This is a genomic window from Mesorhizobium sp. AR10 (assembly GCF_024746795.1).
Lineage (GTDB): Bacteria > Pseudomonadota > Alphaproteobacteria > Rhizobiales > Rhizobiaceae > Mesorhizobium.
This window is the reverse complement of the sequence record NZ_CP080524.1, coordinates 3,371,469-3,825,095: the sequence shown is the minus strand read 5'-3', so window position 1 is coordinate 3,825,095 and position 453,627 is coordinate 3,371,469. Positions and strand designations below refer to the sequence as shown.

At 62.4% G+C, this 453,627-nt stretch carries 420 protein-coding genes, 9 tRNA genes, 10 pseudogenes and 3 riboswitches (1 of these 442 cut by a window edge); of the genes and pseudogenes, 215 read left to right on the top strand and 224 right to left on the bottom strand.

Annotation, left to right across the window (positions count from 1 at the left end):
- Together LHFGNBLO_RS21960 and LHFGNBLO_RS21955 are read left to right on the top strand one after the other, a co-directional pair.
- A protein-coding gene (locus LHFGNBLO_RS21960; protein ID WP_258601444.1) for a hypothetical protein crosses the window boundary here: on the top strand, positions 1–170 show its 3' portion. 58 nt of this gene lie to the left of the window's left edge; the window shows 170 of its 228 coding nt (coding positions 59–228); its start codon lies off the left edge, out of view; its stop codon occupies positions 168–170.
- 136 nt (positions 171–306) lie between these two features.
- Positions 307–726, top strand: coding sequence for a hypothetical protein (locus LHFGNBLO_RS21955; RefSeq protein WP_258601443.1), 420 nt, complete (start codon positions 307–309; stop codon positions 724–726).
- 24 nt (positions 727–750) lie between these two features.
- Here the strand turns inward: LHFGNBLO_RS21955 and LHFGNBLO_RS21950 are convergent, their stop codons facing one another.
- Positions 751–2,763 carry an acetyl/propionyl/methylcrotonyl-CoA carboxylase subunit alpha gene (locus LHFGNBLO_RS21950; protein WP_258601442.1) on the bottom strand — a complete coding sequence of 671 codons (2,013 nt, stop codon included), beginning with the start codon at positions 2,761–2,763 and terminating at the stop codon, positions 751–753.
- 152 nt (positions 2,764–2,915) lie between these two features.
- Here LHFGNBLO_RS21950 and LHFGNBLO_RS21945 point away from each other — a divergent pair, with 152 nt between their 5' ends.
- The 7 genes from LHFGNBLO_RS21945 (at position 2,916) to LHFGNBLO_RS21915 (ending at position 8,357) form a co-directional block, all read left to right on the top strand.
- A complete protein-coding gene (locus tag LHFGNBLO_RS21945) occupies positions 2,916–3,467 on the top strand; it encodes an AAA family ATPase (protein WP_258601441.1) in 552 nt (183 codons plus the stop codon).
- A gap of 109 nt (positions 3,468–3,576) precedes the next feature.
- On the top strand, positions 3,577–4,704 hold the full coding sequence (locus LHFGNBLO_RS21940; RefSeq protein ID WP_258601440.1) for an S-(hydroxymethyl)glutathione dehydrogenase/class III alcohol dehydrogenase: 1,128 nt from the start codon (positions 3,577–3,579) through the stop codon (positions 4,702–4,704).
- Positions 4,705–4,772: 68 nt separating this feature from the next.
- Positions 4,773–5,342, top strand: a complete 570-nt coding sequence (gene gfa, locus LHFGNBLO_RS21935) for an S-(hydroxymethyl)glutathione synthase (protein ID WP_258601439.1) — start codon at positions 4,773–4,775, stop codon at positions 5,340–5,342.
- A 64-nt stretch (positions 5,343–5,406) separates the two neighbouring features.
- Positions 5,407–5,874 carry a YaiI/YqxD family protein gene (locus LHFGNBLO_RS21930; protein ID WP_258601438.1) on the top strand — a complete coding sequence of 156 codons (468 nt, stop codon included), beginning with the start codon at positions 5,407–5,409 and terminating at the stop codon, positions 5,872–5,874.
- Between the two features lie 27 nt (positions 5,875–5,901).
- Entirely contained in the window at positions 5,902–6,576 is a 675-nt protein-coding gene (locus LHFGNBLO_RS21925) for a DUF1345 domain-containing protein (protein ID WP_258601437.1), read from the top strand.
- A gap of 106 nt (positions 6,577–6,682) precedes the next feature.
- A complete protein-coding gene (locus LHFGNBLO_RS21920) occupies positions 6,683–7,564 on the top strand; it encodes a cytochrome b/b6 domain-containing protein (protein WP_258601436.1) in 882 nt (293 codons plus the stop codon).
- Between the two features lies 1 nt (position 7,565).
- Entirely contained in the window at positions 7,566–8,357 is a 792-nt protein-coding gene (locus LHFGNBLO_RS21915) for a molybdopterin-binding protein (protein WP_258601435.1), read from the top strand.
- A 77-nt stretch (positions 8,358–8,434) separates the two neighbouring features.
- On the opposite strand, the gene LHFGNBLO_RS21910 is transcribed toward LHFGNBLO_RS21915, so the two are convergent.
- Positions 8,435–8,860: a hypothetical protein gene (locus LHFGNBLO_RS21910; RefSeq protein ID WP_258601434.1), complete on the bottom strand. Its 426-nt coding sequence runs from the start codon at positions 8,858–8,860 to the stop codon at positions 8,435–8,437.
- Positions 8,861–9,070: 210 nt separating this feature from the next.
- Between LHFGNBLO_RS21910 and LHFGNBLO_RS21905 the strand changes: the two genes are divergently transcribed.
- Complete coding sequence (locus LHFGNBLO_RS21905; RefSeq protein WP_258601433.1) at positions 9,071–10,219, top strand: helix-turn-helix transcriptional regulator; 1,149 nt, start codon at positions 9,071–9,073, stop codon at positions 10,217–10,219.
- A 23-nt stretch (positions 10,220–10,242) separates the two neighbouring features.
- On the opposite strand, the gene LHFGNBLO_RS21900 is transcribed toward LHFGNBLO_RS21905, so the two are convergent.
- Positions 10,243–11,244, bottom strand: a complete 1,002-nt coding sequence (locus LHFGNBLO_RS21900) for a hypothetical protein (protein ID WP_258601432.1) — start codon at positions 11,242–11,244, stop codon at positions 10,243–10,245.
- A gap of 250 nt (positions 11,245–11,494) precedes the next feature.
- Positions 11,495–11,581, top strand: a riboswitch (glycine riboswitch).
- Positions 11,582–11,729: 148 nt separating this feature from the next.
- Here LHFGNBLO_RS21900 and gcvT point away from each other — a divergent pair.
- From gcvT to gcvP, 3 genes are read left to right on the top strand one after another with little or no spacing between them, the layout of a single operon-like run.
- The gene (gcvT, locus tag LHFGNBLO_RS21895; protein WP_258601431.1) at positions 11,730–12,830 is read left to right on the top strand and encodes a glycine cleavage system aminomethyltransferase GcvT; all 1,101 of its coding nucleotides are present in this window, start codon (positions 11,730–11,732) and stop codon (positions 12,828–12,830) included.
- A 5-nt stretch (positions 12,831–12,835) separates the two neighbouring features.
- Positions 12,836–13,204, top strand: a complete 369-nt coding sequence (gcvH, locus tag LHFGNBLO_RS21890; RefSeq protein WP_258601430.1) for a glycine cleavage system protein GcvH — start codon at positions 12,836–12,838, stop codon at positions 13,202–13,204.
- Between the two features lie 17 nt (positions 13,205–13,221).
- Positions 13,222–16,032: an aminomethyl-transferring glycine dehydrogenase gene (gene gcvP, locus LHFGNBLO_RS21885; RefSeq protein WP_258601429.1), complete on the top strand. Its 2,811-nt coding sequence runs from the start codon at positions 13,222–13,224 to the stop codon at positions 16,030–16,032.
- A 95-nt stretch (positions 16,033–16,127) separates the two neighbouring features.
- Here the strand turns inward: gcvP and LHFGNBLO_RS21880 are convergent, their stop codons facing one another.
- The 10 genes from LHFGNBLO_RS21880 to cpaB all read right to left on the bottom strand — a co-directional run bounded on the left by LHFGNBLO_RS21880 (position 16,128) and on the right by cpaB (position 25,345).
- Positions 16,128–16,550 (bottom strand): GGDEF domain-containing protein, encoded by a 423-nt coding sequence (locus tag LHFGNBLO_RS21880; RefSeq protein ID WP_258601428.1) that lies wholly within the window; start codon positions 16,548–16,550, stop codon positions 16,128–16,130.
- A complete protein-coding gene (locus LHFGNBLO_RS21875) occupies positions 16,450–17,301 on the bottom strand; it encodes a hypothetical protein (RefSeq protein WP_258601427.1) in 852 nt (283 codons plus the stop codon). Before LHFGNBLO_RS21875 ends, LHFGNBLO_RS21880 begins: the two co-directional genes overlap by 101 nt.
- A 165-nt stretch (positions 17,302–17,466) precedes the next feature.
- Positions 17,467–17,937 (bottom strand): hypothetical protein, encoded by a 471-nt coding sequence (locus LHFGNBLO_RS21870; protein ID WP_413774641.1) that lies wholly within the window; start codon positions 17,935–17,937, stop codon positions 17,467–17,469.
- A 142-nt stretch (positions 17,938–18,079) separates the two neighbouring features.
- On the bottom strand, positions 18,080–19,045 hold the full coding sequence (locus LHFGNBLO_RS21865) for a type II secretion system F family protein (RefSeq protein ID WP_258601426.1): 966 nt from the start codon (positions 19,043–19,045) through the stop codon (positions 18,080–18,082).
- Between the two features lies 1 nt (position 19,046).
- Positions 19,047–20,012, bottom strand: a complete 966-nt coding sequence (locus LHFGNBLO_RS21860) for a type II secretion system F family protein (RefSeq protein WP_258601425.1) — start codon at positions 20,010–20,012, stop codon at positions 19,047–19,049.
- A 3-nt stretch (positions 20,013–20,015) separates the two neighbouring features.
- A complete protein-coding gene (locus LHFGNBLO_RS21855) occupies positions 20,016–21,437 on the bottom strand; it encodes a CpaF family protein (protein ID WP_258601424.1) in 1,422 nt (473 codons plus the stop codon).
- Positions 21,434–22,648 (bottom strand): AAA family ATPase, encoded by a 1,215-nt coding sequence (locus tag LHFGNBLO_RS21850; RefSeq protein ID WP_319944172.1) that lies wholly within the window; start codon positions 22,646–22,648, stop codon positions 21,434–21,436. The genes LHFGNBLO_RS21855 and LHFGNBLO_RS21850 overlap by 4 nt, the downstream gene beginning before the upstream one ends.
- A gap of 48 nt (positions 22,649–22,696) precedes the next feature.
- Positions 22,697–22,960, bottom strand: coding sequence for a hypothetical protein (locus LHFGNBLO_RS21845; protein WP_258601422.1), 264 nt, complete (start codon positions 22,958–22,960; stop codon positions 22,697–22,699).
- A gap of 4 nt (positions 22,961–22,964) precedes the next feature.
- The gene (locus LHFGNBLO_RS21840) at positions 22,965–24,350 is read right to left on the bottom strand and encodes a type II and III secretion system protein family protein (protein WP_258601421.1); all 1,386 of its coding nucleotides are present in this window, start codon (positions 24,348–24,350) and stop codon (positions 22,965–22,967) included.
- Positions 24,351–24,442: 92 nt separating this feature from the next.
- The gene (gene cpaB, locus LHFGNBLO_RS21835) at positions 24,443–25,345 is read right to left on the bottom strand and encodes a Flp pilus assembly protein CpaB (protein ID WP_258601420.1); all 903 of its coding nucleotides are present in this window, start codon (positions 25,343–25,345) and stop codon (positions 24,443–24,445) included.
- Positions 25,346–25,600: 255 nt separating this feature from the next.
- Between cpaB and parE the strand changes: the two genes are divergently transcribed.
- Both parE and LHFGNBLO_RS21825 read left to right on the top strand, forming a co-directional pair.
- On the top strand, positions 25,601–27,655 hold the full coding sequence (gene parE / locus LHFGNBLO_RS21830; protein ID WP_258601419.1) for a DNA topoisomerase IV subunit B: 2,055 nt from the start codon (positions 25,601–25,603) through the stop codon (positions 27,653–27,655).
- Between the two features lie 40 nt (positions 27,656–27,695).
- Positions 27,696–29,755 (top strand): annotated as a pseudogene (locus LHFGNBLO_RS21825) (FUSC family protein).
- Here the strand turns inward: LHFGNBLO_RS21825 and LHFGNBLO_RS21820 are convergent.
- Positions 29,752–30,873 (bottom strand): DUF2336 domain-containing protein, encoded by a 1,122-nt coding sequence (locus tag LHFGNBLO_RS21820; RefSeq protein ID WP_258601418.1) that lies wholly within the window; start codon positions 30,871–30,873, stop codon positions 29,752–29,754. The pseudogene LHFGNBLO_RS21825 and the gene LHFGNBLO_RS21820 overlap by 4 nt on opposite strands.
- Before the next feature lie 153 nt (positions 30,874–31,026).
- Here LHFGNBLO_RS21820 and LHFGNBLO_RS21815 point away from each other — a divergent pair, with 153 nt between their 5' ends.
- Both LHFGNBLO_RS21815 and LHFGNBLO_RS21810 read left to right on the top strand, forming a co-directional pair.
- Positions 31,027–31,479 (top strand): MaoC family dehydratase, encoded by a 453-nt coding sequence (locus LHFGNBLO_RS21815; protein ID WP_258601417.1) that lies wholly within the window; start codon positions 31,027–31,029, stop codon positions 31,477–31,479.
- Between the two features lie 3 nt (positions 31,480–31,482).
- Positions 31,483–32,358 (top strand): HpcH/HpaI aldolase/citrate lyase family protein, encoded by an 876-nt coding sequence (locus LHFGNBLO_RS21810; protein ID WP_258601416.1) that lies wholly within the window; start codon positions 31,483–31,485, stop codon positions 32,356–32,358.
- Here LHFGNBLO_RS21810 and LHFGNBLO_RS21805 read toward each other — a convergent pair.
- Together LHFGNBLO_RS21805 and LHFGNBLO_RS21800 are read right to left on the bottom strand one after the other, a co-directional pair.
- On the bottom strand, positions 32,355–32,963 hold the full coding sequence (locus tag LHFGNBLO_RS21805) for a flavin reductase family protein (RefSeq protein WP_258601415.1): 609 nt from the start codon (positions 32,961–32,963) through the stop codon (positions 32,355–32,357). The two genes, LHFGNBLO_RS21810 and LHFGNBLO_RS21805, sit on opposite strands and share 4 nt — an antisense overlap.
- Positions 32,964–33,548 carry a nitroreductase gene (locus tag LHFGNBLO_RS21800; RefSeq protein ID WP_258601414.1) on the bottom strand — a complete coding sequence of 195 codons (585 nt, stop codon included), beginning with the start codon at positions 33,546–33,548 and terminating at the stop codon, positions 32,964–32,966.
- 166 nt (positions 33,549–33,714) lie between these two features.
- Between LHFGNBLO_RS21800 and LHFGNBLO_RS21795 the strand changes: the two genes are divergently transcribed.
- Complete coding sequence (locus LHFGNBLO_RS21795; protein WP_258601413.1) at positions 33,715–34,680, top strand: hypothetical protein; 966 nt, start codon at positions 33,715–33,717, stop codon at positions 34,678–34,680.
- Here the strand turns inward: LHFGNBLO_RS21795 and LHFGNBLO_RS21790 are convergent, their stop codons facing one another.
- The 5 genes from LHFGNBLO_RS21790 to LHFGNBLO_RS21770 form a co-directional block, all read right to left on the bottom strand.
- Positions 34,681–35,631 carry a lysophospholipid acyltransferase family protein gene (locus LHFGNBLO_RS21790; RefSeq protein ID WP_258601412.1) on the bottom strand — a complete coding sequence of 317 codons (951 nt, stop codon included), beginning with the start codon at positions 35,629–35,631 and terminating at the stop codon, positions 34,681–34,683.
- 85 nt (positions 35,632–35,716) lie between these two features.
- Positions 35,717–37,693: a threonine--tRNA ligase gene (thrS, locus tag LHFGNBLO_RS21785; protein ID WP_258601411.1), complete on the bottom strand. Its 1,977-nt coding sequence runs from the start codon at positions 37,691–37,693 to the stop codon at positions 35,717–35,719.
- Positions 37,694–37,806: 113 nt separating this feature from the next.
- The gene (gene blaOXA, locus LHFGNBLO_RS21780; protein ID WP_258601410.1) at positions 37,807–38,625 is read right to left on the bottom strand and encodes a class D beta-lactamase; all 819 of its coding nucleotides are present in this window, start codon (positions 38,623–38,625) and stop codon (positions 37,807–37,809) included.
- 157 nt (positions 38,626–38,782) lie between these two features.
- Positions 38,783–39,157, bottom strand: a complete 375-nt coding sequence (yidD, locus tag LHFGNBLO_RS21775; protein ID WP_258601409.1) for a membrane protein insertion efficiency factor YidD — start codon at positions 39,155–39,157, stop codon at positions 38,783–38,785.
- 79 nt (positions 39,158–39,236) lie between these two features.
- Entirely contained in the window at positions 39,237–39,389 is a 153-nt protein-coding gene (locus tag LHFGNBLO_RS21770) for a hypothetical protein (RefSeq protein ID WP_258601408.1), read from the bottom strand.
- A gap of 92 nt (positions 39,390–39,481) precedes the next feature.
- On the opposite strand from LHFGNBLO_RS21770, the gene LHFGNBLO_RS21765 reads away from it, so the two are divergent.
- Entirely contained in the window at positions 39,482–40,423 is a 942-nt protein-coding gene (locus tag LHFGNBLO_RS21765; RefSeq protein WP_258601407.1) for a LysR substrate-binding domain-containing protein, read from the top strand.
- Here LHFGNBLO_RS21765 and LHFGNBLO_RS21760 read toward each other — a convergent pair.
- Positions 40,380–40,826, bottom strand: coding sequence for an iron-sulfur cluster assembly scaffold protein (locus tag LHFGNBLO_RS21760; protein ID WP_258601406.1), 447 nt, complete (start codon positions 40,824–40,826; stop codon positions 40,380–40,382). The two genes, LHFGNBLO_RS21765 and LHFGNBLO_RS21760, sit on opposite strands and share 44 nt — an antisense overlap.
- 244 nt (positions 40,827–41,070) lie before the next feature.
- On the opposite strand from LHFGNBLO_RS21760, the gene folE reads away from it, so the two are divergent.
- The 3 genes from folE to LHFGNBLO_RS21745 all read left to right on the top strand — a co-directional run bounded on the left by folE (position 41,071) and on the right by LHFGNBLO_RS21745 (position 43,259).
- Positions 41,071–41,706, top strand: a complete 636-nt coding sequence (gene folE / locus LHFGNBLO_RS21755; protein WP_258601405.1) for a GTP cyclohydrolase I FolE — start codon at positions 41,071–41,073, stop codon at positions 41,704–41,706.
- A gap of 36 nt (positions 41,707–41,742) precedes the next feature.
- Positions 41,743–42,201, top strand: coding sequence for a phosphoribosyl-AMP cyclohydrolase (hisI, locus tag LHFGNBLO_RS21750; RefSeq protein ID WP_258601404.1), 459 nt, complete (start codon positions 41,743–41,745; stop codon positions 42,199–42,201).
- An 86-nt stretch (positions 42,202–42,287) separates the two neighbouring features.
- Positions 42,288–43,259, top strand: a complete 972-nt coding sequence (locus tag LHFGNBLO_RS21745) for a patatin family protein (protein WP_258601403.1) — start codon at positions 42,288–42,290, stop codon at positions 43,257–43,259.
- A gap of 99 nt (positions 43,260–43,358) precedes the next feature.
- Here LHFGNBLO_RS21745 and LHFGNBLO_RS21740 read toward each other — a convergent pair whose 3' ends face one another.
- Genes LHFGNBLO_RS21740 through LHFGNBLO_RS21730 form a run of 3 tightly spaced genes read right to left on the bottom strand, consistent with a single transcriptional unit; the run spans position 43,359 to position 44,596 of the window.
- Positions 43,359–43,775 (bottom strand): GFA family protein, encoded by a 417-nt coding sequence (locus LHFGNBLO_RS21740; RefSeq protein WP_258601402.1) that lies wholly within the window; start codon positions 43,773–43,775, stop codon positions 43,359–43,361.
- Positions 43,776–43,814: 39 nt separating this feature from the next.
- Complete coding sequence (locus LHFGNBLO_RS21735) at positions 43,815–44,279, bottom strand: SRPBCC family protein (protein ID WP_258601401.1); 465 nt, start codon at positions 44,277–44,279, stop codon at positions 43,815–43,817.
- Between the two features lie 2 nt (positions 44,280–44,281).
- Complete coding sequence (locus LHFGNBLO_RS21730) at positions 44,282–44,596, bottom strand: ArsR/SmtB family transcription factor (protein WP_258601400.1); 315 nt, start codon at positions 44,594–44,596, stop codon at positions 44,282–44,284.
- A 75-nt stretch (positions 44,597–44,671) separates the two neighbouring features.
- On the opposite strand from LHFGNBLO_RS21730, the pseudogene LHFGNBLO_RS21725 reads away from it, so the two are divergent.
- Positions 44,672–44,806 (top strand): annotated as a pseudogene (locus LHFGNBLO_RS21725) (transposase); the annotation flags it as partial.
- A gap of 12 nt (positions 44,807–44,818) precedes the next feature.
- On the opposite strand, the gene recJ reads toward LHFGNBLO_RS21725, so the two are convergent.
- The 6 genes from recJ to LHFGNBLO_RS21695 all read right to left on the bottom strand — a co-directional run bounded on the left by recJ (position 44,819) and on the right by LHFGNBLO_RS21695 (position 51,234).
- Entirely contained in the window at positions 44,819–46,603 is a 1,785-nt protein-coding gene (recJ, locus tag LHFGNBLO_RS21720; RefSeq protein WP_258601399.1) for a single-stranded-DNA-specific exonuclease RecJ, read from the bottom strand.
- A gap of 99 nt (positions 46,604–46,702) precedes the next feature.
- Positions 46,703–46,984 carry a DUF6434 domain-containing protein gene (locus tag LHFGNBLO_RS21715; RefSeq protein WP_258601398.1) on the bottom strand — a complete coding sequence of 94 codons (282 nt, stop codon included), beginning with the start codon at positions 46,982–46,984 and terminating at the stop codon, positions 46,703–46,705.
- Between the two features lie 27 nt (positions 46,985–47,011).
- Positions 47,012–47,995 carry a class II fructose-bisphosphatase gene (gene glpX, locus LHFGNBLO_RS21710; RefSeq protein WP_258601397.1) on the bottom strand — a complete coding sequence of 328 codons (984 nt, stop codon included), beginning with the start codon at positions 47,993–47,995 and terminating at the stop codon, positions 47,012–47,014.
- Positions 47,996–48,133: 138 nt separating this feature from the next.
- Entirely contained in the window at positions 48,134–49,447 is a 1,314-nt protein-coding gene (locus tag LHFGNBLO_RS21705; RefSeq protein WP_258601396.1) for a homoserine dehydrogenase, read from the bottom strand.
- A gap of 47 nt (positions 49,448–49,494) precedes the next feature.
- Positions 49,495–50,712, bottom strand: coding sequence for an LL-diaminopimelate aminotransferase (locus LHFGNBLO_RS21700; protein WP_258601395.1), 1,218 nt, complete (start codon positions 50,710–50,712; stop codon positions 49,495–49,497).
- 60 nt (positions 50,713–50,772) lie between these two features.
- A complete protein-coding gene (locus LHFGNBLO_RS21695) occupies positions 50,773–51,234 on the bottom strand; it encodes a hypothetical protein (protein ID WP_258601394.1) in 462 nt (153 codons plus the stop codon).
- Between the two features lie 43 nt (positions 51,235–51,277).
- On the opposite strand from LHFGNBLO_RS21695, the gene phaC reads away from it, so the two are divergent.
- From phaC to LHFGNBLO_RS21670, 5 genes are all read left to right on the top strand, one after another.
- Positions 51,278–53,113: a class I poly(R)-hydroxyalkanoic acid synthase gene (gene phaC / locus LHFGNBLO_RS21690; protein ID WP_258601393.1), complete on the top strand. Its 1,836-nt coding sequence runs from the start codon at positions 51,278–51,280 to the stop codon at positions 53,111–53,113.
- A gap of 325 nt (positions 53,114–53,438) precedes the next feature.
- Positions 53,439–54,578 carry a YcbK family protein gene (locus LHFGNBLO_RS21685; protein WP_258601392.1) on the top strand — a complete coding sequence of 380 codons (1,140 nt, stop codon included), beginning with the start codon at positions 53,439–53,441 and terminating at the stop codon, positions 54,576–54,578.
- Positions 54,579–54,800: 222 nt separating this feature from the next.
- A tRNA-Glu gene (locus LHFGNBLO_RS21680) sits at positions 54,801–54,875 on the top strand.
- A gap of 427 nt (positions 54,876–55,302) precedes the next feature.
- Positions 55,303–56,298, top strand: coding sequence for a YihY/virulence factor BrkB family protein (locus LHFGNBLO_RS21675; RefSeq protein ID WP_258601391.1), 996 nt, complete (start codon positions 55,303–55,305; stop codon positions 56,296–56,298).
- Positions 56,299–57,098: 800 nt separating this feature from the next.
- The gene (locus tag LHFGNBLO_RS21670; protein WP_258601390.1) at positions 57,099–57,290 is read left to right on the top strand and encodes a hypothetical protein; all 192 of its coding nucleotides are present in this window, start codon (positions 57,099–57,101) and stop codon (positions 57,288–57,290) included.
- A 645-nt stretch (positions 57,291–57,935) separates the two neighbouring features.
- On the opposite strand, the gene LHFGNBLO_RS21665 is transcribed toward LHFGNBLO_RS21670, so the two are convergent.
- Complete coding sequence (locus tag LHFGNBLO_RS21665) at positions 57,936–58,376, bottom strand: Lrp/AsnC family transcriptional regulator (RefSeq protein WP_111543746.1); 441 nt, start codon at positions 58,374–58,376, stop codon at positions 57,936–57,938.
- A gap of 135 nt (positions 58,377–58,511) precedes the next feature.
- On the opposite strand from LHFGNBLO_RS21665, the gene rocF reads away from it, so the two are divergent.
- Positions 58,512–59,444 (top strand): arginase, encoded by a 933-nt coding sequence (rocF, locus tag LHFGNBLO_RS21660; protein ID WP_258601388.1) that lies wholly within the window; start codon positions 58,512–58,514, stop codon positions 59,442–59,444.
- A gap of 2 nt (positions 59,445–59,446) precedes the next feature.
- A complete protein-coding gene (locus LHFGNBLO_RS21655) occupies positions 59,447–60,502 on the top strand; it encodes an ornithine cyclodeaminase (RefSeq protein WP_258601387.1) in 1,056 nt (351 codons plus the stop codon).
- A 28-nt stretch (positions 60,503–60,530) separates the two neighbouring features.
- Here LHFGNBLO_RS21655 and LHFGNBLO_RS21650 read toward each other — a convergent pair whose 3' ends face one another.
- A complete protein-coding gene (locus tag LHFGNBLO_RS21650) occupies positions 60,531–60,887 on the bottom strand; it encodes a hypothetical protein (RefSeq protein WP_258601386.1) in 357 nt (118 codons plus the stop codon).
- A gap of 374 nt (positions 60,888–61,261) precedes the next feature.
- Here LHFGNBLO_RS21650 and LHFGNBLO_RS33685 point away from each other — a divergent pair, with 374 nt between their 5' ends.
- The 5 genes and pseudogenes from LHFGNBLO_RS33685 to LHFGNBLO_RS21630 all read left to right on the top strand — a co-directional run.
- Entirely contained in the window at positions 61,262–61,495 is a 234-nt protein-coding gene (locus LHFGNBLO_RS33685; protein WP_413774640.1) for a GcrA family cell cycle regulator, read from the top strand.
- A 293-nt stretch (positions 61,496–61,788) separates the two neighbouring features.
- Positions 61,789–62,113: pseudogene (locus tag LHFGNBLO_RS21645) on the top strand (ArsR/SmtB family transcription factor).
- Positions 62,110–62,520: an SRPBCC family protein gene (locus LHFGNBLO_RS21640; RefSeq protein ID WP_258601385.1), complete on the top strand. Its 411-nt coding sequence runs from the start codon at positions 62,110–62,112 to the stop codon at positions 62,518–62,520. Before LHFGNBLO_RS21645 ends, LHFGNBLO_RS21640 begins: the two are co-directional and overlap by 4 nt.
- A 69-nt stretch (positions 62,521–62,589) precedes the next feature.
- Positions 62,590–63,027 carry a DUF1801 domain-containing protein gene (locus LHFGNBLO_RS21635; RefSeq protein ID WP_258601384.1) on the top strand — a complete coding sequence of 146 codons (438 nt, stop codon included), beginning with the start codon at positions 62,590–62,592 and terminating at the stop codon, positions 63,025–63,027.
- 6 nt (positions 63,028–63,033) lie between these two features.
- Positions 63,034–63,453: pseudogene (locus tag LHFGNBLO_RS21630) on the top strand (DUF1801 domain-containing protein); the annotation flags it as partial.
- Positions 63,454–63,550: 97 nt separating this feature from the next.
- On the opposite strand, the gene LHFGNBLO_RS21625 reads toward LHFGNBLO_RS21630, so the two are convergent.
- The 5 genes from LHFGNBLO_RS21625 to LHFGNBLO_RS21605 all read right to left on the bottom strand — a co-directional run bounded on the left by LHFGNBLO_RS21625 (position 63,551) and on the right by LHFGNBLO_RS21605 (position 65,914).
- Complete coding sequence (locus LHFGNBLO_RS21625; RefSeq protein ID WP_258601383.1) at positions 63,551–64,222, bottom strand: DUF2161 domain-containing phosphodiesterase; 672 nt, start codon at positions 64,220–64,222, stop codon at positions 63,551–63,553.
- Between the two features lie 103 nt (positions 64,223–64,325).
- Positions 64,326–64,571 carry a DUF6074 family protein gene (locus tag LHFGNBLO_RS21620; RefSeq protein ID WP_258601382.1) on the bottom strand — a complete coding sequence of 82 codons (246 nt, stop codon included), beginning with the start codon at positions 64,569–64,571 and terminating at the stop codon, positions 64,326–64,328.
- Between the two features lie 166 nt (positions 64,572–64,737).
- The gene (locus tag LHFGNBLO_RS21615; RefSeq protein WP_258601381.1) at positions 64,738–65,034 is read right to left on the bottom strand and encodes a DUF982 domain-containing protein; all 297 of its coding nucleotides are present in this window, start codon (positions 65,032–65,034) and stop codon (positions 64,738–64,740) included.
- Positions 65,035–65,169: 135 nt separating this feature from the next.
- The gene (locus LHFGNBLO_RS21610; RefSeq protein WP_258601380.1) at positions 65,170–65,406 is read right to left on the bottom strand and encodes a hypothetical protein; all 237 of its coding nucleotides are present in this window, start codon (positions 65,404–65,406) and stop codon (positions 65,170–65,172) included.
- Between the two features lie 115 nt (positions 65,407–65,521).
- Complete coding sequence (locus LHFGNBLO_RS21605; RefSeq protein ID WP_258601379.1) at positions 65,522–65,914, bottom strand: hypothetical protein; 393 nt, start codon at positions 65,912–65,914, stop codon at positions 65,522–65,524.
- 214 nt (positions 65,915–66,128) lie between these two features.
- Between LHFGNBLO_RS21605 and map the strand changes: the two genes are divergently transcribed.
- The 5 genes from map (at position 66,129) to LHFGNBLO_RS21580 (ending at position 71,987) form a co-directional block, all read left to right on the top strand.
- Positions 66,129–66,956: a type I methionyl aminopeptidase gene (gene map, locus LHFGNBLO_RS21600; RefSeq protein ID WP_258601378.1), complete on the top strand. Its 828-nt coding sequence runs from the start codon at positions 66,129–66,131 to the stop codon at positions 66,954–66,956.
- Between the two features lie 57 nt (positions 66,957–67,013).
- Positions 67,014–67,838: a JAB domain-containing protein gene (locus tag LHFGNBLO_RS21595; RefSeq protein ID WP_258601377.1), complete on the top strand. Its 825-nt coding sequence runs from the start codon at positions 67,014–67,016 to the stop codon at positions 67,836–67,838.
- A 354-nt stretch (positions 67,839–68,192) separates the two neighbouring features.
- Positions 68,193–69,605: a DUF1254 domain-containing protein gene (locus LHFGNBLO_RS21590; protein ID WP_258609845.1), complete on the top strand. Its 1,413-nt coding sequence runs from the start codon at positions 68,193–68,195 to the stop codon at positions 69,603–69,605.
- 74 nt (positions 69,606–69,679) lie between these two features.
- Positions 69,680–71,068, top strand: coding sequence for a DUF1254 domain-containing protein (locus LHFGNBLO_RS21585; RefSeq protein WP_413774728.1), 1,389 nt, complete (start codon positions 69,680–69,682; stop codon positions 71,066–71,068).
- A gap of 124 nt (positions 71,069–71,192) precedes the next feature.
- On the top strand, positions 71,193–71,987 hold the full coding sequence (locus tag LHFGNBLO_RS21580; RefSeq protein ID WP_413774727.1) for a transporter: 795 nt from the start codon (positions 71,193–71,195) through the stop codon (positions 71,985–71,987).
- Positions 71,988–72,110: 123 nt separating this feature from the next.
- On the opposite strand, the gene LHFGNBLO_RS21575 is transcribed toward LHFGNBLO_RS21580, so the two are convergent.
- From LHFGNBLO_RS21575 to LHFGNBLO_RS21565, 3 genes are all read right to left on the bottom strand, one after another.
- Positions 72,111–72,869, bottom strand: a complete 759-nt coding sequence (locus LHFGNBLO_RS21575) for a DUF4239 domain-containing protein (protein WP_258601375.1) — start codon at positions 72,867–72,869, stop codon at positions 72,111–72,113.
- Positions 72,870–73,573: 704 nt separating this feature from the next.
- A complete protein-coding gene (locus LHFGNBLO_RS21570) occupies positions 73,574–73,993 on the bottom strand; it encodes a DoxX family protein (protein WP_258601374.1) in 420 nt (139 codons plus the stop codon).
- A 337-nt stretch (positions 73,994–74,330) separates the two neighbouring features.
- Entirely contained in the window at positions 74,331–75,311 is a 981-nt protein-coding gene (locus LHFGNBLO_RS21565; RefSeq protein ID WP_258601373.1) for a LysR family transcriptional regulator, read from the bottom strand.
- Between the two features lie 125 nt (positions 75,312–75,436).
- Here LHFGNBLO_RS21565 and LHFGNBLO_RS21560 point away from each other — a divergent pair, with 125 nt between their 5' ends.
- From LHFGNBLO_RS21560 to LHFGNBLO_RS21535, 6 genes and pseudogenes are all read left to right on the top strand, one after another.
- A complete protein-coding gene (locus LHFGNBLO_RS21560; protein WP_258601372.1) occupies positions 75,437–76,177 on the top strand; it encodes an isochorismatase family protein in 741 nt (246 codons plus the stop codon).
- Positions 76,178–76,201: 24 nt separating this feature from the next.
- Positions 76,202–76,597 carry a YybH family protein gene (locus tag LHFGNBLO_RS21555; RefSeq protein WP_258601370.1) on the top strand — a complete coding sequence of 132 codons (396 nt, stop codon included), beginning with the start codon at positions 76,202–76,204 and terminating at the stop codon, positions 76,595–76,597.
- A 451-nt stretch (positions 76,598–77,048) separates the two neighbouring features.
- Entirely contained in the window at positions 77,049–78,155 is a 1,107-nt protein-coding gene (locus LHFGNBLO_RS21550) for an NAD(P)-dependent alcohol dehydrogenase (protein WP_413774726.1), read from the top strand.
- Positions 78,156–78,397: 242 nt separating this feature from the next.
- On the top strand, positions 78,398–78,979 hold the full coding sequence (locus LHFGNBLO_RS21545) for an NADPH-dependent FMN reductase (RefSeq protein WP_258601368.1): 582 nt from the start codon (positions 78,398–78,400) through the stop codon (positions 78,977–78,979).
- Complete coding sequence (locus tag LHFGNBLO_RS21540) at positions 78,976–79,845, top strand: pirin family protein (protein ID WP_258601367.1); 870 nt, start codon at positions 78,976–78,978, stop codon at positions 79,843–79,845. The genes LHFGNBLO_RS21545 and LHFGNBLO_RS21540 overlap by 4 nt, the downstream gene beginning before the upstream one ends.
- Before the next feature lie 169 nt (positions 79,846–80,014).
- Positions 80,015–80,320: pseudogene (locus LHFGNBLO_RS21535) on the top strand (NmrA family NAD(P)-binding protein); the annotation flags it as partial.
- A 114-nt stretch (positions 80,321–80,434) separates the two neighbouring features.
- Here the strand turns inward: LHFGNBLO_RS21535 and LHFGNBLO_RS21525 are convergent.
- Together LHFGNBLO_RS21525 and LHFGNBLO_RS21520 are read right to left on the bottom strand one after the other, a co-directional pair.
- Entirely contained in the window at positions 80,435–81,292 is an 858-nt protein-coding gene (locus tag LHFGNBLO_RS21525) for an SDR family NAD(P)-dependent oxidoreductase (RefSeq protein ID WP_258601366.1), read from the bottom strand.
- A gap of 278 nt (positions 81,293–81,570) precedes the next feature.
- Entirely contained in the window at positions 81,571–81,900 is a 330-nt protein-coding gene (locus LHFGNBLO_RS21520) for a LysR substrate-binding domain-containing protein (RefSeq protein WP_258601365.1), read from the bottom strand.
- 87 nt (positions 81,901–81,987) lie between these two features.
- Between LHFGNBLO_RS21520 and LHFGNBLO_RS21515 the strand changes: the two genes are divergently transcribed.
- The 19 genes and pseudogenes from LHFGNBLO_RS21515 to LHFGNBLO_RS21425 all read left to right on the top strand — a co-directional run bounded on the left by LHFGNBLO_RS21515 (position 81,988) and on the right by LHFGNBLO_RS21425 (position 102,018).
- A complete protein-coding gene (locus LHFGNBLO_RS21515; RefSeq protein WP_258601364.1) occupies positions 81,988–82,893 on the top strand; it encodes a LysR family transcriptional regulator in 906 nt (301 codons plus the stop codon).
- Positions 82,894–83,065: 172 nt separating this feature from the next.
- Entirely contained in the window at positions 83,066–84,091 is a 1,026-nt protein-coding gene (gene mgrA, locus LHFGNBLO_RS21510) for an L-glyceraldehyde 3-phosphate reductase (RefSeq protein ID WP_258601363.1), read from the top strand.
- A gap of 179 nt (positions 84,092–84,270) precedes the next feature.
- Complete coding sequence (locus tag LHFGNBLO_RS21505; RefSeq protein ID WP_258601362.1) at positions 84,271–85,302, top strand: aldo/keto reductase; 1,032 nt, start codon at positions 84,271–84,273, stop codon at positions 85,300–85,302.
- A gap of 48 nt (positions 85,303–85,350) precedes the next feature.
- Positions 85,351–86,256 carry an NAD-dependent epimerase/dehydratase family protein gene (locus LHFGNBLO_RS21500; RefSeq protein WP_258601361.1) on the top strand — a complete coding sequence of 302 codons (906 nt, stop codon included), beginning with the start codon at positions 85,351–85,353 and terminating at the stop codon, positions 86,254–86,256.
- Between the two features lie 253 nt (positions 86,257–86,509).
- The gene (locus tag LHFGNBLO_RS21495; protein ID WP_258601360.1) at positions 86,510–87,394 is read left to right on the top strand and encodes an NAD(P)-dependent oxidoreductase; all 885 of its coding nucleotides are present in this window, start codon (positions 86,510–86,512) and stop codon (positions 87,392–87,394) included.
- A gap of 327 nt (positions 87,395–87,721) precedes the next feature.
- A complete protein-coding gene (locus tag LHFGNBLO_RS21490) occupies positions 87,722–88,279 on the top strand; it encodes a cytochrome b (protein WP_258601359.1) in 558 nt (185 codons plus the stop codon).
- Positions 88,280–88,535: 256 nt separating this feature from the next.
- On the top strand, positions 88,536–88,769 hold the full coding sequence (locus LHFGNBLO_RS21485) for a helix-turn-helix domain-containing protein (protein ID WP_258601358.1): 234 nt from the start codon (positions 88,536–88,538) through the stop codon (positions 88,767–88,769).
- A gap of 215 nt (positions 88,770–88,984) precedes the next feature.
- A pseudogene (locus LHFGNBLO_RS21480) lies at positions 88,985–89,152 on the top strand (JAB domain-containing protein); the annotation flags it as partial.
- Positions 89,153–89,384: 232 nt separating this feature from the next.
- Positions 89,385–90,566, top strand: coding sequence for a carbohydrate kinase family protein (locus LHFGNBLO_RS21475; protein WP_258601357.1), 1,182 nt, complete (start codon positions 89,385–89,387; stop codon positions 90,564–90,566).
- A 72-nt stretch (positions 90,567–90,638) separates the two neighbouring features.
- Positions 90,639–91,415: a glutamine amidotransferase gene (locus LHFGNBLO_RS21470; RefSeq protein ID WP_258601356.1), complete on the top strand. Its 777-nt coding sequence runs from the start codon at positions 90,639–90,641 to the stop codon at positions 91,413–91,415.
- 23 nt (positions 91,416–91,438) lie between these two features.
- Complete coding sequence (locus tag LHFGNBLO_RS21465) at positions 91,439–92,209, top strand: ATP-binding cassette domain-containing protein (protein WP_258601355.1); 771 nt, start codon at positions 91,439–91,441, stop codon at positions 92,207–92,209.
- A 33-nt stretch (positions 92,210–92,242) separates the two neighbouring features.
- Entirely contained in the window at positions 92,243–93,229 is a 987-nt protein-coding gene (locus LHFGNBLO_RS21460; RefSeq protein ID WP_258601354.1) for an autoinducer 2 ABC transporter substrate-binding protein, read from the top strand.
- Between the two features lie 8 nt (positions 93,230–93,237).
- Positions 93,238–94,224 (top strand): ABC transporter permease, encoded by a 987-nt coding sequence (locus tag LHFGNBLO_RS21455; protein ID WP_258601353.1) that lies wholly within the window; start codon positions 93,238–93,240, stop codon positions 94,222–94,224.
- Entirely contained in the window at positions 94,221–95,180 is a 960-nt protein-coding gene (locus LHFGNBLO_RS21450) for an ABC transporter permease (protein ID WP_258601352.1), read from the top strand. Before LHFGNBLO_RS21455 ends, LHFGNBLO_RS21450 begins: the two co-directional genes overlap by 4 nt.
- On the top strand, positions 95,180–96,496 hold the full coding sequence (locus LHFGNBLO_RS21445; RefSeq protein ID WP_258601351.1) for a M20 family metallopeptidase: 1,317 nt from the start codon (positions 95,180–95,182) through the stop codon (positions 96,494–96,496). Before LHFGNBLO_RS21450 ends, LHFGNBLO_RS21445 begins: the two co-directional genes overlap by 1 nt.
- A 161-nt stretch (positions 96,497–96,657) precedes the next feature.
- A complete protein-coding gene (locus tag LHFGNBLO_RS21440; protein WP_258609842.1) occupies positions 96,658–97,428 on the top strand; it encodes a TIGR01458 family HAD-type hydrolase in 771 nt (256 codons plus the stop codon).
- 193 nt (positions 97,429–97,621) lie between these two features.
- Complete coding sequence (locus tag LHFGNBLO_RS21435; RefSeq protein WP_258601350.1) at positions 97,622–98,650, top strand: ABC transporter substrate-binding protein; 1,029 nt, start codon at positions 97,622–97,624, stop codon at positions 98,648–98,650.
- Between the two features lie 3 nt (positions 98,651–98,653).
- Positions 98,654–100,942, top strand: a complete 2,289-nt coding sequence (locus tag LHFGNBLO_RS21430; RefSeq protein ID WP_258601349.1) for an ABC transporter permease — start codon at positions 98,654–98,656, stop codon at positions 100,940–100,942.
- Positions 100,942–102,018, top strand: coding sequence for an ABC transporter ATP-binding protein (locus tag LHFGNBLO_RS21425; protein WP_258601348.1), 1,077 nt, complete (start codon positions 100,942–100,944; stop codon positions 102,016–102,018). Before LHFGNBLO_RS21430 ends, LHFGNBLO_RS21425 begins: the two co-directional genes overlap by 1 nt.
- On the opposite strand, the gene LHFGNBLO_RS21420 is transcribed toward LHFGNBLO_RS21425, so the two are convergent.
- The 10 genes from LHFGNBLO_RS21420 to LHFGNBLO_RS21375 form a co-directional block, all read right to left on the bottom strand.
- On the bottom strand, positions 102,008–102,802 hold the full coding sequence (locus LHFGNBLO_RS21420) for an inositol monophosphatase family protein (protein WP_258601347.1): 795 nt from the start codon (positions 102,800–102,802) through the stop codon (positions 102,008–102,010). The genes LHFGNBLO_RS21425 and LHFGNBLO_RS21420 overlap by 11 nt on opposite strands.
- A gap of 98 nt (positions 102,803–102,900) precedes the next feature.
- Complete coding sequence (locus tag LHFGNBLO_RS21415; protein WP_258601345.1) at positions 102,901–104,181, bottom strand: Zn-dependent hydrolase; 1,281 nt, start codon at positions 104,179–104,181, stop codon at positions 102,901–102,903.
- Complete coding sequence (locus tag LHFGNBLO_RS21410; protein ID WP_258601344.1) at positions 104,178–105,035, bottom strand: BtpA/SgcQ family protein; 858 nt, start codon at positions 105,033–105,035, stop codon at positions 104,178–104,180. The genes LHFGNBLO_RS21415 and LHFGNBLO_RS21410 overlap by 4 nt, the downstream gene beginning before the upstream one ends.
- The gene (locus LHFGNBLO_RS21405; protein ID WP_258601343.1) at positions 105,032–105,943 is read right to left on the bottom strand and encodes a ribokinase; all 912 of its coding nucleotides are present in this window, start codon (positions 105,941–105,943) and stop codon (positions 105,032–105,034) included. Before LHFGNBLO_RS21405 ends, LHFGNBLO_RS21410 begins: the two co-directional genes overlap by 4 nt.
- A gap of 2 nt (positions 105,944–105,945) precedes the next feature.
- Entirely contained in the window at positions 105,946–106,716 is a 771-nt protein-coding gene (locus LHFGNBLO_RS21400) for a glutamine amidotransferase (RefSeq protein WP_258601342.1), read from the bottom strand.
- Between the two features lie 31 nt (positions 106,717–106,747).
- Positions 106,748–107,836 carry a phosphotriesterase gene (locus LHFGNBLO_RS21395; RefSeq protein ID WP_258601341.1) on the bottom strand — a complete coding sequence of 363 codons (1,089 nt, stop codon included), beginning with the start codon at positions 107,834–107,836 and terminating at the stop codon, positions 106,748–106,750.
- Between the two features lies 1 nt (position 107,837).
- Complete coding sequence (locus LHFGNBLO_RS21390; protein WP_258601340.1) at positions 107,838–108,857, bottom strand: ABC transporter permease; 1,020 nt, start codon at positions 108,855–108,857, stop codon at positions 107,838–107,840.
- Positions 108,854–109,654, bottom strand: coding sequence for an ATP-binding cassette domain-containing protein (locus LHFGNBLO_RS21385; protein ID WP_413774639.1), 801 nt, complete (start codon positions 109,652–109,654; stop codon positions 108,854–108,856). The genes LHFGNBLO_RS21390 and LHFGNBLO_RS21385 overlap by 4 nt, the downstream gene beginning before the upstream one ends.
- Before the next feature lie 92 nt (positions 109,655–109,746).
- Positions 109,747–110,688 carry a substrate-binding domain-containing protein gene (locus LHFGNBLO_RS21380; protein ID WP_258601339.1) on the bottom strand — a complete coding sequence of 314 codons (942 nt, stop codon included), beginning with the start codon at positions 110,686–110,688 and terminating at the stop codon, positions 109,747–109,749.
- Between the two features lie 142 nt (positions 110,689–110,830).
- Positions 110,831–111,448 carry a cupin domain-containing protein gene (locus tag LHFGNBLO_RS21375; RefSeq protein WP_258601338.1) on the bottom strand — a complete coding sequence of 206 codons (618 nt, stop codon included), beginning with the start codon at positions 111,446–111,448 and terminating at the stop codon, positions 110,831–110,833.
- 111 nt (positions 111,449–111,559) lie between these two features.
- On the opposite strand from LHFGNBLO_RS21375, the pseudogene LHFGNBLO_RS21370 reads away from it, so the two are divergent.
- The 7 genes and pseudogenes from LHFGNBLO_RS21370 to LHFGNBLO_RS21340 form a co-directional block, all read left to right on the top strand.
- Positions 111,560–111,691: pseudogene (locus LHFGNBLO_RS21370) on the top strand (JAB domain-containing protein); the annotation flags it as partial.
- A 151-nt stretch (positions 111,692–111,842) separates the two neighbouring features.
- A complete protein-coding gene (locus tag LHFGNBLO_RS21365) occupies positions 111,843–112,727 on the top strand; it encodes a cytochrome c oxidase subunit II (RefSeq protein WP_258601337.1) in 885 nt (294 codons plus the stop codon).
- 20 nt (positions 112,728–112,747) lie between these two features.
- A complete protein-coding gene (locus LHFGNBLO_RS21360) occupies positions 112,748–114,517 on the top strand; it encodes a cytochrome c oxidase subunit I (RefSeq protein ID WP_258601335.1) in 1,770 nt (589 codons plus the stop codon).
- Positions 114,514–115,218, top strand: coding sequence for a cytochrome c oxidase subunit 3 (locus LHFGNBLO_RS21355; RefSeq protein WP_258601333.1), 705 nt, complete (start codon positions 114,514–114,516; stop codon positions 115,216–115,218). Before LHFGNBLO_RS21360 ends, LHFGNBLO_RS21355 begins: the two co-directional genes overlap by 4 nt.
- Positions 115,219–115,231: 13 nt before the next feature.
- Positions 115,232–115,954 (top strand): heme-copper oxidase subunit III family protein, encoded by a 723-nt coding sequence (locus tag LHFGNBLO_RS21350; RefSeq protein ID WP_258601332.1) that lies wholly within the window; start codon positions 115,232–115,234, stop codon positions 115,952–115,954.
- Between the two features lie 9 nt (positions 115,955–115,963).
- On the top strand, positions 115,964–116,368 hold the full coding sequence (locus LHFGNBLO_RS21345) for a cytochrome C oxidase subunit IV family protein (protein ID WP_258601331.1): 405 nt from the start codon (positions 115,964–115,966) through the stop codon (positions 116,366–116,368).
- Positions 116,369–116,545: 177 nt separating this feature from the next.
- Positions 116,546–117,019, top strand: a complete 474-nt coding sequence (locus tag LHFGNBLO_RS21340) for an aminoacyl-tRNA deacylase (protein ID WP_258601330.1) — start codon at positions 116,546–116,548, stop codon at positions 117,017–117,019.
- Between the two features lie 56 nt (positions 117,020–117,075).
- Here LHFGNBLO_RS21340 and LHFGNBLO_RS21335 read toward each other — a convergent pair whose 3' ends face one another.
- From LHFGNBLO_RS21335 to LHFGNBLO_RS21320, 4 genes are all read right to left on the bottom strand, one after another.
- Positions 117,076–117,894 carry a DUF2189 domain-containing protein gene (locus LHFGNBLO_RS21335; RefSeq protein ID WP_258601329.1) on the bottom strand — a complete coding sequence of 273 codons (819 nt, stop codon included), beginning with the start codon at positions 117,892–117,894 and terminating at the stop codon, positions 117,076–117,078.
- A 377-nt stretch (positions 117,895–118,271) separates the two neighbouring features.
- A complete protein-coding gene (gene cyoE, locus LHFGNBLO_RS21330; RefSeq protein ID WP_258601328.1) occupies positions 118,272–119,207 on the bottom strand; it encodes a heme o synthase in 936 nt (311 codons plus the stop codon).
- Between the two features lie 54 nt (positions 119,208–119,261).
- Entirely contained in the window at positions 119,262–119,642 is a 381-nt protein-coding gene (locus tag LHFGNBLO_RS21325) for a c-type cytochrome (RefSeq protein ID WP_258601327.1), read from the bottom strand.
- A 209-nt stretch (positions 119,643–119,851) separates the two neighbouring features.
- Complete coding sequence (locus LHFGNBLO_RS21320; protein ID WP_258601326.1) at positions 119,852–121,303, bottom strand: LuxR C-terminal-related transcriptional regulator; 1,452 nt, start codon at positions 121,301–121,303, stop codon at positions 119,852–119,854.
- A gap of 189 nt (positions 121,304–121,492) precedes the next feature.
- Between LHFGNBLO_RS21320 and LHFGNBLO_RS21315 the strand changes: the two genes are divergently transcribed.
- A complete protein-coding gene (locus tag LHFGNBLO_RS21315; protein WP_258601324.1) occupies positions 121,493–121,828 on the top strand; it encodes a hypothetical protein in 336 nt (111 codons plus the stop codon).
- A gap of 45 nt (positions 121,829–121,873) precedes the next feature.
- Here the strand turns inward: LHFGNBLO_RS21315 and LHFGNBLO_RS21310 are convergent, their stop codons facing one another.
- Entirely contained in the window at positions 121,874–122,398 is a 525-nt protein-coding gene (locus tag LHFGNBLO_RS21310) for a hypothetical protein (protein ID WP_258601323.1), read from the bottom strand.
- Between the two features lie 161 nt (positions 122,399–122,559).
- The gene (gene tig / locus LHFGNBLO_RS21305) at positions 122,560–124,029 is read right to left on the bottom strand and encodes a trigger factor (RefSeq protein WP_258601322.1); all 1,470 of its coding nucleotides are present in this window, start codon (positions 124,027–124,029) and stop codon (positions 122,560–122,562) included.
- Positions 124,030–124,368: 339 nt separating this feature from the next.
- Between tig and LHFGNBLO_RS21300 the strand changes: the two genes are divergently transcribed.
- Positions 124,369–124,451, top strand: a tRNA-Leu gene (locus LHFGNBLO_RS21300).
- A gap of 5 nt (positions 124,452–124,456) precedes the next feature.
- On the opposite strand, the gene LHFGNBLO_RS21295 is transcribed toward LHFGNBLO_RS21300, so the two are convergent.
- The 3 genes from LHFGNBLO_RS21295 to LHFGNBLO_RS21285 form a co-directional block, all read right to left on the bottom strand.
- Entirely contained in the window at positions 124,457–125,905 is a 1,449-nt protein-coding gene (locus LHFGNBLO_RS21295) for an aromatic amino acid lyase (RefSeq protein ID WP_258601321.1), read from the bottom strand.
- A gap of 92 nt (positions 125,906–125,997) precedes the next feature.
- Entirely contained in the window at positions 125,998–126,579 is a 582-nt protein-coding gene (locus LHFGNBLO_RS21290) for a GDYXXLXY domain-containing protein (RefSeq protein WP_258601320.1), read from the bottom strand.
- On the bottom strand, positions 126,576–127,694 hold the full coding sequence (locus LHFGNBLO_RS21285; protein WP_258601319.1) for a DUF2157 domain-containing protein: 1,119 nt from the start codon (positions 127,692–127,694) through the stop codon (positions 126,576–126,578). The genes LHFGNBLO_RS21290 and LHFGNBLO_RS21285 overlap by 4 nt, the downstream gene beginning before the upstream one ends.
- A gap of 235 nt (positions 127,695–127,929) precedes the next feature.
- On the opposite strand from LHFGNBLO_RS21285, the gene LHFGNBLO_RS21280 reads away from it, so the two are divergent.
- From LHFGNBLO_RS21280 to LHFGNBLO_RS21265, 4 genes are all read left to right on the top strand, one after another.
- Positions 127,930–128,070 carry a DUF1127 domain-containing protein gene (locus LHFGNBLO_RS21280; protein ID WP_006203483.1) on the top strand — a complete coding sequence of 47 codons (141 nt, stop codon included), beginning with the start codon at positions 127,930–127,932 and terminating at the stop codon, positions 128,068–128,070.
- A 49-nt stretch (positions 128,071–128,119) separates the two neighbouring features.
- Complete coding sequence (locus LHFGNBLO_RS21275) at positions 128,120–128,260, top strand: DUF1127 domain-containing protein (protein WP_258601318.1); 141 nt, start codon at positions 128,120–128,122, stop codon at positions 128,258–128,260.
- A 379-nt stretch (positions 128,261–128,639) separates the two neighbouring features.
- Positions 128,640–130,070: a methylenetetrahydrofolate--tRNA-(uracil(54)-C(5))-methyltransferase (FADH(2)-oxidizing) TrmFO gene (gene trmFO, locus LHFGNBLO_RS21270; RefSeq protein WP_258601317.1), complete on the top strand. Its 1,431-nt coding sequence runs from the start codon at positions 128,640–128,642 to the stop codon at positions 130,068–130,070.
- A 4-nt stretch (positions 130,071–130,074) separates the two neighbouring features.
- Positions 130,075–130,620, top strand: a complete 546-nt coding sequence (locus LHFGNBLO_RS21265; RefSeq protein WP_258601316.1) for a hypothetical protein — start codon at positions 130,075–130,077, stop codon at positions 130,618–130,620.
- Positions 130,621–130,628: 8 nt separating this feature from the next.
- Here LHFGNBLO_RS21265 and LHFGNBLO_RS21260 read toward each other — a convergent pair whose 3' ends face one another.
- From LHFGNBLO_RS21260 to yajC, 6 genes are all read right to left on the bottom strand, one after another.
- Positions 130,629–131,579 carry a sterol desaturase family protein gene (locus LHFGNBLO_RS21260; RefSeq protein WP_258601314.1) on the bottom strand — a complete coding sequence of 317 codons (951 nt, stop codon included), beginning with the start codon at positions 131,577–131,579 and terminating at the stop codon, positions 130,629–130,631.
- Positions 131,579–132,013, bottom strand: a complete 435-nt coding sequence (locus tag LHFGNBLO_RS21255; RefSeq protein WP_258601313.1) for a hypothetical protein — start codon at positions 132,011–132,013, stop codon at positions 131,579–131,581. The genes LHFGNBLO_RS21260 and LHFGNBLO_RS21255 overlap by 1 nt, the downstream gene beginning before the upstream one ends.
- An 81-nt stretch (positions 132,014–132,094) precedes the next feature.
- Positions 132,095–132,940, bottom strand: a complete 846-nt coding sequence (locus tag LHFGNBLO_RS21250; RefSeq protein WP_258601311.1) for a phytoene/squalene synthase family protein — start codon at positions 132,938–132,940, stop codon at positions 132,095–132,097.
- Position 132,941: 1 nt separating this feature from the next.
- Entirely contained in the window at positions 132,942–133,331 is a 390-nt protein-coding gene (locus LHFGNBLO_RS21245; RefSeq protein ID WP_258601309.1) for an Mth938-like domain-containing protein, read from the bottom strand.
- Positions 133,332–133,345: 14 nt separating this feature from the next.
- Positions 133,346–135,898: a protein translocase subunit SecDF gene (gene secDF / locus LHFGNBLO_RS21240; RefSeq protein ID WP_258601307.1), complete on the bottom strand. Its 2,553-nt coding sequence runs from the start codon at positions 135,896–135,898 to the stop codon at positions 133,346–133,348.
- Between the two features lie 52 nt (positions 135,899–135,950).
- On the bottom strand, positions 135,951–136,286 hold the full coding sequence (gene yajC, locus LHFGNBLO_RS21235; protein ID WP_258601305.1) for a preprotein translocase subunit YajC: 336 nt from the start codon (positions 136,284–136,286) through the stop codon (positions 135,951–135,953).
- Positions 136,287–136,561: 275 nt separating this feature from the next.
- Here yajC and LHFGNBLO_RS21230 point away from each other — a divergent pair, with 275 nt between their 5' ends.
- Positions 136,562–137,437: an ATP-binding protein gene (locus LHFGNBLO_RS21230; RefSeq protein WP_258601304.1), complete on the top strand. Its 876-nt coding sequence runs from the start codon at positions 136,562–136,564 to the stop codon at positions 137,435–137,437.
- Between the two features lie 86 nt (positions 137,438–137,523).
- Here LHFGNBLO_RS21230 and LHFGNBLO_RS21225 read toward each other — a convergent pair whose 3' ends face one another.
- The 13 genes from LHFGNBLO_RS21225 to LHFGNBLO_RS21165 all read right to left on the bottom strand — a co-directional run bounded on the left by LHFGNBLO_RS21225 (position 137,524) and on the right by LHFGNBLO_RS21165 (position 153,422).
- Positions 137,524–139,041, bottom strand: coding sequence for a peptidoglycan DD-metalloendopeptidase family protein (locus tag LHFGNBLO_RS21225; protein WP_258601303.1), 1,518 nt, complete (start codon positions 139,039–139,041; stop codon positions 137,524–137,526).
- Positions 139,042–139,301: 260 nt separating this feature from the next.
- Positions 139,302–139,955, bottom strand: coding sequence for a protein-L-isoaspartate(D-aspartate) O-methyltransferase (locus LHFGNBLO_RS21220; RefSeq protein ID WP_258601302.1), 654 nt, complete (start codon positions 139,953–139,955; stop codon positions 139,302–139,304).
- Positions 139,952–140,710, bottom strand: a complete 759-nt coding sequence (surE, locus tag LHFGNBLO_RS21215) for a 5'/3'-nucleotidase SurE (RefSeq protein WP_258601301.1) — start codon at positions 140,708–140,710, stop codon at positions 139,952–139,954. Before surE ends, LHFGNBLO_RS21220 begins: the two co-directional genes overlap by 4 nt.
- Positions 140,710–142,014, bottom strand: coding sequence for a serine--tRNA ligase (serS, locus tag LHFGNBLO_RS21210; protein ID WP_258601300.1), 1,305 nt, complete (start codon positions 142,012–142,014; stop codon positions 140,710–140,712). The genes surE and serS overlap by 1 nt, the downstream gene beginning before the upstream one ends.
- A 115-nt stretch (positions 142,015–142,129) precedes the next feature.
- Positions 142,130–143,005 carry a twin-arginine translocase subunit TatC gene (tatC, locus tag LHFGNBLO_RS21205; RefSeq protein WP_258601299.1) on the bottom strand — a complete coding sequence of 292 codons (876 nt, stop codon included), beginning with the start codon at positions 143,003–143,005 and terminating at the stop codon, positions 142,130–142,132.
- The gene (gene tatB / locus LHFGNBLO_RS21200) at positions 143,002–143,736 is read right to left on the bottom strand and encodes a Sec-independent protein translocase protein TatB (RefSeq protein ID WP_258601298.1); all 735 of its coding nucleotides are present in this window, start codon (positions 143,734–143,736) and stop codon (positions 143,002–143,004) included. Before tatB ends, tatC begins: the two co-directional genes overlap by 4 nt.
- A gap of 29 nt (positions 143,737–143,765) precedes the next feature.
- Entirely contained in the window at positions 143,766–143,987 is a 222-nt protein-coding gene (locus LHFGNBLO_RS21195; protein WP_258601297.1) for a twin-arginine translocase TatA/TatE family subunit, read from the bottom strand.
- 167 nt (positions 143,988–144,154) lie between these two features.
- Positions 144,155–144,934, bottom strand: coding sequence for an SMC-Scp complex subunit ScpB (gene scpB, locus LHFGNBLO_RS21190; RefSeq protein ID WP_258601296.1), 780 nt, complete (start codon positions 144,932–144,934; stop codon positions 144,155–144,157).
- Positions 144,931–145,731, bottom strand: a complete 801-nt coding sequence (locus LHFGNBLO_RS21185) for a segregation and condensation protein A (RefSeq protein ID WP_258609839.1) — start codon at positions 145,729–145,731, stop codon at positions 144,931–144,933. Before LHFGNBLO_RS21185 ends, scpB begins: the two co-directional genes overlap by 4 nt.
- Positions 145,732–145,793: 62 nt before the next feature.
- Positions 145,794–146,813, bottom strand: a complete 1,020-nt coding sequence (nagZ, locus tag LHFGNBLO_RS21180) for a beta-N-acetylhexosaminidase (protein ID WP_258601295.1) — start codon at positions 146,811–146,813, stop codon at positions 145,794–145,796.
- Between the two features lie 147 nt (positions 146,814–146,960).
- Positions 146,961–150,263: an SPOR domain-containing protein gene (locus LHFGNBLO_RS21175; protein WP_258601294.1), complete on the bottom strand. Its 3,303-nt coding sequence runs from the start codon at positions 150,261–150,263 to the stop codon at positions 146,961–146,963.
- Positions 150,264–150,366: 103 nt separating this feature from the next.
- On the bottom strand, positions 150,367–152,130 hold the full coding sequence (argS, locus tag LHFGNBLO_RS21170) for an arginine--tRNA ligase (protein WP_258601293.1): 1,764 nt from the start codon (positions 152,128–152,130) through the stop codon (positions 150,367–150,369).
- A 62-nt stretch (positions 152,131–152,192) separates the two neighbouring features.
- Positions 152,193–153,422: a deoxyguanosinetriphosphate triphosphohydrolase gene (locus LHFGNBLO_RS21165; protein ID WP_258609838.1), complete on the bottom strand. Its 1,230-nt coding sequence runs from the start codon at positions 153,420–153,422 to the stop codon at positions 152,193–152,195.
- A 69-nt stretch (positions 153,423–153,491) separates the two neighbouring features.
- On the opposite strand from LHFGNBLO_RS21165, the gene erpA reads away from it, so the two are divergent.
- The 4 genes from erpA to LHFGNBLO_RS21145 all read left to right on the top strand — a co-directional run bounded on the left by erpA (position 153,492) and on the right by LHFGNBLO_RS21145 (position 155,422).
- Complete coding sequence (erpA, locus tag LHFGNBLO_RS21160) at positions 153,492–153,839, top strand: iron-sulfur cluster insertion protein ErpA (RefSeq protein WP_258601292.1); 348 nt, start codon at positions 153,492–153,494, stop codon at positions 153,837–153,839.
- A 2-nt stretch (positions 153,840–153,841) separates the two neighbouring features.
- Positions 153,842–154,234 carry a VOC family protein gene (locus LHFGNBLO_RS21155; protein ID WP_258601291.1) on the top strand — a complete coding sequence of 131 codons (393 nt, stop codon included), beginning with the start codon at positions 153,842–153,844 and terminating at the stop codon, positions 154,232–154,234.
- A gap of 7 nt (positions 154,235–154,241) precedes the next feature.
- On the top strand, positions 154,242–155,036 hold the full coding sequence (gene xth, locus LHFGNBLO_RS21150; RefSeq protein WP_258601290.1) for an exodeoxyribonuclease III: 795 nt from the start codon (positions 154,242–154,244) through the stop codon (positions 155,034–155,036).
- A gap of 65 nt (positions 155,037–155,101) precedes the next feature.
- Complete coding sequence (locus LHFGNBLO_RS21145) at positions 155,102–155,422, top strand: hypothetical protein (protein WP_319944171.1); 321 nt, start codon at positions 155,102–155,104, stop codon at positions 155,420–155,422.
- Between the two features lie 44 nt (positions 155,423–155,466).
- On the opposite strand, the gene LHFGNBLO_RS21140 is transcribed toward LHFGNBLO_RS21145, so the two are convergent.
- From LHFGNBLO_RS21140 to LHFGNBLO_RS21100, 9 genes are all read right to left on the bottom strand, one after another.
- Positions 155,467–156,303 (bottom strand): tetratricopeptide repeat protein, encoded by an 837-nt coding sequence (locus LHFGNBLO_RS21140; protein ID WP_258601287.1) that lies wholly within the window; start codon positions 156,301–156,303, stop codon positions 155,467–155,469.
- Positions 156,290–158,014: a dihydroxy-acid dehydratase gene (gene ilvD, locus LHFGNBLO_RS21135; RefSeq protein ID WP_258601286.1), complete on the bottom strand. Its 1,725-nt coding sequence runs from the start codon at positions 158,012–158,014 to the stop codon at positions 156,290–156,292. Before ilvD ends, LHFGNBLO_RS21140 begins: the two co-directional genes overlap by 14 nt.
- Before the next feature lie 388 nt (positions 158,015–158,402).
- Complete coding sequence (locus LHFGNBLO_RS21130) at positions 158,403–159,671, bottom strand: OmpP1/FadL family transporter (RefSeq protein WP_258601285.1); 1,269 nt, start codon at positions 159,669–159,671, stop codon at positions 158,403–158,405.
- A gap of 360 nt (positions 159,672–160,031) precedes the next feature.
- Positions 160,032–162,815 carry a valine--tRNA ligase gene (locus LHFGNBLO_RS21125; protein ID WP_258601284.1) on the bottom strand — a complete coding sequence of 928 codons (2,784 nt, stop codon included), beginning with the start codon at positions 162,813–162,815 and terminating at the stop codon, positions 160,032–160,034.
- A gap of 285 nt (positions 162,816–163,100) precedes the next feature.
- Positions 163,101–164,045, bottom strand: a complete 945-nt coding sequence (locus LHFGNBLO_RS21120; protein WP_258601283.1) for a PopZ family protein — start codon at positions 164,043–164,045, stop codon at positions 163,101–163,103.
- Between the two features lie 212 nt (positions 164,046–164,257).
- Complete coding sequence (locus LHFGNBLO_RS21115) at positions 164,258–165,634, bottom strand: TolC family outer membrane protein (protein WP_258601282.1); 1,377 nt, start codon at positions 165,632–165,634, stop codon at positions 164,258–164,260.
- Positions 165,635–165,816: 182 nt separating this feature from the next.
- A complete protein-coding gene (locus LHFGNBLO_RS21110) occupies positions 165,817–166,491 on the bottom strand; it encodes a protein-L-isoaspartate O-methyltransferase family protein (protein ID WP_258601281.1) in 675 nt (224 codons plus the stop codon).
- 105 nt (positions 166,492–166,596) lie between these two features.
- Positions 166,597–166,670 (bottom strand) — tRNA-Cys (locus tag LHFGNBLO_RS21105).
- A gap of 485 nt (positions 166,671–167,155) precedes the next feature.
- Positions 167,156–167,416 (bottom strand): PGPGW domain-containing protein, encoded by a 261-nt coding sequence (locus LHFGNBLO_RS21100; RefSeq protein WP_258601280.1) that lies wholly within the window; start codon positions 167,414–167,416, stop codon positions 167,156–167,158.
- A gap of 223 nt (positions 167,417–167,639) precedes the next feature.
- Between LHFGNBLO_RS21100 and LHFGNBLO_RS21095 the strand changes: the two genes are divergently transcribed.
- Positions 167,640–167,714 (top strand) — tRNA-Asn (locus LHFGNBLO_RS21095).
- A gap of 54 nt (positions 167,715–167,768) precedes the next feature.
- Here LHFGNBLO_RS21095 and LHFGNBLO_RS21090 read toward each other — a convergent pair.
- Complete coding sequence (locus LHFGNBLO_RS21090) at positions 167,769–167,933, bottom strand: hypothetical protein (protein WP_258601279.1); 165 nt, start codon at positions 167,931–167,933, stop codon at positions 167,769–167,771.
- Between LHFGNBLO_RS21090 and LHFGNBLO_RS21085 the strand changes: the two genes are divergently transcribed.
- From LHFGNBLO_RS21085 to LHFGNBLO_RS21030, 12 genes are all read left to right on the top strand, one after another.
- Positions 167,932–168,222 carry a hypothetical protein gene (locus tag LHFGNBLO_RS21085; protein ID WP_258609836.1) on the top strand — a complete coding sequence of 97 codons (291 nt, stop codon included), beginning with the start codon at positions 167,932–167,934 and terminating at the stop codon, positions 168,220–168,222. The two genes, LHFGNBLO_RS21090 and LHFGNBLO_RS21085, sit on opposite strands and share 2 nt — an antisense overlap.
- Positions 168,223–168,866: 644 nt before the next feature.
- Positions 168,867–170,714, top strand: a complete 1,848-nt coding sequence (locus LHFGNBLO_RS21080; protein WP_258609835.1) for a DUF3604 domain-containing protein — start codon at positions 168,867–168,869, stop codon at positions 170,712–170,714.
- A 12-nt stretch (positions 170,715–170,726) separates the two neighbouring features.
- On the top strand, positions 170,727–171,587 hold the full coding sequence (locus LHFGNBLO_RS21075) for a peptidylprolyl isomerase (RefSeq protein WP_258601278.1): 861 nt from the start codon (positions 170,727–170,729) through the stop codon (positions 171,585–171,587).
- Positions 171,584–172,594: a HupE/UreJ family protein gene (locus tag LHFGNBLO_RS21070; RefSeq protein WP_258601277.1), complete on the top strand. Its 1,011-nt coding sequence runs from the start codon at positions 171,584–171,586 to the stop codon at positions 172,592–172,594. Before LHFGNBLO_RS21075 ends, LHFGNBLO_RS21070 begins: the two co-directional genes overlap by 4 nt.
- A gap of 139 nt (positions 172,595–172,733) precedes the next feature.
- Positions 172,734–173,711 (top strand): formylglycine-generating enzyme family protein, encoded by a 978-nt coding sequence (locus tag LHFGNBLO_RS21065; RefSeq protein ID WP_258601275.1) that lies wholly within the window; start codon positions 172,734–172,736, stop codon positions 173,709–173,711.
- A gap of 70 nt (positions 173,712–173,781) precedes the next feature.
- Entirely contained in the window at positions 173,782–175,236 is a 1,455-nt protein-coding gene (locus tag LHFGNBLO_RS21060) for an arylsulfatase (protein ID WP_258601273.1), read from the top strand.
- Between the two features lie 49 nt (positions 175,237–175,285).
- The gene (locus tag LHFGNBLO_RS21055; protein WP_413774638.1) at positions 175,286–176,263 is read left to right on the top strand and encodes a transporter; all 978 of its coding nucleotides are present in this window, start codon (positions 175,286–175,288) and stop codon (positions 176,261–176,263) included.
- Positions 176,264–176,335: 72 nt separating this feature from the next.
- On the top strand, positions 176,336–176,812 hold the full coding sequence (locus LHFGNBLO_RS21050; RefSeq protein ID WP_258601272.1) for a hypothetical protein: 477 nt from the start codon (positions 176,336–176,338) through the stop codon (positions 176,810–176,812).
- 183 nt (positions 176,813–176,995) lie between these two features.
- Entirely contained in the window at positions 176,996–177,499 is a 504-nt protein-coding gene (locus LHFGNBLO_RS21045; RefSeq protein WP_258601270.1) for a BA14K family protein, read from the top strand.
- 376 nt (positions 177,500–177,875) lie between these two features.
- Positions 177,876–178,844: a glycine betaine ABC transporter substrate-binding protein gene (locus LHFGNBLO_RS21040; protein ID WP_258601269.1), complete on the top strand. Its 969-nt coding sequence runs from the start codon at positions 177,876–177,878 to the stop codon at positions 178,842–178,844.
- A gap of 67 nt (positions 178,845–178,911) precedes the next feature.
- Entirely contained in the window at positions 178,912–179,571 is a 660-nt protein-coding gene (locus tag LHFGNBLO_RS21035) for a L,D-transpeptidase (RefSeq protein WP_258601268.1), read from the top strand.
- A gap of 23 nt (positions 179,572–179,594) precedes the next feature.
- Positions 179,595–179,918 (top strand): hypothetical protein, encoded by a 324-nt coding sequence (locus LHFGNBLO_RS21030; protein WP_258601267.1) that lies wholly within the window; start codon positions 179,595–179,597, stop codon positions 179,916–179,918.
- A 123-nt stretch (positions 179,919–180,041) separates the two neighbouring features.
- Here LHFGNBLO_RS21030 and LHFGNBLO_RS21025 read toward each other — a convergent pair whose 3' ends face one another.
- Complete coding sequence (locus LHFGNBLO_RS21025; protein WP_258601266.1) at positions 180,042–181,331, bottom strand: hypothetical protein; 1,290 nt, start codon at positions 181,329–181,331, stop codon at positions 180,042–180,044.
- 21 nt (positions 181,332–181,352) lie between these two features.
- On the bottom strand, positions 181,353–182,000 hold the full coding sequence (locus LHFGNBLO_RS21020) for a MarC family protein (protein WP_258601265.1): 648 nt from the start codon (positions 181,998–182,000) through the stop codon (positions 181,353–181,355).
- A gap of 299 nt (positions 182,001–182,299) precedes the next feature.
- Between LHFGNBLO_RS21020 and LHFGNBLO_RS21015 the strand changes: the two genes are divergently transcribed.
- From LHFGNBLO_RS21015 to LHFGNBLO_RS21000, 4 genes are all read left to right on the top strand, one after another.
- Entirely contained in the window at positions 182,300–183,424 is a 1,125-nt protein-coding gene (locus LHFGNBLO_RS21015; protein WP_258601264.1) for an HlyD family secretion protein, read from the top strand.
- On the top strand, positions 183,414–184,448 hold the full coding sequence (locus LHFGNBLO_RS21010) for a DUF2955 domain-containing protein (protein ID WP_258601263.1): 1,035 nt from the start codon (positions 183,414–183,416) through the stop codon (positions 184,446–184,448). The genes LHFGNBLO_RS21015 and LHFGNBLO_RS21010 overlap by 11 nt, the downstream gene beginning before the upstream one ends.
- Before the next feature lie 354 nt (positions 184,449–184,802).
- A complete protein-coding gene (locus LHFGNBLO_RS21005) occupies positions 184,803–186,164 on the top strand; it encodes a DUF3300 domain-containing protein (protein WP_258601262.1) in 1,362 nt (453 codons plus the stop codon).
- Positions 186,165–186,190: 26 nt separating this feature from the next.
- On the top strand, positions 186,191–187,147 hold the full coding sequence (locus LHFGNBLO_RS21000) for a DUF2950 domain-containing protein (protein WP_258601260.1): 957 nt from the start codon (positions 186,191–186,193) through the stop codon (positions 187,145–187,147).
- Between the two features lie 106 nt (positions 187,148–187,253).
- Here LHFGNBLO_RS21000 and LHFGNBLO_RS20995 read toward each other — a convergent pair whose 3' ends face one another.
- Entirely contained in the window at positions 187,254–188,384 is a 1,131-nt protein-coding gene (locus tag LHFGNBLO_RS20995; RefSeq protein ID WP_258601259.1) for a glycosyltransferase family 4 protein, read from the bottom strand.
- Positions 188,385–188,805: 421 nt separating this feature from the next.
- Between LHFGNBLO_RS20995 and LHFGNBLO_RS20990 the strand changes: the two genes are divergently transcribed.
- The 3 genes from LHFGNBLO_RS20990 to LHFGNBLO_RS20980 all read left to right on the top strand — a co-directional run bounded on the left by LHFGNBLO_RS20990 (position 188,806) and on the right by LHFGNBLO_RS20980 (position 193,792).
- On the top strand, positions 188,806–190,860 hold the full coding sequence (locus tag LHFGNBLO_RS20990; RefSeq protein ID WP_258601258.1) for an alpha-1,4-glucan--maltose-1-phosphate maltosyltransferase: 2,055 nt from the start codon (positions 188,806–188,808) through the stop codon (positions 190,858–190,860).
- A gap of 308 nt (positions 190,861–191,168) precedes the next feature.
- On the top strand, positions 191,169–191,462 hold the full coding sequence (locus tag LHFGNBLO_RS20985) for a hypothetical protein (RefSeq protein ID WP_258601257.1): 294 nt from the start codon (positions 191,169–191,171) through the stop codon (positions 191,460–191,462).
- 485 nt (positions 191,463–191,947) lie between these two features.
- Positions 191,948–193,792, top strand: a complete 1,845-nt coding sequence (locus tag LHFGNBLO_RS20980; protein WP_258601256.1) for a mechanosensitive ion channel family protein — start codon at positions 191,948–191,950, stop codon at positions 193,790–193,792.
- Positions 193,793–193,908: 116 nt separating this feature from the next.
- On the opposite strand, the gene gltS is transcribed toward LHFGNBLO_RS20980, so the two are convergent.
- The 4 genes and pseudogenes from gltS to LHFGNBLO_RS20960 all read right to left on the bottom strand — a co-directional run bounded on the left by gltS (position 193,909) and on the right by LHFGNBLO_RS20960 (position 198,603).
- On the bottom strand, positions 193,909–195,159 hold the full coding sequence (gene gltS, locus LHFGNBLO_RS20975; RefSeq protein ID WP_258601255.1) for a sodium/glutamate symporter: 1,251 nt from the start codon (positions 195,157–195,159) through the stop codon (positions 193,909–193,911).
- A 185-nt stretch (positions 195,160–195,344) separates the two neighbouring features.
- Positions 195,345–196,354: pseudogene (locus LHFGNBLO_RS20970) on the bottom strand (DUF4105 domain-containing protein).
- 119 nt (positions 196,355–196,473) lie between these two features.
- Positions 196,474–197,748, bottom strand: a complete 1,275-nt coding sequence (locus LHFGNBLO_RS20965; RefSeq protein ID WP_258609833.1) for an alpha/beta hydrolase — start codon at positions 197,746–197,748, stop codon at positions 196,474–196,476.
- Positions 197,749–197,823: 75 nt separating this feature from the next.
- Complete coding sequence (locus tag LHFGNBLO_RS20960) at positions 197,824–198,603, bottom strand: hypothetical protein (RefSeq protein ID WP_258601254.1); 780 nt, start codon at positions 198,601–198,603, stop codon at positions 197,824–197,826.
- A 347-nt stretch (positions 198,604–198,950) separates the two neighbouring features.
- Here LHFGNBLO_RS20960 and LHFGNBLO_RS20955 point away from each other — a divergent pair, with 347 nt between their 5' ends.
- From LHFGNBLO_RS20955 to LHFGNBLO_RS20940, 4 genes are all read left to right on the top strand, one after another.
- Entirely contained in the window at positions 198,951–200,669 is a 1,719-nt protein-coding gene (locus LHFGNBLO_RS20955) for a hypothetical protein (RefSeq protein WP_258601253.1), read from the top strand.
- A gap of 407 nt (positions 200,670–201,076) precedes the next feature.
- Positions 201,077–201,149 (top strand) — tRNA-OTHER (locus LHFGNBLO_RS20950).
- A gap of 446 nt (positions 201,150–201,595) precedes the next feature.
- Complete coding sequence (locus LHFGNBLO_RS20945) at positions 201,596–202,027, top strand: cupin domain-containing protein (protein WP_258601252.1); 432 nt, start codon at positions 201,596–201,598, stop codon at positions 202,025–202,027.
- Positions 202,028–202,219: 192 nt separating this feature from the next.
- Positions 202,220–202,660, top strand: a complete 441-nt coding sequence (locus LHFGNBLO_RS20940) for a hypothetical protein (RefSeq protein ID WP_258601250.1) — start codon at positions 202,220–202,222, stop codon at positions 202,658–202,660.
- A gap of 598 nt (positions 202,661–203,258) precedes the next feature.
- On the opposite strand, the gene LHFGNBLO_RS20935 is transcribed toward LHFGNBLO_RS20940, so the two are convergent.
- Complete coding sequence (locus tag LHFGNBLO_RS20935; protein ID WP_258601249.1) at positions 203,259–203,534, bottom strand: PilZ domain-containing protein; 276 nt, start codon at positions 203,532–203,534, stop codon at positions 203,259–203,261.
- A 413-nt stretch (positions 203,535–203,947) separates the two neighbouring features.
- On the opposite strand from LHFGNBLO_RS20935, the gene LHFGNBLO_RS20930 reads away from it, so the two are divergent.
- The 3 genes from LHFGNBLO_RS20930 (at position 203,948) to LHFGNBLO_RS20920 (ending at position 205,761) form a co-directional block, all read left to right on the top strand.
- A complete protein-coding gene (locus LHFGNBLO_RS20930; protein WP_258601248.1) occupies positions 203,948–204,706 on the top strand; it encodes a copper homeostasis protein CutC in 759 nt (252 codons plus the stop codon).
- Complete coding sequence (locus LHFGNBLO_RS20925; protein WP_258601246.1) at positions 204,703–205,200, top strand: GNAT family N-acetyltransferase; 498 nt, start codon at positions 204,703–204,705, stop codon at positions 205,198–205,200. Before LHFGNBLO_RS20930 ends, LHFGNBLO_RS20925 begins: the two co-directional genes overlap by 4 nt.
- Before the next feature lie 75 nt (positions 205,201–205,275).
- Positions 205,276–205,761 (top strand): SRPBCC family protein, encoded by a 486-nt coding sequence (locus LHFGNBLO_RS20920; RefSeq protein ID WP_258601244.1) that lies wholly within the window; start codon positions 205,276–205,278, stop codon positions 205,759–205,761.
- A 72-nt stretch (positions 205,762–205,833) separates the two neighbouring features.
- Here the strand turns inward: LHFGNBLO_RS20920 and LHFGNBLO_RS20915 are convergent, their stop codons facing one another.
- The 3 genes from LHFGNBLO_RS20915 to LHFGNBLO_RS20905 form a co-directional block, all read right to left on the bottom strand.
- A complete protein-coding gene (locus LHFGNBLO_RS20915) occupies positions 205,834–206,631 on the bottom strand; it encodes an FAD binding domain-containing protein (RefSeq protein ID WP_258601243.1) in 798 nt (265 codons plus the stop codon).
- 113 nt (positions 206,632–206,744) lie between these two features.
- Positions 206,745–209,096, bottom strand: a complete 2,352-nt coding sequence (locus LHFGNBLO_RS20910) for a xanthine dehydrogenase family protein molybdopterin-binding subunit (protein WP_258601242.1) — start codon at positions 209,094–209,096, stop codon at positions 206,745–206,747.
- Between the two features lie 118 nt (positions 209,097–209,214).
- Positions 209,215–209,715 (bottom strand): (2Fe-2S)-binding protein, encoded by a 501-nt coding sequence (locus LHFGNBLO_RS20905; RefSeq protein WP_258601241.1) that lies wholly within the window; start codon positions 209,713–209,715, stop codon positions 209,215–209,217.
- A gap of 312 nt (positions 209,716–210,027) precedes the next feature.
- Here LHFGNBLO_RS20905 and LHFGNBLO_RS20900 point away from each other — a divergent pair, with 312 nt between their 5' ends.
- Positions 210,028–211,164 (top strand): FIST signal transduction protein, encoded by a 1,137-nt coding sequence (locus tag LHFGNBLO_RS20900; protein WP_258601240.1) that lies wholly within the window; start codon positions 210,028–210,030, stop codon positions 211,162–211,164.
- Positions 211,165–211,174: 10 nt separating this feature from the next.
- Positions 211,175–212,503 carry a hybrid sensor histidine kinase/response regulator gene (locus LHFGNBLO_RS20895; RefSeq protein ID WP_258601239.1) on the top strand — a complete coding sequence of 443 codons (1,329 nt, stop codon included), beginning with the start codon at positions 211,175–211,177 and terminating at the stop codon, positions 212,501–212,503.
- Positions 212,504–212,522: 19 nt separating this feature from the next.
- Here the strand turns inward: LHFGNBLO_RS20895 and LHFGNBLO_RS20890 are convergent, their stop codons facing one another.
- Positions 212,523–212,900, bottom strand: a complete 378-nt coding sequence (locus LHFGNBLO_RS20890; protein ID WP_258601238.1) for a VOC family protein — start codon at positions 212,898–212,900, stop codon at positions 212,523–212,525.
- Positions 212,901–212,940: 40 nt separating this feature from the next.
- The gene (locus tag LHFGNBLO_RS20885; protein ID WP_258601237.1) at positions 212,941–213,624 is read right to left on the bottom strand and encodes a response regulator; all 684 of its coding nucleotides are present in this window, start codon (positions 213,622–213,624) and stop codon (positions 212,941–212,943) included.
- A gap of 224 nt (positions 213,625–213,848) precedes the next feature.
- On the opposite strand from LHFGNBLO_RS20885, the gene maiA reads away from it, so the two are divergent.
- Together maiA and LHFGNBLO_RS20875 are read left to right on the top strand one after the other, a co-directional pair.
- Complete coding sequence (gene maiA / locus LHFGNBLO_RS20880; RefSeq protein WP_258601236.1) at positions 213,849–214,499, top strand: maleylacetoacetate isomerase; 651 nt, start codon at positions 213,849–213,851, stop codon at positions 214,497–214,499.
- 47 nt (positions 214,500–214,546) lie between these two features.
- Positions 214,547–215,587 (top strand): zinc-dependent alcohol dehydrogenase family protein, encoded by a 1,041-nt coding sequence (locus LHFGNBLO_RS20875; protein WP_258601235.1) that lies wholly within the window; start codon positions 214,547–214,549, stop codon positions 215,585–215,587.
- Between the two features lie 6 nt (positions 215,588–215,593).
- Here LHFGNBLO_RS20875 and LHFGNBLO_RS20870 read toward each other — a convergent pair whose 3' ends face one another.
- Positions 215,594–216,487 (bottom strand): LysR family transcriptional regulator, encoded by an 894-nt coding sequence (locus tag LHFGNBLO_RS20870; RefSeq protein ID WP_258601233.1) that lies wholly within the window; start codon positions 216,485–216,487, stop codon positions 215,594–215,596.
- A gap of 141 nt (positions 216,488–216,628) precedes the next feature.
- On the opposite strand from LHFGNBLO_RS20870, the pseudogene LHFGNBLO_RS20865 reads away from it, so the two are divergent.
- Positions 216,629–218,091: pseudogene (locus LHFGNBLO_RS20865) on the top strand (MFS transporter).
- Positions 218,092–218,097: 6 nt separating this feature from the next.
- Here LHFGNBLO_RS20865 and LHFGNBLO_RS20860 read toward each other — a convergent pair.
- From LHFGNBLO_RS20860 to LHFGNBLO_RS20850, 3 genes are all read right to left on the bottom strand, one after another.
- Positions 218,098–218,595, bottom strand: a complete 498-nt coding sequence (locus tag LHFGNBLO_RS20860; protein ID WP_258601231.1) for a MaoC family dehydratase — start codon at positions 218,593–218,595, stop codon at positions 218,098–218,100.
- A 169-nt stretch (positions 218,596–218,764) separates the two neighbouring features.
- A complete protein-coding gene (locus LHFGNBLO_RS20855; protein WP_258601230.1) occupies positions 218,765–219,193 on the bottom strand; it encodes a phasin family protein in 429 nt (142 codons plus the stop codon).
- Between the two features lie 132 nt (positions 219,194–219,325).
- The gene (locus LHFGNBLO_RS20850) at positions 219,326–220,621 is read right to left on the bottom strand and encodes a DUF445 domain-containing protein (RefSeq protein WP_258601229.1); all 1,296 of its coding nucleotides are present in this window, start codon (positions 220,619–220,621) and stop codon (positions 219,326–219,328) included.
- Between the two features lie 189 nt (positions 220,622–220,810).
- Here LHFGNBLO_RS20850 and rirA point away from each other — a divergent pair, with 189 nt between their 5' ends.
- Positions 220,811–221,272 (top strand): iron-responsive transcriptional regulator RirA, encoded by a 462-nt coding sequence (rirA, locus tag LHFGNBLO_RS20845; RefSeq protein WP_258601228.1) that lies wholly within the window; start codon positions 220,811–220,813, stop codon positions 221,270–221,272.
- Between the two features lie 10 nt (positions 221,273–221,282).
- On the opposite strand, the gene LHFGNBLO_RS20840 is transcribed toward rirA, so the two are convergent.
- Genes LHFGNBLO_RS20840 through hemP form a run of 5 tightly spaced genes read right to left on the bottom strand, consistent with a single transcriptional unit; the run spans position 221,283 to position 225,413 of the window.
- On the bottom strand, positions 221,283–222,071 hold the full coding sequence (locus LHFGNBLO_RS20840) for a heme ABC transporter ATP-binding protein (RefSeq protein WP_258601227.1): 789 nt from the start codon (positions 222,069–222,071) through the stop codon (positions 221,283–221,285).
- A gap of 23 nt (positions 222,072–222,094) precedes the next feature.
- Positions 222,095–223,198: a FecCD family ABC transporter permease gene (locus tag LHFGNBLO_RS20835; RefSeq protein ID WP_258601226.1), complete on the bottom strand. Its 1,104-nt coding sequence runs from the start codon at positions 223,196–223,198 to the stop codon at positions 222,095–222,097.
- A gap of 10 nt (positions 223,199–223,208) precedes the next feature.
- Entirely contained in the window at positions 223,209–224,120 is a 912-nt protein-coding gene (locus LHFGNBLO_RS20830) for a heme/hemin ABC transporter substrate-binding protein (RefSeq protein WP_258601225.1), read from the bottom strand.
- Positions 224,121–224,125: 5 nt separating this feature from the next.
- Positions 224,126–225,181, bottom strand: a complete 1,056-nt coding sequence (locus LHFGNBLO_RS20825) for a hemin-degrading factor (RefSeq protein WP_258601224.1) — start codon at positions 225,179–225,181, stop codon at positions 224,126–224,128.
- A gap of 25 nt (positions 225,182–225,206) precedes the next feature.
- Entirely contained in the window at positions 225,207–225,413 is a 207-nt protein-coding gene (hemP, locus tag LHFGNBLO_RS20820) for a hemin uptake protein HemP (RefSeq protein ID WP_258601223.1), read from the bottom strand.
- Between the two features lie 221 nt (positions 225,414–225,634).
- On the opposite strand from hemP, the gene LHFGNBLO_RS20815 reads away from it, so the two are divergent.
- The 6 genes from LHFGNBLO_RS20815 (at position 225,635) to LHFGNBLO_RS20790 (ending at position 231,391) form a co-directional block, all read left to right on the top strand.
- A complete protein-coding gene (locus tag LHFGNBLO_RS20815) occupies positions 225,635–227,740 on the top strand; it encodes a TonB-dependent receptor domain-containing protein (RefSeq protein WP_258601222.1) in 2,106 nt (701 codons plus the stop codon).
- 5 nt (positions 227,741–227,745) lie between these two features.
- Positions 227,746–228,189 (top strand): hypothetical protein, encoded by a 444-nt coding sequence (locus tag LHFGNBLO_RS20810; protein ID WP_258601221.1) that lies wholly within the window; start codon positions 227,746–227,748, stop codon positions 228,187–228,189.
- 45 nt (positions 228,190–228,234) lie between these two features.
- Positions 228,235–229,557 (top strand): cell envelope integrity protein TolA, encoded by a 1,323-nt coding sequence (locus LHFGNBLO_RS20805; protein ID WP_258601219.1) that lies wholly within the window; start codon positions 228,235–228,237, stop codon positions 229,555–229,557.
- A gap of 125 nt (positions 229,558–229,682) precedes the next feature.
- Positions 229,683–230,648, top strand: coding sequence for an energy transducer TonB (locus LHFGNBLO_RS20800; protein WP_258601217.1), 966 nt, complete (start codon positions 229,683–229,685; stop codon positions 230,646–230,648).
- A gap of 55 nt (positions 230,649–230,703) precedes the next feature.
- On the top strand, positions 230,704–231,018 hold the full coding sequence (locus LHFGNBLO_RS20795; protein ID WP_258601216.1) for an antibiotic biosynthesis monooxygenase family protein: 315 nt from the start codon (positions 230,704–230,706) through the stop codon (positions 231,016–231,018).
- Position 231,019: 1 nt separating this feature from the next.
- Positions 231,020–231,391, top strand: a complete 372-nt coding sequence (locus tag LHFGNBLO_RS20790) for a bleomycin resistance protein (protein WP_258601215.1) — start codon at positions 231,020–231,022, stop codon at positions 231,389–231,391.
- 4 nt (positions 231,392–231,395) lie between these two features.
- Here LHFGNBLO_RS20790 and LHFGNBLO_RS20785 read toward each other — a convergent pair whose 3' ends face one another.
- Together LHFGNBLO_RS20785 and putA are read right to left on the bottom strand one after the other, a co-directional pair.
- A complete protein-coding gene (locus LHFGNBLO_RS20785; protein WP_258601214.1) occupies positions 231,396–232,478 on the bottom strand; it encodes a glycosyltransferase family 2 protein in 1,083 nt (360 codons plus the stop codon).
- Positions 232,479–232,540: 62 nt separating this feature from the next.
- Complete coding sequence (gene putA / locus LHFGNBLO_RS20780; RefSeq protein WP_258601213.1) at positions 232,541–236,149, bottom strand: bifunctional proline dehydrogenase/L-glutamate gamma-semialdehyde dehydrogenase PutA; 3,609 nt, start codon at positions 236,147–236,149, stop codon at positions 232,541–232,543.
- Positions 236,150–236,311: 162 nt separating this feature from the next.
- Here putA and LHFGNBLO_RS20775 point away from each other — a divergent pair, with 162 nt between their 5' ends.
- Positions 236,312–236,764: an Lrp/AsnC family transcriptional regulator gene (locus tag LHFGNBLO_RS20775; protein WP_258601212.1), complete on the top strand. Its 453-nt coding sequence runs from the start codon at positions 236,312–236,314 to the stop codon at positions 236,762–236,764.
- Between the two features lies 1 nt (position 236,765).
- Here the strand turns inward: LHFGNBLO_RS20775 and LHFGNBLO_RS20770 are convergent, their stop codons facing one another.
- Together LHFGNBLO_RS20770 and LHFGNBLO_RS20765 are read right to left on the bottom strand one after the other, a co-directional pair.
- A complete protein-coding gene (locus LHFGNBLO_RS20770) occupies positions 236,766–237,965 on the bottom strand; it encodes a cytochrome-c peroxidase (RefSeq protein WP_258601211.1) in 1,200 nt (399 codons plus the stop codon).
- A 5-nt stretch (positions 237,966–237,970) separates the two neighbouring features.
- Entirely contained in the window at positions 237,971–238,420 is a 450-nt protein-coding gene (locus LHFGNBLO_RS20765; RefSeq protein ID WP_258601210.1) for a FixH family protein, read from the bottom strand.
- 205 nt (positions 238,421–238,625) lie between these two features.
- Between LHFGNBLO_RS20765 and LHFGNBLO_RS20760 the strand changes: the two genes are divergently transcribed.
- The gene (locus tag LHFGNBLO_RS20760) at positions 238,626–239,546 is read left to right on the top strand and encodes a sugar kinase (protein ID WP_258601209.1); all 921 of its coding nucleotides are present in this window, start codon (positions 238,626–238,628) and stop codon (positions 239,544–239,546) included.
- Positions 239,547–239,685: 139 nt separating this feature from the next.
- Here LHFGNBLO_RS20760 and LHFGNBLO_RS20755 read toward each other — a convergent pair whose 3' ends face one another.
- The 3 genes from LHFGNBLO_RS20755 to LHFGNBLO_RS20745 form a co-directional block, all read right to left on the bottom strand.
- Complete coding sequence (locus LHFGNBLO_RS20755; RefSeq protein WP_258609832.1) at positions 239,686–240,711, bottom strand: aldose epimerase family protein; 1,026 nt, start codon at positions 240,709–240,711, stop codon at positions 239,686–239,688.
- Positions 240,712–240,795: 84 nt separating this feature from the next.
- Complete coding sequence (locus tag LHFGNBLO_RS20750; RefSeq protein ID WP_258601208.1) at positions 240,796–242,253, bottom strand: NAD-dependent succinate-semialdehyde dehydrogenase; 1,458 nt, start codon at positions 242,251–242,253, stop codon at positions 240,796–240,798.
- A gap of 201 nt (positions 242,254–242,454) precedes the next feature.
- Positions 242,455–243,405, bottom strand: coding sequence for an AEC family transporter (locus LHFGNBLO_RS20745; protein ID WP_258601207.1), 951 nt, complete (start codon positions 243,403–243,405; stop codon positions 242,455–242,457).
- A gap of 147 nt (positions 243,406–243,552) precedes the next feature.
- Between LHFGNBLO_RS20745 and LHFGNBLO_RS20740 the strand changes: the two genes are divergently transcribed.
- The 10 genes from LHFGNBLO_RS20740 (at position 243,553) to LHFGNBLO_RS20695 (ending at position 254,229) form a co-directional block, all read left to right on the top strand.
- On the top strand, positions 243,553–246,570 hold the full coding sequence (locus LHFGNBLO_RS20740; protein WP_258601205.1) for a caspase family protein: 3,018 nt from the start codon (positions 243,553–243,555) through the stop codon (positions 246,568–246,570).
- A 96-nt stretch (positions 246,571–246,666) separates the two neighbouring features.
- Positions 246,667–247,215, top strand: a complete 549-nt coding sequence (locus LHFGNBLO_RS20735; protein ID WP_258601203.1) for a histidine phosphatase family protein — start codon at positions 246,667–246,669, stop codon at positions 247,213–247,215.
- A 228-nt stretch (positions 247,216–247,443) separates the two neighbouring features.
- A tRNA-Asp gene (locus LHFGNBLO_RS20730) sits at positions 247,444–247,517 on the top strand.
- A gap of 2 nt (positions 247,518–247,519) precedes the next feature.
- Positions 247,520–247,596 (top strand) — tRNA-Leu (locus tag LHFGNBLO_RS20725).
- A gap of 363 nt (positions 247,597–247,959) precedes the next feature.
- A complete protein-coding gene (locus tag LHFGNBLO_RS20720) occupies positions 247,960–249,105 on the top strand; it encodes a slipin family protein (protein ID WP_258601201.1) in 1,146 nt (381 codons plus the stop codon).
- Positions 249,106–249,281: 176 nt separating this feature from the next.
- Positions 249,282–249,563 carry an acyl carrier protein gene (locus LHFGNBLO_RS20715; RefSeq protein ID WP_006335407.1) on the top strand — a complete coding sequence of 94 codons (282 nt, stop codon included), beginning with the start codon at positions 249,282–249,284 and terminating at the stop codon, positions 249,561–249,563.
- Between the two features lie 117 nt (positions 249,564–249,680).
- Positions 249,681–250,871 carry a beta-ketoacyl-ACP synthase gene (locus LHFGNBLO_RS20710; protein WP_258601196.1) on the top strand — a complete coding sequence of 397 codons (1,191 nt, stop codon included), beginning with the start codon at positions 249,681–249,683 and terminating at the stop codon, positions 250,869–250,871.
- 17 nt (positions 250,872–250,888) lie between these two features.
- The gene (locus tag LHFGNBLO_RS20705) at positions 250,889–252,172 is read left to right on the top strand and encodes a beta-ketoacyl-ACP synthase (RefSeq protein WP_258601195.1); all 1,284 of its coding nucleotides are present in this window, start codon (positions 250,889–250,891) and stop codon (positions 252,170–252,172) included.
- Positions 252,173–252,200: 28 nt separating this feature from the next.
- Complete coding sequence (locus tag LHFGNBLO_RS20700) at positions 252,201–253,229, top strand: zinc-binding dehydrogenase (RefSeq protein ID WP_258601194.1); 1,029 nt, start codon at positions 252,201–252,203, stop codon at positions 253,227–253,229.
- A 13-nt stretch (positions 253,230–253,242) separates the two neighbouring features.
- Positions 253,243–254,229, top strand: coding sequence for a lipid A biosynthesis lauroyl acyltransferase (locus tag LHFGNBLO_RS20695; protein ID WP_258601193.1), 987 nt, complete (start codon positions 253,243–253,245; stop codon positions 254,227–254,229).
- A gap of 96 nt (positions 254,230–254,325) precedes the next feature.
- On the opposite strand, the gene LHFGNBLO_RS20690 is transcribed toward LHFGNBLO_RS20695, so the two are convergent.
- Both LHFGNBLO_RS20690 and LHFGNBLO_RS20685 read right to left on the bottom strand, forming a co-directional pair.
- Positions 254,326–255,270 carry a hypothetical protein gene (locus LHFGNBLO_RS20690; protein WP_258601192.1) on the bottom strand — a complete coding sequence of 315 codons (945 nt, stop codon included), beginning with the start codon at positions 255,268–255,270 and terminating at the stop codon, positions 254,326–254,328.
- A gap of 119 nt (positions 255,271–255,389) precedes the next feature.
- Positions 255,390–255,821: a L,D-transpeptidase gene (locus LHFGNBLO_RS20685; protein WP_258601191.1), complete on the bottom strand. Its 432-nt coding sequence runs from the start codon at positions 255,819–255,821 to the stop codon at positions 255,390–255,392.
- A 218-nt stretch (positions 255,822–256,039) separates the two neighbouring features.
- On the opposite strand from LHFGNBLO_RS20685, the gene LHFGNBLO_RS20680 reads away from it, so the two are divergent.
- From LHFGNBLO_RS20680 to LHFGNBLO_RS20660, 5 genes are all read left to right on the top strand, one after another.
- Positions 256,040–257,329, top strand: coding sequence for an acetylornithine deacetylase/succinyl-diaminopimelate desuccinylase family protein (locus tag LHFGNBLO_RS20680; protein WP_258601190.1), 1,290 nt, complete (start codon positions 256,040–256,042; stop codon positions 257,327–257,329).
- 138 nt (positions 257,330–257,467) lie between these two features.
- A complete protein-coding gene (locus tag LHFGNBLO_RS20675; RefSeq protein WP_258601189.1) occupies positions 257,468–258,946 on the top strand; it encodes an ABC transporter substrate-binding protein in 1,479 nt (492 codons plus the stop codon).
- A gap of 73 nt (positions 258,947–259,019) precedes the next feature.
- Positions 259,020–259,967 carry an ABC transporter permease gene (locus tag LHFGNBLO_RS20670; RefSeq protein ID WP_258601187.1) on the top strand — a complete coding sequence of 316 codons (948 nt, stop codon included), beginning with the start codon at positions 259,020–259,022 and terminating at the stop codon, positions 259,965–259,967.
- The gene (locus LHFGNBLO_RS20665) at positions 259,964–260,833 is read left to right on the top strand and encodes an ABC transporter permease (protein WP_258601185.1); all 870 of its coding nucleotides are present in this window, start codon (positions 259,964–259,966) and stop codon (positions 260,831–260,833) included. Before LHFGNBLO_RS20670 ends, LHFGNBLO_RS20665 begins: the two co-directional genes overlap by 4 nt.
- Positions 260,830–262,473, top strand: a complete 1,644-nt coding sequence (locus LHFGNBLO_RS20660) for an ABC transporter ATP-binding protein (protein WP_258601183.1) — start codon at positions 260,830–260,832, stop codon at positions 262,471–262,473. The genes LHFGNBLO_RS20665 and LHFGNBLO_RS20660 overlap by 4 nt, the downstream gene beginning before the upstream one ends.
- Positions 262,474–262,584: 111 nt before the next feature.
- On the opposite strand, the gene LHFGNBLO_RS20655 is transcribed toward LHFGNBLO_RS20660, so the two are convergent.
- Positions 262,585–263,016, bottom strand: a complete 432-nt coding sequence (locus LHFGNBLO_RS20655) for a TerB family tellurite resistance protein (protein WP_258601181.1) — start codon at positions 263,014–263,016, stop codon at positions 262,585–262,587.
- Between the two features lie 152 nt (positions 263,017–263,168).
- On the opposite strand from LHFGNBLO_RS20655, the gene LHFGNBLO_RS20650 reads away from it, so the two are divergent.
- The 3 genes from LHFGNBLO_RS20650 (at position 263,169) to LHFGNBLO_RS20640 (ending at position 264,807) form a co-directional block, all read left to right on the top strand.
- Complete coding sequence (locus LHFGNBLO_RS20650; RefSeq protein WP_258601180.1) at positions 263,169–263,339, top strand: hypothetical protein; 171 nt, start codon at positions 263,169–263,171, stop codon at positions 263,337–263,339.
- A gap of 103 nt (positions 263,340–263,442) precedes the next feature.
- Positions 263,443–264,276 carry a helix-turn-helix domain-containing protein gene (locus LHFGNBLO_RS20645; RefSeq protein WP_258601178.1) on the top strand — a complete coding sequence of 278 codons (834 nt, stop codon included), beginning with the start codon at positions 263,443–263,445 and terminating at the stop codon, positions 264,274–264,276.
- Positions 264,277–264,387: 111 nt separating this feature from the next.
- Complete coding sequence (locus tag LHFGNBLO_RS20640; protein ID WP_258601177.1) at positions 264,388–264,807, top strand: VOC family protein; 420 nt, start codon at positions 264,388–264,390, stop codon at positions 264,805–264,807.
- A 52-nt stretch (positions 264,808–264,859) separates the two neighbouring features.
- On the opposite strand, the gene LHFGNBLO_RS20635 is transcribed toward LHFGNBLO_RS20640, so the two are convergent.
- Together LHFGNBLO_RS20635 and LHFGNBLO_RS20630 are read right to left on the bottom strand one after the other, a co-directional pair.
- On the bottom strand, positions 264,860–266,335 hold the full coding sequence (locus LHFGNBLO_RS20635) for a cobyric acid synthase (protein ID WP_258601176.1): 1,476 nt from the start codon (positions 266,333–266,335) through the stop codon (positions 264,860–264,862).
- Entirely contained in the window at positions 266,335–266,949 is a 615-nt protein-coding gene (locus LHFGNBLO_RS20630) for a dimethylsulfoniopropionate lyase (RefSeq protein ID WP_258601175.1), read from the bottom strand. Before LHFGNBLO_RS20630 ends, LHFGNBLO_RS20635 begins: the two co-directional genes overlap by 1 nt.
- 137 nt (positions 266,950–267,086) lie before the next feature.
- Here LHFGNBLO_RS20630 and LHFGNBLO_RS20625 point away from each other — a divergent pair, with 137 nt between their 5' ends.
- Complete coding sequence (locus tag LHFGNBLO_RS20625) at positions 267,087–268,253, top strand: isobutyryl-CoA dehydrogenase (protein ID WP_258601174.1); 1,167 nt, start codon at positions 267,087–267,089, stop codon at positions 268,251–268,253.
- 24 nt (positions 268,254–268,277) lie between these two features.
- On the top strand, positions 268,278–269,162 hold the full coding sequence (mmsB, locus tag LHFGNBLO_RS20620) for a 3-hydroxyisobutyrate dehydrogenase (protein WP_258601173.1): 885 nt from the start codon (positions 268,278–268,280) through the stop codon (positions 269,160–269,162).
- Between the two features lie 272 nt (positions 269,163–269,434).
- Here the strand turns inward: mmsB and LHFGNBLO_RS20615 are convergent, their stop codons facing one another.
- The 5 genes from LHFGNBLO_RS20615 to LHFGNBLO_RS20595 all read right to left on the bottom strand — a co-directional run bounded on the left by LHFGNBLO_RS20615 (position 269,435) and on the right by LHFGNBLO_RS20595 (position 276,921).
- The gene (locus tag LHFGNBLO_RS20615; RefSeq protein ID WP_258601172.1) at positions 269,435–269,800 is read right to left on the bottom strand and encodes a hypothetical protein; all 366 of its coding nucleotides are present in this window, start codon (positions 269,798–269,800) and stop codon (positions 269,435–269,437) included.
- Between the two features lie 145 nt (positions 269,801–269,945).
- On the bottom strand, positions 269,946–271,328 hold the full coding sequence (locus LHFGNBLO_RS20610) for an aspartate aminotransferase family protein (protein ID WP_258601171.1): 1,383 nt from the start codon (positions 271,326–271,328) through the stop codon (positions 269,946–269,948).
- 209 nt (positions 271,329–271,537) lie between these two features.
- Positions 271,538–273,607 (bottom strand): prolyl oligopeptidase family serine peptidase, encoded by a 2,070-nt coding sequence (locus tag LHFGNBLO_RS20605; protein ID WP_258601169.1) that lies wholly within the window; start codon positions 273,605–273,607, stop codon positions 271,538–271,540.
- Between the two features lie 110 nt (positions 273,608–273,717).
- Entirely contained in the window at positions 273,718–274,878 is a 1,161-nt protein-coding gene (locus LHFGNBLO_RS20600) for an MFS transporter (RefSeq protein ID WP_258601168.1), read from the bottom strand.
- A gap of 135 nt (positions 274,879–275,013) precedes the next feature.
- A complete protein-coding gene (locus LHFGNBLO_RS20595) occupies positions 275,014–276,921 on the bottom strand; it encodes a phospholipase D-like domain-containing protein (RefSeq protein WP_258601166.1) in 1,908 nt (635 codons plus the stop codon).
- A gap of 248 nt (positions 276,922–277,169) precedes the next feature.
- Here LHFGNBLO_RS20595 and LHFGNBLO_RS20590 point away from each other — a divergent pair, with 248 nt between their 5' ends.
- From LHFGNBLO_RS20590 to LHFGNBLO_RS20580, 3 genes are all read left to right on the top strand, one after another.
- On the top strand, positions 277,170–278,747 hold the full coding sequence (locus LHFGNBLO_RS20590) for a trimethylamine methyltransferase family protein (RefSeq protein ID WP_258601164.1): 1,578 nt from the start codon (positions 277,170–277,172) through the stop codon (positions 278,745–278,747).
- An 86-nt stretch (positions 278,748–278,833) separates the two neighbouring features.
- The gene (locus LHFGNBLO_RS20585) at positions 278,834–281,407 is read left to right on the top strand and encodes a GcvT family protein (RefSeq protein WP_258601162.1); all 2,574 of its coding nucleotides are present in this window, start codon (positions 278,834–278,836) and stop codon (positions 281,405–281,407) included.
- Positions 281,408–281,417: 10 nt separating this feature from the next.
- Positions 281,418–282,776, top strand: a complete 1,359-nt coding sequence (locus LHFGNBLO_RS20580) for a M24 family metallopeptidase (protein WP_258601161.1) — start codon at positions 281,418–281,420, stop codon at positions 282,774–282,776.
- A gap of 6 nt (positions 282,777–282,782) precedes the next feature.
- Here the strand turns inward: LHFGNBLO_RS20580 and LHFGNBLO_RS20575 are convergent, their stop codons facing one another.
- Positions 282,783–283,583 (bottom strand): phosphate/phosphite/phosphonate ABC transporter substrate-binding protein, encoded by an 801-nt coding sequence (locus LHFGNBLO_RS20575; protein ID WP_258601160.1) that lies wholly within the window; start codon positions 283,581–283,583, stop codon positions 282,783–282,785.
- Between the two features lie 87 nt (positions 283,584–283,670).
- The gene (locus tag LHFGNBLO_RS20570; RefSeq protein ID WP_258609831.1) at positions 283,671–284,681 is read right to left on the bottom strand and encodes a fatty acid desaturase; all 1,011 of its coding nucleotides are present in this window, start codon (positions 284,679–284,681) and stop codon (positions 283,671–283,673) included.
- Positions 284,682–284,910: 229 nt separating this feature from the next.
- On the opposite strand from LHFGNBLO_RS20570, the gene LHFGNBLO_RS20565 reads away from it, so the two are divergent.
- Complete coding sequence (locus LHFGNBLO_RS20565) at positions 284,911–285,753, top strand: helix-turn-helix domain-containing protein (RefSeq protein WP_258601159.1); 843 nt, start codon at positions 284,911–284,913, stop codon at positions 285,751–285,753.
- 90 nt (positions 285,754–285,843) lie between these two features.
- Positions 285,844–286,860 carry a betaine--homocysteine S-methyltransferase gene (gene bmt / locus LHFGNBLO_RS20560; RefSeq protein ID WP_258601158.1) on the top strand — a complete coding sequence of 339 codons (1,017 nt, stop codon included), beginning with the start codon at positions 285,844–285,846 and terminating at the stop codon, positions 286,858–286,860.
- 31 nt (positions 286,861–286,891) lie between these two features.
- On the opposite strand, the gene LHFGNBLO_RS20555 is transcribed toward bmt, so the two are convergent.
- The 7 genes from LHFGNBLO_RS20555 to LHFGNBLO_RS20525 form a co-directional block, all read right to left on the bottom strand.
- Entirely contained in the window at positions 286,892–287,080 is a 189-nt protein-coding gene (locus tag LHFGNBLO_RS20555; protein ID WP_258601157.1) for a hypothetical protein, read from the bottom strand.
- Between the two features lie 299 nt (positions 287,081–287,379).
- Entirely contained in the window at positions 287,380–289,485 is a 2,106-nt protein-coding gene (locus LHFGNBLO_RS20550; protein ID WP_258601156.1) for a vWA domain-containing protein, read from the bottom strand.
- A gap of 2 nt (positions 289,486–289,487) precedes the next feature.
- Positions 289,488–290,048 carry an RNA polymerase sigma factor gene (locus tag LHFGNBLO_RS20545; RefSeq protein ID WP_258601155.1) on the bottom strand — a complete coding sequence of 187 codons (561 nt, stop codon included), beginning with the start codon at positions 290,046–290,048 and terminating at the stop codon, positions 289,488–289,490.
- A 132-nt stretch (positions 290,049–290,180) separates the two neighbouring features.
- Positions 290,181–291,359 carry an NAD(P)/FAD-dependent oxidoreductase gene (locus LHFGNBLO_RS20540; RefSeq protein ID WP_258601154.1) on the bottom strand — a complete coding sequence of 393 codons (1,179 nt, stop codon included), beginning with the start codon at positions 291,357–291,359 and terminating at the stop codon, positions 290,181–290,183.
- Positions 291,360–291,450: 91 nt separating this feature from the next.
- Entirely contained in the window at positions 291,451–292,188 is a 738-nt protein-coding gene (locus tag LHFGNBLO_RS20535) for a dienelactone hydrolase family protein (protein ID WP_258601152.1), read from the bottom strand.
- Positions 292,189–292,291: 103 nt separating this feature from the next.
- Positions 292,292–292,981: a 4Fe-4S dicluster domain-containing protein gene (locus LHFGNBLO_RS20530; RefSeq protein WP_258601151.1), complete on the bottom strand. Its 690-nt coding sequence runs from the start codon at positions 292,979–292,981 to the stop codon at positions 292,292–292,294.
- A gap of 89 nt (positions 292,982–293,070) precedes the next feature.
- On the bottom strand, positions 293,071–294,645 hold the full coding sequence (locus LHFGNBLO_RS20525; RefSeq protein ID WP_258601150.1) for a trimethylamine methyltransferase family protein: 1,575 nt from the start codon (positions 294,643–294,645) through the stop codon (positions 293,071–293,073).
- A gap of 265 nt (positions 294,646–294,910) precedes the next feature.
- Between LHFGNBLO_RS20525 and LHFGNBLO_RS20520 the strand changes: the two genes are divergently transcribed.
- From LHFGNBLO_RS20520 to LHFGNBLO_RS20470, 11 genes are all read left to right on the top strand, one after another.
- Positions 294,911–295,609, top strand: a complete 699-nt coding sequence (locus tag LHFGNBLO_RS20520; RefSeq protein ID WP_258601149.1) for a corrinoid protein — start codon at positions 294,911–294,913, stop codon at positions 295,607–295,609.
- A 290-nt stretch (positions 295,610–295,899) separates the two neighbouring features.
- Positions 295,900–296,529 carry a DUF1638 domain-containing protein gene (locus tag LHFGNBLO_RS20515; protein ID WP_258601148.1) on the top strand — a complete coding sequence of 210 codons (630 nt, stop codon included), beginning with the start codon at positions 295,900–295,902 and terminating at the stop codon, positions 296,527–296,529.
- Between the two features lie 113 nt (positions 296,530–296,642).
- On the top strand, positions 296,643–297,218 hold the full coding sequence (locus LHFGNBLO_RS20510; RefSeq protein WP_258601147.1) for a DUF4893 domain-containing protein: 576 nt from the start codon (positions 296,643–296,645) through the stop codon (positions 297,216–297,218).
- 88 nt (positions 297,219–297,306) lie between these two features.
- Complete coding sequence (locus LHFGNBLO_RS20505) at positions 297,307–298,089, top strand: formyl transferase (protein WP_258601146.1); 783 nt, start codon at positions 297,307–297,309, stop codon at positions 298,087–298,089.
- A gap of 139 nt (positions 298,090–298,228) precedes the next feature.
- On the top strand, positions 298,229–298,531 hold the full coding sequence (locus tag LHFGNBLO_RS20500) for a virulence factor (RefSeq protein WP_258601145.1): 303 nt from the start codon (positions 298,229–298,231) through the stop codon (positions 298,529–298,531).
- Positions 298,524–299,123, top strand: coding sequence for a methylenetetrahydrofolate reductase C-terminal domain-containing protein (locus tag LHFGNBLO_RS20495; protein ID WP_258601144.1), 600 nt, complete (start codon positions 298,524–298,526; stop codon positions 299,121–299,123). The genes LHFGNBLO_RS20500 and LHFGNBLO_RS20495 overlap by 8 nt, the downstream gene beginning before the upstream one ends.
- Entirely contained in the window at positions 299,120–300,211 is a 1,092-nt protein-coding gene (locus tag LHFGNBLO_RS20490) for a methylenetetrahydrofolate reductase (RefSeq protein WP_258601143.1), read from the top strand. Before LHFGNBLO_RS20495 ends, LHFGNBLO_RS20490 begins: the two co-directional genes overlap by 4 nt.
- An 80-nt stretch (positions 300,212–300,291) precedes the next feature.
- Positions 300,292–301,266, top strand: a complete 975-nt coding sequence (locus LHFGNBLO_RS20485; RefSeq protein WP_258601142.1) for a methyltetrahydrofolate cobalamin methyltransferase — start codon at positions 300,292–300,294, stop codon at positions 301,264–301,266.
- Positions 301,217–303,346: an ASKHA domain-containing protein gene (locus LHFGNBLO_RS20480; protein ID WP_258601141.1), complete on the top strand. Its 2,130-nt coding sequence runs from the start codon at positions 301,217–301,219 to the stop codon at positions 303,344–303,346. Before LHFGNBLO_RS20485 ends, LHFGNBLO_RS20480 begins: the two co-directional genes overlap by 50 nt.
- Positions 303,347–303,534: 188 nt before the next feature.
- A complete protein-coding gene (locus LHFGNBLO_RS20475; RefSeq protein WP_258601140.1) occupies positions 303,535–303,720 on the top strand; it encodes a hypothetical protein in 186 nt (61 codons plus the stop codon).
- Between the two features lie 277 nt (positions 303,721–303,997).
- Positions 303,998–304,945: an alpha/beta hydrolase gene (locus LHFGNBLO_RS20470; protein WP_258601139.1), complete on the top strand. Its 948-nt coding sequence runs from the start codon at positions 303,998–304,000 to the stop codon at positions 304,943–304,945.
- Positions 304,946–305,039: 94 nt separating this feature from the next.
- Here the strand turns inward: LHFGNBLO_RS20470 and LHFGNBLO_RS20465 are convergent, their stop codons facing one another.
- The gene (locus tag LHFGNBLO_RS20465) at positions 305,040–305,939 is read right to left on the bottom strand and encodes a LysR substrate-binding domain-containing protein (protein ID WP_097576400.1); all 900 of its coding nucleotides are present in this window, start codon (positions 305,937–305,939) and stop codon (positions 305,040–305,042) included.
- A gap of 216 nt (positions 305,940–306,155) precedes the next feature.
- On the opposite strand from LHFGNBLO_RS20465, the gene LHFGNBLO_RS20460 reads away from it, so the two are divergent.
- From LHFGNBLO_RS20460 to LHFGNBLO_RS20450, 3 genes are all read left to right on the top strand, one after another.
- Positions 306,156–306,341: a hypothetical protein gene (locus LHFGNBLO_RS20460; RefSeq protein WP_258609830.1), complete on the top strand. Its 186-nt coding sequence runs from the start codon at positions 306,156–306,158 to the stop codon at positions 306,339–306,341.
- Positions 306,342–306,676: 335 nt separating this feature from the next.
- Complete coding sequence (locus LHFGNBLO_RS20455) at positions 306,677–306,811, top strand: hypothetical protein (RefSeq protein WP_013531161.1); 135 nt, start codon at positions 306,677–306,679, stop codon at positions 306,809–306,811.
- A gap of 352 nt (positions 306,812–307,163) precedes the next feature.
- Positions 307,164–308,102 carry a GlxA family transcriptional regulator gene (locus LHFGNBLO_RS20450; RefSeq protein WP_413774725.1) on the top strand — a complete coding sequence of 313 codons (939 nt, stop codon included), beginning with the start codon at positions 307,164–307,166 and terminating at the stop codon, positions 308,100–308,102.
- 25 nt (positions 308,103–308,127) lie between these two features.
- Here the strand turns inward: LHFGNBLO_RS20450 and LHFGNBLO_RS20445 are convergent, their stop codons facing one another.
- From LHFGNBLO_RS20445 to LHFGNBLO_RS20395, 11 genes are all read right to left on the bottom strand, one after another.
- Positions 308,128–308,976 (bottom strand): DUF1194 domain-containing protein, encoded by an 849-nt coding sequence (locus tag LHFGNBLO_RS20445; RefSeq protein WP_258601133.1) that lies wholly within the window; start codon positions 308,974–308,976, stop codon positions 308,128–308,130.
- Positions 308,977–309,108: 132 nt separating this feature from the next.
- On the bottom strand, positions 309,109–311,670 hold the full coding sequence (locus LHFGNBLO_RS20440) for a GcvT family protein (RefSeq protein ID WP_258601132.1): 2,562 nt from the start codon (positions 311,668–311,670) through the stop codon (positions 309,109–309,111).
- Positions 311,671–311,831: 161 nt separating this feature from the next.
- On the bottom strand, positions 311,832–312,590 hold the full coding sequence (locus tag LHFGNBLO_RS20435; protein ID WP_258601130.1) for an FkbM family methyltransferase: 759 nt from the start codon (positions 312,588–312,590) through the stop codon (positions 311,832–311,834).
- Complete coding sequence (locus LHFGNBLO_RS20430; protein ID WP_258601129.1) at positions 312,587–313,822, bottom strand: hypothetical protein; 1,236 nt, start codon at positions 313,820–313,822, stop codon at positions 312,587–312,589. The genes LHFGNBLO_RS20435 and LHFGNBLO_RS20430 overlap by 4 nt, the downstream gene beginning before the upstream one ends.
- An 8-nt stretch (positions 313,823–313,830) precedes the next feature.
- The gene (locus tag LHFGNBLO_RS20425; RefSeq protein ID WP_258609829.1) at positions 313,831–315,261 is read right to left on the bottom strand and encodes an aspartate aminotransferase family protein; all 1,431 of its coding nucleotides are present in this window, start codon (positions 315,259–315,261) and stop codon (positions 313,831–313,833) included.
- A 65-nt stretch (positions 315,262–315,326) separates the two neighbouring features.
- Positions 315,327–316,334: an NAD-dependent epimerase/dehydratase family protein gene (locus tag LHFGNBLO_RS20420; RefSeq protein WP_258601128.1), complete on the bottom strand. Its 1,008-nt coding sequence runs from the start codon at positions 316,332–316,334 to the stop codon at positions 315,327–315,329.
- Entirely contained in the window at positions 316,331–316,765 is a 435-nt protein-coding gene (locus tag LHFGNBLO_RS20415) for an EamA family transporter (RefSeq protein WP_258601127.1), read from the bottom strand. Before LHFGNBLO_RS20415 ends, LHFGNBLO_RS20420 begins: the two co-directional genes overlap by 4 nt.
- A 122-nt stretch (positions 316,766–316,887) precedes the next feature.
- Positions 316,888–318,240, bottom strand: coding sequence for an FAD-binding oxidoreductase (locus tag LHFGNBLO_RS20410; protein ID WP_258601126.1), 1,353 nt, complete (start codon positions 318,238–318,240; stop codon positions 316,888–316,890).
- Between the two features lie 2 nt (positions 318,241–318,242).
- Positions 318,243–319,676 carry a UbiA family prenyltransferase gene (locus LHFGNBLO_RS20405; RefSeq protein ID WP_258601125.1) on the bottom strand — a complete coding sequence of 478 codons (1,434 nt, stop codon included), beginning with the start codon at positions 319,674–319,676 and terminating at the stop codon, positions 318,243–318,245.
- 204 nt (positions 319,677–319,880) lie between these two features.
- Positions 319,881–320,144: a hypothetical protein gene (locus LHFGNBLO_RS20400; protein ID WP_258601124.1), complete on the bottom strand. Its 264-nt coding sequence runs from the start codon at positions 320,142–320,144 to the stop codon at positions 319,881–319,883.
- A gap of 145 nt (positions 320,145–320,289) precedes the next feature.
- Positions 320,290–322,779 (bottom strand): mechanosensitive ion channel family protein, encoded by a 2,490-nt coding sequence (locus LHFGNBLO_RS20395; RefSeq protein WP_258601123.1) that lies wholly within the window; start codon positions 322,777–322,779, stop codon positions 320,290–320,292.
- A 198-nt stretch (positions 322,780–322,977) separates the two neighbouring features.
- Between LHFGNBLO_RS20395 and LHFGNBLO_RS20390 the strand changes: the two genes are divergently transcribed.
- The 5 genes from LHFGNBLO_RS20390 (at position 322,978) to LHFGNBLO_RS20370 (ending at position 329,691) form a co-directional block, all read left to right on the top strand.
- Positions 322,978–324,237: a sarcosine oxidase subunit beta gene (locus LHFGNBLO_RS20390; protein ID WP_258601121.1), complete on the top strand. Its 1,260-nt coding sequence runs from the start codon at positions 322,978–322,980 to the stop codon at positions 324,235–324,237.
- Positions 324,238–324,247: 10 nt separating this feature from the next.
- Positions 324,248–324,544 carry a sarcosine oxidase subunit delta gene (locus LHFGNBLO_RS20385; protein WP_258601120.1) on the top strand — a complete coding sequence of 99 codons (297 nt, stop codon included), beginning with the start codon at positions 324,248–324,250 and terminating at the stop codon, positions 324,542–324,544.
- Positions 324,541–327,534 carry a sarcosine oxidase subunit alpha gene (locus LHFGNBLO_RS20380; protein WP_258601118.1) on the top strand — a complete coding sequence of 998 codons (2,994 nt, stop codon included), beginning with the start codon at positions 324,541–324,543 and terminating at the stop codon, positions 327,532–327,534. Before LHFGNBLO_RS20385 ends, LHFGNBLO_RS20380 begins: the two co-directional genes overlap by 4 nt.
- On the top strand, positions 327,527–328,114 hold the full coding sequence (locus LHFGNBLO_RS20375; RefSeq protein ID WP_258601116.1) for a sarcosine oxidase subunit gamma: 588 nt from the start codon (positions 327,527–327,529) through the stop codon (positions 328,112–328,114). The genes LHFGNBLO_RS20380 and LHFGNBLO_RS20375 overlap by 8 nt, the downstream gene beginning before the upstream one ends.
- Before the next feature lie 134 nt (positions 328,115–328,248).
- Complete coding sequence (locus tag LHFGNBLO_RS20370; protein WP_258601115.1) at positions 328,249–329,691, top strand: MFS transporter; 1,443 nt, start codon at positions 328,249–328,251, stop codon at positions 329,689–329,691.
- Between the two features lie 21 nt (positions 329,692–329,712).
- On the opposite strand, the gene LHFGNBLO_RS20365 is transcribed toward LHFGNBLO_RS20370, so the two are convergent.
- Positions 329,713–330,417, bottom strand: coding sequence for a nitroreductase (locus LHFGNBLO_RS20365; protein WP_258601114.1), 705 nt, complete (start codon positions 330,415–330,417; stop codon positions 329,713–329,715).
- 270 nt (positions 330,418–330,687) lie between these two features.
- Between LHFGNBLO_RS20365 and LHFGNBLO_RS20360 the strand changes: the two genes are divergently transcribed.
- From LHFGNBLO_RS20360 to LHFGNBLO_RS20340, 5 genes are read left to right on the top strand one after another with little or no spacing between them, the layout of a single operon-like run.
- On the top strand, positions 330,688–331,281 hold the full coding sequence (locus LHFGNBLO_RS20360) for a helix-turn-helix domain-containing protein (protein ID WP_258601113.1): 594 nt from the start codon (positions 330,688–330,690) through the stop codon (positions 331,279–331,281).
- Between the two features lie 15 nt (positions 331,282–331,296).
- Positions 331,297–333,750, top strand: a complete 2,454-nt coding sequence (locus LHFGNBLO_RS20355; RefSeq protein WP_258601112.1) for a GcvT family protein — start codon at positions 331,297–331,299, stop codon at positions 333,748–333,750.
- The gene (locus LHFGNBLO_RS20350) at positions 333,747–334,646 is read left to right on the top strand and encodes a homocysteine S-methyltransferase family protein (protein ID WP_258601111.1); all 900 of its coding nucleotides are present in this window, start codon (positions 333,747–333,749) and stop codon (positions 334,644–334,646) included. Before LHFGNBLO_RS20355 ends, LHFGNBLO_RS20350 begins: the two co-directional genes overlap by 4 nt.
- Positions 334,646–335,827 (top strand): pyridoxal phosphate-dependent aminotransferase, encoded by a 1,182-nt coding sequence (locus LHFGNBLO_RS20345; protein ID WP_258601110.1) that lies wholly within the window; start codon positions 334,646–334,648, stop codon positions 335,825–335,827. Before LHFGNBLO_RS20350 ends, LHFGNBLO_RS20345 begins: the two co-directional genes overlap by 1 nt.
- Positions 335,824–338,274 carry a GcvT family protein gene (locus LHFGNBLO_RS20340; RefSeq protein WP_258601109.1) on the top strand — a complete coding sequence of 817 codons (2,451 nt, stop codon included), beginning with the start codon at positions 335,824–335,826 and terminating at the stop codon, positions 338,272–338,274. The genes LHFGNBLO_RS20345 and LHFGNBLO_RS20340 overlap by 4 nt, the downstream gene beginning before the upstream one ends.
- A gap of 139 nt (positions 338,275–338,413) precedes the next feature.
- On the opposite strand, the gene LHFGNBLO_RS20335 is transcribed toward LHFGNBLO_RS20340, so the two are convergent.
- From LHFGNBLO_RS20335 to LHFGNBLO_RS20320, 4 genes are read right to left on the bottom strand one after another with little or no spacing between them, the layout of a single operon-like run.
- On the bottom strand, positions 338,414–339,001 hold the full coding sequence (locus tag LHFGNBLO_RS20335; RefSeq protein ID WP_258601107.1) for an NAD(P)H-dependent oxidoreductase: 588 nt from the start codon (positions 338,999–339,001) through the stop codon (positions 338,414–338,416).
- Complete coding sequence (locus tag LHFGNBLO_RS20330; protein WP_258601105.1) at positions 339,001–339,582, bottom strand: NAD(P)H-dependent oxidoreductase; 582 nt, start codon at positions 339,580–339,582, stop codon at positions 339,001–339,003. Before LHFGNBLO_RS20330 ends, LHFGNBLO_RS20335 begins: the two co-directional genes overlap by 1 nt.
- Entirely contained in the window at positions 339,582–340,979 is a 1,398-nt protein-coding gene (locus LHFGNBLO_RS20325; protein ID WP_258601103.1) for an FAD-binding oxidoreductase, read from the bottom strand. Before LHFGNBLO_RS20325 ends, LHFGNBLO_RS20330 begins: the two co-directional genes overlap by 1 nt.
- Positions 340,979–342,280, bottom strand: coding sequence for a cytosine deaminase (locus LHFGNBLO_RS20320; RefSeq protein WP_258601101.1), 1,302 nt, complete (start codon positions 342,278–342,280; stop codon positions 340,979–340,981). The genes LHFGNBLO_RS20325 and LHFGNBLO_RS20320 overlap by 1 nt, the downstream gene beginning before the upstream one ends.
- Before the next feature lie 188 nt (positions 342,281–342,468).
- On the opposite strand from LHFGNBLO_RS20320, the pseudogene LHFGNBLO_RS20315 reads away from it, so the two are divergent.
- Positions 342,469–343,462 (top strand): annotated as a pseudogene (locus tag LHFGNBLO_RS20315) (IS5 family transposase); the annotation flags it as partial.
- 180 nt (positions 343,463–343,642) lie between these two features.
- Here the strand turns inward: LHFGNBLO_RS20315 and LHFGNBLO_RS20310 are convergent.
- From LHFGNBLO_RS20310 to LHFGNBLO_RS20300, 3 genes are read right to left on the bottom strand one after another with little or no spacing between them, the layout of a single operon-like run.
- Positions 343,643–344,494 (bottom strand): ABC transporter permease, encoded by an 852-nt coding sequence (locus LHFGNBLO_RS20310; RefSeq protein WP_258601099.1) that lies wholly within the window; start codon positions 344,492–344,494, stop codon positions 343,643–343,645.
- Positions 344,481–345,311: an ABC transporter ATP-binding protein gene (locus LHFGNBLO_RS20305; protein WP_258601098.1), complete on the bottom strand. Its 831-nt coding sequence runs from the start codon at positions 345,309–345,311 to the stop codon at positions 344,481–344,483. The genes LHFGNBLO_RS20310 and LHFGNBLO_RS20305 overlap by 14 nt, the downstream gene beginning before the upstream one ends.
- 3 nt (positions 345,312–345,314) lie before the next feature.
- Positions 345,315–346,319: an ABC transporter substrate-binding protein gene (locus LHFGNBLO_RS20300; RefSeq protein WP_258601097.1), complete on the bottom strand. Its 1,005-nt coding sequence runs from the start codon at positions 346,317–346,319 to the stop codon at positions 345,315–345,317.
- A gap of 263 nt (positions 346,320–346,582) precedes the next feature.
- On the opposite strand from LHFGNBLO_RS20300, the gene LHFGNBLO_RS20295 reads away from it, so the two are divergent.
- Both LHFGNBLO_RS20295 and LHFGNBLO_RS20290 read left to right on the top strand, forming a co-directional pair.
- Positions 346,583–346,966: a RidA family protein gene (locus tag LHFGNBLO_RS20295; RefSeq protein WP_258601096.1), complete on the top strand. Its 384-nt coding sequence runs from the start codon at positions 346,583–346,585 to the stop codon at positions 346,964–346,966.
- Positions 346,967–347,021: 55 nt separating this feature from the next.
- A complete protein-coding gene (locus LHFGNBLO_RS20290; protein WP_258601094.1) occupies positions 347,022–347,825 on the top strand; it encodes a creatininase family protein in 804 nt (267 codons plus the stop codon).
- On the opposite strand, the gene LHFGNBLO_RS20285 is transcribed toward LHFGNBLO_RS20290, so the two are convergent.
- Together LHFGNBLO_RS20285 and cobD are read right to left on the bottom strand one after the other, a co-directional pair.
- Positions 347,826–348,335, bottom strand: coding sequence for a tyrosine phosphatase family protein (locus LHFGNBLO_RS20285; RefSeq protein WP_258601092.1), 510 nt, complete (start codon positions 348,333–348,335; stop codon positions 347,826–347,828).
- Complete coding sequence (cobD, locus tag LHFGNBLO_RS20280) at positions 348,332–349,387, bottom strand: threonine-phosphate decarboxylase CobD (RefSeq protein WP_258601090.1); 1,056 nt, start codon at positions 349,385–349,387, stop codon at positions 348,332–348,334. The genes LHFGNBLO_RS20285 and cobD overlap by 4 nt, the downstream gene beginning before the upstream one ends.
- Between cobD and cbiB the strand changes: the two genes are divergently transcribed.
- A complete protein-coding gene (gene cbiB, locus LHFGNBLO_RS20275; RefSeq protein ID WP_258601088.1) occupies positions 349,386–350,363 on the top strand; it encodes an adenosylcobinamide-phosphate synthase CbiB in 978 nt (325 codons plus the stop codon). The two genes, cobD and cbiB, sit on opposite strands and share 2 nt — an antisense overlap.
- Before the next feature lie 8 nt (positions 350,364–350,371).
- On the opposite strand, the gene cobO is transcribed toward cbiB, so the two are convergent.
- From cobO to LHFGNBLO_RS20250, 5 genes are all read right to left on the bottom strand, one after another.
- On the bottom strand, positions 350,372–350,995 hold the full coding sequence (cobO, locus tag LHFGNBLO_RS20270) for a cob(I)yrinic acid a,c-diamide adenosyltransferase (protein WP_258601086.1): 624 nt from the start codon (positions 350,993–350,995) through the stop codon (positions 350,372–350,374).
- Between the two features lies 1 nt (position 350,996).
- On the bottom strand, positions 350,997–351,494 hold the full coding sequence (cobU, locus tag LHFGNBLO_RS20265; protein WP_258601085.1) for a bifunctional adenosylcobinamide kinase/adenosylcobinamide-phosphate guanylyltransferase: 498 nt from the start codon (positions 351,492–351,494) through the stop codon (positions 350,997–350,999).
- Between the two features lie 22 nt (positions 351,495–351,516).
- The gene (locus LHFGNBLO_RS20260) at positions 351,517–352,299 is read right to left on the bottom strand and encodes a CbtA family protein (protein WP_258601084.1); all 783 of its coding nucleotides are present in this window, start codon (positions 352,297–352,299) and stop codon (positions 351,517–351,519) included.
- A gap of 15 nt (positions 352,300–352,314) precedes the next feature.
- Positions 352,315–352,494 (bottom strand): CbtB domain-containing protein, encoded by a 180-nt coding sequence (locus tag LHFGNBLO_RS20255; RefSeq protein WP_258601083.1) that lies wholly within the window; start codon positions 352,492–352,494, stop codon positions 352,315–352,317.
- A gap of 36 nt (positions 352,495–352,530) precedes the next feature.
- Positions 352,531–352,727, bottom strand: a riboswitch (cobalamin riboswitch).
- A gap of 39 nt (positions 352,728–352,766) precedes the next feature.
- A complete protein-coding gene (locus LHFGNBLO_RS20250; RefSeq protein ID WP_258601082.1) occupies positions 352,767–353,486 on the bottom strand; it encodes a gamma-glutamylcyclotransferase in 720 nt (239 codons plus the stop codon).
- A 119-nt stretch (positions 353,487–353,605) separates the two neighbouring features.
- On the opposite strand from LHFGNBLO_RS20250, the gene LHFGNBLO_RS20245 reads away from it, so the two are divergent.
- Positions 353,606–354,787 (top strand): aromatic ring-hydroxylating oxygenase subunit alpha, encoded by a 1,182-nt coding sequence (locus LHFGNBLO_RS20245; protein ID WP_258601081.1) that lies wholly within the window; start codon positions 353,606–353,608, stop codon positions 354,785–354,787.
- Between the two features lie 3 nt (positions 354,788–354,790).
- Here LHFGNBLO_RS20245 and LHFGNBLO_RS20240 read toward each other — a convergent pair whose 3' ends face one another.
- Complete coding sequence (locus LHFGNBLO_RS20240) at positions 354,791–355,990, bottom strand: MFS transporter (RefSeq protein WP_258601080.1); 1,200 nt, start codon at positions 355,988–355,990, stop codon at positions 354,791–354,793.
- Between the two features lie 243 nt (positions 355,991–356,233).
- On the opposite strand from LHFGNBLO_RS20240, the gene LHFGNBLO_RS20235 reads away from it, so the two are divergent.
- Together LHFGNBLO_RS20235 and LHFGNBLO_RS20230 are read left to right on the top strand one after the other, a co-directional pair.
- Positions 356,234–357,232: a heparan-alpha-glucosaminide N-acetyltransferase gene (locus LHFGNBLO_RS20235; RefSeq protein ID WP_258601079.1), complete on the top strand. Its 999-nt coding sequence runs from the start codon at positions 356,234–356,236 to the stop codon at positions 357,230–357,232.
- Positions 357,229–357,705: a methyltransferase family protein gene (locus LHFGNBLO_RS20230; RefSeq protein ID WP_258601078.1), complete on the top strand. Its 477-nt coding sequence runs from the start codon at positions 357,229–357,231 to the stop codon at positions 357,703–357,705. Before LHFGNBLO_RS20235 ends, LHFGNBLO_RS20230 begins: the two co-directional genes overlap by 4 nt.
- A gap of 76 nt (positions 357,706–357,781) precedes the next feature.
- Here LHFGNBLO_RS20230 and LHFGNBLO_RS20225 read toward each other — a convergent pair whose 3' ends face one another.
- Both LHFGNBLO_RS20225 and mgtE read right to left on the bottom strand, forming a co-directional pair.
- Positions 357,782–358,168: a MerR family transcriptional regulator gene (locus LHFGNBLO_RS20225; protein ID WP_006335629.1), complete on the bottom strand. Its 387-nt coding sequence runs from the start codon at positions 358,166–358,168 to the stop codon at positions 357,782–357,784.
- Positions 358,169–358,319: 151 nt separating this feature from the next.
- The gene (mgtE, locus tag LHFGNBLO_RS20220) at positions 358,320–359,738 is read right to left on the bottom strand and encodes a magnesium transporter (RefSeq protein WP_258601075.1); all 1,419 of its coding nucleotides are present in this window, start codon (positions 359,736–359,738) and stop codon (positions 358,320–358,322) included.
- A gap of 333 nt (positions 359,739–360,071) precedes the next feature.
- On the opposite strand from mgtE, the gene LHFGNBLO_RS20215 reads away from it, so the two are divergent.
- The 7 genes from LHFGNBLO_RS20215 to LHFGNBLO_RS20185 all read left to right on the top strand — a co-directional run bounded on the left by LHFGNBLO_RS20215 (position 360,072) and on the right by LHFGNBLO_RS20185 (position 368,954).
- The gene (locus LHFGNBLO_RS20215) at positions 360,072–360,746 is read left to right on the top strand and encodes a LuxR C-terminal-related transcriptional regulator (RefSeq protein WP_258601073.1); all 675 of its coding nucleotides are present in this window, start codon (positions 360,072–360,074) and stop codon (positions 360,744–360,746) included.
- 108 nt (positions 360,747–360,854) lie between these two features.
- A complete protein-coding gene (locus LHFGNBLO_RS20210) occupies positions 360,855–362,045 on the top strand; it encodes an aminotransferase class V-fold PLP-dependent enzyme (protein WP_258601072.1) in 1,191 nt (396 codons plus the stop codon).
- Between the two features lie 15 nt (positions 362,046–362,060).
- The gene (locus tag LHFGNBLO_RS20205) at positions 362,061–363,023 is read left to right on the top strand and encodes an HpcH/HpaI aldolase/citrate lyase family protein (RefSeq protein WP_258601071.1); all 963 of its coding nucleotides are present in this window, start codon (positions 362,061–362,063) and stop codon (positions 363,021–363,023) included.
- An 18-nt stretch (positions 363,024–363,041) separates the two neighbouring features.
- Positions 363,042–364,226, top strand: coding sequence for a malate--CoA ligase subunit beta (locus tag LHFGNBLO_RS20200; protein WP_258601070.1), 1,185 nt, complete (start codon positions 363,042–363,044; stop codon positions 364,224–364,226).
- A 14-nt stretch (positions 364,227–364,240) separates the two neighbouring features.
- Positions 364,241–365,140: a succinate--CoA ligase subunit alpha gene (gene sucD, locus LHFGNBLO_RS20195; protein ID WP_258601069.1), complete on the top strand. Its 900-nt coding sequence runs from the start codon at positions 364,241–364,243 to the stop codon at positions 365,138–365,140.
- 94 nt (positions 365,141–365,234) lie between these two features.
- Positions 365,235–366,203, top strand: coding sequence for a 2-hydroxyacid dehydrogenase (locus LHFGNBLO_RS20190; protein WP_258601068.1), 969 nt, complete (start codon positions 365,235–365,237; stop codon positions 366,201–366,203).
- A gap of 66 nt (positions 366,204–366,269) precedes the next feature.
- Positions 366,270–368,954: a phosphoenolpyruvate carboxylase gene (locus LHFGNBLO_RS20185; RefSeq protein ID WP_258601067.1), complete on the top strand. Its 2,685-nt coding sequence runs from the start codon at positions 366,270–366,272 to the stop codon at positions 368,952–368,954.
- A 167-nt stretch (positions 368,955–369,121) separates the two neighbouring features.
- Here the strand turns inward: LHFGNBLO_RS20185 and LHFGNBLO_RS20180 are convergent, their stop codons facing one another.
- The 3 genes from LHFGNBLO_RS20180 to LHFGNBLO_RS20170 form a co-directional block, all read right to left on the bottom strand.
- Positions 369,122–370,054 carry a TauD/TfdA dioxygenase family protein gene (locus LHFGNBLO_RS20180; protein WP_258601066.1) on the bottom strand — a complete coding sequence of 311 codons (933 nt, stop codon included), beginning with the start codon at positions 370,052–370,054 and terminating at the stop codon, positions 369,122–369,124.
- A 266-nt stretch (positions 370,055–370,320) separates the two neighbouring features.
- Positions 370,321–370,716: a hypothetical protein gene (locus LHFGNBLO_RS20175; protein ID WP_258601065.1), complete on the bottom strand. Its 396-nt coding sequence runs from the start codon at positions 370,714–370,716 to the stop codon at positions 370,321–370,323.
- A 110-nt stretch (positions 370,717–370,826) separates the two neighbouring features.
- A tRNA-Leu gene (locus LHFGNBLO_RS20170) sits at positions 370,827–370,911 on the bottom strand.
- A 263-nt stretch (positions 370,912–371,174) separates the two neighbouring features.
- Between LHFGNBLO_RS20170 and lipB the strand changes: the two genes are divergently transcribed.
- Positions 371,175–371,918: a lipoyl(octanoyl) transferase LipB gene (lipB, locus tag LHFGNBLO_RS20165; RefSeq protein ID WP_258601064.1), complete on the top strand. Its 744-nt coding sequence runs from the start codon at positions 371,175–371,177 to the stop codon at positions 371,916–371,918.
- Between the two features lie 3 nt (positions 371,919–371,921).
- Here the strand turns inward: lipB and LHFGNBLO_RS20160 are convergent, their stop codons facing one another.
- The 24 genes from LHFGNBLO_RS20160 to LHFGNBLO_RS20045 all read right to left on the bottom strand — a co-directional run bounded on the left by LHFGNBLO_RS20160 (position 371,922) and on the right by LHFGNBLO_RS20045 (position 397,552).
- Positions 371,922–373,196 carry a site-2 protease family protein gene (locus LHFGNBLO_RS20160; RefSeq protein ID WP_258601062.1) on the bottom strand — a complete coding sequence of 425 codons (1,275 nt, stop codon included), beginning with the start codon at positions 373,194–373,196 and terminating at the stop codon, positions 371,922–371,924.
- A 516-nt stretch (positions 373,197–373,712) separates the two neighbouring features.
- Positions 373,713–374,396: an ABC transporter ATP-binding protein gene (locus tag LHFGNBLO_RS20155; RefSeq protein ID WP_258601060.1), complete on the bottom strand. Its 684-nt coding sequence runs from the start codon at positions 374,394–374,396 to the stop codon at positions 373,713–373,715.
- Complete coding sequence (locus tag LHFGNBLO_RS20150) at positions 374,393–375,679, bottom strand: lipoprotein-releasing ABC transporter permease subunit (RefSeq protein ID WP_258601058.1); 1,287 nt, start codon at positions 375,677–375,679, stop codon at positions 374,393–374,395. Before LHFGNBLO_RS20150 ends, LHFGNBLO_RS20155 begins: the two co-directional genes overlap by 4 nt.
- A complete protein-coding gene (gene proS, locus LHFGNBLO_RS20145) occupies positions 375,676–377,004 on the bottom strand; it encodes a proline--tRNA ligase (RefSeq protein WP_258601057.1) in 1,329 nt (442 codons plus the stop codon). The genes LHFGNBLO_RS20150 and proS overlap by 4 nt, the downstream gene beginning before the upstream one ends.
- A 646-nt stretch (positions 377,005–377,650) precedes the next feature.
- Entirely contained in the window at positions 377,651–377,935 is a 285-nt protein-coding gene (locus LHFGNBLO_RS20140) for a DUF1467 family protein (protein WP_258601055.1), read from the bottom strand.
- Complete coding sequence (mce, locus tag LHFGNBLO_RS20135; RefSeq protein WP_258601053.1) at positions 377,932–378,336, bottom strand: methylmalonyl-CoA epimerase; 405 nt, start codon at positions 378,334–378,336, stop codon at positions 377,932–377,934. The genes LHFGNBLO_RS20140 and mce overlap by 4 nt, the downstream gene beginning before the upstream one ends.
- A gap of 114 nt (positions 378,337–378,450) precedes the next feature.
- Positions 378,451–380,121: a ribonuclease J gene (locus LHFGNBLO_RS20130; RefSeq protein ID WP_258601050.1), complete on the bottom strand. Its 1,671-nt coding sequence runs from the start codon at positions 380,119–380,121 to the stop codon at positions 378,451–378,453.
- A 21-nt stretch (positions 380,122–380,142) separates the two neighbouring features.
- Positions 380,143–380,964 (bottom strand): biotin--[acetyl-CoA-carboxylase] ligase, encoded by an 822-nt coding sequence (locus LHFGNBLO_RS20125; protein WP_258601048.1) that lies wholly within the window; start codon positions 380,962–380,964, stop codon positions 380,143–380,145.
- Positions 380,965–380,966: 2 nt separating this feature from the next.
- On the bottom strand, positions 380,967–382,403 hold the full coding sequence (gene nuoN / locus LHFGNBLO_RS20120; RefSeq protein ID WP_258601046.1) for an NADH-quinone oxidoreductase subunit NuoN: 1,437 nt from the start codon (positions 382,401–382,403) through the stop codon (positions 380,967–380,969).
- A gap of 18 nt (positions 382,404–382,421) precedes the next feature.
- Complete coding sequence (locus LHFGNBLO_RS20115) at positions 382,422–383,927, bottom strand: NADH-quinone oxidoreductase subunit M (RefSeq protein WP_258601045.1); 1,506 nt, start codon at positions 383,925–383,927, stop codon at positions 382,422–382,424.
- A complete protein-coding gene (gene nuoL / locus LHFGNBLO_RS20110; RefSeq protein WP_258601043.1) occupies positions 383,927–385,900 on the bottom strand; it encodes an NADH-quinone oxidoreductase subunit L in 1,974 nt (657 codons plus the stop codon). Before nuoL ends, LHFGNBLO_RS20115 begins: the two co-directional genes overlap by 1 nt.
- 11 nt (positions 385,901–385,911) lie before the next feature.
- Positions 385,912–386,220 (bottom strand): NADH-quinone oxidoreductase subunit NuoK, encoded by a 309-nt coding sequence (gene nuoK, locus LHFGNBLO_RS20105; protein ID WP_023798863.1) that lies wholly within the window; start codon positions 386,218–386,220, stop codon positions 385,912–385,914.
- Position 386,221: 1 nt separating this feature from the next.
- Entirely contained in the window at positions 386,222–386,842 is a 621-nt protein-coding gene (locus tag LHFGNBLO_RS20100; RefSeq protein ID WP_258601028.1) for an NADH-quinone oxidoreductase subunit J, read from the bottom strand.
- Between the two features lie 127 nt (positions 386,843–386,969).
- Positions 386,970–387,461 (bottom strand): NADH-quinone oxidoreductase subunit NuoI, encoded by a 492-nt coding sequence (gene nuoI, locus LHFGNBLO_RS20095; protein ID WP_023763316.1) that lies wholly within the window; start codon positions 387,459–387,461, stop codon positions 386,970–386,972.
- A complete protein-coding gene (gene nuoH, locus LHFGNBLO_RS20090) occupies positions 387,461–388,504 on the bottom strand; it encodes an NADH-quinone oxidoreductase subunit NuoH (RefSeq protein WP_258601026.1) in 1,044 nt (347 codons plus the stop codon). The genes nuoI and nuoH overlap by 1 nt, the downstream gene beginning before the upstream one ends.
- 2 nt (positions 388,505–388,506) lie before the next feature.
- A complete protein-coding gene (nuoG, locus tag LHFGNBLO_RS20085; protein WP_258601023.1) occupies positions 388,507–390,588 on the bottom strand; it encodes an NADH-quinone oxidoreductase subunit NuoG in 2,082 nt (693 codons plus the stop codon).
- A 142-nt stretch (positions 390,589–390,730) separates the two neighbouring features.
- Positions 390,731–391,438 (bottom strand): NADH-ubiquinone dehydrogenase, encoded by a 708-nt coding sequence (locus tag LHFGNBLO_RS20080; protein WP_258601021.1) that lies wholly within the window; start codon positions 391,436–391,438, stop codon positions 390,731–390,733.
- Positions 391,439–391,547: 109 nt separating this feature from the next.
- Positions 391,548–392,852 (bottom strand): NADH-quinone oxidoreductase subunit NuoF, encoded by a 1,305-nt coding sequence (nuoF, locus tag LHFGNBLO_RS20075; protein ID WP_258601019.1) that lies wholly within the window; start codon positions 392,850–392,852, stop codon positions 391,548–391,550.
- Positions 392,842–393,483 carry a hypothetical protein gene (locus LHFGNBLO_RS20070; RefSeq protein WP_258601017.1) on the bottom strand — a complete coding sequence of 214 codons (642 nt, stop codon included), beginning with the start codon at positions 393,481–393,483 and terminating at the stop codon, positions 392,842–392,844. The genes nuoF and LHFGNBLO_RS20070 overlap by 11 nt, the downstream gene beginning before the upstream one ends.
- A gap of 15 nt (positions 393,484–393,498) precedes the next feature.
- Positions 393,499–394,803, bottom strand: coding sequence for an NADH-quinone oxidoreductase subunit E (locus LHFGNBLO_RS20065; protein WP_258601015.1), 1,305 nt, complete (start codon positions 394,801–394,803; stop codon positions 393,499–393,501).
- On the bottom strand, positions 394,804–395,994 hold the full coding sequence (locus tag LHFGNBLO_RS20060) for an NADH-quinone oxidoreductase subunit D (RefSeq protein ID WP_258601013.1): 1,191 nt from the start codon (positions 395,992–395,994) through the stop codon (positions 394,804–394,806).
- 9 nt (positions 395,995–396,003) lie between these two features.
- Positions 396,004–396,609 (bottom strand): NADH-quinone oxidoreductase subunit C, encoded by a 606-nt coding sequence (locus LHFGNBLO_RS20055; RefSeq protein WP_258601011.1) that lies wholly within the window; start codon positions 396,607–396,609, stop codon positions 396,004–396,006.
- A 5-nt stretch (positions 396,610–396,614) separates the two neighbouring features.
- Positions 396,615–397,196: a NuoB/complex I 20 kDa subunit family protein gene (locus tag LHFGNBLO_RS20050; protein WP_258601009.1), complete on the bottom strand. Its 582-nt coding sequence runs from the start codon at positions 397,194–397,196 to the stop codon at positions 396,615–396,617.
- Positions 397,187–397,552 carry an NADH-quinone oxidoreductase subunit A gene (locus tag LHFGNBLO_RS20045; protein WP_258601008.1) on the bottom strand — a complete coding sequence of 122 codons (366 nt, stop codon included), beginning with the start codon at positions 397,550–397,552 and terminating at the stop codon, positions 397,187–397,189. Before LHFGNBLO_RS20045 ends, LHFGNBLO_RS20050 begins: the two co-directional genes overlap by 10 nt.
- Before the next feature lie 331 nt (positions 397,553–397,883).
- Between LHFGNBLO_RS20045 and LHFGNBLO_RS20040 the strand changes: the two genes are divergently transcribed.
- The 8 genes from LHFGNBLO_RS20040 to LHFGNBLO_RS20005 all read left to right on the top strand — a co-directional run bounded on the left by LHFGNBLO_RS20040 (position 397,884) and on the right by LHFGNBLO_RS20005 (position 408,121).
- Positions 397,884–399,083: a winged helix-turn-helix domain-containing protein gene (locus LHFGNBLO_RS20040; RefSeq protein WP_258601006.1), complete on the top strand. Its 1,200-nt coding sequence runs from the start codon at positions 397,884–397,886 to the stop codon at positions 399,081–399,083.
- Between the two features lie 29 nt (positions 399,084–399,112).
- A riboswitch (cobalamin riboswitch) is annotated at positions 399,113–399,318 on the top strand.
- A 38-nt stretch (positions 399,319–399,356) separates the two neighbouring features.
- On the top strand, positions 399,357–399,785 hold the full coding sequence (locus LHFGNBLO_RS20035; RefSeq protein WP_258601004.1) for a DUF1636 family protein: 429 nt from the start codon (positions 399,357–399,359) through the stop codon (positions 399,783–399,785).
- A 2-nt stretch (positions 399,786–399,787) separates the two neighbouring features.
- Positions 399,788–400,825, top strand: coding sequence for a cobalamin biosynthesis protein CobW (cobW, locus tag LHFGNBLO_RS20030; RefSeq protein ID WP_258601002.1), 1,038 nt, complete (start codon positions 399,788–399,790; stop codon positions 400,823–400,825).
- A gap of 19 nt (positions 400,826–400,844) precedes the next feature.
- Entirely contained in the window at positions 400,845–404,504 is a 3,660-nt protein-coding gene (locus LHFGNBLO_RS20025) for a cobaltochelatase subunit CobN (RefSeq protein ID WP_258601000.1), read from the top strand.
- Entirely contained in the window at positions 404,501–405,970 is a 1,470-nt protein-coding gene (gene cobG / locus LHFGNBLO_RS20020; protein ID WP_258600998.1) for a precorrin-3B synthase, read from the top strand. Before LHFGNBLO_RS20025 ends, cobG begins: the two co-directional genes overlap by 4 nt.
- Positions 405,971–405,972: 2 nt before the next feature.
- Positions 405,973–406,605, top strand: a complete 633-nt coding sequence (locus LHFGNBLO_RS20015) for a precorrin-8X methylmutase (protein ID WP_258600996.1) — start codon at positions 405,973–405,975, stop codon at positions 406,603–406,605.
- On the top strand, positions 406,602–407,360 hold the full coding sequence (locus LHFGNBLO_RS20010; RefSeq protein WP_258600994.1) for a precorrin-2 C(20)-methyltransferase: 759 nt from the start codon (positions 406,602–406,604) through the stop codon (positions 407,358–407,360). Before LHFGNBLO_RS20015 ends, LHFGNBLO_RS20010 begins: the two co-directional genes overlap by 4 nt.
- Positions 407,357–408,121 carry a precorrin-3B C(17)-methyltransferase gene (locus tag LHFGNBLO_RS20005; protein ID WP_258600992.1) on the top strand — a complete coding sequence of 255 codons (765 nt, stop codon included), beginning with the start codon at positions 407,357–407,359 and terminating at the stop codon, positions 408,119–408,121. The genes LHFGNBLO_RS20010 and LHFGNBLO_RS20005 overlap by 4 nt, the downstream gene beginning before the upstream one ends.
- Here LHFGNBLO_RS20005 and LHFGNBLO_RS20000 read toward each other — a convergent pair.
- Positions 408,085–408,852, bottom strand: coding sequence for a cobalt-precorrin-6A reductase (locus tag LHFGNBLO_RS20000; RefSeq protein ID WP_258600990.1), 768 nt, complete (start codon positions 408,850–408,852; stop codon positions 408,085–408,087). The genes LHFGNBLO_RS20005 and LHFGNBLO_RS20000 overlap by 37 nt on opposite strands.
- A gap of 1 nt (position 408,853) precedes the next feature.
- Between LHFGNBLO_RS20000 and cbiE the strand changes: the two genes are divergently transcribed.
- The 8 genes from cbiE (at position 408,854) to LHFGNBLO_RS19960 (ending at position 415,753) form a co-directional block, all read left to right on the top strand.
- Positions 408,854–410,080, top strand: a complete 1,227-nt coding sequence (gene cbiE, locus LHFGNBLO_RS19995) for a precorrin-6y C5,15-methyltransferase (decarboxylating) subunit CbiE (protein ID WP_258600989.1) — start codon at positions 408,854–408,856, stop codon at positions 410,078–410,080.
- Positions 410,077–410,586, top strand: a complete 510-nt coding sequence (locus LHFGNBLO_RS19990) for a cobalamin biosynthesis protein (protein ID WP_258600988.1) — start codon at positions 410,077–410,079, stop codon at positions 410,584–410,586. Before cbiE ends, LHFGNBLO_RS19990 begins: the two co-directional genes overlap by 4 nt.
- Positions 410,583–411,347 (top strand): precorrin-4 C(11)-methyltransferase, encoded by a 765-nt coding sequence (gene cobM / locus LHFGNBLO_RS19985; protein ID WP_258600987.1) that lies wholly within the window; start codon positions 410,583–410,585, stop codon positions 411,345–411,347. Before LHFGNBLO_RS19990 ends, cobM begins: the two co-directional genes overlap by 4 nt.
- A complete protein-coding gene (cobA, locus tag LHFGNBLO_RS19980; RefSeq protein WP_258600986.1) occupies positions 411,344–412,162 on the top strand; it encodes a uroporphyrinogen-III C-methyltransferase in 819 nt (272 codons plus the stop codon). Before cobM ends, cobA begins: the two co-directional genes overlap by 4 nt.
- The gene (locus LHFGNBLO_RS19975; protein WP_258600985.1) at positions 412,159–413,472 is read left to right on the top strand and encodes a cobyrinate a,c-diamide synthase; all 1,314 of its coding nucleotides are present in this window, start codon (positions 412,159–412,161) and stop codon (positions 413,470–413,472) included. Before cobA ends, LHFGNBLO_RS19975 begins: the two co-directional genes overlap by 4 nt.
- A complete protein-coding gene (cobS, locus tag LHFGNBLO_RS19970; protein WP_258600984.1) occupies positions 413,469–414,236 on the top strand; it encodes an adenosylcobinamide-GDP ribazoletransferase in 768 nt (255 codons plus the stop codon). The genes LHFGNBLO_RS19975 and cobS overlap by 4 nt, the downstream gene beginning before the upstream one ends.
- Before the next feature lie 24 nt (positions 414,237–414,260).
- The gene (gene cobT, locus LHFGNBLO_RS19965) at positions 414,261–415,271 is read left to right on the top strand and encodes a nicotinate-nucleotide--dimethylbenzimidazole phosphoribosyltransferase (RefSeq protein ID WP_258600983.1); all 1,011 of its coding nucleotides are present in this window, start codon (positions 414,261–414,263) and stop codon (positions 415,269–415,271) included.
- A gap of 95 nt (positions 415,272–415,366) precedes the next feature.
- A complete protein-coding gene (locus LHFGNBLO_RS19960) occupies positions 415,367–415,753 on the top strand; it encodes a hypothetical protein (protein WP_258600981.1) in 387 nt (128 codons plus the stop codon).
- Between the two features lie 102 nt (positions 415,754–415,855).
- Here the strand turns inward: LHFGNBLO_RS19960 and LHFGNBLO_RS19955 are convergent.
- Together LHFGNBLO_RS19955 and LHFGNBLO_RS19950 are read right to left on the bottom strand one after the other, a co-directional pair.
- Positions 415,856–415,931: transfer RNA gene (locus tag LHFGNBLO_RS19955), tRNA-Lys, on the bottom strand.
- Between the two features lie 106 nt (positions 415,932–416,037).
- Positions 416,038–416,943 carry a PhzF family phenazine biosynthesis protein gene (locus LHFGNBLO_RS19950; protein WP_258600979.1) on the bottom strand — a complete coding sequence of 302 codons (906 nt, stop codon included), beginning with the start codon at positions 416,941–416,943 and terminating at the stop codon, positions 416,038–416,040.
- A 114-nt stretch (positions 416,944–417,057) separates the two neighbouring features.
- Here LHFGNBLO_RS19950 and LHFGNBLO_RS19945 point away from each other — a divergent pair, with 114 nt between their 5' ends.
- The 3 genes from LHFGNBLO_RS19945 to LHFGNBLO_RS19935 all read left to right on the top strand — a co-directional run bounded on the left by LHFGNBLO_RS19945 (position 417,058) and on the right by LHFGNBLO_RS19935 (position 420,404).
- Entirely contained in the window at positions 417,058–418,353 is a 1,296-nt protein-coding gene (locus LHFGNBLO_RS19945) for an efflux RND transporter periplasmic adaptor subunit (RefSeq protein ID WP_258600977.1), read from the top strand.
- A gap of 4 nt (positions 418,354–418,357) precedes the next feature.
- Positions 418,358–419,062, top strand: coding sequence for an ABC transporter ATP-binding protein (locus LHFGNBLO_RS19940; protein ID WP_258600975.1), 705 nt, complete (start codon positions 418,358–418,360; stop codon positions 419,060–419,062).
- Positions 419,063–419,186: 124 nt separating this feature from the next.
- The gene (locus tag LHFGNBLO_RS19935; protein WP_258600973.1) at positions 419,187–420,404 is read left to right on the top strand and encodes an ABC transporter permease; all 1,218 of its coding nucleotides are present in this window, start codon (positions 419,187–419,189) and stop codon (positions 420,402–420,404) included.
- Between the two features lie 43 nt (positions 420,405–420,447).
- Here the strand turns inward: LHFGNBLO_RS19935 and LHFGNBLO_RS19930 are convergent, their stop codons facing one another.
- Positions 420,448–421,698, bottom strand: coding sequence for a hypothetical protein (locus tag LHFGNBLO_RS19930; RefSeq protein ID WP_258600971.1), 1,251 nt, complete (start codon positions 421,696–421,698; stop codon positions 420,448–420,450).
- Between the two features lie 290 nt (positions 421,699–421,988).
- Between LHFGNBLO_RS19930 and LHFGNBLO_RS19925 the strand changes: the two genes are divergently transcribed.
- Positions 421,989–422,231 (top strand): hypothetical protein, encoded by a 243-nt coding sequence (locus LHFGNBLO_RS19925; protein ID WP_258600969.1) that lies wholly within the window; start codon positions 421,989–421,991, stop codon positions 422,229–422,231.
- Here LHFGNBLO_RS19925 and LHFGNBLO_RS19920 read toward each other — a convergent pair.
- Both LHFGNBLO_RS19920 and LHFGNBLO_RS19915 read right to left on the bottom strand, forming a co-directional pair.
- On the bottom strand, positions 422,228–422,944 hold the full coding sequence (locus LHFGNBLO_RS19920; protein ID WP_258600967.1) for an olfactory receptor subfamily 8S1 protein: 717 nt from the start codon (positions 422,942–422,944) through the stop codon (positions 422,228–422,230). The two genes, LHFGNBLO_RS19925 and LHFGNBLO_RS19920, sit on opposite strands and share 4 nt — an antisense overlap.
- Positions 422,945–422,946: 2 nt before the next feature.
- Complete coding sequence (locus LHFGNBLO_RS19915) at positions 422,947–424,059, bottom strand: endonuclease/exonuclease/phosphatase family protein (RefSeq protein ID WP_258600965.1); 1,113 nt, start codon at positions 424,057–424,059, stop codon at positions 422,947–422,949.
- 166 nt (positions 424,060–424,225) lie between these two features.
- Here LHFGNBLO_RS19915 and LHFGNBLO_RS19910 point away from each other — a divergent pair, with 166 nt between their 5' ends.
- Together LHFGNBLO_RS19910 and LHFGNBLO_RS19905 are read left to right on the top strand one after the other, a co-directional pair.
- On the top strand, positions 424,226–424,774 hold the full coding sequence (locus tag LHFGNBLO_RS19910; RefSeq protein ID WP_258600963.1) for a BA14K family protein: 549 nt from the start codon (positions 424,226–424,228) through the stop codon (positions 424,772–424,774).
- A gap of 282 nt (positions 424,775–425,056) precedes the next feature.
- Positions 425,057–425,341: a PilZ domain-containing protein gene (locus LHFGNBLO_RS19905; RefSeq protein WP_258600961.1), complete on the top strand. Its 285-nt coding sequence runs from the start codon at positions 425,057–425,059 to the stop codon at positions 425,339–425,341.
- Positions 425,342–425,373: 32 nt separating this feature from the next.
- Here LHFGNBLO_RS19905 and LHFGNBLO_RS19900 read toward each other — a convergent pair whose 3' ends face one another.
- The 3 genes from LHFGNBLO_RS19900 to LHFGNBLO_RS19890 form a co-directional block, all read right to left on the bottom strand.
- Entirely contained in the window at positions 425,374–425,649 is a 276-nt protein-coding gene (locus LHFGNBLO_RS19900) for a PilZ domain-containing protein (protein WP_258600959.1), read from the bottom strand.
- Between the two features lie 140 nt (positions 425,650–425,789).
- Positions 425,790–426,809: a ketol-acid reductoisomerase gene (gene ilvC / locus LHFGNBLO_RS19895; protein ID WP_258600958.1), complete on the bottom strand. Its 1,020-nt coding sequence runs from the start codon at positions 426,807–426,809 to the stop codon at positions 425,790–425,792.
- A 138-nt stretch (positions 426,810–426,947) separates the two neighbouring features.
- The gene (locus tag LHFGNBLO_RS19890) at positions 426,948–427,589 is read right to left on the bottom strand and encodes a TetR/AcrR family transcriptional regulator (protein ID WP_258609827.1); all 642 of its coding nucleotides are present in this window, start codon (positions 427,587–427,589) and stop codon (positions 426,948–426,950) included.
- Between the two features lie 160 nt (positions 427,590–427,749).
- Between LHFGNBLO_RS19890 and LHFGNBLO_RS19885 the strand changes: the two genes are divergently transcribed.
- Positions 427,750–428,190 carry a DUF1772 domain-containing protein gene (locus tag LHFGNBLO_RS19885; RefSeq protein ID WP_413774637.1) on the top strand — a complete coding sequence of 147 codons (441 nt, stop codon included), beginning with the start codon at positions 427,750–427,752 and terminating at the stop codon, positions 428,188–428,190.
- Here LHFGNBLO_RS19885 and LHFGNBLO_RS19880 read toward each other — a convergent pair.
- On the bottom strand, positions 428,180–428,638 hold the full coding sequence (locus tag LHFGNBLO_RS19880) for a MarR family winged helix-turn-helix transcriptional regulator (protein ID WP_258600957.1): 459 nt from the start codon (positions 428,636–428,638) through the stop codon (positions 428,180–428,182). The two genes, LHFGNBLO_RS19885 and LHFGNBLO_RS19880, sit on opposite strands and share 11 nt — an antisense overlap.
- Before the next feature lie 137 nt (positions 428,639–428,775).
- Between LHFGNBLO_RS19880 and LHFGNBLO_RS19875 the strand changes: the two genes are divergently transcribed.
- On the top strand, positions 428,776–429,504 hold the full coding sequence (locus tag LHFGNBLO_RS19875) for a glutathione S-transferase family protein (RefSeq protein ID WP_258600956.1): 729 nt from the start codon (positions 428,776–428,778) through the stop codon (positions 429,502–429,504).
- A gap of 15 nt (positions 429,505–429,519) precedes the next feature.
- Here the strand turns inward: LHFGNBLO_RS19875 and LHFGNBLO_RS19870 are convergent, their stop codons facing one another.
- From LHFGNBLO_RS19870 to LHFGNBLO_RS19860, 3 genes are all read right to left on the bottom strand, one after another.
- Positions 429,520–432,300, bottom strand: a complete 2,781-nt coding sequence (locus tag LHFGNBLO_RS19870) for a CHAT domain-containing protein (RefSeq protein WP_258600955.1) — start codon at positions 432,298–432,300, stop codon at positions 429,520–429,522.
- A 66-nt stretch (positions 432,301–432,366) separates the two neighbouring features.
- Positions 432,367–433,626 (bottom strand): FAD-dependent oxidoreductase, encoded by a 1,260-nt coding sequence (locus LHFGNBLO_RS19865; protein ID WP_258600954.1) that lies wholly within the window; start codon positions 433,624–433,626, stop codon positions 432,367–432,369.
- A gap of 80 nt (positions 433,627–433,706) precedes the next feature.
- Positions 433,707–434,117: a winged helix-turn-helix transcriptional regulator gene (locus LHFGNBLO_RS19860; RefSeq protein WP_258600953.1), complete on the bottom strand. Its 411-nt coding sequence runs from the start codon at positions 434,115–434,117 to the stop codon at positions 433,707–433,709.
- A gap of 138 nt (positions 434,118–434,255) precedes the next feature.
- On the opposite strand from LHFGNBLO_RS19860, the gene LHFGNBLO_RS19855 reads away from it, so the two are divergent.
- The gene (locus LHFGNBLO_RS19855; RefSeq protein WP_258600952.1) at positions 434,256–435,149 is read left to right on the top strand and encodes an SDR family oxidoreductase; all 894 of its coding nucleotides are present in this window, start codon (positions 434,256–434,258) and stop codon (positions 435,147–435,149) included.
- Between the two features lie 48 nt (positions 435,150–435,197).
- Here the strand turns inward: LHFGNBLO_RS19855 and LHFGNBLO_RS19850 are convergent, their stop codons facing one another.
- The 3 genes from LHFGNBLO_RS19850 to LHFGNBLO_RS19840 all read right to left on the bottom strand — a co-directional run bounded on the left by LHFGNBLO_RS19850 (position 435,198) and on the right by LHFGNBLO_RS19840 (position 439,036).
- A complete protein-coding gene (locus LHFGNBLO_RS19850; RefSeq protein WP_258600950.1) occupies positions 435,198–436,238 on the bottom strand; it encodes an SDR family oxidoreductase in 1,041 nt (346 codons plus the stop codon).
- Between the two features lie 34 nt (positions 436,239–436,272).
- The gene (locus tag LHFGNBLO_RS19845) at positions 436,273–438,192 is read right to left on the bottom strand and encodes a potassium transporter Kup (RefSeq protein ID WP_258600948.1); all 1,920 of its coding nucleotides are present in this window, start codon (positions 438,190–438,192) and stop codon (positions 436,273–436,275) included.
- Positions 438,193–438,295: 103 nt separating this feature from the next.
- Complete coding sequence (locus LHFGNBLO_RS19840; protein ID WP_258600947.1) at positions 438,296–439,036, bottom strand: pyridoxine 5'-phosphate synthase; 741 nt, start codon at positions 439,034–439,036, stop codon at positions 438,296–438,298.
- Positions 439,037–439,145: 109 nt separating this feature from the next.
- On the opposite strand from LHFGNBLO_RS19840, the gene LHFGNBLO_RS19835 reads away from it, so the two are divergent.
- The gene (locus tag LHFGNBLO_RS19835; RefSeq protein ID WP_258600945.1) at positions 439,146–439,547 is read left to right on the top strand and encodes an STAS/SEC14 domain-containing protein; all 402 of its coding nucleotides are present in this window, start codon (positions 439,146–439,148) and stop codon (positions 439,545–439,547) included.
- 6 nt (positions 439,548–439,553) lie between these two features.
- Here LHFGNBLO_RS19835 and LHFGNBLO_RS19830 read toward each other — a convergent pair whose 3' ends face one another.
- From LHFGNBLO_RS19830 to LHFGNBLO_RS19785, 10 genes are all read right to left on the bottom strand, one after another.
- On the bottom strand, positions 439,554–440,174 hold the full coding sequence (locus LHFGNBLO_RS19830; RefSeq protein ID WP_258600943.1) for a hypothetical protein: 621 nt from the start codon (positions 440,172–440,174) through the stop codon (positions 439,554–439,556).
- A 53-nt stretch (positions 440,175–440,227) separates the two neighbouring features.
- Positions 440,228–441,355 carry an ATP-dependent DNA helicase gene (locus LHFGNBLO_RS19825; RefSeq protein ID WP_258600941.1) on the bottom strand — a complete coding sequence of 376 codons (1,128 nt, stop codon included), beginning with the start codon at positions 441,353–441,355 and terminating at the stop codon, positions 440,228–440,230.
- Positions 441,356–441,523: 168 nt separating this feature from the next.
- The gene (locus tag LHFGNBLO_RS19820) at positions 441,524–442,423 is read right to left on the bottom strand and encodes a hypothetical protein (protein WP_258600940.1); all 900 of its coding nucleotides are present in this window, start codon (positions 442,421–442,423) and stop codon (positions 441,524–441,526) included.
- Positions 442,424–442,538: 115 nt separating this feature from the next.
- Positions 442,539–442,883 carry a nitrile hydratase accessory protein gene (locus LHFGNBLO_RS19815; protein ID WP_258600939.1) on the bottom strand — a complete coding sequence of 115 codons (345 nt, stop codon included), beginning with the start codon at positions 442,881–442,883 and terminating at the stop codon, positions 442,539–442,541.
- The gene (nthB, locus tag LHFGNBLO_RS19810) at positions 442,870–443,529 is read right to left on the bottom strand and encodes a nitrile hydratase subunit beta (RefSeq protein WP_258600937.1); all 660 of its coding nucleotides are present in this window, start codon (positions 443,527–443,529) and stop codon (positions 442,870–442,872) included. Before nthB ends, LHFGNBLO_RS19815 begins: the two co-directional genes overlap by 14 nt.
- On the bottom strand, positions 443,526–444,131 hold the full coding sequence (gene nthA / locus LHFGNBLO_RS19805; protein WP_258600936.1) for a nitrile hydratase subunit alpha: 606 nt from the start codon (positions 444,129–444,131) through the stop codon (positions 443,526–443,528). Before nthA ends, nthB begins: the two co-directional genes overlap by 4 nt.
- 128 nt (positions 444,132–444,259) lie before the next feature.
- Complete coding sequence (locus LHFGNBLO_RS19800) at positions 444,260–447,427, bottom strand: efflux RND transporter permease subunit (protein ID WP_258600935.1); 3,168 nt, start codon at positions 447,425–447,427, stop codon at positions 444,260–444,262.
- Positions 447,424–448,716: an efflux RND transporter periplasmic adaptor subunit gene (locus tag LHFGNBLO_RS19795; RefSeq protein WP_258600934.1), complete on the bottom strand. Its 1,293-nt coding sequence runs from the start codon at positions 448,714–448,716 to the stop codon at positions 447,424–447,426. The genes LHFGNBLO_RS19800 and LHFGNBLO_RS19795 overlap by 4 nt, the downstream gene beginning before the upstream one ends.
- Before the next feature lie 169 nt (positions 448,717–448,885).
- Positions 448,886–449,482, bottom strand: coding sequence for a LysE family translocator (locus LHFGNBLO_RS19790; protein WP_258600933.1), 597 nt, complete (start codon positions 449,480–449,482; stop codon positions 448,886–448,888).
- 121 nt (positions 449,483–449,603) lie between these two features.
- Positions 449,604–450,560 carry an acyl-CoA desaturase gene (locus LHFGNBLO_RS19785; RefSeq protein WP_258600932.1) on the bottom strand — a complete coding sequence of 319 codons (957 nt, stop codon included), beginning with the start codon at positions 450,558–450,560 and terminating at the stop codon, positions 449,604–449,606.
- 187 nt (positions 450,561–450,747) lie between these two features.
- On the opposite strand from LHFGNBLO_RS19785, the gene LHFGNBLO_RS19780 reads away from it, so the two are divergent.
- Complete coding sequence (locus tag LHFGNBLO_RS19780) at positions 450,748–451,140, top strand: metalloregulator ArsR/SmtB family transcription factor (protein ID WP_413774724.1); 393 nt, start codon at positions 450,748–450,750, stop codon at positions 451,138–451,140.
- Between the two features lie 3 nt (positions 451,141–451,143).
- On the opposite strand, the gene ilvN is transcribed toward LHFGNBLO_RS19780, so the two are convergent.
- Positions 451,144–451,716 (bottom strand): acetolactate synthase small subunit, encoded by a 573-nt coding sequence (ilvN, locus tag LHFGNBLO_RS19775; RefSeq protein WP_258600930.1) that lies wholly within the window; start codon positions 451,714–451,716, stop codon positions 451,144–451,146.
- 84 nt (positions 451,717–451,800) lie between these two features.
- A complete protein-coding gene (locus LHFGNBLO_RS19770; RefSeq protein ID WP_258600928.1) occupies positions 451,801–453,582 on the bottom strand; it encodes an acetolactate synthase 3 large subunit in 1,782 nt (593 codons plus the stop codon).
- Positions 453,583–453,627 lie beyond the last annotated feature (45 nt).

The following is a 453,627-nucleotide window of genomic DNA, read 5'->3' as shown; positions in this document are numbered from 1 at the left end:
AGAAACTGGCGAAAACCATTCAGCGCGCGGTGCTGGCGTCGATCGCCGAAACGCACACGCAGCCGGAACTCGTGCTGCATTTCCCCAGGGAATGGCTCGGCCTGGTGGCACACATCGATCAGCTCAAGCTTCCCGCGCTCGACAAAGAGATCAACGGAATGCTGCGCTAACCGGCATTTGCTGCGCTGAACTTCGGCACGGAAAGAAATCATGGTCAAACATAGAGATAGCGCCCCATCCCGATCCTATTGGGATGGATCAGGCTCTGACATCATGTCTGTCGGCCCGGCATATGCAAAAAGGGGCGTGGCGAGCCCGAAAATCGCCACTGACGGCGAAAAGTCCTGTCCGAGCGCCCGCGCCGTACCAGGAGCGCTATTGATTGGAGTGGTCGGGCCGGACGGCACTGTCCAGCCGATCCCGACACGCCTCGAAATCGATGCGGATTTCGTCGATCTGGCAAGCAAGAAGGGCGTACCCGAAGCGCGCTTCCGGTTTGCCGGCCGTTGCGTCGAAGGCAAATGCAAACAGTGGACCGGCAATTCCTGCGGTGTCATCGAAAAGGTGCTGACCGGCATGGTCGACCAGGCGGTCGAGCCGGCCGAAAACCTACCGCGCTGTGTCATCCGCGGCTCCTGCCGCTGGTACAGCCAGCGCGGCGCGGATGCCTGCCGCGCCTGCGTCTATGTCGTCACCGATCAGAGCATGGTGGCGGCGCCAGCCTGACCGCCCACGTGCATCGCGGAAGGATCAGGCGAACTCCATGATCACGGCATCGACGGCCAGGCTGTCGCCCGGCTTGGCGTTGAGCTTCGACACGGTGAGGTCGCGCTCGGCGCGCAGCACGTTTTCCATCTTCATCGCCTCAACCACGGCCAAAGTCTCACCGGCCTTGACCTCCTGGCCCTCGGCAACGGCGATCGACACGACAAGGCCGGGCATCGGGCAAAGCAGCATCTTCGAGGTGTCCGGCGGCACTTTTGCCGGCATCAGCCTTTCGAGCTCGGCAATGCGCGGCAGCATGGCGCGTGCGGTCACCGACATGCCCTTCCAGGCGATGCGAAGCCCGTTCGGCAGCGGCCTGATCTGCGCCGCGATCTTGGCGTGGCCGACCGTGCCGCGCCAGATGAGCTCGCCCGGCCGCCAGTCGGAGGCGACGGTCAGCGCCTTGCCGCCGTCGATCGACAGATCGAGTTCCATCGGAATGGAGATCATCCCCTCGAGAATGGCGGCCGAAAGGTAATCCTGGCCGATCTTCACCACCGAATCCCGCTTCAGCGCCCCGGAATGCGGCGCCAGCCGCCCGCCCAACCGGTCGAGCCGGTCGCGGCGCAGCAGTTCGACCGCGGTGGCGACCGATGCCAGCACTGCTTTTTCCTCGCTGTTGGGCACGATCGGCGTGAAGCCGTCGGGATACTCCTCAGCGATGAAGCCGGTCGATATCAGCCCTTCCCGCCAGCGCGGATGCTGCATGAGCGCTGCCAGAAACGGGATGTTGTGCTCGATGCCGTCGACGACAAAACTGTCCAGCGCCTCCGACATGGCGTCGATGGCGGCCAGCCGCGTCGGCGCCCAGGTGCACAGCTTGGCGACCATCGGGTCATAAAACATAGAAATCTCGGAACCTTCGGTGACGCCGGTGTCGTTGCGGATGACGACATCGCCGAACCGTCCTTCCTCCGGCGGCCGATATCGTGTCAGTCGGCCGATCGACGGCAGGAAATCGCGATACGGGTCTTCGGCATAGAGGCGGCTTTCCACCGCCCAGCCGTTCAGCTTGACGTCGCTTTGCTTGATTGAGAGCTTTTCGCCGGCGGCGATACGGATCATCTGCTCGACGAGATCGATGCCGGTGACGAGTTCCGTCACCGGATGCTCGACCTGCAATCGCGTATTCATTTCAAGGAAATAGAAGTTCTTTTCGCTGTCGACAATGAACTCGACCGTGCCGGCGCTCTGGTAGTCGACGGCCTTGGCCAGCGCCACCGATTGCTCACCCATGGCTTTGCGGGTCTTGGCGTCGAGGAACGGCGACGGTGCCTCCTCGGCGACCTTCTGGTTGCGGCGCTGGATCGAGCATTCGCGCTCGCCGAGATAAAGCGTGTTGCCATGCGCGTCGGCCAGCACCTGGATCTCGATATGGCGCGGATCGACGACGAATTTCTCGATGAAGACACGGTCGTCGCCGAACGAGCTTTTGGCTTCCGAGCGTGCCCGATCGAAACCGTCGCGCACCTCCGACTGGCTCCAGGCGATGCGCATGCCCTTGCCGCCGCCGCCGGCCGAGGCCTTGATCATTACGGGATAGCCGATCTCACCGGCGATCTTTTCCGCATGGTCGGCATTCTCGATGACGCCGAGCCAGCCGGGCACGGTCGAAACCTCAGCGGCGTTGGCGAATTTCTTCGATTCGATCTTGTCGCCCATCGCCTTGATAGCCTTGGGCTTGGGGCCGATGAAGACGATACCCTCCGCCTCCAGCGCCTCGCAGAATGATGCGCGCTCGGAGAGGAAACCGTAGCCGGGATGCACGGCCTGCGCGCCGGTTTGCTTGCAGGCAGCGATGATCTTTTCCGGCAAGAGATAGCTTTGCGCGGCAGGCGAAGGCCCGATATGCACCGCCTCGTCGGCCATTTCGACATGCACTGCGTCGCGATCGGCATCCGAATAGACCGCGACGGTGGCGATGCCCATCTTGCGCGCCGTCTTGATCACGCGGCAAGCGATCTCGCCGCGGTTGGCGATCAGGATCTTGGTGAACATCAAGGCGTTTCCCTCGGGTCTTTCCTCCTTCTTATGGGCTTCGGCACGTGGGCTCAAGCACTGTGCCGCTATACAGGCGATCAGCAGCTTCCGGCTTGCCAAGCAGACGCCACTCGACGAAAGCTGCGCCGCCACCACAGGAAAGCCGATGAATGCAAAATGCCGTGCATACCCTTTTGATCACAGGTCCGGCCGGGGTCGGAAAATCCACCGTTTGCTGGGAGATCGGTGCGAAGCTCGCCGACGCGCAAATCGCCCATGCAATCGTCGAGACGGACGAAATCGACCGCGTCTACCCCCGACCAGGAGCCGAGGAACTGGAGAGACTGCGGCCCGGCACAACCGATGTCAGCACCATCAATCTGGCGGCCATCTGGTCGACCTATCACGCCCTGGGGCATACGCGATTGATCATGTCCGGCGTCATGATGCATCTGGGCTTCGATATCAGCTGGATCCTGGCCGCGATACCCAACGCCGAAATCACCGTCGTGCGCCTGCAGGCCTCGGAAGAGACACTGGCTGAGCGACTGTCGCGGCGCGAAATCGGATCCGGCGCCGGGGAACAGTTGCAGCGCACGCTACGCCAGGCGCGTCGCATGGCGGATGAGAACCGTGAAGGCCTGCTATGCATTCTGACGGACGGCAAAGGACCTACCGAGCTCGCGGAAACGATCTTGCGGGAAACCGGCTGGCATGGCTGACAGAAACGCGGACGAATGATTTTGCGCCATCATTGGTCGTCAAAACGGGTTGAATCAGCATGAAAATACTGAGAGCTTGGGTGCAAAATCGCTTGGGAGGATTTGTCTGATGAAAACCCGCGCCGCTGTCGCTGTCGCCGCTGGAAAGCCGCTGGAGATCATGGAGGTCGACCTCGACGGTCCGCGCGATGGCGAAGTGCTGGTCGAGATCAAGGCGACCGGCATCTGCCACACCGACGAGTTCACGCTGTCGGGCGCCGATCCCGAAGGCCTGTTTCCGGCCATCCTCGGCCATGAGGGCGCCGGCGTTGTCGTCGATGTCGGCAAGGGCGTCACTTCGGTCAAGAAGGGCGACCATGTCATCCCGCTCTATACGCCGGAATGCCGGCAGTGCCCGTCCTGCCTGTCGCGCAAGACCAATCTGTGCACCGCCATCCGTGCCACGCAGGGGCAAGGGCTGATGCCGGACGGCTCGTCGCGCTTCTCGATCGGCAAGGACAAGATCTTCCATTACATGGGCTGCTCGACCTTCTCCAACTTCACTGTGCTGCCCGAGATCGCGCTGGCCAAGGTCAATCCCGACGCCCCCTTCGACAAGATCTGCTACATCGGTTGCGGTGTGACGACCGGCATCGGCGCGGTGATCAACACCGCCAAGGTCGAGCAAGGCGCGACGGCGGTCGTCTTCGGCCTCGGCGGCATCGGCCTCAACGTCATCCAGGGCCTGCGCCTTGCCGGCGCCGACATGATCATCGGCGTCGACCTGAACAACGACAAAAAAGCCTGGGGCGAGAAATTTGGCATGACGCATTTCGTCAATCCGAAGGAGATCGACGGCGACATCGTCCCTCACCTCGTCAACATGACCAAGCGCGGCGCCGACCAGATCGGCGGCGCCGACTACACTTTCGACTGCACCGGCAGCACCAAGGTGATGCGCCAGGCGCTGGAAGCCTCGCATCGCGGCTGGGGCAAGTCGGTGGTCATCGGTGTCGCCGGCGCCGGACAGGAGATCTCGACCAGGCCGTTCCAGCTGGTCACCGGCCGCAGCTGGATGGGCACCGCCTTCGGCGGCGCGCGCGGTCGCACCGATGTGCCCAAGATCGTCGACTGGTACATGGACGGCAAGATCCAGATCGACCCGATGATCACCCACACGCTGAAGCTCGAGGACATCAACAAGGGCTTTGACCTCATGCATGAAGGCAAGTCGATCCGCAGCGTCGTCGTTTACTGAGGAGAAGAAAGCCGCCGACCGAAGGGCCAGCGACTGAAGTTGCACAGGTTCAACAAGGGAGGAATGAAATGCCTGAGAAATTGCATCCAAAGATCGACAATGGATTGCCCAAGGAAAGCGCAAGCTTTGCCGGCGGCACGCTGGTCTGCGCCTGCACCAGCAAGCCGGTGAAGGTGAAGGTCAAGGGCCAGATCGCCCACAACCACGCTTGCGGCTGCACCAAATGCTGGAAGCCGGAAGGTGCAGTGTTCTCGGTCGTTGCCGTGGCAGGCACCGGCGATGTGACCGTCACCGAGAACGGCGACAAGTTGAAAGTGGTCGACCCGAGCGCGCTGATCCAGCGCCACGCCTGCACCGGCTGCGGGGTCCACATGCACGGACCGGTCGAGCGCGACCATCCCTTCAAGGGCCTGTCCTTCATCCATCCCGAGCGCTTCGTCGAGGACGGCTGGTCGCCTCCCGGCTTCACCGCCTTCGTCTCATCGATCATCGAATCCGGTGTCGACCCGAAGCGGATGGACGGCATTCGTGCGCAGCTGAAGTCAATCGGCATCGAGCCCTACGACTGCCTCAACCCCGGCCTGATGGACTACATCGCGACATGGACCGCGAAGAAGTCCGGAGCTTTGCCGGCCTGACATTGTTCGATTTCAGCCACGGGGCCGGACAAGTCTCCGGCCCCGTGCTCGTTTTGGAGAGACGATGCCCGCACCTGCCATCTACGTCGATGCCGATGCTTGCCCGGTCAAGGCCGAGGTCGAAAAGGTCGCCGAGCGCCATGGCGTCGTCGTTACCTATGTCTCCAATGGCGGCTTGCGGCCATCGCGCGATCCGATGATCCGCAACGTCGTGGTGTCCAAAGGCGCCGACGCCGCCGACGACTGGATCGTCGACAACGCGCACGCCAACGACATCGTGGTGACGGCGGACATCCCCCTTGCTGCCCGTTCTGTGGCGTTGGGCGCCCACGTGCTCGGGCCGACCGGTCGCCCGTTCACGCCGGAGACCATCGGCATGGCGGTGGCAATGCGCGACCTCAAGCAGCATTTGCGTGAAACCGGCGAAAGCAAGGGCTACAATGCCAGCTTCGCGCCGCAGGACCGCTCGCGGTTTCTCGGCGAACTCGATCGCATCTTGCGACGGGCACTCAAATCGGCCACACCGGATTGATCCGAACGCCTTTTCAGGGGCTGGGCCATGGTTGACGACACCTCCGTCACGGCGCCGACGCACCGGCACAAGCAGTTCGCTGTGTCCGCTGCTATCGGTGTCGCTGCACTCGTCGTTGCACTGCTGCTCAAAGCGCCACTCCCCTACTCGATTGGCGCCAACGCCTTTTTTGCTGCTTACGTCGGCCTCGTACTTGCCCTGATGCCACGGCTTACCGGCACCTATCTCAGCAAGAATGCGCGCGCCACCGACCTGCCGGTTCTGGTGATCTTTGCCGTAACGCTGTTCGTCGTCGTCATCGCCATCGGCTCGCTGTTTCAGCTTATCAACCAGAAGGACAGCGCGCTGTTGGAGCTCGTCTTCGCACTGCTGTCGATCCCGCTCGGCTGGTTCGCCATCCATGCCATGGCGGCGCTGCATTATGCCCATGTCTACTGGATGGACGGCGATGAGATCGACGCCAAGACCAAGAAGAAGGCCCCGGTAGGCGGACTGCTTTTTCCGGGCGACAAACGACCGGAGGGCTGGGATTTCCTATACTTCTCAGCGGTTATCGGCATGACGGCGCAGACCGCCGACACCAACATCTCGACGACGCATATGCGCCGTGTCGTGCTGGTCCATTCGATCCTGTCGTTCTTCTTCAACACGGTGATCGTCGCCGCCGCGGTCAATCTCGCCGTCAGCCTCGGCAGCCCGTAATAATTCCGTGATCGGATGAAACATCGCTTTGGCTGGCGACGTATTGGGAGGAGAACCATAATTTGAAAGGCCGCGACGAGATTGTACGGCCGGGAAGACGGGAAAAATGGAATCTGTTGCCAGGAGCCAGTCCACTGCCGGGGCGGATACCGCCGTCCCGAAGGATGAGACGCTGATCTATCGGCAGTCGCGCTGGACAAGGCTGACGCACTGGCTCTGGGCCATCTCGCTGTTCTTCATGCTGCTTTCCGGCCTGCAGATCTTCAATGCCCGCCCCCAGCTCTATATCGGCAAAGAGTCGGGTTTCGGATACAACAACACGATCTTCGCCATCGGCGCTGAAAACACTGCAAGCGGGGCCCGCGGCTACACCGAAATCTTCGGCAAGCGGTTCGACACCACCGGCGTGCTCGGCTGGTCGGGACCGGCGGGTCAGGAGACCTCCCGCGCCTTCCCGTCCTGGGCCACGATCCCGTCCTACTATGATCTCGGCACCGCCCGTGTCGTCCATTTCTTCTTCGCCTGGATACTGACCACGACACTCGTCGTCTGGCTGGTCGCCAGCCTGATCAACGGCCATCTGCGCCGCGACCTTGCCCCGCGCATCGATGATCTCAGGCGGCTGCCGCGAGACATCATCGACCACGCCAAACTCAAATTCCACCACACACGCGAATACAACACGCTGCAAAAGATGGCCTACGGCGGCGTGCTGTTCGTGCTGCTGCCACTGATGATCATCACCGGCCTTGCCATGTCGCCGAGCATGAATTCGGTGCTGCCGTTCCTCAACGATCTGCTCGGCGGCCGGCAGACGGCACGCACCATCCATTTCGTTGTCATGGTGCTGCTGGTCGGCTTCTTTGTCATTCACATGCTGATGATCCTCGCCGCGGGGCCGATCAACGAGCTGCGCTCGATCATTACCGGCTGGTACCGGACCGACCCGCCGGCGCATAACGACAGAACGCCCGAGAGGAGCGCCTGACATGCAAAAGTTCCAGATCAGCCGCAGAAAATTCCTGACCTCGGCCAGCCTTGGCGTTTCCGGCATCATGCTGTCGGGCTGCGATGCCTTCGACAGCCAGCTTGGCGTCGGCGACGGCCTGCGCGGCTTCCTCGAAAGTGCCAATGGCTTGACATATCGCGCACAACGCTGGCTCGCCGGCAGCAATGCGCTGGCGCCGGAATTCACCGAGGCTGACATCCGCCAGCCGCAGCGGCCGAACGGCGTCACCGCACCCGACGACGATGTCTACAAGGGACTGCTCGCCAACAATTTCGCCGATTGGCGGCTCGAAGTTTCCGGCCTTGTCGAAAAGCCGCTGTCGCTGACCCGCGAGCAACTGATGAACATGCCGAGCCGCACGCAGATCACCCGCCACGACTGCGTCGAAGGCTGGAGCTGCATCGCCAAATGGACCGGCACGCCGCTGTCGCTGGTTCTAGACCAGGCGGTGGTCAAGCCGCAGGCGCGTTACGTCATGTTCCATTGCCTCGACACGATCGACCGCAGCCTGTCCGGCGACATCAAATATTACGGTTCGGTCGACCTGATCGATGCCCGCCACCCGCAGACGATTCTTGCCTATGGACTCAACGGCAAGCCGCTGCCGGTCGAGAATGGCGCGCCGCTGCGTGTCCGCGTCGAGCGCCAGCTCGGCTACAAGATGCCGAAATATCTCTACAAAATAGAACTGGTCGACGGCTTCGCGAATGTCGGCGGTGGTCGCGGCGGCTATTGGGAAGACAATGGCTATGACTGGTACGGCGGAATCTGAACCATCCCGCAAAAGGGTGATCGGCCCGTCGGGGGCGACGAGCCGATCGCACGCCGATAGCAAGTGAGCCCCCCGGCTCAATAACCGGCGTAAATCCATTGGCAATTGTTGTAGGAATCGCAGCTGTAGTACCAATAGCCGTCGCGCGACGTTTCGCCGGCCGAAGTGGCCGTGCTGGCGACCGCATCGGCCTTCTTGGCGTCGGCGCCCATTTCCTTCGCCATGATGGCCATCTTGCCCGCATCCATCAGCGTCGGCTTGCCGTCCGTCACCTTGGTGCCCTGTTCGGCCACCGGGCCGGCCTCGGCCAGCATTCTGGCCGCGACAAGCATGGCCTCGCCGTCTTTGTCGGCCTTGGCGATGTTGGCAAGCGCGACGGCGGTTTCCACTTTCGTGCGCGCGTCGGCCAGTTTTTCCGGCGTCATTTCATCGGCAAAGGTCAGATTTGTCGACCCAATACCGGCTGCGAAAGCAAGAGCAATAACCTTACGAAGCATGGTCATGTGTTGTTCTCCCTGAGAAGCGGACGTCCCTGCCCGACAGTAATGCAGTTTCGGCGGCCGAAGGCCCTACCCAAAAGGATAGGGGGGCATCGTTTGACAAGCGCTCGCCTCTCGCCGACGATGACCTTGGGGTGTCCGACGAAAATTCGTATTCGGGCATGGCATCTGCTCCGACGAGGAGCATTGTGCCGGAACTCGTGGGGCGGGCTCTTGACCTTTATGCAGAAGCGCGAGGCGCAGTTCCTCGACGCCCTCTATCTCGGTGTGCGCGACAGGGCCGGGTTCGACGCCTCGCTCGAACTCCTTGGCAGCCTGTTCGATGTGACGACGGCGATACTGCTGGATTTCGACGCAGCGCGGCCGGAAGTATCGGCCCAGGCCACGATCGGCCAGTTCAAAGGCGAGGCAATGCAGCGCTACCAGCGCGATTTCGCCACGCTTGATCCAGCTCCCAGGGCATTCATGGCACAGCCTGCCGGCACAGCCATCCCCACCTACCGCCTGCTTCCGGAAGAGACCCGCAAACCCGGCGTTTTCTTCAACGAGTTTTTCCGGCCATTGGGGCTGGAGGAATGCCTTGGCGGAACGCTGGCGACGACAAAAGGCCGTTTTGCCATGGTCGGCCTGCAGCGGACGCCCGACCGAGACCCTTTCGACGATGCGGACATCGCCAGGCTCGAAGCGCTCATGCCCCACCTTGCGCGGGCTTTGCAGCTTCGCCGCGGATTCCTCGAGCTCGAGGGGGCTGCCGGCGCCATGTCAGAGATCTGCAACCGGCTCGCGGCCGGCGTCGTGGCGCTTGACGAACATGGGCGCAGCCTCTTCATCAACGCTGCCGCGCGAAAGATGGCCGTCGTCAATGACGGCCTGTCGATCGACCGCGGCGGCCGGCTTTTCGCCTTGAACCGTGCCGCCAGCAACCGGCTCGCCGAACTCGAGAACGACGTGCGGTCAGGCGGCGCAGGCGGTATCGCGCGAGCACCCCGTGCCGCCGGCAGGCCTGCCTACACGATCATGGTCGCACCGTTCTTCATCGATCACGGAGTGGACAAGGGAAAATCGCGGCCGCGCGGGGTGATGTTCGTCATTCATGATCCGCTGCTCAAGCTTCGGTCGGACGCGCAAACGATCGGCGCCCTCTTTGGCTTGCCGAAGGGCACCGCCCACCTTGTCGCCGCGATCGCTGCAAATGAGGATCTGCAGGCATATGCCGAACGAGTCGGCATTTCGATGAACACGGTCCGCTATCATCTCAAGGCGGCTTACAGCCGGACAGGCGTGCGGCGGCAATCGGAACTGGTAAGGCTGGTCACCACCGCCTTGCGTGATCTCACCGACCATCGCGACAATGGCGCTTAGACCGGCGATCGCGGTTCGGCTCCTTACGCCACCTTGTCGATCAGCGGTTTCAGCGCCGGGTGGATTTCCGGCGAGGCGTGCTTGATCAGCGTCAGCAGTGCACGCTCGTTCTCATACAATGGCCGGTCGCCGCCGATGCGCTCGGCCAGCCACTTCGCCTCGCTAGCATCGATCGTTTCGGCGCGGCGGGCCAGTGCTTCGGCCGCTTTGTTCTTCGATTCCCATTCGGCCTCGATATCGCCCGGCGAACGATAGGCTTCCATGATGCCGGCGAGCCCGCCAGACACCATGCGGCCGAAGAAGCCACCGATCTCGGGATCGGCCTGCTCGAAGAAGGAGTCGCGACGCAGCGCCACGTCCCGCGTCGGCGCCTCGTAGCCAGCCGAGCACATGACGAAATTGGCGATCGCCTTGACGAACAGGTCGTTCCAGGATGGGTCATTGCCGGCCGCCGCGGTGCGCTCGTTGATCTTGAACAGCACTTCGGCCTCGGTGCGGGTAATGGCAATGTTGCCGTCGCCGCCATAGGCGTAGAGAATGCGGCGCAGCAGATCGACCTCGGCCTTGGCGATCAATCCGGGAACCAGGCTGCCGCCAAGCATCAGTGGTCCCTTGCCATCGATCACCGCATGGGCGACCTGCTCCAGCGCATAGGCGGAAAGCCTGCCCGGCGACGATTTCGCTTTCTCCAGCACATGCACAAGCAGCTCGAGTTCCGTCCGGCTGTCGACCATGCCGTCGCGCGAAATCGTCCGGATCAGCCAGTCGGCATTGTCCTCTGAAATATAGCCCGCCGGCTTTTCCTGGTGGACGATGTAGTCGGCAACAGCCTCGACGAAGAATATTGGCCATTCCTCGCATTTGTCCTTGGCCGTCGCGTCGAGCGCAAACAGCGCCTCGGCCTCGCCGCGGCTCACCACGCCGTCGCCGAACACCTCGCGGCGCAGCATGACCACATCCTCGGCCGTGATGCGATTCTTCGAAGTCAGCCCCGCTACCGGTGCGCTCATGATCAGTTCGCCCATTTTTGGTCCCCGTCCGCAAACGTCATTTCCGCCCAATGTATCAGCAGTGTCTTGAGAAACCGGCAAACGGCGTGGTTAGCGAAGACTTGTCGGCCAATGCATGTCGCCCAAAAGTGTTCAGCGGTTTTGGGAGAACGACATGTATCAAAAACAAAGATCTAAAGCGCGGCGCGCTTTAGATGTCGCTGGCAGGTGACAAGGTGTCGTTCACGGGCTATGGATGACGAGTCGAGGACTCCTAACCGAGTCCTACCTGTTTGCGGGAGAGAGCAGCGAGAGCTGCCGCCGAAGGGGAAATCGCCCGAAATCTCTCAGGCAAAAGAACCGTAGACGGGAAAGACACTCTGGAAAGTCGGGGCTTGCCCCCGCGCCGAAGGTGTAAGCGCTGCCGACAGAGTTACGGGGCGCGAGTCTCTCAGGCTTCAGACAGAGGGGCACGGACTGGTCGCCATTCGCGGCCGATTGCGTGCGACTCTGGAGATGACATGACGGGCGATACAACAAGACACCTTCCCCTCGAGGATCTGCACACGGCTGCCGGTGCGCGCTTTGGCGCTTTCGCCGGCTGGTCGATGCCGCTGACCTATCCGGCCGGGGTGATGAAGGAGCATCTGCACAGCCGCGAACAGGCCGGTCTCTTCGACATCTCCCACATGAAGCTGTTCGAGATCAGCGGTCCAGGCGCGGTTTCGCTGCTCAACCGCGCCTGCCCGCTCGACGCCGGCGCGCTCGAAGTCTCACAGTCCAAACTGTCCTTTTTCCTCAATGAAACAGGCGGCATCCTGGACGACCTGATCGTCACCAGGCTCGGCGACGAGCGTTTCATGGTCGTCGCCAATGCCGGCAATGCCGAAGCCGACGAAAAGCACCTGCGTGCGCTTGCCAAAGACTTCGATGCCAAGGTCGATGCGCTCGACCGCGTCTTCCTCGCCATTCAGGGTCCTGAGGCCTGGGCAGCACTTTCCCGTGCGGGCATCGAGACCGGCGCGCTGCTGTTCATGCACGGCATCGAGTCCCGCAAGAACTGGTTCATGAGCCGTTCCGGCTATACCGGCGAGGACGGTTTCGAGATCGGCCTGCCGGAGGCAGCCGCGCGGGATTTGGTCGCGAAATTGCTCCAGGATGAACGCGTGCTGTGGGTCGGCCTCGCCGCCCGCGACAGCTTGCGGCTCGAAGCAGGCCTCTGCCTGCACGGGCTGGACATCACGCCGGAAATCGACCCGGCCAGCGCCGCGCTGATGTGGGCGATTCCCAAGGAAATCCGCGCGACAGGCTCGTTCATCGGCGCCGATGCCTTACGCGCCATTGTTGCGAGTGGCCCTGCGCAAAAACGCGTCGGCCTGAAGCCCGAAGGCCGCCAGCCCGTGCGTGGCGGGGCCGCCCTGTTCGATGCCGATGGCAACCCTGCCGGCCATGTCACCTCAGGTGGCTTCGGCCCCTCGGCCGGCCATCCGGTCGCCATGGGCTATGTCCTGACACCGCTGGCCAAACCAGCCACAAAACTGTTCGCCGACGTTCGTGGGACGAAAATCCCGGTCGACGTCAATCCGCTCCCTTTCACACCTCATCGCTACCGCAAAGGATAAGTCCGATGGCAAAGACCTATTTCACCGAAGACCATGAATGGCTACGCGTCGAAGGCGGCATCGCCACTGTCGGCATCACCGACTACGCGCAGGAGCAGCTCGGCGATCTCGTCTTCGTCGAACTGCCGGAACTCGGCAAAAAACTGACCAAGGGCGACACGGCGGTGGTGGTCGAATCCGTCAAGGCGGCATCGGACGTCTATGCGCCGGTCGACGGCGAGATCACCGAGGCCAATGGCGCGCTGTCGTCGGACCCGTCGCTGGTCAACTCGGCAGCGACCGGTGACGGCTGGCTGTGGAAGATGAAGCTGGCCAATGAGAGCCAGTTGGAAGGCCTCATGGATGAGGCCGCATACCAGGCCCATATCGGCTGATATCAGGACATAGAGACATGAGCACAACACCCATCCCCTTCTCGGCCCGCCACATCGGCCCGAGCACCACCGATATCAGAGCCATGTTGGCCGCCATCGGCGTTCCCTCGGTCGAGACATTGATCAGCCAGGCCGTGCCGAGGTCGATTCGCCTCGACGAGCCGCTGAATCTGCCCGCCCCGGCCAGCGAAGCTGAAGCCCTGGCCGAGTTGTCAGCGACCATGGCAAAGAACATGGTGCTGAAGAGCTTCATCGGCGCCGGTTACCACGGCGTCGACGTGCCCCCGGTCATCCAGCGCAACCTGTTCGAGAACCCGGCCTGGTACACGGCCTACACGCCCTACCAGGCAGAGATCAGCCAGGGCCGGCTTGAAATGCTGTTCAATTTCCAGACCCTGGTCGCGGAACTGACCGGCCTGCCGGTGGCGTCGGCCTCGCTGCTCGATGAAGCAACGGCAGTGGCCGAAGCCGTCGGCATTGCCTTGCGCCATCATCGCGACAAACGGATCAAGATCGCGTTTGCCGGTGAGCCGCATCCGCAGACCCTGGACGTGGTGCGCACCCGTGCCGAACCGCTCGGCATCGAGATCGACGGCGAGACCATCGACGACAACACAGCCGCGCTGCTCGTCTCCTGGCCGGACACATCAGGCGTCTATGGCGACCACAAGGCGGCGATCGAGAAGGCTCGCGCCACTGGCGCGCTGGTCATCTTCATTGCCGATCCGCTCGGCCTGACACTGACCGAGGCACCGGCGAAGCTTGGCGCCGACATCGCCGTCGGCCCGATGCAGCGCTTCGGCGTGCCGATGGGCTTTGGCGGGCCGCACGCCGCCTATTGCGCCGTGACCGACAAATTGACCCGGCTGATGCCCGGCCGCCTCGTCGGCCAATCGACCGACAGCAAGGGTCGAGCGGGCTACCGGCTTGCCCTGCAGACTCGCGAACAGCATATCCGCCGCGACAAGGCCACCTCCAACATCTGCACCGCGCAGGCGCTGCTCGCCAATATGGCGACGGCCTATGCCATCTGGCACGGCCCTGCCGGCCTGCAGGCGATTGCCGGACGCATCCATGGGCTCGCCAATCAGTTGGCTGCCGGCCTCTCGGCCGCCCGCGTGTCGGTACTGGGCACAAGCCGCTTCGACACGGTCACGGCGGAGGTGAAGGGCAAGGCCAGCTCGATCGCTGCCGCGGCAGAAGAGACCGGCCGCCTGTTGCGCATCATCGATGCCGATCATGTCAGCATCAGCTTCGACGAGACCTCGACAGAGGCCGATCTGGAAGCGATCGCCGGACTGTTCGGCGCCAAGCCCGGCGCTGCCGGCGCCGGCACCGTGCCTGGCAAGCCGCGCGGCAAGGAGTTCCTCAGCCAACCCGTCTTCCACGAGAACCACTCCGAAACCGAGATGATGCGCTTCCTGCGCCGGCTGGCCGACAAGGATCTGGCGCTCGACCGCGCCATGATCCCGTTGGGATCCTGCACCATGAAACTCAATGCGGCCGCCGAAATGATGCCGGTCAGTTGGCCGAGCGTCGCCAATCTGCATCCCTTTGCGCCGGCCAGCCACTCGACCGGCTACCGCGCCATGATCGGCGAGCTGGAAGGCTGGCTGTCGGAAATCACCGGCTTCGACGCTGTGACGCTGCAGCCCAATGCCGGCAGCCAGGGCGAATATGCCGGCCTGCTCGCCATCCGCGCCTATCACCGCTCGCGGGGCGACAGCCATCGCACCGTTTGCCTGATCCCGTCCTCCGCGCATGGCACCAATCCGGCCAGTGCGGCGATGGCGGGCATGAGCGTCGTCGTCGTGCGCTGCAGCGAGGACGGCAATATCGACATGGACGATATGAGAGCCAAGGCCAACGAGCATTCCAAGAATCTCGCGGCGCTGATGTTCACCTATCCCTCGACGCATGGCGTCTACGAGGAAGGCGCGCGCCACCTTTGCGCGCTCATCCACGAGCATGGCGGCCAGGTCTATTTCGACGGCGCCAACCTCAACGCCTTGGTCGGTCTCGCTCGCCCCGGCGACATCGGCGCCGACGTCTGCCACATGAACCTGCACAAGACCTTCTGCATCCCGCATGGCGGCGGCGGTCCGGGCGTCGGCCCGATCGGTGTCAAGGCTCACCTGAAGCCATATCTGCCGGGCCACGTCACCGAGGGCTCGGCGCATGCCGTATCGGCCGCACCGTTCGGCAGCGCGTCCATCCTGCCGATCACCTGGATGTATATCCGCATGATGGGCGCTTCCGGCCTGAAGCAGGCTACGGAAACCGCCATCATCTCGGCCAACTATGTGGCGACGCGGCTCGCGCCGCACTTCCCGCTCCTCTACAAGGGCAGGCACGACCGCATCGCACATGAGTGCATCCTCGACACCCGCGTGCTCAAGGACAGCGCCGGCATCAGCGTCGACGACATCGCCAAGCGGCTGATCGACTATGGGTTCCATGCGCCGACCATGTCGTTTCCGGTGGCCGGCACGCTGATGGTCGAACCGACCGAGTCCGAGCCCAAGCGGGAACTGGACCGTTTTTGCGAAGCGATGATCGCGATAGCGGGCGAGGCAGCCAAGGTGGCCAAGGGCGAATGGCCCTTGGCCGACAACCCGCTGGTCAATGCGCCGCACACAGCGGCCGAGGCGCTGGCCGGCCAGTGGAGCCATCCCTACTCGCGGCTGGAGGCGGCCTATCCCGCCGGCGATGCAGACACATCAGCCAAATACTGGCCGCCGGTGTCGCGCATCGACAATGTCGCCGGCGACCGCAACCTCGTCTGCTCCTGCCCACCGCTGTCGGAATATCTGGGCGCGGCAGAATAAGACCATGATCCCGAAAAGTGGAATCCGGTTTTCGGATAAGATCATGGTCGAATGAGAAGTTGAGCCCGTCTCGATTTTATCGGGACGGATCAGGCTCAGGCAGAACGCAAGGCCGGCTCGTCGGCCTTGCTTGCCTTGTTCTGCACGATGACGCGATTTCGCCCGGCGCGCTTGGCGGCATAGAGTGCCGTATCGGCCTCGGCCAGCACGTCGTCCAGGCTGGCGCCGCCTGCCTCGCCAAAGCCGATACCGCCGCTGACCGTGCTGCGCAACGGACCCCGCGGAGTGGCCACCACTTCCGTGCCGAAGCTGACGCTGAACTTGCTCGCAAGGTCATAGGCCTTGTCTTCGGTTATCCGGGTCATGACCAGCGCGAATTCCTCGCCGCCCAGCCGAAACGCGTCGACGTTGGCCCTGTCATATTTCTTGATGACGGCGGCGAAACGGCACAGAACCTGATCGCCCACCGGATGGCCGTACACATCGTTGGTCTTCTTGAAATGGTCGAGGTCGAACATGGCGACTGACATGAACGGACCGAAGGCGCGATCGCCAATAGAGTGAAGTGAATGCCCGCCGGTTCATCAGCCCCGTCAACGGGTCGGTCATGGTCTCGGCCTTCAATTCGATCTGCGCCTGCAGATGATGGAGCGAGAGCGTCAATGCGCCGAGTACGGTCATGCAGGCGACCGCCACCACGGAGTTCAACCGTTCGGCCCAATTGTCGGGTGCAACGCCGAGCACCCACTGTCCCTTGACGAGCAGAACCGCGCCGCAAAGTCCGAAGGACACCCCGCAGACTCCGCTCAGCAACGAAACGACCAGCAGAATCCGGCGATCTTGACCACCGCCTTTGATCCAGAACATCACCCCAATCACGGCGAGCAGCGCCGTCACTGTCGCGTAGGTGATGATGAAGCCAGCACCGTCAAGGCCGAGGTAAGCCGTGCCCGCGCAAACTGCCATCGCAACCAGGGTCGGCAGAACCACGCGTTCATAGTCATGTACGCCCAGATATTGCATGGCCGACAGGCAGAGGACCAGAAAACCCAGGCTGAGGAACGCAAGCACAAGCTGGCAAAGCCAGGGACTGGGATCCCTGGTGTAGTGCCAGAACAGGACCACATGGGCGACAAGCACGAGGATGCCGCACGCTACCGTCAGCACGAAGCGAGCCCGTGGCGCGGTGAACCAGATCGCAAACATGGTGATGCTGAGGCACGTACCCGACAGCGCAGCCGCAAGCAGGAGCGAACTGAAATCCAACATGCGTAATCAGCAGCCTCTTGGGGATCGTCGGTTACGCTGCATTGTAGGTCAGCGACAGCCCGCAGATACCGTTTTCAACCGACCTTTCGACGTAACCTTCGGACAAGGTTTACAAAGCGTCATGTCCTCGTCTAGCGGAGTCCGCTGCGCATGGCCGATGAAGGCTCAACCCTTGCTGAGCAGCTCCAGATTGGCATTGACCACGGTGGCGTCGGCCATGCCGGCTTTGGCTTCCAGCAGCAGCGCCCTGGCCTTCTTGCGGTTGCCGCGCAGCAGCTGTGAATAGCCCATATTGTTGATGATCTGCGGCTTGCGCCCGGCGACTTTCAAAAGCTGGGCATAGGCGCGATCGGCGAAATCGAAGCGGCCGAGCTCGTCATAGGAAGCGGCCAGGCCCATCCATGCTTCGGCATCGTCGGCCTTGAGTTCCACCGCCTTGCGGAAATGCTTTTCGGCAAGACCGTAGTTCGCGTCGCGAAACTGTGCCTTGCCTTCCGCCAGGTCGGACGTGCTGACGTCTTTTGCCGCTGGTGGAATGGCGGTGGTCTTGGTCGAATCGACGCCGCCCGTCGTGCAACCGCTGACCATCAAGACAACCACAATCGCGGCCATTGCCGAGAGAGTTCTGTGACGCATGCCCCTGCCCCAATCGCCCGATTTGCCGGGTCGTTCTTCAGGAAACACGCTACAGGAGAGCGATTAAACTTCGGTGCCGAAACGCGCCTAAAATTTGGTTTCGCGCAAAGGGTGCATTAACCAGCCGCCATTGCGCGGCACTCTAATGGGCCACCGTCATTTTGACGATGATCGGAATGACGGCGATCATCAGCACCACCGGCAAAATGCAGACCACCACCGGCACCGACATCTTGGCCGGCAGTGCGTGCGCCTTCTCCTCGGCAAGCGACATGCGCTTGTGGCGCATTTCGTCGGAGAAGACGCGCAGCGCTCCCGACAGGCTGGTGCCGAGTTCCTTCGACTGCTGCAAGAGCGTCGCGAACGAACGCACCTCGTCCAGGCTGAGGCGGTCGGCAAGCGCCTTGAGTGCATCGTCGAGGCTGCGGCCCGCCCTGAGTTCCAACGATACCAGCTGCAGGTTCCGGCTGAGTGCCGGATAGGTCTTGGCGAGTTCTTTCGATACGCGCTCGATGCCGGCTTCCATGCTCATGCCGGCATCGGAGCAGACGATCATCAGGTCCATGAAATCGGGAAAGCCATTGCGGTATTGGCGCATCTTTTCCCGTATCTTCTGGGTCAGCACCAGACCGGGCAGGAAATAGCCTGCGGCCCCCGACAGGATGATGAAGGTCCAGCGGCTGGTCATGGTCGCATCGGCGCTGGCCATCCATTGGTTGACCAGCAACGCGCCGATCGCGGCGCCGACAAAGGCGGCAAAACGGATCAGGAAGAACATGCCAACCGCGCGCGGTTCCATGTAACCGGCCTGGATGAGTTTCATGCGCAACCGCGCTACATTCTCAGGGTCGCTCTTGGCATAGAATTCCTGCGCCCGCTTCATCGCCTTCTCGCGCACGACGCTGGAATTCTTGCTCGGTGCCGGTTCGGCCCGTTCAACCACCTTGTTGTCCTCGACCTTGAGCCGGCGCTTGAGATCGTTGCGGTCGCCTTTCGCCACGACCAGCGGCCAAACCACCGCGCCGCCACCCAGCGCCAGCAGCAGCACCGCCACCGGCATCAGCGAGGTCGGAGCAAGCGAGGCGAGGAATCGGATGACCTGTTCCATCCTAGAATCTGAAATTCGACATTTTGAACATGATGGCGTTGCCCAGCATCAGCCAGGTGATCGAGCCGCCAAGCAGGTACCAGGTCTTCGGCTCGTTCCAAACGTCGCGATAGAATTGCGGCATCAACACCATGATGCCGGCAAACAGCAGCGCCGGCACCGCCGTCAGGATGTAGGCCGACATGCGGCCTTCCGACGAAATGGCACGCACCTTGCGCCGCAGCTTGCCGCGCTCGCGGATCGTCGTCGACAGCCCGTCGAGGATTTCACGCAGATTGCCGCCCGAACTCGTCTGGATAGAAACGGCAGTGACGAACAACGGCAAATCCTCGTGGCCGACCCGGTCGAACAGCGAATTCAACGCCGAAACCAGATCGGAGCCATACGTCACCTCGTCGGCAATGACACCGAACTCGGTACCGATCGGATCGGCCATTTCACGCGCCACCATGGCGATCGCCACGGGCACCGGATGGCCGGCCTTCAGGCCGCGCGTGATCAGCTCCAGCGCTTCCGGCAACTGCATGCCGAACCGCTTCAACCGGCTGCCGCGCTTGAAACGCATCGCCATCACCGGCAGCAGTGGCACCAGAACGACAAGCAACAGAAGCCCGAGCAGCAGCGACAGGCCGTACCAGAGCGCGGCGAGCGTCATTGCCAGCGCCACGCCGGAGGTGATCATCAGGAATTTCGACAATGGCATGGTCATGCCCGACTGCGTGCGTAGGGCGCGGAAGCGGTCGGGTGAAAACAGCGACGTGCCGGCTTCGAGGCCACGCTCCTTGCGCAACTGGATCAGCACCTGTTCCTGGCTGATCTTGTTTTCCTGCAACTTCATGCGCCGGTTGATGGCTGTGCGCTTGTCGCTGCGGCCGGCATAGAGCAGATAGCATCCCTCGGCGATCATGATGCCGGTAAGTGCTGCTGCCGCGTAAACGACGTAGATGGCGCTGAAATTCTCGAACACCGGCTACTCCTGCGGCCGGCCGGGTTCGAAATACTTGCCTGGAAATTCGATGCCCATGGCGCGCAGATCTTCGAGAAAGCGCGGACGGATGCCGGTCGCCTCGTAATAGCCGAGGATCTTGCCGTCGGCCTCCATGCCGGTGCGCACGAAGCGGAATATCTCCTGCATCTGGATGACGTCGCCTTCCATGCCGGTCACCTCGGCGACGCTCGTCACCTTGCGCTTGCCGTCGGACAGGCGGGTCAGCTGCACGATGAGGTCGAGCGCGCTGGCGATCTGGCTGCGGATCGACTGTACCGTCATCGGCATGCCGGTCATGCCGAGCATCTGTTCCAGACGCGAAATGCAATCGCGCGGCGTGTTGGCGTGGATGGTCGCCATCGAGCCTTCATGGCCGGTGTTCATCGCCTGCAGCATGTCGAAAGCTTCCTCGCCGCGGCACTCGCCAAGGATGACGCGGTCCGGGCGCATGCGCAGTGCGTTCTTGACCAGGTCGCGCTGTTTCAGCTCGCCATGGCCTTCGATGTTGGCGGGACGCGTTTCCATGCGGGCGACGTGCGGCTGCTGGAGCTGAAGCTCCGCCGCGTCCTCGATGGTGATCAGCCGCTCGTCTTCCGGAATGAAGGCCGACAGCGCGTTGAGCATCGTCGTCTTGCCGGTGCCGGTGCCGCCGGAGATGATCGTTGTCTTGCGGGCATGCACGGCCGCGGCCAGCACTTCGGCCATGTTCTGGGTGATGGCGCCGAACTCGACCAGCTTGTGCAGGCCAAGCTTGTTCTTGGAAAACTTGCGGATCGACACCAATGGCCCGTCGACCGCGACCGGGCGAATGGCGGCGTTGAAGCGCGAGCCGTCCAGCATGCGCGCATCGACCATCGGCTGGGATTCGTCGACACGGCGGCCGACGGCGGCGACGATCTTGTTGACGATTCGAAGCAGATGCGCCTCATCCTTGAACGGAATGTGGACCTGCTGCAGCTTGCCGCGCCTTTCGACGAAGCAGTTCTGGTGGCCATTGATCAGGATATCGTTGATATCGGGATCCTTCAGCAACGGCTCCAGCGGACCGAGACCGACCATCTCGTCGACGATGTCGTCGACCAGCGAGTCAAGCTCGGCGGTATTGATCGCCATCCGCTCCTGACGGGTCTTTTCCGACACGAAATCATGCACTTGCCGGCGCATCTCATCCTTGGGCAGCCGCTCCAGCGCGACAAGGTTGATCTCCTCGAGCAGCAACCGATGGATACGCACGCGGGCATCGAGCACCTTGTTGGCACTCTTGCCGGGTGTGGCTTCCGCTTTTGGCGGCAAGGCCTTGCGGGTCGTCGGAATGACCACGGCGTGGTGCGCGACCGGCGCTGCCTCGGCCGGCCTTTGCGGGCGCGCATCACGGTTCTGCAGGGTGGAGAAGCGGCTGGTCATCCGGCCTTCCTCCTCAGCAATCCCTTGCCGATGCCGAACAGCGAGCGCGATTTCTCAGGCGACGCGACCGCTTCCTCCGGCAGGATGATTTTCTTCAGGTCGTTGATGACATTGGCATTCGGGTCGATCTCGTGCAGCGGTACGCCGCGATCGACCGCCTCGCGCACGAGCCGGTAGTTGTTGGAGATGCCGCCGACGAAATGCTCGCCGAGGATTTCCTGGACGTCCGCCTGCTTGATGCCGTTGTCGAACATCTTCTGCTCGAAACGGTTGACGATGACGTTCGGCTTCACTTCCTTGCCGGCCGTCTCGTAGACCGCCTGGATCAGCCGCTGCGTGTGGCGCAGGCACGGCACCGTCATTTCGGCGACGATGTAGAGCTTGTTGGAGCCGAGCAGCACCGTCTCGGTCCACGGGAACCAGGTGCGCGGCATGTCGATGACGACATTGTCGAAATAGGCCGAGACGAGATCGAGCATCCGCACCACGACATCGGTCTTGAACGAACGCATTTCCGAGGGATGCGTCGGTGCCGCCAGCACACAGAGCCCGCTCGCATGCTTGGACAGCATCACATCCAGCAGTTGCCGGTCGAGGCGCTCGGGCTGGTTCTCGATTTCGGTGATGTCGAAGCGCGGTTCGAGGTCGAGATATTCGGCGCAGGCGCCTTGTTGGAAGTTGAGATCGACCACGCAGGTCGACGCGCCGCGCGTCACCGAATGATGCAGCTGGAAGGCGGTCTGCAGCGCCAGTGTCGTGGTGCCGACACCGCCGGCGGCCGGCATGAAGGTATAGATCTGCGATTCGGTGTTTTCCTCACGCCCGGGCCCTTGCAGGGCACGGATGACGGAGCGCACCAGGTCGGCGGTGGTGATCGGCTTGACCAGGAAATCGGCGACCTTGAGCTGGACCAGGATGCGCACCGCCGCGGCGTTGAATTCCTGGGTGACGACGACGACCGGAACGCGGCCTTCCAGCCGGCGCATGATTCGCTGCAGCGACTCGACCTCCTCGAGCCTGGCCGCATCCATGTCGACGATGAGGGCGCCGAAATCGGTTTCCTGGACCTCGCCGCGAAGCTCGGAGACGTTTTTCTCAACCGTCGAAAGCTGGATGACCTCCGAGGCGGCGAACGCTGTGCGCGTGTCCTGCAGGAAAGTCCTGTCACTGGATACGAGCAGGATCTTCTTGGTCATGATGCCGCTTGCCATTGTTGTCAGCCTGTCACGTCAGTCGCCAAATAATCAGTCGCCAAATAGTCAGTCGGTTGTCGTCGACGGTGCAGCCTGGGCGCTGGTCGCGTGGTCGGCTGCCGCGGAAGTGCTGCGTTGGGCCGGAACCAGAAGCCTGGTGTTCTGGACGCCGTATTTCCACGGATCGACCATCTGCATGACGGTATTGGAGGCCTGCGCGTTGCCTGCAGCCATCGTCACCCCTTCGCTGCGCACATAGTCGTCACTGGTGCAGCCGCTGGAGAAGCCGGCAGCCAACAGGGTGATGCACAGTCCCGCAACCAGACGCATGGCTTCAATCCTTCGGCAGGTCGAGGAAATGCCCGGCCGTGGTCACCGCGGCCGGCTGCGCAACGCGGCCGTCGGCCAATGCCAGCGCCCGGTTGGCGTCGGACGCCTTCACTTCCTCGGTGTTGTTGAGAAAGTAGTCGACATTGCTGGCCGGCTGCGTGCCGTCGGTCGGCTCGACGAGCTTTTTCGACGGGTCTACCGGCTTGACCAGATAGGGCGTGACGATGATCACCAGGTCGGTTTCGCGCCGCTGATAGGATTTCGAGGAAAACAGCGGGCCAAGCACTGGCATCTTGCCGAGACCAGGAATGCGCGACGTGGTGATGTCGTTTTGGGACTGCAGCAGGCCGGCGATCATGAAGCTCTGGCCGTTCTTCAAGTCGACCGACGTCCTGGCGCGGCGCACGATGAAACCTGGCACCGAGATGTTGCCGATGTTGTAGGATGCCGATGCGTCGATCGAGGACACTTCCGGTGCGATGTCCAGGCTGACCAGCCCGTCCTTGAGCACGGTCGGCGTGAAATCCAGGCTGACGCCATATTTCTTGTAGGTGACCGAGATCTTGCCGTTGTCCTCGGAGACCGGGATCGGGAACTCGCCCCCGGCGAGAAAGCTCGCCGTTTGGCCCGAGCGGGCGATCAGGTTCGGCTCAGCCAGCCGCCGGGCAAGGCCACGTTCTTCCAGCGCCTTGATGGCGATGTCGATCGAAACGCCATTCGACAGTAGCTTGCCGATGATCTCGCCTGTTCCCGCCCCCGGCACCGTGCCAGGGTCGATCGTGATATCCCGTCCGCCGATGCCGTAGGCGAAATTGGCGCTGTATTTCGCGCCGAGGTCCTGCCCGGCCTGGCGGTTGATCTCGACAAAGCGGACATTGAGCTGAACCTGCTGCGACGACGAGATGTTGACCGAGTTGATCACCTCCTCGTTGCCGGAAAAGCGCGTCGCGATCTTGTTCGCCTTTTCGGCGGCGACCGCGTCATCCGCCTCGCCCGACAGCACGACGCGACCGTTGGCGGACCCAACCTTGATGTTGGCGTCCGGCACGCTGGCGCGAATGGTGCTGGCCAGTTGGTCGGTGTCAAGGGTCACCTCTATGTCGACGGTGCCGACAAGCTGCTTGTTCTCGTCGAACAACGCGATGCCTGTGGTGCCGAGATTGTTGCCGAGCACATAGAAGGACTTGTCGGTCAGCGGATTGACGTTGGCGATCTCCGGATCGCCGATGACGATCTGGTAGAAGGCAGCGCTGGTCATGATCGTCTTCGGCTTGCCCTTGGCAACCTTGATCGACGCATTCTTGGTCGACGAGACATAGACGATGTCATTGCCCGCCTTCGCCGGCGCGCCAAAGCCGAGCATCCCGACCGCGGCCAGCGAAGCTGCCATTGCCAAGGCCCGCACAAGGCGCAGCCGTCCCGTCATCCTATATGTGTTCAGCCCCAACATTGTCCCGTCCCTCGCCCAGTCCCCACTGGCTGCTATTTCTGGTCCCGCGAAGGAACCTGGTATTCCTCGGCCTGCGTGCCGCGCGTCACGATGATCGTCTTGAACTTCGGCTTCTCCGGCTCCTTCGTCACAGCGTCGAACAGCGAGCCGGCCGCGGCCGTGCTGGATGCGACCGATCCGCCGAAGGATGAAATGGTGGTGACGCCGTCCTTACCGTCGCCGCCTTCGCTGGAAGACCGAAGCGACAAGGACAAGGTGCCAACGGTGCGGGCCAGCGCCACTTTCTGCGCGCCGTCGGTCGTCACCTCGATGGTCACGGAATTGGCGATCTGCGGTTCGGTCTGGCGCTCGTCGGCGCCCTGGCCGACACTCAGCACCTTGGCGTCGGCGACGACGATTTCGGATGTGATGGTCGAACCGGCAGCACCCTGCGCGTTCTTGGCCACTTCCTGGATTTCGCCCGCGTCACGCGTCAGCACGACGTCGACCCGGTCGCCCGTCGTCACGAAACCGCCGACACCGGCGATCTCGTCGGTGCGAATGGTCACCGCCCGCATTCCGGGAGACAGCATGTTGGAAAGCGTCGCGCGGCCATTCGGCCCGGACAGTTTGGAGAGCAGCACCGGTTCGTTGACCTCGATCGGCGACAGCACCACGCGGTTGCCGTCGGCAAGCAACGCATCAACGGTGGTGAACGCCCCTTGCGGCACGGAATCCTGCGACCACGGGATTTCGATGAGCTGCGCCCGGTCGAGTTCCATGCCGTAACGCAGCGGCGCGTTCGCCACCACAATGGTCTTGAACTCGACCTTGGGTGCCTCGGGTACCGAGATCGACGCCGTTTTCTCTTCGACGTTGGCCTTCGCCTGGCTCTTCACCCAGAAGTCCGCGGCAAAAATCGAGATCGCCCCGAAAACGGCAGCGATGCCGATCATGGTTATGGCCTTGCCCCTCACACCGAAACCCCTGCACCTGTGGTCTTTTCTTTTGTTGGACCCACGCTAGGCAGCATTGTTAAAGATTCAGGAATCGTGGCCGGCTGCGTTCGACCTATTTCCGCCGGCTTGGTTATCGAATGGTTTTAGGGTAAGAGGGCAAATCCCTCGAACGTAACGGGAACCTCCGTCGCTTGCGCCTCAAAAGCGTGGCAGTATCGGAGAGTGATTCGCAGCATCGGAATCCAGCCAGGCATGGACGACAACAACGATCTTTTCGGCAATCTGGACAAGCAGCCGCAACCGGCTCGCGCAACGCCGCGCCCGGCAGACCCGTTGGTGCAGGCAGCGAAGCGTCCGGCAGCAACGCGCGACGGCAGCGAGGGCTACAGCGCGGCCGACATCGAGGTGCTGGAAGGGCTTGAGCCGGTGCGGCGCCGGCCCGGCATGTATATCGGCGGCACCGACGACAAGGCGATGCACCATCTGTTCGCCGAGGTCATCGACAATTCGATGGACGAGGCGGTCGCCGGCCACGCGACCTTCATCGATGTCGAGCTTTCCGCCGACGGATATCTGTCGGTCACCGACAATGGCCGCGGCATTCCGGTCGATCCGCACCCGAAATTCAAGAAGCCGGCGCTCGAAGTCATCATGACGACGCTGCATTCGGGCGGCAAGTTCGACTCCAAGGTCTATGAAACTTCCGGCGGTCTGCACGGCGTCGGCGTCTCCGTCGTCAACGCACTGTCGGACCACCTCGAGGTCGAAGTCGCGCGGGGGCGGCAACTTTACCGGCAAAGATTTTCGCGCGGCGTTCCGGTGACCGGCCTGGAGCAGCTCGGCGAAGTGCACAACCGGCGCGGCACAAAAATCCGCTTCCATCCCGACGAGCAGATTTTCGGCAAGGGTGCGGCATTCGAGCCGGCACGGCTCTATCGCATGACGCGCTCGAAAGCCTATCTGTTCGGCGGCGTCGAGATCCGCTGGACCTGCGATCCGTCGCTGATCAAGGAAAAGGACACGACGCCGGCCAAGGCCGAGTTCCATTTTCCAGGCGGCCTCAAGGACTATCTGAAGGCCTCGCTCGGTGACGAGTTCCAGGTCACCCGCGAAATGTTTGCCGGCAAAAGCGACAAGCAGGGCGGCCATGGCTCGCTCGAATGGGCGGTGACCTGGTTCGGCGGCGACGGGTTCATCAATTCCTATTGCAACACCATTCCGACCGCCGAAGGCGGCACGCACGAGGCCGGCTTCCGCAATGTGCTGACTCGGGGCTTGCGCGCCTATGCCGACCTGGTCGGCAACAAGCGCGCCTCGATCGTCACCTCGGAAGACGTGATGATCTCGGCCGCCGGCATGCTGTCGGTGTTCATCCGCGAGCCGGAATTCGTCGGCCAGACCAAGGACAGGCTGGCGACGATAGAGGCGATCCGCATCGTCGAGACCGCCATCCGCGACCCGTTCGACCATTGGCTGGCCGACAATCCGCAGGAAGCCTCGAAACTGCTCGAATGGGTGATCGCACGCGCCGACGAGCGGGTGCGCCGGCGCCAGGAAAAGGAAGTGTCGCGCAAGAGCGCGGTGCGCAAATTGCGGCTGCCCGGCAAGCTCGCCGACTGCACGCAGAACGCCGCGGCTGGTGCTGAACTGTTCATCGTCGAAGGCGATTCGGCCGGTGGCTCGGCAAAGCAGGCGCGCGACCGCGCCAGCCAGGCGGTGCTGCCGCTGCGCGGAAAAATCCTCAACGTCGCCAGCGCCGGCAACGACAAGCTGGCCGGCAATCAGCAGATCTCGGACCTGATCCAGGCGCTCGGCTGCGGCACGCGATCGAAGTACCGCGACGAGGATTTGCGCTACGACCGGGTCATCATCATGACCGATGCCGACGTCGACGGCGCCCACATCGCGTCGCTGCTGATCACCTTCTTCTACCAGGAAATGCCGGCCCTGGTTCGTGGCGGCCATCTCTATCTGGCGGTGCCGCCGCTCTACTCGATCCGGCAAGGCGGCAAGGTCGCCTATGCCCGCGACGATGGCCACAAGGACGAACTGCTGCGCACCGAGTTCACCGGGCGCGGCAAGGTCGAAATCGGCCGCTTCAAGGGTCTGGGCGAGATGATGGCCGCGCAGCTCAAGGAAACCACCATGGATCCGAAGAAGCGCACGCTGCTCCGGATTGATGTCATCGATGCCGAGGCCGCGACCAAGGATGCGGTCGACGCACTGATGGGCACCAAACCCGAAGCCCGCTTCCGCTTCATCCAGGAACGCGCCGAATTCGCCGAGACGGAAGTGCTGGATATCTGAACGCCCGCTATTCTAGTTTGCCGTTCTAGGAGACGAGCATGTGACCTGGGCGCGGCTGAACGAGTATATCGGCACGAGAGCCGCTGGCCTGACACGACCGACGCGCTCGGACTGGATTTTCGCTCTTCGGACCGTCTCAGCTGGGCTGATCGCGCTTCTGGCCGCCTACGCCCTCAAGCTCGACCACCCGCAATGGGCGATGATGACCGTGTTCATCGTCGCCCAGCCGGTCGCCGGCATGGTGCTGGCGAAAGGCATTTACCGGCTGCTCGGCACGCTGGCGGGCGGGCTGGCGGCGATCGGCATCACCACTGTCTTCGGCACCGGCCCCTGGCTTCTCGTCACCGCGCTGGCGGTCTGGATCGGCCTCTGCACGCTTGTCTCGTCGCTGCTGCGCAACCCGGAAGCCTATGGCGCAGCCCTTGCCGGCTATACCGCGATGATCATCGGTCTTCCGGCGTTCGGACAGCCGCATCTCGTCGTCGATCTTGCCGTCGCGCGCTGTGCGGAAATCGTGCTCGGTATCGTCTGCGCCGGCCTGACCAGCCGTCTGATCCTGCCGAAACTGGCAGCCGACGCCATTATCGCCAGGCTGAAGCGCAGCATTCTCGACCTTGCCGCCTATGCCGGCGGCGCCTTCTCCAGCGGCGATGCGACAATGCTTGCCGACCAGCACCGAAAACTGATCGTTGACGCCCAGACACTCGGCGAGATGCGCACCTATGCGAGGCTGGAAGCGCCAAGCTTCGCGACGCGCGCCTATCCAGTAAGGCGCACCATCGGTCAGCTTTTGTCGGCGCTGTCGGCTGCAAGGGCGCTACACGCCCATGCCGCACCGAAGAATGCGGCGCTCATTCCCGTGCGCACCGAGTTGCAGGCTTTTGTCGGCGAACTCGCGGTCAAACCGGGCGCGCTGGATGACACGACACCTTGGGTGGCGCGGCTCGACGCGATCGCCGCCAAGGCGCGGCAGACGCCTGACCTGTCGACAGTGCAAGGCGACGACAGGCTTGGCACCGTCACTCGCCTCACCATTGCCGCCGATTTCGCTGAGGCCTTGAAGCAAGTGCTGCGAGGCCTGGATGCGCTGCGCTCTCCCGTCACCCGCCCCACCCGTAACCGGCAGCAGCCGGCGCTGGTCGCCCACCGCGACTACCATGCGGCCTGGCGCAACGCGGTGCGTGCCGCACTGGCCACGCTGCTGGTCGCCGCCTTCTGGCTGACGACGAAATGGTCCGAGGCGGCGGGCACAGTCATTCTGGTCGCCGTTGTCTCCAGCCTGTTCGCCGCTCGCCCCGACCCTGTCCAGGCGGCCTGGGCTTCTTCAAGGGAACATTGCTGGCCCTGCCCTTTGCGTTCCTCGTCGGTCAGGTCGCCCTTCCCGCCCTGCCCGGCTTCGGCTGGTTCACGCTCTTCGTCGTGCCGATCATGGTACCGGCTGCATTGGCGATGGCCAATCCACGCTATGTCGGCGTCGCGACCGCCTTCGCCATCAATTTCCTCGCGTTCCTGAGCCCGCATCAGGCGATGACCTATGCCCCCTGGCCGTTCTTCGCCGAGTCGGCATCGATCCTGGTCGGTATCCTGCTGGCCACCGGCGTCTTCGTCGTCGTGCTGCCCGCCGATCCCTGGGTCACCATCAACCGCATCGTGCAAGCCATGCGCGAAAATCTGGCGCGGCTGTGCCTGCATGAGCGCATGCCCCGACGCTCGGCCTTCGAGAGCCTGGCCTATGACCGGGTCAACCAGCTGATGCCGCTCATGCAGCGCGTCGGCAAGAAGGGCGACGCCATTCTGGACGGCAGCATCGCTGCCGTCACCGTCGGCCTTGAAATCCTGCGGCTGCGCGGCGCGCAGCAAAATGCGGCGACCCCGCCCGAGACAGCGCTTTCGATCACCAACTTCCTGCGTGGACTGGCGCGCGAACTACTTTTCCACCGACCCGGCGAGCCGCAAACCGCGACCGTCGCTGTCGCGAGGCAGTATGCGGCTATCATCACCGATCGCAGCGACGCCGCGGACATGCTGCAGATCGCAGCCTCGCTGCGCATCATCGCCGCGGCGATGGAAGATTTCCCCGATTTTTTCGCAAGGGATTAAGCGGCCGCAATCGCCAGCGCGTGTCCGCGCGCATTCTCGCGCAGCGCGTCGAGATGGATCGACTTGACCAGCCCGGCAAGATCGCCTTCCGCGGATTGCCCGCCGAGCTCCTTCAGCATCAGCCAGCTGACTTCCTGGACGCCGGCGACGCGCTTGCCATTGGCAACCTCGCGCCAGATCTTCAGGGCACGCAGGATGACGGCATGGGTGGCGGCGGCAAGGCCAGCGCTGCGGAACAGTGCCTGCAGCGCCACGTCGTGCCCGCCGGCCAGCAGCGCCCTCACCCGCTGTTCGGATTGCTGGCTGAGCGCGACCAGCGCCGAGCCGAAGAAGTCGACCTTGCCATGCGCGATGGTGCGAATGACAAAGCTTGCGGTGAGATCGCCACGCAGGCGCAGGTGCTCGATGAGAGCGGCATGTTCTTCCGGCCGTGTGCCTTCGATCAGCGTCACCGAAGCCTTGATGCAAGCGTCGCGCATGACGCGCTCGGCCCTGGCTGCGCCCATCAGCGCCATCACCAGCGGCGAGGTTTTGAGTGTTTCTCCAAGTTTTATCAGCAGCATGTGCCGGCAATCGGCCGGCAGGCGGGCGTCTGATATCAGCGCCTCGCGGACCTGAGGCAGATGACCATGCCGTTCGGCCATGCGGCGAAAGCTGAGCGAGGCGATGTCGGCGCCGCTGTTGGTCAGAAGCGTGGCGCAGGCTTCCGGTTCACCGATTTCGGCGATGGCCGCCGCAACGGACATCGAAACGACCGGCCGGTCGGCGATCAGCTTCTGCGTCGCCTTCTGGCTGCCGGCGACGCGGTCGATCAGGTCGGCATCGGTGATCAGTGGCGACCGCGCCAGCACCAGAGCAGCCACTTCCGGCTGGTCGGCGGCCAGCGCGCTGATGATCTGCAGCGGCGCGTGATGGCTCATCGACAGCGCTTCGGCCATCGCCAGCCTCACCTTCGACGAGGCGTCGTCAAGCAGCAGCGTCAGTGCCGCTTCCGCTGCACAGCGGTCCTCGAAAGGCAGGTCGGCGTTGATGTAGGCGCGGGCCAACGCGCTCGCTGCCGCGGCACGCTCCGAAACCCTTGCCGTGTAGATCCATTTCAGGAAATGCGAAACAACCATGCCGTCCGCTATGCCCCTAGCCCAAGTCCGTTCTGGCCCCGTAGAGACCCTAGGCAGAAATGGTTTACGAAGCGTTCACCATGTTTATTAACTGGCTTGCGAGCGGAATAGGCAGCGCCTATCAACCCGTAAGCAGCTGAGGAGAGATCGATCATGGCCGGGCTTTATCTCGAAGAGTTCGTCGTCGGCCATGTCTTCAAGCACACATTGCGCAAAACCGTCACCGAAAGCGACAACATGCTGTTTTCGGTGATGACGCTGAACCCGCAGCCGCTGCACATCGATTTCGACTTCGCCGCCAAGAGCGAATGGGGCAAGCCGCTGGTCAATTCGCTGTTCACGCTGGGCCTGATGATCGGCATTTCGGTGAACGACATCACCGTCGGCACCACCGTCGCCAATCTCGGCATGAAGGAGACGGTGTTTCCGCACCCGGTTTTCCACGGCGACACCATCCGTGTCGAAACCACGGTGATCTCGGTGCGCGATTCGAAATCAAAGCCGGACCGCGGCATCGTCGAGTTCGAACACCGCGCCTACAACCAGAACGGCGACCTCGTCGCCAAATGCCTTAGGCAGGCGATGATGCTGAAGAAGGCAATCTAGTTCATGCGTTCGCTGCTCTTTGTTCCCGGCGATTCGGAAAAGAAGCTGGAAAAGGGTTTTGGCGCCGGTGCCGACGCGGTCATCGTCGACCTTGAGGATTCCGTTGCGCCGCAGAACAAGTCGCTGGCACGCAACGTCGCGGCGCGCTTCATCGCCGATCAGAGACATCGGACGAAGTCCAAGGTCTATGTGCGGATCAACGATCTCTCGACCGGATTGACCGACGAGGATCTGGCCGCACTGGTTCCGGCAAAACCCGATGGCGTCATGCTGCCGAAGTCGAACAGCGGCCAGGATGTCCAGCAGCTTTCGGCAAAGCTCAGGGTGCACGAAGCCGAAAACGGCTTGCCGGACGGCGTCATAAAAATCCTGCCGATCATCACCGAAACTGCCGCCGGCGTGCTTACGGCTGCGAGCTACGCCAAGGCAAGCGCGCGGCTTGTCGGCCTCACCTGGGGTGCGGAAGACCTGTCGGCGGCGATCGGCGCACGCACGGCGCGCGACGAGAACGGCCGCTACACCGATGTGTTTCGCTTTGCCCGCACCATGACCATCCTCGCCGCAGGTGCGGCCGAAGTCGCGGCGATTGACACGGTTTTCCCAAATTTTCGCGACATGGCCGCCTTCGAAGCGGAATGCATCGGGGCCGAGCGCGACGGCTTCACCGGCAAGATGGCGATCCATCCGGCGCAGGTGCCGGTCATCAACGCCGCCTTCACGCCCTCGGCCGAAGCGGTGAAACACTCCCTGGCGATCGTTGCGGCATTCGAGGCAGCGGGAAATCCCGGCGTGGTCGGCATCGACGGCAAGATGGTCGACCGTCCGCATCTGCGGCTGGCAGAGCGGCTTCTGGCACGAGCCAAGGCTGCGGGGATCTAGTCCTTTCCCCAGCGTGGCCGGCGCATCGAGAATATCTCGCTGACGCTGGCATAGTCCATGTAACCGAGTCGGCTGACATTGCCGGCCCTGACGATGTCGAACGTGCCGTCCTTCAGATAAGCATCCTCTATGTGGACGCCGACCACCTCACCCGCAACGACGACCGCGCTCGTCGGCGTCCCATCCAGCGCCTTTGGCCGCAGGATTTCCGTCACCCGGCATTCGAGCGCCGCCGGCGCTGCCGCCACGCGAGGCGGCGCAACAAGGCGTGACGGCGCCATGGCCAGATCGGCATAGTCGAATTCGCTGACGCCGCGCGCCGCATCGACCGCCGTGCGGTTCATTTTCTCTGCAAGTTCGCGGCTGACGAGATTGGCGACGAACTCGCCCGTCTCTTCGGCAAAGGTGGCGCTGTCCTTCTCGCCTTCGGACGAGAACCAGACGATGAAGGGTCGCGTCGAAAAAGCGTTGAAGAAGGAATAGGGCGCGAGGTTGATCTTGCCAGCCTTGTTCAGGGTTGAGATCCAGCCGATCGGGCGTGGCGCCACGATCGCCTTGGACGGATCGTGCGGAAGCCCATGCCCTTTCGACGGCTCGTAGAACATTCAGCCCACCCACGGCCCCGTATAGTCGGCATAGAGCTTTGCCGGATCGGGCCGCGGCCGCTCCGGCGCCGGCCCTTGATAGGAGCCGATATGGACGAAGCCGACGACGCGCTCATGCGGCGCCAACCCCAGGATTGCCCTACCCTCCGCCACGTCTGAATACCAGTTGCTGATCATGTTGGTGCCATAGCCCAGCGCATTGGCCGCAATCATCAGGTTCATCGCCGCCATGCCGCCAGACAGGAACATTTCCCATTGCGGAATTTTCGGATTTTCCTTCGGGCTCGACACCACGCCGATAACCAGCGGCGCACGCGAAAAGCGCGCCAGTTCCTGGTTGTGGCGGTTCTCGGGTAGCGGTCCTTCGCGTTGTTCGGCAAGTGCTGCCAGCTTCTTGCCGATCTCGATGCGTGCCTCGCCGCGATAGATGACGAAGCGCCATGGCTCGAGCCGGCCGTGATCGGGCACCCGCGTGGCGGCGGCAATCATCGTCGCGATATCCGCGTCGCTCGGTGCTGGTTCCTTCAACTCCGGGATCGGTGCGGAATTTCGGGTCAACAGAAAGTCGATGATCGGCGACACCATAGGCGCAAGTCTCCTGGAACACTCAATTTTGAGCTGAAGCGCGCCATCGGGAATTCGGGCGGCTCGGGCATTGGCGCGGCGCGCGCCAGACAAAGAGTTCTCTAGCAGAAGCCGATCGGACTCTTAAGCCTTGAAATTGCCACCGGCTTGAGCTTCAACGCAAGGCATGTTTGAGGGGACAGTACGTCTTTTCCTGATCTGGCTCGGCGCCGCACTGTTCATGGTGCCGGTTTCTTCGGCCGTTGCGCAGAACGCGGACGGCATCAGCAATTTGAAACTTCCCGGGATTTCGAGCTATGCAATCCCCAAGAGCGAAACATCGCTCGCTTTGGGCAGCAGTGGCGCGATCACGCTGTCGGCTCAGCTGACCGACAAGGGCACCGACATCACGCGCGGCATCGTCTGGCGCGTCTTCAGGCCCGAAGCCGCCAGCGACGGCAAGCTGCCGATGGTCGCGTCCGCCCATGGCGGCACCGCCGTGTTCCAGCTCGAGCCTGGCAGCTATCTGGTCCATGCCTCCTACGGTCGGGCCGGCGCCACCAAGCGCATCACGGTCGGCAAGGAGGCCAAGCGCGAAAGCCTCGTGCTCGATGCCGGCGGCCTCAAGCTCGACGCCGTGCTGTCGGGCGGGGTGCGCATACCGCCGAAAAAACTGCGTTTCTCGATTTATGAAAGTCGCACCGAAGCCAATGGCGACCACGCGCTGATCATCCCCGATGTCGAGCCGAACAGCGTCGTACGGCTGAATGCCGGCACCTACCACGTCGTCTCGAACTATGGCTCGGTGAATGCGGTGATCCGCTCCGACATCCGCGTCGAGGCCGGCAAGCTCACTGAAGCCACCGTCGAGCATCGTGCAGCCGAGATGACCATGAAGCTGGTGCGCGAGGCCGGTGGCGAGGCGATCGCCGACACGTCGTGGTCGCTGCTCAATGAATCCGGCGATCCTATCCAGGAAACCGTCGGCGCCTTTGCCTCGATGGTGCTGGCCGAGGGCGACTACACCATCATCGCCAAGAATCGCGACCGCATCTACCAGAAGGATTTCACGGTCGTCGCCGGGCAGAACAAGGAGATCGAGGTTCTGGCTACGGAAGCCTCGGCCATCGATCCCGAGGAAGGCGCAGATTAGCTAGCGTCTCGTCAGGCAGCCCTGCGTAGACGTCGCGGCAGGAAGTGGACGCGGCCGTGCGGTGCGGCCGGCGCCAAGATCGAAGACGCCGCGATGCAAACGGTCTAGTAGCGCCTTGCGGTCGCGCAACGGTTCCAGCTCGCTCCAGCTCAGCACATCGCCGACGCGCACGTCGATTGACTTGCCGGACAGCCGCGAGAACTCGTGGATGAGCAGGGAAATGCGCAGCGTCAGCGATGCCTTGCCAACGAATTTCGCCACGCGTCCGTCGCGCTCGGCCATGTTCATCGGGCCGCTGACCAGATGGAACAGCCGACCGTTCTGCCCCGAAAAATGCATCGGAACGACCGATGCCCTGGCATCCTGGACGAGGCGGGCCGGAAACATCTTCCACGGCAGATCGCGTGCCCGGCCAAAGCCTCTCGGCGCTGTCGCGACGCCGCCGGCCGGGAACACGACGATGGTGACGCCCTCTTTCAACAGCCGCACTGCCTCGTGGCGCACCGCCATGTTGTTCCTGAGCGCGTCTTTGGTTTCGGAGAAGTCGATCGGCAGTGAATAGGGTTCCATCTCGCGGATCTTGAGCAGATCCTTGTGGATGATGACGCGGAACGGCCGCCCGAGCTGCTCGGCCAGCGACAGCACGGCAATGCCGTCGCCGATGCCGAACGGATGGTTGGCGACGATCACCAGCGGCGTGTCGGGCAGTTTGGCCGGCGGCCATTGATCGGCGGTCCGCACCCGGACGTCGATCAGTTCGAGCATGCGGCTGAACACGCGCTCGCCGGTCGGCACCACCTGGCGGCGCCAGAAATCATAGAGCGCAGCGTAGCGGTCGCGCCCTGACAGACCTTCGATGGAGTGAATGAACCAGCGTGTCAGCGCCCGCTGGCGCGGATTGGCGTAGGACAGCTCGGGAAACGGTCTTTCGCGCATCTTCAGCTTGAGCATGAGGGCTCGTTACAAGCTTGGCGTGACAGGGATATGAAAATGGCGGTGGATCGCTCCACCGCCATTTCGTAAAAAAATGTGCAGATCAGGCGGCGCGTTTGCGCCTGCGGTCTGGTGTTACCGCTTCTTCGGCAAGCAGCGCCACCGCCTGGCCAAGGCCAAGCGATTCCTGGTCGCGCGAGCCGAGTCGGCGGATGTTGACCGTCTCCTCCTCCGCCTCGCGCTTGCCGCAGACGAGGATGACCGGAACCTTGGCCAATGAGTGCTCGCGCACCTTGTAGTTGATCTTCTCATTGCGCAGGTCGGCTTCCGCCAAGAGCCCGGCCGCCTTCAACTGAGCGACGACCTTCAAGGCGTAGTCGTCGGCATCTGAGGTGATCGTCGCCACCACCACCTGCAGCGGCGCGAACCACAGCGGGAAATGGCCGGAGTAGTTCTCGATCAGGATGCCGAGGAAGCGTTCCATCGAACCGCAGATGGCGCGGTGCACCATCACCGGCTGCTTCTTCTCCGAATCCGAACCGATATAGAAGGCGCCAAAGCGCTCCGGCAGGTTGAAGTCGACCTGCGTGGTGCCGCACTGCCATTCGCGGCCGATGGCGTCCTTCAGCACATATTCGAACTTCGGCCCGTAGAAGGCGCCCTCGCCCGGATTGATCGAGGTCTTGATGCGATTGCCCGACTTAGCCCTGATCGTCTCCAGCACGCTGCCCATGATCGCCTCGGCGTGGTCCCAGGCTTCGTCGGTGCCGACACGCTTGTCCGGACGCGTCGACAGCTTGACGCTGATCTCATCGAAGCCGAAATCGGCATAGGTCGACAGGATCAAATCGTTGATGCGCAGGCATTCCGACGCCAGCTGCTCCTCGGTGCAGAAGATATGCGCATCGTCCTGCGTGAAGCCGCGCACGCGCATCAGCCCGTGCAGCGCGCCCGATGGCTCGTAGCGATGCACATTGCCGAATTCGGCAAGCTTTACCGGCAGGTCGCGATAGGATTTCAGCCCGTGCTTGAATATCTGCACGTGGCCGGGACAGTTCATCGGCTTCAGCGCAAAGACGCGGTCGTCGTCGGTATCGTCGCCGGCGACCGTCACCTTGAACATGGCATCGCGATACCAGCCCCAATGGCCTGAAGTCTCCCACAGGCTCTTGTCGAGCACCTGTGGTGCGTTGACCTCCTCGTAGCCCTGCTCGTCGAGACGGCGGCGCATATAGTTGACCAGGTTCTGGAACATCTTCCAGCCCTTGGCGTGCCAGAAGACGACGCCCGGCCCCTCTTCCTGGAAATGGAACAGGTCCATCTCGCGGCCGAGCTTCCGGTGGTCGCGTTTCTCGGCTTCCTCCAGCATGGTCTGATAGGCATCGAGCTGTGCCTGGTCGGCCCAGGCCGTGCCGTAGATGCGCGTCAGCATCGGATTGTTGGAATCGCCGCGCCAATAGGCGCCGGCCACCTTCATCAGCTTGAAGGCGCTGCCGATCTGCCCGGTGGAGGCCATGTGCGGGCCACGGCAGAGGTCGAACCAGTCGCCCTGCGCATAGATCTTGAGATCCTGATCCTCAGGAATGGCGTCGATCAGTTCCAGCTTGTAGCGCTCGCCCTTGTCGGCAAACACCTTCTTCGCTTGTTCGCGCGACCAGACCTGCTTGGTGAACGGCCTGTTGCGCGCGATGATCTCGCGCATCTTCTTCTCGATCACCGGGAAATCGTCGGGCGTGAACGGCTCGTTGCGGGCAAAATCATAGTAGAACCCGTTCTCGATCACCGGTCCGATGGTCACCTGCGTTCCCGGCCACAGTTCCTGCACGGCTTCTGCCAGCACGTGTGCTGCGTCATGGCGGATGAGTTCCAGCGCGCGCGGATCCTCGCGGGTGACGATCTCGACCTTGCCGGACTTGCCGAGCGGGTCGGAAAGATCGCGCACCACGCCGTCGATCGAGTAGGCGACGGCCTTCTTGGCCAGCGACTTCGAGATTGATTCCGCTAGGCCGGCACCGGTCATCGCCGCTTCGTAGTCGCGGACGGAGCCATCGGGAAATGTCAGGGAAACGGAATTCAGCACGAGATATCTCCTATCCAGTCCCGCAAACGAGCGCGGGTGGTAAAATGCCGGATGCGTCCGGCGGCGGGCTGTCTTTTATGGGCAGATTCCGCCGCCGTAAAGCCGGATGTGAATCACTTGATCAGATCGGGCAGGTCTTTCAGGAACGCCGCACGTGTCGCGAGGCCCTTCGGCATGTCGGTCCGCTTCGTATCGACAACGAGCCGGGCGAACACGATCTGACGCTCATCCTTTTGCGCCCAGCCGACGAACCAGCCGAGCGAGCGTTTGTCCTTGCCGCCACTGCCGAGCCTCGTGCTCCCGGTCTTGCCCTGCACGGTCCAGCCGCCCGCCTGGAAGCTCGGGATGATGGCCTTGGTCATCTCGTGAGCCGTGGCCGAAACCGGCATTTTGCCGGCAAGCATCCGATGCAGAAAAACGGTCTGCTCGACGGGCGATATTTCAAGCGAGGAGTTCACCCAGGAACGGGTGAGGCCATCATTCTTGGCGGCATTGCCGGAGACATCCATGTTGCCGTAGCCGAACTTCGACACATAGCCGGCAAAACGCTCGGCGCCGAGCCGGCTCGTGATTTCACGGGAATACCACAGGACTGAGTCCCGCTCCCAGATCGTCGGATCGACTGTCTTTCGATCCCGCTTCACCGCGTTGAATTCGGGCTTGTAGTCCCAGCTCGGCGTGTGCTCGTCGCTGAGGATGCCAGCGTCATAGCCGATCAACGCCAATGGCACCTTGAACGTCGAAGCCGGGCTGAAGCGCTGGTCGCAAACGCCGTCCCGGTAGAGCGTCTCGCCGCTCACCGCATCCTGGACCAGCGTGCATTGGACATCGCCCAGCGGCGCGGATTGCGCCCGCATCGGGAAACCGAGCAGCCACGCCAGCAGGAAGAGAGCGATGGCAAAAACGAATGGAAGGCGGTCTATCTGGCGCATGGCAGTCTCTCTCCTGAAGGGTGGCAGGAGAGGCTTAGCGAGCCGTCTTGTCTCGATTTTGTCTCAAATGTGCAAGCTCAGCGCAACATGCGATTAACCCTACCAGATCGTTAAGACTCGATCGTTGCAAGGGTCAGCCGCTCTCTCTGGCGCACCGTCAGACCTCTGGATCGCCAATCTTCTTGCCGATCTGCCAATACCGCCACGGCGTGAACCAGACATAGCGCCCCGCCAGCGCCTCGGGGACGCGGTCGATGCCATGCGTCCCAAACGGCCCGCAGCGCAGCACCCGGAAAAGCCCCATCCAGCCGCCGGCCCATAGCCCATGGCGCGCGATCGCCTCATGCGCATATTCCGAACAGGTCGGCAGATGCCGGCAAGAATTTCCGACAAAGCCGGACAAGGTCAGCTGGTAGAAACGAACGAGCGACGTGCCCAGGATGCGGCCCGGCGTCTTGCGCCAGGGGCCGGGCCAGTTGCGCCCGCGCTGCGGCGGGCCGGCGACATGCGTATGCCGATGTTGGTCGCGCACCGCATTCTCCGCATGGCGTTTCCCCAGGGGATAGATGTGGGCGTCGGCCGGAGAACGCAATCCCCTATCGACGCCGGCTTCAGGGTCTTGAACGGCGAACGGGATAGCGACCGGCCGAAGCCGACCAGCGGGACCCTTCTTCGCAACGTCCGGCATACGGCCGCCTTTCGCCATGCCATTGAAACGTCGCGATGCGCATGACATCGCCAAAAATGCTCAGGAACTGGTTCATGGCTGCATCTCCTTTGAGAGCGATTAGACCGCTGCTGGCCTTCATCCTCAAACGAGTATAATTTCCTCGTCGGATAACCTGAGATTATGCGAATGAAGCGCGGACGCCTTCCCCTGACGGCATTGAGGAGTTTCGAGGCTGCCGGCAGGCTGCTCAGCTTCAGCCGGGCGGCCGAGGAACTGTTCGTTTCGCAAGCGGCGATCAGCCGCCAGATCCGGGAGCTCGAAAGCTTGATCGGCAGGCCGCTGTTCGAGCGCCGGCACCGCCGCGTCATTCTGACCGAGCCTGGCCAAGCCCTGCTTGACCAGTTGACCGTCAGTTTCGACGACATCGACCGGCGGCTGTCCCAGATCATTGCCGAGCAAGAACAGAGTTTGCTTCGGGTCAGCGTCGAGCCGGCGTTCGCGGGTGCCTTGCTGATACCGCGGCTCAATCTGTTTCGAGAGCGGCATCCCGAAATCGACGTAGCGGTCGATTCAAACACTCGGCTTGTGGAATTCCGCAGTCACGAGGCCGAAATTGCGATCCGCTACGCGACGGCCGCAACCTCCTGGCCACGGACCGAAGCAAAGCATCTCATCGACGTGTCGCTGACACCCGTACTCACGCCGGCACTGCTCGCAGCCGGCCCGCCACTTTCCTCCCCGGCCGATCTGCGCCACTTCACGCTGCTCCACGATGAAAATCGCGACGGTTGGGCACAGTGGTTCCATGCCGTCGGCCTTCCCGACCTGGCGCTGCAGAGAGGTCCGATTTATGCCGACGCAGCCCTTGTCATGCAGGCGGCCAAACTCGGACACGGCGTTGCCTTGGGAGATCAGGTGATGGAAGGCGATGATCTGCGGCTCGGGAATTTCATCCGGCCGTTCGATATGGAAGTGGCCTACGGGGCATATTGGCTGGTCGCACCAAGCTTCAATCGCCTTAGACGGGCGGCAAAGGCATTTTCCGACTGGGTCGAAGCAGAGTTCGCGGCCACCGTGTTTAAGCCTAAGCTGCCTGTTCGGCGCGCTTCTTCTCGATCTGGCCGATAGCGTCGACCACGGCATCGAAGGTCAGCATGGTCGAGGCATGGCGCGCCTTGTAGTCGCGCACCGGCTCCAGATATCTGAGGTCGGCGAAGCGGCCTTCCGGCGGCGCGCCATTTTCCTTCAGCATTCTCAGCATCGTCTCCCGCACCTTTCGCAATTCGTCGGCGCTGGCGCCGACGACATGCTGCGCCATGATCGAGGACGACGCCTGACCAAGCGCGCAAGCCTTCACGTCGTGGGCGAAATCGGTGACGACGCCGTCATCCATCTTCAGATCGACCGTCACGGTCGAGCCGCACAGCTTGGAATGCGCCCTTGCCGTTGCGTCTGGATGCTCAAGCCGGCCGATCCGCGCGATGTTTCCAGCAAAACCCAGAATTTTCGCATTGTAGACGTCGTCGATCATAATTTTCCAATCCGTCGCCGCCAAGCGAACAGCGATTGCCGCTGATACATCTTCCTTTCGCTCGGCACGACCATATATAATGCTGGCAGTCGGGTATCGACAAGGCAACCACAAGCCCTTGCTCTTTGCCTAAATTGTTCACGCCGCTTTGCGGGCTGGAAACCGAGCGGGTTTCTTACACCCGAAAGGTCGTGGTCCGTTCAACTCGTTCCTCCGCAGAGAGGGACTACGGGAGACGCCTTTTATGGATGCCGTCATCAAGAAACTCATGCCGCAGTCGGCCTATATGGAAAAGCCGGTCACCGATCGGCCGAGCGAAGCCGAGGTCGAGGCAGCAGTGCGCACGCTGTTGCGCTGGACCGGCGACAATCCAGAGCGAGAGGGCCTGGTCGATACGCCGAAGCGTGTCACCAAGGCATTCCGCGAAATGTTCAACGGCTACGACATGTGCCCGGCCGAGGAGCTCGGCCGCACCTTCGAGGAAGTCGCCGGCTATGACGACCTCGTCATCGTCAAGGACATAACATTCCATTCGCATTGCGAGCACCATATGGTGCCGATCATCGGCAAGGCGCATGTCGGCTATTTGCCGGACGGCAAGGTTGTCGGCCTGTCCAAGATCGCGCGCGTCGTCGATATCTTCGCCCATCGCCTGCAGACCCAGGAGGCGATGACCGCGCAGATCGCCGGCGTCATCCAGGACGTGCTCAATCCACGCGGCGTTGCCGTCATGCTCGAGGCCGAGCATATGTGCATGGCCATGCGCGGCATCCGCAAGCAAGGCTCCACCACACTGACCTCGACCTTCACCGGCGTTTTCAAGGATACGCCCGAAGAGCAGGTCCGTTTCGTCACCATGGTGCGCGGCGGCGGGGTCTGAATGACCCCAGCCGGCTTCGCCAGATAAGGACCGGCGATGTCGGCACTGGAATTTCCGAAAGCTCCCTCCGACAAGAAGGCACTGGAGGAAGGTGCGGTCTTTTCGCCGCGCTTCGATGCCGGCGGTCTCGTCACCGTCGTCGTCACCGATGCCCAAGACGGCATGCTGCTGATGGTTGCCCATATGAATGCGCAGGCACTGGCGCTGACGCTGGAAACCGGCATTGCTCATTACTGGTCGCGCTCGCGCAGCGCTTTGTGGAAAAAGGGCGAAACCTCGGGCAACTTCCAGCACGTCGTCGAGATGCGCACCGACTGCGACCAGGACGCCTTGTGGCTGCGGGTCAAAGTGTTGGGCCACGATGCAACTTGTCATACCGGCCGGCGTTCATGCTTTTATCGGACGGTGGGGCTGATCGACGGCAAGGGGATGCTTGCCGGCGACGGTAGCAAACCGCTGTTCGATGCGGAAAACACGTATCGGAAGCCTTTGTGAACCATTCGACAGTCGCAGGTCACTCATATTCACTATTCTAAAACATCCTTCATGCTACAAAGGACCTGGGACAAGGGGAGATCATGATGCTCGAGTGGGCGTCATTGCGTAACAGACCAGACGTTCGGGAAGCCAATGGCCTCTCCTCGTCAGGCGGCGCGTCCGAATTAACCCCTGCGAAGAAAACCGGCATTTCGCTCGCTCTGGGCGGCGGCTGCGCGCGCGGCTGGGCTCATATCGGCGTGCTGCGTGCGCTCGACGAAGCCGGCATCGAAGTATCGATGATCGCCGGCACCTCGATCGGTGCGCTGGTCGGCGGCTGTTATCTCTCAGGCAAGCTCGACGAGCTGGAAGAATTCGCCCGAAGCCTGACCAAGCGACGCATCTTTGGCCTTCTCGATCTAAGTTTGCGCGGCAACGGCCTGTTTGGCGGCATGAAGCTCGATGCAAGGCTGCGCGAGCATATGGCCGGTTTTCGCTTCGAGGATCTGTCGAAGCCGTTTGTCTGCGTTACCGCAGAAATCCGCACCGGCCACGAAATCTGGCTGTCCAGCGGCTCGCTGATCACCGCCATGCGCGCCTCCTACGCGCTGCCAGGCGTGTTCGAGCCGGTGAGCTGCAACGGTCGTGTGCTGGTCGATGGCGCACTGGTCAATCCGGTACCGGTCTCGGTGTGCCGCGCCTACGAGCAGCCGCTCGTGGTTGCTGTGAACCTTCACTATGATCTGTTCGGCCGCGCCGCTGTCATCAAGCACAGTGCCGGCGAACTCGTCGTCGAGAAGGATGCACCAAGGGCCGGCCAGGTCGATACCGAGCGCCAGTCGCGCGAATCGCGGCTTGGCATCACCGGCGTCATGGTCGAAGCCTTCAACATCATCCAGGACCGAATTTCACGCGCCAGGCTGGCAGGCGATCCCCCTGACATGTCGCTGCAGCCGAAGCTCAGCCATATCGGCCTGACCGAATTCCACCGTGCCGACGAGGCGATCCGCATTGGCTATCAGGCAACGATGGCCCAGATTAGCGAACTGACGCGATTGCAGACGGTTCTCGCTTAAGGCTCAGCGACCCATCAATCCTGCAGCATGTTACAACCGCTTCGAGCCCTTGGCGGACCCACTGACATCGTCGGCAGTTTCGCATTGCTCCCCGGGACTTCATACGGTCGGCATGCGATCGAATTTCTGCAATGAGGGATCAATCGTGTCCCAGGCATGGCCGCGGATGCCGTAAGTGAGCACCTTCGGATTGAATTGGCCTGGGTCGTCAAGGCTGGTCGCGTGGATCGCTATCAGGTCGGGCATGGCGACGAATGTCAGGTAGACCGGCGTTCCACAGGTCGGGCAGAAGGCGTGGATCTTTTCGTAGCCGCTGTCGCCCCTTATCCGCCAGGTGCTTGCCTCGCCCGTAATCGTCATGCCGGCGCGACCGGCGAAGGTCAGATAGGAGCCATGCCCGGTGCCGCTGCGCTTCTGGCAATCGAGGCATTGGCAGTGGTTCGCGAAGACGGGTTCGCTGCTGGCTTCATAGCGGATCGCGCCGCACGCGCATCCGCCGCTATATCGCTTGGTCATTGTCATTCTCCGCCGGCGGAATTGTTGATCGGCAAGGGGTCAGGCTGATTTCGGCTTGGCGAAAACGTCGATGCCGCTGCCGGTTTCCAGGAAGGACTTCATGCTGGACAGCACGACCGGCCAACCCTGGCTGATGCCTTTGGCCATCTCGCTGCCGGCTTCCAGCTCATCATGAGTGACTGTCAGCCGCACCATGTTGTCGTATTCCTCGATGCCGAATGTCACCCGGCTATGTTTTGACGGATCGGAGGCCTGCGAAGCGTTGGCCCAAGTGATGACCAGACGGGTCGGCGGCGAAATCTCGACGACCTTGCCGATGAGCTCGACGGTGCGCTCGTCATTGGCGCGGACATGTTCCCATTTCGATCCGGGATTCCAATCGGAGACGTTCTCGTGGCCCCAATAACGCCTTGCGACATCCGGTTTGATTATGGCCTCGAACACCTTTTGCGGCGTCGAGCGAATATAGGTCACGTAAACGAAGCTGGTCGTCTCTCTGGTCATTGTCATTCTCCTTCGAGTTCTTTCTTCAGATCGTGCAGCAGGCTGAGCCGCTGCCGTTCGAATTTCCGCACCCACCGCTCGTAGACTTCGTGCAGCGGCACGGGGTTGATGAAATGCAGCTTTTCGCGACCGCGCCTGACCGTGCTCACCAGATTGGCCGCCTCCAATATGCCGAGGTGCTGCGTGGCGGATTGCCGGGCCATGTCCAGGTTTTCGCAAAGCTGGCCGAGCGTCTGCCCGTTCTTTTCACAAAGAAGGTCAAGCAGCCTTCTGCGTGTCGGGTCGCCCAGCGCATTGAAAACCTCGTCAGCGTTCATCGCTCTCACTCGTTTTGTGAGACCACAATATGCAGGTAAATACCTGCATGTCAACTACAGCTAAACCCGCCCTGCAAACAGCGCAATCGCATCGAACGCATGTCCGGCAGGCTCAAGGACTAGCGACGGATCGCGACCAGATACGACCGTTGCGCCGACGCCTTCATGAGCGCCATCGCAATCGCAGCAACCGTCGTCTTCGGACTATGAGCCCGGTCAAAATCAGGCACGTGCCGCGTCGGTGATGCGGAACTGCACTGTGCGGTTGCCGTTCCAGTAGTTGCCTGACAGCGACCCCGCGACGTGCACCGTCTTGCCCCTGTTCTTGAACAGGAACTCGCCGAGTGCGGTATCGACGGCGCGAAAGGCGATCGCCTGGATGCGGCCGCCGCTTTCCGACTGCAGTTCGGCGCGGATGTGATTGGTGCCCACCGGCCGCGCGTCGGCCAGTCGGTGCCGCGGCAGCGCGAAGACCGGCGCGACATGGCCGGCACCAAACGGACCGGCCTTTTCCAGTGCATCGAGCAGGCCGAGCGTCGCGCCTTCGGCGGCGAGCGCGCCATCGATGGCCAGGCTTTCCTCATCCTGCAGCCGAAAAATGTCGGCTGCCGCGCGTTCCTCGAAGAAGGCCCTGAGCTCACCGAGTTTCGCCCGCTCCACCGTGATGCCGGCCGCCATGCCATGGCCACCGCCCTTGACGATCAGCCCGGCATCGGCCGCCTCGCGCACCAGCCGGCCGAGGTCGAAGCCGGACACCGAACGTCCCGATCCGGTGCCGACACCATTGGCGTTGAAGGCGATGGCGAAGGCAGGCCGGCGCGCGTGGTCCTTGAGCCGCGAGGCCAGCAGGCCGACGATGCCCGGATGCCAGCTGGTGCTGGCCGTGACGACGATAGCGGGGCCGTTGCCGCCAGCAAGCTCGGCATCGGCCTCCGTCCGCGCCTGGGCCAGCATTTCCAGCTCCATCTGCTGCCGCTCCTGATTGAGCCGGTCGAGCGTCTCGGCAATGGTGCGAGCCTCGACCGGATCGTCGGTGGCGAGCAGGCGGCTACCAAGCGCTGCGTCGCCAATGCGCCCGCCGGCATTGATGCGCGGTCCGATCAGATAGGCCAGGTGAAAGGTGCTGATCGGCTCGCCAATGCGCGACACCCGCGCCAGAGCCGCCAGCCCCTCGTTCTTCTGCTGGCGCGCCATCTGCAACCCTTTGACCACGAAGGCACGGTTGACACCGGTGAGCGGCACCACATCGCAAACGGTAGCCAGCGCCACTAGGTCGAGCAAAGAAAGCAGGTCCGGCGGTGCTGCATCGGGCAAGCGGCCACGCAGGATCTTCGCCGTCTGCACCAGAGTGAGGAAGACAACACCGGCGGCGCAAAGGTGGCCCTGGCCCGATAGATCGTCCTCGCGATTGGGATTGACGACGGCAGTTGCCTCCGGCAGCGTCCCGCCGACCTGATGGTGGTCGAGCACCACGACATCGGCACCAACTGCCTTGGCCGCATCGATGGAAACAGCGCTGTTGGTGCCGCAGTCGACTGTGACAATCAGCTTCGCGCCCCGGGACACGAGTTCGCGCATGGCTTCCGGATTGGGACCGTAACCCTCGAAAATACGGTCCGGAATGTAGATTTCCGAGGGCACAGAGAAATGGCCGAGAAACCGCTTCAGCAGTGCCGACGAGGCCGCGCCATCGACGTCGTAGTCGCCGAAGATCGCCACCTTTTCTTTGGCCACGATTGCCTCGGCGAGGCGGGTTGCTGCCTTGTCCATATCGGTTAGCGATGCCGGGTCCGGCAAAAGATTGCGGATGGTCGGATCGAGGAACCGCTCCGTCTCACCGGCGGTCACGCCGCGCCCGGCAAGCACGCGCGCGACGATGTCGGGCACACCATGGCCTTGCGCGATAGCGAGCGCTGCCATGTCCTGCCGCTCGGTCAGCCGGTGTTCCCACGAGACACCGGTTGCCGATTGCCTGACATCGAGGAAGAGGCGTTTTTCGCCCGTCATATGATTTGCCAGCTCATCCGTGGCCGCAGGATAGGCCAAAGGCAGGCAAAGCCAAGCGGCCTGCTATGGATGCACTTTCGTACGAGATTTCCAGAAAAATTACTGCCGCTTTTCAGCTTCGCGCCGAAGCCATTCGTCGGCTGCATCACCCATGGTCTTTTCGACGCCATCCCTGAGCCAAGCCATGAAAGGTCGATCGAACTCGAACCCACCGCCGCACTCCTTGATGAAAAAGCGCCGCGCGTTCTGGGTGTTGCGATAGGACTTGGTAATGGCCGTGGCGCGCGAAATCGGAGCCGCGTGCCAGTCGAACGATTTCATCTTCATGTCCTTGCGGCCAGATGCGGCCACAGGGCTACCAACTGCGGTGCGGCTGCGCAAGAACCAAGAGCCTGCTGTGAGGGGTGGCTAAAACTTTTCCAGATCCTGGTGACGCGCCTTGATCTCGCGCACGGTCCGCGATGACGAGCGCAGCACGATGGTATGGGTGGTGATGGTGTCGCGGCCGAACCTGACGCCGTTGAGCAAATTGCCGTCGGTGACGCCGGTCGCCGCAAACAGCACGTCGCCGCGAGCCATGTCCTGTGCCCGGTAGACCCGCTTCGGGTCGGAGATGCCCATTTTTGCCGCGCGCGCCACCTTTCCCGGCGTATCGAGGATCAGCCGGCCCTGCATCTGGCCACCGGTGCAGCGCAAGGCGGTAGCGGCCAGAACGCCCTCGGGCGCACCACCGGTGCCGAGATAGATGTCGATACCGGTCTCCTCCGGATCGGTGGTGTGGATGACGCCGGCGACATCGCCGTCGCCGATCAGCCGGATGGCAGCGCCTGTTGCCCGCACGGCTTCGATCAGTTTGCCATGGCGCGGCCGGTCGAGGATGCAGGCGGTGATCTCCGATATCGCGACACCCTTGGCCTTGGCCAGATTGGCGATGTTCTCAGCCGGCGAAGCGTCGATGTCGATCACGCCATCCGCATAGAACGGACCGATGGCGATTTTTTCCATATAGACATCGGGCGCGAACAGCAGGCTGCCCTTCTCGGCAATGGCGATGACGGCCAGCGCATTGGGCAGGTTCTTGGCGCAGATCGTCGTGCCTTCGAGCGGATCGAGCGCGATATCGACCGCCGGGCCCATGCCGTTGCCAACCTCTTCGCCGATATAGAGCATCGGCGCCTCGTCGCGCTCACCCTCGCCGATCACCACTGTGCCCTTGATGGCGAGCCGGTTGAGTTCCTGCCGCATGGCGTCGACGGCGGCCTGGTCAGCGGCCTTTTCGTCGCCGCGTCCGCGCAATCTGGCGGCCGCTACCGCGGCGCGCTCGGTGACCCGCACCAGTTCCATGGTGAGTATCCGGTTAAGACCGGCGACAATGTTCTGAGCCACATTCATCGGTGGAAATCCTCGTTCGCACGCGCCTCCGCCAGGGGCGCGATCCTTGTGTCAAAGCTCCATGACAACAGCAAGACCTGAGCAGCCGTTTTTTGAAAGCGCAGCGATATCAATCGATTGAAGGGAAAAGATGAAACTCTACCCTGCCCGTTCGATGCGGATGACCTGCGGCTTGTCGGTCAGATGGCCGTCCTTGGTGATGCCGTCGACGGCCTTGCGCACGGCAGCCTCGGTTGTCTCATGCGTGACGAGGATCACCGTCTTCTGCGCTTCCGTCTCGCCATTGACCGCATGCTGCACGATCGATTCCAGCGAAATATCGTTGTCGGCCATGCGCTTGGCGATCGCGGCAAAAACGCCGATGCGGTCATGCACCGTGAGCCGGATAAAATAGCCGCCGGCATGACTGCGCATCTGCGCTTTCTTGTAGGGTTTCAATTCCTTCGCCGGCAGGCCGAAGACCGGGCCATGCTGGAAACCCGGCCGGCTCTTGGCGATGTCGGCAATGTCGCCGACCACCGCCGATGCGGTGGCATTGCCGCCGGCACCTGGACCGGAGAGCAGGAGTTCGCCCAGGATGTCGGTTTCGATCGCAACAGCGTTGGTGACACCGTGCACCTGCGCGATCACCGACGCCGTCGGCACCATGGTCGGGTGCACGCGCTGTTCGATGCCGCTTTCCGTGCGCTGGGCGACGCCGAGCAGCTTGATCCGGTAGCCGAGATCGGCGGCAGCACGGATATCGGCCTGGCTGATGTTGGAAATGCCTTCCATGTAGATGTCGTTGGCGGCGATCCTGGTGCCGAAGGCCAGACTGGTCAGGATCGACAACTTGTGCGCGGTGTCGTGACCCTCGATGTCGAAGGTCGGATCGGCTTCCGCGTAGCCCAGCCGTTGCGCGTCCTTGAGGCAGACGTCGAACGAGATACCCTCGGCTTCCATGCGGGTCAGGATGTAGTTGCAGGTGCCGTTGAGGATACCAAAGACGCGGGTGACCGAATTGCCGGCCATTGCCTCGCGCATCGTCTTGATGACCGGGATGCCACCGGCCACCGCCGCCTCATAATTGAGCAGCACCCCCTTCTTCTCGGCGATCTCGGCCAGCGCCACGCCATGCTTGGCGAGCAGTGCCTTGTTGGCGGTGACGACGTGGCGGCTTGCTTCAAGCGCTGCCTTCACGGACGATCGCGCCGGCCCCTCATCGCCGCCCATCAACTCGACGAAGACGTCGATATCGGCGGTCTGCGCCATCTTCACCGGATCGTCGAACCACTTGGCAGCCCCCAGATCGACGCCGCGGTCGCGCTTGGGATCGCGTGCCGAAACTGCAGTGACGACGACATCGCGACCACACTGGCGCGTCAGTTCCGCCGCCTTGTCGCGCAGCACCCGCGCCACTGACGCACCGACGGTTCCCAGACCGGCAATTCCAACACGCAACGCTTCAGCCATGTCCGGCGACGCCCCTCAAATATTCTGTCGATGTGATATGCGGCAGCTCAACGATGCGCGGCGAGCGGCACCACATTGTTGGGCTGCTTGGCGCTGGACGCCAGGAAGCGCTTGATGTTGCGCGCCGCCTGCCGGATCCGGTGCTCGTTCTCGACCAGCGCGATGCGCACATGATCGTCGCCGTGCTCGCCGAAGCCGATGCCCGGCGCCACCGCCACGTCGGCATGCTCGATCAGCAGCTTGGAGAATTCGAGAGAACCGAGATGCTTGAACGGGTCCGGTATCGGCGCCCAGGCGAACATCGACGCCGCCGGTGCTGGAATGGTCCAGCCGGCGCGACCGAAGGCATCGACCATGACGTCGCGGCGCTTGTGATAGATGTCGCGCACTTCGGCAATGTCGGCGCCATCGCCGTTGAGCGCGTGCGCGGCCGCCACCTGGATCGGCGTGAAGGCGCCGTAATCGAGATAGGATTTGACCCGTGTCAGCGCCGAGATCAGCCGCTCATTGCCGACCGCAAAGCCCATGCGCCAACCAGGCATGGAGAAGGTCTTCGACATCGAGGTGAACTCGACGGCCACGTCGATTGCGCCCGGCACCTGCAGCACCGAGGGCGGCGGATTGCCATCGAAATAGATTTCCGAATAGGCAAGGTCCGACAGGATGATGATGTCGTTCTTCTTGGCGAACGCCACGACATCCTTGTAGAAATCGAGCGAGGCGACCAGCGCTGTCGGGTTCGACGGATAGTTGAGGATCAGCGCCAGCGGCTTCGGGATCGAATGGCGGATGCCGCGCTCCAGCGCCGGGATGAAGCCGTCGTCCGGTTCGACCTGCAGCGAGCGGATAACGCCGCCCGACATGATGAAGCCGAAAGCGTGGATCGGATAGGTCGGATTGGGACACAGGATCACGTCGCCCGGCGCGGTGATCGCCTGCGCCATGTTGGCAAAGCCTTCCTTCGACCCCAGCGTCGCCACCACTTGCGTGTCGGGATTGAGCTTCACGCCAAAGCGGCGGGCATAGTAATTGGCCTGGGCTCGGCGCAGGCCCGGAATGCCGCGCGACGACGAATAGCGATGCGTGCGCGGATCGCGCACGACCTCGCACAATTTGTCTACGATCGCCTTCGGCGTCGGCAGATCCGGATTGCCCATGCCAAGGTCGATGATGTCGGCGCCGCGAGAGCGGGCGCTGGCCTTCAGCCGGTTGACCTGCTCGAAGACGTAGGGCGGAAGCCGGCGGACCTTGTGAAATTCTTCCATGTCAGTTCCAGACGATCAAACGTGGTTTGGCAAAGGTGGTTTCGGTCGCGCGATATAACCCTATTTGCAGGTAGGGTCGAGGGCGGGGTCGCATTTGGCCTCGATCTGCTTCAGCGTCTCGTCGCCATGATTTTTCGCCAGCGTATTCAGCGCCGCCGGGTTCGTGGCTGTCGTGCGGCCGCCCTTGCCGAGTTGCGCCTGCTGATCGGCCTTCAACTGGGCGAGCTTGGTGTTGCGCTCCTCGTCCGTGAGCTGCTGGGCTGCAACCTGCGGCGGGATGTTCAGGTTCGGATAGGAGCCGGTGTCCTGCGCGCCGGCGACGAGGGCGACAGGTGCAGCGCCTTCCTTGTTGCTGCTCGTGCAGCCGCCCACCGCCAGCAGGGCGCCTCCGGTTGCCAGCAAGGCAACGGCGATGCGGCAAAAACGACCGGCGCCCGAAAAAACAGTCTCGCCAATATTAATCGTCATATTGTTTTCCTGGCAGCCGGGGTACAGCGCATTGGACCCGGTCAGATGTCCCATGATAATATGTCAAGAAAACGCCTCGGGAGGAACCCCGCGAACCATGTCCAAAACACCCGATTCGGGCAAAACGGAAGATGGCGGACCCTCGACCGTCGAGCAATATCTGGTGAAGGACCCGGAACGCTTTGCGCTGAACATGGCGCGCATGGTCGAACAGGCCGGCAAAGCGGCTTCCGCATGGGCCGAGCCGCGCGAAAAAGGCGAAGTGCGCGACCATGTCGCCGAGCCGGTCGTCGATATGGTCAAGACCTTCTCGAAGCTCAGCGAATACTGGCTTTCCGATCCGCAGCGCGCGCTGGAAGCGCAGACGCGGCTGTTCGGCGGTTACATGACGGTCTGGGCGAACGCCATCCAGCGCGTCAGTCCCGGCACTGAAGGCCCCGACGATGCGGTCAAGCCCGAGCGCGGCGACAAGCGCTTCCTCGACCCCGAATGGGGCCGCAACGCTTTCTTCGATTTCCTGAAACAGGCCTATCTCGTCACCTCGCGCTGGGCAGCCGAACTGGTCGAGCACGCCGATGGTCTGGACGAGCACACCCGCCACAAGGCCAGCTTCTACGTCAAGCAGGTGTCCAACGCCATCTCGCCGTCGAATTTCATCCTGACCAATCCGGAACTGTTTCGCGAGACCATCGCCTCGGATGGCGAAAACCTGGTGCGCGGAATGAAGATGCTGGCCGAGGACATCGTCGCCGGCAAGGGCGACCTGAAACTGAGGCAGGCCGATTATTCGTCTTTCGAGATCGGCAAGAACCTCGCCACCACGCCAGGCAAGGTGGTGGGCCGCAGCGATGTCGCCGAGATCATCCAGTACGATCCCTCGACCGAAACCGTACTCAAGCGGCCGCTGCTGATCTGCCCGCCATGGATCAACAAGTTCTACATTCTCGATCTCAACCCGCAGAAATCCTTCATCCGCTGGGCGGTCGAGCAGGGCCACACCGTCTTCGTCATCTCCTGGATCAATCCCGATGAACGTCACGGCACCAAGAGCTGGGAGGCCTATATCAGAGAGGGCCTGCAATATGGCCTCGACACGATTGAAAGAGCCACCGGCGAAAAGGACGTCAACGCCATCGGCTATTGCGTTGGCGGAACGCTGCTCGCCGCGGCCCTGGCGCTGCTGGCGCAGGAAGGCGACAACCGCATCAAATCGGCGACCTTTTTCACCACGCAGGTCGACTTCACCCATGCCGGCGACCTGAAAGTATTCGTCGACGAGGATCAGGTCGCGGCCGTCGAAAAATCGATGCATGAAAAGGGCTATCTCGACGGCACCAAGATGGCGACCGCCTTCAACATGCTGCGCTCGGGCGACCTGATCTGGCCTTACGTCATCAACAACTACATGCGCGGCAAGGATCCCCTGCCCTTCGACCTGCTCTACTGGAATGCCGATTCGACCCGCATGGGCGCGGCCAACCATTCCTTCTATCTGCGCAACTGCTATCTCGAAAACAACCTGTCGCAAAGCAAGATGGAACTGGCCGGCCGCGTGGTTTCGCTCGCTGACATCACCATCCCGATCTACAATCTCGCCTCGAAGGAAGATCACATCGCGCCGGCGCTTTCGGTGTTCCTCGGCTCGAAATATTTCGGCGGCAAGGTCGACTACGTCATGGCCGGCTCCGGCCACATCGCTGGCGTCGTCAACCCGCCGGCGGCGAAGAAGTACCAGTACTGGACCGGCGGCAAGCCGGTGGGGGATTTCGATCGCTGGTTCGCTACCGCGGTGGAGCATCCCGGCTCCTGGTGGACGCACTGGCAACACTGGGTCGAGACCCGGGACGATACCCGCGTTCCAGCCCGCAAACCCGGCAAGCATATGAAAACGCTTGGAGATGCGCCGGGCACCTATGTCAAGGTGCGAGTGTAACAGACTGTAATGTCTGGTGAGTTGACGGGCCGCCAAAACAGGTCGAAATGGTGGCGTCAACCGTTTGGCAGCCTCAATTCGCCTTCTACAAACGAATAAGTTCGGGGCTTGCAGATTTGACACAGGTCTCGTTTCCGGATCGGGAACAAGGTCATTGCAACGGGGCAGATCGACGCCACGCCAATGACAAGCCGGCCGGACACCGAGGGGGAATTTTGTTTTGAAATCAGCAGGATCGCGCCTCGCGAGGAGAGAGGGCCGCACCGTAGCGGCAGCGCTTTTCTCCATGTTCCTGGCGTCCTGCAGCTCTGTCGGCGACCCTAACATGTCTGTCGGCATGCCCGGCTACAACGCCACCTCGGGCGACATCAATGCGGCGTCGAGCGCGACGCCGGCAACCGCGACCGATTCGTCCATACAGGTGACGTCCGCCTCCTCGGAGGCGTCATCGACCGTGATGAGTGAGGGCGATACGCCTCTGCCTGAAAAGATTGCCTATGTGCCGGTGGCCAAGCCCGAGGCCGCCTTCCCCGTCAACGTGCCTGCCGGCGCCGAGACGATTGCCGGGAGCACGCCGCAGCCACTGGTGCAACCCGGTCAGACGGCCGAAGAGACCGACGCAGTGGCCCAGAAGATCGCCGCAGCCAATGCCAGCGCCATTGCGCCGAAGTCGGATGCCAAGCCCGCAGCCCCGGCAATGGACAACCCGGTCTATGTGACCGCTGGTGAGGCGCCGCAGCAGCAGATCAATGCGCCGAAGAAGGGGTTCCTCGCCTCGCTGTTCAGCACCACGCCCGTCTCGGCAGCCCCTGCGCCGCTGATCAACACACGCTCTGGCGAGCAGCCCGCCGCGGCCGTGCAGGCCAAGGCGGCGGCAAAGCCGATCATCACGCTGGCTTCTGCCAGTTCGGCTGAAAAGCCGGTGCAACTGGCCTCGACCGGCGGCGATACCAGCAATTACACCAGCGACGCGCTGCCCGGCGTGCGCAAGACGGCGCTGTTCGAGATCAAGCGCAAATCCGGCCTCGACGACGAGAGCGACGTCGATCTGAACGAAGATGAGGGCGGCGCCTATCAGGTGGCGTCCGCGGCCGGCCTCGCCCGGCTGGCGCCCAACGGCCTTCTGAAGCAGAACGAGAGCGTCGACGTCGCCTGCCTGAAGCCCTCGCTGGTCCGTGTGCTGAAGACGATCGAGGGCCACTACGGCAGGAAGATGGTTGTAACTTCGGGCTATCGCGACCCGGCCCGCAACCGCCGCGCCAACGGCGCCAGGAATTCGCTGCACATGTATTGCGCCGCCGCCGACATCCAGGTTCCGGGCGTCTCCAAGTGGGAACTGGCGAACTATATCCGCACCATGCCCGGCCGCGGCGGCGTCGGCACCTACTGCCACACCGACTCCGTCCACATCGATGTCGGCCCCGAGCGCGACTGGAACTGGCGCTGCCGCAGGCGCAGCAGCTAGACCGCGATCCCGATTTCATCGGGATGGAACCAGGCTTCAGTTCTTTTCACGTGCTACCGAACGTTCGCAGATCGCCGGCTGAGGGATGACGCGCATTGCAGCGGACCCATGCCGGCTTGGCGGAAATGCGCGATTTTCGGCATCTGAAAAAAGTTGTCGCAGGCGGCGACAGACGGGTTGCCGGTTCGGCGCAACGCAACTATAAACCGCTCTCATCTGAGCGCGCCCATCGTCTAGCGGTCAGGACACCGCCCTTTCACGGCGGTAACAGGGGTTCGATTCCCCTTGGGCGTACCAGATAAATCAAGCACTTAGCCGATTGTCCGGCAAAGTCGTCTAATATCTGTCGTCTGGCGAGCGGTGGAGATTGATGGAATCATGACCGCTAGTATGAAGCTCCAGACTTGGCTGCCTTCCGCTCCGACCTGCGCGTTCAGGTCTGAAACGGCGATGGCGATCGGGACCTAGTCGAGGAATTTCTTTAACTGTTCGCTTTCCAGCGCGGCGGCAAGGTCGGGATATCGAGCAGTTTCTCGACCGCCTCAGCCTTCTCTGAATCCAGTGTTCATCTGGGCCTGTGCTGTGCGTGGGCGCCATCAGCGATGGGTGTGCGGCTCCGGTGAGCAGGTGTGGCAAACTCTTCCGTGCCGCAGAAACCGCGGCCTTGACCTGGGGCCTCTGAGCAACAGTTCTAGATACCTCGGGAAGTAATGGGGGCCTGGAAATGCGGCTGCTACGCGAAGCCTGGATTCTCGGTAAGCAAAGCATTGCCGGCTTCATCAACGACAACGCTCTGAGCCACGGCGCGGCGATGGCGTTCTATGCCGTTACGTCTCTGGCGCCCATACTGCTGATCGTCGTCGCTGTGGCCGGACTTGCCATCGGTCATGAAGCGGCGCAGGTGGCATTGTCGGCCGAGATCGCAGGCGTCATGGGTTCGGAGAGCGCCGACCTGCTGCGCGCCACTATTGAAAGCGCATCTCACAGAACCGCTGGCACTTTTGCCACCCTGGTGGGCATCGTCACCCTTTTCGTTACAGCCTCAGGGGTGTTTGGCGAAATGCAGCTTTCGCTTAACAAAATCTGGAAGATCGAGCCTGCCGGTATGTCGTTGTCTGGATTGGTGCGGGCGCGGGCCGCCAGCCTGGGCCTCGTGGCGGCGTTGGGATTCTTGCTGCTTGTTTCATTGGCAGCGAGCACCGCCATTTCCGCGCTTGGCGCAACTATCAATGCCCATTTGCCGCTCGGCACAATCATTCTCGCATCGATAAATGGCATTGTATCGTTCGTTCTGATTTCCGCTCTGTTTGCCGCGATCTATAAAATTCTGCCGGACCGGTCCCTCCAGTGGCGTGACGTCGGAATTGGCGCAGTGGTGACCGCTTTGCTCTTCACGATCGGCAAGTCGCTGATCGGCTGGTACATCGGAACCAGTGCGATCGCATCTTCCTATGGTGCGGCCGGTGCACTGCTGGTCGTGTTGCTCTGGGTTTACTACACGTCCGAGATCTTCTTGCTCGGGGCTGAATTCACGCGAGCCTACTCGGTGCGTTTCGGCAGCCGCTCGGATCTCCAACCGATAGTGGAGGCAGAGAATGCTCGACCGCTGCAGCCATCGTGCCTCCTCACAGCCAGCAAACGCGAAGTGCAAGCCTGGATTCTAATCACCGGCTTTCTCACCATCGTAGCCGCAAGGTTCTGGCCACCCAGGCAGTTCTAGCACTCGTTCGGCATGACATCATTGCCTGTCCATTTGACGCGTGAGATTTGGGCTGTTTTCAACGTACAGCAGACCGGCATCGCGGCTAGCCCGGCCAACGGCTTTTTCTCTTGCGAAGTCGTTCTCCCAAGGCAACCTGCAAAATCCGGCTGATAGCCACCTTCGCGATAAAGATTCTCTGCGACGGCGCGTCAGCCTCGCGTGGCTCTGTAACTGCTTCGCGGGCGACGGTCTCACAGTTGCGCTCGATGACAACGGTACGAAGGACTTGTTCCAACCGATTGTTCGACTGGGAAGCCGTAGCTCGGTCGCGATATACGCCCTTCCCTTTTGAATTCACTGCGCTAGCTGCCCTTGTGAAGGGCTAGAAGATCGGGAGGTTTCCCATGGATCGGCGATCATTTTTGACAACGATGTTTGGCATTGCAGGGGCAGCGGCCATTGCGAGCACAGTTCGGCCTATCAATGCACTGGCCGGTGTTCCAGGCGCCAGAAGCGGCATCCTCGATGAACTCGATGCTCCGGACGCACAGGGCTTCGAGGACGACGGTACTGAAGCAGAATTGCAGCCTGTCTACCATCGCCGGTGGCATCGCCGCCACCACAGACGTCGCGTTTGGAGAAGGGTCTGCCGTCGTTATTGGCGATATGGCCGCCGGCGCACCCGCTGCTATCGCAGACGTGTTTGGATCCGATACGGTTTCTAGGAACTAGTCGCTAGGCGGTGCCCCGATGGACATCCCATCGGGGCCCGCAAGCGTGCGCCAATAGACGTTTCCCATTGCCTACGAGGCGACGCGATGGATGACGTTAGAGGAACTGGCACTCGCCAGCCTGTGGTCGAAGTGGTTGAAGCCTACGGCGAATGGTTTGTCCGCGTGGTCGAGGAAGAGCAGGAACTTACCCGCTCATTCGAACTGGAATCCTACGCTCTCGCCTTTGCGGAGGGCCAACGGCTTCGTTTAGGGCTTGCCGACTTTAATAGGATCTAGGCAAGCGAAACGCCACTTGTGTCGCTAAGGACACGGCGGTGTGGCATAGCGCTTGGAGTGTCACAAGCGGCAACACAAAAGGCCCGCTGCCGATCCCTTAAAGATCTTGGCAACGGGCAGACTGTGGAGGGCAGTTAAGCCCGCGCTAATAATAAACTGACGAGGCGCGCTTGTCCTCGGGCGATTTCGTCTCTTCATAACCTGTGGACAAAGTCACTCCATGGCGCCTGCCTCTAACGGCATTAGGTTCCTTCGTCTGAAAGGATGATGGCCAGCCGCACTTAACATTAATTGAGTGACTGCTGAATGTGGCAGTAAATTCACTAGCGCGGGAACTCCCGCATTGGCCGGTGTACGCTTTAAGTCCGGCACCCGCCGTCGACTGCGGATGTACCAGCGACGGCGGGAGCATGGACCTTACTCTTCCCGAAAGTCCTGCAGAGAGGCATGCGCAGATCGTCCTCGCCGCGCAGGTGCTGTACAGTGGCCACGAGCCCCGGCTTGACCCATTGCGTGGCCGGCCGCTCCATTCCCCTGGGGCTCCGTCCCGTCTCGGCAAGGCTGGCAGAACAGCATCTTGATCAGATCCCAGTGAAGGCAGCCGTAGGCAGCCCACGGTCAGCGAAGGGCGTCGTTTGTCAGCAGCTACGCCAGTCGTGCTCGGGTCGTGCGCGGCGTCGCCAAGAGAAGGCTGGTTTCGCTGCCCGTTATGCCGGCAATGAGTCGGATGCGGCGCAGCACAGCGTCGAAATCTGTCAGTGAGGCGGTCCCGAGTTCGACGACCAGATCCCATCGGCCATTGGTGGTATGGATGGTCGAGACTTCGGGGAAGCCGCCCAGCGCCCGGACCACGCGGTCTGCGGCATGGCCCTCTATCTCAATGAGCATGATACCGCGGATGCGCTGATCAACAGCGTCGGCGCGCAGCACCACCGTGTAGCCGATGATGTCGCCGGACCGTTCCAACCGCTCCATACGTGCCCTGACCGTCGCGCGCGAGACGCCGAGATCCACGGCGAGATCCGACACGCTGCGCCGAGCGTCATGTCGCAGCAAGGTCACGAGCCGTTCGTCCAACGCATCCATCGGGGTACCATTTTGATCAATTTCGCTGCCATTACGATAAACTATGCTTTTCGGATTGCCAATTTTGCCTGTTCATATCGCCGGCTCGCCATGGTCCCCTCGCGGTCATTCGAAACTTGGGCCGCGGGAAAAACAATGCGTTGCAAAATCGTCGGGGCGCCGGTGCAGGACGGCGCTGGCAGAATGGGATGCGAAATGGGGCCGAGTGCGCTGCGGACCGCCGGACTTGTTGAGGTGCTGTCCGGTCTTGGCCACGCTGTCGAGGATATGGGCGCCGTCCAGGCACTTCCGGCGAGGCGCGTGGTGCACGGCAATCTGGCGCTGAAGGCCCTGCCTGAGGTCTCGGCCTGGACATCCGCCATTGCCGAAGCCGCCTACGCGGCGAGCAAGGATGCCATGCCGATTTTTCTCGGCGGCGACCATTCGATCTCGGCGGGGACCGTGTCGGGCCTCGCCCGCCGCGCCACAGAGACCCGGCGCCCACTGTTCGTGCTGTGGCTCGACGCGCATCCGGACTTCCACACGCTCGACACCACCGCCAGCGGCAATCTGCACGGTGTTCCGCTCGCCTATGCCAGCGGCCAGCCAGGTTTTAGCGGCTATTTTCCGGATCTGCCGGCAGCGGTCGATCCCACGCGTATCTGCACCATGGGCCTGCGCAGTGTCGACCCGGCCGAGCGCAGCGCGCTCAACCAGGCGGGCGTGACTGTGCATGACATGCGCGCCATCGACGAGCATGGCATTGCGCCGCTGCTGCGCGCCTTCCTGGCGCGCGTATCGGCGGAAGACGGGCTGCTGCATGTCAGTCTCGACGTCGACTTCCTCGACCCGTCAATTGCGCCGGCGGTCGGCACCACGGTTCCGGGCGGCGCGACGTTCCGCGAGGCGCATCTGGTGATGGAGATGCTGTCCGACAGCGGCCTCGTCTCCAGCCTGGACCTGGTCGAGTTGAATCCCTTTCTGGACGAGCGTGGCCGTACCGCGACGCTGATGGTCGACCTGACGGCGAGCCTGATGGGCCGCCGCATCATGGACCGCCCCACCCGCAGCCATTCCGGGAGCTTTTGATAATGACCACGGCAAAGCTGAACATCGTCCCCTTCGTCAGCGTCGACCGCATGATGAAACTGGTGATCGCCATCGGCGTCGAGCGCTTCCTGACCGAGCTCGCCAGCTACATCGAGGAAGACTTCCGTCGCTGGGAGCTTTTCGACAAGACGCCTCGCATCGCCTCGCATAGCCACGACGGCGTCATCGAGCTGATGCCGACCAGCGATGGGCGCCTCTACGGCTTCAAATATGTCAACGGCCATCCGAAGAACATGCGCCAGGGTTTGCAGACGGTGACCGCCTTCGGCGTGCTCGCCGATGTCGGCAGCGGCTATCCGATGCTGCTCACGGAGATGACCATCCTGACCGCGCTGCGCACCGCCGCCACATCCGCTGTCGCGGCCAAATATCTGGCGCCGAGCGGCACGCGCACCATGGCCATCATCGGCAATGGCGCCCAATCGGAATTCCAGGCGATCGCCTTCAAGGCGCTGACCGGCGTCGATCGGCTCAGGCTTTACGACATCGACCGGTCCGCCTCCCTGAAATGCGCAAAGAACCTGGCTGGCATGGGATTTGACATCACCATCTGCGAAACCGGGCAGGAAGCGGTTGAGGGTGCCGGGATCATCACGACCGTTACCGCCGACAAGCAGTGCGCGACAATTCTCACCGACAACATGGTCGGCTCCGGTGTCCACATCAACGCCGTCGGCGGCGACTGCCCCGGCAAGACCGAACTCCACAAGGACATCCTGCTGCGCTCCGACATTTTCGTCGAGTTCCCGCCACAGACACGCATCGAGGGCGAGATCCAGCAGCTGGATCCCAACCATCCGGTGACCGAACTCTGGGAGGTGATCACCGCCAAGGCACAAGGGCGCCGAGACGCCAAGCAGATCACCCTGTTCGATTCGGTCGGCTTCGCGATCGAGGATTTTTCGGCGCTACGATATGTAAGGGACCAGTTGCAAGCGACCGGCCTGTACGAGGAACTCGACTTGCTCGCCGATCCCGACGAGCCGCGAGATCTATTTGGCATGCTGCTGAGGGCGGCGATGCAGCCGGCGGCTTAGCCGGCCTTTCCGCGTCAACCCTCACCAATCAGCTCCGCATCATGGAGTGCAAGATGGCCTGCATGTGCTCTTCCAGGTCGAGCTCGCCCCGTGCCTCGACAGTCAACAGGTACTCGGCCTTGATCCGGCGGTCGCTTCGGCTAGTCGCAGGAAAGGAGCAGATGGCCAGCAATGCTTCCTGTTCAACTCGGTCCGCCATCTTGCGGTCGTTCCAGCTGCTGCCCGCTTGGTGAACAACCCTATGCAGCGCGTCATAGGCGGTCCCGTGGGTTGCGATCAGCGCCTGCAATTCGCGTGAGCTACCTTCACCTTCAGCGAACGTTGGTTCAACGACAGACGCAACGGCGGTGAACGCAAGAAGTGTACGGCGGGTGAGTCCGGGCATGCCTCAATTCCTTGCTGTCTGATCATGCAGGCGCACCATAACACCGGCACACGGTTCTGTGAGGTGCTCTGAAACACGACCTCATTGTCTGCTGACAAAATGTATCCGCTTGCGCAGTTGCTCCTCTCGCCTTTGGCTGATCGGTTAATTCCCCTGAAAACTCGGGTGGTGGGCCCACAAGCCAATCCGCGCCCTGCAGGTGTGGCCTTAAGTCGCAAACTATTTGCCTCCGAAGCAGGGCCCTGGGCTTCTTTGACGCTGCGACCAACACCATATGGTCATCCATAGCCCTCCAACACGAGAGAAGCTCGCCCTGACGCGGTCGCACTGCGGCCGTCAGCCGGCAATGGCTTTGAACTAGGAACCTGAAAACCATGCCTGAAAATATCAGAGTAACTTCGAGAGACGTCCCCCTCATCCAGCTAGGCCTCTATCAGTGCCGCTTCCCGGTGAGCGAAGACCCGTCAGTACCCGGCGGTTACCGCTTTTGTGCTGGGCCAACTTCGCCGGATCGCGTCTACTGTGATCACCACCACACCATAGTCACCGCCGTCGACCCTCGTCGCGCCCGTTCGGGTCTCCACCTCACTCAACGACGCGCCGCGTAATCACGTAGGACGACAGCCTTCCTGCCCGGCCGCCGGCGACAGAGCTGCGTTCCGTCGAGAAATTCGATTTTCTCGAAAGACATCATCTCGCCCATGACATGCCGCTGTCGTCGAATTGTTGTCCTTGTCCGACGGTGACAGTCACGCGCTTTCCCTTGTAGCGAGACTGTACCGCGACCTGCTCGTTCCACGGATGCTCGGCCAGCGTCGGCAGTGAAAGTTCCTTCCGGCTTGACGTGCACATATCTCGGTGGTTATACGTCAATCAATAGCCAGAGAGTTATCGATCCCGGATGCCGAACGCCCACGATACGCTCTTCAGAACCGCTCGCCGATCCAACGCGGAGGGCGATCTTCGAGCGCCTGTGCCGCCAGGGAGAACAGACCGTGGGGGCCCTGACAGCTCAGTCTGGGGTCTCACAACCGGCCGTGTCAAAGCATCTCGGCATTCTCCGGCAGGCCGGGCTGGTGCGTGACCGCCATGAAGGACGACAGACCCATTACAGCGCGCAACTCGGCGCGCTTTCCCCGCTGCTCGATTGGACAAGCCAGATGGCCGGGTTCTGGCAGAGCCGGTTCGACGACCTCGAAGATCTGCTCAAAAGAATGGACCAATGATCAACACCGCGACCGAAACGCGCTCCGTCATTGTCGAGCGGGAAATCCCTTATCCGCCGGAGAAGATCTGGCGCGCGCTGACCCAACCGCACCTGATCGAGGAGTGGCTCATGAAGAACAACTTCCGGCCAGTCGTGGACCACCGTTTCAACCTTAGCGCAGACTGGGGTGCCGTCGACTGCCAGGTCCAGACAGTCGAACCCAATAAAACGCTATCCTACACCTGGGACACCAAGGATCTCGAGAGTGTGGTCACCTGGACGCTCACCCCTACGCACATGGGGACCCACCTGCGCATGGAACAGACGGGCTTCCGACCGGATCAGCAGCCATACTACCGGGGCGCCACGGTCGGGTGGCCGAGGTTCCTTACAGCCCTGGAGCAGGTCGTGGCGCGGATAGACTGAAGGCTGCCAGCACAATAGCACCGGCGCCGCGGCGATCTCCATCAATCAAGCCTCGGAGGAGAAACAGACATGAAGAAGAGCGGGTCGCAGGAAAGCAAATCTCCTTCCCAGCTGATAGACGCGAGAATCGAGGAACTGGGTGACTGGCGGGGCCAGATGCTCAGCCGGGTCCGTGCCTTGGTCAAAGAAGCTGATCCCGAAGTCGTCGAAGAGTGGAAATGGAGAGGGGTTCCGGTGTGGGAGCACGCCGGAATTATCTGTACCGGCGAGACGTACAAGACCGTCGTGAAGCTGACCTTTGCCAAAGGCGCCGCCCTGGAAGACCCCTCAGGCCTCTTCAACTCCAGCCTCGATGGCAATACCAGGCGAGCGATCGATCTTTTCGAGAGCGATGCGATCAATGAACCTGCGCTGAAAAATCTCATCCGTGCCGCTATTGACCACAATCAGGCCAAATCGAAGAAGAAGAAAGCGCCCGCGGCTGCTCGAGCCAAAGCACAGAAGTAAAACGCTATGAAGCGCATCGAGGAAGAAGCCAAGGGAAAGCCCAAGTCGCCGCCGAGGGCAGCCGCGAAGGCCAGGCCTGCGAGTGAGGCCAAGCCGATCAAGCTCCTCTCAGGCGGCAATCCGCAAATCGCGAAGGCGGACGGCGATGCTCCGGTGCAGGCCTACATCGCCGCGATGCCCGGGTGGAAACGGGACGTCGGCAAGCGCCTCGACGCGCTCATCGTGCGCACCCTCCCCGACGTGCGCAAGGCAGTGAAGTGGAACTCGCCGTTGTACGGCACCGAAGGCCAGGGCTGGTTCCTGTCGTTCCACTGCTTCACCCGCTACGTCAAGGTGACCTTCTTCCGTGGCATGTCGCTGCAACCGGTCCCGCCCGGCGCCAGCAAGCACAAGGACGTGCGCTACTTCGACATCCACGAAGGCGACTAACTCGACGAGGCGCAGATGGCGAACTGGGTGAAGCAGGCCGCCGCGTTGCCCGGCTTTCTCGGGCCTTGACCCCGACCAGGCGCCTGGCGGTCAATCATCCTCCTTGGTCGTGAGCCGGTTGCGGCCAGCGCAACAAGGCTGCATGGCCACCTTCGGTAAGGGCATAGACCCCGCGCTCGGCCCTGGCGAACCATCCATAGACATTGTGAAGCAGGATATTGGCCGCGCGAGGGGAAATGGCCTTCAGGTCGCGCGGGCGCTTCGGGCCGTCCGCCATCGCGGCGGCGCAGGCCAACGCATCCTGCCGATAAGCGGTCATGATCGGCGCGCGCGAACCGCCCCCGACCACAGGGTCGCCGCGCCGGCGCTGGTGTTCGTCCATCAGCCGCGACCGTCGCTTGGGGTCTCGCCGTGGCGGCAGGGCGGCCGGACTGAGCAACAGTTCGACCTCGCCCTTGCTGGTAACTGCCAGAAGCCCGAAGCCGAGCCGCCGGCAAAGCGCCCGGAAGCGGCGATCATGCTCACGGCCCTTGCCGCGGGCCGACATCCGCGCCGCGAGCCAGACTTCATCGCATGCCGCGGCACGATCGATGCCTTGCAGGACCAGTTCGAGGTTGAACTGCAGCTTCAGTTCGCAGATGACGAGCACCGGCGGCTCGCCGTCGCGCACCCCCACGACATCGCAGCCACCGACTTCGCCTTTGACAGTGAATTCCAGGCCCTCAAGAAACCGCTTCACCGGGATGTAGAGAGACGTCTCCTGCATGCGGCAGGCATAGCCGATTCGGGCGGGGCTGGCACAGCGCCGCCGAGATCGGAACAATTGGGCGATTCACAATCGCGGCGAAACCTTCTGGTTTGACGTCGGCCTAGGCGACGTCGCCGGCCAGCATGTGCATCTCTTTCTGCACAGCCGCGAAAAACCGGCGAACCTCATTGCTGGCCGAAGCGATATCGCTGCCGGACCCGATCGCGCGGTCGAGGAGTTCGCGCGCCGTCGCCTTCCAGAAGGATGTGGCCGTGTCGCCATGCAGATTGCCGAGCTTGGCAGCAACCTCGCGAACCAGGACGACCTGACGGTCTATTGGAAAGGCTCGCACATTTGCTGACGACATCTTCTGAACCATGACACTGACGCAACGAATCAGACGCTGCTCTACAGTCACTGGCCTAGCTGTGAAGTCGGAAACGGAATCTTAACGGCGAAAACCGTGAGACGATTTGTGGGCGGATTTGGAGGTGAGGCAAGCGCTCGCGATCGAGCGAGCCATGTTTCGGCCTCTAGATCCTCAGTCCCCTCGCCTCACCGCCGCGCTTGCCGGGAACCATCATGTCCCTGGCCAGCAAGCCGCTCACCCGGCAAAACGCCATGAACGCCCTGCAGGCATCCTCGGTCTTCACCACGTCGACCGTAGCGCCAAAGCAGGCGTTAAACGCGGCCTCGTAGACCTTGCCTTGCCGGCGTGTGGGCCAGCCCTGCAGAACGTCGAGCGCCTGTTCGACGCTGTATATCTCCTCGACCGGCAGGCCGGGTGCGGGCGCGATGCGCACCGGCACTTCGAATTGCAATCTGTCCATTCGATCTCTCCCGAACGGCGTCGCCGAGGCGACGCCGTTCGTCGTAGAAAATTGCTTTGCCCGGCTTCTGACCCAAAAATGTGTCGTCACTGCGGTCGCCGGAGCCAGCAAGACCTGCGGCAGGCCAGAAAGGCTCTATTGGTTCGCCGGATCAGTCTCGGCGTCATACGCCATGCGGGCGGCTATAGTCAGGACATAGACCGACGGCACGGCAAAGATGGTGCCGAGAACCAGTGCTGCCGTGCCCGCCATGCCGAGCGTTTCGGCGATCGCCCAATAGACGGTTCCGATGCAGATGAGCGCCTGAACCGCCAGGAACAAAGCAGCCGAGGCCGCGCGAGACAGGGTTTGGACTGTTTTGATGCGTTTCATTGAAAATGCTCCGGAAATAACGCGTCATACGGCCGGTGCACGGCTTGAAGCCGCCGCACGGGTCGCAGCGCGAACAAGGATGGAAACTGAGAGAGCGGTCGCCTGACCGCCTACGCTACCTGAGCGGCGGTGCACGCGGCTGGTTGGCACTGGTCTGCAGCGCGGGCGCGAACACGGATGCAACCGCAGCCTGGATAGCCGGAACCCGATCGAGCAGAAGGAACGCGGCGTGTGGCGCTAGCGCACCGGGATTGCCGCTGACGAATTTGGTCGGGACCGGGCGTGCGGTCCGAATTTCCAGAGCTTGGCTCTTGCCGGCTACGCGCGGCAGCGCAATCGCATCGCCCTGCCGAGTCGCGCTGATGCTGGCGCCACCCGATGCGGCGGTCGCGAATGCCGTCGCATCCGACTGGACCAGGCACAACAGCGAAACCAGCAGCAAGGCGATCAGGCCCGAGCATGCTGCCCTGATCGGCGACGTGAATGGGTTTGCGCGCTTGGATGCCATCAGAGACCGCCCTACCCTACCAATTGAAGAAAGGAAAGCTTTGCGGCCGAATGGCTTCGCGCGGGACCGGACAGCCACATGATGGAGCCGAATATCGCTTGGTTGAGCCTGTGGCCGGCAGTTCGGCCTTGAACCTTGCGCCATCCGGTGCCAAATCTGGGGAGATTCTGGGCAAGCTCGCATTTCTAGCCCCCACCCCCGGCAAACGGACACAATGGTTACTTATCTCGACGCCGCCACGGCCCCCCTCAGAAACACCGGCCAGATCCGCCTTTATGGCGAAGAAGGTTTTGTCGGCATGCGCAAGGCCTGCGACCTCACCGCACGCTGCCTTGACGAACTGGTGCCGATGGTCGGGCCGGGCGTCACCACGGAAACCATCGACCGTTTCGTCTTCGAGTTCGGCATGGATCACGGCGCGTTGCCGGCGACACTCAACTATCGCGGCTACACCAAGTCGTCCTGCACCTCGATCAACCATGTCGTCTGTCATGGCATTCCCGACAACAAGCCGCTGAAGGATGGCGACATCGTCAACATCGACGTCACCTATATTCTAGACGGCTGGCACGGCGATTCCTCGCGCATGTACCCGGTGGGCACCATCAAGCGCGCCGCCGAGCGCCTGCTCGAGGTCACGCATGAATGCCTGATGCGCGGCATTGCCGCGATCAGGCCCGGTGCCCGCACCGGCGCCATCGGCGCCGCCATCCAGACCTTTGCCGAAGGCGAGCGCTGCTCGGTGGTGCGCGATTTCTGCGGCCACGGCGTCGGCCAGCTCTTTCATGATGCGCCCAATATCCTGCACTATGGCAGCGCCCATGAAGGCGTCGAGATGCGTCCGGGCATGATCTTCACTGTCGAGCCGATGATCAATCTCGGCCGGCCGCATGTGAAGGTTCTGTCGGACGGCTGGACAGCGGTGACGCGCGACCGCTCGCTGTCGGCACAGTACGAGCACACGATCGGCGTCACCGAGACCGGCTGCGAGATTTTCACGCTGTCACCAAAAAACCTCGACCGCCCCGGCCTGCCGGCCTAGTATTTCGCCAGAACGGGCGGGCATCTTGCCCTGCAGATGGCTGGATGTGGGCAGCTTATGGGGAATATCGGCGACGACGACGAGCGGGGATTCTTCTCCGAAGCGCGGATTCAGCCGCCTGCGAAGACCGCAGCGGTCGAGCAGCCGCATTATCTCGGTCACCGCGACCGCTTGCGCCAACGGTTCGCAACCGCCGGCCCTAACGCGCTGCCCGACTACGAACTCTTGGAGCTTTTGCTCTTTCGCCTGATCCCTCGCATCGACACCAAGCCGATCGCCAAGGCGCTGCTGGCGCGCTTCGGCACGCTGGCCGAGGTTCTCGGCGCGCCTGTGGCGTTGCTTCAGGAGGTCAAGGGAATTGGTCCGGCGGTGGCGGTCGATCTCAAGGTGATTGCCGCGGCGGCGCAGCGCATGGCGCGCGGCGAGATCCAGGGCCGCGAGCTTTTGTCGTCCTGGACGCAGCTTCTCGAATATTGCCGCTCAGCCATGGCCTTCGAAAATCGTGAACAATTCCGCATTCTGTTCCTCGACAAGAAGAACATGCTGATCGCCGATGAGGTGCAACAGGTCGGCACTGTCGACCACACGCCGGTCTATCCGCGTGAAGTGGTCAAGCGGGCGCTCGAACTCTCGGCCACGGCAATCATACTGGTCCACAACAATCCCGCTCGATACCCCACTGTGATTGTGGATCACGAGCGGTCACGCTTGGATCTGATTTCCACGAGAAATCAGAGATTTGAGAGCTTCATTTTGGTCCGCCCAACCTCCGGGCAACGGATGATAGCAAGCAAATGTGGGCAGTTGTCCGGCGAGGACGTTGTCCGAGGCAAGACACGCGCCCTTCCCTGCCCCACAATGCAGCGCGAAGCCGATCGCTGAAAGCGCCTGGCCGCACTGGCCTTCGATCGGGACGACTGAAATTGGCCGTTAGCGGAATGGCTGCCTCTGGCATCCGAACAACGATAGCGGACGTTCACCCGGGTGAGACCAAGGCCCGAAGCTGCCTCGATGCGGATGTTCACGAACAGGAGGCAAGCATCAGCCTTGGCCAGCGTCAGAGAGGCAGAACGACAAGAAACCGTGGACCGTCTTATCGCCGAAATCGGCGCAGCCAGTCGGATTGCCAAGCTAGTCCACGCGCAGTCCCAATAATCAGCCTTCCAGACGTAACATACGGTTACTTACCTTGCATGCCGACCAACGTTGACGCAGCGTACCCCGGAGGACACGGTCATGAACCTTTCGAGACGCAGTTTTGCTGCTGCCTGTCTGGTCGCAGCATCTATCGCCGGCTTTGCCCCGGCGCTGGCGCAAGCCCAAGACGTCACACCCGAGGAAGCCCGCGCCATAGCCAAGGAAGCCTATGTCTACGGCTACCCGATGGTGGACAGTTACCGCATCCAATACGCCTATTTCGAAGACAGTAAAAATCCCGAATTCAAGGGACCATGGAACACCATCATCAACACGCCACGCGTGTACACGCCGGCCGACACCGCGTTCGTGACGCCCAATTCGGATACGCCCTACTCGTGGCTCGGCATGGATCTGCGCGCCGAACCCATAGTGCTGACCATGCCGGCGATCGATGAGAAGCGCTATTACAGCGTCCAGATAATCGATGGGTACACGTACATCGTCGACTATATCGGCAGTCGCGCGACCGGCAACGATGGCGGCAGCTTCCTTGTCGCCGGACCGGGCTGGAAAGGCGATACGCCTGCGGGCGTGAAAAAAGTGATCCGCTCTGATACCGACTTTAACTGGGGCGTCTACCGCACGCAGCTCTTCAATCCGGCCGACCTTGATGAGGTGAAGAAAGTCCAGGCCGGCTACAAAGTGCAGACACTATCTGCGTTTCTCGGACAGCCCGCGCCCGCGGCCGTGCCAATTGATTACATCAAGCCGCTGACACCCGCCGAACAAAAGACATCGCCTGAATTCTTCAACATGTTGAACTTCGCTCTCCAGTTCGCACCGACACATCCCTCGGAGACCGAACTGATGGCGCGTTTCGCCAAGATTGGCGTTGGCGCGGGAAAGACGATCGATGTGAGCTCGCTCTCTCCTGAAGTGAAAACCGCCATCGAGCAGGGAATAGCCGATGCCTGGGCCGATCTCGCCAACTTGCAGAAAACCGAGCTCGATACGGGCAAAGTGACGACTAGCGACCTGTTCGGGTCGCGCGCGTTTTTGAAGGACAATTACCTCTACCGGATGGCGGGCGCCGTGATCGGCATCGGCGGCAATTCGAAGCAGGAGGCGATGTATCCGATATTTGCCGTTGACACCGACGGCCAGAAACTCGACGGCGCCAACCGCTACACCGTAAAATTCGCATCGGGCCAGCTACCGCCAGTCAACGCGTTCTGGTCGCTGACGATGTATGAGCTGCCGCAGAGCTTGCTCGTCGCCAATCCGATCAACCGCTACCTGATCAATTCGCCGATGCTGCCGGAATTGGTGAAGGATGCCGATGGCGGCTTGACACTCTATGTCCAGAACGAGTCGCCGGGCAAAGACATGGAGCCGAACTGGCTGCCTGCGCCCAAAGGTCCGTTCATCGCTTTCATGCGCCTCTATTGGCCGAAAGAGGAAGCGCTCAACGGTACCTGGAAGGCGCCGCCCGCGACGAAGACCCAGTGATTGCGAGGCTGGAACTGTCTCGCGAGCAAATCTCGCGAACACCCTCACAACGGAGGAGAATCCCAATGTTACGTATGGCAATTGTGGCCCTGGCGATTGCCGGTGGTCTGACCTCAGCCTCCACCAGCCAAGCACAAGATGTAACGGTGGCTGAAGCCCGTGAGATAGCCAAGGAAGCCTATGTCTACGGGTTCCCGATGGTCGACAACTACCGCATCCAGTACGCTTATTTCGTTGACACCAAGAACCCAGAATACAAGGCGCCTTGGAACCAGCTCACCAACATCCCGCGCGTCTACACGCCGGAGGACAAAGCGATCCAGACACCCAACTCCGACACGCCCTACTCGATGATCGGTATGGACCTGCGCGCTGAACCGATGGTGCTAACTGTTCCCCCGATCGAGAAAGATCGCTACTTCAGCATCCAGCTCATCGACGCCTATACGTTCAACTTCGATTACATCGGCAGCCGCGCGACCGGCAACGACGGCGGCAGCTTCCTGATCGCCGGCCCGGGCTGGCAAGGCGAGACGCCGGCTGGCGTGAAGAAGGTGTTTCGCTCGGAGACCGACCTTATCATCGCGGCCTATCGCACGCAGCTTTTCAATCCAGATGACCTCGACAATGTGAAGAAGGTCCAGACTGGCTACAGGGCCGAGCCGCTTTCGGCGTTTCTCGGCCAGCCCGCGCCAGCCCCTGCGCCTGCAATCGATTTCATGAAGCCGCTGAGCGCAGAGGACGAGAGGAAGTCACCTGAGTTCTTCAACATCTTAAACTTCCTCCTGCAGTTCACCCCGACCAATCCGTCCGAAACCGAACTGATGGCGCGTTTCGGGAAGATCGGGGTTGGCGCCGGAAAGACCTTCGACGGAAGTGCACTCACTCCGGAGATCAAAACCGCCATCGAGCAAGGCATGGCCGATGCCTGGGATGACCTCGAAAATCTGAAGAAGAAGGTCGATGCAGGGGAAGTGACCTCGGGCGACATGTTCGGCACACGCGAATACCTCAAGAACAACTACCTTTATCGCATGGCTGCGGCTGTCCTTGGCATCTACGGCAATTCGAAGCAGGAGGCGATGTACCCCATCTATGCCGTTGACGCCGGTGGGCAGAAGCTCGACGGCGCCAACCGCTACACAGTCCGCTTCACGGCCGACCAGATGCCGCCGGTCCACGCCTTCTGGTCAATGACGATGTATGATCTGCCGGCGAGTCTGCTGGTTGCCAATCCTATCAACCGCTACCTTCTGAACAAACCGATGCTGCCCCAATTCGTAAAGGATGCTGATGGCGGCTACACCTTCTATGTGCAGAGCGAGTCGCCGGGCAAAGACATGGAGCCGAACTGGCTGCCAGCGCCCAAGGGCCCCTTCTTCATTGCGCTGCGCCTCTATTGGCCGAAGGAAGCAGCGCTCAACGGCACATGGAAGCATCCGCCGATGACAAAAACGCCTTGATCAAGTCCGCGGGGGGCGTGCCGACGGAGCGTCGGGAAGCAACAGCCACTCGAAACCGGCTAGTCGCTAGAGCGGAATGCAGGCGGCGGTCGACCCGCATTTGTCTACGACGGAAGGGATCATCATGAAGACGTGTTTGTCGGCGATGTCCGGACTGTTCTTAATGTACGGTGCGGCCGGAGCTTTTGCTCAGGACGCCGACGAATTGTCCAAGCAACTCGCCAATCCGATTGCGAGCCTGATCAGTGTGCCATTCCAGAGCAATTTCGATTTTGGAGCCGGACCAGACGACAACGGGTTTGCCTACACGCTGAACATCCAGCCTGTCATTCCGATTTCGCTGAACGACGAGTGGAACGTGATATCCCGTACAATTCTACCGGTGAGCTATCGCGATTACACGCCCGACGGCGATGTTTTCGGATTGGGGGACGTTACGCAGAGCCTTTTCTTTTCGCCGAAGGCCCCAACAGCCGGCGGCTTGATCTGGGGCATAGGGCCGGTCTTCCTGCTGCCGACGGCGACGGATGATTTTCTTGGCAGCGGCAAATGGGGGGCTGGTCCTACTGCTGTCGCGTTGGTTCAAAAGGGTGAATGGACAGTAGGAGGATTGGCAAATCACGTCTGGTCATTCGCCGGCCAAGGCGACCGCGCCGACGTGAGTTCCACTTTCCTGCAGCCCTTCGTTTCGTATAGTCTGGGCCATGGCCGGTCGGTCTCGTTGAATGCGGAGGCAACCTACAATTGGGAAGCCGAGCAATGGACCGTTCCCCTCAATCTCGGGTTTGCCCAGGTGCTCAAGATCGGCGAACAACCCGTCAGTTTTCAGATCGGCGCGAAGTACTATGCCGTAGCACCAGAGGGCGGACCGGAGTGGGGAATTAGGACGACCATCACCCTGCTGTTTCCTAAGAAATGACGGCCGGAAGCGGCCCCTCACGAAGCGATCAAATCAAACCAATCCCTTGGAGGAGCCCGGCGTCTGAGGCGTCGATCCTGGTAGGGGTGCGGGATGGCTCCGTCGAAGAGCGATGCTCATAATCTACCTCCGTCCCATGCGTTCAAGGGCATCGCGCAACGGAGCATCCGAAACGTGGACGAATCCAAGATAAGGATGGGACATATCGACGATCAGGAAGACTGCGCTCGCGACCGACAGCGCGCAAACAAGCAATGTGCAGATGACCGTCACGTTGACGGGCGCCCAAAGTCCGAAGGTGAAGAACATCAAGCTCAACCAGAACACCAGAATCGCAAGGAACGGCCACGGCAACCCTTCGCCGCGTGCTTCGATCGCTAACCAATGGGCCTCCGCGATTTGCCCGCTGACCTGAAGGGCGCGGGCCTGGATCGAACGCTGAGCATCGGTCTGCGGAGACAGCGCCCGAAGTTGGTCCTGAACAGGTTCGATGCCCAGGTCTTCAGCCGCAGTATCGTCCGTTGCCTCGTTCGCGTTGCCCCAGGCCTCATTTAATCGGTTCTCAACAAGCTTTCGCAGCAGCCCCCGTGTCTGCTGAGTCTCTGGACCGTAGTGCGCCATGACACGGTCGAGCAGCAGCAGACGTGCCACGGAAGTCCGCAGCTCGCTCTCCGCGTCATTGAAGTTGGTTTTGGCTGAGGCAATCAAAAGCCCGAGCGCAAGCGCCGACAACGTCCCGACCACCGCTGTGGCTAACTTGATCGCATCTTTCGAGTCGGCGCTCACATGGTGGTCAGGTAGATTGGCACGAAGCAGCATTCCGATCGAAGCGGCGCAGGACAGGCAGAGTAATACGACCCCTCCGGTCGAGAAGGCGCTCATGGGTTTCGCCTTAGTGTTGGGCAGCAACCTAGGCTATCTCATCGACAGCCAGTAGACCACGCCTGGTTCTGATTTGCGCTAACGCCTAGTCGCACAACGGGAGCAGAACAAGGATCTGGACACGCGCTCCTCTATGTGGCGCAAACGTGCCGCCTCGCCTGTTGTTCGGATGTCCGCTTTTAGGATGCGGCTAGGGCAGTCTCAACGACCGACATGCGGCGCATTGCCGCCCGGCAGCATTGGGCCGGGCGCAGTAGGTCCGCTTGTGGTCAGGGAAGAGCGATAGCGGACATTCAACCTCCAAAGTCCGATGTCGTGACTTGACCCATTGGCGACCTTCAAAACTGAGGGGGCAAAATGACAAGTTGTGACCCCTATGCGGACTATGGGCGAAGCTTCAGAAGCCCCGTTGTGATGTCGATGCTGCTCCGGAGAGGCGGATCAAAGCCTTCAGGCTGCTACCCCATATGCGTTTCGCCTAATTGCCTGCGGTGGCTGTCCGAAGGCGCGCACAATGGCGGGCGCATAGGGTCGCCATCAGCAGACCCCGTTTCCTGAGCGAGGCCGTCGACCGAATGACGGTCTGCTTCATCATCCGGGCGGCCTCGACCCGCACGTTCTCGGTACGCTCGACTGCCGAAATCACTTGGGCGGAACCAGCGCCGCGAAGCTGTCGACGCCAATCTCCATGGGCTTCATCCGAGCTAAGCGACCGCGATGCTGCGCGGCGTTGCCGAATTCCGTCGCCCGTCGATACTGAAGGACCCGGCGCCGAAGGCGACGACTTGCAACAGCCCACCCGTGATCGCGATATTCTTGAGGAAGTGGACCAGCGCGTCTTGGTCGGAGAAGATGTTGTGGAAGGCGAGTGCCGTCGCGATCGTGAATACTGCCATGACTGATGCCACGATTCTGGTTTGGTAGCCGAGCACGAGAAGAATGCCGCCACCAATCTCGACGACGATGGCAATTAGCAGGCCGAGCAACGGAGCGGGCAAGCCAACGGATGCAATGTATCCCTGCATTATGGCGGGTGCGGCGATCTTTCCGAAGCCACTAAGAAGAAAAAGCACGGCGATCAGCAGCCGACCAAAAGCGGCGATATGCGCGGATTGCTTGAGCACTAGAATATACCTTCAATTTAATCGCCGCTTTGACGTGTCCGGAGCCAGGCGATGCGGGTTGCTTTCAAGGATACACGCGGCGCACCACGCGAACCTGCGCGAGGTTGCGGCGGGGATGATGTTAGACTCTACGCGCACGAACATTTTCGTTCGGCATGAACGTAGCCGTTCGCTGTTTTTCAAAACAGCCGGAAAGTTTTGATCACACTATTCAAGGGATTTGAAATGACGGACGTTGGTACGTAGACCAAAACTCACCGTCTTTTGATGGTGGGTAGGCAAGGCTGTTTTTTGCCGGCGCCAGAAGGCCTCGGGCGGTCCACGTCGGCGATCAGCTTTACGAACCGGGCTTTGGAGCCGCAGTTCGGGTTGCGCGCTTTGCTTTGATCGGCTTTGTAATTTCTTGGGAGAGCGGCGCGACCCCGTCCGACAGTGTCACCAACTTTTCGATCAGCCACCGCCCGGCAGGGCCCGGAGGAGTGTCCGTCTTGTGTATGGCCTGCATGGTGTATTCTCCGCCACGCCAGTCCGGAAGGTTCAATTGTACGAGCCTTCCGGATTCGATATCGGAGCGAACGATCGGTTCCGGCATTCCGCTCCATCCAAGTCCGGCGATGAGAAGCTTGCGCCTGGCCGCCTGATCGCCGATGCGCCAGGTGTTGAGACTGACCACGCCGAAGTCGCGGCTCTCCGCCGCGGGTTCCTCCGAGAGAATGAGCTGGACGAAATCGCTTGCCTGCGATGGAGCAGCAGCCTCGCTCGCCCGGGCCAGCGGATGGCTGGGCGCGGCGACGGGAATGATCCGGACGCTGTCAATGTCGGTGCGGCGAAATCCCGTCATGTCCATGTGCAGCTCGCTTCCCACGCCGATGCGAGCATGGCCGTTTCGGACCGCGCGCTCGACACCGCCAAGCGTCTGCACCAGGAGGCGGATGGGCACCGTCGGGAACTCGGCATGGAATTCACGAAGCAGCGTCGTCAACCGATCGCCGGGAAGCATGCTGTCAACCACGAGCGACACTTCGGGCTCGAGTTCGTCGAGGAAGCCCCGCACGCGCGCGCGCAATGTCTCGACGCTATGCGCAACCGCTCTGGCTTCGGACACGACCGCTTCGCCCTGTTGCGTGAGCTTCGGCTTGCGGGTCGTTCCGCGATCGAACAGCGAAATACCGAGCTGTTCCTCCAGCGTGTCGATTGCGTAGCTGATGGCGGAGGTTGCGCGTCCCAGACGTTTGGCGGCCGCGGAAAAACTTCCTGCTTCGGCCACGGTCAACAGCACCAGAAGCTGATCGATACTCGGTATGGCTGGGCTTCGCATTTCGAATTCCTTGAAAAGGTTTTTCAGTTTTATACCGGTTTTTTTGGGGTGGGCGAAGTCCTAGCTTTTCCGGCGTCGGCCGTGCTTCAGGGCGACAGCAACGTCCTAGTCAGAGGAGTGCATTCATGACGAGCAATCCGAACGAGCTGACCATCGAGAACTCGGTCCTGGTCCTCATCGATCACCAGCCATGGATAGCTTTAATGGTTCACTCGATCGATCCAGGCCTGATGATCAACAATGTCGCGGGCCTCGCCCAGGCAGCCAAAAACCTCGGCGTCCCCACCATCCTCACGACAATCGGAGCGAAGGGCAGCATCCTCGTCGACCCGCTGTTCAAGGAGATTACCGAGATATTCCCGGACGTCACGCCGATCGACCGCACCTCGACCCATGCCTGGTCGCACCCGGAGTTCCGGGCCGCGATCGATGCGACGGGCCGCAAGAAGCTGATCATGGCCGGCCTGGTGACCGAGGTCTGCCTTGCACAATCGGTGCTCGCCGCCCTGAAGGAAGGATACGAGGTCTATTTCGTCCCCGACTGTTCGGGCGGAGGCACGGTCGAGGCCCATGAGGACGCCAAGACGCGCATGGTGCAGGCCGGCGCCAAGCCGATCGACTGGAAGGCTGTCACCTCCGAGTGGGCCCCCGACTACACAGGGCCGGAACGCGAGAAGCTTGGCGATGTCTGGTCGCGCCGAGGCAGCGGCGTGGGCCTGCTGATTGACTATGTGTTCGCGCAGGTCACAGCCGGCCTTGTGCCGATGCCCAGCTTCATGTCTGCGCCCGACAAGGCCGGCTCTGGCCGAGCACCGACCAACGGGCCGACGAAAACGGCCGCCACACATTCCGGGCAAAGAAACTAGGCCTCCAACACGGAGACAATCGACATGACCACCAATCCCAACGAAACGGCAACGGACGCGGTCAACCGCACGGCGCAGGAGATACTGGACGCATTCGAGGCCAAGGATTCGGCCAAGGCGAGGTCCTATTACGCGCCGGACGCGGTGATCGCCACGGCCGGCCGCCCGGCGGCCAGGGACGGCGAGGCGGTATCCAAGGCCATCAGCGACGATATTGCGGATCCCAACTTCAAGCTGAATCTCTTAAACAGGAAAACCGAGGTCGCCGGCTCGGGTGACCTAGCCTACCGCCAAGGCACGTTCACCATCACCTATACGAACCCGCAGACCAAAAAGGCGGAGAATGCCACGGGCAGCTACTTGGACATCTTCCGGAAGCAGGCGGACGGCTGGAAGGTGGTGGCCGATTTCGGAGTTTAGCGCGGCTAGTCCGGACTAACTCCGCTCGAACCAGCGCTGATGGCCGATTACGTGTTCGCCCAAGTCACTGCCGGCCTTGTGCCGCTAAGCTCTGTGCCCGCTCCTGCAGGCCCGACGCCTACTAATGGGCGGGGAAAAACAGGGCTCGCCGCACGACCCGCCTAGAGAAACGACCTCTCGAAGCTGCGGCCGACGTAGGCACTTTGGTCAGAAAGCCGAGGTCCCGAAATGACCCTCTCCGCATCGATCCCCCCGAAGCCTCGTGCGACGCCTGGGCCACCATCCACGACCGCTTCGAAGAAGGCGGGTTCAATCAGAGCGGCACCGGTCGGCTGCGCGCCACGCGCGGGATGCGCGGGATGGAAGAGTTCCAAGAAACCAAGACCTGCGTCCGGTCGCTGCCGCCCGGTAGGCAGCGACCGCACCAGAACAGCGGGGTTTTACCATGGCCATCAACATCAAGGCGGCGGTTGTCGAGGAAAAGGCCGAGCCTTTCCAAATCGAGGAATTGGTGCTGGACGAGCCCCGTGCTGACGAGGTGCTGGTGCGCATCGTCGCCTCGGGCATCTGTCAGACGGACGCACATGTCTGGCAGCAGCATTTGCCCACGCCGCTGCCGGTCGTTCTCGGCCACGAGGGTTCGGGGGTTGTCGAGCGCGTCGGGGCGGCCGTTGCATCACTGAAGCCCGGCGACCACGTCGTCATGTCCTATCAGGCGTGCGGTCACTGCCAGCCCTGCCTGACGGCACGCCCGGCCTATTGCGATTACGCCATGGAAGCGAATTTCTCGGGTGCGCGGCTCGATGGGACCGTTGGCGTCCACCGCCATGCGAATGTGGAGGGCGAGGCCGTGCATGGCCACTTCTTCGGCCAATCCTCATTCGCCACCTATGCGCTGACCACGGCGCGCAACACCGTCAAGGTGCCCAACGACGTGCCGCTCGATCTGTTGGCGCCTCTCGGCTGCGGCCTGCAGACGGGCGCTGGCGCGGTCCTCAACAGCTTCAAGGTGGCCGCCGGCGAAACCATCGCCGTTTTCGGAACGGGCGCCGTGGGCCTCGCCGCGATCATGGCGGCTGTGGTCGCCTCTGCCAGCGTCATCATCGCGGTCGACGTCAACGAACAACGGCTGGCGCTCGCTCGCGAGTTTGGTGCGACCCACACGATCAACCCCGCCAAGTGCGACGTTGGGCAGGAATTGAAGACGATCACCGGTCGGGGCGTCAACTATGTCTTTGATACCAGCGGCCGCAAGGAGATGCTGGCGCATGCCTTAAATGGTCTAGCGCCACTGGGTCAGGTCGGGCTCGTCGCATCGGCGGGCTCGGACGGCACCGTCGAGGTTTCCAAGCTGATCCTCGGCAGTCTGGTGCGCGGCATCGTCCAGGGTGACGCCATCCCCCAACTGTTCATCCCGGAACTGATCCGTCTCTACAAAGCCGGGCAGTTCCCATTCGATCGGCTCGTCCGGTTCTTCCCATTCGAGCAGATCAACGAAGCCTTTGCGGCAGCCGCCAGTGGTGAGGTCATCAAGCCGATCCTGCGGATCGGGACGTAACTCCAACCGAAGCATCGGGGCGGGAACTCAAGGAGAAGAACATCGCTAGCTGCGCGTCTCACCTGCGAGGGGGAGGCATTTGCCGCTGACCTGCAGCTTGATCGAGACTGAAGGGCGGACGGTCGGCATATCGAAAATCCTGAATAGACTGTTAACTATTGTTTTGATTTTATTGCTAGCTAGGAACCTCTAAAACTACCCAGTCCCCGGTTCGGGACCTACTCTGTTTTCAGGAGAACGGAATGCTGAATGTGGCGATCATCATCGGAACCACCCGTCCCGGCCGCAAGGCCGAGGTCGTCGCACGCTGGGTCCACGGCATCGCTGCGGAGCGGAGCGATGCCTCTTTCGAGGTCGTGGACATCGCGGACTTCGACCTGCCTCTTCTCGACGAAGCGCTTCCTCCCTCGATGGGGCAGTACGCGCAGCCGCATACGAAGGCCTGGGCCGCCAAAATCGCGACCTTTGACGCGTTCGTGTTCGTCACGCCCGAGTACAACCATTCGACATCAGGCGCGCTCAAGAACGCGATCGACTATCTGTTCCGCGAATGGAATGACAAGGCCGCCGGGTTTGTCGGCTATGGCGGCGTCGGCGGAACGCGTGCCGTCGAGCATCTGCGACTGATCATGGGCGAGATCAAGGTTGCCGCCGTGCGGGCCCAGGTCGCACTGTCCCTTTTTACCGATTTCGAAAACTTCTCCACGTTCAAGCCCGGTCCGCATCAGGCGGCGGCGGTTAACGCCATGCTCGATGACCTCGTCGCCTGGGGCCAGGCGCTGCAGACCATGCGACGGCAAGTCAGCGAGCGAGGCGCACTATGACCCTCGACAAAGGCGAGACTTCCATACCCGAATCCAATGCGGCAATCAGCGAACGCCCGCGCCGGATAGCGCATCGCACCTTCGGCAAACGACAGGGACCCATTACCCGTCTGATGAGCCCCTCCGACTTTGGCCGCAGGCTGAAGCCCTTCGTCTTCCTCGACCTGTTCGATGCCGAGGAATCGTCGCTGTCGGGGTTTGGCTGGCATCCTCATTCCGGCATCGCGACGGTCACCTATCTTTGGGAGGGCAATGTTCGCTACGAGGACACGACCGGCGCCGCCGGATTCCTGCCTGCCGGCGGGGTCGAATGGTTCAAGGCCGCAGGTGGCGCATGGCATGGCGGCGGCGCCGGCAACGCCGGTCGATCTCGCGGATTCCAGCTCTGGCTCGCCTTGCCGCCCGACCAAGAACTCGGGCCGGCCGAAAGCATCTACCAGAAGCCTCAGGAGGTTCGAGCGAAGGGATCCGCCTCCGTCCTGCTCGGCACCCTTGGCGAGGTGTCGAGCCCGCTAAAGGCGCCGTCCTCGATCAACTATCTGGCCGTGCGGCTCAAGGCAGGCGAAACCTGGCGATACGAGCCGCCCGCTGGTCACGATGTTTGCTGGGTTGCGCTTGCCTCCGGAAAGCTCGCCGTTCCCGAGCCTGTAGCAGCGGGCGAGCTGGTGGCCTTCGAGACGTCGAGCCAGGCGATCGACTTTCGGGCGGAGGCGGACGCCGAGTTCGTCCTCGGCTCGGCGGCTGCCCATCCGTACGAACTCGCCCTCGGACATTACTCGGTGCACACCAGTCCGGCTTCGCTTCACGCTGGCGACCAGCGCATCGCCGAGATAAAGGCGCGGCTGCAAAAGGAAGGCCGGTTGTAGCCGCGCACGTCAGCCAACGGAAAACGACGCCGGTTACGTCGCGCGACGCCCGCCGGAATAAAATAGAAGGAACTGACCCATGGTATCCAACATAGAAAACTGATCGCGGTGATCGGCGCAACGGGGCAGCAGGAGGCGCAGTTGTGCGTGCCCTGCAAGCCGCGGCCATTTCAAAGCACGCGCTCTGACTCGCAATCCAGGCAAAAACCGCGAACTCGCTGAGGAAGTAGTCGAAGCAAATCTAGATCACCCGGAAACCCTCAAAGCTGCATTTGAAGGAGCATACGGCGTTTTTCTGGTCACCAATTTCTGGGAAAAAGGAACCGACGAACTCAAGCAGGCAACGGCGGCGGTGCGCGCTGCCAAAGAAGCCGGCGTCAAACACTTTATCTGGTCAACGCTGCCCAACGTAGAAGCGATCAGCGGCGGCATCGCCGGAGTCATCCGCAACGTCGCGTGGATGCGGGCAAAATAGTGCATGAAGTGCAGCGCGACCGCGTTGGCGTGAGCCTCAACCTTCTTGGAAAAGCCGTTTGTCAGACGCGTGAAGGCTTTAGGCGTGTGATCTTCGGTCTGTTTGAGTCCCGGTTCACGGAGTGTCGCCGACCATGCCTGAGAAAAGCACTGAGCCGCGCTGCTCGAGAAGCGACAGCGAGGTGTAATCCAGGATCGATAGGCCCCCGTCCGCGACCAAGGTTTGGCCCGTGATGAACGAAGCCTCATCGCTGGCCAGGAACGCTACAGCCGCAGCAATTTCTGCCGGCGTGCCCATCCGGCCGAACGCGCTTGGCGGCACCGTCCAGTCGCCGATACCAGACGCTGGCGCCGCTGCATCGGTTTCGGTGGCAATCCAGCCCGGGCTGACGCAGTTCGCCCTGATCCGATGTGCAGCCCCCTCGATTGCCAGCGATCGCGTGAGCGCCTCGACGGCCGCCTTGGCGACGCAGTACAGGCCCCAATTGCCATGCGATGTGGCCGTGGACGATATGTTGACGATCGAACCTCCGCCGAAATCCCGCAGCAGCGGCAAGGCGTAGGAGGATACAAAGTAGGTGGAGTCCAGGTTGGCGCCGCGCATCTTGTCCCATCTCGCTCCGGGGCGATCGCCTGGTTCGATGCCGCTCCGGCGCGAACCGGCGCCTGCGTTGTTGACAACAACCGCCAGCCGCCCCCATTGGCCGGTCTGGCCGATCAGGTCCTCCACTTGATGTTCCTCCGACAGATCGCACTGGAAAAAGCGGGCTTCACCTTCGATCGCCTTTGCTTCCGCTTCAACGGCGCGGCCCTTTTCGCGATCGCGGCCTGCGAACGCCACCCTGGCTCCCTCTTTCAGGAAATAGTGGACGATCCCACGGCCTATCCCTGAATTCCCGCCGGTCACGAGAACGTCTTTGCCTTTAAAGCGCATGGTACCTCCCTGCAGATGCAGATGCGCGCATTGCGGCATCTCTGATCCATTCCGCTGAGAAACGGTGGACCGAAGCGGGGATATGCTTCGCTATTCAATTCAGCGTCAGTGCCACAGCGGGTCGAGGATTGGACATGAGCGGGAGCGAGTTCTCCCCTGGCAGCGGGATGACCCATATCCGGCAGTTTTTTTGAAGTCATGGGTCCATTGTTGTTGAAAACTGCTGTCAGGTCTCCTCGTGTTCGCCAAGACTTCCAGAAAGGGCCTCGGCGCGTGATCTGGAGGGCAATGACTTGGGCCGTCGCCGGCTGCGTAGCCTACGACAGCAGAGTTCTGTTTGTGCGATCGGGTTGTGCTGAACGTGCAGGCCGTGCTTCGGCGATGGCTTCCGGAACAAGGGCTATCGCGGGATCGCGGGCAACCAGTTCCAGGAGCGTTTCAAGGTCGCTGACCTCGAAGACTGTGAGACGCTCGATACCAATCTCCAGAAAGGCGCGGTCGACGCATTTCCGCGTCCCCCAATCCGACCGAAATCGACAAATGGTTCGTCTTCCAACGCGGAGAGCACCACTGCCGGCCATGGCATGATTCAGCGCCCTCGTGAGCTCGACACATCTGGCGGTGGCGGCGTTATTTTTCTGTGGCATGGTGGATCAATCGTGAGGATTTCGACGTCGTCTGCTTAATGCCACACCAACGCCCAGGCCGTGGCGATCTCGATAATGGGAGTTGTAATGTCGCTCAGTCGCGCTGAAGTGTACGATCTTTCGATATTCCTGCTCATCGTACAGTATCGCAGTTTTAGAAAGGCGGCGGACAATCTGGGCGTAACCGCATCAGCACTCAGCCACAGGGTAAAAGCGCTTGAAGAGCGACTTGGAGTAAGGCTGCTAAACCGTACAAGCCGAAGTGTTGCTCCAACAGTAGCAGGAAGCGCGCTTGCCGAAAAAGTGAGTGCTGGCCTCGATCTTATCAATTCCGGCCTGGAAGAACTGCACGGACACCACGAAGGGACCGCCGGTAGTGTGCGGTTGAATGTACTGCGCGATGCGTCGACTTTACTTCTGCGCCCGGCAGTGCCGATCTTCCTGCAGCGCTTTCCCAATATCGAACTGGAGATTGCCGTCGACGATCACTTCGTCGACGTTACAGCGGAAGGCTTCGACGCAGGTCTCAGATATGGTGGCACGATACCAGAGGACATGATCGCCATTCCATTGACGCCACCACTCAAGTGGGTGGTCGTCGGTGCACCGGCTTACTTCGAGCGCCGCGGTCGGCCGGAATTGCCTGACGATCTTCATTCCCATCAATGTATCCGCATCCGCACGGGACGAGGGCAGATTTACAAATGGGAATTCGAGCAGGGCGACGATCGGCGCGAGATCGACGTTCCTGGCTCACTCATCTCAAGTGAGTCTGCTTTCGCCATCAATGCTGCGATCGACGGTATTGGTCTGTTTTATTGCCTGGAAAAGCTCGCTAGTCCTCACCTTGCAGCAGGGCGGCTGGAAGTGGCACTGCCGCAATGGTCTTCAATCGGCCCGCCATTGTCCATGTACTATTCGAGTCGCCGGCAACTGCCCTTCGGGATCAGTGCCCTCATTCAGGTGATACGCGATATCAATCCGCTGAAATGAACTTTGCGAAGGTCGGGCTAAGGTGCTCATCATATGGCCATCGATGAGCACAGTTCATTGATGTGATTACCTCTCACCCATTGATTCATTAATCGACGATGCTATTCAATCTCTCGAATGCTGCGCGGCCGATGGACCGGAATGGCGCATGCAATGCAAATACGAGGCTTGAATGTACGTTGCAGATGCCAAGAGATACGACGCGATTGCCTACCGCCGCTGTGGTCGATCGGGACTAAAGCTCCCGCCGATTTCGTTGGGCCTTTGGCAGAACTTCGGTGGTCAAGATGTCTTCGAGACCGGCCGATCGGTGATCCGGCGTGCCTTCGACAAGGGCGTCACTCATTTCGACCTGGCGAACAATTATGGCCCGCCATACGGGTCGGCGGAAGAGAATTTCGGACTGGTCCTCAAAAGGGATTTTTCGAGCCACCGCGACGAGATGATCATCTCCTCAAAAGCCGGTTGGGATATGTGGCCGGGGCCTTATGGCGCGGGTGGATCCCGCAAGCACCTGCTTTCATCGCTCGAACAGAGCCTGAAGCGAATGGGTGTCGAATATGTCGATATCTTCTATTCCCACCGCCCGACATTAGATGTTCCGCTCGAAGAAACCATCGCCGCGCTCGTGCAGATGGTGCGGCAAGGCAAGGCGCTCTACGTCGGCATTTCATCGTATGGGCCAGATCGGACCAGGGAAGCCGAGCGCGTCCTGCGCGCGGAAGGAATTCCGCTCTTTATCCACCAACCCTCCTACTCCATGCTGAATCGCTGGATTGAGGACGGGTTGCTCGATACGCTGGAAGAGCTTGGTGCCGGCTGTATCGCATTTTCGCCTTTGGCTCAGGGGTTGTTGACATCAAAGTATCTGAATGGCGTCCCGGACGGCGCGCGTGCAGCGCGTGGCGGCTCATTCGACACAAAGTTGCTGAGTGATGCAAACATAGAGCGTGTCCGCGGACTGAACGCGATCGCAAGCGACCGCGGGCAGACACTTGCCCAGATGGCGATCGCGTGGACCTTGCGAGATACGCGCATAACAAGCGCGCTGGTAGGCGCGCGCAACGTGGCCCAACTCGATGATTCCCTCGGCGCTTTAGAGAATCTCGAATTCAATGCCGAAGAACTCCGCAAAATCGACGGGTACGCAACCGAGGGCGGGGTCGACCTCTGGCGGGCTCAATCAAAGGCAGCCTGAATGGTCGGATGGTGCGCGATATTCTCGGTGCCGAACCGGGCAGTCGCTGACGGACGCAACGTCTGAACAAGGCGAAAGCAAACAAAACAACGCCTTCATAGCGCGCTGATGGCCAGAAGACGATGGCATCGGGCCGGCAACGCGATAGGCCCGATTGAGATCCCTGAAGGAGCAAGAACATGGACTATCGCAAGCTCGGCAATAGTGGCGCCGTCGTCTCGGCCTATTGCCTCGGCACCATGACTTTTGGGCACGAGTCCGACGAAGCCACATCGTTCGCGCTTATGGATGATTATGTCGAGGCCGGCGGCAATTTCATCGATACGGCCGACGTCTACAGTGCCGGCGTGTCAGAGGAAATCATCGGCCGTTGGCTCAAGAGCAAGCCAGGAACCGCCAAGGATCTGGTGATCGCCACCAAGGGTCGTTTTCCCATGGGCGCGGGGCCGAACGATCTCGGCCTGTCGCGCAAGCATCTTGGGGCGGCGCTCGATGCCTCGCTCAAACGCCTGGGCGTCGAGCAGGTTGATCTTTACCAGATGCACGCCTGGGACGCGCTAACGCCGCTGGAGGAGACGCTGCGCTTTCTCGACGACTCGATCCGCAACGGCAAGATCGCCTATTACGGGTTCTCGAACTTCCTGGGTTGGCATCTGACCAAGGCGGTGTGGCTGGCCAAAGCCAATGGCTACACGCCACCCGTGACGCTACAACCACAATACAGCCTGCTGGTCCGCGACATCGAGCATGAGCTTGTACCGGCCGCGCTCGACGCCGGTATCGGCCTGCTGCCGTGGTCGCCGCTGGGCGGCGGATGGCTCTCAGGCAAATACAAGCGCGACCAGATGCCGGCGGGCGCCACGCGCCTTGGCGAAAATCCCAAACGCGGCATGGAAGCGTTCGACGCCCGCAACGCCAAGCCAATCACCTGGAACGTGATTGGGGCGGTGGAAGATACCGCAAAAGCGCTTGGGGCGAGCATGGCGCAGGTCGCGCTGGCATGGGTCGCCGCACAGCCAGCGGTCACGTCGGTTGTTCTCGGGGCCCGGACACGAGAGCAACTGGCCGACAATCTCGGTGCGGCCAAGCTGAGGCTGACGGACGAGAACATTGCCAAACTCAACGCGGCGAGCAAACCGGAAATGTCGGAATATCCCTATGGAACGGGCGGCATAAGCCAGCGCCACCGCAAGATCGAGGGTGGCCGCTGACTTTGGCGGCACGCCAACCGCATCGATAAACATCAAAGGAGTCTCAGCATGTCCGCATCCGATACCCCAGGCAAGCGCATCATCTTTACCGGCGGCACCGGCAAGGCCGGCCGGCACGCAATTCCCTACTTGCTGGAGCGCGGCCACGACGTACTCAACCTCGATCTGGTACCGTTCGCCCATCCCGGTGTCAGGACGTTGATCACCGATCTCACCGACAGCGGGCAGACCTTCAACGCGTTGTCGATGCATTTCGACAGCAGCGGGCTCACCACCGGCAAGGGGCCCGCACCGGTGGATGCTGTCGTGCATTTTGCCGCCATTCCCGCCTTGTTGCTGCGCCCCGACAACGTCACCTTCCAGGCCAATGTCGCTTCGACCTACAATGTCATCGAGGCGGCGACAAAGCTCGGCATCCGCAAGATCATCATCGCGTCCAGTGAGACGACCTATGGTGTCTGCTTCGCCGAAGGCGACAAGGACTTCCACCAGTTTCCCCTGGAGGAGGATTACGATGTCGACCCGATGGACAGCTACGGCCTGTCCAAGGTGGTGAACGAGAAAACGGCGCGCGCCTTCGCCATGCGCTTCGGTACAGACATCTATGCGCTTCGCATCGGCAATGTGATCGAGCCGCATGATTACGAGCGGTTCCCGAGTTTCGTCGCCGAACCGTTGTCGCGCAAGCGCAATGCCTGGAGCTATATCGACGCGCGCGACCTGGGTCAGATCGTCGATCTTTGCGTTCGTAAAGACGGTCTCGGTTTCCAGGTCTTCAACGCCGTCAACGACACGATCACCGCCAATGAGCCGACCGAGGCCTTCTTGAGGCGCTGGTGCCCTGACGTGCCAGTCACCCGCCCGATCGGCGAATTCGAAGCGCCGCTGTCCAACCGCAAGGCGCGCGAGGTACTCGGATTCCGCGAGGAGCATGACTGGCGGAAATATGTCTGACGTGGTGCTGGCGCCGTGTGGGAGTACCGGCCGTTCGCTCCGCTCGTCCTGGGGGCAAAACGGCACCCGAGAACTCAAAGCACAGCCGTCGCGACGAAGAAATGGAGTAGGATCATCAGCGCATGCTGGATGATCCCTGCGATCGGACCAGAGTCCGAGGCAGCATCGATCCCCACCCCGCAGCCGCTTCAGAGCACTTCCAAGACGGAGCGAACTGGATCTGGGCGTGGTCACCGACAAAGGAGAGACCCTTATGAATGTTGGTTTCATTGGACTCGGGCGCATGGGTGCTGGAATGGCAGCCAACCTTTTGAAGGCCGGGCATGACGTTACCGTCTACAACCGGACGCCCGGCAAGGACGAGGAGCTCGTCCAGATGGGCGCCCGGTCTGCCGCTGAGGTTGCGGAAGCCTGCGATGGCGAGATCGTCGTGACGATGCTGGCAGACGACCACGCAGTCGAAAGCGTGGTGTATGGCGACCAACGCGTGCTAGCGAGCCTGGCCAAAGGCGCGATCCATGTCTCCTCCAGTACGATTAGTGTTGCCTTCGCGGAGCGGCTCACAGCTGATCACGCCGCAGCCGGCCAACGCTTCGTCGCTGCTCCCGTGTTCGGTCGGCCTGAGGCTGCGGCGGATGGAAAGCTCTTTGTCGTTGCCGCCGGCGAGCCGAAGGCGGTCACGACCGTAACTCCGTTCTTCGACGCCGTTGGGCAGAAGACTTTCGTTGTCTCCGAGACGCCCAAGGCCGCCAATCTCGTAAAACTCAGCGGCAATTTCCTGATCGCTTCGGTTATCGAATCACTCGGCGAGGCGATTGCGCTTGTCGGTAAGGGCGGCGTCGATCGACACCAGTATCTCGATATGCTCACCTCGACGTTGTTTGGCGCTCCTGTCTATAAGACCTATGGCGGGCTGATCGTCGATCGAAAATTCCATCCGGCAGGCTTCGCGGCACCACTCGGCCAGAAGGACATCCGGCTGGTGCTCGCCGCGGCCGAAGAGCTGCGCGTACCGCTTCCCATCGCCAGCCTTCTGCGTGACCGCTTCCTGAGCCTGCTCGCCCATGGCGGCGACAATCTCGACTGGTCCGCGCTCGGTTCGCTTGCAGCAAGAGATGCTGGGGAGGCAGCAAACTAAGGACTGCGATTCCGCGCCAGCAAAGGCAGACCAGGAGGTGGCCCACTGTCCAACGATCGACCTGACTGCGCATTTCATTCAAAAAGGATCGCAGACCGGGAGCGCTCTTGGGCGGCCACAGCTTTCTTGGATACCGCCCTGCGCGCCGCTGAACCGCTCGACGTGGCCAAATCGACGATCGCTGAGCACGCTCTTCCTTGTTCGGACCACTCCCGTTGGCTCAGCCGCATCGTAAATTTCGTTGTGGCTTGGATGAACAATTGCTGCACAGGCACACTAAAGCCAGCTTCGGAGAAATAGTCTCCGACACCGTTTCGGAGCCCTTTCATGTCGATATCAGGTACAAGAATTCGCTACGGCAGCCTCGCCCAGGCTTTTCACTGGCTCACGGCGCTGCTCGTACTCGTCGCCTTCTTGGTCTCGCAAGGCGGCCCTCCAACGCGCGTCTATGCGCCGGCTAACGCTGCCACGCTGCAGCTTCATGAATCGCTCGGTTTCACCGTTTTCGTGCTGCTCGTCATACGCCTGGCGTGGCGTTTTTTCGACCGTATTCCGGAGTCGCCGCCCATGCCTCTCTGGATGGATGTCGCGGCGAAGATAACGCATTGGGCGCTCTACGCGCTGCTGTTCGCCGTCCCTGCGACGGCGATACTCGGCGCATGGTTTGGCGGCCACCCGGTCACGGTATACGGCCTCGGCGCCCTTGGTCCGTTCTTTGGCGCCTGGGGCCTCGGCGCATCCCTTGCCGAGATCCATGGCACGCTCGGCGATGTCCTCATGTGGCTCGCGGGTCTGCACGCCGCCGCGGCCATCTGTCACCATGTCTTCCTACACGATCGCGTGCTGAGGCAGATGCTGCCTGACTTGCCCAACTCGTGGCAATAGTCGTCCGGCTGGTTGAGAACGTCGGCCTCGAACCGAACCTCGCCGTCGACGACGTCCGCTTTCAGGCAGTGGCGACGAACGCTGAGCGACCGATTTGTGGGCGCAAAGCGGTCATCATCGCCTGGGCCGTTCAATGGCGGCTTCGGGTCACGACGAGAAGTCCGCGGTGACAGCGTCGGCATTCTCCTCAGGTCTCGATCTGATGGGCCGCAGGTGTGCAACAAGCTGTCGCACACCTCTGCTATCTATAGCGCCCGTGTCTGACCCGAACTACCTCACTCCTGAAGAAGTCATCGCTCGCTACCGCGAACAGCTGAGCGAAGGGACGCTTCGCAACTGGCGCTGCATGCGTATCGGACCCTCATTCCTCAAAATCGGCAAAGCAATTCTCTACCCGAGCAGCGAGCTCGATCGCTGGGACAAATCGATTCTTGTTGTATGCAGGCCCACACGCAAACTGCCTTTCGAAAAAGCGTCTCCACCAGAGTAGTAGAAAGGCCGTTCACCGTCCCGAGTAACACTAGCGAGAAAAGATGAGCGTTCGGAATCCGTGGTTGATCGGGACTTCAGGGTACTGAGCAAATGCGACCATTCCCAAGCGTGGAAGATCACAAGTGGTCACTCGGCACATACCCCAGTTAACGACCCCTGACCTCCAGTGTTTCGACACAAGTATTTGATTAATATGATGATTCCGCCCTTGGTGTGTTGATGCACAACCATCCCTCGGGGGATCCCACGCCCTCGCGCGCCGATATCGAAATGACCAAGCAGATCATCGAGACGGCCAAGCCGCTGGGCATCGCAGTCCACGACCACATCATCATCGGCAAGAAGGGCAATGTCTCGATGAAGGGGCTGCTGCTGATTTAGGTCGCGGGCTCGTCGACCTGCTCGAACAAAATCCAGAAAACTCGTCCGCACAATCGTTTGGCTGAAAAATTGAAAATTGTTCAATATCAGAAAGATTCGTCCCCACTTCGGCTCTCACCGAAGAAAATTTTCTAACTGAGAAAAGAGACCACCCATTTTTTGGAAGATCAATTCATTGAGAAGCGGCATTTTCGCTGGTACCGTTTGAAACGCTTCAATTGGAGCCACGCAATTGCAACGCAAGCGCCCGACCATAGCGGATGTCGCACGAACCGCCGGTGTCTCCATCGGGACGGTGTCGAACTTCATCAATGGAACTGCCGGCCTCAAGGAAGGCACCCGCGACCGCATCGAGAAGGCGATCGCCGTGCTGATGTACCGTCCCAGTTCGTTTGCGCGCTCGCTGCCGGGCCGCGCGCCGCACAGGCCGAAAAATCTCGATCATCTGCCAAGGCTTCTGGTCGCTGGCCGGGTGAGTGTCGACTTCCTGTGCCGCGTCGACGTGTTGCCGCATCGTGACGACCGGATCACCGCCAGTCATATCGAAAAGGCGTTGGGCGGGCCGGCGGCCAATCTCGCGGTTGCCGCCGCCGGTGTCGGCGCCCCCTATGCTCTTGACGTGGAACTGGCGACGGCAGTCGGCGAGGATCCGGAGAGCGACTGGGCGCTCGGCGAGCTTTCAAAACTCGGCGTCCACGCCTTGCCGATCCGCAGCACGCCCAACAACCGCCTGTCGCAGGCGATCGTGATAATAGAGCGCAACGGCAGCCGGACGATCATCAGCGAGCCTTTTGAGCTTGGCGAGATCGATCTGACCGCCAATCTGGACATCCAGCCCGAGCAGCGCCCGGCCTGCCTTCATATCGAAGGCTTTCACTATGAAACGATGACCGCCTCCATCGCGCGCTTTCATCAGGCCGGGTGGAAGGTGAGCCTGCATTCGGCCGGCCTTCCTAAAAGCGCACGCACACCTGAGACATTCAGCGAGATGGTCAAACAGATCGACCTCACCTTCATCAACGAAGTGATGATGCGGGAGATTTTCGACTTTCGCTCCCGAATGGCGATGATGATCGAAGACGTGCGGCTGATGCTGTCACGCATCAGGCCGCGCGGAACTGTCGTGCTCACTCTCGGCGAACTAGGCGCGGTCGTCTTCCCGGCTGGCGGCAGCCCGCAAATCGAGGTGCCGGCACTGCCGGTCGATCGCGTCGATGCGACAGGCGCCGGCGACAGCTTTGCCGGCATCTTCCTCAGCCTTTGGCTGCACGGCGCTTCGCTGGACGATGCGGCCCGCTATGCGGCGACTGGCGCAAGTCTGACGACAACGGTCGAAGGCGCGCAGGGCTACATCGCGGATTTTGCGACTTTGAAGGCAGTCGCCATGGCGAACAGTGCCATGATAGCAAGCTGAATCAATGGCTTATCGATTTCCAAGCATCCGGCCGACAACACCCGCATCTGGCGAAATCAGGAGAGTATGTTCATGGCGAAAACAAAGGTCCTCCTGGTCGGCGAGAGCTGGGTAAGCTCGGCAACCCACTACAAGGGGTTTGATCAGTTCGGCAGCGTTACCTTCCATCTCGGCGCGACGCCTCTGGTTGCCGCCTTGAAGGACAGCGAATTCGATCTCGACTACATGCCGGCCCACGAGGCCGTCGAAAAGCTGCCTTTCACCATGGAGGGCCTGTCGCAATACAAGGCGATCGTCCTTTCCGACATTGGCGCCAACTCGCTCCTGCTCCACCCCGATGTCTGGCTTCACGGCAAGACGGTGCCCAACCGGCTAAAACTTCTACGCGACTGGACGTTGGCTGGCGGCGGCCTGATCATGATCGGCGGCTATTTCAGCTTCCAGGGCATCGACGGCAAGGCCCGCTGGCATCGCACGGCTGTCGAGGAAGCCTTGCCGGTGACCTGCCTCCCCAACGATGACCGGCTCGAAATTCCTGAGGGCTTTCGGCCTTCGATTACCGGCGCGAAGGATCATCCAATTTTTGCCGGCATCGAAGGCGAATGGCCCCTGCTTCTCGGCGCCAACGAGGTCATCGCGCGCAATCGAGATGATGTCGAAGTCCTGGCGCGACTGCCACAGGACCAGGGCAGCCATCCCTTGCTGGTCACCGGGCGTCATGGCGAAGGGCGCACCCTGGTCTGGACGTCGGACATCGGTCCGCACTGGCTGCCGAACAGCTTCGTGGAATGGCCCGGTTACGCGCGCCTTTGGGCCAACGTGCTCCGCTGGGTCAGCAAGGCCGCCTAGCCGACAACCGCTGGGGAACCGCCATGACGGCACCATTTCTTGTGGCCAGAAACATCGCCAAGCGCTTCGGCGCGCTGACCGCGCTTGCAAATGTCGACCTGGAGATCCGCTCCGGCGAGGTGCTGGCGCTCCTCGGCGACAATGGCGCGGGCAAATCGACCTTCATCAAGATCCTGGCGGGCGCCCATCCGCCCAGCGAGGGAGAGCTCGTCATCGAGGGCACTCCGGTGTCGTTCTCCTCGCCCAAGGATGCGGCCTCGTCGGGGATCGCGACGATCTTTCAGGAACTGGCGCTTTCGGAGAACCTGTCGATCGCCGAAAACGTCTTCCTCGGCCGCGAATTGAAACGCTCCATTTTGGGTGTGCCGTTTCTGAAGCGCAAGGAGATGCGCCATCGCGTCGACGGCCTTCTGAAGGAGCTCGACGCTCATATTTCCGATCCGGAGGCGCCAGTCGGCAGCCTGTCGGGCGGTCAACGCCAGGCTGTGGCCATCTGCCGGGCGCTCAATCTCAATGCCAAGCTGGTTATCATGGATGAGCCGACGGCAGCCCTTGCCGTCGCCGAAACCCGCAAGGTCCTGGCGCTGACGCGGCGACTTGCCGCGCGCGGCTGTGCCGTCGTTCTCATCAGCCACAACATTTTAGAAGTCTTCGAAGTTGCAGACCGCATCGTGGTGTTCCGGCGCGGCCGCAAGGTGGCCGAACGGCTGGCCGCCGAGACCAATCACGAGGAAGTCGTTTCGCTCATAACAGGCGCCCATCCCGACGTGCAGGCGCTTGAAAAACCAAACTGAAACGCACGTCAATTCCAGAGAGGATAGACCACAATGCTTTCACAGCTCAAAAAAGCACTCACCGTCTCCGTGCTGTCACTCGTCGTTGCAACAGCGGCGCATGCCGCCGACAAACACAGAGTCGCCTTCGTCCCGCAGTTGATCGGCATCCCCTACTTCAACGCCATGGAAGCCGGCGGCAATCGCGCCGCCAAGGATCTGGGCGTCGACTTCATCTATTCCGGCCCCGTCGACACCAACCCGGTCGACCAGTTGCAGATCGTCCAGAACCTGATCGATCAGGGCGTCGAGGCGATCTCGGTCAGCGTCCTCGATGCCTCCAGCATCGCTCCCGTGGTCGAGAGTGCCAAGGCGAAAGGTATCAAGCTTTTCACCAGCGACAGCGATGCGCCGGACAGCGGCCGCGCTGTCTATGTGGCGCAGGCGACCGACGAAGGCCTCGGGACGACGATTGTCGACGAACTCGTCAAGCGCGTTGGCGAGGACGCAACGATCGGTATCGTCTCGGGCGAAGCAACGGCGTCCAATCTCAACGCCTGGATCGGCTTCATGCAGAAACAGGCCACCGCGAAATATCCTAAGCTGAAGCTGCTCGACCCGCAATTTGCCGGTGGCACAGCTGAGCGTGCCGCGCAGATCTCCGGCGACCTCATGGCCGCCAACCCTGATATCAGGGCCATCATCGCCGTTGCATCCTCAACATGTCCGGGCGTTGCCCAGGCAATCGAAACCGCCGGCAAGATCGGCTCCGTCATCGGCGCGGGGTATTGCAGCCCGAACACCGCACGCTCCTACCTGAAAAGCGGCGCCTTCGGCTTCACCGTGCTCTGGGATCCCGAGCAGCTTGGCTATCTCACGGTCTGGGCCGGCAAACAGCTGATCGACGGCAAGACCTTCGAGGCGGAAAACAAGATAGCCGGCTTCGACAAGCCCGTCACCTACGATGCCACGACAGGCATTCTGCTGCTCGGGCCACCGGCTGTCTTCACCAAGGACAATGTCGACAAGTTCAACTTCTGAGCTTTGAGATGAATGCGGTGCGACAGTTTGGAAACGGTGTCTTCGCCATGAACGGGCGGGAGTGGTCCCTGCTTGTGGCCTGTTTGCTGGCGATCATCATCTTTTCTGTCGCATCGCCCCACTACGCGACCTCTGGCAATGCGGCCACGGTCTTGCGCAACAGCGTCGAACTGCTGCTGATCGGCCTTGGCATGACATTGTTGCTCGCCATGGGCGGCATCGATGTATCCATCGGTATCGTCATGGGTCTGGCTGCCATCGCCATCGGTCGCGTGCTTGGCACCGACGGCAATCCGCTGCTGGCGCTCATGGCAGGCCCAGTGGTCGGCGCGCTGCTGGGATGCGTGACGGCCACCGTCGTCGTCCTCGGCCGCGTTCCGGCGATTGTCGGAACGCTCGGCCTGCTCGGCGTCTACCGCACCGCTGTCTTTGTCCTTCTCGGCGGGCAGTGGCTTTCCGGCCTGCCCTCGAGCCTCACCAATCTTCTTGCCACCACCGTGCTCGGCGTCCCCGTCCCTGCCCTGGTGATTGTCGTTGCCTATCTGGTCGTCTGGCTGGCGCTGCGGCGAACCCCCTATGGGCTGCACTTGCTGGCGATCGGCAATTCGGAGGAGAAGGCGCGGCTGTCCGGCATCCCGGTGATCAAGACCCGCTTCATGACCTTCGTCATCAGCGGGGTTCTGACCGGCATTGCCGCCACTTTCTATGTCGCCACCTACCGCAACGTGGAAATGACGATCGGCAGCACGGTGGCGCTCGATGCCATTGCCGCGGTCATTCTTGGCGGCACGAGCATATTGGGCGGCAGATGCAGCCTGATCGGCACCGTGCTCGGCGTGCTTCTTCTCAGAATTCTCCAAAACGGATTGCTTTTGATCGGCGTCCCCTCGCTCTGGCAGCCCGTCGTCACCGGTGTTCTGATCATTGGCGTGCTCGGCTTCGAAGCTTTTTCCAACCGCTTGCATCTTGGCCAGTTTCAGCGAGCCCGCGCATGAAAACGCTCCGAAACTTGCAGGGACCTGCCCTCACCCTGGCTTTGCTATGCGGACTTTGGCTGGTCGTGATTTTCGGCCTGCTGGCGCTCAAGCCTTCGGTCTATAACCTCGGCACCGTCACCACCGTCCTTCAGTTCTCGACGATCCTGGCCCTGGTCGGCCTTGGCCAAGGGCTGGTCATCATGGCCGGCGGCGCCGGCATCGACCTGTCGGTCGGCGGCGCGGTCTCTCTGTCCGCCATCGTTGCAATGCTCTGCCTCAAGCTGGGATTGCCGCCCGTTCTGTTGCCGGTCGTCTGCATCCTGGCCGGCGCGATGCTCGGTGCCTTGAACGGGTGGCTGGTGAACGGGCTCGCCCTCCTCCCTTTTATCGCGACACTCGGCACGTTCTTCGTCTATTCCGGCGCAGCGCTTGCCGTCACCGGCGGCGCCGCCCAGGCGGGCGTGCCCTCGTGGCTGCTCCTGTGGGGGCGCGGTGTCGTCATGGGCATCCCCGTGCCCTTCCTCACCCTTGCCATCCCGTGCTTTGCGCTTGCTGGCCTGGTGCTGCTCTCGACGGCCTGGGGGCGCTGGATCTACGCGATGGGCTTCAATGAACGTTCGGCCAAGCTGGTCGGCATTCCGGTCGATCGCGTTCGCTTCATTCTCTACGTGTTGAGTGGCGCGCTTGCCGGTGCCGCCGGTCTCGTCTCGCTCGCATGGCTCGGCAGCGGCAGGCCCAACATCGGCCAGAACCTCGAGCTCGAATCGCTGACCGCCGCCATGTTGGGAGGCATCGCCATCACCGGCGGACGTGGTGGCGTTGGCGGCGTGTTCGCGGCCGTCCTGCTTCTGGTGACGCTGAAGACCGGTCTTCTGCAATTGAACATCAACACGGTCTGGCAGGTGGGGATTGTCGGCGCCCTTCTGGTTTTCGTCCTTCTCGCCGACCGACTATCCCAACGTTGGAGATCATAATGCCGTCCAAAGAAGAGATCATTGCCGCGCGTGTCGAGGCGGCAGCCGATCGCATCGTCGCAACGTTGAGCGATCTCGTAGCTTTCCCCTCGATCGTGAAATCCAATCCGAAGGAGGCCGGTCCCGGTGAGCGCGACTGCCAGCTGTATCTGCAAAAACGTATCGAGACGCTCGGCTTCTCGACCGATCTCTGGGATCCGGACGGCCCGGCGCTCTACGAAAAATACAAGGGCCGCGCGGGCGCCAACAAAGGCAGGACGTTCGAGGGCCGACCCAATCTCGGCGGCGTCCTCAAGGGCACCGGCGGCGGCCGTTCCATCATGCTGACCGGCCATATCGACGTCGTCCCGCCGGGCGCTGCCGGACACTGGACGACCGACCCGTTCCAGCCGGTCCTCAAGGACGGTTTTTTGCACGGGCGCGGCACGGTCGACATGAAAGGCGGCGTCGCCTGCATGCTGATGGCCGTCGAGATATTGAAGGACCTCGACATTCCATTGTCCGGAGACGTTGTCTTCACGACCGTCGTCGATGAGGAAATCGGCGGCATGGGGTCGCTCGCCATGGTCGATCGCGGATTCCATGCCGACGCCGGCATCATGACCGAGCCGACCGCGAACAAGATCGCGCCGCTCTGTCATGGCATCCTGTGGGGAAAGATCATCATCGACGGCATCGGCGGGCATGCGGAACTCACGCCGAATGCCTGGTATTCGAGCGGCCCGGTCGATGCTGTCCAGCTCTGCCGGCAAATCCTCGACGGCATCGACATTCTCAACCGGCGCTGGATGTTCGATCCGAGGAAGAACCATCCATTGATGGATCTGCCCAACCAGATCATCGTCACCCAGATCAATGCCGGGGAACATCCCTCCTCCATGGCCGGACGCGGCGAGATCATCATCGACGCGCAATATCTGCCAAGCGAACATGACGAGTTCAAGCTGGGCGGCAACGTCAAGCGCGAAATCGAAGAGCATATCGCCAATGTCTGCCAGGCAGATCCCTATCTGCGAAAGCATCCTGCCCACGTCGAGTGGATCCTCGACGCGGATTGCGCCGAGATCCCATCGGACAATCCCTTCGTCGGCCTGTTCCAGGAGGCCGTCAGGGAAGCCAACCTCTCGCCGGTCTTGAGTGGTTTTGGCGCGCATAGCGACATCGGCCTGCCGACCGGCCTTGGCAATACCCCGACCGTCAATTTCGGTCCTGGCGACCCGGCGCAAGCGCATCAGCCGAACGAACGCGTTTCGGTGCGGGATCTGATCGACTGCACCAAGGCAATTGCAATCGCCGTCGAGAAATGGTGCCGCTAGCAGCGCAACACGACCAGGGGGTATGGACGCCCTCGGCTACACGCCCGCCTATCCGCGCAAATGGTCAAACGCGCGCTCGAGCATTCCGCCAGCGCGATCTTTACCGGAATGTGGCCCGTTCCGCATTTGACGCATGGCGGACTCCTCGTCATGCTGGACCGATGACCAGGGGCGTACTGCTGGACCTCGCAGGCGTCATCTATGATGGCGAGGTCGCCATACCAGGCGGGATCGACGCCGTCGTGCGTTTGCGTCAAGCCGGTTTGGCCGTGCGCTTCGTGAGCAATACCACGCGCTCGTCGAAGCAGAGGGTTCTCGAACATCTGGAAGCCATGGGGCTCACCGTTGCCAAGGCAGACGTCTTCACACCGGCGCACGCCGCACGCCAATGGCTTATTCGCAATGGCCGTGCGCCATATCTGTTGGTTCACCCCAGCCTTGAGCCGGATTTTTGCGAACTGCCGGATCGCGACAAGCGCGCCGTCATCGTCGGCGATGCCGGAGAGGCCTTCACCTATGCGGTGTTGAATGACGCGTTCCGCGAGTTGTGCGCAGGGGCCGAATTGTTGGCCCTTGCCACCAACCGGACGTTTCGGGATGCCGACGGTGCGCTCAGTCTCGATGCAGGGCCGTTCGTCGCAGCATTGGAATTTGCCTCCCTGAAGCGCGCAACCGTTCTCGGCAAGCCGTCGCCGGCATTCTTTCTGTCGGCGCTGGCAAGCATGAACTGTCCGCCAGATCAGGCGATCATGGTCGGCGACGATGCTGAGGCGGATATAGCTGGCGCCCTGCGCGCCGGAATTTCGAGCGCATTGCTGGTGCGGACAGGCAAATATCTGCAGGGCGATGAGAAACGGTTCGATCCGCGCCCGACCGCAACCGTCGCCGATCTCGCGGCGGCCGCCGACTGGATCATTTCGCGCCGAGACTGATTGCGCAGGCTGGACCGAGGCCCAGCGGTCGCCGATGCACCGAGAGGTCTCATCTTAGATTTCCACAATGCCACCGCACAAATGCAACATTCGGCAGTGCTTTGGGGCAAAGCTCGCCGATCCCCCTTCCAACTTGTATTTTCCGCCTATCTGGGTTTCATAAGTCGGCAAATAACCCAGGGAGGAATTCAACATGATCAAAAGGGCAATTCTCGGCGCCGGTATCCTTGCCGCCGGCATGTGGAGCGCGTCATCATCGGCGTCCGCCGAAAGCCTGACCATGTATTGCGGTGTCGACGAGGTCTGGTGCCAGCAGACGGCGCGGGCCTTCGAGGAAAAGACCGGCATCACTGTCGACATGACCCGCAAGAGCGCCGGCGAAATCTACGCGCAGCTGCGCGCCGAGGCGGCCAATCCCAAGGGTGACATCTGGTGGGGCGGCACCGGTGACCCGCACCTGCAGGCGGCCGAGGAGGGTCTGACCGAGGAGTACAAATCACCCCTGCTCGACCAGTTGCAGCCCTGGGCTATCAAGCAGGCGGAAACAGCCGGCCACCGCACGGTCGGCATCTACTCCGGCGCGCTGGGTTTCGGCTATAACAAGGATCTGCTCGCCAAGAACAATCTGCCGGAGCCGAAATGCTGGGCCGACCTGATCAAGCCGGAGTACAAGGGGCAGATTCAGGTCGCTAACCCCAATTCCTCAGGCACCGCCTACAACATGCTGGCGACGATCATTCAGCTGTTCGGCGAGGAGAAGGGTTTCGAGTACTTGAAAGCCCTGCACAAGAACGTCAACCAATACACCAAGTCGGGTTCGGCGCCGATCAAGGCCGCCGGGCTTGGCGAGACCACGATCGGCATCGTCTTCATCCACGACGCCGTGTCGCAGGTCGTTGCCGGCTTCCCGATCGTTCCTGTCACCCCTTGCGAGGGAACCGGCTACGAGATCGGCTCGGAATCGATCATCAAGGGCGCCCGCAACATGGAAGCCGCGAAGAAATTCTACGACTGGGCGCTCGAGGCCGACGTCCAGTCCAAGGCGCAGGATGCGGGATCATTCCAGGTTCCGTCGAACAAGGCGGCAAAAACCTCCGACAAAGCGCCTGACCTGGCTGCCATCAAGCTGATCGACTACGACTTCAAGAAGTATGGATCGAGCGAAGAGCGCAAGCGCCTGCTGAAAAAGTGGGACGAGGAGGTCGCGTCGCTACCGCAATAGCAGATGCGCTTTCGCCAAACCCGCTGGCCGCTTGAACCGATCGCCGTCCTTTGGATGGCGGTCGGATGGGTGGGGTTTGCCTTGCTGCCGTGGTACGGCATCGAGGACGGGTTCTTCGGCTTTTCCTGGCTGTTCGACGGCTACCCGTTCGACAGCAAATTCGCACCGGCGCTGGTTCTGGCCCTCAAGGGCGAGAAACTGTGGTTGGCGCCGCTCGGCTTCCTGCTGGCGGCGCCGTTGCTTCTGTGGGGTCGCAACAAATCCGATCCGTTTTTCGGCCGGCTGCTCGTCATTGTCGGCGCTGCAGGATTTGGCTGGCTTCTGTTCCAGGGCTTCGCCATCGGGTTGCACGGCTGGCAGTTCAGCTGGCTGACCAGCCTGTTTGGCGATCTTGGCGACCGTCAGTTCGGCATGGGTTACGGCGCCCTGCTGGTCAGCGGCGCCTTTCTGTTCCTGCTCACCCTTGGCATTGCCGCGCGCGGTGCCGTCGGCGGCGACGTATTCGTCGTCAGCTCGATCGGCTTTGTCGTCGCGGTGGTTTCCATCTTCATCTTCATGCCGATCCTGATGATGCTGGCCAACGCCATGCAGACTGATGATGGCGGCTATTCGCTTGTCGCGTTCCTGGCCAAATTGTTCAGTTCGCGCCTGTGGAGCCTGGCTTGTCTCGCCGGCGGCAGCCGCTGCGGCGTTGCCTGGAACTCGCTGCTGCTCGCCGTACTCGTCGGCCTGCTGACCATGTTTCTGGGGCTGGTGTTCGCGCTTGTCGTGACACGCACGAGTTTCCGCTACGGCAAGCTGCTGCGTGCGCTGACCGTGTTGCCGATCATCACGCCGGCCTTCGTCATCGGCCTTGCCATTATCCTGTTGTTCGGACTGTCCGGCGCGGTGACACAGAGCGTCGCCGGCGTCTTCGGCATCCAGCCAACACGCTGGGTATATGGACTTCCCGGCCTGCTCATCGCCCAGGTTCTCGCCTTCACCCCGATCGCCTTCCTGGTTCTGATCGGCGTTGTCGAAGGCGTCAGCCCGTCCATGGAAGAGGCCTCGCAGACGCTCCGCGCCAGCCGCTGGCAGACCTTTTGGACGGTATCCTTGCCACTGATGAGGCCAGGCCTCGCCAACGCCTTTCTGCTCGGCTTCATCGAAAGCATGGCCGATTTCGGCAATCCGCTGGTGCTGAGCGGCAATTACGACGTCCTGTCGACGGAAATCTTCTTCGCCATTGTCGGCGCACAGAACGATGCGGCACTTGCGGCGATCCTGGCACTGGTGCTGCTAGGCTTCACGCTTGGCGCTTTTTATGCGCAACGCTTCTGGATCGGCAGGCGCTCCTATACCACGGTCACCGGCAAGGGCGACGCCGGCGTCCATCCGCGCCTGCCGGACGGGCTGACACGTGCGCTCTATGTCATCGCCGGCCTGTGGACGGCGTTCACCGTGCTGGTCTACGTAGTGATCTTCTACGGCAGCTTTGTCAGGCTGTGGGGGGTCGATCAGAGCCTGACGCTGCAGCACTACAAGAAGGCGTTCGCCGTCAGCTGGAATGAGTTCGGTATCCATTGGTCGGGATCGGCGTGGAGTTCGTTCTGGACGACGATGGAGATCGCGCTGATATCGGCGCCGCTGACTGCCGGCATAGGTCTTCTGACCGCCTACCTTCTCGTCCGCCAGAATTTCCGTGGCAAGAATGCCTTCGAATTCGCGACCATGCTGTCTTTCGCGATCCCGGGAACCGTCATCGGCGTCAGCTACATCATAGCCTTCAACGTGCCGCCGATCGAACTGACCGGAACCGGCATCATCCTCGTTCTGTCGTTCATCTTCCGCAACATGCCAGTCGGCGTGCGCGCCGGCGTCGCCTCTATGTCGCAGATCGACCGCAGCCTGGATGAATCCTCGCTGACGCTTGGTGCCAACTCCTGGCAGACCTTCAGACGCGTCATCCTGCCATTGCTGAGGTCGGCAATGCTGGCGGCGCTTGTCTATTCCTTCGTGCGTGCCATGACCGCGATCAGCGCCGTCATCTTCCTGGTCAGTGCGCGCTACGATCTTTCGACCAGCTACATCGTCGGACGTGTCGAGAACAATGAGTACGGCATCGCCATCGCCTATTCGACGGTACTGATCGTCGTCATGCTGGTGGTCATCGGCCTGATGCAACTGATCGTCGGCAGCCGCAACATCGGCCGGCGCGGCATCCAGAAGGGCGACGGCGGCTGGAGCGTGCGCACCAATGTCAGCCTGCCGGCAACGCCAGGCGGCCAGACGACAATAGCAGGAGCCGGGTGATGGCCGAAATTCGCGGCAACGCGGCCTCGGTGACCTTCGAGCATGTCACCAAGACTTATCCGGGTGCCAGCACACCGGCGGTCGACGACATTTCGCTTGCGATAGAGGCCGGAAAGCTGGTGACGCTTCTGGGACCTTCCGGTTGCGGCAAGACGACGACGCTGCGCATGATCGCCGGCCTGGAGATGCCGTCCAGCGGCCGCATCCTGATCGGCGGCGACGACGTGACTCGGCTGCCGGCCACCGACCGCGACGTGTCCATGGTGTTCCAGTCCTATGCACTGTTCCCGCATATGACAGTGATGGAAAATGTCTCTTACGGCTTGCGCTTCTCCGGCCACGACAAGAAGGAGGCCGCGTCCCGCGCCCGCGCCGGGCTGGAGCTCGTCGGCCTCACAGGTTTCGAGGCGCGCCTGCCCAGCGAACTGTCGGGTGGTCAGCAGCAGCGCGTGGCGGTGGCGCGCGCGCTGGTGCTCGAACCGCAAGTGCTGCTGTTCGACGAGCCGCTCTCCAACCTCGACGCCAAGCTGCGCCGGCATGTGCGCGAGGAAATCAGGGAGATCCAGACCAAGCTTGGGCTGACCGTGGTCTATGTCACGCACGACCAGGAAGAGGCGCTGGCGGTTTCGGACCGCATCATCGTCATGAACAAGGCAGTGGTGGCGCAGGACGGCACGCCGCGCGAACTCTACGATGCGCCGGCCAACGCCTTCGTTGCCGACTTCATCGGCGAAGCCAACATCCTGGATTGCGAGGTGGTTTCGGTGCAAGCGGACGAAGCCGCCGTCCGGCTCGGTTCGCTCACCATGAAACTGCCGGCGCGTGGCCATCAGGCCGGCCCCGCGAAGCTGGCCATCCGTCCGAGCCGCATCGAGATCGGTCCCGCCGGCGCGGCGCAGACCATCGCAGGCACGCTTGCAAAGGTCACCTATGCCGGCAGCCATCTCGAACTGGTCGTTGCCACGGCGCTCGGCGACGTGTTCGTGCTGTCGCGCAACGTCGATGCGCCGTTCCAGGCGGGCGACAGTGTCGGCATCGGCTTTCCGGGACGCGGACCGGTTCTGATCAAAGCTTGAAGGGTTCGACGCAGAGGTCGCGAATCTGGGCGAACACACCATTGCCGGCGCAGACAGCCAGCGTGCCTTTTTCCAGAACGGTCCTCGGGTCCGGCTTGACGATCGTGCCGCCGGCTTCCTCCACCAAAAGCATGCCGGCCAGGCAATCCCAGGCGTTCATGTGCTCCTCGACATAGCCGAGCAACCTGCCGGCAGCGACATAGGCGAGCATCAGCGCACCCGAAGCATTGCGGAAAAATACACCGCCTTCGGCAATGAGAGAGCGGATGAGCGTAACGATATTTTGCATCTCGGCACGGTTGGAGAAGCCGGTGCCGACCGAACCTTCGGTCAGGCTGGTGACGACGCTGGCCCTGATCGGCTTGCCGTTGAGAAACGCGCCACCGCCCTTGCGGCAATGGAAGGTCTCGCCTGTAGAGGGTTCGTGGATGACGCCGACGACGGTATCACCATCCTTGGCGCAGGCAATGACCACGCACCAGGCCGGAATTCCGCGCACGAAATTCGCAGTGCCGTCGATCGGATCGATCACCCAGACATGCCCGGTCGACCCGGTGACCGAGGCATGTTCCTCGCCGACAATGCCGTCGTCCGGGTAGGCAGCATTCATTGCCGCGCGGATGAACAGCTCCACCTCGCGGTCGGCCTGCGAAACCATATCCTGATGGCCCTTGCTCTCGATGGTGAGGCTGTCGAGATCGCGGAAATATTTCAGGCCGAGCTCGCCGGCGCGCCGCGCAAGCTCGATGGCGAAATGTTCGCGCGCTTTGTTATCGGATGTCATGAGGTCCTTGGCACGGCAAATGCGATTAGGGCTTTGGATGAAGTAGCTGGAGAAGCTTAGCGTTCAAGGCGCGGATGTAAATGAGGCGCCGTGCCTGTTTATCGGGCCACGGGGTCAGGCGCCTCACCAGGCAGGTCACGTGGCGAGGCAGCCGCGATGGCCGCCTGCAACAGGACCCGCGCGCCGGTGATCGCGTCGGCAGGTTCCACATATTCCGCCTCATTGTGGCTAAGCCCGTCACGGCACGGCACGAAGATCATCGCCGCCGGCGCCAGGCGGGCGATGAACAGCGCATCATGGAATGCGCCTGAAATCATCTGCTTGTGCGGCAGTTGCAACGAGGTGGCGGCGTCCTCGACGATTTTGACCATGTCGGGCGAAAACGCCGCTCCGGGCATGTCGAACGACCGCCTGATCGTTGCCGTGCAGTCCTGGGCCTCGGCTTCCGCCGCGCAGACCCGGCGCAGCTCGGCCTCGATGGCATCCAACTGCTCCGGCTGAGGATGCCTGAGGTCGACGGTAAAGGTCACGGATTGCGGTATGGCGTTGATCGATCCCGGCTGGGCGGCGATCCGCCCCACCGTCAGCCGCGCATTGGTGTCGAGCGGCATGATCGTCGTCTGCAGCCTGTGCATCGCGGCGACGGCGGCGACCATCGGATCCCTGCGGTAGGCGAGGCCGGTCGTACCGGCGTGACCCGCAGCGCCTTGAATGGAGACTTCCAGCCAACGTGTGCCCTGGACGGCGGTAACGACACCGATCGGCATCCGCTCCTTTTCCAGCGACGGTCCCTGTTCGATGTGAAGCTCGATATAGCCGGATATTGGCATGCCGATCGGACGAAGGGTTGCCTCCGGCAAGGCGGTGAGCGTGGCTTCGAGCTCGCTTGCGAGGGACGCGCCGTCGCTGCCGACGATGGATTTCCATGCGGCAATATCCGCACCAGTGAAGGCCATGGAGCCCATGACGCCCGGCGCGAAGCGGCTGCCCTCTTCATTGGTCCAGGCGACGACCTCGATCGGCATTGTGGTTTCAGCCTTCGCGTCCTCCAGCGCTTCGAGTGCTTCGAAGGCGGAAAGCGTGCCGAGCGCCCCATCGAAGCGCCCTCCGGTCGGCTGGCTGTCAAGATGGCTTCCGATCAGCAGCGGCGGCAGCATGGCATCCGAGCCCTCGCGGCGGATGAAGAGGTTCGCCATGCCGTCCTGAGAAACCGCGAAGCCGCGCTCGAGCGCCAGTTCCGCCAGCAGGCGCCGGGCGCTGCGATCCTCGACGCTTAACGCCTGCCGGTTGACACCTCCGGCCGGTGTGGCGCCGATCCGGGCGAACGCGTCGAGCCGCCCGAGCAGCCGCTCGCCGTCGATCTCCGGCACCAAAGTCACCGTTTGAGGCCGCGGATGAAGGCCTTCACCCGTTGCGGATCGACCTGGTTCCACCAGACGCCGTCATGTTTCAGCGAGCTGGCGACGATGACGCCGTCGACGATGTCGAGAATGTCGTTGGCGTTCTCGGGCGTAACGCCACTGCCAACAAGCGTCGGCAATCCTGCGGCTTCCTTGATCATCCTGATGTAGCCGAGGTCAGCGGCGTGGCCGGTGCGCTGGCCGGTGGCGATCACCGCATCGGCATCGAAGAACACCAGATCCCTGACCTGTTCCTCGACCGGCCGGTCGCCGACGATCGCATGGGCGCCATGCTTGACATGGGCATCGGCGAAGATACGGATGCCGTTGGCCCGAAGTTTGGCCCGGAACCGCATGGCGCGCGCCGCCTCGCCTTCGATCAGGCCCTCATTGGCGACATAGGCGTTGGCCCATTGGTTGACGCGGACGAACGAAGCACCAGAGGCGCTGGCGATCGACAGCGCAGGAATAGCAGCGTTGGCGAGTACGTTGATGCCGATCGGCCGGCCGAGGTCGCGGCGGATGCGGTCGGAAACGACGGACATATAGGCCGACGTTTCCGGCCCGATATCATCCGGTTTGGCAAACGGCACGTCGCCGTGGTTTTCGACGATCACGCCGTCGCAGCCGCCTTGTAGATAGGCTCTGGCGTCGTCGAGGCCGCGTTGATAGACGGCCTCGATTGCCTCGCCATTGTAGCGCGGCGCGCCCGGCAGGGGCGCGAGGTGAATGACGCCGATCACCACCTTGCTTCTGCCGAAGATCGACTGCAGCGCATCATTCGTGACCTGACCGATTGGTTTGGAGCCGACTGGTTTGGGGGATTTTGTCATGCGGTTTCCGCTTCCGTCGTTTCCATGAGCATTTTCATCTCCCGCCCGTCGGGGCAGGAACCGAGCGTGCCGGCGCGTCCGACCGAGATGGCAGCGGCGCGTACCGCGATCCGGGCTGCCGTGGCGAGGACCATGCCGTGCGCGAGGCAACCGGCGAGGCAGCCGCAAAAGACGTCACCCGCACCGCTGGTGTCTACCACGGTCACCTTGGGCGCCGCGATCCGGTCGACGCTTCCTTCGCCATCGGCGACCAGGCAGCCATGCGCGCCAAGCGTCACAATTGCGGTGTCGGCGCCTTGACGGATCAGTTCGCGGGCTGCCTCGGCAGGATCGCTGGCTCCGGTCAGTTGCGCCGCCTCGCCCGCATTGGCGATAGCGAGGCTGACGGCGCTCAAAGGCGGTGCAAAGCCGGCCGCGAGCGGGCTCGGATTGAAGATCGTCATGGCTCCCGCGCCGCGCGCCGCCCGCAGGCAGGCAGTCGTTACATCGGGATGAAGATTGCCCTGAATCACCATGATGTCGCCGCGTTCGATCGACCGCGCGAAACCAGTGTCAGCGAGCGGATCGAAGGCGGCAGCGCAACTGGCGCCGGTGACGATGAGGTTCTCGCCCCGCGCATCGACCATGATCGTCGAACGGTCGCTCTGCAGCGACAACGTCGTCAAATGACCGGCGTCGAGATCGCGGCTCAATTGTTCCCTTATCCATGATCCGGCGGCATCGTTGCCGATCGCCGCACGGAAACGAACATCGGCTCCGGTGCGCGCCGCGGCAACCGCCTGGTTCGCACCCTTGCCGCCAAGTCCATCGGCATGGCTGGATGCGTTCAGCGTCTCGCCTGGTTGCGGAAACCGGTCCAGCCGAAACGTCGTATCGACGCAGATATTGCCGAAGACATGGACGCGCATGGCTAATCCCCAGCCGTTGCCCAGCCCAGCATCTGTTCGAACAGCGTCTTGTAGCCGCTCCAGGCGATAAAGCCCGGCGGCAGCCAGTGCGGCCCGACATCCGAGGTCCAGGCGACGGTGCGGCCCTTGCCATATTTGCCGGTCACCAGCAGCGGCAGGGAACGGTAGTCAGAAGACACGGTGGCGAGAACGTCCGCTCCGTCCTTGACGACAACCTCGTTGAAGCCGAGCAGGATCGGCCAATCCTTGCCCAGACCCCTTAGAATCGGATGGCTCTGCGGGCCGACAACGACTGGCGCATAGCCCTCCGGAACCTCGACGCGGTCGTCCACCGGCAGGCAAGTAACCGGCAGAACGTCTTCGACCGGCGTCTTGTGGTAGCGCGCCCCGCCATTGATGCCCTGGAAACTGTAGTAGCCGCCGAACATAAGCAGGCCACCGCCATTGCCGACATAGTCGCGCAACAGGCGCAGCCGGTTCGGGGTCGGTTTGGAGTGGATCCAGGTGTCGGGGTGAAGCAGCAGCGTATTGGCGCCAAGATCGGAAAGCACAACCGCGTCATAGGCCGAAAGCGCTTCCATGGTCTGGGGGAAATTCCGCTGCGCCTCATGCGCCGGCATGAAGGTGACGTCGAACGCACTGTCCTTCAGCGCAGCCAAAAGTTCATCAGCACCGGTGTGATAAGTCACGGTCGGAAACTGATCGAAGCCCTTGATGTGGGTCGCGGTCGAAACCCAGGATTCACCTGCGAGAAGAACCTTCTTCCTGGACATGTTTACTCCCTATGTCGAATTGATCTGCGGCCTAGAGGCTCGCGGCGAACACGGTCTTTGGATTGTCGACGAGCATGCGGTCGATCGCCGACTGCTCGACACCATGGCGTTTCAGTCGCGGCACGAAATGCTTGAGGATGAAGCTGTAGCCGAAGCCGCCAAAGCGCGTCAGCATGATCTTCAGAAAGACGTCCTGCGACAGAAGAATCCGGTCGACCAGACCCATGTCGATCAGCGAGCGGATCGCCTGAGCATTCTGCTCGTCGGAAGGCGATTGCGCATCCTGGTCGGCATAATAGAAATCCATGCCGATCATGTCGTATTCCAGGAAGGCGCCGCGGGCAGCGAGGCTTTTCTGGTAGGTGAGATCGTTGTGGCTCGGGTTCATATGGCACAGCACCGTATGCCGGAGATCCGCACCTTCCGCCTCCACCACGTCGAGCACGTCATGGGCCAGCCGTTCCCAGCCGGGCAGATGGATGGTCAGCGGCACGCCGGTGATTTTCGCCGCACGGGCCGAAGCCCGCAGCGACTTGCGCTCCTCGTCGGTGAAATCCTTGCTGACGCCGACCTCGCCGATGATGCCGGCCATTATTCCGGGCTGCGTCGCCCCGCCGCCGACATCGTTGACCAGGAATTCGGTGACGTCGTCGACGTCCATTGCCTTCAACCAGTCGGGGTGGGTGTGCTGCAGGTAGAAGCCTGTGCCCATGACGATGCGCAGTTCGGAGGCACGGGCGATGCGCGCCAGCTTCACCGGATCGCGGCCAATGCCAATATTGGTTGCATCGACCACGGTGTGACCGCCGAGCGCCCGATACTTCGCCAGTTCCGAAAGCGCCAGGTCGCTGTCGTCGAGCGAGACGTTGTCGCGGTTCATATAGGGGTTCATCCGCAACTCGCCGATGATCTCCATGCTGACCGGCTGTTCGGCGATCTTCTTCTCGTCGGGATGGCAAGGACATTTCCACGATGTCGCGCCATCGAGCAGGATGTGCTCATGCATCAGCGTCACGCCCATGTCGGCGATCGCAACCGGACCCGTGACGGTCATCAAGGTGCCGGAGTGAACGCCGATCGGCGCCCGTTCCCTCGGCTTGTCGTCGAACAGATGATCCATGTCAGCGGCCCCGCGTTGCGCCCTTGAACAGGCGGAAATTCAGCCAGATGGCAACGAGGATGATGGTGCCGGTGACGATCGGCGTGAGGAACGGCGACATATGCGCGAGGATCAGGCCGTTGCCGATGACCGCGACGGTCAACGCGCCGAGCACCGTGCCGATGATCGTACCGCGCCCGCCGAACAGGCTGGTACCGCCAAGCACCACGGCGGCGATGACATCGAGCTCGAAACCCTGGCCGGCATTGGACGAGCCGGAGCCGAGCCGGGCGGCGAGAATGATGCCGGCCACGGCCGCCGCCATACCCGAGAGAATATAGACGAAGAGCGTCATGAAGCGCGTATCGACACCGGCGCGGCGCACGGCCTCGGCATTGGCGCCGATACCGGTGACATAGCGGCCGAACGGCGTCTGGTTGAAAGCGAGATAGGCGATGATCAGAACAACAAGAGCAAGCAGTGCCGGCACCGGAACACCGAGAAACCAAGCCCTGCCGATGTTGACAAAGAAGCTCGTCGGCTCGACCGGGATCGAATAGCCGCCGGTGATCAGCAGCGCCACGCCGCGGATGACGGAAAGTCCGGCAAGCGTGACGATGAAGGCCGGTATCCGCTCATAGGCGATGAAGAAGCCCTGCAGGGCGCCGATCGCCGCGCCGAGCGCCAACATGGCGATGACGACGAGCGGCCACGGCAGGCCAGCCTGCAGCAAGACGGCCGACAGCGTAGCCGTCAGCGCCAACACGGATCCAACCGAGAGGTCGATGCCGCCCGTGGTGATGACGAAGGTCATGGCGGCCGCAACGATCAGCAGTGGCGCCGACTGGCGCACGATGTTGAGCAGATTGGGCGTCGTCAGGAAGGAGCCGGTGATCAGCGAAAAGACCACGCAGACGACCAGGAAGAACAGCGCAATCGAGACGACGCTGCCATTGGCTATCGCGACATCCTTCCACGTGCCGTTGTGGGCGCGTTTGGGCGGCGAAGCGCTAATATCCCTGGGCGATGGAGTGACGTTCATGGCTGCGCCCCCTCATCGCGGCTAGCGCGCGCAGAACGCGCCGTGAATTTGCGGCCGACGATCAGGTTGACGACCTCCTCGATGCTGGTGTCGCCGATCTTGCGTTCGGCGACATTGCGGCCTTCGTACATGACCTGGATGCGGTCGCAGACCAGGAACAGATCCTGCAGCCGATGGGTGATGAGGATGACGCTGACGCCGCGGGCGCTGACGGCACGGATGAGCTCCAGAACCGCCTCGACTTCCGCCACCGCAAGCGCGGCCGTCGGTTCGTCCATGATCAGCACCGACGGATCGAAGGAGGCGGCGCGGCCGATGGCGATCGACTGGCGCTGGCCTCCGGAGAGGTTTTCGACCTTGAGCTTGGTATCGGCAATGACGATGCCGAGCCGGTCGAGCATCTGGCGCGTCTCGTAATGCATGCGCTTGTTGTCGAGAAAGGGGACGCCGAGAACGTGGCGGCGCGGCTCGCGGCCGAGGAAGAGATTTCCCGCCACATCCACCGTGTCGCAGAGCGAAAGGTCCTGGTAGACCATCTCCACACGTGCGGCGCGGGCATCGGCCGGTGAGGAAAAGGCTACGACCTTGCCATCGATCTCGATGGTGCCGGAATCCGGAATGACCGCACCGGACAGAACCTTGCTCAAGGTGGATTTGCCGGCGCCGTTGTCGCCGACCAGGCCGAGCACTTCGCCTGGCTTCAGGCTCAGCGAGACATCGTCCAGCGTCTGGATAGGGCCGTACCGTTTGGAAATACCGGTCATACTGACGCGGTAGGTCTCGCCATCGCTCATCATGGTTCCAGTTCTCTGGGCGACAAGTTCAATCGGTCGCCGGGCTGCGCAAGCAACTCTCGGGTCGATGCGCAGCCCGGCGGTCTTGGGAGATCTTACTTGAACATGTCCTTGAACTGGCCAACATTTTCCTTGGTCACGATGGTGATCGGAACATTGATGATGGGCTCGATCTTCTCGCCCTTCTTGAGCTTGACGAAGGCTTCGATGGCAGCCTTGCCCTCACCGGCCGGATCCTGCTGGACGACTGCGATCACCCAGCCTTCTTCGAGACCCTGCATCGCTGACTTGGTCAAGTCCCACCCGAACACCTTGACGTCGCCGATACGGCTCTGGCTGGTGACGGCGGAAACCGCGCCAAGCAGAGCGGGCTCGCCGGTCGCGTAAAGCGTCGTCATGTCGGGATTGGCGGTCATCAGGTTTTCGGAGGCGGACAGTGCGACGTCCTGCACATTCTGACCGTCGACCGTATCGAGGAATGTGACCTTCTGGCCGCTGTCGGTGACGGCTTTCTTGAAGCCATCGAGGCGCTGGTTCTGGATGAACGAATTGAGCGCGCCGACGACACCGATCTTGGCGGTGCCGCTCATATTGGTCTTGACGTATTCGGCATAGAACTTGCCGATATCCTCGCCGGCCTTGGTGTTGTCGACACCGACGAAAGCGACGTTGTCGCCTTCCGGGATTTGCGCGTCGATGGCAATCACTGGAATGCCGGCGGCCTTGGCCGCGGTGATCGCCGGTTTCACACCGTTGACGTCGATGGCGACGAGAATGATGCCGTCGACCTTCTGGGTAATGTAGTTCTCGATCGCGTCGTTTTGCGCGCTCGGCACATTGTTGGCGTTGAAGATAACGAGGTCGACGCCGGCAGCCTTGGCAGCAGCCGTCGCACCGTCATTGATCTGGTTGAAGAACAGAGCCTGCTGGTTGATGGTGACGAGCGCATAGGTCTCGGCCATGGCGGAGGCAGAGCCGAGGGCGAGGGTCATGGCTATGGCTGCCGCGCAGCCTGAAAGAATTTTGGTAAGACGCATTCCGGTTCCCCTTGGTTTTGCGGAAAAGGCCCTTGATCGGGCTCACCTGGCGCCTGAGCGCACCAGCATATTTCAAGATACTTGATTTCTTGTCAAGTGACTTGAATTAGCATCCGCGAAGGGAAACGAGGGGTTCGCCAGATCAGAATGTGGCTGGCGTGTTCACCCAGAAAATGCTGGCGCGTTCACCGCCGACATTGCGGTACCAGTGCGGCAGTTCGGAATTGAAAACGAAGGAATCGCCGGCAGACAGCCGAAACGTCTTTTCACCGACCATCAGTTCGATGAACCCTTCGAGGACATAGCCGACTTCCTCGCCGGCATGCTGGATCGGGCCAGCACTTTCACCGCCCGCCTCGATGTGATGAATGTTGCATTGGAGGAGATGACCCGGTGAATATGGTATGACACGCTCGAGCGAAATGCCCTCCCCGCGCCGAAGCGGATCAAGTGTGATCAACGGTCGCGCTCCAGCCCGGAAGACGATGCCTTCCTCGCCGTCGGACTCCTCGAACATCCAGCCAATATTCGTGCCGAGCACCTCGACAAGCCTGTGAAGCATGGGAAGCGACGGCGATACCTTGCCGTTCTCGACCTTCGAAAGCAGGCTTTCAGAGCAGTTGGCGGCGGCGGCGAGCGCCTTCAAAGTCAGGCCACGCGTCTGCCGGGCAAGTTTTAGCCGTGTGCCGAGGCGCAAAAGGCTGGTCGCGGTCGCGCGTTCGTCAGTGTCCTTGCGTTTGTGGATATCGATTTTGTTCATGAGGGCCGCGCAGTTCGACTTGGATCCTGAAACCGATCATACGCACTGATCATTGCTTTCCAAAGAAATTTTATCTCAAGTATATTGATGCACAGCCTCCTATAGGCGTCGGCACGAGCCCACGTCGAGATGACCAGGCTGATCGTCGACACCGCCAAGCCGCTCGGCTGCGCCATCCACGACCACATCATCATCGGCAAGAACGGCAACACCAGCATGAAGGGCCTGCTGCTGATAGGTTGAGCACTGGTGCCGCAGGTCCGCGGCCGCAAAAAAGCGATTTTTTGCCCCTTCCACAGCCGGCTCTAGAATTTCGATCGCAAATCACGCATGATGGACTTGGTATTTCCCGGGACGGCTTAGCGCCCCTTGGAATACCAGGGAGGAACGGGACATGGCCATCGCGCTTGTACTCGTTTTGATAGTCGTGGGCTCAGTGTTGTTCCACTTCCTGAGCCCATGGTGGTGGACGCCGATTGCCTCAAACTGGGACTATATCGACCACACCATCATTATCACTTTCTGGATCACCGGCGTCGTCTTCGCCGCTGTTGTGCTATTCATGGCCTATTGCGTGTTCCGCTTCCGTCATCGGGAAGGGAATAAGGCGGCCTATGAGCCGGAGAACAAGCGGCTTGAATGGTGGCTGACGATCGTCACCGGAGTGGGTGTCACCGCCATGCTGGTTCCCGGCCTGTTTGTCTGGAGCCAGTTCGTCAACGTTCCGAGCGACGCAACCGTGGTCGAAGTCGTTGGCCAGCAATGGCAGTGGAGTTTCCGCTTGCCCGGCAAGGACGGCAAGCTCGGCACGTCCGACACCCGAAACGTCACCGCTGAAAATCCGCTGGGCGTCATCGACAGCGATCCCAACGGCCAGGACGATGTCGTGGTCGAAGCGGCCGACCTGCATCTGCCGGTCGGCAAGCCGGTCAAGATGCTGCTGCGCTCGATCGATGTGCTGCACGATTTCTACGTCCCTGAATTCCGCGCCAAGATGGACATGATCCCGGGCTCGGTCACCTATTTCTGGTTCACCCCGACCAAAACCGGAACCTTCCAGGTCCTGTGTGCCGAGCTTTGCGGACAGGGGCATCCGATGATGAATGGCATCGTCATGGTCGACACTGAGCAGGACTATGTGGCCTGGCTCGACCAGCAGCAGACTTTCGCGCAATTGTCGGCACCCCAGCAGACTGGCTCGGCAAATGAGATGCCGGGACAGACGACGGCGCCGGCTCTCGAAATAACAGCAAAGCTCGAAACCGTCGAAGCTCGCTGAAAGGGCACGGAGGTGTTCCTATGGTCGATATCACGCCTGCAGATGCCGTCCCGCCGGCTGAAGTCGCGGAAATGGATCTCTACCATCCGCACAGTTGGTGGACGAAATACGTCTTCTCGCAGGATGCCAAGGTCATCGCCATCCAGTATTCGGCGACGGCGATCGGGATCGGCATGGTCGCGCTGGTGTTGTCCTGGCTGATGCGGCTGCAACTCGGCTTCCCCAGCACGTTCGACTTCATCACCCCGGAAGCCTACTACCAATTCATCACCATGCACGGCATGATCATGGTGATCTACCTGCTCACGGCCCTCTTCCTCGGCGGCTTCGGCAACTACCTGATCCCGCTGATGGTCGGCGCGCGCGACATGGTTTTCCCCTATGTCAACATGCTGAGCTACTGGATCTACCTGCTTGCCGTACTGGTTCTGGTGTCGAGTTTCTTTGCACCCGGCGGACCGACCGGTGCCGGCTGGACGCTGTACCCGCCGCAAGCCATCATGACCGGCACACCTGGCGGACAGGACTGGGGCATCATCCTGATGCTCGTCTCGCTGATCCTGTTCATCATCGGCTTCACCATGGGCGGCTTGAACTATGTCGTGACGGTGCTGCAGGGCCGCACGCGCGGCATGACGCTGATGCGTCTGCCGCTGACTGTCTGGGGTATCTTCACCGCGACCGTCATGGCGCTGCTCGCCTTCCCGGCGCTGTTCGTCGCCTGCGTGATGATGTTGTTTGACCGCCTGCTCGGCACCAGCTTCTTCATGCCGGCGGTCGTCGAGATGGGCCAACAATTGCAGCACGGCGGCGGCAGCCCGATCCTGTTCCAGCATCTGTTCTGGTTTTTCGGCCACCCCGAGGTCTACATCGTGGCGCTGCCGGCCTTCGGTATCGTATCCGACCTGATCAGCACCCATGCGCGCAAGAACATCTTCGGCTACCGGATGATGGTCTGGGCCATCGTCGGCATTGGCGCGCTGAGCTTCGTGGTCTGGGCGCACCACATGTATGTCAGCGGTATGCACCCCTATTTCGGCTTCTTCTTCGCCACCACGACATTGATCATCGCTATCCCGACCGCGATCAAGGTCTACAATTGGGTGCTGACGCTGTGGCGCGGCGACATTCATCTCACCATACCGATGCTTTTTGCCATGGCCTTCATCGTCACCTTCGTCAATGGCGGACTGACCGGGCTGTTTCTCGGCAACGTCGTCGTCGACGTTCCACTGTCGGACACGATGTTCGTCGTCGCCCATTTCCATATGGTCATGGGCGTCGCCCCGATCACCGTGATCTTCGGAGCGATCTACCACTGGTACCCGAAGGTCACCGGCCGGATGCTGAACGAGACGCTTGGCCAGTTCCATTTCTGGGTCACGTTCCTCGGCGCCTACCTGATTTTCTTCCCCATGCACTACATCGGCCTGATGGGCGTGCCGCGGCGCTACAACGAACTCACCGATATAACGATCATGACGGAGTCAGCCCATCACCTGAACTCGTTCATCAGCATCATGGCGTTCATCGTCGGCTTTGCTCAGATCGTGTTCCTGTTCAATCTGATCTGGAGCATCCGTCATGGCCGTGAGGCCGGCGGCAATCCGTGGCGCGCCACGACGCTCGAATGGCAGACGTCCGAAACACCGCCGGCCCACGGCAATTTCGGCAAGGAGCTGCCGATCGTCTATCGCTGGGCCTACGACTACAGCGTGCCGGGCGCCAAGGAGGACTTTATCCCGCAAAACGTGCCGGGCAATTTCGGCCCCTCCAGGGAGCCGGCATGAGCGTCGTTCTGGTTTTCATGCTCGTGGTCGCCGGCATTGCCGGATGGTGGCTTTCCCATCAGCGGCTGATGGGAAAGCCATGGCTCGAGCAAGGGTTGCTCGGCGATTTTATCGCCCTGGACCGATCGGCGCTGCCGACCGCCAAGATCGGTCTCGGCGTCTTCCTCGCCGTCGTCGGCTCCCTGTTTGCGCTGTTCACCAGCGCCTACTTCATGCGCATGGCGCTGTCGGACTGGCAGCCGCTTCCGGGGCCGCGCCTGCTCTGGCTCAACACCGGCGTTCTGGTCTTGAGCAGCATTGCGCTGCAATGCGCCTCGGTCGCGGCACGCAAAGGCCGGATGGACACGGTCAGGCTCGGCCTGGTGACAGCTGGGCTCACCGCGGTCGCCTTCCTGATTGGACAGCTTGTGGCATGGCGGGAACTGACCGCCGACGGCTATTTGCTGACCTCCAATCCGGCCAACAGTTTTTTCTACCTGATAACCGGGATGCATGGCCTGCACATAGTGGGGGGGCTGGTGGGCCTGGGCAGGACAATCGCCGCCGCCTGGAACGGAGCACGGCCGGAGCGGCTTCGCCTCAGCGTCGAACTGTGCACCATGTACTGGCATTTCCTGCTTTTCGTCTGGCTCGCCATCTTCGCTCTTCTGGCCGGCTGGGCCGCAACCTTTATCGACATTTGCCGACAGTTACTGACCTAGGAGGTCTGGGAGCATGGCAGAGACGACAGTGACGCATGTCGGCCAAACGGAGCCGCGGCCTGCCGGCTGGCAAGGCATCGCCGCCGACTGGTCCTCGGATCAGCGGGCGTTCAAGAACGTGTCCTGGGGCAAGGCCATGATGTGGATCTTCCTGCTCAGCGACACCTTCATCTTCGGCTGCTTCCTGCTCTCCTACATGACCGCACGCATGTCGACACGCGTGCCGTGGCCCAACCCGAGCGAGGTCTTTGCGCTGCACATAGGCGGCTCGAATGTTCCGCTGATCCTGATCGCCATCATGACCTTCGTGCTGATCTCCAGCAGCGGCACGATGGCCATGGCGGTCAATTTCGGCTATCGCCGCGACCGCCGCAAGACGGCAATCCTCATGCTTCTGACAGCAGTGCTGGGCGCGACCTTTGTCGGCATGCAAGCCTTCGAATGGACCAAGCTGATCAGCGAAGGGGTACGGCCCTGGGGCAATCCATGGGGCGCAGCGCAGTTCGGTTCGTCTTTCTTCATGATCACCGGCTTCCACGGCACGCATGTGACGATCGGGGTGATCTTCCTGATCATCGTGGCGCGAAAGGTCTGGCGCGGAGATTACGACACCGAACGGCGCGGCTTCTTCACCAGCCGCAAGGGTCACTACGAGAGCGTCGAGATCATGGGGCTCTACTGGCATTTCGTCGATCTGGTCTGGGTGTTCATTTTCGCATTTTTCTATCTTTGGTGAGAGGCAGATATGGCTGAAGCAACCGCAAACGGCCTGGGGCAACACACCCTTCACGCTGGACACGCGCATGAAGCGCCAGCGACCGGCGTCGCCCATACCGACGTTCACCAGGAACACCCGATCAAGCTCTATCTGGTGGTCTGGGCATGGCTGTTCGTCCTCAGCGCCTGCTCCTATATGGTCGATTATTTCGGCCTCCACGGCTATCTCAGATGGTCGCTGATCCTGATCTTCATGATCCTCAAGGCGGGGCTGATCGTCGCCTTCTTCATGCACATGGCCTGGGAGCGGCTGGCGCTGACCTATGCGATCATCCTGCCGCCGGTTCTGGTGCTGGTGTTCGTGGCAATGATGGTCTTCGAAGCGGACTACACGCTTTTCACCCGGCTGGTGTTCTTCGGGGCCGGGCCCTGACATTTGAAGCTCGATGAGTTTCTGCAGCGGCAGCTTCAGTTGAGTGCGCTGTTTGCTGGTCGGTTGCCTTGAAACAACCGGCGACTGGACCATTTTCCAGGTATCGGAAGCGGACATCAGGAGAATGATTGCCCTCGTTTCTCCGCGAGTCGCGAACTCCGGCAAGGGAGGCCCAAGATGACCATCGCAAACAGGCTGAAGGACTATATCGACGGCAAGGGAATTTCCTACGACACCGTCGCGCATCATCGCACATCCACAACCCGGCAGTCCGCCATCGCGGCGCATGTGCCGGGCAGCATCATGGCCAAATCGGTGGTCGTTCACCACGAACTTGGCTATGCGCTGGCCGTGGTTCCCAGTACGCACAGGATCGAACTCGGCGCATTGCAGGACGTCATGGACAGGCGTCTTGGTCTCGCCTCCGAAGACGAGGTGGTTTCACTCTTCGCTGATTGCGATATCGGCGCCGTACCGCCGATCGGTGCGGCCTACGATGTGCCTGTCATCCTCGATGAGAGCCTGGGTGCCGCCGCCGACATCTATTTTGAGGGCGGCGACCACAGGACGCTGGTGCATGTAAGCGGCAAGGATTTCCGCGACCTGACCAAGGACGCGCGCCAAGCCCGCTTCAGCCACCCGGCCTACTGAAAGCTCTGATCAACTTCCGGCACCGGCGCGAGCCGGTGTCGGAAGGCAGGATTTCCTCAACTCGCCGGTTTGGCGGGCGACGGCGATTCCACAACCTTGCGGTAGACATGCCAGGTGGCGTGGCCGAGGATCGGCAACACGATCGCCAGCCCCGCAAACACCGGCAGCGAGCCGATGATCAGGGCGACGGCGACAATCAGTCCCCAGACAGCCATCGCGATCGGGTTCGCCAGAACCACACGCACCGAGGTGTGGATGGCTTCGTAGGCGCCGACGTCGCGGTCGAGCAAGAGCGGGAAAGCGACGACCGTGGTGCACAGCACGACCGCGGCAAAGACGAAGCCGATCGCGTGACCGAGAATGATCAGCGTCCAGCCGCGCCCGGTGGCGAATACTTCATTGATGAAGCCGGATATCGATTCCGGCGGGGCCGGGCCGAACAACTGCTGGTAAAACAGCTGCGCGGTCAAAAGCCAGGCGATGAAGATCGCCAACAGCATAATCCCGACCGCCGCGATGGCCGGCAGCGCCGGAGAATTCCTGATCTCGAAGGCGTGGTTCCAGGAGGCGTCGAGGCCGGCTTCGCGTCTGCGGCTGATCTCATAGAGGCCGATTGCCGCGAACGGACCGATCAGCGCAAAACCGGAGACCAGCGGAAACAACAAAGGCAACGCATTGGCGCCCGATGTCCAGGCAGCGAGCACGACGCCGACAAGCGGGTAGATCAGGCAGAGAAAAACGATATGCGATGGTTTCACCATGAAATCGGCGACGCCACGCCTGAGCGCGTCAAAAAGGTCGGAAACTCCGATTTTTCGAATTTTGGTATGTTCCAGCGTCTCGCTGGCGCCTGCTATCACGTGAAAACTTGTCATGCCCGTTCCTCCAGATCAGGTCCGGTAAGGTCGCGGTTTCACGGTGCTGCCGTTTTGCGTAAGTGGCCACGCAAAACCGCGACCTGCACCATGATCAACATACTCTATTACATGGGATTTGTCGCCCTTTGTCGGAACAGGCTCCGGCAGTCAGGCTGGCTCTGCAGGCCCTTCTTCGATATCCTCTCCAGTCGAAGGTGAAGGTCATGGACGGAAAGACGGTTCTCATACTCGGCCTTGGCGTCGTCGCTCTGCTGATCCTGGGATTCTGTGCACTGCCATTGTGACGTTTGATCTGCCTTGGGGTGCAATTCCTCCAGTGCAGCAGCCGACCAGTCGCCTCCACGGCAGACAATCCGACAACACCGGTCTTGCCGTCAATTTCCGGCTGACGTGACCGCGCGCATTGCAATGGTGTCGGCAAGCAGCATGGCAAAGATCGCGAAGAGATAGAAAATCGAGTAGGCAAACAGCGCCTTTGCGAGTTTCATTTCCTTGTCGGGGGTGACCAGGACTTTCCAGGCATGCCAGATGAAGCCCGCGCCCAATATGGTCGAAACAACCCCGTAAAATCCGCTTGCGAATCCGAACGCCCAAGGCAGCACGCCGATTGGCGCCAGAAGCAGTGAATAGGCGAAGATTTGTGTTCTGGTCGAAGCCTGGCCGGCCACGTTCGGCATCATAGGGATGCCAGCTGCAGCATAGTCGCCGGTCTTGAACAGCGCGAGCGCCCAGAAATGCGGCGGCGTCCACAGGAAAATGATCAGAAACAGGATGAGGCTTTCAATCCCGATGGCGCCAGTGGCCGCCACCCATCCGATCACCGGAGGAAGCGCGCCTGCGGCGCCGCCTATGACGATATTCTGCGGCGTCGAGCGTTTCAGCCACATCGTATAGATGACAACGTAGAAGAAGATGGTGAAGGCCAGCAGCGATGCAGCAAGCCAATCCACCAGCACGCCAAGTGTCATGACCGAAAGTGCGGAAAGCACCAGGCCGAAGCAAAGAGCTTCGCCTGGCATGACGCGGCCTGACGGGATCGGCCGCTTTGACGTGCGCGACATCAGCGCGTCAATATCGGCATCGTACCACATGTTGAGCGCCCCGGCCGCTCCCGCTCCAACCGCAATTGCCACGATTGCGATCACGGCGATGACCGGATTCATCACGCCGGGCGCCACCATCAGACCAACGAAAGCGGTAAAAACGGCAAGCGCCATGACCCGTGGTTTCAAAAGCGCGAAGAAATCACCAGCCGTCGCTTCCGAGAGGCGGATGCCGGTATCCTTGAGGCGGCTTTCCCTAGTCGACATTTTAGACGACCACCGATGGAACTAGCCGGACGAACGGCCGGCGGCAGAGCCAGGTTACTTGGAGAATTGCTTCAGGTAGGCGATGACATTGGCGACGTCTTCGTCCTTCTTGAGGCCGGGAAACGCCATCTTCGAACCTTTGACCATGCCCTTGGGATCGTGAAGGTAGGTCGTCAGCGTCGGTTCGTCCCACACGACGCCCGATTTGCCGGCCGCAATCATGGCTTCAGAATATTTGTAATCCGGATGCGTGCCGGCCGTCCGGCCGATAACGCCGTGCAGCGATGGACCGATCTTGTTCTTATCCTCGTCTGCAACGTGGCAGGCCTTGCATTTGGTGAAGACCTTCTCGCCAGCCGCGGCATCCTGTGCCTGCGATGGACTTGTGATGAAGGTCGCAACGGACACGACGGCGAAAAACGCAGCTGCGCGCATGGCATCTCCCCTCTGATCGTCTTGGACGATCTGCGCGTGCTGGTACTTTCGCCGGCATGCGCCCTTGAACCACAGAGCAGAATATCCGCTCCTCCCTTGTGGCACTACAGCATCTGCATACCACAGAATCTGGGAGGCAGGTAGAAGACACTTGATCAAGGCAACTGGGTGTTGCAAGTCCCGGCAATCTGGCCGGAATTAGCCGCTGCTTAAGGTCCAAGCAAACCCGCGCGACGGGCACCGTCGCGAATTGCGACAAGCGCTGGAGGATTGATGACGGGCCAGGCACTGATGAATCCCTCGACGGTAAAATCGGGAGATTTGTTTGCGAGGCGGGTGGCAAATTTTGCTGCCTGGGCCATCTCGCCTTGCATCGCATGGGCCATCGTTAGGAACAACAGTGTGGCCGGCGAGTCCGGCGGCGCCTGAGTCAAAGCCGCCAAGCACTCTCTGTAGAGCCCGACGACAAATGTCGATCGGCCCAGCATGCTGTAGTACCAGGAAACATGGGGATTGAGCCGTATCGCTCGCCTCGCCAGCTCGTATCCAGCTCTCGGATCGCCGGCAACGAACGTTCTTTCTCCTGCTAGCAGAGCCAAGGTATCGGCATCGTTTGGTGCGAACGCCAAGGCAAGATCGTATTCTCTTGCGGTGGCGTCGAGATCGACCTGGGCGGCTCGGAGTCCTGCCAGACATATGCGAGCATGGGTATCGCCTGCGTCAAGCGTCAACGCTCGTTCCAGACAAAGTATCGAATGTTCAATGGCAGCGCTTGGATCGTCTGTGAACGCATTGATGGCGCCGACGCTGTATGCCATCCCCAAAACTGTCCAGCCTCTGGCAAGATCCTTGTCAAGATCGACAGCTCGCGAAAGAAGCTGAACTGCCTCCTCATGCGACGCGCGGGTGTAGAGATTGTGCTGCTCGACACCAAGCAGGTAGTCGTCATATGCCTGCAAGTTAGCGGGCGGCTTTCGTCTGACGATGTCCGTCCGAAGTCTTGCAAACTTGCCGCAACAGTTGGCGAGCACATTCACGACGTTTTCGGTGACAGTATCCTGCACCTCAAACAGGTCCTCCACCAACCGATCGTACCGAGCAGTCCATAAATCTACGCCTGTTCGCGCATCGACCAACTGCACGCTGATGCGCAGCCGGGACCCTGCTGCCTGTAAGGTTCCCTCGAGCAAGTAGTCAGCGTTCAGCTCCCGCCCGATCGATCGGATGTCATCGTGCCGCCCCTTGTAGGAAAGCATGGTCTGGCGCGCGACCACTGCAAGGTCGCGGTAACGGGCGAGATCGGCCATCATATCAGCCGACAAACCATCGGCGAGACGCGTCCAACGCTCTTCGCCGCTTAAATTGTCGAACGGGATGACGGCGACAATGGGTGGGCCGGTGCCTTCTACCGTGGGGCCACCGGTTCGTATGTCGACGCTGTCTTGCTCTCGGTGGTCGGCAAGCAAGATCGCCAGCGCCATTTTGCTGCCAACCCCGAGTTTCCGATAAATCGCCGACAGATGCGTGCGGACGGTGGTAGGCGCAATAAAAAGCGCCTCGCTGATTTCGCGATAGGTCATCCCCTCGGCGAATTTTGCCGCAACCAGCCGCTCCCGATCCGACAGACCGGTGAGAGGATTGTCCTCGACGCGAAACTGCAAATCGCTACCCCATGCAAGGTGGTGCTGAAATGCCGAGGTCTACTGACTGCCCCGAAAATACTACAAATGCGACGCGGAAAACACTGCATCTGCACGATACCGCCTGACGGTCGACGACTTTAGCCTTCGTCAATGGGGTGGCCTCCAGATCGGTCGGACCCCTGATCTGGTTCGGATCGGAGGCGCGTGATGAGAAAGCTGTCTGTTTTGGCCGCAGCGCAATTGCTGGCTCTGTCAACAGGGCCGAGCATGTCGGAAGGCGCGCACGGTCTGCGCATTCTGGTCTCGGAAGACGCTGTGAGAAGAGAGAGCGTGCGGCTGTATTCCGACCTCCTGAACCGGGCATGCAGGAAAGGATGGCACTATCCCAGGAGCCAAATCGAGAGCGGCTTCAAACGGCATTTCGAGGAGCTAAAATTGCAAATTCTCGATCAGGGCCTCACTATCATCTTTGATACGAAGGCGAATAATCTGCCCCAAAGCATTCCGGACATTGGCAGTTGCAGTCAAACACCGACGTCCTAGTCGCATCGTCGGCCGGCGATCCCGACGCGGGAAATATTTGCGGCATCAAGGCACCTGGGTGTTGCAAGTCCCGGCAATCTGGCTAACCGCCTCACCAAGCCCGGCAAGGTCGAAGTCGGCCTCGCCTCGTCCCGACAACAGGCCGAACCGCCAGGAAAGCAGGAGCCGGTTCGCGCTGACGAGTCGCTTGATGCCGTCAGAACCGTCCCGGACCAGCATCCTGCCATGCGTGCCGACTGACCAACTCTCATCGAGCTTGCTGCCCTGGTCCACCGTAACCGACATGGTGAGGGTCCGAGTTGCCGAAACGCTGTCGTTCAGCTGCAGCCATTCGCTCCAGTTCGGCTCGCCACCGGGTCGGCAGGCGATGGTCAAAATCGGACTGTAGCCCAACGCACCGCCGCCGGTGATCAGCTTGTTGGTGGCGTAGAGCGAGGCCGTGACCAAACCATCGCTACCGGTGTCAAACCGCCAATTGTCAAGAACGGCATCTGCCCGGGCGATGCCACAGACCGAGGCGAGAGCGACCGCCGTGGCAACCACGCCTCGCATTCCGACGAAATGCCTCACGATGCCTCCACGACCCTGCGCTTTGCAACACAGCAGCAGATAGTGATCAAGGTTTCGTATCGCCAGCCGGCGTCAGTCACTTGCCAGGGAGTCTGTTGCCTCAACGCCACAACGAAAAAGGCCGCCTTACGGCGGCCTTCCTGTTTCAGTGGAATATAATGTTATTCGGCGTCCTTGGCCGCCTTTTTCTTCGGCGCGGCCTTCTTCTTGGGCTCTTCTGCGTCATCAGCCTTGGCATCAGCCTTCTTGGCAGCGGCTTTCTTCGCCGGCTTTGCCTTGGCTGTTTCGGCCTCTTCGTCGTCGGCCATCAGCTCTTCCTTGCTGACCTTGACGTCGGTGACCGAAATCTGGCCGAGCAGATGGTCGACCACCTTCTCCTCGAACATCGGCGCGCGCAGCGTGTTCAGCGCTTCCGGGTTGCTGCGGTAGAATTCGAAGGCTTCCTGCTGCTGGGCGGCCGGATAGCGGCGCACCTGCTCGAACAGGCCGCGCTGCAATTCCTCATCCGAAACGGTGACACCGGCCTTCTCGCCGATTTCGGCAAGCACCAGGCCGAGACGCACGCGGCGCTCGGCAAGCCGAAGATATTCGGCGCGTGCCTCTTCTTCCGTCGTCTCCTCGTCGGCGAAGGTGCGGCCGGCGGCTTCGAGATCGCGGTTGACCTGGGTCCAGATGTTGTTGAACTCGGCTTCGACAAGCTTCGACGGCGCTTCGAACGAATAGGCGGCGTCGAGCTGATCGAGCAGCTGGCGCTTGACCTTCTGGCGCGTCATCGAACCGAACTGGTTCTCGATCTGGGTGCGCACCACCTCGCGCAGGCGCTCCAGCGACTCGAGACCGAGGTTCTTGGCGGTCTCGTCATTGATTTCCAACGCGCCGGGCTTGGACACTTCCTTGACGGTGACGTCGAAGGTCGCTTCCTTGCCGGCCAGATGCGCCGCCTGGTAGTTTTCCGGGAAGGTGACCGTCACCTGCTTCTCGTCGCCAGCCTTGGCGCCGACAAGCTGGTCCTCGAAGCCGGGAATGAACTCCTTGGAACCGAGCACCAGCGGCTGGTCGGTGCCGGCGCCGCCAGCGAAGGCTTCGCCGTCGATCTTGCCGACATAGTCGATGCTGACGCGGTCGCCTTCGGCGGCCTTGCCGGTCTTCGGCTCGTAGGTGCGCGCCGATTCGGCAACGCGCTGAACCTGCTCGTCGATCTCGGTATCAGGCACATCGAACACCTGGCGTGTTACCTTGATGTCCGAGAAATCCTTGATCTCGATCGCCGGGATGATCTCGTAGTTGATGCTGAACTCGAAGTCGGCACCGCCGGCCAGGATCTTCTCGGCTTCCTTCTCGTCCTCGGTCATGATCACTTCAGGCTGCATGGCGGCTTTTTCGCCGCGCCCGGTGATGATCGAACGGGTCGAATCGTTGAGAATCTCGTTGACCACTTCGGCCATGAACGACTTGCCGTAGACCTTGCGCAGGTGCTGCACCGGCACCTTGCCGGGGCGGAAGCCGTTGATGCGGACCTTGTTCCTGGCGTCGGAAAGCCGCGCCATCAGCTTGGCCTCCATGTCACCGGCCGGCACGGTGATCTTGATCTCGCGCTTGAGACCGGAGTTGAGCGTTTCGGTGACCTGCATCGTAAAACCTTTTTTTCACCAATGAGGCTGCCAAACGGCTCCTGCCGTTTACCGCCTGCCGGTACAATCTTGCCGGGAATGGCTTTTGGTACGGAACCTGGCGATTTGACCGCAAAAGCGGCTCAAATTCCCCCAAACTGCGCTCCAAAATGTGAATAAGTCTTTGTTTTTCCTACTTCTTATCACATTCTGCAGAAGCGGATCGTCGCGTCCCGTCACATTTGACACGCCTTTTGTCACAGGCGCGGCTGATTTTCAACCATCTTCGCGTTGCAGCGAATAGTGCCATTTTGGCCCTGACATTGACAGAATGATGGCTACATGAGATTGCCGGGCAGCGCGGGTATGGCGGAATTGGTAGACGCACCAGATTTAGGTTCTGGCGTGAAAGCGTGGGGGTTCGAGTCCCTCTACCCGCACCAGCAACTTACTTCTCGAAGACCTGCCTGGTGAACCACTCACTCAAATCCGCAAGTTCGGGTCCCAGCACGCGGTCGGCCTCGACCGGCGGCACGATCGTCCTGACATCCGCCACGAAGGCCTGAAGCGCCGGCGGTGCGGCGCGCTCCGTGACGTGCAGCGCCTGCGAGGCGATCATGGCCAGCATCGCCATCGCCGCATCGACGCAGCGGCCGGCGGTCGCTTCCTTCGACCAGGCGAAGAACACCGTCGTGGCGACATCGTCCTGCCCGGCGCCGGCCGATTCCGTTCCCGGGATGAAGGTGCGCTGCGCCGCAAGCTTGGCTTGCTCGAGATAGCCGGTGATCGCCATTGGCACATAGCCGACATTGCCGTGGCCGTCGCTGTCGGCCCAATGCCGCCCGGTCATCAAAAGGTCGGGCAGCAGCGACACCTTGCCGTTCAAGAGCTTTGAACTGTGGCGGTCGCAAAGCAGGCAGAGATCGGCCCATATCGCCGCCAGATCATCCAGCGCCGGCGTTGCCATGGCGTTGTGATAGCCTCCGGTGCTGATGCAACGACCGAGCGGGTGAACGTCGTCGGGCGGGATGTAGACAGGATTGTCCGATATCGAAGCCAGCGACACAGTGGCTGCCCGCTCGGCCGAAGACAGTGCTCGATGTGCGTGCCCCAGTATGCGTGGTACGATGCGGTAGCTGACCGGCGCCTGATAATTGCGCCGCCCGTCTCCGGCGCCGACGAGGAACTCCCGCAATCCGCGCAGGGCGGTTGCTTCGTGCTCGTCGCCCCAAAGCACGTCGAGTGCAGGATCATAGTGTTCGAGCGGCGCGCGAAACGCTTCGATCGACAGCGCAAAGACCTTTTGCGCCAGGCGAACGCGGCGGCGGGCCGCCAGCGCCGCATCGGCCACAAGGGCTGCAGCGCAGGGCGACCCGTTGATCAGCGAGCCCCGTTCCTTGACCTCGAGGTCGAAGCGCGTCGAAAGCTCCGCAAACAGCGGATAGAGGGCGAGTATTTCGCCGGCACCGCCCTGGCCGGTGGATGGCACCATCGGCATCGGGCCGCCGGCCAGCATCGCAGCGACGGCGAGCGCGATGCGTGGTGTGGTCGCGGCGTTTCCTTCAAGGAAATTGGTCAGGCGGGCGAGCACGATCGCCCTGACCACGCGATCCGGCAGAGGATCGCCAAACGAGGTGGCGGCTGCGAAGGCCTTGATGCGCGCATGGCGGTCCCGCTCGTCATGTTCGAGCCGCCGGCTCGCCAGTTCCCCCATGGCGGTGGTGACGCCATAGATGACCGGGGGAGGATCAGACTCGATAAGTCGCAGGAACGATGCGCGGCATTCTGCGATGCGTTGCAGGGCCTTGCCGCTGATTTCGACCCTGTCCTTTTTCCAGGCGACGCGAAAAACGGTGTCGAGATTGATGTCTTCTCGCGTCGTCAGGGTAATTGTCACGCTTCACACCATTCCACGCAGAAGGTCATCGAAATTCGCAAGGTGGCCGCCACCAAGATCTGCACCTCGGCCACGCTTTCTAATCACGCATTCTAATAGGCCGGTTCCTCGAACAGCGTCTTGTCGCCGTCCATCAACGCCTTGACCTGCGCAGTGCCGTCGCTGGCGAGCGCGGCCCGGATGCCGAACGGACGTACCCGCATATCGTTCTGGATCGCCATCCCCTCGCCTTCCGGCAGATAGAAGCGCTCGATGCCAAAATCCGGAGCGATCGTCGTCTCCGGGTTGAGATCCCAGCCCGCGGCCACGTGCCCGACGATATCGGCTTCGTCGGAAGCTGCCGACGCCGGCGCTTGCCCGAACCAGGCGGTGGTCGGCAGCCAATAGCCGTCAGTGCCCTTTTTCAGCCTCACCACGATCGGCGTGTCGTCGCTGGTAAGCTTGCCGGCCGGAATGTTGGCGATCATCTTCACCGGTATCCGCGAAATATCGTAGCTGAGGATGATGTAGTCCCCACGCAACAGGTCGCGCGGATCGATCGGCTCGACCTTTAGAAGGACCTCCTTGCCGTCGCGCAGGATCGCCGCCCGGCCGGCGATGATCCAGCTCAGGAAGCCGATCTGGACGAGCGCCAGCACCAGCGCCGAGATAACAAGTCTCTTTCCGGTCATCATGCCGCCGCTCCTTCTGTACTGGGCGCCTTCATCCGCTTCTCGATGCGGATGATGACAAGAGCAAGGATGCCGAGAAGCACCGCCGCCGCCAGGAAGAAGCCTGCGGTGTCAAGCATCGACTGCAACATCACCACATAGATGATCGCAAGTTCGAAGGCGAAGCCGGCATAGGCAACCCAGCGCAATCCCCTGCTCTCGCGTCCACCCAGCATGATCGCCGCGACAATGCCGGCGAGCGCGATAGCCGAGGCAATGGCAAAGCCGCCATTGGCGTTGCTTTCATCGGCCAGCTCGAACTGGATCATCGCCAGGCCGGTGAGAAAGCCGATCAAAGCGTGCAAGGGCAGCCGGCCGCCGAGCTGTACGATCCTGTCGACAGGTTCGGCAGCGAAGGTCGCCGCCGCGAAAAGCAGCGCCGACGCGACAACCAGCGGGACAGCGACCTGCAGCGTGTCGTGGTGCATGGCCAACAGCACGAGATAGAAGATGACCGACAGGATGATCAGGTGCCGCGCCGCCTGGCTGCGGGTCCAGAACGAGATGGCGAACAGCACCAGCGCCATGACGACGAAGAAATGCGGAAATTCCGTGCGGTTGTAATAATCGAACCCCTTGAAGAACAGCCAGGCATCGGCGATGCCGACGGCGGCGACTGTCAAGGGATTGGAGCGCAACGCGACCGCCGCCAACGCCGTACCCGCGCCCCAGGTGATCAAGGCCGACGCCTCGTCGCCGGACAGATGATACATCTGGCCGATCAGCGCGATCGAGCCGCCGAATGCCGCTGCCGCGACGATCCAGAGCGCCTCGCCGATCGCCGCATGGTCGCGCGTCTTCAGCACCGCGCCGCCGACATAGCCGGCGAGGATGATGGCAAAGAGTGCCGCGACCCGGGCCAGCCGCGGGATGGCTTCCCAGTTGGCGGCGACGAAGATCAGGATTGCCGCCCCAAACAGCAGCGCCGCCATCATCGCCAGGATCGAGCCGAAGCTCAGCGATTTGCGCTCGTTGGCCTCGACGTCGCGCTCCAGCGCATCGGCCGTCGGCGTGTCGATCAGGCCTGTCTTCAGCCACCGTGCTATATCCGCCCTGACCCGTGACGAATAGCTCGCCATACCCTTCTCCCCAGCTTGGTCATTTTTTCAGCCGATCCGGGCAAGCCGTTGACGCAACGGCATTTTCCGATTCGGGTTTGTTTGTGTCGAAGACGTGAACGCGCGTTAATATTGCATTGCACAATTTGCATTGCTGCTATGCACCAATAGCGCTTTTAAATCGATACAGGTCCACCTATCTTCATGGCGTACTGAAAGACGGAATGATCCGAAAGAAAGACGAAACGAGAATACCATGAACCTGATCCGCAACTACCGCAACTGGCGCCGCTACCGGAACACCGTTTCCGAGCTGAGCCGCCTGAGCAACCGTGAACTGAACGACCTCGGCATCGGCCGCAGCGACATTCACTACGTCGCCCGCAAGGCGGTCTAATCCTCTTCGGGCCGCAAATGGTCCGAACCAGTTTGAAAAGAGAACGACAATGAACCTGATCCGTAACTATCGTAACTGGCGCGTCTACCGCGACACCGTTAACGAGCTGGGTCGCCTTTCGAACCGCCAGCTCCATGATCTCGGCATCATCCGCGACGAGATCAAGCACGTCGCCCGCAAGGCGCTCTGAAGTTAAGGAATTTCGCCAGGGTCGACCTCCTCCCCGACCCTGACGGATACGGTCAGCCTTCACCTCCTCCCGAGGGTTGACCACCAAAACGGCGCCCGCCGCACCTCCTCCCGCGGCGGGCGTTGTTTCCCGAAAAGGGTTTCGCCCCCTTTCACGAAGCGAAAGAGATTTCGTCTTCAGGCGAAAAGAATTTCGTCAAAGCCGACCTCCTCCCCGGCGATGACGAATACGGTCGATCTTCACCTCCTCCCGAGGATCGACCACCAAAACGACACCCGCCGGACCTCCTCCCCCGGCGGGTGTTGTTGTTTTTGGGGCAGGCTTTCCCCCCTCATCGCGCCAATTGCAATCGCAGCTGCAAGCGATTATTCCGGCGCTCATGAGCAAAAATCCCATTCACATCATCGGCGGCGGCCTCGCCGGTTCCGAAGCGGCATGGCAAGCAGCGCAAGCCGGCGTGCCGGTCGTGCTGCATGAAATGCGTCCCGTCCGCGGCACCGACGCCCACAAGACGGATGGGCTGGCCGAGCTCGTCTGTTCGAATTCCTTTCGCTCCGACGACGCCGAAAACAATGCGGTCGGCCTGTTGCACGCCGAAATGCGGCTGGCCGGCTCGCTGATCATGAGCGCCGGCGACGCGCACCAGGTGCCGGCCGGTGGCGCGCTTGCCGTCGACCGCGACGGGTTTTCGCAAGCGGTGACCAAAAGGCTCGAGGCGCATCCACTCATCACCATCCAGCGCGAGGAAGTGCCGGGGCTGCCACCGACGGACTGGGATCAGGCGATCATCGCCACCGGCCCGCTGACCGCGCCTGGGCTTGCCCAGTCGATCGCGGAAGTGACCGGCGCCGACGCGCTCGCCTTCTTCGACGCCATTGCGCCGATCGTCCATTTCGACTCTATCGACATGGACATCTGCTGGTTCCAGTCGCGTTACGACAAGGTCGGGCCCGGCGGCACCGGCAAGGACTACATCAACTGTCCCCTGGACAAGGAGCAGTACCTGGCCTTCGTGCAGGCGCTGGTCGACGGCCAGAAAACCGAATTCAAACAATGGGAAGGCACGCCCTATTTCGACGGCTGCCTGCCGATCGAGATCATGGCCGAACGCGGCGTCGAGACGCTGCGCTATGGACCGATGAAGCCGATGGGGCTGACAAACGAGCACAATCCGACGGTGAAGGCCTATGCCGTCGTCCAGCTGCGGCAGGACAATGCGCTGGGCACGCTCTACAACATGGTGGGCTTCCAGACCAAGCTGAAGCATGCCGAACAGGTGCGCGTGTTCCGCACCATACCGGGCCTCGAAAATGCCGACTTCGCCCGCCTCGGCGGCCTGCACCGCAACACCTACATCAATTCGCCGACCTTGCTCGACTCCTCGCTGCAGCTGAAGTCGCGCCCCGGCCTGCGCTTTGCCGGCCAGATCACCGGCTGCGAGGGCTATGTCGAGAGCGCGGCCATCGGCCTGCTGGCCGGCCGCTTCGCCGCCGCCGAGCGGCTCGGCCACGCACCATCGCTGCCGCCGCTGACCACCGCCCTCGGCGCGCTGCTCAACCACATCACCGGCGGCCACATCGTTTCCGACGACGAGCCAGGAAAACGTTCGTTCCAGCCGATGAACGTCAATTTCGGCCTGTTCCCACCCCTGGACCCCGGCACCAAGCTGCGGCCCGACGGGCTCGAGGGTCGCTTTCGCGGCAAGGAAAAGTCGATCGCGAAAAAGAAGGCGACGACAGCGCGGGCACTGCGGGACTGCCGCGAATGGCTGGGCTTGCCGGCGCCGACGGCGCAAGCTGCCGCGGAGTAGCCGCGTGCCTGGATCCGAATTCGGCACGATCCCTCAGCTTCTGCCACCGGGCTGGCCGGAGAGTGAGGAACCATTCGCCGGCGACTACGAGATCTTCTGGAGCATCTACATCCGGTGCAACAACAGGCGGAAGTTGCGCCAGGTTCACATACCGGCGCTTGAAGCGATGATCGGCCAGCCCCATGGAGGCAAGGGCTGGGTGCTTGAAAACGAAGACTACAACGAGAACCGCGATCGAAGCTTGCAAAGGATCGTTGCCGTGCAGCGCCTTGAGGGCCCGTACAACGACCGATTCCTCGTTGATTTCATGAAGACGCTCTATTCGTTGTCGCCGTCGTGGACCATCCAAGCCCGCCTCAATCCGTCACATCCTCACGGCGTGTATGTCAACGCGCGATTTGCACGAGAGACAGCCCCAGAGGCACCGGCAGTTGTCGATGCAATGGTCGAGTTGGAGGGCAGTTTCAGGGACGCCATGGGTGGCGAATCCGGACGTTACCTCGGGACGGGCCAACGTATTGGCGGTGATTCTGCAGCCGGCGGATCGTGATAGATTGGCTACTCTGCGGGCTCGGCGGTCACTGGCGGCAGGCCCGGCTTGCCCGCCTCGCCGGGATTTCGCCTGACATAGGCCGCCTTCAGGCTTTCCGAGGTTTCGCGCGAGCCGTCGTGGCTCCAGCCAGGCGGCTTGATCAGGTAGTTCAGGCGGTCGCTGAGCGTAAGCCTTGGCGCGAAGGCATCCGCGAACATGCCGATCCATTCGTGGAAGGCGACTTTCAGCGGATTGAAGGTGCCGATATTCTTGACGATGCCGTAGCGCGGCCGGTCTTCCTCCAATTCCTCGACGAAAGTCCCGAACATGCGGTCCCAGATGATCAGCGTGCCGGCATAATTGGCGTCGAGATAGCGCGGATTGGTGGCGTGATGGACGCGGTGGTGAGACGGCGTGTTGAAGACGAACTCGAACCAGCCCCACATCTTGCCGATGGCCTCGGTGTGGATCCAGAATTGCCAGACGAGGTTGAAGCCGAAGGTGAAGGCAATGACGGCCGGATGAAAGCCGAGCAGCACCAGCGGCGCCTGCAGCACAAACATGAAGGTGAACAGGCCGGTCCAGCTCTGCCTGAGCGCTGTCGATAGATTGTAGTGCTGGCTGGAATGGTGGTTGACGTGCTCGGCCCACACCCAGCGCACGCGGTGCGCGATGCGGTGATAGACATAGTAGCGAAGATCATCGAGCAGGAAGGCCGCCAGGAACACCCACACCGATAGGCCGAGATCGAAAACCCTGAACTGCCAGAGCCAAAGCAGCGCCCAGTAGGACACGACGCCGAGCAGCAGCCCGGCAACGACATTGCCGGTGCCCATCGTCAGGCTGGTCAAGGTGTCGCGCGTCTCGAACGAGCCCTTGGCGCGGCCGGTGCGCACCAGCCAAAGCTCGATCAGGATCGCGGCGACGAAGAACGGGATGGCGAGCTGGGTGACTTGCGGGAAATTGTAGTCGTCCATCACGCGGCCTCCTTGGCCTGGTCCGGCTGTGCCGGTGCCAGTGCAGCCGTCACGAAGCCGGCGTCCGCCTCATCGGCGAAAGTGAATCGCCCGCCCTTCCAGGTGAAGTCGGCAAACCGGAGAGAGAGCGTACCGGCGTCATCGACATTCAAAGCCACAACATCGGCAGGCGTAACGATGCGCGTCAAAAAACAGTCGCCGACGCTGTGGACGATCCCGGTGCGCCCTCGCCCAAGGTCGAGAAACGCCGTCCTGCTGTCCACCGTCAGCCGGACCGCTGTCGCCAATTCATCGGGAAAATCATTTGCAAAACGGCTCAACGCCTGATCCGCGCTGCCGAGCGTCGCCGTCTTGCTGCCGCCGGTGAAGTGCACGGCCAAGACCGACAACGCAATGCCGAAGACGACGATTGCGATCAACACAGGCAGGCTCATGGATGGGTATCTCCTCCGGCCGGTGCGCGTTTTGCACACGGTTCCGACCCCGAAGGAGTCCTAGCACGGTTGACGTTTACGTCAAAGAGGTGGCCAGCCTTGCGTCGCGCGGCGCAACAGCAGCCAATGCCGGCGCACAGCCGAGAGCCGCGCCACGTTGCCCAGAACTGAATGACGGGCGCTTTCCATCTTGCCGAGATAGGCGCGCGACAGCGCCAGCGGCAGGAATGCTGGACGCAGCGAGACCGGCAATGCCGGTGCCCCTTGCTCAAAGGCTGAAAAATGCTCCTGCGCCAGCGCGATCATTGCGGTCACCGCCCGCTCCGCGCCAGGACCGCCATCGCCAGCGACGAATTCTTCCGGCGACGATCCTGCGGCCGCCAGGATGTCGGCGGGCACGAAGCATTGGCCGCGCTTGCGGTGCAGCGGCAGCAGGAGCAGCAGGCCGGTCATCGCCTGCGCGCAGCCTGCCCGGCCGGCAAGTTCGGCAAAGCGCGGCGCTTCGACCGGATCGAGCACCATCGCCGCGAGCTGGATGAGTGCAGCAGCCGTCTCGCCGCAGTAGCCTTCCAGATCGGTGCGCGACGGCATCGGGTCGTCATAGAGGTCGAAGATACGCGCTTCGAGCATGTTCTCGAATGCCGGTTTCGGCAGGCGGTGGGCGGAGATCGTCGCCTTCAAGGCGTCGGCGACAGGGTGTCCGACGCCACCATCTTCCGCAGCGATGACATCGCGCCACCATTGCAGCCGCACCTCACCCGGCAGCGCCTCATGGATGCGGTCGCGAATGCCTGATATCTCGGCATTGAAGGCATAGAGCGAAAACAGCGCGTCGCGCTTGTCCGCGGGCGCGTAGAGTGCTGAGAGATAGCGGTCATGGTCGGCGGCGCGCACCGCTTCCATGACGAACTTGATGGTGTCCGCCATATCAGTCGACGGCGATGAGCGCGGCGGCCACGGCGCGGTTTTCCGCCAAGAGGACATTGTAGGTCCGCACCGCCGCGCCGGTGGACATCGGATCGGACGAGATGCCCGCCGCTTTCAACGCGGCACGCAGTGCAGCCGGCAAGGGTCTGAGATCCTTGCCGGTGCCGACCAGCAGGATCTCGACCGCCCCTGCCTCGGCTAGCAGCCTGTCGAAATCGGCCACCGACAGCGCCATGGGATCGGCCGGCTCCCAGCCATGGATGCCGGAGGGCAGGCACAAAAGCGAGCCACGATGCGACATGTCGGCAAAGCGAAACCCGCCATTGCCGTAAGCCTCGATTGGCGCGCGGCCGGGGAAATGCGCCTCGCGGATGACGATGCCCTTGGCCACCTCCGCGGCGACCGTCAGGTCGCCACGGCTTTGCCGCCGCTCACTGGCTTTTCCTCGTCGGAGGTTGCGTTCTCGCCCCGCAGCTTGAACAGGATGAGCAGTGGCGCGGCAATGAAGATCGACGAATAGGTTCCGAAGACGACGCCGAACAGCATCGCCAGCGTGAACGAACGGATCACCTCGCCGCCGAACAGCACCAGCGCCAGCAGCGCCAGAATCGTCGTCACCGCGGTCAGCGTCGTTCTCGACAGCGTTTCGTTGATGGCGTTGTTCAACAATTGCGGCAGCGGCATTCGCTTGTATTTTCGCAGATCCTCGCGAACGCGGTCATAGACGACGATCGTATCATTCAGCGAATAGCCGATGATGGTCAGGATCGCCGCCAGCGACGACTGGTTGAATTCGAGACCGGTGATGACGAAGAAGCCGAGCGTCATGACGATGTCGTGGACGGTCGCAATGATGGCGCCGACCGCGAACTGCCATTCGAAGCGGAACCAGACATAGAGCAGGATGCCCAGCAGCGCGACCAGCATGGCGATCGTGCCTTGCTTGGCGAGCTCGCCGGAAACCGTCGGCCCCACCACTTCGACACGGCGGAAGTCATAGTTGTCCTGCAGTTCGCCGCGCACCTTGTCGATGACGGTCTGCTCGGCATTCTCGCCGCCGTCCTGCGTGCCGACACGGATCAGCACATCGGTCGGCTCGCCGAACTGCTGCACCTGCACCTCGCCGATGTTGAGTTCCGAAAGCCTGCCGCGGATGTCGCCAAGATCGGCGTTGCCATTCTTGGCCTTGACCTCGATCAGCGAACCGCCCTTGAAGTCGATGCCGTAGTTGAGGTCCATCGTCATGAACAGCACCACCGACAGGACCGAAAGCAGGCTGGACAGCGCGAATGTCCAGCGGCGGATGCCCATGAACGGAATTCTCGTACCGGGCGGAATGAAGGTCACCGGAGCCCGCGGCAACTCCTTCGGCCGCGCGCGGCGAAGCCAGATCGACACCAGCAGCCGGGTGAAGGTGAACGCGGTGAAGACGGTGGTCAGGATGCCGATGGCGAAGGTGATGGCAAAACCTTTGACCGGCCCGGTGCCGATCCAGAACAGCACCACCGTCGCGATCAGCGCCGTGACGTTCGAATCGACGATGGTCGCCAGAGCCTTGGTGAAACCGGTGTCGATCGCCTGGATCACCGAGCGGCCGCTTCGTCGCTCCTCACGAATGCGCTCATAAATGAGAACGTTGGAATCGACCGCCATGCCGATGGTCAGCACGATACCGGCGATGCCTGGCAAGGTCAGCGTCGCGCCGAGCAGCGACAACAGCCCGATGATCATCGCCACATGCACCGCCAGCGCGATATTGGCGAGGAAGCCGAGGAAGCCGTAGGCGACGAACATGAAGACGACGACGAGGATCGAACCAATGATGCCGGCGACCTTGCCGGCATGGATGGAATCCTGGCCGAGACCCGGACCCACCGTACGCTCCTCGATCACCGTCAGCGTTGCCGGCAGCGCGCCGGCGCGCAGCAGCACCGCAAGGTCGTTGGCGCTCTGGGCAGTGAAACTGCCGGAAATCTGGCCGGAGCCGCCCAGGATCGGCTCGCGGATCTGCGGCGCCGAAATCACCTGATTGTCGAGGATGATGGCAAACAGCTTGCCGACATTCTGCGAGGTCGCCTGGCCGAAGCGTGCCGCCCCCTTGGAATCGAAGGTGAACGAAACCACCGGCTCGTTGGTCTGGGAATTGAACGTCGCTTGCGCATCGGCGAGGTTTTCGCCCGAAACGATGACGCGGTTCTCGATCAGGTACGGAACCGGCGGATCGTCCTGCGAATACAGCACCGAAGACCCCGCGGGCGGGCGGCCGTTGAGCGCATCCTGCACCGGCATCGACTGGTCGACCATCTGGAAGGTCAGCTTGGCGGTCTGGCCAAGAATTTCCTTCAGCCTTTGCGGATCCTGCAGACCCGGCACCTGGACCAAAATGCGGTCATCACCTTGCCGCTGCACGATCGGCTCGGTCGTGCCCAGTTCGTTGACGCGGCGATCGACGACCTCGATCGACTGCGTCAGCGCCGTCGACGTGCGGTATTTGATGCCGGCGTCGGTGACGGTGAATTTGAGCAGGCCGGGCTCGGAATCATCCAGCGACATCTCCTGGACGGAGCCACCGGTGAACAGGCCTGCTGCCACCGGATCGGTCAATGTCTTGAGCGCCTTCTTGGCGGCATCGACCTGGGCAGGATCGGTGATGCGGACCTGCACGGTCCGGCCCGATCCACCAAGACCGGTGTAGCCGATCTTAGCATCGCGCAGCAGCGTCCTGATTTCGTCGCGCGTCGTCTCCAAACGGTCCTTGACCAGTTCGTTTGGATCCATCCTGAGCAGGATGTGCGAGCCGCCCTGAAGATCGAGGCCGAGCGTCATCTGCCGCTTCGGCACCCAGTTTGGAAGCTTGGCCAACGTACTGGCAGGAAAGAGATTGGGCGCAGCGAGGACCACGGTGGCGGCCACGGCCAGCCAGATCAGGATCATCTTGAAGCGCGAAAAATATAGCATTGTCTATCGTCCGTTCAGGCGTACAAGCGGCAGCGTTCCGCCTTCAATTCGATTATTTCTTGGCGTTCTGGTTCGCCACAGGCTCGCCCTTGACCCGCACATCGGCGATCGTCGAGCGCAGCGCCGTTACCTTGGTGCCGCCGAGATCGATCTCGAGCTCATTGTCGTCGATCACCTTGGTCACCTTGCCGACGAAGCCACCGCCTGTGACGACCGTGTCGCCGCGGCGTACCGCCGCCAGCATCTCGGCGCGCTTCTTCAGCTGCGTGCGCTGCGGCCGGATGATCAGAAAATACATGATCACGAAAATCAGGACAAACGGCAAAATGCTGATGAACATATCGGGCGTGGTGCCGACGCCTTGGGCGTATGCCGGTGTGACGAACATCAAGATCTCCTGAATGGTGAAAAACCGCCACAAGGCGGCCCCGCGAAATTTGGCCGGAATATAGTCGGTAAAGTTGCCAATGCAACTGCGCCGCCCGGCATTTCAGCTGCTTTTCCGGCCGGTTGACCCGTGTTAGAGCATGTTGCCGAAAAGTGGAGCCCCGTTTCCGGAAAAGATCACGCTCAAACAAAAGGTTGGAAGCGGTTTTTATGTCGTCGCAATGAAGTAGGTTTCCGCCCGCACGCTCCCGAATGCAAAAACAAAAAGACACAAAAATGACCGACAGCACCATCGACGCCTTGAACAAGAAGCTCGACCGCCTGATCGAGGCGGTCTCTCGCCTCGCCCCGCCGCCGGTGCCGCAAACCGACCTTGCCGAGGCAGATTGCTTCGTCTGGCAGGCCGATCCCGGCTATCTCGAGCCGGTGCGCAAGGTCAACCGCGTTGACATCGGGCTGATCCGCGGCGTCGACCGCGTGCGCGACATTTTGGTCGACAACACCGAGCGCTTCGCCTCCGGCTACGCCGCCAACAACGTGCTGTTGTGGGGCGCGCGTGGCATGGGCAAATCCTCGTTGGTCAAGGCGGTGCACGCCGCGATCAACGCCTCGGCCAAACTGGACCTGCCGCTCAAGCTGATCGAGATCCATCGCGAGGACATCGACACGCTGCCGAAGCTGATGGGACTACTGAAGACGGCGCCCTTTCGCGTCATCCTGTTTTGCGACGACCTGTCGTTCGACCATGACGACACCTCCTACAAATCGCTCAAGGCAGCGCTTGAAGGTGGCGTCGAGGGCCGCCCAGCCAACGTGATCTTCTATGCCACCTCGAACCGGCGCCACCTGTTGCCGCGCGACATGATCGACAATGAGCGTTCGACCGCCATCAACCCGTCGGAGGCGGTCGAAGAGAAAGTCTCGCTGTCCGACCGTTTCGGCCTGTGGCTCGGCTTTCACAAATGTTCGCAGGACGAGTATCTCGACATGATCGACGGCTATATCCGCCATCACGACCTCGCCATCGACCCCGAGACGCTGCGTGCCGAGGCGCTGGAATGGGCGACGACGCGCGGCAGCCGTTCCGGTCGCGTCGCCTGGCAGTTCACCCAGGATCTGGCGGGCCGGCTCGGCAAGCCGCTTAGGGATTAGCAACTGAAAAAGCCCGCCCCTTGCGGAGCGGGCTGAGCCGGCGGGCCGGACTGGAGGTCAGGCGGCACACAAATGCTTTTTTTCTTCTATTCGAGGTAGCCCGAGGGATCGACCGGGGCCGAGTTCTTGCGCACTTCGAAGTGCAGTTTCGGCGAGTCTGTCGTGCCGCTCATGCCTGAAAGCGCGATTTCCTGGCCGCGCTTGACCTTCTGGCCGCGCTGCACCTCGATCGAACTGGCATGGCCATAGACCGTGACCAGTCCGTTCTCGTGGCGCACTAGCACGGTGTTGCCGAATTCCTTGAGACCGTCGCCGGCATAGATGACGACGCCATTCTCGGCTGCCTTGACCGGCGTCCCCGCCGGCACGGCGATGTCGACACCGTCCTTGCCGCCGCCGAAATTGGAGATCACCCGGCCACGCACCGGCCAGCGCATCTTGCCGATGCCGGTGGCGTTCGGCGCCACCGCGTCGTCGTCCTCGGCCTGCTGGATGACCTTGGCGTCCTTCTTCGGCGGCGTGTAGGAGGCTAGCGTCTGCGAGGGTGTGGTCTTCGCCGCCGGCTGGGTGGTGGCCGTCGTCACCGGATCGACCTTCGCCGGCTTTGCGCCGGCAAGCGTCGCGGTGCCGCCGGCCGGAACCTTCAGCGTCTGGCCGATCTTGAGCAGGCCGTCCTGCATGCCGTTCGCCTGCTTCAGCGCGACGACGCCGACACCGGTCTTCCTGGCGATGGCCGAGAGCGTATCGCCCTGCTGGACCGTGTAGGTGCCGGCGGCCGCCTTGGCCGAAGCCACCTGTGGTGCTGCCTTGCCATCCTTCGGCTGGTTTGCCGCGGCCGAAGCGTCCACCTGGCCGGCAGACTTGCCTTCCTTGAGTTTCGGCTGCTGCGGCAGCACGGCCACCTTGTCCGGCGCGCTGACCGGCAAATCGTGCTTGGTGCCATTCGAGGGCTTGGCGTCGGCAATTTTCGGCGCGGACGCCGAATTCTTGCTCGAATAGGCATAGGCCGGGATAACCAGCTTCTGGCCGGTCTTCAGCCCCTTGGTAGCGCTCAGGCCATTGACCTTCATGATGACGTCCGAGGGCACGCCGTAGCGATGCGACAGGCCGGAAATGGTCTCGCCGTCCTTGACGATGATCTCGGTCGCATGCGGGCTGGCGCTGCGCGGCGCATCCGGCTGCGCGTCCTTGAACGGCTTTGTGGCCGGATCGACGGTGCCGGTCGTGGTCCTGTCGACAGGTGCCAGCACTGGGGCCGAGGCAGCGCGCACCGGATTTGCAGCGGCCGGGGCCGGCTGACTGGGGGGCGGCAGTTGCTGAACGGTAACCGGTTCCAGGCTGGAACGGCTGACCGACTGGGTATGGCTGCCATCGACCGGCGCAGCTGCGACCGGCTCGGCGCCGACATCGCCCGGATAAGGCTGGGCGGTGTTCTGCTTGTCGATGATGGCGCGCTGATTGTTGGTCGAGGAGGTGAAGACGTCGTCGACACCGTTGAACCGTGAGACCTGGGAGCTGCATCCTGCCGCCGCGCCTGCAACCATCAGGACAGCGCAGCCACGCGCCAGATTACGCCCGTTTGCCTTCAAAACACTGAATTGCATCGCACTAACCCGCACATACCCGGTACAAACTAGGCATGATTAAAGCGCGTTAATGTTACTGGTCGGTTAACCCCTTAGAATCAGACGCAATTTTTCTTAAAATATTTTCGAGTGCGCCGAAGGGCCATTCAGATCCAGCTCAGGCCGAGCCAAAAATGGTGGATTCCGAGAACCGGAGCGGAGCGTACTTTTCGTACGTGAGCACCGGAAGCGCAGGAAGCCAGCATTTGCAGGCCGGCATCACCTGAATATCAATGCCCCTAGATGACTGCGGCGACGCTGCGCACAATCGGCTGCAGGCGAACGCTGCCTATGTCCTCGCGCTCGAAACGGCTGCCGACCTTGGTCAGCTTGGCCAGCACCTGCTCGTCCTCTTCCGGCCCGATCGGCGCAATGACGATTCCGCCGCTCGACAATTGGTCGAGCAGGAAGCGCGGCAGGCTGTCGAAGGCCGCCCAGGCGACGATACGGTCGAACGGCCCCTCATTGGCCAGCCCGTTGGAACCGTCCGCTTGGCGAACGATGACGTTGCCAATGGCGAGGGCCTCGAAGCGCTGTTTGGCCTGCTCGGCCAGCGTCTTGTAGCGGTCGATGGTAACGACCCGCGAGGCGAGCCGCGACATCACCGCAGCCGTGTAGCCCGATCCGGTGCCGATCTCGAGCACGCGGTTGCCGGGTTCGATGGCAAGGGCTGCGATCACCGCCGCCTGCAGGTCAGCACCCTCGATCGCCTCACCGCACTCGATCGGCAGCATCCCGTCCGACCAGGCGATGGCGTGGAAGTGTCCGGAGATGAAGCCGCGGCGCGGCGTCGCCTCGAAGGCGGCGATCAGCGCCTTCGGAGCCGCGCCCTGGCCACGCAAGCGAAGCAGAAAGGCGGCAAAACCTTCGCGGTCATCGACAGCCATGTTCATGAGAGAGCCTTGGTCAGTTGGTCGCGGATTTCATGGGCGGTAAGGTCGAGCTGCAGCGGCGTCACCGACACCAGTTTGTTGCGCATGGCGTAGAGGTCGGTGCCTTGCTTGCCCTCGACCGGCTCGCGGCCGAAGCGCAGCCAGTAGTAAGGCAAGCCGCGTCCATCGCGGCGCTCGTCGACCCACAGGCTGTGGACCAGCTTGCCTTGCGAGGTCACCACCGTACCGACGACCTCTTCTGGCAGGCAATTGGGAAAATTGACGTTGAGCAGCACGCCGTCCGGCAGCGGCATGGCGACAAGCTTCTGCAGCAATGCGGGCGCCAGCGCCTCGGTGGTCTCGTAGGGAACGACGCGATCCTCGCCAAGATAGCTGTAGGCCTGGCTGAGCGCGATCGAGCGCACCCCGAGCAGCGCGCCTTCCATGGCGCCGGCGACAGTGCCCGAATAGGTGACGTCGTCGGCGATGTTGGCGCCGGAGTTGACCCCGGACAGGATCAGGTCCGGCGCGCCAGGCAGGATCTTTTTCACGCCCATGATGACGCAGTCGGTCGGCGTGCCGCGCACCGCATAGTGCTTCTCGCCGATTTTCCTCAGGCGCAGCGGCTCGGAGATCGACAGCGAATGTGCATAGCCCGACTGGTCCTGCTCCGGCGCCACCACCCAGACATCGTCCGACAGCGTGCGGGCGATGCGTTCGAGCGACGCCAGGCCCTCGGCATGGATACCGTCATCATTGGTCAGAAGGATGCGCATTACTTCGATTCGATCTTTGCCAGACCACCCATATAAGGCCGCAGCGCTTCAGGAATGGTTACGCTGCCATCCTCATTCTGGTAGTTTTCGATGACAGCTATAAGCGCGCGGCCGACGGCGGTGCCGGAGCCGTTCAGCGTATGGACAAAGCGGTTGCCCTTGCCGTCCTTGTCCTTGTAGCGGGCGTCCATGCGCCGCGCCTGGAAGTCACCGCACACCGAACAGGACGAGATTTCGCGATAGGCGTTCTGGCCCGGCAACCAGACCTCGATGTCATAGGTCTTGCGCGCGCCAAAGCCCATGTCGCCGGTGCACAGCGTCATGGTGCGGAACGGCAGGCCGAGCCGCTTCAGCACTTCCTCGGCGCACTCGGTCATCCGCTCGTGCTCGGCGAGCGAGGACTCCTGGTCGGTGATCGACACCAGTTCGACCTTGTAGAACTGGTGCTGGCGCAGCATGCCGCGCGTATCGCGACCGGCCGAACCTGCTTCCGAACGGAAGCACGGCGTCAGCGCCGTGTAGCGCAGCGGCAGCTTTTCATGGGCGGTTATCTCCTCGCGCACGAGATTGGTGAGCGGGACTTCGGCGGTGGGGATCAAGCCCAGCCTGCCGTCTCCATGCCGGGTGAAGAAAAGGTCTTCCTCGAACTTCGGCAGCTGGTTTGTGCCGAAAAGGACCTCGTCGCGCACCATCAGCGGCGGCTGGATCTCTTCGTAGCCGTGCTCGGTGGTGTGCAGATCCAGCATGAACTGGCCGAGCGCGCGTTCCATTCGCGCCAGCCCGCTCTTCAGCACGGTGAAGCGCGAGCCGGACAATTTCGCGGCGCGCTCGAAATCCATCATGCCGAGTGCTTCGCCGATCTCGAAATGCTCCTTCACCCAATTGGGGCGTGTCGGCACCTTGCCGACGGTGCGCCTGACGACATTGTCGTGCTCGTCCTTGCCGACTGGCACGTCGTCGAGCGGCACATTGGGCAGCACTGCCAGTGCATCGTTCAGCGCCTTGTCGAGTTCGCGTTCGCGCGCCTCGCCATTCTGGATGAAGGTCTTGATCTCGCCGACCTCGGCTTTCAGTTTGTCGGCAAGCGCGGCATCGCCCGAACGCATGGCGTTGCCGATCTCCTTCGAAGCGGCGTTGCGGCGCTCCTGCTTTGTCTGAAGCTCAGTGACGTGTTCGCGCCGCGCCTCATCCGAGGCGATGAGCCGGTCGACCGTGGACTGCGCATCCTCACCGGACCACGAGCGCTTAACAAGCGCTTCGACAAGGGCCTTCGGGTTGTCGCGAATCCATTTGATGTCAAGCATGTTTGTTCGTCCTCAGGTAAGGCCTGAGGGCGTAAACCGCATCCTTGATCGATGCAAGACGGGGTTCAGGGACCGTCGCGTTTTTCCGCTGACGCAGGCGCCGGAACGCTAGGGCCTACGCAGGACCCTGCGTCGAAGGCTCGTCGGCGGGCTTTTCGGCCACCTCTTCCGCGGCCTCCTTCTTCTCGCGCGCCACCTTCTGCCTGTCCTGGTCGCGCTCGATCAGTCGGGCGGCCCAGATCGAAACCTCGTAGAGAATGATGGTGGGAATGGCCAGGCCGATCTGGCTCATCGGATCGGGCGGGGTCAGCACCGCCGCCACGACGAACGCGATGACGATCGCCCATTTGCGCTTTTCGACCAGCGCCTGCGACGACAGCATGCCCACCCGCGTCATCAGGCTGGTCACCACAGGCAGCTGGAACACCAGGCCGAAGGAGAAGATCAGCGTCATGATCAGGCTGAGATATTCCGACACCTTCGGCAGCAGCGAAATCTGAACCTGGTCGTCAGTGCCGGTCTGCTGCATGGCGAGGAAGAACCACATCACCATCGGCGTGAAGAAGAAATATACCAGCGACGCGCCCATCAGGAACAGGATCGGCGAGGCGATCAGGAACGGCAGGAAGGCGTTGCGTTCGTTCTTGTAGAGGCCGGGCGCGATGAATTTGTAGATCTGCGTGGCGATCAGCGGAAAGGCGATGACCATGCCGCCGAACATGGCGAGCTTGACCTGGGTGAAAAAGAATTCCTGCGGCGCCGTGTAGATCAGCTCGACCTTGTGCGGGTCGAGTCCGGCCCATTGGGTCGCCCATTTGAACGGAATGACCAGCAGATTGAACAGCTTCTTGGCGAAGAAGAAGCAGACGAGGAAGGCGACGAAGAAGCCGCCGATCGACCAGATCAGCCGCCGGCGCAACTCAATGAGATGCTCCATCAGCGGCGCTGACGATTTCTCGATCTCGTCCTTTTCGGTGTCCGAAACGCTCACTTGCCCGCCGTCTTTTTCGTTGCCGCAGCCGGCGCCTTGGGCGTGGCCGCTGCTGGTTTCGACGCGGCCTTTGCCGTTGTCGCCTCGGTAGTGGGCTTTGCCGCCTTTGCCGCCACAGGCTTCGCTGCCACGATTGCTGCCTTGACGGCAGGCGCTGCCTTTGCCGGTGCGGGTTTGGCCACGGCAGCCGGGGCTGCAACCTTGCTTGCTTTCGACGCGGTAGGCTTAGCGCCTTTCCCAGCTGCCGATGCTTTTTGCGGCGCGGCCGGTGCCGCGACCGAACTGTCGGTCATCGCCGGAAAGATCGGCGCCGCAGACGCCGCTTCCGGTCCATTGACGCCCGGCATCACCGTGGCGCCATTCTTCAGCGGTTCGGCAACTTGCGGCGTCGAAGCCGCGGGCGTGGCCGGATCGTCGGCCGGCTTCGGCTTCATCGCCGCGTCGACCCCGGAACGAACATCGGCTGCCGCCTGCTCGAACGGATTGAGCTGCTTGCGGATCTCGGCCGCCGGATTGAGGCTTCTCAGCGAATCGACCGACTTCTTGACGTCGTCGAGTTCGGCTTCCTTGAGCGCGTCGTTGAACTGTTTCTGAAAGTCGGAGGCCATGGCGCGCAGCTTCGCCGTCGTGCGGCCGAAGGTGCGCAGCATATTGGGCAAATCCTTGGGCCCGACGACCACGATCATAACAATCGCGATCACCAGCATTTCGGTCCAGCCGACTTCAAACATGGCTATCTGTTCCGACTAGAACCTTGGGCTCAGCTCTTGCTGGCCTTTTCCTTCGCTGCCGAAACCGTCTCGTCGGCACGGTGTTCGACGGTGCGCTTGTCTTCGGCAACCTCGTCGTCGGCCATGCCCTTCTTGAAGCTCTTGATGCCCTTGGCCATGTCACCCATCAGCTCTGGAATCTTGCCGCGGCCGAACACCAGCAGCACGATCACCAGCACGATCATCCAGTGCCAAATCGAAAATGAACCCATAGCAAATCTCTCTCGAATGTTTTCCCTGGCGATGATCTATGCGTTTTCGCGTTGGGATTCAAACACAACCGCGACAAAGTTTATAAAAGCCCGTCGGATGTCACGCACTTTCAGCGCGTTGGCCCGCTACGAATCGGCGCATCCCCGCTTTCGGCGCGGTTTCGCGGTCAATCTTCCGTGACGCGCGGCGTCAACAGACCGAGTTCCTCGAGATCGATATCGGTCAGCGGATCCTCGTCTTCGGTCAGCGCATCTGGATCGGACGGCGGCATCGGAATGGAAAAATTGGACGGCATGCGGCCGGAAAGCAGCCCGGCGCCCTTCAACTCGTCCATACCGGGAAGATCGCGGATCTCCTCCAGCGCAAAATGGTCGAGGAACGTGTCGGTGGTGCCGTAGGTGACCGGACGGCCGGGAGTGCGGCGCCGGCCGCGCATCCGCACCCATTCCGTCTCCATCAGCGTGTCCAGCGTTCCCTTCGAGGTCTCGACGCCGCGAATATCCTCGATCTCAGCACGCGTAACCGGCTGGTGGTAGGCAATGATCGCCAGCACTTCGAGCGCCGCGCGCGAAAGCTTCCTTTGCTGAACGGTATCGCGGCTCATCAGGAAAGCGAGGTCACCAGCAGTGCGGAACGCCCAGGCATCGCCGACGCGCACCAGATTGACGCCGCGCCGCGCATAGATCTGCTGCAGGTCGGCCATCGCCGCGGCAATGTTGATGCCGTCGGGCAAGCGCGCCGCAAGCTGCTTCTCGCTGACCGGCTCGGCGCTGGCAAAAACGATCGCCTCGGCCATCCGCACGGCTTCCGCCATATGCAGCCGCTCGCCGGGATTCTGGCCCGAACTCTGGGTCTCATTCTCAGCAGAATCCTGCGCAACGGCGCCCTCTTCGGCCGCTTCGTCGACCTTGAACGGAATGACCGAAGCGTTGCCGCGTTCGCTCATGATGCCACCTCGACTGCTTTGATGCTCGGCGTGCGGCCGCGCAGATAGAGCGGCGCGAACACCTCGTCCTGCCGCATCTCGATCTTGCCTTCGCGTACCAGTTCCAGCGTTGCCGCAAACGAACTGGCAATCGCAGTGCGCCGCTCTTCCGGGCCGGTCAGATATTCGATCAGATAACTGTCGAGTGCCGTCCAGTCGCGCAGCGCTCCGACCAGCCTGATCAGGATATCGCGCGCATCCTTGAGCGACCACACCCCGCGCCTGGCGATCGTCACATTGGTGATCGCCTGCTTCTGGCGCTGCTGGGCATAGGCGGTCAAAAGGTCGTAGAGCGAGGCCGAATAGGCATTGCGCTTCTCGACGATGACCATTTCCGGCATGCCGCGCGCAAACACGTCGCGGCCGAGCCGGTTGCGGTTGACCAACCGTGCCGATGCGTCGCGCATGGCTTCCAGCCGCTTCAGCCGGAACTGCAGCACCGCCGCCAGTTCCTCGCCGCTCTCGCCGTCGTCGCCGGGCTGCTTGGGGATCAGAAGCTTCGATTTGAGGAAGGCCAGCCACGCCGCCATCACCAGATAGTCGGCGGCAAGCTCGAGCCGCAGCGCCCTCACCGTCTCGACAAAGGTCAGATATTGCTCCACCAGCGCCAGGATCGAGATACGCGACAGATCGACCTTCTGGTTGCGGGCAAGATGCAGCAGAAGGTCGAGCGGGCCTTCGAAGCCGGCCACGTCGACAACCAGCGACGGGTCGCCGGTGACGCGTGAATCGTCGTTCTCGGCCCACAGACGGTCCATCGGTGCGGCCTTCCCGGCCTTGCTTTCCAATGTCTCCGCCACTTGCCCTTCTCCTTCTTGTGTTAGGCCACCGCGTCGAAATAGGTGGCAAACTCGGCGCGTATCTCGGTTTCTTCAGCCGCGTCGCGGTTCTTTATATAGGTCAGCGCCCGCTTTGCGCGCTCAAGCGGCTTGCCCTCAAGCCCGGTCGTGCGCGATGCAATGCCAGCCATCTCCTCGAAAACACCGTTGCAGTGAAGGACCAGATCGCAGCCCGCCGCAAGGATGGTGGCCGCCTTTGTCGGGAAATCCCCAGAAAGTGCCTTCATCGAGGTGTCATCGCTCATCAGCAGCCCATCGAAACCGATTTCGCCGCGGATGATCTCGTCGATGACCTTGCCTGAGGTGGTCGCCGGGTTCTTCGGGTCGATGGCGCTGTAGACGACATGCGCCGTCATCGCCATCGGCAGGTGGTTGAGCTCCCTGAACGGGGCGAAATCATGCCGCTGCAGCTCGCTCATCGAGGCATCGACCGTCGGCAGCTCGAAATGCGTGTCGGCAAAGGCCCGTCCGTGTCCGGGAATGTGCTTCATGACAGGCAGAACGCCGCCCGACATCAGCCCCTCCGCCGCGGCGCGGCCGAGTTCGATCACCGGTCGCGGTTCCTTGCCGTAGGCGCGCGCACCGATGACGTCGCTAGCGCCTTCGATCGGCACGTCGAGCACCGGCAGGCAATCGGCTGATATGCCGTAGCGCAGCAGATCGAAGGCATGCAGCCGCGCCATCAGCCAGGCGGCACGGTTGCCGGCGTCATGGTCATCGCGCCACAGCGCGCCAAGCGCCCCGCCGGCCGGGTAGTTCGGCGCCAGCGGCGGCCGCAGGCGCTGCACACGGCCACCTTCCTGGTCGATGAACACCGGTGCCTCCGGGCGCCCGATACAGTCGCGCATCGAAGCGACCAGATCGCGGATCTGCTCGGTCTCGCCAATGTTGCGCGCAAACAGGATGAAGCCCCACGGGCATTCATTGCGATAGAAATTGATTTCTTCGCGAGTGAGCGATTTCCCGGCGCAGCCGAGGATCATGGATTTTGATTCGGTCATGCACTGGAGTTTAGAGCTTCACGCGGACAAAGGGAATCGCTCCAAAAGCATGCATTTGAATGCCGAAAAGCCCTTCCACACAAAAAAACCGGCGCGGTCTGAGACCGCGCCGGTTTTTTCCGTCCGAAGACAGGAGATTTGAAAAGCCTACCGCGACACGAAGCAGTTGCCGCCGGCAGCCTTGTAGCTGGTGCACAGATTGATCGCATCGTTGCGCGACTGCGCCGGAACGCGGACGCGATAGAATGTCCCCTTGCCGGCGATCTCGGCCTTGACGATGTTGGCCGTGCGGCCGGAAAGCACGCTGCCGTAGCGGCGCTGCAGGTCCGCATAGCTGGACTGGGCGCTCTCGACCGTCGGCTGCGAAGCAATCTGCATCGACCACGAGCCACCGCCCGTCGAAGCTGTCGTCGGGATGGAGGCAACTTGGTCCGGCTTGACCTCGCCGACCACGTCGACCGGCTGATCGGACGGGCGTTGCGGCGCCAGCGGAACCGTCGCCGGCGTGTTGGCGGACTGGGCTTCGGCCTTGGGCGCGGCAGCCGGCTTGGCGATTTCGGTCTGATCGGCGCCTGCCTGGCCACTGGCCTGGTCCGTCGCGGGCGGCACGGTACCGGTCTGCTCTGCGTCAGCCTGGGCCGGCGGAGCCACAAGCTGCGGCGCCGGATCGACCGGCTCGGTAGCCGCCACCTGCGGGCCTGCTGGCGTCGGATCCTCACGCGCAACCAGCGAACCATCCGGCTTGACCACCATGGTTCTCACCTTGCGCGGCGCAATGGCCACGACATCGGGATTCCCGGATTTGTCTGCCTCCTGCAGAGCCTGCGCTATGCGGTCCTCGGATTTAGGCGCCGGCACGGCGGCGTCAGCGTTGCCAATCGTATCGGTGCCCTGGGCAGCATCAGTGCCTGGGGCAGCTTCGGTCGCTTGGGCAGCATCGGGATCGTTGGGTGAAAGATCGACGACACGGCTCTGCGGTTCATTGGCGGTCACATCCACGGGCTCTTCGGTGTTGGTGACCAGCTTCTCCTGAACCGGCTCGGCCGGCTTCGTGCCCTTGACCACCGCGTCATAAACCTTGTTGTCCTGGTTCGGCACCACGGTGCCGCCCGGATTTTCCGGCTTGACCTTGATCGGCGCGTTGTCGGCCTTGACGATCACCGGCGCATCGCTGCCGCCCTTGCCGCCAAAGGACAAGGCAAAGGCGCCAAGGCCACCGGCAATGGCAACGGCACCGACGACCGCGGCAACCAGCAGGCCGCTCCGACGCGGCTGTCTTGCCGCATCCTGCTCGGCCAGGCCCGGAACCGACATGGCGTCGTCCAGCTCGGGATCGTAGTCGAGTTCGTCGACAGTGAAATCGTCCGCCTTCGAAACCGGCTGGCTGCCGGGCAAGTCGTCTATATCGAAGCCGTTTGCGGCATCGGTATAGGCGCCGGCCGCCGCGTTGGCAGGCACTTCGGCCGGCCGCGCCGCATAAGAACGGGCATCGTTGCGGTCGCGCTCATAGCCCGACTTGAAACCGGAGCTGTAGGAGTCGTCGTCATAGGCAGTGCTGCGCACAGGCGCCGCGGCCACCTCTGTCGCGTTCATGTCGGTGAGAAGGCTGGCGAACTCGGCGTCGAGATCGTCATAGGCCTGCGCCGCCGGCTCGTCTTCGTCGAAATTGAGCTCCGGAATATCGAGATCGTCGGCCAGGGCGACAACGCGCTCCGGCACATCAACCGTCTCGACATCAGGCATCTCGTCGTAGCGCTGAGGCTGTTCGTACGGCGCGGGCGCCGGTTCCACATGGGCGGAGACATTTTCGGCCGGATGCTCCCGGTAGGACGGCGCGGCGGGTGCTGGCGGCAGCGAAGCCATCGGCTGGGCGGTAAACGAGGGCTGCGACTGGGCGACCGGCGTCACCCGGCTCCACGAACGGGCTGGTTCCGGCGGCGTCGAGCGCGCCGTCATCCAGTCCAGCGAGTGGCCCGTGTCTTCGTCGGAAGCGGCGTGCGCGACCTTGCCGGCCCCGGTGTCGTGACCGAGATCGATACCCTTGGCGAAAGCCGCATCGAATGCATCGTCATCGAATTCGATGTCGGCCCCGGCCGCGGGCGCCTCGACATCCTGGCCCTCGAGCTCGTCGAGCAGAAGGTTGTCGAGACCGGCATCGGCTGCCTGAACCACTTCGGCGTGAGGCAGCTCGACAGGCTCGTGCTCATCAAGATCCCAATCCAGCGCGGCGACAGGATCTGTCGGCTGGGCGGCGGATTTTTCCACCGCTGCGACTGGCTGCTGAACCATGGCAGGCTCCTCGGCCACCGGAGACGTCCGCGTCTTCATCGTGCCGAGCAGCGCGTTCAGTTCGTCTTCCAATGTCCGTTCGTCTGCTGCAGCGACTGGTGCTGCCGGCTCGACCGTAACCGCAGGAGCCACGGTCGGCTGGGCCGGAACGGCAGCGATCTGCGCAACAGGCTCTTCGATGTCTTCGACAAGCGCATCGTCAAAGGTCAGGTCGAAATCGTCGAATGCTTCTTGCGGAGCGACGTCATAAGCGTCGTCACTTGCGTCCACCGCCCCGGCAAATGCGTCGTCCGCCAGCGGCTCATCGACTGCGACCGGCTGGTCGGCGCGGACCTCGAAATCCATGTCGACATCGGCCATCGCATCGTCGAAATGGTCGGTGAAATCCTCGTCGGCAATTCCTTTTTCCGCATCGGCCACGGCCTCGACCGGTGCCACCGCAGATTCGGCGACTTCGACGGCAGCGAGACCGGCATGATGGTCTTCCGCATGCATATGGCCGTCGAGAGTCAGTTCGTCTTCGAGCGATATCGAGACGGCATTGTCGAAATCATCATCGGATTGAGCTTCAACGACCGGCGCGGCCGCCTCGGCGACGGGGGCAGTGCTATACCCGGCCTCGTCCGTCGCATCGTCATCGAGGTACCCCTGCTCGAGCGACACGGCAAGCTTGTCGTCCATCGGCAAATCGTCTTCGAGCGGCGACACGTCTTCGAGCGAACTGGCGACCGCATTGTCGAAATCATCATCGAAAGCGGCTTCAAAAGCCTGCACCGGAGCCTCAGTGGCAGCTGCGAGACCATGGGCAGCCTCAGCCGTATCGTCGTCGAGCAGGAAATCCTGTTCGAGCGAAGCGGCAAGCGCATCGTCCATGGCATCGGTGGCAGCCGTTTCGAAAGCCGGCTCTTGAAACTCGGCAGCAGGCTCTTGAACCTCAACGGCATCGACATCGTCGTCGCCGGTGCCGAATTCGCCCATCAATTCCTTCTCGAGGTCGATGTCGAAATCGCCCTCGTCCGCGAACTCGTCGGTGGGCGCAGCCTTCTGCGGCTTGACCGGCTGGCGTGGGTCGAACCCCATGATCCTGGTCAGTTCCGCGAACGGATCATCGGCGGCGATGTCGTTGTGGTCGGCTACTTTCAGCTGGGTTCTGTCTGCCATTATTGTTCCCGAACTCGCACTCATTCGGACGCCATGGACGTCGCGTAGGGTTGGCCCTTACCAGCGCAATGTGGGCAAAAGGTGACAGGTTATTTAGTCAAACCTAACGCATTTCGGTGGGCGCATCGGCTCCGATCAGCGTCAGGCCGGACGTCAAAACGTCCGAAACAGCCTGCACCAGCCCTAGTCTGGCATGGGTCAATTGTCGGTCGTTAACCTTAACAAAACGTAAGTCGGGATTATCGGTACCCCGGTTCCAGTGTCCGTGGAAGCTGGAGGCAAGATCGTAGAGGTAGAATGCCAGCCTGTGCGGCTCCAGCGCAAGGGCCGCGGATTCTATCAGCCGTGGATATTCCGCCAGCTTCCTGATCAGCCCGAGCTCGCCCTCGTCGGTCAGCAATGCCACGGCGCCAGCCAGCCTGTTGCGGTCGAAATTGGCCTCACCCAGTTGCTCGCTCGCCTGCCGGAACACGGAATGGCAGCGCGCCGATGCGTACTGCACATAAAACACCGGATTGTCCTTGGACTGCTCGGTCACCTTGGCGAAATCGAAATCAAGCGGCGCATCGCTCTTGCGATAGAGCATCATGAAGCGGATCGCATCGCGGCCGACCTCCTCCACCACTTCGCGCAGCGTCACGAAGTCGCCCGACCGCTTCGACATCCGAACCGGTTCGCCATCGCGAAACAGCTTCACCAGATTGCAAAGCAGTACGGTAAGCTGAAGCTTCAGATCATCACCGGCAATCGCCCGCGCCAGTGCTTCCAGCCGCTTGACGTAGCCGCCATGGTCGGCGCCGAGCACATAAATGAGGTCGACGAAGCCGCGGTCGACCTTGTCCTTGAGATAGGCGACATCGGCGGCAAAATAGGTGAAGGTGCCGTCGGACTTGACCAGTGCCCGGTCCATGTCGTCGCCGACCGCGGTCGAGCGGAACAGCGTCTGCTCGCGATCCTCCCAGTCGTCCGGCTTCTCGCCCTTGGGCGGCGGCAGCTTGCCCTTGTAGATATGGCCCTTCAGCGTCAGGTCGTTGATGGCCGAACGGATCTTCCTGGCATTGTCGGCATGCAGCGTGCGCTCCGAGAAGAACACGTCGTGATGCACGTTGAGCAGCGCCAGATCCTCGCGGATCATCACCATCATTGCGTCGATCGTCCGGTCCTTGACTGTGGCCAGTGCCTCGTCGTCCGGCATCTGCAGCAGCGAGCGGCCGAATTCCGTGACCAGCGCCTGGCCGACCGGGACCAGATAGTCGCCCGGGTAAAGCCCGGCCGGTATCTCGCCGATGTCGTCGCCCAGCGCCTCGCGGTAGCGCAGGAAGGCCGACCGTCCGAGCACATCGATCTGCGAGCCGGCATCGTTGATGACATATTCCTTGGTCACGTCGTAGCCGGCGAAAGCCATCAAATTGGCGAGGGTGTCGCCGACCACGGCACCGCGGCAATGGCCGACATGCATCGGTCCGGTCGGGTTGGCCGAGACATATTCGACATTGGTTTTTCTGCCGCCGCCGACGCTCGAGCGGCCATAATTGCGGCCTTCGCCAAGCAGCGCCGTCAGATGCGCCTGCCAGAACCCGTCCTTGAGCCTGAGGTTGACGAAGCCCGGGCCAGCCACATCGGTGGCGGCGATATCGGGATCGGCGCGCAGCGCCGCTGCCAGCCGTTCGGCAAGCGCGCGCGGATTCTGGCCGGTCGGCTTGGCAAGCACCATCGCCGCATTGGTCGCCAGATCGCCATGGCTGGCGTCGCGGGGCGGCTCGACAGCGATCCGCGACAGGTCGGGCGAAACGCCATCATTGTCTTTCAAATCAAGCGCTTCGACGGCTTTTATGATTCGCGCGTTGAAATCGGCGAAGATGTTCATTGGTCTGGCTCTGGCGGCTTTGCAGGGAATCCGGCTCGTTGGCCGGCGAAATCGAGCCCGCCCTAGCTTAAATCAGGCGTATGGTCAAACAAGCGCCGGTGTTCCTTCAGCGCATAGGTGTCGGTCATACCCGCCAGGAAATCGGCAACGCTGCGCGCCTTGATGCGATCTTCGGCCCGGTCGAGCCCCTCCCGCCAGCCATCGGGCATGGCGCGCGGATCGGCGAAATAGACGTCGAACAGGTCCCGCACGATCTGCTCGGCGTCAGCGCGCACCCGCATGACCTCGCTGTGCCGGTAGAGGTGCTTGTAGAGAAAGGCCTTCAATTCCTTCTCGCCCGCGGCCATTTCGGTGGAAAAGGTGACCATAGTCTCGCCCGCCGCTCGCACCGCGTCGGCATTTTCCGGCTTGATGCGCGCCAGATTGCCGGTGGTGGAAACGATAACGTCTTCGACCATCATGGTGATCTGCCGCCGCATCAGTTCGTGGCCGGTGCGCACGTCGTCGAGCACCGGATAGCGCGCGCGCACGCCCTCGAGGATCGATCCTGGCAGCGAAACCTTTTCCAGCATGTCCAGCGTCAGGAAGCCGGATCGCAGGCCATCGTCGATGTCATGGGTATTGTAGGCGATGTCGTCGGCAATCGCCGCGCATTGCGCCTCGATGCTGGCGAAGCGGTCGAGTTCGAGGTCGTGCAGTTCCGAATAGTCGCGGATCGCTTGCGGCACCGGCCCTTTCAGCCCCTTCCCGCTGGCGTCCGTCAGCGGTCCGTTGTGCTTGACCAGCCCTTCCAGCGTCTCCCAGGTCAGGTTGAGGCCGTCGAACTCGGCATAGCGGCGCTCCAGTCGCGTCACCACGCGCAGCGACTGCGCATTGTGATCGAAGCCGCCCCAGGCGGCCATCTTGTCGTTCAGAGCATCCTCGCCGGTATGGCCGAAGGGCGTGTGGCCGAAATCGTGCACCAGGGCCACTGCCTCGGCCAGATCCTCGTCGCCGCAAAGCGCCCGCGCCAAAGCGCGCGCAATCTGCGCCACCTCGATCGAATGCGTCAGGCGGGTGCGATAGTGGTCGCCCTCATGCGCGACGAACACTTGCGTCTTGTGCTTCAGCCTACGGAACGCCGTCGAATGGATGATGCGGTCGCGATCGCGCTGGAACGGCGTGCGGGTCGGGCTTTCCACCTCGTCGAACAGTCGCCCGCGCGAGCGCGCCGGGTCACAGGCATAGGCCGCGCGCGGCCGATAACCGAAGCCGATATCGCCGAGAGCATCCTTGCCCTGCCGCTCGTCCATGCACCACCAGTTGACTTGGCCCCTCACGCTTCATACCTATCATATGAAACCGAAAGCAAGGTGACGCCCGTGGGCGCTGATGCCAAGACTGCCATGAAGGTCGAGATGACCGATGCCGCCGCCAGGCGGATCGCGAAGATCGTTTCGGGGCAAGCCGGCAAGACGGCGCTGCGCGTCTCTGTCGAAGGCGGCGGCTGTTCGGGCTTTTCCTACAAGTTCGATCTGGTCGAAACGCGCAACGACGACGACGTCGCCATCGAGAAGGACGGCGCGACCGTGCTGATCGACGATCTGTCGCTGGTCTATATGGGCGGCTCGGTGATCGATTTCGTCGACGACCTGATGGGTCAGTCGTTCCAGATCAGGAACCCGAATGCTGTCGCCTCCTGCGGCTGCGGCACCAGCTTCAGCATATAACCATGCCCGCAATCGGCGCGGTCCGTCAGGTCGCGCTCTCGGCCGGGCGCGACCTCGACACGACTTTGGCATTTTGGCGCGACGTGCTCGGCTTGAGCGTGCATGCACGCTACGATCCGCCGGGCATCGCCTTCATCATGGCTGGCGACGTGCGCCTGTTCTTCACCGACGGCGTGCCGGCGGGGATCGTTTATCTCGACATAGCGGGCCTCGAAGCCTTCCACGCCTCGGCAAAAGCCGAAGGCATTCCCTTCACCGCGCCGCCGTCGCTTGTCCACAACGACATCGAAGGCCACTTCGGCCCGGCGGGGGAAAGCGAATGGATGGCCTTTCTAAAGGACCCGGCAGGCAATACGATCGGCCTCGTCGAACGTATTGCGCCGAAACATCCCTGAGGCTGCCATGAAAATCGTCACCTGGAACATTAACGGCGTTCGCGCCCGCATCGGCAATCTCTTGCATTGGCTGAATGAAAGCCAGCCCGACATCGTCTGCCTGCAAGAGATCAAGACGGTCGACGAGCAATTCCCGCGCGCCGAGATCGAGGCGCTGGGCTACAATGTCGAAACCCATGGCCAGAAGGGTTTCAACGGCGTCGCCATCCTGTCGAAACTGCGCTTCGACGAGGTTATCAGAGGCCTGCCGGGCGACGACGCCGACGAACAGGCGCGTTTCATCGAAGGCGTGTTCTCGACCGACAAGGGCGCTTTGCGCGTTGCCTCGCTCTATCTGCCGAACGGCAACCCGATCGATGACGAGAAGAAGTTTCCGTACAAGCTGTCATGGATGGCACGGCTCGAACGCTGGGCCGAGCAGCGGCTTTTGTCGGAAGAGGCGCTGGTGCTGGCTGGCGACTACAATGTCATCCCCGAGCCGATCGACGCAAAATATCCGGAGAACTGGCTGGGCGATGCGCTGTTCCAGCCTCAGACGCGGCAGGCGTTCCGCCAACTGAAGAATCTCGGCTTCACCGAAGCGGTGCGCTCCGTCACCGACGCGGCCGATGTCTACACCTTCTGGGACTATCAGGCCGGCGCCTGGCAGAAGAACAATGGCATCCGCATCGACCACCTGCTTTTGTCGCCAGAAGCTGCCAACCGCTTTTCCTCGGCCTCGATCGAAAAGCATGTGCGCGCCTGGGAAAAACCGTCCGACCACGTGCCTGTGGTGATAAATCTGGCGTTGCAGCCGGCTTGATCGGGCTAAGCCCGGCCTCCAAATCCTGATATCGCCACAAATCGCGCGCTTGATGGACCACCATCATGGCGGCTGGGGTTCCCATGACTATTCGATCTGCTCTTTGCCCGATCCTCTCGGCGCTTGCGATGGCCGTGGCGACGCCGGCTTTTGCCGCCCCGGAATGCCTTGCCAACGGGAAATCATTCCAGATCGGCCAGGTCGCCTGCCTGACACTTGCCGGCCGGAGCCACCTCGCCCGCTGCGACATGGTGCTCAACAACACATCATGGATCAAGGTTCGGGACGATTGTCCGGAAAACACGCTGGCACCGCGCCTGCACACCACGCCGATCTCGACGCCGACCCTGCCCTTGGCCGAACCAAGCGAGCCGACCGCGAACTGATCGGTCGAGGCCATCTGAACCTCTGCAATTTTCGGAGTATGCGGCTACTGGTCGCCGCCGCCCTTGGTGAGGATGTCGGCGGCCAGCGAAATGGCGGTGCGGCGGTCGGCTTCGCCGGCTGCGGCGAACGCCTCTTCCTGCATGCCGCGGATCCACGGCTGGTCGGCCGGTGAGGCACGTTCGAGTGCAGCGGTCATCATCGCCAGTCCGCGAACGATCTTGCCGCTCTGGAAAAGCAGGTTGCCGAGCGTTGCCTGCGCGCCGGCATGGCCCTTTTCGGCGGCGAGCTGGAACCAGCGCCCGGCCTGCTTGACGCTGGCCTTGACGCCGCCCTCACCCTTCAGGAACATCTGGCCCATTTCGAACTGGGCATTCGGATTGCGGTAGTTCGCGGCGGCGCGCATGTAATATTCCTGGGCCGCCACCTCGTTTTCCGTGACCGGGCTGCCGGGAATGCCTTTGCGGAGATAGTCGCCCAGCGCCACCAGCGCGTCGGAGACATAGCTTTCCTCCGGCGAGCCGGGTTCGACATCCTGGTCGACGATCTCCGAGAAGAACTTGAATGCCTCGTAGTCGTCGCGCGCCACGCCGTCTCCTTCGGCATACATGCGCGCGAGCTTCCAGGTGGCGCCGATCTGGCCGTTCTCGGCGGCGTATTTATAAGCCTCGGCCGCCTGTTCCTTGTGACCGCTCTTGTAGGCGGAGAAGCCGAACTGGAACACCGCCCAGGGGCTGGACTGCGGCTTCACGCCGGTCTTGTCGTCGAACACCTTGTCGTCAAAGGCCATGGCCTGGCCCGCGGCGCCCAAGGTCGCGCCAAAAGTGGCGATCGCGACCAGTGCCGAAAAGACAGACGACCTCAACAACTCAGATATCCGCATAGCAATGTGTTTCTTTCGCACCACCCGGATGGGTGACCGCACCGTCGCGGGCAGGCCCTACCGTCTGTGCATATTTCCAGATCGCGCCCGACTGATAGTCGGTCGTGCGCGCCTTCCATGTCTTTGCCCTCGCCTCCAGTTCAGTGTCGGACAGCGCCACCTCGATCGTGCCGTTCACCGCATCGATCGAAATCACGTCGCCATCCCTCAGCAGCCCGATCGGGCCGCCCACGGCTGCTTCCGGCCCGACATGGCCGATGCAGAAACCGCGCGTCGCGCCCGAAAAGCGCCCGTCGGTGATGAGGGCCACCTTGCCGCCCATGCCCTGGCCGTAGAGAGCCGCCGTCGTCGACAGCATTTCCCGCATGCCCGGGCCGCCGCGCGGACCCTCGTAGCGGATGACGAGAACCTCGCCTTCCCTGTAGTTGCGGTGCGTAACCGCCTCAAAACATTCCTCTTCCGAATCGAAGCAGCGCGCCGGGCCTGAGAATTTCAGCTCCGACATGCCCGCGACCTTCACGATCGCGCCTTCGGGGGCAAGATTTCCCTTCAAGCCCACGACACCGCCGGTTTGGGTGATTGGTCTGTTGGCGGGACGGACCACATCCTGGCTATCATTCCAGGTAACGTGTTCCATGTTTTCGGCCAAAGTGCGGCCAGTCACCGTCAGGCAATCGCCATGCAGATAGCCGTGGTCGAGCAAGGTCTTCATCAACAGCGGAATGCCGCCGGCCTCGAACATGTCCTTGGCTACATATTTGCCGCCTGGCTTCAGGTCGGCGATGTAAGGCGTCTTCTCGAAGATCTTCGCCACGTCGAACAGGTCGAATTTTATCCCGGCCTCATGCGCGATGGCCGGCAGATGCAGCGCCGCATTGGTCGAGCCGCCAGTGGCCGAAACCACGGTCGCCGCGTTCTCCAGCGCCTTCAACGTGACGATGTCGCGTGGCCGGATGTTCTTGGCGATCAGCTCCATGATCTTTTCACCGGAGGCGAAATTGAAGCGGTCGCGCATCTCGTAGGGAGCCGGTGCGCCACAGGAATAGGGCAACGCCAGCCCGATCGCCTCGGCGACGGTGGCCATGGTGTTGGCGGTGAACTGGGCGCCACAGGAGCCGGCCGACGGACAGGCGGCCTGCTCGATTTCGAGCAGTTCAGCGTCGCTGACCGCGCCGACAGAGTGCTGGCCGACCGCCTCGAACACATCCTGCACGGTGATCTGCCGGCCGCGATAGCTGCCGGGCAGGATCGAGCCGCCATAAATGAAGATCGACGGCACGTTGAGCCGCACCATGGCCATCATCATGCCGGGCAGAGACTTGTCGCAACCGGCCAGTCCGACCAGCGCGTCATAGCAATGGCCGCGCATGGTCAGCTCGACTGAATCGGCGATGACCTCGCGCGACACCAGTGACGACTTCATGCCCTGGTGGCCCATGGCGATGCCGTCGGTAACGGTGATGGTGCAGAATTCGCGCGGCGTGCCGCTGGCGGCGGCCACGCCCTTCTTGACCACCTGCGCCTGGCGCATCAGCGAGATGTTGCAAGGTGCCGCCTCATTCCAGCAACTGGCAACGCCGACCAGCGGCTGCGCGATCTCAGCCGCCGACAGTCCCATCGCATAGAGATAGGAGCGGTGCGGCGCACGCGCCGGACCAACGGTCACATGGCGGCTGGGCAACTTGGCCTTGGAGATGACTCTGGCGTCCATACTCGTCCTTGCCGCGGGCGGTGCGGCCTGTCCCATCGCCGAGCCTTTTGGCGCGTGTCCCGAGACCATATTGAGGTGCGCCGGGTTTATGGCGGGAAATGGGCAATTCCCCTGAGTCACTTTGCGGTGCGGGCGTTGCTCAGGAACTGTTGCCAAAACGTCACAATCGCCGGACCGGCAGTCCTGAAAAAATGGAACCCGGATTTCGTAAAAGATCGTGGCGAAACAAAGAGATAGAGCCTTATCCAGATTCTACCGCGACAAATCGGGACTCTATGCGGAGGTTGTGCTGCATTTTTGCAACGCAGACGCGCGCCATCAGGCAAATGCCTGTTCAAACAAAAAAGGCCGGACGATGCCCGGCCTTTTATTGTTCAGTTCGAAAGGCTTACCACTTTACCTTCACCGAGCCCGATAGGGCCGAAACAAGATCGTTGCCGAAGTCGGCGGTATAGTCGGTGCCGTAAGTAACGCCATCGCTGCCCACGACCTGATGTATCGATCCGCTGGTGAGTACGCCCAATGCCCCACCGAAACGAAGCTCGACGTTTTGGGTCGGCGTGTAGGATACCCCTCCGCTCACTGTCCAAGTATCGGTCTGAGCGCTGAGGCCGGTGGTCGTGCCGCGATCCCAGGTAAGAGCTGCGGCGCCGCTCCATTGATCATTGAACTTGTGGCCGATACCACCGGACACGGTCCAGCCGTCCCTGTAGAGCAGATCCAACGAGGTGGCTCGGACCGCGCTGGTTGTGGTGCAAGCGACCAACCCTTTGGTCGCGGTAGGGCAGAATGGGATGCTTTGCAATTCGCTCCAATTTACCCACTTGATGGATCCAAAAGCCAGCCAGCCAGGAGCGATGCCCGACTGCAGCTTGAGTTCCAGCGAGTCAGGAACCTGCGCAGAACCATAGACATCGGTTACTACACCCAAAAGCGGGTTCCCTGGCACGACGAAACCAGGAACCTGGGTCAGATCAAGCGTTCCAGCCAGGTTGTCGAGCTTGACTGCCGAATTGTAGACCAAGCTGGCGCGCAGAGCGATGTCTGGAATCTCATAGGCAACGCCGGTACGCCATCCCCAACCGTCCCCCTCGAGATCAAGGCGCCCTACGCCTGTACCAAACATCGCAGGAAGGGGAGCTACCAACTGTTCCTTGAAGCCCGAAACATCCTCGTGAAATACGCCACCAATGAAACGAAACTGTCCTTTGCCGAGGTCCATCTTGTATGAGCAGGTGGCGCCAAAGGCGTGGCTCTCCACTTGAGTCTCAATATTGCCGTTCGCGCCGGCCCAATTGACGCCGGGATTGCTGGACGCTCCGATCGGCTGCGAATAGTCACCAAGGCAATCGACGGGCCCCATGCCGATCTTGATGCCGGCGCTGGGGACCCAATAGCTTTCAGTATCGCGGGCTCCGCCCAGCGGCGTGAGGTCACCGTCAGCCGGATTCGTGTCCACCACATTCTTGAGGTCTCGTTGCGGCATCACGTACGTGCCGGAAACCTCGCCTGTGACCTGTGCCGGATCGAACAGCAGATCGATGTCGTAGCCGCCGCGTTCCAGGCCGCCCGCATGCGCCGGGTGCATCGCCGCCCCCGATAAAGCCAGCGAAAAGCACCCCGCCCCCAGCAGCGCTTTCAGTCGCAAATTGTTCATGAATGTCCTCCCGAATACTTCGTGCACCAAGCTAGAACCAATTCGGGTTAACGGCGCAACAACGAATTCATGACGCGTACATGTACGCCTCCGTCGAACGCATTTTCGCCAAAGTGCAGGCCCTTACGGCAAGGCCTCAAAACAGCCTTTTGCATGCACGACGGCAAAAAATTCAGAAAAATCAGCCAAAAATGGCTCAGAAACAGCGCATTTCGCAGGTGTTCGGCCCCATTGTTACATTATGGCAACAATGGGGCAAAAACTTCCGTTTACGTCAACATTTACGCAACGGAATGCCTGTTCTTGGGGCAAGGAAACGGCCCCGAAGTTGGCCCCAGGATTCGCGAATCCAACCCACCCTCAACCGGCGTCGCGCACCCGAGTCAGCGCCACTGACAGCTTCTCTTGTTCATCGCGAAATTCGGCGAGTTTTTCGCGCTCGGCCTCCACGATCTCGGCAGGCGCGCTGGCAACGAATCTGTCGTTCGAAAGCTTCTTGTGCAGACGCGCGATTTCCTCGGTCACCTTGGCGAGTTCCTTCTGTAGCCGCGCCGCCTCGGCGGTCAGGTCGATCAGATTGCCGAGCGGCAGGCAGATGGTCGCCTCGTTGAGCACGATCTGGGCCGAGCCCTTGGGGGTTGCTTCGGCGAGCGAAATGTCGCCGATCCGCGCCAGCCGCTTGATCGCCGATGCCTGGCGCTCGAGCCTCTCGTGTGTCGCCGCATTGGCACCGATCACCACCAGCGGCGCGATCGCCGCCGGCGGCACGTTCATTTCCGAGCGCACCGAACGGATGCCGGAGACGAGATCGACCAGCCAGTTGATGTCGGCGGCCGCTTCGGCATCCTCGAAGTCCGGCGACGGCCATGCCGCATGGCAGAGCAACGACGAGCGCTCCTTCCCCTCACCAGCGGTCTGCGCCCACAATTCCTCGGTCATGAACGGCATCATCGGGTGCAACAGCTTGTAGATCTCGTCGAGCACGAAGGCGACGCAGGCGCGACTTTCGGCCTTGGCGGCCTCGTCCGTGCCCATGAACACCGGCTTCATTAGCTCCAGGTACCAGTCGCAGAACAGGTTCCAGACAAAGCGGTAGGCCGCACCCGCCGCCTCGTTGAAGCGGTATGAGGTGATGCCGTCGGTAATCTCGCGCGCCGCCCGCGTCAGTTCGGTCAGGATCCAGCGGTTGACCGCCAGCTTGGCGTCGTTCAGCCAGAAATCGTCGTTTCGCGCGACTTCGTTCATCTCGGCAAAACGCGTGGCGTTCCAGAGCTTGGTGCCAAAATTGCGATAGCCGGCGATGCGGGCCGGATCGAGTTTCACATCGCGCCCTTGCGCCGCCATCACCGTCAGCGTGAAGCGCAGCGCATCGGCGCCGTATTCGTCGATAAGGTCGAGCGGATCGATGACGTTGCCTTTCGACTTCGACATCTTCTGCCCGTTCTTGTCGCGCACCAGCGCATGGACATAGACCGTGTGGAACGGCTCCTCGTCCATGAAATGCAGCCCCATCATCATCATGCGGGCGACCCAGAAGAAAATGATGTCGAAGCCGGTCACCAGCACGTCGGTCTGGTAATAGGTCTTCAGCTCCGGTGTGTGGTCCGGCCACCCCAGCGTCGAGAACGGCCACAGCGCCGAAGAAAACCACGTGTCGAGCACATCCTCGTCACGGGTCAGGATCTCGCCCGGCTTGAAGTTCTCGAGCTTGTCCTCGACCCAGCCTTTCCAAGGCCCTTCCAGCGCCAGATAGTATTCGACCGCAGCGCCAAGCGCCTCCTCTTCGGTTTTTTCGACGAAGACGCGCCCGTCCGGCCCGTACCAGGCTGGGATCTGGTGGCCCCACCAGAGTTGGCGCGAGATGCACCAGGGCTGGATGTTCTCCATCCAGTCGAAATAGGTCTTTTCCCAATTCTTCGGCACGAAATTGGTGCGGCCCTCGCGCACCGAGGCAATGGCCGGCTTGGCCAACTCAGCTGCATTCGCATACCACTGTTCGGTGAGGAACGGTTCGATCGGCACGCCGCCGCGGTCGCCATGCGGCACGGCGTGGCGATGCGGCTCGACCTTGTCGAGGAACCCGCCGGCTTCCATCAATTCGACGACATTCTTGCGTGCCACGAAACGATCGAGGCCATCGAGCTCATCCCAGACGGCCTGGCGCTCCGGCGTCACCTCGAGCCCGGCGAGAAAATCCTCATTATCCCCCAAGGTCACCGCCGCCTCGGTGGTAAGGATGTTGATCGCTGGCAGCTTGTGACGCCTGCCGACCTCGAAGTCGTTGAAGTCGTGCGCCGGCGTAATCTTGACCGCGCCCGAACCCTTTTCCGGATCGGAATACTCGTCCGCCACCACCGGGATTTTTCTGCCGACGATCGGCAACACTACATTTTTCCCGACCAGATGCCGGTATCGCTCGTCGTTCGGATGCACGGCCACAGCGGTATCGCCAAGCATCGTCTCCGGGCGCGTCGTCGCCACCGTGATGAAGGTGTTGGGGTTTTCCGGATCGAATGTCTCGCCCTCTATGGGATAGCGGAAGTGCCAGAGACTGCCGTTGACTTCCTGCTGCTCGACCTCGAGATCGGAAATCGCCGTCAGCAATTTCGGGTCCCAGTTCACCAGCCGCTTGTCCTTGTAGATCAGCCCTTCCTTGTAGAGCGTGACGAACACTTCGAGCACGGCCTTCGACAGGCCTTCGTCCATGGTGAAGCGCTCTCGGCTCCAGTCGGCCGAGGCGCCGAGCCGCTTCAGCTGGTTGAAGATGGCGCCACCGGATTCGGCCTTCCACTCCCACACCTTGTCGATGAACTGCTCGCGCGTCAGATCGCGGCGGTGGATCTGCTTCTCCATCAGCTGGCGCTCGACCACCATCTGCGTGGCGATGCCGGCGTGGTCCATGCCGGGCTGCCACAGCACATTCTTGCCGCGCATGCGCTCGAAGCGCACCAGTATGTCCTGCAATGTATTGTTGAGCGCGTGGCCCATATGCAGCGAGCCGGTGACATTCGGCGGCGGAATGACGATGGTGAAGGCTTCAGCACCCTCCTCGGCGCCGGCGCCGGCGCGAAAGGCGTCGGCATCCTCCCAGATCTTGGCGATCTTGGGCTCGACGGTTTTTGCGTCGTAGGTTTTTTCGAGCATGGGAAGCAGTCCGGGCTGTCGGGATTTGTTGGGTCCGGTGTAAATCGGAAGGCTGTTGGCAAGTCAACCGCGGGCGCGCGGCGGACGGCAATGCTGGTACATAGTGACTGCACAAATCAAGGCAACTCACCGAGACGATCGTCGACGCAGCCGCGCCCGCACCTTCATGGGATATCGACGGCAAGTTGATCGCCTTCGCGATAGCCGCCGAGAGCGGCTGAGACCAGGGCATCAACGAAAACGCCGCCCGAAAGCGGCGGCGTCTGTCGTCTGTCGGAATTGTTACTACGCGCCGCGCGCCACGCGCTCGATTTCCTCGCGCACCAGCCGTTCGACCAGCGTCGGCAGATTGTTGTCCAGCCAGTCCTGCAGCATCGGCCTCAGCATCTCCTCGGCCATCTCGTCGAAGGTTTTCTTGCTGCGGCTGGCAAACGCGTCGGAAAGCTCGCCAAAAGCTGCGGCAACTTGCCGGCCGGTGCGTTCCGAAAGGATCGCCGGGCGGGCCGGCGGGGCATCGCCGCTGGCCTGGTGCGCCAACTCGCTGCGCAAAGGCGTCGGTTCGCTGCCCGAATGCGTCGGCTCGCTGTGCGAAAGCGTCGGCTCGCTGTGCGAAGGCGTCGGCCCGAAAGCCGGCTCGGCCGTCAAGTCATCCTCGAAAATTGCAGCTTCCGGCTCGGCTTCCGGCGTCCGTCGCATCTCGACCTTGACCGGCTTGACCACAGCAGCGGTCTTTGTCGCTTCGCCGACAGCGGCAATCTCGCGCCGCCAATCGGTCACGATGCTATCGCTGGTTTCCGCAATCCTTGCCGTCGCCGGCGCATCTGCTTTTGCTGTCGGGGCAGACTCGGCGGCGATCCTTGCGCTCACTTCGGCCAAGGTAGTGGGGGCCAAAGTAGTGGGGGCACGCGCCGCCGGCGCCTCCACCGGGGCCGGGTCTAAGCGTACCGGTGTTTCCATGCGCGCGATAACCGGCTCAGTCGCCGCCAGTTGCGCTTGTACTTCTGCCAGCGTGATCGGCTTCCTGGTGCCGGCTTCGGCATGCAGCTCGCTGCGGAAGGCATCCACATCCGATGCCGGCTCGGCCGCCGGAGCCGGCTCGAGATCCTGGCGCAACTCGTCCGCTTCACCCGGCTGCTTGCGGCCGGTGTCGCTGTCTTCGATGATCCGCCTGATGGAAGCCAGTATTTCTTCCATGGAAGGTTCGCGCTGCGCGCTGCTTGCCGTCGCCATCGTCACATCCGCCGCCTTTGTGACCCGTTGCAGATTTCCTGTCCGGCAAAAGCCGGATTCGAATCATGGCGATAGGGTACCCGACGGATCGTCATCCGAGAATCCCCAATCTGGGGACATGTTGGATTTCAACAGATTAGAGCGCCCGCATCCTTTTATGACGCGCGGCGCTCCAGCACTTTGAATCGGCAGATTTGGATTGGCTGACGTGGTCAGCGGCCATCCGGCGTGCGCAGGCCGATCCACTTGTCCTTGACCGCGTTGTAATGCTCTTCAGGTCTGTATTTCGTCACCTGCAGAGCGAGGCGTTCGACCGACAGACGGCCGATCGCCGAAAGGATGGCATAGCTCGCCACCACGACATCATGTTCGGAGTTGGCAAGCTCGATCTTCGCAGTGATGACGGCGTTCTGGGCGTTCAACACGTCGAGCGTGGTGCGCTGGCCGACATTGCGCTCTTCGATGACGCCATTCAAAGCCAATTGCGCGGCGGCGATCACCTCCCTGTTGGCAACGACACCCTGTTGCGCGGCGGTGTATTGCGTCCATGCCGAGGTGACGGCGTTGCGCACCTGGTCGCGGCTGACATCGACCTCGATCCGGGCCTGGCTGAGCGATTCCTTCGACTGCCTAACCAATGCCGAGGTACGGCCACCCGAATAGATCGGGATTGTCAGCGTCGCGCCGATATTGGCCGAGGTCGAATCGCCGTTGGTGCCGATATCCGGACTACGGTGCAGATAATCCTGGGAAATACCGGCCGAAGCGGAAAGCTGCGGCAGCAGGGCGCCTTCGTTCGATTTCACCGAAAACCCCGCCGCATCGACCAGATGCTGGGTGGCCAGGATGGCCGGATGCTCGGCGGATGCGATGGTGATCGCCGCACCCAGGTTCGATGGCAAAAGCTTCGCCAACGGTGAAGCGCCCTTGAGCTTGCCCGGTTCATCGCCGACGATCTGATGATAGGACGCCGCACTTGCCAGTGCCTGCGCACGCGCGGCACTCAACTGCGCCACGGCGGACGAACGCGAGGCGTCGGCCTGGGCGACGTCGGTGCGCGTGCCTTCGCCAACCTCGAAGCGCGAGCGTGCCGCGCGCGCTTGCTCGGTGAGGAACTGCAGGTTCTGCTCGGTCAGCACCGCCACCTGCCGGTCGCGTATCACGTCCATATACGCTTGCGCCGCAGTAAACAGAATGTTCTCTTCGGTGTTGCGCAGGCTTTCGACCGAGGCGCTGACCCGCGATTCGGCGGCAGCGACGTTGTTCCTGGTCTGGAACCCGTCGAACAGGCTCTGGTTGATCACGATACCGACACTGGCGCTCGAAAGTTTGTTGCTGGCGCCGCTGACGCGCGTGTTCTGGTAGTCGACGTCAGCCTGTCCATTGATGGTCGGGCGCCAGCCGGACTTGGCGAGGGGCACGCCCTCGTCGGTGACACGGACACCGGCACGGGCGGAATTCAGCGAGGAATTGTTCTGGTAGGCCTTGGAAAGCGCGCCGAAAATGGTTTCCGCAGAGGCGACTATCGGAGAAAGCGCGGTCGCGGAAACGAGGACGGCGGCAAAAAGACTCTTGCGTATGGACGGCACGTTTTATCCCTCATTCGTTTTCCGTGGGAACTGCGCAACGCCGGCTTCTCCTCCTTGAGCAGCCGGCGTGGCTTTTGAAGTTCCCTGCTGTCAGCCCCCACAGCGCCCCGATTGTGCGGACCAGCAACAATTGTTCAAACACAAGCGATCATGACAACGCTTCTGCTGCAAGGCAAAATCACTCAGAATTGGAACGCGTGAATGCGTTCAAAGCCGGGTAGTGGCTTTATTGCCGCATTAAATGCCCGTCTTCCGGTCACAACCCCCCTCGCCTTGATAAACAGTCGGGCTACGCCCGAATTGCCCTGTCCCTCTACGGCGACCAGGCGGCCGCCTTCCGCGAGTTGGTCGAGCAGCGCCGCCGGCACTTCCTCGACGCTGCCACCAATGAAGATCACGTCGTAAGGCGCCTTGGCGGCATGGCCTTGCGGCAGGGGCCCGGTAACCACGGTTACGTTGTCGCAGCCCAGCCCCGAAAGCGTCGCTCTGGCCGTTTCGGCCAGCGCCGCATCACTTTCCAGCGCGACCACAGACCTTGCCAGCCGCGACAACAGAGCCGTGGAATAGCCGGTGCCGCAGCCGACATCGAGCGCACAATCGCTGGCGTTGACCTCGGCCAGCTGTAACAGTTTGGCTAGCGGCGAAGCCTCCATGAGATAGCGCGCGCCACCACCGTCCAAGCCGTTGGAAATGCGGATGTCCTCGTCGATATAGGCGAGATCGCGTTGGCCGGCGCCGACGAACGCCTCGCGCGGCACGACGAGCATCGCATCCAGCAGCGGCGCGCTGGTCACGTCGGTGGTACGGACCTGACCGTCGACCATTTTCACGCGAAGTTCGGAGAAATCAGCGCTCATGTCCCAACCAATCCGCCCAAAAACCAATCCGCTTGCCGCGCAAGACCGCGGTTCATTTCGACCGGAACTCAAGCTCCGGCGCTGACGCGCGGGAGCTCGGGCGCCTGGAGGCCTCGCCCGGAATCGAACCGGGGTGCAAGGATTTGCAGTCCTCTGCGTAACCACTCCGCCACGAGGCCTCGTTGCTCCCGGCGTTCCACCCGGTTCCAATAGGTTGCGGCGAAAATGCCGTCAAGCGGCCATGGTGCATTCCGGGCGGTTTCCTCTGGCCAGAGTGCCACGTGTCGAATCATCGATGCATACAATGCAATCGGATGTTGGCCAATCGTTAAGCATGCCAAGCGTGGTGTGCAGTCGCGGAAAACTCGAAACCGGCAGCTTGCGCAGGGCAATTGAAGGGAAGCCGCAACGCGCCGGACAATGCCAGACCGGGACACGACCGCCTAGCGCGGATTGTCGCTGCTGAGATGCGAAGAGCTTGCGCAGCACCATCGACCGCCTCAGCATCGAGGGTGCCAACCGCACGATCGTGCACACTTGGCTTCGGCTGCCGCTGTTCTCAAGGAGATTTGCGAAGGCCTGGAAAAGCGCTTCGGCCGCTATGTCCGAGGTATCGATGGTTGAAGGGCCTCTCGCCGGCATTTGTCCAGCGTCGGCCCCGACTTCAGTTCGGCCGCCGCCGCCGCTCCCACCACACGACGAGCCGGCGCCGGTGGCGGCGCACCAGAGCGAACTCGTAGGAAAGCACGAGCAATCCGAGCGGGATCATCCAGAAACCCAGAATCGGCAGGAAGCCGAGAATGCCGAAGAAGACCAGGACGGCGCCGATCGCAATCCTGAGGCCGCGTGAGCGCGGCATGGTGAATTCGCGGCCGAAGACCGTGATTTTCCGCGCCGGTGCCTGATTGTCGCCTGCTGCAGTCATGTCGAACGTCAATCCGCTTCCCAAGGAGTAAAGCCATTGCTGGTAAAAGCCGCAACTGCCCTTTTCGGTTCCGCTGACGAGGGCGGGACAGCTCATATGAGGGCGTCTGCCGGCGATTGCCAGAAACCGTCGCATGAAAAAGCGCCGAAAAAATGCGAAATGCTTCTTTGCAAAGCCGAAACGGGTTTGCTATAGGCTGCGCCACTCACATGAGAGCCTCTGTTCCCCGGTAGCTCAGTGGTAGAGCAACCGGCTGTTAACCGGTTGGTCGCTGGTTCGAATCCGGCCCGGGGAGCCAACGCCTTTTTCACGCCAGGGCGTTGCGCGCCAGCATGCGGCTTCTTCTTACCAGCTAGAACGCCAAATCCCGAAATACGCTCACGACGTAAGTGGTCGCCGGCTTGTCGGTCATCGGCTGATGCTTCGCATCGTGCCGCGATTTCGTCGGCCGAAATATCTTGCCGTTTTCTTGGGCCGGTCCATATTCATCGATCGGGAGTTCCGTTGTGTCGGCCATGAAAAATTTGTCGATCGCCTTTCTTGCCGGGATGGCAGTTTGTGTCACGAGTGTCGCCGATGCGCGACCGGACACGCGCGCGATGACCTGCGAACAGACGCAGGACCTGATCAAAAGCCATCGCTCGGCGGTTCTGACCACTGGCCGCAACACCTACGATCGATACGTCCGCCAATTCGGCAACGAATGCGACTGGCCGGACGTGCCGAGCGCCGCGTCGGTCCCGACACGCGACGGTCAATGCCGCGTCTATCGCTGTCAGGAACCGACCTTCAATCGATCCCCTTGAGGTTCGCCTCACCCTCGTGCAGGGCGCGACCATTGCGGGGCTACCTCAGACCAAATTCATCATCTTCGTTTTCCTCTCGCTGTACCTGGTCGGGCGAGGAGTTCGACATCCACCTTGCGAGCCACGGTCGCCTTGCTCGCCGGATCTCGTGATCGTCAGCTGCTCCCATCCCGTAGCATACAGTTAGTTACGTCCCGGCACGCGTGTTTGTGTGCGAGCTTCCCCAACGTCCGCTGCTGTGAGCATGCGCCCTATGCGGCTGCGGATGGGGAGGGGCAATCTGCTACGCCTGGCCACTTCGTCGCCGGGGACGCGGGTCCCGACCCACATGTCGGGGGCGCATTCGGCAGGGCTGGATAGCCCACCACGATATGCGGAGAACTCGAATAGCCGAATTCCCGGCTCCGCAGATGACATCACGAACGCCAAGACGTCTGAGCTAAAAGGAAACTATCGCCAGGGAGGACATCGCCATGAAACTTGCCTCAGCTCTGATTCCTCGAACCGTGTGCGTCGAAGGTTTTTCGGCACTTGTTGACAAGCGCAAAGACCGCCCGCAGGCGCGCTTCAGGCACGCTTTGGCGATAGCAACCGCGCTTGCCGTCTCACCGGCAGCCGCCCAGACGATCACCGACATCGGTACCATGGACGCGGCGACGGTCCTTCCGAGCAAACCGCCTGGCTATTCGCCTTATGCGGGGCGCAACTTCCCGAGCCGCGTATTCTGGGGCGACACGCATCTTCACACCAGCGCATCGATGGATGCCGGCGCCTTCGGCACTCGCCTCGGCTTCGACGAAGCCTATCGTTTCGCGCGCGGCGAGGAACTGACCGCGTCGGGCGGCCAGCGGGTGAAGCTCTCGCGGCCGTTGGATTTTCTCGCCATCACCGACCATTCCGACAATATGGGCTTCTTCCCCGCGCTCTTTGCCGGCAAGCCGGAGATGCTCGCCGACCCGACCGGCCGGCGCTGGTACGATCTTGTGCAAAAAGGCGGCGAAGATGGCGTCAAGGCGGCGCTCGAGATCATCGACAATTTCTCGCGGGGCACATTTCCCCCGGCGCTGCAGTTCCTGCCGGGATCCGACGGTTATCGCTCGACCTGGGATCAGATGATTGCCGCGGCGGAAAAATACAATGAGCCGGGACATTTCACCGCCTTCATCGGTTACGAATGGACCTCGCAGGTGCCGCCCGGCAACAATCTCCATCGTGTCGTGATCTATCGCGACGGCGGGGAGCAGGCGAAGCAGACCCTTCCGTTCACCACCTATCCCCCTGCCGGCAGCACCACTCCGGAGGACCTGTGGAAGCATCTCGCGGCCTACGAGGACAAGACCGGCGGGCGGGTGCTGGCCATCTCGCACAACGGCAATCTCTCGAACGGCTGGATGTTCCCGACCGAGACCAATCCCGCCACCGGACAGCCTCTGTCCAAGGAGTATGCGGAGACCCGCACCCGCTGGGAGCCGCTCTACGAGGTGACGCAGGTCAAAGGTGATGGCGAGACGCATCCCTATCTCTCACCCACCGACGAATTCGCCGGCTACGAGTTGTGGGACAAGGGCAACCTCAACCTCAGCGAGGCGAAGAAGCCCGAGATGCTGCAGAGCGAATATGCCCGCACGGCGCTGCAAACCGGCCTCCAGCTTGAGGCGAAACTCGGGGTGAACCCGTACAAATTTGGCATGATCGGCTCGACCGACAGCCACACCTCGCTCACCGCCGTCGAGGAGGAGAACTTCTTCGGCAAGCACAGCGGCGCGGAACCGAGCCCGCATCGTGCGACCCATGAGTTCATGCGCAATGGCGACTTGTTCCTCATGGGCTGGCAACAGGTCGCTTCCGGCTATGCCGGCGTATGGGCGACCGACAACTCGCGCGAGGCGCTCTGGGACGCCCTGCGCCGCAAGGAGGTCTATGGAACGACCGGCCCGCGCATGCTGGTGCGTTTCTTCGGCGGCTGGGACTTCACCGACGCCGACGCGCAATCGCGCAGTCCGGCTTTCGCAGGCTACGGCAAGGGTGTGCCGATGGGTGGCGATCTCAGTGCCGCGCCTGCGGGGAAATCGCCGACCTTCCTGGTGGCAGCGTTAAAGGATCCCCTTGGCGGCAATCTCGATCGCATCCAGATCGTCAAGGGCTGGGTCGACGCGGCTGGCGCTCGCCAGGAGAAGGTCTACGACGTGGTGTGGTCGGACAAGCGGGTGCCCGGCACCGATGGCAAGCTGCCGCCGGTCGGCAACACGGTCGACGTGGCGACCGCCACCTGGACAAATACGATCGGCGCTTCCGAACTGATCAAGACATGGGCGGACCCGGATTTCGATCCGGCTCTGCGGGCGGTCTATTATGCCCGCGTGCTCGAGATCCCGACGCCGCGGTGGACTGCCTATGACGCCGTGCGCTTTGGGATCAAGATGCCCGACGGCGTGCCGATGTTCGGTCAGGAACGCGCCTACACCTCGCCTATCTGGTACACGCCGGGCTGATGGGTGAGCACAGTGAAGCTCCTGCGCGAACCGCTTCTGCATTTCCTCGTCATCGGCGCGGTCCTGTTCGGTGTGTTCCGACTGACCGCCGATGATGGACCGGCGCAGGGCGAGATCATCGTCAGCGCCGGCCAGATTGCCAGCATGGAGGCGATCTTCAGCCGGACCTGGCAGCGTCCGCCGACGGCCGGGGAACGCGAAGCATTGGTCAGGGACTACATCCGCGATGAAGTCCTCTACCGTGAGGCCATCACGATGGGCCTCGACCGCGACGATGCCATCATCCGCCGCCGCATGCGGCAGAAGATGGAATTCGTTGCCGACCTGACTGCCCAGGCCGAACCGACCGACGCCGAGTTGAAGACCTTCGTGGCCGACCATCCAGCCTGGTTCCGTGCCGAGCCACACGTCTCCTTCAGCCACATCTATTTCCAGACGAGCACCAAGAGCAGCCCGAGCGCCGCGGAGCTTGAACCCCTGCTCCAGGGTCTGAATGCCGGGACGGCAGACGCATCGCAGGTCGGCGATCAGTTCATGGCGGGCTTCGACTTCCGCGACGCCACGATGTCCGACGTTGCGAAGACATTCGGCGACAGCTTCGCAGGCTGGATCGACCACGCGGGCCGCGGCCGTTGGGAAGGGCCGGTGACTTCGGTCTACGGTGTGCATCTCGTTCGCGTCGGCGAACGTGTCGAGGCGCGCGACCCTCCGTTCGAGGATATCCGTGAGGCAGCGCGGCGGGAATGGCTTCACGCCCGCAAGGTCGTCGCCAACGACGCATTCTACGAGAAGGTTCGGTCCCGATACGTCATCAAGGTCGAGGCCGCACCGGAGCAAATAGGCGCAGCAAAACTTGCCGAGGCCGCGCAGTGACCCGTCTGCTTGCCGCCGTTTGGCTGCTCCTGACGCTCGCCGCCGGACAGACGCAGGCCCATGACCTGCGGCCCGCCTATCTCGCGATCACCGAGAGCGCACCAGGCGTCTATTCCGTCCTCTGGAAGGCGCCGGCCTTGGGCGAGCTCCGGCTTGCCGTCTACCCGAGGCTGCCTCAGAGCGCGGTTGAGGCCGCGCCGCGCGACGGCGTCTTCCTGGACGACGCCTATGTCGAACGGTGGACGGTGCGCGACCCCACCGGTTTCGCCGGCCAGACCATCGCGATCGACGGCCTTCCTGCGAGCCGGACGGATGTGTTGGTGCGGATCGAAAGGCTGAGTGGGGAAACCAGCACGACGCGCCTAACGTCGGACCGCCCCTCGTTCGAGGTCCCCTCGTCGACCGGGCTCATGCAGGTTGCCGTCACCTATCTCGGGCTGGGCGTCGAGCACATCCTCAGCGGCGTCGACCATCTGCTCTTCGTCCTGGCGCTGCTCATCCTGGTGCCGGGCTGGAAGCGGATCGGCCTCACCGTCACTGCCTTCACCCTCGCGCACAGCATCACGCTTGCGGCAGCGACGCTCGGCTTCGTCCACGTGCCGGGCCCACCGGTCGAGGCGGCGATTGCGCTCAGCATTGCACTCGTCGCTGTGGAGATCGTGAATTCGACGAACGGCAGGGAAAGCCTCACCGCACGGCTTCCCTGGCTCATTGCGTTTGCATTCGGGCTGCTGCACGGGTTCGGCTTTGCCGGCGCGCTGAGTGAGGTCGGCTTGCCGGGCCACGCCATTCCGGTTGCGTTGCTGTTCTTCAACCTCGGGGTCGAACTCGGGCAACTCCTCTTCATCGCGGTGGTCATGGCGTTGTTCGTGATCCTGCGCCGCATCTGGCTTACTCGTGTCCGACCGGACTGGTCTCCGGCATGGCCTCGGCTTGCCGCAGCCTACTGCATCGGCGGCGTCGCTTCGTTCTGGTTGGTCGAGCGAGTCAGCGGTTTTTGGGCATGAAGGGAAAAGACGCGAGGCCCGCGACCGATCTAAGCGGCACGGAGCCGGTGAGCGCAAGGGCAGCCGGGCTCGATGCACTGCTGTCTGCCGGCAAGGCCTCGTAAGGCTGCGGCGCAACTCGATGGTGGAAGACGGCATCATGCTCGTAGTTCTTGCCCCTGACGCAGCAGACAAGGGCGCTCCTTTTGCTGACATGATCCGCATCCCGGGCGGTACTTTCCGCATGGGCTCGGATCGTCACTATGCCGAGGAAGCGCCCGTCCACCGCGTCAGCGTGGGTGAGTTCTGGATCGACAGGACGCCGGTGACGAATGCTGAGTTCAAGGCCTTCGTCCGCGCGACCGGGCACGTCACATTTGCCGAGATCGTCCCCGACGTGAAGGACTATCCCGGCGCCCTGCCCCATATGCTTTTCGCTGGCTCATTGGTGTTCAGCCCACCCGGTCGCGCGGTCGACCTGGCCGACTGGACGCAGTGGTGGCAGTTCAAGAGGGGTGCGAATTGGCGCCACCCCTACGGTCCCGGCAGCAACATCGGCGGGTTGAAGGATCATCCCGTCGTGCACGTCTCCTACGCCGACGCAAAGGCTTACGCGGATTGGGCTGGAAAGGACCTCCCGACCGAGGCGGAGTGGGAGCTTGCAGCGCGCGGCGGACTGGACGGCGCGGAGTTCACCTGGGGCGAGGAGTTTCTGCCTGGCGACAGGCACATGGCCAACACGTGGCAGGGCCAATTCCCGCGCCAGAACCTTTGTGAGGACGGTTTTCCGCGCACGTCGCCGGTAACCGCCTTTCCGCCGAACGGTTATGGCCTTCACGATATGATCGGGAATGTCTGGGAGTGGACTGAGGACTGGTACTCGGCGCTGCATGAGCCAGATGCGCCGAAGGCCTGCTGCATCCCCGAGAACCCGCGCGGCGGTCGCCAGGATGCAAGTTACGACCCGACGCTGCCGCATATCAGGATCCCGCGAAAGGTGGTCAAGGGCGGCTCGCATCTGTGCGCGCCGAACTATTGCCAGCGCTATCGTCCGGCCGCCCGCCGTCCTGAGGCAGTCGACACATCCACGAGCCATGTCGGCTTCCGCTGCGTCGTCAGACAGGGGAGGACGAACTGAGACCGAAATGACTGCGGCGGCGTGTGCCAGACAAACCGCGCCGGTTTCACGCCATCAAGGGAGAAGTTGCATGAAACGGATTATGCTTGCTGCACTGCTGACGACAGCCGCCAGTTGCGCCATGGCTCAGGAACAGTCCAGGCCCAACGTTGTCATCATGCTCGGCGACAACGTCGGCTACGGCGACATCGGCTGCTACGGCGCCGGTGAAATCAGGGGAATGCCGACCCCTCGCATCGACGAATTGGCCAGCCAGAGCCTGCGCCTGACGCAATATCTGGTCGAGCCGGCCTGCACGCCCTCGCGCGCGGCGCTGATGACGGGGCGCTACTCCGTCCGCTCGGGCCTCAACGGCGTAATCATTGCCGGCACGCCCAATACCTTGCAGGCGAGCGAGGTGACGCTGGCCGAGCAGTTCAAAAGCCAAGGTTACGCCACCGGCATGGCCGGCAAATGGCATCTCGGCGCGAGTGAGCAGAGCTGGCCCACACGCCAGGGCTTCGACGAATACCATGTCGGCGTCATGGAGAGCAGCGACGGCACCTTGTATCGCGAAAGCATGCAGCGTGCTGGTATGCCGGAGCAGATCATAGTAGCCACCGAACCCTATGTCTGGGAATCCGAAGCGGACGGAACGCTGAAGAAGGCGCGGCCCTATACCCCTGAGTACCGCCACGAGGTCGAAGGCGACATTGCCGAGGCGTCGGTGGAATTCATAGAACGCGCGTCCAAGACGACGCAGCCATTCTTCCTTTATGTGGGGTGGACCCACACCCATTATCCCACGCTCCCGGCACAGGAATTCGCGGGAAAGTCACGCATAGGAGCCTATGGCGATGCGGTGATGGAACTTGATTTCCGCACCGGCCAGGTGCTCGACGCGATCAAGGCTGCCGGCATCGAAGACAACACGATCGTCATCTGGGTCTCCGACAACGCGGCGGCCCCGACAGCCGGCCCGTTCGATTCGCGCTACGGCTTCAACGGCCCCTTCCGCGGCGAACTCGGCGACGCCCTGGAAGGATCGGTCCGCACCGTGGGCATGATCAAATGGCCGGGCCACATCGCGCCGCGCGTCAGCAACGAAATGGTGTCGGTGCATGACTTCATGCCGACGCTGTCGAGCATCATCGGCGCCCAGCTTCCGACGGACCGGCCGATCGACGGCGTCGATCAGAGCGCGTTCTTCACCGGCAGCCAGGAGAAATCCAACCGGGAAAGCCTGATCACTTTCGTCGGCGACGAGATCGCGGGGGTTCGTTGGCGGTCTTACCGCTTGTACCCGAAGCAATTCGTGATGGCAGGCGGTAACCCGTCGATGACCGGCCTCGCCGGCAACCGCATGGAGATGAACGGCTTCCCCGCGATCTACAACATCGAGGCTGATCCCCGCGAGGAGGTCAATGTCGTCGGCACCGCTGCCTGGGTGATCGGGCCATATCTGAGAGTAATCGGGGACTATCAGAAATCGCTGGTACAATACCCCAACCCGAAAGGCTTCAGCCTGACCGAATTCGGCAGATGATTTGCCAAGCAGGCGGTATCTGTTTCGCCGCTTGGCAACGTTGGAGGGAATGACGATGCGCAGTCGGTTTATCATCATTGCCACAGTGGCGTTGAGCGGCACGGCTGTCAGTCCCGTCTATGCCGACGAAGGCGGGATCAGTTTCTGGCTGCCCGGTCAGTATGGCAGCTTCGCCGCCACATCGACAACGCCGGGTTGGGCGTGGACGACGGTCTACTATCATGCATCACTTGCCGCCGGTGCTGATCAGCAGTTCCCGCGCGGCGGTCAGATCAATGCCGGACTGGATGCCAACGCTAATCTCGTGCTCTTCGGGCCGGCCTACACATTTGCAGACGCCGTGCTCGACGGGCAATTGACACTGAGCATGATGGCGGTCGGCGGGCGCAACGAGGCTACGATCGATGCGGTGCTGACGGGGCCGAACGGCAATACGCTGTCGAGCAGTGCAACGGATTCACTTACCGCCTTCGGCGATCTCTATCCGACCGCGACACTGAAGTGGAACAGCGGCGTTCACAACTACATGACCTATGCCACTGGAGACATTCCCGTAGGCGCATATGAGCCCGACCGTTTAGCCAATCTCGGGATCGGGCACAGCGCAATCGATGTCGGCGGCGGCTACACCTACTTCAATCCGGCGACCGGCCGCGAAGCCTCCGCAGTGCTCGGCTTCACCTACAATCTCGAGAACCCCGACACCGACTATCAAAGTGGCGTCGATATGCACATCGACTGGGGCGCCGCGCAGTTTCTCAACGAACAGTTCTTCGTCGGGGCGGTCGGCTACTACTACCAGCAGATCACCGGCGACAGCGGCAGCGGGGCTATTCTCGGCGACTTCAAGTCGCGCGTCGCCGGCATCGGCCCGCAGGTCGGCTATCTGTTTCCCGTCGGCGACAAGATGCAGGGCGCGCTCAACGTGAAAGCCTATTGGGAGTTCGCGGCCCGAAACCGGCCCGAGGGGTGGAACTTTTGGGCCGGGTTCGCCCTCTCGCCGACGGCGCCGAAAAAAACAGAGTAGCAGCCGCGCGCACGAAAAGCAGGTGAACAAGCACAGGGCTCGGCAACCCGCTACCAGGAACGGCAGTGCAGTATGACCAGCAACAACATCCGCTACGTCATCTTGATGGTCATTGAGACGGCTGCCGCTATGTTCCTGTTTTACACGATTTTCCCGATCTTCCGGCAAGTGATCACACAATTGGGAGAACCACAGGATATCAGCCCCTATCAGCAGGTTGCGGTGGCTGGTGGCGCTCTCGTTCTGCAGGCCTGTTACTGGGTCAGATTTCGCTGGGTTGCGGTCCCCGCACCGTTCCGCAATGCCTTGGTGAGGCACCTGTTCCTGTTTGCCAGCCGGGTCAGCTTTTTCTTTGGGGGCGCTTTGTTTTCGGTCCTCTTTTTCCGCCACGTGCCGGAACTCGATCAATTCCCTTCATTCATTCAGGGAGTAGTCAAGCTGTTGGAAGTTCTGTTGGTTCTGTTCAGTCTGTTTTGCTATTCGCTCGAAATAGAACGTTTGGGCAAGGCAGGAGATGACCATTCCTCCTCACCCAGCCGCGCCAGATAATTCAGGCCGACCAATTCAGTCCTTTGCAAGAACGCCCATGGACGGCGGCCTATCTGCCCGTCAAACGGCGCGACCTGAAACAATTTGCAGGTGCCCGGAACAATTTTGGAACGACGACGTTTCGCGTAAATTAATGACGACGTTTCGCATACGGTAAACATAGCCACCAGCGAGGACGCGATCATGAGGTTCCAGTCAGGCATAGCGACCGCCCTGGTCGCAACTTTTGCGCTTTCGAGCCCTGTTCCAGTAGAGGCCGCACCGATCTTCGTGCCAAGGGCACAAGGCGCGCAGTCCGATGTCATCCAGGTTCGGGATGGCTACAGGGGTCCCCGCGGCTACCGCCACTATCGTCGTGGATACCACCGGCACAACGACTTTTGGGCCCCCGCCGGCGCATTTGTCGCCGGAGCGCTGCTCGGCAGCGTGATCGCCAACAACAACGGATACTATGGCGGGTATTACCGAAGCGGCTTCTACGGCAATTCGTATTACGGCGGACCCTACTACGGCGATCCTTATTACGCCGACCCGTACTACGCCGATCCGTATTACCGTGCCCCGTACCGCGACCCTTATTACCGCGCCCCGTATTACGGCAACCGGTATTACGGCAATAGGGTCCACTCAAACAGGTCCTACCGCCCATGCTCGCCCAGGGAAGCCGATTCCGGTAATTGCTACTAGCGTTCGTCGTCGTGCGCTGGGCGCCCCTTGGACCGAGTGGCCGACACAACTCCGATGCGAGCCTAGCCCGCAGGGCTAACCCTGTTGCCGAGAAGATTCGACCTTCCTTCGGACGGCCTTGCGGTCAAAAAATTACCCTGCCCTCCACGTAACTTACGTTCCGCTGCCGGCTCGGTCCGGTAGGCTTGAGGACAACACGAACCAATCAACGGGACGGAACGCCTGCTAGCAGACAAAAGCGGTCTCTGCGGCGGTACGCCAGTTCCGCAGTTTGCCGTCATGATGATGGTTGGTTTCACAAGGCTGGTGCTTGCCGTGGCGGATCCCTCTCGTTGCCGCCGCGGTTCATTTCAGTCCCGACGCAAGGGGGGAGAAAATGGACAGTCGATTTCGGCGGCATCTGCTGAAAGTGTCGCTAGCGGCATTGACGATGCTGGCGGTACATAGCCGGTCCCACGCGGCGGATCTCCTCATCGCAATGCCGAACTGGCCGTCGGGCCAGGCGGCGGCCAACATCATCAAATACGGCCTCAAGCAGAAACTCGACCTCGACGCCGACGTGCGCGAGATGGGCGGCATGACGGCATTCGCCGGAATGGATACCGGAGAGGTCGACGTCTATCCGGAAGTCTGGCTTCCCAATCTCGATTCACTCGTCAAGAAATACGTCGACGGGCGCAAGACCGTGGATCTCAGCCCCAAGGGTGTGTCGGCCACGCAGCGCATCTGCGTCACGCGCGAGACGGCTGACAAACATGGCGTCAAGGACATTTCAGATCTGGCCGATCCGAAAAAAGCGGCCGTGTTCGATACCGACGGCGACGGCAAGGGCGAAATGTGGATTGGTGCGCTGGGCTGGTCGTCGACGAGCATCGAGAAGATCCGGGCCAAGAGCTACGGCTATGAAAAAACGATGACGCTCCTTCAAATGCCGGAAGAGATGGCAATGGCTGCAGTCGATGCGGCCGCGGCAACCGGGCAACCGATGGCATTCTACTGCTACAGTCCGCACCACATGTTCAAGCTCCATGATATCGTCGAATTGACCGAGCCGAAATACGATCCCGCCAAGTGGCACATCGTGATGCCGAGCGACGACCCTGACTGGCTGTCGAAATCGGAGGCGTCGGTGGCGTGGGACGCATCGCATTTCTACATCGGCTTTGCATCCTCGACGGCGAAGCGCCTGCCGAAAGTGGCGGCCTTCCTCTCCCATATCGACTTCACCCCGGAGGAGGTCACCGAGATGAGCTACGCATTGCAGGTCGACCGGCAGGATCCCGCCAAGTACGCGCAGGACTGGGTTGCAAAGCATCAAGACCGGCTGAACGCCTGGTCGAAATAGGGACGGGACGAACATGACCCCTTCACTCGCAAACCGGTCCGTCACCCCGAAAAGCAATGACCGAAGAATGGCTGGCCGCCGCCTGGTTCTTGGCGCAGCGCTTGTCATGACCGCGATCGGCGCGACATTGGCGTATGCCGCTCAGACGCAAATATTCGATCCGCAGACCCACAAGTGGGTCGACTACGACAAGAAGAAAGCGCGAAAATACTACGCCGCCCACAAGGAGGTGCCGGAGGCATTCCGGCCGCAGATGGTCAAGTTCCGCACCGCCGAGGTGCCCGGCACGATCATCATCGATGGCAACAAGCATTTTCTCTACCTTGTGCAGCCAGGCCAGCAGGCCATGCGCTACGGCATCGGCGTCGGTCGGGAAGGCTTTGGATGGGCGGGCATCGTGCGCGTCGGCCGCATGGCGGAATGGCCGACCTGGACGCCCCCGGCCGAAATGGTCGCTCGTGATCCGAACGCAGCCAAACATGCGGCAGGCATGCCTGGAGGGCCCGACAATCCGCTCGGCGCCAGAGCTCTTTATCTCTACGAGGGCGATCAGGACACGATCTACCGGATACACGGCACGCCGGAGCCCTGGACGATCGGGCTCGACGTGTCATCTGGGTGTATCCGGATGAGGAACGACGACATCACCGACTTCGCTTCGCGCGTCAAGGTCGGGGCCAAGGTCATCGTTCTCATGCAGGGGGCGGCCCTTTACAAGGGCGTTTGAGGCGGCATTCGGAGGGACAAACAATGTCGGCAAAACGTGCAGTGAGAAGTTCGATCCTGGTCCTAGCGCTTGGGTCCCTGGTGGCGTTGAGCGCTTGCGTCAGCACGCCACCGCCGGCTCCGGAACAGATGTCGAGGACCCAGGTCGAGACGGCTCCGGCGGATCTGCAGCTTCTTTGCGCCAACGCGGTCGCCAAGGCGAGCGGCGTCGACAGCGCCAAGATCCTTCCGGTCTCCTCGAGCAAGATCGATTCCAAAACCTATCAGGTCGAGCTCGATGCCGGCGGCAAGAAGACAAGCTGCCTCGTCGATACGGACGGTGCTGTCAAATCTGTTGAGCCTGCCTGATCCGCTCTGCGTCCTCGCTTGGTTGTGGCGGCGCTGATGATGGTTCGGGATTGCCGCCAGCCTCTTCATCGCCGCTGCCCAGCATGTCACGGCTGAGTGGTCCGCAGCGCACTCTGACGCTGCCTAGTTGCGAGGCATCGCCACGAGGAAGCCACTGGCCAGCAGATATTCATAGAGATGCCGCAGAGGCGGTGCGGGACGCAACTGATCGGCAGTTGTCCATTGCCCACTACCGTCAACATCCCAACCGCGTCCCGGATCGGTCTTGAGCAGGTCAAGCAATTTCTCGCGAGGGCATGGATAGGCCAGCACACGCACGTCGGAGCCGAAAAGCCGCGCGATACCCTCGAACAGGCGGCCCTCCAGGTGCTGATATCTCACATCGTCGAAAATCCGTATCAGCGCCGGCAGCGGCATCGCGAAACGTAACGGCGCCTGGGTGTATCGACGCACGAATGCAGTGGCGCGATACAACAGGCGATCCCGCATCACCATTGCCGCGCCCTCGCCCATTGCAGGCAACGGCGCATCAGAATCGACGACCACCAGGCGAAGATCGATGATGTCCCTCACCTCGGGATTCCCGGCGACCTCGCAGCGGAGCGTTTCCAGGCACGCCGCAATCGCTTCCGGCGAAAGGTCGTCGCGCGGGTCTCTCGCCAACGGTACGATGACCACAGACTTCTTGTAGAGAAATTCGTTTGCTGCGACGGCCTCACCGTCACGATCCAGCGTCACCGCCTGAGCCCGGCCGTCGCGTGCCAAGGCCGTGTGCAGTTGGTCCATCTGGCAACCCGCGAACGCGCTGCCTCGCATTACGATCTGATCAATTTCGAGGCGGTCATTTGCAAGGTTGTCGAACATTCTCGCCGGCAAATCGTCGGGGGTTACCCGCTCGTTCAGCAGTGCATGCAGCAGGTTCACACCCAGAATGCCCACCGCCTCTTGCTGAAGCGGGTTGGCATTGTCGCGAAGGTTTACGTGCAGCAGAATGTCACTCACCTCGGCCAGCGGGAGATCCTGAAAGCGAACCCCGATCCAGCCGTGGCAATCGTTGGTGCCCGCAAAGTTGCGGGCGGCGATGGTGTCGGCGAAAGCGAACAAGCGCGTGTCTTTGCCGCGCGCATCACCGACCTGTTGCACGAGGGATTTCCATTCACGATCGAGCATCGTCTCAAGCCGCGGCCTGGACACGTAGCGCGTCCCGGAGCCGTAGAGGTCGTCACTGATTTTCTTGTCGTAGGCTGAGACGGTCTTGGCCACCGTGCCTGACGCGGCGCCAACGCGCAGAAACCATCGCGCCACTTCCTGACCCGCGCCGATCTCGGCGAACGAGCCGAAACTCGTCGCATCGAGATTGACCTCCAGCGCCTTCTGATGGGTGTCGGCAACGGTGATGGCGGTATCATTCATGGTGGGATGGCGCGCACGAAATCAGTGTGCGCCGCTCGCGGTGATGATCCCAAGATTGACCAATCCGCTAACGACCAGTTGGACGGCAACCGCGGTCAGGAGAATGCCGAAGACAACCTCCGAGACGACAAGACTGGCCGGCTTCATTCGCTTCGCCAGCGCGTCGGTATTGGTGAACACCAGGTAGTCGAATGCGGCGACGAGCAGGATGAGACCCACAACGAGCACTGCACTTGCTACCGAGACGACTTCGCCGGAGGCAATGATAATGACCGTGATGCCGACGGGGTTGAGCAAGTAGGGAATGGCAAGGGGAAAAATCGCGATCTTTTCCGGATCCTCGGACAGGCCCAGATCCTCCCCGTGCTTTTCGGTCGGTCCAGACGCCATCTTGATCGCGAGGAGCGCCAGGATAATGCCGCCAGCGACCGCAACCGCACCGCCAGTGATATGCAGCAGTCGCATCAGCAGAGCGCCGGTGGCAAAAAGGATCAGAGCCGTGACAAGAGCCGCCAAAACCATCTGGCGGCCTATCTTGACCTTGGTTTCGGCGTCGAATTTCTGGGTCTTTTCCAGAAATGGAACCAGCGCGATCTTCGGTCCCATGCCAATCAGCAGAAGCAGGAGAAGTTTTGTCACGAGAGCGGCATCAATGACTGCGAAATCCATCGGAAGGTCCCTCGATCTCGACAACACTGCTAGCGAGGAATTGTCGGTTATCCAAAACGGATTGTCTAGCAGATCCGAAAATCCGGCAGCTCCAACATGTAACTTACCCCCGATCGACTGGAACCATCTGAAGACTGCGTATAGTGTGGACACGATGAGGGGCGCTTAACTCGTGCCTTCGCCTCAGCTTATCCTTGCGGGGTTGTCTGGGCCGAAGCTGACAGCCAAGCAAGCAACCGCCCATGGCCCGATATTAGTCTGACTGGGAGAAGATTTTAGTCTGACTGGGAGAAGATGCCATGGCGTCCGACGCGACCGGGACCTCTCAAGACAATGCCGCTGAAGGGCCGGATACGCCAGCGACGAAGGGCAACCCGCTGCGCCGGGTCGCGCTTGGCGTGCTGCTGCTCGCTTGCCTGCTGTTCGTGATAGCTGTCTTCATGGAAAGGCGCACACCTTCTTCATCGCAGGCGACGGTCAGCGCCTATGTCGTCGGCATCGCGCCGGAGGTCACCGGCCGGGTCATCGAGGTGGGCGTGGCCGACAACAGCGGCGTGAAGCCTGGCCAGATGCTGTTTCGCATCGATCCGCAGCAATACCAACTGGCCGTCGCCGAGGCTGAAGCTCGCCTTGCCCGGGTAGGCCAGACGATCGGCGCTTCGACAGCCTCCGTCGATTCCGTCCAGGCACGCCTCGTGGAGGCAAGGGCAATCCGCGACAACGTCCAGGAGCAGGCCAACCGGGCCATGGAGTTGGTCAAGCGCGGCGTCTATGCCCAGGCGAAGTATGACGAGGCGAAGGCGGCGGTGGACCAGGCAAATGCCTCGGTCGTCGCCGCCGAAGCGGACCTCAAGCAGGCGCAGGAAGAGCTTGGGCCGGCAGGCGCCGACAATCCGCAGCTGAAGGAGTCGCTGGCCGCGCTTGAACGCGCGCAGCTTGACCTCCTGCGCACCACGGTCCTGGCGCCGGCCGAGGGCGTCGTCACCAACCTGCAGCTTTCCGTCGGAGGCGTTGTCGGCGCCGGCCAGAGCGCCATGACATTCATCGACGTCGGCACGGTGTGGATCACCGCGGCGTTCAAGGAGAACAGCCTGGAGAACGTCGCGGCCGGCAACCACGCGGACGTCTTGTTCGATCTCTTGCCCGGCCAGGTTTTCGGCGCGACGGTCGAGAGCGTCGGGATGGGCGTCGCCCAGGGAAGTGTCGACCCCAAGACCGGGTTGCCCAAGATCTCCACCGAAAGCGGATGGGTGAGAACGCCACAGAGCTTTCCCGTCCGCCTGATCCTCGACGAGGGCAGGCCCAAGGGCGTGCGCTACGGGTCGCAGGCAAACGTGGTGATCTACACCGGCGACAATCCGGTGACCAATGCGATCGGCCGCATCTGGATACGTGTGCTGTCGGTCCTGACCTATGTCAGCTGACGGCGACCTTGCGCACGCCAATGCCAGGCGCAAGGGTCTGCGCATCGCGTTCGCCGTAGCCGTCGGCTTCACATGGTCGGTTATGTCGGGGGCAATCATCCCCTTTCTGGGACCGTTGTTCGCGGCGCAGTTCCTGATCTCCAGTTCCCGCCCGCTGCAGCTGAAACAGGCCCTGGGAATGGCGATCCTCATTGTCGTCGCGGGCGCGCTTCTCCAGGCCGTCGCGGTGCTGACAGGTGATCGGCCACCGGTCCTGTTGCTGCTGCTCGGGCTCGTCTATTTCGTCTGTTTCTACCTGCAGGCGAACGGCAAGGGGGGTGGGGCGATCTTTCTTGTCCTGGTGGTCGCCGTGATGGTGCCGCTGCTGACCGTGCTCAACCGCGATCTCGGCGATTCCATCCTGTCGATCCTGGTACAGGGCGTGGTCAGCGGAGCGATCCTGATGTGGATTGCCCATGCGGTCATACCCGACCGAGGCAGCGCCGATGTTCAAGCCGCGGCTCCTGCTGCAAACCCTCGCGCTGCGCGCTATGCCGCCGCCAATGCCGCCATTCTGCTGATCGCCGTGCTGGCTTGCCTGACACGGGACGGGCTCGCCACGGCGATCGTCATTCCGATCACCGTCGCATCGCTGTTGTCGCAGCTCGACGTCAGCGCAAGCGCAAGGGCCGCCTTCGGCCTCTTCGTGGTCAATCTCCTCGGAGGCGTGGTCGCATCCTTTGCATTCGGATTGCTGCAGGTTCACCCCACCATCCCCTGGCTGTTTGTCCTGGTGCTGCTCGCCGGCCTACTGTTTGGCGGCCGCGCAGCGCTGAGCAATCCCGCTGCCAAGCTCTACGCGGGCGCGCTTACAATCTTCCTCATCCTGTTCGGAACGGGCGTCTCGCCGTTGCCGGGGTCGGCAGCGGAATCTTTTGCCACGCGGGTCAACTACATAGTGGTGGCCATCGCCTATACGATCTTCATGGCGGCGTTGCTTTGGCCAGGACCCAGGCGCAGCGCTGAAGACAGGGTGCTGTCATGAAGGGCTCGTAACAGCACCGCCCGTATGTCTTTTCCGTTTCATGCTGGCCTCGTCTTAGCGGTATGGCGGCATTCCCCCCGCTTCCTTCGACGCCCAAGGAGATCTCATGGCTCGGATCCAGCAGGTCTCGGTGCCTTCGAACACCTTTGCTTGACGAGGGAATTCGATCCGAAAGATGGCCTCGGCGTCGACTGATCTACTGGCGGGTATCCCAGTTCTGCACGTAGCATACAGTTACTTACCTTCCGCATCGGCAAGCAATGCGCCAACGTAGCGCCAAGGCAAGAACATTCGCTCTGGACTTGGCGACACGACGTCGCTGACAACCGGGTTGGCGCCCCTGGGAGGATGACGATGGAGATCAAGTTTCCGCGCTGGCATGCCGGCGCCGTGGCCGTGATCGCGATCTTGATGTGCTCGGGTCAGCCCTCTTTGGCGATTGCTCAGGATCAGGCCGCTGCTACCGACAGCTCAGCGGCAACCCCAACTCCCGAACCGCTTGACGAGGATGAACTCGAAGTCCTCGTAGCCCGTATCGCACTCTACCCCGACGAGCTCGTCGCAGTAGTTTCCGAAGCGTCGCTCTATCCATTGCAGATCGTGGAGGCGAGCCGGTTCTTGGATCAGGTCGCCAAGAACGCAAGCTTGAAACCGAAGGAAAGCTGGGACGGCAGCGTCATCTCGTTGCTCAACTATCCCGAGATCGTCAAGATGATGAGTGACGATCTGGAGTGGACCCAGGCGCTTGGCGACGCACTGACATATCAGCAAAAAGACGTGCTGGTCGCCATCCAGCAGTTGCGCGACACAGCTGTAGCCAAAGGCGTGATCAAGTCCGACGACAAGATCAAGGTGGTCGAGGAGAACGACAATGTCGTCATTCGCTCCTCCAGCCCCGAAACGATCTATGTTCCACAGTATGAACCGGCAATGCTCTATGCTGCCGATTATCCGGTTGCTCCGATCTCCTATTATCCCGACCCCTACCCGAGCTACTACTATCCCAACGCGCCCTATTTTGCGGGTGTCGTCACTGGCGCAATCTGGGCCGCGGCAGTGGATTGGGACGACTGGGGCGTGTGGGGCGGCCGCTGGGACGGCAACGATATCGATATCGACTGCAACAATTGCTTCAATAACATAAACGGCAAAATCAATTTCAACGACGTCGACTGGAAGAACGTCGACCGTTCGAAACTGAACTTCGACAGGAACCAGTTCGCCAACTTCGACAAAACGAGCATGCGCGACCGGGTCAAGACCAACGATCGCAACAGCATGCGCAACAAGGCGTCTGACCTCAAAAGGGACCGAGCGAGCACACTGGCCGGAAAGTCCGGCAAGGTGAAGGACGTGCGCCAACGCCAAATCAGAGAGGGTTTGAAAGCCCAGCCTCCGGGGTCAAGGCCGGATATCAAAAAGCCAACCAACACCAAGCCAATTGCTTCGGTTCGAAAAAATGACCGCCCTGCCGCCAAGGCGTCGGGGAAAATCAATCGTGCGGTTGGCAAGCCGAAGCCGGCAATGAGAGTGGACAACAGGCCGAGGAAGCCTTCGGGCCTTGGCAACGTCAGCTCCGGAAAACGCCAGCAGATTGCCTCCAACCGCGGTGCGAAGAGCATGGGAGGCGGAATTCGCAGCGGCGGCGGCGGAGGCGGCCACAAGATGATCAGGCCGAGCGGTGGCAGGCAGGGCGGTGGCGGGCGCAGGCGTTAAAACTTTTGGCGAGAGGAAAACCGACCATGAAAACGTGCGTCCGGAGTCTTGTTCTACGTTCCCTGCTCGGTGTCGGAATGATCTTGGGCATTGGCGCGAGTTCTGCAAATTTTGCCAGCGCGCAGGAGGTGCAGAGCATCACGGACTACGTGGCCAAGAACGATCCGCTACTTTTCGATGATCCCTCAGCAGCGGTGGAAGCGTTCAAAGCGGTCCTGGCGAAGGACGATTTCGACGGACTGGCGGTATTGCTTGGGCTGGATGCCGCGAAGCTGCGGACAAGCGAAGGCGTGATGGATACCTACGAGCAGATCAAGCAAGGTGCTGCCAAGACGGTGATTGTGCGTGATCTTGGCGACCGCAAGCAACTCGACATTGGCGACAAGCTATGGCCGCTGCCATTCCCAATCACCAAGGGCAAGGACGGCAAATGGGCTTTCGATACCTATGCTGGCATCGAAGAGATCATCAACCGGCGCGTCGGCGAAAATGAGATCGCGGCAATCGAGACGGTCCGCGCCTACGTCGACGCTCAACGTGAGTACGCCGCGGAAGACCGCGATGGCGATGGCGTGCTGGAGTACGCCCAGAAGCTGGTCAGCAGCGAGGGCCAGGCCGACGGACTATATTGGCCATCCGACGAGACCAATGGCGTTAGTCCGGCAGGCGACTTCATCAACCAGGCAGCTCTCGACAAGGCCAGGAAAGGCGATGGCTATTTTGGTTATCGCTTCCGCATCCTGAATGGCCAGGGCAAAAACATAGCTGGAGGCGACTACAACTATGTCATCAACGGCAACATGATCGCGGGTTTCGCGCTTCTGGCCTGGCCTGTGAAATATGCCGAGACAGGCGTTCACACCTTTGCGGTCAATCACCAAGGCATCGTCTACCAAGCCGACCTTGGCCCGAAAACGGAGGCTGTGGCCGGCGCCATAAGGCAATTCAATCCCGGCGACAAATGGCAGCTGACAGATGACTAGCTTCAATTGCCAGGGGTTAATCGGCAAGCCAGCGCTTTTTTCCCACCAACAGCTGGGCGAAATTCTGGCAGGTGGGCGCAAAGCGAAAGCGGCCTCAGGCGAGAGTTCAAGCTGATCTGAGTTGCGTCCGTCCCTTCCTGTTCCGATCGCGCTCTCGTCCCTCGGTCGGAACGACCCGCGGGACGGATTTGGGTTCGTACATGCCTGCAGCGACCGAGGCGTAGATCTTCTCGTAGTCATCGACCATGCGGGACGCGCTGAAGCGCTCCTCGAACCTACGCCTCACCTGGCGCCGGTCGAGCGAATGGACCCGTTTTACGGCAGCGACCGCGTTTTCGATGCTGTCGACCACGAAGCCGGTGACGCCGTCATCCACGACCTCGGGCACCGCACCTTGCGGCCAAGCGATCACCGGCACCCCAAATGCCATGGCCTCGATCATCGCAAGACCGAAAGGCTCCGGCCAATCGATCGGAAAAAGCAGCGCGTGCGCGCCTGCGAAAAGGGCCGTCTTACCGGCTTCGTCGACTTCCCCCAGGAACTCTACATGGGGGCTTTTCATCTGCTCGACCAGCTCTTCGCAGTAGGCACGGTTGCTGTAATCCATCTTCGCCGCGATCTTGAGCCGCATGCCACTCAACCTGGCGATCTCGATCGCCCGGTCGGGCCGCTTGTCGAGATAAATCCGGCCGAGGAAGGCCAGGTAGGGGTCTTGTGGGGGAGCGTAGTCGGTGGCGGGATAAAGATGCAGAGGCAGACCGTGATAGACGTTGCCCACCCATTGCGCCTCGGCTAGCGGTTGGCGCTGACGCATCGAGATCGAGCTCAGCGAGAAATACGGCCACCTCGCATAGGTCCTGGGAAGGTCGCTGTAGTCGAGCCTTCCGTGCGGCGTGGTTACTGTCTTTCCTGCAAACGTTTCGAAAAGCGGGAAGTGTTGAAAATGGCTGAGATGGCAATGAATTACGTCGAACCGATCCTGCTGCTGGCGAACTTCATCCAGCATTGCCATATGGGCGGCGATGGAAGACCGTCGTTCGATTGGGTCGAGGCGTAGCCCCGTCGCGCCCTGCGGCACCAGTTCCGCATTGGTGACGGAGTTCCCGCTAGCGAAGAGGGTCACCTCATGACCTCTTCTGACAAGCTCCTCCGTCAGGAACGACACGATCCGTTCCGTCCCCCCGTAGAAGCGCGGCGGGACCGACTCGTCTAGGGGCGCGACCTGAGCAATTCTCATTCTTGCGGCTTTCGGTGACGACCGGGAGCATGAGCCTACCGCGCGGAGGGCTGTGGGGGGAACGTAATTTACGTGGTCGGCAGGGTAAGCCAATTATGTGGATCGAAGATCGCCGATCGCGAGCATGTCCGGCTGAACCAAAATGCGCCGGGTCGGGTGACGAACTTGCCAGAACAGGTTTCGACGGAGATAGGCAACTTCCAAGGACGTCCAGCTTTTGCTTGGCTTGCCGAAAGAGGAGGATCACATCGAGGGGCCGACTTTCGAATTCGCCGATACAGTAAATTACCTTCCGCGCAGAGAGGCAATGCCTCAACGTCACCTGAGCGCGACAAGTCGGAAGGTGACGAGGATGAAAACTCCGACGCATTCGATCTCAGTCCCGACGCGAGGAGGGAAGCACTTCGCGTTGGACGGTGAAATGAAAGCCAGCGCCGCAACACGTCGTTCCCGGCATTCCGCAGATCTTCGGCCACGCGAGCCGCGCAGTCAGCCACAAGAGATAGATGCGCTGTTCGCCCTGGCGGCCAACCGGATTGCGATCGAGGGCGTGAGCCCCGAGATCGACGGCGGGCGCTTCCCGGCCAAATGTGTCGCCGGCGAGCCGGTCCTGATCGAGGCGGACATATTCAGCTACGGTCACGAGACGATCGATGCCTGCCTACTTTACCGGCCTGCAGGCACCGAAGGCTGGTCCGAGCAGCCGATGACCCTTTTTGAAAACGACCGTTGGCGCGCCACGGTCGTGCTCGGCGAAAATCGGCTTTACCAATTCACCTTCGGCGCATGGCGCGACCTCTATGCGACCTGGCGCAAGGAGGTAGCCAAGAAACATGCGGCGGGCAGGAATATTGCCATCGAACTCGAAGAAGGACGCTGCCTGCTTCAGGATGCGGCGCGTTCTGGCCGGGCAGGCCCAGATGATGCCGCCGAACTCGAGCAGGTGCTCGCGTCGTTCGAGATTCTGCTTGCCGACACGCAGCGTCTTGCTCTTCTCAGTTCCGGGGCGGTGGCCGCCGTGATGAGCCGTGCGGGGGTGAGAACCAATCTCTGCCACTACGACAAGGTTCTTGAGATCTTCGCGGACCGCAAGGCGGCGGCGTTCAGCGCCTGGTACGAGCTTTTCCCGCGTTCTCAATCAGGTGATCCCGCGCGCCACGGCACCTTTGACGACGTCATCGCCCGCCTGCCCTATGTGCGCGATCTCGGCTTCGACGTGCTTTATTTTCCACCCATCCACCCGGTCGGCAGAACCAATCGCAAGGGCCGCAACAACAGCCTCAAGGCCGAACCGGGCGATGTCGGCAGCCCCTATGCCATCGGCTCGGAGGACGGAGGCCACGATGCCATCCATCCGAAACTGGGGAGCTTCGAGGATTTTCATCGCCTGATGGCTGCCAGCCGGCAGCACGGGCTGGAGGTCGCGATCGACTTTGCTATCCAGTGCTCTCCGGACCACCCCTGGATCATGGCGCATCCGGAATGGTTTGACTGGCGGCCGGACGGCTCCATCAAATTCGCCGAGAACCCGCCCAAGAGTTACGAGGACATCGTCAACGTCCACTTCCACAACGACGCCTTCCCAGGTCTCTGGCATGCCTTGCGCGACATCGTGCTGTTCTGGATCGGCCATGGGGTGAAGATCTTCAGGGTCGACAACCCGCACACCAAGCCGTTTGCCTTCTGGGAATGGATGATCGGGGAAGTCCGCTCCAGGCATCCCGACGCGATCTTCCTGTCCGAAGGTTTCACGCGTCCCAAGGTTATGAAGCGCCTCGCCAAGGTCGGCTTCAACCAGAGCTACTCCTACTTCATCTGGCGCAATTCCAAAGCGGAGCTGGAGGAATACCTTACCGAACTCACCCAGGAGGAATGCCGCCACTACATGCGGCCCAATTTCTTCGCCAACACGCCCGACATCAACCCCGCCTATCTCCAGCACAGCGGCAGGCCGGGCTTCCAGGCCAGGCTGATCCTGGCAGGCACGCTCGGAAGCAATTACGGGATCTACAACGGCTTCGAGATCTGCGAGGCTGAGGCCGTTCCAGGCAAGGAGGAGTACCTCAACTCCGACAAGTACGAAATCCGCGCACGGAATATGGATGAGCCCGGCAACATACAGTGGGACATCCGGTTCCTGAACCGACTTCGGCGAAACCATAGGGCATTGCAGGATTTCACCCACCTCGCCTTTTACAAGGCCTGGAACGACAACATCATCTACTACGGCAAGCGCACGGCCGATTTGGTCGACTTCCTGCTGTTCCATGTATGCCTCGATCCGCACTCGGCTCAGGGCGCCGATTTTGAGGTGCCGCTTTGGGAGTTCGGCCTCCCCGACGACGCCTCGATCGAAGTGGAGGACATGGTCACCGGCCACCGCTTCACCTGGCACGGCAAAATCCAGCACATCCATCTCGATCCGTTCTACAAGCCCTATGCGGTGTGGCGTCTCATCCCGCCGGGAGCTCGCTAAGGGCAGTCCCGGCAAGACGCTCGAGGCGGCGCTCGTTATTGCCTAAAGTGCAGTCCAATCGGGAGTAGCTCGATGTGCATAGAAGGAGAGCGTGCAAGCGTAGGCACCCCAATCGTCTGCAGGATTTGGGGAGTGGAGAGTGCCACGTTGCGGGTTTTCTGGGGAATGCCCGCCTGTCACAAGCGTATCAATCCTCGGTCATGGGCGGATACAGCTTCACCACGCAACAGTCCGACTACGTAACTTACATACTGATACTGGCCCCATCAAAAAGACTATGCGCATTCTAGCGCATGAGGGATGGCGCTATGGCAGCAAACGTCGAGCATCCTGGCTGGAAGCAAGCATATTCGGCGGCAGTGCGCCGCTTTCCGCATGCCGAATTTGCGATCCGCAAATTGATAAGCCGCAGCGAGGCGTTCCGCGACATCTGCGAGGAACTCCTGGAGGCCGAAATTGCCCTGTCGAATGTACCAGGCGCGCCGCCTGAACTTCACGATGCCAGAAGGGCCGAGTGGGAGGAGTTGGTGGATCGGCTTGTCGCTGAAGTCGGAACTGCTCTGCGGGAGGCCGAAGCGTCGCAAAATCGGCGGCCGCGGTGATGGCAGGGGGCGCCGCTGCCAACGGTTTCAATGACAATGCCAGATAGCGCAGTCTTTGCCGCTGACCGACCTCGCCGTCCCCCGCTCTCCCACCATACTGGTGGCACGGTCGGGCAGGTCGACCTGCCAGCAGTCGCCGCTTCCTTCATCGAAATTCTGGAGAACTTCGATACCGGCCCGATGGCGGTTGGCGAAGCCCGCAATGGCAGGTCGGCGTTGCCTTTGGTTTCATGCTGCGCACCTCTCCGCCGATGCGGAGACGCCGCGACGACCAGGGCTGCAGCGAGGGTTGGCGGCGGCGCAGGATCGTCGATGGCGGCACCCATTGCCGCAATCGACCCAAACACGCCGGAAACGGCGCCGACCATCTCGCTGGGGCCGAAGAACGGAAACAAGACGGCCGTTCGGCGATGGTGCCAACTAATAACCTCTGCTTGTGATCGTAACGACCGAACAGCGTTGGGCAGCAAAATGGGACGACTACTGTGAGCGACAATCCAACGATGGACGCAGATATGATGTCGGTCATGACCGGTCTTGAGCAAGTTGCGGAACGCTTTATGGATGGCTTGAATGCGCGTTCCTTGGGTTGGACGCAGGCTCCTGCCGAGTTCAGAAGCTTGCAAGCCGTGCTGGCCGCCTCGTCGACGTCTGCTGTTCTTCTTTGCCTCCAGATCGTTCTCGTGGTCGCGCTTGTCGCGAACGTGCTGCAATTCTTTGGTCGGCGGGCAAGCCGGAGCACTACCGGGGGATGGCGCCGCTTCCTTTACTTTTCGGCGGCGGTGGTCGCAGCCCTGGCGATCGGTTTGCTCAGCGCGCGGCTTCTTGCCGGTTCGGGCCTTTCGCTGCGAACGTTACGGCTCTGGACCGTAGCGACGGTCGCAGGGGCTATTGTGCTAGTCGCCCTCAGGGCCCTGCTCCTGGCATCGCATCATCCTGAATTTCGACACCGCAAAACTCACCTCACGACGTACGTACGCGACCTTTCCTTTGTGAGCGGATGGGCCATCGCCGGCCTGGCGCTCGTCTCCACTCTACGGATTTGGGGCGCTGGAGCCGGCCTTGTGGATCTGACCGGGACGCTTCTGGTGGCCATCCCGACTCTGATCCTGGTCATCCACGCCATTTGGCGTCATCGGCGAACGATCGCTGGCTCAATAGCAGGTCGTCGCCCCCGAGACCAATGGCGTGCCCGTTTTGCGCGTTCCTGGCCTCCAATCGTAATGGTGATGCTAGTTCTTATTGTCGTTAGCAACCAGATTGCGCGCACTATGGGCGCGGCAATTCCCAGCTTGGCGGTCCTGTTGACCGCCATGGTCGTCTTCGTCGCTCCGCAATTGGATACGATCATAATGACCTGGGCGCAGCGCGGTCTGGAATCTCCCAACATTTCGGCCGTGAGGGCCGCAGGGCGGGAGACAGCGCGGTTCGCGCTTGTAATCCTGGTGTTGGCATTGCTCGGGACGATGTGGGCGGCGCCGCTCGCGGCCGGATTTGGCATGGATATAAAGGCGGTCACGCGCCAGGCCTTCGCGGTGGCGCTGATCGGCTTGTTGGGCGCATTCCTCTGGAATGTTATCGGTGCGATCATCGATCGACTCTCCCTCGCAGATAAGGCGGCTGCCAACGGCCCATCCGGGGCGCAGCCTTCGAGGCTCGGCACACTGGTCCCCCTGCTCGCCTTCACCGGCAAGACAAGTATCGTAGCGCTGGCTTTGCTGACCATGCTGGTTTCGGTCGGCGTTAACGTCTGGCCGCTCATCACGGGTTTGAGCGTCTTTGGCTTGGCCATTGGCTTCGGCTCGCAGGCGCTGGTCAAAGATGTCGTCTCCGGCCTGTTCTTTCTGGTCGACGATGCTTTTCGCGCCGGCGAATTCATCGAAACATCCGGAACCAAAGGGACCGTGGAGAAAATTTCGATACGATCGGTGACGCTGCGCAATTCGACCGGTTCCCTGGCAACAGTGCCGTATGGACAGATGGGTAAGATTCAGAATTTCAGCCGCGACTGGGTCATTGACCAGGTGTCCTTCCGCGTTGCCCTCGACACCGATGTCGAACTGGTACTCAAGCTGTTCACGGAGATCGGTGAGCAAATTGCGGCGGACCCGGAGTTTGCCCCCGACCTGTTGGAACCCTTCAAGAGCAAAGGTATTGCCGATCTCGAGGACGGTACCCTGGTCTTTCGGGCGAAGTTCAAGGCGAAACCGGGCAAGCAATCCGCTATCCGCCGGGCGGCATTGAAGGCGGTCAACATCGCATTTAAAGAGAACGGCATTCGAGCCGTGCCAAAGCCAACCCCGACTCAAGCGCAAGTGGCTAGCACGTGAGGTCGTTCGCAGGCTTACAGCATCGACGTTGCGGCTCGTAGCGACATCCATCGCGAGCCAGCAGCGTCACTGGGCCATTCAACAGGTTGCCGCTCGCTCGATAGCATTTGTCGAGATCAAGGCCCTGCGACGCCCAGGGCTTTCATGTCGAAAAGTGGCAACGCCAGGAATGACTTTGCAACGAGCGCATTGGCAAGATCGACGAAGAACGATCCCGCCAGGGTGATCAGCAAGAACGCCTTCGGGGCGGGTCCGTAGCGACGCGCCACCTCGTCCATGGTCGCCATCGCAACGGGCATTGAAGATATCCCGAAGCCGAGGAAACCGCCGACCGTAACCGCAGCCTCATAGTCGCGGCCCAGCAACCGGAACAGAACGAAATAGGCAATCGCCACGATGACGACGATCTGCAGCAGTACGTTGACGAAAAGTGGTCCAAGGATAGCGGCAACGGCAATCAGCTTAGTGCTCATGAGGCTGAGCACCAGAAACAGGTTCAGAGCGACCTCGCCCCCCTTTTGAATCGGCTCGAAGTCCAGCCGGATGCGAGTCCAGTCAGCAAGGTTCGTCAGGAAAACTCCCGCGAGCATCGCCGACAGGAAGCCGGGCAGCAACAATCCTGCGTCCTTGGCCCAGCTATTGAGCTTGTCGCCAAGAAGGACCGAAACCGCAACGATCAGGATGGTCGCCAGAATACTCTCAAGGCTCGAGCGCCGCTCGTGACCTGCTGCTGGTGCTTCTTTTTGCGGTTCGGCGAAGGAGACCTCAGTCTGCGGTGCCGCGACCGGGGAGAGTCCATGACGCCCGATCAGCCAGCCGGTAATGGGTCCCGACACCAGAGCGCCGGTGATCACCGCAAGGGTCGCCGCTCCTGCCCCGACCGCTTGCGCGTTCTGAAGCCCGACGGCCTCCGCCTCCTTCGCCCAGGCAAGTGCCGTCCCTGGCCCACCGACGAAGGAAAGGCTCCCGGCAAGGAGCCCGTAGAAGGGGTGTGCACCCCAAGCCGTGGCGACACCGATGCCAACCAGATTCTGGCAGGCCAGCAGAAGCACTGTCACTGCGCAAAGGATGACCAACGGACGGCCACCGGCTCGCAGCGCTTTTAGCTTCGCCGACAGGCCGATCGTCGTGAAGAAGACAAGCAACAGAAGATCGCGAAGCTTTGTGCCGAAGGCGACCTCAGTTGCGAACATGAGCTGTGCAAGGAGAACCAGCAGAGCCACTATCATGGCGCCGATCACGGCGTTGGGCATGTCGATGCGTTTCAGCACTGGAACCATTTGACGAATGCGGGTTCCCGCGACCAACGCGACCAGACCAATGATCAGCGTTACAAGTTCCGAGAATTCAACATGGTTCGCGGCCATCGGCTCAACTCCCCGTCTCGAAGCTCTTCGAGCGTCTCCTTCATCGTCACCACCAATCTCGCATCGGCGAATAGCGGAACGATGCAAAATAACGACTGCGCTACCTGACCAGCCTACCACCAAAGCGAGATCAGCGAGACGGCCTCCCTTGGTGCTTCGATCCCGCCAGCGAGGCCCTTCCCAGATCAATAGCCAAGGCGGGGAGACGGCACACCAACCCGGATCAATCTCGAAAAATCCGGCGAAAGGCCTGACTTCCGCGCACGCTCGTCTATGTGGGCCAACTCCCTCAAAGTCGATAACGGTACACGGGTGTCGAGTGCACCTCGGTCATATGCATAGTCGGGAAGATAGCCGTTGACGATGAGGCGCCAGTCGAAAGGAACTGCGTCACCCACCGCCCGCATCATCTTGACAATCGTGGTCGTGCAGTTGGTCGTGATCGAATTGTAAAACTCCGGAGTCGTGGAAAGAGCATTCGCGTCCGACAGGTACTCGAGCAGAAGTGCCCGGCCCGCATCCGGAGGCGCTTTCAGTCGATAGATTTGGACATCCTCTCCCGAACATTTGACCTGAGGCCAACGACGTCTCGCTCCTCAGCCGCGACGATGACCAAGGGATTGCTCTTGAACAGGTCGGCTATGGGCGAAAACTCGCCACCAACGCGCCGCCGCACCTCAATGGACCAGGCAAGATACTCACCACCGGAGAAGCCAAAGCTCATGATGACATGGGCCATTTTCGGTCCGGCCCAATAAGACATGAAGAGGTCGACGGTCTGAAGATTGGAGAGGTCGTAGGTCCGCGTTGTCCAACGTTCGGTGAAATCAGTGTCGCTGCGCCATTCGAAGTCGCGCACGTCTTTCAGCGTCAACAGATTTCCGTCGCGGGTGCCGGTTACCTGACGGGCGACATCTGGCGCCCAGTCGGCGACGCCCAAAGGCTTGATGGTGCTCCACCAAGTCAGAACCGCAGCGAACGCAGCGAGAAACAGGACAAACGCCCTGATGCGAAAGCGACTGAAGAGCGCGATGATGGTGGCGAGGCCAAACAAGATGAAAAGGGCGCAGGCCACAACCCGACCAGGCTCTCCCCCAGGCAGGCGATACCACATGGCAAATCCGGCCCAGGCAGTCAAAACTGCAACAGCCAGTGACAGGATGATGGCGAGCGCTATCCGAGCGATGCGATGCATCATCCCCCTTCCAGCCATGCAGGACCCGCAGAGGCGTTGCTCGCGGTGTGGCTGTGCTCGCTCGTTGCCATCTGAATGCCATTCTCACGGAACGCGAGAAGCAATTTCGAGATTGGGCATCAATAAGCTTCGCTGCCGCCCTGGCCTCGTTGAGTCATTACTTTCTTGCAGCCTTTCGCAGAAGTCTCGCATCCCTTGTTGGCCTGGCCGCTTGGAGAACCGGTTAAACTCTCGACCTGATTGCCATAGTTTTCCCTGGTGTTCTGATCGATCGCTGCAACAGGTGCCGAAATCACCAACCCTGCAGCACTGCCAGCCGCTGCTGCCGCGCCGGTCGTCGCTTGCACGATCGTGTCGCCAAGGCCGACCCTGCTGTCGGTCAGGGTCTGGCCGGCGGCCATCCGCGCCCCGATCAGTTGCACGATCTGCGGAGACGAGGCGAACTTGCCGTGATTCAAGCTGTCTCCCGATTTGACCTTCGTCAGGTCGATGACGGTTACATTGTTGCTCGCGAGTTCTTCCTTGTACGGAGCCAGCTCCGGATCGATGGATCCGAGGCGCGGGATGTTGCCCCAGACCCGTCGCGAAAATGCGAGCGCCCGGTCATCCTGCGAGACAAACAGGGTGAACTGCGGGTGCTGTTTGCCCATGTCGGCAATCTGCGTGCGAAAGACGTCGACGTCGACGTCAGGCGCAGCCAGCATCACGTTCTTGAACTTCGTCGGCAGACCGCCATTGCGGATCGCCATCTGGCGCAGGGATTCCAGTGCAAGCCAGTTGCCCATCGAATGAGCGAGGATCGAAACCTCTTTTACTTCGCGATCGTGAGCGAGGTACTGGAACAGCGTCTCGAGCGCATCTCGCGTGTAGTTGGTGCTTTCGCGATCGTAGCCATAGGCCAGCGTACTGCCTCGGGAGGGCCATGTGACCAAAATCGGAGCGCTGTTTGTGCCCGTATCGTGGGCGATCTGCGCAAAGCGATAAAGGGAGTCTTCGAAGCGGTTGTTGAAGCCATGGATGAAGACCAGCACGCTGTGGTCCGGGCTCTTCCTGACCGAGGCGCGTAGCCAGTCCTTCGCGCCATCTCGTGTTATTTCTTCGGCTTTCACCACCGCGAAATCGGTTGCCGGGTTTGAGGGCAGCTTCTTGGGCCAGGCGACCTCGCCGACCTTGCGCACGGACGCCGGTGGGATAGACACTGTAATGTCCGCGAACGAGGGGGCGAGCCCGCGCTCGCCCGTATACATTTCTGCAGGATTGGAGGAACGACTGCGTGTCGTCGTCACCAGCATCTCCACCTTGCTGGTGGAAGGGGACGTGTCGGCCACTGGCAGCAGCACATTCGTCGGACGGGACGCGCACCCCAAAGACAAGCTTAACACTGCCCCCAACAAGACGTGGTTGACGCGTCTGACATTGGACGGGTTCACAAACAATTTCTCAAAACCTCTCCCCGTTCCGAAGCCGTCCTAAAAGCGGAATGCGACGCTCGAAAACAGTCCGTGCTGCGTTACGTTATAGCTGAAGCCCCCGTCCTGATAATCGGTGTAGAGCACTCGATAGCCCAGGGCGGTCGATATCGTTGGCGTCCAGTTGTAACCGACAGCAGCAAAACCCTGAGCCGTGAAATCGGAACTCACGCCAAACCCGCCGATATCGGCCATGGCGTTGATGAACCAGCGATCGTCGATGTCGTAGTGAGCAGCCAGGCCAATGATGGGATCCACCCAGCCCTTGGAGCCGCTGCGGCTTGTTCCAGGGAAAAGGGCGGGATCTATGGAGAGGTTCACGCTGTAGTGCTGATAGCGCAGCCCCGCCGTCGCGAACAATTCCAGGTCGGGAATGTTGACCGGCAGGCTGTGCCCCACCAGTCCGGTTACAAGCACTTCCTCCTGCTCAAAGCGGACCGATCCCGTCAGCGGTCCGACATTCGCGTCGGCGGCAACCTTCACCCACATTGCGTCCGAATAAAAAAGCCATGTGCCATCGGTAGCAAGAATGGAGCCAGCTACCGGCACAGCATCGAGATGCTGGATTGCGTCCCAGGCGCTGATGTCCACGTTTGCCGGAGGCAGGCCGCGAATGCCGACATCACCGTTTATTGCCGTCGCCCATCCATACAGGGAGACCTGGAACCGCCAGCTGTGCTCGATCGGCGGGGCTGCATCCGGAACGTCGGCGGCAAACGCAGGACCGGTGAGCATCAACAATGCGGCCGCGCCTAAAGTTTTGCTCCTACGATTGGACATTTGCGTAGTGCCCTCCTGAAAGCGCAAGCCCGGGTGCCGCAAGTTCCTTACATATATCACGAAAGCTCTCGCTCCGATGCACCAGATGACGGATCGCCAGTTCAAACTGCGGAAACAGGCCTACTTCCGGCGAGACCGCTTGTTGTCTATAAGCTGGCCAGTCTTCTTTTGTCATATCGCATTGATTTGAATAAAATATCGATATTTTTTTGATCTGAGCGCCGGTCCGATTCTTGCTCCGATCGAATTATATTGCCGAAAGCCAGCAGTGGAATGTAAGTTACGTGGGAGACCATGTAACCACACAGGCGCAAGAACCCACGGTTGCAGGATCGAACGAGGGTAATTTGGTCCAGACTGGAACATTCTCCATAGGGGAGCATGCTCTCCCTATTGAGGATTGCCGCGCCCAGATTGCCCTGATCCTCAATAGTCCAGACTTCGATGCCACCGGGCGCGAGCACCGTTTCCTCAGTCATGTGGTTGAGGAGGCATTGTCGGGACGCGGCGATCGCATCAAGGCCTATTCGATCGCGGTCGAAGTGTTCGGCCGCGGTGAGTCGTTTGACCCTCAGACGGATCCAATCGTCCGCATCGAGGCTGGCCACCTCAGGCGTGCGCTCGAGCGTTATTATCTGACGTCCGGACACACCGACCCAATTCTCATCACGATTCCAAAGGGTGGCTACGTCCCCGTCTTCTCGCTTCGCTCGCAACAGCCTTTGGCGGAACTCCCGGTGCCGGTTGTTTCTCCGACAATCGCTGAACCTCGGGTTCGGCGGATGGCGTCACGACTGCTGCTGCCGGCCGCGCTTGTGGCCCTTCTCGCGGCAGGAGCATCTGTATTGGCATGGTGGTGGCCCTCTGCCAGATCGGGCGCGCCGGAAATACCGCGCGTGCTGGTCGAGTCATTTGACGATCTAACCGGCACAAACGCCGCGGCAGCCATCGCGAGTGGATTGAAGCAGGAAGTCGTCAGCCATCTTTCCAAGTTCAAGGACGTCGTCGTCGTGGAGTCGGTCGCAAACGGAGCCGATACGTCGGTCTCGCCACCACGATTTGTCCTGGCAGGAAGCGTCAACCTGTCGGTCGACGCCTTTCGGCTTCGGGTCCGGCTGCTCAACCGGGGGGACGGCTCTGTTCTGTGGGCCGAGAGTTATGATGGCGGTCTGAACGTAGCTGAGCTTTGGCAAGCCCAGACCGACATCGCGCGCAATGTATCGACGAGCCTGGCCCAGGCATATGGCGTCATCTTCCAGGCGGATGCCAATCTCCGCGTCGACAATCCGCCCGACGATTGGGCCGCCTATTCCTGCACGCTTTCCTTCTATGAATATCGGGTCGATGTCGATGCAGAAAGCCGTTCATCGGTACGAGCTTGCCTCGAGAAGGCGGTGGACCGCTTTCCTACTTACGCCACCGCCTGGGGCCTTCTGTCGCTGATCTACATAGATGACTATCGATTCGAGTTTCCACGCGACCCTGCATTGTCCGCCGCCGCGCTCGAGCGCGCCTTGGCGGCAGCAAGGCGGTCTGTGGGGGTTGACCCTGTCAACATCCGGGGGCGCCAGGCAGAAATGGTTGCGCTCTATTTCCACAAGGAGATCGATGCGGCATTGAAAGTGGGCAAGCAGACTTTGACCATCAACCCGAACGACACCGAGTTTATGGGCGAATATGGACAGCGCCTTGCGGTTTCCGGAAATTGGCATGACGGATGCCAGTTGATTGCGGAGGCGCGCCAACGCAATCCGGGCTCCTCGGCGTACTACGAGGCGGATCTGGCACTTTGCGCCTATTTCAGCGGCGACCATCCGCAGGCAGCCACGTGGATCAAGAAATCGCCGGCTCCTTCCAACCCGATCTACCATGTGATTGCTGCTGCTGTTTTCGGCGAAGCAGGATACAAAATCGAGGCTGATCGCGAGGTTGAATGGCTGAACCAAAATCAACCTGATTTGGTGAAGAGCATGCGCCAGATGGTTTCGACACGGTTGGCCCGTTCGCAAGACGTCGAGCTTTTCCTCGGCTCGCTGCGGAAAGCCGGCCTCGACATCGCAGACTGAACCCGAGCTCAAGCTGCGACCAATCGTAAACTCAATTCAGAGCTACCGAAGAGTCCGGAACCTTCTATCAGGCGGTGTCCCGTCGGGCCTCCTGCATCCTCAAGAGCCGTTCGTACGTGCCGTCAACCGCTTAGGGAAACTGCCGCACGGTAGCGCCCATGGCTCACCTTCACGAGCAGGCCCTCCTCGCACATGCGGCGAGGTAGCAGCAAGGAATACCGTTGTCGGTCAGGTCTTTGTCCGGACTTCGCCCTTCTCAAGAGCGAGCGAGAAGGTACCGGCACGGCAACATCTTGCGATTCGTTAGATCAGTACCAGCGCTGCCTGACCTACGCCCATTGCAGGTGTCGGTTGCCCCCAAGCCTAAATTGATCAAACGACCTTACTGCCTTAGCGTGCCAATATTCGCATTCGTAGCTCAACCAGGATAGAGCAAGTCTCCCAGGGCAGATGCAGGTTCGATCCCTGCCGGGTGCACCAAAGCCCGCCACCGTACGGCAATCGGGCTCGATTGCTTCGGGAACGGAACGATATCAATGGCGCCCCGTCGGCCCTTTGAGGAATTCGACGAAGGCACCATCAGCCGCCGCGGGGTCAAATCGAGCATGAGGAGACATGAGCTAATGGAGAACCGGCAAAACAGCATTTTGGAGGCTGGTTGGCTTCTTGCTGTACCCCTCTCCGTCCTGCTTGCGGTCCTGTTGGCTGGCTTCGTGATCGGTTGAAATCAGCGCTATCCTTTGGCCCCAACCATCACCAGGCTCTGATGCGATGCTTCTTTCGCAGATCCCCACCGGCACGCGCGGCTACGCACTCTCGGGATATTGGGCTGCCATTTGACCAAACCTGCTGGCTGCCCCTGAAAGCGAGACGCTTGCGCGCAGATGCTCGCTGCGCGATGCTGAAGGACGGGTTGCGAGGAAACAATGCAAAAGATCATGGCATCGACGCTGCTGCTCGCGGCCGGTTTATTTGCGAACGCCGCACAAGCGCTGGACAGCAGCGGAACGCCAGTCGTCGTCACGCCGCTTGCGTCACGCACCGAGACGGCGTCCGGGCAGCCGATCACGCTGCCGCAGAAGAACGTACAGGTCCTGGTTTCCACTTATGACATCGCCCCCGGTGCGACCTTGCCGGTACACAAGCATCCGTTTCCGCGCTACGCCTATGTCCAGGCCGGAACGCTTCAGGTCACGAACGTCGAGACCGGCAAGAGCAATACTTACAAGACCGGCGATTTCATCGTCGAAATGATCGGACAGTGGCATCAGGCCACCAATGTCGGCACCGGTCCAGTCAAGCTGCTGGTGATCGATCAGGTTGAAGAAGGCACCAAGAACACGGTGCTGCGCCAGTAGCATGCACGTGCGCATGTCGGCCCGTCGCGGGCCTAGGGCAACGGCTCGCCTTCCGAGCGTCGGTTTCGGGCCGCTGGGTCGGTCTCACCAGACAAACCAATTTTTGCCCCGCATCGGGCTGATGCGGATTTGATTTGCTTGGTGATGCCCTATCCTTAGGGCAAACTGCCTGCTGGGGCTCTAGGAGGAGAAATGAGAGCACGCGCAGCAACGGTCGGGGATCTCGAGGAGGTCTTCCGGGGTCTGTCCAAGCGGATGTCGGATGAGTACGCAGCGGCCGGCAAAGACAGCAAGATCGCGTACGACAATCTGATGATGAACTTGAAAGAAGGCCGTGCTCATGCGCTTGTGCAGGGTGAAAAGACCGTGGCGCTCATCGCCTGGCATGAGCATAGCGACGCTGCAGATACGCTGTTTGCTGCACGGGAGGATTTCTTCAGTGCCGCCACGGTTCGCTTCTGCAAGCGGCACATTCGCCAGATCCAGGCGCTCGCCGGCAATCTTCCCATTCACTCGCGCAGCTGGATTGAGAGACCGGACGTCGCAAGATGGTTTCGAATAATCGGCTATTTCGAACGAGGCCGGGAGAATGGCGCCAATCTGTTCGAACTGCCGCCGGATGCTACCGCATAAGGAGGTGGATACAACTCTGGGCTTTTGTATTCACTGCGCTATCTCCCCGTTGTGAACGTTGTTTCACGGCTGGAAGATAGGAGGTTTTCTATGGAACGGCGCTTGTTTTTGACAGGAATGTTGGGCATTGCAGGGGCAGCCGCTCTTGCGAGCGCAATTCGGCCTATCAACGCGGTGGCAGGTGTTCCAGGCGCCAGTAGTGGCATTCTCGATGAACTCGATGCACCTGACAAAGAGGTCTTCGAGGACGAAGACACTCAGGCAGAATTGCAACCTGTCTCCCATCGGTCGCACAGGCGGCACAGGCGGCACAGGCGACGCGTCTGGAGAAGGGTCTGCCGCCGCTATTGGCGATATGGCCGCCGGTACACCCGGTGCTATCGCCGGCGTGTTTGGGTCTGGGTTTGGCTTTAGCAGCTAGCCGCTTGATCTTGCCCCGGTCGGTTCATCCCGCCGGGGCTTGCAAGCTTGCGCCGGGTCGAGGACTTCATTCATCGTCTCGCCGTCAGGCCCGACGGCGGCCGGTCACGACAGATAGGCGGGCTGCCTCATTGCTGCTCAGGCACAAACCGCCCTCCCAGCCGAATGAAGTTTGCGCTTAACGCGTCACGCCGAAAAATTGGACACCAAGCCGGTCGTTCTTTCGCCAACGCACCACCGTCTGATAGGTGACTCCGTCGACGGGCACATGAAGGAGAAAACGATCTGGGACTGACGCATCGGGAGCGACCCGCAATTCGGCGCCGTGCTTGTGCTGATTTCTAACCGAGCAGGTTATTTCAGCGTTCTGGGCTCCCGCCAGTATGGTTGCGTGCTTAAGCACACCCAGGCGGAGATGGAGGCGACGCTCTTCTTTGGGGTCGATTGGTTCCATGCAATGCCCTGTTTGTAGCGGTAACAATGAACGGCTCACAAAACCACAATTCAATCCGTGCGGGCATATTAGGTTCCAATAATAAAAAAGTCTGCACCCGACGAACCGGTTGAAAATCACCGCCTTGACGTGCGTCCGGGAATGTCGTCGGGCGCATCTGCCATTCGATCACCGATGTGCCGGCTTCTGATCCAGCGCATCCACCGACCAGATGAATGATCGCTGGCGGATGTGCAATTCGACCTCTGCGCGCCATCCGTCTATCTGGCTGCTCGCCACATCCGGCAAATTCGGCGGGCATGCGTCTGCCACCCCTGGTCGACCTTGGCCCAAACGGCGGTGCGCTTTTCCCGCTTTCGCGGCAATCGGCCCGATGCTAGGGCTGTCCGCGAAATGATGGATGGATTGCCCTTTTGACACAAGCCTTTCGCCTGCCGCTGATCGAAATCTGCGTCGAAGGCATTGACGGCCTTTTGGCCGCGCAAGCCGCCGGCGCCGACCGGGTCGAATTGTGCGCCAGCCTGGTCGAGGGCGGCATCACGCCGAGCCTCGGCACAGTGCGCGCCGCACTTGAGCTCGCGACCATTCCGTTCCACGTCATCGTGCGGCCGCGCGGCGGCGATTTTCTCTATGGCGAGGCTGAGTATCGTTCGATGCTCGCGGATGTGAGCGCGTTCAGAGATCTCGGCGTGGCCGGTGTCGTCGTCGGCTGCCTGAACGCGGACGGCAGCATCGACGAAGGGCGGATGATCGAACTGGTACGGGCCGCCGGCTCCCTGAACGTCACTTGCCACCGCGCCTTCGACATGACGCGCGACCCAGCCGAGGCAATTGAAGCGCTGATCCGCTGCAAGGTCGGTCGCGTGCTGACCAGCGGCCAGCGCGATACGGCGCTGGAAGGCACGGACCTGTTGGCGGATCTGGTCCGCCAGGCGGGGAGCCGCATCATCATTCTCGGCTGCGGCGCGCTCGACCCCGAAAACATCGCCGAGGTGCGCAGAAAAACCGGGCTGACTGAAATGCATTTCGCCGCGCTCAAAGACGTGCCCAGCGCCATGCGCTACCGCAATCCCGATGTCGGCATGGGCGGCACCGACCTCGACCGCGAGTACCGCACCACCGTGACCGACGCAGGGCTGGTGGCGGCGACGATCGCGGCGGCCAAGGCATGATTGCTGCACCCTCTCCGATCAGCCGCGTCTCGGCGGAAGACGAACCGGCAATCCTGGCGCTCAACAACGAGCATGCGGCCGAACTGTCATGGCTCGAACGCGAGCGGCTGTCCTTTCTGCTGCGCGAAGCGTTTTACGTCCGCCGTATCGGCGCGCTCGAAGCCTTCATCATGACCTTCGACCAGGATGCCCATTACGACAGTCCGAACTTCCTCTGGTTCCGTGAGCGCTACCAGCGCTTCGTCTATGTCGACCGCGTCGTCGTCGCAAACGCGGCGCGCGGCCGCGGCCATGCCCGCCGGCTCTACGAGGATCTGTTCGACCACGTTTCGCGCGCCGGCCACACCATTGTCACATGCGAGGTGAATGTCGACCCGCCCAATCCGGCCTCGGATGCCTTTCACGCCGCGCTCGGCTTCGCCGAGGTCGGCGACGCAGTGATCCACGGCGGCAAGAAGGCGGTGCGTTACTATGTGCGGCAGATCGCTGTCTGAACCGGCAGCAATGGCACTGGCACCATAAAGAAGCTGCAGCTAAAATAAGCGTTTCCGCCAGCAGGGCGAAACACCATGCCGAGCAACGTCTTCCGCTTCGACGAGAGCTGGGACATCCCTGAAGCAACACCGCAAGAGGTGTGGGACGTACTGTCCGACGCCGAGCTGCTGCCGCTGTGGTGGGGCGATGTCTACAAAGAGGTCGTGCCGCTCGACAAGAAGGGCAAAGGTATCGTCGGTTCAAGAGCAAGAGCCCGCGCACGCGGCGCCCTGCCCTACGAACTGAATTTCATCATCGAGGCGGTCGAGATGGAACCCGGCAAGCTCGTTGGGGTCAAGACGATCGGTGATTTCGACGGGCTGTGGCGCGCGGAACTGTCACCGTTGAGTGCGGGCACGCATGTCAGACTGACCTGGCAGGTGACTGTGGAAAGGCCGATCCTGAAATTCCTGGCGCCGCTGCTGCGACCCGCCTTTGCCTGGAATCATCGCTGGACGACACCGCGCGGCGAAGCCGGCCTGCGCCGCTATCTGGCGGCACGAAAAAGCAAGGCCGTGTAGCGACAATCTTGATGCCGATGTTACGAAAAAGGGGCCGCGAGGCCCCTTTTTCATTCATGGTATCGCCAGCAATCAGGCGTTGGCGGCAGCCACCGCGCGCTTGGCCATCACCGCGATCAGATTGGCGCGGTAGTCCGCCGAGGCATGGATGTCGCTCATCAAATTCTTCGCCGGCACTTTCACGCCTTCGAGCGCCGCGGCCGCGAAATTCTTGACAAGCACCGCCTCGATCTCCTTCGAGCGGAAGACGCCGTCGTCGCCGGCGCCAGTGACGGCAACGCTGACCCCGTCCTTGCCCTTGGCCACGAACACGCCGACGATCGCGTAGCGCGATGCCGGGTTGCGGAACTTTTCATAAGCTGCCTTGGCCGGTGCGGTGAAGGTCACCGCGGTAACGATCTCGCCATCCTTCAGAGCTGTCTCGAACAGGCCCTTGAAGAATTTGTCGGCGGTGATCTCGCGCTTGTTGGTGACGATGGTCGCGCCCAGCGCCAGCAGTGCTGCCGGATAGTCGGCTGCCGGATCGTTGTTAGCGATCGAGCCGCCGATCGTTCCCTTGTGACGCACCGCCGGATCGCCGATCAGCGACGCCAGATGGGCGAGCGCCGGACAGGCCCTCTTGAGCTTCTCGTCATTGGCGACATCGTGGTGTGTCGTGGCGGCGCCGATGGTGATGGTCTTGCCCGACGCCTTGACGCCTTGCAGCTCCTTGATCCGCGACAGGTCGATAAGATCGGAGGGTGCCGCGAGCCGCGTCTTCATGGCGGGGATCAGCGTCATGCCGCCCGACAAGAGCTTCGCATCGCCCGCCTTGATCAGCTTGGCTGCATCAGTGACCGAGGTGGCACGGTGGTAGTTGACTGCGTACATGGGTTTCTCCCCTGGGGTGAAGAGTGGGTAGTCAGTTAGTGAGTAGTGAGGTCCGCACAGCGGTGCGCCTTCTTATTCACTGCTCACTGCTCACTACTCCCTACTCACTGCTTTCAGTGTTTCGTCGTCGTGCGGATCGCTGCCCAGACCGTGGACGGCGATGCCGGCATGGCAAGATCGTTGGTGCCGATGGCGTCGGTGATGGCGTTGATCACCGCCGGTGGAGAACCGATGGCACCGGCCTCGCCGCAGCCCTTGATGCCGAGCGGATTGCCTGGGCACGGCGTGTTCGAGGTCGAGACCTTGAACGATGGCAGGTCGCCCGCGCGAGGCATTGTATAATCCATATAACTCGCCGTCAGCAGTTGCCCACTGGCATCATAATGGGCACCTTCCAGCAGGGCCTGGCCGATGCCTTGGGCGATGCCGCCATGCACTTGGCCCTCGACGATCATCGGATTGATGATGTTGCCGAAATCGTCGGCCGCCACGAACTGGATGATCTCGGTCGTGCCGGTTTCCGGATCGACCTCGACTTCGCAGATGTAACAGCCGGCCGGGAAGGTGAAGTTCGACGGGTCGTAGAAAGCCGTCTCCTTCAAGCCAGGCTCCATGCCGCCCGGCAGATTGTGCGCGGTGTAGGCGGCAAGCGCCATCTGGAACCACGGCACGGTCTTGTCGGTGCCGGTGACCTTCAATGCACCGTTTTCGATGATGATGTCACCCTCGTCGGCTTCAAGCAGATGAGCGGCGATCTTCTTGGCCTTGGCTTCGACCTTGTCGAGCGCCTTGACGATGGCCGACATGCCGACTGCGCCCGAGCGTGAGCCATAGGTGCCCATGCCCATCTGCACCTTGTCGGTGTCGCCATGGACGATCGAGACACTGTCGAGCGGCACGCCGAAGCGCTCGTTGACCAGTTGCGCGAAGGTCGTCTCATGGCCCTGGCCATGGCTTTGCGATCCGGTCAGCACTTCGATCGTGCCGACCGCATTGACGCGCACCTCGGCCGATTCCCACAGGCCGACACCGGCGCCGAGCGAGCCGACCGCCGCCGACGGCGCGAGGCCGCATGCCTCGATGTAGCAGCTCATGCCGATGCCGCGCAGCAGCCCCTTCTTGGCGGCGGCCGCCTTGCGCTTGGTAAAGCCGGCATAATCGGACGCCTTCATCGCCGCGTCGAGCGAAGTGGCATAGTCGCCGGCGTCATAGTTCATGATAACCGGCGTCTGATGCGGGAACGACGTGATGAAGTTCGTTCGGCGAAGATCCGCCGGAGACACACCCAACTCGCGAGCGGCGGTTTCCATGGCGCGTTCGAGCAGATAGGTGGCTTCCGGCCGCCCTGCTCCGCGATAGGCATCGACCGGCGCGGTATTGGTGTAGACGGTGCGCACATTGGCGTGGATCGCGGGAATATTGTACTGGCCCGACAACAGGGTCGCGTAGAGATAGGTCGGCACACAGGACGAGAACAGTGACATGTAGGCGCCGAGATTGGCGACGGTGTCGACCTTCAGGCCGGTAATCCTGTTGTTCTTGTCGAAAGCCATTTCCACCGTTGAGACATGGTCGCGACCGTGGGCGTCAGTGAGAAAGCTTTCGGTGCGGTCGGCCACCCATTTGACTGGCACGCCGGTTTTCTTCGAGGCCCACAGGCAGACGATTTCTTCCGGGTAGATATAAATCTTCGAACCGAAGGCGCCGCCGACATCCGGCGCGATGACGCGCAGCTTGTTTTCCGGCGCGACATTGTAGAAGGCGCTCATCACCAGCCGAGCCAGATGCGGGTTCTGCGAGGTCGTCCAGCAGGTGTAGTGGTCCTCGGCCTTGTCGTAGTAACCAAGCGCCGCACGCGGCTCTATAGCGTTGGGCACCAGCCGGTTGTTGACGATCTTCATGCGGGTGACGTGGGCAGCAGCCTTGATCGCCGCATCGGTCGCCTTGCCGTCGCCGAGTTCCCAGTCGAAGATCAGATTGTTGTCGGCCTCCGGATGGATCTGAGGCGCGCGCTTCTCAAGCGCCTTCGACGCATCGACGACGGCCTTCAATTCCTTGTAGGTGATCTCGACGGCCTCCGCCGCATCGCGTGCCTGGCCCTTGGTTTCGGCAACCACGATGACCACCGCGTCGCCGACATAGCGAACCTTGTCGAAGGCCAGCGGCGACCACGCGCCCATCTTCATCGGCGTGCCGTCCTTGGAATGGATCATCCAGCCGCAGATGAGGTTGCCTATACCATCGGCCTTGAGCTCCTTGCCGGTCAGGACGCCGATGACACCCGGCATGGCCTGAGCTTGTCTGACGTCGATCTTCTTGATCTGCGCATGCGCGTAGGGGCTGCGCACGAAGGCCGCATGCTTCATGCCTGGAACCACCATATCGTCGACATAACGGCCGGCGCCGGTGATGAACCTCTTGTCTTCCTTGCGCACGACCCGCGCGCCAACACCTTCAATGCCCATCGCAGAAACTCCTCCCGAATTGTAAGGGAGTAGGTGAGTAGGGCAGTAAGGCAGTAGGGAAATTGGCTCCTGGTTCCCTACTGCCTTATTGCCCTACTGCCCTACTGCCTTGTCCATCTCACGCAGCTTGCCTGGCCTTGCCCTTCGACCCCCTGGACATCGTCTTCGATGCCGCGAGGATCGCCTTCACGATGTTGTGGTAGCCGGTGCAGCGGCAGATGTTGCCTTCCAGCTCGGCGCGCACCGTGGTCTCGTCGAGGCCTTCGGGATGGCGGGTAATCATATCGGTCGCCGTCATGATCATGCCCGGCGTGCAAAAACCGCATTGCAGGCCGTGATGCTCCTTGAACGCTGCCTGCACCGGATGCAGGTCGGCGCCATTGGCCAGCCCTTCGATGGTCACGACGCTCGACCCGGAGGCTTGCACGGCGAGCATCGAGCACGACTTCACCGCCTTGCCGTCGACATGCACCACGCAAGCGCCGCACTGCGAGGTATCGCAACCGACATGCGTCCCGGTGAGGCCGAGATTCTCCCTCAAGAAATGAACCAGAAGTGTGCGGTCTTCGGCAGTACCGCTGACCCGCTTCCCGTTCACCATCAACGATATTTCAGACATGAAACCTCCCTGGGTACTACCTTGGTCGTCTCGTTGCCGCGTGGCGCCTGCACACTCCGGCTTTCGCTGTTGCTACACGGCATAGCGCACAGAAAAGTGCCACGGAATTCTGAGCTTGCGAGAATGCAGTTCGTCCGAAACTCCGCATATTGTACTTTCGGTCACGCGGGCCAGGGTCGGCCCATTGCCAAAGCTTCGCTTGAAGACAACAATGCCTTTCGATGCTGGCGCGCCGGACGCGCACAAGAAGGCGTCGGAGGGAACCGCAGGAGAAAGCCGCTGGCCAGTTCACGGACGAGCTACGCATCAGGCTTGTCGGCGCTCACCACGGACGAGCCCGACGCGGATGCTTTCGCCCGGGCGATATCAGCGGAGGCCGCAGCCATCGGAGCCGGCTTCGCGCTCATCTTTTTCTCCCAGAGCCTCGTCGATGCAACAGCCCTGTCGGAAGCGCTGAAGGCCCACGCACCCGCACTTGCCTATGCCGGTTGCTCGACCGCCGGCGAAATCACACCGCAAGGCCTGGAGGAAGGCCATGTACTCGCCCTGCTGCTTCCCTCCGCAGCGTTTTCGGTGGCCAGTACCATGGTCGATGATCTCTCCTCCTCGGGCATGGACAGGATCACCGGCGAAGTCGGGGCGTTACGCCACTCGCTGCACGGCCGCGTCGGACACGAACGGGCCAAAAGCACGTTTGCGCTTTGCTTCATCGACGGGCTGTCCTATGCCGAGGAAGCGGTGACCTCGGCCATCCATTGGGGGCTCGACGACATTCCGCTGATCGGCGGCTCGGCGGGCGATGATCTGAAATTCGAAACGACACGGCTGATCTCGAACGGCAAGGTCGCCTCGGACAGCGCCATCATCGTGCTGATCGCCACGGAAATTCCCTTCCATGTCTTCAAGACCGACAATTTCATCCCCACCGACGAGAAGCTGGTGGTGACGGCGTCCGACCCCGATCGGCGCATCGTGCGCGAATTCAACGCCACCAACGCCGCGGAAGAATATGCCGCTTCGGTCGGCATCGTTGCGCAGACCCTGACGCCGCTCAGTTTCGCCTCGCACCCGGTGGTGGTGAAGGTTGGCGGCGAATATTACTGCCGCTCGATCCAGAGGATGCATCCCGATGGCTCGCTGTCGTTCTTCTGCGCCATCGACGATGGCGTGGTGCTGTCCATCGCCCAACCGAAGGATATGGTGGAATCGACGCGTGCCGCGCTCAGGGATGTCGAGGAAAGACTGGGGGGCATCGACATGATCCTCGGTTTCGATTGCGTGCTGCGCCGGCTCGACGCACGCAACCGGCAGGTCTTTCGCGACATTTCGGAGCTTTACCGTGTCAACAATGTCATCGGCTTCGGCACCTATGGCGAACAGTACCGGTCGATGCATCTGAACCAGACCTTTACCGGCATCGCCTTCGGCGAACGCCAGGCGGCGGAATAGGACGTTTCTCATGCCGCTCAGGGACATCAATGACCTGGAGAAGCTGAAGAAGATCAACGCCGCCCTTGTCAGCCGCGTCGAGCGGTCGATGGACCAGCAGGGCAATGCCTTCTCGCTGTTCCAGACCGCGATTTCGCTCGAGAATCGAGTGCGCACGCGCACTGAGGAATTGCACTCGACACTGCGTAGGTTGGAACAATCCAACATCGACCTCAGCGCCGCCAAGGAAAACGCCGAACTGGCAAACCTGTCCAAGACCAGGTTCCTCGCAGCCGCCAGCCACGACGTGTTGCAGCCGCTGAATGCCGCGCACCTCTCCGTCTCGGCGCTGGCCGAGATACAGACCAGCGACGAAGGCAAGAAACTGGTCCGGCAGGTCGAGCGGTCGCTGGAGACTATGGAGGATCTGCTCCGCACGCTGCTGGATATTTCCAAGCTCGATGCCGGCGTGGTGCAGCCAGACATTGGCGACGTCAATTTGGAGACGCTGTTTTCGTCGCTGCGTTCGGACTTCCTGCCGGTCGCCAAGATGAAGGGCCTGTCGCTGAAGTTCCTTCCGGTCAGTGCCGTCGTGCGTTCGGACCGAACCTTGCTGCGCCGCATCCTGCAGAACATCCTTTCCAACGCGCTGCACTACACCCGCTCCGGCGGGGTCCTGGTCGGCACCAGGCATCGCGGCGACACAATCCGCATCGATGTCGCCGATACCGGCTGCGGCATCCCCGACGACCAACGCGAGGCCGTATTCGAGGAATTCCACCGCGGCACGCTGTCGGCCGATGGGGGCGGGTTGGGGCTCGGCCTCGCAATCGTGCGGCGCATGGCCGCCGCGCTCGGCCATCCCGTGACCTTCTCGTCGAAAGTCGGTCGCGGCACGATCTTCCACATCGACATTCCCGTCGGCATTGGCGCAACGGCCGATGCGATCGCCAGTGCTGCGGACATGGAACGGCCGCGCGGCTACGGTCTGTTCGGCACCAAGGTGCTGCTGGTCGAGAACGACGCCGACGTGTTGCAGGCCATGACGTTCCTGCTCGAACGCTGGCAATGCCTGGTGCGCACCGCGACCTCGACCGACGATGCGCTCGACCTCCTGGGTGATACGGACTGGGTGCCGGACATCGTCATAGCCGACCAGCATCTCGACGGCGGCGACCTTGGCACCGCCACCATCGCCGAGGTCCGCGATTACCTCGGCCGCGCCGTGCCGGCACTGATCGTCACCGCCGACAGTTCCGAAGCCGTTGCGAAAACCGCCCGCTCAGCCGGCATCGAACTGATGCGCAAGCCGCTGAAGCCGGCGCAGTTGCGCGCGCTGCTGGCGCATCTCTTGGCCTGACGACCCATTCGGCATCCGGCTACAGCCGATTGCTGACCTCGACCAGATTCCCATCAGGGTCTTTGAAATAGACCGAAAGGATGGCGCCGACGGCTCCCGAACGCTCGCCCGGCCCCGCGACGATCTCTATACTTTCTGCCGAGAGCTGCCTTACCACCTCATCGATCGGCGTATCGGTGAGCACGCAGAAATTGCCGCTGCCGGGCACCGTGTCGCGTGCGATGTCGGGAGAGGCACGCACGTCCTGAAGGCTGATCTTGTTGGCGCCGAAGTGCAGCGACCATTTGCCAGGCCGCTCCTGTCGCGGCTCCATGCCGAGCACCCGTTGGTAGAAGCGGCAGGTGCGTTCGACGTCGTGGACCGCAAGAACCATATGATCGAGCGCTGTAATTTTCATGGGGCGCACATCCTGTTGCAGAAGCGCCTGTCCGCCGGCGCTAAAACCCCGCCTGATCGCGAAACAGCTCCGCATTGTCGAGCTTCGACACCTCGATCACCGCTTGCGTGCGGCTGTAAACATTGAGCTTGCGCAGGATTTCCGAGACATGCGCCTTGACGGTGGTTTCGCCGACCTGCAGCTCATAGGCGATCTGCTTGTTGAGCAGACCCTGTCGCAGCATCTGCAGCACCCTGAGTTGCTGCGGCGTCAGCTTGGCCAGGCGCTGCACCATGTCGGCGCGGTCGGTGCTGTCGGCGTCCGGTGGCTGGCCTTCATAGGTTTCGGGCACATAGATGGCGCCCTCCATCACCGAGCGGATGGCGGCGGCGAGATCGCTCTTGCGCGCCGATTTCGGAATGAAGCCGGCCGCACCATAAGACAGCGCCTCGGAAATGATCTTCGGCTCTTCATGGCCCGAAACGATCACCACCGGCAGGCGCGGATAACGGGTCCTGAGCTGCAGCAGCCCGTCGAAACCATGCACGTCAGGCATGCTGAGGTCGAGCAACGCCAGATCGAACGGCTTTGCGTCGGCCAGAAGATCGAGCGCCTCGGTGATCGAGCGCGCCTCCACCGTGTCGACCTCCGGGTAAGCCATCTGTACGGCGCTGTGCAGCGCCTCGCGAAACAGCGGGTGGTCGTCGATGATCAGAAACCGGGCGCGATCGTTGACTGCGGTCATGGCGTTCGTTTCAGTTCTCTCGGGCGCGAGATTACCCCCGCGTAGGATACCCCCGCGACCATGGCCAGATTATTGGCAAATAGTACATCGTCATCTTTGCTCATCCTTCAAAGCTGGTGCTTTCCGAAAGCCAAGCCTTGCCCGGTCGTCCAAATCGGTCGAATGTGCCGGAAAACGTCCTTCCCTTGCCCGCAACACCATCAGCCAGCAGAGCCGGTGACCCGATGAGCGACCTCGTCCTCCACAACTACTACCGCTCTTCCACATCCTACCGGGTGCGGATTGCACTGGAGATGAAGGGCCTGACCTACGACTACGTGCCGCATCATCTGCGCCATGGCGAGCATCTGGAGCCCGCCTATCTCTCGGTCAATCCACAGGGACTGGTGCCGTCGCTGGTCCTGGGCGACGGCACGCTCTTGACGCAGTCGCTGGCGATCATCGAATTTCTGGACGAGACCAGGCCGGAACCGCCGCTGCTGCCCAAGGACGCGCCTAGCCGAGCGCGGGTCAGGATGCTGGCGCAGATGATTGCCTGCGACATCCATCCGGTGAACAATCTGCGCGTACTGACCTCGCTGCGCACGCTGTTCGGCGCCGGCGACCAGGATGTCGTCAACTGGTTCCGGCACTGGGTCAACGAAGGTTTCCAACCACTTGAAACGATTCTGTCTTCCTCGACGGAGACCGGCAAATTCTCTCATGGCGACACGCCGGGACTGGCCGACATCTGCCTGGTCGCGCAGGTTACCAACAACGCCCGTTTCGGCGTCGACATGACGCCCTACCCCACCATCTCGCGCATCAACGCCGCCTGCATGGCACTGTCGGCCTTCCAAAAGGCGGCACCCGAGAACCAGATCGATGCCGAATAGCAGCGCTGTTTGCGCTGCAGTTCGGAATAAAGCATGAGGAATTGCCAATGAAAGCTGTCGTCTTCGAAAAGTTCGGCGAAGCGCCGACGATCCAGACCGTTGCCGATCCGAAGCCGGCGCCGGAAGGCGTCGTCATCAAGGTCGAGGCGACCGGGCTCTGCCGCAGCGACTGGCATGGCTGGATGGGTCATGACGACAGCATCACGCTGCCGCATGTGCCGGGCCACGAACTGGCCGGGATCGTGGTGGCCGCCGGCAAACAGGTCACCCGCTGGAAGGCCGGAGAGCGCGTTACCGTGCCGTTCGCCGTTGGCTGCGGACGCTGCTTCGAATGCACCTCGGGCAACCACCAGGTCTGCGAACACCAGTCGCAGCCCGGCTTCAACGCCTGGGGCTCGTTCGCCGAATATGTCGCCATCGACCATGCCGACACCAACCTTGTCCGTTTGCCCGATGAGATGGAGTTCGCCACCGCCGCCAGCCTCGGCTGCCGCTTCGTCACCTCGTTCCGCGCCATCATCGACCAGGGCCGGGTGACGCCGGGCGAGTGGGTGGCGGTGCATGGTTGCGGCGGCGTCGGCCTGTCGGCGATCATGATCGCCAGCGCCATGGGCGCCAACGTCATCGCCATCGACCTCACCGACGAAAAGCTGGATTTCGCCAAAAAAATCGGCGCGGTGGCGACGATCAACGCCGCGACGACGCCAAACGTGGTCAAGGCGGTCAAGCAAATCACCAATGGCGGCGCGCATATGTCGATGGACGCGCTCGGCCATTCGACGACGTCATTCAACTCGATCGCCAATCTGCGCCGCCGCGGCCGCCATGTGCAGGTTGGCCTGATGCTGGGCGACCATGCCAGGCCGCAGATTCCCATGGACAAGGTGATCGCCTTCGAACTCGAGATCCTCGGCAGCCACGGCATGCAGGCTTACCGTTACCAGGCGATGATGGAGATGATCCGCACCGGCAAGCTGAAACCCGAACTCTTGGTCGGCAAGAGGATCAGCCTCGACGAAGCGCCGGCCGCACTGATGGCGATGGGCGGTTTCGAAGGCATTGGGATTGGCGTCGTGACCAAGTTCTAGATCTCATCACCGGGAAGAAACACAAACCTCCCGCACGCAGTCGCGCAGCCAGCGTTGCGCCGGATCGGCATCGAGGCGCGGATGCCAGAGCATGGAGATGGTGACCTCCGGCGTCATGACCGGCAAAGGGAAGCTGTGCATGCCTGCGCGCGCGCCTTCTGTGTGTCGCTCGGGGACGCTGGCGATCAGGTCGGATGCGCGCGCCATGGCGAGTGTGGCCGAGAAGCCGGAGACCATGCACACGACTGTCCGCTGCAACCCAAGCTGGTTCAAGGCCTCGTCGATCGGCCCCCTTTCGCGGCCACGCCGTGAAACATTGATATGGCGGCCGGCCGCATAGCGCTCCGCAGTCATGGCGCCTTCGCTCAGCGGATGGCCTGCTCGCACGGCGCCGATGAAGCGGTCGCGAAACAGCGCCTGGATACGCACCTCCGGTCCGGTTTCACCGGCGACGCCGATTTCCAGATCGACAGCGGCGTCGCGCAGGGACATGACATCCTTGTTGAGCTTCGGCGCAAAACGCAACCGGACATGAGGCGCATCCGCTTCGATGCGGGAGACGAGGCGCGGCGCGAACTCCTCGACGAAGCTTTCATTGGTGCGCAGGGTGAAGGTCCGGTCCAGACGGGCCAAATCGAGCGCCTTGTCGGGCCGCAAGACCGCTTCGGCGTCCTTAACAATCGATCCCACCCGCTGGCGCCGTTCCAGCGCGCGCGGCGTCGGCACAAGGCCGCGACCAGCGCGGACCAGCAGCGGATCGCCTGTCGTCTCTCGCAATCGCGCCAGCGTCCGGCTCATCGCCGAGGGGCTGAGGCGCAAGCGTTCGGCAGCGCGTGCCACGCTGCCTTCGCTCAGCAGGACATCCAGGGCAACAAGCAGGTTGAGATCGGGTGACGACATCGGAGAACGTTAGCACAGAGCGGCGATAATGCAGCGTTCCATGCATGATTAAGATGCAAATGCTGCGCGTTCCGCCGCATGACGCGAGAGCCTAGATTGACGGCAGCTCCAGTTTTCAGAGCTTTCGGCAAAGGAATTCACATGGCAATCGCTGAGCAAGATCGGAATGGGCCCATATCGGCCCCCGCGCAGATACACTCGGCGGGATGGGCGCTCGCAAGCCTGGCGCTTTGCACATTGCTGTCGTCACTTGGAACCAGCATCGCCAGTGTCGGGCTTCCGTCACTGATGCAGGCGTTTGGCGCGTCGTTCCAATCCGTCCAATGGGTTGTCCTGGCCTACCTGCTCGCCATCACCACCTTGATCGTCAGCGCCGGGCGGCTCGCCGACATGTTCGGCCGCCGTGCGTTGCTGCTCGGCGGCATCGCCCTCTTCACATCGGCATCGGTGCTGTGCGGCCTCGCGCCGACGCTCTGGCTGCTGATCGCCGCGCGGGCCGCACAGGGGCTCGGTGCAGCAATGATGATGGCCCTGACATTGGCCTTTGTCGCGGAAACCGTTGCCAGGGAAAAGACCGGCAGCGCCATGGGCCTGCTCGGCGCCATGTCGGCGATCGGCACCACCCTCGGGCCGTCGCTTGGCGGATTGCTGATCGCCTGCCTCGGCTGGCGAGCGATCTTCCTCGTCAATGTGCCGCTGGGCCTCGTGGCCTTTGCGCTGGCCTGGCGCGCTCTGCCGGCTGGAAACAAGGCGGCCGAAGCAGGCCAAGGCGGTTTCGACGCGATCGGCACGGCCTTGCTCGCGCTGACGCTGGCCGCCTATGCGCTGGCCATGACACTTGGCCGGGGCAGTTTTGGCGCTCTCAACATCTGCTGATCGCGGCTGGCGTTGGGATCATTCTGTTCGTCATTGCGCAGACAAGGGTCGAGAACCCTTTGATCCAGCCTGCGAGGTTCCGCGACCATGAATTGAATGCAAGCCTCGCCATGAGCCTCGTCGTCGCGACCGTGATGATGGCGACGCTGGTGGTTGCCCCGTTCTATCTGTCGCGCGGGCTCGGACTGGACACCGCCAGGGTCGGACTGGTGCTTTCGACCGGCCCGCTTGTCTCGTCCCTGTCGGCGCTGCAGGCGGGACGGCTGGTCGATCGTTTCGGGCCGCATCGGATGACGATTGCCGGCCTGTTCAATCTCACCGCGGGCACCTTCCTCCTGTCGTTGGCCCGGACGGAATTCGGCATTGCCGGCTATGTCGTGCCGGTCGCTGTCACCTGTGTTGGCTACGCCCTGTTCCAGACCGCCAACAATGCAGCTGTCATGACCGGCATCGGCCCTGATCAGCGTGGCGTCGTCTCCGGCCTGCTCAATCTGTCACGCAACCTCGGCCTCATCACCGGCGCGTCCGTCATGGCCGCCCTATTTGCCCTCGCTTCGGCTGGAGGGCAGGAAGGCGCTGGCCAGGTGATATCGGCTCCTGCCGCAGCCGCAAGAGGGATGCAGGTCACCTTCCAGACGGCCACGGGATTGGGATTGGGCGCGCTGATCCTTGCGCTGTTCACGGCCCGCGCCGCTGCCAGGCGAATATCTCTGGCGTCGCGGTCGTAAAATTCCTCAGGCCCCTGCCCGCTTGCGGCGCTCGTAAAGCATGACCAGCGTTTCGGCGGTCAGCGCCGGCTTCTGCTCGCCTTCGATCTCGACGGTGTTTGCCGCCTTCATCAGATATTGGCCCGGCCCCCTGTCCTCCACGGACAAAAGCGTGATGCGCAGCCTGATCCGCGCGCCGACCCTGACCGGCGACAGGAAACGCACCTTGTCGAAGCCGTAGTTGAAGGCAGCCTGGGTGCTTTCGGGCACGATGCCCATGCCAAGCGCCAGCGCACCGATGATCGACAGCGTCAAATAGCCATGCGCGATCGTGGTGCGGAACGGGCTTTGCCGCTTCGCCCGTTCGGGGTCGACATGGATCCATTGATGGTCGCCCGTGCATTCGGCAAACTGGTTGATACGGTTCTGGTCGACCGTCGTCCACTCCGACACGCCAAGCTCCTGCCCCGCCATCGTCCTCAGCTGTTCAAAGGTCGGCGGCGTTTTAGGCCGTATTTCAGTCATTCCTGCTTTCCCGCTCGCTTTGCCTGCCTCCGGACCACGAACCGACAGCCTCTGTCAATTCGTCCCGTGAGATTCCGCTCCGCCGTTTCGGGCTGGATGGCGCCTTGGCTTGCTGGCCGCGCCGGAAGCGGCCGGCTGCCCCAAAGGAAGACGGCTCAAGCTGCAGAAATCACTTCTTCTCGTAGCCGGTGCGGATTTCCTCCATCGCTTCCTTGATCCGGTTGCGCAGGATTTCTACGGATTCGGCGCCGGAATTCTTGACCAGTTCGGCCACCTCGCCGGCATTTTTCAACGCGGTTTCGAAAGACTTCCTGGCGAATGCCGCCTGGTTCGTCATGAATTCCTGCGGATTGCCCGGCGCCCTGTAGTTCTGCGCCATGTCGGTGATTTCGCGCAGCGCGTCCTGCAGCATCTCGCGCTGTCTGGACAACAGCGATGATGCACCGGCAGCACTCGCCTTGGCCGATTTCTCGAGCGCTTCGAGGTTCTTGCGATGATGGCTGAGGATCGTCTCGACGTCGACGTTCGGCACCTTCAGGTCGCGGCCGAACCGGCTGAACATGTCCATGAAGGAGTCCGTCTCAGGTTGTTTTGCCATGGTTGTTTTCTCCCCTGTTGCCGCAGATGCGAGCACCCGCACGGCAGAATAGCACTCGGGCGCGGTGTGTCCATTCGGGCGCGCGCAATAGAATCAGCGCATGTCCCGAAACTGATCCGGGACCGCTGCATGCTAGTTGGCGAGAAACAGTCGCTCCGCCATATAGAGCACGACGCCGGCAAGGCCGCCGATGACCATGCCGTTGAAGCGGATATATTGCAGATCCCTGCCGATGTTCATTTCGATCAGCCTCGTCAGTTGGCCGAGGTCCCAGCGCTTGACCTGGTCGGCGATGAATTTCGACACGCCGCTCTTCTGGCTCTCGACGAAGGAGGACAGCGCCACGACAAACCCCTGGTTCATGTCGGCCCTGATCTGCGGATCGCTGGCAAGATGGCGGCCGACCTCGACGAACATGTTGGCGAGGTGGGCGCGGATCATCGAATTCGGTGCCTTGGCGTCCTGTTCGATGAACAGGCGCAGGCTATCCCACATGTCGCCGGCCAGCGCCTTGAGCTCCGGCCGGGCGAGAAAATCGCGCTTCAGCTTCTCGGCGCGCTTGGCATATTGCTTGGATGTCCTGAGCCTTTCGATGAAGGCCTGAGCGAAGTGGTCGAATTCGGCCCGCATCGGGTGATCGGGATCGGCCCGCACCTCGTCGAGCAACGAACCGGCAGAAGCGACGATCTTCTTCAACAGATAGGCGTCGGCTCTGAACAGGTTGAACAGCGACGGCAGTTCCTCGCGGATCTTCTCACGCATCGTCGCCAGCGCCTGCTCATCGCTCAGGAACCGGCCGATCACCTTGGTGAACTCGTCGAATAGCTTCTGGTGACGGCGGTCGTCGGTCAGGGCGGACAGGAGCTCAGCGGCGAGTGGCGCCAGCGGCACCTTTTCGATCTGTTCCAACATGCGGCTGGTGACGAAGCCCCGCAGGCCGGATTGCTCGACGGCCGCCAGCGTCTGCGGCACAAGCCGGCCGACGAAATGAGACAGGCCGGCGGCGCGCTCCTGGTCCGACAACCAGTCCGCGACGAGCGCTGAAAAGTCGACCTCGGCCAGCTTTTCGCGCACCGGCTCCGGCGCCAGGAAATTGGCCTCGATGAACCGGCCGAGATTGTCGGCGATGCGGTTCTGGTTCTCCGGGATGATGGCGGTATGCGGGATCGGCAGGCCGAGCGGCCGTTTGAACAGCGCCACCACCGCATACCAGTCGGCCAGCCCGCCGATGGTCGCCGCCTCGGCAAAGGCGGCGACGAAACCCAGCCACGGATAGTGGCTTTCGAACGCCTTGGCCACGGCAAAGACCAGGACGCAGAGCACGAGCGCGGCGGTGGCGACGAATTTGGTGCGCCGAAGCGCCGAAAGCTTGGCATCAGTATCCGGGTCAGACTGGATGGGCGCAAAAGCCGAAGCTGATCGTGACATGGATGTGCGTTCCTGATCGATCTTGCGGACTTATCTACTATCGAAGACAGCGAAATGCCCGTTGCAGTTGAAGCCGGTTCACGCGCACGTAAAGTTGACGGAATTATTCATCTATTATGCGGTGCTTGTCTGGAATTGTTCCAAGGTATAGGCCATATTGGTCTCAAGCCACTGCTTCGCGAGGACAAAATGCGGCTGACCCGCCAGACCAACTACGCCATGCGCATCCTGATGTATTGCGCCGCCAACACTGACCGGTTGAGCCGCATCCCCGAGATCGCGGCCGCTTATTCGGTGTCAGAGCTCTTTTTGTTCAAGATTCTGCAGCCATTGGTCGAGCACGGCATGGTCGAGACGGTGCGCGGCAGGAATGGCGGCGTGAAGCTTGGCCGCGCGGCCGAATCCATCAGCCTGTTCGACGTTGTGCGGGTGACGGAAGAGAGCTTCGCCATGGCCGAGTGCTTCGAGAACGATGCCGCCGAATGCCCGCTTGTCGACAGCTGCGCGCTGAATTCAGCGCTACGCGAGGCGCTCAACGCCTTCTTTGCCGTGCTGTCGCGCCACACGATCGCCGATATGGTGGCGGCGCGCCCGAATGTGCGCCATCTGCTCGGCATCGACATGCTGGAGCGCCGGGCACCAGCCGCCTGATTCTTCTTGCCTACGCCGCCGACTGCGGCAGCACGAACGGCATGTTTGCGGCCGGCAGCACGCCGACCTTGAGCCGGCAGTCGAACACCGTTTCGATCAGCTCGTCGCTGAGCACCTCTTGCGGTGAGCCGGCGGCGGCAAGCCTGCCGCGATGCATGACGAAAATCCGGTCGGCATACATGGCCGTCAGATTGAGGTCGTGCAGGATGGCGACCACGCCGCCGCCCCGTCGGGCAAAGTCGCGGGCAATGTTCATGATGATCAGCTGATGCTTGATGTCGAGGCTGGAGACCGGCTCGTCGAGGAACAGGTAGCGCGGCTTGCCATCGAGCACCGGTGCCCAGACCTGGCAGAGCACGCGGGCAAGCTGCACGCGCTGCTGCTCGCCACCCGAAAGTTCCTGGTAGAAACGGCCGGCAAAGCCGTCGAGATCGACCCGCGCCAGCGCCCGCTCGGGCAGGCGTTCGTTTTCGCCAGGCAGTGCGCCGGAGCGCCCGCCGATCAGGCCGAGCCTGACGATCTCGCGCACGGTGAAGGGAAATGACAGCGTCGTCGCCTGCGGCAGCACGGCGCGCAATGTCGCGGCCTCGACCGTCTTCATCGCGGAGAGGTCGCGGCCGTTGATCGTGACATGGCCTGAATAGGCCAGCTCGCCCGACAGTGCCTTGAGAAAGGTCGTCTTGCCTGAACCGTTCGGGCCGACGATGGCGGCGATTTCGCCGGGTCGGGTTGCGAAATCGACATTGGCGACAATGCGCTTGCTGCCAATCGCCACAGAAACATCCCGCGCTTCGATCATGACGGCCTCACAGGTCCCAAGTCTCACAAATCAATCACGCCGCGCTTGCGCAGCAGGATCCAGAGGAAGAATGGCGCACCGGCGACTGCCGTGACGATGCCGATCGGCAGTTCGGCGGGCGCCACGATCGTGCGAGCGACGGCATCGGCCAGCAGCAGCAGCGAGGCGCCAAGCAGTGCCGAAGCCGGCAGCAGATAACGATTGTCCGGGCCGATCAGCAGGCGCAGCAGATGCGGCACGACGATGCCGACAAAGCCGATGCCGCCGCTGACCGCGACAGAAGCGCCGACCGCTGCCGCGACGCCGACGATCGCCGTGTATTTCAACCGTTGCACCGGGATGCCGAGATGGCCGGCGGTGGCTTCGCCGAGCGCCAGCGCGTTGAGGCCGCGCGCCAGGAACGGCATCGCCGCCAGCGCCGCCACGATGATTGGCCCGACGGAGCCGATCTTCGGCCAGGTCGCACCGGCCAGCGAGCCGAGCTGCCAGAAGGTCAGGTCGCGCAACTGCCGGTCGTCGGCCATGAAGATCAGGATGCCGGTCAGCGCCATGGCAAGTGCTGCCAACGCTATGCCGGCGAGCAGCATGGTGGCGACCGAGGTTCGGCCTTGCCGCGTCGCCACCTGATAGAGCACCAATGTCGTCGCCAACCCGCCGCAGAACGCCGCCAGTGGTAAGGCCAGCGTACCGAGCGCCGCGACGAAAGGCGCCAGCACGGTGGCGCCAAGCACGATGACGGCCACCGCACCAAGGCTCGATCCGGCCGAGACGCCGATCAGCCCAGGGTCGGCAAGCGGATTGCGAAACAGCCCTTGCATGACCGCGCCGGACACGGCCAGAGCCGCGCCGATCAGGACACCGATTATGACGCGCGGCAGCCGGATGTCGTAGACGATCAAGCGGTCGCGGGCGTTCAACGCCTCGTCGCCCGGCACCGCCCCAAACAGCCAGTCGCGAACGACGCTGACGGCCGACGCATCCGACGCACCGGAGGTCAACGACAACAGCACGGCAAGTGCCAGCCCCACGCACAGCAGCAGGATGACGATGCGTGCACGCCCTGAGCGGTCGCCTTCGGACAGCGGCGCCATGGTGCTTGCCGGACCGGCGATCGATTGTTCGGCCATGATTGCCTGCTCAGTCCGTGACCTGCCCGCCATACAGCGAGACGGCGAGGTCGTGGATGGCGGAGGCCGTGCGCGGCCCGAAGCCCAGCAGATAGCCGCCATCCATACGGATCAGCTTCCGGGCGGCCCCCGCGGGCGTCGATGAAATGGCCGGATTGGCGAACAGCTCCTCGTCCGACGTGGCACGGCCGGCATTGTTCATCATCAGGATCACATCCGGCCGGGCGGTGATGATCGCCTCGTCGGACATTTGCTTGTAGCCGGAAAAGCCTTCGACCGCATTGACGCCGCCGGACAGCTTGATGATGCCATCGGCTGCGCTGTCGCTGCCTGACGCCAGAACCTTGCCGCCCTGTATCGACAGCACGAACAGGATGCGCTTGCGATCCTTGATCGAAACGGTCTGTTTTTCCGCCGCCTTCAGCTTGGCATCGATCTCGGTCGCCAGCACTTCGGCTTTCGCGTCGACGCCAAGCGCCTTGCCGACGATGCGGATCTTTTCAAGGATGCCTTCACTGTCATAGCGCTCTGGCACCTCGATGAAGGGGATGCTGGTTTTCTTCAGCACATCGACCGCTTCCTTCGGGCCGCTGCCATGCAACGCCAGGATACCCGTCGGATTGACCGACAGCACACCTTCCGGCGACAGTTGGCGCATGTAGCCGACATCCGGCAGCTTGAGTGCAGCTTCCGGATAACGGCTGGTCGAATCGCGGGCAACCAGATGGCCTTGCTCGCCGAGCGCATAGACGATCTCGGTGATCGAACCGCCGATGGCTGCGATCTTCGACGTGTCAGCAAAGACGGCCGTGCCTTCAGTGGCGCGGGCCGGCGGCGGAGCCAAAACCAGCGTCAGACCGATCACCGATCCGAGTGTCAGCCTGAGCAACCCAGAGGGCCTGAGAAAAGAAACCATTGTCATAGTCCTCAGGCTGCGGTCGGGTTTGGAATGCGCGGCAGGTTCTCGGCCAGAAACCGCCAGTCGTCGCGCTCGCCTTCGCCTTCATGGCGCTTGCCGAAAAACTGGATGATCATCTTGCCGTCGACGCCATAGGCCTCGAGCGACGTGACATGGCCGTCCTTGGTCGGCTTGCGCACCGCCCAGACCTCATGGATGTGGTCGGTCCGCAGATGCAGGTGGAAAGTCTCGTCCAGCACATTGATCCACGGCCCCATCGGCTTGATCGATTTGACCCGGCCGGAATGGATCTGGATGCAGCCGCGATTGCCGACAAAGCACATGATCGGCAAATCGCCGGCGGCGGCATGATGGAACATGGCGGTAACGGCGTCATTGTCGAGCAGCCAGGCGAAGTCCTGGCCGACCATGCGCACAGCCTGGCGGCGGCTTAGCTTCAGCGTTTTCAACATGCCGAAGAACTGATGCACGTCGGTCAGCCGGCTCCAACGATCGCGCAGGTCGTCGACGCTCGCCGGAGCGTCCGCGATCTCGGCCTCGCCCTCAACCTCCGAAATCGCCACGATCGGTTCCTGGTTCGACGATTCCAGCCCGGCGACCAGTTTCTGGTAGGCATAGAGGTTGGACGCGGGTCGCAGATGCACCTTGTGCACCGCCTCGCCTGCCGCGTCGAAGAACTGCAGGCTGCGGCGAATGTCCCCGCCATCGCGCTTTTCCACGGCAAAGCCGTGCGCCCAGATTTTCGGGAAGATGCGCAGGTCGATGTTTTCGCCGAGCACCATGGCGTTGTGGTTGCCGGTGACGACCTTGTCATAGACGCCGATCTTCTCGTGCACCGCGCTTTCGTTGCGGGTCAGCGCCATCACCTCGCCGACAGCCTCGAGGCCGGTCAGAAGATCATTGACGCGTGGTTCGACGCGGACGACGCCGTCGCCGCAATGCGCCGCGACAAGCTCCGCTTCCGAAATGCCGAGTTGGGCGGCAAGATCACGCTCGCGCGCTTTCGGATTGTCTGTCCGCGCCCGCCGGATTTCATGCGGCGACGGTCTCACGCGCTGGTCCATATCTAAGCCCCTACTTTTCTTGAAACTACTTATTGAGGATCAGCTTGCCCTGGCGGGTGATCTTCAGCCGGTAGAGCGCGCCGTGATGTTCGATGCCGATCTCATGCTCGCCCTGGAACAGCGTGTTGCTGGACAAGGTCCTCACCGCCAACGGCACCCGATCGAACCGAGCCGTGGTGTCTTCGGAACGGCGAACGCGGTAGCGGAAGTCACTGGGATTGTGCGTGTTCATCTGTTCGATCCCTTTCTGTGCCGGGCATCTGGCTAGGCGTTGCGTAAAATGCCGATTCATTTCTTGACTTGAATAATCATGTTTATTAGTCAGTGCAATACCGGACTAAATGAGTCAACATTTAAGACGCCGGAACCGATGAAAAATGCCAGCGAGCGCCACGCCAGCCAGCATTGAACCTGGAATTTGGAGTTGGGGCGATGGGGCCGGTGGCAAGGAATATGGCTGCTCTGCTGAGCGGAGCGGCGGTGATGGTGTTTGTTGGGATGCATGGCGCAAAAGCCCAGGAAGCCAAGACGAACGAAGCGGAAAAGAAGGGGCGCGTAACCCTGCTGCAGAGGCTCGTGCTGGGTGCGGGCGCCGAGAAGATCGCCATCAACACCCCGCAGGCGGTGACGGTTCTCAATCAGGAGGACATCGATCGCGAGCAAGCTGAGACGATCGGCGGGCTGTTCAAATCCGTACCGGGCGTAACCATGGTTGGCAGCGAACGTGTCTTTGGCGAAGCCTTCAACATTCGCGGCATCGGCTCCACCGAGAACTCGGCCGACGGCTCCCGCATCATCGTCAACGTCGATGGCGCGCAGAAATTCTACGAGCAGTACCGAATGGGTTCGTTCTTCTCGGATCCCGAGCTCTACAAGAAGGTCGAAGTGCTGCGCGGACCGGCCTCTTCGACGCTTTACGGCTCGGGCGCGCTCGGCGGCGTCATCAATTTCGTCACCAAGGACGCTTCCGACTTCCTCAAGGAAGGCAAAAACAACGCGCTGCGGCTGAAGAGCTCCTATGAGACCAACGGCGATGGGCTGCTGGGCTCGGCCATCTACGCCCGCCGCCTCAACGACAACATGGAATTCCTCGCGACGGGCAATTATCGCACCTCCGACGAGTTCACGCTGGGCGACGGCACTGAGCTTCTCGGTTCCGATTTCAAGGCCTGGTCGGGGCTTGTGAAAGGAACGGCACGGTTCGGCGACAACAACGAGCAGGCGGTTCGGCTTTCCTACCAGCGTTGGGACAGCGATGCCGACGACCAGGCCTACGCCCAGACCGGCACGCAGGCGGTGTTCGGCACGGTCGATCGCCATGTCATCGACAGCACCGCAATCCTCAGCTACGAGAACCCGGTCAGCGACAATCCGTGGCTCGACGTCAAGGCGAGCATCTCCTATTCTGACACGGCGGTGGAACAGCGCAATGGAACGCTGCTCGGCTCGAACATCATCAATGCGGATTACGGCTACCGCACCTGGCAAGCCAATCTGCAGAACACGTCCGAGTTCACCGGCGAATCCTATGAGAACTTCCTGACCTATGGCGTGCAGGTCAGCCATCAGGATCGCACCGGGGTCAGCCAGCTCGTCACCGGCACCGGCGACGCCATCAACACCCATCCGGAAGGCACCGACAACAAGCTCGGTCTGTTTGCACAGAACGAATATGTCTGGAACGAAAAGCTGACGCTGATCGCCGGTATGCGCGGCGATTTCGTCTGGCGCCAGCCCGGCGAAGAGGCCGAAGCGCTTGGCAATGCGGCCGACGTCAACGATCAAGCCTGGTCGCCGAAGATCGCGGCGCTCTACAAGTTGAACGACAATTTCGGCGTGTTCGGCTCCATTGCCCATACCGAACGGCTGCCGACGCTTGACGAACTCTACACCTGGTCAAAGGGCGTCAGCCTCGACCTGAAAAAGGAAAAGTCCAACAACTACGAAGTCGGCTTTACCACCTCCGGCAACGACATTCTCCAGGAGGGCGATGCGCTGAGCCTGAAGACGACCGGCTTCTACAATGATCTGGACGATCTCATCCAGCTGACGGCGACCGGTGCTTCCCGCTACTTCTACAATGTCGGCAAGGCACGGATCTATGGTGTGGAGATCGAGGGCGCCTACGATTCCGACTACGTCTTCGCCAACCTTGCCTATACAGGCGTGAAGGGTGAGAACCTGACGCCCGGCCTGAACTACGGCAAGCCGCTCTCGACCATCCCGGCGCACAAGATCGTCTTTTCGCTGGGCGCACGCGTGCCGGATCGCGATCTGGAGTTCGGCGGCAGGGTGACCCACGCCTTCGAGGCGCCCAACAGCATCCAGGGTACGGCATCTTCGTCGGCAACACCGAGCGCTATCGTGGTTCCGGCGGATGCCTGGACCACCGTGGACCTTTTCGCATCGTGGAAGCCGCAGTCCGGCCAGTTCGAAGGCTGGCAGGCGCAGTTCGGCATCAACAACATCTTCAACGCCTACTACCGCGACGCGATCGCACTCGACTACGCCAAGGGCCGGACTTTCAAGCTGACATTGGCAAAACAACTGGACTGGTGAGAACGATGAAAATCACGGCGGCGATGACGTATTTCCTGACCGCAGCGACTGTCGTCGCCGCCGTGGTAAGCCCAGCGCATGCCGAGGACACCGCGTCGGGCCAAGGGCTCTCTCTCGAGCTCAACGGCGCGCAGCCCTCCGACAAGGGTTGCCGGCTGACATTCGTGGTCGCCAACAATCTCGGTGCCGGCCTTTCCAAGGCGGCGTTCGAGATCGCCTTGTTCAACGATGCGGGCGTGGTCGATCGGCTGACCGTCCTTGATTTCAAGGACCTGCCGGCCGGCAAGACCAAGGTGACGCGTTTCGATCTCGCCGGCACCGATTGCACCAAGCTTGGCCGCGTGCTGATCAACAGCGCGACGGAGTGCGTGGGGGCCGGCGTCGAGCCAGCCACATGCCTGGGCAGCCTGAAGACCGCGACCAAGACCGGCATCGCCTTCGGCCTGTAAGAGGGTACGACGTTGGGGCTGGAACCGGCATTTTCGCAAAACACCGTGACCTGGCCCCTGGCCGGGCCATTTGTTTTGCCGTTGGAGCCCGACGATCCCGATTTCACCATTCCGCACGGCTCGCTGCAGTCTTCGCTGCGCGACACGCCGGAGAAAAACTATATCGCGGACGGCAGCGGTGAACTGACCACGATACCGGCCGAACCCCTGAGCGTCACCCGGACGAGGCAGCCTAGCCGCAAATGGAAAGCCGCTGTCGTTTTCTCACTGGTCCTTCATGTGGCAGCGGCAATGGCCTTCCTTGCCACAGGCGATGAGCCCGTGCTGATCGAAGGTGCCGACCAGTCCGTCGTCATGTTGCTCGGCAACGCGCCCGAGGACCAGTCGGCGGCCGGCGACATGACAGAAGCCCCGCCGGAAGCGACCAAGGTGACGCTGGTCACCATGCTTGCCCCCAAGCCAGTGGAGACTGTGGAAGCGCAAACGGTCGTGGCGACGGAAACGACCCAGCCGGTCGAAACCACCGAAGCAGAAGCGCCGGACACGGCGACGCTGGAGCCTCTACGGGAAGCGCCGGAGCGGCCCACCTCCGCACCCGACCGCGTCGATCCTGTCCCTGACGAGCCGGCGACGGCGACCACCGTCGATCCCTTGCCCGAGATTTTGACGGCCGATCAGTTGCAGACGGACGACAATTCCGTCCGGCAGCGTGCGGTGCAGGCGATGACGACCGTCGAGGCAACCGAGGCAATTCCCGAGAAAACAGCACCCGTCGAAACCTTCGAAAAGGTCCCGGCCGAGACGGAGCCGCAACCGGCGCCCGCGGAAAAAAAGCCCCAGCCTTTGAAGCCCCAGTCTGAGAAACCCAAAAAAGCCGAGCCTGAGAAAAAGCCGATCAAAAAGGCGCAGAAGGCTGAAGCGCAGAAGAACGCCGAAAAGGCGAGTGAAAAGCCGAGCAAAAAGGTCAGGGCCGGCTCCGGCGGCCAGAATGAAGCCGACGCAAAGCGTGGTGTCGCCGAGGGCGAGACCGAAGGCAAGACGGCGACCAGAAGCCAGGGCGGCAAGTCGGGAGTTGGCAATGCTTCCGTGTCCAACTACCCCGGAAAAGTGGCCGCCAAACTGCGGCGCGCAGTGCGCGGCATTCCGCGCTCCGCGCGGGCCAAGGCACGCAACGACGTCCAGGTGAGCTTCACCGTCAATGCCAATGGCGGGGTCGGCGGCATCCGCGTCGCACGCAGTTCCGGCTCGCCTGAACTCGACGCGGCGGCACTCGCGGTCGTGCGCCGCGCGGCCCCCTTCCCACCCATCCCGGCGGATGCCGGCCGATCGAGCTGGGCGTTCGCCTTGCCGCTCGGCCTCGCGCGCTGATCCGAATGTTGTCGGCGGAGCCCGCATTCGCACGAAACGCCGCGGCGTGGCCATTGGCCAGGCTGCCCGCAACCGATCTTGATTTGACAATTCCGCGCCGGTCGCGGCAGGTCTCGCCGCGAGACATGCAGGAAATCAGCCCCCACCCCGACGCCAGCAGCGAACTGGCGATTGCGCCGACCGAACGGCCTGCGCCGGCGCGGCCGTCAGTCATGAGCCGCAAATGGATGGCAGCGATCATCGCCTCAGGCCTGCTCCATGCCGCGGTGGCGGCGGCCTTTCTGATCGCACCTGCCGGCACATTCGAGTCCAGGGATGCAATCCAGATGGAGGGCGCCGATCAATCAGGCGCCGACGTGGTCGGCAGCGCCTTGGATGGCCAGGCCCCGGGCGCGATCGACGTTGCCTTGGTGCCCGACCCGCAGCCGGCCAAGCCTGAGGTCAAGCCTGAGCCGCCTGCCGACCAGCCCGCCAGGGAAATGGCCGCGCAACCCCCTGCGCCCCTGCCGCAAGATATCCAGCAACCCACCGCCGCGCCAGACATACTGCTGGCCGACACCCCACGCCGTGACGAACAGAGCGTGGCTCCGAAGGTTGAAACGCCGGCAGATCCGGTTGCTCCGACCGAAAGCGCCGAGGCATCTCCTGCCGACATCGGACAGCCGCCAATCCCGACCGCAAGGCCAAGCACGACAGCCGGTCTTGGCGGAGCGGGCGAAACGAACGATGTGCGCGGCGCGGCGGATGGCGAGGAACGCGACGCCGTGACTTCCAGCACCGGCAAGAAGCAGGGCGCGGCGGGCAATGCGATAGAATCCCGCTACAGCGGTGACGTTCAGAAGAAGCTTGCCCGCGCCAACCGCCGTGTTTCGAAATCGGTACAAGCAAAGGCTCGCAACAATGCCAGGGTCGTTTTCGTCGTCATGGCCGACGGCAGCATCAGCGACTTGCAGCTTGCCGAAAGCTCAGGCTCCCCGGAGCTTGATCAATTCGCTTTGACACTGGTGCGACAGCAGGCGCCGTTCCCGCCCATTCCACCAGAGACCGGCAGGTCAAGTTGGCTGTTCAAAGCGCGGATCGGTCCGTTTTGACCTGCGCAAGACAATTCTTCGATCATCGCAAATCGTCAATCTGAAAGGACAGCCAATGTACATCGCCATGAACCGCTTCAAGGTGCAAAACGGCTCAGAGACCGCCTTCGAGGACGTCTGGAAGAGCCGGGACTCCAGCCTTTCGGAAATGAAAGGTTTTGAGCAATTCCATCTGCTGCGCGGCCCGGTCAACGAGGCAGAAGGCTATACGCTGTTCGCCTCGCACACGGTGTGGGCGAGCCATGAGGATTTTGTCGCCTGGACCAAATCCGAGAATTTCCGCGCCGCACACCGCAACACCGGCACCAGCAAGGTGCACTATCTCGGCCATCCGCAGTTTGAGGGTTTTTCGGTCGTCGAAGGCGCGTGACATGGCATCGCTTGTAGCCGACCCGGCACGCACCATTCCCGTGCTGCCCTCGCCCGATATCAAGGCGACGCGCGATTTCTATCGCGACCAACTCGGTTTCGGCATCGTCGAGCCGGAAATGGACGGCTACCTCATCGTGCGGCGCAGCGAGATGGAGATCCATTTCTGGAAGAGCGACGACCTCAAGCTGCCGGAAGCGTCGTCCTGCTATATCAGAGGCGGCGAGGTTCCCGCCCTGCACGCCGAATTTTCAGCGCGCGGAGTCGAAAAATTAAGCCCCTTCACCGTTCGTCCGTGGAACATGAAGGAATTCTACGTCTGGGACCCACATGGCAATCTGCTGAAATTCGGCTGTGCCCCTGAAGAGGTATAGGTGCTCAAGCCTGGCCGAACAGCTGCCGCAGCGCGCGGTTGAAGCGCTTGCGCAGCCGTCGCAAGCGGCCTCGGCGATCCAGATGAGGCACGATACGCGGGTCGTTGGCCAGGCTGCCAAACCGCTTGATATGATGCGACACGAATCCTGGCACGAATGCCTTGCCATTGGCGGCTCTGAGCAAAGCCGCATTGGCCAGGACATAGTCAAGGACATCCGTAGCTCTGGTGATCTCACGGGCTTGGTAGCCCGGCGACAGCTGCACATAGGCTCCGGCGTAGGAAGCATCGGTGGATGTGTTGGCCCCGTGCAAACGATAGAGGCCGAGGCATTCGGACAAAATCAGGCTGCCAGCCGCCAGATGCGCACATGTGGCCGCAAGATAATCGGTCCCCATCCTGGCCTTGAACGGGAAAGCCATAACCGGTTCCAGCGCGCCGCGCCGGAAAACCAGCGATGACGTCGGCGCCCACATCCAACCATAGGCGTCAGGGCCAAAATAGGTGATCGGATGGTCCGACGAATAGGCGATTTCGGGCGCCATCTCGCCAAGCTGCTTGCCGGTCGTGATGGCAATGCCGCGTGCATCTGGTCTGAAGCGCGGTTTGCGCAGGTGAAGGTAGGTGCCGCTTAGAAGGGTGCGATCGCCATCGATCAGAAAAAGATCGGAACTGGACACCGCCGCCGGGCGTGTCGCATTCAAATGGGCCGAGAGATGCGCGAGGAGAAAATTCGGCAACCAGGCGTCATCGCAATCGAGGAATGCGACGAATGGCGCATCGGTCGCGGCAAAACCATCGCGAAATCCTGCGATTTGCCCGCCATTCTCTGAACGCGCCAGCAGCCGCAGACGCGGGTCGCTGATTTCCTTGAGCAACTGGCGGACATGTTCGGCCGAGCCGTCGGTCGAGGCATCGTCGACGATGACGCAGTCCCACCTCTGATAGCTCTGCGCCAACACCGAGCGGATCGCCTGTTCGACGTAAGGCCGGTAGTTGTAGCAGGTAATGACCACCGACACGCGCGGCAGCTCAAACGGTGGGGACGTGTTTTCCATCTGATCGGCCTCGCCCGCTCGAGTTGCCACCCATGTTTATCCGGGCGCATGTCCTTTGCAACTCGACGCAGCAAGCGACGCAGGAAAAAGCCCTAAGCTGCGGCCAGTAGGCTGGCATTGCCGCCCGCCGCCGTGGTGTCGACGCAGACGGCGCGTTCATGCGCGTAGGCCGCAGGGCTAAGCACTTCGCTGACCAGCGGCACAATCGGGCCCGACCTATCGGCGATGACCTTGCGCACGATGCGCGCGGCTTCAGGCGTGCCTGAAAAGGCGACGACATCGACGCGCAGAGAACGCGCCTCGACCGGATCGGGACGGCCGTCGATGGCCGCCAGCGGCAGGCCTTTTCCGGTCAGCGCCGACAGTGCAGCCGGTGCGCCCGGCGCCACGGCCAGCACGGCATTGCCGGCGGCGAGTGCCTGGATCACCTGGGCAAGCAGCGTATCGCCATCAGGGCCGAGGCAGAGCACCCGTCCGCGCGGCGAAAGCGACAGCGTGTTGGCCTCGCCGGTCGGTCCAGCCAGGTCGACCTGGCCGAAATCGATGCTGGCAGCAGCACCGATGGCCGCCGCGCCCTTACCACGCAGATGCTTTCTGAGGATTGCAATGCGATCAGGACGCGTCGACCAGCCGCCAAGCGCCGGATCGGGCAGGTTGTCGGCGAGCTCGGTCGCCGTCACCTTGTGGCCTTCGCTAATGTCGGTGCCTGCCTCCGGCCCCTTGCGGAAGCGTCTGAGATAGTGCGGCCCGCCGGCCTTCGGCCCGGTGCCAGAAAGCCCTTCGCCGCCGAATGGCTGCGAACCGACCACTGCGCCGATCTGGTTGCGGTTGACATAGATGTTGCCGGCATGGATGCCGTCGACGAAATGCTGGACGCGCCCCTCGATGCGGGTGTGCAGGCCAAAGGTCAGGCCATAGCCCTTGCGGTTGATCCCGGCGATGACCGCGTCGATCTTGTCGGCATCGAAACTGGCGACATGCAGCACCGGCCCGAACACCTCGCGCTCCATTTCCTCGATGCCCTTGACCCGGAAGACATGCGGCGCGACGAAGCGGCCGTCTTTCGGCGCTTCGAGCTTGGCGATCAGCCGGCCCTGCTGGCCCATCTTCGTGCAATAGTCGCGGATCGACTCCTTAGCCTCGTCGTCGATAACCGGGCCGACATCCGTCGAAATCTGCCAGGGATCGCCGATGCTGAGCGCCTCCATCGCGCCTTTCAGCATTTCCAGCATCTTCTTCTCGACATCCTTCTGCACGTAAAGAACGCGCAAGGCCGAACAGCGCTGGCCGGCACTCTGGAAGGCCGAGGCAAGGATGTCGCGCACCGCCTGTTCGGGCAGCGCAGTGGAATCGACGATCATGGCGTTGAGCCCGCCGGTCTCGGCGATCAGCATCGCGTCGGGCGCGGCGGTCTTGGCCAGTTGTTTCTCGATCAGCTTGGCGACCTCGGTCGAGCCAGTGAAGCAGACGCCAGCGATGCGCGGATCTGATGTCAGCGGGCCACCGACCGAGGGACCATCGCCGGGCAGCAGCTGGATGACGTCTTCCGGCACACCGGCCTCGCGCAGCAGTTCGACGGCGCGGAAGGCGATCAGCGGCGTCTGCTCGGCCGGCTTGGCAATGACGGAATTGCCGGTGACCAGTGCTGCCGCGATCTGGCCGGTGAAGATGGCGAGCGGAAAATTCCACGGCGAGATGCAGACGATCGCCCCGCGCGCTTCGGTCCCCGCTTCGTTATTGGCCGCTTCGGCAGCGTAGTAGCGAAGGAAGTCGACGGCTTCGCGCACTTCGGCGACGCCGTCGGCCAGCGATTTGCCGGCCTCGCGGGTGGCCAGCGCGAAGAACTCGACGGCATTGGCCTCATAGAGATCGGCGGCACGGTTAAGGATGGCAGCGCGCTCGGCGACGGGACGCTTCGCCCATGCCGGTTGTGCCTCCACAGCAAAGCGCACGGCGGTCGCGACCTGCTTGGCGGCCGCTTCGCTGACCGTGCCGACCACCTCATCAGGCTTTGCCGGATTGAGGACCGGACGCTGCTTGCCATAGCCGGCTGCGCGGGTGATTGGCTTGGCGTGCCAGCGGTCCGACCTGGCAAATCCTGCCTTGGCCTTCTCGATCGCAGCCAGCGTCACCGTGTCGGTGATGTCGAATCCCCTGGAGTTGCGACGGCTGCCGAAGATGGCTGACGGCCGGGCGATCGCCGGATTGGCCGCCGAGCCTTGTTTCTCGACCGTTTCGAGCGGATCGCGGGCGATATCCTCCGGCTCGACCTCTTCGTCGGTCAGCTGATGCACAAAGGAGGAGTTGGCGCCGTTCTCCAGCAGCCGGCGAACCAGATAGGCCAACAGGTCGGAATGAGCGCCGACCGGCGCATAGATGCGGCAGCGCGTGCCTTCGGACTGTCGCACCGTCTCATGCAGCGCCTCGCCCATACCGTGCAGGCGCTGGAACTCGAAGGAATCGCGATTATCAGCCATCGACAGGATGGCGGCAACGGTATGGGCGTTGTGGGTAGCAAACTGCGGATAGATGCGGTCGGTCATCGACAGCAGCTTTTTCGCGCAGGCCATGTAGGAAACATCGGTGTTGGCCTTGCGGGTGAAGACGGGATAGCCGCTAAGCCCGAGAGTCTGTGCCCGCTTGACCTCGGTGTCCCAATAGGCGCCCTTGACCAGCCGCACCATGATGTTGCGATCGTATTTCTTCGCCAGCGCGTAGAGCCAGTCGATGGTGAAAGCCGCGCGCGGACCATAGGCCTGGACGACGACGCCAAAGCCGTTCCAGCCGGCCAGTTCCGGCTCGGCCAGCACCCGTTCGATGACATCGAGCGAGAGATCGAGGCGGTCGGCTTCCTCGGCGTCGATGTTGAGCCCCATGCGCGAATGGCGCGCCGCGAGCGCCAGCGACAAAAGCCGCTCTGCCATGACCGGCAGCATCTTTTCCTTCTGCGCCACTTCATAGCGCGGATGCAGCGCCGAAAGCTTGACCGAGATGCCGTGGTTCTGGCGGATGTCGGGGCCGTTGGCGCCGGCATCGAGCGAGGAGATGGCGTCGGCATAGGCCTTGAGATAGCGCAAGGCGTCGGCCTCGGTGCGGGCCGCCTCGCCCAGCATGTCGAAGGAATAGAGATAGCCCTTCTGGGTCATCGGTCGGCCGCGCTTGACGGCCTCGGTGATGGTGCGGCCGAGCACGAACTGCTCGCCCATTTCGCGCATGGCCGCCGCCACCGCCTTGCGGATGACGGGCTCGCCCAATCGGCGCACCATCGAACGCAGCGTACCGTCGATGCCGCCCTCGCCTTCGTCGAGCACGCGGCCGGTCAGCATCAGCGCCCAGGTCGATGCATTGACGAAAATGGAACTCGAACCACCCGAATGTGCCGACCAGTCGTGCGGGGCGATCTTGTCGGCGATGAGGTCGTCCATAGTCTCGGTGTCGGGCACGCGCAGCAGCGCCTCAGCCAGACACATCAGCGCCACGCCCTCCTTGGTCGACAGCCCATAGGCGGAGAGAAAAACTTCCATCAGCCGCGGATCGGACGAGCCGCGCACCGCCCGCACCAGATCGGCGGCACGACCAGAGATCGCGTCCCGGTCCTTTTTCGATAGGCCTGTGGCTTCGGACAGCCGCTTCACTGCCTCGTCTTCGTCGGGCAGATAGTTTGCACGAATCTGCTGGCGGATGGCATCGAGCGCTGGCATGGCGGTCCTATGGAGCGAGCGTTAGGGAGCGGGCCGGCGGTCACCGGACCGAATGGCGCAAGCTAGCACAAACGCGTATTTCAATCGGTCCAAAGAAATCGACAAGGTAGGTCGATCGATCTATCATGGTGCCTGGTTTCAGCCAGATAGACCGCGATTTCGATGACCGAAGACCAATTGGACCGTATCGACCGAAATATCCTGTCGGCGCTGGCGCGCGATGGGCGGCTTTCCATGTCGGAACTCGCCACCAAGGTCGGTCTGTCGAAGACTCCGGTGCAGGCGCGGGTCAAGCGGCTGGAGAAGGACGGCTACATCAGGGGCTACCAGGCGATCATCGACCGCGAGCGCATGGGCGAAGGCCATGTCGCCTTCGTCCAGGTAAAATTGTCGGACACCCGCTCGGCCGCGCTCGATGCCTTCAACCGCGCCGTGCAGGCGGTGCCGGAGATCGAACAGTGCCACATGATGGCGTCGAGTTTCGACTATCTGCTGAAAGTTCGTACCACCGACATCGCCGCCTATCGCCGCGTGCTCGGCGAGCGCATCTCCGCTTTGCCCCACGTCGCCCAGACCTCGACCTTCGTGGCGATGGAGACGGTCAAGGATCGCTAGCTCATTCGGCGAGCGTCTTCAGGAATGCCACCAGCGCTCCGCGCTCGCGGTCCGAAAGTTGTAGTGGATGAACCTCAGACACGCCCTCAACGCTTGGCGCCGCATTGGCATAATGCGCCACCACTTCTTCCAGCGACGAGAACTGCCCGGCATGCATGTAAGGCGGGCGGGTCGCGGCACTGCGCAGCGACGGCGTCTTGTAGGCGCGGATGAGTTCCGGTCCACTCTTGACCATGAAGCGCAACTCACGACAGGCGCTGGCGTCGCCATCGCGAAAGACGCCAAAGCAATTGAACGGGTCGGCCTCGACCTGCGCCACCGCGTCTATGCGGCCGCGATCGGGCGGCAAGCCCGCAACCGGCGGCACGCCGGTGTTGTGAAAACTGTTGTCGGTGAAGCGCGGGCCATTGTGGCAGGTCACGCAATTGGCCTTGCCGATGAACAGTTTCAGCCCGAGGATTTCCTCAGGCGAAAAGGCGTCGTCACTTGTTGGCTTGGCGCCTGCCGCCAGATCGATGGCAAACCGGTCGAAGCGTGTCTGCGGCGGCTCGATCGACCGCTCGAAAGCAGCTATCGCCTTGCCGATATTGGCGAAGACGCGGTTGACGTCCTCAGCCTGGCTGGCGGGCATGGCTTTCCAGGCCGCCTTCTCGGCGTCGGTGCCGAGCGGGCTGGCATTGGCCGGCACGGTCGACAGGTCGGGCAACGGCCCGAAGATGCGCTCGTAGCGCTCACCGAAACGAGCCTTGATGTAGTGCGCATAGGCGGCGCGGTTGCCGGCCTGCTCCAGCGGATTTTCCAGCGGCGTCAGCGCCTGCGCCCACAGGCTGTCGCGCCGCCCGTCCCAGAAGAACCATGGATTGCGCGCGACGCCGGCCAGCGGCATGCTGCGCCGGTTGGTGTGGCCGACGCCGACAGCTTGCGGCAGATCATCCTGGAACTGCCGGTCGATCTTGTGGCAGGTCGAGCAGGAAACCGCCCCGTCGCCGCTCATGCCCTGGTCGAAGAACAGCGTCGAGCCCAGTGCCGCTGCGGCCGGCACGTCGGCAAAGCGGTTGGTCGTGTCCGGCTTCAGCGAGGGCAGTGTCGACAGTGCCAGCGAGGCGATCGTCTTCTTCTCGGCGTCGGAAAACTCCGGCTTGCCGCAGCCGGCGAGCGTGGCCACCAGTACTAGTGCGAGACAACGCGAAAGGCGGCTCATCTAACTCACAGCACCACGTTGAAGACGACCGTGTCGGACCCGGCTGCCGCGGAAATGGCAAACCGCAATTGCCACCATCCGCTCATGGTGAATTTCAGCCCGTCGATCCGATAGCGCCCGTCGCCGAGATAGTCGGTCGCCTGCGGGCTGGTCGGCAGACCGTGATTGTGCTGTGGCATGCCGCCGGACACCGTGATCGCCGCCCCTTCCACCGGCGCGCCCTTGACCGTCTTCAGCGTCAGCAGCCAGGATTGCAACTCGCCTTGCCTGATGACGCCCCGCTCCGGCTGGAAACTGGCCACGAACAACCTGTTCGCTGTGGTTTTCGAACGCGATGTATCGAGGCCGGCGAACTTCGCCGACTGCGGTACGGTCAGATAGACGATAGCAAGAATGCCAGCCAACAAGGCAGCCAGACCGAGACCTGCGAGAAGATAACGCCATAGTGATGCCAAACCGGTTCCTCTTCCAAACATAACGTCTCAGGGAGCAATTAGCGTCCCGCCCCACCTGTGGGAAAACGCTTCTGGCGCAAAAACCCGCCGCCGCCAACCATGGCGCTCCCGGTCGCAAAAAGCTACAGCACCGGCTCTTTGGTTTTGTGCATGTCGCTACCCAAAACCGCTACACACTTTTGGGCATGCACCAGGAGACAGATACATGGCAGCAAACGGCGTCGCCTCGATCGGTGAGTGCATGTTGGAACTTTCAGGCCAGGCCGGGCCGAACTGGCGCATGGGCTTTGCCGGCGACACGTTCAACACGCTATGGGCGCTGCATGCGTTGAGCGGCGACAGGCCGGCGACCTATGTCTCGGCCTTTGGCGATGACCCTTTCTCGCAAGGCCAGATCGCTTTCTTCGCTGAAAACGGCATCGGCATCGGCGCCAGCCCGGTCATTTCGGGCGCACGGCCCGGCCTCTACGCCATCACGCTGACCGGCCCCGAACGCGCCTTCACCTACTGGCGGGGCGACGCAGCGGCGCGGCGGCTCGCTTCAGACCCAGCCGCCTTGGCAAAAAACCTTGAAAACCAGTCACTTGTCTACTTCAGCGGAATCACTTTGGCAATTCTGGATAGCGCCTCTCGCACGACATTGCTGGCGGCGGTGGCCAAGACGCGCACGTCCGGCTCGCTTGTCGCCTTCGATCCCAACTACCGGCCACGGCTGTGGCACAGCCGCGATGAGGCGCAAGCCGCGATCCTCGAAGCGCTTGCCGTCACCGACATCGCGCTGCCGACCTTTCCCGACGAGCAGATGCTGTTTGGTGACACAGGCCCACAAGCGACCGCCGAACGACTTGGAAAGCTGGTCGGCGAGGTCGTCGTCAAGAATGGCGAGGAACCGGCACTGATCGCCGAGAATGGGACCTTGCAACCTGTTCCGGCGGTCCATGTCGCCGCTCCTGTCGACACCACCGGCGCCGGCGATTCCTTCAATGGCGGCTATCTCGCCGCCCGGCTTGCCGGCCATGCCCCGGCCGAGGCCGTGCTGCGCGCGCATCGCGTTGCTGCCGCCGTGGTCCAGGTGCGAGGGGCGCTGGCGCCGTTCGAGACCCTTCAAGCGGCTTTCGACGGCTAGGTCTGTTGAGATTCAGGTCAGGCTGCGCCGAGAGTGATGGCTTCCGAGAACCGGAGCGGAGCGTACTTGAAGTACGTGAGCACCGGAAGCGCAGGAAGCCGCCACTCGCAGGCCGGCCTCACCTGAATATCGACAGACCTTAAGGCAGGCGGAATCGATATTCCGTCACATGGTGATAGATCTGGCCCGGCCACAGCGTGGCCTGCGGGAAATACGGCCGGCTCGGGGCATCCGGCCACGCCTGCGGCTCCAGGCAGAAGCCTGAAAAAGTCTTGTAGCGACGCCCGCCCAACCCCAGTGAAGGCGGCGCCACATGCTGGCCGATATAGAGCTGGACGCCTGGCTCCGTCGTCCACACTTCCATCTCGACGCCGGAGCTTGCCCCTTGCGCCCACGATGCCTGCTTGAGCGACCCACGGGTCGAGGCCAGGCAGAAATTCTGGTCGTAGGGAAGCTGCTCGCCCTCGTTCTCCATGCGCAGCGGCCGCGCCTGGCGGAAGTCGAAGGGCGTGCCGTCGACCGGCTTCACCGCCCCGGTCGGGATCATCTCGCCATCGACCGGTGTATAGGCACCGGCGTTCAGCATCAGCCGGTGGTCGAGGATGTCGCCGGCCCCGCCGTCATCCAGATTGAAATAGGAATGCTGCGTGAGGTTGCAGAGCGTCGGCTCCTCGCAGGTGGCGGTCAGTTCGATGCTGAGCGTGCCGGGGATCTTCAGCCGGTAGGTGCAGGTCACGTCGAGCGCGCCGGGAAAGCCCATCGTGCCGTCGGGATCGTGCAGGGTCAGGGTGACAAAATCCCTTCCGTGCAGCGAGACCGCCCACGCCCGGTGAAAATAGCCTTGTGAGCCGCCATGCAGCGTGTGCTTGTCGAGGAAATTGCGCTCAGTCTGGTAGCGCTTGCCGGCGATGGTGAAGCGGCCATCGCGGATGCGGTTCGCATAACGTCCGACGACCGCGCCGAAGAAGGCAGTATCCGTCTCATAGGGTCCGAAACGGTCGTAGCCCAGCACCAGCGGCGCATCATGCCCGGCGAGCCGAAGATCCTGGATAATGGCGCCGAGCCCGATGATGTTGGCGGTGAGGCCACCGCCCCTGATGGTGAAGCGGCGGACATCCTCGCCCGCTTGCGTCGTGCCGAAGACCTCGCCGTCCTTCATCGTCATGCCCGCAAACGCCAGTTCGTTGATCCCGAGCCCGGTCTTCCGGACAGGCTCAGGGTCTGTTGACAAGCAACAGACCCCAGACAATCAGAGGCCGAGGCCGCCGATGCAGACATATTTGGTGTCGAGATAATCCTCGATGCCCTGATGTCCGCCTTCCTTGCCGAGGCCGGATTCCTTGACGCCGCCGAACGGCGCTTCCGGCGTGGTGATGAGACCTTCATTGACACCGACCATGCCGTATTTCAGCCCTTCCATGACCCGGAAGGCGCGGCCGAGATCGCCGGTGTAGAAATAGCAGGCGAGGCCGAATTCGGTGTCGTTGGCGAGCGAAATGGCTTCTTCCTCGGTTTCGAACTTGAACACCGGTGCGACCGGGCCAAAGATCTCTTCCTTCATGAAGCGCATCTTCGGCGTCGCGTTGGCGATCACCGTCGGCTGGAAGAACGAACCGCCAAGCGCGTGACGCTTGCCGCCGGCGACGACCTTGCCGCCCTTCGAGGTTGCATCGGCGATTAGTTCCTCGACCTTCTCGACCGCCTTCTCGTCGATCAGCGGCCCCTGCTGTACGCCCTCTTCCAGGCCGGAACCGACCTTCAGACCGTCACTGGCCGCGGCGAGCTTTTCGACGAACTTGTCATAGACGCCGGCCTGAACCAGGAAGCGGTTGGTGCAAACGCAGGTCTGGCCCGAATTGCGGTATTTGGCAGTGATCGCGCCGGCAACGGCGCGCTCGAGATCGGCGTCGTCGAAAACGATGAACGGCGCGTTGCCGCCGAGTTCCATCGACACCTTCTTGACGGTGACGGACGACTTCTGAATGAGAAGCTTGCCGACTTCGGTCGATCCGGTGAAGGTAATCTTCGACACCAGCGGATTGGCGCAGATCTCGTCGCCGATTTCGCCGGCAGCGCCCGTCAGGATGTTGATGACGCCCTTGGGGAAGCCAACTTCCTCGGCCAGCGCCCCCCAGGCAAGGCCGGAGTAAGGCGTCTGCGTCGCAGGCTTGACGACGGCGGTGCAGCCGGCGGCCAGCGCCGGGCCGAGCTTGCGGGCGAGCATCGAGGACGGGAAATTCCAGGGCGTGATGGCGGCGATGACGCCGACCGGCTCCTTGGTCACCAGGATGCGGCGATCCGCCCACGGCGACGGCACGACGTCGCCATAGGTGCGGCGGCCTTCTTCGGCGAACCACAGGATGTAGGACGCGGCCGAGCCGATCTCGCCCTTCGATTCAAACAGCGACTTGCCCTGTTCGATGGTGAGCAGTTCGGCCAGCACGTCCTGATTGTCCATCATCGCATCGTGCAGTTTACGCAGCAACTTCGAGCGTTCGAGCGCAGTGGTCTTGCGCCATGTCTTGAAGGCTTCGGCGGCGGCCTCGATGGCGCGGCGGGTCTCGGCCTTGCCCGATTTCGGCACGGTGCCGATCTTGAGGCCGGTGGCCGGGTTGTTGACGTCGACGGTCTGGCCGCTGTCGGCCTGCACCCATTCGCCGTTGATGAGATTGGCCTGCCGCATGAAATGGCTGGTTTTCTGAAGCATGGTCTAGCCTCCGTTCGGCGCTTTGACGGGCCGGTCTCTGGATTTCTTCGATGACGTGCCATGGCATCGATGCCGGCACGCTGGAGCGACTGCTCTTTACCTAGGGCAAGCCGCGCAATCAATCACAAGATGGCATATAGGCTTTGGGCCAGCGTAAGGCGAGAGCAGCGCCCGCGCAAATTCCTGTCCGGGTGCCCGATCCTACCCGAATATATGAACGACCACCGTCAGCCAGAAGGCTGTTGTGACCACCGCGCTCGCCGTGGCGATGGTCATCTGGTTCGACGCCAGCGCCTGACCGGTGTTGAACTGCGCGGCGATGAGATAGGAATTGACGCCGGATGGCAGCGCCGCCACCACGACCGCCACCTTGGCCGTCAACGGCGGCAACCCAAGCAGCCAGACCAGGCCGAGCACCAGTGCAGGCATCAGGAACAGTTTCAGCGCCGACAGCGCCAACGCCGGCCGGATGTTGCCGGAAATGCCGAAACGGCAAAGGCTGAGCCCCATGGCGAACAGCGCCACCGGACCGGCCGTGTCGGCCAGCGCATCGACCAGCCGCTCGGCGAGATCCGGCAAAGGCGCCGCGGTGAGGCGCCATACCAGCCCGGCCAGGATGCCGATGATCAGCGGGTTGGACAACAGTCTTCTCAGAAAACTCTGGATGATGCGCAGCGGGTGAACCGGCTCGCTCCCACCGCGACCAAATATCTCGAACATGATGATCGAAGCCATCATCATGGTCGGCAGGTGCACAGAGACGAGCAGCGACAGCACTTCGAATCCGCTGGAGCCGAATACGCCGAGAACGAAGGGAATGCCCAGCAACACCACATTCGAGAAGGACGACGACACGCCGCCGACGATGCCGGTGCGTGCGTCCCGCCCGAAGATCCGCGTCGTGACCAGGTGGCCGGCGGCCCAGGTCATTGCAACTGCCGTGAAGTAAGCGCCCCACAGCGACCAAGGCGCCACACCGTGGAAATCGGAATTCACCATCGTCCGGAACAGCAGCAGCGGCATCGCCACGTTGATGGCGAATTCGGCGATACCCTCGCCGCTCGCCGGCTTCAAATAGCCTGTGAGCCCGGCGAGATAGCCGAGCGCGACAAGGCTGAAGACAAAGAGAACGGTTTCGGTGAGCGGGGACATTTTTCAGGGATAGGCGAGCCCGGATTGCAGCGCAATCGCCCTGCCCTCGAAAACAGCCGCACAGAATTTGCTCATGGCCCGAATTTGATCATGGTCAGGTGGCAGCGCTATAGAGGCTTGGGATCATCAGGGCGGGCACACGGGCGAATGAATCTTGTCGAGGCGCCGAAACGGCATCTTTTCATACATGCGCGACTGACGGCTTTCGTCATTGCCCTGCTCTGCCTTGCCGCGACGGCGCTTGCAGCGGCTGAGACGGCGAGCCTCAAAGGCGTGGCGCTGATCGTCGGCCAGTCGAAATACGAGCACATCACCGCCCTTCCCAATCCGGCCAACGATGCTCGCGACATGGCCAAGATGCTGACCGATCTCGGCTTCGATGCCCGCAGCGTCACCGATCGCGACGCCGCCAAGCTGAAGCGTGACCTCGAACGTTTCGTCGAGGACGCCGAGGGCGCCGACGTCGCCTTCATCTACTATTCCGGCCATGGCATCGAGGCCGGAGGTGAGAATTATCTGGTTCCGATCGATGCCGACGTGTCGTCGCTGAAAGATGCCGACGAGGCGTTGGTGCCGATTTCCGCGGTCATGGACGAATTGAAGAAGACCGTGCCGGTGACGATCATGCTGCTCGATGCCTGCCGCACCAACCCGTTTCCGCCGGACGCGGTCGTGCGCCGGGCGCCGACGGCCTCGGCGTCGCCGATCGGCGCCGGCGGGCTTGAGCCGGTGCGTGGCGCCAAGGCGCTCGGTGATGCGCCGGCTGCAACGAATCTCGGTACCGTGATCGGCTTCGCCGCCGAGCCTGGACGTCCGGCGCTGGATGGTGCCGTCGGCGAAAACAGCCCCTATGCTGCAGCGCTGCTGCGCCACCTTGCGGCGATGAAGGGCACCGAGTTCGGCTCGGTGATGCGCATGGTGACGGAAGAGGTCTATCTCGACACCAAGGCCAGGCAGCGGCCATGGGTCAACGAGAGCCTGCGCCGGTTGCTCTATTTCGGCGTTGCGCCGCAGGAGCCGATCGGCGACGACGGGCTGATCACCGGCGAGCGGCGAAAATTGCTGCTGACCATTTCCGACCTGTCCCATCCCAGGCGGGCACAGGTGGAACTGGCCTCACTGCAGGACGGCGTGCCGCTCGATGCGCTCTATGGTGTTCTCAAGGCGCTCGGCACCGAAAAAATCCCCGAAGATCCGACCGACCTGCAAAAAGTGCTCGATGCGCAGGCCGAACGGCTGAAGAAGATGATGTCCGAGCGCGACGCGTTGCGCACCGACGATCCGGAGATCAGCCGGCTGGTGGCTTCGGCCGACAGGGCCATCGGCCAGGGCGCGATCGTGACGGCGCGCAAGTTCCTTGACGAAGCTGTGGGCCGGGTCGAGAAAGCCAGCATCGCCGTCGACCAGGCAGAGGATCTGGTCAAGCAGAAGCGCATTGCCGATGCCGCCATCTATGCCAGGCGCGCCGACGCCTCGGCGCTGGTCTTTGACTACATGTCCGCCGCCAACGACTACGGCAAGGCCTTTTCGCTGGTCGAGAAATGGGACGACAAACTGCGCTGGAACTACAAGAACCAGCAGGCGGAAGCGCTGAATGCCCATGGCTATGCCAAGGGCGACAGGCAAGCACTGCAGCAGGCCATCGATGCCTATCGCATCATCCTCAACTTCATTCCGAATGGCGAAGAGAATCGCGACTGGGCGATCACCCGCAACAACATGGCTGTGGTGCTGCAGACCATCGGCGAGCGCGAGACCAAGACCGCAAGGCTTGAGGAGGCAGCGGAAATCTTCCGTGCCTCGCTTGCCGTGTTCGAGCGCGAGAAGGATGATCTCAACTGGGCCGCCGCACAGAACAATCTGGGCAACGTGCTGCTCAAGATCGGCGAGCGCGAAAGCGACCCGAAACGCCTCAATGAGGCGGTGATCGCGATGCGCGCGACCCTGGAGAAGCGCCCGCGCGGAAAAGTTCCGCTCGACTGGGCCGGCTCGCAAAACAACATCGGCCTGGCGCTCTACGCGCTCTCGGAACGCGAACCGGGTGGCGAGCATCTGACGGAGGCTGAGGCCGCCTATCGGCTGGCGCTCGAAGAGTACACGCACGAAAAGGCGCCAGTACAGTGGGCCATGGTGCAGAACAACCTCGGCAACACGCTGGTGTCGCTCGGCACGCTGCGCAACGACAAGGCGAAAATCACCGAGGCGACCGAGGCCTTCCGCGCCGCCCTGGAGGTTCGAACCCGCGAGACCTTCCCGGTCTCCTGGGCGACCAGCCGGCTCAATCTCGGCAACGCGCTGAGCAGTGCTGCCCGTTTCGATCTCGGCACCAGCAATTTGGAGGAAGCCGCCCTCGCCTATGGCGACGCGCTGACCATCTTCACCCGTCAGCGTTTTCCGATGGATTGGGCGTCGACCCAGAACAATCTCGGCTCGATCTATCAGACGCTCGGTCAGCGCACCCGCGATCCGGCCAAGCTGGGAGACTCGGCCACCGCCTTCCGCGCGGCGCGGCGGGTCTATACCAAGAAGCAATTCCCGCTCGACTGGGCGATGACGCACTATAATCTTGGCAACACGCTGCAACTGCTTGGTGGTCTGTCCGACAAGCCGCAGCATTACAAGGAGGCGATCGAGGCCTTTCGCGACGCGTTGCGCGAATACAAACGCGCGACGACGCCACGGCAATGGGCGCTGGCGCAGACCGGCCTCGGCTCGGCGCTGCACTGGCTGAGCATGAGCGAGGCCGATCCCAAAACCCTGGCCGAGGCGATTGCCGCGCGGAGGGCTGCCCTTGAGGTGCTGACCTTTGAGGCCGCGCCTGTCGATTGGGCGAACGCACAGAACGGCATCGGCATGAGCCTGCTTAATCTCGGCAATCTCGAACGCACCGACAAATATCTGAACGACGCCGAAGCCGCCTTTGCGGCGACGCTCAAAGTGTTCACGCGCGACAGCCAGCCGATGCAGTGGGCCTTCCAGCAGAACAATCTTGGCGACATCCACTGGAGCCGAGGCAACTATGGCGGAGGCAGTGCCGAATACCGGAAGGCCATCGAGTTTCTCGAGAACGCCAAGCTGGGCTTTACGGAGGCTGGCTATCCGGCCCCCATTCCGCTCACCGACCAGAAGATCGACCTAATCAAGAAGCAGATGGCGAAGAAATAGGCTGTTTCGGCCGTCCTTGTCTTTCGACCGGCTTTGCCATCCCTATATGCCGGTCACCGGGGCCTATCTGCCGGGGACCGGAAATAAGGACATCTGATGCTTCGATCTGCCCTGGCGCTGTTTCTGCTTGTCGTTCCCGCGGTTGCCCACGCGACGGACGCCGGCTGGGCGCTGCTGCGCGACGGCGGGCATGTGGTGCTGCTTCGCCATGCTATGATCACCGGCACCACCGATCCGGCCAGTTTCGACATCGCCAAATGCGCGACCCAGCTCAATCTTTCGGCGCGCGGCAAGCAGCAGGCAAGCAAGATCGGCGCGCTGTTCGGCGCCCGCGCGGCCCCCATCGAGCGCGTGCTCTCCAGCCGCTACTGTCGCTGCCTCGATACGGCCCGCATCGCCTTCGAAGCAGAGCCGGAGCCCTTCGCGCCGCTTGACCTGCTGAAGACGGATCCGACGGAGAAAGCCGCCCAGATGGCCGCGATCATGAGCGAAATCCGCGGTTATTCCGGTTCCGACAATCTGGTCTTGGTCACCCATCTCGAAAACATCGTGGCACTCACCGGCGTCTCGCCGCGCGAAGGCGAAGCTGTGGTCGTCGAGCCCCAGGGCGACGGGCTACGTGTGCTCGGCCGCGTCACCTTCTAACCACGCTGACGTTTCCCATTGAGGCTGGGCCGGTGTTGCCGAAATGCAACCACCGAAAGAAGCCGCGATGTGACCACGACAATGCCGCTTGCGACAACCCGTCGCAGGGGCTATAGGCGCGCTCCCGGTCACGAAAACCGAAGCGAGCACAACGGTTGGAGCTTTTGTCTCCGCCCGCGCAGGCGGCACTGCCACCCTGTGTACGGCGCCGTTTCGGGGATTGGGATCGCGGATGTAGCTCAACTGGGAGAGCGCCGGATATCGTCCGGAGGTTGTGGGTTCGAGTCCCGCCATTTGCACCACGGATAGCTCAGTTTGGTTAGAGCATCAGATTCAGGTTCTGATTGTCGAAGGTTCAAATCCTTCTCCATTGGCCTTCCAAGCCAAGCACCATGCAGGTGTTATCTGAAAACGGTCCGGGGACTGGAATGCGAAGGACCTGACGGACGGTCCAAGCCTTCGGGCGCGGGCTGGATCGAAGGGTCTGACGCCATCGGCTCGCGGCCAGGCCCGCGGTGACGATCAAGGCGCAGCATTGCCGGCAGGGGAGGCCAAGGCCTCCGGCGCTCGCTTCGCTGCCTCGCGATCCGCTCCCGAAGGTCCGCCACGAACTTGTGCCACCAGTCCCCGGATCATTCGTGCCCGGACTATGACGCGAGAGACGACGTGAAACGAGAAACGAAAGGATGATCGACGCATGACTTGACGCCTCGGAAGGGGCCATGCCCGACAGGAGTGAAGACAATGACGACTATTCTCGACAAGGTTCTTGGACGCGAGCGCGTCCTCGTAAGGGAAAACGAACGTGCCCTCACCCTCTACAAGGGTGAGATCAAGGCTGTCCTGCTGCCGGGCGAGCATTGGCTCGCCAACCGGCGTCAGAGCCTTGAGGTCTCCCGGCACGATCTGAAGAACCCGGAATTCGTTTCGGCGTACGAGAAGGCGTTGTTCGACAAGCTCCCGGATGTGGCCGCGCGTCATTTCACCGTTGTTCGCACCGGGCGCACGGACGTCGCCGTCATTGAGCGTGACGGCAACCTGCACGCCGTGCTGGCGCCGGATCGCAAGCTTGTGCTGTGGACGGATGCCGGTCCGTGGAAGGTGACGGTGATCGACACGTCAACCGATCTCGCCATCGATGCGGCGGTCATGCGCCGGCTCGGCCAGGCCCGGAAGACGGAATTGATGTCCGTCCATCCGGTCGTGGACGGCCAGGCCGGACTGCTGTTCATCGACGGTGTCCTTGTGCGGACGCTGACGGCGGGCGTGCATGGCTTCTGGAACGTCGGACGCATGGTGCAGATCAAGGTCGTCGATCTCAAGCGCCAGTCGCTCGACGTTGCCGGGCAGGAAGTGCTGACCAAGGATCGTGTGACGATCCGCGTCAACATCGCCGCCGAATACCGGGTCGTCGACCCGGTCAAGGCGGTGAGCGCTGTGAAGGACTTCTCCGAAGCCCTCTACCGCGCCCTGCAGTACGCCTTCCGCAAGACGCTTGGGTCGCTCACGCTCGATCAGATCCTCGAAAAGAAGGTGACGATCGACGAGGAGGCTGCCGGCAAGGTCCGCGCCGACATGGCCGAGATCGGGATCGAGGTCAGCGATATCGCCCTCAAGGATGTCATCCTGCCGGGCGAGATGCGCGAAATCCTCAACCAGGTGGTGTCGGCCGAGAAGCAGGCCGAGGCCAACATCATCCGTCGCCGCGAGGAGACGAACGCCACGCGTTCCCTCCTCAACACGGCCAGGGTGATGGCCGAGAACCCGGTGATGCTGCGGCTGAAGGAGCTTGAGGCTCTGGAAACCATCGCCGGCAAGGTCGAGCGGCTGACCGTCCACAACGGAACGGGCGGGTTGCTTAACGACCTGGTCAAGCTCCGCGATAGCTGAGCTGACGTAACGTCAATGGGAAGGGCCGCCGGGTCAACCCGCGGCCCTTCTTGCTTTCGCCAACCCGCCATCCCATCTGCGCCCGGCGCATCAGGCCTTTTCCTGCCCGGAAAAACCGATTAGACAGCGCCCAAACACATGCGGACAGATTCCACCCGCAACCGAAGGAAAAGCCCTTGTCCACCACGTTCGACAAAGTCGCCAAGATCATCGCCGACACCAGCGAGATCGATATCGACACGATCACGCCTGAAAGCCACACCATCGACGATCTCGGCATCGACAGCCTCGACTTCCTCGACATCGTCTTTGCCATCGACAAGGAATTCGGCATCAAGGTGCCACTGGAGAAGTGGACGCAGGAGGTCAATGACGGCAAGGCCTCGACCGACGACTACTTCGTCATGAAGAACCTGTGCGCCAAGATCGACGCCCTGGTCGCGGCCAAGAATGCCTGAGATGGTGCTACGCGCGACCTTGACGCGCTCAGCGCATGACCCCGAAAATCGGCATCGATTTTCGGACAGGGATCATGCGCAAGATAAAAATTGCAGCCTGACCCACAACAGCCGCCCATGAGCCCCCACGACGTCGTCATCACCGGCATCGGCCTTGTCTCTTCGCTGGGAGAGGGTCCGGATGCACACTGGCAGAAACTCGTCCGACCGGGGCTGGAACCGGTGCTCGAGGCCACGCGCTTTTCGCCCTACACCGTCCACCCGCTGCCCGAGATCGACTGGAACCTGCAGATCGCCAAGCGCGGCGACCAGCGCCAGATGGAAACCTGGCAAAGGCTGGGCACCTATGCCGCCGGCCTGGCTCTCGATGATGCCGGCATCAAGGGCAACGAAGAACTCTGCGCAACCATGGACATGGTGGTGGCTGCCGGTGGCGGCGAGCGCGACGAAGCGGTCGACGCCGATATTCTGGCGGCTTCGGAAAGCCGCAACGACCGTGACGTGTTGCTCAACGAAAAACTGACCACCGAATTGCGCCCGACGCTGTTTCTGGCCCAGCTTTCCAACCTGCTGGCCGGCAACATCTCGATCGTCCACAAGGTGACCGGCTCGTCGCGCACCTTCATGGGCGAGGAAGGTGCTGGCGTCGCCGCTGTCGAAACAGCCGCCGCGCGCATCCGCTCCGGCCAGTCGACGCACATCCTGGTCGGCGGCGCCTTCCAGACCGAACATTCCGACATGCTGCTCGGCTATGAGTTGGCCGGCTATCTGCATCGCGGGCCCTGGAAACCGGTCTGGCAGAGGCAAGGTGCAGAAGGCGGCGGCGTGGTGACGGGATCCGGCGGCGCTTTCCTGGTGCTGGAACAACGTGAACATGCGACAAGCCGCGGACGAAAGATCTATGCCGAACTCGGCCCGGTCGTGTCAGGACGCGCCAAACGCAGACTCGGCGAACTCGACGCCGGCATTGCCACGCTGCTCAAGCAGGCAGCAAAGCCGAACGGCGAACTGCTCGCCATCTCCGGCGCTTCAGGCGCACATGCCGCGACCGCGGCCGAGAAATCAGCGTTCGATGCCAATCCGGCGATCGCCGCACGCGGCTTTTCAACGCTGACCGGCCACATGAAGGAAGCGCAGTTTCCCTTCGCCGTGGCGCTGGCAGCACTGGCCGTCGACCGCAAGGCAGCCTACCCCGCCTTTGATGCCGTTGCCGAGAAGTCATTCAGCGGCATTCCGAAAACCGTGCTTGCAACGGCGATCGGCTATCACCAATTCGAGGGCTTGGCGCTGGTTAACGCTGCCGACTAACGGTCCGGGACAAAAAAATGGCCAATCTGAACGACCACATGGGCAGGCCGATCGTCGCCGTCACCGGCATCGGCGTGGTGACCTCGCTCGGTGTCGGCAAGACCGACAACTGGGCAGCACTCACCGCAGGCAAATCCGGCATCCATCCGATCACCCGTTTTCCGGTCGATCATCTGAACACGCGCATCTCCGGCACCGTCGATTTCCTGTCGTCGAGCTCGAAGGGCGCCAGCCACCTCACCTACGAACTGGCCGAGACCGCCGCGCGCGAAGCCGTCGCAGAGTCAGGTCTTGATTCCAGCGATTTCGGCGGACCGCTGTTCCTCGCCTCGCCGCCGGTCGAACTTGACTGGAGCGAACGCTTTTCGCTCTACAACGCCGACAAGCACGGCACCGGCACCGGCACTGGTACCGAAAGGTTGCTTCGGGTGGCGCGCGGACTGAAGGGAACAGACATTTTCGAGACCACTCAGTTCGGTTCGATCGCCGACCGGCTCGCCGACAGCTTCGGCACGCGCGGCCTGCCGATCACGCTGTCGACCGCTTGCGCCTCGGGCGCCACCGCGATCCAGCTTGGCGTCGAGGCGATCCGCCGCGGCGAATGCGACCGGGCGCTGTCAATTGGCGCCGACGGTTCCGCAACCGCCGAGGCGCTGATCCGCTTCTCGCTGCTGTCCGCGCTCTCCACGCACAACGACATTCCTGAAAAAGCGTCCAAGCCATTCTCGAAGGACCGCGACGGCTTCGTACTGGCCGAGGGCTCGGGCGCCCTTGTGCTGGAATCGCTTGAGGCTGCACTGGCCCGCGGCGCGACGATCCTCGGCATCTTGCGTGGCTGCGGCGAGAAGGCCGACGATTTCCATCGCACCCGCTCGAAGCCCGACGGTTCACCGGCGATAGCGGCGGTTCGCGCCGCCCTTGCCGACGCGGGCCTGAGCGAAGACGAGATCGACTATGTCAACGCCCACGGCACGTCGACGCCGGAAAACGACAAGATGGAGCACCTGTCGCTGTCTACGGTGTTCGGCGAGCGGATCGGCTCGATGCCGATCTCGTCGAACAAGTCGATGATCGGACACACGCTCTCGGCGGCCGGCGCGGTCGAGGCGGCATTTTCGCTGATGACCATGCGCGAAAGCGTCATCCCGCCGACCATCAACTACGACAATCCCGACCCGGCGATCGTGCTCGACGTGGTTCCGAACAAGAAGCGCAATGCCGAGGTCGGCACCGTCTTGTCGAACTCCTTCGGCTTCGGCGGCCAGAACACTTGCCTTGTCATGGCGCGGGAACCGGTCTAAGCGACCGTCTTTCGCCAGAAAGAACCGCATGCGCGCACTGCAACTTATCGAGGACCGCCGTCTTGAAACGGTGGACCTGCCGCCTCCCCCGCCACCTTCGCTCGGTGAAGTCACGCTGCTCATCAAGGCGGTGGCGCTGAACCACATCGACGTCTGGGGTTGGCGTGGCATGGCCTTCGCCAAGCGCAAGCTGCCGCTGGTCGTCGGCGCAGAGGCCTCCGGCGAGGTCGAAACGGTCGGCCCCGGCGTTTCCGGCCTTCTTCCCGGACAACTCGTATCGATCTATGGCGCCCGTACCTGCGGACTTTGCCGCGCCTGCCGCGAAGGCCGCGACAATTTGTGCGAACACGTTTCGGGCGTTCACGGTTTCCACCTCGATGGCTTTGCGCAGGAGAAGATAAACCTGCCGGCGCGCCTGCTGGTCCCCGCCCCGCCCGGCGTGACGGACATCGGTGCTGCCGTCGCGCCCGTCACCTTCGGCACCGTCGAGCACATGCTGTTCGACAATGCCAGGCTGCAGCCCGGCGAAACCATTCTCATCCATGCCGGCGGCTCAGGCATCGGCTCCGCCGCGATCCAGCTGGCGAAGAAGATGGGCTGCACCGTAATCACCACGGTTGGCTCCAACGACAAGATCGACAAGGCCAAGGCGCTCGGCGCCGACCATGTCATCAACTATCGCGACGACCGCTTCGAGGGCATCGTGCGGAAGCTAACGAAGAAGAAGGGCGTCGACGTGGTGTTCGAGCATGTCGGCGCCGACACTTTTGCCGCCTCGATGCTGTGCATGAAACGCGGCGGTCGCCTGGTGACTTGTGGTTCGACCTCGGGCGTGTCGACGCAGATCAATCTGATGCAGTTGTTCCAGCAGCAGTTGAAGCTGCTCGGCTCCTTCGGCTGTCGCATGGAAAACATGGCCAACGCCATGCAGAAAATGGCGGCGGGTCTCGTCGCGCCTGTCATCGACACCGAAGTCGGCTTCGGCGACATCGACGCTGCGCTGAAGCGCATGGAAGGCCGTGACGTGTTCGGCAAGATCATCCTGCGCGTCGGCTGAGGATTCTGCCGCGTTGAGCAAGCTATTCAAGAAGGCCCGCCGGAACTTGGGGTTTCGCTACGGCAGGCGGCTCCGCCAGTTGGAGCATTGGCTGGTTGCGCGCATTGCGATGATGATCATCTCCTTGCTGCGCCTGTTGCCGGCCGACAAGGCGCTCAATTTCGCCGACCGTGTCGCCCGCCGTATCGGACCGCTGGTCGGGCGCCACCGTGTCGCCATCAACAATCTGCGCCTGGCCTATCCCGAGAAAAGCGATGCCGAGATCGAATCCATCGCCTCCGATATGTGGGGCAACATGGCCCGCCTTGCCGCCGAGTATATCTTCCTCGATGCCCTTTTCGACTACGATCCGAAAGCCACGAAACCCGGCCGCGTCGAGGTCAGCGGCGCCGATCATTTCGAGCAGATTGCCAACGAGGACAAGCCGCACATCCTCTTCACCGGCCACCTCGGCAATTTCGAATTGCTGCCGGTGGCGGCCGCCACCTTTGGCATGAAGATAACCGCGCTGTTTCGCCCGCCCAACAATCCATACCTGGCCGACTATATCCTCTCGACGCGCCGTTCGACGATGGGCGCTCTGTTGCCGTCTGCGACAGGCGCTTCCTTCGCACTTGCGGCCATCCTGGAGAAGGGCGGTAACATCGGCGTTTTGGTCGACCAGAAATTCTCGAGCGGGCTCGAGACGAATTTCTTCGGCCGCCGCTGCCAGAGCAATCCGGTTCTGGGCATCCTCGCCCGGCACTACGACTGCGATGTTTATCCGGCGCGCTGCGTGCGGCTGCCGGGCAACCGTTTCCGGCTCGAGATCGAGGATAGGCTGACCTTGCCGCGCAACGAGAGCGGCAGCATCGACGTCCCCGCCACCACCCAGCTTCTCGCCGACGTCGTCGAGCGCTGGGTGCGCGAGGATCCCGGCCAGTGGATGTGGTTCCACAAGCGCTGGGAGATCAGTGGCCGCCGGCGCAGCCGGCGTGGACAGGCAAAGTCAGCCGGCTAGACTGCCGTTGAGCACGAAAAAAGCAGCATCAAAGAAAAAGCCGCGAAGATTGCTCTGCGCGACTTTCGTGCTTGATCCGGTGTGTTCCCGAAGATCCTACAGGAAAGGTAGGACGAAGCCCGGGCGATAGGTATCCATCGTGGCGCCGTTGCGATCTTCGTCGAGCAGCGTGTCCGAACCGAAGCTTGCACGCAGGCCAATCACATATTTGTGGACATTCAGGTCTGTTCCATCTGCGGAGATATGGTCCAGCTGATAGCGACCGAACACAGAAACCGGCGTGCCGGAAAACCGGTACATGGCTTGCAACGCCCCCGTGACCGTGTCGAGATCGGTGCCAAACACCGAGAGCCGGGAAAAGCCGAGTTCGGCGTCGAAGCGAAGATTGTCCTGAGCGAAATAGCGCACCACGCCCCGGCCACCCCAGTTGTCGATATGCTCGGGTGAGCCGCTGGCTCGCAACTGGCCATAGTAAACCTGGCCGTAGACGGTCACGTTGCCGAAATAGGCCTGGGCTTCGGGCCCGACCGCGAAACTGTAGATGTCTGCGTCGCCAAAGCCGTCACCGCCATAGCCTGTGAGCGAGGCGAAGCCGCCGAGCGCATAGGCGCTCGGATCGCGCCAGTAGCCGTGAACGGCGCCACCATAGCCATAGATGTTTAGACCCTCGACCCAAAGCGAATCGACGAACGCGTCGGTCTGGACGTTCCACCGGGAATCGATTGGGAAATTGACCCGGCCGGCACCGCCGGCGGTCGTGGCGTTTTCGTCCCCAAAATCGGTCGACAGGTACAGTCCGCCGAGATAGGCCTCGACGTAGCCGGAGATGTGCGGCTGGGCGATTTCGGGTTCCATGACGATCGGAGCGACAGCATCGGCGGCGAAGGCCGACGTGGCGGTTGCGGCAATCGCCGCACCTAGAAGAAGTCGATACATCGGAACCCCCATTGCGTTGCCTTGTTCGGCATCTGCCTCACTGTCGGCGTACGCAAGTGTGAACAGCATCAACCCCCAGCGTAGACAGCCGGATTTTGACGCCATGCGCTATTCCTGCAACGTTTTGGTGCTTTCACCGCCGCAAATGCACGGCGGCGTCAATTGCACGCCTGAGGAAACTCAGCGTTTGCCGAACCTGGGCAGTCTTTTCGTCCGTGCCAAATCTAGTTGGTAACGACGATCCGCGTGTTGCCGAAACCGGCTTCCCGCACCATCGCATAGAAGGTTGCCGCATTGGCAGTGTGCAGGCGCACGCAGCCATGTGACGCCGGACGCCCGAGTTGCCTGACTGCGCCAGTGCCGTGGATGGCATAACCACCGCGGAAGAACACCGAATAAGGCATCGGCGACATGTCGTATTTGCGCGAATACCACATCCGCGCCGTCCATTGCGGCCGGTAACTGCCCCGCGGGGTAATGTAGCCTTTGCGAGCGGTGGAGACGCTCCACCGGTAAAGCACCTGACCGTAGCGGCTGACGGTCATGGTCTGCGAAGACACGTCGATGTTGGCCACCAAACCGGCCGTCTTGCCTTCGATGGACGTGCCGAACAGCATCGCTGCAAGTGCTGCCGCCATGAGAACGATTTTATTCATGAGATCAAACCCCTTTGATGCCCCTTGCCTGTCCTACTTCACGCTTTCTTTCATTTTTTTAAAGACACGTGAGTTAAGTACTCCACACTCCTTGAGGAAATCACCAATCTGGAAGTGAAAATTTGAACGATTTCCCGCGATAGTTGCTCCAACGACACTCTATTTTCGGGGCGGTTGCAGGCTTGCAAAGCCGACCCTTTCGTTGCTCAATTGGCGAAATGAACGAACGTCTCCTGAAAGCGGTCGATGATCGGGTCGATGACCTGGTTGCGCTGACTGCGGACCTGATCCGCTTTCCAACCATCAATCCGCCCGGCGAGGCCTATCAGCCATGCGCCGAATACATCGGCGCGCGTTTGAAGAAGCGCGGCTTCGAGATCGAATTCATCCGCGCCGAAGGCACGCCCGGTGACAGCGACCGCTATCCACGCGTCAATGTCGTCGCCCGCTTCGATGGCCGGTCCCCTGGCGCCTGCGTGCATTTCAACTCGCATATAGACGTGGTCGAAACCGGCAGTGGCTGGACCGTGGATCCTTTCGCCGGCGTCGTCAAAGACGGCAAGGTCTATGGCCGCGGCGCCTGCGACATGAAGGGGGGCTTGGCCGCCTCGATCATCGCGGCGGAAGCCTTCATGGAAATCTTCCCGGACTTTCCCGGCGCCATCGAGATATCAGGTACGGTCGACGAAGAGTCCGGTGGCTTCGGCGGCGTAGCCCATCTGGCGAAGCTTGGTTATTTCTCCAGGCCCAAAGTCGACCACGTCATCATCCCCGAGCCTCTGAACAAGGACCGCATCTGCCTTGGCCATCGCGGCGTCTGGTGGGCGGAGATCGAGACCAAGGGCGAGATCGCACATGGCTCCATGCCGTTCCTCGGCGACAATGCGGTGCGCCACATGGGCGCCGTGCTGAGGGCTTTCGAGGACGTGTTGTTTCCCGCGCTCGACCGCAAGATGACGCGCATGCCGGTCGTGCCCGAGGGAGCCAGACGCTCGACCATGAACATCAATTCGATCCATGGCGGCCAGACGGAGGATTTCCGGCCCGGCCTGCCCTCGCCAAACGTGCCCGATTCCTGCCGGCTGACCATCGACCGCCGCTTCCTGCTGGAAGAGGATCTGGACACGGTCAAAAGCGAGGTGACTGATATCCTCGACAGGCTGAAGCGCGAGCGGAAGAAATTCGACTACGAGATCCGTGACCTCATGGAGGTGCTGCCGCTGATGACCGAGCGCAACGCGCCGGTGGTCAAGGCGGTGGCGCAAGGCATCATGGCGATATTCGATCGCGAACCGGACTATGTCATTTCGCCCGGCACCTACGACCAGAAGCACATCGCCCGCATTGGCCACATCTATGACTGCATCGCCTATGGTCCTGGCATTCTCGACCTCGCCCATCGGCCAGACGAATGGGTCGGGATATCGGACATGGTGGAGTCGGCCAAGGTGATGGCGATCGGGCTCAACGTTCTGCTCAGGGGCGCCGATGGCGACGGCACGCTTTGATCGGCTGGGCCGGCAATCTGTGGAAAAACATTCCCCCCGCCGAGGACGGACAGCACGAAACGCAATTTACTCCTTGCCGATTTCACGCTTCTATCCCCCAGGTTTGAGCAAGTGTTTGAGCACACAGGGAGTTGCACGATGAAATTGTGGAAAACCATTCTCGCTGCTGCGGCTCTGGCGCTGGCCGCTGGAACCTCGGCGATGGCCGCACGCACCGACCTGGTCATCGGCATTCCGCTCGAACCGCCGCATCTCGATCCGACCGCCGGTGCGGCCGCTGCGATCGACGAGGTGCTCTACGCCAACGTGTTCGAGGGCCTGACCCGCATCGGTCCGAACGGCGAGGTTCTGCCCGATCTGGCCGAAAGCTGGACCATTTCCGATGACGGCAAGACCTACACCTTCAAGCTGCACAGCGGCGTGAAATTCCACGACGGCACCGACTTCAACGCCGACGACGTGAAATTCTCGCTCGATCGCGCCAGCGCCGACAATTCCGTCAACGCGCAAAAGGGCCTGTTCGCCGCCATCGATGCGGTCGAAGTCGTCGATCCGGCGACGGTGAAAGTCACGCTCAAGAACCCGCAGGGATCCTTCCTCTACAATATGGGCTGGGGCGATGCTGTCATCGTCGCGCCTGAGACAGCCGATACCAACAAGGAAAAACCTGTCGGCACCGGCCCTTTCAAATTCCAGAGCTGGGCCAAGGGCTCGTCGATCACACTGGTGAAGTCCGACAACTACTGGGGCGCCCCGGTGTCCCTCGACAAGGCAGAGTTCCGCATCGTTCCGGATGCCGCAGCCGCCGTGCCGGCGCTGCTTTCGGGTGACATCCAAGCCTTCCCCTTCTTCGATCCCGACAGCGTCGCGCAGGTCAAGGACGATCCGCGCTTCAAGGTGGTAATCGGCGCCACCGAGGGCGAAACCATCCTGTCGATCAACAACAAGAAGCCGCCATTCGACAAGCTGCAGGTCAGGCAGGCGATTTCCTATGCGCTCGACCGCAAGGCGATCATCGACGGCGCCTCGGCCGGGCTCGGCGTACCGATCGGCTCACACATGTCACCCGCCAGCAAGGACTATGTCGATCTCACCGGCCGCTATCCGCACGATGTGGCCAAGGCCAAGGAATTGCTCAAAGAGGCAGGCCTCGAGAACGGCCTCAAGGCAACGCTGAAACTGCCGCCGCCGTCCTATGCACGGCTTGGCGGCGAGATCATCGCCTCGCAGCTTCGCGATGTCGGCATCGATCTGGAAATCATCCCGGTCGAATGGGCGCAGTGGCTGGATCAGGTGTTCACCAAGAAGGATTACGACCTGACCATCGTCTCGCACACCGAGCCCAACGACATCGATATCTATTCTCGCAAGGACTACTATTTCAACTACGACAATCCGGCCTTCGACAAGATCATCGCCGATCTGAACCTCACCTCCGACGAAGCCAAGCGCAAGGAGCTGTTGGGGCAAGCACAGAAGATCCTGGCCGATGATGCCGTGGTCGGCTTCCTCTACGAATTGCCGAAAGTCGGCGTATGGGACGCCAAACTGCAGGGTCTGTGGGAGAACGCCCCGATTCAGGCCAACGACCTGACCAAGGTGAAGTGGTCGGATTGATTTCGTTGTCGCGAAAAACGCGCTGCTCCGGAAACCGCTTCCGGGGCACGTCTTTTTCCGGCAGGCTGAGCTTATGAGCGCCTATCTCCTCAAACGTCTCATGATCGCCGTGCTCACGCTGGTCCTGGCCTCGATGGTGATCTTTGCCGTGCTGGAGATCATTCCCGGCGACCCGGCGCGGCTGATGCTGGGCTTGAATGCCAGCGCCGACCAGGTCGAGTTGCTGCGCAACCAGATGGGCCTCAACGCGCCCCTCGCCTTTCGCTATCTGCACTGGGCCGGCGGCTTGCTGAGCCTCGATTTCGGCCGCTCCTACACCTATTCGGTTCCGGTCATCGATCTTGTTCGCGAGCGCATCGTCGTCTCGCTGCCGCTGGCGCTGATCGCACTCGCTCTCTCCACGGCAATCGCCATTCCGGTCGGGCTGTTTTCCGCCAGACGGCGTGGGCGAGCCGGCGACACGGTTGCGATGGGCGCCGCCCAGCTTGGTGTCGCCGTGCCGAATTTCTGGTTCGCGCTCATGCTGATCTATCTCTTTGCGGTCTGGCTGCGGCTGGTGCCGGCCGGCGGTTTTCCCGGCTGGAGCGCCGGTGTGTGGCCGGCGTTGAAATCACTGCTCCTGCCGGCGATCGCGCTTGCCTTGCCGCAAGCGGCGATCCTGGCGCGCGTCACCCGCTCGGCGCTGATCGAAGTGCTGAATGAGGACTACATCCGCACCGCGCGCGCCAAGGGCCTGCCCTATCGCGCTGTCTTGTGGCGGCACGCATTGCGCAACGCTCTGATCCCGGTGCTCACCATTCTCGGCCTGCAGTTCGCCTTCCTGCTTGCCGGCACCATCATCATCGAGAACGTCTTCTACCTGCCGGGGCTCGGCCGGCTGGTGTTCCAGGCGATCACCCAGCGCGATCTGATCGTCGTCGAAAGCGTCGTCATGCTGCTGGTCGCCGCCGTCATCGCCGTCAACCTGCTTGTCGATCTTTCCTACGCGATCGTCGATCCGCGCCTGAGAAGCCGGCAATGACGCTGCGCTTCGACCTCCCCGAGGAGAATCTCGCCGGCATTCTGGCCAAGGCGTTTGGGAATCGCTCCTTCCTCGCCGGCTTCGTCATCACCATACTGGTGGCAGCTGTCGCACTGCTCTCCTATGTCTGGACGCCCGACGACGTCACCAAACTGATCATATCAGACAAGACGCAAGCGCCGTCGCTGACCCATTGGTTCGGCACCGATCACTTCGGTCGCGACATCCTGTCGATGATCATGGTCGGCGCCCGCAATTCGATCGCCGTGGCACTGGTGGCCGTCGGTATCGGCATGGGTGTCGGCGTACCGCTCGGCGCCTTCGCCGCGGCGCGCGGCGGCATTGTCGACGAGGCGGTGATGCGGCTGAACGACCTCGTCTTCGCCTTCCCCGCACTGCTTTCGGCAATCATGATCACCGCCATCTTCGGGCCGGGTGCGGTCAATGCCATCATCGCCATCGGCATCTTCAACATTCCTGTGTTTGCGCGTGTCGCCCGCGCAGGCGCGCTGGCGATCTGGCCGCGCGAATTCATCCTCGCGGCGCGAGCCGCCGGCAAGAGCACCACGCTGATCACCATCGAACATGTGCTGCCCAACATCGCCACGCTGCTTTTGGTGCAAGGCACCATCCAGTTCGCGCTCGGCATCCTGGCGGAAGCGGGCTTGTCCTATGTCGGCCTCGGTGCGCAGCCGCCGATGCCGAGTTGGGGCCGCATGCTGTTCGACGCGCAGACCCGCATGGTGGTGGCGCCGTGGATGGCGATCTTTCCAGGCATGGCGATTGTCGTCACCGTGCTTGGCCTGAACCTGCTCGGCGACGGCATCGCCGATATCCTCGATCCGAAATCGCGGCGGCAGCGATGAGCTTGCTCGAAATCGAGAACCTGTCGCTGACCATCGGCGACACGCAGATCCTGAGGGGTATCGGGCTCTCCGTCGCGCCCGGCGAGGTGATGGGGCTGGTCGGAGAATCCGGCTCGGGCAAGTCGATGACGGCGCTGACGGTGATGCGGCTTCTGCCATGGGCAGCACGCGCCACGGGACGCGTGAGCTTCGACGGCATCGACATCCTTGCCGCCAGCGAGGACCAGATGTGCGCGCTGCGTGGCGACGACATCGGCATGGTGTTCCAGGAGCCGATGACGGCGCTCAATCCGGTCAAGACCATCGGCGAGCAGGTCGCCGAAGGCATCCGCTGGCACACCAAGGCCAGCCGCGCGAATGCCGAGGAGCGGGCGCGAAAAATGCTCGACCGCGTCGGCCTGCCGGCAGCAAAATTCCCGCTGGCGCGCTATCCACACGAGCTTTCCGGCGGCCAGCGTCAGCGCGTCGTCATTGCCATTGCCTGTGCGCTGAAACCAAAGCTGCTGATCGCCGACGAGCCGACCACGGCACTCGACGTGGTGCTGCAGGCGCAGATCCTCGACCTGTTGCGCGACCTCGTCGCGGAAAACCGCATGGGTCTGTTGTTGATCTCGCACGACCTCGCGGTGGTGACCGAGATGGCCGACCGCATCACCATACTGCGCCACGGCGAGGTGATGGAGGCCGGCGAGACGGCGCGCACATTGTCCGAACAGCTTCATCCCTACACGCGCCAGCTGGCGCAAGCGTCGATGCATGTGCCGGCGCGCGCCAGAACGCATGACGCCGACCACGGCACACCTCTGCTTCAGGTAGCCAAACCTCTTCTTCAAGTGGAAAGCGCGACGCGCGATTATCCGGGACGACGCACGTCCCTGTTCAAGCGCGCCGTGCCGACCCGCGCCGTCGACGATGTGTCCTTCTCGATGGCGCCGGGGCAATCGGTGGCATTGGTCGGCCGCTCCGGCTGCGGCAAGTCCACGCTGGCTCGCATGATCCTGGCGCTGGACCGGTCGACATCAGGAACGATCCGGTTTCGCGGCGAGACCATCACCGGCAAGAGCGAGACGGAACTCAAGCCGGCGCGGCGCGACATGCAGGTGGTGTTCCAGGACCCCTACGGCTCCTTCGACCCGCGCCAGAAGGTCGAAAAACTGGTGGCCGAACCACTGCATGTGCTGGAGAAGAAGCCGGCACCCGCTGAGCGGCGCGAAATGGTGGCGCATGCGTTGCACGAGGTCGGCCTCAGCCCCCGCGACATGGACAAGTATCCGCATGAATTTTCAGGTGGCCAGCGGCAGCGCCTGTCGATTGCCCGCGCCATCATAACCCGACCGAAACTGGTCGTCGCCGACGAGCCCGTGTCGGCACTCGACGTCTCGATCCGTGCCCAGATCCTCGACCTCTTCGCCGATCTCAACCAGAAGCTCGGCGTCGCCTATCTGTTCATCACCCACGATCTGACCGTCGCCCGCGCCATCACCGACGAAGTTATGGTCATGCATGAGGGTAAGATCGTCGAGCGTGGCCGGACGAGCGAGGTGCTCGACAATCCACAGTCCGAGGCGGCCAGGGCGCTGGTCGCCGCCGCTCCGGATTTGCACCGGGCGATCGCGCGCAGATTACAGGAACAAGGGTGAACAGCCGGTTCACGAAGTGAATCGTGCCGGTGGCACGATGAAAGGCCCCGCGAACGCCGGGACGCTACGAGCGGCGGGGACCCGGCAGGCCAGGCGACTGTCGAGACCAGCTCACTCTTCCGGCTTCACCACGTCGACCGGGCTGATGTCGAGCAGGTCGAGCGTACGGCGCAAAAGCCGCACCTCGCTCTCGGCCAATTGCGAATCGGCCTTGGCGATCTCGGCCATATGGAGAGCGAGCAGCTTGCGCCGTTCGACGTCGAGGCCGCGGAACTGCGCTATGGCTTGCGAGCCGTTGGTCTCGTAGCCGAACTCGTTGAGATACTCGATAACGCTGTCGATGCTGGCTTCCGGAATGCCGAAGGCTTCCTTGCAGATACGCCTGAAGGCCACCATTTCGCTCTCGCTGACCGAACCGTCGGCCAGGATCATGCGGAACAGCATCAGCAGTTCCGCCGACAGCACAGGATCGTCCGCCACCTTGCGCACGCCGGGGTCGCCGTCGAAGATCGAGCGTATCTGGTCGAGCAATGCCATCGCCATCAATATCCTTTTCCGATTCGCCCATAGGTAGCGCGGAATCGGCCTTGCGCAAACCGGATGCGGTGGTCGACCTCTGCTGGGTCCGCTGATTGGTGTATGATCGCGCGCCTGATAGAATGTGGGCGTACGAATCATGTTGAGGAGGACCACACATGAATCTCAGTGCGCCCACACAACTTATTTTCATTATTTCCGTTGTCATCGCCATTATCGGCATTCTTGCCGCTCTCGGCGTTCTTGCGTTCATTCCACTGGCATCAGTGTGGATTGTTCTTATTGCTTACATCGTGCTTGCCGCCGGCTGCTTGATGCGCGGCGCCTAAGCACTTCACCATCTCAGGCAATTGGAAGCGCCCGGTCACAAGCCGGGCGTTTTTGATTTTGACGCATGGTCTGCTAGGCTCTCCCTGGACATAAGGATGGCCGATGCCGGTCGAGACAGAGCGTCATGACCAACAGGATCGTCCGGTCGCCGACCGGTTCGAGGTGGTGCGGCGCGCACCCGGCGATCAACTTCACGGTGCTGTGACGGACATATGCGGCTATCGCGAAACAGCGCCCGGCCATTTTCGCAACGTCGAATATGCGTCGCTGACCGTGCCGCTGGTCATCAGCTTCGCCGAACCCTTCGCCATCGGGCTCGGCAAGGACCCCGGCGACAATGATCGCTTCGCCAGTTTCGCCGCCGGCCTCTACGCCGGGCCGGTGGTGATCGAATCCTTTGGCGGCTCTTGCTGCATCCAGATCAATTTCACGCCGCTCGGCGCCCGCCGCTTCTTCGGCCAGCCGATGAGCGAACTGGCGGACACCATGGTCGGCCTCGATGATGTGCTCGGCCTTGAAGGCATGATGCTGCGCGAAAGGCTGGGCAATGCGCGGGACTGGAGCACACGCTTTGCCATCGCTGAGGCTTTCGTCGCCACCCGGTTGACCGAGGCTCGCGAAACGCAGGCCGAAATCGATTGGGCCTATGACCGGATCGTCACTTCGGGCGGCCGCATTCGCATTTCGACGCTGGCCGGAAAACTTGGCTGGAGCCGCAAGCATCTTGCCGGTAAATTCTCCGATGCGATCGGTGTCGGTCCCAAGACGCTGTCGCGCATCATCCGCTTCAACCGTGCGCTTGGCCTGTCCCGGCAAAACGCCAGCGATTGGGCTGATATCGCGGCCGATTGCGGCTATGCCGACCAGTCGCATCTGGTGCGCGAGTTCCGCGACCTTGCCGGCACAACGCCGACCGCGCTTGCCGCTCAGGCATAGGTACAGAAGCGTTCCTTCGGACGCTTGGCACCCAGGTAACATTTCTTCAAGACGCCGGAACAGCCTTCGCTCAGATTGGGTTATCGACCAACCCAGACGAAGGAGATCGCTATGTCGCACACCACTGAACCCCCGCGGCTCTACCCGACGCTGCGCTACAAGAACGCGGCAAAAATGATCGACTGGCTGGGCGAAGCCTTCGACTTCAGCGTCCGTGCCCGCTTCGGCGAAGGCGATGTCGTCCATCACGCCGAACTGACCTTCCGCTCCTCGATGATCATGCTGGGCACCGCGCGCGACGACAAGTTTGGCCAGATGGTTGGCGCGCCAGGCTCGGGGGGTGGCAGAGCCATCTACGTCGCCGTCGCTGATGCCGACGCCGCTTTTGCTCGAGCCAAGAGTGCCGGCGCCGATATCCTCGAGGAACTTGTCGACCGCAACTATGGCAGCCGCGAATTCATCTGCCGCGATCCGGAAGGCAATGTCTGGTCCTTCGGCACTTACTGGCCGAAAGCCAACGAAAAAGCATGATCCCGAAAAGTGGAGGCCGGTTTTCGAACAAGGTCATGCTCAAGTAAAAGAGCTAACGCGCCAGAGCAAAAATAGCATCGCAGTCGAGATGGGTTTCCAGCTCGGCTGCGACCTCGTCCAGCGCCCGTTCGACCTCGGCGCGATAGTCGATGCCGCCGCCTTTGACACCGAGGTTTTCGAGGAACCGCGCGCGAAAACCATCGGCGGAAAACAGTCCGTGCAGATAGGTGCCGAAAACCTTGCCGTCGGCGGAGATGGCGCCGTCATCGACACCGTTGATGACGGCGGACGGCCGCAGCGTGTCCGGGCCGGTGGTGCGGCCAAGATGGATCTCATAGCCTTCGAGCGGCAGGTCGAACGGCACTGAGCGCGCGCTGACATTGCGCACCGTCTTTTCCGGCTCCATCACCGTTTCGACATCAAGCAGCCCGAGGCCTTCGGTCTCGGTGACGTTGCCTTCGATGCCGTCGGGATCGCGCACCACGCGACCGAGCATCTGGAAGCCGCCGCAAATGCCGACGATTTGGCCACCGCGCTTGCGGTGGGCGAAGAGGTCGCGATCCCAGCCATTCTCGCGGAATTTCAGCAGGTCGCCGATCGTCGACTTGGAGCCGGGAATGACCACCAACCCGGCATCCTCCGGCAAGCGTTGACCCGGCGGCACGAAGACCACCTCGACCTGCGGCTCAGCCTTGAGCGGGTCGAGATCGTCGAAATTGGCGATGCGGCCAAGCATCGGCACGACGACCTTCAGCGCCCGCTTCTCGCCGGACACCAGCCGTTCGAGCACGACCGAATCTTCTGAAGGCAACCGTGCCGCTGCCTTCAGCCACGGCACGACGCCGAAACAGCGCCAGCCGGTGAATTTCTCGATCGCTCCGATACCGTCATCGAACAACGAAACATCGCCGCGGAACTTGTTGATGAGGTAGCCGACGATCATGCGCCGGTCCTCGTCCGGCAGGATCAGATGCGTGCCGGCGACCGAGGCGATGACGCCGCCGCGGTCGATGTCGCCGACGAGAATGACCGGCACGTTGACGCGCGTCGCAAAGCCCATATTGGCAATGTCGCGGCTCCTGAGGTTGATCTCGGCCGGCGAACCAGCGCCTTCGACGATGACGAGATCGGCGCCCTCGCCGACCTTCGCCCAGGAGTCCAGCACGGCATCCATCAGTTGGCCCTTCAGCGCCTGATAGTCGCGCGCCCTCGCCTCGCCGAACACTTTGCCCTGCACCACCACCTGCGCCCCGACATTGGTCTGCGGCTTGAGCAGCACCGGGTTCATGTGGACGGACGGCGCCACGCCACAAGCGATCGCCTGCAGCCATTGGGCACGGCCGATCTCGCCGCCACCTGCGTTGTTGTCGCCCGGGATGTCGGCAACGGCGGCATTGTTCGACATGTTCTGCGGCTTGAACGGCCGCACCTTCAGCCCACGTTTCTTTGCTGCGCGGCAGAGGCCTGCAACCAGGACCGTCTTGCCCACGTCGGAGCCCGTGCCTTGCAGCATGATCGCTTTGGCCATCAGCCCCTGCCCTGCGCAACGGTTCCGGTGATATCGGACTTCTGCGCCAGCGGTCCGCCACGCCAGATGTAGAGCGCCAGCAACGGCTCCTTGCCGGTGCGCATGGCGTGGTTCACGTTCGACGCGTGATGGATGACCTCACCAGCCTCGCGAACACGAAAGTCGCTTTCGCCCATGCGCCATTCGGTGCCGCCGGTCAGCGGAATGTAAATTTCCTCGGCGACGTGGTGATGATCGGGATAGACGATATCAGGGCCCAGGATCAACAAGCCGGCCGCGACCTCATCGTTGATGAAATGACCGCGCGTGCCGAAGACCTCCAGCCAGCCATAGTTGTCGATGAATTCTTTTCCGAAATCCGCCGCGCTGTAGGTCTGGCCCCATCGCAAACCGGCTCGACGCTCCGCGAGCAGTCCCGCCAGCGGCCTCGCGCCTGTCGGAGCGAGTTCGACGATGCGATCGAGCTGGCGAAGGCAAGCCAGCGGATGCGGTTCGAGCCGACGGGGCGGCATGTCCCAGCCGATCCTGGCCACGGCGTCGCGAACCAGCCCATCATCAAACGTCGAGAGATAGGAGCGGAAGCGTTCAAGCAGTTCATCGAAATTTGTCGTCACGCTTTGCTCCGGGCACCAATTCGCGCACAGCCGCTCCGCAGGTAGCCGGGTTGCGCGGCGGCATCATTGGTCTAGATTGGACGGCGCGCAAAGCCAAAAACGACAGGCCAGCAGGCCAAAAAATCAGGGAGCACGCCATGGACGCCGCTGTCGATGCGAGCACCGGCCAGTTCGAACTCAACGAAGACCAGCGCGCCATACAAGCGATGGCCGAGGCCTTCGCCACGGACCGCGTCGCGCCGAACGCGCTCGACTGGGACCGCAACAAGCATTTCCCTGCCGATGTGATCCGCGAGACCGGCCCGCTCGGCCTAGGCGGCATCTATGTCAGAGACGATGTCGGCGGCTCTGCGCTCGGCCGGCTCGATGCCGTGCTGATCTTCGAGGCAATTTCCCGCGCCGATCCGGCGTTTTCCTCCTTCATCTCGATCCACAACATGGTGGCTTCGATGATCGACCGCTTCGGCAGCGAGGAGCAGCGCCAGCGCTTTCTGCCCAGGCTGACCTCGATGGAATGGCTGGCGAGCTATTGCCTGACCGAGCCGGGCTCCGGGTCGGACGCGGCGGCGCTGAAGACGCGCGCGGTGAAGAGCAGCAGTGATTATGTGCTGAACGGCGCCAAGCAGTTCATCTCCGGCGCCGGCGACAGCGACCTCTATGTCGTCATGGCGCGCACCGGGGCCGATGGACCGAAAGGCATTTCCACCTTTATCGTGCCGAAGGATGCGCCCGGTCTTTCCTTCGGTGCCAATGAGCACAAGATGGGCTGGCACATGCAGTCGACCCGCCAGGTCATCTTCGAGGACTGCAAGGTGCCCGCGGAAAACCTGCTTTCTTCAGAAGGCGCCGGTTTCGGCATCGCCATGGCCGGGCTCGACGGCGGCCGGCTGAACATTGCCGCCTGTTCGCTCGGCGGTGCACAGTCAGCGCTCGACAAGGCGCTGTCCTACACCGCCGAGCGCAAGGCCTTCGGCTCGAAGATCAACCAGTTCCAGGCGCTGCAGTTCAAGCTGGCCGACATGGAGACCGAGTTGCAGGCGGCGCGCATCTTCCTCTACGCCGCCGCCTCCAAGCTCGACCGCAACGCGCCGGATGCCGGAAAATGGTCGGCCATGGCCAAGCGCTTCGTTACCGACATCGGCTTCAATGTCGCCAACGATGCACTGCAATTGCATGGCGGGTACGGCTATTTGCACGATTATGGCGTCGAGAAGCTGGTGCGGGATCTGCGCGTCCACCAGATCCTGGAAGGCACCAACGAGATCATGCGCGTCATCATTGCACGCGCCCTGATCGGCCGCTGACGGTAGAAAAATCGGGAGAAAACGATGACCACCATCGCCTTCATCGGCCTCGGCAACATGGGCAATCCGATGGCCGCGAATCTCGTCAAGGCCGGGCACACGGTGAATGGTTTCGACCTGATGCCGGAGAACCTCGTCGTCGCCAGGGACCATGGCGTCGTCGTCATGGCCAATGCGCTTGCGGCGGTGAAGGATGCCGATGTGGTCATCACCATGCTGCCCGCCGGCAAGCATGTTCTGTCGGTCTATGAGGAAATCGCGCCCAAGGCCAGGAAAGGCGCGCTGTTCATCGATTCCTCGACCATCGACGTCGAATCGGCCCGAAAAGCCCATGCCGTCGCAAACCGGCACGGCCTGCTGTCGATCGACGCCCCGGTCTCCGGCGGCACTGGTGGCGCTGCCGCGGGCACGCTGACCTTCATGGCCGGCGGCTCGAAGGACGCCTTCGCCAAGGCTGAGCCTATTCTGAAGCCGATGGCCGGCCGCATCGTCCATTGTGGTGAGAACGGCGCCGGCCAGGCGGCAAAGATTTGCAACAACATGATCCTCGGCATTTCGATGATCGGCGTCGCCGAAGCCTTCGTGCTGGCGGAAAAACTGGGCTTGTCGCATCAGGCGCTGTTCGATGTCGCCTCGACGTCGTCGGGCCAGTGCTGGTCGCTGACCAGCTATTGTCCGGTGCCCGGCCCCGTGCCGGCTTCGCCCGCCAACCGTGACTACAAGCCCGGCTTTGCCGCGGCACTGATGCTGAAGGATTTGAAACTGTCGCAGGAGGCAGCACTTGGCGCCGGTGCGGCAACGCCGCTGGGCGCCGAGGCGACACAGCTTTACGCGCTGTTCAACGCCCAGGGACATGCCGGCGCCGATTTTTCCGGAATCATAAATTTTCTGCGCGGCAGCCCTTCGTAAGTTTCGAATTTTGCAGAGCTTTTGTCGATTTTTTCGGACAGGAAAAATCGCAAATTTAGATTTGCTTAAGCTCTCAATAACCTCACGGTAACGATGTCCCTATAAAACGGATTTCGAGGCGGACATATCGCATCCGCCCGGCGCTCCGGATCAGGTCTCGCGTACCGGAGCCCGTAAGTTTCGCAAGTGTTCAGTAGCGAAGCGCCATGCGTATCTGGCAAAGCCGCGTTCCCGATGGAGCGCGGTTTTTGCGTTCCACGCCACTCTTTGGTTCAGGACTTCGTCGACAGTCGGCGGAAGTTTGCCTTCACGGTCCGGCTTGCCGGCTTCAGCGCAGCGCTGATCGACCGCTCCGCCGCGATGCCGTTGAACAGCGACGGCATGCGGCCGGAAAAAACCTCCGGCCAGAAGCGCGCCGTCGATTGCAGCAGCGCCATGTGCGCGGCAAACGCGCCCTCAGTCATCGCCATGGTCTTTTCATGCATCGCGCGTGCCGTCTCAGGGCTCCACGTCCGGCCATTTTGTGCGTCCGCGGCCATCAGCGGCAGGCGCATCATCGCCACCAAAGGCGCCAGCATCAGGTCTTGGCCTATCGCGGCCACTTCCAGCGCCCGCTGGCTCTTGCTTATCTTTGTCATGAAAATCCAAACCCCAATACAGCCGGTCTGGCCGGCTCTCAGAACACTACGCGCGACGAAGACTATTCGTTCCCTCAAATCGTAGCGAAACCTGCATTGAGGCCGGGCGACCTGATCGCAGGACGCCCGGGTGGCTCTTTCTCTCTTATCGCTGTTTCCGCAGATCCGCTTGCGCCAGATCAAGCGCCTTGGCAATGCGGTCGCAAGCCATGTCGATCGTTTCGCGCGTCCAGATCAGCGGCGGCGAGAGGATCATCGTATCGCCGGTGGCGCGCAGCATCATGCCTTGCGCGATCGCATGGTCGCGGACGGTGACGGCAGCGCTGCCCGCCGGCAGGAAACGCTCTTTGGTCGCCTTGTCCCTAACGATCTCGATCGCCCCCATCAGCCCGATCGAGCGCACCTCGCCGACCAGATCATGGCCGGCGATACGCTCCTGCAGGGCCTGGGCAAAGTAAGGCCCGGTGTCGTTCCTGACGCGATCGACCAGGCCTTCCCGCTCGATGATCTCGAGGTTCTTCAGTGCCACGGCGCAGGCTACCGGATGCCCGGAATAGGTATAGCCGTGATAGAACTCGCCACCCTTCTCGACCAGTGTCGCCGCGATGCGGTCGCCGACCAGCAGCGCCGACAGCGGCTGGTAACCGGAGGTCAGCGCCTTGGCCGTGGTGATGGTGTCGGGCTCGATGTCGAAGGTCTGTGCGGCGAACCACTCGCCGGTGCGGCCATAGCCGGTGATGACCTCATCCAGCATCAAGAGGACATCGTATTTGCGGCAGATGCGCTGAACTTCCGGCCAGTAGCTCATCGGCGGGATCTTCACGCCGCCTGCCCCCATCACCGGCTCGCCGATGAAGGCAGCAACCTTGTCGGCGCCCGCTTCGAGGATGGCGTCCTCGACGGCCTTTGCCGCGCGCAGGCCGAAATCATGGTCGCTCTCGCCGGGCAGAGCGAGCTCATAGGCATAGGGCATCAGCACATGGACGATGTTGGGAACCGCGCCGCCGAGCTGCTTGTGCATCAGGTCCATGCCGCCGAGCGACGTGCCGGCGACCGTCGAGCCGTGATAGCCCATCTTGCGCGAGATGATGCGGTTCTTCTCCGGCTTGCCTTCCAGCGCCCAGTAGTGCCGCACGAGGCGCAACGCCGTGTCGTTGGCCTCGGAACCGGACGAGCCGTAAAACACCTGGTTGATGTGCTTCGGTGCCAGTTCCGCCAGCTTCTTGGCCAGCAGAACCGGCGTTGGTGTCGAGCATTTGAAGAAGGAGTTGTAATAGGGCAGTTCCTTCATCTGGGCATAGGCTGCATCGGCCAGTTCATCGCGGCCGTAGCCGACATTGACGCACCACAGCCCGGCCATGCCGTCGAGGATTTCCGTGCCTTCCGAATCGTAGATGAACGGCCCATTGGCATGGGTGATGATGCGCGAGCCGGCCTCGCGCAGTTCCTTATGGTCGGTGAATGGATGAAGATGATGCGCGGCATCGATCTGCTGAAGCTGCTTCAGCGAATAGTTCTGATAAGTCATGGGCTTGACCTTTCCTCTTGAATCAATCCGGCAACTGCCGGGGTGGATTCGTCAGAGGCAGGCGGGCGGCGAATAGCCGATGCGGGCACACAGCCGAAGAAGCTCGGCGCGCAGCGTGCGCGGCGACGGCGTCACCGCCACCCTAAATGCGCAAACCAATATCACTACCGGAGCCATGATGGCACCTTAGGCTGTCTAAAGCCTTCAGTTCAAGCCGTACCGCTCAGCGCCCGCTGCAGGAACACATACTTCATCGCCGCCTGGGCCGCCTGCGGCCGGCGATCACCGCGCCCGCCATGCCCACCCTCGGTTTCTTCGAAGAACAGCGTCTTCTCATGGCCGGCAGCCTGCAGGCGGGCCGCCATCTTGCGTGCATGGCCGGGATGGACGCGGTCGTCGGCGGTCGACGTGGTCAGCAGGACCGGCGGATAGGCGGCATCGGCCGAGACATGCTGGTAGGGCGAATAAGCGGCGAGCCAGGCCGCCTCTTCCGGTTTCGCCGGATCGCCATATTCGGCCATCCAGGAGGCGCCGGGCGGCAGTTCGGTGTAGCGCAGCATGTCGAGCAACGGCACGTCGATGATGACCGCGCCGAACAGTTCCGGGTGCTGCGTCAGCGAGACGCCGGTCAGCAGACCGCCATTCGACCCGCCCTGAATGCCGAGCGAGGCCGGCGTGGCAATGCCGCGTTTCACCAGGTCTTGCGCCACGGCAGCGAAATCGTCGAAGGCATTCTGGCGATTGGCCTTGAGCGCTGCCTGGTGCCAGTTCGGGCCGAACTCGCCGCCACCGCGGATATTGGCCTGGACATAAGCATTGCCCTTCTCGAGCCACAGCCTGCCGCGCACGCCGGCATAGCCGGGCAACAGCGGCACTTCGAAACCGCCATAGCCGTAGAGCAGCGTCGGCACTGGACCGTCCTGGTCACGCCGCCGGACGACGAAGTACGGAATCATGGTGCCGTCCTTCGACCGCGCCTCGAACTGTTCCGAGATGAGAGGCGAAGCGTCGAAACGCGCCGGCTGTGCCTTCACCGTCGCCAGCGTCACAGCATTGTCGTCCGACCAGATGATCGAGCTCGGCGTCAGGAAATCGGTGAAGGAGAAGGAGACGCTGGCGCCGAAATGCTCGGCATGGGCGATGCCGACATTGCCATTTTCAGGCAGCGCGACCGGCTTCAGCAACCAACCGTCGACGGTTCGCTCGCAAACGACGACCTTGCCGCGCACATTGTCCATCAGATTGATGAACAGCCGGTCCTGCGTGCGGGTGATGCCGGCGATCGAGACCCGATGCGCCGGCTCGAGCACAGTTTCGACGGGCCCAAGCGCGCCGGTTTCGATCCAGCGCGCGAAGTCTAGCGAATAGAGACCATCGGGCCGGCACAGCGTGCCGTCCGGCGCTGTCCACGGGCTGCGCACGCCGAAGACAAGCTGATCCCTGAAGAGCGCCGTGTCGGCGACGTCGTCCGGCAACGGAATGCGCCGATTTTCGCCGGAAGGCAGGCGAAGGAAACTGTGCGAGGCGAAGAAGTCGAGCGTCCGGGCCAGGAACACATGCCGTTTGTCGCCGTCGAATTCGACGGAACCGCCGGCGGCGAGATCCTCTATTTGCGCCTCGAAGATTAGCGTCGCGTCTTCCAGCCGGGTGCCACGCGTCCACAGCTTGATCACGCGCGGATAGCCGGATTCCGTCTTGTCGGCCTCTTCGAACGCCGCCGAAACGATGACTGTGTCCTTGTCGAGCCAGCCGAAGCCCGACTTGGAAGCGGGAGCCCGAAAGCCATCCTCGACAAACGACTTTGTCGCGATGTCGAATTCGCGCATCTCACTGGCGTCGCCGCCATCCGGCGACATGCTGACCAGGCAGCGGTTGAAGTCGGGGTAAAGCCGGCTGGCGCCGCTGAACACCCATTTCACCCCTTCCTTCGCCGCCAGTTGGTCGAAGTCAATGATCGCCTCCCATTCCGGCGTCTCGGTCTTGTAGGAAGCGACAGTCGTGCGCCGCCACAGGCCGAGCACATTGGTCTTGTCCTGCCAGAAATTGTAGACATGGCCGCTGAGCGCGGCTCCAACCGCAATGTTGTCTTCGGCCGTCATTAGATCGAGCGCAGTTTCGAACGACGCCTGGTAGGACGGATCGCCCTGCAATTCGGCTGATGTGACCTCGTTCTGACGGTGAACCCAGTCGAGCGCCTCTTTGCCTGTCCTGTCCTCCAGCCAGAGAAAGGGGTCTTCGGCAGTCGAATTTGGCCGGGCTTTGGTGATCGATCTGGTCATGCGGTCTCCGAATGCGTGTTCAAGCCTCGCCAACATCGACATGCCGGCGCCGATATTCAAGACATCGCCCGCGTCTTTTGCGTCTGTTTAAGGCCGTCCTCCGCTGACGTTCACGTCATCCGGCGACGCATGACGGTCGCAACAGCCAGCGCCAGGCAAATGGCGCCAAGCGTGATCGGCAGGCCGCCGGCGCCGAGGACATCCATGGCGCCACCCGCCAGCGGCGGAACGGCGATGCCGCCGACACCCCACATCAGCGAGAAAGCGGCGTTGCCGGCGACCAGCGCCGAGCCGGTGAACCGCTCGCCAAGCTCGATGATCGACATCGTGTAGATGCCATAGGAAACGGCGCCCCAGATGAAGACGCATGGCCAGATCAGCGGCGTCTCGATGAGCAGCGGCAACAGTGCGCATCCGAGCACCGTTGCGCAGACACAGATGAACCGTACCAGCCGCGCGGACAGTCTTTCCGCCAGCAGGCCGAGCGGCACCTGCATGGCGATGTTGCCGGCGATCATCGTCGACAGCAGCGCCGACATGCGGGCTTCCGCGATGCCGTAATGCGTTCCGTAGACGGGCAACAGCGCCAGCACCCCCTGTTCGAAACCCGCTGCAACCACCACCGCGGACAACAGCAACCATGCCAGCGGCATGAACCCCATCACCGAAACCCGATGCCCGGCCTCGTCCACCTTTGGCAGCCGTCTCAGCACCAATGCCAGGCAGCCGCCACAAAACACGAATGCGGCGATGCCGACGAGAAACGGCGGCCATCCCTCTGTTCCGACGGCAAGCAGGCAAAGTGGGCCCGCCGCGAAACCCGCCGAAATGATCGTCGAATAGACCCCCATGACGCGACCGCGACGCGCCGGCGGCGCCAGTGCGATCACCCAGATCTCGCTCAGCACGTAGAGCGGATTGGTCACCACGCCGATCAGGAAGCGCAGCGGAAACCACAGATAGACATTTTGCGTCCAGCCGATTAGCGCCAGCACGATTGCCGAGAGCGCGGCACAGGTGAGCGCGGTGCGCCCTGCCCCGAACCGGCGCGCCAGCGCCGGAATCAGCGGCGACGAGACGATGAAGCCGATCGGCGTCATCGCCGCCGAGAGGCCGATGACGGCTGGCGAGACGCCCTGACGCTGCAGGATGAAACTCAGCAGCGGATAGCTCAGTCCTTGCGCGATGGCGAATACCGAGACTGTCGCGATCACGCCGGTGATCGCGGCCCATTGCATTGTCTCGTCACTGTTCGATTCCGCCAGGGTCATGATCCGCACTCAATGTCGGGACGCAGGATTAGCGGTTCGGTTCCGGTGCAGTAAGCCCCCCGCAGGCGAAAACCGCTTGCTCCAGCCAACGCGTGTCAGGAGCTGCGGCGCATGTGGATGCCGGGCAAACAGACGCTATGGAAAATATCGGGCGATCGCCCCCTTCTTGCCTTGCGCGTAAGGCTTCAGCCACTTGTCGTCTATCGAGATCCCGTCATCGGCCGAAGGTCCTTTTCCAATTGTCCTGCGCCATGCGCGAAACTTGTAATGGTCGAACACGTCGAGCATATGCACCGCATAGGCGGCGGCAAACGTCTTGTCGCCTTCCACGATCACCAGATTCTCGTCATTCTCGTAGGATGCCTTGTAGCCGAGGTTGTGGCTGCCGGTGATCACCGTCGCGTTCTCCGCCATCGGATCAATGATCACGATCTTGTCGTGCACGATCGCATGACCGACTGTCAGCACTTCCGCCTGGAAATCCCGGGCAATCGAGGCCGCCGTCAGGTTTGCCGCCCTGACGATGGAGACGTTCGGCGCCTCCCAGACCTTTTCTGGAAAGACGAACGGCGATTTGCCGTCCTTGTTCAATTTGTGGGTGATTGGATCCCTGGTCGGCGCGACATAGTTCGGCATGGCGGTATGGTCGCTGATCGCGCCCTGCACGATCAGCTTCGGATTGGCCGCCGCCGCCGCGACAGCCTGGTCGACGATTGAATTGTCGCCACGGCGCGAAGGATTGAATACCAGAAACAGTACTGCCTCCTTCGCTGCCTTGATTCGCGCGAAAACGTCTTCGAGATCGACGGGCCGCACTGAGATGTCCTTCTTGCTACGGTCGGGATCGTTCGGCGAAAACCATACCGTCATGCCGTCCAACGCCGCAGTGGCGCCATTCAGCGGGTTTGGCCTGTGGTTTTCCCTGCGAAATGGCACGCCTTGCTTCTGTGCGACATGGCCGGCGGCACTTGCGGTGGCCGGCGGCGGGAAGACGTCGGCCTTCATGCGCTCCCAATAGGCATCGAACACTTCGGCCATGGCAGGGTCGTCGCGGATGAAGGCGTTGTTGGACTGTCCGCAAATGCCTGTCGACGTCCAGTTTGTGCTGCCGGTCATGACCGCTTGCGCATTGCCCTGTGCATCGCGGTAGACGGCAAACTTGTTGTGGCCGATATGGTTGTTGTTGAACAGTCGATCCGTCAGCGTGACGCCCGCGTCGAGCAGTCGCTTTCTGAACGGCGCGTTGCCGGCGTTCCAGGCCTTGGTTTGTTCGTCCCTGCCCGAATTCGAAAGAATGACATCGACGACATCCTTGGCATCGATGATCGCATCACATAGCTCGTCATCGCCAAGTTCATAAAGGGCAAGCCTGACAGTGCCGCCTTCAACCTTGGCCCGTTTCATCAGGCTGGTCAGCACGTCCGGCACATCGCCATGCAGATAGGCGCGTATCTCGCCACCACGGCGCTGAAGCTCGGCCCTGATCTTGTCGCGCTGGCCGACCTTGATGCCCGCCTTTTCCAGCGCACGCGACATCCATTGCGTAGACAGCACGCCATTGGTGAAGGCGACACGCGCCTTGCCGAACATCTGTCCCAGAAAGATCGGCGGACTGACAGCGCCCTGGCCGAGATAACCGAGTGGCCGCGGCGCCCCGGTATAAGCGGGCTCGCCGGCGACGACCTGGTCCGGACGCACCGGCACCGGATCGAGGCCCGGCTTCATGTCGCCAACCGGGCGTACGCGGTAGGCGATCATTTCGCCATCCGGCCTGACCTTGAGGCTATCGCGTCGGCGGCGCAGCGTAAGATCGCGCCAGAATGTCTTTTGCACCGGCCATACGCCCGTGTCCTGTGGAATCCACCTTGGATTGCGCTGACCCTTGAACGGCACCCAAGCCGCCAGGCAACGCTCCTCGCCGGTGTCGGGATAAATGCGGACGATCTCGAAGCCAAGACAACCTGGGATCATCCCGTCGATATCCCACGACAGGAAAGCAACTTCGTTGTTTGTCGCCGCACGCACTTTGATGACATCAGGCATCGCTACCCCCCCAAAGATGCTCAACGTGCAAGTATGTCATAAGTAAAAGACAGAACTGTAACGCATCTCACATTACAGCATCCTGGCCGACCTTGGATCGCACCGACCTCGATCACAGCGGCGTCCTGGGTGTCCAACTGCCCTTCCGACATGTCGCTTCCATCGCCCTAGTAGTCGCCGCCTCCGCAATGGCTGGACAGCCGGCGGTCCATTATGCCGCCACATTGTCGCATCGTACGAGGCCTGTCATGACCGCCGCCCTTCATCCCGCCGAACCGGCATTGGCAACCGACCGAGCCCGTCGCGGCGGCCGCGCGGGAAAGCGAGCCGGCGGATCAGCTGCGTTCGAGCAGCCGCCATTCCGCCAACTGAAAATCCCGCTGACGCCAACCAAGCTCGTTTCCGACGACGAGCTGGAATCGATCCACCTCGCCTCGCTGCGGGTGCTGCGGGAAATCGGCGTCGACGTGCTGCATGACGAGGCAAGGCGCATCATGAAGGCGCATGGCGCCGATGTCCGAGACGGCAGCGAGCGGGTGCATTTCGACAGCGACATGATCCTCGAGCTGGTTTCGCACTGCCCGTCGGAATTCACCGTTCATGCGCGCAATCCGCTGCACGATGTCCGCTTCGGCGGCAACAATCTGATCATCTCGATGATGGCGTCGGCGCCCAACTGCTCCGACATCGATCGCGGCCGCCGGCCCGGCAACCAGCAGGACTACCGCAACTTCCTCAAGCTTGCGCAGATGCACAACATCCTGAACTGCACGGGTGGCTATCCGGTCGAGCCGATCGACATCCACCCTTCCGTCCGCCACCTCGAATGCATCCGTGATCTCAGCGTACTCACCGACAAGGTGTTCCACATCTATTCGCTCGGCAAGGAGCGCAATGTCGACGGTATCGAGATCGCCAGGATCGCGCGCGGCATCAGCCACGAGCAGCTTCTCGAAGAGCCGTCGGTGTTCACCATCATCAACACCAATTCGCCGCTCAAACTCGATGTGCCGATGATGGAAGGCATCATCCAGATGTCGAGCAAGGGCCAGGTCGTCGTCGTGACGCCGTTCACCCTGTCGGGCGCGATGGCCCCGGTGACCATCGCCGGCGCCCTGGTGCAGCAGAACGCCGAGGCGCTTGCCGGCATCGCCTTCGCCCAGATGGTGCGCAAGGGCGCGCCCGTCGGCTATGGCGGCTTCACCTCGAATGTCGACATGAAGTCCGGCGCGCCGGCCTTCGGCACGCCGGAATACATGAAGGCGCAACTGGTCGGCGGCCAGCTCGCTCGCCGCTACAACATCCCCTATCGCACCTCCAATACCTGCGCTGCCAACACGGTCGACGCACAGGCCGCCTATGAAAGCGTGTTCTCGCTGTGGGGCGCCATCCAGGGCGGCGGCAATCTGATGATGCATGCAGCCGGCTGGCTCGAAGGTGGCCTGCGCTGCTCCTACGAAAAGACGATCCTCGACATCGACCTGCTGCAGATGGTGGCGGAGTTCCTGACCCCGCTCGACCTATCCGAGGAGGCCCTGGGCTTCGACGCCATCCAGTCCGTCGGTCCGGGCGGCCATTTCTTCGGCACCCAGCACACGCAGGACCGCTACAAGACCGCCTTCTACGCACCTGTCATCTCCGACTGGCGCAATTTCGAGACCTGGGCGGAAGCCGGGTCGCCGACCGCGCTCGAAAAGGCCAACCGCGTCTGGAAGGAGCGGCTGGCATCGTATGAAGAGCCGTACATGGACCCGGCTATCCGCGAGGAGCTCAACGACTTCGTCGACAAGCGCCGGTCCGAAGGCGGCGCGCCGACCGATTTTTGACCGACATGCAGCGACGGGTTGACTCCGGCGCTGATCGCCGCTGACCAAACATCTGATTCAATTTATGCAAAAACGGACCTATCTTCATGAAATCTCATGCAAAAGCGGTTGTCATCGGCGGCGGCGTCGTCGGCTGCTCGGTGCTCTATCACCTGGCCAAGGCCGGCTGGACGGACATCATGCTGATCGAGCGTTCGGAGCTCACCTCCGGCTCGTCCTGGCATGCGGCGGGCGGCTTCCACACGCTGAACGGCGATCCCAACGTCGCCAAGCTGCAGGCCTATACGGTGCAGCTCTACAAGGAGATCGAGGAGCTTTCCGGCCAGTCCTGCTCGCTGCACCTGACCGGCGGCGTGATGATGGCGGATACACCCGAGCGCATGGACTTCCTGCGCCTCGCCCACGCCAAGGGCCGCTATCTCGGCATGGACACCGAACTGATCACGCCGTCCGAAGCCAAGGCGATGTTCCCGCTGATGGACGAGACGAATTTCGTCGGCGCCATGTGGGATCCGGTCGAGGGCCATCTTGACCCCTCCGGCACGACCGTCGCCTACTCCAAGGCGGCGAAAAAGCTCGGCGCCGAGATCGTGCTGCGCAACCGCGTCGTCGAACTGACGCAAGAGGTCGACGGCACCTGGAACGTCGTCACCGAACAAGGCACGGTCAAGGCCGAGCACGTCGTCAATTGCGGTGGCCTGTGGGCGCGTGAGATCGGCCGCATGGTCGGCGTCGAACTGCCTGTGCTGGCCATGGAGCACATGTACCTCCTGACCGAGCCGATGCCGGAGGTCGAGGAATTCAACAAGTCGACCGGCCGCGAGATGATCGGCGTGCTCGATTTCAAGGGCGAGATCTACACCCGCCAGGAGCGCAACGGCATCCTGCTCGGCACCTATGAAAAGGCCTGCAAGCCGTGGTCGCCGGTCAACACGCCTTGGGATTTCGGCCACGAGCTGCTGCAGCCCGACATCGACCGCATCGCGCCGTCGCTGGAAATCGGCTTCAAGCATTTCCCCGGCATCGAGAAGGCCGGCATCAAGCAGATCATCAACGGTCCCTTCACCTTCGCGCTCGACGGCAACCCGCTGGTCGGTCCGGTGCAGGGTCTGACCAATTTCTGGTGCGCCTGCGCCGTCATGGCTGGCTTCAGCCAGGGCGGCGGCGTTGGTCTGGCGCTGTCGAACTGGATGGTCAATGGCGATCCCGGCTTCGACGTCTGGGGCATGGACGTCGCGCGCTTCGGCGAATGGGCTGGCCTGCGCTACACCAACGCCAAGGTGCGTGAAAACTATTCGCGCCGCTTCTCCATCCGCTTCCCCAACGAGGAATTGCCGGCCGCGCGCCCGGCGCAGACGACACCGCTCTACGATACGATGCTGGCCAACAACGCCGTCATGGGTGACTCCTGGGGTCTGGAAACCCCGCTCTGGTTCGCGCCCAAGGGCAAGGAGCCGAAGGACGTCGTTTCCTTCCACCGCTCCAACGATTTCGGACCAATCGGCGAGGAAGTGCGCGCCACGCGCGAAAAGGTCGGCGTCACCGAGATCGCCAACTTCGCCAAATACGAAGTGTCGGGACCGGGATCGGAAGATTTCCTCAACCGTCTCATGACCAACCGCATGCCGAAGACCGGCCGCATTGTGCTAACCCCGATGCTCAATGAATTCGGCCGGCTGATCGGCGACTTCACCATCGCCAAGGCCGGTGACGAGCGCTTCATGATCTGGGGCTCATCGGCCGCGCAGAAGTACCACATGCGCTGGTTCGAGAAGCACCTGCCCAAAGACGGTTCCGTGCGCATCCATCGCTTCGACCAGACGCTCGTGGGTCTCTCCATAGCCGGACCGAAATCCCGCGACCTGCTGCAGAAGCTGGTCGATGTCGACATTTCGACCAAAGCCTTCCGCTTCATGGATTTCCGCGAAATGGCGGTCGGCGGCGCGCCTTGCCTGGTCAACCGCATCACCTACACCGGCGACCTCGGCTACGAAATCTGGATGGCGCCGGCCTATCAGCGCCTCGTCTACAAGGCGATCAAGGACGCCGGCGAGGAGTTCGGTCTCGTCGATTTCGGCATGCGCGCCCTGCTCTCCATGCGCCTGGAAAAGAACTTTCCGACCTGGTTCCGCGAGCTGCGCCCGATATACGGGCCGTTCGAAGGGGCGATGGATCGCTTCATCAAGCTCGAGAAAAACGATTTCATCGGCCGCGAGGCTGCCGCCAAGGAACACGCCGAGGGGCCAAAACTGCGCCGTGTGTCCTTCATAGTCGACGCAGCCGACGCCGATGTGATGGGCGACGAGCCGATCTGGGCCAAGGTCGGCTCCAAGGACTACGGCACGGTGGAAAAGCCGCATGGCTACGGCGCACCGCGCTTTGACGACAAAGGCAAGGAAGTCCGCGGCTCCAAGGCTGCTGAAGGCGCGTCCGCCGTGCGCGGCATTGTTGACGGCGACTGGCGCGTGGTTGGCTGGGTGACATCGGGCGGCTATGCCCACTATGTGCAGAAGTCGATGGCACAGGGCTATGTGCCGGCAGCGCTTGCCGAGAACGAAAGTGCGGGCCTGTTCGAGATCGAGATTCTGGGCCACCGCCGCCCGGCGCGCATCAATGTCGAGCCGCCGTTCGATCCGAGCGGCGAGAAGATGCGGACCTGAGGTTTTCAAAATGCACAGCGAGGCGCCAAAGGGAAGCTTCGGCCGCCATCGCAAGATCATGCCGTTCGAGCCGGGCTCGATCGAAGCGCTGCGCGACGCTTCCCGCCGGAAGGCGGCTTCGCTCAACCAGCATGTACTGGGCTATGGCGCGCTGGCCGCAGCCGAGTGGCAAGCGGCCGGCATTGCCGCTCCCGACATGCCGGCCATGCGCCAATACCGGCTCGAGCGCATCCGCGCCGAGCTGAAGCGCCGCGACTATGCCGGCGCCTTGCTCTACGACCCGGTCAACATTCGTTATGCGACCGATTCCACCAACATGCAGCTGTGGGTGGCGCATAACCCGACGCGCCATTGTTTCGTCGCCACCGAAGGACCGGTGGTGCTGTTCGACTATTTCTCCTGCGAACACCTTTCCGACCATTCCAGCATCGTCGACGAGGTGCGCCCGGCGGTGTCGTGGATGTATCTCTATAGCGGTGAGTTGACCGAGCAGAAGGTCCGCCGCTGGGCGGGAGGCATCGCCGATCTGGTGCGGGAGCATGGCGGCGGCAACAGCCACATCGCCGTCGACCACATCAACCCGGAAGGTGTCGAGGAACTCGCCCGTCTCGGCATTTCCATCGGCAATGGCGAAGCGGTGATGGAGAATGCCCGGCTGATCAAATCGCCGGATGAGATCCTTGCCATGCGCCGGGCAATCGTCGCTTGCGAGGCGGCGATGGGCGAGATGGAACAGGCGTTGAAGCCGGGCATTTCCGAGAACGAACTTTGGGCCGAACTGCATCGCGGCAACATCGCGCGCGGCGGCGAGTGGATCGAAACCCGGCTGCTATCTTCAGGCCCGCGCACCAATCCATGGTTCCAGGAATGCTCGTCACGCATCATCGAGGCCAGCGATCTCGTCGCTTTCGACACCGACCTGATCGGCCCCTACGGCTTCTGCGCCGACCTTTCGCGCACCTGGCTTTGCGGCGACGCCAAGCCATCGAACGAGCAGCGCGACCTGTTCCGTATCGCCGCCGACCAGATCGCCCACAACACCGCCCTGATGCAGCCGGGCATGTCCTTCCGCGACCTCGTCGAGCGCTCGGCGGTGCCGCCCGGCGATTGCTTCCCGACCCGTTACGGCGTGCTCTATCATGGCGTCGGGCTGGCCGACGAATATCCAACACTGCCGCATGCCGGCGACTGGACCGACGACACGCCCGACGGTGTGCTTGAGCCTGGCATGGTGCTGTGCGTGGAAAGCTATATCGGCCGGCTTGGCGGGCACGAGGGCGTCAAGATCGAGGAGCAGATCCTGATCACCGAGACTGGCAACGAGCAGCTTTCGACCTATCCGCTCGACGAGCGGCTACTGGGTGGCTGAGTATTTCTAGCCGACGGCCGCAATGGCCTCGCGCATGGCAGCGACGGTCTTTTCTGGCGTCGTTCTCGCGGTGATGAACGGCAGGCCTTTGCGCCGCGCCGTCCAGCCGACGACCGCCACCTTCTGCGCCGCAGGCTCGAAACGCTGCGCCAGCGCCCAGCTTTCGCAATCGATGGCCGCGACATCGGCCCTGCCCTCGGCAATCGCGACGATCGAGGCGCGGTGGCCGCCGCTTTCGCTACGCGACGCAAAGATGTCGAGGCTTTGGCCCATCGCCTCCAGGTCGCGCGTCAGGCCGATCAAGCCCGACATGGAACCGGGGTCGTTGAAGGTGAAGCGCCTGCCGCGGATCAAGTCGAGCGGGATCAGCGGACTACCGTCATCCGCCGACTCAACCGATGACCCACCATCCCCGCGCATCACCAGCGCGCTCGAATAAAGTTCGCCCTGCCCGCCCTCGAAGGCGTCGTAGCTCGGCTGGCCAATCACCTGCACATGCCTCGAAAGGCCGAGTTCCATCGGCCCCCAGCAGGTCTGCGCGAAGAGCAGCGCCGGTTGCAGCCAGAGCTTGTGATAGTCGAGTTCGTTCGGCGGCAGGGTCGCCGGATCGGGCGCGATCAATGCACCGGCAGCATCATGAATGCCGCCCGGCACGGGCGGTAGCTCGCCATTGCGGCGCACGATGGTTTGCGGCGCGTCGATGCCTTTTTGCCGGAAGGCATCGCGCAATCGCGCCCATTGGGCGTCGACCTCGTCGCGTACTTCGGGCCAATCATACATCGGCAACGCCGCAACAAATTCACTCATGCCGGTATCTGACCGTTGCGTCTGGAGATTGAAAGGATCGCGGAAAAGCGTCGGAACAAGGTAGCCGACGACGCAGCGTTGCGAAATTTATTCCTTGGGCGGTTCGGCGGGAACCGGTGCGCTGCCAAGCCCGCCGATGCTGCGCGCCCTGACGCGCGGCTTGAACGCCCTGCCCGGTTCCGGCGCGCGCCTGAGTACCGGATGGACGATCGGCTCCTTCGCCTTGAAGGCATAGGCCCTGATCAGGGCGAAGTAGTTCGGATAGGCATAGCCATTGTTCATTCGCAGCCATTCGTCGCGGCGGTCGCGAAACAGCTTCGGCAGCCGGTACCAGGCGACCGTCGGGCTCTTGTGATGGACGAAGTGCAAATTGTTGTTGAGGAACAGGAAGGACAGCGGCGAACGCTCGACGATTACCGTGCGCCCTTCCGGATGTTCCGACCACTGGTGCTCGGCGAAGGTGCGGATCGAAATTAGCGACTGGCCGAGCCACACCGGCACCAGGATGTAGAGCCACAATGGAATGCCGAAGCCGAACTGCACGATCGGCAACACGATGGCGAGGCCGATGGCGTGCAGCAGCCATGCCTTGCGGATCGCCTTGTCGCCAGCGGCGATTTGCTTGGCATCGTCGATGAAGAAGCCGACACAAGACAGCCACGGCCCGAGCACGAAACGGCCGGCCATGGTGTTGTTGATCTTCAGCAGGAATTTCATCAGCGGCGGCAAGCCGTCGTGCTGCCAGAGCGCCTGGTAGTAGCTCTCGGGATCGTCCAGCGGATCGGTCAGCCGTTCATCGGCGTGATGGCGCAGGTGAATGGTCTTGAACCGGCGGAACGGCCACACAAGGCCTATCGGCAGGAACACGATGGCCTCGTTGACCAGCGCGTTGCGGGTCGGATGACCGTGCAACACTTCGTGCATGATTGATGATTGCAGTGCGGCGACAAAGGCCAGGATGGCAAGGGCCAGGATCGGATAGGACGGCCAGATCAGGAAGCCGGTGGCGAACCAGGTGGTGTAACAGAAGAAAGCGAGAACCACGGTCGGCCATTCGATGGCCGGTACGCTGCGTCGTCTCTTGCTCATGCTTGCCATATGATCGACCACTGCCCTTCCAGTCGCCGGAATCATTTTGATTCCTGACAGCATTGTGTCAGGAGCCCCGGGTTGCCGCAACGCGACAAAGCGCACAAACTGTTGCGATTGCGCATTTCAAGCCGCATATGTTATATATTGTCAACAACCTTAGGGATTCATTTACGCTTCAGGCCTGACCTCGGCAGCTTCAGCGCAAATTTTTCCTCCAATGGCCAGAGCGACGTCCATGGACAAGCGCGACCTCTCGACGATCTTTCGCGAGCGTCTGAAGACGCTCCTGACAAGGTCCGACCTGAACCAGTCGGCCTTCGCAGCCGCGGTCGGCATCGACCGTTCGGCGCTGTCACAACTTCTGTCCGGCGCCTCGACGCGCCTGCCCCGCGCCGAAACGCTGCTCAACATCGCCGCCGAGTTCAAGGTGTCGCTCGACTGGCTGCTCGGCCTCAGCCAGGACGAAGGCGTCACCGGCGAAATCCGCGAAAGCCTGGAGATCGAGGAGGCAACAGGCGGCTTCGACCGCACGCTGCTGGCCAGATGGCATTCGGAGGCCGCCGGCACCAAAATCCGCTACGTGCCGGCCGGCATTCCCGATCTTTTGCGCACCGAGGCGCTTGTCGATTACGAGGCTGGCATCGCCAACAAGAGCCGCGAGGCGCAGGCCGGCGAAACGCAGTATCGCATCGACTACAACCGGCGGCCGGAAACCGACATGGAAGTCTGCATGCCGCGCCACACGCTGGAGATTTTTGCACGCGGACTGGGCGTATGGGATCGTTTCCCGGAGGCGGACCGCCACGAACAGCTTTTGCATATGGCGACGCTGCTCGACGACCTCTATCCGACCTTCCGCCTGTTTCTCTATGACGGGCGGATGCGCTATTCGATCCCCTACACCATCTTCGGGCCCTATCGCGCCGCGATCTATGTCGGCGACATGTATATTGTGCTCAACGCGACCCAGCCGGTCCAGACATTGACCCGCCATTTCGACAATCTGATCCGCGCCGCCGACATCAACGCACATGAGGCAGCCAGCTTCACGCAAAAGCTGGCCGAGATGCGATTTTGATGCATGACGGCGGTCGCCGACATTGACTGGACATAAAGAGTTCTTTATATCCTTATCTCAATAAAGAGCTCCCGGAGGGCGTTTCTCACCATGACCAACCCGATCGATGCGCTGCTAGCCGAAAAGGGCATCCTGCTGGCCGATGGCGCCACCGGCACCAATCTGTTTGCCATGGGGCTGGAAGCCGGCGAGGCGCCCGAGTTGCTGAACGAGACTGCGCCCGACACCATCACCAGCCTGCATCAGAATTTCGTCGACGCCGGCGCTGATATCATCCTGACCAACTCCTTCGGTGGTACCCGCCACCGGCTGAAGCTGCACCACGCGCAAGACCGCGTGCATGCGCTGAACAAGCGCTCCGCCGAGATCGCTCGCGCCGTCGCCGACAAAGCCGGCAGGAAAGTCATTGTCGCCGGCTCGGTCGGCCCGACCGGCGAGTTGCTGGTGCCGCTTGGCGCCATGACCTATGACGAGGCCGTCGATGCCTTTGCCGAACAGATCGAGGGCCTGAAGGCCGGCGGCGCCGAAGTCGCCTGGATCGAGACCATGTCGGCGCCGGACGAAATCCGCGCTGCCGCCGAAGCCGCGATCCGCATCGGCCTGCCCTATACCTATACCGGTTCCTTCGACACGGCCGGCCGCACCATGATGGGGCTGTTGCCGAAGGACATCCACGGCGTCGTCGACGGCCTTTCGCAGGCACCGCTCGGTGTCGGCGCCAATTGCGGTGTCGGCGCTTCCGACATCCTCGCTTCGCTACTCGACATGACCGAGGCGAAGCCGGAGGCGACGGTGATCGTCAAGGGCAATTGCGGCATTCCGGAATTCCGCGGCACCGAAATCCACTATTCCGGCACGCCCGAATTGATGGCCGACTATGTGCGCCTCGCCGTCGATGGCGGCGCCAAAATCATCGGCGGCTGTTGCGGCACCTCGTTCCAGCATCTTGCCGCCATGCGCAAGGCGCTCGATGCGCATAAGAAGGCGGATCGTCCGACCGTCGCCGCGATCGTCGAACGCATCGGCCCGATGCGCAACAAGGTGGCGACGGCAAACACCGCCGAGACCAGCGAAGCCCGCCGCGAACGCCGTCGCAGCCGCGCCTGACCCGATCCGAATTGGATTTTTGGCTTTTTGGCTATTCGCTGTTTTCAGCGTAACGGGATAGCGCCGTCTTGAAATCGGTGGCGGCGTTGCTGCCATCGCTGCCCATCGTCATCAGCGCACCCGATGCGCCGGGATCGGTGATCTGCTCCAGCATGACGCGGAAGCGGTCGTTGTTCAGCGCCGACACAGCGGTTTGGCGAGCCGCGTCGACGTCGTCCATGATGCGCGTGGATTCCGGCGATGGCGTCTGCGGGACCATCGGTCCGGGTGCCTGCACGTCCCTTGCGGTCGGCATCGGGTTCGTAGTGTTCCTGATCAGCAATTCCGGCCCCCTCAAGCCCAAACGTGATCTGTTTCGTAACAAAAGGAAATTGCGATCGCGTACCGGAAATGTCGCGCAATTTAACGATCTCGAAAAAAGGCCGGCAAGGTTGCCCTCGCCGGCCTGCCTCACCCGCCCGTAGGCCGATTTCCCGTATCAGAACGATCCCATCTGAAGGAAACCGGCCGTCATCGCCACTACCGGTTACCGCCGAGCGCCGAGGCAAGGCGCACAAGCGAAAGGAACTCCGACCTGTATCCAAACGGGTCGGCTCCTCGGGCAGCAGTGGCAATCTCCATGATCTTTTCGTAGCCGAACTTCGCGGTCGCATCCTCGTCGCGCAGCTTCTGGCCGAAGGCGGCGACAGCGACCGAGAACCGCTGGTCGGTGCTGGCCTGGTCGAAGGAAGAGACCTCGTTGGCGGATGTCACCGGCGTGGTGATCAGCTTCGAAGCGTCTTCGTTCGGCAGCTTGTAGCGGATCTTGACGAAGGCATATTCGTCGGCATTGGCAACGCCGCCATTGTTCACCGACGCCTGGCCGTAGCGCAGCGGGTCGATCCGCTCGCCGCCGCTGCCCTTGGGCGTGATCTCGTAGATCGCGGTCACCGAATGGCCGGAGCCGATATCGCCGGCATCGACGCGGTCGTTGTTGAAATCCTCACGGTTGAGCGCCCGGGTCTCGTAGCCGATCAGGCGGTATTCCGAGACCTTGTTCGGGTTGAACTCGACCTGGATCTTCACGTCCTTGGCGATGGTGAACAGCGTCGACGACGCATCCTCGACCAGCACCTTCTCGGCCTCGGCGAGCGTGTCGATATAGGCGGCGGTGCCGTTGCCGTTCTGGGCGATGGTCTGCATCATCTGATCGTTCAAATTGCCGCGGCCGAAGCCGAACACCGACAGGAATACGCCGCTCTTGCGCTCCTGCTCGATCAATCGCTTCAGATCGTCGTCGTCAGTCTGGCCGACGTTGAAGTCGCCGTCTGTGGCAAGCATCACACGGTTGATCCCGTCCTTGACGAAGGATTTTTGCGCCAACCTGTAGGCTTCCTTGATGCCCGCTTCGCCGGCCGTGCTGCCGCCGGGCGTCAAGGTGTCGATGGCATTGAGGATCTTGTCCTTTTCGGAAACCTTGGTCGGCTCCAGGACGGTGCCGGCATCACCCGCATAGGTGACGATCGAGACGGTGTCGTCGGCCTTCAGCTTGCTGACCAGGAGCCGGAACGCCGACTGCAACAGCGGCAGCTTGTCCTGCTCGTTCATCGAGCCAGAGACATCGATCAGGAAAACCAGATTGGCCTTGGGCTGTTCGGTCGGCTTGACGTCAAAACCCTTGATGGCGACATGCATCAGCCTTGTATGCTCGTTCCACGGCGTCGGCATGACGCTGACGGTCGATTTGAACGGCGTCGAAGCGGCATCCGGCCCCTTCCAGTCATAGGGGAAGTAGTTGATCATCTCCTCGACGCGGACCGTGTCAGCCTGCGGCAGGTAACCTTCCTTCAGCGAGCGCCGAACGAAGGAATAGGAGGCGGTGTCGACATCGATCGAGAAGGTCGAGACCGGATCTTCGAGTGCTGCATGCACCGGATTGGTCTTGAAATCCTCGACGCGGTCGCGGTTTTCCTCTTGCGGCAGCATCTGGTCGGCGGGCAGCGTCGAGGGCTGCACCATCAGTTTGGACTCGGCTGATGTGCCCGGCATGCGGCCAACCCGCGCCGCGTTATCGGCCATTGACCTGCTCGCGCCGCCATCCAGCGCAAACTCGCCGCTCTGAGCCGGTGTTGGCGAGACATTGCGAGCCAAAGCATCCTGCTGCGCCAGGCCGCCAGAGACGGTCGATTCGGATTTCGGCGGCGCGGCCGGCGCCTCGAGCGCCACGGTGGCGTCACGGCTTTCGGTGTCGGCGTCGGCCTTCTTCTGTTTGTCGGCCTCGGCCACGGTAAGTGGCTTCACCTTCGCCGGCTTGTCGGCCAGCGTTTCGGTGATCTTCTCGTCCCCGCCGAATTTGGACGGCTGTTCCCCGAGCATATGGAAGGTGGCGTATCCGGCGATCGGCAGGGCGACGAGCCCGGCAATGGCCGGCGTGGCGAAGAGTTTCTTTTGCATGATCTCGCTCCAGAGCTTTTGTGCTCGCTCTGTGAGACGAAGCCCGGCAGCCGATCCTTGGGCGGCGGTGTAAGTTTTTTCGTCCAAATCGTAGGCGCGCATGGCGGCCGTAAAAGCCCGCGCCTTCGCGTCGCTGTCGGGTGCCGGTACTGCCGCGTCGCGCAGCCTGTTGAGTTCGTTGTCGTCGACCATGGTCACACTTCCCCGGCTGCGCGCATCAGCACTTTCAGCCGTTTCTTCGCTTCATGGATGTGCCAGGAAACCGTCGTCTCCGAGATCGCCATCGCCTCGGCGGCGGCGGCGTGGCTCAAACCTTCGCCATAGACAAGCAGCACGGCATCGCGCTGCTTGTCCGGCAGCTTTCGCACCGCCGCCCAAAGCGCCTCGGCCGGATCTTCGGGCTCGGCCAAGGCCTCACCCGATATCATGCTGTAAGCGCCAAAGGCTTCGGTCTTGACCGTCTCGCGGGTGGTCTTGCGCATCATGTCGCGCGCCGCGTTCAACGTCATGGTGTAGAGCCATGTCGTGAAGGCGCCGCTGCCATGATAGTCGCGGATCGCCCGGCCAAGCCGGACGCAGACCTCCTGGGCGATATCCTCGGCGTCGGCCTTTTTTCCGCACCAGCGATAGGCGGCGCGATAGACAAAATCATAGTGCCTTTCGAGCAATTTGCCGAAGGCACCCCTGTCTCCGCCCTTCGCCCGTCCGATCAGATCGGCGTCGGAGGCTTCGCTTTCATCCAGCATCATCGCCATCATTTGCCTGTTGGACGAAGGCTAATGGCGATTCCTTGGGGTGATGGAAAGAATTTTTTCGGATTGGCGCTTTTGAACCTAAGGTGTGTTGAGATTCAGGTCAGGCCGGCATCACCTGAATATCGACACGCCTTAGGCCGCCTGCCCCGCCACCCATCCCGACGACCACGCCCATTGAAAATTATAGCCGCCAAGCCAACCGGTAACATCGACGACTTCACCGATGAAAAACAGGCCCGGCACGGATTTCGCCTGCATCGTCTTCTGGTCGAGCCCGTTCGTATCGACTCCGCCAAGCGTCACTTCGGCGGTACGATAGCCCTCCGAGCCGGCAGGCCTGACCCGCCAGTCGTTGACGGCGGCATCGACGGTTTTCATCTGCAAGTCGGTCAAATCAGCGAGATTGCCGTCGATCCCGGTGCGCTCGACCACTGCTTGTGCAAGACGCTTGGGCAGATGGTTTGCCAGCACCGTCTGCACCGCCTGCCTGCCGTTGACGCGCCGGGCGGCGCGAAGCAGCTCAGCGACATCCGCCTGAGGCAGCATGGCGATGCGGATCTCGTCGCCTTCCCGCCAATAGGACGATATTTGCAGGATGGAAGGCCCACTCAGGCCGCGATGCGTAAACAGCATCGCCTCCGAAAACCGTGTCTTGCCGCAAGCGACTTCGGCGTCGACGGCGTTGCCGGCCAAGGGCGCTAACCGCTCGAGCGTCTTTGCGTCGAAGGTAAGCGGCACCAGCGCCGGCCGGGTTTCGGCCACGGCGACGCCGAACTGGGCCGCCAACTCGTAGCCGAAGCCCGACGCGCCCATCTTGGGGATCGACTTGCCGCCGCAAGCCACGACCAGCGACCGGCAGGCGATCGTGCCGGTAGAGAGCGTCAGAACAAACCCCTCCGCGGTTTTATCGACATCCCTGACCTGGTTCGACAGCACCAATTCCACGCCTTGGCCCTGCATTTCCGAGACCAGCATGTCGATGATCAGCCGCGCCGAACCGTCGCAGAACAGCTGTCCCAGCGTCTTCTCGTGATAGGCGATGCCGTGGCGTTCGACGAGCGCGATGAAGTCGCGCTGTGTGTAGCGGCTGAGCGCCGAGATGCAGAAGTGCGGATTCCCAGAGATAAAGTTCTTCGGGCTCGCATGGCTGTTGGTGAAATTGCACCGGCCACCGCCGGAGATGCGGATCTTCTCGCCGGGCTTTGCCGCGTGATCGAGCACCAGAACCGAACGGCCGCGCTTGCCTGCCTCTATGGCGCACATCATTCCGGCAGCGCCGGCGCCGATCACCACGACATCAAAAGATTGCATCAGGCGATTCGTTCCCGCTCGACCCACGCTATCCTAGCAGGCCGCGCCAATTCTTCTGCCCCATAGTGTCGGGCAACCACCGGACAAGATGTCAAGCCAGCGTTTCAGCGAACAAGGTCGCCAGCCGCTTCCAGTGACGTTCGGCGCCGGTGGCGTTGAAAACGCTGTGGTCCGGCACGCACCAGCCATGCGCCATGCCGGCATAGTTCTCGATGGCGTGGTCGACCTCCGCAACCCTGAGCGCCTCGGCCAGTCGCGCCGATTGCTCCGGCGGGAAACTTTTGTCGACGCCAGACATGCCGACATAGACGCGAGCTTTGATGGAGGCTGCCTTGCGATGCGGGCTGTCGGCAGCGTCGCTGGCCAGATTGCCGCCGTGAAAGCTGGCTGCAGCGACGATGCGATCAGGATAGGTCGCAGCAGCATTCAACGCCCGCGCTCCGCCCATGCAATAGCCGACTGTGCCGACCGGTCCTGTCACGCCCTCAGCGACGAGCGCATCGAGAAAAGCGCCGCTGTCGTTGATGGTCATGTCCTGCGTCGTGCCTTTGACCAACGCCGTCAGCGCCGCCTTCGTCTCCTCCACGACGAAAGCGGTCTTGGCATCGAACGGCCCATAAGGCGCGTTGCGGTAAAAGAGGTCCGGCACCAGCACCGCATAGCCCTCGCCTGCAAGCCGCTCCGCCATTGCGTTAAGCGCCGGCCGCGGACCGAAGGCATCCATATAGAGAACGACACCGGCCTTGGATGAGGGAGCGGTCGCAGAGCGGAACAACCCCGCTTTCGCTACGCCGTCTCTGGTCGTGATTTCGAGATCCTGCTTCGCCATGGCGCGCTCCGTTGAATGTCGTGCGGTATATCCGCAGGCGTCGACAGGGCAAGCCGTTCCCTGACAATTGCGTTCAACATTTTGTGCGGCATTCGACGCCCAGCTAAACGCCCGCAAACGCCGCCATGTGAAAGGCCTGAACCTCCTTGAGATAGCGATAGTCGGTGCCATAGGGACAGGCGTTGCGGTCGAGGCAGCCGCCGCTGCGGCAAGGCGTGCCGTTCTGCCCGCGCACATGCGAAAGGCACGACTCGTACTCGAAACCATCCGGGGAATAGGCATCGACCGGACAGGATTTCAGGCAAGGCTTTTCGAGACATGCGTCACAGAGGTGAATCGCTTCGCGAGGTTCTGGAGGTACGATCTCGTCCTCGAACAGCAGCGCGCCACGATAGGCGTGCCAGAGCCCGTATTGCGGATGCATGAGGATGCCGAGCGGCGATGGTTTCAACCCCTCTGCCCGCATCGCCCATTGCTGGAACGGCAGATACGGCCTGTCGGACGGCGAAACAGCGCGCGCGCCGAATTTCTCTGCCACCGTGCCGATCACTTCACGCGACCACGTATCGAGTGGATTAACGATGCTCTGTGGCTGAGATTCCCGCCAACGCAGGAAATGCGGCCAGGGTGCTGCACCCACCTGCCCGACCAGCAGCGCGGATTTGGCTGGAGCAGTTGAAGGGCCAGGTGGCGGCGTTTCGCTTGCTGCGAAATTAAAGCCGCCGCGCAGGATGAGACCATGGGCGGAAAGCGCAACCGCGATTTCCTCAACCCGGCTGCGCGCAACAGTCATCCCTTCTTGTCTGGGTCGGAGAAGGCACTCCGCCAGACTTCCTTGTGGATGATGTTGGCGACTTTAGCCCCGCCTGACTCGGGCTCCTTTCAAGTGAAGGCGTCAGCCATCGACGCCTTCTTCGTCGCGATGTAGTCCTTCAGCCCGTCGTCGATGCCCGGATCGAGATATGGCGCCTCGTAGGTCTCCAGCCAGCGGCGGGCGAGTTCGTTGGCGCGCTGCGGCGCGGTCTTTTCGCCTTCGGCCAACCACTGCTCATAGGAATTGTTGTCGGCAATGCTGGACCTGTAGAAGGCGGTCTGGAAATTGGCCTGGGTGTGGTCACAGCCGAGATAATGGCTGCCAGGACCGACCTGGCGGATGGCGTCCATCGCCTGGCCGTTCTCCGACAGGTCAACGCCTTCGGAGAACTTCTGCGTCATGCCGAGCTGGTCGATATCCATCATGAACTTTTCGTAGCAGGAGGCTAGCCCGCCCTCGAGCCAGCCGGCCGAATGCAGCACGAAATTCGTGCCGGCAAGGATCGTCGAGTTCAGCGTGTTGGCGCTTTCGTAGGCTGCCTGCGCGTCCGGAATTTTCGAGGCGCAGAGCGATCCGCCGGTACGGAACGGCAGTCCGAGACGGCGGGCGAGCTGCGCTGCGCCGTAGGAGACCAGCGACGGTTCCGGCGTGCCGAAGGTCGGCGCACCCGACTGCATCGAGATCGACGAGGCAAAAGTACCGAACAGCACCGGCGCGCCCGGCCGGATCAGCTGCGTGAACGACGCGCCGGCCAGCACCTCGGCCAGGACCTGCGTCAGCGTACCTGCCACCGTCACCGGGCTCATGGCGCCGGCGAGGATGAACGGCGTGACGATGCAGGCCTGGTTGTGGCGCGAATAGACTTTCAGCGCGCCGAGCATCGTCTCGTCGAACACCATGGGTGAGTTCGCGTTGATCAGGCTGGTCAGCACCGTGTTGTTTTCGACGAAGTCGTCGCCGAACACGATCTTGGCCATGGCGACGGTGTCTTCGGCGCGCTCCGGCGCAGTCACCGAACCCATGAACGGCTTGTCGGAATATTTGATGTGGCTGTAGACCATGTCGAGGTGGCGTTTGTTGACCGGCACGTCGACCGGCTCGCACACCGTGCCGCCCGAATGGTGGATCGACGGCGCCATATAGGCGAGCTTCACGAAATTGCGGAAATCCTCGATCGTCGCATAGCGCCTGACACCGTCGAGGTCGCGCACGAAGGGCGGACCGTAGACCGGTGCGAAGACGGTGGCGTTGCCGCCGATCTGCACCGAGCGTTCCGGATTGCGGGCGTGCTGGGTGTAGACGGGCGGCGCGGTCTTCAGCAGCGAGCGGCAGAGACCCTTGGGGAAATGCACGCGCTCGCCCTTGACGTCGGCGCCGGCCTCTTTCCACAGCTGCAGCGCCTCGGCGTCATCGCGAAAAATGATGCCGATCTCTTCGAGCACCGTGTCGGTGTTCTTCTCGATCAGCGCCAGGCCTTCCTCGTTCAGCACCTCATAGACGTTGATCTTGCGCTTGATATAGGTGAGCTGGGTGCCGGGGCCACCGCCCGAACGCGCTGCGCGCCTTGCAGCAGCGCCACCGCTGGCAGCGCGTCCGCGCCGCGCGTTTGACGCTTCCTGGTCGACTGGCGCGTTCTCACTCATGATCGTTCTTCCCTGAAACCTGAAAACTTGTTGCGGCCGCATCTCGCAGCTTCTGGCCGGATCGTAGCCATGCACCCTATTCGAAACGGCCCGCCAGCGCCAACGCCTGTCGCAAAATCGACAAGAAAACCAATAGATTTCCAGTCGCTTTCCTTTTGCGGGAAGTCGCAAATCAGCTATGGATCGATGCCTGTAGCGGGTTAGGTATTGAAATGATATTTGAGGCCTCGCAATCGCATTCGCGCGGCAGGGAGCTGGATTAAAAATGGCCGACGACGAGATCATCCTTTCCGAGCTTTCCGACGACGAGTTGGTGCAGCAGATGCACGACGACCTTTATGACGGGTTGAAGGAAGAGATCGAGGAAGGCACCAACATCCTGCTCGAGCGTGGCTGGGCACCCTACAAAGTGCTGACGGAGGCGCTGGTCGAAGGCATGCGCATCGTCGGCGAGGATTTTCGCGACGGTATCCTGTTCGTTCCCGAAGTGCTCCTGTCCGCCAATGCGATGAAGGCCGGCATGTTCATCCTGCGGCCGCTGCTCGCCGCCACCGGCGCGCCGAAGCAGGGCAAGATGGTGATCGGCACCGTCAAGGGCGACATCCACGACATCGGCAAGAACCTCGTCGGCATGATGATGGAGGGTGCTGGCTTCGACGTCATCGACCTCGGCATCAACAATGCGGTCGAAAAATACCTCGACGCCATCGAAAAGCACCAGCCCGACATCATCGGTATGTCGGCGCTGCTGACCACGACCATGCCCTACATGAAGGTCGTCATCGACACGATGAAGGAAAAGGGCATCCGCGACGACTACGTCGTGCTGGTCGGAGGCGCGCCGCTCAACGAGGAATTCGGCAAGGCAGTTGGCGCCGACGCCTATTGCCGCGACGCGGCCGTGGCAGTCGAGACGGCCAAGGATTACATGAAGCGCAAGCACAACGTGCGCGCTTCAGCCTGAATTCGGCATCCGGCACGGGCAACGAACAAAGCCGCGCCTTGCGGCGCAGCCTTTTTATTCCCAGATGTTGAAACGGCAGCCGTGAACCAGGCTAGTTGACGCTGTCTTCGACGGCGTTGGCTGTCGATTTAACGTCCTTGCCGACGCCGCGAACGGTATTAGCGCAGGCCGAAAGTGCCAAGGCGCAAGCGAGAACGAGTATTGGCGAGATGCGTAACAGTTGCATGAACGGTGTCTCCCTCAGAATATAGGTTTGCCTGACAGCAACGAAAATCGGGTAGACTGGTTCCATGGGCGTCGCGCTAAAACAGCAATCCGGTCAAGACGGCAAGCTTCTGGTCATTGCCTGCGGCATGATCGCGCGCGAAGTTCTGGCGGTGAAGGAGCAGCTAAAGCTCGACCATCTCGACCTAACCTGCCTGCCTGCGGAGTTCCATTTTTATCCGGACCGCATCGCACCAGCCATGGACAAGGCCATCGCGAAGGCCAAGGCTGACGGCTACGTCAACATCTTCGTCGGCTATGCCGATTGCGGCACCGGCGGCCTGCTCGACCGCGTCTGCGAAAAGCATGGCGTCGAGCGCATGGCTGGGCCCCACTGCTTTGCTTTCTATCAGGGCATGGATGCCTATGCGAAGATCGCCGACGACGACATGATGTCGTTCTACATGACCGACTTCCTGTGCCGGCAGTTCGACGCCTTCTTCATGAAGCCGCTCGGCCTCGACAAGCATCCGGAGCTGATCAAAGACTATTTCGGCAACTACGAGAAGCTGGTCTATATCGCTCAGACCGACGATCCAGAGCTCGACAAGGTCGCCGAGAAAGCGGCCAAGATGCTCGGCCTCGCCTACGAGCGCCGCTCGACCGGCTATGGCGATCTGACGGCAGGGTTGGCGCAAGCCGCGACACATGCCTGAAGCAATTCTTGACCCGTAACGCTGCTGAGCACGGATGACACGCGGCGGCGAATGGGTAAGTTATGCGCCACACGGGTAACGGCCTGCTCCAATCAACGACAAGGAAGCCTCTGATGGTCTCTCGCCCTCTGCTTGCCGTTCTTGGCCTCCTCAGCTGCATCCTGCCCGCATTCGCCGATGGCGAGGTGCAGAAGCTGATCACCCCCGCCGACAAGGTGCGGCTCGACAAATATGGCGAGACGCGCAAGGCAGCGCTTGATGAAGCCAAGGCTGGCGATCCCGCCGAGGTCAAGCAGCTCGACGCCTTGCTGGCAAAGCCTTTCGTTGCTTTTTCCGACAAGGACCTGACCGGCAACTGGAAGTGCCGCACCATCAAGGCAGGCGGGCTGAGCCCGCTCGTCATCTATGGCTGGTTCAAGTGCAAGGTGAACGACGACGGCTCGGGCTGGCGGCTGGAAAAAATCAGCGGCTCGCAGCGCACCAAGGGCCGCTTCTTCGACGACGGCGAAAAGCGCGCGATCTATCTCGGCTCGCTCTCAGTCAATGACGATCCCGCGAAACCCTATGGCAGCGGTCCGCAAAGCGACCAGGTCGGCTACGCCTTCCGCAACAGCGCCAGCGAATGGCGCATCGAATTTCCGGCGCCCTATTACGAATCGAAGCTCGACATCATGGAATTCAAACGCTGACCTTGCGAACCTCGATCACCAAGGATTAACCCGCCAAGCCTAGCATCCGCCCGCTGAGAGCAGATCCTTCCCGGGCACGTTGCAAACCATGGCAACCCAAAAATCACATACGCCGCCGATCGTCGTCGTCACCGAGGGTGGCCCGCACATCTGGGCCATCGTCAACGCCATCGCCGACAAGCTCGGCCCTGTCAGCGTCATCCTGGAAAGCCCTGAATCCAAACGGCAATTGCTGCGCGGGCGGGCGCGCCGCCAGGGCTGGATTTCCGCTACCGGACAGCTTGGCACGATGGTGCTGACGCGGCTCGGCAAGCGGTTTTTCGCCGGGCACGCGGCGCGGTTGATTGCCGAACAGAAACTGCAGACCGAACCGAAACCTGAACAAAAGATCATCCATGTGCCGTCGGCAAACGCGCCGGAGTGCCTGCAGGCGATCGAGGAAATCCGGCCAGGTGTCCTGCTGCTTGCCGGCTGCCGTTTGCTGTCGAGGCCGACGTTGGCGAAAATCGCTTGCCCGGTGCTCAACTACCATGCCGGCATTGCGCCGAAATATCGCGGCATGAACGGCGGCTACTGGGCGCTGGCCTCGGGCGACGCCGACAATTTCGGCACCACTGTGCATCTGGTTGACGCCGGCGTCGACACCGGCGGTGTGCTGCGGCAGGCACGCGGCAGGCCGGAGCCGGGCGACACCATTTCAAGCTATGCGCTGCGGCAGGCGGCCTTCTCGCGCGACATCTGCGTCGAGGCGGTCAGCGACGCGCTGGCCGGCAAGCTTGCTACATCGGATCCCGGCCTGCCTTCGAAACAGTGGTACCATCCGACGATCTGGTTCTACCTCTGGACTGGCATGACAAAGCGGGTCTGGTAGCCACGCTATTCCAAAGATTTTCGCCTTTCCTTTTTGCGTCATCCAATTGCGTCGCTTTTGAATGCGCGCGCGTCGTCCCATAACAAGCAGCCCAACCGCGCTTGCGGCAATGCTCGAAATCACGAGGAGTAGGAATTCAATGGCCGATCTGATCGTCGTCTACTGGCGCGACATCCCCGCCCAGGTCATCGTCAAGAAGGGCCGGCAGAACGCCAAGCGCGAACTGCCGCTGCGCTTCACCGAGGCGATCGATATGTGCGCCATGCGCACTGGCGCCGGCGGCACCGACGACTATCTGGCCGAATGGCGCAAGGCCGATCCCATTCCGGTCGGCGACGACCTCGAAGCCGAGGTCGAAAAGGCATTTCAGGAGCTCGACACGAAATACGACCGCGAGCGGCTGGTCGCTCTGGTGAAGGCGGGCGGGAAAGACAATGTCTGATACTCAACCGGCGGTTACCCAGGCCACTTTGGTCAAGAAGGCAGCGCCGAAATCCGACTACAAGCCGGCCGATGTGTCGCCGCAGCGCCGAGTTCAGCGCTCGTTCGCAGTCAGATTATGGTCTGTGCGGCACTCGCGAACACTCGAATGGTTCTATTCCAGGTTCGCCGATGTGTTCCTCCTTCTTCATCCCTTGTGGAAGGGCATCGGCTATGGCCGCGTTGAAGGGCCGATCAAATTCGTCGAAAAACGCGTCAAGGGCTTCATGTTCGACTGCCGCATGTGCGGCCAGTGCGTGCTTTCGTCTACCGGCATGTCCTGCCCGATGAACTGCCCCAAGCAGTTGCGCAACGGCCCTTGCGGCGGTGTCCGCGCCAACGGCAATTGCGAGGTCGAGCCTGATATGCCCTGCGTCTGGGTCAAGGCGTGGGAAGGCTCGCACAACATGGTGCATGGCGACAAAATCCTCGACGTGCAGAAGCCGGTCGACCAGTCGCTGCGCGAAACCTCCGCCTGGCTGCGGGTCACCGCGCAGGCGGCAGCCGCCCGCGAAGCCGCCGCAAACGCTTCGAAGCCCGGGGTATCGGCATGATCGGCCGCCAGCGCGATGAGAACCCGGCCGGCATCGATCTGCCGCTCGACCCCCTGCCCGGCCACACATCGCGTGGCCGGCTGGAGCGCGTGCTGAGGCGGGGCGAGTTCGCGGTGACCACCGAGCTCAACCCACCCGACAGCGCCGACCCGGAGGATGTCTACAACCGCGCAAGAATCTTCGACGGCTGGGTCGACGCCATCAATGCCGTCGATGCATCAGGCGCCAACTGCCACATGTCGTCGGTCGGCATCTGCGCGCTGCTGACCCGCATGGGCTATGCCCCGATCATGCAGATCGCCTGCCGCGACAAGAACCGCATCGCCATCCAGGGCGACGTGCTGGGTGGTGCTGCGATGGGCGTCGCCAACATGCTGTGCCTCACCGGCGACGGTGTGCAGGCCGGCGACCAGCCCGGCGCCAAGCCGGTGTTCGACCTCGACTGCATGTCGCTCCTCGAAACCTGCCGCATCATGCGCGACAACGGCAAATTCCTGTCCGGCCGCAAGCTGACGACGCCGCCGCAGCTTTTCCTGGGTGCGGCGATCAACCCCTTCGCACCGCCGATCGATTTTCGTCCGCACCGGCTCGGCAAGAAGATCGCTTCCGGCGCGCAGTTCGTGCAGAGCCAGTACTGCTTCGACGTGCCGATGTTCCGCACCTACATGCAGAAGGTGCGCGATCTCGGCTTCACTGAAAAATGCTTCATCCTGTGCGGCGTCGGGCCGCTGGCTTCGGCCAAGACGGCAAAATGGATCCGCTCCAACGTGCCGGGCATTCATATCCCCGATTCGGTCATCAAGCGGCTGGAAGGCGCGCAGGACCAGAAGAAGGAAGGCAAGCAACTCTGCATCGACATCATCAACGAGGTGAAGGAAATCCCCGGCGTTTCCGGTGTCCATGTGATGGCCTATCGCCAGGAAGAATATGTCGCCGAGATCGTCGATGAATCTGGCGTTCTGAAGGGCCGCCAGCCCTGGAAGCGCGAAATTCGCCGCGACGACCAGCTCGTTGCCGACCGGCTCGACCACATACTGCATGACGAGATTACCGAAACACAGGTGGACATGGTGAAGACCGCCCATTGACGGCGCGAACGGTCACCATTCGCTTGATCGAAATCAGATAACGATATAAAGAACTCTTTATATCACGACGGAGAGATTTCATGACCCGTACCATCGTCGCCTCGGCGACACGAGAAATCATCATCGGCTTCGACCAGCCGTTCTGCGTGATCGGCGAGCGCATCAATCCGACCGGCCGCAAGAAGCTGGCCGCCGAGATGATCGCGGGCAATTTCGACACCGTCATCCGGGACGCGCTGGAACAAGCCGCCTGCGGCGCGACCATGCTCGACGTCAATGCCGGCGTCACCTCGGTCAATCCAAACGAGACCGAACCCGGCCTTCTGGTGCAGACGCTGGAGATCGTCCAGGGCCTGGTCGACCTGCCGCTATCGATCGATAGCTCGGTGACCGCCGCGATTGAAGCAGCGCTGAAGGTCGCCAAGGGTCGACCGCTGGTCAACTCCGTCACCGGCGAGGAAGAAAAGCTCGAAGCCATTCTGCCACTGGTCAAGAAATACAACGTCCCTGTCGTCGCCATTTCCAATGACGAGACCGGCATTTCGATGGACCCTGACGTGCGCTTCGCCGTCGCCAAGAAGATCGTTGAGCGCTGCGCCGATTTCGGCATTCCCGCGCATGACGTGGTCGTCGACCCGCTGGTCATGCCGATCGGGGCGCTGGGCGATGCCGGCCGCCAGGTGTTCGCACTGCTGCGGCGGCTCCGCGAAGAGCTCAAGGTCAACACCACGTGCGGCCTCTCCAACATCTCGTTCGGCCTGCCGCACCGCCATGGCATCAATGCCGCCTTCATCCCGATGGTGATCGGCGCCGGGATGACGAGCGCCATCATGAACCCGGTGCGCCCGCAGGAAATGGAAGCCGTGCGCGGCGCCAATGTGCTCAACGGCACCGACGAGAACTGCACCAACTGGATCAGGACCTACAAGGACTACAAGCCGGCCGAAGGCGGCCAGGCCGTTGCCACCCCGACGCAAGTCAACGCGCCGGGCGACGGCGCCAGCAATGGCGGACGCCGGCGTGGCGGCCGTGAAGCCCGGATGGGCCGAGGATAAGCGCGCAATCGTGAACTCTCCTGCCAACATCACCGATCCGCTCGTGCTGTTCATGCCGTCCGGCAAGCGCGGGCGGTTTCCGGTTGGCACGCCGGTGCTGGATGCCGCGCGCCAGCTCGGTGTCTATGTCGAGAGCGTCTGCGGCGGGCGCGCCACCTGCGGCCGCTGCCAGATCGAGGTGCAGGAAGGCAATTTCGCCAAGCACAAGATCGTCTCCTCCAACGACCACATCACGCCCAAGGGCGCCAAGGAAGAGCGCTACGAACGCGTGCGCGGCCTGCCCGAACGGCGCCGCCTCTCCTGCTCGGCGCAGATCCTCGGCGACCTCGTCATCGATGTGCCGCAGGACACGGTCATCAACGCGCAGACCATCCGCAAGGACGCCGACACCAGGGTCATCGCCCGCGATTCGGCAATCCGCATGTGCTATGTGGAGATCGAAGAGCCCGACATGCACAAGCCGCTGGGCGATCTCGACCGCCTGAAGATCGCGCTGATGCACGACTGGAGCCTGAAAAGCCTCGATTTCGATTTTCATCTGTTGCCGCAGGTGCAAGGCATTTTGCGCAAGGGCAACTGGACCGCGACCGCCGCCATCTACAAGGATGCCGACACCGAGACCGCACGTGTCGTGGCACTATGGCCCGGCCTGAAGAACGAAGCCTATGGCCTGGCTTGCGATATCGGCTCGACCACCATCGCCATGCATCTGGTGTCGCTGCTGTCCGGCCGCGTCGCCGCTTCGTCGGGAACGTCCAACCCGCAGATCCGCTTCGGCGAAGATCTGATGAGCCGTGTCTCCTATGTGATGATGAACCCGGACGGCCGCGAAGGCATGACGGTTGCCGTGCGCGAGGCAATCTCGGGCCTCGTCGACAAGGTTTGCGCGGAAGGCAACGTCCAGCGCAACGACATCCTGGATTCCGTCTTCGTCGGCAATCCAATCATGCACCATCTGTTCCTCGGCATCGATCCGACCGAACTCGGCGGCGCCCCCTTTGCGCTGGCTGTCTCGGGCGCGGTGCACATCAAGGCCTCGGATATCGGCCTCAAGCTCAACCAGGGCGCCCGGCTCTATATGCTGCCTTGCATCGCCGGCCATGTCGGCGCCGACGCGGCGGCCGTCACGCTGTCGGAAGGCCCGCACCGCCAGGACGAGATGATGCTGATCGTCGACGTCGGCACCAATGCCGAGATCGTGCTCGGCAACCGCCAGCGGGTGGTGGCGGCCTCCTCGCCCACCGGCCCGGCCTTCGAGGGCGCAGAAATCTCCGGTGGCCAGCGCGCCGCTCCCGGCGCCATCGAGCGTGTGCGCATCGATCCCGACACGCTGGAGCCGAAATACCGCGTCATCGGCTCGGAACTGTGGTCCGACGAGCCGGGCTTCCTCGACAGCGTGCAATCAACCGGCGTCACCGGCATTTGCGGCTCCGGCATCATCGAGGTCGTGGCCGAGATGTATCTCGCCGGCATCATCTCGGAAGACGGTGTCATCGACGGCCGCCTGTCCGCGCGTTCGCCGCGCGTCACCGCCAATGGCCGCACCTTCTCCTATGTGCTGAAGGAAGGCGAGCCGAAGATCACCATCACCCAGACCGATGTTCGCGCCATCCAGCTCGCCAAGGCGGCGCTCTATGCCGGCACCAAGCTGTTGATGGAAAAGCAGCACACCGAGCATGTCGACCGCATTCATTTCGCCGGAGCTTTCGGCTCCTTCATCGACCCGAAATACGCCATGGTGCTGGGGCTGATCCCCGACTGCGACCTCGACAAGGTTTCGGCCGTCGGCAATGCGGCCGGCGCCGGCGCGCGCATGGCGCTCTTGAACCGCGGCTATCGCCGCGAGATCGAGGAAACCGTCAGCCGCATCGAGAAAATCGAGACGGCACTGGAGCCGAAATTCCAGGAACATTTCGTCTACGCCATGGCGCTGCCGAACAAGGTCGACCCGTTCCCGAAACTGTCGGCGGCGGTGAAACTGCCACCGAGAAAGACCGTCAGCGAGGACGGCGTTGCCGGCGACGCTGCCCCGCGTCGGCGTTCGCGCGAAGGCCATGCTGCACGGCGCGGCCGGGAATAAAAGCCTGCAATAGGGCGCCAAACCTTTCCAATTTCATTTGTATGCAAATGTTTCCAGATCGACCGATCTGGAAACGAAGCCGCTGTTTTCGTGAAATCCGCCAGATACACGCACGGCGCATTTAACCGGCATCGAACGGCAGGCAGGAAATATCTTTCGGCCGCCGCAACCCTCCAGAGGAGACCACGATGTCGATGTTCGAAAGCCTCGGCCGTTATGGTGCGGCCATCAAGCATGCGCACAACAGAAGCAGGTCTGTCCGGGCGCTGAACAGCCTGCCTTCCGAAATCCAGAAGGACATTGGCTGGCCGGTGTCGCCGCGCATCGACCCGCAAGCCGCCCTGTCGGCTCTGCTTCTGGGCTCCGCCCGCTGATGACATTCGCCGACAAATGCAAGCTGCTGGCCAGACGCCGGAGCCGCGATACGGCTCCGGCGACAACCGATACAAAGCTGCGCGCAGCACTTCTGCCGCGGCGCTGAACGCTGTTGCGATCTCCTAAAGGACCGGAAAACCTGCCTTCGGGGTTGCGAGCCCTGGATCACACAACCGTGTTGACCACCCGCAAAACTTGACATTTCTGGCCGAGGCACGATCTTCGAAGACAGGGAGATTTCTCTTAGTCGGCTCCAGCCGAAGTTCGTGTATCCGTATGCCCAGTTTAAAAAGCCACGTCGTTTCCTTTGTCCTCCGGCATAGCCGCAAGCAGGCCTTTGCCAGCCCCGAAAACTTGCAGCGCTGGATCGCTTATGCGCGCAAGACCGAGGACCATCGTCCGCCCGCATCGCTGCATCAGCGTTTCGACTTGACGACGCGCAGCGTCGACGGCTTTCCCGTCTATGAAATCGCCCCCAAGGCCGGCGAGCGGAAGCGGATTCTCTACCTGCACGGCGGGGCCTATGTCTTTGAAATCACGCCCTATCATTGGGGGCTGATCGCCGAAATGGCCGACCGTCTTGGCTTCGGCATCACGGTGCCAATCTACCCCATCGCTCCCGAGCATGATTTCCACGCCATGTTCGGCATGGTCGGCAAGGTCTATCGCCAGATGCTCGACGAAACCGAAGCGGAAGACATTGTCTTCATGGGTGACTCCGCCGGAGGCAACATGGCCGTGGTGCTGACCATGATGGCCGCGGAAGAAGCCCTGCCCTTGCCGTCGCGCCATGTGCTGATTTCACCGGGGCTCGACATGTCTCTCGCCAACCCTGAAGTGTTCGAGGCCGAACGCAATGATCCGTGGCTGGGCATTTCGGGCGGGATGGAGGCCGTCCGGCTCTATAGCGCCGGTTTCGATCGCAGCGATTGGCACATCAGCCCGCTCTACGGTGACCTGTCGGTGCTGCCGAAAACGCTGCTTTTGACCGGCTCGCACGACCTGCTCAGCCCCGACAATCTGATCTTCGCTAGAAAGGCGCGCGACGCCGGTGTCGAAATAGAGGTCGTCTACGAGGAAGGCATGTTCCACGTCTGGCCACTGATCGACATGCCAGAAGCCCGACGCGCGAGAGACAGTATCGTGAAGTTTTTGACCGGCGAAACCAGGACACACCGCGCGAAAGCCGGTCAATGGTCACTGCAGGGCCAGATCGCAACCTGACCGCTCCGGCCCCGCCGGCGTCGTTCGCCCACCTCCGACAAAAAGCCCGCCCCGATCATTCAAGGCGGGGCGGGCTTGTTTGTTCGTGCAAAGTTCAGAACTTGCCGGTTTCTCTGAACACTTCGAAGGTCGCGCGGATGTGGTCGGCAACAGCCTTCACCGGCGCGCTGGCGTCCGGCGCCACGACCATGGCCAGGTTGTAGGTGCCAATGTCGGGCATGCCATCCTTCGGGCAAAGCTCAACCATATCGTTGCCGAGGAATGACTTCGGCAGTGGCGCCACCGCCAGATCGGACATGATGGCGGCGCGCTGGCCGGCCGTGTGCGCGCTCATATAGGCGATGCGGTAGTTGCGGCCTTCGCGGCCGAGCGCCTCGAGCGCCCCTGCCCGCCAGGCGCAGCCTTCTTCCCACAGCGATACCGGCAACGGCTCGCGCAGATGGGCGCAGCCGCCCTTGGCGCCGGCCCAGACGATCGGTTCCGTGAGCAGGACCTCCGCGCCGAGCGCGCTGGTCTTGTAGGAGTTGGTGAGCAGCGTGATGTCGAGCGCGCGGTCGTCCATGCGCCGGCGCAGATTGCTGCTCTGGTCGATGGTGACGTCGACGGCGATCGATGGATGCGACTGCGCAAAACGCTTCAGCACATGCGGCAGCACGCGCTCGCCATAGTCGTCCGGCGAGCCGAGCCGCACCACGCCGACAATGTCGGGAATGATGAACTTCGACACCACCTCGCGGTTGATCGACAACAGCCGGCGGGCGTAGCCGAGCAGCATCTCGCCATCGGTGGTCAGTGTCACCGAGCGGGCGTCGCGCGCAAACACCGAGCGGCCGAGAATGTCCTCGAGTTTCTTGATCTGCATGGAGACGGCCGACGGCGTACGGAAGACGGCATTGGCCGCGGTGGTGAAACTGCCGGTTTCGGCAATCGCCACGAAGGTACGCAAAACATCGAGATCGAGCAGCGGCAGTGGATGATTGAGTGGGGCGTTCATCGGGATCGACCTTCAATTTTTCTGATGCAAACGATCATTCCATTTCGTTTGATTGAACATCAGATTGGGAGGATAGTCAACTCCATCGAAGGCAAGACGTATCAATGGCCTCTGAAACGAGCCGGATACACAATGCAAATCGGTACGAAACAGTCCGGCGACAAGGCGCGTTTATGTGAAACCGCCGCAGTCCGGAAACCAACGAAGGAGAATGAAATGTCTATCCTGTCATCCCTTGGTCGGCTCGCGACCGAATTCAGCGCCGCCCGCGCCCGCTACCAGACCGAACGCGCCATTCACTCGCTGCCGATCGAATTGCAGAAGGACATCGGCTGGCCTGAAGCTGCCGACACCAAGACCGGCACACGCCATGGCGTCGGATCCTGGGCTGGAGCAAAGTAAACCGTGTGTATCATAGACTGAAGGCCTGCCGCGCAGATCAGCCCGGCAGGCCTTTTTGTTTGTAGTCAAATGATTTTCCGGAGCCATGCCGCCGCTGCATGGCGCATATGAACAAGCCGCATAGCGGTTCAATTTTCCAATTAACGCCTTGTAAATAATTGTAAATCTTGGGCAGATTGCCCAAAATTATCGCATTCGGTGTCGCTTTTCATATCAAGCGCTTCGCATTTGCGATTTAGTTTTCCTCAGCACAAGCCTATATCAGCGCCAGCAAACGAGCTGCCCCACTCCATAAAGCGAAGGCGACCCGTCTGAGCAACCGAATGGAGATGATTATGAAGCTTTTTGCCCGCCTCTTTGCCCGCCGCGAAATGAACCTGACGACCGCTCTCGAGCGCCAGCGCCTCGCCAACACCATGCCCGGCCAGACCGGCGCGATGAATGCGGCGCGCCTCGGCTTCGTCGCCTGATACAACAGCTTTTGAAGGCAGCGCTCCCTGCCGCTGCTTCGAAGTTGATCACAACGCCGCTTCGGCTTGCCGAGGCGGCGTTTTCGTTGTGCGCTGGTCGCATCAGCCAGCTTGCTCAATCCGGCAGCATTTTGCGTCTGCCGGTTGTGCGATTGCCCATTTGCGACCCATGTCGCAAATATAGTCGTCTCAAAGTCCTCTACCCGATTGACAGGAATGGTTTTTCCTGATGACGCTATGCTGTTCGCGACATCCTGTTCGCGTCATGGCCGCGTGAGGTTTCCCCGTGAATGCCGTTGTAAAGCATCTGATCAAGCGATCGTTTGTATTCTTCCTCGTTCCCGATTTCACCATGATCGCCTTTGCGACAGCGCTCGACCCACTGCGCTCGGCCAACCGGATGCTCGGCTACGAGGCCTATCGCTGGCGCCTTGCCAGCATCGACGGCAAGCCGGTACGCGCCTCCAACGGCGTCGAATGCGCCGTCAACACCTCACTGGAGGAAGAGCGCAAGAAGATGGCCGGACCGGAACGGCCGAACATGGCCATTGTCTGCAGCGGCATAAATGTCGAGCGCTACCAGAACAGGTCGGCTTTCGCCTGGCTGCGCGAGGAATACAATCGCGGTGTCGCCGTAGGCGGCCTGTGCACCGGCGCCCACATCCTGGCTGCCGCCGGCCTCTTGTCCAACAAGCGCTGCGCCATCCATTGGGAGAATTTGCCGGGCTTTTCCGAGGCGTTCCCGAAGGCCAATGTCTTTGCCGACCTGTTCGAGATCGACCAGAATATCTACACCTGCGCCGGCGGCACCGCGGCACTCGACATGATGCTGAAGCTGATCGGCGATGATTTCGACGAGAACCTCGTCAACCGCGTGTGCGAGCAGGTGCTGACCGACCGCGTGCGCAGCCCGACCGACCGCCAGCGCCTGCCGCTGCGCGCCCGCCTCGGCGTGCAGAACTCCAAGGTGCTGACCATTATCGAGCTGATGGAAGGCAACCTTTCCGAGCCGCTGTCGCTGATCGAGATCGCCGACCATGTCGACCTGTCGCGCCGGCAGATCGAACGCCTGTTCCGCACCGAGATGGGGCGCTCCCCTGCCCGCTACTATCTGGAGATCCGGCTCGACCGCGCCAGGCATCTGCTGATCCAGTCGTCAATGCCGGTGGTCGAGGTGGCGGTCGCCTGTGGCTTCGTTTCCGCCTCGCATTTCTCCAAATGCTACCGCGAGCTCTATGCGCGCTCGCCGCAGCAGGAGCGGGTCGACCGCAAGCAGTTGCTGGCGGCCTGATCCGGCGTAGCCCGGAGATTAATATCTAACGGCTGTCGAACATCCAGCTGCGGTCGCGCCACATTTTCTCGCCGACCAGGCAATCGGCGGGCGGCCCTTCCTGCGCCAACACCACCGGCGGATGCGCCGCCTCTTCCGCTGCCCATTGCGGCGAGGCTGGGCCTGCAAGTTCCAGCACCAGCTTGCGGCGGATCGCTTCGGGAAACTGCGTCCAGTCGTTCACCGGGATCATGAAGGAGCCAGGTCCGCCGATCACACAGTCGCTGTAGTAGCGATCAAGATTGTTGACGTCGTAGCTGCCGGTGAAACCACCGCGGGTCATCAGCGGCAGCCCATTGATGATGATACCTTGCTTCACCAGGCTGTCGCGCGTGATATCGACTGGCGCGCCCTGGTTGTTGGGGCCATCGCCCGAAATATCGATGACACGCTTGGCGCCTTGAAATCCACTTTCGGCGAAGAGATCGCTGCCGAATTCAAGCGCACCTGAAATCGAGGTGCGGCGGGCGCTGTTGGGAGGATGGGCGGAAAGCTGCTCGGCCACCCGCTCGGCGTCGGCACGACTGGCGATCACCGTCCAAGGCACGATGACATGCTGCGAGGTCGTACCTGCCCATTCGACATAGGTGACGGCTATCTTGCCATGGGCGCCTTCGGCAATCGCTTGCAGCACGTGATCGTGCGTCAGTGCCGCCGCATAGCCGCGGCGCTGGATTTCGAGTTCGTCAGGCGACATTGACAGCGACACGTCGACGGCCAGCACCAGTTCGATGTCGACGGGCTCGTCAGCCGCGGAAATCTGGGTCAACCAGAGCATCAGCGCCAGCGCGGCACCGACCGAGAAGAGATGTCTTGCAAAGGCAAAAGCAGACATTCCGCAAAGGTAAGCGAAAATCGCCTGCCGACAAAGCGAAAAGCCCGACGCCAAGTCGGGCCTTGCATTCACACCTTTGCAGAGTCCGTCCTTACCGTCCCCACCGTGGGAGGCCGCCAAGCAATCAAAGCCTCAGCTGCGCGGCTTGAGGTTCTCCGGATCGTAGAGCGGCTTGTAGCCGACTGCGGCTACTTCGACCGGGTAGGTCTCGTCGAAATATTCGACATTCAGTTTGCGGCCTTCCTGGCAATAGTCCCACGGCAGGTAGGCGAGCGCGATGTTCTTGCCGATGGTCGGGCCAAAAGCCATCGACGTCGTGAACGACCGGCGGCCAAGCTCGTCGACCAGTGTCTCGCCCGTTTGCGGGTCCATCACCGGCATCGTGCCGACGGGATAGCGGGCAACACCCTTCGCATCGACATTGCTTGTCATCACCAGCGTGCACAGCATGGCCGGCTGATGTGCGCGGGCGCGGTATTCCAAATGCTTGGCCTTGCCGCAGAAATCGTTCTCCTTGACTTTCGGGCGGGCAAGGTCGGCTTCAAGCAGATTGTACTCGGTCAGGAGATCGGCGTTCTGCAGCCGCAGGCTCTTTTCCATGCGGCGGGTGTTGGCATAGGTCTCGACGCCGAAGGGCATGACGCCGGTCGAGCGCAAGGCGTCCCAGACGGCCAGGCCATCCTCGTAGCGCATATGCAGTTCCCAGCCTTGCTCGCCGACATAGGAGATGCGGAAAGCGGTGACATCCTTGCCGCCGATCCTGAGCGGTTTGATCGCCGCGAAGGCAAAATTCTCCGGCGACAACCCATCAGGATTTTCGACAACCTTCTGCAGCGTTGCCCGCGCATTCGGACCCCAGATGCCGATGGTGACGAATTTCTCGGTCACATCGGTGATCGTGACGTCGAAACCTTTGTCCTGCGCCGTGCGGCGCATGTACTGGAAGTCGCGTGGGCCGGCATCGGCGCCGTCGATCAAACGGCAGCGGTCGGCCATGCGGATGACGGTAAAGTCGGCGCGCACCATGCCTTCTTCGTCGAGGAAGTGGGTGTAGATGCCTTTGCCGATGTTGTTGTCGCCGCCGATCTTGGCCGCGCAAAGCCATTCCAGCAGCGCGACATGGTCCGGACCTTCGATGTCATACATGGCGAAATGCGACAGGTTGACGATGCCGCAATCCTCGCTCATGGCGAGATGCTCGGCATTGGAGACGCGCCAGAAATGGCGGTTGTCCCACTCGTTTTCACGTACCGGCACCCGGTTGCCGTATTTCTCGAGCAGGTGCTCGTTGGCGGCGTAGCCGTGGGCACGCTCCCAGCCGCCGAGTTCCATGAAGTAGCCGCCGAGTTCCTTCTCACGCTCCCAGAACGGCGAGCGTCTGATGTTGCGGCCCTTGGAGAACGGCTCGCGCGGATGCACAGCCGGATTGTAGACCTTCATCGCCGTTTCGGTGCAGCGGTCCCAGATGAACTGCTCTTTCGTCTGGTGCGGATAGAATCGCGAATAGTCGATGGCGTGGTGGTCGATGGATGTGCGGCCGTCCGTCATCCAGTCGGCGATGAGCTTGCCCATGCCGGGCCCGTCCTTGACCCAGATCGCGACGGCATACCAGAGGCCCCTGACCTTCTGGCTTTCGCCCATCGAAGGGCCACCGTCCGTCGTCACCTGCAGAAGCCCGTTGAAGGAATGGCTCTCATTGTAGCCCAGTTCACCCAGGATCGGCGTCAGCTCCATGGCGCGCTCGAGCGGCGCCAGGATCTGCTCCATGTCGAGATCGCGCTGCGACGGCGAAAGTCGGGCCTGGTTCTTCTCCAGAAGGTCGCGCGGATGGCACAGGCGCGGATTGGTCTCTTCGTAGTAACCCCACTCGATCTGCCCGCCCTCGGCGGTCTTGGGATCGCCGGTGTCGCGCATGTAAGCCGAATTGCCCTGGTCGCGCAGCAGCGGCCAGCCGATCTCCTTGCCGGTGCCGGCGAATTCCGTATACGGCCCGAAGAAGGTGAGCGGATGGTCGATCGGCATGACCGGCAGGTCCTCGCCCACCATTTCCGCGATCAGCCGGCCCCAGATGCCGGCACAGACCACCACGTAGTCGGCTTCGATGGTGCCGCGGTCGGTGACCACGCCAGTAATGCGGCCATCCCTGACGACGAGCGACCTGGCCGGCGTGTTGGCGAAGGATTTGAGTTTTCCCGAAGCTTCCGCCGGGTCGACCAGCTTGCCGGCGACCGTCTGCGAGCGTGGGATGACGAGGCCGGCATCGGGATCCCACAGACCGCCCTGCACCATCTCTTCTTCGATCAGCGGGAATTTTGCCTTGATCTCGGCGGGTTCGATCAGCCGGGCGCGCGTGCCAAAAGCCTTTGCCGAGGCGATCTTGCGCTTGATCTCTTCCATGCGGCCGTCGTCGCCGACGCGGGCGACCTCGAGGCCGCCGATGCGTGCGTAGTGACCCATCTTTTCGTAGAAATCGATGGAGTAGAGCGTCGTCCAGCAGGACAGGAAATCGTGGCTGGTGGTGTAGCAGAAGTCGGAGGCGTGCGCCGTCGAGCCGATGTCGGTCGGGATACCGGACTTGTCTATGCCGACAATATCGTCCCAGCCGCGCTCGATCAGGTGATGGGCGATCGATGCGCCGACAATGCCGCCCAGACCGACGATCACGACCTTCGCCTTTTCCGGAAACCCTGCCATTGCCCGCAACTCCAAAGTGCTTTTGCAGGCGCCCTGCGCCCGTTTGATCGGCGCACAATATGCAGACGACAGCCCCCGCGCTACCGCCTGTTTGCGACACGCCACAGGTGCGGCGCGACCCGATACGGATCAGCTGCTTCCAAGGGAAAAGGTGCGATACCTCAGGCGAACGCCCAGACGTCCTCGGCCTGGAATCCGACCTGATAACCTGCCGTCTTCAGCTTGACCACGACCTGGCCGATCTCGGCCGCCGGCAGCGCGCCGACCTCGACCTTGATCATGCCCGGCCGGTAGCGCTTGAGGTCGAGCTGTTCGAAGACGATCCAGTCGGCCCCTTCGCAGTCGACGAGGAAGGCGTCAATGTAAGTAATGCCGTTGCGATCTAGCAGCGTCTGCAGCGTTTCCGAAGGCACTTCGATGTCTTTCAGATGCGGCGCGAACTTGTTGAAGTTGGCGTCAGCCTCGCCCCAGGCATTCTTGCCTGACATCAGATTGGTGTCGGTAACCGACGAGCAGCCGATGAACTCGATCGGCAACGTACCGGCCTCGAGTGCAGCGGCATCGAACGTATGGACCGTGATCGTCCCCTTGCTCTTGGTCACCGCCACCGGCTCGATGACGAAACGCTCGGTATCAGGGTAGTTGGCGCGCAGCCGCTTCTGATTGTACGGGATCGGCTCGACCAGTACCGCCCGCGCACGCGGAATACGATGCAGCCACGGCGTCACGTCGTCGAACAGCGCGCCGTCGCAGGCGCCGACATTGACCATCTGGAACGGTCGCTTGGCGCTACTGAGGCGCGCGCTCAGCGCCGCCTTGGCCAGGAATTTCGTGCCCTGCAGCGACGGCCCACGGTCGAGGACGCCCGTGGGAAGACCGAGCGACAGGGCGATGCGCGCCATGCTGGAAACGGAACTCATGGCTTATCTCCGGGGATAACCTGCAAGGCGGTGGGGTGCCGCCCATTCACGCGTGCCGATGCCCACAGCGCCATGATGGGGCCGGCCAGCAGCAGGAACGGCGGCAACAGGTTGGGAAAATAGATGCGGGTGTCGTGGATCGGAAAGACGGCGAACTTTGCCAGCACGCCGAGCACAAGTGCGGCAAGCAGGATGCCGGCGCGCCGGTCGAGCCGGTAGCCGGCGCGGCTCAACGCATACCATCCCGACAATGCCAGCACCGAGACGCCGACCCAGCTGTTGAGGCTGATGGCGCGGACCAGAGAGGCGGCGAATGCCCTCAGATAGGCGGCGACCGAAAACGGCGGATCGAAGCCGTCCATATTGTAGTGCTGCTCGATGCTGGAGAACCACAGATGCGGCCACCAGCCCGGGTGATGGGCCCAGTGCGAGATGGCAAAATAGGCGACGAAGGCAGCGGCAAAGCCGGCCAGCGCGCCCCATGCCTTCTGCTGGAAAGCCACCAGCAAAACCGCGAAGATGGCGAGGAAGACGATGTTGTCGGGCCGCGCCATGAAAGCAAGGAAGAGCAGGATCGCCGTCGCCACCTCACGGCCGCGCACATAGGCAAGGAGCCCGCCGAGAAACAGGGCCGAGCACAGGAGATCGGGCGTGCTTGCCCGCGCCGCTTCGCCAAAATCGGCCATGATCAGCACTGCGCCGACGACCGGCGCCAGCGCCAATGCGCCTTCGGCTCGCAGCCAGAGCAACGCGATCGCGCCGAACAGCAGCACGGAAAACACCGAGACGACCCGCATCGCCTCGACAGGCGACATCACCGAACTCATCGTCGACAGGATCTCGGCATAGAGGAACTTGATCCGGTACATGCCGAGCAGCGAATGGAAATCGGCGGCATTCTCCGCCATGTGGCTGCGGAAGCCGCCGCCGTCGTCGGTCAGCGTCTTGTAGTCGCCGGCCGACACACCGGCCTTGACTGTGCCATAGGCATAGTCGTGCAAAGCCTGCGCGTCGGGATAGGCGCCCTCCTCGGCTACCGCCAGATAGGGCAGCATGTCCCAATTGGCATCGGGCATGAACCATGCCGTCACCGCCGTCAAAAGGATGTAGAGCGCGAAAGCCGCCGCCCCGATCGGCGCGGCCAGCCGCGCATAGGTCCCCTCGCCCCACGCCAGACCGGCTGCGGTGAGCCGGTCGAGCGGGTTGTTCGAAGCGGGCGACCTGGTCAGCATCGTTTGGCTCAGCGAACCTGGCTTTTGACGAAGTCTTTCACGATCGACACGATGCCGCGCGACAACAGACTGTCGAGCGCCTCGACGAAACGGTCGACATGTTCGCGCTGGCAGATCAAAGGCGGCTCGAGACGGATGACGTTGCGGTTGTACTCTGTGAAGGCGACCAGCACGTCGTAGTCGCGCAACAGCAGAGCGCCGACGAAGCCGGACAGCGACCCCTTCAGCTTGTCGTCGAGCACGCTGACGATCGGTCGCAGCACCATCGGCAAGGTCTGCGAGAAGTCGTGGAACTCCAGCCCGACCATGAAACCCTTGCCGCGCACGTCCTTGATGATCTTGGGGTATTTTTCCCTGAGCGCCTGCAGGCGCTGCAGGAGGTAGTCACCGGTGACCGCGGCGTTGTCGATCAGCCCCTCGTCGTAGAGCACGTTCAGCCCCTCGATCGCGGTGATGCAGGCCTCGCCCATGCCGCCGAAGGTGGCCATCGCATGGATCATCGCCGTCTTCGGCGTGCCATAGGCCTTCATATAGACCTCGCGCCGCGCGATCATCGCGCCGACCGCCGCCTTGCCGGCACCGAGAGACTTGGCGAGCGCCGTCACATCGGGAATGACGCCATAGTGCTCGAAGGCATAGAAACGACCGGAGCGGCCATAGCCGCACTGTACTTCGTCGGCGACCCATAGCACGCCGTACTGATCGCAGAGCGCGCGCAGCTTATGCCAGTATTCGACCGGCGCCTGGATGATGCCGCCGCCCCCCTGGATGGTTTCGAGCACGATGACCCCGACCTCGGGAGCGGAGCGGAACAGACGCTCGACCGCCTCGATATCGGCAAAGGGAATGCGGACCGTATTGTCAGCCATCTTGAAGTCGGCGCGATAGAGCTGGCCGTCGGTGATCCCCAGCACGCCCTTGGTCTTGCCGTGGAAGGAATTCTCGGCATAGACGACCTTCGGCCGCTTCGGACCGGCGGCACGCTCGGCGAGTTTTACCGCCGCTTCCATGGCTTCCGAGCCGGACGAGCCCAAAAACACCATGTCGAGGTCGCCGGGCGAGCATTTGGCGAGGTTGTGCGCCAATGCGGCCGCATATTGCGACATGAAGGCGATGGCGATTTCCTGGCGCTTTTCCTCCTGGAATTTCCTGCGGGCTTCGAGAATGCGCGGATGGTTGTGGCCAAAGGCCAGCGAGCCGAAGCCGCCGAAGAAATCGAGGATCTTGCGGCCATTCTGGTCGACATAGAACATGCCTTCGGCGCGTTCGATCTTGATCTTGTGGAAGCCGAGCAGCTTCATGAAATGCAGCTGGCCGGGATTGAGATGCGCCTTGAACAGGTCTGTCATCCGCGCCACGTCCATCGTCTTCGCCTGCTCGACGCTGATTAGATCGGGCTTGGCGATGGTGGCGGGCGACAGCGCCGGCGCGCTGACCATGGTGCGCGCGCCCGTGTTATCCGGTTTGGCCATGACGGTCATCTCGAGATTCTCCTGCTGGCCCTTCACTCGGCGGGCACGTGTTTGGCGGCAACGGCATGGCCGTCTTTCTTGGCGCGGTATTCGCTGTAGGCGGCGATCAGCATGTCCTCGTCGCGATATTGCGGCACCCAGCCGAGCTGGCGCTCGGCCTTGGACACGTCGAGCACGCACTCCTCGTCGGCGATCAGATACTGTTCCGGATCCATGATCGGCATGTTCATCATGTCGAGCAGGTCGAGCGTGCGCTTGACCGCCCAGCCCGGTGTCGGGATCAGCATCGATTTCGAACCGGCATGTTTGATCAGGTCGCCGAGCAGTTTCTTCACAGGCGGCGGATTGAGCGAGCCGAGATTGTAGGCCTCATTGGGCACGCCGGCCTTCCAGGCAGAGCGCGCGGCTTCAGCGCAGTCGAATACCGAGATGAACTGATACGGGTTCCTGCCCGAGCCGATCATCGGCACCGGAAGGTTCCAGTCGATCAGCTTGAACAATTTTTCGAGGATGCCGAGGCGGCCGGGGCCGATGATGAGGCGCGGTCGAAACAGCGAGATAATCATGCCGCGCTTGCGCCATTCGGCCGCCAGTTCCTCGGTCTTTTGCTTGGACCAGCCATATTCACCAAGCGGCGCAACCGGATGTTCCTCGGTCATCGGCTGCGTGACCGTGTGGCCGTAGATCATGTCGGTCGTGTAGTGGACGAGCTTCGGTGCACCGGCCTTGTCCATCGCCTGCATGATGTGCTCGGTGCCGTGGAAATTCACCGGAAAGAAGAAGTCGTGCCGCTTGGCCCGCACCTGGATCGGCGACAGCATTTTCGCCGACAGATTGTAGACCATGTCATCGGCTTTCAGCCCGACTGACGCCACCGAAGCCGGCTGCGTCACGTCGCACTGGACGAACCGGACATTGCGGTAGTGCGGCAGATCACTTTTGACGATGTCGGCGACAACCACCTCTTCGCCATCGGCCACAAGTTTCGGCGCAAGGTGGCGGCCGACGAAACCGTCGCCGCCAAAAATCACATGTCTCATCGAATGGTCCCGCTGGTGTGGATCTTGTCTGGCGAAAGGGAAGCGGTCTCTTCCTCATGCCCGCGCCCGCTCTGGGCGATCAGCACCGTGCCGACGCAGATGCAGGCGATACCGGCGATGCGCCAGCCATTGAGGTCTTCGCGGAAGATGAAATAAGCGAAGATGGCAACGGCGACATAGGCGAGGCTGAGGAACGGATAAGCGAAGCTGAGTTCGACCTTGGAAAGCACATAGAGGTGCGAGGCCATCGAGATGACGAAGGTGCAGAGGCCGAGGAAGACCCACGGGCTGAAGACGATCTGCAAAAGCTTCAGCAGCGGATTGGTGCCTTCGAACGAAATCGGCCCGAGCGACATCATGCCTTGCTTCAGCATCAGCTGTGCGGCAGCGTTGGTCATGACCGTGAACAGAATGAAGACGATGTATTTCATGTTTTCCACCCGCCCTTCAGCGGTCCTATTACAAACCTGCAAACATTTCGTGAAGCAACAAGAACGTTTTGAGTAAACCTTGATTTTAACGATCCATTTACCAAGATTTATTCAAATTCCATCTATTCCGCCGCCTCGACGTTGCCACGCCGCACATCCAGTTTTTTCGCCGTCCGCATCCAGAAGTCAGACATGAAGGCGGGGTCGCGCAGCGCCTCCAGCCGCTGCCAATCCGGAAAGGACGCGGCGAAGATGTCTGCGCCCATGCGCGCATCCTTGTAGGGATTGACGGCCCCACCGGCCTCGACCGTGATGCGGTCGAGTTCCCGGAGCAGCTGAAGTGTCACCTCGCCGCGATTGGGGAAATCCAGCGTCAGCGTGAAACCGGGCCGTGGGAACGACAGCAGCGCCGGAGAGCGGATCGAACCGAAGCGCTTCAGCACAGTTAGGAACGACCCCTGACCGGCCTGTCTCGCCGCCTCGAGCAGCGCCTTCACGGCCCGGTGCGCAACGTCTTCCGGCACCACGCTCTGGTGCTGGAACAAGCCTTTCGGCCCATAGAGCCGGTTCCAGCCACTGAGGCCGTCGAGCGGAAAGAAAAAACCTTGATAGCCGACATGGCGTGGCACTGAGGACCGCCCCTTCTTCCACCGATAGGCGGCGTTGAAGGCAGTCAGGAACGGCCGGTTGAGCACATTGAACGGAGGCTGGAACGGCACCGAAAGACGTCCGCCGGCATGAGAGGCCGTATGGGAGCCATGCTCGGCATGATTTCCGGTGAACAGCAGGCCGCGCCCGCGACGGTGGCCACCGGCAAGCTGGTCGATCCAGGCGACGGCATATTCATTGGCCTGGTCGGCTGCTTCGGCCAGATCAAAGAATTCGCCGAGATCGCGGAACGGCGTCGCCTTCTCCACGATGTCGAGCGAAGGTACCCGCATCATCCGGATCGAGGCCGACAGGATCAGGCCGGTGAGCCCCATGCCTCCGATCGTCGCTTGGAACAGGCAGGCATTGTCCGTGTCCGAACAGCGATAGATCCGACCGTCCGATCTGAGCAGCGTGAAGGATTCGACATGGCAGCCGAATGTGCCGCGCCGATGATGGTTCTTGCCGTGGACGTCGTTGGCAATCGCGCCGCCGAGCGTGACGAACTGCGTGCCCGGAACGACCGCCGGGAAAAAGCCATAGGGCGCGGCATGAGCCATAATGTCGGACAGCAGCACGCCGGCTTCCGCCTCGAGAAGACCTGTCTCGGCATTGAAGGCGAGGATGCGATCCAGCGGCCGCATGTCGACGACCGTGCCGGCTTCGTTCTGGCAGGAATCACCGTAGGAACGGCCATTGCCATAGGCGAGCAAGGCGTTCTTTTTCGCCTTGCCGCTTTTCATCAGCGCAATGGCGTCATCCGCCGGCATCGTGCGGGTTGCCGGCGGCGTGGCGCGACCAAAGCTGTCGAACCGCTCTGCGCCCATACCTACCAGCCTCCGGCAACCAGCAGGATCGCGCCGATGAGCACGACGATCTGGCTACGCCAGTCGCGGATGATGAAAACGACCGGATCGTCATTCACCTCGTCGCGGCGGGCGAGTATCCAGACGCGCATGGTGAGATAAAGCACGATCGGCGCCAGCGGCCAGACCAGCCAGGGATGCGGGTAGAGTTCGCGCACGGAGACGCTGTCCATGTAGAGTGCCAACACCAGCGCGGAGGAAAAGGCCGAGGCCATGCCGGCCTGGGCGACCATCTCCTGGTCTTCGGTGCGGTAGCCGCGGCCGGCAATCCGCTCGCCGGCCGGAATGGCTGTGGTGCGCAACTCGACGAAGCGCTTCACCAGCGCCAGCGACAGGAAGAAGAAGATGGAAAAGGCTAGCAACCAGAATGAGACGTCGACGCCGGTCGCGGCGGCACCGGCCAGCACACGGATCGAGTAGAGCCCGGCCAGCGTCAGCACATCGACCAGAAGCATGCGTTTGAATGACAGCGAATAGGCTGTCGTGACGACCATATAGCCGCCAAGCACGGCGAGGAATTCGAGCGACAGCAGAAGCCCTATACCGAAGCCGATCGCCAGCAGTACCGCGATCGAGGCCAGACCAAAGGGGATCGACAGCGCGCCGCTGGCGAAGGGTCGGTTGCACTTGGTCGGATGTTTGCGGTCGAGTGCGAGATCAAAGAAATCGTTGAGGATGTAGATCGCGGAAGCCACGGCGCTGAAGGAAACGAACGCCAGCAGGCATTCCCAGATCATGTCGAGGTTGAAGTACTCATGCGACAGCACCATCGGCACCGCGATCAGCGAGTTCTTCAACCACTGATGCACCCGCAGCATCTTGACTAAAGTTCTCAAGGTCGGCCTCGGCACTGGCACCGTTTCGGCGCTGTGTGCGGCCTGCCAGCGTGCGGCGTGGCGGTCGGGCGCCACGACGATTGCCGTGCGTGCGGCGTCGAACACCCTAAGGTCGTGTCGGCTATTGCCGGCATAGTCGAAGCCGCCATCGCCATAGGCTGCGACAAGCGCAGCGCGCTTTCTGTCCGAGGTCATGTTGTGGGGACCATCGGTCGCCAGCACGTGATCGAATATCCCAAGATGTGTGGCGATCGCCTCTGCGAATTTGCGCGGGGTGCCGGTGGCCAGCACGATCTTGCGGCCCTCGCCATGTTCCGTGCGCATGCGATCGAGCAGCGCCTCACGGTAAGGCAGCGAAGCGGCATCGATGTCGATGCGATCCGCGATGGCCTGCTTGAGCCGCGCCGGTCCGCCGGCCAGCCAGAACGGCACCAGGAAAATATAGAGCGGATTCTTCTTGATGAGAATGAACAGACCTTCCCACAAAAGGTCTGTCGCAATCAGTGTGCCGTCGAGATCGACCGCAAGCGGGATTGCGTTCTTGTCCGACCTCGCGTCCATTTCTTGCTGCCTTGCCTAGACCCTTCGCGCCGCGTTTCGGCGTCTTCGCCTCCGATATAGCGGGGAACGGCGTAGCGAACGTTAAAACGCCCGGTTGCAGACGGCCAGCGCGGCGGTTTTTCCGACGTCATTGTTAAGCAACTGTTACCAGAAACAATAAAAGGCCGGGCATTCGCCCGGCCTTTGGAACTCATCTTGCCCGCTCTATTTGATGCGAGCGACGCCACCCGAAATCTCGACCGTCTCCGTGCCGGTCAGGGCTTCGAGGTCACCATTGGGCAAGGTGACGAAACAGCCGTTCGGGCAGAATTCCACGGTTTCGCCGGCGGCCAGCGCCAGTTCCGTCTTGCCGCCGCCTTCCGTCACGATCAGCGTGCGGGTCTCAGCGTCCTTGTTGACCGCGCTGGCGGCGAAGGCCGAACCACTCGCTGCAGTAAAAGCGATGGCGACGACGAGCGACTTCCACATTTTTGCATTATCGGTGTTTCCACCGCCTCTTGTTGCATTTCGCAAGGCATTCTCGCCCTTTGCAGTGGAGCTTATATGAGTTGGAAGCTGAACCGCAACTGAATGCCGCATTCATGCCGCAATTGGGTTGCGTCAAGTTGGAGCCCTAGTCCGGATCGGGTTTGCGCGGCTTGCGCCCGGATTTGGCCAGGCGTTTTTTCTCGGCCGCGGCTTCAACCTCCGCCTGTTCCCGCTCGGCGAATTCGGCTTCGATCTTGTCGTCGTCGATCGGCCATGCCTCTGGGTTCTTGTGCTCGACGACGGCACGCGCTGTCGACGGGATCTCGATATACTCGCGGTCGAACGTATCGAGGACGGCAAAACGGATGTCGTTCTGCACGATGTTGCCGTTCAGCACATCGGCGAGGAACACGCGGATCTCGAACTCGAGTGCCGCCGCTCCGAAATTGGCGAACAGCACGAAGGGTTCGGGGTTCTTCAGCACCAGCGGATGGCTGCGCGCGATCTCCAGCAGGACGGCATGGACCCTCTTGACGTCGCTGCCATAGGCGACACCGACCTTGATATCGATACGGCCGAGCTTGTTGCGGTGCGTCCAATTGCCGACGGCGTTGTTGATCAGGCTTGAATTGGGCAGGATAACTGACTGCCGCTGGAAGGTCTCGATCTCGGTGGCACGCACGCTGATCTTCTTGACCGTGCCGCTGGTGTCGCCGGCGACGATCCAGTCACCAACCTTGAACGGCCGCTCGGCCAGCAGGATCAGGCCCGAGACGAAGTTGGAGACGACATTCTGCAGGCCAAAGCCGATACCCAGTGACAGAGCGCCGGCGACGAGTGCCAGATTGGAAAGATCGATGCCCGCAGCCGAGATGCCGACGAGCGCGGCGAGCGCAACGCCGGCATAGCCGACCGCCAGCCGGATCGAGTTGCGAACGCCGGTGTCGACCCGGCCGCGCGCCATCACTGAACCGTCAAGCCAGCCCTGGAACCAGCGCGTCAGGAAATAGCCGATGATGAAGACGATGATGCCGGTGAGGATGCCGGTGACGGAAATGGTCACCGAGCCGACGGTGATGCCCGTCGCCAGCTTGTAGGCCCAAGCCTGGATGTCGCCCGGCTGGAACCCCCACATCAACAGGATCAGCGGCAGGAACACCAGCACGATCATCACGTTGATGGCGACGCTGACGACCAGGCCGAGCTGGTCGAGCGCGGTATCTTCATAGCTTGAATTGGTCGACAGCCAGCGCCCGATCGAAGTGCCGGCGAAACCGCCTTCCTCGCCGATCGCCCGCGCCGACAGGAAACCGATATAGGCCGTGACCAGTATGGTGCCGGTGACCACGACCTGCAGCGAAACGAAAAGCGCAAGGCCGATGTAACCCAGCAGCGCCGTTGCAATGGTGAAAACGCCGAGCGCAATGGAGGTGAAGCGCAGCCACGCCGGCCACGGGCGCCAGGTTCCGTCGGAGGCCCTGAACGGTTTCAGCAGCCCCATCAGGATCAGGATGACGCCGAAGACAATGGTGGCGACAAAACTTCTGGCGATGGTCAGCGACAGCGGCGAGCCCATCTTGTCGTTGACGACCGCCAGGAAATTGTTGAGGCCGATGACGACCGCCATGGCGGTCGTCAGTCGCACAAGCCAACGTGCCGGGCCCGTTTCAACGGGGATGAGACGCCAGTTCGGCAGCCGCGGTTCCAGTGCCGCATTGGTCAGCCGGTTGACGCAGAACACCATCGCGATGACGGCGACCAGCGCATTCAGGAAAACGCCGATGTCTCCGCGCAAGACGTTGTAATAGTTGAAAAAGAAAACGGTCGAGATGAGGAAAACGCCGACCGCCAAAGTCGGCAGCAATGTTGACCAGAACGCCACCGACAATCGGCTGAGATAGGAAGGATCCTCGATCGAAGGATTGGCTTCGAAGATACGCCCGAACAGGCGGCGTCCGCCAACCAGCATCACCGCGGCGAGCGCGAGCGCCATGAAGGTCGCCGCGAGCATCGCCTGGAACTTGAATTTGAGGGCGAAGCTCAGCCAGGACGACACTGCGCTGTAAAAGTTGGCGTATTCGTCCTGCGCGTCGGAGAAGACCTGCGGGCTCAGCGCATCGGACAAGACGTAGCGCTTGGTGAGCAGATTGCGGAAAAGCTCGCTGCGCATGTTGCCGATCTTGTCGATCAGGCCGTTGATGCGGATCGACAGGTTCTGTGCGGCGGCGATGACAGCGTTGATTTCGGCTTTTTCGGACGCCAGCGCCTGGCGTTCGCCGATCACGATGTCGGGCTCCTGCGGCTGACCTGCGGCCGGCGGCGGGCCCAGCGTCTCGACGCGGTTGTTGATATCGGTGAGACGCGAACGGAAGGCGAGCGCGCTGGTCAGCGCCGCCCGGGACAGCTCCTCGAGCTGCAGACGAATTTCCACGAGCGTGGCATCGTCCTCGACATTCTGCTGTATTTTCTTCTCGAGATCGTCCGTTTTGGCGGTCAGGCCCTGGATGACCTTCTGCTGGTCGGTGATCAACCCCGCGGCACCCTGGCCGAGCGCCTGCGCCATCGCCTCGAACGAAGGCGACGCCGAGACAACAAGCGCTGCAATCAGGATCAGGCGGAGCAATCGAAAAAGCATGTTCGGTTTGGCGACTCGCGTACGGCAAAGGCCGGTTCCAGGGCCCGTCCTTGATAAAGACGCTGATACCATGGGGCAAGCCGTCGCGGTCGGGCCGTTTTCGGGAGTCGGCCAGTCGAAAAGCCATGGCGCAATATTGGCTTTGCGGCGCCGCCCTGCTCTATAGTCTGCCGCATCGCACCAAGGACGGTATGAAGAATGGCGGAATATTCGGCCTTTTCGCTTCTCGCGAACGCGCTTAGGGGAAACCAGGACTGGAAACCGGCCTGGCGCAAGCCGGATCCGAAGGCGTCCTACGATGTCATCATCATCGGCGGCGGTGGCCATGGCCTGTCGACGGCCTACTACCTCGCCAAGGAGCACGACATCACCAATGTCGCCGTGCTGGAGAAGGGCTGGCTGGGCTCAGGCAATGTCGGCCGCAACACCACGGCTGTCCGCTCCAACTACCTGCTGCCCGCCAACACCCGCTTCTACGAACACTCGATGAAGATGTGGGAGAACCTCTCGCACGAGCTCAACTACAACGTCATGTTCTCGCAGCGCGGCTGCCTGAACCTCGCCCACACGCCTGCCCAGTTCGACGACTATGCCCGGCGCGGCAACGCCATGCGCCATCTCGGCGTCGACGCCGAACTGATGACCACCGCGCAAATCGCGCGTCTGGTGCCGGCGCTGGACATGTCGGCCACCGCGCGCTTCCCGATTGTCGGCGGCCTGATGCAGCCGCGTGCCGGCACTGCCCGCCATGACGCCGTGGCATGGGGCTATGCGCGCGGCGCCGATCGTCGCGGCGTAGACATCATCGAGAACTGCGAGGTCACCGGCTTCCTGCGCGACGGCGACCGCATCACCGGCGTCTCGACCTCGCGCGGCGAGATCCGCGCCAAGAAGGTTGCGGTGGCGGTGGCCGGCAGCACCGGCCGGGTCATGCAGCTTGCCGGCATCGACACGATGCCGATCGAGAGCCATGTGCTGCAAGCCTTCGTGACGGAATCGCTGAAACCGTTCATCGACACGGTGCTGACTTTCGGCATGGGCCATTTCTACATGTCGCAATCCGACAAGGGCGGCCTTGTCTATGGCGGCGATATCGACGGCTACAACAGCTACGCCCAGCGCGGCAATTTGCCGATCGTCGACGAGGTGATGAGCGAGATGCTGGCATTGTTCCCGGGTCTCGCCCGCGTCCGCATGTTGCGCTCCTGGGGCGGTGTCTGCGACATGTCGATGGATGGTTCGCCGATCATCACCACCGGCCCACTGCCCGGCATGTATCTCAACTGCGGCTGGTGCTATGGCGGCTTCAAGGCGACGCCGGCCTCCGGCTGGTGCTTTGCCTGGACCATCGCCAAGGATGAGCCGCACGACTTCAACGCGCCGTTCACGCTCGACCGTTTCCACCGCGGCCTGGTGATCGACGACAAGGGTCAGGGCGCAACGCCTCGGCTGCATTAGGTAGAATACAATGCTCATCACTTGCCCCTATTGCGGCCCGCGCGACGTCATCGAGTTCACCTATCAGGGCGATGGCAACCGCCAGCGTCCGCACCCCGCCTCGCAGAACCTCGACGCCTGGAACGCCTATGTCTACGACCGGCTGAACCCGGCCGGCGATCACAATGAGATCTGGCAGCATTCCGGCGGTTGCCGCGTCCATCTCAGAGTGGTGCGCAACACGCTGACGCACGAGATCTCGAGCGTCGCCTCCGTGCGCGGCGATCACAAATCCGCCACGCGGCACAGAGCGGAGGGCAAGTCGTGAGCCCACGTCGCACCGAGAGCGGCGGCCGCATCGACCGGCTGCGGACCATCCGTTTCACCTTCGACGGCGCGCCCTACACCGGCCATGCCGGCGACACGCTGGCTTCGGCGCTGCTGGCCAATGGCGTCACCCTGTTCGGGCGCTCGTTCAAATATCACCGCCCGCGCGGCGTGCTGACCGCCGGCGTCGAGGAGCCGAATGCGTTGGTGACCGTGCTGCGGGGCGAGGTTCGCGAGCCCAACATCGCCGCAACCATGGTCGAGATCTATGACGGGCTGACCGCCGTCAGCCAGAACCGATTTCCCTCACTCGCCTGGGATGTCAACGCCGTCAACCAGCTCGGCGGCAAGCTGCTGTCGGCCGGCTTCTACTACAAGACCTTCATGGGACCGGTATTCGGCCCGCTGAAGGGCACGCGTTTCTGGATGTTCTGCGAGCATTTCATCCGCCGCGCCGCCGGTCTCGGCAAGGCCGGAACCGTTGCCGGCACCGAGCGCTACGAGCGCATGAACGCATTTTGCGACGTGCTGGTGGTCGGCTCCGGGCCGGCCGGGCTGATGGCCGCCAAGGCTGCCGCCGATAAGGGTGCGCGCGTCATCCTCGCCGAGCTCGAACCGAATTTCGGCGGCTCCGCCAACTGGTCGGCCGAGACGATCGACGGCATGCCGGCTGCCGATTGGGCAGCGCGGGCCGTCGGCCAGCTTGAAGGCTATGACAATATTCGTCTGCTGCCGCGCACCACGGTCTGGGGCTACTACGACGGCAACACGCTTGCCGCGCTTGAACGGGTCACTGACCACAAGGAGACCCCCGGCAAGGGCGAACCGCGCCATCGCTACTGGGCCATTCGCGCCCGATCCGTGGTGCTGGCCACCGGTTCCTTCGAGCGGCCGCTGGTGTTTCCGGGCAATGACCGGCCGGGTGTCATGCTGGCGCATGCCGGCGAACGCTATGCCAACGAGTATGGCGTGCTGCCAGGCGACAGGATCGCGCTCTTCACCAACAATGACAGCGCCTATCGTTCCGCCCTTGCGCTCAAGCACGCGGGAGCCGCGGTCGTCGCCATTGTCGACGTCCGCCCGGCGCTTTCGAGCGAGATGCGCAAGCTGGCCACTGAGGCCGAAGCAGAGATTTTCTCCGGCCACGCCGTGGTCGCCACCGAGGGCGGCAAGGCGCTGTCCGGCATCAAGGTGCAGCGCTTCGACATGATCAATGGCGCGCTCAGCGGCGAGGCGCGCAGCATCCATGCCGACTGCCTGCTGATGTCGGGAGGCTGGTCGCCGACAATCCATCTGGCCAGCCAGGCCGGCGCCAAGGCGGAATGGAATGCTGACCGCCAGGCCTTCCTGCCGCCCAAGCCGACACAGAAATGGATCGGCGCTGGCGCCTTCACCGGCAGTTTTTCGACCAGCGAAGCCATCGCCGAAGGCCGCGCCGCCGGTCTTTCGGCAGCGGGTGGGACAGGAACACCCTCGGCCTTGCCGGTTGTCGAAGCCGCACCCTGCGACCCCGATCCGGCGCCGGTGTTCGAGATCAAGGCCAAAGGCAAAAGCTTCGTCGATTTCCAGCACGATGTGACATCAGAGGACGTGCGGCTGGCGCATCGCGAAGGCTTTGTCTCGGTCGAGCATCTCAAGCGCTACACCACGCTCGGCATGGCGACCGACCAGGGCAAGAGCTCCAACATACCTGGCCTCGCCATCATGGCCGAAGCGCTGGGCAAACCGATCCCGGAAGTCGGCACGACGCGCTTTCGTCCGCCCTTTTCGGCGGTGTCGATCGGCTCGCTGGCGGCAGAGCGCTTCGGCGACCTGAAGCCCGAGCGGCTGACGCCGATGCATGACTGGCACGTTGCCAACGGTGCAACCATGTATTCGGCCGGCCTCTGGTATCGCCCGATGATCTACGGGCTTTCAGGCGAGACAATTGAACAGGCCTATGTGCGCGAAGCCAAGGCGACCCGCGAGAGCGCCGGCATCGTAGATGTCTCGACATTGGGTAAGATCGCCGTGCAGGGTCCGGACGCGGAGGAGTTTCTCGACCGGGTCTACACCAACATGTTCTCGACGCTCGCCGTCGGCAAGGCGCGCTACGGGCTGATGCTGCGCGACGACGGCCTCGCCTTCGACGACGGCACCACCTGGCGGCTCGGCGAGCAGGATTTTCTGATGACCACCACCACGGCCAATGCCGGCAAGGTGATGCAGCATCTGGAGTATTTCCTCGACGTCATCTGGCCGGAGCTGAAGGTGCATGTCACCTCGGTGACCGACGAATGGGCGGGCGCCGCGATCGGCGGACCCAAGGCAAGGGCAATTCTGGCCGCTTGCGTCACCGGTACGGCCGTCGACAACGCTGCACTGCCTTTCATGGGTCTCGTGCGCGGCCAGATATCGGGTGTGCCGGTGATGATCTGCCGGCTTTCCTTCTCCGGCGAAATGGCCTTCGAGGTCTATTCCGGTGCCGGCTACGGCACCCATGTCTGGGAAGCGCTGGTCAAGGCCGGCAAGCCGTTCGGCCTGGTCACTTATGGGCTGGAAGCGCTGGGCACGATGCGCATCGAGAAAGGTCATGTCACCGGCGCCGAGATCGACGGCCGTACCACGGCGCGCGACCTGCATCTTGACTGGATGCTGTCCAAGAAGAAGCCCTTCATCGGCTCGGCCATGATGGATCGCGAAGGCTTGATTGCTTCCGATCGCCTGCAACTCGTCGGCCTGATTGCGCTCGACAACCGGCCGCTCAACGGCGGCGCGCATATCGTCGAGGAGCTTGATGAAGCCAATCCGCATGGCTCCCTTGGCCACATCACCGCCTGCTGCTATTCGCCGGCGCTCGGCAAGCACATTGCACTGGCGCTGGTCGAGGGCGGCAAGGCACGGCACGGCACGCGCGCCTATGTCTCCGACCCCCTGCGCAAGCGTTTCGGGCCGGTCGAGATCGTCTCCAACCACTTCTTCGATCCGGACGGGAGCCGCATGCATGGTTGAGCGCCAATCACCGCTGGAGCCCGCGTTGCAGGCAGGCTCGCATGGCAATTTCGAGCACGGCGTCGAAGTCATCCTCTCCGAAACCAGGCCGGGGTCGATCCTGCAGCTCGCCGCATGGTCGGGCGAAGAGAAGAAGCTGATGGCCGGCATCCGCACCGTTACCGGCCTCACTCTGCCCGACGGCGCCGGCGGCGGCAGCACCGACAGCGTCAGGTCGGTGTTCGGCTTTGCACCGGGGAAATTCACCGTGGTCGATGAGGCAGAAGGCCTGGCCTCGGCCTTCGCCAAAGTCGTCACCCCGGCCATCGGCACGATCACCGACCTGTCGCATGGACGCACCGCAATCCGCATCGCCGGACCAAAGGCCGAATGGGTACTGGCGAAATTCTTCGCCATCGACTTCGCGCTACCGGCCTTTCCGATCGGGGCTGGTCGCTCGACCACCCATCACGACATCTTCGCGCAAATCCAGCGTACCGACGCCGACCAGTTCGACATCTACGTGTTCCGCTCGTTTGCACGTTCGTTCTGGAAAGCGCTCTGCCATGCGAGCGAGGAAGTCGGCTACGAGGTACAGTAGCCGAAAGCCGGTTGGCCCTACAGACCGGTCGATCTGCCGCTTGAGTGCCCGGCCTGTGGCGGTGATACGTTAGGAATCACGGGCCTATGCTCAACGCATAGTCCTTCAGGCAACCAGCACGACCGCACCCTTCCATGACCGCAGAGACTTCGGCGACGGCTCCCACCCGCATTGGCATGGCGGGCGACGTATCGCTGCTGTTGCCGGTGACGGTCGCCTGCGGCGTCTTCATGACCAGCCTCGACCAGAATGTCGTGGTCACGGCACTTCCCGGCATCAGCGAAAGCCTCGCCCGCCCGCCCAGCCAGCTCGGCCTGCTGATCACCGTCTATGTCGCCAGCCTGATAATCTCCATGCCGGTCGGCGGCTGGGCTGCGGACCGCTTCGGCCTGCGCAACGTCTACTGCTTTGCCTTGCTCGTCTTCGCCGCGGCCTCGGCGCTCTGCGGGCTATCGAGCGACATCGGGATGCTGGTCGGGGCACGCGCGCTGCAGGGGTTCGGTGGCGCGCTGATGGGCACGCTCGGCCAGGTCGTGATCCTGCAGAGCTTTCCACGCAACCGCACGCTGAAGATCAATATGTACATCTCGCTGGCCGGTCAGTCCGGCCCCTTGGTTGGCCCGCTCGTCGGCGGCGCGCTGACCACCTACATCTCCTGGCGCTGGATTTTTTTCATCAACGTGCCGTTCGCGCTCATCGCCGCATTTCTTGCCGCTTCGCTGTTTCCGTCGGCAACGAAGGCAGTTCGCACGTCATTCGATTTTCCGGGCTTCGCCCTTGTCGGCAGCGGCATGGCACTGCTCGTCTTCGGCATGGATTCGCTCGCTGCGAAAGATGCCGCCGGCAGCATGATCGCCATGCAACTCGGGCTGGCAATCGCGCTCCTCGCCGTCGCTTCATTCTACTGCCTGCGCGTCCGCAATCCGCTGCTCGATCTCAAGCTGCTGCGGATTCGCACCTTTCGCATCAGCTTCCTGACCGGTGGCGGACTGGACACGATCGGCTTGAGCTCGGTCGTCTTCCTGCTGCCGCTGATGTTCCAGCTCGGCTTCGGCATGAGCGCGGTACAAGCAGGATCGCTGACCTTCGTCGCAGCAGTCGGATCGGTGCTGATGCGTTTCTTCATGCCGCGCGTTCTCAACCGCTTTGGCTTCCGCGGCGTGCTGGTCTTCAACACGCCCATCGTTGCTTGCCTGGTGGCGGGCTTTGCCCTGATGCAGGCAACCACCCCGGTCTGGATCGTGTTGACCTACATCTTCGTCTTCGGCGTCTTCCGCTCGGCGCAATGGGCTTCGACCGGCAATCTCGCCTACTCGGACATTGCATCCGAGCAGCTCGCCCGCTTCAGCGCGCTCTATTACATATTGTGGCAGCTTGGGGTGGCGATCAGCGTCGGCCTGGCCGCGGCAGCCCTGTCGCTTCTGGCTGGTGGTGGCCATGCCAGCATCAACGACTTCCGGGTCCTGTTCGTCCTCGAAGGCGTCATCACGCTATGCGCGCTGTTCGCCTATCTCCGGCTGACGCCGCAGGATGGCGCCCACGTCAGCGGCCATGGATCGGCGATGACCTCGGAATAGCCCGGCCGGACGGCAGTGGCATTACTCGCTGAACGTCACCCATTCTTCCAGCGGCACACGGTCGGTGCGGAAGTCGTTCTCGGGCTTGGATGTATCTTCGTGGCCGAGCGCCATGCCACAAACGACGATCTCTTCGTCTGGAATGTTGAGCACCGGCCTGATCTGCCGGTGATAGGGCGCGAAGGCCGCTTGCGGACAGGTGTGCAGACCCCTGCCCCGCGCTGCCACCATGATGTTTTGCAGGAACATGCCGTAGTCGATCCATGAGCCCTGGTTCAACCGTCGGTCGATAGTGAAGATCATGCCGACCGGCGCGTCGAAGAAGACGAAGTTGCGGTCGTGCTGGGCGCGCATCCTGTCGACCTCGCGGCGGCCGATGCCGAGCGCGCCGTAGAGCCCGAAACCGTTGGCGCGTCGCCGCGTCAGATAGGGCTCGAAGAACTGGGTCGGATAGTAGCGGTACTCGTCCCAATTGGCCTTTTCGGCGCGGATGCCGGAATTGAGGATGGCGTCGGTGATCTGCTGTTTGATCTCGCCCTTGGTCACATAGACCCGCCATGGCTGCATATTGGTGCCCGATGGCGCGCGGGCGGCAACGGCCAGAATGGCGCGGATCGTGTCGTCGTCGACCATGTCGGGCAGGAAGGCCCGTACCGAACGGCGCGATATGATCGCCTCGTCGACGATCGCCGCATCGTCAGCAATCCCGGTGTTGTCTTCCAGCATGGGCCGTCCCTTTGCGCATGACCCGGAAACCCTGTTCGTTTTCGAGGATCATGCGCAGATTCTAAAGTGATAGACGCTCTTGCGCGTCCATTGGGTCGCGCGGCGCTCTATCTCGCTCCGACCGGACGTTCCCACTCGCCGTTCGTGGCCGAGCCTTTGCATGAACCGTCAAAATGGCGCAAGCAAATCTTGTGGTTTCATGAAAATCCTCTTGATTTTTTCATGAGCTTGACCTCTCATGAAATTTGTCCGGAATTTTTCATCAAGAGAATGGCTTTGCCCTCAATCGCTGCCAGATCGGAGCAGGAAAACGGCGAACGGCTGCTGGCCGGTGATATCAGGGCGCTGCGCAAGGCGCGCGGGCTGACGCTTGCCGAGATCGGCCTGACGCTTGGGCGCTCCGTCGGCTGGGTCAGCCAGGTCGAGCGCGGCCTGTCGATTCCGTCGCTGAGCGACCTCCGGGCCTTTGCCGAACTGTTCGGCGTGCCGCTCAGCCTGTTCTTCAGCCACGATGTGCCGGTTGAGAACGAGCGCGGCGTGGTTGTGCGCGCCGGCAGGCGCCGCACGCTTGGCACAAGCGAAACCGGCCTGGTGGAGGAGCTTCTGTCGCCCGATCTCGGCGGTAGTTTCGAGATGGTGCGCTCGATCTTCGCGCCGGGTGCGGAACTGAAGACCGAGCAGCTGCGGCCGACCGAGGAGGCCGGCTATATCGCATCAGGCATTTTCGAGATCGAGATAGCAGGCGTCTGGCACCGGCTTGTCGAAGGCGACTCCTTTCGCTTCGAGCGCAAGCCGTATCGCTGGCGTAATCCCGGCGCCGAGCCGGCAGTGATCATCTGGGTGGTTTCGCCGCCTGTCTATTGAACGAGGGATTTGAATATGGCCGGTTTGCCGACCACGGCACGCGTGGTGATCATCGGAGGCGGTGCCGTCGGCACCTCCTCGCTCTATCATCTGGCCAAGGCGGGCTGGACCGATTGCGTGCTCCTGGAAAAGAACGAACTGACCTCCGGCTCGACATGGCATGCCGCCGGCAACGTGCCGACCTTCTCCTCGTCGTGGTCGCTAATGAACATGCAGCGCTATTCGACGGAGCTCTATCGCGGGCTCGCCGACGCGGTCGACTATCCCATGAACTACCATGTCACCGGTTCGCTCAGGCTCGCCCATACGGCAGAGCGCATGCAGGAGTTCCAGCGCGCCAAGGGCATGGGCCGCTATCAGGGCATGGATATCGACGTGGTCGGGCTCGACGAGATCAAGCGCCGCTACCCCTTCATCGAAACGCATGAACTGAAGGGCGCGCTTTACGATCCGAGCGACGGCGACATCGACCCGGCCCAATTGACCCAGGCTCTGGCCAAGGGCGCGCGCGACATGGGCGCCAAGATCATCCGCTTCTGCCCGGTCACCGGTGTGCGCCGCGACAGGGACGAATGGGTGGTCGAAACAGCACAGGGCGAGATCCGCTGCGAGATCGTCATCAACGCCGCCGGCTACCGCGCCGCCGAAGTCGGCAGGATGTTCGGCCGCGACGTGCCGATGATGGTAATGAGCCATCAGTACATTCTGTTCGAGGAAATCCCCGAACTGGCCGCTTGGTCGAAGGAGCGGGGCAAGAAGCTGCCGCTGCTGCGCGATGTCGACACCTCCTACTATTTGCGCCAGGAAAAGAACGGCATGAATCTCGGCCCCTATGAGCGCAATTGCCGCGCGCATTGGGTGGGCCACAACGATCCGATGCCAGAGGATTTTTCCTTCCAGTTATTCCCAGACGATCTCGACCGGCTGGAGCACTATCTGGCCGATGCCGTCGCTCGCGTGCCGATCCTCGGCACGGCCGGCCTGTCCAAGGTCATCAACGGCCCGATCCCCTACACGCCGGACGGCAATCCGCTGATCGGCCCGATGCCCGGCGTGCCCAATGCCTTCGAGGCCTGCGTCTTCACCTTCGGCATCGCCCAGGGCGGTGGCGCCGGCAAGGTGCTGGCCGAATGGGTCACGCAAGGCCAGACCGAATGGGACATGTGGTCCTGCGACCCGCGCCGCTTCACCAGTTTTGCCTCGGCGCCGGACTATTGCGTTGCCAAGGGCATGGAGATCTACGGCAACGAATACGCCATCCAGTTCCCGCGCCACGCCTGGCCGGCGGGACGCGATCGCAAATTGTCGCCGATCCACGATCGTATCAAGGCGCTCGGCGGCCAGTTTGACGCCTACAATGGCTGGGAGCGCGCCACCTGGTACGCGCAACCAGGCGACGATACCTCCGAAGAATCCACACTGACCTTCCGCCGTGATGGACCGTGGCAGCATCGCGTCCGCGAGGAGTGTCTCGCTGTGCGTGACGCCGCCGGCATTCTGGATCTACCGGGCTTTTCCCGTTTCAACCTCGACGGTCCGGGCGCCGCCGAATGGCTGAGCCAACAGGTCACCGGTCTGGTGCCAAAGCCCGGCCGCATCGGCCTCATCTATTTCGCCGACGACAAGGGACGCATCGTCACCGAAATGTCGGTGGTGCGCCACGACGAGAACCTGATGACCCTGATAACTGCCGCAGTGGCGCAGTGGCACGATTTCGAATGGCTGAAATCGCGCATGCCGAAGGACGCGGCATTCAAGCTGATCGACCGCACGGAAGAATTCTCCACGCAGATCCTCGCTGGACCCAACTCGCGAAAAATCCTCGCCGAAATCTGCGCCGCCGACCTCACCTTGCCGTGGCTGACACATCAGGAAACAAGCATCGCCGGCCGCTGGGCCAAGCTGGTACGTGTTTCCTTCGCCGGCGAGCTTGGCTGGGAAATCCACACCCGGGTCGACGACACCGCCGCCGTCTTCGACGCGATCTGGACAGCCGGGCAAAAGCAAGGCCTGAAACCGTTCGGCATGTACGCGCTGGATTCGCTGCGGCTCGAAAAAGGCTATCGCACCTGGAAGGGCGATCTTTCGACCGACTACTCGATCCTGCAGGGCGGGTTGGAACGCTTCGTCAAATGGGACAAGCCCGATTTCCGTGGCAAGGCGGCACTGCTGAGCGAAAAACAGCAAGGCGTGAAGAAACGCTTCGTCACGCTGGTCGTCGAAAACCCCGGCGACTGCGACGCCCCTTCCGTGTCGACGCTGTGGCATGACGGCAAGATCGTCGGCGAAACGACATCAGGCGGCTGGGGTCATCGCATCGACAAATCGATTGCGCTCGGCATGCTGCGCGCCGACCTCGCTGAGCCGGGTACTGCAATCGAGATCGAAATCTTCGGCGACCGCTTTCAGGCGATCGTGCAGAGGGATGAGCCGCTGTGGGACCCGAAGAACGAAAGATTGAGAGCTTGAAAAAAGTCATCCTCACCGATGGCGGCATGGGCCAGGAACTGGTTCGCCGCAGCAGCTCGGAACCGACACCGCTGTGGTCGGCCAGAGTGCTGATCGACGAACCGGATCTGGTGCGTGACTTGCATGCCGAATTCATCCGGGCCGGCGCCCGCGTCATCACCATCAATACCTATTCCGCCACGCCCGAGCGCCTGGCGCGCGAGAGTGCGGAAGAGTTGTTCAAACCGCTGCAGAAGCGCGGCATCGAGCTTGCCGGGCAAGCCCGCGACCAGGCCGGCGACGCGGCGATCGCCGGTTGCCTGTCGCCGCTTTTCGGCAGCTATGCGCCGGCGCTGACCATTTCGTTCGAGGAAACGCTCGACACCTATCGCCGCATCGTTGCCGAGCAGGCGGATGGCGTCGATCTGGTCCTGTGCGAGACGATGGCATCGGCCGAGGAAGCGCGCGCTGCCGTCACCGCCGCATCGGAAAGCGGCAAGCCGGTGTGGGTGTCGTGGACGCTCGCCGATCACGGTGCGCCGCGCCTGCGCAGCGGCGAAGCCATCTCGGCTGCTGCCAACGCCCTCGATGGCCTGCCGGTCGCAGCTAGACTGGTCAATTGCTGCCGGCCCGAAGCGATCGCCGCCGCACTGCCTGAATTGACCGATCTCGGCGGTCCGGTTGGCGCCTATGCCAACGGCTTCACCTCGGTCGAGGCGCTCAAGCATGGCGGCACAGTCGAAGTGCTGCACGCCCGTCATGATCTTGATCCTGAATCCTATGCCGAACATGCGCTCGGCTGGATCAAAGCCGGTGCCGGCATCGTTGGCGGCTGCTGCGAAGTCGGTCCTGCCCATATCGCCGCCCTGCGCGAACAGCTCGAACAGGCCGGCTACGAAATCTCGGGAGTAGCATAATGCCCAGACCATCATCGCGCATTACCGGTATCGTGCCTTCGGGCAAGGATGGCTGGGAGGTCCACACCGCAGCCTGGGCACGCAAGCAGGTCGGCGAAGACATCATCATGCTGTCGGTCGGCGACCATGATTTCGACACGCCGTCGCAAACGATCGAAGCCTGCGTGACGGCGGTTCGCGCCAGCAATCACCACTACACGCCGCTTCCCGGCATCCCTCGCCTGCGCAAGGCAATGGCGACAGCCTCGACCGCTTGCACCGGTGTTGCGACAAATTCCGACCAGGTCATCGCCACGCCAGGTGGGCAGGCAGCACTGTACGCGGCTGTGCAAGCTGTTCTCGACCAGGGCGATCATGCCATCGTGGTCGCGCCCTATTACGCGACCTATCCCAACACATTCGGTGCGGCGGGTGCGCAATTCACCGTGGTCGAAACCCCCGCCGAGGACGGATTCCAGCCGCGGGCTGCCGACATCCGCGCAGCCCTTCGACCCAACACGCGCGCCATCCTCATCAACACGCCCAACAACCCGACGGGTGCGGTCTATTCGCGCCAGCGGCTGGAAGAGCTGGCGCAAATCTGCAAGGAGCATGACCTCTGGCTGCTGTCGGATGAGGTCTACTGGACGCTGGGCGGCGGCGAACACATCTCGCCGCGCTCGCTGCCCGGCATGGCCGAGCGCACGCTGGTCATCAATTCGATGTCCAAGAGCCACGGCATGACCGGCTGGCGCATGGGCTGGCTGACCGGGCCTGAAGAGATGATCTCGCTGCTGATCAATCTCAATCTGGTGACCACCTACGGCCTGCCGGCCTTCATCAGCCTCGCTTGCGCCGAGGCGCTCGAGAACAGCTATGGCGTCAAGGACATCGCCGAACGCTATGCCGCGCGACGCACCATCCTGCTCGATGCCGTGCGCGGCATGAACAACGTCACCGTGCGCGGCTCCGAAGGCGGCATGTATGTCATGCTCGACATATCAGCCGTCGAACCAGACGACGAGAAATTCGCCTGGGCCTTGCTCGACGAGGAAAAGGTCGGCGTGATGCCGGGCTCGAGCTTCGGCGAGGCCGCCGCCGGCCACATCCGCATCAGCCTCTGCCAGCCCAAGGCGGTGCTGGAGGAAGCTGCCCTTCGCCTGCGCCGCTTCGCATCCAGCTACCGCCGTGAGGCCGCATGAGCGCCAAGACCGTTCCCACCAAGGCCAGGGCCGTCATCATCGGCGGCGGCGTCTCCGGCTGCTCGGTCGCCTATCATCTGGCCAAGCTCGGCTGGACCGACATCGTGCTGCTCGAGCGCAAGCAGCTGACGTCAGGCACAACATGGCACGCCGCCGGCCTGATCGGCCAATTGCGCGGCTCGCAGAACATGACCCGGCTGGCGAAATATTCGGCCGACCTCTACGTCAAGCTGGAAGCCGAGACCGAGGTCGGCACCGGCATGCGGCAGGTCGGCTCGATCACCGTGGCGCTGACCGAAGAGCGCAAGCACGAGATCTACCGCCAGGCTTCGCTCGCCCGCGCCTTCGATGTCGACGTGCGCGAGATTTCGCCTAGCGAAGTCAAAGAGATGTACCCGCATCTCAATGTCTCCGATGTTGTCGGCGCCGTCCATTTGCCGCTCGACGGCCAGTGCGACCCGGCCAACATCGCCATGGCACTGGCCAAGGGCGCGCGCCAGCGTGGCGCGACCATCGTGGAGAATGTGAAGGTCACCAAGGTCCACACCAGGGATGGCCGTGTCACCGGCGTGTCCTGGGCACAGGGCGACGAGCAAGGCATGATCGAGGCGGACGTCGTCGTCAATTGTGCCGGCATGTGGGCGCGCGAACTCGGGCTTCAGAGCGGCGTCACCATCCCGCTGCATGCCTGCGAACACTTTTACCTCGTCACCGAACCGATTCCGGGTCTCACTCGCCTGCCGGTGCTGCGCGTTCCCGACGAATGCGCCTACTACAAGGAAGACGCCGGCAAGATGATGCTTGGCGCCTTCGAGCCGGTGGCCAAGCCGTGGGGCATGGACGGCATCCGCGAGGATTTCTGCTTCGACCAGTTGCCCGAGGACATGGAGCATTTCGAGCCGATCCTCGAAATGGGCGTCAACCGCATGCCGATGCTGGCGACCGCCGGCATTCATACCTTCTTCAACGGGCCCGAGAGTTTTACCCCGGATGACCGCTACTATCTCGGCGAGGCGCCGGAGTTGTCCGGCTACTGGATGGCGACCGGCTACAATTCGATCGGCATCGTCTCTTCCGGTGGCGCCGGCATGGCGCTGGCGCAATGGATCAACGACGGCGAAGCGCCCTTTGACCTCTGGGAAGTCGACATCCGCCGCGCCCAGCCGTTCCAGAAGAACCGCCGCTACCTGAAGGAGCGGGTCTCCGAAACACTCGGCCTGCTCTATGCCGACCATTTCCCCTACCGCCAGATGGCGACCTCGCGAAACGTCAGGCGCTCGCCGTTGCACGAGCATCTGAAAGCGCGCGGCGCGGTGTTCGGCGAGGTCGCCGGCTGGGAACGCGCCAACTGGTTCGCTCGTGACGGCCAGGAGCGCGAGTACCGCTATTCGTGGAAGCGGCAAAACTGGTTCGACAATCAGCGCAAAGAACATCTGGCGGTTCGCAACGGTGTCGGCCTGTTCGACATGACCTCGTTCGGCAAGATCCGCGTCGAAGGCCGCGACGCCTGCGCCTTCCTGCAAAAGCTCTGCGCCAACGACATGGACGTCGCGCCGGGCAAGATCGTCTATACGCAAATGCTCAACCAGCGCGGCGGCATCGAGAGCGATCTCACCGTCACGCGACTGTCGCAAACGGCCTATTTCCTCGTCGTGCCCGGCGCGACGCTGCAGCGCGACCTGGCGTGGCTGAGAAAACATCTCGCCGACGAATTCGTGGTCATCACCGACGTGACAGCGGCCGAAGCCGTGCTCTGCCTGATGGGTCCGGATGCGAGAAAGCTCATTCAGAAGGTGAGCCCGAACGATTTCTCCAACGAAACCAATCCGTTCGGGACGTTTCAGGAGATAGAAATCGGCATGGGTCTGGCCCGCGCCCACCGCGTCACCTATGTCGGCGAACTGGGTTGGGAGCTTTATGTTTCGACCGACCAGGCAGCACACGTCTTCGAGGCTATTGAAGAAGCCGGAGCCGATATCGGTCTGAAACTCTGCGGCCTGCACACGCTGGATTCCTGCCGCATCGAAAAAGCCTTTCGGCATTTCGGCCATGACATCACCGACGAGGACAATGTGCTGGAAGCCGGCCTTGGCTTCGCGGTGAGGACAGCCAAGGGCGATTTTCTCGGCCGCGATGCCGTGCTGAAGAAGAAAGAAGCCGGGTTGAACCGTCGGCTGCTCCAGTTTCGCCTGAAGGACACGGAGCCGCTGCTGTTCCATAACGAGGCCATCCTGCGCGACGGCAAGATCGTCGGTCCGATCACCTCGGGCAATTACGGCCATCATCTCGGCGGCGCCATCGGGCTCGGCTATGTGCCGTGCAAGGGCGAGAGCGAGGCCGATGTGCTGTCGTCATCCTACGAGATCGAGATCGCCGGCGAGCGCTTCGCCGCCGAAGCATCACTGAAGCCGATGTATGATCCGAAATCGGAACGGGTGCGGATGTGATCTCTTCCTTCTCCCCGTTCACGGGGAGAAGGTGCCCGAAGGGCAGATGAGGGGCAGCGCCAGCCTCTGCAATGTTCGCGCTGCCCCTCATCTGCCTGCCGGCATCTTCTCCCCGTGAACGGGGCGAAGAACGCTGTCCTCAAAACCGCTCCAGCCTCGCCCTGACCTTCGCCAGAAACGCCGCCCTGCTCTTCGGCGTCGAGGCATCCATCAAATAGTGCGCCAGGAAGAACGTCCTGCAGCGGGTGGCGCAGAGCGCGCGCATGCCGCGCAGGATGGTCTTGCGCCCGGGCTGGCCGACGACGACGCTCCACCAGGTCGGTGCGCCGCAGGTGGTGATCACGCCAATCTTCGTCACATGCGTCATCAGCGACTTGATCCGCCCCTTGCCCGCCGGCAACCGGAAGGCGACGTCCGTCGCCCACACCCGGTCGAGCCAGCCCTTCAGCATCGCCGGCAGCCCGTACCACCATGTCGGATAGACGAAGAGGATTGCCTGAGCCCAGGCGAGATGATCGAAATGCGGCTTGAGCGCCGGGTCCTGCGGCGCTTGGTCATTGTAGGAGCGCCGCTCGTCGCAGCCCATGACCGGATCGAAATTCTCCGCATAGAGGTCGAGCAGCCGCACCTCCCAGCCCCTCGCCTTCAGCACCTCGATGGCACTATCGCGGATCGAGGCGCAGAAGCTTTCGGGCACCGGATGGCAATAGACCACCAGCACCCGCATCAGAACGCATCCATCCTGGCCGCCACCTTCGCCAGGAAGGCCTTGCGCGTCTCAATGGTCGACAGGTTCATCGAATAGTGCGCGAGGTAGGACACGGAGGCACCGGGCTTGATTGTGGCGCGCAGCATGCGGTCGACCAGCTTGCGCGGCGGATCGCCCATCAGAATGGCACGGAAGCGGCTGCCGCCATAGGTGGTGACGGCGGCCAGCTTGCGGATGTTGTGCAGTGACGGCTGCACCTTGCCATCGACCAGCTTGAACGACACCCCCGGCAGGAAGACGCGGTCGAAAAAGCCCTTCAGGATTGCCGGAAAACCGAAATTCCAGACAGGGTATGACAGCACCAGCGCGTCGGCCCGCAGCAAGCGCTCGACATAAGGCGCTGTGGCATCGCCGACGCCGCGTTCGTTGTGGTACCCGAGCCGTTCAGCCTGCGTCAGCCGCGGATCGAAGTTCTCGGCGTAGAGATCGCAGTCGTCGATGGCATGGCCGGCCGCCGCCAGTCGCTCGACGATCATCCGATGCAAACCGGCATTGAAGCTGGTCTCGACCGGATGGGCGTAGAGGACGAGGATGTTCATCAGCTTGCCTTCTGCAAACCCTTGAACAGGAACGACTTGCCGGAGCGGTAGTCGTAGTCCGGATTTTCCCAGGCAATCATCTTGCCGGGGTTGAGCAGCCCTTGCGGATCGGTCTCGCGCTTGAAGGCGAGTTGCACCGCGTCGGTCCGCTTCATGCCGCCCTCTTCCAGCGTGTAGCGGTGCGGGTTGAAGATCCAGCAGCCATTGTCTTCATGGATGCGGATGATCTCGTCGAGCCGCTCCGCCGTGGTGAAACGGACGAGCGGCAGCCCGGCCGCGCCGATCGCGCCATCGAAGCGGATGAACTCGAGATGCGCCGGCACCTCGTCGCCGAAGCGATCGACCATCGCCTTGACGTGACCGAGATGGTCCGGCGACGGGTAGCGAACCTGCAGATAGGTGATGTCGGGATCGACCCTGATGGCGCGCAGCGTCGTGTGGTTCCAAGTCAGTTCATAGGCGGGCGGCAGCCCCTTGAGATCTGTCTCCTTGTCGGCCCGAAAGACGATCTCGCCCTTGCTGTGTGCCGTCAAGGCGACAAACGCGTCCATCGCATGCGGCGCGATCATGCACACGACAATGCTTTGCTCGCGCCTGAAGAATTTCTGATGGCGCTTGAAATAGGAGTAGGGGATGGGCGCGGCGATCGGCGTGATCAGTTTCGCCAGAATGCCGTCCTGGATGGCGAGATCGTTGCCGAAGCCGGCGGCATCCATGAAATCGTCGAAGCCGACGATCACATCGACCCAGTCATAGGCTGCCGTCAGCGGCATCTCGACCTCGGTGATGATGCCGTTGGTGCCGTAGGCGTGCATGACCTTGAGCACGTCCTCGCCGGTAAGGTCCATGACCCGCGGCTCCGCCTCCATCGTCACGGTCCGCAGCCGGATGACGTTGCCGAGGTCGCGCAAGCCACCCCAGCGGATCGAGCCGACGCCGCCCGAGCCGCCGGCGACGAAACCGCCGATCGATGCCGTGTTGTAAGTCGACGGTGACATGCGGAGCTCCTGCCCGGAATGCGCGCGCGTCGCTCTGTCGATATCGGCCAGAACCGCACCCGGCCCCGTGACGACACGGCCGGGCGCGATCGTCTTGACCGCGTTCATCTCGGCGAGGTTGAGCACCACGCCGCCGGACAAAGGCATGGCCTGGCCGTAATTGCCGGTGCCACTGCCGCGCGGCGTCACCGGCACGCCATGCCGGTGACAGGCAGCGAGCACGCGGATCACTTCGGCCTCGGTTTTCGGCGTTACGATCAGGTCGCCGGTGACATGATCGAGCTGCTGCTTCAGCACCGGGCTGTACCAGTAGAAGTCGCGGCTCTTCTGCTGGACGATCGCCGGATTGTCGTCGGTCTTCAGACCTTCGAGATCGCGCTTGAGCGCCACAATGTCCATTATTTCACCATCAGCTCGTCGAGTTCGGCATAGTCGGGCAGCTGGCGATCGATCGCCTTGCCGTCGCGCACGACGATGCGATCAGATTCCGGCCGCGACAGCAATTCCGTCCAGCTCCGACCCCTAAAGAGGACGAAATCGGCGGCGCCGCCGACGGCAAGCGTGCCGAAACCGTCGAGCCGCATCACCTTGGCCGGCGTCGAAGTCACCGCTTGCGGCCAATCGCCAACCGGGTGGTCGAAATGCAGGATGCGCGTCGCCATGCGGTAGACCTCGAGCATATCGAGATCGCCATAGGCGTAGAACGGGTCGCGCGTGTTGTCGGAGGCAACGGCAACGGCAATGCCGCGCGCCTTCATCTCATGCAGCAGCGTCACGCCGCGCCAGCGCGGCGTGGTGTTGTCGGCCCGCCGGTCCTGCAGGTAGAGATTGCACATCGGCAGCGACACCACGGCCAACCCCGCCTTCGCCACCTTGTCCAGCGTGTCGAGCACATCGAGATCCGGCTGGCGCGCCAGCGAACAGCAATGGCCGACGAGGATGTTTCCCTCAAAACCGTTCCACAGGGCCGCCTCGGCGATCTTCTTCAGCGAGATCGCCGCAACATCGTCGGTCTCATCGGCATGGAAATCGAGATCGAGGCCATGCTTGATCGCTTGCGCAAACACCTGGTCGAGAAGCTCTTCCAGATCCGGCACCATGTAGGTGACGACGCCGAGCACGCCCTTGGCCGCAGCCACCCGCTTGGCCAGTCTTTCGAACCACTTCTTGTCGCGAACGCCTTCGATACCGAGCAGGCAGGCAGCCTGCAACTCGATACGGCCGCGCCATGTCTCCCGCATCGCCTCGAACACCGGCCAGGAGATCTCCTCTTGCGGCGCCACGCTGTCGAGATGGGTGCGCAGCGCCTTGGTGCCGTGCGCATAAGCGGAACGCAGCGAAAAATCCATGCGGCGGGCGACATCGTCGGCGCTCCAGCGCGCGGCGCGGTCGGCGCCGGTGGCGTTCAACGCGCCCATGAAGGTGCCGTCGGGATTGGGTTTTCGCGGCCAGATATGGCCCTTGTCGATATGGGTGTGGCAGTCGACGAAACACGGCAGCACGATGCGGCCGCCTAGGTCGGTGGCGCCTGCCGGCGCTTTCGATCTGCCGGAAGCCGTGATGGATGAAACCTGGCCATCGGCGACGACGATATCGGCTAGCGCGAAACCATCGCTATCGTAAACCGCGGCAAGGCCAGGCGTCAGCGACTGGTGAACGCGAACGCTGGCGAGATGGTAGGAGCCAGAGGCTGGTATCAAGGCCTACCCCCCTCTGTCCTGCCGGACATCTCCCCCTCAAGGGGGGAGATTGGCAGCTTCGCCCATGGCGCTTGTTCAGCAACGTTGGCGATTGGCGCAATCCCGGATGAAGTCCGATCTCCCCCCTTGAGGGCCTGTTGCAAAATTGGCTGGTTGTGATTCCCTGTTTTTGACAGGAGGATCGTTCGATGACGACGAAGCCGAGCGGGCAGTTCAGTTTTGTGGAGGCTCTGCTTCCGCAGGGTCTTGGTCGGAGCGGGCGGCTGGACCGGCTGTCGTCGCTTGTGAAGTGGTATCGCTTCGAGAAGATCCTGGCGCGGCTGCGCTCGCCCGGCGGCCCGGGCCGTCCTGCCTACAGTTCGCTGGTGATGTTCAAGGCACTGCTTCTGCAGTCCTTGTACGGGCTGTCGGACAGCGAGTTGGAGGAGGCGCTCGCCGATCGGCTGTCGTTTCGGCGCTTCGTCGGCCTGACGCTCGAGGAGACGGTGCCCGACCACACCACGCTCAACCGCTTTCGCAATCTTCTCGTCGAGGCCGGGCTTCTGGAGAAGCTGTTCGGCGAACTGGACCATCAGCTGGACAAGGCGGGGCTGATCCTGCGGCGCGGCACGATGCTCGACGCCACCGTTATCGAGACGGCAGCGGCACGGCCGCCCAGTGGAGCGGCGCAAGAGGCCGGCGAGGCTGGCGATCCCGATGCCGGCTTCACGCGCCGGCAGGGCAAGCCTGGCTCCTCCTATGGCTACAAGGCGCATGTCGGCGTCGACCAGGGGTCCGGCCTGATCCGCCGGGTGAGGACGACGGCGGCCAACGTCAACGACACGGTGGAAGCAGACCATCTCATCTGTGGCGACGAAGGCGCGGTGTTGGCGGATGCGGCCTATCATACCAAGGCGCGCGAGTTGTCGCTGAAGGAGCGTGGGATCAAGCCGCGGCTGATGCGGCGGGCCAACAAGCATCATCCGCAATTGCCGGCGCGCCTGCAGCGCTTCAACCGGCTGATCGCGCGGCAGCGTTTCGCTGTCGAGACCACCTTTGCCACATGGAAGAACCGCATGCGGCTTCGCGCCATCCGCTATCGCGGCTTGGCCAAGGCGGCTGGGCAGGTTCTCATCGCCGTCATGGCCTTCAACATGCGCCGCTGGGTGACGCTGGCGACCTGATCCAGGGCCGCACTGCGCCCGAAATCCGCCCAACACGCCAAACCCTAACCCATCCGGCGACAGGCCCGCGCCGAAGGGCACTCCGAATTGGCCCTTACTTCTCCTCTTGCCCTCCCACCCTAGTAACGCAACAGGCCCCTTGAGGGGGAGATGGCCGGCAGGCCAGAGGGGGGTGATTTGCGCCAACCTTTCACCCACCCTATCGCTCCTGCTTCAATGCGCTTTCGTGCCAGCGCCGCAGGATCAGATGCGAAATCAGCGACAGCACCAGGAAGATCAAAATGCCGGTAAACGAGATCAGGATCAGCGCCGCGAACAACCGTGGCGCGTTGAGCCGGTAGCCGGCCTCGATGATGCGCGAGGCAAGGCCGGACGACTGGCCCTGGGCGCCAGCGACGAACTCGGCCACCACCGCCCCGATCAGCGACAGGCCGCCGGCGATCTTCAGCCCGCCGAGGAAATAGGGCATCGCCGCTGGCAGGCGCAGATAGCGCAACTGCTGCCAGTGTGTCGCGCCGTTGAGCTTGAACATGTCGCGCAGATTGCGGTCGACGGAATTGAGACCGAGCGTGGTGTTGGAGAGGATCGGAAAGAAGGCGACAATCCAGGCACAAAGCAGGAGCTTCGTTGTCTGGTTGTCGACATAGATGTTGATCAGCGGGAAGATGGCGACGATCGGCGTCACCTGCAGCACGATGGCGAAGGGGAAAAACGACATCTCCACCCATTTCGATTGCGCAAACAGCACCGCCAGCCCGACCCCGCCAATCACGGCAAGCGCCAGACTGAGAAAGGTGATCCTGAGCGTCACCAGCAGCGAGGAGAACAGCAGCCCGGCATCGTCATAAAGCGTCTGCAACACCACGCCGGGGCGCGGCAGGATGTATTTCGGGATCTCGTTCCAGACGCAGATGCGGTCCCATAGCCAGATGGCCAGGATCATGATCGCCAGCGGTAGCAGCCATCTGCCGATCCGTTCCAACCGCTCCTGGCGAACGCGGCCGGCCTCCTCCGGATCGAGGTTCACGGCAGGTTGGTCAATGGCCGTCATGATGCGGCCCGGCGGTTGAGTTGATGGCGTTGACCAGAACATCCGAGGCCTGGCGGCAGAGCGCGGCATAGTCGGGCGACGTGCGAAACACGTCGTCGCGCGGATAGGGCGCATCGACGGCAAGTTCGCCGAACACCCGGCCCGGCCGCGCCGCCATGACGACGACGCGGTTGGAGAGGAAAACGCTTTCGAAGACGCTGTGGGTGACGAAGACGACGGTAAAGCGCTCGTCCTGCCACAGTTCCAGAAGATCGTTGTTGAGCTTGAAGCGGGTGATCTCGTCGAGTGCGGCGAACGGCTCGTCCATCAAAAGCACGCGCGGCTTGGTCACCATGGCCCGCGCAATCGAGACGCGCATCTTCATGCCGCCGGAAAGCTCCCGCGGCACGGCATTCTCGAAGCCGGTCAGGTGAACCCGCGCCAGCATCTCCATCACCGCCGGCGCCGCCTTGGCCCGCGACACGCCCTTCAACCGCAGCGGCAGCCAGACATTGTCGAAGACATCAGCCCACGGCAGCAGCGTCGGCTCCTGGAAGACGAAGCCGATTTGCGAGCGGCCCGACGATCCACTGCCACGCCAGTCGAGCACACCGGAGGTCGGCGTCGACAGGCCGGCAATCAGCCGCAGCGCCGTCGACTTGCCGCAGCCGGACGGACCGAGAAGGCTGAGGAAGTCGCCGTCCCGGATTGTGAGATTGACGTCGCTGAGTGCCGTTACGCCGTTGGAAAAAACCTTACCGACACCGCGCAACGCCAGCAGCATCGGGCCTTCGCCCGATGCCATTCCAGGCGCTTGCGCCACTTTCTCCAGCTTCACGGCCTACTTCTTCAGGTCCAGCCCGACGCTCTTGTTGACGAAGGCAAGCGTGTAGGACTTCTTGACGTCGAGGCCGGCCGGCAAGGCCTTGGCCTTGACCATCTTGTCGTAGAAGCTCTGGATGCGCGCTTCCGTCATCGCGCCGATGCCGAGCTTCTCGGTGTCGCCGGAATCGACGACGCCGAACTTCTTCAGCTGCTCGATCGAGAAGGCGATCTGCTCATCCGTCATGTCCGGATTGTCCTTCTTGATCATGTCGTTGGCGGCCTTGTTGTCGCCGTAGAGGTAGTTGTACCAGCCCTTGGCCGACCCATCGACAAAGCACTGTACGACCTCTGGGCGCTTATCGATCGTGTCCTGCATGGTCTCGACCGTCGTCGAATATGTGTCCCAGCCATAGTCGGCCAGCAGGAACTGGTTCGGCATGAAGCCGCCCTCCTTCTGGACGGCGAACGGCTCTGAAGTGACGTAGCCCTGCTGGATCGACTTCTTGTTGGCAATGAACGGCGCCGGGTTGAACGTGTAGGGCACGCGCTTGGCCGAATCGAAGCCGAGCTCCGCGACCATCCATAGGAAGAAGGTCTGTGCGCCCTCGTCGCTCAGTATGTATTGGTCGGCAGTCTTCAGATCCTCCCATTTGTCCAGGCCCTGGCCGGGCTGGGACATGATGACCTGCGGGTCCTTTTGGAAGTCCGCCGCCACCACCCGCATCGGAATGTCCTGCTGCACGGCGTCGAACGCCGAAAGCAAATTGCCGCCCATGTAGAAATCGATCTTGCCGGCAAGCAGCAGCGGCCGCCCGCTGACCTGCGGGCCGCCCTGCATGATTGTCACGTCCAGACCGCAGGCGGCATAGGTGCCGTCCGCCACCGCCTGATAGTAGCCGCCATGCTCGGCCTGGGCGAGCCAGTTGGTGCCGAAGGTGACTTTTTCGTTCGCCGCCGCACCAAGCGTGCTTGCAGCAAGCAACGCGATAACGCCCGCCGAAATCTTCCTTTTCCCGTACATCGACTACCCTCTGTTTGCTCCAGCGCGCCGCGCGCCGGGCTCGACACCATTGGTTCAAGAAGCAAGACACATGCCACCGGCCGCGTGTGCCGGGACCGCCCGCTTGCGCAAAAGTCGCGCGCGAAGGCCGGGCGGGTCATGCTGTACGGAAGGCATCGTGCCTATTTTTTAAACGCCTGTCCACAATCGCCCGCATGACATGCACCACCATCTTGAAGCCCTCACCGGTCCGGCTCTAGGCTGGCTGCAAACCGGAGATTGCCATGTTCAGATTCCTCACGCCGAAGTCGATCAAGCCGCCTTTCGCCCGCTACAGCCATGGCGTCGAGGTGCCGCCCGGCAAGCGGCTGGTGCTGTGTTCGGGCCAGGTCGCCATCACAGCGGACGATCAGATTCCCGCGGATGCCGGCGCACAGGCCGAGCTTTGCTTCAGGAACATCGAAGCGATTCTCAGCGAGGCCGGACTGAGCCTGTCCGACATTGTCCGCATCAACGCCTATGTCACCGACCGCGCCTTCCTGCGCCCCTATATGGACGTTCGCGACCGGCTCTTCGCCAGCCCGGCGCCCGCCTCGACGCTGATGATCGTCTCCGGTTTCGCCAGGCCTGAATTCAAGGTCGAGATCGAGGTCATTGCGGCTGGGTAATCGACAGGCGCATCGTCCCGCGCTAGGTCTGGCTCGTCTATCGAAGAGGCATGACATGACCGTTGCGAAAAGACGCGTTTGGTGGGGCGACTACCGGACCACCGAATACGCCACGATCGATCCGGAAGCGACGATCGCCGTTCTGCCGCTGGCGGCGATCGAGCAGCACGGCCCGCATCTGCCGGTTTCGACCGACACCTCGATCATGAACGGCATGCTCGAAACGGTGATTGCTCGCCTGCCGGGCGATGTCGACATCCGCATCCTGCCGGTACAGGCAGTCGGCAAGTCGAACGAGCATCTGCACGCGCCAGGTACCCTGACTTTGCCGGCAACGACGCTGGTCGAAGCCTGGACCGAACTCGGCCTGTCGGTCGCGCGCGCCGGTTTGAGGAAACTGATCGTCGTCAATTCGCATGGCGGCAACGAGGAGATCATGGGCATCGTTACGCGCGAACTGCGCGTCCGCGCAAAAATGCTGGCGGTGAAGACGAGCTGGCAGCGATTTGGCCGACCGGCCGGCATGTACACCGAGCTTGAGGATCGCCACGGCATCCATGGCGGCGACGTCGAGACCTCGCTGATGCTGCATTTCCGGCCCGACCTCGTCGACATGGGAAAGGCCGACAATTTCGTCAGCAATGTCGCCCGCGCCGAAAAGGAGTTTTCGCTCCTGCGCCACACCGGAACGCACGCCTTCGCCTGGATCGCCAGCGATCTCAACCCGAACGGCGTGGTCGGTGACGCCAGCATTGCCACCGCCGAAAAGGGCCGGCTGACATCAGAGCATCAGGCCGACGGCTTCATCAGCCTCTTGCGAGACGTGCGCAAGGCGAAGCTGTCGGACTGGCTGGCGTAGTCAGGCGTCGATCTTCAGCGCGAAAGGCGTTCCTTCGAAAGCGTCGGCACCACGCCCGATCGCCTCGATCGCCTCGATCATGCGGCCGTTGCGATCAAGCAGCGCATCGGCGACTGCGATCAGCCGCGGGTTGGGTGTCGCCGAGGGCGACAGCACACGCAACGTCTGCGCCAACTCGACCTCGTCGCGCTTCGGCGACAGCGCTGCGGCGATGATGTAGGCCGAGGCGGTCGAACGGCTGATGCCGGCATAGCAATGCACCACCAGCGGCCGCGCACGATTCCATTGGCGGGCGAAATCGAGCAGGTTGCGCACGTGCTCCTCGCCCGGCATGGTCATGCCGTCCTGCGCCACCGCAATGTCATGCATGACCAGATGCAGGTGGTTTTCCCTGGCGATCGAGGCCGGGCGCACCACCTCGGTTCCAGCGGCCAGCAGGGAAAGCAATCGCTCGGCGCCGGTCTTCGCCACGGTTTCCTCGACTTTTGCCAGCGAACAGACATGGATCATCGCACGATCTCCCTGGCGCCATCGTCGCGCTGCGAAGCCCAGCCGGCAAGCGCGGATTCGAGCCGCTGCCATTCCTCCTGACTTCCCGGCAGCCCGGCGCGCAGCACAAGTGGCCGGTCGGTGAAATGCCGCAGCAGGATGCCGCGCTCGCCGAGCGCCGAAAACAGCCCGTTGGCGTCCGGCAAGTCAAGATAGCGGAACAGTGTGGTACCGCCGGCGACCGGAACGCCGAAGCGGCCGAACAAGGCGTCCAGCCGCTCAGCCTCAGCCTGCAATGTCGCGCGCATCCCAGCCTGCCAGCTGCTATCGGCCAGCGCGCGGATGCCGTATTCGAGCGCGGGGCCGGCAACCGCCCACGGCCCGAACTGCGTCTCCAGCCGTTCGACCGTCAGCGCATCCGCCAGCGCAAAGCCGAGCCGCAAGCCTGCCAGGCCAAAGAACTTGCCGAAGGAGCGCAGCACGACGATGCCGCCCCGGTCGACATCGCCGGCAAGACTCTGTGCGCGCGGGCCGACATCCATGAAGGCTTCGTCGACGACCAGCAGGCCGCCCTTGGCGCGCAATTTTCCGACAAGTTGCAACAGCCTTTCACGCTCGACGACGCGCCCGTCGGGATTGTTGGGGCTGACGACGATAGCAAGGTCGGCCCCGGCCAGAGCCTCGAAATCCTCGACCTCGGCCACCAAATGGCCGGCGATCGCCGCTGCCCGCCGATGTTCGGCATAGGTCGGCCCGAGCACCAGCGCCCTGCCCGGGCTCACCAGTGAAGCAACGCGCGGCAACAGGATCTGCGTGCCGGGCGCCGCTGCCACATGCGCCGCCGAAGGCGCGCCATAGGCGCTCGCGGCGACATTAGCCAGCTCACGGGCGCGCTCGGCTTCCGGCAATCGTGACAGGGCGGTGGCGGGCAGATCGAAAAGCGGATAGGAGTGCGGATTGATACCCGTCGAGAGGTCGACGAAAGGCTGTGGCGCGAGAGGGAAGAGCGCGCTCGCCCGGCCAAGGCTCCCGCCATGATCCACCGCAGCAATCGCTCCATCAAGAAGCTTCATGTCGATCCTGATCGCTTTCCTGTCGCTAGTCATTGAACGCACCCTGGGCTACCCGGACTGGCTGTTCCGAGCCATAGGCCACCCCGTCACCTGGTTTGGCAGGCTGATATCCTTTCTCGATCGAAGGCTCAACCGCGCCACTGATTCCGACGCGCTGCGTCGCCGCCGAGGCGTCATTGCACTGCTGATCATCGTGCTGGTGCCTGCGGCCATCGCCTTTGTGCTGCAAATCGTGCTCTGGCAGATATTCCCTACCGGCATGGTTATCACCGCAATTCTGGCATCGTCTCTTCTGTCGCAGAAGAGCCTGGCTGAGCATGTCGAGGCGGTAGCCGACGCGCTCGACACAGGCGGGCTGAGGCTCGGCCGCATCGCCGTCTCGCGTATCGTCGGCCGCGATCCGGAAAAGCTCGACAAACCGGGTGTTGCCCGCGCCGCGATCGAAAGCCTGGCCGAAAATTTTTCCGACGGCATCGTGGCACCCGCCTTCTGGACCGGTGTTTGCGGCCTGGCAGGCGGCGTCGCCTACAAGGCAGCCAACACCGCCGATTCGATGATCGGCCACCGCACGCCGCGCCACGAGGCCTTCGGCCGGGCGGCGGCCCGATTTGACGATTTCATCAACTTGCCGGCCTCCAGGCTGACCGCGCTGTTGATCGTGCTCGCCGCCTTTCTGGTCAGGGGCGCCGATCCCCGCAACGCTTGGAAAGCCATGCAGCGCGACGCGAAAAAACATCGCTCGCCAAATGCCGGCTGGCCGGAAGCGGCGATGGCCGGTGCGCTCGGCCTGGCGCTGGCTGGGCCGCGCAGCTATGGCGGCGTCATCGTCGAAGATGCCTTCATGGGCGAAGGCGGCCGGCGCGAGGCGGACAGCCTGGATATCAGACGGGCGCTGAGGCTATATCAGGTCGCCGACTACCTGCTGATCGCCCTGTTCGCCATTCTGGCGGCGATTCTCATGGTTCTGACGTTCTGAGCCGATCGTCAGAACTCTATCCCTTGCTGCGCCTTCACGCCTGCCGAGAAATGGTGCTTGGTCACGCCCATCTCGGTGACCAGATCGGCCGCCTCTACCAGTGCCGGCTTAGCGTTGCGGCCGGTGACGACGACATGCAGACCCTCGCGCCGCGCCGTCAGTGCGGCAACCACCTTGTCGATATCGAGATAGTCGTAGCGTAGCGCGATGTTCAATTCGTCGAGCACCAGCAGGCTGATCGAAGGGTCGGCCATCAGTTCGAGCACCTTGGCCCAGGCCGCCTCGGCCGCCGCAATGTCGCGCTTCAGATCCTGCGTCTCCCAGGTGAACCCCTCGCCCATAGTGTGCCAGACGACGCGGTCACCGAAAGCGGCAAAGGCGTCCTTCTCGCCCGTATGCCATTTGCCCTTGATGAACTGCACGACGCCGATGCGCTTGCCATAGCCGAGCATTCTCAGCGCCAGGCCGAAGGCGGCGGTGGTCTTGCCCTTGCCGGGCCCGGTGTTGACGATCAGCAGCCCCTTCTCAACCGTCTTGGCCGCCACCTCGGCGTCCTGCACCGCCTTGCGCTTGGCCATCTTGGCGCGGTGGCGTTCTTCGTCCTTGCCGTCGATGTGTTTGCTGTCAGCCATGTCACTTCACCTTGAGCGGCAGCCCCGCTACCATCAGCAGCACTGTATCGGCTATTGCCGCGACCTGCTGGTTGAGCCGGCCGGCAACATCGCGAAAGCGTCTTGCCAGCGCATTGTCGGGCACGATGCCCTGGCCGACTTCGTTGGAAACCACGAACCACGGTCCACGCGGTCGCGACAGCACATCTGCCAGCCTCAGGCATTCGGACTCAAGATCATGATCGGCCAGCATATGGTTGGTCAGCCACAGCGTCAGGCAGTCGACGAGGACAGGTCTGCCCTCAGGCAGCGCCGCGATCTCGCCCGCAAGATCGAGTGGCGCATCGACGGTCGTCCAGCCCTCGCCGCGCCGCGCCCGATGCAGCGCGATGCGCTGGCGCATCTCGTCGTCATAGGCTTCAGCGGTCGCGATATAGGTCCACGGCGCAGCACCGGCTGTCACCAGTTTTTCGGCGTGCGCGCTCTTGCCGGAGCGCGCACCGCCGATGATGAAGGTCAATCCCCCGCGAAGGGCAGCGCGATCAGGCAAAGCTGTTGCGCAGGCTGGTCGCCGTGCCGGTAAAGCGTCCGCGCACCACGCCGACGACCGCGCCGAGTACCAGCCAGAACAACAGATTGGTCACCGTCACCGCCACCACGAACTGATGGTGCAGGCCTTCCGGAATCGGTGTCTCGAAACTATCGGGCTGCGGCGCGCCGACGATATGCGGCGCCACGATCAACGCCACCGCCAGGATCGCCAGCGGCAGCGATTTGCGGAAGGCGATCAGGCCAAGACCTGCCGCGGTCGCCACCACCGTTGCCGTCCACCAGATCTGGCGCTGGGTGAGGTCGGCCGCCGGCATTGCCGGCAGTTCGGGCGGCAGGCCAAGGCCCGGTGCCAGCGTGAACACGGCAAAGCCGGCCAGGCCCCAGAACACGCCCTGGCGCCAGGTGCCAATGCCGCCGGCGAACTCGGAAACCGCGACCAGGATCAGCGCGAAGCCGATGCCGGTGACGATGTTGGCGGCGACACTGAAGGCGAAGCGCTCGAAGCCGTCGGCCGGCGCCCAGCCTTCCTCCTCCGCCGGTGCGGCCGCCTCGGCCGGCGCCGGTGCGGCGGTGCTCATGGCATTGGTGTCGGTGGCGTTGGCGGCTGGTGCCGCTGGCGCGGCGGCGTGCTCATGGCCGCCGCCGGCCTGTTCGTAGACTTCCGCCTTGAGAATGAGCGGCACGGTGGCATAGGCCTGCAGGCAGGCGAGAACGACGCCAGCCACAAGCCCGGCGATCGCCGCGATGAACACGACGTTGCGAAACAGGTTCATGATGTCAGATCCTCGTCAGTGGCAGGGGAATGCCATCGAATGGCGATAGTCGTGGGCGGCATTGTGAACCGCTTCGATATGCGAGAAGCCAACACCCCCGACGACGAAGATGCCGAGAAATGCAGCGAGTGCGAGCTGCATGAAGCGCGACTGCGAGGAAGCTGAAGCGCCGAGAGAGATGGAAGCGGTATTCATATCTTGTCCTTTCGCCCTCCACCCGAGGGCACAGAAATCACTGTCCCTGTCGCCGGCAGGTCTCCTGGCTCGCGGATCAGCGCCCTTCCCCACCTTCCCGAAGAAAATCTTCAGTGGCATATGGAGAGGACTACCGCACACAGTTGCGGGGGCAGCCACGGCATTGGGCAACAAGTCAGCCCGCACCGCATTCCCTCTTAGGTCCCAACGGAACCGACGACAGTCGCGACTATAGGCAGAATTGTCGCATCCGGCAAACCAAAATCCGCCCATTACCAGCGTGAATGCGCCACTCTGCCTGAGGCCTCAGACACCGCGATCCGCTCGGCAACAAGCCGCTGCAGCCGCCACAGATGGCGGTCGTGAATGCCGCGCTCCTCCAGGTTTTTCACCGTATTGTAGAGGTAGTCGGCGCCCGATCCCCAATGCCCGCAGGACACGGCCAGTCTTTCCACGACCTCATGGTCGTCGAGCGGGCCGGCATAGGTAGTGCCGTTGCGGTTGATGACGAAAGCCAGCGCCCGCAACGGCCCGCAGTTACTCGCCAGCCTCAGCAGGCGGGGATGGTAGCTTGTCGGCTTCAGCGTCACTTCGCGCCGCAAAAGCTTGCCTAGCTGCTGCCGCCGGTCACCGTCGGCCAGCCGAAAGGCCACGCCCTTGCACTGCCCGCCACGATCGAGAGCCATCATCAGGCCGGGGCACTCCTTGGTGCCGCGCCAGCGCGTCATGTTCATGCAAAAGGATCGGTGCCAGCCGCGCGCGACAGCGACACGTTCCTCGACATGGTCGATTTCAGGTTTCCAGATCAGCGAGCCGTAGCCGAACAGCCATAGCGGCTCGGTGGCGGGGAGTGCAGCCTGCAGCTCGTCCAGCATTGCGTCATAGTCACCATCGTCCAGATGCGCCGCATCCGGGTCAGGCCCGGCATCTTCAACTTCGCGCCAGCAGCGCGCGACCAATTCCGGCGTAAGCGACATCTGTCGTGCGGCCACGTTCCCAAATCCCGTTTCTGCCGCATGATTATGCGCCGCGCCCGAAACCGGCAATGCCGGGGGGTTGATTGACAAACGATTTGCCGGGGTGTCGGCTGGCACATCGGAGGAAGCCTGTCATGCAACCCAGCCCGAGCGAGCACGATCCCTATAACGGCCTGACCAGAGCCGAACCGACGCTGCCATCATCGGCCTATTGGGATATCGCGGCCCATCAGCGGGATCTCGACGCCATCTGGTACAAAAGCTGGCTGCTGGTCTGCCGCGAGGCCGATCTCGCGCAACCGCTGGCTTTCAAGACATTCCGCATCGGCACGCAGGAAATCGTCGTGCTGCGCGACGACACCGGCGAATTGCGCGCCTTCCATAACACCTGCCGGCATCGCGGCTCGCAGCTTTGCCAGGAGAGCGAGGGCCGGCTGAAGGCGCGGCTCATCACCTGCCCCTATCACGCCTGGTCCTATTCGCTGCGCGGCGATCTCGTGCGCGTGCCGTCGAAGTCGCTGCCGGAAGGTTTCGACAAGGCCGATCACCCGCTCTACCGCGTGGCGCTGTCGGTGTGGCGCGGTTTTGTCTTCGTCAATCTCGGCGAAGACGCCGGCGGTTCGGCGCAAGCATCGTTCGATCCCGCATCCGGCAACCTTTCCAACTGGCCGCTGGAGACGCTGGTGAGCGGCCATGCGTTGCGCAAGGTAATGAACTGCAACTGGAAGATCTTTTGGGAAAACTTCAACGAATGCCTGCACTGCCCGGGCGTCCACAAGGATCTGTCTAGGCTGGTGCCGATCTATGGCCGCGGCCTGATGGGACGGCACGACGACCCGGACTGGGTGCGCCATGCCGACAATGACGCGCCGGAGTTTTCCGGCGGCCTGCGCGTCGGGGCCGAGACCTGGTCGCGCGACGGACAGGCGCATGGCCCGGTCTTCGCCGAGCTGACGCCCGCCGAGCGCGTCGCCGGGCAAACCTACGCCACCAATCTGCCGTCGATGTTCATCGTTGGCCACGTCGACTATGTCAGAACCGTGCGGCTGGTGCCGCTCGGGGCCGAGCAGACAGAACTCACCGCCGAATGGCTTTTTTCGCCCGAGGCGCTCGCCGCGCCCTCAGCCGACATCGACAACATCGTCGCCTTCGGCAGGCAGGTGCTGGAGGAGGATGCGGCGATCTGCGAGGTCAACCAGAAAGGCCTGCGCTCGATACGCCACCAGGCCGGCGTGCTGATGCCCGAGGAATATGACCTGCACCGCTTTCACAACTGGGTGCGCGAGCGGCATGCAGCGCATGCACCCAAGCCCTGAAGATCAAAGCGACTTCGGCAGATAGCGCCACGTAACGAACCCGCAAACCGCCGCCAGCAGACCAAGCGTCGCGAAAACCGAGCCCAGGCCGAAGAACACCAGCACCACCGAATAGACCAGCGGCGGGATGAGTTCTGAAAAGTCGAGATAGGTGCGATACACCGCCGCCATCTGCGACCTCTCATAGGATCGCACCGAGCGCATGAAGGCGGTCGAGCCCAGCGCATCCAGCGCAATGGTGAAGAAGGCGCCGCAAAGCAGGAAAGCGCCGGTGAGCAGCGGCACGGTTTCGCCGACGGCGCCAGCCGCCAAAAGCGTGGCCGACATGGCGAAATAGGCGAACGTCATCGTCCGCCGGCCGCCGAACCGCTTTCCCGCCTTGCCCCAGAAGATAGCCATGAACAACAGCGCGTTGCCCGCCGAAACCAGCAGGCCGCCGGCAAGCTTGCCCTCGCCGGTGATCACCATGAACAGCGGCCCGTAGACGAAAAAGGTCGTCCAAAAGCAGGAGCGGCCGAAGGCGATCAGCCAGGCCAGCCTCAGTCGCGGCTGGGCGACGAAACGGCCGATATTGGCCAGCGGATTGGCCGGTCGCGTCTTGCCCGGACGTATCGATTGGTTGTCGCCGAGCCGATAGGTCCAGAACAGCACCAGCAGGATCATGGAAAAGACGGCAACCGCGCCATGCGCGGCATAGATGCCGAAGCTCGTGTAGAGAAAAATGCCGAGTGTCGGCCCGCCGGTCCAGGCGAACATCGACCACGCCATGCGCAGCGACTCGGCCTGCATGAAGTCGGTCTTGCGGATGTGGTCCATGATGTAGAGGTTGAGCGTGATCGACAAAGCGCTGGCGCCCATGACGCGGCAAAGCATGCCCGCCAGCTGACCGGCAAGCGTGTGGGTGACGAAGAACAGCGAACCGATGGCAAGCAGGCAGGCGCCGGCGGTGTAGACCCAGCGCCGGGCAAAGCGCCGGATCAGCATCGGCATGAACAGCGTCACCGACAGGCCGAGCATAGCTACGATTGTGTAGAGAATCGAGACGATCTGTTCGTTGTGCAGGATCTCGTAGGCCTGGATCGGGATGACGCTCGACACGGTGGCACGCGCAAAGGATTCGACCGCATAGAGCGAGGCAAAGGTGCGGGCATCCGCCGGCCGCAAGGCCGGAAGCCAGATTGGATGGCGCACATGGGTGGACATTGCTTTCCCCAAAGCAGAATCGCGCGGCCAAATCTGCCGTGACGATCCTTGCGCCGGTAACAGGAAACCGACCCCTTCACGGCAAAAAGCGCAGCCGGCCAAAGGCTTTCCGCCGCTGGCCTAATGCGAGTCCCGATGCGGAGTCTGCGGCACGTCCGTACTGACGCCGGCGATGCCCTGCCTTCTTTTGTCCGGGGCAACCGTGCTAGTCGTCTTGGCTTGCTGAATCAGAACTACGAGACCATGAGCATCGATACCCCGACCGCACCCGTTCAGGACCGACCCAAGCGCATCATCGCCATCGACGTGGTGCGCGGCATCGCCCTTATTGCCATGGCGAGCTACCATTTCACCTGGGATCTCGAATTCTTCGGCTACACCGATCCCGGCCTGACCGCGGTCGGCTGGTGGAAGATCTATGCGCGCTGCATCGCCTCGACCTTCCTGTTTCTCGTCGGCGTCAGCCTGTACCTCGCCCATGGCAGGCAAATCCGCTGGCCGGGCTTCTGGAGGCGCTTCGCCATGGTTGCCGTGGCGGCAATAGCCATTTCGCTCGTCACCCGGATCGCCACGCCCAACGGCTTCGTCTTCTTCGGCATATTGCATGAGATCGCACTGGCCAGCCTGCTCGCCCTGCTGTTCCTGAGGCTGCCGGCGCTGCTGACGCTTTTGGTGGCGGCTATCGTGATCGCGGCGCCATTTTATCTCAGGTCCGCAACCTTCGACCATCCCGCTCTGTGGTGGGTCGGCCTGTCGGCAACCAACCCGCGTTCCAACGACTATGTTCCTGTGTTTCCCTGGTTCGGCGCCGTACTTGCCGGCATCGCGGCAACAACGCTCGCCTCAACCTCCGGTGTGCTGACCCGGTTGGCTGGCCTCACGCCCGGCCGCTGGGCAAATCCACTGGTCTTCATTGGCCGCCACAGCCTGGCTTTCTACCTGATCCACCAGCCGCTGCTGTTCGGCTGCATCTGGCTGTTTTCGCAAGTCATGCCGGCACAGGTCGAAACCCGGGAGGTCACCTTCCTGAAAGAGTGCCAGGTATCGTGCGAGCAATCGCGCGACACGGAGTTCTGCGCCAGCTATTGTGTGTGCATGCTCGATACGATGGAGGGCGAAGCCTCGCTGGATCGGCTCTACAGCGGCGACCCAAGCCCCGAGTGGAAAGCGCATCTGTCCGATCTCGCCGGCACCTGCACCGCCAAGGCCGAGAGCACAATGATGGAGGGAGGGCAGCAATGACCGTCAGTCAGCCGAAACCGGGGCTAATACCTTGGCCGCCGCTGATCTATATCGCGGCCATCGCCATCAGCATCGCGCTCGGCCTTCTCTATCCGCTGCCATGGATCGGCAACCTTCTGGGCGACATCCTCTTCGCCGCCGGCTGGGTGGCATTGTTCGGCGTCGCCGCGCTCTGGTTCACAGCGATCCGCACCATGATCCGGGCCAGGACGACGATGAATCCGAACGCCGTGCCGGACCACCTGGTCACGTCAGGCCCTTTCGGCATCACCCGCAATCCGATGTATCTGGCCAACACACTGCTGTTGATCGGCGTGGCCCTCGTTTCGGGCATCGCCTGGTTTCTGCCGCTCGCCTTGATCGCAGCCTTTGCCACGCAGAAGGTCGCGATCGAGGGCGAGGAAAAGGTGCTGGCGGCGAAGTTCGGCAAGAAATACCGGGACTATGCGAAAAGGGTGCGGCGCTGGATCTGAGCTGCCGCGCTAACCGGCCGCCGGATTGATTGTCGAGCCGCCGGATTGATTGTCGAATTGAGTATCGAGAAGGAGCTCAGGTGTTGACGCCGAGTTCCACCAGCCGCTCGACGCAGGATTCCTCGGCCTGGTCGAGTTCGGCCAAAGTCTCCTCGAGGTCCCGGCGCTTCTGCCTGAGATCCTCGCGCTTTTCCTCGATGCGCTTGATCATCAGCTTGAGTTGACCGACCTCACCGGGCGGCTCCTTGTACATCTGGATGATTTCGCGGATTTCGTTGATCGAAAAGCCGAGCCTCTTGCCGCGCATGATCTGGCGGATGAGATGCCGGTCAGACGGGCGAAACAGCCGGGTACGGCCGCGCCGCACCGGCTGCACCAGCCCTTCGTCCTCGTAGAAGCGCAGCGTCCGCGTCGAAACCTCGAATTCGCGGGTCAGTTCGGTGATCGAATAATATTCCCGCATTGTCACTCCAGATGCCGGAACCTCAGGCGATGGCCGACCATGCGACTTCGCCTGCCTGCCCCTATAAAACCCCGTCCCGTCGGAATCGACATGGAACCCGCGCAAGCCTCGCACGGCATTTACGTAAAAGTCAATTGAAGGCATGGCCCTGTCAGGGCACGGCGAACCACCAGGTGGCAAGGCCCAGAAAGGCAAAGAAGCCGACGACGTCGGTGACTGTGGTGACGAAAACCGCCGAAGCCACGGCCGGATCGATCTTGAACCGGTCGAGCAGCAGCGGGATCAGGATGCCGGCCAGAGCCGCAACGAACATGTTGATGATCATCGCCGCCGCGATGATCCCACCCAGATTGGGGTCCCAGAACCACGCCGCCGCGGCGATGCCGATGAGGATGGCGAAAATGATGCCGTTGATGAAGCCCACCCCCATCTCGCGGCGGATGATGCGGCCGGCATTGTAGATGTCGAGATCCTTCGTCGCCAGCGCCCGCACGGTGACGGTCATGGTCTGCGAGCCGGCATTGCCGCCCATGCCCGCCACGATCGGCATCAGCACGGCCAGCGCCACGATCCGTTCGATCGTGTGGTCGAACAGGCCGATCACCGAGGCCGCCAGGAACGCCGTCAAGAGATTGATGAGCAGCCATGGAACGCGCGAGCGCGAGGTCGAGAAAATACTGTCCGACAGCTCTTCGTCGCCGACGCCGCCCATGCGCAGCAAGTCCTCTTCGGCCTCCTGCTGGATGACGTCGACCATATCGTCGATCGTCAGCACGCCGACCAGCCGCTCGTTCTCGTCGACGACGGCGGCCGACAAAAGGTCATACTGCTCGAATTCGCGCGCGGCCTCTTCCTGGTCCATGGTCGCCGGAATGGCGTGCCGGGTCTCATGCATGACCTCTTCGACCTTCACCGAGCGCTTGGTGCGCAGGATCTGGTCGAGGTCGATGGCGCCGACCAGCTTGAAGCTCGGATCGATGACGAAGATCTGGCTGAAGCGGTCGGGAAGGTTCTGGTCCTCGCGCATGTAGTCGATGGTCTGGCCGATCGTCCAGAACGGCGGCACCGCGACGAACTCCGTCTGCATGCGGCGGCCAGCGGTCTCTTCGGGATAGTCGAGCGAGCGGCGCAGCCTGATCCGTTCGGTGAACGGCAGCTGCGACAGGATCTCGTCCTGGTCCTCCTTTTCGAGGTCTTCGAGAATGTAAACCGCGTCGTCGGAATCGAGTTCCTGTACCGCCTGGGCGATCTGCGCATTGGGCAGGTTGTCGACGATCTCCATGCGGATCGCCTCGTCGACCTCGGTCAGCGAGGAAAAGTCGAAGTCGGCGCCCAAGAGTTCGACCAGCACGCGGCGCTGTTCGGGTTGAAGCGCTTCGAGCAGGTCGCCGAGCTCCGACTGGTGCAGGTCGTCGACTTCGCGCTTCAGCGTCAGCGTGTCGCGATCGGCGATCGCCGCGCCGATCTGGGCCAGGAATGACGACAGAACGACGCCGTCCTCGCCGTAGATATCGGCGTGGCTGTCTTCAGCGGCGCTGGCGCCGGTCGTCTGTTCGTCCTGGCCTTCCACCAGCGCCTCCCGCCATCGGCATTCCGGAAAAGGTGCCTGTCAGGTCTAGACCATGATCTCGAAAAGTGGAAACCGGTTTTCGGAAAATCCGGTGCTCAAATAGCAGATAGCGCGGCGGCACGATTCAGCTTGAGAACCCGCCGCTACAACGCGCGGGAATATCAGACGAAATAGTTCCTTCCCGGCCACCGGTCGAAGGTCATTTCGTCAAAAGATGATGGGACTCCGGGTTCAGATGGCGCGACAGTGCATGTCGCTGGGGAAAGAGCACCCATTCGCGGTTAGGGCAGAATTGCCGTGGCGTTGGGTCCAGGCAAAAGTAACCGGAAGCCCTTGAACATAAAGTCGGAGAGAACGAACGAGGCAATCGGACAGCGACGCGTTCGCGTCGTCGTCGCCGAACGCAATCCGCTCGTCGTATCGGCCCTGCGCGAAATGCTGGAATGCGACGGGCGTTTCGAGTTTTTCGGCTCCGTGCAAAGCGGCAAGCACTTGCTGGACCTGGCAGCCTCGCCGCAATTCGACGTTGCCGTCATCGGCTGGAAGCTCGCCGACATGGACGGCGCTGATGTTCTCGCCGAGATCCAGAGCCGCAAGCTCAACGTGCGCATCACGGTGTTTTCCAACGACCACGACATCGGCATCCTGAAGCAGTGCGTGCGCCTCGGGGCGCATGGCTATTGCTTCCAGTTCGACGACCCGCCGATCATCTTCGAGACGATCCTGGCAGTCGCGCACGGCCGCATCTGCATCCCTTACATCGACATCAACAAGGTCAACGACACGCCCTTGTCGCAGCTCACGGTTCGAGAGCGGGAATTGCTGGCGGTGCTTTCCGACGGCTGGACCAACCTTCAGATCGCGACGCGGACGGGGATCTCCGAGAACACGGTGAAGTACCACCTCAAGAATCTCTACGACAAGCTCGCCGTCCGCAACCGTGCGATGGCGGTGGCGCTCTATTCGAACGAGAAGCGCCGTACCCTTTCGGGTAGGCCGACCGGGTAGGACGAGCCCACCCGCGCGCGGCGAGATCTTACCCGGCAAGGTGTTGTTGCGCCGCGCCGTCCAAACGACACTCCCTCCACAATCGCTAATCATCGGAGGAGTTCGCACATGGCTGGGTTCACCCATCTTTTCATTCCGGGGCCTACCAACATCCCCGAACAGGTCCGGCAGGCGATGAACCTTCCGATGGAGGACATGCGCGCGGGGACGTTCCCTGATTTCACCCTGCCGCTGTTCGAGGACATCAAAAAAGTCTTCAAGAACGAAACCGGCCGCGTCTTCATCTACCCGTCATCAGGCACCGGCGCCTGGGAAGCGGCGATGACCAACGTGCTCAGCCCCGGCGATCGCGTGCTGATGTCGCGCTTTGGCCAGTTCTCGCATCTGTGGGTCGACATGGCCGAACGTCTCGGCTTCGAGGTCGACGTCATCGACTGCGAGTGGGGAACCGGTGTCCCGCTCGAGCTCTACGCGGAAAGGCTCAAGGCGGACAAGGCGCACCGCATCAAGGCGGTCTTCTGCACGCAGAACGAGACTGCGACCGGCGTCACCAGCGACGTCGCCGGCTGTCGCGCCGTACTCGACGAAGCAAACCACCCTGCCCTGCTCTTCGTCGACGGCGTGTCGTCGATCGGCTCGATCAATTTCCGGCAGGAGGAATGGGGCGTCGACTGCGTCGTCAGCGGCTCGCAGAAGGGTTTCATGCTGCCTGCCGGCCTCGGCTTCCTGTCGGTCAGCAAGAAGGCCCTGGTCGCCTCGAGGCTTGCCACCCACCGGCGCTGCTTCTTCTCGTTCGAGGACATGATCCGTGCCAATGACGCCGGCTATTTTCCTTACACGCCGGCGACGCAGTTGCTGCGCGGCCTGCGCGCCTCGCTCGACTTGATCGCGGAGGAAGGGCTCGAGACCATCTTCGCTCGCCATCATCGCCTGGCCGAAGGCGTGCGCAAGGCGGTCGACGCCTGGGGGCTGAAGCTTTGCGCAAAAGCGCCGAAATGGCACTCCGACACGGTCAGCGCCATCCTCGTGCCGGAGGGGATCGACAGCGGCGAGGTCGTCAAAAACGCCTACCAGAAGTACCAGACCTCGCTCGGCGGCGGCCTCAACAAGGTGTTCGGCAAGGTTTTCCGCATCGGCCATCTCGGCTGGCTGAACGAGGTGATGGTCCTGGCCTCGCTGTCGGCGGCGGAAATGGCGCTGCTCGACTGTGGCGTCAAGCTGGCGCCGGGTTCCGGCGTCGGTGCGGCGATCGCACATTTCCGCCGGTCGCAGCAGCCCGCCATCGCCGAAGCCGCCTGATCCCGGAGACGCGACATGAGCCACACGATCAACCATCTCAGGAAGCTGCGGCTGCAGCGAAGCGAACTGGCCGTTCCAGGCTCAAGCCCGGAGATGATCGACAAGGCGGCGAACAGCGCCGCCGACTTCGTCTTTCTGGATATCGAGGACGCGGTCGCCCCGCCGGACAAGGAGCGGGCGCGCAAGAACATCATCCAGGCCCTCAACGACATCGACTGGCGCGCCAAGGGCAAGACGGTGTCGGTGCGCATCAACGGCCTCGACACGCATTACATGTATCGCGACGTCGTCGACGTGATGGAGCAGGCGGGCGACCGGCTCGACACGATCCTGGTGCCGAAGGTCGGCGTCCCGGCCGATCTCTACATGGTCGAGGCGATGGTCAACCAGATCGAGATGGCCAAGGGCTACAAGACCCGCGTCGGTCTCGAAGCGCTGATCGAGACGGCGCTCGGCATGGCCAATGTCGAGGCGATCGCTGCTTTCCCGGGACGATTGGAGGCAATGCATTTCGGCGTCGCCGACTATGCCGCAAGCTGCAAGGCGCGCACCGTCAACATTGGCGGTCTCAACCCCGACTATCCCGGCGACCAATGGCATTTTGCCTTGTCGCGGATGACCGTCGCCTGCAGGGCCTACGGCCTGCGCGCCATCGACGGACCGTTCGGTGATTTCTCCGATCCGGAGGGCTACGTCGCGGGCGCAAAGCGCGCGGCAGCGCTGGGGATCGAAGGCAAATGGGCGATCCACCCCTCGCAGATCGAGCTGGCCAACAACGTCTTCTCGCCGCCGGAAAAGGAGGTCGCCCGCGCCCGGCGCATCCTGGAAGTCCTGAAGGAAGCCGAGGCACTGGGCAAAGGCGCTGCAGCGCTAGACGGCAAGATGATCGACGCTGCGTCGGAGCGCATGGCGAGGAACGTGTTGGTGGTCAACGAGGCAATCGAACGCGCCGGTCAAGGACGCGTTGCCGCACACTGAGAATCCCGGGAGGACAAAATGGACATCCACGAATATCAGGCCAAGGAACTGCTCGCCCGGCACGGGGTCCACATTCCGCGCGGTGGCCTGGCCTACAGCCCGGAACAGGCGACCTACCGCGCCCGCGAGATCGGCGGCGGCAAATGGGTCGTCAAGGCGCAGGTGCATTCCGGCGCGCGCGGCAAGGCCGGCGGCATCAAGCTGTGCGCCAATGACGAGGAGATCTCCAGCGCCGCCGAGGCCATGCTTGGCCGCAAGCTGGTGACCCAACAGACTGGGCCGCGCGGCAAGCTGATTTCGCGGCTCTACCTCGAGGAAGCCGTCGACATCGCCCAGGAGCTCTATGTCGGCTTCGTGCTCGACCGGAAGGAGGAGCGCGTGATGATCGTCGCGTCGGCCGCCGGCGGCATGGAGATCGAGGACATCGTCGAGAGGGCTCCGGATTCCATAATCCGGACCACTGTCGACCCCGGCGTCGGCATGCAGCGGTTCCAGGCGCGCGAGATCGCCTTCGGGCTCGGCCTCGACCAGAACCTCATCGGCAAGGCGACCGAAACCATCCTCGGCTGCTATCAGGTGTTCCGCGACTACGATGCCTCGATGCTGGAGATCAATCCGCTGGTGGTGACCCGCGACGGCAACCTCGTCGCGCTCGACGCCAAGATGTCGTTCGACGAGAACGCGCTGTTTCGCCGGCCGGAAATCTCCGAATTGCGCGACAAGAGCCAGGAAGACGCGCGCGAAACCTTTGCCAGCGACCGAGGCCTCTCCTATGTCGGCCTCGACGGCAATATCGGCTGCATCATCAATGGCGCCGGCCTCGCCATGGCGACGATGGACATGATCAAGATCGCCGGCGGCGAGCCGGCCAATTTCCTCGACATCGGCGGCGGCGCCTCGCCCGAGCGGGTTGCAAAATCGTTCCGCGCCGTGCTGGGCGACAAGAATGTCGAGACCATTCTCGTCAACATCTTCGCCGGCATCAACCGCTGCGACTGGGTCGCCGAGGGTGTGGTGAAGGCAATCCGAGAAGTCGGCGTCAACGTGCCCTTGGTGGTGCGGCTCGCCGGCACCAAGGTCGAGGAAGGGCGCCGCATCCTGGCCGATTCCGGCGAGGCGGTGATCGTTGCCGACACGCTCGCCGAAGCCGCCGAGAAAGCCGTCGCCGCATGGCGCGCGGCCACCAAGAAAAAAGCAGCCTGAGGGAGGTCGAAAAAATGGCAATCCTGCTCAACCGAAGCACACGAGTCATCGTCCAGGGTTTTACCGGCAAGATCGGTAGCTTCCATGCCGAGGACATGAAGCGCTATGGCACCAAGCTGGTCGGCGGCGTGACGCCCGGCAAGGGCGGACAGACGCATCTCGGCCTGCCGATCTTCAACACGGTCAAGGGCGCGGTGCGCGAGACCCGTGCCGAGGCCAGCATCGTGTTCGTGCCGCCGCCCTTTGCCGCCGATTCCATCATGGAGGCAGCGGATGCCGGCATCAAGCTCTGCGTCTGCATCACCGACGGCATCCCCTCGCAGGACATGATGCAGGTCAAGCGCTACATGCGCCGCTACCGCTTCGAGGATCGCATGCGGTTGATCGGGCCGAACTGCGCCGGCATGATCACGCCTGGACAAGCGCTGATGGGCATCATGCCCGGCAGCATCTATCTTCCAGGCAGGGTCGGCATCGTCGGCCGCTCGGGCACGCTCGGCTATGAGGCCGCCTCGCAGATGAAGGCGCTCGGCATCGGCGTCTCGACCAGCGTCGGCATCGGCGGCGATCCAATCAACGGCTCGTCCTTCAAGGACATTCTGAAGCTTTTCGAACAGGACGACGACACCGACGCCGTGGTCATGATCGGCGAGATCGGCGGACCGCAGGAAGCCGAAGCCGCTATCTGGGCGCGCGACAACATGCGCAAGCCGCTGATCGCCTACATTGCCGGGCTCTCCGCGCCAAAAGGCCGGCGCATGGGCCATGCCGGCGCGATCATCTCGGCCTTTGGCGAGTCGGCGCAGGAAAAGGTCGAAATCCTCAAGGAAGCCGGCGTCGTCATCGTGCCGACGCCGTCGTCCTTCGGCGAAGTCGTGGCCGACACGCTGGCGCAGACGAAGAAGGCGGCGTGATGGCCGACCGGGCGACGGCCGCATAGCGCAAAATGTGCAGTCTGTTTTCGGGGTTGGCGGGAGTATCGCGGCCCATCGATCGGCAGGATATCAGATGAAACCGCGTTTGATTGTCACCCGCAAATGGCCCACCGCCGTTGAAGCGATCCTCGCCGAGCGCTTCGACACGACGCTCAACGCCAGCGATACGCCGCTGAGCCCTGCCGCAATGACATCGGCATTCGCGCATTTTGACGCGATCCTGGCAACGGTCAGCGACCGCTTGCCTGTTGCGGTGTTTCCCGAGAGCGCCGCCCGCACCCGGATAATCGCCAATTTCGGCGTCGGCTTCAGCCATATCGATGTCGCGGCGGCCCGTGACCGCGACATCGTGGTGACCAACACCCCGGGCGTGCTGACCGATTGCACCGCCGACCTCGCCCTCAGCCTGCTGTTGGCTGTCGCGCGCCGGACCGGTGAGGGCGAGCGGCAGCTGCGGGCCGGAGAGTGGCGTGGCTGGTCGCCGACCCACATGGCCGGCGCGAAGGTGTCGGGCAAGACCTTGGGTATTGTCGGCATGGGGCGCATCGGCAAGGCGACAGCCAGGCGCGCGCATTTCGGCTTCGGTATGAAGATCGTGTTCTTCAATCGCTCGCCGGTCGATGATGACGAGACGCGCGCCATGGGCGCGGTGCAGATGCCGGCCTTGGAAGATGTGCTCGCAGCATCTGATTTCGTGTCGCTGCACTGTCCGGGCGGCGCGGAAAACCGCCATCTCATCGATGCTCGAAGCCTGCGGTTGATGAAGGGCTGTGCGTTCCTGATCAACACGGCGCGCGGCGATGTGGTCGACCAAGATGCCCTGATCGGTGCGCTGGAAAGGCGCGAGATCGCGGGGGCGGGTCTCGACGTCTTTGCCGACGAGCCGGCCGTTCCGGAGGCGTTGAAGAAATTGGAGAACGTCGTGCTGTTGCCACATCTCGGCAGTGCGACAGAGGAAACGCGGGTGGCAATGGGCATGAAGGTGGTGGAGAACCTGACAGCTTTCTTCGACGGTCAACCGGTCCCCGATCGGGTCGCCTGACAGCCGCTGCCCTCGATTGAGGGCGCGGCTACAGCGGCAATCGATGCGGACGGATTAGGAAAGCACTTGGAACAGAGCAGACGCATCAACTTTCGTGAGGACGAGCGCAGCCTTTTGTTGCGCTTGCTGCTTCAGGTCGCAAGCGCGCGCGAGCCCGAGATCGCCGCCGTTCTGACTGGGCGTAGGTCGCTTGTCTCCCTCGCCGCAGAGCAGTGCATCCCGGCGCTTCAGGCGAGCGGCGTATGGTTCCAGTTGCTGGCGATTGCCGACGAGCTGCTTGCCATGCGGGCGCGTCGCGAACTCGAACAGGGCGCGGGTGTCGACGAAGTGCCCGGGTCCTTCGCCAGCGTGATTGCGCAGATGGCAGCGAACGGTCAGTCAGCGGAGGAAGTCCAGGCGGCGCTCGATGAACTTTGCGTCGGTCCGACCATGACCGCGCATCCGACGGAGGCCAAACGCGTCACGGTGCTGGAGATCCACCGCCGTATCTATCGCAAGCTGACCGAGCTCGACCAGCCGCGCTGGGCGCCGCGCGAACGCGACCTGTTGGTCGCCGATCTGGAGAGCGAGATTGAGCTTCTGTGGATGACGGGCGAGCTGCGACTGGAGCGCCCGACGGTCGAACGCGAAATCGCCTGGGGCCTGCATTTCTTTCGCGAAGTCATCTTCGAGGCAACGCCGCAGCTCTATGGCAAGCTTGAAGGCGCCTTCGAGCGTCATTATCCGGGAAAGCCGATCAGAATTCCCCCCTTCATGCGCTATGCCTCGTGGATCGGCGGCGATCGCGATGGCAATCCAAATGTGACGGCCGCTGTCACCGACCATGCCATGACCGAATACCGCAATACCGCCATAGGCTGGTATCTCACGCAGATGCAGCGGCTGGTGACGGTGCTCAGCGCCAGTTCGAACGTCATCGACCTGCCTGCCAGCTTCAAGCCGGTGCTGCAAGCGGCACTTGATAGGAGCGGACAGGCGCAAATGATCGCCGCCCGCAACCCTGACGAACCGCTTCGCCAGTTCGCAACGGCCTTGCATGCCCGGCTGGTGGCCACGCGGGACGGCGGTAAGGCGGCCTACCTCTCGGCAGAGGCGTTTCATGCCGATCTGAACGGGCTGTCTTGCGTTCTCGACGCAATCGGAGGGCGCGCGGTAGCCAGGCGTTTCGTCCAGCCTCTGCTTTGGCAAGTCGGAAGCTTCGGCTTCCGCACCGTCTCGCTCGACATCCGGCAGAACTCCACGGTCGTCAACCGGGTTCTGGCGGAGCTGTTTGCGTTGAAAGATCCCGTCGATCCGGTCACTGTCGGCACGCCGCAATGGTCGGCGCGCATTCGCTTAAGCCTCAGCCAGGGCGAGCGGCTGGAGATCGACGCAGGCCGGCTCTCGCCTGAGGCCGGTGAACTGCTTTCGACATTCTCCGTCATCGCCAAGCGCCTCTCAACTTCGGATGCCGACGCTGTCGGCTCTTTCGTTCTCAGCATGACCCGCTCCGTCGACGACCTGCTCGCGGTCTATCTGCTGGCGCAATATTGCGGACTTTCAGCCGCGCCCGGTGGCGGCGGCACAGTCAGGCTGCGGATCGTGCCATTGTTCGAGACCATTGCCGATCTGCAGGCCGCCCCTGCCATCCTGAATGAATTGCTCGGCATTTCGCTGGTGAGGCGGACAGTGCGGGATTTTCGCGCGCGCCAGGAAATCATGCTTGGTTATTCGGATTCCAACAAGGATGGCGGTTTCCTGGCGTCCAATTGGGAACTGGCAAAAGCGCAAAAGCGCCTCGCTGCCGTCGGGCGCAAGCATAAGGTCAGGATCAGTTTCTTTCACGGTCGCGGCGGCTCGGTCAGCCGCGGCGGCGCGCCGACCGGCCGGGCGATCGCGGCACAGCCGCAAGGCACCGTCGCCAGAACCATGCGGGTGACGGAGCAGGGCGAGGTCGTATCGTCGAAATTCGCCAATCGCGGCACCGGCCTCAACCAGCTCGAGGTTCTCGCCGCCGGCGTGCTGGCCCACAGTGTCGGATCGCCCGGTGATGTCGAGCCGAAGGAAACGCCGGAGTTCGACGAAGCGCTGGAAGCGCTGGCAGGCATGTCGCAGGCGTCCTATGCCAGGTTGATGGCTGAGCCCGGCTTCCTCGATTATTTCAACCAGGCGAGCCCTGTCGCGGAACTGGCGCTGCTGAAAATGGGCTCGAGGCCGGATCGCCGTTTCGGCGCCAGCGGCATTGCCGACCTTCGCGCCATTCCATGGGTGTTCGCCTGGAGCCAGAACCGTCATCTGTTGACCGGCTGGTATGGCATCGGCAGCGCACTCAGCTCTTTCGTCGCGGTGCGCGGCGAGGCCGGGCGCGAGCTTCTGGCCCGCATGTTCGAGCACTCGCGCTTCTTCCGCTTGATCGTCGACGAGGCCGAGAAGACGCTTTACCAGTCCGACATGGAGATCGCGCGGCTCTACGCCGGCCTGGTGGCCGACAGCGATGCGGCCCGACGAATCTACGCCCGCATCGCCGCCGAATACGAATTGACGCGACGCTTGATTGTTGACCTCACGGGAGGTGATCTTTCCGCGCGCTTTCCGATGTTCAAGCGGCGTTTCGACAATCTGCGGCGACAGATGGACGACATTCACCGGCTGCAGGTCGATCTGCTGCGTAATGTCAGGGCAAATACCGGCACGGCGGATCAAAAGCGGGCGACCGACGCTCTGCTCGTATCGATCAATTGCATCTCGGCTGGCCTTGGGTGGACGGGATAGGCCCGGTTTTTGCCGAGCGAGTCGGCGCAGGAAAAGATCGAAATCCCTTAGGGAAGCCGGCGTCGTCATCGTGCCGACGCCAGCGTCCTTCGGAGAGATCGTGGCCGACGCCCTGGCTCGGCCGAGGAATGCCGCCTGAATAGCGGTTTCCCTAGTTCGGCCATGCCTCAGGCGGCCTTGTCGGTGGCGGGCTTCGCGACCTTGATGCGGGTGGCGCTGCGGCGACCGTCGACGCTGACCGGAACGTCGCCGTCGACCGTGGCGCGACGCACGACCCGGTGCTGATCGCCATAGTCGTTGACTGCGTAGTGCTGCGTGGCCCGGTTGTCCCAGATCGCCACATCGCCGGCTTTCCAGCGCCAGCGGACGGTGTTCTCCGGCGCGGTGACATAGGATTGGAACACCTCATAGAGCCGCGCTGAATCGCCTTTGGAAAGACCGACCAGACGTTGCACGAAATTGCCGAGCAGCAGCGTGCGTTCGCCTGTCTCGGGATGGACGCGCACAACGGGATGCTCGGTCTCGTAGATCGTCGAGGTGAAGACCTCCTCGAAGTGCTTCTTTTCCGCAGCGGTCGCACGCGGCCGGACCGCCGCGTAGTCGTATACGTTGCTGTGAACTGCCCAGAGATTGTCGGCGAGCAGCTTCAACGGAGCGGGCAGGTCCTGGTAGGCCGCCGCGGTGTTCGACCAGATGGTGTCGCCGCCAGCCGGCGGTATGACGACGCCGCGAAGAACAGAGAATTTCGGATAGGCGTCGACGAAGGTGACGTCGGTATGCCATTGATCGGCACGACCGCCGCCACGGCTCGAATCGAGCTCGAGAATGGACGCCGTTCCCTTGATGGGACCTTGTGTCGGATGCGGCACAAGTTCGCCGAGTCGATGGGCAAAGCGCTCCTGCTCGGCGTCGTCGAGATGCGCCTGATCGCGGAAGAACACCACCTTGTGCCGCAACAGGATCTGGTTGATCGCCACTATCGTCTGCTGCGGCAGGTCGCCGGAAAGCCGAATATTCCTGATCTCTGCGCCGACACGTCCCGTAAGCGGGACAACATCGGCTTCTGGGATGATCTGATCTACGGGGGCAAGTTTGGCCATGGGAACCTCCATTCTCTAAATCGCTGGCGCAACTTGCCGAGGAGGCGAAGGCCCCGTCAGAACTTAGCGACCAGTACCGAGGTCGTATCCAAACATAATTCTACAAATTCCATAGAAACAGTGTTCCAAAGTTCGGCGGCTCGAAGAAAAATGACTTCTGCTTGGGCTGGTTTCGGAGGTGTGGGCGGCATGGAGCGCGCCGGCAATGAGGCACATACTGCCCCGTCTATCAGAACTGTGGCCCCGAAATGGGGAAGTGAGGTGGTTCAGATGGACAGATCGCGGACCCGGTTGGTCATTCCATGAAGGTAGTCCTTGGCGTCTTGCATTTCAGTTATCGTGACGCTGCGGCTTCCGTCCGGTGCGAGGCAGACGACCTTCGCTTCCTTTCCGCTCCATGGATCTGCCGACGCCGACGAAAGGCCATGTGCCAGACAATTCCGGAGCGCGGCCACTTCCTCGATATCGGCGAACAGTTGGACAACCCGTGCATCGCCACGATCAGCTTCCGCGTTACGCCATTGGGCGAGCACAGAGGCTTTCGTGGCTGGCTTAGCCTCCACTGCGACCGTGTCGATCACAGCAAGGCGCCCACGTATCGCCGTCTCCAGAAAGCCCCAAAACAACAGAACCTCGCCGACCGCTGCCATTAGGTCGCGCATGTCATATCCTGGAGGTGGTGTGTCAGTCATGCCGGCAGTTTTGCATAGGCCTTTGGGCAAAGCCAATCCGGTGAGGCACTTAAAAACGCAAGCCGCGTCATAGGGAAATTTGGTGCGGTCGAGAAGACTCGAACTTCCACGGGTTGCCCCACAGCGACCTCAACGCTGCGCGTCTACCAATTCCGCCACGACCGCACGTGGTAGGAGCCGGAACCAACCGGCTCGCGGCGTGTAGCAAATCGTTTCCGGCGAAACAAGGGCGCGTCGCGCAATAATCGCCGGGGAGTTGGCACGAGGGTCGAGAAGGCGCAAACGCGCTGCGAACTGGACGTTTTGGCCGATTGCCGCCATATGAGGGGACGATGCATGTCGCCCAAAAGTGCGCAGCGGTTTTGGGATCACGATTTGCATAAAAACAAACATCTAAAGCGCGCTGCGCTTTAGATCGAGATAAGCCCATGCCAGAACGCAGCCAGATCGCCACGTCATTCCTGCCCCTGCCCGGTTCCGCGCCGGTCGAATGGCGCATCGAGCCCGGATTGACCACCTACCCGGACGCGCTCGCCATTATGGAAGGGCGCGCCGAAGCGATCAGAAGCGGGGCCGCCGGCGAGATGGTCTGGCTGGTCGAGCATCCCCCGCTTTACACCGCCGGCACCAGCGCTCGCATCGAAGACCTGATCGAGCCGGACCGCTTCCCGGTGTTCGCGGCCGGGCGCGGCGGCGAATACACCTATCATGGGCCGGGTCAGCGGGTCGCCTATGTGATGCTTGACCTGAAGCGGCGGCGCGAGGATGTCCGCGCCTTCGTTGCCGCGCTCGAACAATGGATCATCGGCACGCTCGCCGCCTTCAACGTGCGGGGCGAGCGCCGCGAGGATCGTGTCGGCGTCTGGGTGGTGCGGCCCGATCGCCCTGCCCTGCCCGACGGCTCGCCGGCAGAGGACAAGATCGCCGCGATCGGCATCAGGCTGAGGCGCTGGGTGAGCTTTCACGGCATTGCCATCAATGTCGAGCCGGACCTCAGCCACTTCAGCGGCATCGTGCCATGCGGTGTGGCCGATCACGGTGTCACCAGCCTTGTCGATCTCGGCCTTCCCATTGGGATGGCCGACCTCGACATCGCGCTGAAATCCGCCTTTGAAGATGTTTTCGGCCCCGCCGAGCCTTCGTTCATCGAAGCGCCCCGCAAGGCGGGATGAACTCTATCCCATCGGCGAGATGCCGGCTCCGAGCAGCCGCGCCGATGCCCACAACAGCCCATAGCCGTGGATAGCGAACACCGCCAGCAGCGCGCCGGCCATGGCGAAACGGTCGAAGGTGCGGATCGGCTTCAGGTCATGACGCGGCTTGACCGCGCTGCCCATGGTCAGCAGGCTGAGGATTGAAAAGACGGCGCAGGCCACGAGCAGGAAGCCGGATGAAAAGCCCGCCAGCCAACCGAGCGCCAGCAAGGCGGAGAGCAGGGAAAACGACGCCAGAGCCAGCGCGATCGGACCCTGGCAGATCTGGCGCAGCACCTGACCACCATCAAACTTCCACACCGGCACCAGATTGGCGATGTTGAACAGTGCCGCACAACCGGCAAGCGTCGCCAGCAGCGTAGCTGCCAGCCGATGCCCCTCGCCGCTCGCAAGCGCGCTGGCGGCAATCAGCAGCGGCACCAGGAAAGCCGAAAAGCCGGCGCCCATCAGCGCGACGAAGGCCACTTCAAAGCGGCTGTCATAGGGCCGCCCGCCAATGGCGATGCCGCCGAGCAACGGGATGAAGATCATTCGCGCCTGGCGATGCCCCGTCAGCCGGAACGCCGCCATGTGCCCGAGTTCGTGCAGGGCCACCACCGAGGTCAGGATCGCGGCCAGCGCCAGGCCGCCAAGATTGAGCCCGAACAACGGCCACAGGATGAATGCCGAGAGAACGGCAAAGCCGACCTGGCTGAGCGGGTGCTCGAACCAGCCGCCTTTGCGGTAGTGCCCGGTCCTGACCCAGATCTCCAGCTTGCCGAGCTCGCGGCGCATGGCGAAATAGCGGAAAACCAGGAAGGCAATGCCACGATAGCGATCGGTCTGGCTGAGGATCACCCGCGTGGCAGTGCCCTCGGCTATGAGTTCGGTGGTTTCGCGATAGTCGGCGAAGAATGAGGCGTCGAGCGACGTATCGTCGACGACGCACATGGAAAAGCGGCTGTCTTCCACCACATCTTCGAGCAGAACCTTCCGCTCGATCGGCTGGCCATCGCGCCCTTCCCAGGACAGCCTGATCCGGGCCGCGCCCGGGCCGTCGAGCGCCTCGGCGGACAGGATCTTGCCCGACCAGCCGGCGTCGCTTCCAAGCGGCCACAGCACCTGCCAGAGCCGGTGCCGGTCGGCCGCCACCAGCCGGCTCAGCCGGACCGTGCGCAGCCCGAGCGGCACGGTCATCAGCAGAAAGATCAGGCCGAGATTGCAGGCCACGAGGAGGGCCGTGACGATGGGCGACACTGGGCAGTACTCCCTGTCTTCAGGGCACCCTAGCGTCAGGGCGGCAAGAAAAGCTTAACAGCATCAACGCCTCATACCGGCCGAAAAACATCAGTCGCAAGGCGTCGGCTCCTCACATGGCTCCGATCCAGATGGCCATGGAAACGAGAAACGCACTCATGCACACCAGCGAGACGACATCCTGGACAAGATCGGTCATAACTCTCTCCTGTTGTTGGTATGTTCGTTTTTTGTTCTAATTTTGTTCCAATGTCAACGACCGCAGTCCGGGCATGATCCGGAAATGCGGTGATCAATTCGGCAGGGTTAAGGAAAGGTTGACGGGCGCCAACAGGCATTGACCACAGACCAGCCCCCTTCGCGACGGGCCCACCAGGGTGCGTTGAGATTCAGGTCAGGCCGAATCGAGGATGACGGGTTCCGAGAACCGGAGCGGAGCGTACTTAAGGCACGTGAGCACCGGAACCGCAGGAAACTGCCATCCGCAGGCCGGCCTCACCTGAATATCAATGCATCCTAAAGCGGGACGACCTTACCCTCGGCCAGCGTCACGCGACGGTCCATGCGCGCGGCAAGCTGGTGGTTGTGGGTGGCGATCAGTGCTGCCAGGCCCGATTGCCGGACCAGCGCCTCCAGCGCCTCGAAGACATAGGAGGCGGTGACCGGGTCGAGGTTGCCGGTCGGCTCGTCGGCCAGCAGCACCAGCGGTGCATTGGCGACGGCACGCGCGATGGCGACGCGCTGCTGCTCGCCGCCGGAAAGTTCGGACGGGCGATGCTGGGCGCGCTTGCCGATCTGCATGTAGTCGAGCAATTGTGCCGCCCGCTCGGACGCCTCCTGACGCGACAGCCCTTTGATCAGCTGCGGCATCATGATGTTTTCCAGCGCCGAAAACTCGGGCAACAGATGGTGGAACTGATAGACGAAGCCGACATCGTTGCGGCGGATTGCCGTGCGCTCCTCATCGGAAAGCCGCCCGCAGGCGCGACCGGCGAGAATCACGTCGCCGGCGTCAGGCCGCTCCAGCAGCCCGGCGGTGTGCAGCAGCGTCGACTTGCCGGTGCCCGAAGGCGCCACCAGCGCTACCATCTCACCGCGCTTCAGCGAAAAATCGGCGCCGTTGAGAATGGTGAGCTTGCGCGGCCCCTGAACATAGTGCCGCTCAACGCTCTTCAGCTCGATAATGGCCTCGGCCATCACTCATACCTCAGCGCTTCGACCGGATCGAGGCGGGCGGCCCGCCACGCCGGAAACACGGTTGCCAGGAAGGAAAGCCCGAGCGCCATCAGGATGACGTAGGTCGTCTCGCGCGGATCCATCTTCGCCGGCAACTGACTGAGGAAATAAAGCTCCGGATTGAAAAGAACCCTGCCGGTCATCCAGGAGAAGAACTGGCGGATGGATTCGATGTTGAGGCAGATGAGCACGCCGAGCAGAACGCCGGCGATGGTTCCGGTGACGCCGATTGCCGCTCCTGTCATCAGGAAGATGCGCAGGATGGCGCCTCGCGACGCACCCATGGTGCGCAGGATGGCGATGTCGTGGCCCTTGTCCTTCACCAGCATGATCAGGCCCGAGATGATGTTGAGCGCCGCCACCAGCACGATCAGCGTCAGGATCATGAACATGACGTTGCGCTCCACCTGCAGGGCAGAGAAGAACGTCTCGTTGCGCTGGCGCCAGTCGACCATGTCGATCGGTCGTTGCGCTGCCTCCTCGACTTTCGGCTTCAGCGCATCGACATCGTCGGGATCGTCGACATAGATCTCGATCGTCTGGGCCCTGCCGTCCATGTTGAAATAGAGCTGCGCCTCGGAAAACGGCATGTAGACGATGGAGCTGTCATATTCCGACATGCCGACCTCGAAGATCGCCGTGATCGGGTACCCCTTCATCCGCGGTGTCGTGCCGAGCGGCGTCACATCGCCGTCCGGCGAGATCAGCGTGATGGTGTCGCCGAGCACAAGGCCGAGGTTCTCGGCCATGCGCTTGCCGATGGCGACGCCCTCGCCGGTGTCGAAGCCGGTGAGCGAGCCCTGCCTGACGTTGTTGGCGACGATGGCGATCTTGCCGAGATCCTCACCGCGTATGCCGCGCACCAGTGCTCCGGTGCCGCCGCCGACATTGCCTTGCGCCAGCACTTGGCCGTCGATCAGCGGAATGGCGTATTTGACGCCGGCCACGCCGTTGATACGGCTGGCGACCTGCGCATAGTCCTCCAGCGGCGAATCCAGCGGCTGCACGATCAGATGGCCGTTGACGCCGAGGATGCGCGTCAGGAGCTCGGCGCGAAACCCGTTCATCACAGCCATGACGACGATCAGCGTGGCGACGCCCAGCATGATGCCGAGGAAGGAGATCGAGGCGATGACCGAAATCACCGTCTCCTTGCGCCGCGAGCGCAGATAGCGCCACGCGACCATGCGTTCGAACATGGAAAACGGGCCTGCGACCGAACGCTTCGCTGCTGCAGCCTCGCTCATGCGGTAGCACCGAAGCGTTTCTTCACGTCTGCGATCGGCAGCGTCTCGCGCTCGCCGGTCCTGCGGTTCTTGATCTCGATCTCGCCGGCGGCAACACCGCGCGGCCCGACGATCACCTGCCAGGGAAGGCCGATCAGGTCGGCGGTGGCGAATTTGCCGCCCGGCCGCTGGTCGGTGTCGTCGTAGAGCACGTCCTTGCCGGCAGCGACGAGTGCTGCATAGAACTCTCCGCAGACGCGGTCGCATTCGGCATCACCAACCTTCATGTTGATCAGGCCGACATCGAACGGCGCCACCGCTTCCGGCCAGATGATGCCGTTGTCGTCGTGGCTGGCCTCGATGATCGCCGCCACCAGGCGCGACGGACCGATGCCGTAGGAGCCGCCGGAGACGAAATGATCCTTGCCGTCAGGTCCGGTCACCTTGGCGCCCATTGGCTTGGAATATTTGTCGCCGAAATGGAAGATGTGGCCAACCTCGATGCCGCGCGCCGAGACCCGGTCACCTTCGCCGAGCTTTTCCCAGGCCGCCTCGTCATGCATCTCGTCGGTGGCGGCGTAGGGCGTCGTCCATGTCTTCACGATGTCGGCGATCTCGTCGTCATTGGCGAAATCGGTACTTTCTCCGGGCACTTTGAGCGAGAGATAATCGCGGTCGCAATAGACCTGGCTCTCGCCGGTGTCAGCCAGGATGATGAATTCATGGCTGAGATCGCCGCCGATCGGCCCGGTATCGGCCCGCATCGGGATGGCCTGCAGGCCCATGCGCGTGAACGTCCTGAGGTAGGAGACGAACATTCTGTTATAGGCCGCCCTTGCGCCTTCGAAATCGAGGTCGAAGGAATAGGCATCTTTCATCAGGAACTCGCGCGAACGCATGACGCCGAAGCGCGGCCGCACCTCGTCGCGGAACTTCCACTGGATGTGATAAAGATTGAGCGGTAGGTCCTTGTAGGATTTCACATAGGCGCGGACGATCTCGGTGACCACTTCCTCATTGGTCGGACCGTAAAGCATGTCGCGGTCCTGGCGGTCCTTGATGCGCAGCATCTCCTTGCCGTAGTCGTCATAGCGTCCGCTTTCGCGCCACAGATCGGCCGACTGGATGGTTGGCATCAGGATTTCCAACGCGCCCGCCCTGTCCTGCTCCTCGCGGATGATGCGGCAGACCTTGTCCAGCACCCGCTTGCCGAGCGGCAGCCAGGAAAAGCTGCCCTGCCCCTGCTGGCGGATCATGCCGGCGCGCAGCATCAGCCGGTGCGAGACGATCTCGGCCTCGCGCGGATTTTCTTTGAGGATGGGCAGGAAATAGCGCGACAAACGCATGGACTGGTCCGTGAGAGAGGAGGCTGCACCGGAATCGGCGCGGCTGGCTTGCTTGCCCCGGCTTCATAGCTATTTCGTGACGGAATGGAAACCCGACCTGCCGCATCGACCGAAATCGGAAAATCGATTTTGCTGCGCCGACCTTCGGATCGGAAAAGACGATGCGTGGCTCCAAAGTGCTGGAGCGTCCTTTGCGCGTCCACAGGATGCGCGGCGCTCTAGGCGCGTCAGTGCTGCAGGCGCCCTGTTGATCGTTTCACAAGCAAAGCCTGCCGTACTATTGTGCACTGCAGCACGAGATTGCCTGTTTCGGGGCAAAATTCTTCGTGACATTTTCATGCGCCTTAGGCTAGTGTGCCCCGATAACCGAGAGGGTAGAGAAAAATCTGCTCTCCTACGCGGTCAAAGTCTTGGGAGGATGCGATCTAGGCGCGGTTACTCGCTGCCGCCGGAAACCGGAAACAGATCGGACGCGTTTAAATTGCAAGGCCTTGTGCCTTGCATTTTTTTTGTGCAATCATCTGCTTAGCGCGCCAACTTGCTGAATTACATTACCCTGCGTCAGCATGCAGGTCAGGACTCCGGCACCCATTGCAGGCCGGTCCGACGCTTGATGTCGGCAACGATGCAAAAGCCCCCGTCGGACCTATTGCGCAGGTGTCTGGTTGAACTCCGGTATGATGTGCGGGATCTCGTCAAGGCTGAGACCCAGCCCCCGCGTCAGACCGTAGAAAATGCCCATAATGATCATCGTGGCGATCGTCGTGCGCACGACGGCGCGCAGCATATGCGGACCGCGCGGCGCACTCGGCACGGTGCCCAGCGTCACGTCGTGATCATCGTCCTGCGTCCTCACGCTGAACGGCAGAACCACGAACAGCACCACCCACCAGGTGGCGAAGAACAGGGCTGTGAATGAAACCCAGCTCATGCTTGCTCCAGTTCGACCAGCGTGCCGAAGAAATCCTTGGGGTGCAGGAACAACACCGGCTTGCCATGGGCGCCGTTCCTGGGATTGCCGTCGCCCAGGACACGGGCGCCGCTGGCTTTCAGCCTGTCCCGCGCGGCCAGGATGTCATCGACCTCGTAGCACACATGATGCATGCCGCCGGAAGGGTTCTTCTCCAGGAACGCGGCGATCGGCGAGCTTTCGCCCAGCGGCTCCAGCAATTCGATCTTGGTGTTGCCGACATCGACGAAAACCACCGTCACGCCATGCTCCGGCAACGCCTGCGGCGCGGTGACCCGAGCGCCGAGCGTATCGCGATAGGCCGCGATCGCCGCGCCCAGATCCGGCACGGCAAGCGCGACATGGTTCAGGCGTCCGAGCATAAGCGCTTCCTCAGGGCAGTAAGGCAATAGGGCAGTATGGCAGTAGGGGAAAGCTGACGTGTGGTGCGCCGTATCGTTGTCCCATACTGCCTTACTGCCCTACTCCCTCATTCCTCACCGCGTGACAAACACAGTCACCAGAGGCTTTTTGCCCCAGGCTTCGTTGGCGGCACCGCGCACGGCGCGGCGCACCGCCTCCTGTACGAGGTCGAGGTCTTTTCGGCGCTGACGAGGGATCGAGTCCACAGCGCCGATTGCCGCATCGATCATCAGGTCTTCCAGTGTTTCGCCGCTGGCATCGGCCTCGGCGACGCCGATGGCGACCAGGTCGGGATCGCCGGCGAGCTCATACTTGTCGTCGAGCACGACATTGACCGCGACATGGCCGGCAAAGGACAGCTTGCGCCGGTCGCGGATACCCATCGCCTGGTCGGTGCCGATCAGCCTGCCGTCCTTGTAGATGCGGCCGAACGGCACCTGATCGATGATCGTGGCCGCACCTGGAGCAAGCCGCAGCATGTCGCCGTCGCGCACCTGCGCCACCTGGCCGATGCCCGACGTCGACATCAGCGACCCCTGCGCCACCAGATGCGCCGCCTCGCCGTGGACGGGAACGCCGATCTGCGGGCGCACCCATTCATACATCTTGCGCAATTCGCTGCGGCGCGGATGGCCGGAGACATGCACCAGCGCATCGCCATCTTCGATGATCTTGATGCCGAGATCGATGAGGCGGTTCTTGATCTCGAGGATCGCCTTCTCGTTACCGGGAATGGTGCGCGAGGAAAACACCACCGTGTCGCCGGCCGTGAACGACACCGATTTCATCTCGTCTCGCGACAGCTTTGCCAATGCGGCAAGCGGCTCGCCCTGGCTGCCGGTGCAGATGATGACGAGGTTTTCGCGCGGGATGAAACCAAAGTCCTCCTCGGCGATGAATTCCGGCAGCCCGTCCATATAGCCGAGCTCACCCGCCACATCGATGACGCGCTTCAGCGAGCGGCCAAGCACCAGGCACTGACGGCCGGCATCCCGCGCCGCTCTTGCGATGGACACGATGCGTCCGACATTGGAGGAGAATGTGGTGACGGCAACACGGCCCTTGGCGCTCTGGATGACGCCCTTCAGGCCCTCGCCGACGGCCACTTCCGAAGGCGACTCGCCTTCCCGCAGCGCATTGGTCGAATCGCAGATCAGCGCCAGCACGCCCTTGTCGCCATAGGCGCGGAAACGCGCCTCGTCTGTCTTCGGCCCGATCGTCGGCTCCGGATCGATCTTCCAGTCGCCGGTGTGGATGACGGTGCCGGCCGGCGAGGTGATCGCCAGCGACATCGGCTCGGGGATCGAATGCGCGACCGGGATGGCTTCGATCTCGAACGGTCCGACAGTAAATTTTTCGCCGGCCCGGTAGATCGTCAACGGGATCTTCGGTGCCCCCTGCTCGCCCTGCCGCTTGGCCTCAAGCAATCCGGCACTGAACGGTGTCATCCACACCGGCGCCTTCAGCTTCGGCCAGAGGTCGAGCAAGGCACCGTAGTGGTCTTCATGCGCATGGGTGATGATGATGCCGCGCAGATTGGCGAGGTTCTCCTCGATGAAGCGCGTGTCGGGCAGCACCAGATCGACGCCAGGCAGGCTGGCGTCGGGGAAGGTGACGCCGACATCGACGACGATCCACTCGCGCGCATTGGCCGGCCCGTAGCCGTAGAGGGCGAAGTTCATGCCGATCTCGCCGACGCCGCCGAGGGGCACGAACACGAGTTCGGCGTTGTCAGCTTTCGCCATTGGTCTTCCCTTTCTGGCCGGTCATATCCCGGCAGACGCAACCGCGCCGAAATGCACATCGCCGGCGGCGATCGTCAGAACCGAACCTTCATCGTCGCGGATCACGAAACGGCAGTCCTCGTCAATGGTCTCGAAGGTACCGCGCACCACGTTACCGTCAATCCTGACAGCAACCTGCCCGCCAAGCCCTGCCGCCCGCGCCAGCCAACGCCGCCTGACGGCTGACAATCCGCGCCCGTCGTTCCACAGCCGGGAGTTCTCGCTCCATGCATCCGAGAGCGCCAGGAACAACGTCTCGGCATCGCATCCGGCACCCAGCGCCTGCAGCGATGTCGCCGGATAAGGCAAATCCGCGGGATAAGCCACCACATTGACGCCGATGCCCACGGCCACCGCAAAACGACCGCCTTCGAGTATCGCCGATTCCAGCAGGATGCCGGCAAGCTTGGCGCCGGAGGCCAGCACATCGTTCGGCCATTTCAGCTCGAAGCGGTTTTTCCCTTGGCTTGCGCCGTCGAGGCCTATGGCGACCTTGCCGTTCGGCACAACGGCGTCGAGCGCGTCGGCCAGTGCCAGTCCGGCAACGAAGCCGAGCGTCGCGGCAAGCCGAAGCTCGGCCGTGGTGATGAAAAGCAGCGTCGCCGCCAGGTTACCCTCAGGCGTCGCCCAGACCCGGCCACGACGGCCGCGCCCGCTTTCCTGCTTCTTTGAAACGACCCACAATTTGCCCGGGTCGCCCGCCCGCGCGTGCTCCAATGCCAGCGCATTGGTGGAGCCGACACTGTCATGTGCCTCGAGCCGGAACCCTTCCGACTCAGCGGTTGGAGCCAGCCTGAACGTCACCGTCAGAAGAAGGTCTTGGCTGCGGCTTCGGCATAGGTGCCGATCGGCCCGCCGATCAGCACATAGAACAGCACGAAGGCGCCACAGACGCCGAGCACGACACGCAATTCGGTCGCCATCGGCACGAAGCCGCCGACCGGTTCGTCGAACCACATGATCTTGATGATACGCAGATAGTAGTAGGCGCCCACCACCGAGGCCAGCACGCCGATGATCGCCAGTGCGTAGAGGTTGGCGTTGATGGCGGCGAGGAACACGTACCACTTCCCCCAGAAACCGGCGAGCGGCGGAATGCCAGCCAGAGAGAACATCAGGATGGTGAGGATCGTCGCCATGACCGGATTGGTCGAAGACAGGCCGGCGAGATCGCTGATCTGCTCGACATTGCCCTCCTTGCGCCGCATGGCGAGGATGAAGGCGAAGGTGCCAAGCGTCATCACCAGATAGATCAGCATGTAGATGGCGACGCCGCGCACGCCAGCCTGGCTGTTGGCGGCAAGGCCGACCAGCGCATAGCCCATATGGCCAATCGACGAATAGGCCATCAGCCGCTTGATGTTGGTCTGGCCGATGGCCGCGAAGGCGCCGAGCGCCATCGAGGCGATCGAGATGAACACGATGATCTGCTGCCAGTCGGCGGCGATCGGCTTGAACGCGCCCATGGTGACGCGCACCATCAGCGCCATCGCGGCCATTTTCGGCGCAGCCGCCAGGAAGGCCGTCACCGGCGTCGGTGCGCCCTCATAGACGTCGGGCGTCCACATGTGGAACGGCACCGCCGAGATCTTGAAGGCGAGGCCGGCCAGTACGAAGACCAGCCCGAAGACGAGGCCAAGCTGCCGTTCGCCGCTGCCGAGTGCGGCGGCGATCTCCTGGAAGCCGGTGTTGCCGGTGTAGCCATAGACGAGGCTGATGCCGTAGAGCAGCATGCCCGACGACAGCGCGCCGAGGACGAAATACTTCAGGCCGGCCTCGGTCGAGCGCAGATTATCGCGGTTTATCGCCGCCAGCACGTAGATCGCCAGCGATTGCAGTTCGAGGCCGAGATAGAGCCCGATCATGCCGTTGGCCGAGATCATCAGCATCATGCCGAGCGTGCACAGCAGGATCAGCACCGGATACTCGAACTTGTCGAAATGCTCCGCCTTGGCGAAGCGCATGGACATGACCAGCGTCACCGCCGAGCCGATCAGCGCCAGTATCTTCATGAAGCGGGCGAAGGAATCCTGGACAAAGGCGTTGCCATAGGCACTGCCCTGACCGCTGGAGAAGATCATCCAGGCGCCGGCGACCATCAGGATGACAACGGCAAGACCGGTCACCGTGGTGGTGTTATTTGTGCGCGAATAAGCGCCCACCATCAGCAGCGCCAGGGCGCCGATGGCGAGGATCAGCTCTGGCGTCGAGAGCGACAGGCTGGAGAGAAGGTCCGGCGTCATGGTTCGCAAAACCCCTGGTCAGTTCGCCGCCGCGGTCTGCGCGGTGCCGATGGATGCGGTAACATTGGTGACGAGCGACTTGACCGATTCGGCCGTCGCGTCGAAGACCGGCGCCGGGTAGACGCCGAAGAAGATGACCAGCACGACCAGCGGGTAGATGATCACCTTCTCGCGCGTCGACAGGTCAAGCAGGCCCTTCAGGCTTTCCTTGGTCAGCGCCCCGAAGATCACCCGGCGATAGAGCCACAGTGCATAGGCGGCCGACAGGACGACGCCGGTGGCGGCGAAGAACGCCACCCAGGTGTTGACCCGGAACACGCCGAGCAGGGTCAGGAATTCGCCGACGAAGCCGCTGGTGCCGGGCAGGCCGACATTGGCCATGGTGAAGATCAGGAACACGGTGGCGTATTTCGGCATGTTGTTGACCAGCCCGCCATAGGCGTCGATCTCGCGCGTGTGCATGCGGTCGTAGATGACGCCGACGCAGAGGAACAGCGCGCCGGAGACGAGGCCGTGGCTGAGCATCTGGAAGATCGCGCCCTGCACGCCTTCCTGGTTCATCGCGAAGATGCCCATGGTGACGAAGCCCATATGGGCGACCGACGAATAGGCGATCAGCTTCTTCATGTCCTCTTGCATCAGCGCCACCAGCGAGGTGTAGATGATGGCGATGACGGACAGCGCGAAGACCAGCGGCGCGAACATTTCCGAGGCGAGCGGAAACATCGGTAGCGAAAAACGCAGGAAGCCGTATCCGCCCATCTTGAGCAGGATGGCGGCCAGGATCACCGAACCGGCCGTCGGCGCCTCGACGTGCGCGTCCGGCAGCCAGGTGTGCACCGGCCACATCGGCATCTTCACCGCGAAGGAGGCGAAGAAGGCCAGCCATAGCCAGGTCTGCATGTTGGCCGGGAAGTTGTGCGTCAAAAGCGTCGGGATGTCGGTGGTGCCGGACTGGAAGAACATCGCCATGATGGCGAGCAGCATCAGCACCGAACCGGCCAGCGTGTAGAGGAAGAACTTGAAGGAGGCGTAGACGCGCCGCTTGCCGCCCCACACGCCGATGATGATGAACATCGGGATCAGGCCGGCTTCGAAGAAGACGTAGAACAGCACGATGTCGAGCGCACAGAACACGCCGATCATCAGCGTTTCGAGCAGCAGGAAGGCGATCATATAGGCCTTGACCCGCTTCTCGATCGATTCCCAGCTCGCCAGGATGCAGAGCGGCATCAGGAAGGTGGTCAGGATGACGAACAGCATCGAAATGCCGTCGACGCCCATATGATAGGAGATGCCTGAGTCCAGCCAGGCGAACTTCTCGACGAACTGGAAGCCGGCCTGCGAATTGTCGAAGCCGGTCCAGATGAACAGCGAGATCACGAAGGTGAACGTCGTCGTCAGCAGCGCGATGGCGCGGATGTTGCGGCGCGCATTCTCGCCGTCGTCGTTGATCAGCAGGATGAGCAGCACACCAACCAGCGGCAGGAAGGTGACCAGCGAGAGGATTGGCCAGGCGGTCATCAGAGCATCATCCAGGTGACGAGTGCGGCAACGCCGATCAGCATGGCGAAGGCATAGTGATAGAGGTAGCCGGTCTGCAGCTTGACGACACGGTTGGTGACATCGACGACGCGCGCCGAAACGCCGTCCGGCCCGAGACCGTCGATGACGGTGCCGTCACCTGTCTTCCACAAGAAATGGCCGAGGCGTTTTGCCGGCCGCACGAACAGGACGTCGTAGAGCTCGTCGAAATACCACTTGTTGAGCAGGAAGGCGTAGAGCAAGCGATGGTTGGCGGCGACGCTCCGGGGCAATTCCGGCGAGCGGATGTAAAATTTCCAGGCAATCGCAAAGCCGATCAGCATGGCGATGAACGGCGCCAGTTCCACCCACAGCGGCAATTCGTGGATGTCGTGCAAGATGTGGTTTTCCGGCAGCGTGAACAGCGATGCCTTCCAGAATTCGGCATAGCCTTCGCCGATGAAGGCGCCATGGAAGATCACGCCGGCAAACAGCGCGCCCGCAGCCAGGATGAACAGCGGCACCAGCATCACCGGCGGCGATTCATGGACATGGTGCATGACCTCGTGGCTCGCCCGTGGCTCGCCGTGGAAGGTCATGAAGATCAGCCGCCAGGAATAGAAGCTGGTGAAACAGGCGGCGATGACCAGAAGGATGAAGGCGAGACCGGCGACCGAATTGTGTCCGGCAAAGGCGCTTTCGATGATCGCGTCCTTGGAGAAGAAGCCGGCGGTACCGATGACTGTCACCGGAATGCCGACGCCGGTCAGCGCCAGCGTGCCGATCACCATCATCCAGTAGGTCTTCGGAATGAGCGTCCGCAGGCCGCCCATCTTGCGCATGTCCTGCTCGTCGGAGACGGCGTGGATGACCGAGCCGGAGCCTAGGAACAGCAGCGCCTTGAAGAAGGCATGCGTGAACAGATGGAAGATCGCCGCGCCATAGGCGCCGACGCCGAGCGCCACGAACATGTAGCCGAGCTGCGAGCAGGTCGAATAGGCGATGACGCGCTTGATGTCGTTCTGGACGAGGCCCACGGTCGCCGCGAAGAAGGCGGTGAAGGCGCCGATGAAGGTGACCACCGTGAGCGCCGAATGCGACAGTTCGAACAGCGGCGACAGCCGCGCCAGCATGAATACGCCGGCCGTCACCATGGTGGCGGCATGGATCAGTGCGGAAACCGGCGTCGGGCCTTCCATGGCGTCCGGCAGCCAGGTGTGCAGCGGTACCTGCGCCGACTTGCCCATGGCGCCCATGAACAGCAAGAGACAGACGGCGGTCATCGCCGACTGCTTGTCCAGCGCATAGCCGAGGAAGGTCAGCACGGTCGCACCGTGCGGCGCCCCTTCGGCCGGGATGAACGTCGCCGCGTTGGCGAAGATGGTGCCGAGATTGACCGAGCCGAACAGCACGAACACGCCGAAGATGCCGAGCGCGAAGCCGAAATCGCCGACACGGTTGACGACGAAAGCCTTGATCGCGGCGGCATTCGCCGACGGCTTCTTGTACCAGAAGCCGATCAGGAGATAGGACGCCAGACCGACGCCTTCCCAGCCGAAGAACATCTGCACCAGGTTGTCGGCCGTCACCAGCATCAGCATGGCGAAGGTGAACAGCGACAGATAGGCAAAGAAGCGCGGCCGGTTCGGGTCGTGGTGCATGTAGCCGATCGAGTAGATGTGGACCAACGCCGACACCGTGTTGACGACCACCAGCATCACCACCGTCAGCGTGTCGATCCTGAGCGCCCACGACGCTTCAAGCCCGCCCGACTGGATCCAGCGCATCACCGGCACGGTGAACACCTCGCCCTCGCCGAAGCCGACGGAGAAGAAGGCGACCCACGACAGCACGGCTGCGATGACCAGGAAGCCGGAGGTTATGTATTCGGACGCCTTGGCGCCGAGCGACGTGCCGAACAGGCCGACGATCAGGAAGCCGAGCAGAGGAAGGAAGACGATGGCCTGGTACATGGTGGTTCCCGTCAACCCTTCATCATGTTCACGTCTTCGACCGCGATCGAGCCGCGGTTGCGGAAGAAGACGACGAGAATGGCAAGACCTATTGCCGCCTCAGCCGCCGCCACCGTCAGCACGAACAGCGCAAACACCTGGCCGACGAGGTCGCCAAGTGCCGCCGAGAAGGCGACGAAATTGATGTTGACGGCAAGCAGGATCAGCTCGATCGACATCAGGATGACGATGATGTTCCTGCGGTTGAGGAAGATGCCGAACACGCCGAGCGTGAACAGGATCGCCGAGACGGTCAGATAATGTGCGATGCCGACGACCATCTCAGAGTCCCTCGCCCGTTTTGACCTTGCGGATTTCCATTCCCGTCGCCGGCGTGCGGCCGACCTGGGCTGCGATTGACTGCCGCTTGACGCCCGGCTTGTGGCGCAACGTCAGTACGATGGCGCCGATCATGGCGACCAGCAGCACCAGGCCCGAAATCTGGAAGTAGTAGAGGTAGTCCGTATAGAGGATATCGCCGAGCGCCGCCGTGTTCGAACGCGTCGCAAGGTCGGGGATGGGCTTCGAAACGGTCGCGGCCAGTTGCGGCGCGAATGTATAGCCACCAAGCACGACGATCAGCTCCGCCGCCAGGATCAGCCCGACCAGCGCGCCAATCGGGGCGTATTGCAGCGCGCCTTCCTTCATCTCGGCGAAGTCGACGTCAAGCATCATGACGACGAACAGGAACAGCACCATCACCGCGCCGACATAGACGACGAGCAGGATCATCGCCAGGAACTCGGCGCCGGTCAGCATGAACAGGCCGGCGGCGTTGAAGAAGGTCAGGATCAGGAACAGCACCGAATGCACGGGGTTGCGCGACGAAATGACCATGAACGCCGACGCCACCGCGACAAAGGCGAAGAGGTAGAAAAAGGCCGCCTCTAGTCCACTCAGCATGGGTTCCCCCGGGTTCCTTTCGGATCAGACTTTCGTCCTGTCCGTTCTCTCTGGCTTCGTCCCGCCTCCGGTGCCGAAGCCGCGTTGTCCATAGACGAGGCCCCTCGCCCCGTCCATGCGTCAAATGTCAGCGGTACGGCGAGTCCAGCGAGATGTTGCGCGCCAGTTCGCGCTCCCACCGGTCGCCGTTCGCCAGCAGCCTATCCTTGTCGTAGTAAAGCTCCTCGCGCGTCTCCGTCGCGAATTCGAAATTCGGCCCCTCGACGATCGCGTCGACCGGGCAGGCTTCCTGGCAGAAGCCGCAATAGATGCACTTCACCATGTCGATGTCGTAGCGCACGGTGCGGCGCGTGCCGTCATTGCGGCGTGGGCCGGCCTCGATGGTGATGGCCTGCGCCGGACAGATCGCCTCGCATAGCTTGCAGGCGATGCAGCGTTCCTCGCCGTTGGGATAGCGGCGCAGCGCATGCTCGCCGCGGAAGCGCGGGCTCACCGGCCCCTTCTCGTGCGGATAGTTGATCGTCTCCTTCGGCGCGAAGAACTGACGCATCGACAGGAAGAAGGCGCTGACGAAATCTTGCAAGAGCAGTGATTTTGCGGCCTGGGAAAGAGCGGACATCACGCAAACCCCGTGATCTTGAGGAAGGCGGCGACGATCACCACCATCGCCAGCGAGATCGGCAGGAACACTTTCCAGCCAAGCCGCATCAGCTGGTCGTAGCGATAGCGCGGCACGAAGGCCTTCACCATGGAGAACATGAAGAACACCATGCAGACCTTGAGCACGAACCAGATCAGTCCGGGCACCCAGGTGAAGGGCGCGAAGTCGAAGGGCGGCAGCCAGCCGCCGAGGAACAGGATGGTGGCCAGCGCGCACATCAGCACCACGGCGACATATTCGCCGAGGAAGAACAGCAGGAACGGCGTCGACGAATATTCGACCATGTGGCCGGCAACCAGCTCCGATTCGGCCTCGACAAGGTCAAACGGCGGCCGGTTGGTCTCGGCCAGCGCCGAAATGAAGAAGATGACGAACATCGGAAACAGCGACAGCCAGTGCCAGTCGAGGAAGGTGTTGGGCAGCCCAAGCCGTGTGCCGAGCCCATCTTGTTGCGACAGCACGATATCAGTCAGGTTGAGCGATCCGACGCAGAGCAGCACGGTGACGATGACGAAACCGATCGAGACTTCGTAGGACACCATCTGCGCGGCCGAGCGCAGCGCGCCGAGGAACGGATATTTCGAATTGGACGCCCAGCCGCCCATGATCACGCCATAGACCTCGAGCGAGGATATGGCGAAGACGTAGAGGATGCCGACATTGACGTTGGCAATGGCCCAGCCCTGGTTGACCGGGATCACCGCCCAGGCCGAGATCGCCAGCACCGCCGACACCAGCGGCGCCAGCAGGAACACGCCCTTGTTGGCGCCGGACGGGATCACCGGCTCCTTGAAGACGAATTTCAACAGATCGGCGAAAGCCTGCAGTGTACCCCAGGGGCCAACGACGTTCGGGCCGCGGCGCAGTTGCACCGCCGCCCAGATCTTGCGGTCGGCATAAAGCAGATAGGCGACCGCAATCAGCAGCACGACGATCAGCACGACCGATTTCAGAAGGATGATCAGCGCCGGCAGCACGTAGAAGGAGAAGAAGGTGTCCATGTCTACTCCGCCGCCTGCCTGAAGCCGTTTTTCGCCAGCGCCGAGCATTCCGCCATGACGGCAGAGGCCCGCGCGATCGGGTTGGTCAGGTAGAAATCCTTGACCGGCGAGGTGAACGTGCCCTTGTTCAGCCGCCCGCCGACCTTCGCCACCTTGGCGATGTCGTCCGCGTTTCCGGCCGCGACCTGGTCGATGCGGGCAAGATGCGGATAGTCGGCATAGAGCTTGGCGCGCAGCTGCGGAAGCGAATCGAACGGCAGCTTCTTGCCCAGCACGTCCGACAGCGCCCTGAGAATCGCCCAGTCTTCACGGGCATCGCCCGGCGCGAAGCCGGCGCGGTTGGTCTGCTGCACGCGGCCTTCGGTGTTGACATAGGTGCCGGACTTTTCAGTGTAGGCAGCACCCGGCAGAATGACGTTGGCGCGGTGCGCGCCCTGGTCGCCATGCGTGCCGACATAGACGACGAACGCACCGCCGGTCTTGGCCATGTCGATCTCGTCGGCGCCCAGCAGGAACAGCACGTCCATCTCGCCCAGCATGCCGGCGACGTTCTTGCCGCCCGCGCCCGGCACGAAGCCGAGGTCGAGGCCGCCGACGCGCCCTGCCGCATTGTGCAACACGGCAAAGCCATTCCAGTCGGCCCTTGCAGCGTTTACGGCAGAGGCAAGCTTCGCCGCCTGGCCAAGCACGGCCGCGCCGTCCGAGCGCGCCAGTGCGCCCTGGCCGACAATGATCAGCGGATGCGTCGCCTTCTTCAGCACCTGGAAGAACTTGCCGTTGCCATCGGCCAAATCCTTCAGCGATTCCGGCCCGGCACCGAGCTGTTCATAGTCGTAGCGTGTATCGCCGACTTCGCCGATGACGCCGACCGGCAGATTGCCGATGCGCCAGCGCTTGCGGATGCGGGTGTTGAGCACCGACGCCTCGAAGCGCGGATTGGCGCCGATGATCAGCACCGCGTCGGCCTGCTCGATGCCTTCGATGGTCGGGTTAAAGATGTAGCTCGCCCGGCCAAGCGATGGATCGAGCGCCGCGCCATCCTGACGGCAGTCGGTATTCTCGGAGCCCAGCGCAGCCATCAACAGCTTCAGCGCATAGATTTCCTCGACCGCGGCAAGGTCGCCGGCAATGGCGCCGACCTTTTCAGGGGCAGCCCTGGAAACCGCGTCCTTGATCGCAGAAAAAGCCTCGGCCCAGCTTGCGGCCACCAGCCTGCCGTTCTGGCGCACATAGGGGCGGTCGAGGCGCTGCGTGCGCAACCCGTCCCAGATGAAGCGGGTCTTGTCGGAAATCCACTCCTCGTTCACCGCCTCGTTGACGCGCGGCAGGATGCGCATCACTTCGCGGCCCCTTGAGTCGACCCGGATCGCTGAGCCGACGGCGTCCATCACGTCGATGGATTCGGTCTTGGTCAATTCCCACGGCCGCGCCTGGAAGGCAAAGGGCTTGGAGGTCAACGCGCCGACCGGGCAAAGGTCGATGACATTGCCCTGCAGTTCCGAGGTCATCGCGCTTTCGAGATAGGTGGTGATCTCGGCATCCTCGCCGCGGCCGATCAGGCCGAGCTCGGAAATACCGGCAACTTCCGTGGTGAAGCGGACGCAGCGCGTGCAGTGGATGCAGCGGTTCATCACCGTCTTGACCAGCGGCCCGATATATTTGTCTTCGACTGCGCGCTTGTTCTCATGATAGCGCGAGGAATCGACGCCGAAGGCCATCGCCTGGTCCTGCAGGTCGCATTCGCCGCCCTGGTCGCAGATCGGGCAATCCAGCGGATGGTTGATCAGCAGAAATTCCATCACGCCTTCCCGGGCCTTCTTGACCATCGGCGTGTTGGTGAAGATTTCCGGCGGCTCGCCATTCGGACCTGGGCGCAGGTCGCGCACGCCCATGGCGCAAGATGCCTGCGGCTTGGGCGGCCCGCCCTTCACCTCGATCAGGCACATGCGGCAGTTGCCGGCGATCGACAGCCGCTCATGGAAGCAGAAGCGCGGCACTTCCGCGCCGGCGTCCTCCGCCGCCTGCAGCAGCGTGTAGTGGTCGGGTACAGTGATCTCTTTCCCGTCGACCTTGAGCTTTGCCATCAATTGCCCCCGGCGGTTTTCGCCGTCTCATATGCCTGAAACAGATCGCCAAGGCTGATGCCATTGATCATCAGGCCGGCGACCTCAGCGTTTTCTATCTTCACGTTGCTCATGTTCACGTCATCGAAACTCGAAACGTCCCCTACCTCTTGGCTTTGGCAGCCAGAACGAGTGCCGCCGCCTGGCGGGTCCACTCGTCGCGGCCGATGCGGCCGTTGAGCGACAGGTAATCCTCGACCCAGGCGATCTCTTCCGGCGTCCACGCGGCGATCTGGGCGAATGTCCAGATACCGAGACCGTTCAGCACCTTTTCCAGCTTCGGCCCAATGCCCGATATCGCCTTGAAGTCTGATGGTTTGGCGGGCCGGTCCATGGCCTTGGGCTGCCTGAAATCCTCCGGCATCAATCCGGTGGATGCGGCGCCGGCAACGGCGTCCGAACCCGGCTTGTCCTGCGCCTCGCTCACGGTGCGTGCGGCGATATCGGTCACATCCTGGGCAAAGGTCTGCGCCTCGGCGATCAAGGTTTTGGTCGCTGCGCGCGCCTTGGTGGAAGAGCTGTTCGTGGCCTCGGAAAAATGGTCGGCCCGTGTCTCGAAATCGTCGACGATCGGTTGGAAAAGCCACTGTGAAGCCTCGGCAGCGCCGGAGAGAGCGCCCATCCAGACGCCAAAGGCGTGATTGGCCAGCCCGATGCCGAGCGCCGACATCGCTGCCGCACCCGCGACAGGGTGGGCCAGGAGATTGACGGCGCTGGCCATCTCCTTCGGCATCATGCTGGTCAAATCCTGGTTCATCTTCTCGAACTGATCCATGTCGGACATCAAATGGGGTATCGAAAACTGCGACATTGGTGGTCTCCTAAGTCGTTCTTCGTCTGCCCCGCCGCGGTATCTTCGTCCCGGGCATTTCGGCCCGCATTTCAAATCGGGCAATTGCCCGTATTTCGAACTTTTCTGTCTACTCCGCCGCCACCATCACCGGTTCGGCCCGGTGCGCGTTACGCGAAAACTCGTCGATGCGCCGTTCCACCTCGCCGCGGAAGTGCCGCATCAGGCCCTGGATCGGCCACGCCGCCGCGTCGCCGAGCGCACAGATCGTGTGGCCTTCGACCTGCTTGGTCACGTCGAGCAGCATATCGATCTCGCGCTTCTGCGCCTCGCCGCGCACCAGCCGCTCCATCACCCGCCACATCCAGCCGGTGCCTTCACGGCACGGCGTGCACTGGCCGCAGCTCTCATGCTTGTAGAAGTAGGAAAGCCGCGCGATCGCCTTCACGATATCGGTCGACTTGTCCATGACGATGACAGCCGCGGTGCCGAGGCCCGACTTCAGGTCGCGCAGCGCGTCGAAATCCATCGGCGTGTCGATGATCTGTTCGGCAGGCACCAGCGGCACCGAAGCACCGCCCGGAATGACCGCCAGAAGATTGTCCCAGCCGCCGCGAATGCCGCCGCAATGCGTCTCGATCAGCTCGCGGAACGGGATCGACATTGCTTCTTCGACGGTACACGGATTGTTGACGTGGCCGGAGATGCAGAACAGCTTGGTGCCGACATTGTTGGGCCGGCCGAAGGACGAGAACCAGGCGGCACCGCGCCGCAGGATGGTCGGCGCGACCGCGATGGATTCGACATTGTTGACGGTGGTCGGGCAGCCATAGAGGCCGACATTGGCCGGGAATGGCGGCTTCAGCCGCGGCTGGCCCTTCTTGCCTTCGAGGCTTTCGAGCAGCGCCGTCTCCTCGCCGCAGATATAGGCGCCGGCGCCATGATGCATATAGATATCAAAGTCATAGCCGGACGTGTTGTTCTTGCCGATCAGCTTGGCCTCGTAGGCCTCGTCGATGGCGCGCTGCAGCGCCTCGCGCTCGCGGATGAACTCGCCGCGCACATAGATGTAGGCCGCGATCGCACCCATGGCGAAGCCGGCGATCAGGCAGCCCTCGACCAGCGTGTGCGGGTCGTGGCGCAGGATGTCGCGGTCCTTGCAGGTGCCGGGCTCGGATTCGTCGGCGTTGACGACCAGATAGCTCGGCCGGCCGTCGCTCTGCTTGGGCATGAACGACCATTTCAGCCCGGTCGGGAAGCCGGCGCCACCGCGTCCGCGCAGGCCGCTGGCCTTCATCTCGTTGACGATCCACTCGCGCCCCTTGGCGATGATGCCGGGTGTGTTGTCCCAGGCGCCGCGCGACATCGCACCGGCCAGCGACTTGTCGAAGCGGCCGTAGATGTTGTTGAAGATGCGGTCTTTATCAGCCAGCATTGTTGGCACTCCCGGCTTCCTCGCCAAGCAGACGCTTGGCGACCGTTTTCACAACCAATCCACCCAGAACCATCATGCCGGCGGCCTTGAGGATCAGCATCGCCACCGCAGACAGATCCCGCTGTTGAAAGCCGTCGCGGAAGGGCGCCAACGGGTCCGTGAACTCGGCCACCGCCCGCGCTATCTCACTGTCCGAGGCATCGGGAGGCCCCCTCAGGAACGTCGAATAGACAAAGTAACCGAGGCCCAGGACCGCACCAATGGCGAAACGCGGCGATCTGAACAGTTCCGTGCGCGCAGTGTGCACGTTGTTCACGGATTTGCGGAAACCGTTGAGCACAAGGTAGCTGAACGCGCCGGCCAGCAGCGTCGCAAGCACCACCGTGAACAGGTCGCCTTTCCCGCGCGTGAGGTAGTAGCCAAGCGCGAACAGCGCGAACGCTGTCGCCACGAATTTCGGCCAATGCAATTCGGCGAACGATCCATGAAAGCTCGGACGCTCGGTTTCGCCCTCGCGATAGATGACGTGTGGGCTTGGCTGCTTTGCCGGACGAACAGGGCTGCCGGCAAGCGGGCGCGCGGCGTTCGTCGAACGCTGCGTGTCCTGCCCTTTTTTGCCGAAGCTGCTCACTGATCGCTCTCCGCCCTAGACCGGTTTCTTGCCGAAGACGCGGATATATTCGGCGACGCCGCCCTTGGCGAGCGCCTTGGCCTGCTTGACCCAGTCGTCGCGGTCGATGCGGCCGTGGAAAGCGAGATAGGCGTCCACCCACTCGCGCTCGGCCTTCTTCCAGGAAGCGACCTGGGTGAAGGTGAAGATGCCAAGCGAGTGCAGGATGCCCTCGATCTTCGGGCCGACGCCCGAGATCAGCTTGAGATCGTCGACCAGCGCGGGCTTGTCGATACCGGCCGGACGGTTCTTGTCCTCGAGCGACGGCTTGGCGGGTTTCGCCGCCGGCACCTTGGCTTCCGGCGCCTTGAAGGCGGACGCAGGCTCGGCCTTGGTCATCGGGCCACTGCGCTGTTTCGAAACCTTTTCGACCTCAGGCGCTGCCGTGTTGGCATTGGCGGCCGAATGCAGCGGGGCGGCAACGCTCGCTGCCTTTTCCACCTCGGGCGCGACCTTGGCCGGCGAAGGCGATTTCAACGCCGGGCTGGTTTCGGGCGCGTCGGTCTTCGGCCTGCTGGCCTTCGACGGCGCTACAGAGGCAGCCGCCTGTGAAACCGTGGCAGCCGACGCGGCAGTGGCCTGCGCAGCCGGGGCGGCACTCGATGCTGCATCCTGGGCGGCTTTGGTCGCTGCCTTGGCGTCCTTGTCGCGCGTCGTCTTGAGGATCGCTTTTTCGCTCTTCAGCGTCGTCAGACCGGTGACCGGTTCGGACGTGGTGCGCCCATTCTGCGGTCCGGGCTGAACCTGCGCGCCCTTGCCGGCGCCATAGAGGTCGATGATTTCGCCAAGCCGCTCCGGCGTCAAATCTTCGAACGTGTCCTTGAAGATCATCACCATCGGCGCGTTGACGCAGGCGCCAAGGCATTCGACCTCTTCCCACGACAGCGTGCCCTTGTCGTTGGTGTGGAACTGGTCGTGATGGATCTTGGAGCGGCAGACATCCATCAGCGCTTCCGAGCCGCGCAGCATGCAGGGCGTGGTGCCGCAGACCTGGATATGCGCGCGTGTGCCGACCGGATTGAGCTGATACTGCGTGTAGAAGGTCGCGACTTCGAGCCCCCTGATATAGGGCATGCCGAGCATGTCGGAGATGGTCTCGATCGCTGCCTTGGTCACCCAGCCTTCCTGCTCCTGCGCTATCATCAGCAGCGGGATGATCGCCGACTGTTCGCGGCCCTTCGGATATTTCTTGATCCATTGCTTGGCCGCCGCCGCATTCGCCCTGTTGAAGGCGAAGGCTGCTGGCTGGACGCTTGCTTCTGCGAGACGGCGGACTGACATTTAGCGATCGACCTCACCAAACACGATGTCGAGGGAACCGAGGACGGCGGTGACGTCGGCCAGCATGTGGCCGCGGCACAGAAAATCCATGGCCTGCAGATGCGCGAATCCGGGCGCGCGCAGCTTGCAACGGTAGGGCTTGTTGGTGCCGTCGGAGACGAGATAGACGCCGAACTCGCCCTTTGGCGCTTCAACGGCGGCGTAAACCTCACCCGCCGGCACGCGGTAGCCTTCGGTGTAGAGCTTGAAGTGATGGATCAGCGCTTCCATCGAGCGCTTCATCGCCTGGCGCTTTGGCGGCACCACCTTGCCGTCGAGATTCGAGACCGGGCCGCTGAGTTCCTTGCCGAGCAAGAGGTCTACGCATTGGCGCATGATCTTCGCCGACTGGCGCATCTCTTCCATGCGCACGAGATAACGGTCGTAGCAGTCGCCGTTCTTGCCGATCGGAATGTCGAAATCCATTTCCGAGTAGCATTCGTAGGGCTGCGACTTGCGCAAATCCCAGGCAGCACCCGAGCCGCGCACCATGACGCCCGAAAACCCCCAGGCCCAGGCATCGGCCAGCGAGACCGTGCCGATGTCGACATTGCGCTGCTTGAAGATGCGGTTGCCGGTGAGCAGCGCATCGAGATCATCGAGGGATTTCAGGAACGGATCGATCCACTTGCCGATGTCCTCGACCAGCTTCGCGGGCAGGTCCTGATGCACGCCACCGGGGCGGAAATAGGCCGCATGCATGCGCGAACCCGAGGCGCGCTCGTAGAACACCATCAGCTTTTCGCGCTCGACGAAGCCCCACAGCGGTGGCGTCAGCGCACCCACATCCAGCGCCTGCGTCGTCACATTGAGGATATGCGACATGATCCGGCCGATCTCGCAGTAGAGCACGCGGATGATCTGGCCGCGCTTCGGCACGTCGATGCCGAGCAACCGCTCGGCGGCCAGCGCGAAGGCATGCTCCTGGTTCATCGGTGCGCAATAATCGAGCCGGTCGAGATAAGGCACGGCCTGCAGGTAGGTCTTGTGCTCGATCAGCTTTTCCGTGCCGCGATGCAAGAGCCCGATATGCGGATCGACGCGATCGACCACCTCGCCGTCGAGCTCGAGCACCAGGCGCAAAACGCCATGAGCCGCCGGATGCTGCGGGCCGAAATTGATGTTGAAGTTGCGGACGGAGGTCTCAGCCATTCTGGCGCCTCAATTCGTCTTGGCTTTTTCGTCCCCGGGCAGCACATAATCGGTGCCCTCCCACGGGGAAAGAAAATCGAAATTGCGGAATTCCTGCTTCAATTCCACCGGCTCGTAGATGACGCGCTTGGCTTCGTCGTCGTAGCGCACCTCGACGAAGCCGGTCAGCGGGAAATCCTTGCGCAGCGGATGGCCCTCGAAGCCGTAGTCGGTCAGGATCCGGCGCAGGTCAGGATGGCCTGAAAACAGCACACCGTAGAGATCGTAGGTCTCCCGCTCAAACCAGTCGGCACCGGGAAACACGCCGGTGATCGACGGCACCATGGTTTCCTCATCGGCCTGAACTTTCAAGCGGATGCGGACATTCTGCTTCGGCGACAGCAGATGATAGACGACGTCGAAGCGCTTGGCCCGCGACGGATAATCGGCACCGCAGACATCGATGATCGAGATGAACTGGCAGCGTTTGTCGTCGCGCAGGAAGGTCACCACCTCGATAAGGTTGCTCGGCTCGACAGGGACGGTGAGTTCGCCATAGGCAAACACAGCATCCCCGATCCGACCGGCCAGCTTCTCGCCGAGATATGTCGACAGTTCATTCAAGGCCTGGCTCATGCCACTCACCGCTCGATCGTGCCGGTGCGGCGGATCTTCTTCTGCAAGAGAAGAATGCCGTAGAGCAGCGCTTCCGCGCTTGGCGGGCAACCGGGCACGTAGATGTCGACCGGCACGACGCGGTCGCAGCCGCGCACCACCGAATAGGAATAGTGATAATAGCCGCCGCCATTGGCGCAGGAACCCATCGAGATGACGTAGCGTGGCTCCGGCATCTGGTCGTAGACCTTGCGCAGCGCCGGCGCCATCTTGTTGGTCAGCGTGCCGGCGACGATCATGATGTCGGACTGGCGCGGAGACGCGCGAGGAGCGACACCGAACCTCTCCGAGTCATAGCGTGGCATCGAGGTATGGATCATCTCGACCGCGCAGCACGCAAGACCAAACGTCATGAACATCAGCGAGCCGCTGCGCGCCCAGGTGACCAGCGCCTCGGTGGAGGTGACGAGAAAGCCCTTGTCGGCCAGCTCGTTGTTGATTTCGAGGAAAAACGGGTCGTCGGACCCCACCGGCCTGCCGGTGTTGGGGTCGATGAGGCCCTTGGGCTTCGGCGCGACGAGCGTGCCGGAACTGTCGCTCAATCCCATTCCAGCGCTCCTTTTTTCCATTCATAGGCAAAGCCGATGGTCAGCACCGCCAGGAACACCATCATCGACCAGAAACCGAGCATGCCGATCTTCGAGAAGGACACCGCCCACGGAAACAGGAAGGCCACTTCCAGATCGAAGATGATGAACAGGATCGACACCAGATAGAAGCGGATGTCGAACTTCATGCGGGCATCATCGAACGAGTTGAAGCCGCACTCATAGGCGGAAAGCTTTTCCGGGTCGGGATTGCGGTAGGCTACCAGGAACGGGGCCACAAGCAGCGCAAGGCCAACGACCAGCGCCACGCCGATGAACAGGACGATGGGCAGATACGAAGTCAAAAGTGCGCTCATGCAGCAGCTTTCCGTTGGCGGCCAATCCACTCTGATTACAGCAACGAACCCTAATGCGGAAGCGTGACAGATTAACCGCTGAACCGTTTTAAGTGCCTATGCTGCAACGCGGCGAGGGTTAGCGCAGCGCTTTCGGCGAAGCAAGTCAAACCTTGTTCAAAAGACGGTGCTGGACGGCACATCAAGAGAAACTGGTCCGTTCCGCTCCTGTTTGATTTCCTTCACTTTTTACTCCACTTTTCTCTCCTGACATGGTTCCCGCCAAAACCCTGCTAGCATGACGCGGAATCACTGGCTCCATTTGTCCGAAAATCATCAGAGTTCCGTCTGCATGAAGGAAAAAATCTCGCTCGCCATGGCCCGCCGCATCGCGCTTGCGGCCCAGGGTTTTAGTGATGCCCGCCCAACGGGTACGCCTGACCGGCGGCATCTTGGCCGTGTGCTGGCCCGCACCGGCTTGCTGCAGATCGATTCCGTCAGTGCCGTGGTGCGCGCGCACTATATGCCGCTTTACTCGCGCCTTGGCCCCTACCCGCTCTCGCTGCTCGACAATGCCGCCGTGACCCGCAAGCGCACGGTCTTCGAATACTGGGCGCACGAGGCGTCCTTCCTGCCGGTCGAGACCTGGCCGCTGATGCGCTGGCGCATGCAGCGGGCCGAGCGCGGTGACGAGATGTATCTCGGCCTTGCCAAGTGGGGGCGCGACCACGCCGCCTATATCGAAGAGATCTACCGCGAGGTCGTCGATCGCGGCCCGATCGCCGCTTCCGCGCTCGAAGGCCAGAAAGGCTCAGGCGGCTGGTGGGGCTGGAGCCATGCCAAGCATGCCTTCGAATGGCTGTTCTGGGCCGGACGCATCACCACGGCCCAACGCCGGGGCTTCGAACGATTCTATGATCTGCCCGAGCGTGTGCTGCCACAAGTGATCCTCGACCTGCCGGTTCCCGTCGCCGAGGACGCGCATCGCGAATTGCTGCGCATCTCGGCCCGCGCCCATGGCGTGGCGACAGCGAGCGACCTGCGCGATTATTTCCGCCTGTCGCCGGCTGATATGAAGGGCCGCCTTGAGGAACTGGTCGAGACCGGCGAGCTTTTGCCGGTGCGCGTCGAGGGTTGGGACAAGCAGGCCTATCTGCACAAGGATGCGCGCTTTCCGCGCAGGATCGAGGCGCGCGCCCTGCTTGCCCCGTTCGATCCGGTCGTTTTCGAGCGGACGCGCACGGAAAACCTGTTCAAATTCCGCTACCGCATCGAGATCTACACCCCGGCCGAAAAGCGCCAGTACGGCTATTATGTGCTGCCGTTCCTGCTCGGCGACAGGATCGTCGCGCGCGTCGACCTCAAGGCCGACCGGCCAGCCAGCGTGCTGCGCGTCCACGCCGCCTACGCCGAGACCGGCGCGCCTTCAGAAACCGCCGCTCAGCTCTTCGAGGAACTGAAGCTGATGCAGAGCTGGCTCGGGCTTGAACGCATGGAGGTGACGCCTGCCGGAGATCTTGGGCAGCCCCTCGCCGACATCGCCGTGTCGTAACCATGCGTTGACACGCCTGCACCCACAAGCCTAAATCCGGTCCAGACGGTCTCTTCTCTTCAATGGGAGGAGCCAAGAGGGAATGCGGTGCGGGATCTCGGTCTCAAATCCGCGGCTGTCCCCGCAACTGTAAGCGAAGAGCCTTGGCCGAAAACCACTGGGATGTTCCCGGGAAGGCGGCACCCAAGGCGATGACCCGCGAGCCAGGAGACCTGCCGTCTAGGACAAAAAGAATCCGATCGCCTGGCGGGTTTTCCGGGCAAGGAGCCTGATTTGGAACGCGACAGCAGTTTTTCGGCTGAGACAGCGGACGCTTTGTCCGGCGACAGCGATGCCTTGGCCGGTGTCACCGTCATCGTCTGCGCCTCCTGCCGCGACGAGACCGGCTCCGACGCCCATCCCCGTGCCGGCGAACTGCTCGCGCAGGACACACGCCGCGCCGTTTCCGGCGACAATATCCGCATCCGCAGCGTCGAATGCCTTGGCAACTGCAAACGCCGGCTGAGCGCTGCGATCCTGCGCGACGGCTGCTGGAGCTATGTCTTCGGCGACCTGACCGCGACAAGCGGCGCCGACCTCGTCACCGCCGCAAAGCTCTTCGCCACCTCGACCGACGGCCTCATTCCATGGCGCGGCCGTCCCGAATCCCTGAAGCGCGGCCTCGTTGCCCGCATCCCTCCCCTCGACACGCTGAAGGACTGACCATGCCCGCTTCCGTTTCCCGCGTTCCCTGCACCGTCGTCACCGGCTTTCTCGGCGCCGGCAAGACGACGCTGATCCGCCATCTGCTTGAGAACGCCAAGGGCAAGCGGCTGGCCATCATCGTCAACGAATTCGGCGACATCGGCATCGACGGCGAGATCCTCAAGGGGTGCGGCATCGACACCTGCCCCGAGGAAAACATCGTCGAACTGGCCAATGGCTGCATCTGCTGCACCGTCGCCGACGATTTCGTCCCGGCGCTGGACCAGATCCTGTCGCTGACGCCGAGGGTCGACCACATCCTGATCGAAACCTCCGGCCTGGCACTGCCCAAGCCGCTGGTCCAGGCCTTCCAGTGGCCGTCGGTCAAGAGCCGGGTGACAGTCGACGGCGTCATCGCCGTGGTCGACGGACCGGCGCTGGCCGAAGGCCGCGTCGCCAACGACATGGACGCCCTGCAGGCGCAGCGTGCCAAGGACGACACACTCGACCATGACGATCCGGTCGAGGAAGTGTTCGAGGACCAGATCGCCTGCGCCGACCTGATCATCCTGTCGAAGAGCGACCTGATGGACGCAACCGGCACGGCCCGCGCCAATGCCATCATCAATGAGCACTCCGCCCGCGCCGTGAGGATCGTGCCGACTTCGCATGGCAAGGTCGATCCCTCCGTACTGCTTGGGCTCGGTCTCGCCGTCGAGGACGACATCGAGAACCGCAAGTCCCATCATGACGGCGCGTTCGACCACGAGCATGACGACTTCGACACGTTCATCGTCGACATTCCCTCGATCGCCAATCCGGACGAGCTGGCAAAGCGCGTCGCCACCGCAGCCGAAGAAGAAAACGTGTTGCGCGTCAAGGGTTTCATCGATGTCGGCGGCAAGCCGATGCGGCTTTTGCTGCAGGCCGTCGGCCCGCGCGTCAATCACTACTACGACCGCGCCTGGACCGCCGACGACGACCGCCGCTCGCGCCTCGTCGTCATCGGCCTGAAGGGGCTGAACCGCCCGGCGATCGAGCGTATACTCGCCGGCTGATTTTCAGACACGAGCCGCGATGCACATCCTCACCACCACATCCGCCTCGCTCGACGATCTCGCCGAGCCTGTCGATCTCAGGCAGACGCCGGCGGATATCGTGGCGCTGTCCTTCACCGACAGCGATCTGGCCGGACTGGCTGCGGCGTGGAAAGCCGATGCGGCGCGCCTGCCCTCCATGCGGCTGGCAGCACTTCGCGATCTGCGCCATCCGATGTCCGTCGACCTCTGGATCGACAGCGTCGCCCAACACGCCAAGGTCATTCTCGTCCGCATCCTCGGCGGCTACGACTGGTGGCGCTATGGCTGCGACCAGCTCGCCGCGACCGCCCGTGCGCGCGGCATCAAACTGGCATTGCTGCCCGGCGAAAGCCACGACGAGGATCTGCGGCTGATCGAAGGCTCGACGCTGCCGCGCGACGAACTGGACGGCCTGCTCGACTATTTTCGCGAGGGCGGCCCGGCCAATATGACCGCGCTGGTCGCCCGTCTCGCAGGGTTGGCGGGACAGAATGCGGTTGTTGCCGAACCGGTCAGTGTGCCGAAAGCGGGCTACTACGAGCCGGGACGCGGCGTCGTGCCCCTCCCCCTTGAGGGGAGGGTCCGGCCGCAGGCTGGGGGTGGGGTCGCCTCCGACATGCGCCGACGCAAAGAGGCGCCGAGCACGTCCGCAATGACCCCACCCGGCCCTGCGGGCCACCCTCCCCTCAAGGGGGAGGGAGACGCCGCGCCAATCATTCCCATTCTCTTCTATCGCTCAATGCTGCTCGCCGCCGATGTCGCGCCGATCGACGCCCTTTTTGAAGCGCTGCGACAGCGCGGCATGGTCCCCGTGCCGATCTTCGTTTCCAGCCTGAAAGACCCGACCTCCCTCGCCTTCGTGGAAAACGCATTGGCCGCGCTGAAACCCGCCGCCATCATCACCGCGACCGCTTTCGCGTCCGGCGCCGAGCCCGGTGTCGAGACCTTGTTCGATCGCGCCGGCGTGCCGGTGTTCCAGGTCATCGTGGCCACGACCCGCCGCGATATCTGGCAAAACAACCAGCGCGGCCTCGCCCCCGCCGACCTTGCCATGCATGTCGTCCTGCCCGAGCTCGACGGCCGCATTCTGGCCGGCGCCATTTCCTTCAAGGGTGAGAGCGAAACCGACCCGGCGTTGGCCTTCCGCGCTTTCGCCAACCGGCCAGAGTCAGACCGCGTGGCGCAGGTGGCGAACCGCATCGAAGCCTTCATTCGGCTGCAGCAAGCGCCACGCGCGACGCGCAAGCTCGCGATCCTGATCCCCGACTATCCGAGCGCTCCCGGCCGCACCGGCTATGCCGTTGGCCTCGACGTGCCGTCCAGCGTGCTGGCCATGCTGAGCGACCTGAAGGAGCAGGGCTACGCCGTTGAGGGGATTCCGCAAACGCCGCGTGAATTGCTGGATGTGTTGGAGCGCAGCGGCGATGGGTTGGGGCTGGATGAGTTCCTCACCCTTTCGACGGAGCTACCGACAGCGGCAATCGCTGCGGTAGAGGCAGCTTGGGGAAAGGTGGAAGACGAGACGGGTTTGTGCGAGCCACCCCCCTCTGTCCTGCCGGACATCTCCCCCTCAAGGGGGGAGATTGGCAGTTCCGTTGCCGGCTCTCTTCCTCCAATGTTTGAGATTGGCGAAAGCGCAGATGACGGCTCAATCTCCCCCCTTGAGGGGGAGATGTCCGGCAGGACAGAGGGGGGCGCGACAGAACGCCAGCCTTCGCAGCCTGTTGGCCAAAAACACTTCCCCTTCCGTGCCGCCACCTTCGGCAACGTCACCGTAGCGCTCGCCCCAGATCGCGGCCGCTCAGCCGACCGCCGCGCCGACTATCACGACCCTACGCTCCCCCCGCGCCATGCGCTGATCGCTTTTGGCCTCTGGTTGCGCAAATCGCTGGGCATCCACGCCCTCATCCATGTCGGCGCCCACGGCACGCTGGAATGGTTGCCCGGCAAGACCGTGGCGCTCTCGGAAAACTGCTTTCCCGAGATCGTCACCGGTTCGCTGCCGGTCATCTACCCCTTCATCGTTTCCAACCCGGGCGAGGCAGCGCAGGCCAAGCGGCGCATCGCCGCTGTTACCCTCGGCCACCTGCCACCGCCGCTGACCAGCGCAGGGCTGGACGAGAACCAGCACAAGCTGGAGCGGCTGGTCGACGAATACGCGCAGGCCGACGGGCTCGACCGCCGCCGCCGCGACCGGCTGGCGAAGCTGATCGTCGAGACCGCGCAAAAGACCGGCCTCGCCTCCGAAGCCGGCGTTGCCACAGCCGACGCACCTGACGAAGCGCTGCGCCGCATCGACGCCTGGCTCTGCGACCTCAAGGACTTCGCCATCAAGGACGGCCTGCATATCTATGGCCGCTCGCCCGAGGGCGAGGTCGATCCGCTGCGCCAGCAAAGTGCGGCGACCGAGAAGGCAGCACTCTTCGCAGCCCTGGACGGCCGCCATGTCGCTGCCGGGCCTGCCGGCGCGCCGGCGCGCGGCCGACGCGATGTCCTGCCCACCGGCCGCAACCTGTTCACATCAGACCCGCGCACCATGCCGACGCCGACCGCCTATGATCTGGGCAAGGTGGCTGCGGAAGAAGTGGTGCGCAACTACATGCAATCGCATGGTGACTGGCCGCGCTCGCTGGTCATCGACCTCTGGGGCTCGGCCTCGCTACGCACCGGTGGCGAGGAGATCGCGCAAGGCCTGGCTCTGATGGGCTGCCGGCCGCAGTGGGATGGCGCCACTGGCCGCATCACCGGCATCGAAGTGCTGCCGCCGGCAGCGCTCGGCCGCCCGCGCGTCGATGTCACCTGGCGCATTTCCGGTCTGTTTCGCGACATGTTCCCGACCCAGATCGCGCTGATCGACGCTGCTGCCAACGCCGTCGCCACCCGCGACGAGGACGATTCGGAAAACCCGCTCGCGGCCAGGACCCGCGCGGAGGGAAAGATCAGCCCACGCATTTTCGGCACCTCGCCCGGCACCTATGGCGTCGGCGTCGAGGAATTGTTGTCGAGCGGCAACTGGGCCGCGCGCGAAGAGATCGGTCGCGCCTATCTCGACGCGACGTCACATGCCTATGGCGGCGCCGAGGGCGAAGGCATCTCAGCGCCCGGCGCCTTTGAAGGCCGCATCGCCGAAGCTGACCTTCTCGTTCATACCGGCGACGACCCCGGCCGCGACATTCTCGAAGGCTCCGCCGATGTTGCCTTCATCGGCGGGTTTTCGGCAGCGGTCGCGGCACTTGGCAAGAACGCAGACGTCATCGTGCTCGACACCACCGATCCGCAAAAGCCGAAGCCGCGCTCGGTTGGCGAGGCGGTGTCCCGGGTGGTGCGCGCCCGTGCGATCAATCCCCGCTTCATCGCCGGCCAGATGCGCCACGGCCCGCGCGGCGCCTCGGAATTCGCCGAGACGGTCGACCGTCTCGTCGGTTTTGCCGAAACCACCAACGCCATATCAGGCGTGCTGATCGAGGCCGTGCATGATGCCTATGTCGGCGATCCCGAGGTTCGCGCCTTCATCCTGCGCGAGAACCCGGCAGCGGCAAAGGTTATTGCCGAACGGTTCCAATCGGCGCGGCGGCGCGGCCTCTGGCACCCCTTGCGCAATTCGATCGACGACGATCTCGCCGCCCTGATCGTCGAAGCCCATGGGGTGGCGGCATGAACGCCTTCTCCCGCCGAGGCGCTTGCCCTGCTCTATCCGCGCCGATGCAGACCGGCGACGGCCTGCTGGTGCGGCTCAACCCTGTCGCTGGAGGACTTTCGCCAAAGTCGTTGATCGGACTCTGCGAATCCGCCTTGCGGCACGGCAACGGCATCATGGAAGTGACCGCGCGCGGCAACCTGCAGATCCGCGGCCTGACGGCGGCGAGCGCGCGGCTGCTGGCAGCGGAGGTCGATGCGCTTGGTATCGCGGTGCGCACCGGCGTGCCGGTCGAGACCGGCCGGCTGGCCGGCATCGATCCGGAAGAGATCGCTGACCCGCGCCCACTGGCGGAACACATTCGCGCAGCGATAGACGAAGCCGGGCTGACGCAGCGCCTCGGGCCGAAGGTTTCGGTTGTTATCGATGGCGGCGGGCAGCTGACCATGGACGCGGTGACGGCCGATGTCAGATTGAATGCGGTGCGGGCCGACGCGAGCATCCTGTGGACTGTATCTGTTGCCGGTGACAGCCAAAGCGCGAAGCCAGTTGCAACGGCCGATGAAAATGCAGCGCGCGACACCGCCGTTGCAGTGCTTAGAATGGTTGCCGAAAAAGGTCGCGAAGCCCATGCGAGGGATCTGACAGAGCGGCAGCTGAGATCACTCGCGGGCTGGCATTCCTTCGCGCCCCCCTCTGTCCTGCCGGACATCTCCCCCACTAGGGGGGAGATCGAACTCTCACCGCTGCCTTCGCCAATCCCCGACGCTGCCAAGGGAGCGCCGGCGCCGGAACTGCCAATCTCCCCACCCGTGGGGGAGATGTCCGGCAGGACAGAGGGGGGCGCGAAGGATCGCCAACCCATCGGTCTCTTCCCCTTGACTGGCGACGCTGCCGCCCTCGGCATCGGCCTGCCCTTCGGCAGCATGCCGGCGGGCAAGATTATTGACCTCACTCAACGTGCCCTCGCCCTCGGCGCGACCGAAATCCGGCTGGCGCCGGGCCGCGCCCTGCTCTTCCTTGCCCTGGCGCCAGCCGCCAGCCAATCCCTTCAGCACGCTGCCGCCACCCTTGGCTTCGTCACTAACGCCGCCGACCTGCGCACGCGCATCGCTGCTTGCCCCGGCACGCCGGCCTGCGCTTCCGGCCGGATCGCCACACGCGACATCGCCGAAACCATCGCGACAGACAATCGCGACATCTTCGATTCCTCCTTCACACTGCACATTTCCGGCTGCGCCAAGGGCTGCGCGCATCCCGGCCCGGCGCCCCTGACCTTGGTCGGCGGCGAAAACGGAGCCGGACTTGTCGTGAACGCGACGGCGAAAGCTCTTCCTGCCGGATACAGGCCGGGCTATGACGCCGCGCGCGGCATCAGCCGCATCGCAGCAGCGATCCGCGCAAGACGACATCCCGGCGAAACCACCGCTGCCTGCCTGGCAAGGCTTGGCGCGGTCGGCATAGCCGAGGCTTACCGACAGGAATGAGCATGGCCGCGTACGACTACATCCATGACGGCACGGCGATCTACGAGCGCTCCTTCGCCATCATCCGCGACGAGGCTGATCTCGCGCGCTTCTCCGAAGCCGAGGCCGATGTCGCCATCCGCATGATCCATGCCTGCGGTCAGGTCGAATCTGCCAGGCATTTTGTCTTTTCAAGCGATTTCGTCGCGGCCGCGCGCGCAGCACTCTCGGCCGGTGCGCCGATCTTCTGTGACGCGGAAATGGTCTCGCACGGCGTCACCCGCGCCCGTCTGCCGGCCGGCAACGAGGTGATCTGCACGCTGCGCGACTCGCGCACCGCCGAGATCGCCAAAGAGATCGGCAACACCCGCTCTGCCGCGGCCATCGACCTGTGGGGTGAGCGCATGGCCGGTTCGGTGGTCGCCATCGGCAACGCGCCAACCGCACTTTTCTATCTCCTGGAGAAACTGCGCGACGGCGCGCCGAAGCCGGCGGCGATCATCGGCATGCCGGTGGGCTTCGTCGGTGCAGCCGAGTCGAAGGATGCGCTGGCCGAGAATTCCTATGGCGTGCCCTATGCGATCGTGCGCGGCCGGTTGGGTGGCAGCGCCATGACCGCCGCGGCACTCAACGCATTGGCGAGGCCGGGCCTGTGAACGCGCTTGCAAAAGGGCGACTGGTCGGCGTCGGCACCGGTCCCGGCGACCCCGAGCTGCTGACGCTGAAGGCCGCGCGGGCATTGGCCGAAGCCGATGTGGTGGCCTATTTCGCCAAGCGCGGCAACAACAGCAACGCGCGGACCATCGTCGAAGCGCAATTCCGCCCCGGCCTGATCGAATTGCCGCTGCTCTATCCCGTGACCACCGAAATCGACAAGGATCACGACGACTACCGGTCGCAGATCACCAGCTTCTACGAGGAGTCGGCCGAAAAGGTCGCCGAGCATCTCGACGCCGGCAGGATGGTCGCCGTCCTGTCGGAAGGCGACCCGCTTTTCTACGGCTCCTACATGCATCTGCATGTCCGGCTGGCGCATCGCTTTCCGACCGAAGTCATTCCCGGCGTCACCGCCATGTCCGGCTGCTGGTCGGCGACCGGCCTGCCCATCGTCCAGGGCGACGACGTGCTGACCGTGCTCCCCGGCACGATGAGCGAATTCGAGCTGACGCGCCGGCTGGCCGACACCGACGCCGCCGTCATCATGAAGGTGGGCCGCAACCTGCCCAAGATCAGGCGGGCGCTGGAAGCGACAGGCAAGGCACAGCGCGCCGTCTATGTCGAACGCGGCACCATGCCGGGCAGCGTCTCGATGCGGCTTGCCGACAAGCAGGACGACAAGGCGCCCTATTTCGCCATCGTGCTGGTCGCCGGCTGGTCAGGCCGCCCGCCGATATCTGGAGGCGAAGCGTGAGCGGCCGTCTGACTGTCATTGGCCTTGGGCCTGGCAATGCCGATCAGGTCACGCCGGAAGCGAGCCGCGCTGTCGCCGAGGCAAAATTCTTCTACGGCTACAAACCCTATCTCGACCGGCTCGATCTGCGCCCGGACCAGACCCGCGTCGCCTCGGACAATCGCGAGGAACTTGCCCGGTCCAAGGATGCGCTGACAAAGGCTGCCGAAGGCCATGATGTCGCCGTGGTTTCCGGCGGCGACCCCGGCGTCTTCGCCATGGCCGCGGCCGTCTGCGAGGCGATCGAGGCTGGTCCCGCCGAATGGCGCAACGTCGATGTCGCCATGGTGCCCGGCATCACCGCCATGCTCGCTGTCGCCGCACGCATCGGCGCGCCGCTCGGCCATGATTTCTGCGCCATCTCGCTGTCCGACAACCTCAAGCCCTGGGAACTGATCGAACTGCGGCTGCTGGCGGCCGCGGGCGCCGGCTTCGTCATCGCGCTCTACAATCCGATCAGCAAGGCGCGCCCGTGGCAGCTCGGCCGAGCCTTCGAATGCCTGACGGCGATCCTGCCCGGCACCACGCCGGTCATCTTCGGTCGCGCCGCCGGCCGGCCCGACGAGCGCATCGAAGTTTTCCTGCTGGCGGATGTCGACGCGCAAAAAGCCGATATGGCGACCTGCATCATCATCGGCTCGCCGGAAACCAGGATCATCAAGCGCGGCGACAAGCCGGCGCTGGTCTACACGCCGCGTTCGTCCACGGGTCGGACAAAATGATCGACCATTGCAGCAAGCGCTTCGACAGTCTCGGCGGAGGGAACGTCCGGCAAGGCAGGCCTGCGGATCATGATGACATCAATACCCAAGGCTCGCGCCGCCGCGATCTTGCCATAGGTCGCCTCGCCGCCGCTGTTCTTGGACACGACGATATCGATGCGGTGGTGCCGAAGCAGGGCATGTTCGTCGGCTTCTGGGAATGGCCCACGCGCCAGCAGGTAGGTCGCATCGGGTACCGCCAGCCTCGGCTCGACCGGATCGACGCTGCGGATGAGATAATGATGCTGGGGTGCAGCTTCGAAGGCGGAGACCTCTTGCCGGCCGAGCGCCAGGAAGACACGGCGTGGCGCCGATCCCAAGGCCTTCGCAGCATCGGCAACGGTGTCAACCGACGTCCAGCGGTCGCCGCCAACAAGTTCCCAGCCGGGACGCCGCAGGGCAACAATCGGTGCACCGATCTTCAGCGCCGCTTCCGCGGCATTGGCAGAGATTTGCGCCGCATAGGGATGCGTGGCGTCGATCAGCAGGTCGATGCGCATGTCGTTGAGATAGGCTGCCAGCCCATCGGCGCCGCCGAAGCCACCAACTCTTGTCGGCACGTTCTGTGCAACCGGGTTTTCGGTGCGACCGGCCAGCGACAGCGTGATGGAGAGATCGGCGCGCGCGGCGAGCTTTCCTGCCAGTTGCCGGGCTTCGGTGGTTCCGCCAAGGATCAGAATGCGGTGGGTCATCATGCCTGCTGAAGGTCAATCGCTCGCCTGGCTCACCGTCATCGGCATCGGCGAGGACGGTGTAGCGGGTCTCGGCGACGAGGCCAAGCGGCTGATCGCGGGGGCTGAATACATCTTTGGCGGCAAACGCCACCTTGCCCTTGTTGCATCGCTTGCCAAAGGCGAAGCACGGCCATGGCCGACCCCTTTTGATGCCGAGATGCGCGACGTGCTGGCGCTCGCTGGCAAGAAGATTTGCGTGATGGCTTCCGGTGATCCGTTCTTCCACGGTGTCGGCGTCACCCTCGCCCGCAAGGTTGCGGCGCAGGACATGCGTGTCATCCCTGCCCCTTCGGCCATTTCGCTGGCCGCATCCCGCCTCGGCTGGCCGCTGCAGGATATCGAGATCATCTCGCTGCATGGCCGGCCGGTCGACCTCATCCGGCCGCTGCTGCATCCGGGCACCCGCATCCTCGCCCTGACATCGGATGCCGAAGCACCGGCGGCGATCGCCCGGCTGCTCACCGAACTCGACTTCGGCGCCTCACGGCTGACCGTGCTGGAGGCGCTGGGCGGGCCGAACGAAAAGTTGCAGACGGCCCGCGCTGATGCCTTCGACCTCGCAAACGTCAATCCGCTCAACGTGCTGGCCATCGAAATTGAATCAACGCCGCAAGCGCGAATCCTGCCGCTGACATCAGGTCTTGCCGATCATCTGTTCGACCATGACGGCCAGATCACCAAGCGCGAGGTGCGCGCCATCACGCTGTCGGCGCTTGCACCCAGGCGCGGCGAGTTGCTTTGGGACATCGGCGCCGGCTCGGGTTCGGTCGGTATCGAATGGATGCTGTCCCATCCGTCGACGCGCGCCATCGCCATCGAGGCCGATCCGATCCGTGCCGCTCGTATTGGCCGCAACGCTTCGCATTGTGGCGTGCCCGGCCTCGTCGTGGTCGAAGGCTCGGCACCGAAGGCGCTCGCCAGGCTGGAGACGCCTGATGCGATCTTCATCGGCGGTGGCGGCAGCGATGCCGGCGTGTTGAATGCTGCCGTCAAGGCCCTGCGCGCCGGCGGCCGGCTGGTCGCCAATGCGGTGACGCTGGAGATGGAAGCGCTGCTTCTCGCCCGCCACACCTCGCTCGGCGGCGATCTCACCCGCATCGCGCTGTCGCGCGTGTCTCCCGTCGGCTCGATGCAGGCCTGGCGACCGGCCATGCCGGTCACCCAGTGGAGCTGGGTAAAGCCATGATGGTCGCTGGTATCGGCAGCCGCAAAGGCGTCAGCGCAAGCGAGGTGCTCGCAGCGATAGAAGCGGCGCTGGAAGCGCATGGGCTAGCGATGACTGCTCTGTCTGCCCTGGCTACGACCGAGTTCAAACGCGGCGAAGAGGCGATTTTTGCTGCCGGTCGCGAACTCGGCCTCCCGGTGATAGTAGTTGATGTCGCTGGCTCCGAACCGTCGCCCCCCCTCACCCGGCCTCCGCTTCGCTCGACCGACCTCTCCCCGAGGGGAGAGGAGATTGCCGGCGCCGGCGCCAGCCTCTTCTCCCCAGCGGGGAGAAGGTGGCCCGAAGGGCCGGATGAGGGGGTCGCTTTGCTCAGCCATTCCGATCTGTCGCAGGATCTGGCTGGCACGCCATCGGTTTCCGAAGCATCCGCCCTCGCCGTCGCCGGCAAAGGCGCTAGGCTGCTCGGGCCGCGCACCGTGCTCGGCCCTGTCACTTGCGCCATCGCCATCAGTGGAGATGTGGCATGACCGTTCATTTCATTGGCGCTGGACCGGGTGCTGCCGACCTCATCACCTTGCGCGGCAGCAAGCTGCTGGCAAGCTGCCCGGTCTGCCTCTACGCCGGCTCGATCGTCGCGCCCGAGCTTTTGCAGCACTGCGCGCCGGGCACAAAGCTGATCGACACCGCGCCGATGTCGCTCGACGAGATCGAGGCCGAATATGTTGCGGCCCACAAGGACGGCCACGATGTGTCGCGCCTACACTCCGGCGACCTGTCGGTGTGGAGCGCCGTTGCCGAGCAGATCCGCCGGCTGGAAAAGCACGGCATCCCCTACACGTTGACGCCGGGCGTGCCCTCCTTTGCCGCCGCTGCCGCGGCGTTGCGCCGCGAACTCACCATTCCCGAAGTCGCGCAGAGCCTGGTGCTGACCCGCATCTCCGGCCGCGCGTCAAAGATGCCGCCCGGCGAGACGCTGGCCGGCTTCGGCCGCACCGGCGCGACTCTCGCTATCCACCTTGCCATCCATGCCATCGACCGCGTCGTGACCGAGTTGACGCCGTTCTATGGCGCCGATTGCCCGGTGGCGGTCGTCTTCCGCGCCTCCTGGCCGGACGAACGCGTGCTGACCGGCACGCTGGCGACGATCGAAATGCTGCTCGCTGCCGACCCGATGGAACGCACGGCGATCATCTTCGTCGGCCGTTCGCTGGCGGCGGAAGGTTTTGGCGAGAGTTCACTTTACGACGCCCACTACCAGCGGCGTTTTCGCGGACGGGACGGATTGTGAGCGGCAGCGCCAAACAGAAGAACGGAAACGGCACGGTCGAGCAGGCGCTCGCGCGGCTGAACTTCAAGCCGCGTTCGCTGGAACCGGGTCATGTCTGGCTGGCCGGTGCCGGTCCCGGCGATCCCGGCTGCCTGACGCTGGAAGTGCTGGCCGCACTCGGGCAGTGCGATGCCCTCGTCTACGACGCGCTGGTCTCTGCCGATGTCGTTGCCGTCGCCGAAGGTGCCGAACTGTTCTTTGCCGGCAAGCGCGGCGGCCAGCCGTCGATGAAGCAGGACGACATCACCACTTTGCTGGTGCGGCTGGCGCGCGAGGGCCGCCGTGTCATCAGGCTGAAAGGCGGCGATCCCTATATTTTCGGCCGCGGCGGCGAAGAGGCGCTGGCGCTCGCGCGGGAAGGCATCCCGTTCCGCGTCCTGCCTGGCCTCACCTCAGGCCTGAGCGCGCTTGCCGCCACCGGCATCCCGGCAACGATGCGCGGCATCAACAAGGCGGTGATCCTGGCCACCGGCCACGCCGCCGGCACCGACGACGATCTGGATTGGGCGGCCATCGCCCGCACCGGCCAGCCGGTCGTGATCTACATGGGCATGGCCAATCTGCCGGTTATCGCCGCATCACTGCTCAAGGGCGGGCTGGCGCCTTCGACGCCAGCCGCGGTGATCGTCGCCGCGACGACGCCACAGGAGCGCATTGTCGTCGCCACGCTCGCCACCATATCAGAGGAAGCGGCCGCGGCCGGGCTGACCGCACCGGCGCTGATCGTCGTCGGCGGCATCGTTGCCATGCGCGCGGCACTGGCGGGCGAACCATGACCCGCGCCATCATCATCGGCGCGCCGCGCTCCGGCTCGGGCAAGACCAGCGTCACCATCGGCATTCTGCGCGCGCTGGCCCGGCGAGGCCTGAAAGTGCGTGGTGCGAAATCCGGCCCCGACTATATCGACCCCGGTTTCCACACCGCCGCCACCGGTCTGTCGGGTGTCAATCTCGACAGCTGGGCAATGCCGCCTGCCTTGCTCAACGCGCTGGCTGGCGAGGCAACTGAGGATGCCGACTTCATCTTCCTCGAAAGCGCCATGGGCCTGTTCGACGGCATTCCCGCTGCTCCGGGTCGCACCGGATCGGCCGCCGATCTTGCCCGGCTCTACGGTCTGCCGGTGCTGCTGGTGCTCGACGTCTCTGGACAGTCGACCACCGCTGCGGCCGTTGCCAAGGGTTTTGCTACCTACGATCCCGATGTGCGCATGGCCGGCGTCGTGCTCAACCGGCTGGGCAGCGAACGCCACCGCCGGCTCTGCAGCGACGCCATCGAGGCGCTCGGCCTGCCGGTCGTCGGCGCCATATTGCGTGATCCCTCGCTGAACTTGCCGGAGCGCCATCTCGGCCTTGTCCAGGCAGGCGAGTACGAGAATTTGATGGCCCATCTCGACCGGCTGGCCGACATGGTGGAAAAGTCGCTCGACCTCGACGCCATCATGGCGCTGGCGGCTCCATTCTCGCCGGCATCAGGCAATTTCGGCGACGCGCTCCTGCCACCCGGCCAGCGCATCGCCTTGGCCGAAGACGCCGCCTTCACCTTCCTCTATCCGCATGTCGCCGCACATTGGCGCAAGGCCGGCGCCGAGATCGTCCCTTTCTCGCCACTGGCCGACGAAGCGCCGGCCGAGGGCTGCGATGTCTGCTGGCTGCCCGGCGGCTATCCGGAGCTTCACGCCGGCCGCCTCGCCGCCGCTGCAACCTTCCGCGCAGGCATGGCAAGGTTCGCCGCGACCAAGCCGGTGCATGGCGAGTGCGGCGGCTTCATGGTGCTGGGCGAGGCGCTGGAAGATGCATCGGGCGAGACGCACAGGATGCTCGGCATGCTCGGTCACTCGACCAGTTTTGCCAAGCGAAAGATGAACCTCGGTTACCGCGAGGCGCGGTTGCGCGCCGATTGTCCACTCGGGACCCAGGGCGCGCTGATCCGCGGCCACGAATTCCACTATGCGCAGATGACAGCGACCGGCAATGACGAGCCGCTGGCCGACCTCGCCGACGGACAAGGCAACCCGCTTGGCGCTTCCGGCTACCGGCGCGGCAATGTCAGCGGCACCTTCTTCCATGCCATTGCGAGGAGCGCATGAACGCCATCCCCTCGCCCCGGCAAGCCCTCGACGACATCGCTCTTTGCCTCGTCTTCTTCACCCGGCTGCCATTGCCGGTCTTCGACTTTCGCGGCCGCAGCCTTGCCGCCGCGATCTGGGCCGCGCCCGTTGCAGGCCTCGTCGTCGCGGTCATTGGCGCATTTGGCTACGCGGTCGGGAGCTGGCTCGGCCTCGCTGATGGCCCGGCCGCGGCCCTTGCCCTTGCCGCGATCATGATCGCCACCGGCTGCCTGCATGAAGACGGGCTTTCGGATGTCGCCGACGGTTTTGGCGGCGGCAAGACGCGCGACAGGAAACTCGAGATCATGCGCGACAGCCGCATCGGCGCCTATGGCGCCTGCGCGCTCGGTCTCTCGCTGCTGGTCCGCTGGAGCGTGCTCTCGGAATTCGCCGGCCCCGCGCATGTCCTCTTTGCTCTCATTGCCGCGCATGCCGCCTCGCGCGGGCTGCTCGGCGCCTTCATGCATATCCTGCCGCCGGCTCGCGGCGATGGCCTCTCGGCCGGGGCAGGCACGGTCTCCACAGAGACCGCTGGCATCGGTATCGCGCTCGGCGCCTTCGCGCTGCTGATGCTTGGTTCCGGCGGCGCCTTTGTCGCGCTGATCCTGCTCGGCCTGCTGTTTTTCGCCTTCCGCGCGCTGTGCCGCAACCAGATCGGTGGCCAGACGGGCGATACCGTCGGCGCGCTGCAGCAACTCGGCGAGATCGCAGTCCTGCTCGCCGCTTCCGTTTCCCTTTCCTGACTCTCTTTCGGAGAACTCTTTCCCATGCCCTTCACATCGCTTGACGAACTGCGCGCCGCTTGCCTCGACCTGCCCGCGGGTAGCGATGCCGCGGCCAATGCCGTCGCCCGCCGCCAAGATACGCTGACAAAGCCGCAAGGCAGCCTTGGCCGGTTGGAGACCATCGCCGCCTGGCTGGCCCGCTGGCAGGGCCGCGACATGCCGAAGCTCGACCGCGTCAAAGTCTTCGTCTTCGCCGGCAACCACGGCGTCACCGCACAGGGCGTGTCGGCTTTCCCGTCGGAAGTCACGGTGCAGATGGTGGCGAATTTCGCCGGCGGCGGTGCCGCCATCAACCAGCTCGCCCGCATCGCCGGCGCCGAACTCGATGTCATCGCGCTCGACCTCGACCAGCCGACCGGCGACTTCACGCAACAACCGGCGATGGACGACAGGGCCTTCCTAGCCGCCGTCTCGGCCGGCTATGACGCGGTGACCAGGGATATCGACCTCATCTGCTTCGGCGAAATGGGCATCGGCAACACCACCCCTGCCGCCGCCATTTCGGCTGCCCTGTTCGGCGGCGGCGCGGAAAAATGGACTGGGCGCGGTACCGGCGTCGACGATGCCGGCCTCAAGCGCAAGGTCACGGCCATCGAGGCCGGCCTCAAGCGCCATGCTGCCGCCCTTGCCGACCCGCTGGGCATCGCCGCCGCGCTTGGCGGACGCGAACTCGCCGCTATCTTCGGCGCGACACTCGCCGCTCGCCGCCTGGGTGTGCCGGTGCTGCTCGACGGCTTCGTCTGTACCGCCGCAGCTGCACCACTGGCGAAGCTGCATCCGACGGGTCTTGCTCACACCATCGCCGCCCACGTCTCGGCCGAATCGGGCCATCGTGGCCTGCTCGAGGCCCTTGAGCTGCCACCCCTGCTCGATCTCGGCATGCGGCTCGGCGAAGGCTCCGGCGCCTGCCTCGCCGTCAACATCGTCCGCTCGGCGCTCGAATGCCACGCCCGCATGGCGAGTTTTGCGGAGGCTGGCGTGTCGGAGAAGTAGAAGAGCCCCTAAACACTTTTGCTTTGTTGAACTAAAGAAGTAACGCCATCTTTATCTCTATGCGAGACAGTGATCCTCTCGCATGGAGATCAATGATGTATTTTAAGAAGCTAATATTCGCCGTTCTGCTTTGTGGCATGGCCGCGCCTGCATTCTCCCAGGATTTCGATGTCTCAGGCCGCCGTCGTCCCGGCGAGGACGGGACCGTCAGGATCCAGTCGAGCCTCTCGATAAGCGTTCCTGTCAAGGAAGGCGACGACATGGCCATCCAACAGGAAACAGCGCTACGTTCCTTCTACAAGCTCGTGGCCGGCAGTTGTGCGATGGTGATTGAGACCATCGCCGACAGCTGTGAGATCACCAATGTCACGACTAACGTCAACTCGAAGGATCGCGGCGTGAACGGACCCCAGATCGGGGTGACCGGCCAGATCACCATGAAGGTCAAGTTCAAGGCCAGTCTGAGCAAGACCGCGCCATAGGCGGCAGCCTGAAATCCCCACACCGGGCGTGAGACGGGCAAACCCGGTCTCACAGTCTCGCCCTCGTTCCAGGGTCTCTTTCCACCAAGTCTTTGAAGAATTTGGTGGGTGCGCACAGGATTGAACTGTGGACCCGCTGATTAAGAGTCAGCTGCTCTACCAACTGAGCTACGCACCCACTCGACCGGTAAAACCGGCGTCGGCGGGCATATAGCCGCCGATACCAGTCATGTCCAGCCCTGCAGGAATCATTTCCCGACAAATCGCCTAACCGCTGCACACGGTCAGACGAACAGCTTGCCTTCCGCCACCTTGATGGCGTGACCGCCGATGCGGGCGGACGCCAGTTTTCCGCCTTCGACATTCAGTTCGAGCCGAATGCGTGACGGCCGGCCCATCTCCAGTCCCTGCTCGATCCACAGCTGCGAAATGCCATCCGTCGGGCCATCGAAATGCATGATGGCGCCGGCGAAGGCCGCCGCCGCCGAGCCGGTTGCCGGGTCTTCGTAGGAAGGAGTGCCGGGGACGATCATGCGCACATGGAACGCGCTGTCATGGTTCACCGTGTCGCGGCAATAGACATAGGGGCTGGCGAAGGCCCATTCGCTCTTGCGCGTCGCAAGTTCGGACCACGCCTGGTTGTCCAGCCTGATCCGCGCCGCCGCTTCGAGGTTGGCGACGGGAATGGTCACATAAGGCACGCCGGCCGACCAGAACGAGACGCGGTGGTTCTCGAAGCCGATCTCATGCGGCGCCAAGCCAAGTGCCGCGCCGATCGCCTCCGGGTCGGCGGACAACTCCAATGGCTCCGGCAGTTTGGCCAGGTCGAACTCGGCGAAGGTATTGCCGTCGTGCTTGCTGACGGCGCAGCGCACCGGCCCGATGTTCTCCTCCAGCACGAAGATGCCGGCGCCGTCGCCAGCCAGTTCGGCGAGCGCAATCGCGGCGCCGACAGTTGGATGACCGGCGAACGGCATTTCATAGTCGGGCGTGAAGATGCGAATGCGGTTTCGGTGCTTGGGATTGTCCGGCGGCAGCACGAAGACCGATTCGGAGAGGTTGAACTCGCGCGCGATGGACTGCATCGCAGCCGTGTCCAGCCCCTTGCTGTCCAGCACCACGGCAAGCGGATTGCCGGCCAGCCGCTCGGTCGTAAACACATCGTAAAGCAAGTAATTCCGGGTCAGCATCGTAGAAAGCCTTCTGCCTCAATCCCAACATGTGCGAAATTTAATTTGATATTTGAACCAGTAAGCCTGATGTGTGCACTCATAGGGACATCATACGCTTTATAGGGGTCCGGCGTGGACCAGATTGTCAATCTGCCAAAGACGGAATCGGATTCCGCCATCGAGACTGCGCTCGGCCTTGACCACAAAGGGCGGCGCAAGAACCGTCGCCGTGGCTGGCTCTATGGCCTGCTCGCGCTGATCGTGATCGCGGCAAGCCTCGCCGGCTACCAATGGTATGCCGGATCTCCCGTCAAGATCGACTATACGACGGTGCCGGCCGCCATTGCCGATCTCACCGTCGCGGTGTCGGCGACCGGCACGCTTCAGCCCCTTACCCAGGTCGACATTTCCAGCCAGCTGTCCGGCGTGGTCCGCTCGGTCTCGGTCGAGGAGAACCAGCAAGTCAAGAAGGGCGATGTGCTGGCAGCGCTCGACACCACCAAACTCGAGGTCCAGATCGAGCGCGCCCAGGCCTCCGCCAAGGCAGCGGCGGCGAACGTCGAGGACGCCTCTGTAACGTTGAAGGAGAACGAAAGCGCGCTCGTACGCGCCGCCGAGCTCACCAAGCGCGGCATGGCGACCGACCAGTCGCTCGAAGCCGCCACCGCGACGCGCGACCGCTCCAAGGCGGCGCTCGACAGCGCCGAGGCCAATCTGGCCATCGCCAATGCCGATCTGAAATCACAGCAGACCGACCTTGCCAACAGCACCATCTATGCCCCCATCGACGGCATCGTGCTGACGCGTTCGGTCGATCCCGGCCAGACGGTCGCCTCCTCGCTGCAGGCCCCGGTGCTGTTCATCATCGCCGCCGATCTCAGAAACATGGAATTGGTGGCGGCAGTCGACGAGGCCGACATTGGCGCGGTCAAATCCGGCCAGCATGCCCGCTTCACCGTCGATGCCTTTCCGGAGCGGCCGTTCGACGCCGAGATCCGCGACATTTCCTACGCGTCAGTCACAACTGACGGCGTCGTTACCTACAATGCGCGGCTCGAGGTCAACAACAACCAGCTTCTGTTGCGGCCCGGCATGACCGCCACCGTTTCGGTCGTCACCAGGCAGGCCAAGGGCGTGCTCACCGTGCCGTCCACCGCGTTCCGCTACCGGCCGGCGGCATCCACCGCCCGCGCGTGGAGCCTCAGCGATCTGTTCACCGGCCGCATAGGGCGTCCAGGCGGCAATCGCCCGCGCCAGCAGGTGACGCCGCCGCCCACGGATGGGTCGCGCACGCTCTATGTCTTGCAGAACGGGCGGCCCCGTCCGGTCAACGTCAAGATCGGCTCCACCGATGGCGAACTGACCGAGATTACTTCCGGCCTGGATGAAGGCGCTCAAATCATCACCGCGTCGCAGCAGCGGAGCTGACGTCATGTCGGGCTCCGTGCTCATCAGCTTCGACAAGGTCTGGAAAACCTATGGCCAGGGCGAAGCCAAGGTCCATGCGCTGGCCGGTGTCGACCTGGCCATCCGGCGCGGCGAGTTCGTCGCCATCATGGGGCCGTCCGGCTCCGGCAAGTCGACAGCGATGAACATCATCGGCTGCCTCGACACGCCGACGGCCGGAACCTACTCCTTCATGGGCATCGACGCCGGCCGGCTCGACCGCAACCGCCGCGCCCAGTTGCGCAACCTCTATGTCGGCTTCGTCTTCCAGGGCTACAATCTGCTGCCGCGCACCACGGCGGCGGAAAATGTCGAACTGCCGCTGATCTATCGCGGCGTCGCTGCCCGCGAACGCCGCGATCTCGCCATGAAGGCGCTGGCCGAGGTCGGCCTTGTCGGCCGCGAGCACCATACACCGGCTGAACTTTCCGGTGGCCAGCAGCAGCGCGTGGCGATCGCGCGCGCCATCGTCACCAGGCCGACGCTGCTCGTCGCCGACGAGCCGACCGGCAATCTCGACACCGCCCGCACGCATGAAATCATGGAACTGCTGACGCGGCTCAACACCGAGCTTGGCCTGACCGTTGCCATGGTCACGCACGAGGCCGACGTCGCCGGCTATGCCGAGCGCACGATCCGCTTCCTCGACGGCCACGTCGCCTCCGATTCCAAGAATTTCGAGGTGGCTTAACCATGATCCCGAACCAAAGGACCGCGTCAGCGAAAAGTGGAATCCGGTTTTCTGAAAAGATCATGGCCAAACAAGTAGATAGAGCCCCATCCCGGCTCTGTCGGGATGGATCGGGGTCTATATCATGATCTGGGAAACCGTCCGCCTCTCGCTCATCTCCATCCGTCGCAATGTGCTGCGCTCGTTCCTGACACTGCTCGGCATCGTCATCGGCGTCGCCGCCGTCATCGCCATGCTGACCATCGGCTCCGGCACCACCGAAAAGGTCAAGGCCGACATCGCCAAGCTCGGCAGCAATTTGCTCGTCGTCCGTTCCGGCCGCCCGGCGGGCCCCGGCGGACCGGGAGGGCTCGACCAGATCGTCCGGCCGCTGGCCGAAAAGGACGTTGCGGCGCTGGTCGCGCATCTGACCGGCGCGCGCGCCATTTCGCCGGCCTCGCAAAAGCAGGTGCGCGTTATCTTCGGCACCGAAAGCCTGACTTCCGGAATCACCGGCACCGACAGCGCCTATCTCGATGCACGCGACTGGAAGCTCGTCTCGGGGCGCCCGTTCAGCGATTCGGAAACCCGTTCGGGCACCGGTGTGTGCCTGATCGGCGAAACGGTGCGCCAACAATTCTTCGGCGCTGGCGACCCCGAAGGCGAGATCATCCGCGTCAACCGCACCTCGTGCAAGATCATCGGCCTGCTCGAGCCGAAGGGCTATACCGGCTTCGGTCAGGACCAGGACAATGTCGTGCTGATGCCGCTCGCCGCCTACCAGCGCCGCATCGCCGGCAACCGCGACATCGACAGCATCTACGTCGCCGCCGATGACCGGACGCCGACCAGCGAGCTGCAGCCGCGTGTCGAGGACATCTTGCGCGACACGCGCCGTATCACGCCCGACCGCGAGGATGATTTCTCGATCCGCGACATGACCCAGATCGCCGATGCCATGGCCAGCGCCACCACCACCATGACCGGCATGCTGGGCGCGGTGGCCGGTGTCAGCCTGCTGGTCGGCGGCATCGGCATCATGAACATCATGCTGGTGTCGGTCACCGAGCGCACCCGCGAGATCGGCATCAGGCTCGCCATCGGCGCGCATGAAAAGCACATCCTCATCCAGTTCCTGGTCGAGGCGACGGTGCTGTCGCTGCTGGGCGGAATCATCGGCATCCTGATCGGCCTGGCGCTCGCCGGCCTTGCCTCGCTGACGCTGGCCATCCCCTTCGCGCCGAGCCCGGCTGTGATCCTGCTCGCCGTCGGCTTTTCCGCGCTGATCGGCATGGTGTTCGGCTTCTTCCCGGCGCTGCGCGGCGCGCGGCTCGATCCGATAGACGCGCTGAGGCACGAGTGAAATCGAACAAGGTTGCAGGCAAATTGCGCAGCAACAATCAAAATCACACATCTCCACGCATTGAGTCGATCCAAAATTCGAAGTGCAGAAATAGAAAGTCGAGATTCTCTACGAATGAAGTAACTGGCACTTTCCAGACACGGGGTAGATTGGCTATCGGGATATCATCCACATCGTGAATCAGCAGCGCTTTGCTGTCGAGATAGTCGAGGTTTTTCTTGTACATTGATCTCAAAGGAGGATCGTAGCAATACGCGAAGCCTCTATGTCGCCCGCCATCTACATCGACTGCACTGACAATGACGGAGCCGTCGGCGATCGGTAGCGAGGAATTTTCTTGCGGCTTCGATGGCCATTTGTCAGCGGAGATCGCACTGGCAACGGGATAGAAGGAGGGTGGATATCGCTTCGTGCCAATCGTCCCACCACCCATGCGGTTCGGGACACCTCGATCGGCCAGCATCTCTTGGAAAACATACTCGTCATAGCTTCGCGCTTCGCCCCCGTCATCGCGCTGACGAGGTAGTCCTCGCATCAACGATAGGATGTCGCGTTCCCGCTCGGCGGATGATGGCCCCCAATAGCGCGGCCCGCCTTCCGGTTGAAACTTTGCCAGCTCAGACTTGATCTCGTCGGGAACGCGATATCGCTGCTGCGCCCAACAGGTTCGCGCGAAGCTGGGCCAGACGCGCCTCAGCCCCATTTGCTGAAGGATCTGGTCAGATTGGAACGAGTGGTACTGCTCGCGCGTCACCAGATTGGGCGGACCGTTTTTCCGAAACTCAACGAAGGCGGCGCGCGTCGCTTTCTCGACACTTGCCGTTCCGAAGGTCATCAGCGACAGCGGACTCTCGTAGGCTTCATCGGAAATATAAGCTGTGCCGAAGTCGAGCCTGTCCGCCTTGTCGTAGACAATCATGACCGGCATGAAATCCGGCGGCACACGACCATCCGCCGTGGTCCGCCCGTCGCAGGCGTCTGGCGCACGAATGACCAAGCCCTTGCCGTCGCTCATGCGTCGGCCGTAGACGGTCGGCACCAAGCCAACTTCGCGCGTGTTCGAGCCATCCTTGTAATCAATGTCGAGAACGTTGCAGCCGACGACGATGTCGAAATGCTGCGGCTCGCCACGATAGGTCAAATCGACCTTCAGGCGGAAATAGGTGCCGCGATCAACACGCGCCCCTTCCGTGGACGACCAACCGCCTGTCAGGATCTGCCCGCTCTCAGTCAGCTTCGCCCACAGGCCTACGAGTACGATCAGGCCACCGAAAACAAGCGCAAGCTTCCGCACCTCAACAATCTCCCCGGATCCGTGTCAGACGCGAACGCATATTCACTCATCCGCATTAACCGCACGTCGAGAAACTCGGAAAAGTTGTATCTGTGCTGGATTGCCCCAGCATCCGTCATCTTGCCGATCACCGATTTCGCCCCTGCACGATGATCGAGAAGATGACCACCGCATGTCCGCCGCCCCGATCCGACTATGCACAAGCTTTGACGTTTCCGTCCCCCGCGCACCACTGTCGCCGCACGGTTCGCGATGGTAGTGCAATTCACCCTTGAGTGGAGGAATGGCAAATGAGCAAGAAGGCGCGGCTGATCCTGGTGATGGTGATCATCGAGGCGGCTCTTGCAGGCCTCTGGTGGTATCTGGCTCGCTACGGCATGGCCAATCCCGATCGCGTCACCGCTGATTTTCAACAGGTCGTCGGCCAGACGATGGGAACGGCGATGGGTGCATTGCTGGGTCTCGGCGTCATCCTGTTTTTCGTCGCCGCCCGCAACGACCGCAAGGCGCTCGAAGGCAAGACGCGGCGTTAATCCTTGCTCGCAAAATGCCACTCGATCAGCGGCTTCATGTACGACATCAGCCCTTCCGGCAGGTCGGCGGCACTACGGATAATGACAGGCTCTTCGATCTCGGGCTCCATCTCGGTGGCAACGAAGGCGCTGATGCGCCGCGCGATTTCGTCGGCAGACGTCGAGACCCGGTAGCGGCGAAAGATCACCGTGCCGCTTACCGTCGACAGGGCGTAGTAGCGCTTGCCGCGTGTCGCGTCTGACAGGTCGAGGCCGGTTTCCTCGCGCACCTCGCGGATCATGTTGAAATCGACGTCGACAAGCCCGTCGCGAAAGTCGATCGGCTCGAACGAGCCGGCGGCGAAATAGACACGGCTGGCATTGACCGTGTGCGGCCCCATGCGGATCGCCACCAGCGCATTGTCGCGGGCGACCAGCATAGCATGGGCATAGGCGTGTTCGGCCCCCGCCACCTGTCGATGGCCGCGCCAGAGCATGAAGGTCGAGTAGCGCACGGCATGACAGCGGCCAACGAGGCGGTTGTCGTGATAGCTGAGCGCCGAAAGCAGCACCACGGTGCCGTCGAACAGCGCCGGGTTGGCGGCTATCTCGCGGCGCCAGTTCTCGGCGATCGCTTGGCCGTTGTCGCGCTCGAACGGATGCGGGCCGGGGTCGAGCCTGACGTCGACGGCATCGACCGGCAAGATGACATTGCGCGGCAGATCGAAGCTCACGCTCAGGCCATGTCCAGGGTGATCGCCACCGGGCAATGGTCGGAGGCCTTCGGCCGGTCCCAGCCGGCGCGCGGAAAACGCTGCACTTCCTGCCCCGCCGGAAATATCGTGCGCCAGGGCTGGCCGTTGCGGATGATGTCAGGAACGGCGGTGGCGTTCTTGGCAGCCAGCGCCTTCGACAACAGGATGTAGTCGAGCTGGCACAGATGCCGCTCCTCGGGTCCGCGCGTGTGGTAGAAACTCCAACGGTCCATCTCCGGCCGTCGCTCGACGACGTTTTCGCAAAAGCCGCCGGCGGTGAGCACGTTGAGACAGGACTGGCTCTCGTCGATCACCTGGAAGCGGTAGCCGTCAAAGGCATCGCCCTCGACCTTCACCCGCTGCCGGTAGTCGTTCATGTCGCCGCAGATCGCCCAGCGCTTGTCGGCGGCATGATCCCCACCGAAGCGCTCCTCGATGATCCGGCGCACCGCTTGCGCCTCGGCGATGCGCACCGGCATGGTCGCCTCGCGCCCATCAAGACCATTGCGGGGCGGGCCCATCGATTTGAAATGCACGAGATAAAGCGTCAGCGGCACACCGCCGATGGTCAAGTCGATCTCCAGGCAATCGCGCCGGAAGATGCGCTCGTTGGCCTGGTTGCCGAGTGCTGCCAGTTCGGGCGTGTGCAGGCCGAATTGCTCGTAGGTGACATAGGCGTGGCTGGTCATGCGCACGAATTCGATCGGCTGTCCCTCAGCGGTCTCGTTGCGCATCATCACGGCAACGTCGATGCCGCGCGAATCATTGCCGGCCGTGGTGTATTTCTGCCGGTAGCCCTGCCCCACCATCTTGAACAGATAGCCGTATTCGAAGGCCTTCAGCGCCTCGATATTGTCGACCTCCTGCATGCAGATGATGTCGGCGCGGGTGGCGGCGATCGCCAGCGCCGTCAGCTGTCGCGTGTCGTCGGACTGGGCGATGGCGCGGGCCTGCTCCAGCATCTTGTATTCGGCCTCGCTCTGGATGTCGAAAAGCGCCAGCGTGCGGTCTTCATTGAGCTGGTTGCGGAAGCCGGAGAAATCAAACCTGTTCATCAGGTTTTCGACATTGAAGGTAGCGAGGCGCAGTGACATGGCCGTGACCTTTGCCTGCAAGCGGGCACGAAAACAAGGGCCTGAGCGATGCCCGTCATGGTTGATGGAACCTTTCCGTTCATCCTCCGTTCAGACGGAAGGTTCCATGAATAGGCCCTTCCCCGGGGTATTTTTGGGCGTGGGGCCTGTGTCTTCGGAGAGTGCAATGAAACCGCTCTTTTTGTCTTCTGTCAGATCGGGTCTTATGACGCTCGGTCTTATGGCGGGCCTGACGGCTCCATCCCTGGCCGCGCCGATCATCCAACCCGACCTCTCGATCCCTGCCAATGCCGCGGCGCCGCAGATCATGCCGGTCCGCGACTCGTGGGCAGGCGGCAATGACAGGCAGATCTATGAGGATTGGCGTTGGCGCAACGGCGGCGTCCGGCAATGGCGAGGTGTCAACGACGACTGGCGTTGGCGCAACCGCGGAGCCCGGCAATGGCGGGGCGTCAACGACGACTGGCGCTGGCGGCGCCACCACCGCCGTCATTTCAATAATTCCGGGATCTATTTGGGCCTGGGCCTGGGGCTTCCGGCTTACCAGTACTACAACAACTACGACTACGCACCGCGCCGCTACTATCGGGCGCAGCGGCTTTCCAGCGCCCATGTCCAGTGGTGCTACGATCGCTACCGGTCGTATCGCGCCTGGGACAATTCGTTCCAGCCGTACAACGGCCCGCGCCAGCAATGCTGGTCGCCCTATAGCTGACGCCTGACGAATGGCATGCGGCGCCGCGCATCGCGGCGCCGTTTTTGTTTCTCAAAAGCTTGTCGCCCAAAGTGCGCAGCGGTTTTGGGATAACGACATGCATAAGTACAAAGGCACAAAGCGCGTCGATTGAATCCGTTTCAACGAGACGAGATTTAGCGCTCTCCAGCGCCGCAAAATCTGCTTGCCGCCATCGACGCTAACGCAATGTTTATCCGGCAGGGTTAACGATCTTGCTGATCAGACCGCTGCAAATGCGACGATCGCCAAGGGATATGTGCGATGGCCGAGGACGAACACAGAGACAACCGCAGGCAGCGTGTCCTAAAGGGCGCGACGATCCTGACTGGCATCTCCAATTCCGAGGTCAAGTGCACGCTGCGTAACATGCATGCCAGCGGGGCGGAACTGAAAGTGCCGATCGGTGCGCGCGTGCCGGAAGAGTTCCTGCTCTATGTGCCGACCGACGGCATCGGCTACAAGGCGGTGGTCCGGTGGCGTCGCGAGGACCGCATCGGCGTGATGTTCACCGGCACCGAGCCCAAGCCTAGCTGGCACTATGGCTGACCGCCGGGTCGCTGCTGTATCCGAACGTCTTCTCAGTCGACGAATTCGACGCCGACAAGCGTCATCGAGCGCCAGCGCACACGCGCTGCCCGGCTGCGCTCGGCACCGTTGACTGCCAGCTCGAAGCCGGACGGAACACCGGTTGCATCGCCGAAGCTCAGAAGCGCACCATTCTCGGACTCGTTGCGCACGACACCTTCTATCGCACCAAAGCCCCTGCTGAAACGCAGCGCTGCACCTTTGAGCGCACGCCGGCGCCGTTGTGCGCGACGCTCGTCGCACGCCTTGTCGCCAATCATCATGTCCATCGCCTCAATCCTGTTATTCCCTGAGACGGACGAAGCGAGTTTCGTGCCAGGATCTTCGTGCCGGAATGGCACAACCCAGGATGCGAAAAAGCCGGCGGAGCGATCCGCCGGCTTTTTCTACGCAACCATGAAATTGCGAATTAATTCTTGGCCTTGTCGACCAGCTTGTTCTTCGAAATCCAAGGCATCATCGCCCGCAGCTTGGCGCCGACTTCCTCGATCTGATGGTTGTCGTTGTTGCGGCGGATGCCCTTGAAGCGCGACATGCCGGCGCGGTATTCCTGCATCCATTCCGAGGTGAACTTGCCGGTCTGGATGTCCTTCAGCACACGCTTCATCTCGGCCTTGGTGTCGGCGGTGATGATGCGCGGGCCCGAAACGTACTCGCCCCATTCGGCGGTGTTCGAGATCGAGTAGTTCATGTTGGCGATGCCGCCCTCATAGATCAGGTCGACGATCAGCTTGACCTCGTGCAGGCACTCGAAATAGGCCATTTCCGGCGCGTAGCCGGCTTCCACCAGCGTCTCGAAACCGGCGCGGATCAGTTCGACCAGACCGCCGCACAGCACAACCTGTTCGCCGAACAGATCGGTCTCGCATTCCTCGCGGAAATTGGTCTCGATGATGCCCGAACGGCCGCCGCCAACGCCGCAGGCATAGGAAAGCGCCAGGTCGAGCGCATTGCCCGAAGCGTCCTGGTTGACCGCGACCAAGCACGGCACGCCGCCGCCCTTCTGGTATTCGCCGCGCACCGTGTGGCCGGGCCCCTTCGGCGCGATCATGACGACGTCGACCGAAGCCTTCGGCTCGATAAGGCCGAAATGCACGTTGAGGCCGTGGGCAAAGGCAATCGCCGCGCCGTCGCGAATGTTCGGCGCGATCTCGGATTTGTAGATGTCGGCCTGCAGCTCGTCAGGCGTCGCCATCATCATCAGGTCGGCCCATTTGGCGGCGTCCGCCACGCTCATCACCTTGAGCCCGTCGGCCTCGACCTTCTTGGCCGTCGCCGAGCCGGCCTTGAGGCCGATGGCGATGTCCTTGGCGCCGGAATCCTTGAGGTTGAGCGCATGCGCCCTGCCTTGGCTGCCATAGCCGATGATGGCGACCTTCTTGCCCTTGATCAGGTTGAGATCGGCGTCGCGATCGTAATAGACACGCATTTTTGCTTCCTTCCCGTTTTGAAACTAGAGCATGATGCCGAAAAGTGTGAAGCGGTTTTCGGACAACATCATGCTCTATCTCTTTGATTTAGAACTGGATTCAGATTTCAGGTCCACTTGACCTGAAATCATCCGGTTCTAAGGGCCTTGCGGCCCGGTTTTTGCTCCGTAAAGAGCGAGAAACTGCTGCGTCGCCCGTGCGGCATCGCCGCCGATTGCCGCTTCAGTCGATTCCAGCCGGTCGCCGAGCAGCAGACGGATCTGCACATCGCGGGCGACCAGCCCGAAAAAGGTCCGGAACGCCGTCTCGGCGTCCGCAAAATCGAGAAACCCGGCTTGCTTGCCGGCTTCCAGCACCGGCTTCAGCCGCCTGGCCAGAGCGAAGCGGCCTTTCTCCAGAACGATGGCGCCGAGATCGTCCTTGCCAGAGCCAGCATGACCGACCGCCACGCGGTTCAGCGCGATCGAGGTGTCGCTCGAGATCACCTTGAGCCAGTCCGAAGCAAAGCGTTCGAGGCTTGCGGCCAGCGAGGCAAGGGTAAGCCCCTCACGGTCGACGGTCGCCACGCGCACTTTCGAGGCCTGCCACTGCACCGTCGCCGTCAACAGCCCGTCGCGGTCACCGAACCATTTGTAGAGCGTCTCCTTGGAGCAGCTCGCCCGCCGTGCCACGGCGGTCATGGTCAGGTTATCGCCCTCCTCGACCAGCAGGCGCAGCGCAGCATCCAGCACGGCCTTCTGCCGCTCTGTCAGCGCTTCGCTGGTGTCGATGTCGGGCATCGTGTGCAACACAGTCTTTCCTCAGCAGGCAACGCTCGCCCGCAGGTAAAGCGGTGTGTACCGTACGTTACGGTTCGGCATTTCTATGCCGTATTGCCTGAACCGGTGCAAGTCCTATTTGCTCTTGCAAGCCTTCATGGGCAGATTTTGAGGAGAGACGATGCTGATCGGATTGCTCGCCTTAACCGTTGCCGCCGTTTTCGCGGGTGCCGCCATTTATGTCAGCGTTGCCGAGCAACCGGCGCGGCTTCGTCTCGACGACAAGGCGCTGCTGCAGGAATGGCAGCCTTCCTACAAGCGCGGTGCTGCCATGCAGGCCTCGATTGCCATAGTCGCCTGCGTTCTTGGTCTGGTTGCCTGGTGGCAGACTGGCAGTCTCGCCCATCTGTTTGGCGCCGTCCTGATCATCCTGCCTTGGCCATGGACGCTGATCGCCATGATGCCGACAAACAGATTGTTGGAGGCAATGGATTCGAGCATCGCTAACCCGCAAGCCAGGGCGTTGATCATCAAATGGGGCGATCTGCATCTGGCGCGCGCCACGCTTGGCGTGCTGGCGACAGTGGCATTCCTTTGGGGCAGTGCCCAAATCACTCCATGATGGCCGGATGGCGCAACCGTCCAAGCAGACCCGACAATGTCTCGAGCTCATCCGCTGAAAGCCTGGCGTCGACCAGTTCGGCTATCGACTTCCCGTAAACTGCCCACATATGGCGGCGCGTCTCGCGCCCCTTGCCGGTGATGCGGATGGTTTGTCCACGGCCGTCATCGGCAACCCTGAGCTTCTCGACCAGGCCGTCGGCTTCGAGCCGCGCCAGCAGCCGAGAGATGTTGTACTGCGCAAACAAGGTGCGCTCGATCAGCTGGAACGGCCGCAGCCCACCCTCGCCTGCCTCGGCAAGCTCATGCAACACGTCATACCAGGCAAGCGGCGGCAGGCCGCCGGCCTTCAACGTGTCCTCAGCGCTTTCCACAAGCTGACGCGAAACCCGCATCAGGCGGGCCCAGGCCTTGATGGCCGCGGGCGAAGGCGTGGCTTTCTCTGTCATGTCAGCAGCATAGGCACTAGATGCAATTGCATCAAGCTTGACGATCCATGCACCCGCATCTATATAGATGCAAATGCATCTACACTGGAAGGCAGATGTCATGAAGCACGCCCTGAATTATGTCAGGGGAGAGTGAAATGACCGACAAGCTCATCCTCGTCAGCCATCATCTCTGCCCCTATGTGCAGCGTGCCGCAATTTCATTGACAGAGAAGGGCGTGCCATTCGAGCGCGTCACCATCGACCTCGCCAACAAGCCCGCCTGGTTCACGGCGATGTCGCCGCTCGGCAAGGTGCCGCTGCTGCGTGTGCAACACGAAGGCGAGGAAACGGTGATTTTCGAATCGACCGTCATCCTCGAATTTCTCGAGGAAACGCAGGCCAATCCGCTCCACCCTGCCGACCCCTATACCCGCGCCAGACACCGCGCCTGGATCGAATATGGCTCGGCCATTCTCAACGCCATCGGCAGGTTCTATTCAGCACCGACCGAGGCCATCTTTCATGCCGAAAGCAAGGCGCTGGCGGCGATGTTCGATCGGCTCGAGACAGAGCTGGCCGACGATATCAGCCGGGCCGGGCCATGGTTCGCCGGCCAGCGCTTTTCACTCGTCGATGCGGTCTACGGGCCAATCTTCCGCTATCTCGACACCTTCGACCGGATCGGCGAATTCGGCATGCTGAGCGAAAAGCCGCTTGTCCAGGCCTGGCGCAAGGCGCTGAGCGAACGCCAGTCGGTGAAGGACGCGGTCACCTCCGACTACCCTCTTCGCCTGCATGCCTTCCTGCAAGCGAAGAGCTCGTATCTTTCGGAACTCATTCGCCGAAACGCGGCCACTTCGCTTCCTTTAGCCCGATCCGCTTGAACGGATCGATCGCCTTCAGTTTTCGAACAACACAAAGGCCGCCCACACGCGCGGGTCTTGTGCGCCAGATATCTTGCCGTCGCGGGCCTCGCGGCGGGTCTGGCGCAGCGCCTGCGAATAGGTCTGCCCTGCGGCAAGATGGTCGTAGAAGCCGACCATGAAGGCGGCAGTTCCCGCATCATCCACCGGCCACAGCGCCAACAGCGACCGCTTCGCGCCGGCAATGTTGATCGCCGTCGGCAGGCCGCGCAAACCTCCAACGAACGTCTCTTGCCCACGGGCCGTCTCGCAGGCGGACAGAACAAGCAGGTCGAGGCCCGACAGATCCCAGCTCATCAGTTCCATGCCATAGAGCCGGCCATCATCGTCGTCGCGTTTCATCGATTGCCGGTTTCCCGACTGCGACAGCACAACCTGGCTCTGCCACAGCGCATTCACGGCGCGCACACCGCCCTCCTTCTCGTCGCGGTAAGCGCCATGGGTGGCCAGATGCGCAACCGTCGCCTGCTCCATGTCCTTGCGCAATGCCCGCTCGCCGGCCGCCGTTCCGGTGAGCATGTCGACCGAATACTGGTCGCCGCGCAGGATCGAGGCGATTGCATCGACTTCCATCCTGGTGCCCGGCAATGGCTCGGCGCCCTTCTCCGCGCCACGCGCATAGTCGAGGCCACCGGCGAGCAGGGCTTTGCCGTTCTTTGGAAAGCTCTGATCGACACCGGCGTTCAACAGCGATTCCGGCCGCGTCAGCATGCGCACAGTGAAGCGGTCATCCAGCGTCACACCCTTACTGTCCTGAAGCAAAGGAAACGGCACCGAAAACAATTTGCCGTCGGGCACCACGAAAAGAGTATCCGCACCTGCGAGCGACGGTTCCAGAGGCGCCAGAAGACCGGCGTAGAGCCCGGTGAACGTGGCGTCGAGATCGACCAGCGGCACGGCGCCACGTTCCTGCGCGGAGCGGCTGGACCGAAGGTTCGCCATGCGGGTTTCCTGCGCGGCCGGAATGATCCGGCGCGGGTCGCCGAGATCATAAAGGCGCGGCTGCTGGTCCTTGCGCGTGACGATCGCATAGAGGCGCTCGTCTTCCAACGGATCGGCGCTCTCGCGGTCCGCCCGCCACTTGCGGGTGATGAAGTAGTCGATCAGCGCTTCGTTGGGCTGCAGCAATGTCTCGGCCGTCGGCAGAGGGTTCTCCATTGCCTTCTCGTCGAAGCCGTACTTCGCCGAAAGCCTGGTGTTGAGCGTGTCGTCCATCGCCTGAAGCTGTTCCATCCGCACCTCGCCTGGATCGTTGACCCCTTCGCCGCTGGACGTAACTTCCTGATAAGCGAAAGACAGCCGCATTGCGGTCTGGATCAAATGTCGCGTCTCCGTATCGTCCGGATCGATCATTCGTAAAAGCTTGCGCAGCGTATCCCGCTTGCCATTCTCGAGCGTCGGCCAGCGGCGCACGGCATCGGCGAACGCCGGCACCGCCGATGCGTTGTTTCGCGCGAAGCGCGCGTAGTCGTGGAGCATGTCATCAGCGAGGGCACGAGTTGCTTCGGCGATGACAGGGTTGCCTGCCGTGTTCACCTGCGTCCAATTCCACTGCAGCATCTCATTGTCGAGAGCCACGAAATCAGCGGCCGCGGCGGCGGGGTCCGACTTCGCCTTGAGATTGGCTATCGCCTGTCGTGCGGCAAACGTCAGCGGATGCAACAGGCCGAATTTCGACCCCGCGATACGATAGGCCTGGTCGAGCTGCCGTGCGCTGCTTTGGCTATCCCCAATGGCGGCGAAATGCGCAGCGAGCAGGTTGGCGACCTTGATTGCCAGTGTTTCGGGGTAGCTCCGATCGGTGGTCAGCAGTTGCAGATATGCGATCGTCTGTTCGTCGAGCTGCTGCGTGCCGGAGAGAACCATGGTGTAGAGAAGCCAGGCATCGGCTTGCTCTACCAAGTTGCCTTCCTGCTTCAGAGCAACGGCGATGTCCCGCTGCAGCTGGAAACAACGCAAGGCTTCGTCGTAGTTGCCGAGGTCGAGGTAGTCCTGAGCCGTATTGTTAGCGCTGGCCAGAACGTTGAAATGGTTGGCGCCGTAGTAGCCGATGCGCTTCTCAAGCACCGTCAGGTCGTATTGCAAGGCGCGTGTCGGTGCACCCACCTGGCGCAGCAGGTCGGCCAGATTGTTCTGCAGCATCCAGGTAAACGGATCGTCCTTGCCAAGTACCCTCTCGGCGCTCTCCAGATTTCCCTGCTCGAGGTTGATCGCGGAAGCGATGCTGCCGACCGCGGCGACGCCTGTCGCCAGCTGATCGGTGGCATACATGAGCTCCCTGGAGTCCTTGCCATAATATTGATCGTAGAGACTGATTGCCGTGGCGGCCATGGAAATGAAGCCCCGATAATCCTTCTCGGCCTGCTTCAGCATCGCATAATTGAGATAGAAGTCGCCGCGCTTCGCGACATCCTGCTGCATCGCCCTGGTCTTCAGGCCCTCGGCAAAAATCGCTTCGGCCTCTTCGAGAAACTGGCCGTTCAGGAATGTCGCACCGGCGTTCGAGTAGCTGACGACCGTAAACTCATAGAGGTCGCTTCTCGCGGCATCGAGCAGCGCTGCCCGCAACTGTGCATAGCCCTCGTCGAAATGTCCGACTTCCGTCATCAGCTTGTAGGCCGCGTCGATCCGGGCCGTCAGCGAGGCTTCCGTTTCCGCGGGCTGCTGCTGTCCGGACTGGCTTGCCGTCTGGGCTTGTGCCGTCGCCAGGGGCAGCGCGATGGCCAACATCGCCACGACGCACGCAACGACGCGCATCAGATCTCGCGGTTTTCGGACTAGGGACATGACAGTGTTCACGCTGATCAATCCGAGGCGAAAACTCTATGATGCAGTCGTATCACGATCCGGATTTTGGCCAAAATCCCACTGCGCTTCAACAAGCCCGATCCGGCTGAACGGATCGATCATGGTTCCGGCCACCATCGAAGCGAGGAACTGTGGTGCCGGCGGGATCTTTGCAATGGTCGCCACCAGCCTGTCGCGGATGAAGGGCAGCGCCACTGAGTCGGATTGGTAAAATGGCGTGAATGCCAGCGACAGCGCCTGGAAGACCCGCACATGCCACCGCCGCGCCCTGACATAGGTCTCCAGCGCGGCATCAACGCTGCCTGCCTGCGTAAGCGCATGGCTGAGCGCCGCTGCGTCGAGCAGCGCCATGTTCGCCCCTTGCCCGAGTTGCGGACTGGTCGAATGCGCCGCGTCGCCGATCACCGCAAGTCGCCGGCCAGCCGGCGCCTTCATCGTGTGATGGCCATAGCGCGCCAGCGAAAGCTGGTCGAAACTGTCGATCTGGCTGGTGAAAACAGCGCATTCGGGCCACAGCCCGATCACCCTCGCCTTCCATGCGTCGAGGCCCAGTGCCCGCACGCGCTCGGCGTCCGCCGGCTTCAGGCTCCAGAAGAAGGCCGCCATCTTCTCAGCACCAGGTTCGGGCCGGCCAATTGGTAGCACACCAACCATCACACTAGCCTGGTCATAGCGCTGCAACAGCGCGTGCTCGTCAAAACCCTCACCCCGCCACCCGAGCGACGCCCAGAACGCGCCATAGGCGAGCGGACGCGGCTCACCCGGATCTTTGAGATATTGACGCAGTCTGGAACGCGAGCCGCTGGCATCGACGACCAGGTCGAACGGACCCGTCCTTCGCCCGTTGGCGCAGATCAGCATCGCCCGTTCGCCGATCTCGAGTGTCTCGATCTCGGTGCTGGTTTCAATGGCGATCGCTTCGCGCGTAGCGGCGCGGAAAAGCACGCCGAACAAGGCCGCCCGGTGCACCGCCAGCCCGAAACGACGGCCGCGCTGAGCATCGTAGCGGACGTCGAGCACGGTGCGGCCGGTTTTGGCGTCGGCGCCATGCAAGCGGTCGATCCTGCTGCCCAGCGCCAGGATGTCGTCGAGCAGACCGAGGTCGGCAAGCACTGTCAGCCCGGTCGGCTGCAGGATCAGCCCGGAACCGACCGGCTTTGGCTCGTCGAAGCGCTCGAAGACGGTGACCCGGTGACCAGAGCGCTTGAGATAGAGCGCGGTAGCCAGACCGGCCGGGCCTGCCCCGGCAATCGCGATGTCGAGAGAAATGCCCATTGCCCGCCGAATCCAGCCCAGGCCGGACAATCCTTCAGCGGTATCGTCAAATCAAGCCGCCACCCTGAGCGCCGATCGATTCAAGTCTCCGCAGCGTCGAAAACAGAGCGTGCGCTGCGAACCGCATCGTGGTTGAGCTCGGCCCACTGAATCAACTGATGCAAGGCGCCGAACATCGAACGTCCGAGATCGGTAAGGCTGTATTCGACGCTTGGTGGTTTCGTTGGGAACACCTGGCGATGCACATAACCGTCGCGCTGCAAATCGTGCAGCGTCTGGGTGAGCATGCGCTGCGATATGTCAGGGACGAGCCGCCGCAATTCACCGAAGCGATAGGGCTTCTCGGCGAGCGCCATCATCAACAGCGAACTCCATCGGCTGCTGATGCCCTGGATCACATCGCGCACCGGGCAGTCGGCAAGATTTCCGCCACCGCTTTGCGCTTTGTAGATCTCAAGTTTCGATCTCAGATTGACGATGCTGCTGTCCATCGCTGGTTCCTTGCCTGTGCCTACCTCCCGAAAAACTGCCTTCTTTACGAGCGTCGGTCAATTCCTATTTTAGTGCTGGTCTCTTTTTGAGACTGACATATAGGCATTCGCCGCTTCGGCGCAACGACAGGACCTCCAATGACCGAAACCCTTCTCGTAACCGGCGCCGCCGGCCAGCTCGGCCGCGGCGTCATCAACTATCTCCTGGACACGCATAAAGTGCCGCCGGCAAAGATCATCGCCACCACCCGCAATCCCGAAGGCGTGGCTGATCTGGCAGCGCGCGGCGTCATTGTCAGAGCCGCCGACTTCAACGACGCGGCCTCGCTGGAAAACGCATTCAAGGGCGCGGACAGGGTGCTGATCATCTCGACCAGCGATCTCGATATCAAAAGCGGCAGGCGTCTGAAGCAGCATGAGGCGGCGGTGGCCGCTGCCAAGAAGGCAGGCGTCTCACACCTGCTTTACACCTCGATGCCCAATCCGGAGCCGGTTTCACCCGTGCTGTTTGCCGGCGACCACTACAGCACCGAGCAGGCGATCAAGGCCAGCGGCATCCCCTATACGATCTTCCGCAACGGCTGGTACCAGGAGAACCTGTTCATGGCGCTGCCGCACGCCATTGCCTCGGGACAGTGGTACACCTCCGCAGGCGACGGCCGCATCGCCCATGGTGCGCGCGACGACATGGCCGCGGCGATCGCCGCAGGCCTCGCTTCCGGCTCGACCGATAGTAACACCTATACGCTGACTGGCCCGCAAGCCTACACGACGGCCGAGATCGCCGCCCTGGTCAGCGAAGTCACCGGCAAACCGCTGGAAGTCATCCAGCTGCCCGACGCGGCGCTGACCGAAGGCGTGAAGGCGGCCGGCGTTCCCGAGGAGTTCGCTCACGTCATCGTTTCCTTCGACGCCAACACGCGCTCAGGCCGCATCGCCATGGTGACGGACGCGGTCGAAACGCTTTCCGGCAGGAAGCCGCAAACGCTGAAGCAGTTCCTCGAGGCCAACAAGGTCGCATTGGCCGGCTAACATCTGTGATGGGGAAGCCGAATTCCTAGAGTTCGGCTTCCCGCACCACTATTTCGATTTCTTGATCAGCCCCAGCTGGATCAGGCTTTCGCTGGTCGCAACGAGGGCGTCTTCCCGTGAACGCGGCGCCCAACCGAGCAGGCGCGTGGCCTTCGCACTCGTTGCGTTCCTGGCCTTGCCCAACTCCGTCACGATTTGGGCCGCTTGCCCGTCGAATAGACCCACGAGCCTCACCAGCCAATCCGGCAGCACTCTCGTTGGAACGCGCGACGCCGCATCACCCATCCGCGCTCTCAGCGTTTGTACAATTTCCAGCATCGTCATGAAATCACCGCTGATAGCCAGGAACCGCTCGCCCTTGGCAAGCGGATTGGTCATGGCGCGCAGATGCAGATCGGCTACGTCCCGCACGTCGACCACCCCGAACAGCATGCGTGGCAGACCTGGCATCTCGCCGTCCAGCAGGCGTCTTATGAACTCCGTGGAGGTCGAATGATCCGGTCCCAGGACCGGTCCGAATATCCCGACCGGGTTGACGACCGCCAACTCCAACGCGCCGCCTTGACCGGCAATGAAATCCCAGGCCGCCCGCTCCGCCAGTGTTTTCGATTTCACATAGGCGCTCACCTTGGCCGTCAGGTCGGTCCAGTTCTCTTCCGTGAAAGGGTGGCCGGCTACCGGCACCTGGCCATAGCCTACGGCAGCAAAGGACGAGGTGAGAACGACACGCTTGACGCCTGCATCGCGCGCGGCCCGCAGCACGCGCAGGGCCCCTTCGCGAGCCGGAATGATCAGCTCGTCTTCATGCTTGGGCACACCGGGCGGGAACGGCGAAGCGACATGAAGAACATACTCGCATCCGGCGACTGCTTCCGGCCAACCCGTGTCGGTCATCAGATCGGCATAGGCAAAGGAAAGCGTCTCGCCGGGCTCGGTGCCGCTCACCCTGAGCATGGCGAGAACATCGGCTTCACGCGTGCTCGATCGCACCGTCGTGCGCACACGGTAGCCAGCATCGAGCAGAGCCAGGATGCAGTGGGCGCCGAGGAAACCCGATCCGCCGGTAACAAGCACCAGTTCGCCGCTCATGCCCCCTCCGCGATGATCTATGGATTCGAGACCCTCAAATCGCCACCTGCGTTCCGATCTCGACCACGCGCCCGGTCGGGATCTGGAAATACTCCGTTGCATCGGCCGCCGTGCGCGCCAGTCCGATGAACAACTTGTCCTGCCACACCGGCATGCCGGAATTGGGCGAGGCCTTGAGCGAGCGCCGCGACAGGAAGAACGACGTGGTCATGATATCGAACTTCCAGCCCTGCTTGCGGCAGATCGCCAGCGCGCGTGGAATGTTGGGCTGTTCCATGTAACCGAAGGTCAGCGTCACCCGCATGAACAGTTCGTTGACCGTCTCCATCTTGACGCGTTCGCTGTCGGGCACCACCGGCTGCGGCGCCGTCACCACCGAAAGGATGACGTTCTGTTCGTGCAGCACCTTGTAGTGCTTCAGGCTGTGCATCAACGCGGTCGGGGCGCTGAGCGGATCGCTGGTCAGGAACACGGCCGTGCCCGAAACCAGTTGCGGCTTCTTCTTCAACAGATTGCCAGCCAAGAAATCGAGCGGGATCTCGTTGCGGCGGGTCTTGTCGAACAGATAGCGGCTGCCCCGCACCCAGGTCCACATGGCCAAAATGACGGCAAAGGCCACTGCCAGCGAAGCCCAGCCGCCTTCGAAAACCTTGACGATGTTGGAGGCAAAGAAGCCTATATCGATGAAGGCGAACAACGCCGTCATCGCAACTGCCACCCAGAGCCGCCATTTCCAGATACGGGTCATAACGACAAAGAGCAGAACCGTCGTCACCAGCATGTTGCCGGTGACTGAAATACCGTAGGCCGAGGCAAGCCTGCTCGATTCGCCGAAACCGACGACCAGCAGCATCACCGTCAGCGCCAGCAGCAGATTGACGCGCGGCATGTAGATCTGGCCGGATTGTCTTTCCGACGTATGCAGGATTTCCAGCCGCGGCAGCATGTTGAGCTGCACCGCCTGCCTGGTCAGCGAAAAGGCGCCGGAAATCACCGCCTGGCTGGCGATCACGGTTGCCGCCGTCGCCAGCACCACCATCGGGATAAGCGTCCATCCCTGGTTCATCTCGAAGAAGGGATGCCCGACGACGCCACCATGCGCCAGCACGAACGCGCCCTGCCCGGCATAGTTGAGCAGCAGGCAAGGGAACACGATCGCCAGCCAGGCGAGCACGATGGGCTTGCGCCCGAAATGGCCAAGATCGGCATAGAGCGCCTCGGCGCCGGTGACGGCCAGGAAGATAGCACCTATCGTAACGAAGGCGACGTCAGGCGAATTGATCAGGAAGGCAACGATGTAGTGCGGGCTGACCGCCAGCAGGATTTCCGGGTCGTCCATGATGTGGTTCAGGCCGGAAAGCCCGATGGCCAGGAACCATACGGCCGTCACCGGGCCGAACACCAAGCCCACGCCGCCCGTGCCGAACCGTTGCACCGCGAACACCATGGCGAGAATGAGCAATGTCAGCGGCACCACATAGGGCTGAAACGTCGGCGTGACGACATTCATGCCCTCGACCGCGGAAAGCACCGAGATTGCCGGCGTGATGACGGCGTCACCAAAGAACAGCGAGGCGCCGACTATGCCGACGCCGAGGATCAATGCCGACCGCTTCGGCAAACTGCCGCGTGCCAGTGCCATTAGCGACAGCACCCCGCCCTCACCGCGGTTGTCGGCCCTTAGCACGAACATGATGTATTTGATGGTGACGATAATGGCCAGCGACCAGATGATCAGCGACAGCACGCCGAGAATGTCGCCGCGCTCGGCGACATTGCCGCCGGATGATGCATGCAATGCCTCACGGAACGCGTAAATCGGGCTAGTGCCGATATCGCCATAAACCACACCGAGCGCGCCCAGCATCAACACCTTGGTGCTGTGCTGTTCGATCTCTGGATGGCTCGATTGTTCGACGGGTTCTGCCTCACTACCAGCATTGGCAAGGGCCATGGGCGACACTCCGATATGCGCGCGGTGCTCTACGCTTGCTGCAATGCAATATCAAGTGCCGCCGCGTTATGGCTGTCATGCCGGCAACGCGAGGCTCTCATCTCTACCACCCGCATGCCCCGAGAAACCGTCCCACCGTACCGGCCATGCCATACTCCAACGCATCGGCTGTCAACCCATGTCCTATCGACACTTCGGCCAATGCCGGGATGCGCTTTACCAGTGCCGGCAGGTTCTTCACCACCAGATCGTGCCCGGCATTGACCTGGAGCCCGGCGGCAAGTGCGGCGTCGGCGGTTTTTCCCAATCTTTCCAGCTCCTTCGCTGCCTTTGCGGTATCGGAATGATAGCTGCCGTAAGGACCCGTATAGAGCTCGACCCGGTCGGCGCCGGTATCACGCGCGGCCGTCACGCCTTCAGGGTCGGAATCGGAAAACAGCGATACACGAAAGCCCCCCTTTTTCAGGCGCCTGACGATGGGAGTGAGGAACGCAGCCTCGGCGGCAAAGTTCCAGCCATGATCGGAGGTCGCCTGGGCAGGATCGTCCGGCACCAGCGTCACCTGTTCCGGCTGGTGCTTTTCCACAAGCGCCAGGAAATCCTCGTTCGGATAGCCCTCGATGTTGAACTCCGCCTTGGGAAACTCGTCGTCGATCAGCGCCCTTATCTCCGGCAAGTCGGAGTGCCGCGTGTGCCTTTCGTCGGGGCGCGGATGCACCGTCAGCCCATGCGCACCGGCGGCAAGGGCAAGGCGACCGAGCCCGATCACGCTCGGCCACGGCAGGTCGCGCCGGTTGCGCAGCATGGCGATGGCGTTGAGATTGACGGAAAGCTTTGCAGGCATGGGCTTTGGATCCGGTTTTTGGCAGCGCATCTATACTGGCTTTGACGGGAACAGACAGGGGGTTTCGGGTGTTCCAGTCAGGTATCGACCTGCAAGCAGAGGACAGCCAATGAATTTTCTCGACTCCGTACCGGCGATCCGCCGTATCGATACCAACCGTGAAGACCTCTTTGCCATCGACGTCGTCGGCCATGTCACAGCGGCCGACGCGGAAAACCTGTTCGGCCTGCTGGAGGCTGCCTACGCCCTGCATTCCAAAATCGACGTGCTGGTGCGCCTGGTAGATCACGATGGCGTCGACTGGGCAGACATGTCGGACGAGACGCTCGAACAGGGCACGGCCCATGCGGTGGCGCATGTCGGCCGCTGCGCGGCGATCGGCGAGCCGGACTGGATACCCTACGCCCAAGGCTTCTTCGCTGCTTCACTGCCCGAACTCAGGCATTTCACAGCCCAAGACGAAGCAGCCGCCTGGCAATGGCTCGGCGCCAGTCCGATTGCCCAAACGTGATGAGAATCACGCGCCAGCCGATCTGGCCTTTCTGCGGTGCCGGTTCTTGCGCATTTGATGAATCCAAAATTTTGCCCTTGTCAGCAATGGCGGACGGATCATGAAGCGAGACAAATGATCCCGCCACAATGCGTGATTGCCTGTCCAATCGTCGCCGCTGTCGTCTTCGGGAGATGGCAGCAGCAGGAACTTTCTGCGCGGCGCCATTCCCTGAACAAGGTCTGTGATCTCGGCCAGATCGGGCTTCGCCACGGGCCGGCTCAACACGAACAAGGTCGAGAGCCCGCAGGTCAGTGCCTTCCTCGTGTTCGCGCACCAGACATCGTGTTTCCGGCGCGCTTCCGGATACAATAGATCCAGCGTCGCTTCGGTCACGTCCTCGGGAAATTCGTGAATGTGGTTGGTGCCGAAACGGCGGTTGAAGACCCTTTTGTTCTCGATATACAAATCGTCGCGCTCGAACATTCCGACAAAATCCCGTCGCAAATATTCGATCAGAGCCGACGGCGGCGTGACCTGCCCGTCGAAGACGCCGCGTTTTCCGCCGTAGGCCAGGACTTTCTTGATATGGAATTTTCCCCGGCAAACGGGTCCGAGACTGACAGCCTGTTTGAAGACCCGCGCCATGATCGGAAACTAGACCATGATGTTTCCGTCTGGAAGCGGTTCCGTCTCCCGGCCTATCGCACTATCGTCAAACGCTCGGCCGCCCGTGTGATCGCGGTGTAGAGCCAGCGCTGGCGGGTTTCCTTGAACGCCCAGCTTTCGTCGAAAAGCACGATGTTGTTCCACTGCGAACCCTGCGCCTTATGCACGGTCAGCGCGTAGCCGTAATCGAAATCGTCGAAGCGCTTTTTCTGCTGCCAGGGGATATCGGCGTCCGGATCCTCGAACGCCGCCTTGAGCAACTTGATCTTGGCGACACCGCGATCCGGATCGTCCTCCTCCGGTGACACCAGCAGATTGATGCCGGGCTTCACCGTCTCGCGCGACGAGGTCATCACCTTCCACAGCGAGCCGTTGAGCAGCCCCTTGGCCGGGTCGTTGCGCAGGCAGACCAGCTTGTCGCCGGCCTGCGGATAGTCGGCATTGAACCCTTTCAGCTCGCGCAGCCGCTGATTGTAGCGGCGCCGCGTGCGGTTGGTGCCGACCAGCACCTGGTCCGCCTTCAGCACCAGCTCCTGGGTGACGTCTTCCTTGCCGATCACCTGCGCCGTGCCATAGTCGCCGCGCATGAACTCGCGGCCCTCGCGCACGTCGAGCGCCAGCCGGATGATCGGGTTGTCGCGCGCCTGCCGGTGGATTTCGGTGAGCAGGACATCCGGCTCATGGTCGGTGAAGAAACCGCCGCCCGAGATAGGTGGCAACTGGCCGGGGTCGCCCAGAACGAGGATCGGCGTGCCGAAGCTCATCAGGTCGCGGCCGAGTTGCTCGTCGACCATCGAGCATTCGTCGATGACGACAAGCTTGGCCCGTGAGATCGGGCTTTGCCGATTGAGCGAAAAGGTCGGCGTCATCGAGGTCTTGCCGGTAACCTCGTCCGACACCGATTCCTCGCCCTTCGGCCGGTAGATCAGCGAATGGATGGTGCGGGCATTGACCGCGCCCTTGGAACGCAGCACCTGCGCCGCCTTGCCGGTGAAGGCAGCAAACTGCACCTGGCCTTCGACATGCTCGGCGAAATAACGCGCCAGCGTCGTCTTGCCGGTGCCGGCATAGCCGAACAGCCGGAAGATCTGCGGCCGGCCTTCCTTGAGCCAGCGCGCCACCGCCTGCAGCGCCTCATCCTGTTGGGGAGAGAATTCCATCGGTTCGACAGACCGGATTCGCGAGAGAAAGACAAGCTTGGCCGCCGGCATATCTGCCGCAGTCGGCGGCGAACGCAGCGCCTACAACGGAATAAGCTATCAGTCAAAAACAAGAACGTAAAGGGAACAAAATCCCTTCTTCCGAAATCAGGTCTCGGTAAAAAACTGTCAGCCGTAGGCAGCCACTGCGGGCGGCGGTTCGTCGTCTGGAAACGGCCCCGGAACTGGGGCGTATCCGAAATAGCGGACACTCAAACGCGCTTGCCCTTTCGAAAGCAACCGCAGCGTATCCTCCAGCTTGAACATGGTGGTAAGCGGCACCAACGCGTCGATCTTGACGTCGGTCCCCAGGCCTTCCTGACCCTGAATTCTGCCGCGACGGCCCCTCAAATCCCTGACTATGCCGCGGACCGAATATTCCGGCGTGACCACCTCGACCTCCGTGATCGGCTCGAGCAGTTGCACGCCAAGCCTGGGCGCGGCTTCCCTGAAACAGGCACGACCGGCGATCTCGAAGGCCAAAGCCGAGGAGTCGGTTTGATGAAAGGCGCCATCGACCAACGTCGCCTTCAACCCGATCATCGGAGAACCGGCAAAGGGGCCGGAGACCAGGACACCGCGCACTCCTTTTTCGACGCCGACGGCATGCTCATCGCGAACCGCGCCATTGGGAATCCTCGACACAAACACGAACTCCGGATCGTGCCCATTCGGCTCGAACAGCAGCTTCACGCGGGCAAACTGACCCATCCCATGTGACTGCTTCTTGTGCGTGTAATCCTGTTCGTGCTTGCGGGTGATCGTCTCGCGATAAGCCACATCCGGAGCACTGATATTCAGGGCGACCTCGAACTCGTTAACCAAGCGATGGATGATAAGATCAAGCTGAAGCTCGGCGTTGCCGGAGACAATTGTTTGCCCAGCTTCCTCGTCCCATGTGAAGCGGAAGCCGAGATCCTCATCCGCAAGGCTCGACAAGGCGATACGCAGCTTTTCTTCATCGGCCTCCGACTTCGGCTCGATCGCAATTTTCAGTAAAGGCCAGGGCGCTGAAGCGATCTCCATCATGGCAATAATGTCGCCTGAAGCGTCAATATTTACAACCGGACAGGCAGCGAAATCCAGAGCAGCATAAAGGAAGTCTAAATTGGCCCAATGATGTCGTTTAGGCCGTACGTTATTGTCAGGACCCCGGATCGTTCTCCAACAAAATCGGCTTGCCGTGCGGCGTGGCATGCGCAGCGCGTTCCCAGGCGGCGGCGAGTGTGTCGACATCGCTCTTGCCGGCGACACCCTTCGCCGACAGCAACTTTTCCAGTGCTGCCAGCCAATGCTCGTAATAGTCATGCCCGTCGCTTGCAGCACCCGGCTTCTTCACCTCTGCGGACAGCGCATCAGCCCATTCGATCCAGGAAAACAGGCCCTTGTCGTGCAGCGCCACCGTCATGGCGAAGGCTTCGGCCTGCCACGGTTCGGCGAACACCGGCTCGTCGAAACCGGCCGGCAACGTGCCCTCATGCCGGCTCAAGATAGCTCTCCCAGGCGTCGATCGAAACGGTCAGCGTCGGGTCGGCGCCCTCGCCCCAGATCTCCGGCCCTGCAAACACGACGGTATAGACCCATTGCGGGTTTTCGCCGCGTCCATGCGCATTGCTGTCTGGAAAGACGAAAGCGTCGCGCACCGCCTCGATAATTCCCTGCTTGCCGCGCGCATAGCGCGGCAGCCGGGTGTGGCCGGTCGGATGAAAAGTCTTCGTCCGCACATGATCGCCCGCCTTGAAGCGCGCCAGCGTGGCGACCGGCCGGTCGCAAGGTCCGCCCTTGGCCAGCGCCGCCGGCACGTTTTCCGCCTGGAGCACCCTCTTGGGTGTCGCGGCAGGATCTATTGCCTGGCCGCCCTTGAGATCGCGGTCGCTGACGAAGCCGTGCCGCTTGAGCAGCACCTCAAGCGCCTTGATCCAGATCTGGTAGTAGCTGGACGCATAGTAGTCGGCGGGATGCAGCGATTCCCGCGCGTGCCGGCTCTCGTCGATGTTCCAGGCGCCCATGGCGCCGGCGGTGAGAGTCACGCCGAGCGCCCGCCTTTCCCAAGCGGCATGGAAATACGGCTCGTCCTTTTCGGGCGCGATTGGCCCGAAACCCATCTGCCCGCCGAGATCGTGCGGCCCGTTCATGCCGGTTGCCTCGCCAGGCCGGTGCCGATCATCGCATCGCGCGTCACCAGATCGGCGAGTTGCTCCTCGCTCCAGCCCTCGGTGCCCTCGGGTCTCATCGGCACCACGAGATAGCGCAGCTCGGCGGTCGAATCCCAGACGCGGATCTTTTTCCCCGCCGGCAAGGTCAGCCCGAATTCCTCAAGCACCCCGCGCGGATCGATCACCGCCCGCGACCGGTAAGGCGGCGCCTTGTACCAGACCGGCGGCAGCCCGAGCACCGACCAAGGATAGCAGGAGCAGAGCGTGCAGACGACGAGGTTGTGCGTGTCCTCGCTGTTGAAGACCGCCTGCATGTGCTCACCCTGACGGCCGGTATAGCTGAGCGATTCGATCGCAGCCGTCGCATCGCGCGTCAGCCTGGCGGCGAACTCCGGATCGGCCCAGGCCTTGGCCACAACCTTGGCGCCGTTGCGCGGGCCGATTTTTGTCTCGTAGGTTTCGACGATGACGTCGATCGCCGCCGGATCGATCAACCCTTTCTGGGTGAGAATAGTTTCCAGTGCGCGCACCCGGGCGGCAAAAGGATCGAGTTCGTTGTCGTGGTCATGATCGTGGGCCATGACCCCAAATTAGGAGCGCCAGCGCTTAGCCGCAAGCACGACTCCTTGTGCCAAGGACGCTTAACGCGAAACGGCGCTTCCTCGATTCGCTTTACTCTCAGATTTGTTTTCTGACGTGCGATATTGCCTTATTCGGCGGCCGCCTTTTGCGGTTCGACGATCCGGTCCTCCGGGCCGAATAAGGAAGGCTGCTCGCCGGTTTCGACTGCATGCAGCGCCGGTCGCTTCTTACGCCACGAGAAAGCGCCAAGCAGCCAGCCGGAGAAATTCTCGAAATAGACATAGATCACCGGTGTGACGAACAGTGTCAGCGCCTGCGAAGCCAGAAGCCCGCCGACCACGGCGACGCCGAGCGGCTGGCGCAGTTCAGCACTTGCACCGGTGCCGAGTGCAATCGGGAACGTGCCCATCAGCGCGGCAAGCGTCGTCATCATGATCGGCCGGAACCGCATCAAGCAGGCCTTATGGATGGACTCGGTCGCCGACATGCCTTCTCGTCGAAGTTCCAGCGCGACATCGACCATCATGATGCCGTTCTTCTTGACGATGCCGATCAGCATCAGGATGCCGATCACAGCGATGACGGAAAGGTCCATGCCGGCGAACCGCAGCGCGACCACGGCCCCAAGCACTGCCGAAGGCAGGCCGGTCAGGATGGTGAGCGGATGGATGAAGCTCTCGTAGAGTATGCCAAGAACGATGTAGATGGTGAGGATGGCGCCGCCGATCAGCAGGCCCTGGTTGGCTAGCGAATCCTCGAACGTCTTGGCCGTGCCGGCGAAGCTGGTCGAGATCGCCGTCGGCATGCCGATCTGCTCTTTCAGCGCGTTGATGCGGGTCGTGCTGTCGCCAAGCGCAACGCCCTCCGGCAAATTATACGAGATGGTCACGGCCGGAAGCTGCCCGAGCTGGTTGACGGTCAGCGCGCCGGCGGTGCGGTCGACGCGGGCGAAGGCGCCAAGCGGAACCAGGCTGCCACTCGCTGTCCTCACCTGGATGGCCAGCATGCGCTCAGGCGACCACTCGATCTTGGGATCGAGCTCCATGATGACCTCGTAGCTGTCGGCCGAGCCGAAGATCGTCGAAACCTGCTCGGTACCGAACCCGCCATAGAGGCTGGAGCGCAGCGTATCGGTATCGATGCCGAGATTCGCCGCCTTGTCGCGATCGACGACCAGCGACGCCTGCAGCGCGTTGTTCTGCAAATCGCTGGTGACATCGGTGAAGTGCGAGTGATCGGCAGCCATCGCGTCGTTCAGCTTCTGCGCCCAGATGTCGGTCTGGCCGGTATCCAGGCCCTGCACCACCAGCTGATAGGCGCTGGCGGAAGACCGCGAGCCGAGCCGGAGGTTCTGCACCGGTTGCATGTAGGTTTCGATGCCCGCCACATTGGCCAGTTGCCGCCTCAGATCCGACAACACCTTCTCGATGTCGGGGCGCTTGTCCTTGTCTTTCAGTTGCACGAACAGCTGACCCTGGTTGAGCGCATTGCCGCCGCTGCCGGCCGACCACGCCACATGGTCGACATAGGGCGAATGCGAGAAGACATTGGCCACCTGGCCTTGCAGCTTGGCCATGGCATCGAAGGAAATGTCCTGGCGCGCGATGGTCGTCACCGAGATCTGGCCGATATCTTCCTGTGGGAAGAAGCCTTTTGGCGAAATCTCGATCAGCCAGACCGACGCCGCGGCCGTTCCGACGAAGACGAGGAACACCAGGAAAGTGTGCCTGAGACAGAAGGTCAGAACCCGGTCATAGCCACGCGTGAAGAAGTCGTGCCTGTGGCCGTCGCCATGCGCGGCTTCCCGCTCCGCCTTCGACACCGATAACAGCCGCGAGCATAGCATCGGCGTCAGCGTCAGCGAGACGAACATCGACGCCAGGATGGCGACCGTCACCACGACGGCGAACTCGTTGAAGATGCGGCCGATCACCCCGCCCATCAAAAGCACCGGGATAAAAACCGCCACCAGCGAGATCGAGATCGAGATGATGGTGAAGCCGATCTCGCGTGCGCCCTTCAGCGATGCGTCGAAGGCCGAGAGTCCATCTTCCTCCATGTGGCGGAAGATGTTTTCCAGCATGACGATGGCGTCGTCGACGACGAGCCCGACCGCCAGCGTCAGGCCCATCAGCGATATGTTGTCGATGGAAAAGCCGAACAGGAACATCGCACCGAGCGTGGCGATCAGCGAGATCGGCACCGCTACTGCCGGAATGATGGTCGCCGTCACACGGCGCAGGAAGACGAAGATCACCATGATCACCAGGGCGATGGTGAGCAGCAGCGTGAACTGCACATCGCTGACGGCGGCGCGAATCGAAGTCGAGCGATCATTGAGCAGCTTGATGCTGGAGGCAGCCGGCATCTGGTCCTGGAAGGACGGCAGCATCGCCTTGACGTGATCGACCACGTCGACCGTATTTGCATCGGGCTGACGCTGCACCGCCATTATGATGGCGCGGGTGCCGTCATACCAGCTTGCCGTCGTCGTAGTCTGCACCGAATCGATGACGCGGGTGACCTCGCCCAGCCGCACCGGATGACCGTTCTTGGTGGCGATGATGAGATCGGAGAACCCTGCCGCGTTGTCCAGCTGTGTGTTGGCCGTGATGGTCAGCTGCTGCTGGTTATTCTGCAGCACGCCAAGCGGCGTGTTGCTGTTTGCCGAGGCAATCGCAGTCTGCAGCTGGTCGATCGAGATGCCGCGCGCGGCAAGCGCCGTGGGGTCGATCTGGACGCGCACCGCATATTTCTGCTGGCCGAAGATCGAGACCTGCGCCACGCCGTCGAGCGTCGACAGCGACGGCGAGATGACGTTTTCGGCAAAGGCATCGAGATCGGTCAGCGGGACCGTGTCGCTGACCAGTGACATCAACAGGATCGGCGCGTCGGCCGGATTGACCTTGCGATAGCTCGGCGGGCTGGTCATCTCCGGCGGCAATTGCCGCTGCGTGCGCGCGATCGCCGCCTGCACGTCGGCGGCGGCTGCATCGATGTCCCGGTTGAGCACGAACTGGATGGCGATCGAGGTCTGGCCGAGCGAGTTGGTGGTCGAGATCGAATCGATGCCGGCGATGGTGGCGAACTGCTTGATCAGTGGTGTTGCCACCGAGGTCGCCATGGTTTCCGGCGAGGCACCGGCCAGTTGGGCCGAGACGTTGACCACCGGGAATTCGGCGCTGGGCAGCGCCGCCACCGGCAGAAACTTGTAGGCAAACAGCCCGCCCAGGATGAGGGCGAACGACATGAGCAGCGTGGCGACGGGCCTGCGGATGCAGAATTCGGAGATCATGGGCGCGCCTCGCTCGCCTTGTCGGCCGCCCCGGCCTTGTCAGCCTGGGCGACCTTCGAAGCCACCTGGTCACTGGCAGCGGTCGCCTTGCCTTCGTGGACGGCTGCACCGTTCTTCAGTCTGGTCTGGCCTTCGACCACGACACGCTCGCCGCTCTTCAAGCCCTGGCTGATGGCGCTGTTCTCGCCTTCGGTCAGCGCCACCTGCACCGGCCGCATCTCCACCGTGTTGTCGGGCTTGATCACGTAGACGAACGGACCCTTCTGGCTGGGCTGGACGGCAACGGTGGGAACCGAGGTCATCTGCGGCATGATGCCGGCATCGATGACGACATTGACATACTGGCCCGGCCACAACGAAAGATCGGCGTTCGGCACGCTCGCCCGCGTGGCGATCGTGCCGGAGGCGGTGTCGACGCTGGAATCGACGAAATCGAGGGTTCCCTTGCCGATCGGCGTCGGATCGCCGTCCTTGGTCAGGGTCACTCCACCCTGCAGCGGTTTGGCCAGCGCCTTGTGCAGCAAGGCAAGGTCGCTTTCCGGAAGGTTGAAGTTAACCTGCAGCGGGTCCATTTGGGTGATCGTCACCATCGGAGTCGCGGTGCTGCTGTTGCCGTTGCTCGTGGTGACGAGATCGCCGACGGCGACGCTGACCGCGCCAAGCCTGCCGGATATCGGCGCCGTGATCGTGGCAAAGCCGAGCTGGACCATATCGGCATCGAGCGTCGCCTTGTCGGCGTCGACCGTGGCCGCTGCCGCCTTTTGCGCCGCGACCGCCTGATCGTATGTCTGCTGCGTGCCGGCCTGCTTGGCGACAAGGTCCTTGGCGCGGGAAAGATCCGCCGTCGAGCTGGCGAGCATTGCCTGGTCCTTGGCGAGTGCTGCCTGGTCCTTCGCGAGCTGCGCCTTCAGCGCGCGGTCATCCAGCGAGAACAGCAGGTCGCCGGCCTTCACCATCTGCCCATCCCTGACGGCGATCGACACGATCTGGCTCGATACCCGGGCGTTGATGCTGACCACGGCCGGAGAAGAGATAAATCCGATGGCATAGCGCCGGATCGGGAAATCGGCCGTCGAAGCCGTGGCGGAGACGATCGAGGCCGAACGCCCGCCCCCGCCTGCCCCAGCTTTGTCTGATGCCTTGGCTGTCTTGTCTGTATTGTCGGTCGCAGCCGCTTGCTGGTCTGAAATCAGTTGTTTGACCTTGCCCATCGCCGTGGGCGAAAGGTAGAGCCCGGCACCCCCAACGCAGATCACCGCAATCACTGCAAAGACGATTTTTCCGCGCATCGACAACAAGCCCTCTGACCCGACACGCCGAACCCGGTGGTCTTATTCCAGCTTAATTCACGGCCCCTTGCCGCGATTTTCGCCGAATAGATAGGACATGGCTTTGGCGGAAAAGGGCCAAAACGCGGCATTACGAAGATTTAATGTGCACTGCACAATAAGGCGGCAGCTAGCGCAGCATCGGCCATAGCGTCGCCGCCAGCAGCACACCCATGGCGATGTTGAACCATTTCAGCCGCACCGGGTCCGACAGGAAGCCGCGCAACGCCGTGCCGAAACCCGCCCACACCGAAACGCTCGGCAGGTTGACGGCGGTGAAGGCGACCCCGATCAGCAGCACCGACAGAAACGGCTGCTCCGGATTGGCGTAGACGGCCATGGCGGTGATCGCCATCACCCAGGCTTTCGCATTGACCCACTGGAATGCGGCCGCTTCGATAAAGCGCATCGGCCGCGCCTCCGCCTCGCCCTTGCTGGAGAGCGAGCGCGACATGGCGATCTTCCAGGCGAGATAAAGCAGGTAGGCGCCGCCGGCGATCTTCAATCCGGTGTGCAAGGCCGGAACCGCCGTCAGCACCGCGCCGAGGCCAAAGCCGACAGCAAGCAACAGCACGAGAAAACCGATGCTGATGCCGAGCATGTGCGGAACGGTTTTCACAAAGCCGAAATTCACGCCCGAAGCCAATAGCATGAAGTTGTTCGGCCCCGGCGTGATCGAGGTTACGAAGGCATAGACTAGCATGGCGAAGAATGTGTCGAGGGTCATGAGGATCACAAAGGGCAGCAATGCTGACTTAAATTGACGACGCGCTGAGTGCAACTGCAATCCGTTGGTCCAACGCGCCCGGCGCCTCTTGATGTCTTCAGCCTGGCCATAGCTGAAACTTCTATCTGCCGTGAGGCTGTGCCGACAACAGGCCAGCAGCGGACACCGTTTCGTGGTGGCCGCGCAGGCGCCGCAATCCTTTGCGTTTCGGGGTGTTCTCCGGAAGTTTTACACTATGCGCAAGACGCAAGACGGCAAGAGCGCGAATGAGCATCCAGCCGAGATCGATCTGTCCCCGTTCCAGCCCTAGCTTGGCTGACTCGGGAAAGGCGTGATGATTGCCATGAAAACTCTCGCCAAAAGTCACCAGTCCGAAACGCGGCAGATTGTAGCCTTGAACGGCGACGTCATCGACGCACCATCCTTGTTGGCCACTCCGGTGCGCGAAATGCCCGATCAGCCAATGCCCGGTGAGAGACACGGAGATGCGCACCGCGATGCCCCAGACCACCCAGCTCCAGCCGCCAAGCACGAGGAACAGGATCGCCCAGGGCAGTTGCTGCAGCATCCATGTGCGCTCGACGAACTTGTAGAACCGGTCATTCCTGATCGACGGCTCGATGACGAAGGCGGGCGGATTGCGTAGCGCGACCGCGCAATGCATCTGCCAGAAGGCGTCGGTGAAAAATGGCCGGCGATGAGCATGGAGATCGTGACATGCCGTCTGGCGCTGAGCCCAGTCACGAATATCGTGGGCATAGATCATCCCGAATGGACCAGCCATGCCGACGAGCACGCCAAGATAGACCAGTGCATGCTCGATCCAGATATGAACCTTGAACGACCGGTGGATAAGCAGGCGATGCATGCCGACCGAGTGTCCCGCGCAGATCGTCACCGCCGTTGTCACCACGAACAAGGCGAAGGCGCTCCAACTAAATGTCATCGGTCCGAACACAATGGCGGCGATCGTCATAGCACCGACCCAGATCGACTTTGCCGGCACCCAGACGACATCGCCGTCTTCGGCGTCGCTGTCTTGTTGGGATATCATTCTTCTTGTGGATATGGTTTTCATCGGTACCCTCCTGCTGAAACATTTCCGAACCACAGCCTTGCCTTCTGGCGCATTGGCCATTATTTAGGCAATAAGCTAATCATCTATTATTTCAAATTAGGTATTTAGGCAATAGTCTAAATATTGACGGCAGAAAGCAGACCGAGGCGCATCGCTCGCGCCTTCACATCACGAGGTAGCAAGTGTGATCGAAGACGCGGAGCATATATCGGATGCGGAAACGGCTGTTGGCGCAAACGGCGCGATACAGCGCGTGTTTGAGGCGCTGTCATCAGCGCCCCGGCGCAAGATCCTCGCCTATCTCGCGCACTCTTCTCTGACCGCCGGCGAGATCGCAGCGCGCTTCGACATGTCGAAGCCGTCGATCTCGCAACATCTCAGCATTCTGGAGACGGCCGGCCTTATCGCCAGGGAGCGGCAGGGACAATTCATCCATTACTCGCTGGTCGAAAACAATCTTGTGAACACGCTGAACGGGTTCGTTCAGGATGTCTGCCCGGTATCGCGCCCGATCAAGAAGGAGAGCAAGGCGCTGGCCGTCGGCAAGGTCAATGCCAAACCGGCAAGATCGTCGGACTGAGAGCTACATCCCCTGCGGGCCGCGGTTCAACGCCGCCACGCCGGTGCGGCAGATCTCGACCAGACCGAGCGGCTTCATGATGGCGATGAACTGGTCGATCTTGGAGCCCTTGCCGGTGATCTCGAAAATGAAGTGCTCGGTGTTGGCGTCGATGACGCTGGCGCGGAAGGCGTCGGCAAGCCTGAGCGCCTCGACGCGGGTCTCGCCGGTGCCGGCGACCTTGACCAGCGCCAGTTCGCGCTCCAGCGGCCGCTCCTGACCGAGCTCGTGGGAGCGCACGGTGAGATCGACGACGCGGTGCACCGGCACGATGCGCTCGAGCTGGTGCTTGATCTGCTCCAGCACATGAGGCGTGCCGCGCGTCACGATGGTGATGCGCGACAGGTGCTTCTCATGCTCGGTTTCGGAGACGGTCAGGCTCTCGATGTTGTAGCCGCGCCCGGAAAACAGGCCGATGACCCGGGCAAGCACGCCCGGCTCATTGTCGACCAGCACGGAAAGCGTGTGGTTCTCCGGCTTTTCCGTTTCCTTGGCGATGAAATAGGCGGAGCCGGTCGGCTGTAGCTGTGCGTTCATGACATGAATCTCGATTTCAAGCTCTTGATCTAATTCTCTGTTTACGCACGGCTTCTTCCGACAAGCCCTGCCTCGGCTTTTTGGCTAGACCAGTTCCCTGCCCTTGGCGTCGATGGCGTTGGCAACGGCCTCGTCGGTGGCCTCGTCCGGCAACAACATCTCGTTATGCGCCTTGCCCGACGGGATCATCGGGAAACAGTTGGCCAGCGTCGCCACACGGCAGTCGAAGATGACCGGCTGCTTCACCGCAATCATCTCCTTTATGGCGTCGTCCAGCTCGTCGGGCTTCTCGCAGCGAATGCCGTGGCCGCCATAGGCCTCGGCCAGCTTGACGAAATCGGGCATCGCCTCGGTGTAGGAATGCGATAGCCGGTTGCCGTGCAGCAGCTGCTGCCACTGCCGCACCATGCCCATATACTGGTTGTTGAGGATGAAGATCTTGATCGGCGCGTTGTGCTGCACCGCCGCGCTCATCTCCTGGATCGTCATCTGCACCGAGGCGTCGCCGGCAATGTCGATGACCAGCGCGTCGGGATGCGCGATCTGCACGCCAAGTGCTGCCGGCAGGCCGTAGCCCATCGTGCCCAGCCCGCCTGATGTCATCCAGCGGTTCGGCTTCTCGAAATGATAGTGCTGCGCCGCCCACATCTGGTGCTGGCCAACCTCGGTGGTGATATAGGTGTCCATATTCTTGGTCAGCTCGTACAAGCGCTGCACGGCGTATTGCGGCATGATCACGTCGTTGTTCATCTTGTAGGCGAGCGAATCCCGCGCGCGCCACTTGGCGATCTGCTCCCACCACGGATAGAGGGCCTTCTTGTCGGCCTTGGCGGTCGCCCGCCACAGCCGCACCATATCCTCCAGCACCCGGCCGACATCGCCGATGATCGGCACGTCGGTATGGACGTTCTTGTTGATCGACGACGGATCGATATCGATGTGGATCTTCTTCGAGTTCGGCGAGAACGCGGTCAGCCGCCCGGTGATGCGGTCGTCGAAGCGTGCGCCGATGCAGATCATGACGTCGCAATCATGCATTGCCATGTTTGCTTCATAGGTGCCGTGCATGCCGAGCATGCCCATCCAGTTCTTGCCAGACGCCGGATAAGCGCCGAGGCCCATCAGCGTCGAGGTGATGGGAAAGCCGGTCAGGTCGACCAATTCGCGCAGCAGATGGCTTGCCTCCGGTCCGGAGTTGATGACGCCTCCGCCGGTGTAGAGGATCGGCTTTTTGGCGCCGGCCATCAGCTCGACCGCCGCCTTGATCTTTTCGAGGTCGCCCTGGACCTTCGGCTGGTAGCTGGTGCGCGGCGCCGTCTGCGGCGGCACATAGATACCTCTGGCGAATTGCACGTCCTTCGGAATGTCGACCACGACAGGACCGGGACGCCCGGTTGTCGCGACATGGAAGGCCTCATGGATGGTGGCGGCGAGCTCGTTGACGTCCTTCACCAGCCAGTTGTGCTTGGTGCAGGGCCGCGTGATGCCAACCGTGTCGCACTCCTGGAATGCGTCGGAGCCGATCAGCGAGGTCGGCACCTGCCCAGTCAGGCAGACCAGCGGGATGGAATCCATCAGCGCATCCTGCAGCGGCGTCACCGCATTGGTGGCGCCCGGCCCCGAGGTCACCAGCATGACGCCGGCCTTGCCGGTCGAGCGCGCATAGCCTTCGGCCGCATGGCCGGCGCCCTGCTCGTGGCGGACCAGGATGTGCTCGACCTCGTCCTGTTGAAAAATCTCGTCGTAGATCGGAAGGACAGCGCCACCCGGATAGCCGAAAATATGCTTGACGCCATTGTCCTTCAGCGCCTGCACCACCATTTCGGCGCCGGTCATCTCACGCCGTTCGTTCTGTCCGTTGCTCATCGGTCTGGTCCCGTACTGTCGCCATTTGGGCGTTGCTGGTCGTTT

Coding starts and splice junctions, on each gene's coding strand:
- LHFGNBLO_RS21950 (WP_258601442.1), bottom strand. CDS start 2,763: ATGTTCACCAAGATCCTGATCGCCAACCGCGGCGAGATCGCTTGCCGC.
- LHFGNBLO_RS21945 (WP_258601441.1), top strand. CDS start 2,916: ATGCAAAATGCCGTGCATACCCTTTTGATCACAGGTCCGGCCGGGGTC.
- LHFGNBLO_RS21940 (WP_258601440.1), top strand. CDS start 3,577: ATGAAAACCCGCGCCGCTGTCGCTGTCGCCGCTGGAAAGCCGCTGGAG.
- gfa (WP_258601439.1), top strand. CDS start 4,773: ATGCCTGAGAAATTGCATCCAAAGATCGACAATGGATTGCCCAAGGAA.
- LHFGNBLO_RS21930 (WP_258601438.1), top strand. CDS start 5,407: ATGCCCGCACCTGCCATCTACGTCGATGCCGATGCTTGCCCGGTCAAG.
- LHFGNBLO_RS21925 (WP_258601437.1), top strand. CDS start 5,902: ATGGTTGACGACACCTCCGTCACGGCGCCGACGCACCGGCACAAGCAG.
- LHFGNBLO_RS21920 (WP_258601436.1), top strand. CDS start 6,683: ATGGAATCTGTTGCCAGGAGCCAGTCCACTGCCGGGGCGGATACCGCC.
- LHFGNBLO_RS21915 (WP_258601435.1), top strand. CDS start 7,566: ATGCAAAAGTTCCAGATCAGCCGCAGAAAATTCCTGACCTCGGCCAGC.
- LHFGNBLO_RS21910 (WP_258601434.1), bottom strand. CDS start 8,860: ATGACCATGCTTCGTAAGGTTATTGCTCTTGCTTTCGCAGCCGGTATT.
- LHFGNBLO_RS21900 (WP_258601432.1), bottom strand. CDS start 11,244: ATGGGCGAACTGATCATGAGCGCACCGGTAGCGGGGCTGACTTCGAAG.
- gcvT (WP_258601431.1), top strand. CDS start 11,730: ATGACGGGCGATACAACAAGACACCTTCCCCTCGAGGATCTGCACACG.
- gcvH (WP_258601430.1), top strand. CDS start 12,836: ATGGCAAAGACCTATTTCACCGAAGACCATGAATGGCTACGCGTCGAA.
- gcvP (WP_258601429.1), top strand. CDS start 13,222: ATGAGCACAACACCCATCCCCTTCTCGGCCCGCCACATCGGCCCGAGC.
- LHFGNBLO_RS21880 (WP_258601428.1), bottom strand. CDS start 16,550: ATGTTCGACCTCGACCATTTCAAGAAGACCAACGATGTGTACGGCCAT.
- LHFGNBLO_RS21875 (WP_258601427.1), bottom strand. CDS start 17,301: ATGTTGGATTTCAGTTCGCTCCTGCTTGCGGCTGCGCTGTCGGGTACG.
- LHFGNBLO_RS21870 (WP_413774641.1), bottom strand. CDS start 17,937: ATGCGTCACAGAACTCTCTCGGCAATGGCCGCGATTGTGGTTGTCTTG.
- LHFGNBLO_RS21865 (WP_258601426.1), bottom strand. CDS start 19,045: ATGGAACAGGTCATCCGATTCCTCGCCTCGCTTGCTCCGACCTCGCTG.
- LHFGNBLO_RS21855 (WP_258601424.1), bottom strand. CDS start 21,437: ATGACCAGCCGCTTCTCCACCCTGCAGAACCGTGATGCGCGCCCGCAA.
- LHFGNBLO_RS21850 (WP_319944172.1), bottom strand. CDS start 22,648: ATGGCAAGCGGCATCATGACCAAGAAGATCCTGCTCGTATCCAGTGAC.
- LHFGNBLO_RS21845 (WP_258601422.1), bottom strand. CDS start 22,960: ATGCGTCTGGTTGCGGGACTGTGCATCACCCTGTTGGCTGCCGGCTTC.
- LHFGNBLO_RS21840 (WP_258601421.1), bottom strand. CDS start 24,350: ATGGCAGCTTCGCTGGCCGCGGTCGGGATGCTCGGCTTTGGCGCGCCG.
- cpaB (WP_258601420.1), bottom strand. CDS start 25,345: ATGATCGGCATCGCTGCCGTTTTCGGGGCGATCTCGATTTTTGCCGCG.
- parE (WP_258601419.1), top strand. CDS start 25,601: ATGGACGACAACAACGATCTTTTCGGCAATCTGGACAAGCAGCCGCAA.
- LHFGNBLO_RS21820 (WP_258601418.1), bottom strand. CDS start 30,873: ATGGTTGTTTCGCATTTCCTGAAATGGATCTACACGGCAAGGGTTTCG.
- LHFGNBLO_RS21815 (WP_258601417.1), top strand. CDS start 31,027: ATGGCCGGGCTTTATCTCGAAGAGTTCGTCGTCGGCCATGTCTTCAAG.
- LHFGNBLO_RS21810 (WP_258601416.1), top strand. CDS start 31,483: ATGCGTTCGCTGCTCTTTGTTCCCGGCGATTCGGAAAAGAAGCTGGAA.
- LHFGNBLO_RS21805 (WP_258601415.1), bottom strand. CDS start 32,963: ATGTTCTACGAGCCGTCGAAAGGGCATGGGCTTCCGCACGATCCGTCC.
- LHFGNBLO_RS21800 (WP_258601414.1), bottom strand. CDS start 33,548: ATGGTGTCGCCGATCATCGACTTTCTGTTGACCCGAAATTCCGCACCG.
- LHFGNBLO_RS21795 (WP_258601413.1), top strand. CDS start 33,715: ATGTTTGAGGGGACAGTACGTCTTTTCCTGATCTGGCTCGGCGCCGCA.
- LHFGNBLO_RS21790 (WP_258601412.1), bottom strand. CDS start 35,631: ATGCTCAAGCTGAAGATGCGCGAAAGACCGTTTCCCGAGCTGTCCTAC.
- blaOXA (WP_258601410.1), bottom strand. CDS start 38,625: ATGCGCCAGATAGACCGCCTTCCATTCGTTTTTGCCATCGCTCTCTTC.
- LHFGNBLO_RS21770 (WP_258601408.1), bottom strand. CDS start 39,389: ATGAACCAGTTCCTGAGCATTTTTGGCGATGTCATGCGCATCGCGACG.
- LHFGNBLO_RS21765 (WP_258601407.1), top strand. CDS start 39,482: ATGAAGCGCGGACGCCTTCCCCTGACGGCATTGAGGAGTTTCGAGGCT.
- LHFGNBLO_RS21760 (WP_258601406.1), bottom strand. CDS start 40,826: ATGATCGACGACGTCTACAATGCGAAAATTCTGGGTTTTGCTGGAAAC.
- folE (WP_258601405.1), top strand. CDS start 41,071: ATGGATGCCGTCATCAAGAAACTCATGCCGCAGTCGGCCTATATGGAA.
- hisI (WP_258601404.1), top strand. CDS start 41,743: ATGTCGGCACTGGAATTTCCGAAAGCTCCCTCCGACAAGAAGGCACTG.
- LHFGNBLO_RS21745 (WP_258601403.1), top strand. CDS start 42,288: ATGCTCGAGTGGGCGTCATTGCGTAACAGACCAGACGTTCGGGAAGCC.
- LHFGNBLO_RS21740 (WP_258601402.1), bottom strand. CDS start 43,775: ATGACCAAGCGATATAGCGGCGGATGCGCGTGCGGCGCGATCCGCTAT.
- LHFGNBLO_RS21735 (WP_258601401.1), bottom strand. CDS start 44,279: ATGACCAGAGAGACGACCAGCTTCGTTTACGTGACCTATATTCGCTCG.
- LHFGNBLO_RS21730 (WP_258601400.1), bottom strand. CDS start 44,596: ATGAACGCTGACGAGGTTTTCAATGCGCTGGGCGACCCGACACGCAGA.
- recJ (WP_258601399.1), bottom strand. CDS start 46,603: ATGACGGGCGAAAAACGCCTCTTCCTCGATGTCAGGCAATCGGCAACC.
- glpX (WP_258601397.1), bottom strand. CDS start 47,995: ATGAATGTGGCTCAGAACATTGTCGCCGGTCTTAACCGGATACTCACC.
- LHFGNBLO_RS21705 (WP_258601396.1), bottom strand. CDS start 49,447: ATGGCTGAAGCGTTGCGTGTTGGAATTGCCGGTCTGGGAACCGTCGGT.
- LHFGNBLO_RS21700 (WP_258601395.1), bottom strand. CDS start 50,712: ATGGAAGAATTTCACAAGGTCCGCCGGCTTCCGCCCTACGTCTTCGAG.
- LHFGNBLO_RS21695 (WP_258601394.1), bottom strand. CDS start 51,234: ATGGGACATCTGACCGGGTCCAATGCGCTGTACCCCGGCTGCCAGGAA.
- phaC (WP_258601393.1), top strand. CDS start 51,278: ATGTCCAAAACACCCGATTCGGGCAAAACGGAAGATGGCGGACCCTCG.
- LHFGNBLO_RS21685 (WP_258601392.1), top strand. CDS start 53,439: ATGTCTGTCGGCATGCCCGGCTACAACGCCACCTCGGGCGACATCAAT.
- LHFGNBLO_RS21675 (WP_258601391.1), top strand. CDS start 55,303: ATGCGGCTGCTACGCGAAGCCTGGATTCTCGGTAAGCAAAGCATTGCC.
- LHFGNBLO_RS21670 (WP_258601390.1), top strand. CDS start 57,099: ATGGATGACGTTAGAGGAACTGGCACTCGCCAGCCTGTGGTCGAAGTG.
- LHFGNBLO_RS21665 (WP_111543746.1), bottom strand. CDS start 58,376: ATGGATGCGTTGGACGAACGGCTCGTGACCTTGCTGCGACATGACGCT.
- rocF (WP_258601388.1), top strand. CDS start 58,512: ATGCGTTGCAAAATCGTCGGGGCGCCGGTGCAGGACGGCGCTGGCAGA.
- LHFGNBLO_RS21655 (WP_258601387.1), top strand. CDS start 59,447: ATGACCACGGCAAAGCTGAACATCGTCCCCTTCGTCAGCGTCGACCGC.
- LHFGNBLO_RS21650 (WP_258601386.1), bottom strand. CDS start 60,887: ATGCCCGGACTCACCCGCCGTACACTTCTTGCGTTCACCGCCGTTGCG.
- LHFGNBLO_RS33685 (WP_413774640.1), top strand. CDS start 61,262: ATGCCTGAAAATATCAGAGTAACTTCGAGAGACGTCCCCCTCATCCAG.
- LHFGNBLO_RS21640 (WP_258601385.1), top strand. CDS start 62,110: ATGATCAACACCGCGACCGAAACGCGCTCCGTCATTGTCGAGCGGGAA.
- LHFGNBLO_RS21635 (WP_258601384.1), top strand. CDS start 62,590: ATGAAGAAGAGCGGGTCGCAGGAAAGCAAATCTCCTTCCCAGCTGATA.
- LHFGNBLO_RS21625 (WP_258601383.1), bottom strand. CDS start 64,222: ATGCAGGAGACGTCTCTCTACATCCCGGTGAAGCGGTTTCTTGAGGGC.
- LHFGNBLO_RS21620 (WP_258601382.1), bottom strand. CDS start 64,571: ATGTCGTCAGCAAATGTGCGAGCCTTTCCAATAGACCGTCAGGTCGTC.
- LHFGNBLO_RS21615 (WP_258601381.1), bottom strand. CDS start 65,034: ATGGACAGATTGCAATTCGAAGTGCCGGTGCGCATCGCGCCCGCACCC.
- LHFGNBLO_RS21610 (WP_258601380.1), bottom strand. CDS start 65,406: ATGAAACGCATCAAAACAGTCCAAACCCTGTCTCGCGCGGCCTCGGCT.
- LHFGNBLO_RS21605 (WP_258601379.1), bottom strand. CDS start 65,914: ATGGCATCCAAGCGCGCAAACCCATTCACGTCGCCGATCAGGGCAGCA.
- map (WP_258601378.1), top strand. CDS start 66,129: ATGGTTACTTATCTCGACGCCGCCACGGCCCCCCTCAGAAACACCGGC.
- LHFGNBLO_RS21595 (WP_258601377.1), top strand. CDS start 67,014: ATGGGGAATATCGGCGACGACGACGAGCGGGGATTCTTCTCCGAAGCG.
- LHFGNBLO_RS21590 (WP_258609845.1), top strand. CDS start 68,193: ATGAACCTTTCGAGACGCAGTTTTGCTGCTGCCTGTCTGGTCGCAGCA.
- LHFGNBLO_RS21585 (WP_413774728.1), top strand. CDS start 69,680: ATGGCAATTGTGGCCCTGGCGATTGCCGGTGGTCTGACCTCAGCCTCC.
- LHFGNBLO_RS21580 (WP_413774727.1), top strand. CDS start 71,193: ATGAAGACGTGTTTGTCGGCGATGTCCGGACTGTTCTTAATGTACGGT.
- LHFGNBLO_RS21575 (WP_258601375.1), bottom strand. CDS start 72,869: ATGAGCGCCTTCTCGACCGGAGGGGTCGTATTACTCTGCCTGTCCTGC.
- LHFGNBLO_RS21565 (WP_258601373.1), bottom strand. CDS start 75,311: ATGCGAAGCCCAGCCATACCGAGTATCGATCAGCTTCTGGTGCTGTTG.
- LHFGNBLO_RS21560 (WP_258601372.1), top strand. CDS start 75,437: ATGACGAGCAATCCGAACGAGCTGACCATCGAGAACTCGGTCCTGGTC.
- LHFGNBLO_RS21555 (WP_258601370.1), top strand. CDS start 76,202: ATGACCACCAATCCCAACGAAACGGCAACGGACGCGGTCAACCGCACG.
- LHFGNBLO_RS21545 (WP_258601368.1), top strand. CDS start 78,398: ATGCTGAATGTGGCGATCATCATCGGAACCACCCGTCCCGGCCGCAAG.
- LHFGNBLO_RS21540 (WP_258601367.1), top strand. CDS start 78,976: ATGACCCTCGACAAAGGCGAGACTTCCATACCCGAATCCAATGCGGCA.
- LHFGNBLO_RS21525 (WP_258601366.1), bottom strand. CDS start 81,292: ATGCCGCAATGCGCGCATCTGCATCTGCAGGGAGGTACCATGCGCTTT.
- LHFGNBLO_RS21520 (WP_258601365.1), bottom strand. CDS start 81,900: ATGCCACAGAAAAATAACGCCGCCACCGCCAGATGTGTCGAGCTCACG.
- LHFGNBLO_RS21515 (WP_258601364.1), top strand. CDS start 81,988: ATGTCGCTCAGTCGCGCTGAAGTGTACGATCTTTCGATATTCCTGCTC.
- mgrA (WP_258601363.1), top strand. CDS start 83,066: ATGTACGTTGCAGATGCCAAGAGATACGACGCGATTGCCTACCGCCGC.
- LHFGNBLO_RS21505 (WP_258601362.1), top strand. CDS start 84,271: ATGGACTATCGCAAGCTCGGCAATAGTGGCGCCGTCGTCTCGGCCTAT.
- LHFGNBLO_RS21500 (WP_258601361.1), top strand. CDS start 85,351: ATGTCCGCATCCGATACCCCAGGCAAGCGCATCATCTTTACCGGCGGC.
- LHFGNBLO_RS21495 (WP_258601360.1), top strand. CDS start 86,510: ATGAATGTTGGTTTCATTGGACTCGGGCGCATGGGTGCTGGAATGGCA.
- LHFGNBLO_RS21490 (WP_258601359.1), top strand. CDS start 87,722: ATGTCGATATCAGGTACAAGAATTCGCTACGGCAGCCTCGCCCAGGCT.
- LHFGNBLO_RS21470 (WP_258601356.1), top strand. CDS start 90,639: ATGGCGAAAACAAAGGTCCTCCTGGTCGGCGAGAGCTGGGTAAGCTCG.
- LHFGNBLO_RS21465 (WP_258601355.1), top strand. CDS start 91,439: ATGACGGCACCATTTCTTGTGGCCAGAAACATCGCCAAGCGCTTCGGC.
- LHFGNBLO_RS21460 (WP_258601354.1), top strand. CDS start 92,243: ATGCTTTCACAGCTCAAAAAAGCACTCACCGTCTCCGTGCTGTCACTC.
- LHFGNBLO_RS21455 (WP_258601353.1), top strand. CDS start 93,238: ATGAATGCGGTGCGACAGTTTGGAAACGGTGTCTTCGCCATGAACGGG.
- LHFGNBLO_RS21450 (WP_258601352.1), top strand. CDS start 94,221: ATGAAAACGCTCCGAAACTTGCAGGGACCTGCCCTCACCCTGGCTTTG.
- LHFGNBLO_RS21445 (WP_258601351.1), top strand. CDS start 95,180: ATGCCGTCCAAAGAAGAGATCATTGCCGCGCGTGTCGAGGCGGCAGCC.
- LHFGNBLO_RS21440 (WP_258609842.1), top strand. CDS start 96,658: ATGACCAGGGGCGTACTGCTGGACCTCGCAGGCGTCATCTATGATGGC.
- LHFGNBLO_RS21435 (WP_258601350.1), top strand. CDS start 97,622: ATGATCAAAAGGGCAATTCTCGGCGCCGGTATCCTTGCCGCCGGCATG.
- LHFGNBLO_RS21430 (WP_258601349.1), top strand. CDS start 98,654: ATGCGCTTTCGCCAAACCCGCTGGCCGCTTGAACCGATCGCCGTCCTT.
- LHFGNBLO_RS21425 (WP_258601348.1), top strand. CDS start 100,942: ATGGCCGAAATTCGCGGCAACGCGGCCTCGGTGACCTTCGAGCATGTC.
- LHFGNBLO_RS21420 (WP_258601347.1), bottom strand. CDS start 102,802: ATGACATCCGATAACAAAGCGCGCGAACATTTCGCCATCGAGCTTGCG.
- LHFGNBLO_RS21410 (WP_258601344.1), bottom strand. CDS start 105,035: ATGACAAAATCCCCCAAACCAGTCGGCTCCAAACCAATCGGTCAGGTC.
- LHFGNBLO_RS21405 (WP_258601343.1), bottom strand. CDS start 105,943: ATGCGCGTCCATGTCTTCGGCAATATCTGCGTCGATACGACGTTTCGG.
- LHFGNBLO_RS21400 (WP_258601342.1), bottom strand. CDS start 106,716: ATGTCCAGGAAGAAGGTTCTTCTCGCAGGTGAATCCTGGGTTTCGACC.
- LHFGNBLO_RS21395 (WP_258601341.1), bottom strand. CDS start 107,836: ATGGATCATCTGTTCGACGACAAGCCGAGGGAACGGGCGCCGATCGGC.
- LHFGNBLO_RS21390 (WP_258601340.1), bottom strand. CDS start 108,857: ATGAACGTCACTCCATCGCCCAGGGATATTAGCGCTTCGCCGCCCAAA.
- LHFGNBLO_RS21385 (WP_413774639.1), bottom strand. CDS start 109,654: ATGATGAGCGATGGCGAGACCTACCGCGTCAGTATGACCGGTATTTCC.
- LHFGNBLO_RS21380 (WP_258601339.1), bottom strand. CDS start 110,688: ATGCGTCTTACCAAAATTCTTTCAGGCTGCGCGGCAGCCATAGCCATG.
- LHFGNBLO_RS21375 (WP_258601338.1), bottom strand. CDS start 111,448: ATGAACAAAATCGATATCCACAAACGCAAGGACACTGACGAACGCGCG.
- LHFGNBLO_RS21365 (WP_258601337.1), top strand. CDS start 111,843: ATGGCCATCGCGCTTGTACTCGTTTTGATAGTCGTGGGCTCAGTGTTG.
- LHFGNBLO_RS21360 (WP_258601335.1), top strand. CDS start 112,748: ATGGTCGATATCACGCCTGCAGATGCCGTCCCGCCGGCTGAAGTCGCG.
- LHFGNBLO_RS21355 (WP_258601333.1), top strand. CDS start 114,514: ATGAGCGTCGTTCTGGTTTTCATGCTCGTGGTCGCCGGCATTGCCGGA.
- LHFGNBLO_RS21350 (WP_258601332.1), top strand. CDS start 115,232: ATGGCAGAGACGACAGTGACGCATGTCGGCCAAACGGAGCCGCGGCCT.
- LHFGNBLO_RS21345 (WP_258601331.1), top strand. CDS start 115,964: ATGGCTGAAGCAACCGCAAACGGCCTGGGGCAACACACCCTTCACGCT.
- LHFGNBLO_RS21340 (WP_258601330.1), top strand. CDS start 116,546: ATGACCATCGCAAACAGGCTGAAGGACTATATCGACGGCAAGGGAATT.
- LHFGNBLO_RS21335 (WP_258601329.1), bottom strand. CDS start 117,894: ATGACAAGTTTTCACGTGATAGCAGGCGCCAGCGAGACGCTGGAACAT.
- cyoE (WP_258601328.1), bottom strand. CDS start 119,207: ATGTCGACTAGGGAAAGCCGCCTCAAGGATACCGGCATCCGCCTCTCG.
- LHFGNBLO_RS21325 (WP_258601327.1), bottom strand. CDS start 119,642: ATGCGCGCAGCTGCGTTTTTCGCCGTCGTGTCCGTTGCGACCTTCATC.
- LHFGNBLO_RS21315 (WP_258601324.1), top strand. CDS start 121,493: ATGAGAAAGCTGTCTGTTTTGGCCGCAGCGCAATTGCTGGCTCTGTCA.
- tig (WP_258601322.1), bottom strand. CDS start 124,029: ATGCAGGTCACCGAAACGCTCAACTCCGGTCTCAAGCGCGAGATCAAG.
- LHFGNBLO_RS21290 (WP_258601320.1), bottom strand. CDS start 126,579: ATGATGACCGGAAAGAGACTTGTTATCTCGGCGCTGGTGCTGGCGCTC.
- LHFGNBLO_RS21285 (WP_258601319.1), bottom strand. CDS start 127,694: ATGGCGAGCTATTCGTCACGGGTCAGGGCGGATATAGCACGGTGGCTG.
- LHFGNBLO_RS21280 (WP_006203483.1), top strand. CDS start 127,930: ATGAACCTGATCCGCAACTACCGCAACTGGCGCCGCTACCGGAACACC.
- LHFGNBLO_RS21275 (WP_258601318.1), top strand. CDS start 128,120: ATGAACCTGATCCGTAACTATCGTAACTGGCGCGTCTACCGCGACACC.
- trmFO (WP_258601317.1), top strand. CDS start 128,640: ATGAGCAAAAATCCCATTCACATCATCGGCGGCGGCCTCGCCGGTTCC.
- LHFGNBLO_RS21260 (WP_258601314.1), bottom strand. CDS start 131,579: ATGGACGACTACAATTTCCCGCAAGTCACCCAGCTCGCCATCCCGTTC.
- LHFGNBLO_RS21255 (WP_258601313.1), bottom strand. CDS start 132,013: ATGAGCCTGCCTGTGTTGATCGCAATCGTCGTCTTCGGCATTGCGTTG.
- LHFGNBLO_RS21250 (WP_258601311.1), bottom strand. CDS start 132,940: ATGGCGGACACCATCAAGTTCGTCATGGAAGCGGTGCGCGCCGCCGAC.
- secDF (WP_258601307.1), bottom strand. CDS start 135,898: ATGCTATATTTTTCGCGCTTCAAGATGATCCTGATCTGGCTGGCCGTG.
- yajC (WP_258601305.1), bottom strand. CDS start 136,286: ATGTTCGTCACACCGGCATACGCCCAAGGCGTCGGCACCACGCCCGAT.
- LHFGNBLO_RS21230 (WP_258601304.1), top strand. CDS start 136,562: ATGACCGACAGCACCATCGACGCCTTGAACAAGAAGCTCGACCGCCTG.
- LHFGNBLO_RS21225 (WP_258601303.1), bottom strand. CDS start 139,041: ATGCAATTCAGTGTTTTGAAGGCAAACGGGCGTAATCTGGCGCGTGGC.
- LHFGNBLO_RS21220 (WP_258601302.1), bottom strand. CDS start 139,955: ATGAACATGGCTGTCGATGACCGCGAAGGTTTTGCCGCCTTTCTGCTT.
- surE (WP_258601301.1), bottom strand. CDS start 140,710: ATGCGCATCCTTCTGACCAATGATGACGGTATCCATGCCGAGGGCCTG.
- serS (WP_258601300.1), bottom strand. CDS start 142,014: ATGCTTGACATCAAATGGATTCGCGACAACCCGAAGGCCCTTGTCGAA.
- tatB (WP_258601298.1), bottom strand. CDS start 143,736: ATGTTTGAAGTCGGCTGGACCGAAATGCTGGTGATCGCGATTGTTATG.
- LHFGNBLO_RS21195 (WP_258601297.1), bottom strand. CDS start 143,987: ATGGGTTCATTTTCGATTTGGCACTGGATGATCGTGCTGGTGATCGTG.
- scpB (WP_258601296.1), bottom strand. CDS start 144,934: ATGAGCGAACGCGGCAACGCTTCGGTCATTCCGTTCAAGGTCGACGAA.
- LHFGNBLO_RS21185 (WP_258609839.1), bottom strand. CDS start 145,731: ATGGACCGTCTGTGGGCCGAGAACGACGATTCACGCGTCACCGGCGAC.
- nagZ (WP_258601295.1), bottom strand. CDS start 146,813: ATGACCGAATCAAAATCCATGATCCTCGGCTGCGCCGGGAAATCGCTC.
- LHFGNBLO_RS21175 (WP_258601294.1), bottom strand. CDS start 150,263: ATGGCAGACAGAACCCAGCTGAAAGTAGCCGACCACAACGACATCGCC.
- argS (WP_258601293.1), bottom strand. CDS start 152,130: ATGAACATCTTCGCCGATTTCAACGCGCGAATCATAAAAGCCGTCGAA.
- LHFGNBLO_RS21165 (WP_258609838.1), bottom strand. CDS start 153,422: ATGGACGAGCGGCAGGGCAAGGATGCTCTCGGCGATATCGGCTTCGGT.
- LHFGNBLO_RS21155 (WP_258601291.1), top strand. CDS start 153,842: ATGCCCGCAATCGGCGCGGTCCGTCAGGTCGCGCTCTCGGCCGGGCGC.
- xth (WP_258601290.1), top strand. CDS start 154,242: ATGAAAATCGTCACCTGGAACATTAACGGCGTTCGCGCCCGCATCGGC.
- LHFGNBLO_RS21145 (WP_319944171.1), top strand. CDS start 155,102: ATGGCGGCTGGGGTTCCCATGACTATTCGATCTGCTCTTTGCCCGATC.
- LHFGNBLO_RS21140 (WP_258601287.1), bottom strand. CDS start 156,303: ATGCGGATATCTGAGTTGTTGAGGTCGTCTGTCTTTTCGGCACTGGTC.
- ilvD (WP_258601286.1), bottom strand. CDS start 158,014: ATGGACGCCAGAGTCATCTCCAAGGCCAAGTTGCCCAGCCGCCATGTG.
- LHFGNBLO_RS21130 (WP_258601285.1), bottom strand. CDS start 159,671: ATGAACAATTTGCGACTGAAAGCGCTGCTGGGGGCGGGGTGCTTTTCG.
- LHFGNBLO_RS21125 (WP_258601284.1), bottom strand. CDS start 162,815: ATGCTCGAAAAAACCTACGACGCAAAAACCGTCGAGCCCAAGATCGCC.
- LHFGNBLO_RS21120 (WP_258601283.1), bottom strand. CDS start 164,045: ATGGCGACGGCAAGCAGCGCGCAGCGCGAACCTTCCATGGAAGAAATA.
- LHFGNBLO_RS21110 (WP_258601281.1), bottom strand. CDS start 166,491: ATGAGCGCTGATTTCTCCGAACTTCGCGTGAAAATGGTCGACGGTCAG.
- LHFGNBLO_RS21100 (WP_258601280.1), bottom strand. CDS start 167,416: ATGACTGCAGCAGGCGACAATCAGGCACCGGCGCGGAAAATCACGGTC.
- LHFGNBLO_RS21085 (WP_258609836.1), top strand. CDS start 167,932: ATGAAAAATTTGTCGATCGCCTTTCTTGCCGGGATGGCAGTTTGTGTC.
- LHFGNBLO_RS21090 (WP_258601279.1), bottom strand. CDS start 167,933: ATGGCCGACACAACGGAACTCCCGATCGATGAATATGGACCGGCCCAA.
- LHFGNBLO_RS21080 (WP_258609835.1), top strand. CDS start 168,867: ATGGACGCGGCGACGGTCCTTCCGAGCAAACCGCCTGGCTATTCGCCT.
- LHFGNBLO_RS21065 (WP_258601275.1), top strand. CDS start 172,734: ATGCTCGTAGTTCTTGCCCCTGACGCAGCAGACAAGGGCGCTCCTTTT.
- LHFGNBLO_RS21060 (WP_258601273.1), top strand. CDS start 173,782: ATGAAACGGATTATGCTTGCTGCACTGCTGACGACAGCCGCCAGTTGC.
- LHFGNBLO_RS21055 (WP_413774638.1), top strand. CDS start 175,286: ATGACGATGCGCAGTCGGTTTATCATCATTGCCACAGTGGCGTTGAGC.
- LHFGNBLO_RS21050 (WP_258601272.1), top strand. CDS start 176,336: ATGACCAGCAACAACATCCGCTACGTCATCTTGATGGTCATTGAGACG.
- LHFGNBLO_RS21045 (WP_258601270.1), top strand. CDS start 176,996: ATGAGGTTCCAGTCAGGCATAGCGACCGCCCTGGTCGCAACTTTTGCG.
- LHFGNBLO_RS21040 (WP_258601269.1), top strand. CDS start 177,876: ATGGACAGTCGATTTCGGCGGCATCTGCTGAAAGTGTCGCTAGCGGCA.
- LHFGNBLO_RS21035 (WP_258601268.1), top strand. CDS start 178,912: ATGGCTGGCCGCCGCCTGGTTCTTGGCGCAGCGCTTGTCATGACCGCG.
- LHFGNBLO_RS21030 (WP_258601267.1), top strand. CDS start 179,595: ATGTCGGCAAAACGTGCAGTGAGAAGTTCGATCCTGGTCCTAGCGCTT.
- LHFGNBLO_RS21025 (WP_258601266.1), bottom strand. CDS start 181,331: ATGAATGATACCGCCATCACCGTTGCCGACACCCATCAGAAGGCGCTG.
- LHFGNBLO_RS21020 (WP_258601265.1), bottom strand. CDS start 182,000: ATGGATTTCGCAGTCATTGATGCCGCTCTCGTGACAAAACTTCTCCTG.
- LHFGNBLO_RS21015 (WP_258601264.1), top strand. CDS start 182,300: ATGGCGTCCGACGCGACCGGGACCTCTCAAGACAATGCCGCTGAAGGG.
- LHFGNBLO_RS21010 (WP_258601263.1), top strand. CDS start 183,414: ATGTCAGCTGACGGCGACCTTGCGCACGCCAATGCCAGGCGCAAGGGT.
- LHFGNBLO_RS21005 (WP_258601262.1), top strand. CDS start 184,803: ATGGAGATCAAGTTTCCGCGCTGGCATGCCGGCGCCGTGGCCGTGATC.
- LHFGNBLO_RS21000 (WP_258601260.1), top strand. CDS start 186,191: ATGAAAACGTGCGTCCGGAGTCTTGTTCTACGTTCCCTGCTCGGTGTC.
- LHFGNBLO_RS20995 (WP_258601259.1), bottom strand. CDS start 188,384: ATGAGAATTGCTCAGGTCGCGCCCCTAGACGAGTCGGTCCCGCCGCGC.
- LHFGNBLO_RS20990 (WP_258601258.1), top strand. CDS start 188,806: ATGAAAGCCAGCGCCGCAACACGTCGTTCCCGGCATTCCGCAGATCTT.
- LHFGNBLO_RS20985 (WP_258601257.1), top strand. CDS start 191,169: ATGGCAGCAAACGTCGAGCATCCTGGCTGGAAGCAAGCATATTCGGCG.
- gltS (WP_258601255.1), bottom strand. CDS start 195,159: ATGGCCGCGAACCATGTTGAATTCTCGGAACTTGTAACGCTGATCATT.
- LHFGNBLO_RS20960 (WP_258601254.1), bottom strand. CDS start 198,603: ATGTCCAATCGTAGGAGCAAAACTTTAGGCGCGGCCGCATTGTTGATG.
- LHFGNBLO_RS20945 (WP_258601252.1), top strand. CDS start 201,596: ATGCAAAAGATCATGGCATCGACGCTGCTGCTCGCGGCCGGTTTATTT.
- LHFGNBLO_RS20940 (WP_258601250.1), top strand. CDS start 202,220: ATGAGAGCACGCGCAGCAACGGTCGGGGATCTCGAGGAGGTCTTCCGG.
- LHFGNBLO_RS20935 (WP_258601249.1), bottom strand. CDS start 203,534: ATGGAACCAATCGACCCCAAAGAAGAGCGTCGCCTCCATCTCCGCCTG.
- LHFGNBLO_RS20925 (WP_258601246.1), top strand. CDS start 204,703: ATGATTGCTGCACCCTCTCCGATCAGCCGCGTCTCGGCGGAAGACGAA.
- LHFGNBLO_RS20920 (WP_258601244.1), top strand. CDS start 205,276: ATGCCGAGCAACGTCTTCCGCTTCGACGAGAGCTGGGACATCCCTGAA.
- LHFGNBLO_RS20915 (WP_258601243.1), bottom strand. CDS start 206,631: ATGTACGCAGTCAACTACCACCGTGCCACCTCGGTCACTGATGCAGCC.
- LHFGNBLO_RS20910 (WP_258601242.1), bottom strand. CDS start 209,096: ATGGGCATTGAAGGTGTTGGCGCGCGGGTCGTGCGCAAGGAAGACAAG.
- LHFGNBLO_RS20905 (WP_258601241.1), bottom strand. CDS start 209,715: ATGTCTGAAATATCGTTGATGGTGAACGGGAAGCGGGTCAGCGGTACT.
- LHFGNBLO_RS20895 (WP_258601239.1), top strand. CDS start 211,175: ATGCCGCTCAGGGACATCAATGACCTGGAGAAGCTGAAGAAGATCAAC.
- LHFGNBLO_RS20890 (WP_258601238.1), bottom strand. CDS start 212,900: ATGAAAATTACAGCGCTCGATCATATGGTTCTTGCGGTCCACGACGTC.
- LHFGNBLO_RS20885 (WP_258601237.1), bottom strand. CDS start 213,624: ATGACCGCAGTCAACGATCGCGCCCGGTTTCTGATCATCGACGACCAC.
- maiA (WP_258601236.1), top strand. CDS start 213,849: ATGAGCGACCTCGTCCTCCACAACTACTACCGCTCTTCCACATCCTAC.
- LHFGNBLO_RS20875 (WP_258601235.1), top strand. CDS start 214,547: ATGAAAGCTGTCGTCTTCGAAAAGTTCGGCGAAGCGCCGACGATCCAG.
- LHFGNBLO_RS20870 (WP_258601233.1), bottom strand. CDS start 216,487: ATGTCGTCACCCGATCTCAACCTGCTTGTTGCCCTGGATGTCCTGCTG.
- LHFGNBLO_RS20860 (WP_258601231.1), bottom strand. CDS start 218,595: ATGACTGAAATACGGCCTAAAACGCCGCCGACCTTTGAACAGCTGAGG.
- LHFGNBLO_RS20855 (WP_258601230.1), bottom strand. CDS start 219,193: ATGGCAAAACAACCTGAGACGGACTCCTTCATGGACATGTTCAGCCGG.
- LHFGNBLO_RS20850 (WP_258601229.1), bottom strand. CDS start 220,621: ATGTCACGATCAGCTTCGGCTTTTGCGCCCATCCAGTCTGACCCGGAT.
- rirA (WP_258601228.1), top strand. CDS start 220,811: ATGCGGCTGACCCGCCAGACCAACTACGCCATGCGCATCCTGATGTAT.
- LHFGNBLO_RS20840 (WP_258601227.1), bottom strand. CDS start 222,071: ATGATCGAAGCGCGGGATGTTTCTGTGGCGATTGGCAGCAAGCGCATT.
- LHFGNBLO_RS20835 (WP_258601226.1), bottom strand. CDS start 223,198: ATGGCCGAACAATCGATCGCCGGTCCGGCAAGCACCATGGCGCCGCTG.
- LHFGNBLO_RS20830 (WP_258601225.1), bottom strand. CDS start 224,120: ATGACAATGGTTTCTTTTCTCAGGCCCTCTGGGTTGCTCAGGCTGACA.
- LHFGNBLO_RS20825 (WP_258601224.1), bottom strand. CDS start 225,181: ATGGACCAGCGCGTGAGACCGTCGCCGCATGAAATCCGGCGGGCGCGG.
- hemP (WP_258601223.1), bottom strand. CDS start 225,413: ATGAACACGCACAATCCCAGTGACTTCCGCTACCGCGTTCGCCGTTCC.
- LHFGNBLO_RS20815 (WP_258601222.1), top strand. CDS start 225,635: ATGGCTGCTCTGCTGAGCGGAGCGGCGGTGATGGTGTTTGTTGGGATG.
- LHFGNBLO_RS20810 (WP_258601221.1), top strand. CDS start 227,746: ATGAAAATCACGGCGGCGATGACGTATTTCCTGACCGCAGCGACTGTC.
- LHFGNBLO_RS20800 (WP_258601217.1), top strand. CDS start 229,683: ATGCAGGAAATCAGCCCCCACCCCGACGCCAGCAGCGAACTGGCGATT.
- LHFGNBLO_RS20795 (WP_258601216.1), top strand. CDS start 230,704: ATGTACATCGCCATGAACCGCTTCAAGGTGCAAAACGGCTCAGAGACC.
- LHFGNBLO_RS20790 (WP_258601215.1), top strand. CDS start 231,020: ATGGCATCGCTTGTAGCCGACCCGGCACGCACCATTCCCGTGCTGCCC.
- putA (WP_258601213.1), bottom strand. CDS start 236,149: ATGCCAGCGCTCGATGCCATCCGCCAGCAGATTCGTGCAAACTATCTG.
- LHFGNBLO_RS20775 (WP_258601212.1), top strand. CDS start 236,312: ATGACCGAAGACCAATTGGACCGTATCGACCGAAATATCCTGTCGGCG.
- LHFGNBLO_RS20770 (WP_258601211.1), bottom strand. CDS start 237,965: ATGAGCCGCCTTTCGCGTTGTCTCGCACTAGTACTGGTGGCCACGCTC.
- LHFGNBLO_RS20760 (WP_258601209.1), top strand. CDS start 238,626: ATGGCAGCAAACGGCGTCGCCTCGATCGGTGAGTGCATGTTGGAACTT.
- LHFGNBLO_RS20755 (WP_258609832.1), bottom strand. CDS start 240,711: ATGACGATGAAGGACGGCGAGGTCTTCGGCACGACGCAAGCGGGCGAG.
- LHFGNBLO_RS20750 (WP_258601208.1), bottom strand. CDS start 242,253: ATGCTTCAGAAAACCAGCCATTTCATGCGGCAGGCCAATCTCATCAAC.
- LHFGNBLO_RS20745 (WP_258601207.1), bottom strand. CDS start 243,405: ATGTCCCCGCTCACCGAAACCGTTCTCTTTGTCTTCAGCCTTGTCGCG.
- LHFGNBLO_RS20740 (WP_258601205.1), top strand. CDS start 243,553: ATGAATCTTGTCGAGGCGCCGAAACGGCATCTTTTCATACATGCGCGA.
- LHFGNBLO_RS20735 (WP_258601203.1), top strand. CDS start 246,667: ATGCTTCGATCTGCCCTGGCGCTGTTTCTGCTTGTCGTTCCCGCGGTT.
- LHFGNBLO_RS20720 (WP_258601201.1), top strand. CDS start 247,960: ATGACGACTATTCTCGACAAGGTTCTTGGACGCGAGCGCGTCCTCGTA.
- LHFGNBLO_RS20710 (WP_258601196.1), top strand. CDS start 249,681: ATGAGCCCCCACGACGTCGTCATCACCGGCATCGGCCTTGTCTCTTCG.
- LHFGNBLO_RS20705 (WP_258601195.1), top strand. CDS start 250,889: ATGGCCAATCTGAACGACCACATGGGCAGGCCGATCGTCGCCGTCACC.
- LHFGNBLO_RS20700 (WP_258601194.1), top strand. CDS start 252,201: ATGCGCGCACTGCAACTTATCGAGGACCGCCGTCTTGAAACGGTGGAC.
- LHFGNBLO_RS20690 (WP_258601192.1), bottom strand. CDS start 255,270: ATGGCGTCAAAATCCGGCTGTCTACGCTGGGGGTTGATGCTGTTCACA.
- LHFGNBLO_RS20685 (WP_258601191.1), bottom strand. CDS start 255,821: ATGAATAAAATCGTTCTCATGGCGGCAGCACTTGCAGCGATGCTGTTC.
- LHFGNBLO_RS20680 (WP_258601190.1), top strand. CDS start 256,040: ATGAACGAACGTCTCCTGAAAGCGGTCGATGATCGGGTCGATGACCTG.
- LHFGNBLO_RS20675 (WP_258601189.1), top strand. CDS start 257,468: ATGAAATTGTGGAAAACCATTCTCGCTGCTGCGGCTCTGGCGCTGGCC.
- LHFGNBLO_RS20670 (WP_258601187.1), top strand. CDS start 259,020: ATGAGCGCCTATCTCCTCAAACGTCTCATGATCGCCGTGCTCACGCTG.
- LHFGNBLO_RS20665 (WP_258601185.1), top strand. CDS start 259,964: ATGACGCTGCGCTTCGACCTCCCCGAGGAGAATCTCGCCGGCATTCTG.
- LHFGNBLO_RS20660 (WP_258601183.1), top strand. CDS start 260,830: ATGAGCTTGCTCGAAATCGAGAACCTGTCGCTGACCATCGGCGACACG.
- LHFGNBLO_RS20655 (WP_258601181.1), bottom strand. CDS start 263,016: ATGGCGATGGCATTGCTCGACCAGATACGCTCGATCTTCGACGGCGAC.
- LHFGNBLO_RS20650 (WP_258601180.1), top strand. CDS start 263,169: ATGAATCTCAGTGCGCCCACACAACTTATTTTCATTATTTCCGTTGTC.
- LHFGNBLO_RS20645 (WP_258601178.1), top strand. CDS start 263,443: ATGCCGGTCGAGACAGAGCGTCATGACCAACAGGATCGTCCGGTCGCC.
- LHFGNBLO_RS20640 (WP_258601177.1), top strand. CDS start 264,388: ATGTCGCACACCACTGAACCCCCGCGGCTCTACCCGACGCTGCGCTAC.
- LHFGNBLO_RS20635 (WP_258601176.1), bottom strand. CDS start 266,335: ATGGCCAAAGCGATCATGCTGCAAGGCACGGGCTCCGACGTGGGCAAG.
- LHFGNBLO_RS20625 (WP_258601174.1), top strand. CDS start 267,087: ATGGACGCCGCTGTCGATGCGAGCACCGGCCAGTTCGAACTCAACGAA.
- mmsB (WP_258601173.1), top strand. CDS start 268,278: ATGACCACCATCGCCTTCATCGGCCTCGGCAACATGGGCAATCCGATG.
- LHFGNBLO_RS20615 (WP_258601172.1), bottom strand. CDS start 269,800: ATGACAAAGATAAGCAAGAGCCAGCGGGCGCTGGAAGTGGCCGCGATA.
- LHFGNBLO_RS20610 (WP_258601171.1), bottom strand. CDS start 271,328: ATGACTTATCAGAACTATTCGCTGAAGCAGCTTCAGCAGATCGATGCC.
- LHFGNBLO_RS20605 (WP_258601169.1), bottom strand. CDS start 273,607: ATGACCAGATCGATCACCAAAGCCCGGCCAAATTCGACTGCCGAAGAC.
- LHFGNBLO_RS20600 (WP_258601168.1), bottom strand. CDS start 274,878: ATGACCCTGGCGGAATCGAACAGTGACGAGACAATGCAATGGGCCGCG.
- LHFGNBLO_RS20595 (WP_258601166.1), bottom strand. CDS start 276,921: ATGCCTGATGTCATCAAAGTGCGTGCGGCGACAAACAACGAAGTTGCT.
- LHFGNBLO_RS20590 (WP_258601164.1), top strand. CDS start 277,170: ATGACCGCCGCCCTTCATCCCGCCGAACCGGCATTGGCAACCGACCGA.
- LHFGNBLO_RS20585 (WP_258601162.1), top strand. CDS start 278,834: ATGAAATCTCATGCAAAAGCGGTTGTCATCGGCGGCGGCGTCGTCGGC.
- LHFGNBLO_RS20580 (WP_258601161.1), top strand. CDS start 281,418: ATGCACAGCGAGGCGCCAAAGGGAAGCTTCGGCCGCCATCGCAAGATC.
- LHFGNBLO_RS20575 (WP_258601160.1), bottom strand. CDS start 283,583: ATGAGTGAATTTGTTGCGGCGTTGCCGATGTATGATTGGCCCGAAGTA.
- LHFGNBLO_RS20570 (WP_258609831.1), bottom strand. CDS start 284,681: ATGGCAAGCATGAGCAAGAGACGACGCAGCGTACCGGCCATCGAATGG.
- LHFGNBLO_RS20565 (WP_258601159.1), top strand. CDS start 284,911: ATGGACAAGCGCGACCTCTCGACGATCTTTCGCGAGCGTCTGAAGACG.
- bmt (WP_258601158.1), top strand. CDS start 285,844: ATGACCAACCCGATCGATGCGCTGCTAGCCGAAAAGGGCATCCTGCTG.
- LHFGNBLO_RS20555 (WP_258601157.1), bottom strand. CDS start 287,080: ATGGACGACGTCGACGCGGCTCGCCAAACCGCTGTGTCGGCGCTGAAC.
- LHFGNBLO_RS20550 (WP_258601156.1), bottom strand. CDS start 289,485: ATGGTCGACGACAACGAACTCAACAGGCTGCGCGACGCGGCAGTACCG.
- LHFGNBLO_RS20545 (WP_258601155.1), bottom strand. CDS start 290,048: ATGGCGATGATGCTGGATGAAAGCGAAGCCTCCGACGCCGATCTGATC.
- LHFGNBLO_RS20540 (WP_258601154.1), bottom strand. CDS start 291,359: ATGCAATCTTTTGATGTCGTGGTGATCGGCGCCGGCGCTGCCGGAATG.
- LHFGNBLO_RS20535 (WP_258601152.1), bottom strand. CDS start 292,188: ATGGCGAAGCAGGATCTCGAAATCACGACCAGAGACGGCGTAGCGAAA.
- LHFGNBLO_RS20530 (WP_258601151.1), bottom strand. CDS start 292,981: ATGACTGTTGCGCGCAGCCGGGTTGAGGAAATCGCGGTTGCGCTTTCC.
- LHFGNBLO_RS20525 (WP_258601150.1), bottom strand. CDS start 294,645: ATGAGTGAGAACGCGCCAGTCGACCAGGAAGCGTCAAACGCGCGGCGC.
- LHFGNBLO_RS20520 (WP_258601149.1), top strand. CDS start 294,911: ATGGCCGACGACGAGATCATCCTTTCCGAGCTTTCCGACGACGAGTTG.
- LHFGNBLO_RS20515 (WP_258601148.1), top strand. CDS start 295,900: ATGGGCGTCGCGCTAAAACAGCAATCCGGTCAAGACGGCAAGCTTCTG.
- LHFGNBLO_RS20510 (WP_258601147.1), top strand. CDS start 296,643: ATGGTCTCTCGCCCTCTGCTTGCCGTTCTTGGCCTCCTCAGCTGCATC.
- LHFGNBLO_RS20505 (WP_258601146.1), top strand. CDS start 297,307: ATGGCAACCCAAAAATCACATACGCCGCCGATCGTCGTCGTCACCGAG.
- LHFGNBLO_RS20500 (WP_258601145.1), top strand. CDS start 298,229: ATGGCCGATCTGATCGTCGTCTACTGGCGCGACATCCCCGCCCAGGTC.
- LHFGNBLO_RS20495 (WP_258601144.1), top strand. CDS start 298,524: ATGTCTGATACTCAACCGGCGGTTACCCAGGCCACTTTGGTCAAGAAG.
- LHFGNBLO_RS20490 (WP_258601143.1), top strand. CDS start 299,120: ATGATCGGCCGCCAGCGCGATGAGAACCCGGCCGGCATCGATCTGCCG.
- LHFGNBLO_RS20485 (WP_258601142.1), top strand. CDS start 300,292: ATGACCCGTACCATCGTCGCCTCGGCGACACGAGAAATCATCATCGGC.
- LHFGNBLO_RS20480 (WP_258601141.1), top strand. CDS start 301,217: ATGGCGGACGCCGGCGTGGCGGCCGTGAAGCCCGGATGGGCCGAGGAT.
- LHFGNBLO_RS20475 (WP_258601140.1), top strand. CDS start 303,535: ATGTCGATGTTCGAAAGCCTCGGCCGTTATGGTGCGGCCATCAAGCAT.
- LHFGNBLO_RS20470 (WP_258601139.1), top strand. CDS start 303,998: ATGCCCAGTTTAAAAAGCCACGTCGTTTCCTTTGTCCTCCGGCATAGC.
- LHFGNBLO_RS20465 (WP_097576400.1), bottom strand. CDS start 305,939: ATGAACGCCCCACTCAATCATCCACTGCCGCTGCTCGATCTCGATGTT.
- LHFGNBLO_RS20460 (WP_258609830.1), top strand. CDS start 306,156: ATGTCTATCCTGTCATCCCTTGGTCGGCTCGCGACCGAATTCAGCGCC.
- LHFGNBLO_RS20455 (WP_013531161.1), top strand. CDS start 306,677: ATGAAGCTTTTTGCCCGCCTCTTTGCCCGCCGCGAAATGAACCTGACG.
- LHFGNBLO_RS20450 (WP_413774725.1), top strand. CDS start 307,164: ATGATCGCCTTTGCGACAGCGCTCGACCCACTGCGCTCGGCCAACCGG.
- LHFGNBLO_RS20445 (WP_258601133.1), bottom strand. CDS start 308,976: ATGTCTGCTTTTGCCTTTGCAAGACATCTCTTCTCGGTCGGTGCCGCG.
- LHFGNBLO_RS20440 (WP_258601132.1), bottom strand. CDS start 311,670: ATGGCAGGGTTTCCGGAAAAGGCGAAGGTCGTGATCGTCGGTCTGGGC.
- LHFGNBLO_RS20435 (WP_258601130.1), bottom strand. CDS start 312,590: ATGAGTTCCGTTTCCAGCATGGCGCGCATCGCCCTGTCGCTCGGTCTT.
- LHFGNBLO_RS20430 (WP_258601129.1), bottom strand. CDS start 313,822: ATGCTGACCAGGTCGCCCGCTTCGAACAACCCGCTCGACCGGCTCACC.
- LHFGNBLO_RS20425 (WP_258609829.1), bottom strand. CDS start 315,261: ATGGTCAGCGCGCCGGCGCTGTCGCCCGCCACCATCGCCAAGCCCGAT.
- LHFGNBLO_RS20420 (WP_258601128.1), bottom strand. CDS start 316,334: ATGAGACATGTGATTTTTGGCGGCGACGGTTTCGTCGGCCGCCACCTT.
- LHFGNBLO_RS20415 (WP_258601127.1), bottom strand. CDS start 316,765: ATGAAATACATCGTCTTCATTCTGTTCACGGTCATGACCAACGCTGCC.
- LHFGNBLO_RS20410 (WP_258601126.1), bottom strand. CDS start 318,240: ATGGGCGCAGAGCGGTTCGACAGCTTTGGTCGCGCCACGCCGCCGGCA.
- LHFGNBLO_RS20405 (WP_258601125.1), bottom strand. CDS start 319,676: ATGGACGCGAGGTCGGACAAGAACGCAATCCCGCTTGCGGTCGATCTC.
- LHFGNBLO_RS20400 (WP_258601124.1), bottom strand. CDS start 320,144: ATGTGGAAGTCGCTCGTCGTCGCCATCGCTTTTACTGCAGCGAGTGGT.
- LHFGNBLO_RS20395 (WP_258601123.1), bottom strand. CDS start 322,779: ATGCTTTTTCGATTGCTCCGCCTGATCCTGATTGCAGCGCTTGTTGTC.
- LHFGNBLO_RS20390 (WP_258601121.1), top strand. CDS start 322,978: ATGGCGGAATATTCGGCCTTTTCGCTTCTCGCGAACGCGCTTAGGGGA.
- LHFGNBLO_RS20385 (WP_258601120.1), top strand. CDS start 324,248: ATGCTCATCACTTGCCCCTATTGCGGCCCGCGCGACGTCATCGAGTTC.
- LHFGNBLO_RS20375 (WP_258601116.1), top strand. CDS start 327,527: ATGGTTGAGCGCCAATCACCGCTGGAGCCCGCGTTGCAGGCAGGCTCG.
- LHFGNBLO_RS20370 (WP_258601115.1), top strand. CDS start 328,249: ATGACCGCAGAGACTTCGGCGACGGCTCCCACCCGCATTGGCATGGCG.
- LHFGNBLO_RS20365 (WP_258601114.1), bottom strand. CDS start 330,417: ATGCTGGAAGACAACACCGGGATTGCTGACGATGCGGCGATCGTCGAC.
- LHFGNBLO_RS20360 (WP_258601113.1), top strand. CDS start 330,688: ATGGCTTTGCCCTCAATCGCTGCCAGATCGGAGCAGGAAAACGGCGAA.
- LHFGNBLO_RS20355 (WP_258601112.1), top strand. CDS start 331,297: ATGGCCGGTTTGCCGACCACGGCACGCGTGGTGATCATCGGAGGCGGT.
- LHFGNBLO_RS20345 (WP_258601110.1), top strand. CDS start 334,646: ATGCCCAGACCATCATCGCGCATTACCGGTATCGTGCCTTCGGGCAAG.
- LHFGNBLO_RS20340 (WP_258601109.1), top strand. CDS start 335,824: ATGAGCGCCAAGACCGTTCCCACCAAGGCCAGGGCCGTCATCATCGGC.
- LHFGNBLO_RS20335 (WP_258601107.1), bottom strand. CDS start 339,001: ATGCGGGTGCTGGTGGTCTATTGCCATCCGGTGCCCGAAAGCTTCTGC.
- LHFGNBLO_RS20330 (WP_258601105.1), bottom strand. CDS start 339,582: ATGAACATCCTCGTCCTCTACGCCCATCCGGTCGAGACCAGCTTCAAT.
- LHFGNBLO_RS20325 (WP_258601103.1), bottom strand. CDS start 340,979: ATGGACATTGTGGCGCTCAAGCGCGATCTCGAAGGTCTGAAGACCGAC.
- LHFGNBLO_RS20310 (WP_258601099.1), bottom strand. CDS start 344,494: ATGACGGCCATTGACCAACCTGCCGTGAACCTCGATCCGGAGGAGGCC.
- LHFGNBLO_RS20300 (WP_258601097.1), bottom strand. CDS start 346,319: ATGTACGGGAAAAGGAAGATTTCGGCGGGCGTTATCGCGTTGCTTGCT.
- LHFGNBLO_RS20295 (WP_258601096.1), top strand. CDS start 346,583: ATGTTCAGATTCCTCACGCCGAAGTCGATCAAGCCGCCTTTCGCCCGC.
- LHFGNBLO_RS20290 (WP_258601094.1), top strand. CDS start 347,022: ATGACCGTTGCGAAAAGACGCGTTTGGTGGGGCGACTACCGGACCACC.
- LHFGNBLO_RS20285 (WP_258601092.1), bottom strand. CDS start 348,335: ATGATCCATGTCTGTTCGCTGGCAAAAGTCGAGGAAACCGTGGCGAAG.
- cbiB (WP_258601088.1), top strand. CDS start 349,386: ATGTCGATCCTGATCGCTTTCCTGTCGCTAGTCATTGAACGCACCCTG.
- cobD (WP_258601090.1), bottom strand. CDS start 349,387: ATGAAGCTTCTTGATGGAGCGATTGCTGCGGTGGATCATGGCGGGAGC.
- cobO (WP_258601086.1), bottom strand. CDS start 350,995: ATGGCTGACAGCAAACACATCGACGGCAAGGACGAAGAACGCCACCGC.
- LHFGNBLO_RS20260 (WP_258601084.1), bottom strand. CDS start 352,299: ATGAACCTGTTTCGCAACGTCGTGTTCATCGCGGCGATCGCCGGGCTT.
- LHFGNBLO_RS20255 (WP_258601083.1), bottom strand. CDS start 352,494: ATGAATACCGCTTCCATCTCTCTCGGCGCTTCAGCTTCCTCGCAGTCG.
- LHFGNBLO_RS20245 (WP_258601081.1), top strand. CDS start 353,606: ATGCAACCCAGCCCGAGCGAGCACGATCCCTATAACGGCCTGACCAGA.
- LHFGNBLO_RS20240 (WP_258601080.1), bottom strand. CDS start 355,990: ATGTCCACCCATGTGCGCCATCCAATCTGGCTTCCGGCCTTGCGGCCG.
- LHFGNBLO_RS20235 (WP_258601079.1), top strand. CDS start 356,234: ATGAGCATCGATACCCCGACCGCACCCGTTCAGGACCGACCCAAGCGC.
- LHFGNBLO_RS20230 (WP_258601078.1), top strand. CDS start 357,229: ATGACCGTCAGTCAGCCGAAACCGGGGCTAATACCTTGGCCGCCGCTG.
- LHFGNBLO_RS20225 (WP_006335629.1), bottom strand. CDS start 358,168: ATGCGGGAATATTATTCGATCACCGAACTGACCCGCGAATTCGAGGTT.
- LHFGNBLO_RS20210 (WP_258601072.1), top strand. CDS start 360,855: ATGGCTGGGTTCACCCATCTTTTCATTCCGGGGCCTACCAACATCCCC.
- LHFGNBLO_RS20205 (WP_258601071.1), top strand. CDS start 362,061: ATGAGCCACACGATCAACCATCTCAGGAAGCTGCGGCTGCAGCGAAGC.
- LHFGNBLO_RS20200 (WP_258601070.1), top strand. CDS start 363,042: ATGGACATCCACGAATATCAGGCCAAGGAACTGCTCGCCCGGCACGGG.
- sucD (WP_258601069.1), top strand. CDS start 364,241: ATGGCAATCCTGCTCAACCGAAGCACACGAGTCATCGTCCAGGGTTTT.
- LHFGNBLO_RS20190 (WP_258601068.1), top strand. CDS start 365,235: ATGAAACCGCGTTTGATTGTCACCCGCAAATGGCCCACCGCCGTTGAA.
- LHFGNBLO_RS20180 (WP_258601066.1), bottom strand. CDS start 370,054: ATGGCCAAACTTGCCCCCGTAGATCAGATCATCCCAGAAGCCGATGTT.
- LHFGNBLO_RS20175 (WP_258601065.1), bottom strand. CDS start 370,716: ATGCGCGACCTAATGGCAGCGGTCGGCGAGGTTCTGTTGTTTTGGGGC.
- lipB (WP_258601064.1), top strand. CDS start 371,175: ATGCCAGAACGCAGCCAGATCGCCACGTCATTCCTGCCCCTGCCCGGT.
- LHFGNBLO_RS20150 (WP_258601058.1), bottom strand. CDS start 375,679: ATGAGCGAGGCTGCAGCAGCGAAGCGTTCGGTCGCAGGCCCGTTTTCC.
- proS (WP_258601057.1), bottom strand. CDS start 377,004: ATGCGTTTGTCGCGCTATTTCCTGCCCATCCTCAAAGAAAATCCGCGC.
- LHFGNBLO_RS20140 (WP_258601055.1), bottom strand. CDS start 377,935: ATGAGCTGGGTTTCATTCACAGCCCTGTTCTTCGCCACCTGGTGGGTG.
- mce (WP_258601053.1), bottom strand. CDS start 378,336: ATGCTCGGACGCCTGAACCATGTCGCGCTTGCCGTGCCGGATCTGGGC.
- LHFGNBLO_RS20130 (WP_258601050.1), bottom strand. CDS start 380,121: ATGGCGAAAGCTGACAACGCCGAACTCGTGTTCGTGCCCCTCGGCGGC.
- nuoN (WP_258601046.1), bottom strand. CDS start 382,403: ATGACGCCGGACCTTCTCTCCAGCCTGTCGCTCTCGACGCCAGAGCTG.
- LHFGNBLO_RS20115 (WP_258601045.1), bottom strand. CDS start 383,927: ATGACCGCCTGGCCAATCCTCTCGCTGGTCACCTTCCTGCCGCTGGTT.
- nuoL (WP_258601043.1), bottom strand. CDS start 385,900: ATGTACCAGGCCATCGTCTTCCTTCCTCTGCTCGGCTTCCTGATCGTC.
- nuoK (WP_023798863.1), bottom strand. CDS start 386,220: ATGGTCGTCGGCATCGCACATTATCTGACCGTCTCGGCGATCCTGTTC.
- LHFGNBLO_RS20100 (WP_258601028.1), bottom strand. CDS start 386,842: ATGCTGAGTGGACTAGAGGCGGCCTTTTTCTACCTCTTCGCCTTTGTC.
- nuoI (WP_023763316.1), bottom strand. CDS start 387,461: ATGTCCGCTCTTTCCCAGGCCGCAAAATCACTGCTCTTGCAAGATTTC.
- nuoH (WP_258601026.1), bottom strand. CDS start 388,504: ATGGACACCTTCTTCTCCTTCTACGTGCTGCCGGCGCTGATCATCCTT.
- nuoG (WP_258601023.1), bottom strand. CDS start 390,588: ATGGCAAAGCTCAAGGTCGACGGGAAAGAGATCACTGTACCCGACCAC.
- LHFGNBLO_RS20080 (WP_258601021.1), bottom strand. CDS start 391,438: ATGTCGCAGTTTTCGATACCCCATTTGATGTCCGACATGGATCAGTTC.
- nuoF (WP_258601019.1), bottom strand. CDS start 392,852: ATGCTGGCTGATAAAGACCGCATCTTCAACAACATCTACGGCCGCTTC.
- LHFGNBLO_RS20065 (WP_258601015.1), bottom strand. CDS start 394,803: ATGTCAGTCCGCCGTCTCGCAGAAGCAAGCGTCCAGCCAGCAGCCTTC.
- LHFGNBLO_RS20060 (WP_258601013.1), bottom strand. CDS start 395,994: ATGGCTGAGACCTCCGTCCGCAACTTCAACATCAATTTCGGCCCGCAG.
- LHFGNBLO_RS20055 (WP_258601011.1), bottom strand. CDS start 396,609: ATGAGCCAGGCCTTGAATGAACTGTCGACATATCTCGGCGAGAAGCTG.
- LHFGNBLO_RS20050 (WP_258601009.1), bottom strand. CDS start 397,196: ATGGGATTGAGCGACAGTTCCGGCACGCTCGTCGCGCCGAAGCCCAAG.
- LHFGNBLO_RS20045 (WP_258601008.1), bottom strand. CDS start 397,552: ATGAGCGCACTTTTGACTTCGTATCTGCCCATCGTCCTGTTCATCGGC.
- LHFGNBLO_RS20040 (WP_258601006.1), top strand. CDS start 397,884: ATGAAGGAAAAAATCTCGCTCGCCATGGCCCGCCGCATCGCGCTTGCG.
- cobW (WP_258601002.1), top strand. CDS start 399,788: ATGCCCGCTTCCGTTTCCCGCGTTCCCTGCACCGTCGTCACCGGCTTT.
- LHFGNBLO_RS20025 (WP_258601000.1), top strand. CDS start 400,845: ATGCACATCCTCACCACCACATCCGCCTCGCTCGACGATCTCGCCGAG.
- cobG (WP_258600998.1), top strand. CDS start 404,501: ATGAACGCCTTCTCCCGCCGAGGCGCTTGCCCTGCTCTATCCGCGCCG.
- LHFGNBLO_RS20015 (WP_258600996.1), top strand. CDS start 405,973: ATGGCCGCGTACGACTACATCCATGACGGCACGGCGATCTACGAGCGC.
- LHFGNBLO_RS20000 (WP_258600990.1), bottom strand. CDS start 408,852: ATGACCCACCGCATTCTGATCCTTGGCGGAACCACCGAAGCCCGGCAA.
- cbiE (WP_258600989.1), top strand. CDS start 408,854: ATGCCTGCTGAAGGTCAATCGCTCGCCTGGCTCACCGTCATCGGCATC.
- LHFGNBLO_RS19990 (WP_258600988.1), top strand. CDS start 410,077: ATGATGGTCGCTGGTATCGGCAGCCGCAAAGGCGTCAGCGCAAGCGAG.
- cobM (WP_258600987.1), top strand. CDS start 410,583: ATGACCGTTCATTTCATTGGCGCTGGACCGGGTGCTGCCGACCTCATC.
- LHFGNBLO_RS19975 (WP_258600985.1), top strand. CDS start 412,159: ATGACCCGCGCCATCATCATCGGCGCGCCGCGCTCCGGCTCGGGCAAG.
- cobS (WP_258600984.1), top strand. CDS start 413,469: ATGAACGCCATCCCCTCGCCCCGGCAAGCCCTCGACGACATCGCTCTT.
- cobT (WP_258600983.1), top strand. CDS start 414,261: ATGCCCTTCACATCGCTTGACGAACTGCGCGCCGCTTGCCTCGACCTG.
- LHFGNBLO_RS19960 (WP_258600981.1), top strand. CDS start 415,367: ATGTATTTTAAGAAGCTAATATTCGCCGTTCTGCTTTGTGGCATGGCC.
- LHFGNBLO_RS19950 (WP_258600979.1), bottom strand. CDS start 416,943: ATGCTGACCCGGAATTACTTGCTTTACGATGTGTTTACGACCGAGCGG.
- LHFGNBLO_RS19940 (WP_258600975.1), top strand. CDS start 418,358: ATGTCGGGCTCCGTGCTCATCAGCTTCGACAAGGTCTGGAAAACCTAT.
- LHFGNBLO_RS19935 (WP_258600973.1), top strand. CDS start 419,187: ATGATCTGGGAAACCGTCCGCCTCTCGCTCATCTCCATCCGTCGCAAT.
- LHFGNBLO_RS19925 (WP_258600969.1), top strand. CDS start 421,989: ATGAGCAAGAAGGCGCGGCTGATCCTGGTGATGGTGATCATCGAGGCG.
- LHFGNBLO_RS19915 (WP_258600965.1), bottom strand. CDS start 424,059: ATGTCACTGCGCCTCGCTACCTTCAATGTCGAAAACCTGATGAACAGG.
- LHFGNBLO_RS19910 (WP_258600963.1), top strand. CDS start 424,226: ATGAAACCGCTCTTTTTGTCTTCTGTCAGATCGGGTCTTATGACGCTC.
- LHFGNBLO_RS19905 (WP_258600961.1), top strand. CDS start 425,057: ATGGCCGAGGACGAACACAGAGACAACCGCAGGCAGCGTGTCCTAAAG.
- LHFGNBLO_RS19900 (WP_258600959.1), bottom strand. CDS start 425,649: ATGGACATGATGATTGGCGACAAGGCGTGCGACGAGCGTCGCGCACAA.
- ilvC (WP_258600958.1), bottom strand. CDS start 426,809: ATGCGTGTCTATTACGATCGCGACGCCGATCTCAACCTGATCAAGGGC.
- LHFGNBLO_RS19890 (WP_258609827.1), bottom strand. CDS start 427,589: ATGCCCGACATCGACACCAGCGAAGCGCTGACAGAGCGGCAGAAGGCC.
- LHFGNBLO_RS19885 (WP_413774637.1), top strand. CDS start 427,750: ATGCTGATCGGATTGCTCGCCTTAACCGTTGCCGCCGTTTTCGCGGGT.
- LHFGNBLO_RS19880 (WP_258600957.1), bottom strand. CDS start 428,638: ATGACAGAGAAAGCCACGCCTTCGCCCGCGGCCATCAAGGCCTGGGCC.
- LHFGNBLO_RS19875 (WP_258600956.1), top strand. CDS start 428,776: ATGACCGACAAGCTCATCCTCGTCAGCCATCATCTCTGCCCCTATGTG.
- LHFGNBLO_RS19870 (WP_258600955.1), bottom strand. CDS start 432,300: ATGCGCGTCGTTGCGTGCGTCGTGGCGATGTTGGCCATCGCGCTGCCC.
- LHFGNBLO_RS19865 (WP_258600954.1), bottom strand. CDS start 433,626: ATGGGCATTTCTCTCGACATCGCGATTGCCGGGGCAGGCCCGGCCGGT.
- LHFGNBLO_RS19860 (WP_258600953.1), bottom strand. CDS start 434,117: ATGGACAGCAGCATCGTCAATCTGAGATCGAAACTTGAGATCTACAAA.
- LHFGNBLO_RS19855 (WP_258600952.1), top strand. CDS start 434,256: ATGACCGAAACCCTTCTCGTAACCGGCGCCGCCGGCCAGCTCGGCCGC.
- LHFGNBLO_RS19850 (WP_258600950.1), bottom strand. CDS start 436,238: ATGAGCGGCGAACTGGTGCTTGTTACCGGCGGATCGGGTTTCCTCGGC.
- LHFGNBLO_RS19845 (WP_258600948.1), bottom strand. CDS start 438,192: ATGGCCCTTGCCAATGCTGGTAGTGAGGCAGAACCCGTCGAACAATCG.
- LHFGNBLO_RS19840 (WP_258600947.1), bottom strand. CDS start 439,036: ATGCCTGCAAAGCTTTCCGTCAATCTCAACGCCATCGCCATGCTGCGC.
- LHFGNBLO_RS19835 (WP_258600945.1), top strand. CDS start 439,146: ATGAATTTTCTCGACTCCGTACCGGCGATCCGCCGTATCGATACCAAC.
- LHFGNBLO_RS19830 (WP_258600943.1), bottom strand. CDS start 440,174: ATGGCGCGGGTCTTCAAACAGGCTGTCAGTCTCGGACCCGTTTGCCGG.
- LHFGNBLO_RS19825 (WP_258600941.1), bottom strand. CDS start 441,355: ATGGAATTCTCTCCCCAACAGGATGAGGCGCTGCAGGCGGTGGCGCGC.
- LHFGNBLO_RS19820 (WP_258600940.1), bottom strand. CDS start 442,423: ATGATGGAGATCGCTTCAGCGCCCTGGCCTTTACTGAAAATTGCGATC.
- nthB (WP_258600937.1), bottom strand. CDS start 443,529: ATGAACGGGCCGCACGATCTCGGCGGGCAGATGGGTTTCGGGCCAATC.
- nthA (WP_258600936.1), bottom strand. CDS start 444,131: ATGGCCCACGATCATGACCACGACAACGAACTCGATCCTTTTGCCGCC.
- LHFGNBLO_RS19800 (WP_258600935.1), bottom strand. CDS start 447,427: ATGATCTCCGAATTCTGCATCCGCAGGCCCGTCGCCACGCTGCTCATG.
- LHFGNBLO_RS19795 (WP_258600934.1), bottom strand. CDS start 448,716: ATGCGCGGAAAAATCGTCTTTGCAGTGATTGCGGTGATCTGCGTTGGG.
- LHFGNBLO_RS19790 (WP_258600933.1), bottom strand. CDS start 449,482: ATGACCCTCGACACATTCTTCGCCATGCTAGTCTATGCCTTCGTAACC.
- LHFGNBLO_RS19785 (WP_258600932.1), bottom strand. CDS start 450,560: ATGAAAACCATATCCACAAGAAGAATGATATCCCAACAAGACAGCGAC.
- ilvN (WP_258600930.1), bottom strand. CDS start 451,716: ATGAACGCACAGCTACAGCCGACCGGCTCCGCCTATTTCATCGCCAAG.
- LHFGNBLO_RS19770 (WP_258600928.1), bottom strand. CDS start 453,582: ATGAGCAACGGACAGAACGAACGGCGTGAGATGACCGGCGCCGAAATG.